Consider the following 461,373-nt stretch of genomic DNA (forward strand, 5'->3'; position numbering starts at 1 on the left):
ATCAGCCGCGAGATCCCGACCAGTGATGCCAAGATCCAACTGTCCGTTGGCAACATATATCGCTATGTCTTTGGGGCGGAGGAAAAAGAACTCAACATTATTGGTCTTATCCTCCACTGTCAGCGCTTTGGAATCACCTCGGGTGGAATAACCAGCCTCTTTGAGGATCTCAACGGCAGCTTCGGACAGGGACCCTTTATTTGGTACGGCGACCTTGAGCATGGAACTTCCTTGACTAGGACTAGAGATACTTATAAACATCTTCTGGGCTAATGCCACGTGCAATCATGACCGTCTGGGTCCAATACAACAATTGAGAGATTTCTTCGGCTAACTGTTCATCCGTTTGATACTCAGCAGCGATCCACACCTCGCCAGCCTCTTCGATTACTTTCTTCCCTAAGTGGTGCACACCCTTGTCAATGGCAGCAACCGTACCCGAACCTTCTGGCCGCTTGGCTACTCGTTGGTGAAGTTCGGAATAGAGGGTATCAAAGTTCTTCATTTTGGTAATTCTTCCATAGCTTCAAACCAGTGGCGCAGTTTGACAGCCGTCACCCCCACAAACGTGGGCGGCGTCATAATCTGAGTGCCAGGCGGCCTGGTCTCAGCAGACCCAGGTGCCGCAACAACCTTACAGCCCGCTCGATAAGCGGCGGTCATTCCCGTCGTGGAATCTTCAAACACCAAACAACGGGAAGTAGGTACCTTAAGTACCGCCGCCGCAGTTCGGTAGATCAGCGGATCCGGCTTACCATCAGACACATCGTCTCCGCATACCACCGCAGAAAAGAAACCCGCACCAATCGCTGATATCGCTGGTTCTGCAAGTTCTCGTGGCGTGTTCGTCACCACTGCCATAGGAATCCCAGCCTCAGATACATCCGCCAACAACTGATGGATACCAGGATTAACCCGGGCCTGAACTAGAAGCTCCGCCATCCGATCGAACATCGTGCGTTGCAAACGACCGTAATCAGCTTCAGTCAGGGTCACCCCAGCATGCTCGGCACAAATATCAGCTGTGTTACGGAAAGTACCGCCCACCGTCAACGCACGCAGCTTAGGACTAAGCCTCCGCCCGAGCGATTCGCTCATTTCATACGTTGCGATTTCCCACAACGGTTCTGAATCGATCAGCGTTCCATCCATGTCCCATAAAACCGCATCCATAGAACCTAATCATTCAGTGGAAACCATCGCCGGGCAAATTAATGAAAAGCTTATCGATTAAGAGAAGAAATGGCTTAACGCCCCGAGCCCCTCAAACGCTCCGGCTTGTTGTCCGCCACCAATGATAACTGCGGCCACAGCAATCGACACGATACGTTTAATCACGCTACTGATTACCTTAATGATGACCACCACTGCGATGATTCCCACAACCAATGGCACGAGGTTTTCTGCCATAAAAAGCTGTTCTAAGCCCACGATTCTTCGCATTTCCTTTCAAAAATCCCACTGAAGTTCTCTTCGAAACTATCACAGGGATCTTATACTTTGGCTAAACCACTGATGGGACTTTAGCTCAGTTGGCAGAGCCACTCCACCAAAGGGGTCTAATTCCCTTAAGTCCCGATATTTTTGAACCACAAATCTTGGTGCCACCTCGTGAGAGTTTCCTGCGAACAGTACGCTAAGCAGCTCCCACAATTCTCCCAGCTCGGTCAACGAACAATGCACACATGAAACTATTACTACATCTGTTGACTGTGAGGAACTTGTTGGTTCACAATAAATTCCTGACTTTCAACTTCTAAATTGTAGACGTAACAGGAACAGTAACGCCCCCGCTAACCGTGAATAATAGCCAGCTGGGGGCGTCGTAAAGCTAATGCCGTTTAGACATTAAAGTATTTAGCCTCTGGATGATACAGCACGAAAGCATCCGTGGATTGTTCCGGATGTAACTGCAATTCTTCAGAAAGCGTGACACCAATCCGCTCGGGGTTGAGCAACCGCATCATCCCAATCCGCGACTCCAAATCGGGGCACGAGCCGTAACCAAAAGAATAACGCGCACCCAAATAATCTAAATCAAAAAACCTCACCGTATCCGCAGCATCAGCATCACCCGCATGGGTACCATCCGACAACGCCAATTCCGAACGCACCCGGGCATGCCAATACTCCGCCAACGCCTCGGTGAGCTGCACACCAATGCCATGGACTTCCAGATAATCCCGATAATCGTTGGCGGCAAAAAGCTCATTGGCGAAATCCGCAATCGGCTGCCCCATCGTCACCAATTGAAACGGCATGACATCAACCTGTCCAGTGGCTTCGGCCAACTCGCGGCTTCGGATAAAATCCGAAATACACAAGAACCGGCCACGCTGCTGCCGTGGAAACCTAAAAGTCTCAACCACATCTGCATCAGGGGTAGGCTGCGCCAAGATCTCTACAACATCGCCATTACTGACTGCCGGGAAATAACCATAGACCACAGCTGAATGGTCCAGGATACCTGCGGACTTCAGCCGGTCTAACCACGCCCGCAACCGTGGCCGACCCTCCTGCTCCACCAAAGCCTCATAGTCAGGCCCATTACCGCGACTGGACTTAAGCCCCCACTGCCCCATGAACAACGCTCGCTCATCAAGCATCGGCAAATACTCCGCCACCGATAGCCCCTTAACAATCCGCGTGCCCCAAAACGGCGGTGTAGCTACCGGAACATCCACTGCAACATCGGAGCGCTCTGGAACAACCACCGGCTCCGCCTGAGCTTTACGCTCCGCCGCGATACGCAACGACCGTTCCCGACGAGCCTTGCGCTCCGCCTTCTTCTCCTTAGCCGCAATAGCCTCAGGGCTTTCAGGATCCGGCCCCTCACCGCGCTTCGCCGCCATGATCTCATCCATCAACCGCAATCCCTCAAACGCATCCCGCGCATAATGGACATCACCGTTATAAATGTCATCCAAATCATGCTCCACATAGGTACGTGTCAATGCAGCCCCACCAAGAATTACCGGAATATCGTGTGCCTGTTGGGAATTCATCTCTTCGAGGTTTTCTTTCATCACCACCGTGGACTTCACCAACAACCCGGACATTCCAATCACATCCGCACCGTGCTCCCGGGCCGCAGACATAATCGTCGCAATCGGCTGTTTAATCCCGATATTGACCACGTTATAGCCGTTATTGCTCAAAATAATATCAACCAAGTTCTTGCCGATATCATGAACATCGCCTTTAACCGTGGCAATAACCATTGTTCCCTTGGAACCGGAATCATCCGAAGCCTCCATGAAGCTCTCCAGATACGCAACCGCATGCTTCATGGTTTCCGCAGACTGCAACACAAACGGCAACTGCATCTGCCCCGACCCAAACAGTTCACCAACTGTCTTCATTCCGCCCAATAGGTCCTGATTAATGATCTCAATAGGCGATTTTTCGGTCATTGCGGCGTCCAAATCCTGCTCAATACCCTGCTTCTCGCCATCAATGATCCGCTGGGCTAACCGCTCAAAAAGCGGCAACGCCGCCAAGGCCTCAGCCCGGGCATCCTTCGCATCTGCCGCCGAAACCCCTTCAAACAACTCCATGAAAACCTGGAGCGGATCGTACCCATCCCGACGCCGATCATAAACCATATCCAAGGCGACTTCGCGCTGCCTATCGTCAATCCGATTCATCGGCAGAATCTTGGAACTATGCGCGATCGCCGAATCAAGGCCAGCCGCGATGCACTCATGCAAAAACACCGAATTAAGTACCTGCCGTGCAGCCGGATTCAATCCAAAGGAGATATTAGACAACCCAAGCGTCGTGTGAATCTCAGGATGCCTGGTTTTTAGTTCCCTAATAGCGTTGATGGTTTCGATGCCGTCGCGCCGGGTTTCTTCTTGGCCGGTAGAAATAGGGAAGGTCAAAGTATCGACAATGATGTCCTTTTCCGCCAGCCCCCACGTTCCCGTGATGTCCGCGATTAGCCGTTCGGCAATCTCCACCTTCTTTTCGGCGGTACGCGCTTGGCCTTCTTCGTCAATGGTAAGCGCCACCACGGCAGCTCCATGCTGTTTGACCAGCGCCATGATTCGCTGGTACCGCGAATCGGGGCCATCGCCGTCCTCAAAATTAACGGAGTTGACCGCACACCGGCCCCCCAAATGTTCCAAACCAACCCGAATGACCTCAGGTTCCGTAGAGTCGATCATTATCGGAAGCGTGGAACTGGTGGCCAGCAAGGATGCCAACTGGGCCATGTCTTCCCTACCGTCTCGACCGACGTAATCGACACATAAATCGAGCATGTGTGCACCATCACGGGTTTGTTGTTTTGCGATATCAATGCAGGTTTCCCAGTCACCTGCCAGCATCGCTTCGCGAAACGCTTTAGACCCATTGGCATTAGTGCGTTCACCGATCATGGTTATCCCGGTGTCTTGGGTCAGATTTACGGTGGTGTACAACGACGAAACTGCATCAGATGGGGATACAACCCGTTGGGCTGGCACCGCGCCCAACTCATCTTTAGTGCCAATCACTGCATCACGTACGGCTGTGATGTGTTCGGGTGTGGTACCGCAACAACCGCCAACCATTGCCAAGTCGTAGTCCTCAACGAAGGTTTTCAAAGCGGTGGCTAAACCGGCAGGTTCCAATGGGTAAACTGCGCCGTCTTTGCCAAGTACTGGTAGGCCGGCATTGGGCATAACAGATACGGGTATCTCCGAATTCTTTGACAGATATCGTAAGTGTTCGCTCATTTCATCCGGGCCGGTGGCGCAATTCAATCCAATCATGTCGATCCCGAGCGGTTCTAGAGCGGTTAAAGCTGCCGAAATTTCCGATCCCAGCAGCATCGTTCCGGTTTGTTCCACCGTGACGTGACATACGATGGGAATCCGATAACCGAACTCAGCAAATGCTTCGTAGCAGCCGTGAATGGTGGCTTTTACTTGGAGTAGATCTTGTGCGGTTTCTACCAAAATGCCATCTGCGTCTGCTGTTAGCATTCCGCGTGCAGCCAGCCGGTAATACTCCTTGAGATCCTTAAATGAGGCGTGACCAAGTGACGGCAGCTTGGTTCCAGGCCCCAGCGAACCCAGCACGAATCGAGGCATACCCTCACGGCCAGGGCCTAATTCTTCTGCTACAGATTTAGCGATCGCCACGCCTTTATGCGCTAGTTCCTCGCATCTATCTGCGATGCCGTAGTCCGCTAAGTTGGGCAGATTACAACCAAAGGTGTTTGTCTCCACCAAATCTGCGCCTGCGAGGAAATATGAACGGTGAATACTTGCAACCACATCTGGCCGGGTTTCATTGAGAATCTCATTGCAGCCCTCAAGCCCGAGGAAATCAGTTTCGACGTCAAGGTCGAATCCTTGCAGCTGAGTGCCCATGGCGCCGTCCCCAATAAGGACAGTTGACTGTAGGGCGTCAAGGAAAGCGGTGGATTTTAATGGAAGGGTGTCACACTGCGTAGTCATCGGGTAGACAGCTTAGTCCGGAAACTGGAGTTTTAAGCAATTAAGCTTCGGTTACTGCCAGGTGTTAGCCCTGCTTTTCGACGCTTAAAGGCGCCGAAATCAAAGGTCAAACACCACTCGCCTTGCACTGTTCGGATATGGAATAATATTCACCTTTGAGAGGTAATCAATTTCGCAAGCTCATCCGCAGCTAAATCCTCTTCCGGTGTTTTGGTTTCTTCTTGGAAGTAGCTGTTGTGGATACCGCCGCGGCTGCGTGCAGAGGCCGACAATGAATGGACGGTGGTATCGCAAGCGAAATCACCACGCTGGCAGACGTTTATTCGTGGAACATCGGCGTAATCAACGTCTTTGGCAAAACTTAATTCGCCTCGGATGCGCTCGCCGACGACTCCTAATAGTCCGGTGCCGGATTCTGGGCCACCAATCACCAAGCCGTGGTGGTGATTCTTTTCTAATAGCGGATTTCCGATATACACCACGCCTGCTAGTCGACCTGTTGCGGCGAAGAACTTTTCTAAATTTGATAACAGCAATGCGCCTTGGCTAAAACCAACCAAGATATATGACGGGCGGCAATTGGTGTGCTGTTCGTAGTCGGAAATATAGCGCGGAACAGCCGTTTTTGCGTGTTTCATGCCTTCGACCAGGCCGGTGACCGCAGTGTGGATAATGCGGTCTGGTGACTGCTTGCTCACAATGCCGATCAGGCGCTTTGCAGCTTCGGCAAAACTAACCTCTTCCCCTTTTTCTGCAATCGCAGGTAAATAGAGTTCCGCTGGGTAAATATCATCGTTGAGGTCAATCACGTCTACGTTTTTCAATAACGACACCATGGGGTGTGCCTGGGAATACCGCGATTCGGCATGTTGCAGCAATCCTCGAATATTTGGTCCTTCAAAACCGGTGGAAGAAAACTCTTGGGGCGCAGCTTCGGAATAGGTTGTCGGCTGGATTTCTTCGTTTTGTTCGCTCCCCCGAGCAGCAACAATTGCCACCTTTGGACACGCCGGAGTGGCTTCGTGAGCGTGAACCACCGGGACTGGAAGTAACGTCAATAACACCGCTGCAGCGGTAGTCTTTCCGAACATACCCACCTTAACACCTCGCTAAAAATAACTTAACGAAGTATAAGTTACTACAAAATGTTTACCGGGTCGTTGTCGTCGTCGAAAAGGTGCGGTATGGATTCCAACATTGCCGGAATTACACCGTAATGTCGCCAAATGCATCGCAGAATATCGTTGATTTCCGCGTCTTCTTCGGGTTCTATGACTGCGTATGCATGGGTGGCATTGAAAGCCGAAATTCGATGATATAGCTCCCGGATTGATGTCAAGACAGTCTGGGCACCGGCCTCGTCGGTATTTAATGAACTAGCGATCGTCGGAACTTCCGAAAGGTAGTTGCGGAAGATCTCGTCGAGCTCGTTTAATACGTCTGGATTATACGGTTGGTCCCAGAACTCACGATCCTCATCGCGCAGGTAATCGCCACTGGCAAACGTTCGCAACGTGGCTATGAAATCATCCACCATTGCGGTGAAGTTCTCCGGAATCATGGTTAAATCCTCACGCCGAGTAACCCGTCAACCAAGTTCGTCACTATAATCCCAGCATCGTTATTACCGTGGCGCGTACCTTGTTTGCGTACCGTTCGCGCCCAGGTATCTATCGCCGCCAACGCGGCTGGGGTATCAAGGTCATTCGCTAAGTGCGCACGCACCGTAGCCACCAATTCTGCGGCCGCAGGAACTGGGCTCTCGATCGCTACTGCGTCTCGCCACAACTGTAGCCGGGCGTTGGCATCAGCTAATACCTGCTCAGACCAATCGCGATCACTGCGGTAATGCCCCGAATAAACACCCAACCGAATTCCAGAGGGCTCATGGCCTGCTTCACGCAACTTTGACACGAAAACCAGGTTTCCCAGCGATTTACTCATCTTGACGCCATCCAATCCGATCATCCCGGTATGGACATAATGTTGTGCCATCCGACTGCAACCGGTGACTGCTTCGGAGTGCGCGGCAGAAAATTCGTGGTGTGGGAAGATCAGATCCTTGCCACCCCCCTGAATGGCGAAGGTATTGCCTAACCGATTGCGTGCAATGGCGGAGCACTCCACGTGCCAACCTGGACGACCAGCACCAAACGGCGCCTCCCAGGCTGGTTCTCCGGGACGCTCAGCCCGCCAAACTAAAGCATCTAGTGGGTCACGTTTCCCGACGCGATCGGGATCGCCGCCACGTTCGGCAAAGTACTCCAACATCTGTGGTCGGTCGTAATTCGACTCATAACCGAACTGTTCAGTAGCGGAAATCGATGCATAGATATCGGGGAATTCACTGTCTGCAACAATATACGCCGCACCGGTATCTAAAAGGTGTTGCACCATGTCGATGACTTCCGGAACAGATTCCATAGCGCCCACATAATGCTTGGGTGGAAACACCGACAAAGCCGTCATATCCGAACGAAACAAATCTATCTGGCTGGTGCCCAACTCTCGCCAATCAACGCCATCGCGTTCAGCGCGTTCGAATAGTGGGTCATCAACGTCAGTCACATTTTGCACGTAGGTGACCGCAATACCAGCGTCGACAAGCATTCGGTACACCAAATCAAACGTCAGATACGTTGCTGCATGCCCTAAGTGTGTGGAGTCATAAGGAGTGATTCCACACACGTACATACCAACATGATTGTCCGCCACCGATACGGGTTTGATTACCTCGTCGGCGGTATCGAAAAGCTTTAACGTGGCAGGAGTGCCGCCAATTACTGGCGGGGTCGAAGGTTGTGGCCATGCATGCATGGCTTCCAGCTTAAGGCGTGAGGATTCCTGCCGCCAAAAGTGCCATAACGAACAGACCAACTGGGATGCGATAGGCGGCGAACCAGCTGAACGAATGGTGCGAAACGAACTTCAATAGCCAGGCGATGGAGGCATAACCGAGCGCAAAAGCGATCACAGTACCGACCAGAAGCTGCACACCGCTAGCTGCTAGTCCGGCTTGAGGCGCAAAGGCGTCAGGCAAACTGAACAACCCAGAGGCCAGCACTGCAGGGATTGCAAGTAAAAAGCTAAATCGCGCCGCGACCTCGCGGTTTAAGCCAACGAATAAGCCGGCAGAGATCGTGCCGCCGGAGCGAGACACACCAGGGATAAGCGCCAAGCATTGCGCAAGTCCCATTACGATCGCGTCTTTCATGGTCAACTGATCGTAGTCGCGCTCCTTCTTCCCCCACTTTTCCGCTGCGATAAACACGAAAGAGAAAAGGACCAAAACTGTTGCGGTGATCCACATATTCCGCAGAACTTCACGGATATAATCCTTGGCCAAGAAACCAATAATGGCCACCGGAAGTGTGCCGACGATCACCATCCAGCCCATGCGATAATCAAAACCACGTTGCTCTTTGCCAAAGAGACCACGAACCCAACCGATAATGATGCGGCAAATATCTTTGGCGAAAAACACTAACACCGCCGCTTCGGTTCCGAGCTGGACGACAGCCGTAAACGACGCTCCAGCGTCTTGCCCAAAAAGCAGCGACGAAACAATCCGCAAATGCCCGGAAGAACTGATGGGGAGAAATTCGGTCAATCCCTGAACGATCGACAACACGATGACTTGTAACCACGACATTTGGTCCGAAACTTCTGGCGTGGCCATGCCTTGGGCGACATAACTTAGATTCAACACAAGCGTTAACCGTACACCAGGTAATGGCCCTAAGTGTGCAGCTGCTAGTCTGGAAGATTGTGAAAGCTAAAATCCTCCTCACATGCAGCCTCGGAATATTACTAACTGCATGTAATCCGCCATCTGTGGAAGAAAAACTTCCCGAAGCTATGGGCAACGCCACCCCTGCGGTCTCCCCCGCCGACTCGGATCCGGAGGGAACTGTAATTTCGCTGGCCGAGAAGTACTCGAAAGTCGAGGATCTAGAACGCATCGGTGATGTTATTGCTATTCGGGCAACCGATACTGTAGCCCTAGGAACCTTAGATGCATTTAAAAAATCCGAACCGCAGATAGTCACTATTGACCCCGCCTGTAGCGATATGACCGGCGGAAATGCCACCGATGAGTTTATTTTTGCCTGCCCAGATGGAGTCTATGCGCTTTCTCCGTCGACGAAATCCGGGGAAAAACTCACACAGCTATTCGCCGCAGATTTCCCGTTAAGCACCGCGGTCAAAACCCGTTCAGGTGACATCGTGGCAGGAGCGTCCGATCGCACCGAGTTACTTGTTATTGACCCATCAGGTACGGCCACTTCGTTAACCGTCGACGATCCGACAGACCAGTTGCTGGCAGTGGCAAACGGCGACAAACCCGACGCGGTTTACCGGATTAATCGAACCGCAACCGTGATTCAAAACATCAACGTTGATCAACGAACCTTGGGGGCAAAGCTACGGGTAGGCCTAGGAGTCGGCACGATTGCCGGCGGCGAAAATGGCATGGCGATCGCTGCCGATGCGATTGGCAACCAATTCGGAATCTATCTTGCCGACGATGTCATTCGCTTGCAGCAAACCACACCCACTCACGGTCAGTCCCCCTGGACGGCCGCGTGGGATCAGAAAAACCAGTTAGTCTGGGTTGCTACTACCAGTGATAATCAAATACGTAGTTATTCCATTTCGGCCGGGACTGGCGAAGAAACTGCAACCTTCGCATCCGCTTCCAATGTTCACGCGCTCACCGTCATGCCAGATGGCGTCGTGGTGGCAGCTTCGGAATCCGGCGATGGGCTTCAGGTCATTTCGCCGTAACTAGTTGTTTTCGGGTTACATAACGTACCAATTTTGTTTCGATCAAAGGTTGATTATGACTTTCACTAACCAGCACCCATTACGCACCAAAGCATATAGTGCTGCGCTCAAAGCAATGTTTAAACTGCCGCCAGAGCGAATCCACGGTTTTATCGCAACCGGAATGAGCGGCATGCAAAAGACTCCTATTGTTGCTTCCAGCCTGCGGAAGCTCCTGGTTGTCGATGACCCGATTCTTTCCCAGGAAGTTTTCGGAGTTCACTTTCCCCGGCCACTCGGGCTGGCCGCTGGTTTCGATAAAAATGGGCACTCCCCTGACGCGTGGGGCGCCGTTGGTTTTGGCTTCGCTGAGCTTGGGACGGTTACGGCACAACCACAGCCGGGAAATCCCACGCCACGACTATTCCGCTTGCCTGCGGACAAAGCGATTATCAATCGCATGGGGTTTAACAACGCTGGTGCGTTAGCGGTGGCACACAATCTGCGGCGGCGTACCACTACCGACGTAATTGGCATCAATATCGGTAAAACAAAGGTCATTCCAGCAGAAGAGGCGGTGGCTGACTACCGCCGTTCGGCTTCACTGTTGGGTGATTTGGCTGATTACCTGGTGGTTAATGTGTCCTCGCCTAATACCCCTGGATTGCGTGATCTCCAGGCAGTGGAATCACTTCGTCCGATCTTGGCCGCAGTGCAGGAATCGACCGAAGTTCCCGTATTGGTCAAAATCGCACCGGACTTAAGCGACGAGGACGTCGACGCGGTAGCAGATCTCGCTGAAGAACTATCCCTTGACGGGATTGTCGCCACCAACACCACGATTTCCCGCGATGGATTGGCTACTCCTGCGACGGAAATAGCGGCCATAGGTGCAGGTGGATTATCCGGTCCGCCTGTTGCCGATCGTGCGTTGGAAGTATTGCGGCGGCTATACGCCAGGGTTGGCGGAAAACTTGTGCTCATCGGTGTCGGCGGAGTCTCAACGCCTCAGCAAGCATGGGAACGAATCGCAGCGGGTGCAACATTACTGCAGGGATATACCGGGTTAATTTACGGCGGCCCAGATTGGATTAGAGATATTCACCTCGGCATAGCAGCACAGTTGCGTGCCCACGGATTATCCAGCATCACGGAAGCAATCGGCAGCGATCTTCCGTGGACGCTGGATTAGAAGGTACGCAAAAGCCTGACCAAAACTCAGCATTTCGTTGAGTGTTTGGGCAGGCTTTCTTGTTGCGGTGAAGTATAGGTTGTGAGCCCAGACGCCTTATTTTGGAGTTACTGCCCGACGGATAGCAAGGGAACAAGCAAAAGCCAAGAGTGCGTAGGCAGGAAGCCAAAACTGATCCCATACCATAAGCACCATGTGCGGCAAGAACCGGCTGCCAACCACCAGAATCAGAGCTGTCGTGAGCGCAACCACCTGAACAATGCTTGCCTTTTGATTCCGGTTGATGGTCGCAAACGCCCCAAGAACCGCACCGGCAATAACGATTGCTAAAAACCGAGGAGTTACCTCAAATGGTGTCATCCAACCGTTGGTTATTACCTCCACCGCAGTGAAAATAGCAAGCACAATAGCGACTGCCATGAACGCACCACCGACACGAATGGGTACGGGAATTGTGACGGCGGCGTCTTTAGTCATTCTGGTACCAGCCCCAAATGATTGAGCGAGCAAGTGAGTGGAAATACAGATTGAACCCGAGAACCGTCGCCGTAGCGGTTTCTGGAATATCGAGCTTTTCGACGTCCACTGCGTGCACCGCAAACAGGTAGCGGTGCGGACCGTGCCCCGCTGGTGGCTGCGGACCGTAATAGCCCTTCAACTGCGCATCACAGCCCAGAGTCACAACCTCATCGAGTCCCAGGAGCTTCTCATCGGCTTTGCCTGCACCAGTTGGTAATTCGGTAACCGATACCGGAATATTAAAGGCTGCCCAGTGCCAAAAGCCAGAGGCTGTTGGTGCATCCGGGTCGAAACACGTGATTGCGATGGATTTTGTTCCTTCAGGAAGTGCAGACCACGCAAGATGTGGCGAAATATTGGAGGGCGCGGCGTGCTTTTCGTCGAGTTTATCGCCGCTTTCAAAATCGTCGGAATGCAAGGGAAACGTTGGCAAGTTTTTCAAGGCCGCATAGGGATCCGGCCCGGGAAATCGAGGATCATTAGCGTAAGTCGTCATGAATTCATTCTTACCTTAGTTCTTGTGACTATGGCCACTCCAACGCGCGAAAAGTTGCGCATATCTCCCCTCCTGGGCAAGCAATTCATCGTGTGTGCCGTCCTCAACAATGACACCCTGGTCCATCAAAATAATCCGGTCGGCGACTACGGCTTGGTCAAGCCGGTGCGCCACAACCAAGGCTGTCCGTGATTCGGTGACTTTCTGTGCCGCAGCTTCAATTAATTCCGCGTACTCGCTACCTGCTTCAGACGTAGGTTCGTCAAGAATCAGCACGTGCGGTTGGCGTAACGCTACCCGTGCCAATGCAATTTGTTGTTGCACCTCCGGATTCAGCGGTTCTGCACCCGCACCAACTTCGGTATCTAGCCCGAGCGGAAAAGACCTATTGAAGCTCACAGAGTCTTTAGCAAGCCCCACCATTTCTAGTGCGGCATGAAGCTCATCGTCTGTTGCTTGAGGATTCGCCATGAGAAGATCATCCCGCAGTGTTCCTGAGAACACGTGAACTTCCTGGCTAATCAAGGTTACGTTGCGCGCCGTCCACACATCAGAAACCGTTTGAAGATCCACATCACCAACCGTTATGCTTCCGCTAGTTGGATGCAGTAAGCCTGTGACCAGCGAAGCCAGGGTAGATTTACCTGCCCCTGAAGCCCCAACGAGTGCTGTTGTCGTTCCCGCTTTTAAGGTTAAAGACAAGTCGGGAATCGCTGGTGATGTAGTATCAGGATAGCTATAGCTTAAATTCTTAATTACTACATCGACTGTTTTGGTTAAATCAGGGGCGACAACAGTTTGCTTTGTCTCTGTCATTTTTGCCAGCGCTACCGCACGGCCAAGACGGGTTAATCCTTCTTGAATGTCGCCAGCGAAAAACATGGCGTTAAAGACTTGGACCTCGGCCCGAACTACGAGAAAAACTGCTGCTGAAGCGGCACCTGCCGAAATTTCACCTGATGAAACCAACCATATTCCTAGCCCCAAAGTTCCTAGTAGCCACAACCCAAATGCAGATTGAGCTAGGAAAAGTAACCGAATGATGTGTGGTAATCGATCACCGCCTGCCTGTAGCGCTTGCCAACTTGTCTTATTCATCCTTGTGAGTGCCCACCTGCTAATCGAAAAAGCACGTATGGTTTCCAATCCGCGAAGGGTATCAAGCACCAGCGAATTCCGGCGGGCTTCGCTAGCTGACATTACGTTCGTGACAGCTGGTAATGCCATAATCCAACGGCGCGCGATGGGAAAGATCAACAGAAATACTGCGAGCAAGACCAAACTATAACGGAGATCAATGAATATGACGGAAATTGCCGTGAATGGGAAAATGAAAGCTGAAACCAAAACCCGCATGCCAATGTGGCTGAAGGTGTTAATGGGCTGGTCAATGTCCTTAGTCATCCGTGATATGACATTACCGGTGCCCAACCTCATAATTTCCGGGATCGGTGATTGCAGGGTCGAGCTCAAGCAGGCGCGTTTAAGATCGATGCTAACAAATCTCAATTTCAAGCCAATGACGTAATTGATCAAGGCTTTAACCACGGAGTTTAAGATCGTGCATGTAGCAACGATTCCAATTAACGCAATAATTGCAGGTTTTCCTTCACCCACCACCGGCAACGGTGTTCCAGAAAGCGCATCAACAAAATAGCCGAGAATCGTAGATTCCAGAACATAAAACACCAAGTAAATACTGACGAGAATCAGGATCCCAAGCCACCATTTACGACTCATTGCATGAGGAAGCGTTGCGAAATAGCGCAGGGTCTCCCTAGGGCTTGCTGGGGAAATTGCATCCGCCGTAGACGTTTTCATCTGCGATTTCCTTCCCTAGCTGCTTGTCGCCATGTCTTGCGGCCACTCATGACGACTGTAATTTGATCGGAACGTTTTTCTTTGATGGCCCGAACCACAGTATCGAGAGTGACTGCATCCAGGCCGGTAGCGGGTTCGTCGAAAAGCAATATACGTGGATTGCGCGCCAAAGCTCGCGCCAGTGCCACCCGTTGACGCTGTCCACCCGATAAATTCAAGCCAGCCTCGCCCAACGGAGTAGTTGGCAAATTACCGTCAGCATCGATACCGCCCAACCTGGAAATAATATCGCCGCATGCTGCGGCATCCAGTGCCGCCAAGACTTCATCATGTGGTAGATCCCCCAGTGGGTTGACGTTGTCCGCCAGTGTTCCCTCAAAAATACTGACTACGTGGGGTGCAGCTAAAACCCCATCAGCTGTAGCCAGCAAGTGATAATTTGCGTAGTTCTCTGAACTTAACGCCCACACATGCAGGCCAGGATTTTTCTCCAACTTACGCACCAGTTCTTCTGCTTTTTCTCGATCAGCTTCAGACTGTTTTTCCTGAGCACTGGAGTCCAAATCGGCTAGCAACTTACTTATCCTATCCCCTGCCGCCACCGCGCGAGCCCACGTACTCGTCATCATGCTCAGTGAATACCCTAAATGCTGCAACGCGGGAGGACCAAGCAGCGCTATCGACAAAAATTCGCCGGGGGCGATTGCGTCGTTATATGCGAGCATCGCCGCGTATCCGATGGTGATTAATCCCAAAATCGCGGGAACAAATTGGCGCACAAATTCCAGTGAAACTGATACCCGCACATCCGTAATCATTTTTGCTAACACGGTTTCGCTAGAAGCATTGAACCGGTTACGGGTCGTTTCAACTGCTCCAAGTCCTTTCACCACCCGCGCACCTTGAGCGACATCAGTTGCCAGCCCGGTTAAGGCAGCTTCTGCTTGTCGACGCGCAGCCGAGACACGAGTTACCGGTTTTGCGGTAAATGCTGCTACCACGGCAACCAGCAAAGCGCCGATAGGTAATAGCAACCCGATTACTAGTGATAATGGTGCTAATGCCACCGCAGCGCCAATAACATATGCGACCATAACTACCGGAAATGACAAAATTTGACGGACTTCCGCGCAGGTTGAGACGTCTGTGTCAACGGTGCTGAGAATCATTCCCGGACTTTGATTTAATCCCGGGGAGAGCAACAATCGTTCAGTAAGAAATAGCCTAACTTCATGTATCACTCGGCCGATCCCTATATCTACCAGGCCGTCAGAGGTAGTCTCGCCGAGGATCTGCGAAAACATAATCACAATAAGTATGGCCAACGGAAATGCGATTTGCGCCGCCGCGCCAGTTTCAAATGCGGAGTCGACAATCTTGCCAATAACTACCGCACTAAAAGCACTAACACCAGAACTAATACATAGAATTAGAACTTGTAAAAACGTTACCCTCGGGTATGCGAACAGCAAGCTTAGAGCCACGCGCTTTCCAGACGTCCATTTTTCAACGCGGGCTGGCTGGGTTACGGACATAGTGCTTGGCGGATTCGCTGGGGCAAACCATGACCAAGTAGGCAGACGACGCAGTGTAAACGGAGTTTTTGAGGCCATAATTCTTAACACAATAGCAATTACAATGGTGAACCGCTACCTGCAAAAATCCGATTATACTGGGGATTTGCGATATATGGCTAGGTGACCTAAAGTGTAGCGAGTGCCCAGCTAAAACAGCTGAAAACAAAACCCAAAGCCCGGGTGGCGGAATGGCAGACGCGCTAGCTTGAGGTGCTAGTGTCCTACTAACGGACGTGGGGGTTCAAGTCCCCCCTCGGGCACACTGTGTTGAGACAGTAATGAAGGACCCACACCATATTGGTTGGGTCTTTTTTAATAAGTGTTTCAATCAGGCACCATTTATGTTGTGGGGGGCAAAGGGGTCAAGGTAATCCCCCTAACTTTGGTAGCCCCCTACATTTCTCATGATGGTTGTGCGGCCTGACGCTGATCATTCATAACGCCGGGAGGAATATTTCCTGTTGGCGGTTCCATCATCGGTTGCCCCATGGGCGGCTGACCGCTGCCCTGTGGTCCCATCCCGATACCGGTTGCCTCACCTGCGGTTGTTGAGTATGTTTCGCCATCAGCCTCGATCTCGTAGGTTTTGCCAGTCTCAATTGTTGGCGCTGAAACAAACAGTGAGGTCGCATCGGTTTCTGCGGTGAAGTTGACGATTGGTGCTTGTTCGGAATCGCGGACGATGACTGTTCCATCTTTCGCGACGGAAATCGACTGTTGAATCCATCCTTGTCCATCATCTGGGGTCCGAGGCATTCCGCCGTTTCCAATCCCGATCAAAGTTCCACCGGTGACCGAAAAGGCTCCATCAACATCAAATGCACCGTTGTCGTGGGTTTGCGGTCCGATGACAGTAGTGTTTCCACCGGTGATTGTAAACTCACCATTCGAGTCAATACCGTCAGCGTCGGCAAAGACCGTGAGGTTTCCATCGGAAATAGAGATTGCAGGACGTGGATTTTCTGAAGCGATCGAATCATCAATGGAGGCATTTATGCCATCATCACTGGAATGAAGCGTGATGTCACCGCCACTAATCGTAACTGTGAGAGCTTCAATTGCTTCGACGGAATCTGTCACAGTAACGGTTCCGCCCAAAATCTTAAGATCGCGCACCGCATTAAGCCCATCGTCTAACGTCGTGACCGTAATGTTTCCATCAACCATGTAGATGTTTCCATCGGAGTTGATACCGTCAGCTGCTGATTCTGCTGTTACCTGTGCCCCATCGATAACAACGACAGTTCCTGCTTTCAACGCGTGCGGGCTCGAATCCGTCCCGGTGGTCTTTAATTCTAAGGTACCGCCACTGAGAATGATGTCTGTGGCCGCGTCGATAGCATCCGCCACACTAGTGATGGATATATCGCCACCGCTAATATCGACGACTCCCCGTGCCTCATTTTCCTCATTGTCCGACTTAATTCCATCGCCACCCGAAGTTATGGCGACGGTACCGCCGGTGATTTGAGCAAAATCCTTAGCCCGGATTCCGTCGTCGCCAGCTTGAATTTCAAGATTTCCATCAAAGAAAGTAAACCCGCCAGAGGTGTTGATACCGTCTGCCTTTTCCGATGTGACCTTCAATGTCCCGGTACCGTCGATGGCGATATCTGCTGCTGAATGGATCGCGGCGTTTACGTCATCGTCAGTCGTCATCGTTGAAGCACCGGTCACGAAGTTTTCACCGGTGAGGTCCAGCAAAACGGTTTTCGCCTGTGTCACAGTTAAACCTGCGGACTCTTCCGATGACAAGCTCGCGTTGTTGAGCTCCAGCACAATGACGGCATCTTCAGGAGCAGAAATGGTCAAGCCCGATTTAAGCTCGCCCGATAGTTGGTAAATACCGGCTTCTGTGATGACATTGTTTGCAGGTAGATCCTTATTTGTTAACCCTGCGCGCAGCTCGTCACTATTGCTTGGTGCGCTCAGATTGTTCTCCGAACGAGAATCGGACGTTATTGAACGTAGAGTTGCTGTGTCTGCCACGCCAGCTATCTGGCTCGCGGATTGCTGTGTTGAATTGGTAGAGACCAGATCTGGCGTTGCGGGGGCTGAACAGGCGCTGAGTAGCGTAACAGCACAAGCTGCGGCGAATGTTCGTTTTAATGCATTCATGGTGAACTCCATTGGTTTTTACGGTTGGTACTGGTTAAGTGCGGGAAATGTTGTCGGATACTGCGATGGAACCGATTTCGTGGCAGCTGTGGGTCTAATGCGGATATTCCCGCACCGAATTTCGAAACCCCGTCAGGTCGGTAGCCGCACATGCGTAAAACCCGATTGATCTCCGACCTACCATCGGTTGTTTTTGTTTCAATAATTGCTTGGTCTATCAGTTGCAGTTCCGATTCCTGCCTGTCATGCCAGGTAACATCGAGATCTATCGTGGCACGACCCTGACCATTGGGAAGCAAAAGCGTGATTCGGTTGTAGTTGTTCCACAATTGAGCGGTCAAACCCCGTATCCCAGTGTTTTCCGTTATCCACCATTGGCTTTCGTAAGAAAGCGTACCGGCAATAACGTCATCGACTGCACAAGAAATTCGGATCTTTTCGGTGCTGTGGCGTGGCCCCGATTTTTTGATTTCACAAAATGCAGTATCCGTGTCGACATACCACCGGTGCCGAATCTTTACACCGCGCCGCCGACGTCGCAATGAATTTAGGTAGTTATCGTGATCCGGCGTGTCGTAGTACACGGAATGGTATCGGTGTCGGCGTTGTGAATTGATCTCCAAGACCCGGGTGTGTGGATCCAGCTGTTCCAAAATAGAAGGTAGATCCGCTATTGCGATGCAATATTTGCTGTCAACCCGGTTGAGTAGTTCTGCAGTTTCGAGAATTTCCGCCAAACTGACAGCCTCGAACGAATCAAGCTGGTCGTGTAGGACTAAAGATGACATCAGATCCCCACTTCAACCGGTTGGCTGTTTACTGTGCTTTTCGACGTAATGCCGTCGCGAAAGCTATTGGTTTTGGGCAACCGTATAGCTGGTGTTTCGCGATAGGTAAGTTGAGCTATCGTCAGGTCATCAACCTCGTCTACTTTACTGATAGAAACTGCGACTGGATCGACACCAAATTTGGTTTTTGCAGCGTCTTTGATGTCATCAACGCGAGGCATCGCAGTGTCAAACCGAACTTCCACCACGTGAACTGGTTGTAGCAGAGGTAGGTATTCTGCGATTGCGATACCGCCAAGAACAACTGCTACCAGAATGGCTGCTGTCGCCTCGGTTGTTGCACCACCTGTGATGAGGGCAATAGCTAGAGCCGCAACATAATACGCAACTTCACGTTGGGAAATTTGTGCGCTGCGGAGTCGAATGATTGAAAGGACACCAAAGAGGCCAAGCCCGAAACCAAGACTTGATGCGGCATCCGTATTGAGCAACGCAGTGCAAACAACATGGACGCCTACATTCAAGCCGATTAAGGCGAACGCCAAATCGTGTTGTTTATGGCGGGGCAAGTAAATTGCAAAAACCAACAAGACGATACCTGCGGCGTTTAGTGCAATAAGTAGCATTGACATGCGAGAAAACTCCTTTGTGCGCTTTTTACGCAAGCGCATATCGAAACTCTGGTTAAGCTGTTGAGCTTGATTACATACTCGAATATCAATCTGGAAGGACTTCATAAACCAACCTGTAGAACCGAAGAAAAACGATAGCGGTCTGGTGATAAAACGCTGGTATAACCCCGGAAGAACCTTTGATAACCGCCCGAGAAGATTGGGCAAAAGAAAAAATATTCTGAAAAAACGATAGGAGCAAAACCGCTATCTACTGGTGAAGGTGAAGTTTAAAGGCGAGAATATTAGCGGCTTTAGCGAAGGAGAATTCAGGTGGGGAATTTTTCTTTGTAACCGGGCATAGTATTCGCAACAACCAACGTCACCGAGTCTGTACTTCATCCTGGAAGGCTACGGAGAATCTTCTATGCTGTCGGTGGCGTGAGCACCAAAAGGCCATCTTTTACGTATCCCGTGCAAAAACGACAGCCGTTTTATTGCCAGTTCCAACTCCTGGTTTCCTTCTAGCCATCTCATGAGGGAACTTCAGTGTCCAACACAAATATCTAGGACGGTACACACAGCACAAAAGACTCACACTACAGGGGCAGTACTTCCCCATTGAGGCCATCAGGGATCGATCCCATGTAGCTGATGGTATTGCTCGGGCCGCATTTATCCCTGGTAAACAATCTCCCCTGCGCGGATAGTGCACCACGTGTGCGGCATACCGGGCCGGTAGGCCAGATTAATTGCAGTGTGGCTACTGAGTACATGCAGATCCGCCGCCGCCCCAACAGCAATGACACCTTTGGCGGGTCGGCCTTTGGCGTCCAACCCACCTTGAACGGGGTGTCGTCGTAAAGCTTTAGCCCCGCCTATGGTTGCGGCGGCGATGGCCTCATCCAAGCTCAGGTGCTGCTGGAGAACCGCCGTGGCCACGCAGAAGTTCATTGAGGAGGTGTAGCTGGTTCCGGGATTGAGGTTACTTGCGATAGCCACTGAAACTCCGGCATCAAGCAGTCGGCGGGCTGGGGCCAAAGGCTCCCGAGTGGAAAGATCACAGGCGGGAAGAACCGTTGCCACAGTATCGGATGCTGCTAAGGCAGCAATGTCTTCATCGCTGACGTAGTTGACGTGATCGACGGAGGCAGCGTTCATTTCCACAGCAAGGCGCACCCCCGGGCCGGGGCCGAGCTGGTTGCCATGAACTCGCAGGCCAAGACCTTTCTGCCGCCCGGCGGCTAACACGCGACGCGATTGTTCCTCAGTGAAAGCCCCCCGCTCGCAGAAAACATCGATCCACCCCACAGAGGGTGCCACCGCCTCGAGCATGGGTCCAGTTACCTCATCCAGGTAGGCTTCTGCGTCTTGCCCCGGTGGGACAAGGTGGGCACCGAGAAAGGTCACCTCGTCCACATATTGGGCTGCGATGCGGGCGGCCATTACCTCAGAACGGACGTCGAGCCCATAACCAGTCTTAGTTTCGATGGTGGTCGTACCACCGGCATGGGCTTCGGCGATGCGATCCTTAAGCAACCCGGTCAGGCGGTCTTCACCGGCAGTGCGGGTAGCTTTCATGGTCACGGCGATCCCGCTGGCGGCATAGCTTTCGCCAGCTATGCGTGCCTCAAATTCGGCGGCACGGTCGCCATCGAACACCATGTGGGTGTGGGAATCCACCCAGCCGGGTAACACGGCTCGGCCACCTACATCCAGCGCGGTGTCGGCGGCGGGAGCAGCGTCGGCCGCGCCTATCCAGGTGATGATTCCGTTTTCCATGACGAGGGCTGCGTCCTTGACAGTGCCACGTTCGGTGACGGTTCGCAGCTCACTGATGCCGGTGACCAAGGTGGACATGTATTAATTCTCCCGGGAGTTGAAGGGCAGAGGTACGCGCACGCCACGCTCGATGGCGACCTCGTTCGCGCGGTCATAACCAGCATCAACGTGGCGGATGACACCCATGCCGGGGTCATTGGTCAGCACTGTACGGAGCTTCGCCTCCGCCAGATCGGTTCCATCGGCCACTGTCACTTGGCCGGTGTGGATGGAACGGCCCATCCCCACTCCACCACCGTGGTGAATGGACACCCAGGTGGCTCCGCCGGAGACAGCAGTCATGGCGTTGAGAAGCGGCCAGTCTGCGACCGCATCGCTGCCGTCAAGCATGGATTCGGTCTCCCGATACGGGGATGCGACTGAACCAGAATCGAGGTGATCGCGCCCAATCACGATCGGGGCCTTCACTTTTCCGTCACGGACAAGTTCATTGAATTTCAGACCCGCTAGGTGGCGCTCACCGTAGCCCAGCCAGCAGATGCGAGCGGGCAGCCCTTCGAACTCAACGAACTCTTCGGCCGCGTCCAGCCAGCGGTGCAGGTGCTCGTTGTCGGGGAATAATTCTTTGATGGCCTGATCCGTCACGCGGATGTCTTCTGGATCTCCAGACAGGGCTACCCAACGGAAGGGGCCTAATCCTTCACAGAATAGTGGCCGGATGTAGGCAGGCACGAAGCCGGGGAATTCGAAGGCGCGGGAGTATCCAGCTTGGCGGGCCTCGTCGCGGATGGAGTTTCCATAGTCAAAGACCACTGCTCCTTCATCTTGGAATTCCACCATGGCCTGCACTTGTACAGCCATGGATTCCCGGGCTTTCTTAGTGAATGTGATTGCGTCCTCTTTGGCGGCTTGATGCCACTCGGACACGGTGTGTTCGAGAGGCAGGTAGCTAAGTGGGTCGTGGGCTGACGTCTGGTCAGTCACAATGTCCACGACGAGTTTCCCCTCGCGGTGGCGGCGCAGCATCTCCGGGAAAATAGCAGCGGCGTTACCCACCAGCCCCACGGACAAAGGTCGATGCTCCTCTTTCGCAGCCATCACCAAGGCGATGGCTTGATCTACATCTGCGGTGACCTCATCGAGATAGCGTTTGGATTGGCGGCGCCGAAGGCGACTTTCGTCCACATCCACAATCAGACACACTCCCCCGTTGAGCGTAACGGATAGTGGTTGGGCACCGCCCATACCGCCACATCCGCCAGTCAAAGTTAAGGTGCCAGCCAGAGTCCCGCCAAAGCGCTGGCGGGCCACCGCAGCGAAGGTTTCAAAGGTGCCTTGGAGGATGCCTTGGGTTGCGATGTAGATCCACGACCCGGCGGTCATTTGGCCGTACATCATTAGCCCTTCGTCCTCCAGCTTGCGGAAGTGTTCCCAGTTAGCCCAATCGCCCACCAAGTTGGAGTTGGCGATGAGCACGCGGGGCGCCCACTCGCTGGTACGGAAGACACCAACTGGTTTTCCGGACTGCACCAACAGTGTTTCGTCGCTGCCGAGGTTAGTCAGTTCTTCCACGATGGCGTCGAAGCATTCCCAGCTACGCGCCGCTCGTCCGGTGCCCCCGTAGACCACCAGGTCCCCGGGTCGTTCAGCAACCTCTGGGTCGAGGTTGTTCATCAGCATCCGAAGTGGGGCCTCCGTCTGCCAAGACTTCGCGGTTAATTGGGTACCACGGGGAGCACGAACCTCACGGGGTGTAGACATAGGCAATCACGTCTCCTTCTTGAACATGACCCCACGGTGGCGCGGAGGTGCGTGGGCCGGATGCTGATGCCCCGGAGCTGTCCCCCTTCCTCGCGCCACAGGAGGTAGCCACTGACAAAGTGTTGGGTTTCACCACAATCTAACACCCAAAAACCCGGCTGGGAAGGAAAAATGCTTCCCAGTTGTCCCAAATATGAGACTTCCGGCTTCGCGCTAGCGCAGCTTTCCGACGGCTGCCTCCACAGCCTTGGTGATGGCACCGCTGACTACGAGTTCCACGGCATCTTCAATCTCCGGCGAAAGATACCGATCCACACCCGGCGGAGCAATGCGAGAACGCACGACAGCCAGGGCAGCGCCAGTACCCGCAGCAGGTGTTCCTTCGCGCATATTGATGGCGCGGGCGGAGGTAAGGATCTCAATTGCCAGCACCCGCGCCAGCCCGTCTATAGCTCTGCGCAACTTTCGTGCCGCCGACCATCCCATGGAGACATGATCTTCCTGCATCGCTGAGGACGGAATAGAATCTACCGAGGCAGGGGCCGCCAGGCGCTTGAGTTCACTCACTATCCCCGCCTGGGTGTATTGGGCGATCATGTGCCCCGAATCCACACCCGGATCATCTGCAAGAAATGCATTTAACCCTCGGTTACGGGCAGTATCCAGGAACCGGTCCGTGCGCCGCTCAGATATGGAGGCAAGATCCGCAACAACGATCGCCAGGAAATCCAGCGCATACGCCACCGGTGCGCCATGGAAATTCCCGTTGGATGTCACTCGTCCATCGAGTGCCACGACCGGATTGTCCACCGCAGCGGCAAGTTCCCGATCCGCTACCTGCGAGCAATAGTCAAGGGTGTCCCGAAACCCACCAGCTACCTGCGGGGCACAGCGCACCGAGTAAGCATCCTGAACCTGGTTTTGTTTAAAATCTGTTTGTGCGTTTTCCAGGATTGAGGAGTGTGCTGCCACGGTGCGGATATTTCGAGCTGAATCCGCCAGACCTGGATGGGGGCGCAATTTTTGCAAATCCTCATCAAACACAGTGAGGGTGCCTAGAAGTCCTTCTACAGTCATAGCGGTGGCGATGTCCGCCACCTTGCCCAAATCTCGCAGATCCCAAATTGCCAGGCACAGCATACCCAGCATGCCATCGGTGCCATTGATTAATGCCAAGCCCTCCTTCTCTTGGAGGACTAATGGATCGATGCCAGCTGTCGCTAAGGCATCCGCAGCATCATAAAGCTGCCCATCAGCACAGCGCACCATACCCTCCCCCATTAAAGCTAAGGCGCAGTGAGCCAAAGGTGCCAGATCCCCTGAACAGCCCAAGGAACCGTACTCACGTACCACCGGGGTAATGTGTGCATTCAACAACTGTGCATAGGTTTCAACCACGACAGGCCGTACCCCGGTGCGACCTGTACACAAGGTGGAAAGGCGCAGCAACATCAGCGCCCGGATGACCTCGGTTTCTACCTCAGGGCCGGAACCCGCCGCATGGGAGCGCACCAGAGAACGCTGCAGCTGACGGCGCAACTCCTCAGGGACGTAGCGGCGGGCTAGGGCTCCAAAACCGGTGGATACCCCGTACACGGGCACGGGATTGTTGGCAAGATCTTCGATACGCTGGCGGGTGTTATCTACTGCAGCTAACGCATCCAGTGCAATATCCACGGTGGCCCCATACCGGGCCACGGCCACTACTTCTTCGATACTCAAGGGCCCGATACCAACGGTGATCTGGCTTAGGTCGGTAGACATGGCAAAATTGCTCCTTCAACATGATTTAGGATTTCAAGGGGCATGCGCGACAGCCAAACGCACTGGTCACATGCTAGCTGAGAATGTGTTCCCTGTCACCTAGTTTGCCGCCCATATAATTTTGCACTCATCGACGCCGCCGAATCCTTTAGATGAGCCACCAGCGCAGTGAATGTATCAGAACTTGCGGTTCCCACCGGATACGTCACCGCCAAAGCCGCTGCTGGCCTGCCTAAATGATCCGAAATCGCCACAGCCACACTTTCCTGACCGCAAGCAACCTCCTCGTACTCAGTGGCGTACCCTACGGCCTGCGCCTCATCCAATAATTCCGCAGTCTCTGGGGCTGGACTCAGCGCCGCAACCCTCTCCTCTTTAGGCAGGTGAGCCAACATTATTCGCCCCGAAGCAGTACCCACCGCAACCAAACGCACCCCCACCTGAGTGGTCAGCGAAGGAGCTCCGGGCGCCCGCACCTCAGCCAAGTAGACAATCTCCTGCCCCGATAACCGGGATAAATGCCCACTACCTCCCACCATGCTGGCAGCCTTAAGCAAAGGGGAACGGCTAAGGCGTACCAGTGGCTGTTGAGTGGTGTAGGCACTGGCCATCTCGTAGGCAGCAAGACCTAACCCGTACTTCTTCTCATCCACTAAGTGCACCACAAAGCCCATGTCCACCATCTCCCCCAACAACCGATATGTAGTAGAACGCGGCATCGACAACTCCTGGCAGATCCGAGCAGCCGACACCGGCACTTCTATCGTCGACAGCATACGCAAAATCTCTAAAGTCTGGCGCACTGCGCTCATCAGACCCACCTCCAGACAGAACCAATTCTTCCCGCTACCCTAAAACCATGACGCTAAATCTCACTAAAGCCTGCGAAAACTGGTCCGGACGTGTCGATGGTGCCGGACCCGACCACGCCCGCTGGCATTCGGCCATCGCAAGTGACCTCAATAGACCTGGTATCACCCTAGTCGGATTCGCATCCGATGAAGGAGTCCGCCGCAACCAGGGGCGCCCAGGGGCCGCGCAAGCAACCGCGGCTCTCCGCACCGCCCTTAGTTCCCTCGCTATCCACGAAACCCTACCGCTTACCGATGCAGGTACCATCACCGTTGACGGCACAGACCTTGAGTCAGCCCACGACCACCTCAGCGATATAGTCCACAACCTGATCAACAAGGATCAACTCGTCGTAGTACTCGGTGGCGGGCACGAAACCGCCTTTGGTAGCGGGCGAGGCGCCATTCGGGCTTTGCCAACACCACCTAAAATCATTAACCTCGACGCGCACTTCGACCTCAGGGAAGCACCAGAAGCCACATCTGGAACCCCGTTCCGGCAGCTAGCGAATGAAGCAGGCGAAAAATTCGCCTACCACGTGCTCGGTATCTCAACACCCAATAACACTAAAGTCCTTTTTGATACCGCTCGCACCCTTGGCGTGGGATTCCACACCGACACTGAACTCCTCCACATGACCCCCAGTGACGCTGCGGAACTAGCGACCTCGCTCACCGAAAACCATGAACACATACACCTCAGCATCGATCTCGATGTTCTACCCGCAGCGGTGGCCCCAGGAGTGTCCGCCCCTGCTGGACTAGGTGTGGAGCTGCCCATCATCCACACCGTCTGCGTCGCGCTCGCCAAAACCGGCAAACTACGCCTCGTGGATGTGGTGGAACTCAACCCCACCTACGACGTTGATGGGCGCACCGCCCGCGTCGCCGCCAGGCTCATCAACGACATCGTGACCGCCCACCACCGCGCTACCATCTACGCCCCATAACTTAACAGGAACAAAGCCTCCGCAATAGCAATGTTTTCAATCTCAGCGGGATCCACAGACTCATCGACCGAATGGATAGTGCACAACGGTTCCTCAATGCCGAAAATCGCTATCTCCGCTTGAGGGTGGGCATCCTGTAACTCCACACACAAGGGGATCGTCGCCCCCATACCAATATGAGTCGTGTCCACCCCATACGCCGCAGAGAGACAATCAGTGAGCAAAACCATACCTGGTTTAGTCGGATCTGTATCATAACCCCGATTCACATCATCAATCTCAACCTCAACAGTGGCGCCCCACGGAGTATGAGCTTTAATATGCTCCGCCACCATGGTAGCCACCCGATTCGGATCCAAAGCCGCCGGAACCCGCAAGTCCAAAACAGCCTTAGCCGTAGGGTTGATCACGTTAAAAGCATTTTCCACTGGGGTAGCACTGACACCTGTTACCGCAAAGGAACAATTCGCCCACACTGCGTCGGCGATCAATGCTGGATCGGTAGTGATCTGCGCACCGGGAAGCAACTGGGCATCAGTAACGAATTGCTCTGATGGGTAAGGCGCGCCGGGCCAATGAGCATTGGAGAGTCCTTCAACTTGCAGCCGTCCGGTACCATCCTGCAAGGAACTTAGCACGGTCATCAGTGCAAGTACTGCATCGGGAGCTGCACCACCGTACATGCCGGAATGTACTGGGGCGGCCAGGGTGGAGACGGTTACCTTCAGTCGGGCATTACCTCGCAACGATAGGGTGAGTGAGGGTTGGCCTACGTGTGCGTTTCCGGCATCGGCGATTAGGATCATGTCGGCGTCGAAAAGCTCTGGACGCGTGCGAATGAGTGCGGAAAGTCCCGCACCGCCGGATTCCTCCGAACCTTCCACGACCATTATGATCCCGACTTCCGTGCCGCCTGCGGCGGCGACCGCTCGTAGCGCCGCAAGATGCATAATCAGGTTGCCCTTGCAGTCCGCAGTACCCCTGCCGTACCAACGACCGTTTCTTTCCGTCAGAGTCAAGGGCGGCGAGGTCCAGGCCGCAGGATCCCCGACAGGTACCACATCGTAGTGGGAGTACAGCAATACAGTTGGGGCACTCGGTGTGCCTTCCTTTGTACCGATGACAACTGTGGAGCCATCCTCGGTGACAATGGGAGTTACTTCTAATCCCGCCTCTCTAAGGGAATCGATAACCCATTCTGCCGCCATATCCATTTGGTTTGCCAATTCGGGTTGGCCAAAGACAGAATGAAAACCCACTAATTCCTTCAGTTGCTGAAAGATACGATCCCGATCATTGCGAATCGTCTCGGAAACAATATGTGATTGCTTCGAATCAAGCATTTTTGAGGTTCCTCCTTATCGGACATCAACAAATTTCCGCACAACCCAGCGTGATACTGCCAGCAATGCCACACCAAGAACAATCGAAACAATCCCGAGGTAAAGGAAGAAGGACCGTTCCACCCCGGCATCTTCAGGGTTGTAGTAGGTGGTTAGGGAACCGGCCAGCGCCACTCCCATCGCAACCGCCATCTGCCAGACCGCCATCATTCGAGTGGGGAACGCCACTGGAGAGACCTTTGTTGTAACGGAGTTGCCCACCGGGGAGAGCAACAGTTCAGCGATGGTGAACATGAACAAGATCCACACAACTGCCACCAGCGGAGTGGAGTTAGCCGCACCACCGGCGAAGGGAATAAAGAAGAACAACGAAATTCCAATGATGATGTTAGCGACGCCGAATTTTACCGGAGTTGACCATTGTCGCTCCCCTAGTTTCGACCACATTGCGCTAAAGACACCTGCCAATAGGACGATAAAAATCGGGTTAATGGCCTGGATCAAAGAGGGTGGGACTTCAACGCCAAATACCATCCGGTCTAGGCGAAAATCTGAATAAATTGCCAACACGGTATACTGCTGGTCGAAGATCGCGAAAAACAACACCCCGGAAATGAACAAGGGGATGAAGCCCAGCAGCCGTGATTTTTCTTTTGCCGACACCAGGGACGAGAAGTACATTTGGCACCACAGTACGACAGCAGCGACAAAGGCCACGCCGGTAACGATATTTGATAACCAATCGACTTTGACTATTCCAGTAGCCACGAGCAGGACAAACAGCGCCACCACTGCTAGGAAACCCACCCCCACTGCAATACGTTGGTTGGCTGGCAGAGGGTTGGGCACCTCCGAACCTATTGTTCCGAAGGAGGTTTTCCGGGTGTAAACATATTGCGCTAACCCGAAAAACATTCCCACGGCGGCGATACCGAAGCCCGCATGAAAACCCCAGGCGTGCCATAGATACGTGGTAATCAACGGGCCACCGATAGCACCAATATTGATGCCCATGTAGTAAATGCTGAAACCACCATCCCGACGAGGATCCCGCCTGCTGTACAGCATGCCAAGCAACACTTGGGAACATGTTTTAACCCCGCCCGAGCCTATAGCAATAAGTATGAAACCCACCGCGAGGCCCGCGACACCGGGGATAAACGCCAAGGCAATGTGACCTACCATCACGATGATCGCTGCATAAAACAGCGTGCGCTCTGGGCCGAGGATTTTATCGCTTATGAAAGCAGTGATAATGCAGGCTACATATACAGAGCCGCCGTATGCGCCGACAATGGAGGCTGCCACTGTCTTATCTATCCCCAAACCACCATCGGTGACGGCATAGTACATGTAGAACAACACAATGCCTTGCATGCCGTAGAAGCTAAACCGCTCCCACATCTCCACGCCGAAAAGGTTCGCCAATCCCCAGGGATGTCCAAAGAATGTCCGTTTGGTGGGAAGCTGCGGCGCGTCTTCATATTCAATTTCGCGTGTGTCTTGATTCATAATCTGCATTATTATGTGTGCTGCGCCACTAAGGCAATAACTTTTACCTAATTCTGTGTATTTTTTAGGGTTTCAAGGTGTATCGCAGATCTCGTCTGAGAACATCTGTATGAACTGCACTGATACGCCACAGGAAACCGGCTAAAGCTAGCTTTGCGACGGCACCGATGTGGATAGCGTTAAACCCGCTATGCTTATTGTGTTTGTTTTTGCCCATCAATAATCCGAGGGACGAATCGTGTCAGGCTTTACTGAAGAAGAGCTTACCATCGCGTTGAAAGTCATAGAATCAGCCGGTGAATTGGAGCCAGATGATCCCCGAAGTGTGGCATTACGACATGCGGTTTCCAAGCTGTTCAAAACGGTTAAACGGAATCGTCGAAAAGCAGCTCAGGCAGCCCGCCAAGCCGAAGATTCCGCTATCCTTGCTGCAACCGCGACAGCAAACCCCTCTCGAATCGACGACGAAACCGCTGGCCTATTGCCCAAACCTGCCTCAGACAAACTAGCCATAGCAACGCCGCATGGCTGGGCGGGGAAACTGCATCGACCGGCCCGATGTTATATCTGCAAAAGGCAATACCACCTCGTTGACTCGTTCCATCACCAATTGTGCCCGTCTTGTGCCGCAAATAACCGCACGCACCGCGAAGCTCGAGTCGACTTAACTGGGCGTCGTGCCTTACTTACCGGCGGACGCGCGAAAATTGGAATGTATATTGCTTTGAAGTTACTGCGTGACGGCGCCGATCTCACCATAACCACGCGGTTTCCCAAAGATGCTATTCGACGTTTTTGCGCAGTGGCAGACTCGCCAGACTGGATTCACCGACTCCATGTGGTGGGCATCGACTTGCGTGATCCCACCCAAGTTATCGCTCTAGCGGACTCTGTTGGCCAAGCCCCACTCGATATTCTTATCAACAATGCGGCGCAGACGGTTCGTCGGCTACCAAGCGCATATTCCGGATTATTGGATGCTGAGCGCGCCCCACTAACCGGGATTGAAAAAGACGTCGAAGTGACTGAATTTGCGCGATCTATTCCGGGTAACCCGCTGCCGTTGCTCCCCTCTGCCGAAAATCCGGAATTGGAAGCGCAACCCTCCCCTGCTGACCCAGAACGGGCAGCAAGCCACATTCACGCTGCCCGTTTAGCCGCTTTGGCAATGACCGGTGGCTCCGCTGCGCTGGCGCGAGTGCGAGAAGGCACCGCCATTGATGCGGGTGGCCTTATCCCCGACGAAGTCTCGCATAATTCGTGGATCGCCAAGATCGGCGAAATAGACCCCCGAGAACTTCTGGAGGTTCAGCTCTGCAACTCGATTGCCCCGTTCATCCTTATTGATCGGTTACGACCAGCCTTGGAAAAATCACCCGCACGACGCAAATACATCGTTAACGTATCTGCAATGGAAGGAGTCTTTCACCGTGGATATAAAGGGCCTGGGCATCCGCATACCAATATGGCTAAAGCGGCACTTAATATGCTCACCCGAACGGCTGCAACTGAGCTATTCGAGCACGGAATCCTCATCACCGCAGTTGATACCGGATGGATTACCGATGAGCGACCACACACGATGAAACAACGACTTGCAGAAACCGGTTTCCATGCGCCGTTAGACCTGGTAGACGGGGCCGCACGAGTGTACGACCCTATCGTTCAGGGCGAAAACGGTCTTGATCTATATGGTTGTTTCCTGAAAGACTTCAAACCGCATCCCTGGTGATACCAATTTTCGCCCTACCGCGGTACTAATGCTGCTCGTTCGGATCGTTATCCGCGTCTTCCTTCGTGGCATGAATGGTGCCTGGGAGATGATCCGGAGCCGCATAAATGGAATAGAGCTTGATGGACTCATCGCCAACGTTCAGGACGTTATGCCATTTACCAGCAGGAATAAAGACTGCCCAATCGCTCGAAACTACCTGGTCAATATCCAAATTCTGCTCGGAATCACCGATCATCACATGGGCTTTGCCCTCTTCAATACGCAAAAACTGATCGTGATCGTCATGAATTTCCGCACCAATTTCACCACCGACTGGAATGTCCATGACAGTCATCTGTAGATACTTGCCAGTCCAAACGGTCTCCCGGAAATTGGCGTTCTCAACCGTCTTATTTTCGATATCAAGAACATATGGGTTAGGACCAAAATCGCTCATTTAACAACACCTTTCTTTAACCGCTAACGAACGCCCCCATTCTAGCGCCGTTACCAAAACTATGCCTGCGGCGACAGCGCTGAACAGCGAACCAACGACATCATTCAATCCACCGGCAAGGAGGATAGCACCCAACACACACTCAACTATTAACGCTATTTTCAATGGACGTGAATCGAGCACGAAAAAAATTACTGCGAACAAGGAGACTGCCACAATGATTCGGAAAATTTGAACACCGAAGCTCTCATCAGCAGTCGAATTGTACCCAAGCGGCCAGCCCAAACACCGCGTAAATGAGCCAGGACCCGCTACAAGTACGCCCGTGCCGTGCAATACAAAAAGCCCGATAATAGTGCTGGCGTACCACACTGATCGGTCTTTTCGATCCACGACAGATGTTTCAGCCGCAGTGTCGGTAGAACGTAGAATCATGGTTGTTATCGAAATCGCCGTCAATGCCAGCAGTGCACACCAAAGATCAATCATCCCCTCTGCTGCGGATAACCCTCGCTTGATAGTGAGCATCCCGAAAACCCCGGCACCTAATGCTCCTACTAGGGAGACCCACGGCAACCAGCGGACAAGTGGACGGGAATGGCATCGCACGAGAATTGCGGTGAGAAGTACCACCGGAGCGGTGGCCATGGAAAACACCCGGTGCACAAATTCGATCATTGGATGCAATTGGAACTCGGGAGCAAACTGATCCGTGTAGCAACCGGGCCAATTGGGGCAAGCCGCGGACGAATCAGTGACGCACACAATAGAACCCAATACCACAGCGCCAAACACAACGAATGTGGCAATACGAGACACAGTTTCCACTTGGAAGTTCCTTATTGAGACAATCATTTAATTTTTTAAAATGGCTGGAAAAGCCGATAAATGTGGTGTTGATGTAGCGAGGTTTTCGTGGCCAGTTGTCTAAACCAACTGGCCACATCAGGTGTTATTTTTGTCGAACGCAGACAAAATCCGTTCTGCCGCAAGTGTTGGAGTAATTTGTGCTTCTCGTAACTGCGATTCCACCAGTTTTCTCGTTTCCACCACATCCGGATCGGTATTCAATCGTTGCAACAACGTTTCGTGCACCATGGACCACATCCACTGAACCTGCTGTTCACGGCGGTTATGCTCAAACTTTCCCGACTCCAGCATCGCCGTGTGATGTTCTGTCACATGCGTCCAGAACTCCTCAATACCTTCATGTTCGACCGCCGACATAGTGATGGTTGGTGGATGCCATAAGGAATCCTCCGGGCGAACCATGCGCATCGCAGCTGCCAGTTCCCTGGCGGCACGTTTTGCGTTCTTGAGATTGGAGCCGTCTGCTTTATTGATGGCAACAAGATCAGCCATCTCTAACACGCCTTTTTTAATTCCCTGGAGTTGGTCACCGGCGCCTGCTAGTGCCAAGAAGGTAAAACAATCGACCATCTGCGAAACCGCAACTTCTGACTGGCCAACGCCCACGGTTTCAACCAAAATGACGTCGAAACCGGCGGCTTCAAAAACAACCATCGATTCTCTGGTTGCCTTTGCGACGCCACCAAGCGTTCCAGCAGACGGCGAAGGGCGAATAAACGCATTGTCCTCCCGTGCAAGTTTCGCCATCCGCGTCTTGTCACCCAAGATGGAGCCCCGAGTTTTGGTCGATGAGGGGTCAATTGCCAAAACCGCTAGCTTGTGCCCATCCGCGATGAGCTTCATCCCCAGGGCTTCAATGAACGTCGACTTGCCAACACCTGGAACGCCGGTGATTCCTACCCGCAGTGCATTTCCGGAAAACGGAAGTAGCTTGACAAGTAGTTCCTGAGCCAGAACTCGATGAGCTGGTGCCGTGGATTCCAAGAGCGTAATGGCACGTGACATTAACGTTCGATTGCACTGCCTGACTCCGGTAAACAACTCGTCGACGTCAATTCGACGTCGGGCGCGTTTGACTACCTCAGGGGCGACAGCGGTTTGTTCACCAAGATCGGTACCCGCCGTCGTAAGCAATGATCCTAGGTGGTGCTCAAGGTATTCATTGTCGTTGACCATGACGCTCCTCTATCGCAAGAAAATAATGAAACACCGGCCACAGTGCGGGCAAGTAAAGCCTGTGGCCGGTGTTCGGTGCAGGTTTTATGACCCTACTTAGAACCGTTAAGCATCAACATCAACGTTGAGATCGAATCCCAACTGCGCTGACAACTTCGTCAACATGTCGATGGCGGAATCTGCGATTACGGTACCTGGTGGGTAAATTGCGACAGCACCGTCGTCGTAAAGTTCCTGGAAATCGCCAGGCGGGATAACACCACCAACGACGATCATGATGTCTTCTCGACCAAGTTTGGCCAGTTCTTCCTTCAGCGCTGGAACCAAAGTTAGGTGGCCAGCTGCCAAGGAAGATACGCCCACAACGTGGACGTCGGCGTCCACAGCTGCACGAGCTGCTTCGGCAGGGGTCTGGAACAGCGGCCCGACGTCAACGTCCATGCCCAGGTCGGCATAAGCGGATGCGACGACTTTCTGGCCACGATCGTGACCATCCTGCCCCATTTTCGCAATGTAGATACGTGGACGGCGGCCTTCTTCTGCTTCGAAGGCGTCGGCCATCGCGATTGCCTTTTCGACGTTGCCCACGCGGCCTTCCTTTCCTACCTCGTCCTTATAAACGCCGGAAAGGGTGCGGATTTCTGCCTCATGTCGGCCGAATACCTTTTCAAGCGCGTAGGAGATTTCGCCAACAGTTGCCTTTGCGCGGGCACAGTCAACCGCGAGCTTCAACAGGTTTTCGTCCAAGTTACCTGGCTCTTTGGTTTCCTTCGCAGCCGCTGCGGTCAACGCCTCCAGTGCGGCCTGGCAGGCTTCTTCGTCGCGTTCCGCACGCAGCTGCTCTAACTTGGCTAACTGCTCTGCGCGCACCTTCGTATTATCGACCTTCAGAACTTCAATCTGTTCGTCTTCTTCAACGATGTACTTATTTACACCGATTAAAGCCTGACGTCCGGAGTCGATACGTGCCTGGGTGCGCGCGGCGGACTCTTCAATACGAAGCTTCGGAATACCCTCAATGGTTGCTTGTGCCATGCCACCTGCGGCCTCAACCTCTTCAATGTGGGCGCGAGCCCGATCAGCCAATTGCTGAGTCAACCACTCGATATAGTACGAACCAGCCCATGGGTCTACTGGGCGAACCGTACCGGACTCTTGCTGCAACAGCAGCTGAGTGTTACGGGCGATGCGAGCAGAGAAGTCAGTTGGCAGCGCCAATGCTTCGTCAAGCGCATTTGTGTGCAGGGATTGCGTGTGCCCCTGAGTCGCGGCCATAGCCTCAATACAGGTACGAGGTACGTTATTGAAAACGTCCTGGGCGGTCAAAGACCAGCCAGAGGTTTGCGAGTGGGTACGTAGCGACTGCGACTTCGGGCTCTTTGGATTGAACTTTGCGACGAGTTCACTCCACAGCAACCGGCCAGCACGCATCTTGGCGATTTCCATGAAAGTGTACATGGAAATACCCCAGAAGAATGACAACCGAGGCGCGAACTTATCGACGTCAAGGCCTACTTCTTTACCTGCGCGAATATACTCAACACCATCGGCCAAGGTATAAGCCAATTCCAGGTCAGCCGTAGCACCAGCTTCCTGAATGTGGTAGCCGGAAATGGAAATCGAGTTGAACCGCGGCATCATCAACGAGGTGTACTCGAAGATATTGGAGATGATCCGCATTGAAGGCTTAGGCGGATAGATGTAGGTGTTGCGAACCATGAACTCTTTCAGAATGTCATTCTGAATAGTTCCAGCAAGGCGATCAGGTGTAACGCCTTGTTCTTCCGCGGCTACGATGTAGAGCGCCAAAACGGGAAGCACTGCACCGTTCATGGTCATCGACACGGAAACGTTTCCGAGGTCAATGCCTTCAAACAGCTGACGCATGTCAAGAATCGAGTCGATGGCCACACCCGCCATACCGACATCGCCTAATACACGTTCATTGTCGGAATCATATCCGCGGTGGGTAGCGAGGTCGAAAGCAACCGAAAGCCCTTTCTGACCAGCTGCCAGGTTACGACGGTAGAATGCGTTAGATTCTGCTGCGGTGGAAAAACCAGCGTATTGACGAATGGTCCATGGCTGGTTGGTGTACATAGTCGGGTATGGACCACGCATAAACGGTGGCATACCGGGGAAAGAATCAAGCTGGTCGGCATCGACTGCTTCGTTTCGATCCGAACGATCACAAACGCGAGGCACGTCGATGCCTTCAGGGGTATTCCACACCTGAGCGCGCAACTTGGAAGCATCTGCCTCCGTTGCCAGTTCAGATTTAGCGGAATACTCAGCAAAATTAGGGATAGTGCTCATTGTGGCTTATGCTCCCAACTTCTCAAGCAGACCGTCAAGAGTTGCGGCTGCGTCAATCTTGAGGTTTAGGTATCCGTCTGGTTCAAAATCGTGACCGGCGGCACCAGCCAACAAGATTGTTTCGACGCCAAGATCACGCAAAGCGGTTACGGCAGCCGCGCCGGACTCGGCGTATTCTTGATCTGTTCCGCATAGAACAACGATTTTCGCTGCGGTGGCAGCGGCTTCAAATTCCGCAGTACCTGGTACGACTTGGCCCGGGTTAAGCGCTTCAATGCCGCCTGAAGCTAGAAGGTTTGTAGCAAAACCAGTGCGGATATTGTGCTTAGCCAGTGGCCCCAGCGGGATTAGCGCAACAGCTGGTCGGACGCCTTTAACTTCCATGTACGCGTCGGAGCGGTTACGCAACGACTCAAACTCCGCAGCCCAGCGACGTACGCACGTAGGTTCCACGCGTAAATCTGCAGGAAGTGGAGCTTCAAGCAGGTTCGGGAACTCGTTAATTGCAGTCACTTGCTTCACCCGATGCGCAATATCGTTTCGAATCGCCTCGTGAGAAGCATCGAGGAGCTTCTTCACCATTCCGGATTCAGCCGCTGCAATGAGTCCGCCTGCTGCCTCTACATCAGCAAATACCTTCCAGGCCTTTTCGGCCAGTTCAGTGGTGAAGGCTTCAATAAAGTAAGAGCCACCACCTGGGTCTACGACGTGTCCTAGGTGGGATTCTTCAAGAAGCAGTAGATTGATGTTTCGCGCCATGCGAGTAGCGAATGTGCGCGAGGTATTAGGCAAACCACCAGGTATTGCCCAGTCAAAGGTCAATACTTCGACATCGCTGGCGCCGCCGACGCCACCTGCAAATGCGGCAACGGTGCAGCGCAACATGTTTACCCACGGATCACGTTGTGAGAACATCACTGGTGCGGTGATGGCGTGCTGTGGGCAGCTTCCATGTTCAGGTGCGCCAACAATCTCGGCGACGCGCGCCCACAGTTGACGAGCTGCACGAAGCTTAGAAAGTTGGGCAAATTGATCATCGGTCATAGCAAACCGGAACGACAATTGATCCAAGGCCGCTTCGATGCTCAGGCCTGCGTCGACAAGCTTACGTAGGTACTCGACGCCGGCGGCGAGAGCCAAGCCGATTTCTTCAGCATCAGTTGCACCTTGGTTCGAAAATGAAACCGCATCAACCATGATTGCCCGGGTATTAGCCCGCTGCGCGGCTTCGATAGCAAGCTCAATAGCAGTCGGTAGATCAACCGAAGCGGAACCATCGATAGCGGAGGTTAACGGCGAAGCACCGAGTTCAACTAACTGTGGTTCACCATCTTGAGAATCGACGACCTCATAGAGCGTTTTGGCCGCAGCTGCTGTGTGCTCACCGGCATTAAGCCGAATCGGGCATAGTGACAGATATACATTTTTCAGCAAACCTGCAATGTCAACATCGCCCTCAAGCACAAGATTGGTTGTGCCGTTTTCCAGAGCAAACAGGATGTTTTCATTAGTTGCATCAGCGCCAAAAGACTCGGTTACACCCCAGCCTTGGTGTTCTGCTCCAACACCTGCTGCACCACGTCGGAATGGGAAAACACCAGGGATTGCGTCTTCGCCCAATTCATCGGCACGGGTGTACAGCGGATTGATATCGATGCCTTCATATGTGGTTTTAATCAATTTGCGCCATACATCAAGCGGCACATCAGCGACATCTTTTTTCTGAATACGCGCAAACACGCCAGCAACTGACTTATACCAAGCCTGCTGACGCTCATCAAAACCTTCAATTAAGGAATTTCGTGTGTCAGTCACGAGTGGGACCCACTCCCCTCATTTATACGCCCCTACCTGTATTTATAGCCAGAAAAGGGAATACACTGTTGATAATTAACGGAAGTATGAGGTGATTTGTTGATAACCACCTCACAACCAGTAACTAGTCTAGACCTATTTCACTACAGTTACGAACAGTTGAACCAACAGTTTCAATTTGGTTACACCTGCTAGTTGACTAGGCTGTTGACGTGGCTCAAATCAGTAATTTCGTGCTCAACCTGCTCAAGGATGCATACCGACATGTGTGCAGGTGGTCGTTACCCAAGAAAACTGCCGGTGTGGTTGGAATAATCGGCATGATAATTATCACGTTTATTATTGATTCCCCCAGTCTGCACATGTTAAGTGAGGTATCCCAACAAACAGGGCCGTGGTTCACCGTGGTATTTTTCGCATTATACGTCTTCATCACGCAGTTTCCGGTTCCACGGACGATCTTGACGATTAGCGCAGGAGTCTTTTTTGGTCCTGTAACGGGCATCTTGATTGCGCTATGTGCCACGACCTTGTCAGCCGCGTTATCGTTGACCATCGTTCGCCATTTGCTAGGTGATTGGATTAGACCCAGATTAACTCACCCTACAGTGCGAAAAATAGATCACAGACTGCAACAACGAGGTTGGCTTGCGGTAACCAGCCTGAGAATGATTGCTGGAGTTCCGTTTTCGATTCTTAACTACGTGGCTGGGCTCACGTCGATCTCACTAATGGGTTTTACGATCGCAACTTTTCTAGGTTCAGCCCCAGGAACAATAGCCACCGTCGTATTGGGTGATGCCCTCACCACTGAAATAAACGGTAAAACTATTGCTATCACAGTGTTTTTAGCGTGTCTTGGAATATTGGGCTTGATCGTGGACAATAAACTTCCAGTCAAGGCTTAAGACTGGAGGTTCTCATGTTCGCGATACAAGCTCGCTACCGCGGAAACGCACGCAGGCGTGCTGATTTGGTTCGGGAATCCGCAGCCGCACTCTCCACCCTTCCGGGAATTGACAGCTTTGATGTTTTGGGAGTTGAAGACATAGCGTCTGTCATCGAAACGGCAGAAGCCTGTTGCGACGCAACGCTCGCACTGATTTCACATGGTGATTGGGCGGTTGCGATCGGCGTGGCAGCAACCGCAGAGGCAGCTATCGATTTAGCGGCGAAAAATCTCAATGACCGTGCGCGTGCCGGAACAGTAAAAGCAGGGGTCTACAAAAACAAGACAGCGGGCCAAGACATCAGCGACGTCTTTGGCGTACTCGGATTCATTTTAACGAAGCGAACCGCAGAAGGGCGAGAAGCAACTAGTCTCATGCGGACTGGTTTGAATCAAATTGAGGCCGCCGAACGACTTGGAATTTCTAAACAGGCTATGAGCCAACGGCTCCAAGCTGCAGGCTGGCAAGCAGAGCTTTCTGGATGGCGCCTAGCGCTACGTACGTTAGATAAAGCCAACAACCTTGACTAAAATCCGATATACCGGTCTAGGGTTATCGTTATTTGGTTTTTCGATGAGGAAGAACAGGTCCAGCGTCGAAAAGCAAAAATAAGACCGAAACGAAGAACTCAGTTTCAATTTCGATCTTATTTTTACTAAAAAGCATCACTCAATAGGGGTTACAAGCTACCGAGCTCCCGGGATCAGTGTTGCCAGACCGGGAATGAATTTCGATAAGAACGGCACCGCTGCAGCAGCTAAAGCGGCAATAGCGGCTAATACCCCGACAACGATACCCGCAATTGCACCACCACTGAGCTTTTTGTTGTTTGAGCTGTCGGTGTCGGGCTTTTGATTGTCCCCAGGATTCTGGCCGACGGCATCTTTATCTGGCGCTGCATCAACTTTGGACTTTAGCTCCTCTGCAGTCTTCTTTAGTGAGGAAATATTCTTTTTTAGCTCCTCGGTAAGCTGATCGGGCGTGGTCACTTTATTCAAAGCATCACGGGCCTTGACGGTATCAACCGCAAGCTTGTCTAAGGCTTCTTTGACTCCCACAATCGCTGTGGGATCTTTTTCCGCAAGCTTGTGTGGATACACCCGCGCAATAGTTTCCGCAACGAGGAGTTGGTCAGCTTGCTCTTTAACCAGCTCGTAGTGCTTCTGTTTGGTTTCCAATTTGGCGCGAAGTTCGTCAGATTCCTTCACTAATGCTTTTGCTTCGTTCAGCAAGCCATTCGCAGTTTCGATGTTCTTGTTCTCAGCATTGCGTGCCTGGCGGATCTTTGTCGCTAGTGCATCTACCTTTCCGCGAAATGCGGCTAACTCTGCAAGCAAACCAAGGTTCTCGGCACGACCTTCCCATTCATCCACAACGGATAGCGCTCTAAAGCTAGTCGTGTTTGCAGCTGAAAGGACGTTGTTGTACTCTGCTTCTTGTGAAATTGGCGCAGGTGTTACTGGGCCAAATTTTGCTTCCAGCGCACGGGCATTGGTTTGGCCATTCGTATTCACTGCCTCGACATCAACCGTTGACTGCTGGTCTTGTTCGTTGTAGGTGGCTGTATAAACGGCAACTCCAGCGAAGTCGGAAGGCTTGAAACCTGAGTCACCCTGCTCTAACCACTCGTCAGGAACACCATAGTTAACTACCGCCATTGCTGGCATTGCATTAGCATACTGCTCTTGCTTGACATAGCGATTAACAATAAAACGGGCAGCCTTGAGAGCTTCCACACGTTTCTTCACCAAGGCCTCACGCGCAGCATTGTCTCCGTTTTCAGCTTGGATCTTTTCGAAATGGGATACGGCTGCATCAAGGACGGCAAACGCCTTTTGCGCCTCTGGCTGGCTCTCCCCTAGCACAGCTAAGTTAACGTCGCGGGCTTGGCCAAAATTCTCAGCTTGAAGTAACGCCAAGAGCCGCGCTGATTCTGCGAGTTTTGCTGCGGATTCAGCCCAATGGCGACCAATCCAAGTAGACGACGGGCTGTTTCCTACTGCTCCACGGGTGTACCAGCGCTGCGCTCCCGCTGCATAGTAAGCACGAGCCTTGTACACCTGGTCAAAGGTTGCATATGCTGCGGCATATCGTTGCGCATCGGCAGGCGCGTCGATAAGTTCTGCGGCCGGGATGCTGGCCTTTGCCTCCTGGGCAACTGCCACGCTTACCGTGGGTTCATAGGTGGGCGCTACTACTGCAATTCCACTAAAAGCCACCGCTGTTGCCACAGTAAGTGTCGGCAACCGGAAAATCTTGTGCATGTATGTTTTCTCCTATGCATGTGGGAATTATCACGTGGTGTGCCAGTATTTTTCACTCCGGCTACCGTTTAAAAACCGTACACAATAAACACAGATTTTTATAAGGCTTGCCTTAACTTACCCCCATTAACCTAGCTTTAGCTAATCAATTAGATATTCATCGTAACTAATCCTCACCCCCGCCGGCAGCCTTTCGCTGCCCGTATGACGATCTTAGTCCGTCCGCACCTTCTATGAATGGGAACGGCATCAAGATTCGTCGAAAAGTAATTTTTACCGCCGGCAAAATCCCTTGTTCTAACAAAGATGCAAAATGCGCTTAGCCTTTTGTTCAGAAGAGACCAAGCGCATTTGGGTGACGTCGCTATTTACTGCGGCGGAATTTCAGTCATGGGTTGCTGCGGCGAAATCTGCTCGGGTTGTTTTACCTCGGGTAAGGAATCACCGTCAAGTGGTGTCTGAGCAACCGCGTTAGCAGCGGCAACGGCAGCTTCAATTTCAGGATTAGCCGTCGCAGTAAACCAATCCTCGGTCTCTTCTTCTTCGGTTTCGTCGACAGCAGGTTTAACTGGTTCGTAGCGGAAAACACCATCGTCTCCCTTTTTCGCTAAGGCGCGGGCAAACTCTTCTAGGGAATCGCCAAATTGGCTCGGAATCATCCACATAGTGGACGCTTGTCCTTCTGCCATCTTGGGTAATTTCTCCAAATACTGGTATGCCAGAAGTTCCGGAGTGATCTCCGACTTCCGAATGGCAGAATTAACCCGCTCAATAGCCCGCGCCTCGCCTTGCGCCTCAAGGTATTTTGCTGCACGAGCGCCTTCAGCACGCAAAATATCGGCTTGTCGCTCAGCTTCAGCGCGTAGAATGGCCGCATGTTTTTCGCCTTCAGCGGCTAAGATCCGGGCCTGCTTTTGGCCTTCAGCAGTGCGAATATCGGATTCCCGACGACCTTCAGCCGTAAGGATCATTGCTCGCTTTTCCCGATCTGCTTTCATTTGCATCTCCATCGACTGCTGGATAGATGGCGGCGGATCGATGGCTTTCAGCTCAACGCGGGAAATACGTAAACCCCATTTGGTTGTGGCGGCATCAAGTTCACCCCGAAGCCTACGGTTGATTACTTCGCGAGACGTAAGGGTTTCCTCCAGTGTCATTCCACCAACAACATCGCGCAACGTGGCAACAGAAATCTGTTCGACACCAACAATGTAATTATCCACGCCATAAATCGCGCGAGCCGGATCGTTGATTTGGAACGTGACCACAGTATCGATGGCTACTGTCAAGTTGTCTTGAGTAATCACGGCCTGTGGCGGGAAGCTAACGACGCGTTCTCGGGTATCTACTCGCTCACGTACCCGGTCGATAAACGGAATCAAAATGGTGATACCGCCAGACACAGTTCGGGTATAACGCCCTAACCGTTCGATAACTGCCGCTTCACCTTGCGGAATAAGAACAATAGTTTTTAAGACGGTAATAACTACAAGCATGAGAACTAGTAGTAGAAAGAGTGGGAATCCAAGCGACATCAGATCTCCTTCCAGATAATCGCTGTTGATCCATCAATAGATACAACACTGACCCGCTCACCTTCGGTAAAAGAGTGATTTGGGTCCAGGCTGCGGGCGGACCAAATAGATCCGTCTAGGCGAATTTGGCCTGTGTCGCCAGAAACGGTTTCAAGTACTACTCCGGTGCTACCTTCAAGAGCTTTTACACTTGTGTCAAGAACAGGTTCTTTAACCATGTGCCGTTTCAGCATCGGTTTAAGAAAAAATAGAAACGATAATGACAACACAGCGAAAACCGCTACCTCGGCGCCGAGCGGAATTCCAAAGGCAGCAACGCCTGCGGTTCCCACGGCGGCTAACCCCAACATCAAAAGGGTCAGCTCACCTACAAGTAATTCTGTGCCGATGAGAAGCAGACCAGCAATCAACCAAATTAGTACGCCCACGTCTGCCTATCTTATAGCAAGTCTTCCTTTGCCAGTTCCGGAGTGGTGACAAAATCTACCAACCGTTCAACGGCACCGATGAGCGTTGAATCAATATCTTTATAGGTCTTCACCGCGTTGTAGACCCGGTTCCAGCCTTCCCGAGGATCTGACCAGCCCAATCGAGCGCAAACACCGGATTTCCAGTCCTCACCCCGAGGAATATCGGGCCATGCCCGAAGTCCTAGCCGTTCTGGCTTTACAGCCGCCCAAATATCGATATACGGATGACCGGTCACTAGGACATCAGGACCGACGTTTTGAGTCAACCGCGTTTCTTTGGAGCCTGCTACTAAATGATCTGCCAAGACACCAACTCGCCGCTGCGGGGTAGGCTGAAAATCCGCTAGCTGTCCCGGCAGGTTATCCAGGCCTTCCAGATATTCGACCACCACTCCTTCGACACGCAGGTCGTGACCCCATATTTTCTCCACTATCGCCGCATCGTGTACCCCCTCGACCCAAATACGTGACGGTGCGGCTACTTTAGCCTCGACATTAGCTACTCGGGTCGATCCAGAATTTGATCGTTGTGGCTGTTGTGGTGGAATGTATCGCGTCAGGCTGAGCCGTTTTCCATCGATTAAGAAAGCGCCAGGTCGTAATTTGAACAGCCGCTCTACCCCACGTCGATCCTGGAGTCGTACGAAGTCGCCGTCATAAGTCTTTTCGTAGTTAATAACCGCACCAACGAACCCGTCAGCAAGAACTTCAACAACGTCACCGGGTCGTGCAGCAACCGTTGGGTAACTTGGTTTCTCAGGCTTAGAAAATATGTCGCCGTAATCTCTCACGGTTGGCCAATCCTACTAGAATTTCGACTGTGATCGACTTTTACTCGCCGCTTCAAAACGCAACTATATGGTTGGGAGCGTGGCTTTATGGACATGAATCTTATGATGAACTTACCGAGACGCTTGCGCGGTTGAAGTTGTGCCCCCGTGATGCATCGCTTTTCGACGAATTAGCGCGCTTGCGAACCACCGCACAATTAGCTTCCGGTGTGCCCGCACTGTCCGTGTTCTTATCCGGCCCAGCACATCCATTGCCATCTGCCATGACTGAGCACCACGATGGCGAAGGGGTAATAATGCTTCCCGGCGAAAGTAGCTTCACGGTACTGTCACTTAGTGATAGTACCTGGGGCTGGAGCGAACATGTAGGGCATCCTCCAGCCGAAGTGTACTTATCCCCAGGCGATGCTGATACCCAGTTAAGGGAGGCGCTGCAGTCCGCTGCAGCTGCGATTGAATCCGAGTACTCGGCTCCACTACCGGTAGCAAATCCTAGGCTTCTTGTTGGAACGCTCACTGATTTTTACGAAACGCCCGGGTTACCTTCGAGTATTTCTGGCAGGTCAGCACAATTAATCGCTCGTGCGGATCGGGCGACCGCAATCGTCGAAGCCGTGACGCAGCGACTCGGTGAGCATAACTTCGATCACTATCTCCTGGAGCTGTCTCGACACATCCGGCAAGCACGAATGTCTGCGGTAAGTTACGCACTTGCTGAGTGGGGCCGTCGAACTGGCGGCTGACAACAATCAACCCGGCACGGAGCGCCATTATATGTGCATCCTTTACTTGGAACATTACCTGTATGACGGCTTGGCGTTAGTCCTAATGATTCTGGAATCAAATCCACAATCATTTCAGCAAATTCACTAGTATGGCCGACCGTGGCAGCCCTTATGATCATTAGACCAGAAGCTTGTGCAAGATCCTGCAGCTCATGATCAAGATCCCACACCACTTCCATATGGTCTGAGATGAAACCAATGGCCGCGACAACAATATTTCTAATTCCTTGTTTGTGCAAGGCTTCAGCATGGTCAAGGATATCTGGTTCTAGCCATGGAATGGAGCCATCTCCAGAAGCCGATTGCCATACGACATCAAAGTCGGTTACACCGAGTTCTTCGGCAATTAGACGTGCTGATTCCGATACCTGCCGCGAGTAGAGTGTTCCATCAGATTCCACACCAGACCGCTCATCCGCTACAAGTGGAATAGAGTGTGCTGTGAAGACTAATCTAATGTCTTCCTTATCAACCCCATGTTCAGCAAACCTCGCGTAAGCGTCTCGGATGGCATGCGCATTTGCCGAAATGAATTCGGGATGGTCAAAAAACTGGCGTAGCTTGATGAAATCAATGTCAACATCAGTGTGGTTTCCGATGTGCTCAACCATTTGGGCTATGTCTTCACTGTATTGGCGGCATCCGGAATACCCACCCCACGCCGAAGTCGCAAAAACAGCCACCTTACGATGTCCCGCATCGGCAATTTCTAAAGCAACATCGGTAGCAAATGGTTTCCAGTTTCGATTCCCAAAGTAAACCGGTATAGCTATTCCCCGTCGCTTAAGCACAGCCTCAACATTGGCGATTATTTCTCTATTGCAGTCGTTAAGTGGGCTATAGCCATCAAAATGGTGATAGTGAACGGCCACTTCGTCCAGCCTCGAATCTGGAATTCCCCGTCCCCTAGTCACATTTTCAAGAAATGGCCGAACATCTTCTGGCTTTTCGGGGCCACCGAAGCTCAAAACTAGTAATGCGTCTACGGGAAATGATGCGGCTGATTCCATAAATGTTAAGGCTATCAGGACAATGAGGTTTAGACGAGAAAAACCAGCCTGTTATAGAGGCTGGTTTTTCTTAAATCAGACGCACAGCGTGTGGACTCATTCCGGACCACCGGACTGGCGAGATTTTTACGGTTGAACCAGATTGTGGCGCTTCAAGCATCGTCCCATCGCCCAAATAGATAGCGACGTGATGTTCAGCGTTTGGACCGTAGAAAATCAAATCGCCTCGCTGGATTTCCTGTGGACTAATCTTGGTGCCCCGTTGGTACTGGTAACCGGTGTAATGCGGCAATGCGATTCCCACGCCAGCAAACGCGTAAAGCACCAGTCCCGAGCAGTCGAAACCGATCTTGTTATAGTCACCGTGTGAGTCGGCAACTCCACCATCCCGGATACCTCGGGTCGGCCCGTTAGCGTCACCGCCACCCCAAGCATACGGAGTGCCGATCTGTGAGCTCGCTCGTGCTATAACTGCCTCAATTTTTGCGGATCGATCTGCATTACCAAGCTGAGATGATGCCTGTTGCGAAACAGAATCCAGGTTTTCCAAGCTAACAAACAGCTCATCAACGAGATTTGTTGAAGTGCCATTATCGCCCGACGCATTTGGGTTTTGAATTGCGTTTAACGTACCAGGATCTTCTACGTTGGCGTGATCAGGTTGTGTAGCAGCGATTAAGGCAGCTGCGGCAGCTTGTGCCGCATCATTTGCGTTTTGGTTGGTTTGAGCGGCGGCTTGAGCGTTGTCGCTTTCAGTGATCAATACCGTTTCGGCAGCCTGGGCTTCTTCTGAAGCCATCCGTGCTTGTTCCTCGGCCGCCAGGCGTCGCTGCGCCGCAGCTTCTCGCTCAGACTCCTCTTGAGCTGCCGCTTCTGCCTCAGCAGCCTTAACCGCCTCTGCCTCGGCTGCGGCTTGTGCAGCGGCTTTTTCAGCCGCCTGAGCCTCCGCAGCTTTGCGCGCTTCTTCGGCTTTAGCTGCTTCTGCTTCGGCAGCCTTACGAGCATCTTCAGCAGCTTGATATTCTTCAAACTCCTTGCGTTGCCCTTCTAGCGTTGCAGCTGTTCCGCGAGCTTGATTGAGTCGACTTTGAGCAGTATCCCGTTCAGAAATCAATGCTGAATGTTCTGCCTGCCGACGATTCAACTCGGCAGAGTTGGCCTCGATTGCGTTTTGTGCAGCAGTTTGCGCTTGGTTTGCTTCTTCTTCGCGTTTTTCTGCAATGTTTCGTGCCTCGCGCAACATCGACTCTTCATTTGCCTGCTGAGTGCGGAGACGATCCAGTTCTTCGATTATTTTGCGTTGTTTAGCGGCATTGGTGCGCAGATAAGTCTGGCGATCTAACGAGTCTTCTGATGTTTCTTTTCCCGAAACACCATCTACCACCGTGGTGGAACCACGACGATAGGTGGTGCGGGAAATCTCATCAAGGGTTTGTTGTGCCTCAACAATAGACTGTTGAGTAACATCCAACTTACCGCGGGCGGTAGTAACGCCCTGTCGAGCTTGCTCGGCGTTGGTTTGGGCATCGTGTAGATCCACTAATGCCTTATTGACAGCTTCCCGTAAACCACCCATTCGCATCTCTAATTCTGCGATTTCTGCGTCAGATTGAGAGATGGTGGAGATTAGGGATGCCACATTGGTTTCAGCTGTTGCCACTTCACCGTTAGCCTGTGCTATCTCACTATCGCTTGGATTGATAGGTTGAGCAAGCACTGGGGCCGACGTGGCGACGCATGCAAGCGCACACGCTACTGCCATAGCACGGCGGAATCTAATCACAAATGCTCCTGAATGTACCTCGGAATACCCGCAACGTGCTTCCCCACATGTTCGAGTATCAGTCAAGTTTCAAGCATCGACCCTCGAGTCGATAATAAAACCATAGTGCACTCCCACCCCTTTTTGCACTATGAAATAACTATTTACCTCTAATTAACGTAAATAACACAAGTAACATAATCCCCAGTGACCTCGCCATTATCGGCACATTAAACATGATAGTGATCTTTATCACAAAAATAAGAAGTTCGGCGTGTCACGTCGAATTGTGGCCACATCATACGATTTTAGAAATTAAGTCAACACTTAAGGCTTGACCTTAACCGTTATCGCGAGGACTCCCACCAGAAACAAAACGAGCAAAAAAACCAAAAAAGATGTCGATGGAGCAGCTTGAGTAGCAAGGTCGTCAAAAAACAACCTCAATCCTGCATTTAAGTCAACCCCCGAAAAAAGGCTCGCCTCGGCAGCTTCTAACTCTGCTCGACTGAACTGGTGAGCCACGGCAGCGCCACCACCCGGTGATTGAACAATAACAAGGCTCAGATCTGATCCATCTAATAACGCTTGGGCGATGTCACGATGGTCTGCGGGTTGCCTTAAAGCATCAGACAGAACAACAATTCCCGTATCGCGAACACCAATAGATTCGGCATAACTAATCGCCGAAGTCATTTCACTGTGAAGCACTGGGTTAGCTTCCGTCAACCCAACACCATCTTCGGCTAACTGAGCACTTAAATCCGCAATATCAACGTTCTCTGGAACCATGTTGCCTTCCTCCACCATGTCTGCAACCCCCTTTAAGTGGGTAACAGATACAACAGTCAATACTAAACACAATCAACATATCTCAAGATGCACTCGTCAAAAATGACACCATAATTGCAGCTACGACATCGATTGCCTATGAAAAGCATTCTGCGCACATTTAAAAAGCCGCCCAAAAATTAACCAACAGAACGCCCGTACTGTTAAAATGAGCGCCAGGCGACGGATGCTAATAGCTTCCGTCCGCAACTTCACCCAGTTGTGGCGTAGAAGCAACAACTTAAATATTAAGGAATCGGAGCTCAACGTGACTGAAAGCAAGAACTCCTTCAACGCTAAAAGCACCCTGCAGGTAGGCGATAAGTCATACGACTATTTCGCACTTAATGCAGTGCCTGGCATGGAGAAACTGCCATACTCTCTAAAGGTTCTTGGCGAGAACCTGCTTCGCACCGAAGATGGTGCAAACATCACCGCTGAACACATTGAAGCAATTGCAAACTGGGATCCAACTGCGGAGCCAAGCATTGAAATTCAGTTCACCCCAGCCCGGGTGCTAATGCAGGACTTCACTGGCGTACCATGTGTTGTTGACCTAGCGACCATGCGTGAAGCAGTTAAAACCCTTGGCGGCGATCCAGATAAGGTCAACCCGCTCAATCCGGCCGAGATGGTCATTGACCACTCAGTTATCGTTGAAGCCTTCGGTAATCCTGATGCGTTGAAGCAAAACGTCGATATTGAATACGAGCGCAATGAAGAGCGTTACCAGTTCTTGCGTTGGGGTGCAGAAAACTTCTCCAACTTCCGGGTTGTTCCTCCTGGAACTGGCATTGTGCACCAGGTAAACATCGAATATCTCGCTCGGGTTGTCTTTGACAATAATGGCCTGGCCTATCCAGACACATGTATTGGTACTGACTCCCACACCACCATGGAAAACGGCCTCGGCATTCTTGGCTGGGGTGTTGGCGGCATTGAGGCGGAAGCAGCGATGCTCGGCCAGCCGGTATCTATGCTGATTCCGAAGGTTGTCGGCTTTAAGCTAACCGGTGAAATCCCAACCGGTGTTACCGCAACCGATGTGGTTTTGACCATTACCGAAATGCTGCGAGATCACGGCGTGGTTCAGAAATTCGTCGAGTTCTACGGCAATGGCGTTAAATCTATTCCGCTGGCCAACCGCGCGACCATCGGTAATATGTCACCGGAGTTCGGCTCCACCTGTGCCATCTTCCCAATCGACGAGGAAACTACCAAGTATCTGCACTTAACTGGTCGCCCGGAAGAGCAGATCGCGCTAGTAGAAGCTTACGCAAAGGCTCAAGGCATGTGGTTGGAATACGATGCGCCTGAACCAGAGTACTCCGAGTACCTAGAGTTAGATCTTTCTACGGTTGTTCCATCGCTTGCAGGTCCTAAGCGACCACAGGATCGTATTCTACAGTCGGAGGCAAAAGAGCAATTCCGTAAGGATCTGCCAAATTACACCGCAGACACCGAGACCGTGGCACCAGTTAAATTGGCTGGCGAGTATGCACCGAACTTCAATTCTTCCCAAGCCGGACACGGAGAGTCAGCTGCTAAAGACGCAGAAGGTCGCCCATCACGTCCAGTAGTCGTTGAATCGCCAAACGGTGGCGAGTACACCCTCGACCACGGCATGGTAGCCATTGCTTCGATTACTTCTTGTACGAATACCTCTAACCCTTCGGTTATGGTTGGCGCAGGCTTGATCGCACGTAAAGCCGCCGAAAAGGGCTTAAAGGCAAAGCCATGGGTCAAGACCATTTGCGCACCAGGTTCGCAGGTTGTCGATGGCTACTACCAGCGCGCAGACCTGTGGAAAGACCTTGAAGCACTTGGTTTCTACCTGGCAGGTTTCGGTTGCACCTCTTGTATCGGCAACTCCGGGCCACTTCCAGAAGAGGTTTCTGCAGCCATCAATGAGCACGATTTGACAGCCACTGCGGTTCTCTCCGGTAACCGTAACTTCGAAGGGCGTATCTCGCCAGATGTCAAGATGAACTATTTGGCATCTCCAATCATGGTGATCGCTTATGCTATCGCTGGAACCATGGACTTCGATTTTGAAACTCAGCCGCTTGGCACGGACCAGGATGGAAACGACGTCTTCTTGAAAGACATTTGGCCATCCACCCAGGAAATTGAGGACACCATCGCAGAATGCATCACTCGTGAGCTCTATGAGGCTGACTATGCAGATGTATTCAAGGGTGACGCCCAATGGCAGGCGCTTGAAATTCCAACCGGAAAGACCTTCGACTGGGACGAATCTTCCACGTACATCCGGAAGGCACCATATTTCGATGGCATGACTATGGATCCAGAACCAGTTTCTGACATCAAGGGTGCCCGGGTTCTGGCAAAACTGGGCGATTCGGTAACCACCGACCACATCTCCCCTGCTTCCTCCATCAAACCTGGGACTCCAGCGGCACAATATCTTGACGCTAATGGTGTGGCTCGGCAAGATTACAACTCGCTCGGTTCCCGTCGCGGTAACCACGAAGTAATGATGCGCGGCACGTTTGCCAATATTCGGTTGCAAAACCAGCTTGTCGACGTTACCGGTGGTTACACCCGCGATTTCACTCAGGAAGGTGCGCCACAGGCATTCATCTTCGATGCTTGCGAAAACTACAAGGCAGCCGGAATTCCACTGGTTGTCCTAGGCGGCAAAGAGTACGGAACTGGTTCTTCCCGCGACTGGGCTGCTAAGGGAACCAACCTGCTTGGAGTTAAAGCGGTAATCACCGAATCCTTCGAGCGTATTCACCGGTCAAACTTGATCGGCATGGGCGTTATCCCACTACAGTTCCCTGCCGGTGAATCCCATGAGTCGCTTGGTCTTGATGGTACTGAGGTATTCGATATCACTGGAATTGAAGAACTCAATAACGGTGTTACACCTAAGACCGTTCACGTGACCGCCACGAAAGAATCGGGCGAAGTTGTCGAATTTGACGCGATCGTCCGTATCGACACACCAGGTGAGGCCGATTACTACCGTAACGGTGGTATTTTGCAGTACGTTCTGCGAAATATGGCAAAGAGCTAATCTTTAGCCCGCAAGGTATGGGGCTGCACCTAATTCTACAGGGCAGCCCCATCGCCATTACCGCGTATCAATGCAGTAAAAGGAGCCGTTTCGGAAAATGCCAGTTGTCAGCACAACGGAGCTAGTCCAGCGTCGCCAAGAAATTTTAGATGGCGCTCGCCGCTGTTTTGCCGAACACGGATTTGACGGAGCAACCGTTAGACGTTTGGAAGAAGCAACTGGTAAATCCAGGGGCGCAATCTTCCACCACTTTGGAGACAAAGAAAATCTTTTCCTCGCTTTAGCTCGCGAGGATGCCGCCCGTATGGCAGAGGTCGTCGCAGACAACGGATTGGTCGAAGTGATGCGCGACATGCTTTCCAGACCCGAACGCTACGATTGGTTGGCCACCCGCTTGGAGATAACCAAGATGCTTCGTACCGACCCGTCATTTCGTACGCGCTGGCATGAACACCAAAAAGTTCTCGACGATGCCGTACGCGCCCGCCTTAAAGCAAATGCATCCAGGGGAGAAATGCGCGATGATGTCGACATATCAGTCATTCATACCTATTTGGAGACTATGCTTGACGGCTTTATTACCCGCCTAGCTTCGGGTGCTGAAACAAAAGACCTCGAAGAAGTACTACATATCGTAGAATCCAGTGTGCGAAATCTCTCACAATCCCAATCGTAGAAGCTAATAAATATGAATCAATTCCTCTTCGTCACTCTCCGAGAAGGCACAACTGGACGCGCTATTTCCGAATCTGAATTAGGCGACATCATCCGCACAACTGGTATCGCTCCAGCGGAAATCAAACACATCAATATTGATTCCGTTAAAGTGCACATCCCCAACCCTCGAGACTATGTAGGTGTCATCGTTGGGGGCAGCGCACTTAACGTCACCAATGAGACATACGACGAGTATCAACAACACGTCCATACGCAATTACAAAAGCTTATCGACGCTGGTACCCCTACCCTACTGATATGTTTCGGACTTGGTTGGCTGGCATCCGCGACCGGTGGCTCAGTAGATCTATCTCACCCGGAAGAGACTGGTGGCTCCACAATCGCATTGGAAAAAGCAGCAGCCAACGACCCATTATGCATTGGCCTGCCGAAAGTTTTCCATGGACTTTCTGGGCATAAAGAATCAGTTGCCGCAGTTGGCCCAGAGATCACGGTTCTAGCCTCGGGGCCCAGCTGCCCGTTCCAGCTCATTAGGTACCGCGACCACGTATGGGCTTCCCAGTTTCACGGCGAGATGGATGCCGAAGCAATGGAAGTCCGGATGAAATTCTTTATGAATTCTGGATATTTTTCGCCAGAAGATTACGAAAAAATAGTCGCTAGCCTGCGATATATCGACACCAATGCCGCCCACCAGCTGGTACGCAATTTCTACCAGCATTGTCGGCGTTTGGCAACGTCGTAGCGTCGACAAGCACTAACCAATTGCTGAAAAACGTACTATGGCGCGTACCATGTAACTCATGTTTGCCATCATGACCGTGACCGGCATTGACCACACCGGCATTATTGCTGCGGTATCAACCGCCTGTGCGGAACTCAATGTCAATATTCATAACGTCTCTCAAACCCTCATGGGTGACTATTTCACCATGATTCTTCATGTTGCATTCGACGAAAATGACGTCGATATTGCTAGCATCCAGGAAAGAATGTCCACCGTTGAACAGCAAGAGAAGCTAGTTATCAGAATCCAATCTCAGGCCATCTTTGACGCAATGAACATCATCTAAGAGACATCATGGTTTTTCATCACTCCTTCGCCAACATCATCGAAACGATCGAAATGATCGAAAAATACCGGCTGGACATCCGCACGGTAACGATGGGAATTTCCCTCTTAGACTGCGTTCGCAGCACTATGGAAGAAACCTGCAATGCCGTGACTACAAAAATCTCCACTCAGGCGCGCTCGCTGGTTGAAGTCTGTGAGGAAATAGAACGTGAACTTGGCATTCCGATCGTTAACAAACGTATCTCGGTTACTCCGATCTCCTTGATCGCCCAATCCGTCCCTGGCTCCCCTGTGGCTTTGGCCCACGCTCTTAATCGCGCAGCATCCAATGTTGGTGTTAACTTCATCGGAGGCTATTCCGCCATCGTAGAGAAAGGAATGACTGCAGGAGATCGCCGACTGATTGAATCCATTCCGGAAGCTCTAAGCAACACAGATGTCGTTTGTTCTTCTGTCAACATCGGATCCTCTCGCGCTGGAATCAACATGGATGCAGTGCGCACAATGGGGCAGGTGATTAAGAAAGCAGCAGAACTAACCAAGGACAATTCTGCCATAGCATGCGCCAAACTCGTGGTCTTCGCGAACGCTGTTGGCGACAATCCATTCATGGCAGGCGCATTCCACGGCATTGAAGAACCAGACTGCGTAGTTTCCGTCGGAGTCTCTGGCCCTGGAGTAGTCAATAGAGCGCTTGGTGACCTCGACGGTGCCAGCCTTGATGATGTCGCCGAAGCCATTAAAAAGGCAGCATTCAAAATTACCCGCGCCGGACAACTTGTCGGAACGATGGCTTCAGAGCGGCTCGGCGTGCCATTTGGCATAGTTGACTTGTCACTGGCACCGACCGCAGAATTAGGCGACTCCGTTGCGCACATCATGGAACACATGGGCCTTACGCAGGTAGGCACCCACGGTACCACTGCCGCACTCGCACTGCTTAACGACGCCATAAAGAAAGGCGGCATGATGGCATGTTCCCGAGTCGGTGGGCTATCTGGTTCCTTTATTCCTGTCTCTGAAGATAAAGGCATGATCGACGCAGTACGCGCCGGAAACATCACCATTGACAAACTAGAGGCTATGACCGCCATCTGTTCAGTTGGGCTCGATATGGTGGCAATCCCTGGCGATACCAGCGCAGAACTCATCGCGGGAATGATCGCCGACGAGGCCGCAATCGGCGTCATGAACCACAAGACCACGGCGGTTAGAGTAATCCCGGTTCCAGGTACGAAACCTGGTGACGAAGTCAATTTCGGTGGACTACTGGGATATGCACCCGTGATTCCGGTTTCCAAAGTGGATAATTCCGGATTCATCAACCGCGGCGGTTTTATCCCCGCACCAGTTCACGGTTTCCGAAACTAGTTACTCCCCCTCCGAGAAATCCTCGGAGGGATTTCTTCCGGCAACTAGAAACGCAATCGGACCGACGACATCAATAAGCGTGATCCAAAACCACTTCCATTTGGATCCCCTAATGCGATTTTCGGGAAGATGGTACAGGAAATGCCATGCTGCCAGCTTCGCTACAATGTCAACAGCAACAACGCTGATCAAAAACTTCTTCATAGCCTTTTAGCTTAATGGCTATGCCAGCTCTACCAATTCCAAATACTCATCATTCCACAGATCTTCATCCCCATCAGGCAAAACGATGACCCGCTCGGGCTGCAGAGCTTTAACCGCACCTGGATCGTGCGTAACCAAAACCACCGCACCTGAATATGTTCGTAACGCGTCTAAAACTTGTTCCCGCGAAACCGGATCTAGGTTGTTAGTTGGCTCATCCAGCAACAGAACATTCGCTCGTGAGCTGACCAAAGACGCTAAAGCCAATCGCGTCTTTTCACCTCCAGAAAGGGTTCCTGCAGGTTGATCTAATTGCTCACCAGAGAACATGAACGCCCCCAGCAACCCCCGTAAATCCTGCTCTCCCGCCTCCGGGCAAGCCAAAATAGTGTTCTCCCACACCGATTTGTCCGGATCAATCGTGTCATGTTCCTGCGCAAAATATCCAATTTTAAGACCGTGACCGCTAACGATTCCGCCTTCACCGTCTGTCCGCTCCACACCCGCGAGTAATTTCAGTAACGTGGTTTTACCAGCACCGTTGTAACCCAAAACAACGACACGTGACCCTTTATCAATCGCCAAATCAACACCCGCAAAAACTTCAAGCGAGCCATACATTTTGGTTAACCCTGTCGCATTCAAAGGGGTTTTACCGCACGCTTGCGGCTCCGGGAATTTGATGTGTGCTATTCGATCTGCCACCCGGACGTCGTCAAGCGAGTTCATCATTTTCTCCGCGCGAGCCAGCATCTGTTTAGCAGCCGCGGCTTTGGTTGCCTTCGCACCCAACCGGGCAGCCTGATCTTTCAACGCAGCCGCCTTCTTCTCCGCATTTGCTCGTTCACGTCTCCGACGAGCCTCATCAGTCGCACGGGCATCTAGGTACTTTTTAAAGCCCATGTTATAGACATCAGCTTCAGCCCGAACTGCATCCAAAAACCAAATTTTATTACACACTGCTTCAAGCAAATCCACATCGTGACTGATCATGATCAGCCCACCCTCATGTTTTGACAGAAACTCCCGCAACCAGGAAATGGAATCCGCATCAAGATGGTTCGTGGGTTCGTCGAGCAACAACGTGGTTTGCGATTTTCCTGAACCCGCAGATGCCGCAAAAAGAATTTGCGCCAACTCGACGCGACGGCGCTGTCCACCAGAAAGCGTTTTCAGTTTCTGATCCAGCACCCGCTCCGGAAGCCCCAAGCTATCACAAATCTGCGCACACTCAGCATTAGCTTCATAGCCGCCCAGAGAATGATAACGCTCCTCAAGACGTGCATATTTTTTGATAGCCTGATCCCGCTTCCTGTCGTCAACGGTAGTCTCCATAATTTCCTGTTGACGATCCATATTCCGCATAATCGCATCTAAACCACGAGCCGATAAAACTCGATCTCGTGCTGTTTGCTCAACATTGCCCTCCCGGGAATCCTGCGGCAAATATCCGATCTCGCCTGATGACGTAACCGACCCGCCATAGGGTTGAGTCTCCCCTGCTAAAACACGCATAGTCGTGGTTTTTCCCGCGCCATTGCGGCCAACCAATCCAATGCGATCACCTGGCTGCACCCGCAGCTGCTGACCAGGCGCCTGCAACAATGTACGCGCACCAACCCGAACCTCAAAGTCATTCGTCACAATCACAAGCGGAAATCCTATCATCTAACAGGAAAGGGAAATAAAATACCGACAACCGTAATCTGTGTCAAGAAAAAAACCAACAAAGTTGCAAAATGTGGATAAACCACTCCCCTCCGAGAGAATTCCACAAGCCCAAACTACCCGAGGTTGCAACACCGAAAAAATCAGATTTAAGCTGGAAATATGAACTCGGTGCAACAGATACTCGAAAGGCGAGTGAGGGAAGAAGCTACGCTCCTTCTCCACGTTGCACTACAAAACCTATCGGAGACTGACCTAATCCGCTGGGGCAAAATTACCCCAACTCATGCACGACGACTCATCTGGATAACCACAATCCTCGGAATCGAAACACTCCGAGAAGCCGTAACACATTACACAAGTTTTGATGAGTTAGACATCATTGCCTCAGGGATAAACAAACTGCGCGCACCAAACGTCGACAAGCAAAAACTGGCTAAAGAACTCATCGCCCACGCAACAACCACAAAACCCTTAGAACTTAAAAAACACGTGACGGCAACAATCGCCACACTTAACGACGGATATTCGCGTCCTCACAAACCCAGACTAGCCTTTAATCGTACACCAGACCCCAACAACCTCTGCTATCTCCAAGGCGCGGGTCCCGCCGAACTCATCGCAGCAATTGAAGCCGAACTAGTAACGACAGCACAGCACATCAGAAAAACCAACCACGGCCGAAACATGAAGCCCTCTGAGGCTATGTTCTACGCCCTGTACGACAAAGTATGCGGAAGCAGCACAACCAACTCCACCTTGGACCCACACCTGCCTTACCGCGATTGCTACATCCTACCGCTTGACCCCAGCTACCGTTACTATCAAGACGGAAAAGTAGCTACCACCACCGGAGCTCTGGTCGATATAAAACAACTTGTCAACCGAGAACTCCAGCCATACGGTTATGCAGTCGCATACTGCATAACCGAACGCGGCGATTACCAACACGTAGCCACATACGCCACCCAACGGTTCTTCAACCAACACCAACGCTTCATAGGAACCCTAGAACACCCGCTATGCGCACACCCCGATTGCGACAAACCCGCAAAAACCTGCCAAGGCCACCACATACAAGCGGTTTCCCAAGGCGGACCCACAACTCAAGAAAATTACGCACCACTATGCGCCACCCACAACGGACGCAACGACGACAACCCGAGTAACCCCCTAAACGGCAGAATAGAAACAGACCCAACAACAGGCATCCCCGGATACCGCCGCAGCCCAACAAGTCCACTGGAATTTAACAGAAGCCCAGTCGCGCTCAAAGGAATAAGACGCTGGCTCGCATACCTTAGAGCCGAAGTCTACTGACCCACTTTCAAAGGAAAAGGCCACATCCGTCAGGACGTGGCCGAATTCCGCGCGCCTACACGCTAAATCCCATAGCGCGCAGCTGTTCGCGGCCTTCCTCCGTAATCATTTGCGCCCCCCAAGGCGGAGACCACACCCAATGCAACTCGACAGAATCTACGATTCCGGAGCTACCGACAGCCATTTGTACCTGTTCCTCCAAGACATCGGTTAACGGACAAGCAGGACTGGTCAACGTCATGTCCACATGAGCAGTGGTGCCGTCTTCAATCCGAATATCATAAACCAGACCAAGGTCAACAACATTGATACCCAACTCCGGATCTATGACGTCACGCATGTATTCCTCGATGTCATAGATTTTCGCAAGATCCTCCGGGCTTTGTTCCCGCTTCTCCTCCGAGAATTCTTGGTTTAGTTCTTCATTCATTATTTTTCTCCATTGCTTCTGATAGTGCTGCTTCGAATGCTTTCCAGCCGAGAAGTGCGCATTTTACTCGTGCCGGATATTTAGAAACCCCTCCGAAAGCGATTCCATCGCCGATAATTTCGTCGTCTCCCGCGTATTGCCCGCGGGAAGTTATCATTTTTTCGAATTCTTCAAGTTTAGATAGGGCCTCTGATACTGACTTTCCTATGATTTCTTCCGCCATAACCGAGGTTGATGCTTGTGAAATCGAACAGCCTTCTGCGTGATAGGAAACATCGGTAATTTCGGCGGAGTCATCGGTTAGCTTCAACCTTAGTGTTAATTCATCGCCGCATGAAGGGTTAACGTGATGCACCTCGGAGTCAAAAGGATCCCTTAAGCCAGCGTGGCTGGGGTTCTTGTAGTGATCAAGTATCACTTCCTGATACATAGATTCAAGGTTCACTTGTTGCCTGCTTCCTCAGTTTTGCCTGTTACTCCAAAGAAATCCTTTGCTGCGAGAATTGCTTCGATTAGTGCATCGATTTCCTGGGTAGTGTTGTAAACGTAAAACGAGGCTCGAGCCGTCGATTGCGCTCCCAAACTCCGGTGGACTGGCCACGCACAGTGATGTCCGACTCTGATGCAAATCCCCTGATCGTCCAAAACTTGGCCCAGATCATGCGGGTGGATTCCTTCAACAGTGAAACTAATTGCGCTACCACGTTTTTCGGCTGTTGTCGGACCGATAATGTGAACATCTGGTATTGCTGATAGCTTTTTCAATGCATATTTGGTTAGCTGTTTTTCATGTCGAGCCACATTTTCCATACCAATTTCCCGGAGGAAATCAACGGCTGCGCCGAGAGCCACAACTTGGCTGGTCATTTGGGTGCCAGCTTCAAAACGCTGCGGTGGGCTCGCGAACGTTGTGTTTTCCATTGTTACTACTTCGATCATTGATCCACCGGTGAGAAAAGGTGGAAGAATGTTAAGCAACTCTGTTTTCCCATACAGTACGCCAACCCCGGAGGGGCCGCACATTTTGTGACCAGAAAATGCCGCAAAATCGACATCTAGTTCATGGAAGTTTATTGGCATGTGTGGGACCGATTGACAAGCATCAAGCACGGTGACTGCACCTACTTTTTTAGCTTCAGCCACGAGCTTTTCGACGTCAGACACTGCGCCAGTTACGTTCGACTGATGGGTAAACGCCACAACTTTTACAGATTCGTCAATCGTAAGCGAGGATAAGTCGATTCGACCGTCGCTGGTGGCTTTGAACCATTTGAGTGTCGCACCCGTTCGTTGACATAGTTCTTGCCAGGGAACCAAGTTCGCGTGGTGTTCAAGTTCGGTGACAACCACCGTGTCCCCCTCCGAGACGTGCAGGTGTTGAGCCCGCGGGTCTCCAAGGGTGAAAGCGACGAGGTTAAGTGCTTCAGTGGCATTTTTGGTAAAGACGATCTCTTTTGTCTTTGCACCTACGAATTCTGCGATTTTTTCTCGAGCGTGTTCGTATTGGTCGGTAGCTTCTTCGGCTATGGCGTAGGCACCTCTATGAACGGGCGCAAAGTTGTGTAGGACGAAGTTTTGTTCTGCATCCCATACGCTTTGTGGGCGCTGACTTGTTGCCCCTGAATCGAGATAGATCAGTGGTTTGCCATCCCTAACCGTTCTGCTCAAGATGGGGAATTGTTCACGGATAGCGGTGGTGTTCAATTCACCATCGTTGAGGAGATACTTGGACATCTGTCTGCGGGTCCTTATTTTCTCGGAGGGTTACGCAAGAAACTTGTCGTAACCGTGTGCTTCTAGTTCGTCGGCAAGCTCTGGCCCGCCGGAGGTGATGATCTTACCGTTTGCGAATACATGCACGTAGTCTGGCTTCACGTAATTGAGAATTCGCTTGTAGTGGGTGATCATTAAAATGCCGCCGTTGGTTTCTTCTTGGTAACGGTTGATTCCTTCGGAGACGATTCGTAGCGCGTCTACGTCGAGGCCGGAGTCGGTCTCGTCCATTACTGCAAATTTTGGTTTGAGTAGGTCAAGCTGTAGAACTTCGTGGCGTTTCTTTTCTCCGCCGGAAAAGCCTTCGTTTACTGAGCGCTCCGCGAAAGCTTTATCGATGTTCAGCTTATCCTGGGCTTCTTTTACTTCTTTTATCCAGGTACGAAGTTTTGGTGCTTCACCTCGGATCGCAGTGGCTGCGGTGCGCAGGAAATTGGCCATTGAGACGCCGGGGATTTCTGTTGGGTATTGCATGGCCAGGAAGAGTCCTGCGCGAGCACGTTCGTCAACTTCCAGTTCGAGGATATTGGTGCCGTCGAGAAGCACTTCTCCTTCAGTGATTTCGTAGCGGGGGTGTCCGGCAAGGGTGTAGGTAAGTGTGGACTTTCCGGAGCCGTTGGGGCCCATGATTGCGTGGGTTTCACCGGAGTTAATGGTGAGGTTAACCCCTTTGAGGATTGGTTTTGGTTCGGCGTTTTCGTCGGCGGGGATAACTTGTGCGTGGAGATTTTTGATTTCTAGTGAGCTCATGGACGTTCCTTTAATTGTTTTTACGAGTGGTGAGGGTTTCGAGTTCTGCCGCTACGCGGTTTTCGAGTTCGTCGCGGATATTTGCTACGGGGATACGCCCGATGACTTCAGAGAAGAAGCCACGAACGATAAGTCGGCGGGCTTCTTCAGGTGGAATTCCTCGCGAACGAAGATAGAATTCTTGCTCGTCGTCGAATCGTCCAACTGTTGCTGCATGGCCTGCGCCTGCGATTTCGCCTGTTTCGATTTCCAGGTTGGGGACGGCGTCTGCGCGAGCACCTTCAGTGAGAACCAGGTTTCGGTTTGCTTCGTAGGTATCGGTTCCTTGGGCATTTGATCGAATGAGTACATCTCCTACCCAGGCTGTTCGGGCTTCTGGTTTGTCAGATTGTGGGTCCGCTTGGAGGGCTCCTTTGTAGAGGACATTGGAGCGGCAGTTGGGCACTGCGTGATCAACGAGGAGTCGTTGTTCGAAGAATTGCCCGTCGTCGGCAAAATAGACACCGAGCATTTCGGCGTCGCCTCCGGGGGCTGTGAATTTGACGCGTGGGACTATTCGAACTACGTCACCTCCGAATACGGCGGTTGAATGGCGAAGAGTCGCATCTCTGCCGAGTATTGCGGTCTGCCCGGACAGATGAACAGCTTCATCATCCCACGACGCATCGACGATAACTGTAAGTTTTGAATTATCGCCTAGCACAAATTCGATGTTGTCAGCGTGGGTGCCAATCCCTTTGTAGCGAAGGTCCACCACCGCCTCGGCCCCTGTTTCGGTTTCGATGATGATGTGGGCGAATGAGGTGCCGTCCAGGCCAGCACCGAAGGTAGTGATTTCAACTGGTTCGGTGTTACTGGTGTTCGCTTTAAAGGTAACCAGGTGCGCGAAATCAGTGGATGTAAATGCTTGAGCACTGGTGCGGTCAACTGCTTGCCCTGCCCGGCCAACCCGTGGATCGTTTTTGTCAATGGTTTCTGTGGTTATGCCGACGGCATTTGTGGGTAGATCTATGCTAATGATCGGAGCTGTTGCGGGCGCAAACGTGCCATCGTGCAGCCCCCGGAGGCGACGTAGTGGCACGAATTGCCAGACTTCGTCCTTACCGTGTGGCACTTCGAAGTCGTTGACGTCGAAGGAGGTAAACAGGTCGCCTTTTGTGTTGTGGACCGTTGCGTTTTTGACTGTGGTTGACATTGGGGCTAGCCCACCGATCCTTCCATCTGTAGCTCAATTAAGCGATTGAGCTCAAGTGCGTATTCCATTGGGAGTTCTTTTGCGATTGGTTCGACGAATCCGCGTACGATCATCGCCATTGCTTCGTCTTCTTCAATGCCTCGTGACATGAGATAGAAAAGCTGTTCCTCTGAAACTTGCGATACCGTTGCTTCGTGTCCTAAGGACACATGATCGTTGCGGATATCGTTGTACGGATAGGTGTCTGATCGGGAAATATTATCAACAAGCAGCGCGTCGCACTCGACGTTGGAGGTTGAGTGGTGTGCGTTAGCCATGATGCGCACCAAGCCACGGTAGGCGGCTCGACCACCGCCACGTGCTACCGACTTACTGACGATATTCGAGGATGTGTACGGTGCCATGTGCACCATCTTCGCACCGGTGTCTTGGAATTGACCTTCACCGGCGAATGCAACTGAAAGCACTTCACCTTTAGCGTGTGGTCCGGTCATCCACACCGCGGGGTATTTCATGGTGACCTTTGAGCCGATATTTCCATCGACCCATTCCATTGTTGCGCCTTCTTCACACTTGGTACGTTTGGTGACCAGGTTATAAACGTTGTTAGACCAGTTTTGGATCGTCGTATAGCGGCACCTGCCACCCTTTTTCACGATAATTTCGACTACTGCGGAGTGCAGTGAATCGGACTTGTAAATGGGTGCGGTGCATCCTTCAACGTAGTGAACGTATGCGTCTTCATCGACGATGATAAGGGTACGTTCAAACTGACCCATGTTCTCAGTATTGATCCGGAAATACGCTTGGAGGGGAATGTCCACGTGTACTCCCTTTGGAACATAAATAAAGGAGCCACCAGACCACACGGCGGTGTTTAAAGCTGCGAATTTGTTGTCACCAGCGGGAATAACAGTTCCAAAGTATTCGCGGAACAGCTCTTCGTGTTCTTTGAGAGCCGTGTCGGTGTCAAGGAAGATGACGCCTTGCCGCTCAAGGTCTTCCCGGATTTGGTGATATACAACTTCGGATTCGTATTGGGCCGCCACACCGGCTACAAGCCGCTGTTTTTCGGCCTCAGGGATTCCGAGTCGGTCATAGGTGTTCTTAATATCTTCTGGGAGATCTTCCCAACTGGTGGCTTGCTTTTCCGTAGAACGGACGAAGTACTTAATGTTGTCAAAGTCGATGTCGGATAGATCCGCACCCCAAGTTGGCATTGGTTTTTTATCGAAGATGCCCAGTGCTTTCAGGCGTTGGTTGAGCATCCATTCAGGCTCATTTTTCTTGGCGGAAATATCGCGCACTACCTCTTCGTTGAGGCCGCGGCGGGCTTTTTGTCCGGCTTCGTCAGAGTCGTGCCAACCGTAGTTGTAGGGACCGATGGACTCAATGATCTCGTCATCTGTTATTGGTGCTTGAGTCATGAATCGCTCCTTTCGTTGGGTGAGTGTATGGGCAGTAAAGGGATGTTCGTGGTGCACACACCATGCCCGTCAGCTATGGACGCTAGCGGTTGCACGTGATGTCCCAATAAATTTGCGATGGCCTCATGCTCCGCTTCGCATAATTCCGGGAACTCAGCTGCTACTTGGGAAATTGGACAATGGTGTTGGCAAATTTGCACGCCATGTCCAGCGTTATTGATCGTGGCAGCGTAACCATTGCGGGTAAACGCCTCGGCTAATGCCTGGGCGATCTGTTCCAGGGACGCGTCGTCAAGCTTTTCGACGTCCGCAACGATGTCCGCGGCACGTTTTCGAGCAAACGCTCTGACTGCTTCGTCTCCCCCAGTTTCTCGGAGGGTGGCTAAGGCTTGAGCCGCGAGAGAGTCATAATCGTGCCCGAAGGTTTTTTTACCCGCTTCTGTGAGCCGGAATGCTTTTGCTGGACGGCCACGAGAGCCGTGGCTGGTTTTCCGAATCGGCAAGAGCTCTGCTTGCCCGTCTTCTATGAGTTTGTCTAGGTGTCGGCGAATGCCTGCCGGTGAAAGCCCGAGGGTTTCTCCCAGTTGGGTCGCGGTGATGGTGCCAGCACGCAGCATGGTTAGCATTATTGCTCGCCGAGTTTCCCCATCGGTGGAACGTGATTCCGATTGGGTACCGACCATAGCACCTCCCTTGGTCTTATCGTTTTAGACAACACTAGTGTTCCCTAAATGCAGTGTGGTTTACAAGCCGGAATTTTGCTTATGGCTATTACCTTTATTATTTAGGACACCCTTTCTATCCTCTATCCGAAAAACAGGCTGAATTACGTTCAAAAGATCACCACTTGCCACCCGCGGTACACGCGGCTATTAAAATCTCACCTATGAAGAAAACCCGGATGCCGTTGTGGCAGGCCGCACGAAGCATTTTGCCCCGAATGGGACAAGCAGGATCGCGGTCTGCGTTACTTCATAATTCCGATGACGAAATTAGCGTCGATTACAGTCAAGCTTCTCCCCTAGTCACCGCCATCACCGGGGTCGATCTCATCACTCCCAATACCGATGGTTCGGTCAGTGTTGTAGGCGATACGGCGCCGCGTAAATCTCCGGGTGTAGGCTTTCATCTGCCCACTTTGGGATACGCAGAATTGCGACGCTTTGCTTTTCTTAGGTGGCTAGGAACCCTTGGATCCCTCATCCTGGGTTTTGCAGGCTTAGGCGCTGGTGCGGTGCCGGTAATTGACAACCCGTATCATGACTTTCCCGGCGCCTCCTTAATCACCCGGATGTTGCAAACATCAACGTCGTTGGCATTTATTGGAATTGGTTTGATCGTCGTGGCGTGGCTTTTTATGGCACCGTTTACCGGGGTAGCTTTTCGACGCGGACACACCAGAGCTGGGGTCATTTCCATGTCGATGCTGCGTAGAACATTTCTCGCATGGAGCCTCCCCATCCTCATTAGCGCGCCCATGTTCACTCAGGATATCTATTCCTATTTGGCTAACGGAGCCATTGTTACCCAAGGTTTAGATCCCTATTCTGCTGGTCCTGTGGATCTTCTTGGCACAGAGCATCATCTAGCGCGTTCCGTCCCATTCATTTGGGCACACTCACCAAGCCCCTACGGCCCAGTCGCATTGGGCTTTGCTGCGATCATTAGCTGGATTACTAACGACAGCATCGTTGGAGGCGTTTTCGCCCATCGACTATTGGCAATTGCGGGAGTCGCGTTGAGCGGTTGGGCGGTTGTGCAACTAGCACAACGTTGTCGAGTCATTCCGCAGGCAGCGTTATGGTTGGGAATACTCAATCCGCTAACTGTCCTACATTTGATAGGCGGAATCCACAACGAAGCAATATTGCTTGGTTTGCTGCTTGCCGGCATTGAAGTCGGCTTGAAAGCTGCAGATTTTGGCAAAGTGGGCCTTTGGGTCAATGCGTTACCCTTGATAATTGCGAGTGGCTTTTTAATAAGCTGCGCAGGCATGGTTAAGGTAACTGGCTTCATTGGATTGGGTTTCACGGGAATGGCGTTTGCCCATGCCCTTCGATTGTCGCAGCGGTCAACAGGTGTATCATTGGCGATTGCGGTTTTCGTGCAAACCACAATCCTCGTGTTGTCAATAGCGATCATTACCTTGTTAAGCGGTATCGGTCTGGGGTGGATAAGCGGACAAGGCGGCGCTGTCACCATCCGAAGTTGGCTAAGTTTCACTACTGCAATCGGAGTTATATTCGGTTGGGTTGGACAACAGCTTGGATTAGGCGACCACACTGAAGCTGTACTCGCAATTGTCCGGGTACTTGGGATATTGGTTTCTGCAGTGTTTATGGTCCGTATGTTAATTGCTACCTATTTGGGCCGAATATCTCCAGTGGGCGCGTTGGGCGTATCCACGTTCGTCATGGTGTTGTTTTTCCCCGTCGTACATCCCTGGTACATGCTATGGGCGATTCTGCCGCTGGCGGCTTGGGCAAATCGCCCATTATTCCGAGGAACTGTGATCACCTATTCCGTGGTGTTATCTTTTTTTGTGTTGCCGCGTGGACTAGGTTTACAACCTGATACCGTACTTTCGATTTACATGGCATCCATCATTGGGTTTGGATTCATTCTCGGCGTTTCCTATGTGATTTTGAAACGCCAAGGAATTATTGGCCTACACTAGTTTCTCGTGATCTCAACCGATAACGTTTACGCCCTCGAATTGCATGATGTTGTAAAACGCTTTGGTACCAAAACTGCAGTTGCAGGCATAACTCTGCAAGTTGAGCCGGGTATCATATTAGCGCTGCTCGGACCTAATGGAGCGGGTAAGACCACCACGATTGAAATGTGTGAAGGCTTTACAAAACCTACATCTGGGCGGATATCGGTTTTCGGCATCGATCCGTCACGTAACCCCGATGCGGTACGTAACCAAGTTGGAATCATGCTGCAAGATAGCGGCTCGTATTCCGGCATCAAGGTGCGGGAGTTATTGGAGCTAACGGCACGTTACAGTACCAATCCGCTAGATATAGATTGGCTTCTTGATGTCGTCGGCTTGAAAAACGCCGAATCGGTTACCTACCGGAGATTATCTGGAGGTCAAAAGCAACGCCTCAACCTTGCAGTTGCGCTGATTTCCCGCCCCCGACTGATATTTCTGGATGAACCAACCGCAGGTATGGACACCCAATCCAAAATGATGATGTGGGATCTGGTTCATGCGCTCAAGGCTGATGGTGTAACAGTTGTGCTCACCACCCACCTCATGGAGGAAGCTGAGACCCTCGCTGATCGAATTGTTATTCTTGATGCTGGTTCTATAGTTGCTGAAGGCACTTTAGCTCAGCTGCAACGCTATGCAACTCCACATATTAGTTTTCAGACCAACCACGAGTTGGATGTTTCGTCGTTTGCTGGCCCTAATATTATTGTTGTCAAACCAGGCGTGTATCGCATCGCCGATTCCCCCACACCTGAACTCGTCGAAAAGCTCGCAGCTTTTGCCGCACAGCAATCCATTCTGATTACTCAGCTCGATACGCAAATGCAAAGCCTAGAGAATATTTTCCTCGATGTAACCGGCCGAAATCTAAGGAGCTAAATTATGGATGCAGCCAGGGGCCACACAGATTTTCCTCCAGGAACTTTTAGCCCGGTTTCGCAGCGATCTAGTTGGCAAACTATGCTACGCGCCCAAGCAAGAATTGAGGCAAAGCTATTTCTGCGGCATGGCGAACAACTACTACTTAGCTTCGTCATTCCGATAGCAATGTTGATTACCCTTGGAACGGTGAAGGTCTTCCCGCAACCCCAACCATTGGATCTAGGCTTCCCGTTTGTACTGGCAATCGCCGCAATGAGCTCAGGTTTCACCGGTCAAGCCATTTCTTTAGCCTTTGATCGCAGATACGGAGCGCTTAAACGAGTCGGGGCTTCAGGTGTTCCAACCTGGACAATCATCGTCGGAAAAATTTGTGGGCTGCTAGTAGTCTCAACCCTACAAATTGTAGTGCTCACGACGGTGGCTTTCATCCTGGGGTGGCGTGCTTCGCTACTAGGTTTTTTCCTTGGAATTCTTATGTTTGGTTTGGGGATAGCCGCTTTCACCGCCTTTGGAATGTTGCTTGGCGGAACACTCTCCTCGGAGATAGTCCTAGGGCTGGCAAATCTTTTCTGGGTAATCCTGGTTGGCGGCGCTGGCTATGTAATGTTTTCTCTTTCCGACCCCTCACCCTGGCTTAATGTAGTCCCGTCAATCGCGTTGACGACCGGTATTCATGCAGCGTTTGGAGGTTGGCTTCCCATCGGGAGCATCCTAGCTCTCTTAGGTTGGACAATACTCAACGTGGCAGCTGCGATAAAGTGGTTTAAGTTTAGTGATTAATCTCTGCACCAACTAGCGCTACTATTAGGTGCTGTGACTACCAAAATATCGGAACCTGACGCCAAGTCGCAGTGGAGTTCCCGCCCTAGTATCATTCTTCAGCGTCGTCTCGCCTTGCTTTTGCTCATCGCACAAGGCGGCATTACCGTGACCGGGTCTATCGTTCGCGTGACAGGATCAGGCTTAGGCTGTAACACCTGGCCAAACTGCCACGAGGGCTCGCTGGTTCCAGTTCAAGGCGCTGCCCCAGCCGTACACCAAGCGATTGAGTTTGGTAATCGCCTGTTAACGTTCGTTCTAGTTGCTTTCGCTGTGGCTGTGTTCATCGCTGTTTTGTTGGCTAGAAGACGTCGTGAAGTCATCGTTCACGCCGTTATTCAGGGGCTCGGCATCGTTGTTCAAGCTGTGATCGGTGGAATTTCGGTACTTTTGGATTTGAAATGGTGGTCTGTTGCCCTCCACTTCCTGCCATCTATGTTCTTGGTGTGGATGGCTGCCATGCTATACATACGAATCCAAGAACTGGATTCAGAACCTCAAGTTCGCACGTATTCAAGAGCAATGCGATTCGTCGTTTCGGTTTTTGCTTTGGGAATAGCCGCAGTTCTAGTCACTGGCACGATGGTTACAGGAGCAGGCGTACATTCTGGCGATTCCGGAGTTGGCATGGAAGGCCGACTCGAGGTCGATATCGAATTAATGGCGTATATTCATGCTGGAACCATGTATTTCTTCCTAGCTGTTCTACTGCTGTTATTCACTGGGCTAGTGATGCAAAAAGCCCCCGCCCGAGTTCGCAAAACTGGGTGGATATTGATAGCAATGATTTTGTTCCAGATCGCTGTTGGAATATTCCAATTTAGGATGGGAGTTCCCCGCTGGACGGTTCCCGTCCATGTCGCGATGAGCTCGGTAATTGTGGCGTTTTCGTCCTTCTTATATGCCATCGGCATGGTTCGCACTGTTCCAGATAATCCTAAGTCAACTACCGGTTCCATAGCTGGTGACGAGAAGTATTTTCCGCAGCGGTACCCGGTATCCAATTAACTCTCACGGTTAGGAAACTATGCCTAATTTTCGTGGAGAATTTGTAGCCGCGACCCACAAAGCAGGAGCGGTCTGGGCGGGGTTTTTCGCCATGGCTATTGGTCTTGGCGTTTTGGTCGTAAACGCAGGCTTGCCATGGTGGACGGCACCGCTTTTGTCGGGATTAATCTTCGCTGGCAGCTTGGAGTTCATAATGATTGGACTACTAACAACTACCGCGCCGATCGCCACCATCGCCATCACCACCTTCTTAACCAACTCAAGGCACATATTCTACGGTTTGACGTTTCCCATTCACGTAGTATCCAGTGGGTTTGCAAGGTTCTACTCGGTTTTTTCGCTATGCGATGAGTCCTATTCGATCATTTCAGCAACGCCCCGGCAGGAAATTACTGCGCACCGGGTCTTAATAACCAACGCAGGGCTACATCTTAGTTGGTGTTTAGGCTCTGCAGTAGGGGCGCTTTTCGCCACCTTTGCTCTTGGAGAAATTCCTGGATTAGATTTTGTCCTGATCGCTTTGTTTACGGTTTTAAGCATTGATGTACTTAAACAGACCAAAGACTTCCGAAGCACGTTGATCGCCCTGTGTTGCGGGGCGGTTGCTTTTATGATTAGCCGCGATCACATGCTGGTGCTCGCTATGACTGGATACGCGATAGTTTTAATCGGTCGGTTTTGGTTGTCAGAAACCCGAGCGAAGGATAAAAATGCCTAGTTCTAGCTACATTATCGCCGCAATAGTCGTTGCAATGCTTATAACCTTCGCTACACGGGCAATTCCGTTCCCGCTGCAAACCCGCCTACAAAACAGCAAGTTCTTATTAAGCTTTGGTCGGTGGATGCCAGTAGGAACAATGATTATTCTGCTCACGTACTCGTTAACAACCATACCGTGGGCAACCGGGTACTCAAGTGTTGCACCTTATGTCGCAGGTTTTATCGCCACTAGCGCATTGCACTTTTGGCGCGGCAATACTTTTGCCTCCATCATCGCTGGAACGTTCGTCTGTGTGCTGCTTTCGTTCTACCTAAATTGACTTTGCTTGGCAGCACCCCAGCGCTGCTGATTGCACACGGCGTGCTGGTGGTCACCACCCTATGAGGGCACTGATCGTTTCTAGCCCCATTACGGCATCGATAGAAAGACCGACGAACAGCAGCGCTAAATAATTATTCGACAGAATAAAAAGCCGTAATGGTTTCACCTCTTTACCGTTTTTCACGCCATTGTGGAGCACTATTGCCATAACCAAAAACCATAAACCTGTAACAACCGCGGTAGCCGCATAAATTACTCCCGCAGCAGGAATTAGTAGTGCCGTCGTGGCGATAGTAGCAACCGTGTACCAAACAATCTGCCTAGTCACTTGTTCTTCGGTTCGCACAACGGGGAGCATAGGAACACCAGCTGCGGCATAGTCCTCCTTGTACTTCATGGCAAGCGCCCACGTATGTGGCGGTGTCCAGAAGAAGATAATGAGGAAAAGCACCACAGCTTGCCACCACTGCGCTGGAACTCCCGGGGGCAGATGATCTGTAATTACTGCCCAACCAACAACAACTGGCATGCAACCAGCCGCACCGCCCCACACAATATTCATGTGTGTTCGCCGCTTGAGAAACTTGGTATAGACAAAGATGTAGAACAGGATCGTGATCATGACGAACACTGCGGCCAAAAGCGACCCACACAGTAACCACAACCATAAGAAGCTGGCTACAGTTAAGACCCATGCAAAAATCGTTGCATTCCTGTTGCTTACGGTATGTCGTACAAGTGGCCGCGCTCGGGTGCGTCCCATTTTTTGGTCAATGTCAGAATCAGCAACCATGTTGAAGGTGTTGGCAGCAGCGGCTCCCATCCAACCACCAATGACAGTGAGCAAAATCAGAGCAATATTGTTCTCGCCACGTTCCGCCTGCAACATTGCCGGGATGGTCGCAACGAGGAGAAGTTCGATAATCCGCGGTTTCGTCAATGCGATATAAGCCTTGATCGTCTCCAAGGAATTCCTCCACCTCATAGTTTTAGACAACCAGTTTGCACCTTTGGGTTTCAAACAAACCACTGTGCATGTTTCATACTAGTCGGACAGAACTTCGATGAACCTGTGGACTGAGAAAACAATACCGTATGTTAGCCACACAAGAATCCTTATCAAAGGTTCTCCACATGTTCTGACACGACTCATCAATGGTAGCCCCAGTTGCGACATTTACCACATTTTGCCTAAGCATTTCTGTAATTCGGCACCCCCATTTTTCCAAAATTTTTCTAGGCCAACGGCAATCTGCTTGTTTAGAGGGCACCTGTAATCAGCTAGTAGTGGGGCAAATCGCTGCACTACGGGTTGGCTCGGATCGGCCTAATTTTCGTTTGACGGCTAAAGTAGTAGACAGCCTTAATGGCCCAAGTACATCTCCCCTACCATAGGACGGAATTTTTACAGTGACTCTCTCCCCGGAACTTGCTGCCCACACGGTTCGGAACTATCCCAGCGACTGGACTGAGCTAGACACAAAAGCCATCGACACCGCGCGTATTCTTGCTGCGGATGCGGTGCAGAAATGCGGATCGGGCCATCCTGGTACCGCAATGTCATTAGCTCCACTTGCTTATTTGCTTTACCAACGAGTAATGAACCATGATCCAGCTGACACTAAGTGGGCAGGTAGGGACAGATTTGTTTTGTCCTGTGGACATTCCTCATTGACCCAATATGTCCAGCTATTCTTGGGAGGCTTCGGGCTAGAGCTAGATGATATTAAGGCTCTACGTACCTGGGGTGCATTGACCCCCGGGCACCCTGAATATCGTCACACCGATGGCGTTGAAATTACCACCGGACCGCTGGGTCAAGGCTTAGCTTCAGCAGTCGGCATGGCAATGGCTGCGCGCAGAGAGCGATTCCTATTTGATCCAGAATCTCCCACCGGTGAATCTCCATTTGACCACTACATTTATGTGATCGCTTCAGACGGCGATTTAGAAGAAGGTGTCACTTCAGAGGCAAGTTCCTTGGCAGGGACTCAAGAACTCGGCAATTTGATCGTTTTCTGGGATGATAACCGTATTTCCATTGAAGAGGACACACAGATTGCTTTTACAGAGGATGTTTGTGCTCGCTACGCTGCATATGGCTGGCAGGTTTTGGAGGTCGAAAGCGGTGAGGACATCGTAGCGTTGGAAGCTGCCATTGATAAAGCGCAGGCCGAGACTAGCCGACCATCGTTTATCCGTGTGCGCACCATCATCGGTTATCCAGCGCCAACCATGATGAATACTGCAGCAGTTCACGGTGCTGCCTTAGGTGCTGAAGAAGTTGCCGCCACCAAGAAAGAGTTGGGTTTCGATCCAAGCGTCGATTTTCCAATCACCGATGAAGTTCTGACACACACCCGACAATTGAAAGAACGTGGTCGGCAAAAACATGCCGAATGGCAGACGAAGTTTGATGCTTGGGCTGCGCAACATCCTGAACAAAAGAAACTCTTTGACAGGCTTGCCACTCGCAGCTTGCCGAAAGACTTCGATGCCGATCTCCCGGTGTGGGAAACCGGCGACAGCATTGCTACTCGCAAAGCTTCGGAAGCAACGATTCAGGCGTTAGCAGCAGTGTTACCAGAATTCTGGGGCGGCTCCGCTGATCTCGCTGGTTCGAACAATACCGTTATCAAGGGCGCACCTTCTTTCGGCCCTAGGAGCATTAGTACCGACGCTTGGCAAGCAGAGCCGGGTGGCCGGAATCTTCACTTCGGCATCAGGGAGCATGCGATGGGGGCTATCGTCAATGGCATTTCCCTTCATGGTGGCACTCGTCCATACTGTGGTACGTTCCTGATTTTCTCTGACTACATGCGACCAGCTGTACGTCTAGCTGCTCTCATGGAGACAGACGCCTACTACGTGTGGACTCACGATTCCATCGGCCTTGGCGAGGATGGCCCTACGCATCAACCTGTTGAGCAACTCGCTACTTTACGAGCAATCCCAAACATGTCAGTTTTGCGTCCGGCTGATGCTAATGAAACCGCTGCAGCATGGCGAGCAGCCTTGCTGTACAAAGAAGGCCCTAAAGGTATCGCCCTTACCCGCCAAAATGTCCCGGTTCTTTCGGGTACCAAGGAAAAAGCCAAGGAAGGAGTAGAAAAAGGAGCCTACATTCTAGTCGAGAGCTCAACTGAGATTCCTGATGTGATCATCATGGCTACCGGTTCTGAGGTTCAATTAGCCGTTGCAGCAGCGGAGCAGCTTGAAAAAGATGGAATTGGAACCCGAGTTGTGTCAGTTCCTTGCCTCGATTGGTTTGAAAAACAAGATTCGGAATATCAAGAAACCGTTCTTCCGACCGCCGTAACAGCGCGCATCTCCGTGGAAGCAGGTTTGGCTTTGTCTTGGTATCGGCACCTGGGTTCGCGTGGTCGCGCGGTTTCGTTGGAGCACTTCGGTGCTTCTGCTCCATACCAAAAGCTTTTCGACGAATTTGGTATCACGGTTGATGCAGTTGTCCAAGCTGCACACGATTCGCTTGGTGCGAATTAATCTTTTGGATACTAGCTGCAACCATATTCGGTTGCAGCTTTGACCACTTATTTATTAAAGAAAGCTGCTACGTTATGAATGCTATTGATACACTCGCCCAGTTAGGTACCTCGACTTGGTTAGATGATTTGTCTCGGGATCGTATTGAATCTGGAAATCTCGCAGAGGTTATTTCCGAAAAGTCTGTCGTTGGAGTGACAACGAATCCAGCGATTTTCGCAGCTGCTATGTCCAGCGGTTCAGCATACGATGCCCAAATCGCTCAGCTGCGTGATGCGAATGCGACTCCAGATGAAGCTGTTTACGCGATGAGCATAGAAGATGTTCGCAATGCTTGCGATATTTTCGCAGATATTTATCAAAAGACCAATGGAGTTGATGGTCGGGTATCAATTGAGGTTGACCCTCGTATTTCAGAGGATACCGATGCAACCATCGCTCAGGCACGGCACTTGTATCAGGAAGTGGGCCGCAAGAATGTCATGATTAAAATCCCGGCCACTCCTGGTTCAATTCCGGCCATAGTCAAAGCACTTGGTGAAGGCATCAGCGTCAACGTTACCTTGATCTTCTCGGTGGCACGCTATCTGGAAGTCATCAATGCGTTTATCGAAGGTATTCAATTGGCCGCCGAAAACGGCCATGATATCTCCAAAATCCATTCAGTGGCCTCATTTTTCGTCTCCCGCCTGGATACTGAAGTTGATGCCCGGTTAACTAAGATCGGGACAGATGAGGCTTTGGCGTTGCGTGGAAAAGCAGGAGTGGCTAATGCGCGATTAGCGTATGCCGCGTTTACCGAGCACTCTGAATTAGAGAATCTTCCTGATGGTGCCAATATCCAGCGTCCCCTGTGGGCTTCAACGGGAGTAAAGAACCCAGACTATTCACCGACGATGTATGTATCGGAATTAGCGGGGCCGCACACAGTGAACACTATGCCGGAAGCGACCATTGACGCTGTTTTAACAGGTGAAGATATCCACGGTGACACGTTGAGTGGCACCCGAGCCGAAGCGGAAGAAGTGATGGCTGCGCTTTCAGAGGTGGGGATTGATTTCGCCGATGTGTTCGCAGTGTTAGAGCGAGAAGGCGTCGAAAAATTCGTTGCTGCCTGGCAAGATTTACTAGATTCAATGGAGAAAAAACTTAGCTAACAGCGGTTTTTATTCTCGTGTGCCACCGGTTTCCGTCGGTGGCACGTACATTACATTTTAGGTTCTTCTTTTTCACAACCTGTAGGATTGGCTGACGTGAGCAATCAAGAGGAAGCACAATTTTCCACCACAACCATCTGGGATAACCCACTGCGGAATCCCTCAGATAAGCGACTCCCCCGGATCGCAGGCCCATGCGGCATGGTCATTTTCGGTGTAACTGGCGACTTGGCACGGAAGAAACTCCTCCCTGCGATTTACGACCTAGCAAACCGAGGTTTGCTTCCGGCCGGATTCCCCCTTGTTGGATACGGGCGTCGAGATTGGTCCAAGTCCGATTTCGAGGAATATGTACTCACAGCCGTCAAAGCTGGCGCCCGGACGGAATTCCGGGAAAACGTTTGGCTTCGGTTGGCTGAAGGCATGCATTTTGTCAAAGGAAATTTCGACGATGACGCTGCATTTGACAGTCTTGCTGCGACCTTGACAGAGCTAGATGAATCCCAAGGCGCTGCTGGCAATTGGGCATTTTATCTGTCAGTACCTCCTGATTTCTTCTCAGACGTGTGCCACCAACTGCAACGAAGCGGTATGGCGACCGCACCGGAACATGCTTGGCGACGAGTTATCGTCGAAAAGCCTTTTGGGCACAACCAAGAAACCGCACATCAGTTAAACAACCTCATTAATTCGGTGTTCCCGGAAAAGTCGGTCTTCCGTATCGACCACTACCTTGGTAAAGAAACGGTGCAAAATATCATGGCTCTCCGTTTCGCCAATCAACTTTTCGACCCACTTTGGAACAGCCACTACATTGACCACGTCCAAATTACAATGGCCGAAGACATAGGTCTTGGCGGGCGAGCCGGGTATTATGACGGAATTGGTGCGGCACGTGATGTGATTCAAAACCATCTTATTCAGCTGCTAGCGCTTATCGCCATGGAGGAACCCATTGATTTCACCCCTGCGGAGCTCCAGGCGGAGAAGATCAAAGTTTTACGTGCAACCTCGCCCGTGAAACCATTTGCTAAAACTACTGCTCGAGGGCAGTACGCGGCTGGTTGGCAAGGCTCCGAGTATGTTAAAGGTCTGCGAGAGGAGGAGGGTTTTGACCCGGACTCCGCCACTGAAACCTATGCTGCCTGCACGCTGGAGATCAATTCACGGCGTTGGGCGGGCGTTCCGTTTTATCTTCGCACCGGAAAGCGTCTTGGTCGCCGAGTCACGGAGATCGCTCTTGTTTTCAAAGATGCACCGCATCAACCTTTTTCTGAAGGATCCCGACATGCTCAAGGTCAAAATGTAGTGGTCATTCGGGTGCAGCCAGATGAAGGAATGCTTATGCGCTTTGGCTCAAAGGTGCCCGGCTCGGGTATGGAAGTTCGCGATGTGAACATGGATTTTAGCTATACAGAAGCATTCACAGAGGAATCACCTGAGGCATACGAGCGACTCATCCTAGATGCATTGCTGGACGAAGCTTCACTCTTCCCAACGAATGAGGAAGTCGAATTGTCCTGGAAGATCCTCGATCCCGTCTTGGAGTATTGGGCTAATCACGGCCGTCCCGATGAATATCCGGCAGGAACTTGGGGGCCGGAATCAGCTGATCGAATGCTAGCGCGGTTTGGCCGCACTTGGCGTCGTCCCTAATCCGAATTTGAGGCAAGAAACTGATGATGATTTTCGAACTCCCTAATACCGATACCAGGGAAATAGCAAAGACATTGGTGCGAATTCGTGATACTGGAACGTTAGGCACAACTTCCCGTGTATTAACGCTCATTGTTGTCGCAAAATCTACGGACGATATCTCCAAGATTTTTAGCGCTGCAAACGACGCGTCCCGCGAACACCCCTCTCGTATCATCGTGTTGGTAACTGGCGAAGCGGATTGTCCAACCCAGCTTGATGCACAAGTGGGAATTGGTGGCGACGCAGGTGCATCTGAAGTCATTATTATCCGGCTTGAAGGGGAAGTCACACGCCATCTAGTGCACGTTGTAACCCCACTTTTGCTGCCAGATACCCCCATCGTTGTATGGTGGCCATTCGCGGCACCAGTTAATCCTAGCGAAGATCCGCTGGGCAAAATTGCCCAGCGCCGGATCACAGATGCTGAATCTGATCCTATTGTTGATGCTCTTTATAATCGCCGTAGTTCCTATGAACCAGGGGATTCAGATTTTTCATGGGCAAGGCTCACCCCGTGGCGTGGCGTATTGGCGTCAACACTAGAACAACCACCACACGAAATGATCACCGAGGCCACAGTTTACGGACCTGCGCACTCATCGAGCGTGGATCTCGCTGCTGGCTGGTTGGTTGACCGATTAGGGGTTTCGGTGGCACGTATTGCGACTGATACCAATTCGCTTGGTAGCATCCCGGTCACCCGCGTGGAATTAGTTCGTCCTTCTGGAACAATCGTGTTGGAATCGCTTCCAGATAACCAAACAATCGAAGTCTCAATCCCCCATCGCCCGACCGCACGCGTTGCGGTTAATTTGAGGACGGAAGCAGACTGCCTCGCTGAGGAATTACGTCATCTTGATCCGGACGAGGCATATGCACAAGCTTTACGTGGCTTGACCAGAGTGACCTACCCTATTGTGTAACTTTAACCGTGAGCCTTACGTCGAATTAGCTACCCTTTTCCAATCGAGGAGTTTGTGAACAGCACTTATGCTAGAAATCATTAAAACTAAATCGCTGGAAGACGTCTGTGCCCATGCGGCAGACGACTTCATCACCGCTATTCGCGACATTAATCAAACTGGTGGCGTGCATGGAGACGGCATTGCCCGCGTCGTTTTAACCGGCGGTGGAGCGGGAATTGGAATGCTTCGACGATTGGTTAACGCAGATATCAATTGGGAATTGGTGCATGTGTTCTTCGGCGATGAACGCAACGTTGAGGTCACCCATCCTGATTCGAATGAAGGCCAAGCGCGTGAGGCATTGCTGGATCATATCCAAATCCCGGAAGCCAACATCCACGGTTTCCGCCTCGGCGGTATTGAGCTTTCTGGTGCTGCGGAGGAATATCGTGCAGCACTTCATGACTTCGCCCCATTGGGATTCGACATTCACCTGTTAGGGGTCGGTGGTGAGGGGCATATTAACTCTATATTTCCCCATACTGCAGCAGCAGAGGAAACGACTGAGTTAGTTCTTCCTGTATATGATTCTCCGAAGCCGCCGGCTGAGAGGGTTACACTCACGTTTCCGGCCATTACTTCGGCACAACGGGTTTGGATGTTAGTAGCCGGTCCAGAGAAAGCCGAAGCTGTGAAAAATATTGTGGGAGCCGCGCCTGCTCTCGACTGGCCTGCGGCGGGTGCTCGAGGCGTGGTTGAGACAAAGTTATTTGTGGCAGCGGACGCTGCAACACTTCTGTAAACGACCGGAAGGCGCTGGATATAAAATCCAGCGCCTTCTTGCTTCACCTTATATAGCCTGCGATGTATTTTCTCGCTTGTGGCAGTACCGTTGAGGTATAAGGTGGCACGCTAACGTTTACCAAAGTATAACACGATTTCATGATCGTGGTTGGTCTGGGGTCTATAAATCTAAATCAGGTTCAAGGCAATGATACAAATAATCCAGATCAGGCCAGTAATGATGGTGAAGCGATCAAGATTCTTCTCAACGACGGTGGAACCTGAAAGATTCGATTGGACGCCGCCACCGAAAAGACTTGACAGGCCGCCGCCCTTTCCCCGGTGTAAGAGAACGAAAAGGGTCATCAAAACGCTGGCAAGAACCAGCACGATTTGGAGGGCGAGTTCCATTGAATATTAACCTTCAATCTATTTGGCCATGAGCAACGTGTTTTCAACATTGCTTTCTTAAATTTCTCAACAAATAATACACCAGCAGCCGAAGAAATCCCCTATCGCTCAAGTCGCGTCTGAGGATTTGCTTGGCTGTTGGTGCTAAGCGTCACCGCTTACCCAGAATTACGTAGTGCTGTGGCTAGTCCATTCATTGTCAAGCGTATGCAATAGCCAACATTTTCGTTTTCTGATCCGTCACGGTATCGCCGCAGGAGTTCCAACTGGATGACGTTAAGTGGAAGCAGATACGGATAGCGGCGCCGAACCGAGCGAGCCAACTGCGGGTTATCTGCCAGTAGATTATTTGCACCTGTGATGGCAAAAAACATCTCTTGGGTTAGGGCGAATTCTTCAGTAATCGCTCCGAAAATTCGCTGTGCAGCGACTTTGTCGGGTACCAGATGGGAGTAGAGTTCCGCCAGGGTCAATTCAACCTTGCTCATGACCTGCGCCATATTCGATAGCACAGAATTGAAGAACGGCCAGGTACGATAATATTCCTGCAATTGTCGAAGTTTGGTTTCAGAATCCCCATCAGAGTGAATCCAGTTGTAGAGTGCGGATCCCATTCCGTACCAGCCAGGTAGCATTACCCGAGATTGCGACCACGATAGAACCCATGGGATCGCTCGTAAATCGGAAATTGCGGTTGTCTGCTTCCGTGCTGTCGGCCGGGAACCTATGTTGAGCGCACCGATCTCAGCCAGTGGTGTTGATGAAGTGAAATATTCAATAAACCCAGGGTCATCATGCACTAGTGCAGAATATTTTTCCCGACTCAACCGTGATAATTCTCGCATAACTGCATATGCTTCGGTTTCTGTTTCCGCGAAATCTTCGACTTTTAATAGAGACGCTTCCAGTGTCGCTGAAACCAAAGCCTCTAAATTACGTCTAGCGGAATCGATGGATCCATATTTGGCTGAGATGATCTCCCCTTGTTCCGTAATCCTAACAGCTCCTTGAACAGCGCCTTGTGGCTGTGCGAGTAGCGCCTCGTATGAGGGGCCACCGCCTCGCCCCACCGTTCCGCCCCTACCGTGGAACAGTCGAAGCGCAATATCGTATCGTTTACTCAAGGAAACGAGATCCAGTTCGGCGTCGTAAAGCGCCCAGTTAGCTGCAAAATAGCCGCCGTCTTTATTGGAGTCGGAATAGCCAAGCATGATTTCTTGTCGATCACCGCGTTGACGCAAATAATTGCGGTATAGCGGAATCTGCCATAGCTTTTCGACGATACCCGCGCCTGAACGCAAATCTTCAATCGTTTCGAACAGCGGAATCACATCCACCGTGCCACCGGGGTTGTCGCCATCAGGTTGGATTAAACCAAACTCAGCCAGCAGTAGCATTGCCTCTAATACATCTGAAACGCTTTGTGCCATTGAAATAATGCTGTGAGGCACCATCTCTGGCCCAAAGAATTCGACCGCCCGTTTTGCCTCTGCCAACAAACCTAGCTCCCGTTGCGTGGCTTCGCTAAACGGCAACGTATCACGTGAAATCAGCGGACGCGGGCTCTTCAATTCTGCAACAAGCAGTGCTACTTTTTCGTCTTCAGTAAGACTCCGGTAATCCGGATGTACGTGAGCATGGGCGAAGATCTCAGTAATAAAGTCCTCGTAACTTTCTGAGTTCTGGCGTAAATCCATTCCATATAGGTGGAAACCAAAGGTTGCGATTGCTATACGGATTCGAGCCAACCGGTCATCAGCAATTAGGTCATCATTGCTAGACCGCAGAGAATCGTCAATAATCTGGAGATCGTCGAGTATTTCTTGCGGATCCGTATAAGGTTTGTGGGCAGTAAACCAAGTCCCCTCCACCGCTGCCCCACCAATCAACTCGGCTAAAGTCGACATCACTCTGCCTCGAATGCCATGCACTGCTCGACGATAAGGCTCATCGACTCGGGAGGGGATGTCGTTGAAGCCGAGCTCCGCTAAAGAAAGTAACTCATCAGTCACTGTGGAAAGACGGTCTGAAAGCGATAGCTCATGCTCTAATTGGTGCAGTTCAGAAACGTAATACTTTAGTGCTGTTTCTGCGGCTCGGGTTGTTGCATAGCGTAGCGTGCTGGCCGTGACATAGGGATTTCCATCATGGTCGCCACCGATCCAGGAGCCCGGCTTGATAATTGCGTTTAACTCGTCGTCTAGTCCGAACTGCTCATTCAGTGCCTTATTTACTGATCTGTTGATCTCCGGAATAGCTTTCAACAGCGAAAGCTTGTAATAACGTAACCCCACTTCAATTTCATCCTCAATGCGAGGCCGGGCTACCCGGATAAGCGCGGTCTGCCACAGTAGCGTCATCCATCGTCTAATCTGGCGCGAAATCTCTTCGATTCGGCTATCAGTGAGCGCATTCTTTGGCGCTGCCAGAATCTGGTGACGTTGTTTCAGCAATTGTGTGATGTGTTCCTGAACGTCAAAAACAGTTCGGCGACGTGTCTCCGTAGGGTGGGCAGTTAAAACTGGTGCCACCTGCGCATTTTTTAAAAGGGTTGCGACCGTTGTCGGTTCCACCTCACTGGATTCAAGCTTGCGCCACGTGGCATCAAGACTAGAGTCAGGTGCTGGAATTCCAGCCTCCCGGTCGGCAAGGTACGCGGTAGTATCATGCAAATCCTCGGCGAGATTTGCCAGCAAGGCAAAATGGTTAAAAGCGCGGGCTATAGGCAACAATTCTTCGGCCGATCGCGTGTGGAATTGCTCCACCAAGACGTCAATTGAACAATTACCCTTAGCAACTTCAAAGGCCAATTGTCGCGCGGTTTCAACACGTTGAAACACTTCGTCGCCTTCTTGGTCCGCAATTACATTGCCTAGTAAGCTACCCAAATACCGGATATCGTCTTTTAACTGATCTATCATTGGTTTTCGTTTTCCTCTATGAAACTGGCTTGAGGCGGGTCATTGCGTGAAAAAATTGGTAAAGGCCGCTGTGCTTTTCACAGCGGCCTAAAATTTGTCACCAGTTAAGTGGCGACAATTCCTGGCTAGAATGGACCACCGGCCGCATTTGCTGCGAGTTTGGCAAACTCCTCACCGTTAAGCGATGCACCGCCCACCAGTCCGCCGTCAACGTCGGGTTGTCCAACAATTTCAGCCACGGAATCTACCTTCACAGAGCCGCCGTACAGAATCCGCATCTGATCAGCAACCGTGTCGCCAGCCAGATCTGCCACAAGCGCCCGAATTGCGGCACAAACCTCTTGTGCATCAGCCGCAGAAGCAACCTTGCCGGTTCCAATGGCCCACACTGGTTCGTACGCGATAACGGTGCGAGACAACTCTTCTTCGCTTAAACCAGCCAGAGAGTTTTTGGTCTGTGTTACAACATAATCAACGTGGGTGCCAGCTTCCCGGATATCTAGTGGCTCACCAACACACACAATTGGGCTGATTCCTTCTTTCAAAGCTGCTTTAGCCTTGGCTGCAACAAGTTCGTCTGTTTCGCCGTGGTACTCACGACGCTCAGAGTGTCCAACAACAACCCAAGAGCAACCGAGTTTTGCGAGCATAGTTGCAGCGATTTCACCAGTATATGCACCCGGTTCATGGGGAGAAACGTCTTGTGCCCCATACGAAATCTGTAGTTTGTCTCCTTCAACCAAAGTCTGCACCGTGCGGATGTCAGTAAAAGGGACTGTTACTGCAACATCGACCTTGTCGTAATATTCTTTTGGAAGTGCAAAAGCCAGTTTCTGCACGGTAGCTGTTGCTTCCAGATGGTTGAGATTCATTTTCCAGTTGCCAGCAATAAGTGGCTTACGAGCTGCCATTTTAAGGCAAGTTCCTTTCTTTAGGGCAATGCGAACCCACCGCGATGAATGAGTGGCTAATCTGATCCAATGTCCATCGCGTGGTTGAACCTTAATATTTTTAGTTTTCCAGAACCTTCACACCGGGCAGTTCTTTTCCTTCCAGGTACTCCAAGGATGCGCCACCGCCGGTCGAAATGTGGCTAAAACCATCTTCCGGTAAACCAAGCAGTCGCACGGCTGCAGCAGAATCGCCGCCACCTACAACGGAGAATGCACCAGCTGAAGTTGCTTCAATGATGGCTTCTGCAAGGCCACGCGTTCCAGACGAAAATGCTTCAAATTCGAAAACACCCATAGGGCCATTCCAGAACACTGTCTTTGCGGTGGAAAGAACCTCAGCATACTTCTTGACGGTTTCTGGGCCAACATCCAGTGACATCCAGCCAGCAGGAATTTCGTCGAGCGCGACAACTTTGTTCTCCGCGTCCGCAGCAAAGCCGCTGGCTGCGATCAAATCAACCGGAAGAACCAGTTTGTCACCAAACTTTTCCATCAGCTCAGTGCATTTTTCAATTTGCTCTTCTTGTAAGAGAGATTCCTGAACGTTAATTCCTTGAGCAGCAAGGAAGGTATAGCACATACCTCCGCCGATGATAACTTTGTCGGCTTTCTCTGCCAGAGCTTCGATTACACCGAGCTTGTCTGAAACCTTTGCACCGCCGAGAACTACGACGTAAGGCCGAGCCGGATCTTCGACCATCTTCTTTAAGACGTCGATTTCTTTTTGCACCAGTCCGCCTGCGTAGTGAGGTAGCCGCTTTGCCACATCAAAAACAGATGCCTGTGCTCGGTGAACAACCCCGAATCCGTCCGAAACGAACGCACCATTGTCAGCTGCGAGAGCAACCAATTGATCAGCGAATGCGCCGCGCTCAGCTTCATCCTTAGAGGTTTCGCGGGGATCGAAACGAACATTTTCCAGCAGCAGGACGTCACCATCGTTGAGTCCATTCGCACGCTCATGGGCGTCCTCACCAACGACGTCACCTGCTAATGCCACGTACTGCCCTAACGCCTCGGATAATGCTTCCGCTACGGGAGCCAGGGAGAATTTTTCATTGACTTCCCCCTTAGGACGACCCAGGTGGGCCATCAGAATAACCCGAGCACCAGCTTCGGACAATGCTTTGATTGTTGGAAGCGAAGCGGTGATACGTCCGGCGTCGGTAATTTCCCGATCGTCATTGAGTGGGACGTTGAAATCTGAGCGTACAAGGACATGACGTCCTTGTACACCTTCATTAATGAGATCTTGCAAAGTCTTGACAGTCATGTAGTTTGTATCCTTTCGCTAAGGACGATTAAAAGATCACGGGCTTAGGTCGCTTGCAGGTAGCGATGAAAAGCGTGGTCCCTTATTTAGTGTATGCAAAAGTCCCGAGGCATTCGTGTAATATCCCTCGGGACTTTCATCTATGTTTCCACGCAACGAGATATCACAAGAATCAGCTTTGCTGTATGGTCGTAATACCTATCGTTGGGCATAATCTATCTTAGAGACGCTCGCCTACATACTCAGTGATGGTTACGAGCTGATTGGAGTAACCCCATTCGTTGTCGTACCAGGAGACCACCTTAACCTGGTCGCCCATGACCTTGGTTAGACCTGCATCAAAGATGGAAGCATGCGGATCGGTGACGATATCGGTGGAAACCAGCGGCTCCTCTGAATATGCAAGCACGCCTTTCATTTCGCCTTCGGCTGCCTTCTTGATGATCTCGTTCACCTCTTCAACGGTGGTCTCGCGAGATGCGGTGAAGGTCAAGTCGGTTGCCGAACCAGTTGGAACAGGTACGCGCATAGCGTAGCCATCCAGCTTGCCCTTGAGCTCAGGAAGGACCAGTGACACAGCTTTTGCGGCACCAGTGGAAGTTGGTACTACGTTGATAGCGGCTGCCCGAGCGCGACGCAAGTCCTTGTGCGGCGCATCGACCAGGCGCTGATCACCGGTGTATGCGTGAATGGTGGTCATCAAACCACGTTCGATACCAAGGGCGTCGTTAAGTGCCTTTGCCATTGGTGCGAGGCAGTTAGTGGTACAGGAAGCGTTAGAAATGATGTTGTGCTTCTCAGGATCGTAGTCGGTGTGGTTAACACCAACAACAAAGGTAGCGTCTTCATTCTTGGCCGGAGCGGAAATGATGACCTTTTTCGCGCCAGCTTCGATGTGTGCCTTTGCAGCCTCAGCGTCGGTGAAGAAACCAGTTGATTCGATAACGATATCAACACCAAGATCGCCCCACTTGAGGTTCTTTGGATCCCGCTCCGCAGTAACGACAATGCGGTGTCCGCCAACGGTGATCGACTCGTCATCGTAGGTGACATCTTCGTTTAGACGACCCAGAACTGAGTCGTACTTGAGAAGGTGAGCCAAGGTGTGGTTGTCGGTCAAGTCGTTTACTGCGACAATTTCAATGTCGGAGCCCCGTTCTTTCAGTGCCCGGAAAAAATTGCGACCAATGCGACCAAAGCCGTTAATACCTACGCGAATTGCCACTTGAATGTCTCCTAAAACTAGAGTGCTCTTGGACAAGGCGGAACACTTTGAATCGGTTGGGTTTATTTTGTTTTGTATCCGATTTACTCGGCTCGCCTTCGTTTCCAAGTGTAGCCATCCAATCCGAAACCTGCACTATCTAGGATGTAATTTTTTCAGATTCTTGGCATATCCACTGGGGCAAATGGGGGCAACTCGCGAAATGATAGCTGATTAAATAGATACTGCAGTGATATGAAATACCATGTCAATCTACATAACCACCCCCGTTTAGGAGTCGTTACCCACATCATGTAGCGGAACTTGCGTGAATAGTCGTCATATGACACGAAGATTTGTGAATGTTGTCACAAACCAATTTTTGGTTGTTTTTGCATCTCTGTGAACGTCTTGGTGAGATCTGCGCAATAAGACACATAATCAAACACAAAGCAACATTTTCCTCCACTGCAGTCCCGTAGCGGCGTCGAAAAGCATCGCCTTTGGTTATTCGCACCCGCTGAGAGGTCACACTTGATCTAGTAATTCTTCAGTCACCACAGCTTGGGTGTCCGGAATGCCCAATTCTTTTGCCCTCTTATCAGCCATGGACAATAACCTCCGAATGCGCCCGGCTACTGCATCTTTAGTCATCTGCGGATCAGCCAATCGCCCGAGTTCTTCCAGCGATGCTTGGCGATGCTGTACTCGAAGCTGACCAGCTTCGGCCAGATGGTCGGGTACATCATCGCCCAGAATAGTCATCGCACGTTCCACTCGAGCAGCAGCAGCCACGGCTGCTCGAGCAGAACGACGCAGATTTGCATCATCAAAATTAGCCAAACGATTCCCGCTAGGGCGCGATTCACGGCGCAGCCGTCGCTGATCCCATTGCAACCGCGTGGCATGTGCCCCCATGCGCGTAAGTAATGCGCCTACTGCATCCCCATCACGAATACTGACTTTCTCTACTCCGCGCGATTCTTTCGTTTTCGCTGCTATTCCCAGCCTACGGGCGCAGCCAACTAGCGCTAAAGATGCTTCTTGACCGGGACAACTTACTTCTAGCCCACTACTTCTACCTGGATCCCCTAGTTGCCCAGCTACAAGGAACGCTCCCCGCCAGGCAGCTTCCGCATCGATGACTGTGCCACTGATGATTTGAGGTGGCAGTCCTTTAACCTGATGCCCGGATCTGGTAACCAAACCAATTCTACGGACGAGTTTGTCGGCATCATCGGAGATCCGCAGCAAATACCGAGCCGCCTTTCGCGACGATGTTGCCCCCAGTTCGAGTAAAGTGACTTCGTTGCCAAGAACTTCCTCAATATTGGTTTTCAATCTCTGCGCCACCTCGCGCAGCTCCAATTCAACTTCCACCACTAGTTTGTTCGCGATGATATTAAATTCCCCAGCAAACCGGATCATTGCGGCTATTTCTGCAGTAATCGCGGTTTGTTTCGTCTGGGTTACTTTACATAACTCTTCTTTGACCTGGGTGGAAAGACTAGACACAGTTGCAGGATCCTTATGTGTTGAGGTTTTATTTGGTATTAAACGGCCAATACTTCCAAATATGTTGTCTCATTCTAACGTTGTGACATCATGTTTGTGGCGCACGACGGCACCCAAAGCACAAGTGTTAATAAATACAGCCGAGTCTAACCGAAATACTCCTGACGCAATGCAGCAGCAAGTTTTTGCGGATCATGCCGGGATGTAAAAACACCCCGTGAATCCTCTTCCCGTAAATCATGGAAGGCAATTCGCGCACCTATATTTGCAGCAGCTCGTTCCAAATGCACTCGATCGGTAGCTATGGGCAATGCGCTAGAGTCGGCTATCACCACATCGGCGGCGAAATCTTTTGCATGTTGTTTAAGGATATGGATGTGTCGTTCCGCCGTGAAACCAGCGGTCTCCCCTGGTTCGGCATCCAAATTGAGCACCACCACTCGCATCGCCTCAACCGAATTAAGTGTCTCAACAACACCAGGAACTAGCAGATGCGGTAATACTGACGAAAACCAAGAACCCGGGCCAAGAGTAATGAGATCAGCTTGTTGCAACGCTGCTATTGCTTCGTCACATGGCAGTGGATTCTCCGGAATGAGCCGAACCCGACGGACGTTTCCCACTGTGCTCGCTACTGCCACCTGACCGCGAACTTGCCTGATAATACGGGGGTCGGAATCAAGACCCGAAACATCTGCTTCGATGTCTAAAGGTTGCGCACAAAGCGGAAGCACCCTCCCTTCGGCACGCAACATCCTTGCTACTGCATCTAGCGCAGCTACTTCAGATTGCAGAACCTCAAAGAGACCGGCGATCAACATATTGCCCACGGCGTGCCCAGCTAATGCGCCGTAACCACCGTAACGATGCTGTAAAACCTTTTCCCACATTTGACCTTCAGCATCATGTGGGGCCAATGCTGCTAACGCCATCCGCAAATCTCCGGGGGGTATCTGGCCAAGCTCTCGGCGAATCCGCCCTGATGAACCACCGTCATCGGCGACCGTTACGATAGCCGTGATTTGTTCAGGTGATAAATGACGCACAGCACGCAAGGTTTGGAATAAACCATGTCCACCGCCAAATGATGCTACTTTGATCGGGCTTGTGGAATTATTGGCGGTTGCGAAATCTTCGAATGAGTCGTTCACGTAAAACCTACCAACTTAATGGCGATTGATGTCGCGGTGCGAAACTGTCACGTCAAGGTCATCATTACCTGCTAATCTGCGGCCAATTTCCTCTGCTATAGCAACAGAACGGTGATGCCCACCTGTGCAGCCGATTGACACGGTGATAAATTTCTTCCCCTCATGTTTGAAGCCGTCACGCATGTCCATGAGCATCGTGTAGAAGTTATCGAGAAATTGCTGTGCAGATTCTTGGCTCAAAACATAGTCCGAAACAGGCTTATCTACCCCACGAAATGGTCGAAGTTCCGGCACCCAAAACGGGTTTGGTAAGAAGCGTACATCAACCATAATGTCGGTATCGCGCGGGGTACCATGCTTGAAACCAAATGACTGAACTGTCACATGCTGTTGCTTGGCTGCGAGGTTTTCAAAATTGGGTTCAATCGCTCGACGCAAATCATGGATCGACAAATCAGAAGTATCAATAACAACATCTGCCGATTCTTTAATTCCGGCAACAAGTTCACGTTCTCGTTCAATACCGATTAACAACGTGCCGGATCCTTGAAGCGGATGGGTGCGGCGCAGATTGTCGAAACGCTTAATAAGGACGTCATCACGTGCGTCCATAAAGAGAACCAAAGGCTTGATGCCTTTTTCAGCAAGAATAGCGATCACTGTGTCCAAGCCATAGGAGAAGTCCAGCGATCGCACATCCGAAACCAGCGCGACCTTATCGACTGGTGAATTCTCCGATGCACACAATTCGAACAACTCAACTGCAAGTTGTGGTGGTAAGTTTTGCGAGACATACCACCCCATGTCCTCCAACACACGGGCTGCCGAGCTTAAGCCTGCACCGGACATTCCGGTGATTATCACAGGTGGAATTTCGGTAACTGGTTCCATGGAGAGCTGTTCGGAGATCATGCCCGTTATTGTAGCGGGAAGAACCAACACCTAACACCTACTTTTAGCTTTTCGACGCCCCCAGCGGCATGACCATTTGTTATAGTCCACCGAATAACCGTCGAAAAGCTAAGAGCGCAACGTTTCATAGACACTCTGTGCTAGTTTTGGCCCAAAACCATCAACCGCCATAATTTCTTCCACCGAAGCTTGCTTGAGCGCTTTCACACTGCCAAAGTGTTTGATCAATGCTTGTTTACGTTGTACCCCTAATCCCGATATGTCGTCTAAAACACTGCGCTTCATGCGACTGGAACGTTGTTGCCGATGGAAGCTAATAGCGAATCGGTGTGCCTCGTCCCTTATGTGCTGCAATAGAAAAAGCGCTTGCGAATTCCTGGGCAAAATAACTGGATAGGGGTCATTTGGTAACCAAATTTCTTCCAATCGTTTCGCAATACCCACAACCATTACGTCGTCGATCTCTAGCTCATCAAGTACTGCTTGAGCCGCATTTACCTGTGGTGCCCCACCATCAACTATGAAAAGCTGTGGCGGGTAGGCGAAGTTTTTCGATGTTGGGTCTACCGGGGTGGGTTCGTCGGAGAACTGCAGCTTGGCATCTGTATCGCTGTCAGGAACATGCTGGTTGTTGTTCTTATAGGCGTGAAACCTGCGCCGAGTAATCTCCGCGATGCTGGCCACGTCGTTGGAATGACCGTCACCAGCAGCTTCCTTGATCTTATAGCGGCGATAATCAGATTTTTTAGGCAACCCATCCTCAAAAACGACTAACGATGCAACCACGTCGGTACCTTGGATATGCGAAATGTCGATACATTCCATCCGAAGCGGGGCATCATCCATCCCCAACGCGTCCTGGATTTCTTGTAAGGCCGCGGATCTTGTAGTCAAGTCCCCAACTCGCTTGAGTTTATGTTGTTTTAGCAAACCTTCAGCGTTGCGTCGGACCGTTTCCATTAGTGCTCGCTTATCCCCTCGTTGTGGAAGTCGAAGGGAGAGTTGGCCCTCTCGCAGCTTTTCCAAAATTTCCCGAGTGTGATCAACCTGAGAAGGTAAAACCGAAACCAATACTTCTTTCGGTATGACTGACGAAGCCACCCGGCCTCGTGCTGAAACTGAGTCGCTCCCGGAGTAGTTATCCACCCCGCGCCGCATGATTGCTTTTTCTTCCGAAGCTAGCGTTTCGGTTTCGTGTTCAACCGCCTCTACGTAAAACTGAATAATGAAATTTTGCAGCAATTCTTGTAGCTCTGTATCGGTATCGTCGCTTCGTTCGACAACCCAGCCACGTTCCCCACGAACCCGGCCACTTCGGACGTGGAACATATGGATCGCTGCCTCTAACGGATCAGCGGCGACCGCAATAACATCCGCATCTATGCCATCACCAAGAACAATCGCTTGCTGTTCGGTTATCTTTTTTATCGCTGCTAAATCGTCGCGCAGTCGTGCTGCTTTTTCAAAATCCAACTCAGCTGCCGCAGCTGTCATTTCTGATTCCAATTGCTTGGTAACCACGTCTGTCTTGCCAGCCATAAACGAACAAAAACCATCAACAATTTCGCGATGCTGCGCATCGGTAACCTTATCAACACATGGCGCGGAGCACTTATCTATGTATCCCAAAAGGCATGGGCGACCTAATGAGTGGTGACGATTAAAAACGCCTGTGGTGCAGGTACGTATCGGAAACACACGGGTGAGCAGATCAAGAGTCTCCCTCACCGCCCACGCATGGGAATATGGGCCGAAGTATCGGACTCCCTTTCGGCGCGGACCTCGATAGAAAAACGCGCGTGGTATTCGCTCGCCGACCGAAACTGCCAACAGCGGATAGGTCTTATCGTCTCGATATTTGACGTTGAACTGTGGATCAAACTTTTTAATCCAGGTGTACTCAAGCTGAAGCGCCTCCACTTCGCTGGCCACCACAGTCCATTCCACAGAAGAAGCCGTGGTAACCATTTGGCGAGTTCGCGGATGCAGCTGGCTGAGATCTTGAAAATAACTGCTCAACCTGGACCGTAAGTTTTTAGCTTTACCAACGTAAATGACCCGTTGACGCGCATCCCGAAATTTGTAGACGCCCGGCTCCGTGGGAATACTGCCTGGAGCTGGTCGGTAAGTGCTAGGATCTGCCACGCACTAATCCTAGTCTTCAGGCATGTATTTCGCTTCGAGCTCGCGGAATTTCTCCACAGCCACAACACACTTCTCACCATCAGCGGCAATCATTGCCCAGAGCGGAACGTATTCGAACTCAGGCAATTCCAACCGTGCCACTCGAGCACCTTCTGGAAAGTTCAAACCATAAATAACGATCCAAGGATAGAATCGCGAACCAATGAAATTTCGGACATCCACCCCGTCTTCATTCGCTCTCACCCTGGGCCTTGAAAGGCCAATAAAAAACACAACTGCGAAAATCACACCCACAAGGAAATAACCCCATTGGTCGATGACAGTAACCGCAGCACCCGTATCCCCCACCGCTACTATGAATGCTAGGAAAGTGTGAACCGCTATCGTAACACCCGCCGCGAGCCAAGCATACAGTTTCATTCGCCCCGAAGTAACCACTAGCTCCCAAGGTTTCGTGGTGGTTAAGGCTGCGTCTGCCGCGACATAACTCTGCAGTTCGGCGTCACTTAAAGTTTTTGGATTCTCGTCGTTCACGTTTTCTTCCATCTAGTTTTGGTACATACAGTTAGTCGCAGAAACCACACTATTAGTTCCCGGCAGTACTGTAAAACAGCGATATGTGATCAGGATGATCACTACAAAAATGAACTGTGAGCTAACCGCGACACAGTACTTATAGTCATATTTGTTTTGCTGCACTTTCACGTAGTTGCGCTACCGCAGCTGCACGGTCTGATTGGCCAAAAATTGCCGAACCTGCAACAAACGCATCACAGCCGGCTTCGGCTGCTGCACCGATGGTGCTCGCCGAAATACCACCGTCAATCTCAATCAAAGTTGACAAGTTTTTTGAGTCAATTTCGGCACGCAATAACCGAACTTTCTCCAACATTTCCGGCATGAATTTTTGGCCACCAAACCCTGGTTCAACGCTCATGACAAGCACAAGGTCAAATTCAGCCACGTGCGGTAAATACGGTTCAATTGGAGTTCCAGGGCGCAACGAAAAACCTGACCAAACCCCCTTGGCCCGTAGATGTCGAGCCAACCCTACTGGATCGTCAGTCGCCTCAACGTGAAAAATGACGCAATCTGCGCCCGCCGCTACGTAATTGTCTACCCATTTTTCTGGATTCTCGATCATTAAATGAACATCTAAATGTTGATCCGTAATCCTGTTTACTGCCGCGGTTATATCAGCACCAAACGAGAGATTAGGAACAAAATGGCCATCCATAACGTCAACGTGAATCCAATCAGCGGTTTCAACTGCACGCACTTCAGCACCGAGATTTGTGAAGTCAGCTGCGAGAATAGAAGGGGAAATGATCGGGTGAGAGACTGCGAGAGACATGCACTCATTCTAGCCCGCATTCCGCCACCACGAAACTAACCCGTTTCAGGTTTCGCCAATCGGACAAACGCAAAACGACTCTGGCTGATACTACTTTCATAAAACAGGCTATGTCCAGTGAGTTTTTGGCTTCATGCCAAATGTATTCACGTAGCTCCACTGGTATAACCTATCAAATGTGCTCCACATGTAACCTAAACTAAGGTACGATCGCTTTTTAGAAAATAAGACGTATGTGATATCCCGCTTTTAGATTCTGACTCCGCAACGCACAGGATATTGCTGAAAATACGTGGCACTAGTTATTTACTGGTGAGGTATTTCCCAAAATGAAAGGTGGCATCCAGAGTGAGCGATTTATCCACGTTCAACTTTGAAGGTTTCTGGCGAGAAAGCGATTGGGCCAAAAATTTTCAATGCGAGCCACTGGTTGAAAGCGCGATCGCCGAAGTGGAAGCTGAACTTGGCTACAAGCTACCGCAGTCCTACATTCAGCTTGCACATAACCGCAACGGTGGGGTCCCAGTCAATGATTGTTACCCCACTGCTTCCCCTACCACCTGGGCCAAAGACCACGTGGCAGTAGCCGGCATCTTTGGTATTGGGACATCCGCGCCTTATTCGTTGCTGGGGTCGGCTGGTTCTCGGTACTGGCAGAATGAGTGCGGATATCCGGACTGGGGTGTTTATTTTGCCACGACCCCAACAGCAGGTTCGGAAATGTTCTTGTTGGATTATCGTGAATGCGGCCCGTCCGGGGAGCCACGAGTAGTTTATATAGACCAAGAAGCAAACTACGCTTGGCAGGTTATTGCCCCTGATTTCGCAACCTTTATCTCGGGTTTTGCTAATCAAGATCTTTTCGACGATGCCAGAGAAACCATCAAAGATGCTTTCAATTCTGTTTCTAACGGTTCCTTTTCGCCAATAATAAATCGGGCTTTTGCCAAGGTTCCGGAGAGGCAAGCACACATAGAAACACTACTGCGTACAGTTGGGAATCGAATTGTTGAGGACAAAGGCTATTTTGGTTTGCATGATGATAAAAATTCGCACCAGATTTACGATGCGATGCTGTGGTTGCTCAGCCAATTAAAAACCCCACAATCAATCGAGGATTTTCTACTTCGTAAACCAGGACAATTAGATTACACAAATCCATGTTATGAGCTGATGCTCCCACTATGTTTTAGCCATCAACCATTTGGGTTTACCACCGACGGATGGAACAGCAATTATGTGCATGGTTGGTGGGATTCTCGACTTTCAGAAGGATATATCATCGAAACCAACGCCGGGTTCCAGTGTAGTGAGAATTTTTACGATGATCTGCTACATCTGGAACCAATTGACTGATAGCTGCTGGCAGGTTAAGAATTTTCATTCTTCCTTAGTACTGCGAAAAACATAGCGTCGGTGCCGTGTCGGTGTGGCCACATCTGCACTGATTTGTGCTCACCTGTTTTAGGCATCCCACCGCTAAGTTCCGCTGCATCTAGCTCTTCTATAGGCAATAGTTTGACCGCTTTATCCACAATAGCTCGGGTTTCGCGTAGATCTGGTGAACAGGTGGAATATACAATCACGCCACCCGGCCTAGTCATGGCTACTGCTGATTCAAGTAATTCATATTGCAAGACTGCCAAATCAGCGATATCCGATTCTTGTTTGCGCCAACGTGCCTCCGGCCGACGACGCAACGCCCCCAGTCCGGAGCACGGGGCGTCGACAAGCACGCGGTCATAGCCCGGTGTCAACGTTAATTTCCTGCCATCTTGATTATGTACAGTTACCGGTAAACCTGAGACGGTCTTTCTAATCAGTTCTGCACGATGCGGCTGAATCTCAACAGCATCGACGCTGGCGCCGTCGATACGTGCCAGGCAACCAATGAGCGCGGCCTTGCCTCCAGGGCCAGCGCAAAGATCAAGCCATCGCCCGTTATCGGTTCCAATAACCGGTGCTTCGACTAAGGCTCGGCCGATTATTTGTGACCCTTCGTCTTGGACTGCTGCAAGTCCGTCACGAACCGCTTCCAGCCTGCCAGGATCCCCACCGGGAAGGTATACCGCGTAAGGTGAGTATTTTCCTTCTTCACCTTCCGTCATCAATGCAAGTTCTTCGGCAGTGATCTCTCCGGGTCGTGCAACAAGATGAACCGCGGGGCGCCGGGAATCTGCCTCTAGTGCCTCAGCTAATTCACCAATTCCGAGTACCTTGGCAAACGACTCCGCTATCCATTCTGGGTGCGAATGTTTAAATGCAATCGCTGGTATCTCGCCAACTGGTCGTAGTTTTTCGAACCATTTTTCAGGGGTGGTGCGGGAAATTTTTCGCATCACTCCATTTGTGAACCCTTTGGCTTTTTCTTGCCCAATCGCGTCCACTAGATTAACGGTTGAGTCGACCGCAGCATAGTTATCAACCCGAGTGTAAATGAGTTGATAGGTTCCTATCCTCAGCGCGTTGAGTACTCCAGGATCAATGTCTGTGAGCGGTCGAGTGGCTGAAGCTGCGATTATCTTATCTATTACACCTTGGTTTCTTAACGTCCCATAGGCTATCTCAGTTGCAAATGCTGAATCTCGGCGTTTGATTTTGAAATCCCGCAGCATTTTCGGCAACACAAGGTTTGCATATGCGTCTTGGGTATCGACTCGATACACAACGTCGAAGGCAACAGCCCTGCCGAGGTCAATCGTATTGAGTTGACGTGGGTCACCGCCTGGTTGGTATTCGGTATGGCGTGGTTGCTTGTGCCGCGCTTGGCGATTCGACTTGCCATGGCCATTGTTTGCTTTACGACGGTTATCGGGCGCATGCTCTGGTTTTCCATCTTTTTTATTTGACCGCGATCGGAACCCACCACTTGCAGCCAATCCGTGACTATTTTCAGTTGTCATTGGAACCGTAATCCCTCCGTTGTTCCTAGTCCGCGTCCCCAATCGGCTGCATCCATCATTTTCTTGCCCGGTACCTGTATCCGGCTTAACTGGACCGTGGTGGAGCCTGTTCCAACCACGACCGTTTTTTTGTTGATCGCAATTTCGCCGGGTTCCAAGTTTGCATCTAAAGTAATTGTTTTCACGGGTTCGAGTTTGACCCGTTGATCATTAAGTGTCGTCCATGCACCTGGTGCTGGCGTCACTGCCCGGATATGACGGTCTATTGATTCTGCCGCATCAGACCAGTTAATCCGGGCATCTGATGGAGTTATCTTTTTGGCATAGCTTGCTTCACCAGTTTGTTGTTCAGGCATGATCGTATCGTTTTCAAGCCCAGAAACTGTACGTTCCAACAGCTGTGCGCCAGAGTGTGCCAGCCGATCAAGTAGATCCGCTGCAGTATCTGTTGCATTGATTTCTTCAGTTACGGTACCTAGGATCTCTCCGGTGTCAAGTCCGCTATCAATACGGAATGTGGTAGCCCCAGTCACCCGATCCCCCGCCGCTATTGCTGCTTGTACAGGGGCCGCGCCGCGCCAACGTGGTAGTAATGAAAAATGCAGGTTGATGAAACCATGCGGAACTAGGCTCAATAAACTTTCCGGTAACAAGTTGCCATAGGCCACTACTGGTACGCAATCGGGCGCTAATTCCATCAGACGTTGCCGAAACGCCTGCCCCTCTTCCGATTCTGGATTCAACGTTGTTGGTTTAAGAATTTCCAGTCCGTGTGCCTCAGCCAATTCTGCCACAGGTGAAGGATGTAGGGTTCTACCTCTTCCTTTGGGCGCATCGGGCCGAGTGACAACCGCGAGTATCTCGTGATCGCTTTCAAGTAATGCCCGAAGTGCGATTACTGCAGGTTCCGGAGTTCCGGCGAATACTAGTCGCATGACCGTTTTCTCTTTCGTTGGCTTAAGTTTTTTAGTTACGTACGATTAAACCATTCAGAATTTCTGATGTGGGCCATAGCGGTTTTTCGATCAGAGGGCTCTAGCTTTCGGATAAATAATTGTCCATCAAGGTGATCAGTTTCATGCTGGATACACCGAGCCATAAGACCAGAGGCCATGATGGTCACAGAGTTTCCGTTGAGATCAACTCCGGTAAGTTTCACCGAATTATACCGGGTGACATCAGCGCGAATATCAGGTATTGACAGACACCCCTCAGGGCCAGTCTGGGTTTCTTCGGTCACAGGTTCCCAGGTGGGATTAATGATATGGCCACGCAACCCATCTTCGGTATGCGAGCAATCAAAAACAAAGACGCGCCGTAGGACCCCGATCTGGTTTGCTGCAAGACCAACGCCGCTGGCATCATCCATGGTTTCAAGCATGTCATTGATAAGTGTCGCTAAGGAGTCATCGAATTCGGTTACTTCGACTGCGCGGCTGGTTAATACTGGATCGCCAAATAGTCGGATTTCTCGTATGGTCATCGGCCTAGGTTTTTCCTTGTGTAGATTTTAAGAACTATTGGTTAACAGGTCTAGCTTTTGGAATACTAGTCCAACAGTCTAGTTATTAACCAAGATAACGTTAAGTTACCCGATCCGGATCGGGTCGATTTGTACTCTAAGTGGCAGGTTTTCTTTCCGAAGTGCACGCGCGCGTTGTGCTGTTCGTAGCGCATGGCCTAATTGGCTTCGGGGGCCTAGAGGTGTGCGAATCAGAATACGTTGTGGGGGGCCATACTGTGACTCATCGTATTCACCGGGCAAGCTCAGGCCTGGTGGTAGATCTACTGGGCCCAGAATCTCGGCGTGATCAGGTAAGGCTGCCAATTCCAAAAAATTATTAATGGCAGTGGCCGCACCGTCAACAGCTGCCATGTGAACCGTAGGCGGGAATCGTACTTCTCGACGTTCTTTTAGTTCCCGTTCAGCTGCACCGACCACGTCCCACCGCACGAGGTGTTGAACCACCGGAAGTGCTGGATCAGCGACAATTACTACTTCGCCCCCTTTAGAATGGCGAACAACCAAATGAGCCGCACGCAGCCATGCAGCTAGTGCGTCTTCCGTGGCTCGTAGGTCTTGCCGCCCCAACATGGCCCACGTGTCTAAGAAAACAGCGGCACCATATTCTCCACCGGACACTAGCGGTTCGGCACCAGGTGTGGCGATCACTATGGCTGGTTCAGCTGGGATAGAGTCGAGAATCTTATTACCACCTGATGTGATAATGCGTGTTTTAGGAAACGCCCTTCCAAATTCTTCTGCTGTACGGTCATGCCCCAATACGACGGCACGCACCGTCGATTTACCGCAACTACCGCACCGGTAGTGATTGTCCTTTCGCCCACACCACCGGCAGGTAGGAACACTTGACGCATATGGGTCATTGGCAGGTGGTGGCGCTGTCTGTGCGCGATTACGTTGGTTCTGCGGCCCAGGAAACAATGACTGTACCGATCCGGAATCTAAACCAAGTGGACCATTGCAATGCCGACATCTAGCAGGCGATCCGCAGCTTTTGCAGGCCAGCGTGGGCACATAACCAGTCCGCGGCACTTGGATCAAAGCTGGCGTAGATCTATCCAATGCGCCTTTAATCGCTTGATAAGCGCTGCTTGGAAGCCTGGAATTTTTGGCAAACCTATCTCGTTGGAGAGCGATTTCGCTATCGCCAGCTGCGCTTATCCTGGGCATTCGGGTACGGATGGTATCGCGGCTGGCGACAAGATCATGGGCCCAACCAGACTCCACCAGTAGTTGCGTTTCGGCAGTACGCCCATGCCCTGCAAGTATCAACGAGCATTTTTCTTGGGTCGATCTTGTTGTTAGCACTTCACGGGCATGAACATAGGGTGCGCGAGGGTCAACCAGATTATCGTCACCATCATCCTTAATCACGGCCAAACAAAGGTTTTCCACCGGGGCGAAAGCAGCAGAACGAGTGCCTATAACAAGCCGACCTTGTCCATTAAGGACGCTCAAAAACCGGCGATACCGAGCCTGTGGCCCCATTTGGCTGTTGAGCACTGTAATTTGTTTGGCGGAGACCCATTCCTTAGCCGCTGACACAAGCTGATCAATGTCCTTTTGATCTGGAACGATAATCAAGGCTCCATATCCGTCTTTGACCACTTTTACCGCTAGGGAGCAAAGCGCAGCCGCCCAATCATCACCAGGGGCAATCTGCCAAGCAGCACGAGCAATGTGCCCAGTGATTACGGCATCAACAAACGACTCACCATAGTTATAACTGGACCAATAGGACAAATCTGGTTCTTTAGCCTCCCCCAAACCCGCCCATGGAATGCTTGTATCTGATTCTTCAGCCTTTGCGTGTCGTGATGGGATCGCTGCGCGAATAAGGTCACTGGTCATTCCCCCATATCGCTCGGAAAGGGCTTCAATGAGTCGTCGTGTTTTTTCGGGGTACACGATGTCGGAAGAAATTACTCGGTCAAGCCATTGCAAGGCACCAGTGTGTTCCGCCGTAGAGCTGCGCTCAAGCAGAATTCCGTCGATAAGCCGACCCGCAAACCGGATTCTAACTCGAACCCCCGGTTGTGCATCCATATCTTGCTCTTCGTCGATCCGATATTCAAATATCCGGTCAAGGTGACTTATTCTAAGCAACGGCAAAACCCGCGCAACAGGCGCGTTGGCGGCTGGTTGGCGGGTTTTCGGCATGGTTACGATTCTAGCGGCTTATCCTTCTCCCTTGATTATTTACACAATCAGTTCAACCCGACTGCAGCCCGCAATTGATCTGTTCTATCGAGGCGTTCCCATGGCAGATCAAGATCGTTACGGCCAAAATGCCCATAAGCCGCAGTTTGCGAGTAGATGGGGCGCAACAGATCTAGTTCCCGGATGATTGCGGCCGGGCGAAGGTCAAAGACTTCACCTACCGCACGTTGAATCTCGGCATCGGATAGTCCGTCACGTGCGGTTCCGAAGGTTTCGACATATAACCCCACCGGTTTTGCCCGACCGATAGCGTACGCAACTTGCACCTCCGCCCGATCCGCGAGACCAGCAGCAACAATATTCTTAGCGACCCACCGCATCGCATAAGCTGCGGAGCGGTCAACCTTGCTGGGATCCTTTCCAGAAAATGCCCCACCACCATGACGAGCCATGCCCCCATAGGTGTCAACGATGATTTTTCGGCCGGTGAGTCCAGCATCTCCCATGGGCCCACCTAAGATGAAAGAACCTGAAGGATTAACAAGGAGGTTGTACTCACTAACATCTAGAATCTGGGCTAAATCAGCATCACCAATCACCCAGTCGACGACATGTTCTTTAATTTGTTCACGCAGCCACTCTTGAGTGACTTCCGGGTCATGTTGTGTGGAGACAACGATTGTATCGAGACTTACCGGGCGGCCAGAATCATCGTACCCTAAGGTTACCTGTGTCTTTCCGTCCGGACGTAAATTGCTAACAATCCCTTCTTTACGTACTTGTGTCAGCCGTCTGGAAAGTCGATGGGCAAGCGAGATGGGTAGTGGCATGAACTCAGGTGTTTCATTCGAGGCGTACCCGAACATAAGCCCTTGATCACCTGCGCCAGCCTGATCGTCGTCGTCAGTTCGTTGCCCATCACGTACTTCTTGTGAAACGGAAACTGAATCCCCAATCTCTGCCGATTGCTCACCAATAGCAATATTGACACCGCAGGTGCGGCCGTCAAAACCGACATCGGACGATGTAAACCCAATGTCAACTAGCGTCTGCCGAACTAGAGTCGCAATATCAATATACGATTCCGTTCGCACCTCACCCACAACATGAACCTGTCCAGTAGTAACGAGGGTTTCGACTGCCACTCGGGATCGCGGATCCTTTTCTAACATGGCATCCAAAACGGCATCGGAAATAGCGTCACAGATTTTATCTGGGTGCCCTTCGGTCACGGACTCACTGGTAAAAAGTCGCAACCGTGTGGTCGCAGCCTCGTTGGACATGAAAAGATCCTCGTTAATGAAAGTAGGGTTTGGTGTATGAGTTGCGCATCGAATGATTCGACCGTGGTGGGTTGAAGACCTGGGCCGTTGCGTTGAACCAAATATAGACCAAGCTGTCTAATTCGGCAAGTCTGCTTAGTTTAATGCAGTGTCCAGGGTTAGCTTTTCGACGGCATCAAGGATGCGTGCTGCCACTTGATGTTTGGTTCCAACTGGAATTTCCGTTACGTTTCCTAGAGCATCAATCAAGAAACCTTCGTTTTCAGGTTTCCCAAAAACCTTGTCATCGCCGACTTCATTACACATAAGGAGGTCGCAGCCCTTTTTAGCGATCTTTGCTCTAGCGTAGTCAAGAGCTGAATACTGATCATCTCCTGTTTCCGCTGCGAAACCGACAATCGAGGTTGCTAAAGAAATATCTCCAGCTTCACGCAGTTCAACCAAGCCTTTGAGAATGTCTGGATTTTCCACCAACTGAATGTGCCGTAGACCGCCCTCAGTTTCGTGCCCCTTCTTCATTTTTGTTGTAGCAACTTCCTCAGGCCGGAAATCAGCTACCGCCGCCGCCATGACAATGATGTCCATATCGGGTGCTAAATCACACACAACACTTTGCATTTCACGGGCTGATCGCACGGAAATCACCTCCGCTCCGCTTGGGGGTAACAGTTTTTCAGTTGCCGCTGCAACGATGGTTACCCTTGCCCCTCGATGGGCAGCAATTTCGGCCAGGGCATAGCCTTGTCGGCCAGAGGAGTGGTTGCCGATAAACCGCACCGGGTCGATTGCCTCGCGAGTTCCACCTGTGGTTACTAAGACTCGCTTATCAGCCAAACTTTGCTGTAGGCTCTCCCCCGCTGACACCACCCGCGCTAAATCTGCAATTTGCTCCGGCTCAGGAAGTCTGCCCGCCCCCGTATCCTTTCCTGTGAGACGGCCGTGTGCTGGGGCCAAAACAGTGATACCTCGACTGCGTAACGTCGCAACATTTGCTTGCGTGGCTGGGTTTTCCCACATTTCGGTATGCATCGCAGGCGCTAAAACCACTGGGCAGGTAGCAACCAAAATCGTGGCGGCTAGCAAATCATCAGCCCGGCCGGCGGCTACCCGTGCTAAAAGGTCTGCCGTAGCAGGTGCAACAACAACAAGATCCGCATTTTGTCCAATGTGGACGTGGCGAACTTCATCCACCGCGTCAAAAACACTAGTTGATACTGGATTTCCGCTAAGCGCTTCGAACGTTGCCTTACCGACGAAATTCAACGCTGCTTCTGTCGGAACGACTTTTACGTTGTCGCCCGCCTCGGTGAAATTTCTAATAAGATGACACGCTTTATATGCAGCAATGCCGCCAGACACGCCTACAACAACATTTCGGTTTTTTTGATCCATGTAATTAAAATCCCATCGCAACTATAGCTAACCAAGCGCCGCTATCGACCACTATGTTAAACATTGTGCCGTGTGCATTGTCATCTCACAATTACGGGATGGCAATTAAAACAAATAAAACGATGAACCAAAAGTTTTCTGGTATGGCAAAACCTCCATCACTTCGGGTTTCCCGTATGTGACAGAGGTTTCAACACTACGTTGATCGTATCTTAGCCTTCTTCGTGGTCTAAGAGACCAGCTTCAATTTCGCGTAACGCGATTGATAGCGGCTTCTCCTGGTTTTTCGGAGTAACCAACGGGCCAACGAATTCAAAGACACCTTCGTCTTCCTGTTGGAAATAAGAGTTGATCTGCCGGGCGCGCTTAGCCGCAAAAATTACCAACGCGTACTTAGACGAAACACGCCCTAAAAGTTCGTCGATTGGCGGATCGGTAATACCGGTCGGGGTATCATATACGCCCTGGTTGCTTTCCATAACGTTGCTCACGTTGGGTCTCTTTCACCTTACGTTTAAAGTCCTTGCAAACCGGCTACAAGTGCGTATCGAACACTTGGTAGCCGCATAAAACCTCTCGGTTTCATACATCATAGTAGATAACCCCTAGAGGTTACGACCTAAGAGGATATCACTAATCGCAGCGACTGCCTCTTCCACATCGTCATTGACGACGACATGGCGAAATTCGTTCATGGCGTCAAGCTCAGTCCGTGCAGTTTCCAACCGACGAGCTATAACATGCTCCGCTTCAGTGCCACGACCGGTTAGCCGTTCTACTAACACATCCCACGAAGGTGGTGCCAAAAACACTGTTTCCGCCTCTGGTTTTAAAGCGGCAACATTACGGGCGCCAACCAAATCCACTTCAACTAGCACCGGCCGACCGGCAGCCAAAGCAGCTTCAATTGGTTCCGCTGGAGTTCCTGAACGCTGTAGTCCACCGTGAATATCTGCCCACTCGAGCATCTCTCCGGCGTCAATGCGTTGTTGAAACTCCTCAGGCGTAACAAAGAAATAGTCGATTCCATCCACCTCACCCGGGCGGGGCGCACGGGTTGTCATGGAGACGGAAAAATACAGGTCGGCTATGTCTTCGCGCAGGCGATTAACCACCGTGGATTTTCCCACGGCAGAAGGTCCGAGCAAAACAACTAATTGGCCTTGACGGTTATCGCCAGACATCCGCCTAGTCCTCGGAGAAGCCGAAGCGCTCCAGAAGGGCGCGGCGCTGGCGGTCACCGAGTCCGCGCAGACGACGAGTCTGAGCGATCTCCAACTCTTCCATGATTTCCTTTGCTTTTACCTTGCCCACCTTAGGCAGGGATTCCAGGAGTGCAGAAACCTTGGTCTTGCCAATGATCTCATCGGTCGAAGCCTTAGCGAGAACCTCCTTCAGGGAAATATCGCCGCGCTTGAGCTGTTCCTTGAGCTCCGCACGTGCCTTACGAGCCTCAGCTGCTTTTGCGAGGGCTTCCTTGCGCTGCTCATCGGTTAACTGTGGAAGGGCCACGGGATTCCTCCGATTCAATAAAGTCTGGAAAATATTTTTTGATGAGTGGTGGAGCGATTCTCCACCTGCGGAAATCTACCATACACGCAGGATGCGTGTGAGGGCAGCACCCGGTAGATTCCGCATAAGTTTAACACCTAAATACAAAAACCTAGGTAACGGCGTGTTTATTTTAGAAAACCGCAGGTCACTTAATTAGTAACCTGCGGCAAACAAAACTACGCTGAACTGGGAATATGAAGAATTATTAAAAATATCCTTCACGCGACACGTCCAGGGGTTTTCGAACAGTTTGTGACCGAAAACCACAATCCGGTGTCGAAAAATTTAAGCACTTTTTTCCGGATAGTCCTTCGCCGCCGAGGTTACCGCAGCGGCGAGTTTCTCGGTATTTGGGCCGACTTTCAAGATCTCCCGCGACATATTGGGAAACGCCCATGCGTTAGCCTCTTTGGCAATCCGGGCCACGTCAGCTGCATCGGCGCCTTGGGCACCGACACCAGGCATAAGAACCGGGCCATTAAGCCCCGTGACATCTGGCACCTGCTTAAGCGTTGCTCCTATCACGACGCCGACGTACCCAAATACTCTTGCTGCCTTATACGGCGCATTGCATGCCGAGGCTTCCGCAACCATCAGTTCATCCAGCCGCTCACCGCTGGTAGTGATGCTGCTTTGGACTTGACGTCCTTCTGGATTCGACGTCGCCGCGAGCACGAAAATTCCGCGACCAGTAGCTTTCGCCAACTCCAGGGCAGGCTGCAACGAACCGAAGCCCAAATATGGCGAAACCGTGACTGCATCGGAACACAACGGTGATTCATCCGCCAGCCAGGCTCTGGCATAGGCGGCCATGGTGGAGCCGATGTCGCCCCGCTTCGCGTCGGCCAAAACCAGGGCACCCTGCGCACGCAGGTCTTGGATCGTCTGCTCCAAAACTGCGTACCCGCCTGAGCCAAACGCCTCATACATCGCTACCTGCGGTTTTACCAAGGCAGCTGTAGAGCCAAAGGCAGCAACACAGATTTCTGAAAATGTTCGCAGCCCCATCAGATCCACGCTAAGACCCCAGTTTTTCAAAAGCTCTGGGTGCGGATCAATTCCCACACATAGCCGACCGCGACGCCGGGAAACGTCGAAAAGCCGCTCCCCAAAAGTTTCACGTTCGCTCACGTCATTACTCCTTAATTGGGCTGTGATCTAGTTCCTGCAACGCACGCACGCTTAACTCGCCGGTCTGTAAAGCCTCGATTCCCTGTACTGCGGCGGTAACGCCCTGCACGGTGGTGACAAGTGGGATACCCACACTCACCGCAGCGGCACGAATCTCGTAGCCATCGTGACGCGCACCAGCGGATCCAGCAGGCGTATTGAGGATCAAATCAACCTCACCTGCCCGAATCAGATCCACGATGGACTGCTTTCCGACGTTGCCGCCTTCTTCAGCCTCGGAACGCTTCAATACCGTTTCGCACTCAACACCATTGCGGCGCAGCATTGCGGCTGTACCTGCGGTGGCAAGCATCTTAAAGCCCAGCGATGCCAAGCGTTGGATCGGGAAGATTAGGGTTCGTTTATCGCGGTTAGCTACCGAAACGAACACAGTACCGCCAGTGGGTAACGCACCAAACGCAGCTTGTTCCGCTTTGGCGTAGGCGGCACCGAAGTTGTCGGCTAAGCCCATAACCTCACCGGTAGACTTCATCTCTGGCGATAGAAGAGTGTCCAACATCGTGCCGTCAGGGCGACGGAATCGGTTGAACGGTAAAACAGCTTCTTTAACCGCGATTGGGCAATCAAGGGGCAACGAACCGCCATCGTAATCGGTTGGAATCATGCCCTCGGCTTGCAGCTGCTTAATCGTCGATCCGGTCATGATCCGCGATGCTGCCTTCGCCAGGTGAACCCCAGTGGCTTTGGAAACAAATGGAACGGTACGCGACGCCCGCGGATTGGCCTCAATGACGTACAAAATGTCGTCTTTGAGCGCAAACTGGACGTTCATAAGCCCCTTGACGCCGATTCCGTGTGCCAAGGCTGCCGTGGATTTCCGGACTTTCTCAATGTCCTCCGGGCCAAGGGTCATCGGCGGCAACGCGCAGGCGGAGTCACCAGAGTGAATGCCAGCCTCCTCAATATGCTCCATAACGCCAGCCAGGTAGACGTCCTCACCGTCGCAAAGCGCATCGACGTCAATCTCAATAGCGGAATCCAGGAACCGGTCGACCAAAACCGGATGGTCGGAGGTGATTTCCGTAGCACGTTCGATATAGTCCGCTAAGGAAGTCTCGTCATAAACTATTTCCATGCCGCGACCGCCCAGCACATAAGATGGGCGCACCAACACCGGATAACCGATCGTTGCGGCGACCGCTTTTGCCTCATCGAAGGAGGTCGCCGTACCAAAGGCTGGCGCAGGCAGATTGGCCTTGCGCAGTACTTCACCAAATTCACCGCGGTCTTCTGCGAGGTTAATTGCCTCAGGGGTGGTTCCGATTACCGGCACCCCAGCGTCACGTAATTTCTCTGCCAATCCGAGTGGGGTTTGACCACCAAGCTGAACGATCACACCCGCAACCGTTCCGGACTGCGATTCGGCGTGATAAACCTCCATTACGTCTTCGAAGGTCAGCGGCTCGAAATAGAGGCGGTCTGCGGTGTCGTAGTCGGTGGATACGGTTTCTGGATTGCAATTGACCATGACGGTTTCGTAGCCAACGCGCGATAACTCCAAGGCGGCGTGAACACAGGAATAATCAAACTCAATGCCCTGACCGATCCGGTTAGGGCCAGAGCCCAAAATCAGAATCTTGTCTTTTTCGGTTTGTGGCTGTACTTCCGATTCTGCGGCCGGGTCAAGCTCATAAGCGGAGTAATGGTACGGGGTTTTCGCCTCGAATTCCGCCGCACAGGTATCAACAGTTTTAAAGACAGGACGGATTCCCAACGACCAGCGTAACCGCCGAATACCATCCTCACCTGCGAATTCAGGGCGCAAAGCTGCGATCTGCCGGTCGGAAAGACCATAGAATTTTGCCCGACGCAGCAAGTTCTCATCAAGCGTCTTGGCTTCAACCAATTCCTGACGGAAGTCCACTAATTGTTTTAATTCAGCAAGGAACCATGGGTCAATCCCGGAGGCTTGATACACGTCTTCGACAGAAGCACCGAGCCGCAATGCCAATTCGGCATCGTACATCCGTCCCTCTGTTGGACGTTTCAAATCTGTTAAAAGAGCCTGAACATCCGCGGCCTTGTCTCCTGCGAAAGCCTCGTCCGGCACAGTCCAGAACCCGGCCTGTTTATTCTCCAGCGACCGCATGACCTTGCCCAAGGCCGAGACGTAGTTGCGGCCCAATGCCATCGCCTCACCAACCGATTTCATTGTGGTCGTAAGCGTGTCATCAGAGCCGACGAACTTCTCAAACGCGAACCGGGGAGCCTTGACAACCACGTAATCGAGTGTCGGCTCAAACGCTGCCGGGGTTACTCCGGTGATGTCGTTGGTGATTTCATCCAAGGTGTAGCCAATGGCCAACTTCGCCGCGATCTTTGCAATCGGGAAACCAGTAGCCTTGGAAGCGAGCGCCGAGGAACGCGACACCCGGGGATTCATCTCGATGGTAATCAAACGACCGTCTTTAGGGTTTTGGGCGAATTGGATATTACATCCGCCGGTATCCACACCCACCTCGCGGATAATGGCAATGCCTTGGTCCCGCATCTTCTGGAATTCCCGGTCTGTCAGCGTCATAGCTGGTGCAACCGTTACCGAGTCGCCCGTGTGTACCCCGAGTGCGTCGACGTTTTCGATGGAGCAGATCACGACCACATTGTCAGCGCTGTCGCGCATTAACTCGAGTTCGTATTCTTTCCATCCCAAGATTGATTCTTCAATCAGCACATTGGCTTCCGGTGACGCCGCTAATCCGCCGCCAGCGATGCGCTCTAAGTCTTCATCGTTAAACGCTAGACCAGAACCGAGCCCACCCATGGTGAAGGAAGGGCGCACCACCACGGGCAAGCCCAGTTCCGCCACGGTTTCTCTTACTTCTTCCATGGTGTGGCACACTCGCGAGCGGGCGGACTCGCCGCCGATTGCTGCGACGATGTCTTTGAACTTTTGCCGGTCCTCACCACGTTCAATAGCATCGATGTCCGCACCAATTAGTTCCACCCCGTATTTCTCCAAGGAACCGCGGCGATCCAATTGGATAGCTGCGTTCAGTGCGGTTTGCCCGCCTAGTGTCGCCAGAACCGCATCGATCGGATGACCCTGTGCGATCTCTTTTTCGAAGATTTTCTCTATAACCTCGGGCTCGATGGGTTCCACGTAGGTGTGGTCCGCGAACTCGGGGTCGGTCATGATGGTTGCTGGGTTGGAGTTGATGAGGGTAACCCGCATTCCCTCTTGTTTGAGCACGCGGCAGGCTTGAGTGCCGGAATAATCAAATTCGCAGGCTTGACCGATTACGATGGGTCCAGAGCCGATTACCAGGACATGTGTGATGTCATTACGCTTTGGCATAAGTTTGTTCTCCCTGTTTTCCTGGTGAGTGTTAGTTTTGGCCGCGGTTGTGCGTCATTAACGAAATGAACTGGTCAAATAGCGGGTTGGCGTCGTTGGGGCCAGCCGCCGACTCCGGGTGGTATTGGACGGAGTAGGCCAATCCGCTGGTAAGGGCGACGCCTTCCACAGTTCCGTCGTTGAGACACGTGTGGGTTACCTGTGCTGGGCCAAATGGTGTGTCGAATACTTCGCCTGCCGTACCTTTCAAGGCGAAACCGTGATTTTGGCTGGTGATGTCGATTTTTCCGGTGGTGTGGTTTAAGACCGGAACGTTGACGCCACGGTGGCCGAATTTTAGTTTGTAGGTTTCCAAACCCAATGCCCGACCGAGAATTTGGTTGCCGAAGCAGATTCCAAAAAGTGGGAGTTTCGCTGCCAAGATTTCTTTGACTATTTCCACCATCGTGTCTGCAGTTGCCGGGTCGCCCGGACCATTGGAGATAAACACGCCGTCTGGTTGGTACTGTGTGATCTGCTCGAATGGAGTATTAGCGGGCACGACCACGGTACGGATACCACGTTTAGCAAAGTTGCGTGGAGTGTTTGTTTTAATCCCCATGTCGTAGGCAACAACGGTAAACCGTTCTTCGCCTTCGGCCGGAACTTCGTATGCATCTTTGGTCGATACTTCTTGGGAGAGGTCTAAGCCGGCCATGGATGGTTGGCTTCGCACTATTTCTAGAAGCTCATCGAGAGGTTTCTTGGCATCATCACCGGAGAATATCCCTGCTGCGACCGATCCGTAGTTTCTTAAATGCCGAACGATTGCGCGGGTATCGACCCCTTTAATCCCTATCAACCCTTGTGCTAGCATCTCCTCTTCAAGGCTGCGTTTCGCCCGCCAATTGGATACCTGCGCAGAGAGGTCTCGGATTACCAAACCTGCAACCCAGATTTTATCGCCGTGGGATTCGTTATCTTCATCATTCCAGCCGGTGTTTCCGATGTGCGGTGCGGTTGTCACCACGATCTGGCGGTGATACGACGGGTCCGTCATGGTTTCCTGGTAACCCGACATTGCGGTGGTGAACACTGCTTCACCAAGGGTGGTTCCGGTGGCGCCAAAACTACTACCGGTAAAGACTTTTCCGTCGCTCAACACAAGCAAGGCTTTGGAATTTTGATTAGCGGAAGAAGATTGTGTCACAACATCACCTTTCTGATTTTCCGATGAGCTGGAAGTTTTTGTTGCGTTGGTGGTTAGCGGTTGCATTATTCTGCACTGGTTCGTGGCTCAGCAGGCTGACCGTCAATGCAGGTCAACCGACCCCGCAAGATCGTTGTCGTCACTTTGGCGTCAAAAGACATACCTTCAAATGGGGTGTTTTCAGACTTAGATGCAAGTTCAGTGCTGTTAACGGTCCATGGTTGGCCCGGGTCAATGATGGTTAGGTTGGCGGGTTCCCCGACGGAAATCGGCCGCCCGTGCCCCGGCAACCGGAGAATTTCGGCTGGGCGTTCGCTCATGATCTTTGCAATAAAGCGCCAATCCGCAAGGCCGGTTGCAACAAAGAGCTTTGCGACGATAGCCAGCGAGGTTTCCAGGCCCAGCATTCCAGGCTTCGCGTGTTCAAATTCGCAGCATTTTTCTTCCGAGCCATGCGGAGCATGGTCAGTTGCGATGCAGTCGATGGTGCCGTCCAAAAGCGCATCACGCAGCGCTAAGGTATCTGATTTTTCACGCAGTGGTGGATTGACACGATTAACCCCGTCATACGTGCGTAGACGTTCATCGGTAAGCAATAGGTGATGCGGGGTAACTTCTGCGGTTAACGGGATTCCCTGTGCTTTTGCCCACCGGACTAATTCCACCGTTCCAGCAGTCGATGCGTGACAAATGTGCATGCGATTGCCATAATCGCGACACAGCAATGCGTCACGCGCAACTATGGATTCCTCGGCTACCCGTGGCCATCCTCGTAGCCCGAGGGTGGCGGCCACTTCCCCTTCGTGCGCCACAGCACCTTCGGTGAGCCGTGGATCCTCACAGTGCTGAGCCAAAAGCACGTCAAGGCCTTTGGCATATTCAATCGCGCGTCGCATAATCTGCGGATTATCAACGCATTTTCCATCATCCGAAAACATTCGTACCTTGGCATCGGAGTGAGCCATCATCCCGAATTCGGTAAGTTCCTTACCAGCCAAGCCTTTTGTTATCGAACCAACTGGGTGAACGTCGCATAGGCCGACCTGCTGGCCCTTGTACCACACTGACTCGGCAATAACCGGCTGATCCATAACTGGCATGGTATTCGCCATGGTAAAAACAGCGGTAAAACCACCTTTCGCCGCAGCGGCGGAACCAGTAGCAATGGTCTCGGTGTCCTCACGACCAGGTTCACGTAGGTGAACATGCATGTCAACCAAACCCGGCAGCAGCACTCCACCTTGACCGTCCACCACTCGGTCAGCGTCGAAAAGTTCATCGCCGATACCAGCAATGATACCGTCCACAATGAGAACATTAACGCCGTCACCCTCGCCATACGGTTTAACATTCGTGATTAACAGCGAACCTGGCTCTACCGGCCCAAGCTGTCCTGTTTCTGGATATTCCAATTTTTTTGTCATTTTCTTTCCTACAGTCACACCTTTGGTCGAATTAGAAGCCCGGGTTCTCGGCACCCGCGATTAACGTAAACAGCACCGCCATGCGAGTGTGTACGCCATTTGATACTTGCTGTAATACGGCTGAACGTGGCGCATCGGCAACGGCATAGTTTATTTCCATCCCGCGTAACATTGGGCCTGGGTGCATGACGATCGCGCCATCTTTCATCCGGGCCTCGCGTTGCTTGCTCAAACCGTACAATGTGGCATATTCCCGATGGGAAGGGAAGAATCCACCCAGCATTCGTTCTTGTTGCACCCGTAGCATCATCACGACGTCGGCATCTGGTATCTCTGGATCCATCTCGTAACTGACTCGAACCGGCCAGTTCTCAACCCCTGGCGGCAACAACGTGGGTGGAGCTACCAACACCACCTCTGCGCCGAGCGTGGCGAGTAGATCTACATTGGAACGCACCACACGAGAGTGCAGGCAATCGCCAACGATCACAATTTTTCGGCCTGTGATTTCCCCTATCCGTTGCCGCATGGTCACTGCATCCAGCAATGCTTGTGTCGGGTGCTGATGTGAACCATCGCCAGCATTAATAACCGATGGCCCTACCCCATTTGGCGCTACCCACTGCGCTAACTGCAATGCTGCACCCGAGGAAGGGTGCCGGATGATCAACGCATCAGCGCCGATGGCGGAAAGAGTAAGACCTGTGTCTTTTAGTGATTCTCCTTTTTTGACGGAAGATGACGATGCCGAAATGTTAATGACATCCGCACTCATCCATTTACCAGCAGTTTCAAAGGACGAACGAGTACGAGTCGAATTTTCGTAAAACACAGTGAAAATCGTCCGTCCCCGTAGAGTCGGAAGCTTCTTTAGCTCTCGGCCTTCTAGGGCTTCTCGAAACCTATCGGCTTCGTCCATAAGGCCGATGATTTCATCTTTCGATAGGTCTGCGATGCTAAGCAGGTGTTTCATCTATTCCGTCACCTCGGGTTAAAACGATGGCATCCTTGCCATCGATATCGGCAAGTAAGACTGCAACATCTTCCGCTCGGGAAGTAGGTAGATTTTTACCCACGTAATCCGCCCGAATGGGCAATTCCCGGTGTCCTCTATCAACCAGCACCGCTAATTGCACAGAAGCCGGTCGTCCCACATCGCGCAACGCGTCAAGCGCAGCTCTGATAGAACGACCGGAAAATAACACGTCATCAACCAATATAACGGTGACCCCATCCACCCCACCGGAAGGAATACGTGTTGGTTGGAGAGCACGATGCGGTTTCGTACGCAAATCATCTCGGTAAAGTGTGATGTCTAAACTGCCTACCGGAACCGTAACGCCGGTGAATTGCGCAATCTTTTCCGCCAGCCGGTTAGCTAACGGCACTCCCCCCGACGGAATGCCGAGCAACATCACTGACTGCGTTGCCTGATTTTCGGGTGCGTCCAGGGCAGTTTTTTCAATGATCTGGTGCGCGATGCGTGCAATAGTACGAGACACGTCGTCGCTGCTGAGCAACTCAACTGTCTCGTGCCGATTCTCACTCATCGTGACCTCCTTCCCCGCCTCACTGTGCGGTCCGTTAAAGGATGTCAAGCATGATTGTCATTAAACCTAACGCTAGTAGTGGTAAACACTGCGCCAAATCCAAAAATCATACTTCTTGTTTGAGATTCAATTAGGTTGTGGTTCTGTGTTTTATGCCTCGCTTTATATATCATGCGACCATCAAACACAGCACTGCAACAAACTTTATCACCTTAATACCAGGTTTAACCTATCCCCCAGCTCAGGTGCGTCTACCAAACGATAATCTATTTGATCAGCTACGGCTCATGACAAGCTCGCTGTTGGCATCCACGTGAAAACTATCCACATGCCGCATCTACGACTAGGAAAAGCGAATGTGTAATTCATTGGTCAAGACACCATCCGCATACCAAAAGCAGGATGATTCCATTCCGCAGCATTGAATCCCGGCTGTCAATCACTAACCATCCCGACTAGCGTTGCTGCCGGATCCCAAACTTTCACTTATGCTTGTCAACCAGAAGCACAATGCCCGCGTTTTACTAGTCAAAATATCGGGTGCCACGCATCACCACCGTTAAAACCAAACGAAAATAGGACTGCCATGAGCCTCGTAACCAGCCACATCGTCCCAGGTTCCCGCGAAGAAGTGTGGAATTGGCACACTCGCCCTGGCGCTGTAGACAGGCTAACACCGCCGTTTTTTCCTTTTACGCCCATTCAGGCAACTACAGATTTGGCTCAGGGAACTACTATATTTTCGTTACCTGCTGGTTTACGGTGGGAGGCCCGCCACGACCTTTCCGGTTACGTTAAGGGCTTTCGGTTCACCGATGTTTGCGTAACCGCTCCTATCCGCGCATTGGCAAATTGGCGCCACAGCCATGAGTTTTGCGAGGTAGACGTCGATGGGGCTCCGGCAACTAGAATCACGGATGAGGTACGAACTCGGTTGCCAAAAGCATCACTTGCGCCGATGTTCGCGTATCGGCAGCAACAATTGATTCACGATATTCAAAAAATGGCGGAATTTGCGGAGATATCGAACAAACCGCTGCGGTTTGCAGTCACTGGTTCGCGGGGTCTTGTGGGGCGGGCATTGGTTGCCCAACTGACCACGTTGAGCCACAGTGTGGTTCGGTTGGTTCGTGAGAAACCCGAAAAGGTGAATTCTGATCCTAACGCCATTCTATCGGAGCGGTTTTGGGATTCTGCTCATCCTGATCCACAGCTTCTAGCCGATGTTGATGTATTGGTTCACTTAGCCGGTGAACCCATTTTCGGCCGTTTCAACGATGCACACAAGAAAGCACTTCGAGATAGCCGCGTAGGACCAACGGCCCGGTTGGCCTCGTTGGTTGCAGATTCAGCCCGATGCCACGTCATGGTGTCGGCCTCAGCCATCGGATTTTATGGTTTTGATCGTGGCGATGAAATTCTCACAGAGGAATCTAGCTCAGGGTCGGGATTTTTGGCTGAGTTAACGCGCGATTGGGAAGAGGATTGTGCACCAGCAATATCCGCGGGTAAGCGAGTCGTTGTTGTTCGTACTGGAGTGGTATTGAGCACGCGAGGTGGGATATTGCCAGTTTTGCGGACAGTATTTTCTACTGGTCTGGGGGGAAGATTTGACGATGGTGGCGCATGGTTTTCGTGGGTGTCATTAGATGATTTGACGGATACGCTGATTCGGGCATCGCTGGATTCCAGGCTAACCGGTCCGGTTAATGCGGTGTCCCCTACTCCGGTAACAAATGCTGAAATGGTTCAGGCCTTAAGTGCGCAGCTACGACGACCCGCGCGGTTTCCAATTCCTGCTCTCGGCCCCAAAGTGTTATTGGGGGCACAAGGCGCAGAGGAATTGGTGTTAGCCTCGCAGAAAGCTATGCCTGGGCGATTGTTAGAACTAGGGCATAAGTTCCGATATCCGACGATTGAACAGGCACTGGCGCATGAGTTAGGCGGGGAAAGGCTTTTCGACGCCACCTAGGCTTTTCTTGTGTGATGTTTCCGGGGTATCCCTGGGGTAGCAAATATTAAATTTCTTTCATATTTGCACCTAGGTTGCGCACGTTTGCTGTGTCGCTGTTTCGCTACCTATATTGCGAACCATATTTTTAAAATATGTCTCCGAAAAGCATCGAAGAACGGCTGACGGTTCGCGGGTTCATGCTGCCCGATGTCACTGAGATTTTGGCGGCTGAAGGCCTGGAATCTATTAATGATGGCAACCGCATTACCACCAGCTTTGTGGATCACACTGTGTTTTTCCAGACAAAAGATGACTTCTTGGCGCTAGATTCCGTATGGCGTGGAATGGTTCCGATTGCGAAGACCACTCGGCTACTGACGCTATGCAATGAGTGGAATACGATGCATGACGCCCCCACACTGCAGTTTCAAGAATTGGGCAGCGATTCATTGGAGTTGCAGTGTCGGCGCAGTCTACGGGTCGTAGATGGGGTTAGTGTAAACCAGCTAGGGGCGTTTGTACTGACTTCACTTGACGCAATTATGGCGTGTTGGAATTACGTAGCCGGCGAGTTGCCGTACTACATGAACTGGTCATTGCCGGAAATTGACGGAGTTTCGTAAGAAGGTGTGGTGAGAAAGTTGCATAAGCCAGCGGACTCGTATCGAATTCCGGTTGCGGTTAATTTTGGCATGGTAGTGGCTGCCATGTCGGAATTAGGGATTGCGATACATCCAGCTTCGCAAAAAGCGGATAGGGGTCAGGCAAGCATTAACGGGGTCCCATTTTTGTTTGCTTTGCTTCCAACTGCGGTGATAGTGCGAGGTGTAGTTAAAATTTCAGATTCCAGTGCTGCGGAGGATATTTTCCCTCATGTCTCATGGTTATTGGCCTGTAATAAGGTCAATGTTTCACTCAACTGCGGTCGGGCGTCGGTGGTAACTGTGTCAGATGGTTATCACATACGCGCAGAGGTAGAGTTGCCATTAGCCACCGGCCTGAGCCGTCTGCAGCTGCGATCAGGGTTGCGGGCTGCAGTAGATGATATTTTTAATATTCTAGAAAAGATTGAAGCGGCGCAACGTGAAGCTACGTTTTAGCCTTAGGTTACGCCGCAGATGTTTCGCAACTGCCCTCATCACGTGGTGGCGGTTTTTCGTCGCGTTTTAGGACTTACGCTATTCTTACTCGTCAGCCGCTGTTTCTGTATCTGGTAGGAGGGCCCGAACGCGTTGATCACTTCTTAAGCTATCATCGTTCGACGCTACCTCTGTTTGAGTGACAACCTCTTTTTCTAACTCGGACGCACCAGATGCCTCACCAGACTGTTCCAACTCTGATTCTTCGCAGGTCTCCGGTAGACCGATGACAGCCTCTGCCTCATTGAGAGAAGCTGCCGCAGTGGTAGATTCGTCACCGTAGCGATCTTCTGCGTCGGTAATTGTTGTTTCTGCAACCGCGAGTGCTTCTTCGAAAGACACATCAGAAAAATCGTCAAAGTCATCGTCTAGCTTTTCGACGTCGTGTGGCGGCTTATTGTCTACACCAGTGACGGTCTCGGATTCAGCTTCGGATTCGTCGATAGGCTCCGGTATAGGAGAACGTAGTTCATCAATATTTTTTAGCGCCGAGTCTAACACTGCGTTGATATATCCTGGTGCGGTGGCACCGGAATACTGAGCAGCCATTTCGATCGCTTCAGTCATCGCTGTTTTTAAGGGCACATCTTCGTTGAAGATCATTTCCCACACAGCCACCCGGAGGATTGCCCGATCTACAGCTGAGATGCGGTGTAGCTCCCAATCTTCGGAAAGATAGGCTGCAATGACATCATCAATGCGATTAAGTTCTTCAGCTGCGCCAGCGATTATCTCCCGAGTATAGGCCGCGACCGGTGCAACAATAGATTCATCGATTCGAGCCAAATTTACTCGGTCTTGCACGATAGCTACCGGATCGACGTCGCGAGCTTCAGCTTCGTACAAGATGTCGACAGCACGGCGGCGTGCTTTGAAGCGAGAGCCGTGCCGTTTCCAGTTTTTCGCCTGGTTGCGAGATGAGTTAGATGAATTATTATCGGCCACGATTAGTTGTTCACGCGGGAGAGGTAGGAACCATTACGGGTGTCAACTTTGACAATGTTGCCAGTTTCGATGAACAACGGCACCTGAATCTCAGCACCAGTCTCCAAGGTCGCAGGCTTAGTGCCACCGGAAGAACGGTCGCCTTGCAGACCAGGTTCAGTATGGGAAACAGTGAGATCCATGGAGATTGGGAGCTCAGCAAAAAGTGGTTCGCCATCGTGGAACGAAACTTGAATGGTGGTATTTTCCAGCATGAATTTTGCACCGTCGCCAACGAGATGCTCGTCAAGTTCAATTTGTTCGTAGGTCTTATCGTCCATCACCACGTAGGAGGAACCATCGTGGTAAAGATAGGTCATGTCGCGACGATCAACTGTAGCCGTTTCGACCTTTACGCCAGCGTTGAAGGTCTTGTCTGTGACTTTGCCGCTAACAACATCCTTAAGCTTGGTGCGTACGAAAGCTGGACCTTTGCCTGGCTTTACGTGCTGGAATTCGATGATTTGCTGGAGCTTGTTGTCGATCTTGAGTACAAGACCGTTTTTGAAATCAGCTGTGGTTGCCACGACAGGTTACTTCCTAACGGGTTTGAATTTTTCAATGGATTAACACAAAAACCAAACTCTGGTTTTCTAACTGTGCAAGGTTACACCACTGTGACGGCTATTTGCTAACCCGTACCGACGACAACCAATATTCTATCGTTTCTTGTGGCTTTCCTTGCATAGCCACAAGATGCAGACGGGTGGGCCTATCGAAGTGTAATCTCGGGTGCTTTTCGACGAACCACCGACGCCACTTACCGCAGCATCATTCAACCCAACCCTAACGGGTCAGATGATCAGAAGGTCCTTTGGTAGCCGCGTTAGATTGTCGGCAACACCACTTGTAATCAACAATGTATCCTCAATGCGCACTCCCCCTTTGCCCGGAACATAAATACCCGGTTCGATGGTTAACGTCATATTCTCTGCTAATTCCCCACTACCAGTAACCGCCGCCCACGGTGCTTCGTGGACATCTAGGCCAATCCCATGGCCGGTAGAGTGAACAAAGTATTCGCCATAACCAGCGTCGGTTATAACATCGCGGCATGCTTTGTCGACGTCGACAAGCTGGGCTCCGGGCACCGCAGCTGCACAGCCAGCCAATTGTGCCCGGAGTACAATGTCGTAAATTTCTTTGACAAAATCGGAAGCCTCGCCCACCACAACAGTACGCGTGGTATCAGAGTTAAAGCCTCGGTCATGCGCACCGAAATCAATAGTGACTAAATCTCCAACCTCAATCACCCGATCGGTTGCGCTATGGTGCGGTTTAGCGGAATTTGGACCGGAAGCAACAATCGTGTCGAAGCTAGGCCGTTCTGCTCCTTTGATCCGCATCTTGAATTCCAAATCAGCAGCGATTTCACGTTCAGTACGACCAGCTTGAATAAGCCCGTCATCGATTAATTCCCAGAATGCAGAATTAGCAAGCTCAGCTACCGCACGCAGCCGTTCACGCTCCAACGGATCTTTTGTTATTCGAATCTCTTCAATCACCCCTGAGATTGGAACCAACGTCACATCTTCACCGCAAGCTTCTTCAAGTTTCTTAAACTCAGAAACTGAGACAAAATCTGCCTCGAACCCCACTCGACGCGGCCCCGAAATCTTCGACAATAGAGTTGTTGCGCAGGCGCGCGCATTGATCGCCTCAATATCAGGCACTTCTTCTGCAATTTGCGTCGTGTACCGGCCGTCAGTAGCGATTAAAGCTGACAGGTCTTTATACACAGTCAACGCTGCATTGGAGCCTGAAAAACCAGAAAGATACCGCACATGGGTTAGATGAGTTACTAGCATAACGTCCACGCGCTGAGCTGCAAGTTTTGCCGCCAGAGCACGACGCCTAGTTAAAAATCGAGTATCCGATAAAGCCACTGTGAATCCTTACGATCAAAAAAACGAGATGAGGTCAAAGACTTCAATCAGTTTCGGTTGTTTTTAGTTGTCAAATACCTAACAATGTAGTCAAAAATCGGTGCATTGCTTGTTGTAGGTCGTGATATACATAATAAGCGGTTTTAAGGTTCCCGCGTGCTAAGCGCATCGATAGCTAGCAGGTAACCGTAAGTTCCTAAACCTGCGATTACGCCAATTGCCAATGGGGACAGGTAGCTGTGATGTCGGAATGGCTCCCTGGCGTGAATATTCGAAATATGCACTTCGATGAATCCTGCTAGATCAGCGACCTCAGCCAACGCGTCGCGAAGCGCAACAGAAGTATGGGTAAAACCACCCGGGTTGATTACTATTGGCCAATTATTATCAGCCGCCTCGTGAACCCAGTCGATTAATTCACCTTCGTGGTTCGATTGTCGACAATCCACCGTGACATTTCGAGTTGCAGCGTGATAAGAAATGGTTTCTTCCAACTCCATCAACGTAACCGATCCGTAGATCTCCGGTTGCCGTTTTCCCAAGCGATCCAAGTTTGGGCCATTGAGAACCAAAATATGCATCAGATCTCCTTGCGTCATGCTTCAGTTAACGCCTGGTAGGCGGCTTCGAGCTCTGAATAGGTGGCATCTTCAAGCCGAGTACACCTGCCTACGGATTCAAGAGCCACAAATCTGATATTGCCATCTCGATTTTTCTTGTCCTTTGTCATAGCACCGTACAATGCGTCAAAGTCCCGAGCATCGTAGCTTGTAGGCAAACCTATCGATGCCAGAATGTCGTAATGGCGTCGTAGCAATTGTTCGTCGATCAAACCCCGCCGATGGCTTAGTTCTGCGATGAAAATCATTCCTACTGCAACCGCGCAACCATGACGCCATCTGAAATTTTCGACTAGCTCAATGGCATGACCAAACGTGTGTCCATAGTTCAGAATTTCCCGAAGTCCGGCTTCTTTAAGATCTTGCCCTACAACTGAAGCTTTTACTCGGACCGACCGAGTTATTAATTCGGGAAGATAGCCCTCAACGCTTAGGCATTGGTCAGGGTGTTGTTCATAGAGATTTAAGATTTCTGGGTCAGCAATAAAACCAGTTTTGATAATTTCTGCCGAACCCGCCACGAGTTCATCCTGTGGAAGCGATTGCAATAGATCCAGATCGATGTACACTCCGCGCGGCTCGTGAAATGCACCCACCAAATTTTTTCCCGCTGCGGTATTGATCCCTGTCTTTCCGCCAACCGCGGCGTCAACCATTGCAAGCAATGTCGTAGGAACCTGCAGCACTGCAATTCCACGCATCCAGGTAGCCGCGACAAACCCCGCAAGATCGGTAGCTGCACCACCACCTAAACCAATCACCACATCTCGTCGGCCAAAGGATTTGTCTCCCAATTGATCCCAACATGACTCCGCAACCCTGAGTGTCTTGCCAGCTTCAGCATCTGGGATAGAGATAATGTGTGGTGCTATACCAATGTGCTCCGCACGTTTTGCTATCTCTTGTGCGTAGTCGGCCACAGCGTCCTGGCTAATGATCGCCACCTGGCTCGGTTTCAAATCCGCTAGGTCCATAAGGATGATGTCAATAAGATCATGTCCGATATGCACGGTGTATGGTTGGGCGCTAGCAACTGTAACTGTGGTGCTCATAGGTATCTTTCGTGTAGTAAAGCTGGTCAGATCAAAACCGAAATCGAGAACCGGAATTGTTTCTTCATAGATCCTGTCTATGGGGATAATGGTTTAACCTTGAATCCCTATTGGTTGTTGTCAATTACCGAAAGTATATCGGCAACCACTTGCTGCGGGGAGCGTTGATCCGTACGAATTTTAAGATCCGCAACCTCCGCATAGAGGTGGTTTCGTGTATCGAGTAAATCTTGATACCGCGCGTTAGGGTCATTCGCATGAAGAATCGGTCGGGAATCGTCATGACTGGTTCGACGAACACCTTCTTCAGCAGGAATATCTAGCCAAACCACAAATGCGTCCAACAATTTCGTGCGGGTGGATTCAGTCACCACCGCGCCACCACCCAAACTGAGCACAGCATGCTGCATAAGGGCTGCGGCAACGAGTTCGGCTTCAACACGACGAAACTCGGGTTCACCAACTGCGGTGAAATATTCTCCGCATGCGACTCCCGCCGATTCCTCGATGAGAAGGTCTGTATCAAGAAATTGCATCCCTAATGCGCGTGCGAGACGCCGACCGATAGTTGTTTTACCAGAACCTGGCGGCCCGACGAGAACTACTGCGGGTTGTGCCATAACCTTCCTTTGAACGTGAATCAAATAATCTAGGGCTTAGAACTGCAATCGCTTTTCGACGCGGTCAAGGTAGCCACCAATATTGCGGTTGGTTTCTGAAAGACTATCACCACCGAATTTTTGCAACACTGCCCGCGCTAAGACCAATGCCACCATTGCTTCTGCCACAACTCCAGCAGCAGGTACAGCGCATACATCGGAACGCTGGTGGATACCGGTAGCCGGCTGTCCAGTCGCCATGTCAATGGTTTTTAAGGCACGCGGAACGGTAGAGATCGGCTTCATAGCGGCGCGCACCCGAAGAGTCTCGCCGTTAGTCATACCACCTTCTAGTCCGCCCGCACGATTAGTGATACGTCGGAGTGTTCCACCGTCTCGCACCATTTCATCATGTGCTTCAGATCCTCGCCGGCGAGCTTCCGCAAATCCATCGCCTATCTCAACCCCTTTGATCGCTTGGATGCTCATGACCGCAGCCGCAATCTGGGCATCTAATCTATCCTCGGCCGAGATATGAGAACCCAAACCAATGGGTAATCCACTAACAAGCACTTCAACAACTCCACCTAAGGTGTCGCCTTGTTTCTTCGCTGCCTCAATTTCGGCAACCATACTCGCCTCGGCATCCGGATCAAAAGCTCGGACAGGTGAAGCATCAATGCGTTGAAGATCTTCAAAGGTAGGTTCGACACCATCAGCAGATTCCGAAGCGCCGATTGAGATGACATGGGAAAAGACTTCCACTCCGAGAGTTTCTCTTAAGAAATTCCGAGCCACCGTTGCAACTGCCACCCGTGCTGCAGTTTCACGCGCAGAGGCGCGTTCTAATATCGGGCGAGCTTCATCAAGATCGTATTTCAACATTCCAGCAAAGTCAGCATGTCCGGGACGCGGACGTGTGAGCTTAGCCGCCCGGCCGGAACTCATCGCTGATGCGACTTCAGGATCATCTAAATCGAGAGGATCAGCAGACATGATGGTGGTCCACTTAGGCCACTCCGTATTCCCAATCATGATCGCGATAGGACTACCCAATGTCTCACCATGGCGCACACCACCCAGTATGGTCACATCATCTGCTTCAAATTTCATACGGGCGCCGCGGCCGTATCCCAGCCTGCGTCGAGCAAGTTGATACGAAATTTCATCGCGGGTAATCGGCACGCCTGCAGGCATGCGTTCGAGCAGTGCGACCAACGCTTGGCCGTGAGATTCTCCTGAAGTAGTCCAACGAAGCATGTTCGCAATTATGACACGATAACCGAGAAAACTTGGCTTTTACCCCCGGTTTATGGGGAGAAAATACGCGCTTCGGGGCATAAAACTAAAACAACGGCAGTTGCCAGTAACATTGCCGGCCCGTGTGGGACTTTGACATCGCGCATCCGCCCAGTCCCATTAACTGGCTGTTTATTAGTCATTAGCGATTGAGTGGAAGTCACATGAAAATCTTTCTTGCTGGCATTGTGCGAATTTAGTGGTGTCGGCATTGCGTTACGTTTGAGGAAAAACGCATAGACGATACTGAGCAATTGTGCTAACAGTACAGCCGCAAACACAGGCGCTAGAGCAGAATTTCCGATCAAGGTTCCCGTAACCAGAGCGAGTTTGATGTCTCCGCCACCAATACCACCGGCAGACACACCGCGTAGCCGTATCGCAATGAGACGACTAAGCGCATACAAGCCCGACCAGACGAGCCCACCAACTACCGAGTCTAGACGTTCAGTCGACACCGCTAACATCCATAGGAATATTATTGCAGGCACAACCAACAGATTCGGTAGCTGGTAATACCGTAGATCCCACCATGTCAGGACGAGTGCCCAGACAAAACACGTGACATAAAACCCAACGACCATTTCTGGCACCACTTAGCCATGTCCTCTTATATCAGACCGATATCCCCAGTGCCCGACACAATGCCAGCCACATTGCGTCCCTAGGGGCAGCATAACCAGTGAATTGCTCAAATTGCCCATATGCCTGGTGCGCAAGCATAACATGCCCCCCGACTGCAGAAATCCCGTTGCGGTGAGCAGTTTCAACCAGCAAAGTTGGCCACGGGTCATAGATCACGTCAATGATAGGTGCCTGAGCGATAATAGGCACGTAATCCGGTATTCCAACAGACGGGACAGTGGAAATGATAACAGCTGCTTTGGCACAAATTTCTGCCAGCGCTGTATCGAATCCACGAAATTCCAAGTTCACTCCTAAGAACTGCGCTAATGAATCAAACTCAAGGCTTCGGTCTGACCGGTTTACGATAATGACTCTTTTGACCCCTAATTGTGCTACCGCCCACACAGCTGGGCGGGCCGTTCCACCGGCGCCGATGATAACCGCATATTCTGAAGCGCTAAACCGCTTTTTATTCGCATCGTCCCTATTAAACAGAACATTGATCGCGCCAATAATTCCATCGCAGTCGGTATTATCGGCCACCCAGCTTGTCTCGTTGCGTCGAACCAATGTGTTAGCTGAACCGATCAAACGGGCACGCTCGGTGGCTTCGTCAGCCAAGGCCAGCGCTTGGAATTTTCCAGGCATAGTGACGGAAAAACCCCGGTATTGGTTGCTGGAATTAGACAATACCTGCGCAAGATCAGATTCATCACATTCGATCCTGTCATACTGCCAGTTTGATAAACCTAAGGCAGTATAACCGGCATTGTGCAAAACCGGAGACAACGAATGTTCAATGGGCTTACCCAACACGGCAGCGCGAAAATCAGACACAGTTCCCCTTTCCCACTGAAAGCAAAAGGCACAAGGCCAACACGTCGAAAAGCAACTATCCGCACAACCAGAGAAGTGCAGACGTTTCCACTAACGCTAAGGTGCTTTTGTTTCCGACGCAACACTACCAAGGCGTCGGTTCCACTATGGAAGTGTGATGCTGAAGAAAACCCACCACCGACTGGTATGTTTGCTGCACCAGCCAGTGGTGGAAAAGGCTATCGATTGGAATCCAATACCCCGTTTGCAAGGGACTCATCAACTGCCGCTAAGTGCTCTTCATAGGTATTGGTGAAAACCGTTGTTCCTTGCTTATCAACGGTGACAAAGAACAACCACTCGCCTACAGCAGGATTCTCCATCGCCTCAATAGCCTGGATGGATGCGGCAGCGATCGGAGTCTCAGGCAATCCGTCCTTGGCATACGTATTCCAGGCTGTTTCTCGCTTGCGATCCTCCTCGGTGGTTGCAACTTCCACAGTGGTCAGATCGTAATTGACGGTTGAATCGAATTCCAGCCGCATAGGCGCCTGAAGTCGGTTGAGAATAACGCGAGCTACTTTATCAAAATCACCCGCAGGTGCTTCGCGCTCAACCAAAGAGGCAGCTGTGACCAATTCATATGGACTTAAACCTATAGCCTGGGCGCGTTCTTCGATGTTCGTGTTTTCAAAGTTTTTTGCGGAACGGGAAAGTAAATCTGCCAGGATCTCTTGGGCATTGCTTTCTGGATCGACAACATATTCACCTGGAACAATCAATCCTTCAAGTCGCTTTGGATCATTCCCACGCGCGCGAACCTGGTCAACTGCCCACCTTGGAACACCCAACTGCTCCGGCTCAACCGTAGCCGCGACTTGCTGTAATTCCTGTACGCTGATGCAATTGGTGGAGCCTTCAGCACAGGTTACTTTGGAAATCTGCGTAAAGATACCGTCACGAGTGCCACCAGCAACCACGTTGACATCCATCAATGTAGCACCGCCAGCTATGTCTAACAGTTCTACTTGGTTAGCTGGATCCAGCAACGCCGCCACTGCCGCGGTTGCACTCATTTGTTGCTGCAATCGATACACACCAGGTTTAATGTTGTGAGCTTTGGGATTACTTAACGCAGCGGCTTGAAATACCTGTTCAGTTGCAACAATATCTCGTTCGACTAACTCGGGTCCAAGTTCGGAAATCGTCGAGCCTTCAGCAATCGTAACCAATTCCACTTGGCCGTTTCCTGTTCCTTCGTAATCGGAGGGGCCGCGATTAAAAACCGTCACCCCGATGTACGCCGTCGCCCCAATGAGTAGAACCAAACAAGCAATGAGAACCGCTAACCCTCGCTGCCGTCGTTTCACGTACTTCCGTTCCATACGCATAATCTTTTGGGATTCTCCTTGCCATAGGGACACTAACGGCAACCAATTTTACTAATCTTGGGCGGTAATCGGGGTGTGACGCTCCATAAATGACTGACGTCCGTCCAACCAAGATTGAAGTATCTCTACTGCTGCTGCTTGGTCGATGACCTTGCGTCCTGCTTTCTCGCTACGCCCACTTGACCGCAAAGCTGTGGTGGCTATTACTGTCGACAATCGCTCGTCCGCCATGCGCACGGGGATATCGTATCCACTGTTTTTCAGCCGCCTGCGGATACGAAACGCAATCTCCTTGGCGTGCTTGACGCTTTTCGAACCATTGCCTTTTAGATCCCTAGGCAAGCCAACGACGACTTCCACCACATGGTTATCAATTATTAGTTCTATCAGTCGGTCAATATCCGCTTTATCCGAGTCTTTAAAACCAGTCAGCCGAGAAATGGTTTCCAATGGCATCGCCATCGTAGCTTCCGAACCCGATAGTGCTACTCCAATACGTACACTACCAACATCGATTCCCAATCGCCGCCCGGGACCGGGATCTTCAAACCCTGGTTGATCCGGTTTCACTTCTGCCATTTTCCGCCACCCCGTTCTTGTGAAACTTCTACGTCCAATAAGTTGCTCTGAGCATAGAATTCAAAGTGCATTCTTACACTCGTCATTTTTCGCCACAGCCTGTCACCACTATAAAGCAAAGCATGAAAGTGGGCTTTCACATCTATCTAGGTGAAAACCCACTCCCAACTATCAATCAGCTTCACGATGTGAAGTCATTAATTTCGTGACCGCTGACGAGTTAACTGCATCTACTTAGATCTAATACTGAGACACCTGCTCATATATGGCTTTAAATCCAGCTTGGATCCCCTCAACGTCTGTTCCGGAGCCTTGAGCCATATCAGGCTTACCGCCGCCCCGACCGTTGACATATTCACCGAATTTCTTAACCAAGTCACCGGACTTTACACCCAACGAAATAGCAGCCGGAGTCGCAGCGACAACGTACGGAACTTTGTTATCTGTAGCAGCGGTTAGCACCACAACCCCTGGCTCGGCTCCCAATTTAGACTTGATGTCCGAGGCTAAGGACCGTAAGTCGCTAGGTGCTGTTTCATCGTCCAGGCGCACCGCGATCACTCGGATCTTTCCGGAAACTAACGCGCTGGAGAGCAACTTGGCAGATTGTGCCAGCAATTGTGCTTGCCGAAGATCTGCAATGTGCTTCTCTGCCTCCTTCAATTTTGCGGCCAATTGTGCAACTCGATCTGGAACTTCTTCCGCTGGCGCCTTCAAGGATGTAGCCAGTCCCTCAACTAATGCACGTTCCTTGGATAGGTATCTAAACGAATCTAAGCCAGAATATGCTTCGATACGTCGCGCACCAGAACCAATAGAGGATTCACCCAATACTGCCACCGGACCGATTTGAGAAGAGTGATCCACGTGAGTGCCACCACACAATTCCATGGAGAATGGTCCGCCGATCTCCACCACGCGCACCAGATTTCCATAATTCTCGCCGAATAACGCCATTGCCCCCATCTTCTTGGCATCGTCAAGAGTGGTTTCAATGGTGTTGACTTGCCAGTCGGCATCAACTGCTTCGTTAGTAATCGCCTCGATCTGCTCCAGCTGATGCGGAGTCAATGCCTCGGTGTAGTTGAAGTCAAACCGCAGGTAACCCGGCTTATTCATGGAACCAGCCTGTACGGCAGTCGGCCCGAGTACTTCTCGTAATGCCGCATGGATTAGATGGGTAGCAGAATGGGCTTGTCGGGCAGCATGCCGCCACTTGGGATCGACTGAAGCTGTGACCGTGTCGCCAATGCCAAGGCCGCCATTTTCTATTACTGCCCGGTGCACCCACAGCTTCTTCCCGACTTTTTGCACGTCGTGAACGTTCAGAAGGGTATCGCCCATTTTGATTAAGCCACGGTCGCCAATCTGACCACCAGATTCAGCATAGAAGCTAGAAGCGTCAAGAATGACCTCTACTTCCTGACCAGCGTGGACCTCATTAACCTTTTGGCCGTCAGCAATCAGGCCGATCACTTTGGAGTCGGTCTCCAGATCATCAAATCCAACAAATTCGGTCGGATGCTCGTCTACCCACTGGCGGTAGATAGACAGATCCGCATGCCCGTGTTTCTTTGCCTGGGAATCGGCTTTTGCCCGAGCACGCTGCTGCGCCATCAAAGTATCGAAGCCCTCAGTATCAACTTCCAACCCTGCTTCGGCAGCCATTTCAAGGGTCAAATCAATCGGGAAACCGTAGGTATCGTGCAATGCAAAAGCATCCGCACCCATTAAGGTTTTAGATCCCTCCGCTTTAACTTTTGCCGCAGCATCCTCAAATAATTGGGTTCCTGATTCTAGGGTCTTTAAAAACGCATTTTCTTCTGTCACGGCAACCCGAAGGATACGTTCGCGATTCTCAGCTATCTCTGGATATGACGGAGTCATGGTGTCCATGATTGTGTTCATGAATTTTTCCATCGTTTTACCAGTTGCGCCCAGTAGCCGAGCTGAGCGGATAATTCGTCGCAGTAACCTTCGTAAAATGTAGCCGCGCCCTTCATTTCCTGGGGTAACACCGTCAAGAATGAGCATCATTGCCGTGCGCGAATGATCTGCGATTACCCGGAACCGGATGTCCGATTCCTGTTCTTTTCCGTAAGTGGTGGATGTTATTGCTTCCGCAGCATCAATGACGGGTCGAAGCAGATCGGTTTCGTAAACGTTATCGACGCCTTGAAGCAAGCATGCCACACGCTCGACCCCCATACCGGTGTCGATGTTTTTCTTCGGCAGTGGCCCGATAATTTCAAAGCTATCTTTCCCAGTTCCCTCACCACGTTCATTTTCCATGAACACGAGGTTCCAGATTTCCAGATACCGAGAATCATCGGCGATGGGTCCGCCTTCTTTGCCGTATTCCGGACCACGGTCATAATAGATTTCCGAACATGGCCCGCATGGACCTGGAACGCCCATGGACCAGTAGTTATCGGCCATTCCCAGCCGTTGAATCCGCTCAGGCGGCAATCCAATTACAGTTTCCCAAATATTTGCTGCTTCATCGTCATCAAGGTACACAGTGACCCATAATTTCTCCGGGTCGAAACCATAGCCACCTTCAGAAACCGGTTTGGTAAGAAGCGACCAAGCAAACTTGATAGCTCCTTCTTTAAAATATTGACCAAATGAGAAATTTCCAGCCATCTGGAAAAACGTGTTGTGACGTGTGGTAATACCCACTTCTTCAATATCCAAGGTGCGTACGCACTTTTGAATACTTGTAGCCGTGCCGCTAGCAAACGGCGGGTTTTGTTGCCCCAAGAAATACGGTTTGAACGGTACCATTCCGGCGTTGACGAACAACAGATTGGGGTCGTCCAGAATCAATGACGCCGATGGCACATATTCATGGCCAGCAGAAGTATAGTGGTTAATAAACCGTTCCCGGATTTCATGAGTTTGCACGACAAACGTCCTTAAATTTTTCGTTACATAATTCGGTGAATCTTTACCAGAGCGTGGGTGGCAACGCACTGGCACACAATTTGCTTACTTTAGCACTTTGCCCCGGATTAATGCGCGTAGCTTGTCGACGACCCCACGTAGCCGCTTCTCATTGCCGTGATCTGAAGGCCGGTAATACTCTACTTTGCCTAGTAACGTGTCCGGCAAATACTGCTGTGCAATAATCCCTGCCGGATAGTCGTGAGGGTACTGATATTCCACCGCATGACCTAATTGCTTAGCACCCGAATAATGCCCGTCCCGAAGATGGGGCGGCACTACTCCAGCTTTGCCCGCCCGCACGTCAGCGATAGCGGCATCAATCGCCTTATAGACGGTATTGGACTTCGGAGCGGTAGCTAGATAAATTGTGGCTTCGGCTAATGGAATTCGTGCTTCTGGCAAACCGATCAGCTGTGCTGCCTCCGCCGCAGCAACCGCTATTGACAGTGCCTGTGGGTCAGCCATACCTATGTCCTCAGCAGCATGCACGATCAACCGGCGGGCAATAAACCTCGGGTCCTCACCTGCCTCAATCATTCGTGCTAGGTAGTGGACCGCCGCGTCGACATCCGAACCTCGAATCGATTTAATGAACGCTGAGGTCACGTCATAATGTTGATCCCCGTCACGATCATAGCGGACTACTGCTCGGTCAATATTTGCACTAATCACATCCCTATCAAGCACTCCACCATCAACGACTGCCTCAGATGCTGCCTCCAAATACGTCAGAGCACGTCTAGCATCGCCGCCGGATAACGCGACCAATTGGTCAAGTGCTTCAGACGTGACGCTAATGCGATTAGCCAATCCCCGGTCATCGGAAATAGCGCGGTTAAGGACGTCCCAGATTGCGCCGTCGTCAAGCGGCTGTAGCTGCAGGAGCAATGACCGCGAAAGTAACGGCGCTACCACCGAGAAGCTGGGGTTTTCGGTGGTAGCCGCCACTAAAAGTACCGTCCGGTTTTCCACAGCCGCCAGTAATGCATCCTGTTGGGTCTTAGAAAAACGATGGACTTCGTCGATAAAGAGCACTGTACGAATCCCATCGATCAACGCCCGCCGTGCCTGATCGATGACTAATCGTACTTCTTTTACGCCTGAATTCAACGCTGATAGACCAACGAACTTGTGGCCAGTTGCAGAAGAAATGAGCGACGCGATGGTGGTTTTTCCGGTTCCGGGCGGCCCGTACAAAATGATACTCGCTGCACCTGAGCCCTCAATGAGCCGACGAAGTGGTTTACCGGGCGCTAACAGGTGTTCTTGGCCTGCAACTTCTTCCAGGCTTCTCGGCCGCATTCGCGCCGCCAACGGCGCGTGGGAGCCCACGGTGAAAAACTCGTTTCTATCACCGCTGCTCCCCTGGGGGGCGTCGAAAAGCGTGTCAGCCACGATAATTACCGTTCTTCAACAGTGAGTCGGGAAACCACTTCACGTGCAAACGTCGCGATTGGGGCGAAGTTTGAACCGTTACCCCGAGCCGCGAACCGCTCCAGCGCTTCGAAAGTTTCGTAAAGATCAAGGCGAATGAGCCGCATATCATCTTCTGGTTCCACCGGTGTACCGCTGAGCAAATCAATAGCCCACGGTGAAGCGGATTCCACCAAGCTAGCGATGGTTTCTTCATCCAAATCGATAGCTTTACCATTAGGTAGGATCATCGCCAGTACTTCTGGATCGTTAACATCAAAATGCATTAAAGCAACTGAGGAAAAAGACCAACCTATCATCGCTGCGATGATCCGAGCGTTGAGGCGCTCCCTATTATTGACGTTTGGCCACATAACGTTGACTTCCCGCACCCAGGAATCTATGAAAACATCCGCTTCTTCATCGGAGATTGGCCGGGTGGACAGATTCTGCGGGAAACCAGCAACCACGCATGCCACATCGAAAGCGGCATCCCTAAAACCTGCCCATTCGTAATCCAAAAAGTGAGTTCTATCAGAAACAATTACGTTTTCTGGGGTCAGGTCGAACGGAGTAAAAGCCCGATGTTGCCCTGAACTTAACCTTCGGGAAGCCTCCGCTGCAAGATTAGTTACCTCCTGAGGAATCTCAATTCCGGCGGCACGCACCAGCCGTTCACCGATAGCAATCGCTGCTACCGGCATGTGCTCCCGAACCCGATGCACCTCTTTAATCTGCGGGTGTTTTGCAAGCATCCGGCCGAGCAAAATGTTGAAGTCCTGCTCTTTATCCGCAGTGCTGGCATGCATCTTGCCTATCGCTTTACCGAGTGCACGCAAAATCTCAACACGGTTATCTTGAGATGACCGCATTAAAAGCTCAGCGAAGGTATCGCCATCACCTGCATCGGTGATTACTAGAAGCTTCTTTTCCACATCATGGGTCAAAAGCACCGGGCCTGGCCTGACATCTTCTTGCAGGCTGGTAGTGAACTGATAGGCGACGATTTCCCGAATCAGATTAGCTTCATCGCCGATATTCCCGGCACCCGGAACGTATTTCAAAACAACAGACCGTTGCTGCAAAAACGGCGATGGTGCTACCTTCGCACGCAAAACAACAGCATTTCCAGATCCGCTTAATTCTTTGACGTCGGTTAGCGACTGATTGCCACCGAACCGTTGCGATAACAACCCTTCTGCAGTAATCACAATGTCACGAATAAGCTCTGGGCTTGGGCTGTTCATCTGAGCGTTTCACCTCGAAGTACATAAGTGAATAGAAGAAAACTAGCTAGCGTTTCGCTTTTGAAGCTGCTAGCCGGTTCTAACGTTAAGCCTACGTTAGGTACGGCTACCGTGTAGGCCCAAACTGTTAAGCGTTACCGAATTGTAGGTTCAGTAACGCCGGAAATTAATAGCTACTTAGCTTCGGATTTCTTAGGTTTGAAATCCACGCCAGTTTCGCGACGCTGCTCTAACGGAATTGGCGCTGGTGCGTCGGTCAATGGGTCGACACCACCACCGGACTTCGGGAAGGCGATGACATCGCGAATGGAGTCGAACCCACCCAGCAAGGAAACGATTCGATCCCAGCCAAGGGCGATACCGCCGTGCGGTGGCGCACCGAAAGCAAAGGCCTCGAGCAAGAAGCCGAATTTCTCGTTCGCTTCCTCTTCGGTGATACCCATGACTTTGAACACTCGCTCTTGGATGTCCCGGCGGTGGATACGAATCGAACCACCACCGATTTCGTTTCCGTTGCATACGATGTCGTAGGCATATGCGAGCGCTTCGCCCGGGTTGGAATCGAAGGTTTCAACGCACTCTGGTTTCGGCGAGGTAAACGCGTGGTGAACCGCTGTCCAGGCTGAATGCCCAAGAGCAACGTCACCGGAGGCGGTGGCATCTGCCGACGGCTCAAACATTGGAGCATCAACAACCCAAGTAAACGCCCAGTCGCCGTCTTTAATGAGATCGAGTTTCTTGGCAATCTCACCTCGTGCTGCCCCCAAAAGCGCCCGCGAGCTCTTGGTATCACCTGCTGCAAAGAAGATGCAGTCACCTGGTTTCGCACCAACGTGTCCAGCGATTCCGGCACGCTCAGCATCGGAAAGGTTCTTGGCCACCGGGCCGGAAAGCTCGCCGTCTTCGCCCACCAGAATATAAGCAAGTCCTTTCGCGCCCCGCTGTTTTGCCCATTCTTGCCAACCATCTAACTGTCGGCGTGGTTGGGAGGCACCACCAGCCATCACCACAGCGCCAACATATTCGTTTTGGAATACCCTAAACGGAGTGTCCTTGAAGAACTCGGTGCACTCGACCAATTCAATATCGAATCGAAGATCCGGTTTATCTGAACCAAACCGGCGCATTGCCTCGTGGTAGGTCATCCGCGGAATCGGGGTGGAGATTTCGTAACCGATGAGCTTCCACAATTCCACCAAGATTTCCTCGGCAAGCGCAATAACGTCGTCTTGATCGACGAAGCTCATCTCGATGTCGAGCTGGGTGAATTCCGGTTGGCGGTCCGCCCGGAAGTCCTCATCGCGATAACAACGTGCCAGCTGGTAATAGCGTTCCATGCCGGCAACCATCAATAACTGCTTGAACAGCTGTGGGGACTGCGGCAATGCATACCAAGAGCCAGGCTTGAGCCGGGCTGGCACGAGGAAGTCACGTGCACCTTCCGGGGTGGAACGGGTCAATGTTGGTGTCTCGATCTCCACAAAATCATGATTGCCGAGCACCTTCCGAGCAGCCTGGTTAGCGCGTGAGCGCAACCGCAGGGCCTCGCCTTGGTGTGGGCGGCGTAAATCGAGGTACCGATATTTCAGACGGGCTTCTTCGCCCACTTCGCCGCCTTTGGCGGCATCATCTATTTGGAATGGCAGTGCAGCAGCCTCGTTGAGCACTTCGAGTTCAGTGACGTTTACTTCCACATCACCGGATGGCAGGTTGGGGTTTTCCGAACCTGCTGGACGCAACTCGACGGTTCCGGTGACCTTGAGGCAAAATTCGCTGCGCAGGTGATGGGCTTCTTCTGCCACTGCATTATCGCGGAAAACAACCTGTGCGATCCCGGAAGAGTCCCGCAGATCAATGAAGATAACACCGCCGTGGTCTCGGCGGCGGGAAACCCAACCGGTTAAGGTGACAGACTGTCCGGCAGTCTCCTTACGAAGTTCTCCTGCGAGATGAGTGCGCAGCACTGGCCTCAAATCCTTTCAAGAAAGCCATGCTTAACCCAAGAACCAGTTTCATTACGGTTTGTATCAATTCACCCTATGTAACTAGCTCAAGTAGGAATGCTTGGCGATTGTGCGGTTATTTGATTGTTATCAGACCCTAGAAGTCTACCGTTATCCGGGCGAAAAGGCGCATTCTGTGTGCTAAACCCAAGCATCTACAGATCACTTGTCCCATTAAAGCTGGTAGCTACTGGTGGTCAATCCTTCACTGTCACAGCGTTTCATGGAAGAATATATAACTATGACATTCCGACCTGATGTTACTTTACGTAGCGATCGTGTGCAGCGCGCCGGTAAAGCCCGCGGCATGGCCGTTGGTGGCGGCGGCATAGGTATTTTGCTGCTCGCTGGGATCATGTATTTCATGGGCGCCGACCCTAGCCAGATTGCAGATGTTTTGGGCGGCAATCAGCAAACTGGGGCCGAAAATCAAAACTCGACATTAGATCACTGCAAGACCGGTGCCGACGCTAATGAGCACGCCGACTGCCGTGTATCTGCTACCGCAGAATCTCTCGATGGCGTCTGGGAAAAAGTGCTTCCACAACAAGCCGGAATCAAATACGTTCCGCCCCAAGCTCGTACTTTAGACGGTTCCGCTCAGACCGGTTGCGGCATGGCAACCTCTGCCACCGGGCCGTTTTATTGCCCCGGTGATCAGACAGCGTATTTCGATGTTTCCTTCTTCGAGAAGCTTCCACAGTTTGGCGCTAAAAACACCCCGTTTGCGCAGGAATATATCGTGGCGCACGAATTTGGCCACCATATTCAGAAATTGCAGGGAACGTTGCATCTGTCTAATTACAATGAGCCAGGTGCCGATTCCAATGCGGTGAAGATTGAATTGCAGGCAGACTGCTACGCCGGGATTTGGGCGCATTATGCGGATAAGGGTGAAAATGCTTTCCTACAGCCCATTACCCAGGAAGAATTAGCTGGTGCTATCAATGCCGCCCGGGCGGTGGGTGACGATAATATCCAAAAGCGTTCCGGCGGTACTGTTCGCCCAGACCTATTTACTCATGGTACTTCAGAGCAACGCCAGCAGGCGTTCCTTAACGGATACCAAAGCGGCCAGCTTTCTAGCTGCCCACTATAAAGTTTTCTGTAAATCTTTTTAGCAGTCGTAGTCACTGTTGTAGCCCAAAGGTGCCATCGTTTAAAGTCAGATGCACAACGTCCGGCCCAACGTTTTATAACGTGGGCCGGACGTTTATCTGATTTCGGCTTTCAATTTTACTGCGGTTTCACTTGTCGACGTCCCCGGGTCGCACCCCAATTACTGGATTGGTCGGTTACTGTCGTTTGTGGAATCTGGTTCTTGCGCGGGTGTTGTTGATACGGTTGTTGGTTCGGATGCTTCGGATTCCATCGTATCTTCCGCACTGTTAGTTCCTGTATCGTCGGTGATTCCCAGGCGTTTGCGCTCGGCTGCGATGATGTCTGCGGCAATCTGTGCTTCAGAAACATCGACGGCGTCGTGGACGTCAGCGGCTTCGGATTCCCGCGCGTATTGATCAAATAATTGCCGTTTTTCTTTGGTTATTTCCAACAGACGTTCGTCGACCGTGTCGTCACCGATGATTCGATGAACGTGCACGATTTCGGTCTGTCCCATACGGTGCGCCCGTGCAATTGCTTGGTCTTCCAGGCTGGGCTTGACTTGCACCTCAGCCAAAACAACAATCTGAGCCTTCTGGATATTAAGTCCCACACCACCGGCACCGATCTGCGCCAGCAAAACGCTACCACTGACGCCTAGGTCGTCGACAAGCAACTGGCGCTGGGCTGGTGGAACGTCACCGTTAATAACACCGACCGATTTAGTGGCGAATTCTTCTTGCAAGCGCTCCAAAACATCGCGGAAGTAACTAAAAATCAGGACGTTCTTGTTTTCAGTTTCTGCGTCGGCGACGATTTCCCGGATGCGTTCGACCTTGGCACACATCGGCGACTGAGACTGAAATGCCGCCCGGCGCGCCCGCATCCAATTGGAGTCGGTGATAGCGGCCGCGTAGTTCTTTTCGTCAGCGGAGCTAAGCGTCACCCAATCAAGGTTCTCAACCTTTTCTGGGAGTTCATCAAGCACGTCTTGCTGGTTGCGTCGCAAGTATGCGGGTGCCACCCGTACCCGAAATTGTGCGGGACGTTCGGCAGAATCCTCGGGGCTATCTGACAGCAATTCGGGCTGAACGTAACGGACTAGTTGTCGGAATTCCTTCAACCGGTTTTCCATCGGTGTACCGGTCATGAGCAGCGCGTAGTCGGCTCCTTCGATGAGTTTCGCGACCGCTTTGGATCGAAGTGCCCCCGGATTTTTCACGAAGTGCGCTTCATCAACTATCACCATCTCTGGTGCAGCTATATCCATACTGCGGGCACCATCGTAGGTGACTATGAGGAATCCCCCGGTTTCCGCCCAGCTAGAAACAGCAACTTCTTTTGCTTCACCGTGCCCAATGTGGACGGGAATATTGGTGAATTTCGTTATTTCGCGACTCCAGTTCACGATCAATGACGCAGGAACAACCACTGCAATTCGCGCAGCAGGCTGTGTTGCGGAAAGATGGGCTGCCGCCGCCAAAGCTTGCACGGTTTTGCCAAGCCCCATCTCGTCGCCAAGAATCGTTTTCTTGCGCACCAAAGTGAATTTGGCACCGAAGCTCTGATAGCCACGCAGGTACAGATCGTGGAGCAATTCGTCGTTGAGTTGTAAAGCGCGGATCGCTTCAATTGTGGATTCGTCCAGACCCGCGAGATTCGTCGCGGCAGCACTTTTTTCTAACAGCGCGTCGAGCAATGATTGATAATGCGCCGGTCGGGATAGATAATCCACCCACGCTTCCTCGCTGAGCTGCCGTGCCGTCGTCAGGGTGTCTGCTCCGATAGGTACCGAGGCGGCCTGAGTCATCAATGACTCTGGTGCTGCGACTGCCCACGCGATGTCATCCAAAAACTGTCCGTAGCAATTCTCTCCTGCTTTCACTACAACCAAGGCAGTTCCAGCCGGGTTCATGTTCTCCGGAAACTCGGCGAAGTAGCGAATTAGGCGTTCCCGCCGGTTTTTCTGATCGATCGTCAATGTATCGGTCAATTCAAATACTTTTAACACACCGACCAGGTTTTTCGCTGCCGGTGACGCTTCGGTACCTATCGTGGCGGTATCAGCTGCCTGTGCTTCCGAAAGCAACGTTTGGGCGGCCGCCTTGAGCCGATTGGCGGTCTGGAGTCCAATGCCTGAAACTTGGGTCAACGTCGTTATCGGTGTATGCAAAACATCGTGCACAGTTGAAATCCCGATTTCCGCTAATCCGGTAGTTCGGAGCCGGTCATTCGTGACTGTTTTTAAATGATCAACGGGTAATTCCCGCATCAATAGTTCGGCTCGTTCGCTCTGAAGCTGGTGCAATTGTCGCCTGGCTTCTTCGGTTAACTGTGGCTGGGCGAGCGGATCGTGGATTATGCGTTGCACCAGCATGAATGTCGGATAGACGTAATTTCGGTCGAGCGTATCGAACCCAATTCCTACGGTATTTTCCAACCCGAGTTCCGCGACCAATGCGTTGCGGGCGGCGGAAATATATGTATCTGGTAGCCCGTGTACGCCTGGATTTAAGTGGACTCCGCGAAGTTGGAGGTTGTTGGCTAGCTGTGCCCGGTGCAAGGCATCTTTGGCCACGGTTTCTAATTCGGAAATTGCGGGATCCGTCAGCCGAAGCTCCAGTTCCTCAGCGGCGGCCTGAGCCGCTGCATTATGTGCGGCCGAAGAAAACAGCGAACCGAACAGACTTCCTGCTTTCTCACTCGCCCGATAAAGCTGACCAAGCGGCGCGATCAAGTTCAGGAACTTTTGTAGGGATTCGAGGGCGTCGGTGCATTCGGCGCGGACGAACATTCCCGGCGGCCATGTGATCATCGTGGGATCTATCACGTGGACCGATTCCGCACCGTCAGTGATGCCGATTTGCGTGGAAACGCGGGCTGGAAGTGGTTCTGCCGTTAGGGTGGCAATTAACGCTTCGACGGTCGGAATGTAGTCGATTAACGCGGCGGCACGGTTGCGTAATGCATTGACTCGGGAACGATCCATGCCCTCATTCTAAACAGATACTTCAGGCCGGAAGTCTTTCATTTTCCACCGGCGATCCCGCCGGGCGGACAAACCAGAGGCGGTTAAGAATAACGCCATGACAACCACAAGGAAGAGCACCGCTTCTATGGCTCGGTCGTCATAGGCTGCATCAATTCCAAAAATTATTTCTCGGGTTAGGTTCACTGAATAGGTCATGGGGTCAATAGTATGGAACCACCGAAGCGGAGTAGGCTGGGTTTCCGGTGGATAAAGCCCGCCGGAGGACACTATCTGCAGCGTCATTAATCCCAAACACAGAACACGGCCAACCGTTGCCCCAAAAATATTGTTCAAACCTTGAGTTATGGCGATGAACGCGACGGAGATCAGGCACATGCTGGCCCACAGCCCTAGTTCGTGGACTGCATGTAGCCCCAGTGCGAAGCGCTGAACGCAAAACATGATGGTGGCTTGGGCTATGCCCACCACGATCGCGGGCAAATACGATGCCATGACGCCGCGGATGGGAACCGCACCGGAGTCGATGGCGCGGCGCTGTGATGGGCGCAGCAGCATGAATATTACGGTGGCGCCCATAAACAGGCCGATGGAGATGAACATTGGGGCGAGTCCCACACCAAATAGCGAAAGTTCGTCTTTGGTTTGTTGTTCTTTAACCGGAGTGGCGAACGAGGCGGACGCTCCGTCCGCGAAACCAGGAACTTGTTCCGCGCCTTGGTTTAATTTCAGTGAGAGTTCGCCACTGCCTTCGTCTAAGCGAACCATGCCGCTTGCTAGTTGGTTCGCGCCGACGGTTAATTGCTGTGCTCCTTGCGCCAACTTAGAGGTACCGTCTGCCAGCTTTCGGCTGCCAACGACCAGCCGCTCGGACCCGTCGGAAAGCTTGTGCACGCCTTCAGATAGCTGACGAGCGCCGTCTGTTGCTTTGTTTAGTCCTGCCCGGTATTCGGCTGTCGGATCTGTTAGCTGCCGGTGCAATTCTTGCGCGCCAGCAGATAATTGGTTGAGTTTGCTGATGGCGTCATCACCGTTACCCAATCCTTGGTTGCGGATATTCCAAACGATGGCATCTGCTTGCTGTGCAAGATCTGTTGCCTGCGGAATATTCAACGATCGCAGTTGCGCTGCGAGATTGATCAACGGGGTCAGTGCTTCTTCTTGTTCACCGGCCACTGTCGCTGCCGGACCAGTGAGCTTGGTTACCCCCTCACTGATTTGCCCAGCACCAGCACCTAATCGATCAGTAGCGGCGTTTAATTGGCTCAGGCCGTCGGCTAGCGATTGCGAGGCCCCAGCTGCAGTATTCAGATTTGTGCTCAGTGTTTCAGCCCCGTCAGCGAGTTGATGGGCTGCGTCGTCTGCAGTGATCAGGCCGTCGGCTAGCGTGCCTGCTCCACCATCGAGTTTTTGGGCACCATCGGTTGCGGTGTGTGCTCCATCAGCGAGTTGCTTCGCGCCGTCTCCTGCTTTGCTAAGATTGTCCTTGATAGTGCTGAACCCTACAAGCAATTGGTCGACAAGTTTCTCCCCTAAATTTTCATTGACAATCATCAACACTTGGTTGACAACTTGATTGCCCAAAGCGGTACCAAGTAATCCATTGGTGTTGTTAAACACCGCATTCATCGTGGCGTGATGCGGATTATCGGTATTGACGCTAGAAACTGCTTGGGAAAAGTCTTCCGGAAATTCGATGGCGAAATAGTATGTTCCGTTTGCCACACCTTCTTGGGCTTCCTCGACCGTGGTTTCGTGAAAGTCGACAGCACCGGAGGCGAGTAGCTTTTCGACGATCAAATCGCCAGCGTTCAATTCTTCGCCGTTGACTTCTGCCCCCTCATCGGAATTGATCACCGCGACAGGCAAGTTATTCAGTCGCCCGATTGGGTCCCAGTAGCTCCAAACGAAGAGTCCGCCAAACAATAATGGAAGAAGCATGATAACTGCCAAAGCCAAGGGCGGCAGTTTGCCGCGAGAAAATCGCCGCAGCTCCGAGCCGATATGAAACGTGCTCATTTATTCTGCCTCCCCGTTTCCTCGATGGTTATGCACCGCGACTACATGATGGCAAATGGCATCAGTATCGGGGTTAACGCTCATTGCGACAACCGGCATGGTGGCGCTGAGCGAACGTAAGTTACGCAGTAGGTTATTGCGTAATTCAAGGCTACGCAGTTGATCGATGTCATCGACCAATAGCAATGCTGCATCCGGCCGCGACATTATCGCCAACACGATTCGCAACACGAACCGGCGGTACGGGTCTAATTGTCCTACTAGGGTGCGCTTGGCGGCTTCATTATCCATATCAAACCCAAGCAGATCGGCTGCCTTGCGGTATGACGCAATGGTATCGATGTTTCGCGGGGTTGGTTTCCACCATTTTTCATGCCAAGCAGCTTGTTCTCTAATGACGGTCCGTACCGGCACCAGACGTTCGAGGGAGTCTATTTCTGGCACTCCGGCTATAGCTGTATGCAGAAAACGTTGTTTTGGAGAGTGAAATTCCTTACCATCTGCACCACATACAATCACCGAACCTGAGGCTTCTTTCATTCTTCCGCACAGTGTCATGCTGAGAGTAGTTGCTGCTTGTTCCCGATCGGTGTGGATAAGCGTCAATCCAACGGCCGGAACTTCGATATCGGGAAACTGCACACCGGAGATGACCTCAAGCCCGGTGGCCTTGATGCACATCGAAATTTCAGTTGGGGTTTCTACAGTATCCATATTCTTTCTTTGCTTTTTCGCGTTTCGTATTAAGGTTCATCAATTGTGATGAGGGGTGAATAAGCGGGAAAACGTTAATTGCCCCGCGAACAAAACGGACATTATTGCCCCATTCTTCGCCATTCATCCGCGTTTGTCACGTTTTGCAATCTGTGCCAACATCGTGAAACTTCTATTTATAATTTCAGCATTAGCTAAATAACTTTTTAAGTTTTTGCACATTTGAATCCCCCTTTTTGGTAAAAATAACACCCCCTTGCCCCTACTTTTATCAGCGGAAATAAAGTTGAAAGCCAATTTCTGTTTGTTTTTAAAGATTTTAAGTTATCGTGTGAAGTGTTATGGCTACATTAACTATTATTTCGGCTGGGCTTGCATCGCCTTCTTCTTCCGTGGAACTGGGGCAATTAATCGCTGCCCCCATCCTTTCCGCGCGTGATGATATGGAACTAAAAGTTATTGAGATCAAGGATTTGGGCCACGATCTCATAGATTTCATGACGACGGGCGGAATTTGTACCCCGCAGCTTGAACAAACCATCGACACGGTCACCGAGTCCGATGCATTAATCGTGGTCACTCCCGTTTTTCAGGCTTCATACTCCGGGATATTTAAGCTGTTTTTCGACGCAATCCCCATGGAATCGCTCAAGAACACGCCAGTTATCCTTGCTGCTAATGCGGGTTCGCAACGGCACGCACTTGTCATTGAATACGCGATCCGCCCGTTGTTCTCTTTCTTCAAAGCCCGCATAGTCCCAACTGGCATCTTGGTTACTCCTGCCGATCGAACCCCTGAGGCCTGGCCGCTTCTACTAGAGCGCATTGATCGCGCCGCCAACGAAATGTGTTCGCTGATTAAGTAACGCAAATCGGTGATTGTCACATCACTCGCTGCTGTCATGAGCCAGATCGGCTCACTACTATTGGCGGTATGGACGTCGATCTCAACCATCACCGCGCGTTCCCGTTCCTCGCAGCCTTTAACGACATCGAGCGGCATCTCCGGCATCGGCTCAGCGCCCGACACAGCGATAGCTTTAGCAGAATGGTTCGTGATGCCGAGCGCATTCGCATCCTTGGTTCGCAGGAAGCGGAAACGTTGCTGGAGTACGCTGAGCTGCGCAACGCCATTTCGCATGGTGAATACGACGAAAGCTTCCAGCCCATCGCCGAGCCGAATGTCGATACGCTTCGGCGCATTGAAAAGATCCGCGACCAGCTACTACATCCGGCAACGGCACTGCAGGTGTTGGGCGGACAACGAGTGGAAACATACTCTCCTTCCACGACTTTTGGTGAACTTCTCCGCGCCCGCCACGGAAAGTACCCGGTGTATTCCGAAGGCTCATTTATCACGGTCGTGCAGGATCAAGATGTGGTGCGATGGATTGCAACTCGTCCCCGGACAGACTCGCTGATAACCATTGATACTAACGACACCATCGACGAGCTTCTGCGCTCTGAAGTCATGGCTATCAGCCGAAAATCATGCGTTTTCCTAGGCCGCAACGCGACCCCCACCGCAGTTATAACGGCCATGACCACGCCGCTTGATGGGCACCTGCCAAGTGCCATAATCATTAACGAATCCGGTAAACCGCATCAGAAACCGCTGCGGATCGTAACTGGTTCCGACGTTGCGCTATTGGTGGAGAAGCTTTCCCGCGCCTAACGCAGCCGCTTGTCGACACCTATCAAACGCCCGGTTGAGCCCCGCGTCGACCGTACCAGCCCCACGGTTATGGCGGCATTGATGGTTTTTCTGCCAGGTTTGAAACTTTCTATATTTTCTACAAAATTTACGTTTTCTATAATATCTATCGATTCTTCGGTCTGAACCGGGTACGATGGCGATGACAGTTAAGCCATCAACACACCACCGGCCAGGAAAAGCGACAATAACTATGAATGCAGCACGGAAGAATCCATCAACACGCCGCAATGCTGAGAAGCCCCAAGCGCGCAATCAATTCCGCCCCAGTTTCGGGATGTCGCCGCTGTACCTAGCAGGTCGCGACAACTGGATTCGCTCTTTTCAACTCAGCTTGTTTGAACCAGGCAACCCGATCCGTGTATCACTCGTATCCGGCCCGCGTGGTATCGGTAAAACTGTTTTGCTTAATGAATTTGAAGACATAGCAACGCAATACGGCTGGATCGTGTTACGGGCAGACCCTCGCCCCACCATGATTACCCACCTGATGGAGACCGTCATTCCCGCCGCCGTCACTGCACTTCAAGACCCCGGCGATGGAAAGACCAAACGAAGTGACGGCACAAAACGCACCATCAGTGGCATCTCCATAGCCGGTGTCGGCGGAATAGACTTCGATATTTCTACCGCAGCGGCTCCGGTTCCCACGCTCAATACGATGCTGCGTGCACTATTGTCTACTGTCGAAGGAGTCTTTATCACCATCGACGAGGTGCAATCCGTGCCAACCGAACAAATGCGAGAATTGGCTACTACCATTCAGGATTTACGACGCGACGATCTTAATATCGCATTCGCCGGGGCTGGGCTCGCCGCAGGAATCAATGATTTACTCACCCACGAAGGCATGACCTTTCTTCGGCGCGCCGAATACATCGAATTAGGAATGGTCGATGCCAAATCCGCAGCCGCAACGTTGGAAGAAACCATGGCGGAAGGACAAAAACAGTTCGATCCCGACGCGCTGTCACTGGCTACGGAGATCACCAGGGGATATCCCTACCTGATTCAAACTGTCGGTTCCCTCTCGTGGGCACAAGCAGAAATTGACCACAAAGACACGGTCGATGTCGACACCATCGAAACCATCACAGCGGACGTCATCTACCGTATGGGGCAACAAGTCCATCGCCCAGCGTTTCTTGGACTAAGCGAACGCGAGCAGGAGTTCCTGCACCACATGGCTATGTTAGGTCCGGAACCTGCCAGCACCGCGGAGATAGCCAATCGGATGGGATTAAAGGCAAATGTTGCCTCGCAGGTGCGCGCCAAGCTGATCAGCCGCGAATTAATATACCCACCGGTTCGTGGCAAAGTAGATTTCACGCTGCCTTATGCGCGGGAGTTTGTGCTTTCACATGGCAGCTAGACCCAGCACCAAGCCGTTGAAAAACCAAAAAGTGCGATGCAAGCAAAACCCACTGCGACGCACTCTGTTAGTCGGATTCGGTAACTAGGCCTCGTTGTCGATCAAGGCGGAAATGGTCTCCACCGCGCTTTCCAGCGCAATGGTTTCTTGCTCGTGATCGCGCAAATTCTTCACCGCAACCGTCCCGGTTTCCAGTTCGCTTTCGCCAAGAACTAAAGCGAACTTCGCGCCCGCCCGGTCAGCACCCTTCATAGCACCCTTCAATCCCCGATCGCCGTAACTCATGTCTGCACGGATACCAGCGGCACGTAGGGCGTCGACAAGCAAAACCATGCGTTTCTTAGCCACACTACCCAAGGCAACACCGAACACGTCGACCCGGCTACCATCAGAAACTGATTTCTGCTCTGCTTGCAAGGCCAGTAATGCACGGTCGACCCCCAATCCAAAACCGATACCGGAAAGCTCTTGTCCGCCTAGCTGAGCCATCAACCCATCATAGCGACCACCGCCACCGATACCAGATTGTGCCCCAAGACCATCGTGGACAAATTCGAAGCAGGTTTTGGTGTAATAGTCCAAGCCTCGAACCATGCGTGGATTGATCTGGTATCTCACCCCCAAATCCTCTAGCAAGCCGGTGACGGTTTCAAAGTGAGAGCGGCTTTCATCCGAAAGATAGTCCAGCATAAGTGGAGCTTCTGCGGTCATTTCTTTGACCTCCGGGCGCTTATCATCAAGCACCCGCAGTGGATTTATCTCCGCGCGACGTCGGGTTTCGTCATCTAGCGGCAATGTAAACAGAAATTCCTGCAACTTCTCCCGATACGCTGGTCGGCAGCTGCTATCACCCAGCGATGTCAGCTCCAAGCGGTAGCCAGAAAGCCCGATGCTTCTAAAACAACGGTCAGCCAAGGCGATAACCTCAGCATCTAGCGCGGGATCGTCAACCCCGATGGCTTCCACACCCACCTGTTGCAGTTGTCGGTAACGTCCGGCTTGCGGACGTTCATAGCGGAAAAACGGCCCGTAGTAGCTTAACTTCACGGGCAACTGACCCCGGTCCAAGTTGTGTTCAATGACCACGCGCATTACCCCAGCTGTGCCCTCGGGGCGAAGCGTAACCATGCGGTCGCCTCGATCCGCAAACGTATACATTTCCTTCGACACAACGTCCGTAGATTCACCAACGCCTCGGGCAAACAACGCCGTTTCTTCAAAAATGGGAAGCTCAATATGATCGTATCCCGCAAGCCTAACCTGGTGCGCAAACGTATCCCGGATGGTGATAAATTCGGCAGATACTGGCGGAATATAGTCCGGCACACCTTTTGGTGCCGCAATTTTAGAAAGCTTCTTGTCAGTCACGTTCTATTACCTTAGTAGGCAACGGTACGGTATTACCAGTACCGTTTTAGGCAAAGTCAACCAAAAATGGATTGCCACGTTTTTCCGCCCGAACTGTTGTCACCGAACCGTGCCCCGGTAGCACCTGAAGGTCGTCCGATAGTCCCATAACCTGTTTATGCAACGACTCCATCATGTCGGAATGCGAAGAATGCGGCAGATCAGTGCGCCCAATTGATCCTTGAAATAGCACATCGCCACTAAAAACGACTTCCTCCCCCACTATCATCACGCAGCCTGGCGAATGCCCCGGCGCATGTTTTACGACAAATTTTTCACCGCCAATATCAATCCGATCTTCATCGTCAAAAAACCGGAGATCCTTGATAGGGGTCATGTTTTCCGCATCAAATAAAATCTGGGATTCGCGGGATACTCCCTCCCCTCGTTCTAGCATAAACGCATCCGCCTGATGGATATACACTGGCACCCCGTAGCGCGCGGCAAGAGTGCCAGCATCGCGAGTGTGATCTATATGCCCGTGGGTTAGAACAATCCGCTCCAGCTCGATCCCATTTTTCGTAAAGTATTCAATCAGCTGCTTAGCAGCGTGCATACCTGGATCAATGACTGTTGCTTTTGCGTTGTCAACAGCAACAAAACAATTCGTTTGATAAGGTCCTGCGGGAAAACCGAAAATCTCCATGCGTTTTACCCTACCGCAGGCACAGAAAACCCAGCCGAAGCTGTAACTCGACTGGGTGTACGGAGAAAAACTAGTTCAAAGCTGCAATGGCGGCATCGTAATCTGGCTCATGACCAATCTCATCAACCAGTTGGGAATGCAGTACAGTACCGTCTTCGTCGACAACAATAACCGCACGGGCCAGCAATCCAGCCAATGGGGATTCCATCAAAGTGACACCAAAATCAGATCCGAAGCTGGAGCGGAAAGAAGAAGCCGCCGTAACATTTTCAATTCCCTCGGCGCCGCAGAACCGATCCAAAGCAAACGGCAAGTCTGCGGAAATACAGAGCACGTTGGCATTCTCCAGCCGCGAGACCTCCTCGTTGAATCGACGAACCGATTGGGCGCAAACACCAGTGTCGATTGAGGGGAAGATGTTTAAAACGACGCGTTTTCCCGGAAACGAACCTTCGGTGATATCAGCCAGGTTCGTACCAACTACTGTAAAAGCTGGGATTTTACTTCCTACTGGTGGCAAGTCTCCAGCAGTGTTTACTGGGGTGCCTTTGAAATGAGTTTTAGCCATGCCCATACCTTAAGTACTTTTTCCTACACTCGCCACAATTACATGTTGAGCCAGCTCGCATATAAATGAAAACACACCGTTGACCACGCTTTTCATCAATTATCACCGAATTTTGTGCCTTAAGCTACTTTACTTAAGTGTGAGCGTCACTAGTCTTGAAAGAAAGCCATAGAACGTACAGTACGACACGGCCCAAGCGCCTTCAACGTTAACGGAGGTTTTCAGTGAAACCCGATCTAAGCCCGTATCTAGCATTTGATGGCTGCGCACGAGACGCCCTCGAATTTTACGCAACAGTACTCGGTGGTAAACCCGTGATTGAGACATACGCTGACTTCCGGCCGGATGTTGCCGCAGAAAACCAGGACCTAGTTTTATACGGAGTTCTGCGCAGTCCGCACGGGTTCATCATTCGTGCAACCGACGTTCTCTCTAACGAAGAACTACGAATTGGAAACAACCACTACCTCTGCCTCAATGGCGATGATCAAGATTTATTGCAACCGTGTTGGAACCTTTTAGCCGAGTCCGCTTCTGCCATTACGGTTCCGTTGGAACAGGCACCATGGGGAGATCTCTACGGTCAATTAGTCGATCAATTCGGAATTATTTGGCAAATAAATATCGGAGATTCCCCTTAAGTATTTTTCGACACTCCGCGATTTCCAGACGGTTGCAGCGTTAGATTCACACCTTAGCTTTTCGACGCCCAGACGCTCGCGTACATTACACACCTTTGATTGGCTAAAGTTTCCTCATTTATGCAGACTTTCGGCGAGCATTGTCTATTTAGTTTTTCTAAAGGTTAGAATGGTCGCTGGTTCTCGTTCCGCGCATTCGCAGAACAATATTTTCATCAAACACGCATTAAAAGTGAGGAACTAAGGTTGAGCGACAACAAGCAACGCCGTCAAGAGGCGATGAAAAACCTGGAAAAGGAAATCAACAGCCGCGACCGTTCTGAGAAGATGAAACCGCTGGGTGTCGTCGTTTCGGCTGCATTAGCCATCGTGTTGATCGTTGTCGGCATCGTTTTCGCTACGAAGTACACCGGAAGCGAAGAGTCTATCGAAGCTTCCGGTGCACCAACACCATCAGAGCTAATGCCCGAACAGAACCTCTCTCCAATCAGCCTTGCCCGCAAGAATCCACTTCCGGAAACCGTGACCTGCGCATACAACGAGGATGGTTCTGAAGCAGCAAAGAAAGTTTCTCTTCCCGCTACAGACAACGTGCCTACTTCCGGCACAGCCAACGTAGCATTGCAGACCAACAAGGGCACCATTGATTTGGAACTGGATCGCGCAGTTTCACCGTGCACGGTGAATGCAATCACTCACTTGGCTGCCGAAGGCTACTATAACGACACTGTTTGCCACCGGTTAACCACCTCCGGGATTAAGGTGCTCCAGTGTGGCGATCCATCGGGATCTGGTGCAGGCGGACCGGGTTTCCAGTTCGCCAATGAGTTCCCTACCGATGAGGCAACCGACGAAGAAAAAAGCGCCCCTAAGATCTATCCACGTGGCACCATCGCGATGGCTAACGCAGGTGTTGATACCAACGGTTCGCAGTTCTTCTTGAACTACGGTGATTCACCACTGGCGCCGAACTACACGTACTTCGGTAAAATTTCCGAATCTGGTCTTAAGGTTCTTGACGAAATCGCCGCAAGCGGCACCAAGGACGGCAAGGAAGATGGCGCCCCAGCCGAAGAAATTAAGATCGAATCTGCTTCTGTGAGTTAAAAATCACAGTTAGAAAAACTGCCACGGTTGACCGCACAAGCTTCCGTGGCAGTTTCTTTTAACGCTTCTTCTTGGCAATTCATGCAGCCTAACGCAGTATTTTACCGCTTTCAACCCCACCCAATAAGGGGTAAACACTCACTTTTTACTCATCGTTTCAAGCTTTTTCTTCAGATATATTTATATTTTTGTTAACTCGATGTAACATTTACGCCATCAACTCAGTTGATAACCAATGAAGCCTCCAAGCTTCTTGCCAGCAACGGCAATAAAGCCTATCTTGTTGGTAGCGATCCGAAGGCCTCAGCCTATTTGCCGACTGCGGTTTGGATCGACAAAACTTGGATTCCTTGATTTAAGGTTTTCCGACGATCTACACCCACATTTCGAAAGAAGACAAGTATGAAGCGCATTCTCCGCAATTCTCTTGTGGCAACCGTTGCTGCGGTTACCATTGCTACCGCAACCCCAGCCATGGCCCAGGAAGAAACCACCGAGGGTGGCACCTCGTTTGGTGACGTTCTCGTCGGCATGTCATCGCTTTCTACCGATGACAACGGCATCATCAGTGCCACCAAAATGAAGGAATGGATCAACCTTGTTGACACCATCATCAGGACCATAACCAATGCCTTCACCTTGGCAGGCAATACCTTCAACCAGTTCAACAACAAATAGGAAAGCCCTTTCACCCTTCACAGTTCACGTCACAATGCAGTGTAAGTTGGAAACCCCCAACACACTCAGCGGTTCGTGGATAACAAGACGAATCCGTCAGTCTCACGTGAAGAAGTTAGCGGAAGGAACCGAGTCACACAGGAAAATCCCATTGTTTTCCTTGCAAAACTCCAGCTCTTTCGTTATAGTAGTCCCAGGCTTGTTCCTAAAGATTCAAACATAAGGAAAATTCATGAAGCTTTTCTCCCGCAAAGCAGTCCTGGCGGTTACCACCGCAGCAGCAGTTTCCGTTTCTGCATTCAGCCCAGCAATCGCACAAGAGGACAAGGCGCAAAGCGGCACCAGCACTTCCTCCAGCTCTTCTTCCTCAGGCGAGTATGAGTCCTGCGAAAAGAAGCACAAGGGCGACAAAGAGAAAATCCGGGAATGCAACGAAAACCTGTCGATCGGCGACCAACTTCGTAAAGGCTCTCGCGACGACACCAGTGGCAACATTTCCGCAAAGAAGATCGGTGAGTGGATCGCTATCATCGGTACCATCATCACTGTTATGACCTCGGTTTTGACCTTCGTCTCCAAGGTTCCTAACTTGTTCAACAAGTAACCTATTTCGCTTGTTCCCCTTCATCGCCTCCCTTGCGGGAGGCGATTGTTGTAGGTTTACATGCGGTTATATTTACATATCAACTCCTGCACTATAAGGACAACCCACCAAATGAAGCTAAAGAAGAGCCTGATTGCGTTGACCGCCACAACCGCTGTCCTATTTAGCAGCGTCGTCGCTCCAGTACAAGCCCAGGAAATTGCTACCACGACTGAAACCACCGCAGTTGAAACGTCCGCCGATGAGGTTGATTCGGTTGAAACCGTCTCCGACAAAACTCCAGCGGAATCCACCACTACAAGCGAAAAGCCTAGTGGGTCCAAGAAGGAAAGCTCAGGATCCTCCACTTCCAATGTGCTCGATACCATTCGGGGGATCTTCGGTTACAAGAAGTCAGATGAGGACGCCTCCGACTCAGATAAGTCTGAGGATAAGCCAGAATCCCAAACAGACACCATCCTGTCGTGGATAAAGTTGGTATCCGTTGTGATTACCACGCTAACTGGTCTCGTCACCCTGATCTCCAAATTCGGCGGATTAAAATAGCATAAAACCAATTAAAGCCGGGACTACAGTTGTTAGTCCCGGCTTTTTTATTTTTAACCACCAGAAGTTACGCGGTAAACGTCAAAAACCCCTTCAGTATTACGCAATTGAGTCATGAGCGAACCTAATTGCTTGGTATCGGAAACAGTAAAAGTAAATCTGACGGTGGCGACGTGATCTTCAGACGAATGAGAGTTCATAGCGACAACGGACACTTGCTGTTCATTTATTACACGGGTGAGCTCCATCAACAGTCCATTTCGATCCAACGCTTCCAGCTGTAAGGTGGCCTGGAATACTGAACCGTGCCCTTCAGAAGCCCACGAAACGTTAATCATTCGTTCCGGCTCTTCCGCTAGCTTTTCCGCGTTTGTGCAGTCGGTACGATGCACCGAGACGCCACCGCCCCGGGTGACAAAACCAAAGATTGCATCGCCAGGCACCGGCATACAGCATTTAGCCAGTTTAGCCATGACGTCTGGACTACCTTCGACTAAAATCCCTGTGCCATCGGCCACAGCCTTGTGCTTGGCGTTAACTAATTCACTAAAAGGAGTTCGGGCTACCAGGGTATCGGCCGCGTCATCAGCGTCGCCAAAAGCGGCCATTAATCGATTAGCTACGTGCGCTGCCGAGACTGCGCTGGAACCAATTGCGGTGTATAGCGCATCCACATCTGCGTAATGAAGCTCCGCTGCCACCGCTTTCATGGATTGAGCGGTAAATAGCCGGTGTATTGGTAAACCACCACGTTGCACCTCAGCAGCTAAGGCGTCACGTCCAGCTTCAAGGTATTCTTCTCGCCGTTCTTTAGCAAACCACTGCCGTATTTTCGCCTTCGCCCGCGGCGAACGAACAAAATCCTGCCAGTCACGCGATGGTCCAGCATTGGGGTCTTTCGATGTGAAAATTTCCACCCGGTCACCCGATTTGAGCGTTGACTCCAGTGCAACGAGCTTCCCGTTAATTTTCGCACCAATACATCGGTGCCCTACTTCGGTGTGGACTGCATAGGCGAAATCAATAGGCGTTGCATCCATCGGCAGATTAACGACATCACCTTTGGGTGTGAATACGAATATCTGCTTGCTTGTTAAGTCGTACCGCAGAGAATCAAGAAACTCATTGGGATCAGCTGCCTCTTTCTGCCAATCGAGAAGCTGGCGCATCCACGCCATCTGATCGACTTCAGCCTGTTCGCCACTGTGGCTACCCTTTGTCTCTTTATAGCGCCAATGGGCTGCGATGCCATATTCAGCGTTAAAGTGCATCTCATGAGTGCGAACTTGTACTTCCAATGGTTTGCCGCCATCCCCCATTACCGTGGTGTGTAGCGACTGGTACACACCGAATTTCGGTGAGGAGATGTAATCTTTAAACCGTCCTGGCATGGCCGCAAATAACGAATGCACGACACCAATAGCGGCGTAACAATTATTGAGACTGTCGACAAGAATTCTGATTCCCACCAGATCAAAAATTTCGTCGAAATCTTTGCCACGGACAATCATTTTCTGATAAATCGACCAGTAATGCTTAGGCCGCCCCATGACTTCTGCATCAATGTTGTTTTCTTTCAACCCTTGCTGCAAAATCGCCGTGATTTCTTTCAAATAACGGTCGCGTGATGGGGCGCGGTCGGCTACAAGCCGAACCACTTCGTCGTATTTTTTGGGATATAAAATGGCAAACGACAAGTCTTCTAACTCCCATTTCACACTGGCCATACCTAATCGGTGCGCTAGCGGGGCGATTACTTCTAGAGTCTGTCGTGCTTTTTTGGCTTGCTTCTCCGGCGGCAAGAACCGCATAGTGCGCATATTGTGTAGCCGGTCGGCCACTTTGATCACCAAAACGCGCGGGTCGTGCGCCATGGCAACGATCATTTTACGAATGGTTTCCGCCTCAGCTGCTGCCCCCAATGCGACCTTGTCTAACTTCGTCACCCCGTCGACAAGCCTGGCGACTTCCTCGCCGAAATCTTCCGTCAATTCTTCCAAACTGTAGTCACAGTCTTCCACGGTGTCGTGCAACAATGCAGCTATCAGTGTTGTGGTATCCATGCCGATCTCAGCGGCAATAGTGGCTACAGCGAGCGGATGAGTGATATAGGGGTCACCAGACTTCCGAAAAACCCCCTTATGCAGTCGTTCTGCAGTATCATATGCCCGCGATAATGCATCTACGTCCGCTTTTGGGTGAAACTCACGGTGGATACTCAAAAGAGGTTCCAACACCGGGTTAATTTTCCCACGGTTTCCAGTCAAGCTCCGGGCCAGGCGTGCGGACATGCTACGCATAGTGCTCGACTGTTTCATCGTTCGCTGCTGTGTCATGTTCACGCCTTTCAAAAGCAAGGTAAGTTTTAATTTTAAAGCTTTCTCCATCTAGATGCAGCCATTACTTCAAATCATGCGGCAGTATTTAACAATTCCGAGATACCAGATCCGCACACGCTGAAACTCAACTGCAGTTGGCGGTTATTAGATGAAAAATGCCACTACGAAGTTTGCAGATCATTGACGACGAATACAGGAGCACCTTGTAGCTTTTTCCGGCCGTCTAAATTTACCACCTCTAAAACCACTCCGTAACCAGCGACTTCCCCACCAAGCTGGCGGATCAGGTCCCTAGCCGCTACTAAAGTGCCACCAGTTGCCAAGACGTCGTCGATTAGCACAACTTTGACGCCCTCTAACTCAATTCCGTTTGCTGGAAGTTCTAAAGCTGCTGTTCCATATTCCAGCTCATATTCTTTGGTATGTACCGGCGGTGGTAGCTTTCCGCGCTTTCGTATAGCAAGAATACCCAGGCCAAGCTTATAGGCCACAGCGGAACCGAGAAGAAAGCCCCTGGCGTCAAGCCCCCCGATCATCTCGGCACCCATTTTACGTGCCGCAGCAGCAAGTTCGTCGACAAGCAGATGAAACGCTTCCGCGTCTGCCAATACTGGGGTGAGGTCTTCGAAAACAATCCCTTCTACAGGGAAACCTGGCACAAAACGAGTTTTAACACGTAGCGCCTCACGAGCATCGCAATACGTACTAACAGACATAAATCAAAAGTGCTTTCGTTAGAAATTGAGGGAAGTAACCGGAAAAAGCCTCCCCCATAAAGGTATTTGTTCTTTGCAGGCGACACCAAATCTTCGTTGTGGGTTGCCCCCATGGAAAATCACCATTTAACTATGGATTTCGTCTTCCCCCCACCGATCGAGATTCCAGCCAATTCCATACAAATCAGTGTTATGCACAACGTTTTTTACCGAGCGGTCAGCTATAAAAATCCGTGGTTGACTTGCCAAAGGTATGGTTTCCACATCATCCCAGCTTCGGGCTTCAGCGCCTCGCACTGCCTCAATGTCATTCGATACGTGTTCTACCGCGTCGAAACTGTATTGCGGATCTAGTGCTTGCAACATCGCATCAGCACCACCATCGGTGGTGAATTCGGTACCATAACTGTTTTCAAAGGTCCGAGGAAGATTTCCAATTGATGCAAAATCCGCCGACACGTCTTCGACAATGATCCCGGCTTCCGAACAAGAGCTGCGAATCGATTCCACCATTGCTGCTTTTCGCGCATCAGGCGCGAAATAACCGATCCGAACAGTTTGACCTTCCAGCCTACGAGCCGCATCAAAATTCATGCCCAAGTGAGGGTCAGTAATGTCAGAAAGATGTTGATTGATGCTGTCACGCGCCCGAATAGTTCGTGTCGCAACTGGATCTACAGTCACACCTGAGCTTTTCGACGACGCCCGGGCGACGGCAGCTTGGTCCACGCACGAGGCGAACGCTTGTCTGTTTTCTTTGGTTTGGAAAACTCCTGCCGAACCTAAAACCAAATGATCTGTCAACACCCCGGCGGTTGCTTCTATCTCGTAAATGTTTTCTGGATCATTTCGATCAATCCATTTCGTTTCCGAAACACTATCGACTTCAGCAATCTGAAGATTGCCGTCAGTAGCCAGCTTCTGCAGATCTGTGCCTTTGGGCCAGACGACGAGTTTGTCAAGTACTGGTTTTTCACCGTAATACTTGTCATTACGACTTAGCGTCACTTCCCCATTAGCCCCCACAGATTCGATGAAAAACGGGCCTGAACTTACTTGCAGTTGAGGGTCAAAGGCTTGGAGGTCGAAACCAGTGTTCCACACCTGTGCGATCTTAGGAAGTAAGCTATCGTCGTATGTTTGCAAAGCTTGGTTGAAGTCTTCAAGGCTTAAGTTGAGTTTGGCTGCTATCGCGTGTGCTGGCAGCAAACTTCCACCACTGAACAAAAACCGCCATCGATCACCGTAATTCTCTTTAAACACCACAGTGGCTAGTTTTGCTCCTGGCGTGCAGTCAACCCGCTCGACTTGATCCATCAATGGAATATATGAATCGAAGAGTGGCCGTGCCGATGCCGCAACAAATGCCAACAGGAATGAATCACACGTAATAGGTTGCCCGTCTGAGTAAACAGCTTTATCGGAAATTCGGTATTCTACGCGCTGCTGGGCCCCAGGGAGCGCACGAACCTGAACAAGATCCGAATTTGGAATGCGTTGCCCCTTCGGCCCATTAACGTACACACCAGGGTAGAGTCGCCCCGCCAGCTGGTGGGCATTACTAGAAAAACCAACGGTTGTCGAAACATTGGTGGTAATCAGGTAGTCATCGATGGCGTAGCCAAAGTAATCATGCGAATTCGCATCATCGGAATTAGATCCAAATCCACAACTGGCTAACGTCAATGAGAGTCCTAACACAGCGCTCATCGCGCCTGTGCGTAGCTTCCGCGAAAAGAATCGATGCACGCCGCTTCCTAACGGCTTTGCCGAAGCGTGCAGCAATCGCGTTTGAGTCATAGTGTCCGAGACTCCTCATTTTGTTATCAGGATGTTATTGACTTCATTGATTGTATCGTTAAATCCCTCAACCTCAACTTTTAACTTTGCCTTTTGGCAATAAGAAATCCGCATCAGATTCTGTGCACGCGTTAACGTCGACAATCTGATGCGGATGGCGCGAAAATTACGGTTGCCGGTTCGGTCGCCAACTGGATCCCGTAGAACTTGGCCCCTGGCCGCTGGGTCGTGAATCGACCGTACGCTCAGGACTTAAAACCCGACGTTTGAAATCAACGGAATCTTCCTCAGCTATGCCAGTTCCGGAACGATAGGCAGCGACTTGTGCATTATGCTTCTTGGTTTCCTTATTAAGGTTCTTCAAAGATACCAAGAATGGTGTTGCCAAGAAGATCGAGGAAATTGTACCCCAAGTTACGCCTATCAGCTGCACAAGAGCTAGATCCTTGAGCGTGCCCACTCCCATCAGCCACACTGCGATGACCATCAATGCAAGAATCGGTAAGACGGAGATAACAGTGGTGGAGATCGAACGCATCACAGTCTGATTGATAGCTAAGTTAGCGTGCTCGCCGTAAGTCATTTGTTTGTTTCCGAGATAGCCTGTGGTGTTTTCACGAACCTTGTCAAAAACGATCACTGTGTCGTACAAGGAGAATGCCAACACTGTCAACAAACCAATCACAGATGCCGGTGTTACCTCAAAACCAATCAGCGCATACAAACCAGCGATGAATGACAAGTCCACAAAAAGCGCGCCTAGAGCAGCAACAGCCATTTCTCGTTGCAGTCGCAGCGCAATGTAGACAAATACGGCTAGTAAAAATACGCCCATCGAAATCAGCATTCGATTCGTGATTGTGGAACCCCACGATTCACTCACAGTTGAGTCACCTATCACGTCCGGGCTTGGCTTGCCGTCTGTATCAGTTGGTTGGTATTTCTCGAAAATAGCTGCTCGAGCTTTATCAATCTGATCTTGACTTAACCGCTCTGAATTGATTTCAAGAATACGAGTGTCACCTGAACCGACAATTTGTGTAATGGCGGGTTCAACCCCCGTGGCTTCTTTAAATGTTTCCGACACGGCGGTGGTTTCCAGCGTTCCAGCAGGCATATTGATTTTGGTACCGCCTTCAAAATCTATGCCGAAATTGAAGCCCCGTATCAAGATGCTTAGTAGGCAGACAGCGAGAATAGCAAGCGTCACCCAATAAGAGATTCGCCGCTTTCCGACGAAATCGATACCACCTTCACCGGTAAAGATCTTTTCCATAGTTTTAGTGGAAGACATTGTTATTTCTCCCTTTCCGATTCCGATGGTTGAGATTCGGGCTGATCAGGGTTAACTGGATTAGAAATCAAATGCCCATGGGTTCGTGCTAATCGCTGCTCCACGTCTTCAACTTCCGGCTCAGATTCTGCTTGTTCTTGTTTCCAATCCCAGCCCCGCTTTGGCTCATTGTGGAATTGCCGAGCAGTCCCCGTCTTTTCAGCTAGCGCAAAGACTTTAGCCAAACCATTAACAGCGGGCTTTGCCGTCCACGGCTTGCGCGACGCCAGGATAATGAGGGGTGCTGTGAGAAGGAAAGTGACAAGCAAGTCAAAGACCGTCGTTAAGCCGAGAGTAAAAGCGAAGCCCTTAACTTCTCCGACCGCAAGGAAATACACCACCACGGCAGCAATCAGCGTAACAAAGTTACCCGTAATAATTGTCGACTTCGCCCGCTCCCAGGCGTGTGGAACAGCCGACCGGAACGTACGCCCACTACGCACTTCGTCTTTAATCCGCTCATAGATCACCACAAAGGAGTCCGCAGTGGTGCCAATACCGATGATCAAACCAGCAACACCCGCCAAGTCTAGCGAGTAACCAATTAACCGGCCCAACAAAACAAGGGAACCGTAGACGAATACTCCGGAAAGAATCAACGAGAATAATGAGATCAAGCCGAAGTAGCGATAGAAGTACAGCGAATAAAGAGCCACCAGTGCAAAACCAACCAACCCTGCGATCAAGCCTGCTTTCAGCGAAGCAACACCAAGGGAAGCCGGTACCGTAATTGCTGTTCCGCCTTGTTCTCCGTTCTCACCGGCAAAGCTCAACGGAAGAGCACCATAACGCAAATTATTGGCTAGTTCGGTAGCCTCAGCCTGGCTGAAGTCACCAGTAATAGAGGTTGCCTCACCTACCGAGGTAGCCGCCCGAATTACCGGTGCGGATATGATTTTGGAATCGAGGGTAATTGCAACTTGTCGTTCCAAATATTCCTGGGTTAACGCAGACCAAGTAGCCGACCCTTGGTCGCCTGCTCCCGCCTTGAAAGCGAAGTTTATTTCCATTTGGCCAGTTTGTGGGTTCAAGCCACCGGTAATAGGCCGACCGGTATCGATCTCGTCACCAGTTAGCCGTTTGCCGTTAACAGTATCTATCTGGCCTTGTAGTAATGGAACTTCGCCCAATATGTACACTTGCCCTTGGCCTGGGTCGCAAGCTACCAGTGGTTTCGCAGGATCGTCTGTTCCTTGCAACGGGTCTGGAGTGTCATCACATACCAACAAAGTGGAAGCTGCCAATTGGACAGCGGGGTCGCTAGATTGTCGGTCGGCTTTGAGAATTTCCAGTGTCTTTTCTCGCTGCTTCGTCGATTCAATCGAATTGGCTGGCTCATCGGGCGCGGATGCTGAGATCTTAAGCTCAGGTTTTTCTGGTTTAGGTTGTTCCGCATTTTCTCCCTCGGCAGGAGCAGGTGGGGTGGCAGCTAGTAATTCCTCTGCTCGGTCCAATTGCTCTTGTGCTTTTTCCGGGCTGATAGCACCGACCTCAACCCACCGGTTTGCCATCTTTTCAAGCTCAGGAATTACGGTCGCGTTGTCGACGGCACCCGGAACGGCTACTGGACGGAAGAACAGCTGTGACGTTTGACCAACTGCCCGGGCTTGGGACGTGTCTTCACCAGGAACAGTTACCACTAAGGTGTCGCCATCGATCACCACATTGGCTCCGGAAACACCCATTCCATTCACGCGGTTTTCCAGAATTGTGCGCGCTTGGCTTAGCTGTTCAGGGGTTGGTTTCTCACCCTGGGGAACCAGAGTAACTCGAGTACCACCCTGCAAATCAATACCAAGCCGAGGGGTGGCGCTACGGTCACCTGTGAAAAAAATAAGTGCGTATATCGCCAATAGAAGCAGAATGAACAAAGCAATAGCTTTCTTCGGCCATGTCTCCCATCGGGTACCGCCGCTTCGGAGTCTCGAAGCCACTGATCCATCTCCTCAAATACTGGTCGAACACGACTGAGTTCGACTACTTAATGCAGCTTTTCAAAGACACCATGAGCACACTTATGTCCATGGAGCTTTCGTGCCTTAAGAAAACCTCAAAACACACAACGAAACATGCTACGGCATAGGCTAGCTTAAGTGCGATATGACAGGAAAGTTCTCCACTATTTTTGCGATTAAGCAGTTCCAACCCCACCATCAGGATTTGCTCTAACTACCAGCTATCCACACGCGGGGTCCTGTCATATTTACTGTTACGGTGTCGCTATATCCGAAACGGGTTCCTGGGTGATGTTGCGAAGAATTGCATATTTTTCCCAGGTGGAAACAACACCAGATGCCGTTTCTAATTCAACGGTGGTTTCGGAAATGCCCCGAACCACTGCATGCAGCCCAGCCGTTGTCACAATGGTATCCCCTATTACGACGGAGTCTTGTATCTCACGAATCTTATCCAAATGCCGACGTTGTTTCCGCTGGATGATGAAACTTGGGAGTGCCACCAGAGCGAGCACCACAATGAGTAAAAATACCGAATCAAACATGGTTGTTAATATGCCAGAAAAAGACGGAAAGCTAGGGATGCCCCTCCTATAAAAACTTAAGAGAATAACGGTGCAGTGCTTCCCTCTGGTGGCTCTAACCCCAGGTGGTGCCATGCTGCGGCTGTTGCTACTCGTCCCCGTCCGGTACGGGTTATCATTCCTGCACGAACCAAATATGGTTCACAAACTTCTTCTACCGTAGATGGCTCCTCGCCGACTGCAATTGCCAAAGTGGAAACTCCTACTGGACCACCACCATGGCTTAGAACCAAGGCACTGAGAACCGCACGGTCCAATCTATCCAGCCCCTTTTCGTCCACATCAAACACAATGAGAGCTTGCTGGGCAGCAGCAAGATCAATGTGCCCGTCGGAATGCACTTCCGCATAGTCACGTACTCGCCGCAATAGGCGATTAGCAATACGGGGAGTACCCCGTGACCGTGATGCGATTTCAACTGCCGCGTCATAATCAATGGGAACTCCGATAATTTTTGCAGCTCGGGTAACCACCTGCGTTAGATCATCGGTGGCATAGAATTCCATTTGCGCGGTAAAACCAAATCTATCGCGTAGAGGGCCGGTTAACATGCCAGAACGTGTCGTAGCACCTACCAAGGTAAAAGGTGCCAATTCCAGCGGGATTGAAGTCGCACCTGGCCCTTTACCCACAATGACATCGATCCGAAAGTCTTCCATCGCCATGTACAGCATCTCCTCAGCGGGTCGCGCCATGCGGTGGATTTCGTCGATAAAAAGGATATCTCCTTCCATAAGATTCGACAGCATGGCAGCAAGATCACCTGCGCGCTCCAACGCTGGCCCCGAGGTCATTCGTAAGCTAGTTCCCATTTCGTAGGCAATAATCATCGCCATCGTCGTTTTACCGAGCCCAGGAGGGCCGGATAGAAGAACATGGTCTGGAGTTACACCCCGATTTTTTGCGCCAGTTAAAACCAAATTCAGTTGATCGCGTACTTTAGGCTGACCAATAAATTCATGTAGGCTGCGGGGACGCAGCGTTGTTTCAATGTCAGTCTCCTCCGGCATAGCATGTGTGTTTATCGCCGCATCATCGCTGCGAGCTGGCCTGTCCGGAACCGAGAATTCTGTTTTTTCCACATTCGCCATATTGTCATGTTCCTTGTTCTATTTCTTGGACAAGGCACTTAACGCGCCACGCAAAACCATACTTGTATCGGCGTCGGGGTTTTCTGCCATAACGGCTACTACTACGGGTTCTGCCACCTTTTCAGTGAATCCTAATCCGGTTAGTGCTTCTACCACCTGCGCGGCTACCGCAACGTCGGATGAGCTAGAACTTGAAAGCTCTGTACCAGGTTTTTGCAGCGCAGTTGGCTGAAGTGTTGAGACTTTATCCTTCAAATCCACAACCATCCGCTCAGCCATGCGCTTACCCACACCAGGAATTTTTTGCAGGGTTTTTGCATCATTATGTGTAATTGCGTGAACCAACTCCGCTGCCGAATACACCGATTGCGCTGCTAAGGCTAATTTCGGACCAAGCCCAGATACGGTTTGCAGTAAACCGAACATCTCGCGGGATTCCTCGTCAATGAATCCGTACAGGGTTTGTGAGTCTTCCCGTACCACCATCGTCGTAAGTAGGAAGGCTTCTTCACCTCGAGCTAATTGGCCTAGGGTCCTGGCGGTAGCAAGAACTTTATACCCAACACCATTACATTCTAAAACCGCATATTGCAGCTGAATATCTAAAACGGTGCCGCGCAGTGAAACAATCATTTCGTTACTTTCTTGTTGCTAAACGTGGCACGCCGAAAAGGGAGTCTTTCGACGATTTTACGGCCTAGCCACGGTAATCCGCAGCCAAGTTACAATTTCCTCAATCATGTTTTGGGCGAAGTGTTTGCCGCCCTAGCCAATTCCTCCGGCATCCCGTCAGCTCGTTGCGCTGCCTTTTGTTTTGCTTGGCCTAAAACGCCATTCATGTGCCGGGCTTGTTTCATTGTTAACCTCTCAGTTTCACGGTGTTTAGCCAATAATGGAGCCCGCCAACAGTGACAGACTGCAAGCGCTAACGCGTCAGCGGCGTCCGCAGGCTTGGGTGGTTCTGATAGGCCCAGGATTCTGGTGATCATCGCGGTCATTTGTTTTTTATCGGCCCGACCATTCCCGCTAACTGCTTTTTTAACCTCACTAGGCGTATACAGGTGCACGTCGATATTTCGTTGAGCAGCAGCAAGCATCAATACACCCACCGCATGCGCTGTGTTCATCACTGTGGAAACGTTTCCACGCTCAAATACCCGCTCAATAGCGACCACATCAGGCTGATACGAATCCATCCACTCATTGACAGCCTCGCTTAATTCAAATAATCGAACAGCTACGTCAGAATCTGTTGGGGTACGCACTACCCCAACAGCAACTGGAATAACCGCGCGTCCCCGCCCAGCCTGAATCACCGATAATCCACACCGGGTAAGACCTGGGTCAATTCCCATGACCCGCAGCCCTTCGATTGAAACAACTGACACTTACATGCAACCTTCCCAAGTGTTCAATGCGGCCGTTAAATCCACACAAGCGGATTCTGTATCTACCATTACCTATTAGCAGATCACCGCGCCATGACCGCAGAAATATCGAACATTATTTCTAATATAATATTACAATTCATGATCGGCATGAAAATTCAGGCGCTGACGAAAACTCGCCTCATTACAGCCTGAAATTTAGCACGTTGCTGCTGCCATCCCGGTTATAAACCGCCAATAGGGTATTCACTAATTAAAAACAGCGGTGGTCGGACGATACCAATCACCGCTGTAGTGGCATAGCTGTTCGCCAAGGCCAGTTGCTTAATCTGCAACCAACGCTTGGGGGTTTTCGATTACTCCGCGTTCAATTCAGCAATAACCTCTTCAGATAAATCCATGTTGGTATAGACGTTTTGAACGTCGTCGGAATCTTCCAAAGCATCAATAAGCTTGAATATCTTCTTAGCATCGGCAGTTTCCAACGCAACTTCGACCGAGGCGCGGAAATCCGAGTCTGAGTCTTCCACCTCAATTCCTGCCTCAACCAAGGCTTCTTTAACTGTGGTCAAGTCGCCCGGCGCGCAGACGATTTCGAACTTTTCGCCTACGGTATTTACTTCTTCAGCCCCGGCATCAAGAACTGCTAGCAATACGTCGTCTTCGCTTAGGTCACCGCTGGCTACCAGAATTATTCCTTTGCGGGTGAACATATAGCTGACTGCGCCGGATTCAGCCATGCTTCCACCGTTTTTTGTCATGGCGGTGCGAACTTCAGTGGCAGCCCGGTTGCGGTTGTCGGTTAGACATTCGATGAGAACTGCCACGCCGTTGGGTCCGTAGCCTTCGTACATTATGGTTTGCCAGTCTGCACCGCCGGTTTCTTCACCGGAGCCTCGTTTGCGTGCTCGTTCGATGGCGTCGTTGGGAACGGAGGCTTTTTTGGCTTTCCGGATCATATCGTCAAGGGTGGGATTTGCTGATGGATCGCCGCCACCGGTGCGGGCCGCCACTTCGATATTTTTAATGAGTTTGGCAAATTCTTTTCCGCGTTTTGCGTCATTTGCTGCCTTCTTGTGTTTCGTGGTTGCCCATTTTGAGTGGCCGGCCATGGTGGTCCTTTCGTAAGTTTTTTTCGGTGGGTTTTACCCAGGTTTATTAGATTTAGTTTGAGTTTTGTGTGGGTTTTAAAGTAACGCAAAAATTATACGGCACGGATGGGATGTGAGAATAGTCCATTGGTGTTTTTGCTTTTGTGTTGGCTTTTTATTGCTGGCCGGTGGCTAGGTTCTTCAGGGGTAGGGCTTGTTGTCCTTGTTTGAGGTTCCTTGTTAGCCCTTCTTGGGTGACAACTGCCACGAGGTCGCCGGCTCGGTTAAAGACTCGTCCGTGGGTTAGCGCGCGTCCTGCGTGTGCGGAGGGTGAAATTTGGTCATAGAGCAGCCATTCGTCGGCTCGAAAGGGCCTGAGGAACCATAGTGCGTGGTCAAGTGATGCCATTTGGACAGGGTGCCCTCTGTGCGGAACCAGGGCGGTGTGTAGGAGTGTCATATCTGACATGTATGTCAGCGTGCAAAGATGGAAAGTTTCGTCGTCTGGTAATTGGTTTTTGGTTTTGAACCAAACAAGTTGCTGACCGTGGGTTAGGCGGTTGTGTTCATAACTGTCTGGTGGTACTTGGCGGATATCCCAGTCAGTCCATTCTTCAAGGAGCGCACGGCTGCTTGCTGGTAGGTTATCTGGTTCAACAGTGATTGATTCAGGATCGGGTACGTCACGCATGTCATCGGAGTGTTCTATTCCTTCGTCGGTGCGACGGTGGAATGAACACTGCATGCTGAATATCGTTTCGCCGTTTTGAATGGCGGTGACGTGCCGGGATGTGAATGATCGACCGTGGCGAATATCGTCGACATTGTAAATGGTGGGTTGAGTTGAGTCGCCGGGCCCGACGAAGTATCCGTGGAGTGAGTGTACGCCCATGTCGCTGGTGACGGTGCGGATTGCAGATACTAGAGCTTGGGATGCTACTTGTCCGCCGAAGGTTCGGGTGAAGGTTGAGGGTGTAACTGGACCACGAAAGATGCGTGTATCAATTTGTTCGATGTCGAGTATGTGCTCTATTTTGCTGCGTTGCTGATTTCCGGGGTTCATCTGTCGGTGGTTTGGCTTCCTTATTAGTAGTTAATTCTCGGTGTTTATTTAAGCACTTTTGGTTTGGTCTAAAGGTAACGCAGGTAGTGAATGCAGTTTTGCTCAAGGCTGGCTGCGGGAGAAAGGTGGATGTTTTCTTTTTTAATTTTTCAACCTCTTGGTTGACTGGGGTTTCAGTTCATTTGGTTGATTTTAGGCCCGGGGTGGGTTTGGGGATATACGAGCTGCAAACGTGTCGGTTACTGTTGTTGCATGGTTGATTATTCAGATTCGGCAACAATTGGTTCGCATGATGGAGTTTTTTCCTCGCCGCGTCGGTTGCATAGGGTTGTGGCTTTTATAGAGATGGGGACGTGGACGTTTCTTATTGTCGGAATGGTTTTAAAGTACAGCGGTGTCACCGAGGCGGTTGTTCCGATAGCTGGTTCCATTCACGGCTTTGGGTTTTTATGTTTTGTTTTCGTCACTATTGGTATTTGGATCAACGATAGGTGGGATGCGCCGTGGGGTATCGCGGGCTTAGCGGTTTCGGCGATTCCGTGGGCAGCGTTGCCGTTTACTATCGTCTTGGATCGACGGGGCATGTTGAGTGATTCGTGGCGGTTCCGTCGCGGTGATAGTCCGAGATCCGTGTCGGAGAAGATTCTTGCGATTGTGGTTCGAAATCCGGTGGTAAGTTGCGTGGTATTAGCGGTTATAGTGGCAGTGGTTTTCTCGATTTTGCTTTATCTTGGCCCGCCAGTTGATGTTGAGGGGGTATTGACTAGTTAGGGCTAGCACCTACGGGTTGGTTTTCTATCGCTACACTATGAGTGTTGTTTCGTCAGGCTTGGCGTACAACACTCTTTTTTCATCGGCGTAAAGGTTTTTAAGATGTCTGGTGCCACTGTCATTAAGGTGGGCGAAGTACAGCCACAAGTGGTACGACTGTTGTGGTTGTGGTGGTTGATAGCACATGGGTTGTTGCTGCGGTTATTGGTGATTAATACGGTTCCAGACGGAGACGTCCGCTATTATTTCGACGCGGTTTCGGGGTTGAATCCGATTGCAATGCGGGAGTATCCGATTGTTGGCACCTGGCCCGCATATGTAGCCCTGTGGTTCAGTAATGGTTCTTCTGATCATTATTTGGCGATGTTCACTATGGTTTGCTACGCCCTTGATGCGATTTTCTTTGCCATAATTTTGCATACCCGCATTGCTGTTTCCTCACAGGCTAGAATAACGGCCGCGGTTTTTTGGGGTGGGTTTTCATTAGTTGTTGGACATGTTTGCGTATACCGTCTTGATATCTTTCCTTCAGTGGTAGTCGGTGTTGCTGCTATTTGTTTGTTCTTAGCGCCGCGATGCAGCGCTGGATTATTGGCGATAGCTGTGATGATCAAGTTATGGCCTGGGGTGTTGATCGTGGGATTGGTGGATTCTATCCGGCGCAGCAAAACTTATGTGCGGGTCGGTATTTTTATTGCGTCGTTGGTGTTAATTACGGGAGTTGTCATCCCGTTTTCGGGTATCGACCGCTTGTTATCGCCGTTTTCCTATCAGGGTGAGCGCGGATTGCAAATTGAGTCGGTTGCGGCCACGCCGTTTATGTGGTTAGCAAACACCAGGACCGCTGAAAACTACGTGGTGTTTTATGCGGCGTCGAAAAGCTATGAAATTAGTGGGCCGGGGGTTGCTACCGCAATTGGGCTAAGCAGTTTCTTGCTTCTAGCTACGTTAATTGCCGCTGCTCTGTGGGCTTTTCGACGACTGTGGGTAGGCGGTTGGAGTCCAGATCAAACGGTGGTGCTGTGGATTTTCTTGATTGTGATGTTGATCATTTCTAATAAGGTGTTCTCGCCACAATACATAGTCTGGCTTGGGCCAGTTCTTGCGGTTGCACTGTTGCGCGCCCGCAAACTGAAGTTTCCACTGTTCATGGCTGTACTTATTTACTGCATGGCACTTCTCGGTCAGGTGGTTTACCCATTCCACTATCACGAACTCACCGATAACGTTAGTGAGATGACGATCGGTGTAGTAGGGTTGGCTGCACGAAACATCCTCATGGTGGTGGCTACCATCATCGCTGGTATTTGGCTGGTGAAAACACCCGGGGGTGAGAATGCGAAGCAATCTGTTCGGTTTCTTGCGTCCCGATCAGGCGATAATTAACCCCTCATCACGTGGTTCTTACATAGTCAATTCGAAATACTCCGGTAACCGGGCGGTTCCGCCGAGTCGGAGCAATCGGACGGCGGGGCGTACCCGTAGAGCACGGGTATCGCTGACTGCGTCATTATAAAACCGGTGTGCTAACTGCAGACGTGCCTCCGCCTCCACAATACTTATCGGTGGTTGCGGGCCTAGTGCTGCAATTGCGGCGGTGATTTCCCGTTCTTTTTCCGCACGGTGCGAAAACGAATCGTATTCCAGCATCACCGATTCCGCGGAGTGCGCCATAGCACTGGCCGTGGGATCTACTGCCGCTAACACCGCTGCCCGACGATCGAGTGCTGCTTGCAATGCTAGTCGTGCTGCATCCGTGCGAACGTGAAGTCGATGCAAACGTTGGGCGGTACTTGACGCCCAAAAGACTGCTGCCGTAACAATGACAGCGATAATAACTGCAATTATTGTGCCCATTGCCGCCACCTAGATTCCGGTTTCGCTGCAAGCTGGACTTTCGTCCCATCAGATACTGTTTCGTAGACTCGTAGCACAGACTGGGCTACATGATCCCAGTCGTAGTTATGGCATCTTTCCGCACCTGCCCGAACCAGTTGTTCCCGCAACTGCGAGTCATTCACGACTTTCTCAATGGCACGTGCTAAGTCCTGCGGGTCGTCAGTTTTGAACAATAAGCCAGCCGGGGTTTCCGAATCGGTGGCACAAACTGCTGCGAATGCCTCAAGATCACTAGCTATAACGGCACAGCCTGCAGCCATGGCTTCGACTAAAACAATGCCAAAGCTTTCACCGCCGGTATTGGGGGCAACGTATATATCCGCTTTGCCCAATAACCTTGCTTTCTCGTCGTCATCAACGCGGCCAGCGAAATACACACCCCGTATTTTTCGTCTGCCCTTTCCGCCCCCAATAACAGTGATATTGCACAGGTAGTCCGTTAAGAGGTGTGCCTTTAATAAAACATCTAATCCTTTCCGGGGTTCATCTATTCGGCCGAGGAAAGCAATCTCAGGTTTTGTTATTGCTTCGGCCGCAACGCTTTTTGTTTGTCGACTCGCGTATTTTGCAAAAAACTCAATATCCACCCCGTTGGGAATAAGAACTGGATCGCCGCCTAATTGTTCCACCTGCCACCTGCGAGCCATTTCCGACACAGCAATTCCGCCCCGGATGCGTTCCAAATATGGCCGCAATAGTGGCAACGCAAGCTTGAGTAACATAGACCCCTGCGCTGATGTGTGATAAGTAGCCACGATCGGCCCCTCAGCAAGCATGAGCGCCGCAAGTGAGAAACTGGGTGAATTGGGTTCATGGATGTGCAGAATATCGAAATTGCCGTCGGAAATGAACTTCTTCACCTTGGCAAACGTCCACGGCCCGAACGACAACCTGGCAACCGAGCCATTGTATCGGATGGGAAAACTACGCCCACCACGCACCACAAAATCGGGCACATCAGTGTCTGGGCCACACGGCCCTATCACCTTCACGTCGTGGCCTTGCTCCGTCAGTTTTGTCGCAAGATCAAGGATATGGGCTTGAACGCCGCCTGGTTCGTCAAAAGAATAGGGGCACACAAAACCTATTCGCATATCTCTCAACCCATCTAATCCTCACACCTTCGCTCACTTCGCAAGCCAAAGGCAACCCACACAATACACTGTCTTAAATATCCGGTTAACAGACACACAATCGCAACGTCACTGAACTTTTACTATCTATGTAGCATAACGGAAACGGACGGTTGTTATCGGTGTTAGCTATTTGTTAGAAGTTCTATCAGCGCTCCAAAAGGGTTGAAGCACATGCCAATCTACCGGATGCTTACGGATATTATCCGCCATAATTATGCTGTACCTGCGCACGACATCCGAAACATCATCTGTGGAAAAAACCTCGATCGGTGGCGAAAACCGCATCCCCCACCCGGGCTGAAAAATGGTGCCAGTAAACCAGTTATCGATAACCAACAAGGTGGCGCCAGTTTCCAGAGCCAACCGTGCTGCTCCCGTCGGCAAAGTGGTGGTCTCACCGCAAAACTCCACTTCCACGCCCTTACCGTTCAGATCTCGGTCACCGACAATAGCCACCGTGCCGCCTGCAGCAACGACATCTTTCAGTCTTTCGTAGGCAGAACGCTCCCCCGGCGCACCGGTATGCGCTAAAACATTAAAGCCTAGCGATTGCCGAAACTTCACGAAGGTATCGAAAAGCTTTTCCGGTTTAAGCCGCTCCGCCACTGTCGTAAACGTCCCGATCTGGGATGCGACATACATTCCGGCTAGATCCCAGTTTCCACTGTGGGTTGCCACCACGATCGTTCCGGTTGGTTTTGCTACCGCTTCCAACAGATGCTGCTTTCCCATCACTTGACGATCTATCTTTTCGATGACCCTGCGATCTTTCATCATCGCTGGAAGCCGAAACGCTTCGTACCAATAGCGCGCATAGGACCGCATTGAGTCACGTATTAACGCCCGGGTTACGTTTTCCTTTCCAACAACTCGGCTTAGATTCTTACGCAGTTGGTTCATACCAGCGCCGTTATCGCTTGCATGATCCGCCCCCCATATGAATATCTGTGCTGTCAGGTGTTTGGGCAATCGACTCATGAGTGCCCAACCCGCGTAATATCCCCATGCGTTTATTGTTTCCCAGCTTGGTGGGGTCGTCGAAAAGCGTGAGAACAACAAACCTTCATTGGTAGACGCAATACTATTCATTGTTTTAGATCCTCGTGCCGCTTACTTCTGCGGGGCCATTGGTTCGCACTCCGTGGCACCGACTGGTGCAGCGATCGCCTCGGATGCATGGGGGCTTTTCGCGGCGATCAAAAGACGTTGACCAACAGTGATCACGCTGCCGATGGCTAAAAACCATAACGCCACATCAATGGCGTAAGGAACGCCTAAGCCCGTCAAACCGATTCCGGTAAGACCAATGATCAACCGTTCTGGCCGTTCAATCAAACCGCCAATCACTTCAAAACCTGAGGCTTCGCCGCGGGCTTTGACGTACGAAATCACCTGCGAGGAAACCAATACGATAAAACTCGCGATAATCACGCTGGCATGCGGCTTGTAGGTATAAATCAGCCACCAGGTAATTGCGGCGAATAGCGCCCCGTCAGTTATCCGGTCACAGGTCGCATCTAGCGTCGCGCCGAATTTTGTGCCGTAGCCTTGTAGGCGAGCCATCGTGCCGTCGACCATGTCCAGCGCTGCAAAGACACCGGATAATACTGCCGCTAACACGAGGTGTCCGGTAGGAATGAAGATCACCGCAATTGCCGTAGTGATTAAGGCGCCCACCACCGTTACTGTGTTAGGGCTAAGCCCCATTTTGTTTAATAACCGAGCAAGCGGTTCTATCACCACTGCCGCTGGTTTGCGTCCACTCACACTAAGCATGTGCAACTCCCGGAAAATCCGGATCCTCTGCGGCTAGATCTGACCATGCCTTAGCCAGCAGGTGACGTGTCTCCCGTAATAATTGCGGGAGAACTTTAGTTTCACCCAGTACCGTCATGAAGTTCGCGTCTCCATTCCACCGCGGCACGATGTGCATATGTAGGTGCTCCCCTACCGATCCACCCGCTGAACGGCCGAGGTTAAATCCCACATTGCAGGCATCCGGGCGAGACACGCTCTTCAACACCCGAACTGCAGCCTGGGCAAACGCCATGAGTTCTGTTGACTCCTCTGGTCGCAAGTTTTCCAAATCTGGCTCTTGACGATACGGCACGACCATCATGTGCCCCGAGTTGTATGGGAAAAGATTCAATACGCAGTAAACAAATTCCCCACGCGCCACAATAAGCCCGTCTTCATCTGACAACGTTGGAATTTCGACAAAGGGATTCGGTCGGTGATCCACACGTACTTCGTTATTTTTTTCCGTATCACCGTTGGTTATCTTCTGCGCCGTCGAAACGCCGCTACTTTTAACTCCGTCATTACGGATATAGTTCATCCGATAAGGAGCCCACAACCGTTGCAGTCGATCGGGAGTACCAACACCTTGATCGATGAAATCCTTAGAGTCACTCACAGCTGTTTTCGTCCTCACCTAACTTTGTACAAGTGATTGGCCGATGCCAAAAACCCGTGGCGCCTGCTTTTCGACGTTTCCATCAGCGCTTCCCCCCAACCTTAGTGAAAGCCTCAGCCAAAGTGGTGAAAATCTCGGGCGAGGCTTGCACTTTGTTATAGACCAGATATGCAATCTAATTGGGGGTTATCCTGCCTCGGTTGGAAAAAGCATCTGCGGTTGGTTGTTCGTTGCGTTGCTTGCGAATCCACGTTTCGATCAGGTCGACCGCTTCCGACACAGGCACCCCGTTTACTTGGGTTCCGTCCAAGAACCGGAAACTTACCGCGTCTGATTCCACATCCCGTGCTCCGGCCAACAGCATGAACGGCACCTTGGCTTGGGTGTGGTTTCGGATCTTCTTTTGCATCCGGTCATCAGAAGTATCAACACTGGCGCGAATACCACGAGCGCGCAGCTGGGTCATAACCTCCTCCAAGTGAGGGGTGAAACTGTCAGCTACCGGGATACCAATCACCTGGTGCGGTGCCAACCAAGCGGGGAATGCACCAGCGTAGTGTTCTAGCAGTACGCCAAAGAAACGTTCAATAGAGCCGAACAACGCGCGGTGAATCATGATCGGACGTTTCTTCGTTCCATCTGGAGCTGTGTATTCCAAATTGAAACGCTCTGGCAGATTGAAATCCAGTTGCACGGTCGACATTTGCCAGGTGCGGCCGATGGCGTCACGCGCTTGTACTGAAATCTTCGGACCGTAGAAAGCAGCACCACCCGGATCCGGAACCAGACTCAAGCCTGAGGCATCAGCAACTCGCTGGAGAATCTCGGTGGATTTCTCCCAGATTTCATCGGAACCGACGAACTTGTTAGGGTCCTTGGTGGATAGTTCCAGGTAGAAATCATCAAGGCCGTAATCACGAAGCAACGAGATAATGAAATCCAATACCGTGGTCAGTTCGGCTTCCAGTTGGTCCTCGGTACAGTAAATATGGGCATCATCCTGGGTAAAACCACGCGCACGAGTGAGCCCGTGGATAACACCCGATTTTTCGTAACGGTAGACCGTCCCGAATTCAAACAGCCGCAACGGCAGTTCGCGATACGAACGCCCGCGTGAGGCGAAGATGAGGTTGTGCATCGGGCAGTTCATTGGCTTTGCATAGTAGTCCTGCGGCGGCTTAACTACGGTGCCATCTTCGTCATATTCACCATCCAATTGCATCGGTGGGAACATACCATCAGCATAAAAATCCAGGTGCCCGGATTTTTCGAAGAGCTCTCCCTTTGTTAAATGTGGGGTATTGACGAAAGAATACCCGGCAGCAATATGCCGCCGACGGGAATGTTCTTCCATTTCCAATCGAACAATGCCACCGTTTGGGTGGAACACTGGAAAACCGGAACCGATCTCATCAGGGAAGCTAAATAGATCCAACTCCGCACCTAACCGCCGGTGATCTCGCTTTTCAGCTTCAGCGAGTTTATGTTCGTATTCGGCTAGCGCTTCTTTAGATTCCCAAGCCGTGCCGTAGATCCGTTGCAAACCAGCATTAGCCTGGTCGCCCCGCCAGTAGGCAGCAGATGATCGGGTCAGGGTAAACGCTGGGATATATTTCGTCGTTGGAACATGCGGTCCCCGGCACAGATCGTACCATTCGACGTCGCCCGTTCGCGGATTCAGATTGTAATATCCGGTGAGTTCGCCCACTCCGACTTCTGTAGCCTCATCAGAATCAGGATCGACCGATCCCTTATCTGCTATGAGCTCTAACTTGTAAGGTTCATCTTTCAAGGCAGCACTAGCAGCCTCGGTGCTTTCATACACTCGCCGTTCGAATTTTTGCCCAGATTTGATGATCTTCTTCATTCGCTTTTCAATGCGCTGAAGATCTTCAGGAGTAAACGGTTCCGCCACGTCAAAGTCGTAATAGAAGCCATTTTCAATCGCCGGACCAATTCCTAGTTTGGTCCCGGGGAATTCAAGCTGTACTGCCTGAGCAAGCACGTGTGTGGCCGAATGCCGAATAACGCCGCGCCCTTCCTCTGTATTAGCAGGAATTGGAGTAACCATGACGGTTTCATCCGGGACAAAAGACAAGTCGCGGAGATTACCCTCGGAATCTTTAACACAAACAATTGCCGTTGGGCCGGTGTTTGGTAGCTCTAATTCCCGCATCGCAGCCCCTACCGGTGTACCAGCAGCCACCGAAAATGGGGAATGAGGATTAATTGCGGCATCAGTCAGCTGTGCCATAAGTTCACTGCGCTCCTTACTGCGCTCAGGCATCCACGCGTCAGACCTGGACGCGAGATGCAACGAAATTACCTGCCCTGAAACATGCACCAAGGCAGGTACTTTAATAACGGTTACACCAGTATTGGTCAAACCGCTGGCTTTTAATCTTACCTCGCAACCTTAAGATTGTAGAAGTGCTGCACCCCAGAACCTGTCGCCGTCCTCACCACCGTCTGCTGTTCCAGGGGGAACCGCATACACAGCCGAACCGATGTGTGTTATCCATTCATTCATGCGATCGCTGTCATTTAACCGCTGCTGAATGGGAACAAACTGTTGTAACGGGTTCTGCTGAAAACACACGAATACCAATCCGGTGTTCGAGGTTTGTTCGGAACCAGGAACTGGCGGCTGACTGAAATTGTAAGCCCGGCGACGAATCCGCTGATTAGGTATATCCAGTGGCGGTGCAGCTAAGGCCATATGAGACCGAGGGTCAATAATCGGCAGCCCGACTTCGTCGGTAGCGTCAAAATCCGCTGGTTCAAATTCGTCGGTCCCAGAAAGTGGCGCCCCCGAGTCGAGGAACCGCCCCATCGCTACTTCACGTGATGTCCGGTCGAGTTTTTCCCAATCATCAAGATTCATGTTAATGCGACGGACCACCATCGCTGTACCGCCAACAAGCCATTGTGGCGAATCCGAATCGCCGTTAATCCAGACGTAATCTTCATATTCGGAGTCCGATGCGGGGTTTACGGTTCCATCTTTCTGACCGAACAGGTTACGAGGAGTTGCTCCTTTTTCCGTTGCACCCACGGCGTTGAGAAATCCCTGTTGTAGCCACAGGGTTTCTACATAAGCGGCGCCGGAACGAATCATATGCCGGGTAGCAAACGCCAAGGTCACTGGGTCGTCACAACAGATTTGCAAAGCTATGTCAGACTGACCCCATTGATCTTCCAACTTGTCACTGCTAAATTCCGGAAGCGGACGCAACCAATCAGGGCGAGCATCTTTTTTGTCAATGATGTCGAAAAACCGAGGACCAAATCCACAGGTAATAGTCAAATTAGCAGCGGATTCCGCAAGCTCTGGTTCGAGACTACCAACAGGGTTTTGCCCACGGGTTAACCTGCGAGCGTCTTCCGTCCACAATGTCATCAATCGACGTACGGCCACTAGATCAGTGCCAGCCCTAAGATTAAAGGCCACCATATTGAGTAAAGCCTGACCCGGAGTGGCCACACCTGCTTGATGCTTCCCATCGAAAGGCACAACCTGCTTGGCTAAAAACGCTCCACCTTCTTCAACGTTAACTTCAGCTAAACCGCTTTCCCCCGAACGCTCACTGCCACAAGCTGTTAACGCAGTAGCTGAGGTCGTGACAGTTGCACCGATGAGGAAACTACGGCGCGACAGAAATTTTTGCGAATCTTTGGGGTCAGGTGGAATGGCGCCAGCCATGAAGAATCAATACCTTTCCTACGTTTTGATGGTAGACAAACTTGACTTGTTGGTTACCCTGTTGGTTGCAGCTGCGTAACCTAGAAGGCCCGCATGAATGCAAAACATGAGGTTGTGCTGTCACGAAAGCCTCCTATCATCGTTGATATCTAATGCTTGTGTTCGCTGTGATCATGATCCCCGTGATCGGAGTGATCACTAGAGTATTCCTCATCGCCCGCGGCAACCGTACGAACTGGAATGTCCTTGAAGTCAACCATGGAACCATCACTTAATTCCACACTGAGATTGACAGTTTCACCAGCTGCTACCGGCTTAGAAACATCCATAACCATGAAATGATCATGTCCAGGCTCAAGTACATGAGACTTACCAGCTGGAATTACGAATCCACCCTGCTTTTCTTGCATTTTCCCGTCCACCACTTCATGCAGCTCGAAAGAACCAGCATCAATGTCGGTCTCAAAACCAACGATAGTGATCTCATTATCAGTATTGTTGGTTATTTTCCCGAAAACGGCAGTCATCTTTGCGTCAGATTCCATGGCACGAACAAAGGCGTCATCAAAGCTAATGTCTTCTTTGCTCATTTTGTCACCAGCGTCTTTAACTGCGCTGGAAGCAGCTGTTGCCATCACCGAGGTGGCAGTATCAACCTTGTTTGCTGAGTCCTTTTCGGAAGTAGTGCAACCGGAAAGAATTAACGCGGAGGCCGCGACTGCGCAAAGGGCAACGGTTCGGATCTGTCGAAAATTTAACATAACGAGAATCACTTTCTCTGTGGTGACATCATTGCCACCACTAGTTGAGGAACATTGAACAATAATCGATAGCAGCGGCTAACGGCTACTATGCTTTTTGTTTCGGAGGACGATAATTACAAAAGATGAAAGTAGGAAAACAATACCAACCCCGATACCTAGTGTAATCCATGCATTAGAGTTCTCAACCGCCGATTGAGAATCACCTGAACTTGAGGGATTTGGTGGTGAATGGTTTTCTGAAACTGATGGCATCTCACCTGATCGCACGATAGAAAAGGTTGTTTTTCCACGAGTTGAGTGACCATCAGAAGAAGTTATTTGAAAACCGATTGTGTACTCGCCAGATGAAAACTCGATATCCCCTGGTACATCAAGTGTGACATTACGCCCGTTCACAGTCGGTTCACCTCTAAATAGCACGCGGCCGGTACTGTCGGTAACAGCGAGCGTATTAAAACCCGATTTTGGCTCGCCGGAGAATTCCAACACAATTTTGCTTGGCGCTTCCGTAAGAACCTCACCATCTCTAGGCGCTCCCCCTACAACCACATCATGAGCAGAAGCAATATTGCTAGGAATAAAGGGAGCTATTGCTCCCCCACCCCACAAGGCTAAGACCACAGCGATTATCATGTGGGCGCATCGGAGACGCCTAGGTAGTGTTATGCGACGGTTAGCCAGTATCATTGCGTCCTTTCCTTACAGCAGCACATTACGAACCTTGGTTTAGGTGACGGTTCGTGTGCTACACAGTAGTCGGAGATTCATTGCAGAAAGTTCCCGCAGATTCACAAATAAAAATAATGTCGCCCTTCAGAATCATGAAGGGCGACATTGTTGTTGAGAGCGGATGACGAGACTCGAACTCGCGACCCTCACCTTGGCAAGGTGATGCGCTACCAACTGCGCTACATCCGCATCTGTGCATTTTTTCAAGCTGCACAACGCTCGTGTGCGCGATACTGGGATTGAACCAGTGACCTCTTCCGTGTCAGGGAAGCGCTCTCCCGCTGAGCTAAACGCGCTTAGTTTTTGAGGTGGAAACGGGAATCGAACCCGTGTGCACGGTTTTGCAGACCGTTGCCTCACCACTCGGCCATTCCACCACGGCATAAACCGTTTTATTAAGTATCTTAGCGATACTAGAGCGGATGACGAGACTCGAACTCGCGACCCTCACCTTGGCAAGGTGATGCGCTACCAACTGCGCTACATCCGCATCTGTGCATTTTTTCAAGCTGCACAACGCTCGTGTGCGCGATACTGGGATTGAACCAGTGACCTCTTCCGTGTCAGGGAAGCGCTCTCCCGCTGAGCTAAACGCGCAACAAACATTCATAAATGAATGTGGAGCGGATGACGAGACTCGAACTCGCGACCCTCACCTTGGCAAGGTGATGCGCTACCAACTGCGCTACATCCGCATGCACTCTTTTTTGGTGCGGAAAAAACATTAGCCGCTTCCACCCAGGAAACACAAATCTGCACGTAACCTCACCGGAAAATACGTCCATAACGTAAGGGTAAACTGTCGCATAAACCACAGCAATGTAATTTAAGCCTAAAAACACGCAACATAGCGGCACATCAGAGAACATCGAAAATTAGGATTCCACGAATAGCCGTGCTAATTTTGTCTATCGGAAGTCCAGAAGCCCGCAAATTCTGATCCTTATACGCACTTTTAAGGTCCTATGGCTCAGTGGAAGAGCGTTCCGTTCACACCGGAAAGGTCGCTGGTTCGATCCCAGCTAGGACCACCACAACCGCAACTTCGTTTAGGTAGTTGCGGTTTTTTACATCAAAGAATACAAAAACCGAACTTTAACTTATGGCATTTGACCACACCCCCAATCCCCACATTTTTCCAATGGCGTTGACCACACAAAACGTCGCATGCCTTCTTCCGGCTCCCCCATCGAAAACAAGCAAACAGGTTTCTGTTCACGCCATTGCGGTTTCAACACTTAATGGACAAGCGACTGTTAATGGTTCCAGCCAGGCTCTTGGTAACGACGTCGATAGTGCATTATTACACGCATCACGCGCACTCGCCGACTGCATAATCGTTGGGGCAGAAACGGCCCGTTCGGAAAACTATGGTGGGGTCACACTCTCAAAAACCGAGCAAATTGAGCGCAGGCAGCGTGGACAAGCGGACATTCCACCGATAGCAGTAATTACCACTCACGCAGAGTTAGACCCTGAATCCAGATTATTCACCGATGCCTTAAAGCAGCCGATCATCGTGACAGACCCAACGGTTGCAGCTCCAGAAGCACTAGCGCGGATTTCCGCTACTGGGGCAAAAGTCATCACGGTCAAAGGCTTAAAACCCCAAGCCATTATTTCCGAACTACATGCACTCGGTTTTAGGTATTTCAGTCTTGAAGGTGGGCCTTATTTATATTCACAGTTTTTTACTTCCGGGTTGATCAACTCACTAAATATCAGCATCGATCCACGTATTTCCGCCACCGAAAAACCACTATTCACACTGCCAGCAACCGATTCCCAGTCGGAATTAAAACTCCAATTAAACCAATGTGGTGTTAGCAATGACGGCTTCGTTTTCCTTCGATACTGCTTCCCAAACTCAAAGCACTTTGATGACAACCAGTCACCCTCAACCAACCCTCGTATCTGAAACAGACAACAACATTGCCCATCACGCTGAACTCAGGGCGCAGAAACACTGAATCCATACCGGCCATTCCCCTATTGAGTTTGAGCCAGATAACCTAGAAGTGTGAACTCATTTTCTTTGACCAAGCTTCATTCGGTCTGGGCAGAACCTATTCCCCAGCCACAGCAATCCGACACACAGCACGATCAAACGGGGTCTGCCGATGAGTCTGATTGTGATAGGGCTACGCGCACGAATTCTATTGCGAAGTTAGCTTTGTGGCCCGTAGCTATTTTTTTAGTGCTACACCGTGTGGTCATTCTCGCGGTAAATGGTAGCAATACCGATGATTTTACAACCGTCTATCAAGCATTACGACGATTTTTAACTAACCAACCAGTGTATAGCGAAAACTATAGTTTCGTTGACCCGCATTATCTGTATAACCCAGGCGCAACATTACTTCTAGCCCCACTCGGCACAATTGACGATGCTTCCAGCGCCCGGTTTGGATTTATTATCGTAAATGCTTTGTTTATTATTGGCGGTTTAGCCATATTAACAAGATTATTCGACTACACACTTTCAAGTGCCGTCTTCCCTGCGATTATTGGCATCGCTTTTTGTACTGAAGCCGTAATTAACACATTGGTATTTGCCAATATTAATGGCGTCTTATTATGCGCTTTATGCGGATTTATTTGGGCGATGTTGCGCAATAAATTATGGATCTCTGGACTAATTTTAGGAGTAATGATCTTAATTAAACCCGTTTTTGCTCCTTTATTATTCCTCCCGTTGATAAAGTTGCACTGGCCGACGATTTCGACAGCGATCGGCTTGCCTATAATACTCAACGTCATCGCATGGCCAATTATTCCCGGCGCTTCAGACTATGTACAACGGACAGTGCCGTACTTAGGTGAAGTTCGCGACTATGCTAACAGCTCTTTTCCCGGACTAGCGTTATATTTTGGTTTAAATCCCTGGGTGGAACGCCTAGCTTTCGCTTTTTTCGCGGCATTGATAATTACTACGGTATTTTTTCTCCTTCGGCTCCGTAACAGTGACCCATTAGTATGGGCCTCCACTACATCTGGCGTGTTGCTAGCCGGCGCATTCTTATTGTCCTCGTTAGGGCAAATGTACTATTCTATGATGCTTTTTCCCCTGCTATTCACAGTGCTGAAAAGTAGATCGCCGATGCATTCTGCAGCTGGATGGATTGGCGCATTTTTATGCCTTTCGCCCTTAGATTGGGTTTCGCTTTACCAGCCTGTATGGGGCAGATGGTTTAATACGTTCCAGGCAACAATTGGCTGGGCAATTATTATTGCCACGGTAACGGCGTTTTCAGTGGCTGCTTTTCGACGTTCAAAAACTCCAATTCAGCTATAAACAATCTCTCGTTTAAAATGTAGCCATGGTTGATTTTAAGTTCATTACAGATGATCAATGGCGCAAGCGTCTTACCGAGGAAGAATTTCGGGTGTTACGACAAGCAGGTACCGAAGCTCCACATGTAGGCGAATATACGAATACCACCACTGAGGGAGTATATTCCTGCCGAGCGTGCGGTAGTGAGCTGTTCCGATCAACTGAAAAATTCGATTCTCATTGCGGCTGGCCTTCCTTTTTCTCACCACTGGCAGGTGACGCAGTTATAGAGCGCGAAGATCGCTCCCACGGCATGATCCGCACGGAAGTAATCTGCGCTACCTGCGAATCCCATTTAGGTCACGTATTTGCTGGTGAAGGTTACGATACTCCCACGGATTTACGCTATTGCATAAATTCCATCTCCCTAACACTGGAAGAAAAGCCAGTTTCATAAGTCCGCAACACTTACCGTAAATGCTGCATATGGGGGTGGGCTCAGCTTTTTTGCTGAGCCCACCCCCATATCAGGATCTTTGGGTTTACGGCAGTACCCGAACCAGATCACCTACAGAAGAAACCCGCCGCCCAGTAAAGAATGGGATTTCTTCCCGAACGTGCAACCGGGCATCGGTGTACCGCATTGCATGCATGAGATCGACGATCCGATGAAGTTCTGGCGCCTCGAATGCTAACAACCATTCATAATCTCCAAGCGCGAAAGCAGGCACCGTGTTTGCGCGAACATCTGGATAATCACGCGCTGCCATGCCGTGTTCCGCAAGAATTCGGCGCCGCTCCGCTGGGTCCATGACATACCAATCATAGGAGCGTACGAACGGATACACGGTTATCCAGTCACCCGGAGCCTCGCCCATAATAAAGCTCGGTAAATGCGACTTATTGAACTCGCTAGGCCTGTGCAAACCATTTCCGATCCATGCGATTTCCACTAGCTGGCCAAGAACGGTGTCTCGTCGAAAAGCACTCAGCACATCCTGAAGGGAAGAAAACTCTTCAGCATGCCACCAAACCATAAAATCCGCGTCTGCACGACAGCCGGTGAGGTCATAAATTCCTCGGAGTGTGACAGCACCAGATTCTTCAACCTTGCGGAAGAACTCAGTCGCCTGCTTTGTTACCTCATCGCGTTCCGTTCCCAACGCCCCTGGAATTGCCCGAAACACCACCCATTGAGCGTATTGTTGCATGTTGTTGAGAGCTTCGAAGTTGAGTTTCTCAGCCATTATCAGCCAAGTCCTTTCTTGCAGGTCTACATCATGTTTTCGTCGGAAATACCTGCCACTCCCGACCATCCTGCGCGGTTTTCTGGTCGCAATTTCTAGGCCCACCTGTTGATCGGATGCATTAATTGTGCGTTTTTCTCTGTACCAAAACATCCGACGCGTTGCTAGCCACGGAAACAATGATATCCACCATAAGTTGCATATGTTAAATCCCGACGGACTACCCCCATACTACCCCTACAAAAAGATCACGCGCACACCAACGCCGCAACGCCCTTGAAAGCAGCCACCTGTTAGTGTGCGCCTTTTAGAGCAGCACAGCCGCAAATTCTAAGACAATTTTTTAAGGTTTACTGACGCGCCATGTTACGTCATTGTGACGTACCGTTCGGCGTGGCGTCGCCGCCAGCTATCTATATTTCGCTAATTTTGCGTTTGTGACTGACACCCCTGTATCCCCCACTCCGGTATCGACAACACCTGCCTCCGAATCAGCGCCTGCGGATTTTTGCCGTGCAGTTGATTCAATGCATGAAGCTAAACTTCGAGACGAAATTACGTTGGGCACAATCCGGCCGCCGCAGCGGCTAGCACCGTTTAGTCACGCTATCGGTTTGGAAGTCACCCGTTCCGAGTCTTCAACTTTGGGGGACAACGAAGCAGAAGGTGACGCTTTCGGACGCCTCATCCTTCTACATGACCCACAGGCTGATGACGCCTGGGAAGGTTCCATGCGTCTAGTCGCATACATTCAGGCAGACATGGAACATGCTGTTGCATCGGATCCGCTGCTTCCAGAAGTTGCCTGGCAATGGCTCAACGAAGGATTAAACGACGGCGGTGCCGATTTCACCAACCTTGGGGGAACAGTGACATCAACAACATCAGTTCGTTTCGGCGATATTGGCGGGCCGCCTAGCGCCTATCAGTTGGAAATGCGTGCTTCCTGGACTGCCAGCAATAACGAACTGGCGGCACACGTTGTCGCGTTTTCCAAAGTTCTCGCGAATGTCGCGGGATTACCCCCTGAAGGAATTACAGCAATTAGTTAGCGAGGCGTTAATGCCTTCACCACTGCTCTCACCACGAGACGGCACACCATCTGTTGCAAGCACAGCAGCCGAGATCCAAACAGCCGCTGGGGATCTCGCAGCCGGAAGTGGACGTTTTGCTGTAGACACAGAGCGAGCATCGGGTTATCGCTACGATGATAGGGCTTTTCTTATTCAAATCCGACGCGCAGGTTGCGGTACTCGCTTAATCGACCCCGAAGGCAATTCACAAGCAGTCATCTCACAATGCGCACCAGTGGTCAATAATAATGACTGGGTTATGCACGCAGCGGTATCCGATCTCCAGTGTTTGGCCGACCTTCACATTTTTCCCGGAAGCTTGTTTGATACGGAAATGGCTGGACGGCTGCTGGGCTTTGAACGAGTCAACTTAGCGTCAATGGTTTCTCGTTTTCTCGGTTACGAGCTGAAAAAAGAGCATGGTTTTCAAGATTGGTCGACTCGCCCATTGCCTGAGGCATGGCTGACATACGCAGCTCTTGATGTGGAATTATTGTTCGAACTAGCCGATGCACAACATGAAAGCCTGCGCCAAGAAGGAAAACTAGGGTGGGCACAACAAGAATTTGACCACATAGTATCGACCTACGCTATTGCCACGTCAGCAACCCCTAAATGGCAGGATCTTAAAGGGCTAGCAGCGTTGAAAACCCCAAAACAGTTAGCGATCGCTCGGGCGTTGTGGGCACACCGAGAACAGATTGCTCAAAAAAGTGATATTGCCCGGCACATAGTTCTTCCGGACAAGGCGTTGGTTGGTATTGCACAAGTAGGGCCCCATTCAGTTGAACGCTTCCGTGGAATTCCAGCGGTACCCCGAAGATTTCACCGCCATGCCCACCGATGGGTGAACGTTGTTCGTCAAACGCTAAAATCGCCACGAGAATCTTGGCCTCAATCTGCAAAAGACCCCAACGATACTGGGACGATGGTTGCTTCACAATATTGGGCACATCAGTATCCAGAGGCACACACCACACTGCGCAGGATTCGTGAAGATCTCCAGCAGGTTGCACAAGAGGTAAATATCCCAATCGAAAATATTCTTCAGCCAGCCGCATTGAAGCAAGTCGTCTGGTGGCAACACCAAGAATCCATGATAACCACCGAGGTCGACCTTGAATCAGCATTAGATCGACTTCAGGTACGCCCCTGGCAACGAGAATTGTGTCAAAGTGTCCTGTCAGAACACTTACTCTGATGGCTCAGATGGAAACAACTGGTCAACCCATTCACGCACTGCTGAAATACAACCAGCTTCATCCAATCCAACTTCTGCAAGAAGCTCGCTGCGTGACGCGTGTAGCGGGAAGATCTCCGGAAAAGCTAGGTGACGAACGGGAGTGTCAACGATTGAAGAAGAAAGTGCTTCAGAAATCAACGCCCCGATGCCACCATGGATCACACCATCTTCAATGGTGACAACGAGATCATGTTCGGCAGCTAAGGCTACAATACTTGGTGCTACTGGAACAACCCACCGTGGGTCAACAACTGTAACGCTTAAGCCGTCAATTTCAAGAGCACGCGCAACCGCTAGCCCTTGCTGGCTCATGGCACCAATGGCAACAACTAGAACTGCTGGTGCTGATTCACCAAGTGGTGAGTCAGTGTAATGCAAAATCTCGACGCCATCGGAAAGGGTGTCGATAGCCGGAATGGTTGGCGGAAGCTCCCCTTTGGGGAATCGAACGACTGTTGGACCGGTTATGGAAATAGCCTCGTGGAAAAGCGAAGCCAGACGATCCGCATCCCGTGGAGCTGCCACCTTGATTCCGGGGATAACGCTGGTTATGGCGAAATCCCATACGCCGTTGTGGCTGGCGCCATCGGAGCCAGTCACTCCCGCACGATCAAGAACAACAGTAACCGGTTGTCCAAGTAAGGCCACATCCATGAGCAATTGATCAAATGCCCGATTGAGAAAAGTTGCGTAAACTGCAACGACTGGGTGCAATCCGCCCAATGCCAGACCAGCCGCGGAAGTCAGCGCATGCTGCTCCGCGATGCCAACATCAAAGAATCGGTGCGGAAAGTGTTTTTGAAATTCCGACAATCCGGTAGGACCCGCCATCGCTGCGGTAATGGCGACGATGTCGTCACGATTACGGCCTGCTTTAACCAACTCACGGCTAAAAACGCTAGTCCAATCAGGATTCGATAACTTAAGCGGCAACCCAGTTTCTGGGTTAATTTGCCCCGTGGAGTGCATTAACTCCTCAGTGTCGTTTTCGGCGGGTGCGTAGCCGCGACCTTTTTCAGTCACTACATGAACGATTATGGGACCGTCAAAGTCTCGTGCGTAGGACATAGCAGAGTCCAGAGCACGCTGGTGGTGTCCGTTGACTGGGCCAATGTACTTAATTCCAAGATCCGAAAACATTTCGGTTGGAATAACAGTCGATTTCACTCCTTCTTTGAAGGCATGCAGCGCCTCGAAGGTTCGTTCGCCAACCCATCCCAAGGATTTCAGCGTCGTTTTACCATGCTCCATGACTTTGTCGTAGCTGGTTCGCATCCGCAAGTTTGCAAGGTTTTCGGCTAAACCACCAATGGTTGGCGAGTAACTGCGTCCATTGTCGTTGACAACTACCACAACTTTCCGGTTTTTTGAGGCTGCGATGTTATTGAGCGCCTCCCAGCACATTCCACCAGTCAATGCGCCGTCACCGACAACCGCCACTACGGTACGGTCTGATTCGCCGTTGATCTCGAAAGCTTTCGCAAGTCCATCAGCATAGCTCAAAGCAGCCGAGGCGTGCGATGATTCCGTCCAATCGTGTTCGCTTTCGGAGCGACAGGTGTAACCACTTAGCCCACCTTTTTGGCGCAAGGTATCGAACTGCTGTGCACGTCCAGTGAAAATTTTATGGACATACGATTGGTGGCTAGTGTCGAAAATTATCGGGTCGCGTGGCGAGTCAAAGATGCGATGGATTGCGATCGTCAACTCAACGACGCCAAGGTTCGGGCCAAGATGACCGCCAGTAGCGGAGACTTTTTCCACCAAGAAATCCCGCACCTCTTGTGCTAGCTGTTCTAGCATGTCAAACGGCAAGGCTTTGAGATCTGCGGGGGTTGAGATAGTTGAGAGAATGCCCATAAGCAGTTTTAGAAGTACACCCTTCTCGATGCAAATAAATGGTGGTCAGACTTTCATATGCTTAGGCGGATGCGCCAAATGCAAGTGTTGTAACCATCTTACTCTGTTGTTGCCCTGTACTAAGAAAAATCTAGATCCATCTTTAGTTGTTTATGGGGCAAGGACGGCAATTGTTTCGCAATGGTGGGTCGCTGGAAACGCATTGAGCATTGTAATCGTTTTTACACTGTAACCTTCCGCATCCCATATTTTTATATCCCGCGCAAAAGTTGCGGGGTCACATCCAATATGGACAACACAGTAAGGCTTAGCTTTCGCAATTGCGGTGATCGCTGTAGCCGTCGCGCCGCTTCGGGGCGGGTCAAGCACCACTGCGGATGGTGTTGGTAGCTTTTCGACGATTTTTTCGACTGCTGCCGTGTGAAAATGAACGTTGGAATCGAATGTTTGCCGCCCGACACGGGCAGCATATGGAGAAACTTCGACCGAATGAATTTCGGCCAATGGGCCAAAGGCGGTCTGAATGGCAGGAACGAAAGCTCCTACCCCACCATAGAGGTCCCATGCGATTCCAGCAGGTGGACACATAGAGGAAAGCGCGGAACTAATGATTTCACTATAAGCGGGTATGGCTTTAGTGTGTGCTTGCCAAAAAGCGGTAGCGGGAAGTCGGAATTTCGTGGTTCCAACCGTCTGTACCACTTCGCCAGACCCCTCAATGTTCCTGGTTATCTTCTCGCTTCTTCGTCCCCTAGCTGCACGGCGGACCTCCACGATGTGGCGGTCTGATTCGTCGTCAAGCACGACAATAACCTCAGCTCCCGGACTAAATTTCCGAGCTCCTGGTCCGACAACACCATCGAGCAAACCGGGGACAGCCTGTGAACAGGGTTCATCAACGATTACAGTATTGGAACGTAGTTTGCGGCTACCTGCGTTCCCATCCTTATCCACGCCGAGCCGCATCCGAGTGCGCCACTTTGTGGTCAATCCCAGTTTCGTTATGCCAACCGGTGGAATTTTCACCCCACTGGCGAGCCGGGTGAGTTGGTCGCGCACAATCGCAGCCTTGTATTCGTCCTCCGCCTCGGGGTCGATAGTTGCGAAATCGCAACAACCAGCCCCGTGCGCTGCTGCTGGGCATCTGCTATCCACCCGCAACGGTGACGGAGTCACGACTTCCTTGGCCATCGCTCGCGCGAATTTCTTCTTCACCTGGGTTATTTCGCATTGGAGAATATCCCCGATAAATGTACCCGGGACAAAAATAACAATGCCGGTTGCGACCCCAATTCCTTCACCGCCGTGTGCCGCACGAGTGATTTCTATGGTTATTTCATCGCCAACATGCAGCTTCGCATCCCTATTTAGCAACTTTGCGCTCATGTAACTTTCTTAGTTTTACAACGACAGTGACGGTTCTTCGGCCGAATCGGATTAGCTCTCCGATTGGGTATTTGCTTCTTGTTGCCGCCGGATCATTTCTTTCTGTACTTGTTCTGCAAGTGGCCCTGGAAGGGCTACAGGTAGCGATGAACCCGCCAAAATTGGTTCTTGTCCACGCAAAACGAAGGTGCGCGCTGTGATCTCGCGCCCAAGTTCCGCCATCTGATCGGCGTGTTCGACTGGGGCAGCCAGGGTCATTCGCAACATCCATCGCGGCCCATCAACACCGATGATTCGGACTACCCCACCAGCCCCAGGAGCCGAGCCGACGATCTCGCGCCCCCACGGACCGTATTCGATGCGCACTTCCAACCCATCGTTACGCATTCCTTCTGTTAGCTCTTTTACAGTCTCACGCCACTGCCCTGCTGTGCGGGGAGCAGCAAATGCCACTGGAGTACAGCGCCCGTACTCGGTGAGCACGTGGAGCATAGTCGGACCTTCTGGTCCCATCTCTACCTGCACTTCGGAACCATGCGGCAGCGGGATCAACATGGAACCAAGGTTTAATACCCCATTGCTGAAGTCAGAAAAATCAAAATCTTCTATGGAAACGGTGTCCCCATCAAATGGGCCGCGATCTCCGCCGATCGCGTCGTGAATTGGATCAGGTTCCGAGTCGGAGAACTCATCTGATTCTGATTGCTCCGTTGCCACGTCAATTTCGGGTTCTAGCGAAGCGCTGTCGTCGGTAATTAAGTCGGCTCCCGTACCACTGTCACTAATAGATTCAACAGCATCATCAGTTTGTGGTTGAGTGGTTACTTCCTCTTTTTCTACTACTGTTTTATCTTTGTCTTTTTTCTTGGAAAACGGCCATAGTGCCATGTCTATTTCCCTTTCGTTTTACCAATCTGTGCCTTCAGACGATCAAGATGCCTGCGATATAGTCCGCATCATTTTTGCGATGGCAATTTTTGTAACGAAACAACAACAAAAGGATAGCAGCTGATTGGTACCAGCATGGCAATCGCTACGTGTCACTGTGATGTTTTGGCGCTCGTTGTAAGTCGGCAGATCAATGCAACCCAGTCGATCCGTGACCGCCGGCCCCACGGACCGTCTCGGATAATTCCTCGACCTCTTCAAAGTCAAAAAGTTCAACCTTTTGTACTACTAGTTGAGCGATTCGCTCACCACGTTCGATCTCAATCGGTATAAGCGGATCTAGATTGATCAGACAGATCTTTAGTTCTCCCCGATAGTCGGCGTCAATTGTACCGGGCGTGTTGACGATGCTGAGTCCTTCTTTTAAAGCTCGACCTGAGCGTGGGTGAATAAGTCCCACAGTCCCTAGCGGTAGAGCTATCGCAATCCCCGTAGGAACTAGTGTACGTTCGCCAGGGTCAATAGTGACTGATACTGCAGAATACAAATCGACTCCGGCGTCGCCTCGATGAGCACGGGTTGGAATCGGCAGTTCTGGATCTAACCGCCGAAGTTGCACCGTGGTTACCGATTCGTGAGGCTGAATTACCCGCGCAGTATTATCTGGCGTTTCTGCACCTATCTTCAAAACTTTCTTCTCCTTTTTGGATTCGGCTCGCTTCTCGGACACAAATATAAGGATGCCGACGTCCTCAACGCTACTGCATTTTCCTCTAAGCCTCAGATTTTGAGTCGCTCTGCATCTTCCGGAATCCTCATTACCGCTAAGGTTTACCCCTACCTATGAGAGAAATCCTCGTACCGCGCTATTACAACTAAGCAATTGATCCCTGGTCAAGCTACATCGGGTAGTTAAACTCTAAAATTGTGGTTTGGCCGTCAGATTCTAGCGCTGCAGGCACCTGCCGTGAAGCGAGAGCTGAATGACAAATATTTATCCGTGCATTCAGAACTGATACATCCGTTCGATGTTTGAACTTCGTATTTAAGGGAAAAGTTAACTGGTCTAAGAAGATCGGGCAGTAACAGGGTTTTATTGGTCATGAAAATTCCACAGGATCATGATCCATATCGACTTTGCGCCAATTTTGTCATGCCAATGCCCAAGGCTACCGACGCAGCAACCTTGTACTGGTGTTGCCGCGTCTAATGGTGTGAATCTGCAATCGTGTTCGGTGTGAGGATAGCTCCCAAAAATATGTGAAGTAGACTTATGTCTTGTGAGTGAAAATAAGGAAAAGCTACCGGCAAATCAACCACAAATTTTGTATTCGGAACGGCAATGGGTGCCGTGGTATTGGTGGCTTCTAGCAACCTTAATTGTGGCTTTGATTTCCGCGCAGCTTAGCTGGAACCGATCGGTCATGTGGCTTTATATTCCTGCGGTTGTGCTGAGCCTACTCGCTGTTTGGGTATTGTTTTACATGTCCCATACGACTATACGTGTTGAACAAGACCCCGACGGTACCCGATGGTTGGTCACCGGCCAGGCAAATCTACCTGATTCTGTAGTTTCTCGCTCTTTAGCAGTGCCTGCTACCGCAAAGCGAAACGCTATGGGGCGGCAGTTAGATCCTGCGGCTTTTGTTGTTTCGCACGGTTGGGTACCAGAAATGGTTATGTTGGTGCTTGATGATCCCGAAGATCCCACACCATACTGGCTCATTGCGACAAAAGCCCCTGAACAACTGCTCGCGGCTTTCCTCCCGGATCAGGCGGCAGCAGCAACAAAAAATCTCAAGTAAAACGAAACCGCGTGTTGAGCATGAACACTTAACAAGATTTGTGCGCAACACGCGGTTTTCAATATACGAGATTAGCTGTGAGAATTAGGCACAATCCTTGCAGATGATTGACCCATCTTCTTCAGTGTGGTCGATCCGGCTATTGTTTTGCACCAGGTAGCAACTGGAGCAGGTAAACTCATTCGACCGACGTGGAATGACCGTGACATTGAGTTCTTCACCGGTCAAATCAACACTTGGCAAATCGAATGGCTCTACAATTTCGCCGTCATCGTCGATGCCACTAGATACATTTTCCGCAGCCTTGAGCCCTTCAAGGGAATCGGTTTCAATGTCGTCCTCTGCGCGGCGCCGTGGCGCGTCGTAGTCGGTTGCCATGTGACTTCTGCTTTCTAGGTATAACCAAAGGTGATCGTGAATCGTGACTAGTCAAAACGCTTAATCATCTGCGAATCAACTCCCCGCGAAGCACCATCATGATTCCTTTGTGGATTCAAGTGATTGTCAGCTATTGGCGATAGTTATACACGTGAAATACACGTGTTGTCACACATTTGCTTTTTTCACATTGGCGTGTCGGAACATTACCCCTAACTAAATTAAGAAAAAGTAGAAAACTTAGTGCCACATTTTTAAGGCATATCCGCAGATAAACATGCATTAATGACGGCATTATTTGAAATACAAAAATCTGCTTTCGGCAAATCTAATCGGGGGTAATTTTTCCAACTAATTGTTCACACCATCATGAAGCTTCAGCAAAAGTTCTGCATTCACAATCATTAACACAATCCTACGAATATCGATCGATCTTTTCATAAGTCACGCAATGCCAAATCGAACTAAAATAAACCGGGACGGATGAGCATGATTTTGCTTGAATGGCTCTCGTTTAGCCTACAATTTTGTAGCTAACGCAACCGGCAATGCAGAAATCAGCGAACTGAATTGGTCACCAATTCCCGGAGCGGCAGCCCACACGATTTCACCGTCGCTTCCTGGTGTTGTTAACTGTGGCGTCGAAACGACCGCCCCAGCTTCCGACGCAATGAGAGCACCGGCAGCAAAATCCCACGCGTTAATTCCGTGTTCGTAATAGGCATCAACCAAACCCTCAGCAACTGCGCACAAATCTAATGCTGCACTTCCCCGCCTCCGAATATCGCGTACTTGAGGTAAAACCGTGCTTAAGAACTCAGCTTGTTGTTCGCGCCAGTGTGAGGAATAAGAAAACCCAGTCGCGACCAAAGCCAACTCCAATTGCCTAGCACCAGAACACCCTAGTAGTCGCGCCTGACCACCAACAGAACTAGGCCATACGGTCCATGCACCCACGCCAGAAACAGCACACCATAGTTGTCCTGTAGCCACATTTAATACCCCACCGACGACAATCTTTCCCGCGACAACGCATGCCAGCGATACGGCGTATTGCGGGTGTCCGTAGATAAAGTTTACGGTGCCATCAATGGGGTCAACGATCCAGGTGGCCGAACTTGTTCCTAAAAGATTGCTTCCTTCCTCCCCAATAAGCCCATCCTGAGGCCGTAACTTTTTTAAGGTAGCCGCTACAGCCTTTTCTGCCGCCATATCTACGATGGTCACTGGATCTTCTGCACTACTTTTCGTACTCGTGACATCGGCTAGTGCCCCCCGTTCTTCCACCTTTGTGCGTTCCTGAACAATTGTGGAGGCAGCTTTAATCAACGCTTCGAACATAACGGAAATCAATTCGTGACAGCCGTGGCCGTGGGTACCCTCCGCCTTAACCCGCGAAAATATCGGAGTAAAGTCGTAGTCAAACGATGCGCATCGGATTGGGGTGGATTCACCGTGTGCGTCGATAGAGATTTTCGAAAGCTGCCATGGATACCTGGACACGTCTGTAAGGTTACTCCTTGGCTGGAAATAAAAACTGAAAATATTGTCTTTATTTTGTCGCTGTGGTCACATTAGCACCAACCAGCTTTTCGACGATCCCGAAAACGTAATTTCCCATAGTTTTAAGTACACTAATCACATGGCAAAAATCGGATTTGGAATTGATGTTGGCGGCTCTGGAATCAAGGGTGCCCGGGTGGACCTCGAAACCGGAGAATTCATTGGCGATCGGATAAAGATTCTCACCCCAAAACCAGCAACCCCGCAGGCCGTCGCTGAGACTTGTGCCCAAATACTCCACGAGGCCGATTGGAGCGGCCCCGTGGGAATCACTCTTCCGAGCGTCATCAAGGACCAAACCGCCCTCTCAGCCGCAAATATTGATCCGAGTTGGATTGGGGTCAATGTTGCGGATCTTTTCCACCAGCACCTCGCGGACCACGATGTCAGTGTACTTAACGATGCAGATGCCGCAGGGCTAGCTGAGGTTCATTTCGGTGACCCAGCCGCATCCAATGGCGCAGTCATTCTTTTAACGTTTGGCACCGGCATTGGCTCCGCCTTATTAGTTGATGGGACTCTCTTTCCCAACACCGAGCTTGGCCACCTCATCATTGACGGCGCGGAGGCGGAAGATTTTGCTTCGTCTCGGGCAAAAGATCGCGATGAAATCGGATACAAGCAGTGGGCAGGCAGAGTAGACAAAGTCTTGAAAGAATTTGAGAGACTTTTCAATCCCAAACTATTTATCGCTGGAGGCGGTATTTCTCGCAAATCCCACAAGTGGATTCCTCACCTCACTTGCGAAACTCCAGTTGTGGCTGCCCAACTACGTAACCGCGCTGGAATTGTGGGGGCCGCATTAGCCGTCGAAAAGCACTTAACCCCGTAGAAGTTTTGCTTATCACAAAAATGATCGGACATGCAGTAGCACACAGTCGCTATTAAATTTATATTTCGACGGCATAACACGACATTTTTCTAGCAAATGTTTTATAATGGCACTTTGTCCAAGGCGAGGAAACACTTTCTCATCCCCCTGTTTCGAAAACATTCGATTACCAGTCCATATCGGTTTGAGAAACCGGGCGGAAAGACACCACCTTTTCATGTGTCCCAGTGAGAGGTTTGTTGCTCACCAATTTTGTTCATCCATCCAAGCGAAAGGGCGTTCGTGGCAGCCACTGATCATTCAGAAACTTCCGCAACCGCACGCATTGGAGGCACCTCCGACGAAGGAGCATCCGTGACCAGCACTCCTAAAAAAGTTGCTAAAAAATCCGCGCGGAAAACTGCCCGCAAAGCGACACCTCGAGTCGCTGAGCCAGTTTCGGCAAACCTAGAAAATCCCGCCGAACCTACAGCATCAGATGCGACCACGAAAACGGCTAAAAAAGCCACTGCAGCTACTTCCAGCTCCTCTTCTGAATCGAAACCAGTGAAGAAAACTGCCAAGAAAGCTGCAAAAAAGTCCACCAAGAAAACCGCGAAAAAAGCCACCGCGAAAAAGACCACAGCTAAAAGTACCGGCACAGCAAAGGTGAAGAAGGCTTCCACGAAAAAACAGGAAGCACCATCGGATTCTGCAACTGATTTGATTGAAGAAGAAGATCTCTCGATTGAATCCAACACTGACTCAGATTTTGATTCTGACCAAGATCTTGGCGACGATGTCTACAGCGATTCCGAAATCGATGATTTTGAAGATGATGACGAGTTGGATTCAGACGTCGATGATGATCTAGACGATGACAACGAAGACCGCGAAGACGAGGAAGAAGATGAGGATGGCTCCTCAGTCTGGGACGAGGACGAATCAGCAGCGTTACGCCAGGCTCGTAAGGATGCAGAACTCACTGCTTCTGCCGATTCTGTGAGAGCCTATCTAAAGCAAATCGGCAAAGTAGCGTTGCTTAATGCGGAGCAAGAAGTGTCGTTGGCTAAACGCATCGAAGCAGGTCTTTATGCGACCTATCGTATGGAACAGATGGAGGAGGCGTATAACAACGGCGATAAGGACGCAAAGTTAACTCCAGCGGTCAAACGCGACCTGCGCGCTATCGCGCGTGATGGCCGAAAAGCTAAAAATCACCTGTTAGAGGCAAACCTGCGCTTGGTCGTCTCGTTGGCGAAGCGCTACACAGGTCGTGGCATGGCTTTTCTTGATCTGATCCAGGAAGGAAATCTGGGTCTGATCCGTGCTGTCGAAAAATTCGACTACACCAAGGGCTATAAGTTCTCTACTTATGCTACCTGGTGGATCAGGCAGGCAATTACTCGCGCTATGGCTGACCAAGCACGTACGATCCGCATTCCGGTTCATATGGTCGAAGTCATCAACAAGTTAGGCCGTATTCAACGAGAGCTGTTACAGGATCTTGGACGCGAACCAACCCCACAGGAACTTGCCAAAGAAATGGACATTTCTGAGGAGAAAGTACTTGAGATTCAGCAGTACGCCCGTGAGCCGATTTCCCTAGACCAAACCATCGGCGATGAAGGCGACTCTCAACTGGGTGACTTCATTGAAGATTCCGAGGCTGTGATTGCAGTCGACGCAGTTTCCTTCACGCTGCTTCAAGATCAATTACAAGACGTTCTTCACACCTTGTCAGAGCGTGAAGCTGGAGTTGTTAAGCTACGTTTCGGTCTCACCGACGGTATGCCGAGAACTTTAGACGAAATCGGTCAAGTCTACGGTGTTACCCGGGAGCGTATTCGCCAGATTGAATCAAAGACTATGTCTAAACTCCGTCACCCGTCCCGATCACAGGTTTTACGTGACTATCTAGACTAGTAGGTAAGCGCAAACTGCCTCGTGGTTTCTTCTGCATAGAAACCACGAGGCAGTTTGCGCTTTTGTTACAACGCTGAGGCGGGTTCTTATTTCTGCATCCATGATGATTATCAAGATGTATGAAGCCCTGTTGCAGAAATTACGCAGCACCTTAACTGCTATTCCAGCTGGCTATTTAGCTCTCATTCGGATGGTGAGAACTATTAGAGTTGGAATGCGGCTGTTGTATCGGAAGAGCGCCCTCGCTCGGTGCCGGTCCCACCATAGGATGGGAATTCCCGGCTTGGGGAAATGCTTGCTGTTGCGAGGATACCGAGCGGTAATGTGTCGGAACCGACGAGTAGGCAACTTTCCGGAAAAGTGCTTCCAGTGGCCCGCGCCTACCTGTCATCGACCACATCCACGCTAATACAACAGTTATGGCCCAGATACCAGTCGCTATCAGAGTCACTTCAAATGCACCTTTACCTGCACCGATTCCGAGCCCGTAAGGCACTACGAGAGTGGTGAATAGTACAGATTGCATGACGTAACCCGACATCGACATCTGCCCGAGTGAGGTGACCATACGAACCAGAATAGTTTCCTGCCACTTGTGCTTTTCGATCCATTTTCCTAGCCAAAACAACCAAACAAGGTATCCTGGCCCACTCAGAAACCCAAATGCCTGGTTAAGCGCTTGCCAAAAGATACTGTTAGGGATAATCCCTAGCTCAGCAAGCCCCCATGGAATTCCCATGCCTACAATAACTAGAACTGTCACTGCAGCCGCTATCCGCATGTATTTTTGGTATGGCTCAGGATTTACAAAGACTTCTCGTCGACCAGCAATGAACCCAATAATCACTACCGGTCCAATTACCGGAATAAAGGCAAAAAATGTTATCGGTAACGCGGCTGCAATTAACAATCCCTGGAAGAACTGATCACGCAGATAACCGGAGCCATAACCACTTCGCGCCAAAAATAACTCAGGAATGAAATATGACGTTAGAAAGGCAACAACGGCACCGAAACAGTACAAGCCTATTGCGGTAAAGAACAGGGCTCTATCTGACACTTTGATCAATAATGTCAGCGATAGCGCTATTAATCCATAGAGGAGCATAATGTCGCCCCAAAACACAAATATCAAATGAACAGCACCAAACGCAACCAGAATGCTGTATCGACGAAAGAGAGTGTTTTGCACTTGTTTCGCGGTTGCGCCTTTACGCCACTCCCGAACAAAAATCATTCCGATCCCGTAGCCCAACAGGGTCGCGAACATAGGTAATCCGCGCACATGGATGAACATCGTACCGAAGATCACAGAAATTTTATCTGCAATTGAATCATTAGCAATGCTTCCTGCGGCGGTAATCGCAGAATCAGTAGCCGGAACTTTTAAGACGGCAAAGGTTGTTATCGCGTTGGCAATCGCTATTCCTAGAAGCACAAGCCCACGTGCCAAATCTGGAGCGATGAGTCGCTTATTCTTGGCCGGAATCGTGCTGCTATACGATTGCGAACTTTGATGTGAAGAATCGTACGCAGAAGGTGTCATAAGATGGGTCCACTTTCTGTTATAAAACGCACATAGCCCTTGGAAAACAACACACAGCATGTGTTGCAACCCAAGGACTAGGGGTATTTAAACGGCATAATCTAACCAACGACACCGGAACCAAGTTGCCCGCATATCGATGTTGGACAGGTTAGTTGGCAGGAACTGTTTGGATATCTACGCCAGTTTGCTCGGCCATAAATTCAGCAACACACTGGGAAAATGCGTCTGGATCATTCGAGTATTGTGAGCATGCTTCCATCGACTTGGAGTAAACCAGGTAAGCAGAGAAAGCTAAGAATCCCGAAATTAGGGTGACGATGATGGAAACAATGAGTCCCGCAATCGCCATTCCTTTACGCCCATTTGGCGGGACGTAGTTTTTCGCTTTTGCTAAAGCGATTATCGACAGAATGAGACCAATGATGCCCGGAATCCAAGCAAACACTGTACCTAGGACTGAAACAAGAAATAGTAAAGCAACGAGCGACACGATTAAGCCTGCAAGTGCAAGACCATTCTTTGCAGTTACCAGCGTGTTATCTGTGTCAGGAAAAGCGTATGCCGTCGCATCGCCAGCACCATAAGCTCCTGAATTGTAGTTTCCGGCCCCATAGTCCGCGCCAGTATTCGCTGCCCCATAATTCATATCGTGTGGTGTTGCAGATCCACCAGTTTGTGGCGTATTGCCAGCAGGATCGTATGGATTCGGATTGGACGGTGTGGTCAAAATATCTCCTTTGTGTTTCCACGAAAAACGGCTCTTTAAGAGTTTAATAGAAAACTCTTGTGGTTCCCCACCCCTAAAACTAACTTTGCCGATTATTGTCACCAAATCTTAATAAAAACTACGCAGGGATTTTCCAGCATTCACCGAACATGAATACGGAAAAAACCAAGGAGGAACCGGCCCTATAGGTTGAATCTATGAGCCGTAACGCTTGTTTTTAACCGCCGAATATGTGGATATGCGGATCTGGGATAGCTTAGAAACTCGGTTCGGCAGGTTCCTCAAACGTATTTCTGGTAGGTACTACCATCGGCGTAAGTAGGCGATCCGTTCTCGTAGCTGTTCAGCGGAACACATGGCAGTTGGTGGTCCGCCGCATTTCTGCCTAACCTCCGTGTGAATAGAGCCATGTGGTCGACCAGTACGGGAAGCAGTGATGGCTACCAATGCGTTGAGTTCTTTCCGCAACTGCGGAATTTCCTGGCTGGCTACCCGTTCCCCTGCTTCTTGGCGCCCTTTCGATTGTTTTGCAAGTTCCGCCCTTTCCGCTGCTGCCCTTGCTTCTTGTTCCCTAGCATCAAGTTGCTGTTCCTGACGTTTGCGGAGCAACTGACGCATTTGTTCTGCGTCTAATAATCCTGGTAATCCTAAGTAATCAGCTTCTTCGTCGGAACCGGCAAAGGTCGCCGTTCCATATGAGGAACCGTCGTAGATAAGCGAATCTAATTCTGCTTCAGCTCCAAGCGACTCATATGGGCGCAGTTGGTCTGGTTCGGTTTCAGTTTTATTGGCCTGGGTGACAAGGTCGTCGTCCCATCCTTCTTTTTCACGGTGCGGTTTACCCAAAACATGGTCGCGTGATACTTCCAACTTTGCCGCAAGATCCAACAGAACCGGAACGGAAGGTAGAAACACGCTAGCGGTTTCACCGGGTTGACGAGAACGCACGAACCTGCCAATTGCTTGGGCGAAGAACAACGGCGTTGACGAGCTAGTTGCGTAGACGCCGACCGCTAATCGGGGCACGTCCACTCCTTCCGAAACCATGCGGACGGCAACCATCCATTCGTCGTCGTTTGCCGAAAACTGCTCAATTCGTTCAGAAGCCCCCGTCTCGTCGGAGAGAATAACTGATACTGGCTTTGTGGAGAGTTTTTCCAAAATCCGTGCATATGCGCGTGCAGTGGTCTTGTCCGTTGCGATCACGAGTCCACCTGCGTCCGGAATTGTCTTCCTTAACTGTAACAGCCGGGTATGAGCGGCTTGAAGTACGGCAGGTATCCAGTCACCTTTAGGATCCAGCGCTGTCTTCCATGCCCGGGCAGTTTGTTCGGCATTGAGTGGTTCGCCTAAACGCGCGGCAAATTCTTCACCAGCGCTTGTTCGCCAGCGCGCTTCGCCGGAGTACGCGAGAAAAACTACTGGTCGGACTACGCCGTCGGCAAGTGCATCCGAGTAACCGTAAGTGTGGTCAGCTTGGGATACCAGGTGTCCTTCCCCGTCTTCTTCATATCGAACAAACGGAATGGTGGAATCATCCGATCGGAATGGGGTGCCAGTCAGCGCAAGACGACGGGTAGCGTCTTGATACGCCTCTCGGATTCCGTCGCCCCAGCTTTTAGCATCACCACCATGATGGATCTCATCAAGAATAACGAGGCTGCGTTTTGCAGTTGCAACTGCGTAGTGTTTGTATGGGTGCATAGCAACCTGGGCATAGGTGACAACAACGCCATCATACTGGGGATTTACGGCATCTGAATTTTTGAAATATGGGTCAAGGCTTAGCCCCACCCTGGCAGCTGACTCCGCCCACTGAACTTTTAGGTGCTCTGTGGGAACAACAACTATCACCCGATCAACTGTCCGTCGCTCTTTCAGCTCGGTAGCCACACGCAATGCGAAAGTTGTTTTTCCCGCACCAGGAGTAGCAACCGCAAGGAAGTCTTGCGGTTTGTTCATCAGGTACTTCGTTAGGGCCTGCCGCTGCCAAACACGAAGATCCTTGCTCACTATTTCCGCAGGCTCCTGTACACTCGCTCGCAATCTGGACACACAGGAGATCCCGGTTTTGCTTGTTTGGTAACTGGGAAAGTTTCACCGCATAAGGCTACGACCATCCGTCCCGATACCGCCGATTCCACAATTTGGTTTTTCTTAACGTAGTGGAAAAACTTCGGCGTATCATCATCTGTGCCAATGTCTTCGCGAATGTCTGGGCGTTCGATGGTTTTGGTACTCGTAGTCACCCCTCTATATTGCCCACGTTCGCTCTCAATGCCAAGCGGGTCTAGGTTAGTAAGTATGGCGAAGGAAGAAGCACAAGCTCAACGCGGGCTATTCGACGACACGCCGGGGGCGTCGTCCGCTGGCTCGTCCGCCAGTGATGCTTTTGATGTAATCGACATTGAGCCCAATGATTTGCACGAATCAGCTAGTTCATCACATTATTCCCGCAGGTACCGTATGGCGCGTGGAATTAAACGCTTCCGTCGTTCCAACGTGGCACTGGTTACCACCGCCTCATATTCTCCTACCCAGAATCGAAAAAAGCGTGAGAAACAGTACATGTGGATTCAAGGGGTACGATTGCCTTTTCTCATTTTGTCCATGGTGACCTATGTGTGGATGGAGAATATTTGGATTTCGGCCTTACTTTTCCTTATTTCGGTTCCGCTCCCATGGATCGCAGTGGTAATAGCCAATGGAATCGGTGAACCACGGGATCCGAGAGCACCAGCAGTGTATAAGCCGGCGCTAGCAAGGCAGCACGCTGAAACTCTAGACGGCACCAACACAACATCAATCAAAAACACCAGCCCTGTAGCCGAATTGCCGGGTAAAAAGCGCAACAACTAACAACATCGTTTTAGACTAACTTGAAGATTAACCCCATTATGTGATGGCATCCTTGCTGCAGAAACCAGGTATGTTTTCTGCTGCCTCTTGGAGATGTCGGGCCTGGTTGCGCGGAAATTTTGGGCTACAGTTTTTACAGTTCGCTGTTTTTACTACGCCGCTACACTAGGAGAAAATTGTGCGTTCCCCGTTGACGAAGCTAGCCTCGTCGATAAGTGAAGTCTTTAACTCATATGGTTTCACTGCTACAGGATTGGTGGATTACCTTGGGGCTGACGCGATGGCGGCAGCCCGGCGCGGCGAACCGGAAGCAGTGAGATTTTCCTTGGCGCACCGCGAGGGTGAGCCGTTGGCGATATTGATTTCGGTGTTTTTGCTTCATGATGAAGCACCTATGTCGTCCTTGTGCGCTGTTTTCGGCAAGGAGTTGTGTGATGCTTTGGTGCGTCACGGTGTTTTGGGGCCTCGGTCCTGGCTATATGCGAAAGATTCCAAGCATGTGGTTTCTCCAGGTGTGTCTCTTGACACAGATGTCACAGCTCTCATTGACATTCAGCCACACCTTATTTCAGGAAAAAATTACTTTGTTTTTTCGGATGTGGATGCGTCGATGTTACCTGATTACGTTCCGGGGCCAGATCACGTTTTGGGGGTTGGGGCGGCTAGTTTGTCGTTACTGAATATAACGCCGAGTTCTTCCGCTAGTTTTGTTTTGGATATCGGAACCGGTTCCGGGGTTCAAGTGCTAGGCAACCTTGATAAGGCAACGTTTATTACCGCGACGGATATTCACTCACGTGCGTTGGATTTAGCTGAGGCCACTTTCGCCGCCGCAGGGGTTCTAGACCAGATCGAGCTTGCGGAGGGGTCTTGGTGCGAGCCGGTCGCGGGCCGTAAATTTGATCGGATTGTTGCTAATCCGCCATTTGTGGTTGGCCCGCCGGTAGTTTCTCATGTCTATCGGGATTCTGGCTTAAATTTGGACGGGGCAACCCAGCGGGTCATCTCTGATGCGATTTTCCATTTGCGGCCAGGTGGAACTGCACATATTTTGGGTGCTTGGGTTCACACCGCAGATCAATCATGGCGTAGTCGAATTGCTCAGTGGTTTCCGGAATCGGGTGTTGCCGCATGGGTCGTAGAGCGGGATCGGGTTGATCCTGCCCAATATGTAGGCACATGGTTACGAGACGAATCGATTGATCCTCGTTCAGTCGTTGGGCGAGACAAAACCCGCGCGTGGTTGCAGCATCTCAATGATGCTGGCGTTACTAATGTGGGTTTTGGATATATCGCGTTGAAGCTTTTCGACGATGCCACTGCGGAAGATGGTGAGGTAATCAGCGCGGCTGCGAGTGAGATTTTGGCTGAGGAGTTGCCGCATTCGTATATTGGGAATTTGGGCGATGAATCCTTAGGTTATTTTGATCGGATGGATTGGCTGCGAAACCATGACGTGCGGGCGATTCTGGATAGCCAGTTTATGGTCGCTGGTGACGTTGCTAAGGAAGAGGTTTTTACTCACGATGCCGAAGGTGGAATGGGTTTTAGTCGGCAAGTTATCCGGCTAACGCGCATGTCGGGACCGTGCTGGTCTCACGAGATCGACTCGTATATTGCATCGATCATTGCAGGTTTGCATCCTAAAGGATTGTCTCTTGGCGAGGTATCAGAGTTGTTTGCGGTGTCACAGGGGCTCGATTCAGATTCAATTCTTTCGGAAGTTGCCGCCGTCGCGGTTGATTTGATCCGGCATGGTTTTCTCATCCCTGTGGTTTGACATGACCAAGATTAGAAATGTTGAAGGACTTAACTTATGCGAGCTGTTCTAACCCGGGTTTCCAAAGCCCAGGTGACGGTAGATGGTGAAGTGGTTGGAGCCATTTCATGCCCGGAAACTGGCGGGATTCTGGCTTTGGTAGGTGTTGGTGTCAATGACGATTCCGATGCATGGAAGACGATGGTGCGGAAAATATCTGAATTACGGATTCTACGCGATGAAAAGTCCGTTTCAGACGTCAATGCACCGGTGCTGTTGGTTAGTCAATTTACGTTGTTGGGGCGAACGGCTAAGGGAAGACGCCCATCGTGGTCAGATGCAGCAAAAGCCGATATTGCACAACCGGTTATTGCGAAGATTGCTTCGGGTCTACGTGCTAACGGAATTGAGGTAGCAGAGGGAATCTTTGGCGCTAATATGCAAGTCACCAGTGTCAATGACGGCCCGGTTACCGTACTGGTTGAATGCTAAGATACCCCCATGTGTGGGAGGGAGCGAATACGAAGATTGCCTGCAAAAAATCCGTTTTTTTAAACATTGTTCATCGGTTTGGAACTTTTTGAACATCTGTTCCGTTGGTTAGATAGAAACGTCGCTATCAAAGGAGGCACTTTATGCCTAGCTCAACTACTAAAAAGAATGAAGCCTTGGATGCTGCCCCGTTGGAAGTCGGAGCAGATGATGTAGTCGAGGTTGATGTAGATGTCACTTTTGAAGAGGAAGAAATCGATAAAGGCTCGCGTCGGGGGCACAATAATGACAATCCGTCGGCTGACCTTGTTCGGGTTTATTTAAACGGTATAGGCAAGACAGCCTTATTGTCGGCTGAAGATGAAGTTCGGCTCGCCCAGTCCATTGAGGTTGGACTGTACGCCGAATATCTTCTACATGATTCTGATCAGCAATTGACCCGTGCTATGAAGCGAGACTTGAAAATTCTTGTCAAGGAGGGCCGCAAAGCCCGGTCGCACTTGCTTGAGGCTAACCTGCGGCTAGTAGTTTCGTTAGCTAAACGTTACACTGGCCGGGGCATGCCGTTGCTGGACTTGATTCAGGAAGGCAATTTGGGGCTTATTCGCGCAATGGAAAAATTTGATTATTCCAAAGGCTTTAAGTTCTCCACGTACGCAACATGGTGGATCAGGCAAGCTATTACTCGAGGGATGGCGGATCAGTCTCGCACAATTCGCCTACCAGTACACCTAGTTGAACAGGTGAATAAGCTCTCCCGGATAAAGCGAGAAATGTACCAGCAGCTCGGTCGTGAAGCCACCAATGAAGAGTTGGCGGAAGAATCCGGCATTGATGAATCGAAAATCGAAGTTTTGTTACGGCAATCTCGAGATCCGGTTAGCCTAGACATGCCTGTGGGCGCAGATGAGGAAGCGCCTCTGGGCGATTTCATTGAGGACTCCGAGGCTGCTGATGCCGAATCCGCAGTTGTAGCTTCGTTGCGTCACTCGGATATTCGGGAAGTTATCGGTACGTTAGAAGACCGTGAACAGGACGTCATCCGCATGCGATACGGCCTGGACGACGGTGTTCCACGGACACTTGATCAAATAGGTCGACAGTTTGGTCTATCTCGTGAACGTGTTCGCCAGATCGAGCGTGAAGTCATGCGTAAACTCAGGGATGGATCTAGGGCAGAAAAACTTAGAGAATACGCTATTTAATCCACGGGTTGCAGTGAAGCTGATAGTCAGGAATTAAGAATACAGGTGCATTTCGGTCAAGTATTTTATGTTTTTTGAATGTGGTGTCCTCTACTTTGCATTGCCTTTAGGTTAAGGTGTATAAGAAGACTCCCAATTGTTTTCCCAGCATAACTAGTTTAAGCGATTAACATTTTTGTTTGTTGCGCGCGATGATACAACAAGAGAAAGGGCACTCACCGTGAAAGATTTGGTCGATACTACAGAAATGTATCTCCGGACCATTTACGAATTAGAGGAAGAAGGAATCACTCCTCTGCGGGCTAGGATCGCTGAGCGCCTCGACCAATCCGGCCCTACTGTTAGTCAGACTGTTGCCCGCATGGAGCGTGACGGGTTGGTCGTAGTCGCTAACGATCGCAGTCTGCAAATGACCCCTGAGGGTCGTAGCCTCGCCACAGCTGTCATGCGTAAACATCGACTTGCTGAGCGCCTACTTACCGATGTCATAGGTCTAGATATCCACAAAGTTCACGATGAAGCCTGCCGGTGGGAGCATGTTATGAGCGACGAAGTGGAGCGTCGCCTGGTGGAAGTTTTAGATGTTTTCGACCGCTCCCCTTTCGGAAATCCGATTCCCGGTTTGGAATCTTTAGGAGTATCCGTAGCGGATCCGGTGGAGCCGGGAATCCGAACCATCGATACCCAACAAAGTGATATTGCGCGCAGGGTTCGGATTGTTCAGATTAATGAAATCCTTCAAGTAGACCCACAACAGTTCCGGGCTCTTATCGATGCCGGGATCACGGTCGGCTCCGAGGTTGACTTTGAACATCATGATGGTGAGATCCGGCTAATCAATGGCGACAAGGTTGTTGAGCTTGTCGACGATCTTGCTCACGCTATCCGGATTGAAGAAATTTAAGTATCTACCCGTGACTAAAAGTGGCACTTCGGTGCCACTTTTAGTGTTTTATCGCATGAATTATCAGTCGCATTCGATACCTTTGGTCTAATCTTGTTTCTTGAAGTAATTGTTTTTCGTTTTTAAGCGGTTCCCGTTTTTAGATATTTGAAGGTGCAAAGTAATGAAGCTTTTGGTTACAGGTGGCGCTGGTTATGTAGGCAGTGTTTGTGCAACCGTTTTATTGGAGCAAGGGCACGAGGTAGTCATCGTTGACAATCTTTCTACTGGTAACAAATCGGCAATCCCTTCGGACGCAGCTTTTGTTCATGCCGACATACGAGATAAAGCAGACGAGGTGCTAAGTAGTGGTGATTTTGATGGTGTCATCCACTTTGCTGCTCGCTCTCTAGTTGGTGAGTCCATGACCAAGCCCGAAGAATACTGGCACCATAATTTCGTCACTACCTTGGCGTTGCTTGATGCGATGCGCACTCACAATGTCACCAATTTGGTTTTTTCTTCTACTGCTGCCACCTACGGTGAGCCTGAAGTTGTTCCTATTGTTGAATCTGCTCCCACCCGACCAACAAATCCTTATGGCGCTTCAAAGCTAGCGATTGATTATGCGATCACGTCCTACGCACAGGCCCATGGTCTTGCAGCCACAAGTTTGCGCTATTTCAATGTTGCTGGTGCGTACGGAAACGTGGGCGAAAACCGCGAAGTCGAAACTCATCTAATCCCATTGGTGCTCCAGGTTGCTCTCGGGCATAGGGACAATATCATGATTTTTGGAGACGACTGGCCAACTCCCGACGGCACTTGTATCCGGGACTATATTCACATTAAGGATCTGGCGGATGCTCATTTGCTCGCGCTTGAGTCCAACACTGCTGGTATACACCGAATTTTTAATCTGGGCTCCGGCGATGGCTATTCGGTCAAGCAGGTCATTGATAAATGCCGTGAGGTCACCGGCCATCCCATTCCTGCAGATGTGGCGCCGCGGCGTGCGGGTGACCCTGCGGTGCTGATCGCATCTTCACAAAAAGCACAAGATGAATTGGGGTGGCGGCCATCAAAAACTGATTTGCATACCATCGTATCGGACGCGTGGGCATTCACCGAGAAGCTTGGGAACAACGCCCACAGCGCCCGTCGTTAAGCAGCGTGTCTCGCATCCCCATCGGAATCAGACGGTTCTAAACCTAACTGGGCTAAAGTATGCGCACAACCGGTTTCAATGCAGGCCAGGAGCTTATCAATAATGCCTGCCTGAAATCCACTAATGAGCAGCTGGGTTAATGAATGTTCCGGATCATCCATACTTGAAGCTATTAGCGCGTGGAATCCTTTCGGATTTCGGTGCTGACTGAGCGCGCAAATCGCATAGACGCATAATGCATTGTTTCGACTTACCCCACTAACCGACCTCGCCACCGATAAGCATAACCGCTTGGAACCAACCGGCGCGGTTAAAAAAGTCATCAACATTGCGTCACGTAATACCACTTGGTTGCAGATTGCCGCGCAAAATTCCACGAATTCATCACAAGGTTGTACTGAATCTGGTTGCGCGGCCACTGCATCAAGTATTTGTCGGAGGCGATCAATATAGGATTCAATGTGCGATGGTTGAGCATAAATTTCCGCAATCATTCCGTTAGCGATCTGGGTGATGCGCTCGTCAATTTCGCAATCGTGGGCTGCGCAACTATTCTCGGTTTCTCGAGCAAAATATCGGAATGATTCTTCTCGGTTTAGCTCTGGAACATCGCCTGCTTCAACTAGGGATTTCATAGCCGATGAAGCAGCGATATCCGGAATGTTTCCGAACAGCCATCCGCCACTCTCCTTCTTTACTTTATGCGACAACGCACTTGCACGGTCAAACAGCAATCGATACGGGTTTCCAGTTGTAATCTCCGAGCTGTACCAACAAGCATCGATATTCACCACCCTGGTTTCACTGGCATGCACCAACATGTTAATTATTTCTTCCAATAGCTGATGCTCATGACTGGCCTGTGCCGAAATCACAAACGCAAACACAACGTCGTTTCCAATGCGTTCTAGCGCCTCACCAATCTCAGGAAGCACCTGTAGGTCCTCAATATTGACCCGCAATACTGGCCCTAGTGTGAGTGACGTTTCCGTAGCAAAGGTAAAGCCAGTAAAAATTACGGATTCGTGAGGATAAAAACCCAGGACAGCTGGGAGGTTCGCCAACATTTCGGCCGGTATGCTTGTTTCATGTCGAAAGTGTGTCATAAGGCCATAAGAACCCATAAGCCACGTGATGTCACGTAATAGGTTGTAGTTGCCTTGGGCACAATGTGGGATTAAATTCTGTCCTGCTGTAAGTTATTCACAACCCATTTTTTTGGCCCAAAAATATTGACAGAGAAGGACGAAATGTTCAATACTTAAGGGTCAGCATTCAGGCAACGGCAAAGAAAACGGTTTTACGCAATCATTCGCTCAAAACTCCCGTTCTCCTTCACCTCGCCATTGCGACTTTTATACCCCACTTCAGCTAAAGTAGCTGTGTGAATGGACTTAGAGGAGAGGAGGCCCCATGCAGGAACGAAACCCCCGCATGTACGAACTAGAATTTCCCGCACCAGCGATTACTGATCAGGGTGCAGATGGGCCCACACTCATTGTTGCCCTTCAGGGGTATGCCGACGCAGGGCACGCAGTGGACGCAAGCTCCGCACATTTACTAGCGGCATTAGACCATCGCCTACTTGCATCATTTAATAACGATGAACTAATTGATTATCGCTCGCGCCGCCCAAGTGTGACCATTGACAGAAATTCAGTAGTCGATATGGAAAACCTTGAGCTTGGGATTCAAGTCCTCAAAGACACAAATGGAAAAGCATTTTTATTGCTGTCTGGCCCGGAGCCAGACATGCGATGGGAAGCGTTCACCGAGGCAGTGGCAGATCTTGTCGAGCGTTTTAACGTCAGCCAAACCATTTGTTTATATTCCGCCCCCATGACCGTTCCACATACTCGACCAATGGTCATAAGTGCCCACGGAAACACCCTTGAGCTGCTAGAACCACATTATAAACTGGGTTCACGTTTTAGTATTCCCGGCTCCGCAGCATTGCAACTAGAGCGATTGCTAAACCAAAAAGGTAGAAATGTAGCGGGATATACAGCACATGTTCCCCATTATTTAGCGGCCTCTCCTTACCCGCAGGCAACACTCAAACTTTTGGAAGCCGTAGGGGATGCAGCAGATCTAGAATTCCCGTTGGGAGCATTGGAAGAAGACGCCCAGCGCGTAGCTGCACAAATTGATGAGCAGGTCGCAAGTTCGCACGAGATTGAGCAAGTGGTATCACTATTGGAACAGCAATACGATGAAAACCTCGATCGATACCGTGAGGAACACCCTCATTCAGCAGTGCTTGGTGAATTACCTGCTTCACCCGTCCCAACGGGTGAAGAACTCGGCGAGGAATTCGAACGTTTCCTTGCGGAACTAGATAACCAAGCTAACGAGGACACACCAGATACTGACGATTCATAAAATATCCTTCCTACATGGCGATAAGTGATGCCACGGGAAATTTTTCGCTAGGGTTTAAAGATGTGAATCTTACCCGAATGTTGCCGGACCTAGAAGAAGTACCCGAATCACTTATCGACGAATCTATCTTCGACTCCTTTCTAGCTTGGACCCGCCAGAAAGGTATTTCGCTCTACCCTGCTCAAGAAGAAGCAGCACTGAGCATTCTGGCCGAAGACAACGTAATTCTTGCCACCCCAACTGGATCTGGAAAATCCATGGTAGCCATCGCTGCGCACTTTATCGCGCTCGCGCGAGGGCAACGCAGCTTCTATACCGCGCCTATCAAGGCACTTGTCAATGAAAAGTTTTTTGCACTGTGCGATATCTTTGGGCCAGAATCGGTGGGAATGATGACCGGAGATGCCACGGTCAATGGCGGAGCTCCTATCATTTGCGCCACTGCGGAAATCGTGGCCAATATTGCGTTGCGGGACGGTGCAGACTCAAGCATTGACCAAGTAATCATGGACGAGTTCCACTATTATTCGGATCCCGCCCGCGGCTGGGCCTGGCAGGTTCCCCTACTGGAACTACCCCAGGCGCAATTTCTTCTTATGTCAGCAACGTTAGGAGATACCTCAACGATCCGCCGCGACTTGAGTAACCGTACTAACCGAACCACATCGTTAATCGGTACTAATGCAGAACGTCCAGTACCGTTAGAGTTCGAATTTGTGTATACACCGATACATGAAACCGTCGAAAAGCTCCTGGCAACCGACAAAGCCCCCATCTACGTAGTTCATTTTACCCAGAAGGAAGCAGTAGAGCGGGCGCAGTCGCTTACTAGCTTGGGCAGCATCATATCTGATGAACAAAAATTACGCATAGCTAAAGAAATCGGTGATTTTAAGTTCACCACAACGTTCGGCCACACCCTGTCAAAACTACTGCGACGCGGCATTGGAGTGCACCACGCCGGCATGTTGCCCAAATATCGCCGATTGGTAGAAAAACTTTCGCAAACAGGTTTGCTTAAAGTTATCTGCGGCACAGATACGTTGGGCGTCGGAATTAATGTTCCGATTCGTACGGTGCTGTTTTCTGGATTGGCGAAATTTGACGGTAGTCGCAGCCGAATACTAGCCTCCCGAGAGTTTCATCAAATCGCTGGAAGGGCGGGTAGAGCTGGGTACGATACTGTCGGGTATGTCGTCATTCAGGCAACTGAACACGAAGTTGAGAACTGGCGATTACGGCAACGTGCCGGATCAGACCCGGCTAAGATTAAAAAGCTACGAAAGAAGACTGCCCGGGATGGTGAGGTGGTATGGACTGAGAAGACCTACCTCCGGCTTATCGAAGCCCAAGCGGAAGATCTCACCAGCCAATTCCGTGTATCTAATTCCCTATTGCTGAATGTTATTGCCCGGCCTGGGGACGGGTACATGCATCTAAAGAAACTCTTAAGAGGAAGTCACAATAGTCGTTCGGCCCAAAATAACGATATTCTCAAGGCGTTGGAGCTATTTCGCGGGTTGGTGAATGCTGGAATCATAGTAAAACTAGACACTCCCGATTCTGCAGGCAGGCTGTATCACATAACCGAAGACCTGCAACGTGATTTCGCACTAAATCAGCCGTTGGCTCCTTTCGCTCTAGCAGCACTGGAATTACTAGATCGTGACTCCGCATCTTTTACCTTGGATGTAATTAGTATCTTCGAAGCCATCCTTGAAGATCCACGCGCATTACTTATCGCTCAGCAAAAACAAGCACGCGCTGAGGAACTAGCGGCTTTAAAATTGGAGGGTGTCGACTATTCCGAGCGCATGGCGATAATTGAAGAGATAACTTGGCCTAAACCCTTGGAAGAAGAGTTGGAGCATGCCTTTGGCATTTATTGCAAGGGGCACCCATGGGCTAGGGAATTCGAACTAAGGCCAAAGTCTGTGGTTCGAGACATGATCGAACACGGAATGACGTTCTCGGACGTCATCGCAACCTACGCAATGGCCCGCGGCGAAGGCGTCGTTTTGCGATATCTTACCGATGCCTGGCGCACATTGCAGCATACAATCCCGCAGGAATACATAACGGAGGAATTAGCTGACGTGATCAATTGGTTGGGCGAGGTAGTCCGCCAAGTAGATTCGTCGCTTGTCGACGAATGGGCCCGGATGGCGGATCCAGATGCCCCTATCTCCGCCGATACGGTTGCTAGGGAATTAGCCTTTGGAATGGAGGACCCAACAGCACTAACCGCCAATCAACGGGCCTTCTCCATCATGGTGCGTAATACCATGTTCCGGATTGTTCAGCTTTTCGCACTAGAAAAAGAAGAACAGTTGCAACAAATGGTGGAATATTTAGACAATCCGCCGGACTTCCCCACCGCTATGGATGCATATTTTGAGGAATACAGCGATATGGATGTTGGACCAGACGCCCGTGGCCCAGAGTATTTCATGTTGAAAAAGAATGGGCGGAGATGGGAAGTCAGACAAATTATGAAGGATCCCCAGGAAGATAACGCTTTCAGTGTTGTCGGCATCGTCGATTTTGATGCTTCCGATGAGGTTGGCGAAGTACGGTTCGAAACGTTATCTATCGAATACTGAGACCTACGGGGGTTATAAAATCCTATGTTTTTACCCCCATAAACCCTATTTTTCTCGAAAATGTCTTATTTTGACTTAAGATTTTTAAGGTTTTCTTTGTTTTGGGGATATACTTCACATACACAGACTTCAGAGCATGTGTTGAGAGAAAGTCCAATAAGAACCCCCTACAAATGGGGGTGAATTAATTGCCATCCCTAATACAGCTCGATAACTATTCCACGACCCCCTAACCTTTGCATATAGGCTTTTGACATGAGCATAAAAGAGTATCGCCCCACATTGGCACAGCTTCGCACTTTCGTAACCATCGCTGAAAACAAGCATTTTGGAACCGCGGCGACCAAGCTCAATATTTCACAGCCTTCGCTCTCCCAAGCACTCGTTGCACTCGAGACGGGCCTTAATATTCAACTTATTGAACGCTCGACCCGGCGCGTTATTGTAACCCCAGCCGGTGAAAAGCTCCTTCCCCTCGCCAAGGCAACACTTGATGCCGCTGACAATTTTTTAGCTCATGCACACGGCGCAACTGGTACTCTCTCGGGTCCGCTGGCTATCGGAATCATTCCGACCATCGCGCCATATTTACTTCCCACCATCATTGACCTCGTTCGTGAAAGATACCCAGAGTTAGAGCTGCAGATTATCGAGGACCAAACCAAACACCTGCTACAGATGCTGCGAGATGGAGCCATTGACTGTGCATTGGTTGCAGTACCAACCAGTACCGCTGGTTTGAATGAAATTTCGCTTTACGAGGAGAAGTTCCGCATGGTTGTGCCGAGTAACCATAAGTATGCGGGTCGGGAAGATCTAGTGTTGGATGACATTAAGGACATCTCCCTGTTACTGCTTGATGACGGACACTGTTTGCGTGATCAGGTTGTCGATTTATGTCGACAGGCAGAATACAATCCGATGACAGCAAGCCACACTGAGACTCGGGCGTCAAGCCTAACCACCGTAATGCAACTCATCGCGAGTAATTTAGGGTGCACTGTCATTCCGGAATCAGCTGTACCCATCGAATGCTCTCGACCCGGTGTCGCCACTGCGAAGTTCGCGCCATCGGTGTCGGCTGCTCGTCGGGTAGGTATTGTTCACCGAGGTTCGTCTACCCGCTCAGACGATTTCACTCTTCTAGGTGAACTCATCACAGATGCATTCCGGCATGTTATAGCCCAAAGTCAATAGCGCCAGATTGCGGAGTTTACCGCGCAGTTAAGGTAGCAGAAGTAAATGAGATGCCGCCCAAGTTTTTGAACTTGGGCGGCATCTCATTTATTTAACGGCTCAAGGCAATTTTAGATTTCCGGATAGGGGGCTTTTGTCGCCTGACGGTACACATGTGTTGTGGCATTCAGCGATGCCGGACCAAACACTATGATGCCAATAAAAAGTGTGAAGATTGTACCAAATATAGCAATCAAGCCCATGAGGATCATGCAGCCGAGTATTGGGAAGAAGTTATTGAGTACTGCTTTGACACTTTGCGTGATCGCCTCAGTTGCGGTAGCACGCGATTCAACAGCAAAGTAGGTCGCGAATATGAGGAAGAAACTTAGTAACCATACGACCAACCCGAGAAACAGGGAGATGACAAACTTTCCTGAATCGAACTGCAGGTTGCCGTATGCATCCACAAAGGTCATATCAGAGGCTAAAAACTGCTGAATAACAAGCGGTATGCCCGTTATAACCGCTACCAAGATCGATGCAAAAAATGCTTGGGAATAGTTCATTCGTGACTTAATGGCATCCCAAGTCACTGCACTACCATCAAGTTGCAGCAATGCTGCAGTTTGAATCACGGGCATCAAGAGAATCAAAGGTATATAGCTCAAAAAGTTAATGATGATTCCCACCAAGGATGGCTCTGAGTACGTGCTAAGATTTTCCGGATCCAGGCCAGTATCTTGGAACGCGAACAAAGCCTGTCCGACGCCTAAAAGCATCCCAAGGGTAATCGCTACGACAAAGTACACCAGTGCTCCGACGATCCATAAAACAGGGTTCTGGAAAACTGCCTTAAAGCCATAGGTGATTGCCGACATGATGGCAATGCCTTTTTCCCGGGTAACCATATTGACGTTGAATAGCGGGTTGAACCCAACCACGCCGGTTCCCACAGTGGTGGGTTGCCCGTAAGCATTGTGTTGATTGTAGCCACCAGCTGGGTAGCCTGATGAACCATAAGGACTTTGACCATAGCCGCCCTGTGGCTGTGGTTGTTGGTAAGCAGGTTGACCGTAGTTACCCTGCGGATAGCCACCTTGAATAGGAGTTTGACCTGGTTGCATAGCAGCAGGGTTTTGTTGGTTTGCCTGCCCATAGCTTTCTTGACCGTAACCGCTTTGGGGATAACCGCTTTGTCCGTATGCTCCTTGCGGCTGTCCTGGTTGGCCTTGCCCTCCCTGCGGATAACCACCTTGAGCTGGGTACTGGCCATAGCTGTCTTGGGGATAGCTAGTCATGTTTGGGCCGGTTGGGGTCCCCGTGCCGTAAGGTGTATTGTTATCCGGGCTGGCTGGTTGTTGTGGATTATTCCCACTGGGATAATTGCCACTGTTCCCTTCGTATGGCTGATTCTGGGGTGGTTCAGCCGGGCTATTGTTTTGCGGCTGATCCTGTGGATCAGGCCAACCATTGTTGTTTTGGTTGTTAGTCAAAACAAAAATCCTTTCGTGACTTTTTGTACCAAGACGAACCCGAAATGGAAATCGACACCGAGCATTCGATACGAAACCTTTGTCGGCAATAAGTCTGCGGAGCTAGTAGCCACGTTGTACCCATGGTCATTTGATCAGCGAGAACCATGAAGACAACGCCGCACATGTGAATATTCTAGAGAATCTTCTAGAAAAATTCGCCGATCTACAGATTCTGATTTTTGTGAATCTCATTTGTTAAGTGCCCGATCAGTTGTAGACCTAAAACTCTTGAATCCTAAATATGGCAACTTAACTGCTAAAATCGCTCAACAGCTATGACTATGAAACACAATAACCATCCAAGAAAAGTAACATCAAGCAGCCGTCGTCCTGCTACAGGCGATCACCCCCATCCGCAACCAGATACTGCTGAGGCTATATCGTTACGAACCCCGTTGATCGCGAAGCTAACACAGGTGACGATCGCGGATGAACATGTGTTTCGGCGTCGATTAGCAAAAGCTCGCACATCCAAAGCATTCGCAGCCATTGCTGCAGATATTGAACGCGCAACAGCTGTCGTCGAAAAGCGAGACGCCTTAATCTCTGATATCTCTTACCCAGATTCGCTTCCGGTGTCTGCACGGCGAGACGATATCGCGGAGGCAATAGCCTCGCATCAAGTAGTCATCATCGCTGGCGAAACCGGTTCCGGCAAAACCACCCAGATTCCGAAGATTTGTCTCGACATCGGTCGTGGTCGCCGGGGACTGATCGGGCATACGCAACCACGCCGGTTAGCGGCTCGAACAGTGGCAGAACGAATTGCCAGTGAATTGAAACAAGACATAGGCGAGTCGGTTGGATATGCAATTCGGTTTGATGACAACGTGAAACCGCACACCGCAGTAAAACTAATGACCGACGGTATTTTACTCGCAGAAATGCAACGTGATAGATACCTAAACGCATATGACACCATCATCATTGATGAGGCGCATGAGCGAAGTCTCAACATCGATTTCTTACTTGGCTATCTCAAGCAACTTTTATCCAAGCGACCTGACCTTAAGGTGATTATCACCTCCGCGACGATTGACCCCGAGCGATTCGCACGTCACTTCGCCGACGCTTCTGGAAATCCCGCACCGATCATCGAAGTGTCGGGGCGAACGTATCCAGTGGAGATTCTCTATCGCCCGCTGAAGATACAACACGGCGAAAAACTGATTGACATAGACCCTATTGACGGACTCATTTCCGCTATTGAAGAGCTCATGGGGTACGGTGACGGCGATATTTTGTGCTTCTTCCCCGGCGAGTCCGACATACGAGATGCACGCGAGGTTTTGGAAAGTAAAAACTGGCGAGGAGTTGAAGTTGTTCCCCTCTACGGTCGGTTATCTAACCAAGAGCAGCATAAAGTTTTTCAGCCACATGGTAGTCGCCGTATCGTTCTGGCTACGAATATCGCAGAAACCTCACTTACGGTTCCAGGAATTCATTTTGTTGTAGATCTTGGTACTGCGCGGATTTCGCGTTATTCAACTCGCACGAAAGTCCAGCGACTACCTATCGAGCCTATTTCCCAAGCCAGTGCGAACCAACGTTCAGGACGTTGTGGCCGCGTAGCGGACGGAATCGCTATCCGGTTATATTCCGAAGAAGACTTCGAATCACGCCCAGAATTTACCGATCCAGAAATTCTTCGCACCAACTTAGCAAGCGTCATCTTGCAAATGGCTGCCTTGAGGTTAGGCAGCATCGAGGATTTTCCCTTTGTCCAAGCGCCAGATACTCGCGCCATTCGCGATGGGCTGTTATTACTCAACGAACTAGGAGCACTGCATACATCACAATCCCCGTCTGGTATGCCAAAGCTAACCAAGATTGGTAAAAGTATTGCGCGTATTCCCGTGGATCCCCGAATGGCTCGAATGTTGGTGGAAGCGCATAGAAAAGGTTGTTTGTCTGAAGTAATAATCATCGTGGCGGCATTAACAATTCAGGACGTACGGGAACGCCCTTTAGAACACCAAGCGCAAGCCGACCAACTGCATGCCCGGTTTAAAGATAAAAATTCAGACTTCGTTTCGTTACTCTTATTGTGGCAATACATCACTCAACTCCGCGCCGATACCAGTGGTAATGCTTTTCGACGACGGATGCAGACGGAATTTCTGCATTACATGCGAATACGAGAGTGGTTTGACTTGGTTCGCCAATTGCACAATGTGATCGACCAACTAGGGTGGGAACGGCTAGGTGCCAGTGCTGCCGACAATGTCATTTCATCTCCCCTGGCCGATTTATCCGGAGTATCTGATGCGGTACATCAGTCATTATTGGCGGGGTTGCTCTCCCATATTGGCATCCGCAATGAACAAACGCGAGAGTACCTTGGCTGCCGGAACACCAACTTTAAAATTTTCCCTGGGTCCGCTTTGTCTAAGGCTAAACCCGAATACGTTATGGCGGCGGAACTGGTTGAAACTTCCCAGTTGTGGGCACGAGGAGTCGCCCAGATACAACCACAATGGATAGAAAACCTGGCGAAGGACCTGCTCAAACACCAGTATTCCGCCCCGTACTGGTCGACCAAGCAGGCTACAGCAATGGTCGAACAAACATCTACTCTCTACGGGGTTCCTATAATCACCGGTCGCAAAGTCCCGCTCCATCGGATAAATATCGATCTAGGACGAGAGATGTTTATCAGACATGCACTGGTTGAGGGGCAATGGAATACCCAGCATGACTTCTACAAACACAACGATCAAATGCTCCAAACCGCACGAGAGTTGGAAGATCGTGCCCGCCGAAGAGACATTGTTGTTGACGAAGATACACTATTCGCTTTTTACGACGCTAGGATCCCAACCGACGTCACTTCTGGGCCCAGTTTTGATAAGTGGTGGAAAGCAACCTATCGGAAACAGCCGCGACTTCTTGACTTCGATCCAGATGCTCTTGTCACCGAGGAAGCGGATTGCATCACAGAATCCGCATTTCCTGATACATGGGCGTATGGATCGCTAACCTTCGACCTGAGCTACCAATTTATGCCAGGGACTTTAGGTGATGGCGTGACAGTCCACATTCCAGTTCCCCTGCTAGCCGGGACGAAACCGGAAGGGTTCGAATGGTTAGTTCCCGGAATGCGGGAGGAGCTTATAACCGAACTCATCAAGACCCTGCCCAAGCCGTTACGCCGCACTGTTGTTCCTGCACCAGATTTTGCCCGGTTAGCACTTCCACATTTAGATCCTCAAAAGCCAGGTGGATTGACGCAACAACTTGCAAATGCACTACATACAATAGGTGGTTCTGGCATAGCTGCGGGAGATTTCAAAATACATAAATTACCACCACACCTAAAGATAACTTTTGCCGCCGTAGATAAACGTGGAAAGATTATCGACTCTGATAAAAACCTGGCAGAACTCAAAACTCGTAGAGCAGGTCAAATTAAATCCTCAGTTTCTCGGGTCAGTAAAGACATCGAACAAAAAGCCACTGCGGAATGGACCGATCAGACCCTAGGCGTTATCGCGGAAGAAGTTGTAACCACGGTTGATGGTCAAAACGTTACAGCTTATCCAGCACTGGTTGCCACGGGTGATGGCGTAGCTCTAAAGGTATTGGGCACCAAGGCGGAGGCTGATGCTGCCATGTTGACCACAACACTTACCCTTTTATTACGAAAAATACAGGTAACCCCGCAGAAAATGCTCAACGGTCTGCCGCTTCAACAGCGGGTCGCTGTCGAAAACTATCCGCATGGCGGAGCTACCGGCTTAGTTGAAGACGCGCGCGTAGCTGCCATTCGAGACGAACTACTTGCCTTGGGCGGCCCGGTTCGAACACCAGCAGCTTTCAAGAATCTGTTGCAGCAAATCTCACCACGAATACCGACGATCGTACGGCAAACTATTGTGACATTGGCACCAGCGTTGGCCCAATATTTGGCTATCCGTCACGAATTGGACAAATGGGAAGGGCCGGGGATCGATGATATTTCACACCAACTTGAATTCCTTCTTCCTCCCAACGCCTTGGCAATCCACGGTATGTCGCGATTAAAGCATTTAACAAGATATTTACAGGCCGTAACCACCCGCCTTGACGATATGTCTGTAAATCCGGATCGGGACGCTGACCGACAAGAAACTATCAACAGGTTAGAAGATCAGCTAAAAAATAGACTTGCACAACTACCAAGGGGAAGAGAAAAAACAACCGAGGTCAAAGAAGTTTGCTGGCTACTACAAGAACTTCGAGTTAGCTTATTTGCGCAGCGATTAGGGACGACGGAAAAGGTTTCAGAATCGAAAATTGCTAAAAAGATCGCCAATCTACGGTAACCAAGGTCTAATTAGCATTTCGATCCCGTCGATTCATCAAACGGATTTCCGATTCAAAATCTTCAGCTGATTCGAATGACTTATACACTGAAGCGAACCTCAAATATGCAACTTCATCCAACTCACGCAATGGCTCCAGTATTGCAAGACCAATGTCATTAGCGTGTATCTGGGAACTGCCATGGCTACGCACAGTTTCTTCGACCTCCTGAGCCAATCGTTTCAATGCATCATCGCCAACGTCCCTACCCTGGCATGCCCTGCGTACACCAACGATAACTTTTTCCCGGCTGAATGGTTCTGTCAGCCCATTTCGCTTAACAACCAGTAACTGAGCCTTTTCTATCGTGGTAAATCTGCCAGAACAGGAGGCGCATTCACGCCGCCGCCGGATGGCGGTGCCACTATCAATTACCCGAGAATCGATGACTTTAGATTGTTCATGGTGACAGAATGGACAATGCATCATTGCTCCTTAACCAGAATCCTGGTACGCGCACGTTCTAAACAATAACATCGTACTTGTTAGTTGATGATTGCTCACAAATGCGCCCTGGTGAATACCACTGCAAAGCACTGTCACTACTGCGAACCCGCACCACCATTCGAATAAGCAACCGCAGGATAGTCGCTTTCCACCGCAGTATCATCGATGCCGACCTGTCCAGTAAGGTAAAAACCGATACCAATAATCGAACCAAACAACAAACCAAATATGTAGTTTTTCAATCCACCAACCTGTGGTTCATAAGAGTCTGTCGAACTAGAAACCGTTTTCCAATTCGAACAAGAATCCGCATCAATGTGATCGGAATTAAGCTTGTCCACCGGGATGGATGCGGGTGTGGCGCAACGCCCATATGCACTTAACGTTCGAACCTGGTGAATACCACTAACTCCAAGGGGAAGACGATCACCATCCCAGGTATCTGCCGGAGGCACCACTAGTTCAGCCCCACGAGACCGTTGCAGGGGCACGATCTTGTTATGAGGCAGCAATGAACCGTTTTTTTGATAAACATTTCCCGAAGTAATGGTCATTTTCTTCTCCTTAGTATTTTTGGTTTAAACAATTGAAAGCAGGATATCGTTTCAGACCAACACAGACCGGCCATTCACCGCTTATTTGTTCGAAAATCTAATCTGATTCGAATTATGCGCTTCGAACAAATGGTTGTCAAGATTTTTCGAAATATTTTCAAACAAGTGTGTTTAAAAAAGCGGTGTTCGACTAGGCTATAAGGCAAAAGAGCTGCACTATCGAACAACACGAAGAAGAATTTAAGCGACATTTTTTGTAAAAAACGTGCAGTTTGTTCGAACAAAGACTAGAATCATTAATCGACAGACCAACCTAGGAGAATTCATGCCCCGGAAAAAAACAACCGCAACACCCACCGGAAAATCCGATCTTGACTCACTAACGGAACGCCAACGGCGCATACTTCAAGTAATTCGCGATGCCGTAATCCTTCGCGGTTATCCACCGAGCATCAGGGAGATCGGCGATGCCGCAGGACTCCAATCCACGTCTTCAGTGGCCTACCAACTAAAAGAGCTTGAACGCAAGGGCTTTTTACGCCGCGATCCCAATAAGCCTCGCGCTGTCGATGTTCGCACTCTCCCCGGTGATGATTTACCCAAAGCTGGCCCCAAAACCAAGACTGGAAAAAATACTCTAACACCCCCCTCCGAGGAAGCATCATCCCCCCAGTTCATCCCAGTGGTTGGCAGCATAGCCGCCGGGAACCCGATACTGGCAGAGGAAAACGTATCTGCCTACTTCCCTCTTCCCGAAGAAATAGTTGGCAATGGCGATCTATTCATGCTCCAGGTTGTGGGCGAATCCATGCGAGATGCCGGAATCCTCAATGGTGACTGGGTGGTAATTCGCTCCCAGAAAGTTGCAGAGCAAGGCGAGTTTGTTGCTGCCATGATTGACGAGGAGGCGACCGTCAAAGAATTCTTTAAAGATGAAAGCGGAACATGGCTTCTCCCCCACAATGAAGCATTCACCCCAATCCCTGTCACCGCTGAAACGGAAATCCTCGGAAAAGTCGTTTCTGTTATGCGTAAGCTTTGAGTAACATCCTGCTAGAAACAAGCTGTGGAATAAATCTTTCATTGCCCGCTTTAGCACTATAGAAACCCATCACAACCTCACAATATACACCCCCATAAAGGGGGTGTATTGGAGATCACAAAACCACTTTCAATCCAACAATCGTGTTGGATTTTCCTGCATTTAGCTTTAAAAAATCTGGTAGGGTCCTTCTTTTATGTCCGAAAATGCATGAATTCACTTTTGAATTCTGCGGTTGCGTGGGCTTAAGGCATGCAAGAATAAACAAAGTAAGCACATCAGACCAATAAGCAATCGGACAAAACCAAGCCATAGTTGATGTTGAGATTGTTTTTGATATTGCACATTAAAGGAGCGTCGAAAGAATGTACTCGGAGGAACGTCGCCGCCAGATAGCCTCTCTCACTGCGGTAGAAGGTCGCGTCAATGTAACCGAATTGGCCGCACGATTCGACGTTACCGCGGAAACGATTCGACGTGACTTAGCTGTGCTTGATCGCGAAGGAGTAGTGCACCGGGTTCATGGCGGTGCGGTTGCCAATCAAACGTTTCAAACTACCGAGTACAGTTTGGACGCGCGTGCCCGCTCTGCTTCAAGCGCGAAGAACGCCATCGCGCAAGCCGCCTTACAATTTCTACCAGAATCCCAAGGCGGAATGTTCCTTGACGCAGGCACCACTACCGCCGCACTAGCTGAAATGATTGCCATGCAGCCATCAGCAAAGCATTGGTCAATCGTTACCAATAGCCTTTCGATTGCACTTACACTGGCTAACTCCGGATTAGATGAAATCCAATTACTTGGCGGATCGGTTCGTGGCATCACGCAAGCAGTTGTCGGCGATACCGCACTTCGTACCCTTGCTCTAATGCGGGCAGAAGTCGCATTCATAGGCACCAATGCCTTGACCCTTGATCATGGTCTTTCAACTGCGGATTCTCAAGAAGCGGCAATAAAATCTGCGATGATTACCAATGCACACAAGGTTGTTGTTCTTTGTGACTCTACAAAAATGGGGACAGATTATCTAGTTAGTTTTGGCACAGTGGCTGATATTGACGTCCTTATAACCGACGCCAATGCACCTGAGTCTTTTGTCAAAGCACTACGCGAACGCGACGTACAAGTAATCATTGCAAATTAATTTAGACACCTGCCTACGAATGGTGCCCGCTCGATCAATTCCAATCGAGCGGGCACTAAAACAATTATGAGGGTTACTCCCCTAGCAAAATCTCTCGCACCAACGCACGTGCATTTGTTGCTCCTTCAGCATTAAGCGCTGCCTGAGCTGCTCGTTTGCAGGTTTCAAAATCAACTGCTGCCAGTTGCGCACCTACGCCAGCGATCGCAGTCGATGCCGCAGAGAGAGAATTGACGCCCAAGCCTGTAAGGACGCAGGCCAATAGTGGGTCTGCTGCGGCTTCGCCGCATACACCTACTGCAGTATTAAAACGTTGACCTTCTTTGCATGTATGCTCAATCAAACGCAGGACAGCAGGTTGCCACGGATCGGTTAGGTATGCCAGTTGAGGCGAAAGTCTGTCGGCGGCCATCGTATATTGGGTAAGGTCGTTTGTTCCAATAGACACGAAATCCAAGTGCGGCATAATCTTGTCCGCCATCAACGACGCTGCCGGAACTTCGATCATTGCACCCGCAGTCAATCCGCGTTCCGCACACAATCCAGCGAACCACTTTGCTTCACGCGCTGTCGCAACCATAGGTGCCATTACCCATGTTGGTGATGTTTCTTCGGTGCGCCCAAGTTCTTCAGAAGCCTTAGCGATTGCGTCTAGCTGCCTGGTCATAAGTTCTTCATTTGCGCGGGCAACACGTAAACCACGCACGCCCAGAGCTGGATTCACTTCATCGGCCATGGTAGCGAATGCCACTGGCTTGTCAGATCCTGCATCTAACGATCGGACAACCACCTTCGAGTCCGGGAATTGTTCAAGTACCTTTTTGTAGACTTCCGCTTGTTCGTCAACCGAAGGTTCGGTTGTCGCGCTTAGGAAACACAGTTCGGTACGGAAAAGGCCAATGCCTTCGGCTTGTGTCTGTGTGGCCGCGATGCGGGCTGCATCGCCATCTTGCACATTAGCTAACAGTTGAACCCGATGACCGTCTTTCGTCATTGCAGGTCCCCGCCACTGAGCGATTCGTTCGGCTAGGAGTTTAGATTCTTGTTCCGCTTCCTTCGCCGTTTCTGGATCTGCTCCAACCGTGATCGTGCCCAACGAGCCGTCAACCAACACCATGTCGCCTTGGTTGATGTCTTTCACTTTTTCGCCGGCTGCAACGACGCACGGAACGTTAAGTTGACGCGCGATAATCGCAGTGTGTGATGTCGGACCACCAAGCTCGGTTACCAACCCCACAAAGTAGTCAGTATTCAGCGCTGCCGTATCAGCGGGAGAAAGATCATCAGCAAATAAAACAACCCGTTCATTGACATCGGGTAGTCCAGGTTCAGGTTCACCACGTAACTCCGCTACCACGCGGTCTCGAATATCGCGCAAATCCGTGGTGCGTTCCGCCATCACCCCACCAACGGCTTCAAACTTAGTAATAAACTTTGTCGTTGCCGCAACAACCGCATACGGTGCTGGGTGTCCACCTTGGATTCCCTTAATTACGGCTTTACGCCAACCACGATCGTTAACCATGCTCGCAGTAGCTTTGAGAACCTCGGCGGCAGCTCCCTCTGCATGCTCCGAACGACTGGTTAGCCGTTGGGCTACGGTATCGGCGGCCTGGATGAATCGCTCTTGTTCGGCTTCACGCTGCCCTTCGCTAATTACATCACCTGCTTGCGGAAGTTCCGGCCGGGGGCTAATCCATACTGCCTTAGCGTAACGAACGCCGGGAACCACAGCAGTGCCTTTAAAAACAGTGCCATTATTCACACTATTCACTGTCAGTCACCTGTCTTCACATTGGAGTGGGTATTAAGAATAGGACACCATAAAATTCACAGCACCGCAACCAAAAAACACAGAAAATCAAAACAATTATTTCCGCAATCCATTGACAATCAAAAATAAATGGGCATAAAATTACTATAAAATCCAACATTTTCCACAAGACAGCGCGTCGAAAAGTGGCGTTTTGCCTGGAATCTCCCCAACATTCGAGAAAGACAACATTAGATATGTTATTTCCCACAACACACCCCCGTTGATGCATAGACAATAACTAATGCATACAAAAACGCTAACATTCGTCGTACGTTTCGGAGTTTAAGGAGGTGACCCCGGAACAACCATGTCCACCGTTACCGAAGTTTCCAATCGTCAATCCCTCATTGCCGCTATCACTAATCAGCATGGACGTTGCACTGTTTCCGATCTTGCCAATCGGTTCAATGTCACCGCAGAAACAATTAGGCGGGATCTCAAACTTCTAGAAACAAACGGAATGCTGCGTAGGGTTCATGGCGGTGCGGTTTCCGGATCGTCCACCAAACCCAGCGAACTACGTGCTGTTGATGAGTACGATGACCTGCCAATCCAACAATCCCAGCGACGCAAAAACTCCATTGCACAGATCGGCGTTACTTTCATTCCTGGGCCAAATGCAGCAATGTTTATTGATGCTGGTTCAACAACCGAGGCTTTCGCCCAAACACTCGCTCGTACATATGTTGGCCAGCAATGGAATATCGTGACCAATTCTCCAAATATTGCTCATACTTTAGCGTCGGCTGGAGTCTCTTCTGTCACCATCCTGGGCGGCATCGTAAAACCACGAACCCAAGCGATCGTAGGGCCACAAGCCGTGAATGAACTTCAGCGACTACGTGCTGATATTGCTTTTATGGGCACAAATGGACTTAGCATCGCGCATGGATTAAGCACCTCGGATCCACGCGAAGCAACAATTAAATCACTCATGATTAAACAAGCTAAATACTCTGTTGTTTTGTGCGATTCCACGAAGATCAACCGTGAGTCCGCAGTTTCTTTTGCTGGGCTTTCTGAAATAGATACCGTTGTTTCGGATCGACAAGCACCTGAAGATTTTTCCCAAAAACTCTGCCCATTTAACACAAGAATGGTGATTCCATGATTATCACGGCCACCCCCAATCCAAGCGTCGACTCGACATTTCAGCTCACAGAAAAGCTCGTCCCAGGCACAGTAATGCGGTTGAGCGCCGCAGTGTCTGTAGCTGGTGGCAAGGGCGTCAATGTGGCGCATGCCGTGTATAAAGCCAATAAAGCAACCGTGGCCATTTTTCCGGCATCCGATGATGATCCGTTTCTCGGGCTTGTCCACGAAATAGGGTTGCCGTTTTCGACAACCCCCACTGATTTCCCAGTCAGAGTAAATACAACGTTGGCGGACCCAGATGGCGAAACCACGAAACTCAATGGTATTGGTGCGCAATTGAGTGATTCCGATGTCCAGGCATTAGAGGCAGAAATCCTAGCTCAAGCAAAAGACGCTGATTGGGTGGTACTTGCTGGTTCATTGCCGCCGGGAGTAGCAACTGACTGGTACACACGCATGATTCGTTTGCTCAGAAATAGTTCTTCCCCAGCACCAAAAATTGCGGTTGACACTTCTAACGAACCCCTTTTAAAAGTAGCTGCGACACTACCGAAGGATGCTCCTACCTTACTTACTCCCAACAGCATTGAACTTGGCCAGATAATAGGCGTAGCGGGGGAAGATCTAGAAAAAGCGGCTATGAACGGAGATTATCTCCCAGTAGTTTCAGCAGCGAATCAACTGGTAGCCAAAGGTGTCGAAATGGCATTGATAACGCTAGGAGCCGCAGGGGCCGTCCTTGCCACCTCCGAAACTGCCTGGGTAGCAAACACACCACCCACCCAAGTCGTTTCAACGGTTGGTGCGGGTGATTGTACTTTGGCAGGTTTCGTTATGGGTCAAGCTGCGGGACTCGCCCTCGCAGATGCCCTAGCGTTGGGAGTTGCATACGGACAAGCGGCGGTTATGCTGCCAGGAACAACGATTCCCACCCCAGATCAAGTAGATACAAGTATGGTTTCTGTACGCCCACTCCGGTAGCCGTTGAGGCTAGAAATGGACGCGAGAAATGCGACAGCCAACACCCGACCTAGTTAAGTTTGACAACTAAAAACCCAACACTGTTGCCCACTATCTAAGGACTGTATATGTCTGAGAACATCATTACACCACAGTTAGTTGAATTGGACGCTAATCTTGGTGATACCCCATCTGAAGTAATTAAAAACCTGGCAGTAGCGGTGACTTCTGCCGGGCGTGCTACCAACGCAGAATTGCTTTTCGACGACGCCATCGCCAGAGAGCAAAAATCCCCAACGGGTGTTCCCGGCGGGATAGCCATTCCGCACTGCCGATCGGAAGCCGTCGAGGAACCGACACTGGCATTTGCCAGGCTCAGCAGTCCAGTAGATTTCTCTGGCCCCGATGGCCCGGCAGACCTCATTTTCTTGATTGCAGCACCAGCTGGGGCTGGAAAAACACATTTAAAAATCCTCTCAACATTGGCACGTGCCCTGGTGCGTAAAGAATTCGTTTCTGCACTTCGCAGCGCATCGACCAAGGAAGAACTCGTCACATTAGTGACAGGTGTGGTGAAGACACCAGAAAAAACCCCGCAGGTTTCCTCGGAACCAACTTCCCACGTGACCAAGAACGTACCTGCTGACAAAGGCACCTTCACGATCGCAGCCATAACAGCCTGCCCAACCGGAATTGCGCACACATACATGGCAGCAGATTCATTAGCCCAGGCAGCAGCCGATCGCGACGACGTCGTATTGCACGTAGAAACCCAGGGATCCTCCTCAATCACGCCGCTTGCTGACGACATTGTTCAAAACGCCGATGCTGTTATTTTTGCAACCGATATCGGAGTGAAAAATAGGCAGCGTTTCGCTGGCAAACCTGTGATCGAATCTGGTGTCAAGCGGGCAATTAACGAGCCTAGTGTGATGATTGATGAAGCAATTGCTGCGGTTTCTAACCCGCAAGCTCCACGGGTCTCAGGAGCTACAGGAGCTCCATCTGATGACACTACCGCTGCGGCAGCAAGCAGTCTTAGCATCGGAAAACGACTGCAACAAGCCATCATGACTGGCGTATCCTATATGGTTCCATTCGTGGCAGCTGGCGGATTGCTACTAGCTTTGGGCTTCCTCGTCGGCGGTTACGATATGGCCAACGGATGGATGCATATCGCCACGGAATATTCCATTACCAATCTTCCTGGCCATTCACTGCTTATCGACGGCGCCCAAATGTCATTCGACAGATCTGGGCTAAGCCTGTATCTCGGAGCGGTATTCTTTGCCATCGGACAGGCTGCCATGGGCTTCGTCGTGGCTGCATTATCTGGATATATCGCCTATGCCCTTGCTGGTCGCCCGGGCATTGCACCTGGCTTCGTCGGAGGTGCAATCTCAGTCACACTTGGGGCGGGCTTTATTGGCGGCCTTATCACGGGCATCATTGCAGGCCTTCTAGCAATGTGGTTAGCTCAGCTGCGCGTTCCACGTATCCTTGGCTCTCTAATGCCAGTCGTTATTATCCCCTTGGTCGCGTCCTTGGGTGTGGGCTTACTTATGTTCCTCTTCCTAGGACGTCCACTCGCCGCGGTGCTCACAGCATTACAGGACTGGCTAGCTGGAATGTCCGGATCGTCTGCTCTTGTTCTTGGAGTCATCTTAGGGCTTATGATGTGTTTCGACCTGGGTGGCCCGGTTAATAAAGCGGCATACTTGTTCGCCACAGCTGGCCTTTCAACGGGCGATACCGCTTCGCTCACGATCATGGCGGCGGTCATGGGGGCTGGTATGGTTCCGCCAATCGCACTGTCACTCGCCACATTAATCCGAAAAAATCTCTTCACCCCTGCCGAACAAGAAAATGGTAAGTCTGCCTGGCTGCTTGGAATTTCGTTCATTTCCGAAGGTGCCATACCGTTCGCGGCAGCTGATCCGTTACGTGTAATTCCGTCAATGATGGCTGGCGGCGCAGTAACAGGTGCATTGTCTATGAGCCTTGGGGTTGCTTCACGCGCTCCACACGGCGGTATCTTCGTCCTGTTTGCTATCGATCCAATCTGGGCATGGCTGGTAGCAATTGCCGCAGGTGTCATCGTCTCTACTATCTTCGTTATCGCACTCAAACAATTCTGGCCCAACCCATTGGTCGTGGAAACTAACCGGGCAAACCCCAAGGTCCCCACTAGCTAGTTCTTATGTGTCCTCCAAAAGGAGGTATGGTCCGGTTCTGTAACCAAACCAGACACATGAAGCTCCGTTAGTTGGATTTCACACTAAAGCTGCAGGTTATATAGATAATCTTCATAAAATTGCCGAGCTGCGCATTAAAAACCAAAAAATCTCATGTCCGATTGGTGGCGAAACCACAAGATGCCACATACAATCGGACACAGGCGTAGATCAAATTATCCACATCACTAGGGTCAGTGCCGAAGCTGCATGAAACCCTAAAATGAGTAGAAAATTTCTTCTCCGGCTTAAATCACATCCCTCTTCCCTATCATTCGTATCAAACAATATAGATAGGTTTTTAGAAAGGACCATCACATGGCTTCCAAGACAGTTGTCGTAGGTTCCGCAGTCGGCTTGCACGCTCGTCCTGCTTCCATCATCTCTGAAGCAGCGGCAGAATATGACGACGACATTTTCCTCTACCTTGAAGGTGAGGAAGACGAAGAGGTCGATGCAGCTTCGTTAATGATGATCATGGCAATGGGCGCAGAAAAAGGCGCCAAGGTGACTGTTACGTCAGAAAACGCCGAGGCAGTGGAAAAAATCGCAGACCTGATTGAGCAAGATCTCGACGCTTAGCAACACCTTCAATGAGTACGTGCTGGTGGACGCCTAGTTATTTGGGCATCCACCAGCACTTTTATTCCTTAACCCTTGATACACAAGAGTGTTTCAAGTTTCGCAACAACCTCAACCAAGTCGCTTTGGTAGTCGATAACTCGATCCAGGTTTTTATACGCACCTGGGATTTCATCCAAAACCCCACGATCTTTACGGCACTCAACACCTGCAGTTTGCTCCAGCAAATCATCCATGCTGAACGTCTGCCTTGCCTCCGACCTACTCATCACCCGCCCCGCTCCATGAGAGGCGGAACAGTATGCCGCGTCGTTTCCCAGCCCGCGCACAATATAGGCACCAGTTCCCATGGAACCCGGGATAATTCCCAGTTCGCCGTGCCGGGCGCTAATCGCCCCTTTTCTTGTTATCACCAGCTCCAAGTCGTCGAAACGCTCTTCGCTTACATAGTTATGATGGCAATTTATGGCTTCACTGCAGCTAAAACCCGGAAGAAAAACGCGGAGTTGCTCAATAATTGATGCCATCATTACTTCACGGCTAAAAGCAGCGTAGTCCTGCGCCCAATAAAGGTCATGCATATAATCGTTCCACTCTTGAAATTCGTGGCCTGTTTCGTCTCGGTGCAGGAAAACTGCCAAATTGTGGTCTGGTAAGTCACTATTCCATTCCAGTCTGCGTGCCCGGCTTATGTGCTGTTCAGCTAATGCCTTTCCAATACCTCTAGAGCCCGAATGCAGCATTAGCCACAGTGCCCCATCGCCATCAGCACACAACTCGATAAAGTGATTACCACCGCCAAGGGTGCCACACTGACGCACGCTAGTTTTTTCCAAAGACGACACATCAACTCGCAGTTGATTGAAGCGGGAATATAACTTTTTTAAATCTCGACGAAAGAACCCGTCAGTTTTAAAAATTTCAGCCTTGGTTTTATGTTTTGCAAACCCAACAGGAACAACCGATTCCCATGCCATCCTGATATCTGCAAGATCAGCCGGGAGATCGGCTATGGTTGAACTCAATTTCACTGCAATCATTCCGCAACCAATGTCTACGCCAACCGCAGCCGGGGATACTGCTTGTCGCATTGCAATCACACTTCCAACCGTGACGGAATTGCCAGAATGAACATCCGGCATTATTGCTATCCCATGCATGTTCGGCAATGCAGCAACATTACGAATTTGTCTTTGAGCGGAATAATCAATTTCTGATAGTGGTGACCATAATCTCACTGGTACACTGGCACCCGGTAAGGCTTCCGGCAACCCATATTTATTAGAGAAAAGATGGTTTTGATGGGACTTAATGTCCATAAGAAACTCCAAAGGTAACGAGAAAATACTGGCGCTTGATTAACCGGTAGCGAACGTGTGCCGCTGTCGTTTCCGAACGAAGGGCAAGCCTTAAAACCGGTGTTGTATCAACACACCAGTGATTTAACTACCGATTAAAAAATGCCGTATTACACAATCTCTCCTTTGGCTCTGTGCCAGATTAACCGCGCCGAGCTACCAAAGTCAACCGTGTGACAAAAGCGATCCGGGCGTCGAAAAGCACAGCTAGCAGGCAACATCCCAAGCGGGGCCTACCAGCTTCACAATACGAATTCTTTTTAAAACTTAGCGTTTTTACCTTCACCGCTGGCCACGTAAAGCTTCTTTAGAATCGGGTAACCGATAATGATGCCAACCGAACCCCATGCAATTCCTTCTAATTGCACTCCGAACACGGTAAGCGTCAAGTTGCCAATTCCAGCAATGAGCGCCACTGCGGCAGCGGTTAAGTTTACCGGGTTATTAAAGTTCACGTTGTTGTCTTGCCAGATTCGAACACCAAGCATGCCGATCAGACCATAGAGAACCATCGCAGCACCACCTAATACTCCGACTGGAATTGTGAAGATCAACGCTCCAAACTTCGGAATGAATGCGAGAATCACCGCAGTCGCCGCAGCTACCCAGTAGGCAGCCGTAGAATACACACGGGTGGCTGCCATTACACCAATATTTTCTGCATACGTAGTAGTGCCCGAACCGCCGAAACCACCGGCCAAGGTAGTTCCTAAACCGTCTGCAATAAGCGCGTCACCTGCGAGATCATCGAGATCTTTGCCAGTCATCTCGGATACTGCCTTGACGTGTCCTACGTTTTCTGCAATAAGAACTACAACCACCGGTAACGTGATAAGCACCGCTGAAACAGTGAATTCTGGCGTGTGGAATTCCGGAACACCGATCCATTTCGCTGTAGCAACCGTCTCTGCGGCGTCTTCAGAGAGGTTCCCAGTCACTGCAGCAAAAATCCATCCAACAATCACCCCGAGCAAAATGCCTAGCCGGGCAAGCATTCCGCGACCTGCCACGGTAAATAGGACAATCGCGGCTAAGGTGATCGCCGCAACTAGCGGCTGACTTTGAAAATTATCAGCCGCAACTGGCGCAAGATTCAAACCAATCAATGCCACAATCGCGCCAGTAACCGCTGGCGGCATCACTAGGTCAATTACTCGTTTACCTAGCCGTTTAACGATGAAACCGATAACTACCAGCACGAGACCGACAACTACTACGCCTCCCAGTTGAACGCCGATGCCACTGCTTTGCGACGCCAACAGTGGTGCGATGAACGCAAACGACGATCCCAAATATGAAGGTAATCTGTTCCGGGTAACCAAAAGAAAAATCATGGTTCCCAGACCGGAGAACAGTAATGTGGTGTTTACCGGAAAACCCGTTAACGTTGGCACCAGCAATGTTGCGCCAAACATGGCTATCACATGCTGCATACCTATTCCAATGGTGCGGGGCCAATCAAGCCGTTCATCGGGCGCAACCACAGCACCCGGTTTGATGGTTTTCCCATCACCGTGTAGGGACCATCCCCAGGAAGCTTTACTCACGAAGCTTTATTATTTCTTGCCCTAGGACAAATGTTCAAGTTGATTGACACCCCTCCAAAACGAACCTCCGAAAGTGGTGTTAGTTTTCACCAACAACAAACTCCTTTAGTTCCTCCGCTAATGCGTGCGGCAACCGCACCTCTATCACTGTGCCCTCTGGCAAATAGTCTTCTCGCAATACCGTACCGTTTCTGTGCAATCGCGATACGATTTCACCGCGTGCAAAAGGAATTAATAATTCAACATGCGCGTCTTTAGAATTAAGGAAAAGCTCAATGCGCGCCTCAAGTTCCGCGATCCCCTCACCTGTGTGCGCAGAAACAAATACTACATCTTCTAAGGCATGCCGCAATTGTGCAAGCACCAAGGGATCTGCAGCATCAATCTTATTCACAACAACGATCTCCGGTGGAGCATCAACTTTCAATTCCCGCACGATGTCAGTGATAACCCCATTTACTGCTTCAATTTGTTTCAGCGGGAATGGGTCTGAACCGTCGACTACATGGAGAACAAGATCTGCCTCCACAACCTCCTCTAGCGTGGACCTGAAAGCTTCCACCAATTGAGTGGGCAAATGGCGAACAAAACCAACCGTGTCTGTAAAAACTACGGAACGACCGTCAGCGAGTTCCGCACGTCGGGTAGTTGGATCCAACGTTGCAAATAGTGCGTCCTCCACCAATACACCCGCACCTGTAAGAGCATTGATTAACGACGATTTACCGGCATTCGTATATCCGGCAATCGCGATTTGCGGAATTGTAGAAGACTTTCGCTGAGCCCGTTTTACATCACGGGCTGTTTTCATTCCCGCAATTTCTTTTCGCAGTTTCGCCATGTCACTGCGTAATCTCCGTCGATCGGCTTCAATTTTGGTTTCACCGGGACCACGTAATCCTACACCGCCATTGGAACCAGCACGTCCGCCTGCCTGACGGGACAAAGCACTACCCCAACCTCGAACCCGCGTAATCAGATATTCCATCTGGGCAAGGGAAACCTGCGCTTTTCCTTCTTTGCTTTTCGCATGTTGGGCAAAGATATCCAAAATAAGCATCGTGCGGTCGATAACTTTGACGTCAAGTGCCTTCTCCAACGCTATCATCTGTCCTGGTGAAAGCTCGCCGTCACAAATTACTGTATCAACCGAGGTTGCAGCAACGATCTCTCTTAGCTCTTGCACTTTACCCGAGCCAATGTATGTTCCCGGATCCGGGCGATCACGTCGCTGGTAAAACATCTCGACAACCTCTGAGCCTGCGGTTTCTGCAAGAGCGGCTAATTCTTGCATATTCGCATCAATTTCAGCAGTTGTACCTTCGGTCCACACCCCAACCAAAATGACCCGTTCCAACCGCAACTTGCGATATTCAACGTCGTAACCATCGTCTTGGTCCGTAGCATAAGATCTTCCGCGCGAAAGGCTACGTAAACTTGAGCGATCCTCTAGATCTAACTCACCCACCGTTGGTTGCGCTTCCGCACTAACACCAACACTGAAGTATGGTTCTGTAACAGGCTGCGGTTGTGGCACTGAAACCGGTTCGAGTCCACTTTCAGATTCTTGTTGGTCGGCACCGACAATGGCTGTCGTCCCACGAAAAGCTCGCTTCAGTATTGTTTCGGTAGAATTTTCGGTTTTCTTCTTATCATTCATATGTGTAGTCATCGTTACTACATTATTCTTCCATGCAACCTGTAATACAGCCAATACCTGGTTATGTCTTAAAGACAATCTCCCGTTGTTAAGCAATTGTCCCAGTCGAAAAAGTACCATTTAGCTTTTTATTCTCACCCCTTTGAGCACTTCCGTGCTGACTAGAAAACAAATCGAGCGGAAATCCATAGCTTATCCCGAAGACGGTTAGTGCTCATGTTTATTAGAGCCTAAGAATTTACACTGATATCAAAATTGCTCCTAAGCAGGTGCTGAAATAGTGTTATAAATCTGCAACCGCCACAATGAGTGTTTATTCGTCAATTAGTCGTAAAATACTTCCCTATGGGTAAAGATCTTTTCGCAATGGGTATGAAGTATGACAAGTGGCAGGATGCCGTTGAAGCAGCCATTTCGACCAATCGACTATCCGTTATCGGAGAACCAAGGGGCGGCCAACTGGTCCAATACTCAGATCCATCTGGCGCTCAGATCAATATCTTGACTGTGGAACCATTCGCCACCTTCGCAGGCTTTGAGGCTCAAGCACAAAGTTTTGCCCATGTGTCAATGATTAACGACGTCCTCGCACTTTGTGAAATCGTTGATTATAACGGTCAGCTAGTAACAACTTTGACTTGTAATCTTTCACAGGGACCACTCATTGCTGAGCATCCTGAACAACGATGGCAACAAGTTGGTATTACAGCCTTATTAGATAATGAAGGCCTACGTCTTTTTTCGAGTGTCGACGAATATAAAGCGGAAACTGACCAAGAAGTCGGCTCCGTGGTTTCTGAAGGAGCTCAAACCATAACAACAAGCAGTGGCATGGTTACGCCAACCGCAGCTGCAGATATATCTGTTCGCGTATTAGAAGCAGAATATCGACACAATGAATTGACTGGACAACGATTCATTCATGCTACTGTCGATGGATCTTTCGCGTTGGATGTATGCATTCCAGACACAATCGAACTACCAGAGAAAAACAGCGTGCTAACAGGAAAAGCCACCATGGTCGGCTCGATCATTGCACCACAAGGCTGCGGTGATGGCTCCGGCGGATGCGGCTCCGGCGGCTGTGGTTGTGGTGGGCATTAAAATGCTAGTGCGAGAGGGTGATGTCATCATGAAAGAACTAGATGCAATTGACGATCAAAGCCCGCAACCTAAATGGCCTTGGTTTGTCATCATCGGTGCCTGCATTTTGCTAACGTACTTGCTTAAGTACGAGGGGATGGCACTGTCTGCTGTCATCTTAGTTGCCGCTTTCTTTGTCTCCCGGTACCAGCCTAATTCTCTGGAAACCGAGGCGTTGAAGTCTTCTATCGCGTTGTCTCGCGAGGATATTGAGGACGTACTTGCGAAATACGATGATTTTCTTTCCAGTACAGACGCAGATGCAATCGCAGATAGGACACTTCACCGTCCCGCGTTAGCCGATGAGGATTGCACAGACCCGGATATCTCAGCCTTTCATTTCCTTGCAGCATCATCGCGTAGGTTTGCTTCCCGAGTAAATGCTCGATTAAAGCGCAACCTTAACGTGCAACAACTGGAAGCACTTCTGGTGGTAACAGATCGCCGAGCCCTCGAATTAAAAGAGGCTTGGTTGCAAGCCAGGCGAACAGCTCACAGGTTGGGTCAGGACTATATTTAATTCCGTTTCCAAATGGATTTCGGCTTTAACGAATATACAACCCCCAATCAAAGTTCGGGTTTATAGCACACATCAACAAAGATTAAAGAACTTTAATCTTAAGAAAGCATCAGAAATAACCCATGTTTCATACCACGAAAAACCCGATCGTTTTAAGGTTCACAAACCTTTGACGCAATCTTGGAATCAACTCACAACATAGCACTGCCAGCAAAAAGATAAACGTTACCGCATTTAACAAGTACAGTTTCACCCACTTTCAAATATGCCAACCAGCACATATTTTAAGATTCAAGTTGAGGTTTAGAGATGAAATCGCGCTCCAAAACGAATATCTTTAAGCGTGAATTTACTGTAATATCAGAAGCCGACAGTTAAGATCGCTTTAAGAAAAGCGGGTTAACATTATTATTCTGAATGGAAGACTTTGGTAATCTCATAGAGAGTTAGATTCTTATATAGGGACGTTAACGGGCCAATAATCCCCTCACAATTTCAAAACCTAAACAATAAGAATCACACCAAAACTTAGGTTCCACTCATGTAGAACCAATGTGGAGTATCGAGAAGAGGAGAAGGAAACTTGAGCAAGCGCACTCGCGCCACACGAGTTTTGGCAACAGGATTAAGCACCCTGTTGGTTACCGGTGTGCTCAGCGCTTCGCTTTCCAGCAACGCCCAACAGGAAGAGGTTGAGGTTCAAGTTGTCGGTCTTGATGTAGATGTCGCAGTCGTTCCGTTTGTTGTTGCTCCAGGTGCACCCGATTCAGTAGCGGTTGGTCCAGCAATTCCGATCGACGTTGATCCCATCGTCATTGAACCTCCCGCGCCTGCTCCGGCCCCAGCACCAGCTCCTGCGCCTGCACCCGGCCCCGCTCCGGCACCAGCGCCAACTCCAGCTCCTGCGCCATCACGCACAGCGCCTGCAAGCCCCACTCCTCCTCGTGCACCGGAGTCGGCCACGCCGACTAATGTTTTGCAGTACCCGGAACCGACTGTTCCGGCAGGGGTTGACCCCACTCCCAGTGAGCGCCCATCCAAGGAGCCCAGTGATTCGCCAACCAGCAATAGGGATGCTGCTTCATCAACAAGCAGCAGCGCAAAAAAGGAACCAGAGCAGCTCGCCCGTGAGGAAACCATCGGAAACAATCCCGATGCTTTCGTCTTTACCATTGATACTCGGCTAACTCCGCACAATCCGACGAGTTTTGCGCTAACTGCCTTGGGCTTCGACGATGACGAACCGAACTTCGAGGTGTTTTGTGACGTTAAAGACCCAGGTAACCGGTTCCGGCTCGAAGGAGCCAGCGGCGATGCGGTTTGTAATTACAAAAACCCTGGTAAGTATACCCTCATGTTCAAGGGAAAATATCCGCACGTGAAACTTGGTGTTAGTGATCGCCAGGCCAGCACCGCGGGTGCTCTGGTCAGCGTCGATTCGTGGGGGATGAATGTTTGGCGCAGCATGGAAGGGATGTTCCAAAAAGCCAATAACTTGGAATTCGCTCCTGACTCCGGAACGCCAAACATGACTCAGGTCCAATCAACAGCGTACATGTTTGAAGGTGCCACACTTTTCAACGGTGACATCTCTGGTTGGAATACCGGCAATGTCCGAGATATGTCTGGAATGTTTATGAATGCTCATGCGTTCAACAGCAATATCTCCGGTTGGGATACTTCCCGAGTTGAGTCTATGCCTAGCATGTTTCAGTCGGCGCATTCCTTCAGCGCTGATATCAGCGGGTGGAATACCGCAAACGTCCGCAATATGAACGACATGTTCACTGATGCCAAAGCTTTTGATGTGAACCTTCGCACCTGGAACCTGGCATCAATCCAGAAACTAAATAGTATCTTTGATAACTCTGGGTTATCTCCGATCAACTATTCGTCAACACTTGATGGTTGGGTGCGCCAGCAATATTCTCCTTATGGTTTAAACATTGGTGCTGCTGGTGTGTATTGGTGCCCGCATCCGAGTTTCGATGAAACTTTGACGAAGCTTACGGAAAAAGGCTGGACGCGCAACGACGCAGGTGCTGCTGAGGAGTATCAGGGCCCCGTTATTTCCGTTGTTAATAAAGAAGATCTGGATTCGGATAAAGATGGTCCAGTGACGATTAAGATTACGACGGATGAACCGTTGCGCGCCATCTCTCCGGAGTGGAAAGAAGTTCCCACCGAACCCAATACCTATTCTCGAGTTTTTGAGGAAGACGAGACCATCACAGTTAAAGCTTGGGATAACTACGGGAATCCATCATTATCATTGATTACGGTTAGTGGATTCGATATCACTCCTACTTCAGTATCTGAAATTTCCACCATGTCCCCGTCCCTGCGTATAGCCACCATGACTGCATTTATAGCGTTGTTATTATTGCTTGCGGTTTTCGGCGCGTATGTTGTTTACGATCGACGGACTGCCGGAAAAGATACTGCGTACCTGCGACTAAAAGAAATGCAACGTAATACTTAAGCAAGAATATTTGCCCTGCTTCAAACAAAGAGCAGGGCAAATATTCTTCGATCAGTGTGACAAAACCGCTGCTCTGGAAACCACTCCTTCAGCGATTATCGTAGATGGTCCCCTCAATTGCGATCCAGTTTCGGTTATCGTAACCAAGACCTCCCCGCCCGGCACAACTACTCGTACACTTCCGAAGTCGATTCCAGCGTCGGCAAGCGCCGCCCGTGCGGCAGCAACTGTACCCGTACCGCAAGAACGAGTTTCCCCAACCCCACGCTCGTGCACTCTCATGTGGCACATCGGAATTTCGCCATCGGTAGTCAAAGCGGTTAGTATTTCGACGTTAACACCCGAAGGGAAAAATTCCGGATCGAAAACTGGTTGAGCTAGTTCCATTTCCGCTAAACTTTCAGCCGTTAAATGGGGAACAACACACGCCAAATGCGGGTTGCCCATATCTACCCCCAGGCCGGCAAAACTGTGATTGCTAATGGTGCAGGTAGATATTCCGGTCACTATCGGCTCCCCCATTTCCACTGCAACGTCGGCGTTCAAATCACTGCAGCTGAAAACTGTGGCTTGTTTACCGCCCGCACGGGTGCCGATCACAAAAGAATCCATCGTTACTAATCCACGGCTGCGGACAAAGTGCGCAAACACCCGAGCGCCGTTTCCACACATCTCCGCGACCGACCCGTCGGCATTGTAATAATCCATAAACCAATCAGCTCGATCAACTCCTTCTGGAATTTCGGTGATCAAACCTGCGTCGAAAAGCGCACCAGTTCGCGCCACTCTTAGCAAACCATCAGCACCAATACCAGAGCGCCTGTTACAAAGTGCGGCAATACATTTCGGTTTTAATTCCTGTTGTGCATCAGGATCAAAGATGATGACAAAATCATTTTCAGTTCCGTGCCCCTTGAGAAAAGGCAGTGTACCGTGATCAGTCTTGGTGTTCATTTACTTCTTCTTGCATCTTTCCACTTTGGCAGTAGTTTTATCCAACTATTCTAACCCCTTTTATTCGTCGACAGTACTATGCTCTATCACCGCAACCGCGTGGGCAAATGTGTCCTTTTCGGCTGGTATCCATGTAATCCGAGGGTCTTTCTTAAACCAACTCTTTTGCCGCCGCACATACCGCCGAGTGGCTATAACGGTGCGCTCTTCGAGGTCTGACCAAGAAAGTTCCCCCGCCATTGCCGCTAAAACCTGGGCATATCCAATCGCGCGTCCCGCAGTGGAATCGGCGGTTAGACCTTCTGTTTCTACTAACCGTTCTACTTCTTCAACCAACCCCATGCGCAACATCTGGTGCGTTCGTTCTTCAATTCGAGGGTTTAACCATTCTGAAGTAGTTTCTAGGCCAAGCAAAATGCTATTCCACCGTGGTGGTGCTGTTTTGGAAGGCTGACTGGCTTTGAATGGTTGCCCAGTTAATTCGATGACTTCAAGTGCACGAACAGTGCGACGGGGGTCTTTATCCTCTATAATTTTTGCAGCTTCTGGATCCAATTGCGCCAACTTTCTATGCAGTGCATCAATTCCGCATTTCTGAAGAAGTTCTTCCCACTTTTTTCGAACAATTTCGTTGGTAGGTGGAAACTGCCAGTCGTCGATAAGTGATTGAACGTAGAGCATCGAACCACCAACCAAAACTGGGAGTCTGCCGCGTTGTCGAATATCTTCAACAACCGCAACAGCCTCAGCCTGAAAACGCGCCACTGATGCTGCTTCGGTTACCTGCCAAACATCAAGCATGTGATGCGGTATGCCGTGACGTTCGGATTCTGGGAGCTTAGCGGTACCAATGTCCATGCCAAAGTACAGCTGCATGGAATCCACATTCACTATCTCACCACCGTATTTCTCGGCGATGGCTATCGCCAGCGCAGATTTTCCGGAAGCGGTAGGACCTACTATCACTACTGGAACTTGGGGTTTCATGAACTATGCACCTCCCACCTGGCAACGTATCGCCCCACGCCTAAGGAAGAATCGCTGTGAAGCAACGTTGCCTTGGTAACTTTTGGCGCCATCTTGTGCAATTCTGACCATAACTGGGGTTCCAAAACTCCCGCATCAGATAACCAGGCGTCGCTATAGTCCACATAATGCAGCTGCGGATCTGCTAGAAATTTCTCACACCACCGATGAGCTGACACGGCATTGGGAAGTAACGATAACGGGGCACGGGCAGTTAACCCTGCGCTGCCATCCACAACCACCACGATTAAACCGAAAGGTGACGAAGGTACTTTGTCGGTCACAACAGGTTCTGTGATCGCAACACTTGCCGATTCAAGAAAATATCTTGCGATAAGCTCGGATAGAAAGTTTCCAGAAGAAACAGTAGTATCAGGAGCACCCCACGCCGCAAACGAGCCAGTTCGATTAGTTCGGAAGCGCCAATCATGTGAGCAAATTATATAAACAGGTAGAGTCGCTAAACCTGACTTTGCAGATACAAATGGCGTTAAAAGTTCATTTATTGTCTCTCTAATTATTGCACCAGCATGATCTCCAGTTCCAAGATCCGGGATGAGCGCAGGACTTCCTGGAATTATCACCACTGTTGCATGTGGTTGCTTGTGGTTATGTTCCCTCACCCCCACTACCCTACCTTAACGTTTATTTTGACAGTCCGCTCGACGCTTATAAGGCAATTTATGATTGCATGTCCAAGCCTGTAAAAAAATTGCTCGCAACTAGGTAGTTGTTATTTTTAACAATTAAACCAATAAAAATTGGGACTTTTCGGCGTCAACCATGACATACCTCGCAATTACGCGGTATGTTGGTCAATAGTGTTTGTTGGCATTATTGGCCTAGGACACATTGCACGCGTCATTAACACCCTGCATTTTTGTGTTGGTTAACATGATGCGAATTTCAGGTTAACAACTTCGGCAGCCGCGTCGCGCGGTACGAGACACTTTAAGGAATACAGCCATGAGCACTCCCAATCCTCCGAAGCCAGGTCCACGCCCTGGCCCCCGGCCTGGTCCACGCCCTGGAGCAACCGCGGGAACTCCGGTGGTTTCTGCTCAACCAGCAGCGCCACAAGCAGCCCCAGCATCCGATCCAGCGCAATGGGGACGTGTAGACGATACTGGTAATGCCTACGTCAAAACCAAGGACGGCGAACGGCTGATTGGCTCGTGGCAGGCTGGTACCCCCGCAGAAGGTTTGGTCCACTATGGTGCACGGTTCGACGATTTGGCCACCGAGGTAGTGTACCTAGAGGCTCGGCTGGTTTCGCACCCCGGCGAAGCTAATCATTTGAAAGACAAGGCCATAAAGCTGCAAGAATCTTTGGCTGAAGCAGCGGTCATTGGCGACCTTGATTCCCTAAACACTCGACTGCAAACTGTAATTGACAATGCAGATGCTGCAGGTTTGAAAGCTAAGGAAGAGAAGCAAGCACGCCGAGCTGCAGCGATTGCTCGAAAAGAAGAACTGGCAGCTGAAGCGGAAGAGCTTGCCGAGAATTCCACTGATTGGAAACACGCAGGAGATCGAATTCGTGAAATCCTAGAAGAGTGGAAGACGATTCGTGGCATTGATCGCAAGACTGACGATTCATTGTGGAAGCGTTATTCCCGAGCGCGGGATTCTTTCAACCGGCGACGGGGCGCACATTTCGCCGAGCTTGATCGGGGAAGGGCCGCCGCGCGTAAGGCAAAGGAAGAACTTGTCGCCCAGGCAGAGCAATTGAAGGATTCTACTGATTGGAATGAAACAGCCCGCGCGTTTCGTCAGTTGATGGATCGATGGAAGAAAGCTGGTCGCGCACCTCGTGAAGTCGACGATAAACTATGGGAAGCTTTTAAAGCAGCCCAGGATCACTTCTTCAATGCGCGGCATGCTATTCAAGATGAACGCAATCGGGAGTTCGAAGCAAACGCGCAAGCAAAACAAGCGCTACTGGATGAATACGATCATGTGATAAATCCAGAAAATGGCCTGGAACAGGCGCGACAAAAATTGCGGGAGCTGCAAGAGAAATGGGAAGAAATCGGGTTCGTTCCTCGTGCACAGGTCCGGGAATTCGAGGACAAAATTGCAGAGCTTGAGAACCGCGTTACCCAAGCCGCTGATGCTCAATGGCGCCGTACCGACCCAGAAGCTCAGGCGCGAGCTGCGCAATTTAGCGCCCGAGTAGCCGAATTCAACGCTGCAGCAGATACCGCAGAAGCTAAAGGCAAAACTAAGGAAGCCGAGAAGCTGCGTGCCCAAGCGGCACAGTGGCAAGAATGGGCAGATGCGGCTATTAATGCGGTAGAAACTAGATAATTCTCAGCGTGCAGTCGCATGTAAAAGGCAGTTATGATGTTCTTCATGACTGCCTTTTTTCAATTCGAACAACCTCCTCTTAGGCTCAAAAAATTCGATCCGAGCGAAGCGTTGTTGTCGTTTATCTTTTCTGCGAACCTGGCAGCGCAAGATGTATCTGGCGATACCGCAACTTCTACCTCAGCGGGGGCAGTTATCGAATCGCTCAAGGAAAATCCTCAATCAGCCACTGTCATCTTGGCAGCTGTCAGTGATAGCCCAACGCTGGCAGGCTGTGCGATCTCCCCGTTAAAGTACCCAATTATCTCTGCGTACCAGGGTTCTACTGCACCATCGCTTTTCGACGCCAATCTACTCGGCTTTATTGAGGCATCTGTCCCGCTTCAAGCACATACCAATGGTATTGATTGCGACGTGATCCTAGGTGCTGAAATCGCCCCCATACCGGGACAAATCGGTGACGAAACTGAAACCGAACACTGGTTGACGCTGCTTAATCAAACAAAAGAATTGGTAAAGCGGGTGAATCGGAAAGTTGTCAGATTATGGCATTCGGTGCCTCTTAATGCGGATGAGATGAATCCACGATTCACGCAAGCGGTGACTAAAGCTGGTTTTAGTCTCGTTCATGATGAAACCCACGGCTATATCCCCGTTGCCACAAAACGCGGTACCGCGGTTCCTTTGTTGCCAGAGGGATACAGCTTTTACTGCTTCAGCGATCTCAAGCCGGCGCCCGAAATGGTGCCTGGAATTCTCGCGCTTTTCGACGCTGCAAACACTGATATTCCCGTAGGCGCCATAGAGGTAAGCCCACAACCATGGACAAATGAGAGATTAGAACAAGCGCAAGCAACACTGCGTCGAAAAGCAAATGAAAAAATCACTATGGTACTGCTTAAGGATAGGCTCCCCATCGGTTTTTCTGACGTAACCAGACTCGCGGATTCAGACCCCACCGTAGCCGATCAAGGCCACACCCTCATCGACGCAAACTATCGTGGCAACGGGCTTGGTAAGTTGTTAAAAGAAGCCATCCTGATTACGGCAGCAAACCAATGGCCAGAGTTAGAACGGGTATTCACTAGCACCGCCGACTCCAACGCTGCAATGTGTCGTATAAACAACAACCTAGGTTTCACTCCGCTAAACCGTACCCAGGTCTATCAAACAGAAATTATACGCTAATCGGCCGAACCGCTACGCTTTTTATGTCGTGCCACGGCCTGTTGCCGCCGGTCATCGATAAACAATGGGTTAGTTTCGGGAGTGTTTTGCTGTTGGCTAACCAAAGCGGCCCGCTGTGCATACCCAACCTCGTCGAGATTCTCATGTTTTTGCCGTTGTTCCGCTAACCTGACTTGTTCATCTGAGCGGCGCAAGATCATGTATGAAAGCGCAAATGTGGCTACTATGACAGCCGCTACCTCCATAAGCAGACCTACACCTAACCCGGGTCCGCCTAATATCTCCTTATCTTGCAGACGCATCCACATCGCAAGCAGAGAGCTAAACAACGCAATTCCAGTGAGCAGAAACGAAATATTGGCAAATATTGTTCGCCGTGTCAGAAGCAAACATCCGCCGAACACAACAACGCCAAGAGTACCGACGATAACAAAGAATTCTTCTACTATTCCAATACGCAAACCGAGCGATTCGCCTTGAAGCGTTAGCACTTGCCAGCCATGGACCACTCCACCGTGAGGCAACAGCAGCCCGACAACGAATAACACCCAGGCACCGATCATGAATTTACCGAAGTAGTCTAATGAAAACTTCGCCGCTGCCTTTTTCTCCGCGTCGGCCAGTTCTTGAGCGCCTAACGGTGTGGGTGCTGTCTTTTCAACTGTGGCAGTTTCATCGTTTTCCGTCATTGAATTCCTCATACCTAGATAGAAAGCAGTTTCAGCACTCGACCACGTTGATATAGCCCGATGTGAGCCCAAGAACTTTTAACAACCACATCCACCATCGGAACAACCAGCAACTGGAACTGGTATCGACTTATTGGATGTGGATATTCGCGGCATACCCAACCCTACTCCAATCGGCGCGGTCGTGGGAGTCTTACCAGCCTCGCTCATATCGCCCGCCCGAGTACGGCGATGCGTTGTCACCCCAGAATCAGCAATAAGGTAATGCGGTTTCGCATCAGTAATGACAGTACTTACGATATCGCCTGGTCGGATTCCAGAATCGATGACTTCCTGTGTTCGCCCAGTCGGCATGAAATGCACCAACCGACCATCCCTTGACCGCCCAGTGAGCCGATTGGTCCGATCGTTCTTTCGCCCACCTTCAGCTTGAACAAGCAGTTCCACTTCTTCTCCAACAAGCTTTTGGTTTTCTTCTAAGCAGATTCGTTCCTGCAGCGCTATCAAACGCTCATAACGATCCTGAACTATCTCCTTAGGCACTTGTTCAGCGAATTCTGCGGCTGGCGTACCCGGGCGTGGGGAATATTGAAAGGTATAAGCACTGGTAAACCTAGCTTTTTCCACAACATCAAGTGTCGCTTGGAAGTCCTCCTCAGTCTCGCCGGGAAACCCCACGATAATATCAGTGGTAATTGCCGCATGAGGAATTTTTTCTCGAACCTCAGATAAAATGTTCAAAAACTTTTTCGAGCGGTAAGACCGACGCATCTCTTTCAAAATTCGATCGGAACCAGACTGAAGCGGCATGTGCAGTTGTGGGCACACATTTGGAGTTTCCGCCATCGCATCGATCACATCAGAGGTAAACTCTGCCGGATGGGGTGATGTGAACCGCACCCGTTCCAAGCCTGCTATATCACCACAAGCGCGAAGCAATTTGGAAAACGCGGAGCGGTCTCTCTCTTGCGTCGGATCAGCAAAATTTACCCCATAAGCATTCACATTTTGCCCAAGCAACGTCACTTCGATAACGCCCTGTTCAACCAGCGCTGTAACCTCAGCCAAAATATCGCCGGGTCGACGGTCGACTTCCTTACCCCGGAGCGAAGGGACAATGCAGAAAGTACAGGTGTTATTGCAGCCAACCGACACCGAAACCCAGCCAGCATACGCAGATTCCCGTTTAGCAGGCAGAACCGAAGGAAATTGCTCCAATGAATCTACAATTTCAACTTCCGCCTGCCGATTATGCGCTGCACGATCCAATAATGCTGGCAAGGAACCGATATTGTGGGTACCAAAAACGACATCTACCCACGGGGCCTTTTCCACGACACGGTCTTTATCCTTCTGCGCTAAACAACCACCAACAGCGATCTGCATGCCCGGATTTTCTTGTTTTACGCTACGCAGATTTCCTAGCGTCCCGTATAAGCGCATATCCGCATTTTCCCTGACCGCGCAAGTGTTAAACACAATCAGGTCAGGCGTGTCATCCCCCTTAAGAGGAACGTACCCCGCCTCTTCCAACAAACCGGATAAACGTTCGGAATCGTGAACGTTCATTTGACAGCCAAATGTGCGCACCTCGTAAGTCTTAGGCACATCCTTGGTGTTGTCTACGGTTTTATCTTCACTAACGGCTGAAATCACAATTGCCCAGTTTAATCGGCAAGGTACCTAAAACCCAAAGATGTCTCTGCACAACCCTAATTCCCAAGCGTTTTTGCGCAGAGCTCAATCCTTAAACAAAACTCTTATTTAAAACTTATATTCAATAAAGGCAAAGCCTAAGGAATAAGTATTTCCGCTTAGGAAAATCCTGCATTTTTTGCAATCTGACCAATATTCCGACTAGAAAAACGGGAGAAAAAATTACCACTGCCTGCTAGATTAATTATACCACCCCCGAAAGTGGGAACCGTCACCCAATAAAAATCTTTCAATATATGCAGGCCTAAGGATGGTTGAGGTAATGGCATATAAAAGTTGATACCTCAACCTATTTATTATTATATTTTCAGTTTAACTTAATCTTTTGATCAGATAATTATGTGCATCAGCAGGTTATCTACATGAGTAAACTGCATTTTCAAACGCCACGCCCTTAACGAAAGGACGTTCCGCCAATGCGCACTATAAGCAAACTTAAGAAAATCACAGTTTCGGCACTGACGTGCCTGTCGATTGCCACGTTGAGCCCTACAGCACAAGCGCAGAATCCATTCGATATTGCACTTGAACAAGCACACGGTTTGGGCAATCACATTCGGTTTACCCAATTTCCGGGACAGGCACCATCTATTGAACAATTAAAAGTTGATACGTTCAATGAAATGAATCGCGTTCGGATCGCTCACGGTAAGCGTCCTATTGCACGCGACCTAGGCTTCGAGCCTCAAGCACAGGGCTGGGCTCAGTATATGGCGGCCACAGGTACCTACGCGCACAGCATCCGAAACGATGGATCAGGTGAAGTAATCTGGACCACGGATCAATGGAATGCCCAGTTAATTATCGCGACTTTTATGGCTTCCCCTAGCCACAATCGTGCCCTGATGAGTGATGTTCCGAATATTGGTGGAATAGGAATCGCCCGAGGTTTCGGAAACCAGATCTATATCGTTATCCAAAACCGCTATTAGCATAAAAGGATATGGTGGATGTCAACTTGTCCACCATATCCTTATTGTCAATTACTTGTGTTTTCTAAAAGGTTTATTCTGTCATCCAGAGCCGCTTGAGCAATAGCGTAGCTATATGCCTCGGAAAACCCTCGTCTAGCGAGCATCCCAACAATTCTTCGCAAATGTTTGTTTCGTTGCTGGAGATCATGCGGGACTTCTTTGATCGAATTTGCCTTTTTGGCGGCAATCCGTTTGGCCACCTCCGCTTCGTCTTCTTCAGAAATCTGAGCCAACGCAGCTTCGCGATAGTTGGTTGCGATTCCTTTGGATTTGAGCTCACGGTCAAGCACCACTCGACTTTTTCCACTACGCTGGTGCCGCTGCCGTACCCATTCGGAAGCGAACAAAGCGTCATCTACTAACTTGCATTCAGCGAAATCATCAAGCACGTCTTCTATCAGCGTAGAATCAAATTCAAGACGCAGCAATCTATCACGCAATTCAGAACGCGACCGGCCCCGCTGTTCTAGTAACAGTAAAGCCCTGCGACGGATTTCTTGCTTTCCTTTTTCAGCAACAGGATCAAATAGATCACTACCATGTTCAAGGTAATCAGTGAGAGCCTGCTGCGCCCGTGCTAATTTCTCCTGCTGCGTTACGGAATAAAAATCGTTAGTCATCGGTCTCGTCGTCAAAGTCGATATTAGGCACCATATCGACAGGCTCATCGGACAGCTCATCAGCAGCCTGTGCGTATTCACCCACTCCAAGCTTCTTTAGAATCTTTTGTTCTATTTCATTAGCCAATTCCGGGTTGTTCTTCAAATGCATCCGCACCTTTTCTTTACCTTGCCCCAGTTGGTCACCCTCGTAGGTGAACCACGAACCAGATTTCTTGATAATGCCGTTGTCCACGCCCATATCGATTAACGATGATTCCCGAGAAATTCCCTCACCATACATAATGTCGAACTCTGCAACTTTGAACGGCGGCGATACTTTATTTTTTACAACCTTCAGCTTTGTTCGGTTTCCAATTGCATCTTGTCCATCTTTCAACGTTTGAATCCGGCGAACGTCACAGCGCACCGAAGCATAGAATTTCAATGCTTTACCACCGGTTGTGGTTTCCGGCGAACCAAACATCACACCGATCTTTTCTCGAAGCTGATTGATGAAAATGGCGGTTGTACCTGAATTATAAAGCGCACCAGTCATCTTACGGAGTGCTTGGCTCATCAGGCGTGCCTGCAAACCAACATGGCTGTCACCCATTTCGCCTTCAATTTCAGCCTTTGGGGTTAGCGCTGCTACCGAGTCAATGACAATAATGTCAATAGCACCCGAGCGCACCAACATATCTGCAATTTCCAGGGCTTGCTCACCGTGATCCGGCTGCGAAACTAATAGCGCATCGGTATCAACACCTAATTTACGGGCATATTCTGGATCAAGCGCATGCTCAGCATCAATAAACGCAGCAATTCCGCCTTCTCGCTGGGCGCTGGCGATTGCATGCAATGCCACCGTGGTTTTACCAGAAGATTCTGGTCCGTAAATCTCCACTATACGTCCACGAGGAAAGCCACCAATCCCCAGGGCGACATCTATCGCGGTATTCCCGGAGGAGATCGCACGAATGGGCGGACGATTGTCATCGCCCAATCGCATGACGGCACCCTTACCAAAATCTTTTTCGATCAATGCCAAGGCGGCATCAAGTGCCTTCTGACGATCGCCGCCAGCTGAAACGGTGCTCTTGGTGCTCTTCTTCGCAGCCATATCAAAATCCTTAAGTTATATTTAGACTGTTTGACAATAGAGGACTATCTGAGTCCCTATATAGTTAGACTCAACTTGCATGCTATTTGGTTCCCTCATATTGCAGAAAACTTGTGGCATCGTGTTGATCTATGCTTTGTACGATAATCAACGACCCTAACATTAAGCCATAGTACACGCACAATTGTTCGAAACACAATAGAAACACGAACTAGGGCTCCGGAAATTAGCGCATTTTAGTCGTCTTTGCCAAGCCACCGCTCGGGTGGAATTTGAAAATCTTCACACATCTTTTCCCATACCGCAGCCGGATCTATCCCCTCTTCGATCAGCGCATTTGGCGTTTTTCCAGTTCCAGCCACAACATGGGAATGTGTAATCCAGGCTCCATACTGATCTCCAAATTCGTCAGTTATTAGTTTTTGAAACTGAGTCAACCGCATACGCATCATTGTATCCATGTAAATTACATGCCTGGCGACCGACAATAGCGTGTTAACGACAGACGTTCACTACCCCCTTTTGTGTGGATCTACACACCATAAAGTGGCTTGAACATTGTTTAGCAGTAATGTGTCCAGGTATGACAACCCAAAAAACTTCTTCAAACCCGCTGTTGGATGTCGCATACATCGCAGTGTTTGCAGCGTTGATCATCGTCTTAGCGTTCGTTGCCATCCCCGTTGGTGCAGCTGGCGTTCCAATTGTCTTGCAAAACGCGGCAGTAATTTTAACCGGTCTAATTCTAGGCCCCAAACGCGGATTTTTAGCTGTAGCGCTGTTTCTTGGACTAGGCCTGATTGGTTTGCCTGTCCTCTCTGGCGGAAAAACCACACTCGCCGCCATTGCGGGGCCAACTGTTGGTTATCTTGTCGGCTACCTTGTCGCCGTAGTTGTGGCTGGATTAATCAGCTATTCCAGCCCTAAAGGAAAACCCAATGCGCTCATAGCCTTTCTTATTGTTGCCGGGCTCGCAGCTCTTGCAACACAGTATCTTTGTGGCACCATAGGCTTGATGATTCGGTCCGATATGACTATCACCGCAGCCCTGGCTGTTAATCTGCCATTTATAATCCCCGATCTAGGTAAGCTAGCTGCCGTGGTGGTGATCGCCTATAGCGTATTACGGGCGCTGCCTGATATTCGCAGTCGTCGTTAAGCACGCAGCTACATACCCAAGGCAATAGAATTTGTCTTGGGTTTTGTGTTTTTAACCAAATAAATCGCGAAAGAAGTCTAGTGCCGGAAATCTGTTTCGAAAACGTCAACGTTAACTATGAAGATCGAGAAGTCCTCCGCAATATCAATCTCACCTTAACTGAGCATCGTATCGGAGTAATCGGAGCAAACGGTGGCGGTAAATCCACCCTCATCCGATTAATAAACGGTCTCGGTGCACCCACAACCGGAAAAGTAATTGTGAATGGACTTGATGTTTCCAAAAACGGTAAACACGTACGACGTCAGGTAGGGTTTGTATTCTCTGATGCTGAAAACCAGATCATCATGCCTACGGTGGAAGATGACGTTGCGTTTTCACTTCGTCGACTCGGAATAAAAAAGGCTGAGCGATTAGAACGAGCACATCGCATATTGGAACAATTTCAACTTATGGGGCACGCCCAACACTCCCCTCATCTTCTATCTGGCGGACAGAAGCAGCTACTCGCATTAGCTGCCGTTTTGGTTTTAGAGCCTGACATTATCGTGGCAGATGAACCAACAACATTGCTTGATATGCGAAACCGCCGCAAAATCCGCGCCGTATTTGACGGGCTAAGTCAGCAAATGATCGTAGTAACTCATGATCTGGATTTTCTCTCTGGATTCGATCGGGTACTGTGTGTCCACAACAACACCATCGTTGCAGATGGAGCTCCAAGCGATGTTATTAGCTTCTATGAAAACCTCATGGACACGGAGGAATTATGATGCGCTCTGTCCCGTTGGGGGTTTATGTGGCCCGCACCAGTATCATCCACCAGCTTCCGCCGATGCTAAAGTTCTGCTTTTTAATTGTCTTTATCCTCGCAACCAGTATATTCATCGACGCATCGGCCAGCGCAGTTCTAAGCGTTCTCTTCGTTGCGGGGCTGTACATACTGGGGAAGATTCCAGTACGTATCGCAGTTCAACAACTGTGGCCACCGCTTCCAGTTTTATTGGCACTGGGCGCTTTTCAGTGGTGGCAAAATGATTTTGAGAAAGCACTCGTTACCGTTTTTGTTATCTTTGCAGCTGTCATGCTCGCCATGCTTTTGACGTTAACCACGACGATCGACGAGATGATGGAAGCCATGGAGCGATCTTTACGGCCATTTGCGCGGTTTGGTGTCCCAGTAGACACCATCGTGTTAGCGTTTTCACTTACCATGCGACTGATACCACTGATGCTGGCTACGGTTTATGAGGTTCTTGATGCACGTAAAGCCCGCGGCGCAACTTTTTCCATTGCCGCGTTTGGTACCCCAGTTCTCATTCGATCCATAAAACGAGCTCGCAACATAGCAGATGCACTGATGGCCCGGGGAGTCGGCGATTAAAATAAAACCACCCTTATACCCTCTGTTTAAGAGGGTACAAGGGCTATTTCTGTTTACGTTTAGCTTTCGCCGCGTAGTTCTCGCATCCGCTGAGCTACAGCATCATCAGCTGCTGATGGTTGTGCGGTTGGTGCTTCGATGGACTGCTGTGCGGTTGGTGCTTCGATGGACTGCTGTGCGGCTGAACCTGAGGTGAGTTCCCCAGCCATCTGAGCGCGAATCTGCTCAAGGCGGGAGTGCCCAGCTAATTGAACGCTGGCTTGCTCAATCTCTGCCATACGACCTTGAACGGAATTTTCCGCAAGCTCAGCGGTTCCGAGAGCATTTGCGTAACGACGCTCAATCTTTTCCCGTACTTGCTCTAGGTTAGGAGTATCGCGCGAAGTAATAGCGTTCATGGACTGAATCGACTCAGCGACTTTCTCCTGCATCTTGGCCTGCTCAAGTTGGCTGAGAAGCTTGGTACGCTCAGCAACTTTTTGCTGCAAGGCCATCGAATTGCGTTCCACAGCTTTCTTTGCCGCCGCTGCCTGCTGCAACGCTTGATCATGCAACTGCTTGGTGTCCTCAACAGATTGCTCTGCTGTCACCAATTGTGCGGCAAATGCTTCCGCAGCGTTTTCATATTCGGTTGCTTTTTGAACATCACCTGCGGCGCGAGCCTTGTCGGCCAATTGAATAGCCTGACGAGTATTAGCCTGAAGCTTCTCGATATCAGCTAGACGACGGTTAAGCTGCATCTCTAATTGGCGCTGGTTACCTATAACTGCTGCCGCTTGTTGGGACAACTCTTGGTGTTGACGCTGTGCATCTTCAATCGCTTGTTGAATTTGAACCTTGGGATCAGCATGCTCATCGATCTTGCTATCAAACAAGGCCATCAAATACTTCCAAGCCCGCACGAATGGATTCGCCATTACTGTAAGCGCCTTTCTACTTTTGTATTTTATTTCTTAACCGGTGCCCATCATAGTGGAAAATGATGGCCTTTTTAGAGGAATGATGCGACTTTCTCGACACTGCCGTCAGATTCAAACTAAACGCGTGCTAGTTCCTTTTCCACATTTCGCATCGCCATGGTACCTGCTGCTTCAATAAGAACATCTGAAACAGTGGTTCCCAACGCGTGACATACACTGGCTAAAAGCTCGGACGAAACTTCCTTCCGGCCTCTTTCCAACTCAGAAAGGTAACCGGGAGATACGCGCGAGGCTTCAGCAAGTTCACGTAACGTAATTCCTTTGTCAGCGCGGAAGGCACGTAAAGCTGAACCTAAAGCCTGGCGTAGAAGAGGCTCAGGAGTTTTGGGGGTAGTTGTTGCTACTGGTTTTTCAAGAACTGCGGTGTATTTCATCATCACTCAGTCTAACGCTAAACGACGCCAGTTTGTTCCCAACAAAGAAAAGTTCTTGAGTCTAGAACACTCAAGAACGGATCTTTATGAATATGCAGACAGTTCACTTATCAATAGACCCAGTGCGGCTGATACTGCCGTCTGTCTGATTGTCGCCCGATCACCGATCAACAGGCGATGATCTGATTGAGGGGCTTCGGTTAACAAATCGCCTGCTAAATGGGCAGAGACGCTGTTGTCAGGACGTGCAAGCCCGATCCACACCTCCCCTACGGGATGTCCATCCTGCATGTCAGGACCTGCGACACCAGATAACGAAATCCCCCAATCAGACAGACAGGTTTTCTTAACGTGTGCCGCCATATGTAGAACAGTCGCTTTCGAGACTGGGCCATTAATAGCAAGAACATCGTCTGGTACACCACCAATAACTGCCTTTAGCGGCGTTGCATATGTAACTAGCCCGCCCGTCAAGACTGCACTCGCACCTGGAATACCAGCTATCGTTGCGCAAAATAATCCAGCAGTTAACGATTCACAAGCCGACAGGGTATGACCCAATCTTGTCATCGTGGAAACGACAACATTTGCTTGGGAAGAAACGGAAAACATATTTCAACTACTTCTTCTTCTTCTTGATCTGAAACGAATCGTAAATATATTGGATGCCGGTAACAACGGTTACAACCACCGCAATAACCATTACTGCTAACGCTACGTAATGGAAAGATGTTGGAAGCGGCAACAAATACAACGCAACGGCTAATGTCTGCAAAACAGTTTTCAGTTTGCCACCTTTAGATGCTGGAACGACATTTCCGTTTCGCAATTCCACCATTCGCCAAATAGTGATTCCTATTTCACGGACAAGGATCACCACTGTCACCCACACCGGCAAGACCCCAGTGATGTTGAGACAAATTAACGCAGTGGACATCAAAGCTTTATCCGCGATGGGATCTGCGATCTTGCCAAAATTGGTTATTAACCCGCGGGAACGGGCAATATCACCATCAAGTTTGTCGGTGATCATCAAAGCCACAAAGCATGTAAAAGACCAAAGCATCCATGATGTGTATTGACTTTCGCTTTTCAAAACCAACCAAGCAAAAAGTGGAATTGCGATAATGCGTAGGCTGGTCAATATGTTAGGCAGATTGAGGTTTGAAGGTTGTTGATCTACCGAATTGGACGCAGGCGTGTTCATAGCTTCTTAGATTACACAAGTAATTGTCCATAATTTTTTAAGTAGAACCCACTACTATCAGCTATATGACAGTTTTTGCAATTGAATACCAGTACAAAGCCGATAACGAGCTCATTACTAATATTCGGCCCGAGCATCGTAAATTCTTAGCCGGTCTTAAAGACGAGGGCAAGTTGATCGGATCGGGGCCATTTACTGATGGCGATGGTGGTGCGCTAATCATTATCCAACTAGCAGATTCGGCAACACTTACAGATGCAACCGCCATAATGGATAACGACCCTTTTTATGTTGGTGGGGCACTGGATGGCCGAGTTTTTCATACCTGGAACCCTGTTCTAAATATTTTCGGTTACCAGGCTCCGTAACAAAAAAGTTTGAGGGGGAACGAACGTCCTCCCTCAAACCACGTACCTAGCAGACAGCTACTCGGCTCGTTTTTCTGGGTTTTTGTCGTTTTGTGTTACCAGCGCATTGGATTCTTCATCAACGGGAACATCGTGTTCCGAGTAATCACGATTCCATTTGACCGGTACTGCGCCTTGGATCTCATCGCGTTTCGACTTGAGCAGCGACGCAAGAACAGAGATCGTCAAGATAGCTACGATAACCACCAAAGACCAAATGGTTGGAATCTCAAATACGTGCACTGGCTCCCCACCATTGATAAAGCCCAGTTTGTTTTCATGTAGTGCGTGGAGAATGAGCTTGATGCCGATAAATCCTAGTACCGCTCCGAGTCCGTATGGAAGGTAGACCAACCGGTCAAGCAAACCGTCAAGAAGGAAGTACATTTGCCGTAAGCCCAGCAAGGCGAATGCATTCGTAGTGAAAACAATATATGGCTCGGAGGTAATGCCATAAATAGCAGGAATGGAATCGAGGGCAAACATGATGTCTACCATTCCAATGGCTACCAAGGCGACAAAGAGCGGCGTTAACGCGAATTGCCCTTTTTTGTGGACGTAAAGGTGATCCTTTTCATATCCAGCAGTAACCGGGATCACGCGTCGCAGTGTTTTAATAACCCACATATCGTTGGGGTCGGTCTCTGGCTTTTCGCGGATTTCGTCAGCAATAAGTTTGACTGCTGTATAAATGAGGAAAAATCCGAAGAGATAGAAAACATCCGACCACAAGGATATCGCGGCAGCACCCGCTAAGATGAAAACAAGTCTAAAGAGCAGCGCTAGAGCTATGCCGATCAGAAGCACCTTTTGTTGGTATTTCCTCGGGATTCGGAATGATCCCATGATCAAAGCGAAGACAAACAAGTTATCAACACTGAGGGCTTTTTCGGTGATATAGCCGGTAAAGAATTCAATGCCGTGTTGATGCGGATTACCGGGCTCGCCCCAGGTAAACCAAAGAAAAACGCCGAACGCGAATGCCAAAGCTACATAGAAAACCGACCACCAAGCAGATTCTTTGAGGGTGGGCTCATGTGGAGTCCGGACATGCGAAAAAAAGTCAAAAATAAAAAAGCCAATTACCACGACGATGGTAATTGCCCATACGGTTAGGTTCACTTCCATTGAAGTTACAATCCTCCGGTCTCTTTCGTGAAAATACACATGCGAATAGAGCCGGAGGTCTCCCCCGGTTAACTTCATGCTTTTCGACGGTTCACGGAATCGAAAAACTCAAAGCTAACCCAACGGGACCGGATCACCACAGAACCGAAGTTCTGTAAGTCACGTGCTGACGATCCACGTTGTTTGTGGGGTACTCCCCTCCAACGTGAAGCAATACTACCACAGAATAGGTTCTAATCCACCTGCCAGGTAGCGCGTGGTTTTTCACCATCAATCAACCGCGCAAGCTCATCTAATGCAATTTCTAGTTCCACGGTGTCGTGGTTTTCGTAGCAATCAGATTGTCCGTTGGACAGAATATAGCCACAGCTGTGGCCAGTAGCCGAGGAATCAACCAGGTGACGGCTTTCATCGCCGTCATTGAGCACGCAACAGACCATTGCGCGTTGTCCATTGGTGACCACGGTAATACCCCAAGCCGGATTGTTTCGTTCGAAATTCGTCTCATAAAACCCCGATGCTAATCGTTGCCGAACAAGGCTACTAGCATCCGTGCCGCTCACGATGGCGGTTGCGGCACCTGGTTCCGCTATCCATGTCCAATCAGGTAAATCAGACATAGTTTCGCATATACTCCGGTGTTCCCACTAAAACCGACTCGTAATACCGAGCTTTTTCTAGTTCTTCTAAGTACAGGTCCAAAGCGTCATCATCGATATAATCTTGGCGTTCTTGCTCCACATCTTCCTCTGAGAATCTCCGCCATGGAGCAATTCCCAGCCCAATATATGCAGGTTCTTCTCCTTCAGCATGCACCACCTGCTCGGTTTCTAGCTGAGCCAACGCCAATGCGATCTCTTTGGCGGGGGTGCTAATAAAATCGATGCCCGCTATCACAACGGATTCAAATGGAACATCTCGCAACGACCACTGGGCAGATACCACGCGATCGCCTTTAGCCTCAATCTGAAACGCATTTTCCGCCGCGTAAACCAGGTTGTTTTTACAGCAGACGTCGTCGAAAAGCTCCTTGAGTGCCTCAACCACCGAGGCTACGGACGAACCCAGCACGAAGGAAACCTGTTTATCTTCCGAACTGATGGCGACTTCTCGGCTACTTGTCACTAGTATTTTCATGTTCTAACAACTCCTAATCCCACAGCACAAAAACAATGCGATAACCATCAGGAACAGCAGGAACATCGCATATATCTTTTAACTTCGCAGGCAGTTCACAAACCCCATCTTGTTCCATATTCCCTACCCTGGCTTCTATATTCTCAGTCGGAGCCGAGGTGCAGATAATCGCTGATTCCGCTGCAACCATTCCGTTTTCTTCTTCCATCTCTGTGTCGGGGTGCGTCTCAATTCGAACCCATGCCACGTCATCGCAGGCATCAATAGCGCGCAGACGCGTTTCAATCTCAGCTAGCGGTGGCCTACCAAAACCCCATTGGTTTGGAGCAATCGATTCTTCTTCATTGTTGCCATCAAAGAACTCGTCCAAGGTGATAGCCGGCATAAGGTACCCCACCATCCGACGGCCAACTTCAGCGCTGCTAATCATGCGCATTCCTCGCTTTCCATAAAAATGTGCCCCTTTAAGGCAGTGTAGTCAGTGCGAGGGGCACGTGTGAGCGAAAAGCTAAAACGCATTATTTGATGGGTTATAAGACGCTTCAACCACCGAGGAATCGGAATCTGAGGATACGTCAGTGCCCTCAAATCCTTCTTCTTTTGGCGCTTCGCGCGGGTCACCGCCTTTGAGCATCCACACGATGGTATCCAGCTCTTCAGGCTTAATCAATACTTCGCGTGCTTTAGATCCTTCCGAAGGACCAACGATTTCGCGCGACTCCATCAGATCCATCAATCGACCTGCTTTAGCAAAACCAATGCGCATCTTACGTTGCAACATTGAAGTCGAACCAAGCTGCGATGTCACCACAAGTTCCACCGCTTGTAGCAGATCTTCCAAGTCCCCACCAATATCATCATCTATATCGCGTTTAGACTCAGCTGCTTTGTCCTCTGTAACGCCCTCGGTATATTCCGGCTCGCCTTGTGATTTCGCAGCATCAACAACAGCCTGGATTTCCTCATCGGTAACAAATGCACCTTGAATACGCTGCGGCCTACCACCCTGCGGAATAAACAAGCCGTCACCCATGCCGATAAGTTTCTCCGCGCCAGCTTGGTCGAGAATAACCCGGGAATCAGTAAGCGAACTGGTAGCAAAAGCCAATCGAGATGGAACGTTGGTTTTGATCAAACCAGTGACAACATCGACCGATGGACGCTGCGTTGCAAGAACCAGGTGAATACCGGCCGCACGCGCCTTTTGTGTGATTCGAACGATCGAATCCTCGATCTCTTTCGGCGCGGTCATCATGAGATCAGCCAGCTCGTCGACAATACAAACGATATACGGATACGCTTTGTATTCGCGCTGCGAACCAGGTGGCGTTTGAATTTCACCACTATGAATCTTGCGATTGAAGTCCTTGATATGCCGTACCCGGGCAGACTTCATGTCCATGTACCGTTGTTCCATCTCTTCAACCAACCATTGCAACGCGGCGGCGGCCTTCTTCGGTTGGGTGATAATAGGCGTGATCAGATGTGGAATTCCCTCGTACGGCGTTAATTCCACCATCTTTGGGTCTACCAGAATTAGCCGCACATCTTCCGGTGTGGCGCGGGTGAGTAACGACACCAATAACGAATTAACAAACGCAGATTTACCCGAACCAGTGGAACCAGCTACCAGCAGGTGTGGCATTTTCTGCACCGAGTGCGCTACGAACTCACCCTCGATGTCTTTGCCTAACCCAATAAGCATGGGATCGGTATCGCCGTGGATCTTCGGAGCATTGAGAACATCAGCGAGGCGAACCATCTCTCGGTCTGTATTGGGAACCTCAATACCTACCGCAGATTTACCTGGAATTGGCGTGAGTAATCGAACGTTGTCTGTAGCCACCGCATACGCAAGGTTCGATTGGAGATTCGTGATCTTCGAAACCTTGACCCCAGGACCCAATTCAACTTCGTATCGGGTAACTGTCGGCCCGCGGCTGAACCCAACAACGTGAGCATCGACCTTAAATTCTGCGAAGACATCGGTAATAGCTTCGATCATCCGGTCGTTCGCCGCAGTCTGCGACTTCGGTGCAGCACCAGGGGTTAGCAATGCCGTGCTTGGTAGCTCATATGGTGCATCAACCGCTGGCAAAGTTCGTGCCGCTGGTTTCTCCGAGACGGACGGTTGCGGTTTCGACTGCGCTTGCTGCGGTACCGGTGCGTTCTGAAGTGATTTTGCCTTTTCCAATCCGCGCTGTGCTGCTGTCACCGCATCGGTTGCGCGTTGCGACGCCGCACCTGCCGCTGCGCTAATAGCTCCGCTAGCCACGGCCGCAGCTGCACTTCCTCCATGTAAGTCACCCTGTGATGCAGTAGTTACTCCACTATTCCGGTTAGTCTTACGTTCAATGACAGTCGTTGGTTCTACAGCTGGGAACTCATCGGTATCTGTAAGCTCACGTTTCGGCTTTGACTGCGAACCGCCAAATAGTTGGGTAGCAGGTTGTGGTGCAGGCTTCTGCGGTTCCCCGAAAAGCGCCTGTTGTAGTGGAGGAGCATCACCTGCGTGCTGTTCTGGCCTGTGGTTTCTAGTACGGGGACGTGGTGGCGACTGCGGAATCGGCTGATACGGGGACTTGTTACCCGAAACTCGATCTTCTAAAGCTTGGTCGACATACCCGTAATCGTCATCAAGATCATAATCATCTTCGGCTTCGCGCCGTTCCGCGATGATTTCTCGAATATAGTCAACCAGTTCGCGAATACTAATCCCGGTAGCACGCAGCGCCCCGTATACGATGAGCAAGAATAACAGCGGGATCGCCAGATATTCGGTGAATCCCACAGCCAACGGCGCACCAATAGCCATACCGACAGCACCACCAGCCTGCATCCGACCAGACCAATCGCCAGGATTGCCAGCAAAGAGGTGCACTAAACCTAGCATCGAAATAACAATGAGGGCTGTACCGCCAATCACGTGAAGCCGATCGTGTGGTTTCGGCTGATACCCCAACATCAATGCCACCGCTAGCGCGACGAAAGCCACTGGCAATACCAGTGCTCCCGCACCAACTACCATATGCATCCCATAGGCGATTGCTGCACCGATTGGGCCAGCGATATCAAACCAGACTGAAGCACCCAATACCACGGCTAACGCTATGAGCAGTAAGCCGATGCTATCGGCGTTACCGTGGTGAGTTTTGGCCCCGGTTCCCAATTCCCGCATCGAGTCATCGGGAGAAGTTACATCTGTTTTTTCCACGTCAGTTGATTCAAAATCCTCAAATAAATCCGATTCATCACCACGCTTACGCAACGCAACCGAACGGGTGAGGGTACCTAACCCCCTGGCAGCAGCAGCGAACACAAAAGCAACACCAGCGCCTACAGGTTTTAGGGCGCTTCCGGTTCGCTCGGTACCAGTTTCGGCGGCGCGACGCGCAGTATTACTTCCCGCTACAGCACGCGATCGTGACGTAGCCGCAGGCATCTGGCTTGTTGTGGCGCCTGAGCGACTAGAGTTCCCGCGGCGGTTAGTGCGAGACCCCGGCCCCGTGGCACCTTTTTTGGAGCGGCCACCACGGGATGCAGTCGAAGAAGTGCGAGTGACAGTCATGCTCAAGAGTTTAGCTGTTCATTCAACATCTTTCACATACGCAACACACTAAACACCAGAAAAAGAAAGTCAAGTTTAAACGCTAGACCGATGGAGGCCTCCTGCCGGATCGGTCACCGAAACCTCGGCGATTTCGCGGCCAAAAATCCACAGTACAATCTCCCCAATATCGCCTCGAATAGTCGCAACGTCACAACCGGCGTCCGTCACTCCCCGCTGATCGTGCACGACTACGCGCGGCCAACCAGTTGGTTCTAGGATAACTGGTACCGTCGAGCGTTTGAGCATCACTTTGCCCGCGAACCTGGCTGCATCGTAAAGCTGCGCTTCGTCACTTCGGGAAAAACCGCGGGGATGAGAATCGGTCAGCATTCGGCGCACATCCTCATGATGAACAAAGTGCTCGGCAACATTCACAAACCGATCGAGTTTCGCTAACGGCCACATCCGGGAACCGTTCTCCCACTGGCTCAGTAACTTGTCAAACGGTGCTTTTTCTAACTCCGCAGTTTTGGAACGAAGTTTCCCCTGTGCCAGGCTAACAAACATTCCCACCGCCGCCAGAGGATAGTTTTCGCGGATTATTAAATGAATCAACAAATCCTTAACGTTCCACCCCTCACATAGCGTTTCGAAATCCGGTCCGACGGCTCGCATTAAGTGAGCAAGTGCGTGGCGTTCTGAAGCAGAAAAAGTCATGTCCCCAAGTCTAATACTTAGAGTGGACATGACTTTTCTAACGAGAGAAAATTACACCTTTACTGGCTAGGCCGAGACTGGCGAACTTCCTCATCCTCAACCGGCGAGTGAACGTCAGAACTCATCGGCACCACTGTAGGCATGATCATCGGTTTACGGCGCCACGTCTGTTCCACAAATCTGGAAACTTTGCGACGCAACTGCTGCACCATGCGGTACGGGTCGTTTTCACCTTCAGCTGCAAGGTCGTTCATAGTGTTTTGTACAAGTTCGGTTACTTCTGGCATCATCGCCACGGCATCCTCAGAGAAGCCCTTTGCGATTACGGATGGGCGCTCTAAAAGCCGACCAGTGCGGTTGTCAATCACTGCGGTGATTGCAATCAAACCACCTTCACCCATGGACGTACGATCATCCAAAACTTCTTGATCAATATCACCCATGGTCACGCCATCGACGTACAGGTTACCCACCGGAATCTGACCGACGACAGAAGCACGACCATCAACTAGATCCACGACAACGCCGTTTTGAGCCAACACAACCCGGTCGCGTTCGACACCAGTTGCGATGGCTAATTCTTTATTGGCACGAAGGTGTCGCCACTCGCCGTGGACTGGCATCGCGTTCTTCGGACGCGCCGCGTTATAGAGGAACAATAGTTCACCAGAATACCCGTGCCCTGAGGTGTGTACCTTGGCGTCTTTACCAGTAATGACCGTCGCACCGATCTGAGCCAACATGTTAATCACGCCGAAAACGGCTTCTTCATTACCCGGCACCAACGAGGACGACAACACGATGACGTCACCGTCACGTACCGTTATTTGGCGGTGCTCGCGCCGCGCCATCCGGGACAACGCCGCCATCGGTTCACCTTGGGTACCGGTGGTAATAAGCATCACCTTGTGCGGCGCCATCTTTGAGGCATCATCCATGGTCACAATTGTTCCGCGTGGTGCTTTGAGGAAACCAAGCTTCTCGGCAATTTCCATATTGCGGATCATGGAGCGACCATTGAACGCGACTTTCCGGCCAGCCGCGACTGCTGCATCCACTGCCGCCTGAACACGGTAGACGTTTGATGCGAAACACGCGAGAATAACTCGTTGCTTGGCATCAGCAACAATGCGCTTCAACGTCGGTGCAATATCCGATTCTGAGCTAGACACACCCGGGGTTGTGGCATTCGTAGAATCGCATAGGAACAGGTCAATCCCCTCATCACCAAAGCGCGACAATGCTGGAAGATCCGTTGGGCGGCCGTCCGGTGGAGTTTGATCCAGTTTCACATCGCCGGTCATGACAACAAGGCCGGCGCCGGTCTTGATCGCAACTCCAAGGCAATCTGGAATCGAGTGGTTCACAGTCCAGAACCGCAAATTGAATGGGCCGCGGTTCTCATTCGACTTTTCGGTAACTTCAATAAGCTTTGGCCGCTGTCGGTGCTCCTGGCACTTCGCCCGAATCAACGCAAGAGTGAACTTGGAGGCAACGATGGGTAGATCAGGTCGCAACTTTAACAGCCACGGGATAGCACCGATGTGATCCTCATGTCCGTGGGTTACCACAAGTGCTTCAACTTTATTGATTTTTTCCTCAATCGGACCAAAATCCGGCAGGATCAAATCGACGCCCGGCTCGCCAGATGACGGAAACAACACACCACAGTCAACAATCAAAAGTCTATTGTTGTACTCAAAAACCGTCATGTTACGGCCGATTTCTGAAATGCCACCCAAGGCATAGATGCGAAGCCCATTACGGGGTGCTTTGGGCGGTTGTGGCAATCGCCCGGTTAAGTCTGCACCTTGCATCGACTTGACGACGTTGCGCCGTCCGCGATTCTCACGGTTCGCGGAATTATTGTCGGGGCGTTTCGAATGACGAGACCGGCCTCCCGACCGGTTAGATGATTTCTTTTCCTGTTTTTCGCCTTTTTCTTTCGGCGCTTGAAATACAGGGGTTTCTGCAGCCTCCGGAGATCCCGCTTTTCGGGTTACTTTCCGGGAACGACTACGAGGTTCAGTCATTGTTATAAAACTCCAGCTTTTTCCATGTCTTGTCTCAACGCCTCGTATTCGGACTCATTTGGTGCCACAATCGGCAATCGAGGATCGCCTACGGTTATTCCTTGAAGGTGCAAGCCAGCTTTAGCCATAGTGACTCCCCCTAACCGACCTTGCGCAGCCACCAACGGCGCCAATGAAGCGTTGAGCTCACGTGCGGCGATAAGATCGCCGTTATTGAATAGTGTGTGCACTTCGCGCAATCGAGCGGGAGCTAAATGCCCAATTACGGACACAAACCCAGTCGCTCCGACCGATAACCACGGCAGATTCAGTGGATCATCCCCGGAATACCAGGCAAGTCCGGTTTCCTGAATCAGGCTGGTGGATTCTGCGATGTTTCCTTTAGCATCTTTGACTGCTTGGATTGTGCCCAATTCTGATAACCTGCGCAACGTATCAGGCGCAATCGGCACCACGGACCGTGGTGGGATGTCATATACGCAAATTGGCAGGTCAGTAGCCTTAGCTACAGTTGCGAAATGCTGGTAAATACCCTCTTGACTCGGCTTGGAGTAATAAGGAGTAACAACCAAAAGTGCATCAGCTCCTGCTTCAGCAGATGCTTTTGCTACTTCGACCGAGACGGCAGTGTTGTAGGATCCAGCACCAGCTATCAGCTTGATACTTTCCCCGACCTCCTGCCGAACAGTCCTGAGCAGGTCTAGTTTCTCGTTAAGAGTGGTAGTTGGTGATTCGCCAGTTGTACCGGCAAGTACTAAGGAATCAACACCGTTATCTACAAGGTGTCGCGCTAGGCGCGCCCCTTGCTCTAGGTCTAATTCACCAGTGGCGGTAAACGGTGTGACCATAGCGACGGAAACAGTACCGAAAGTATCGGCCCCCGTCGTTGCTACCAAACCTGTGCTCATGAAAAACAAGGTTACCCGCTTTTACCCAATTCGTAGGAATTATGACCGTTTTTCGCACACGTGTGTTCCCCCGCCCCGCTCAAGTTAGCTAAATAAGCTTGGGTTTCCCCACCCACCACACACATTCAGCATCGGTGTGAGAAACGCTGTGGTTTCTCACACCGTTACTGAATCATCGTTTGATTAGAAATCTGCAACATAAGGGCTTGTGGCCATTTCCGAACCGTCGGAAAGCGCGGCGATTTGGAAGTCGCCAAAGACAACGGGTGCTTTCTCCTGCAATATCTTTAACGACTCCACTGCAAGCCGACGTATCTCAACATCCGCATGTTCCGTTGCTCGCATACCGATAAAATGTCGCCACGTACGGAAATTACCAGTCACTACAATCCGAGTCTCAGTTGCGTTCGGAAGAACAGCCCGTGCCGCTTGACGGGCTTGTTTTCGCCGCAGCAACGCATTGGGTTCGTCGGTGAGTTTCTCCTCCAGCGCAGCTAGTAATTCATCATAGGCAAACCGGGTTTCATCTACAGCCTGCATAAAAAGGCGCCGCAGCCGTTCATCTTGGGCAATCAACGGCGGAATAACTACCTCGGCCTGTTCGGTGTGAACAAACCGCTGGGATAATTGTGAGAAGCTGAAATGGCGGTGACGAATGAGCTCGTGGCTGGCTGATCGAGAAAGCCCACGAACATACAGTGTTGCTGTTGGATGCTCTAGAAGCGCCATATGCCCAACCTCCATGATGTGTCGTATATAGCCAGCATTGGTAGCTGTTCGAGGATTTGGCTTATTGAATGTTTCATAGCAGGCTCGACCAGCAAATTCTACAAGTGCTTCCGGACCGGAGGCATCCGTCTCCCACGCGATGTCTGCTGGCGCGAAAAACTCTGAACACGCCAACAGCTCTACCCGTAACTGTGATTCCAAAGCCATCTCTACAACCCCAGATAATGTTCCAGGCCTACCGTTACACCAGGGTGGTTACTGATTTCCCTCACCCCGACTAAAACTCCTGGCACAAAGGATGTCCGATCGTAAGAATCCTGTCGAATGGTCAATGACTGGCCTTGCGCGCCGAAGATTACTTCTTCGTGGGCAACCATCCCAGTCATCCGCACCGCGTGCACCGCAATACCGTCAACGGTTGCACCTCGCGCTCCATCCAATGATTGCTGTGTTGCGTCTGGCATCGGAGGCATCTTAGCTTCTCGACGTGCGGCTGCTATCCCCTCTGCGGTGTGGATCGCGGTGCCGGATGGCGCGTCAAGTTTATTTGGGTGATGGTATTCAACAACTTCGGCCGAGTCGAAGAAACGCGCGGCCTGTTTAGCAAACTGCATTGTAAGCACAGCAGAAATTGCGAAGTTAGGTGCGATGAGGCAGTGGGCATTTCCGATTTCGCACCACGTTTCCACCTGTTTTACACGTTCCGGGGTAAAACCCGTCGTGCCTACCACACAGTGAATCCCATTGGTGAGACAGAATTCCAGATTCCGCATGACGACATTGGGGGTGGTGAAATCAACGACGACTTCAGTGCCGACGTCGACAAGCGATTGCAACGAATCTTCCCGATCGATTTCGGCAACTAGATCCATATCATTAGCAGCAGAAACCCCCTCACATACGGCCTGCCCAACCCGTCCTCGAGCTCCAAGTACCCCAACTTTGATTGCCATCTCATGCTCCTTTGTAAACGGTTATCATCAACAGCTTAAAACACTACCCGGATCAACCCTCGACTAGCACCGCTAAGCCGGATCCGGCGATAAATTTTCTTGAAAAACACCACAAAAACTTCAGTTTTTGTCACCGAATAAGGCACATTGGGTTTAATTACCGTATTCAGCAGCAGACTTTGCTCAACGTGACGAAGATAAAACTCTAGTCAATAGCTTCTATGACAGCATTCAGCCGTTGATAAATTTCGTGTAATCTCTCATCGCGGCTATCGGCTAAGGACCTTAGAACCTCGTCGTGTATTTCTAGCTCTGTATCCTCAGCGAGGGAAGATTCGCGCTGCACACAGTACTCTTCTGCCAGAGCCACAGCCGCGTCCACCTCACGCTGGAGTAGTATGGCCAGTGCCTCAGCTGCCACGTCCGAGGCTGCGGTCCCCGCAATGTCTATGAGAAATGAATCAGCCTCATTAGACGGATATGGACCATACTCAAGTGCAAATAGCACCCACGGCACCATCTGCGAGGCAAAAGGATCCTGCCTAGATCGTTGAATCTGTTGAAGAACGTAGTCTGCGAGAAAATTGCGGTGCGGGAAAAACGCGATGGCAAATAGCAACGAAATGCGGATATCGAGGTCGTCACGGTCACAAGCCACGCGGATTACCTGTTCAAAACGGCAGAAGTCCTGCTCTCCCAGTAGATCATTGGAATACAAATGTCCGAGCGCACAAATAACAGAAGCGGTAACCGCCTGATTACCACTATCCAGCAGCCGAGTGAGAATGTCACAAATACAGATAATGTCATCACTGGTTAGTTGCGATTGCGGCTGGCCAATAATGAACGCCATCATTTCCCAAGACCGGGGATCGAACTCCAAGGAAAGTCTCTCTTCAATAGCTGAGACGATGGCAGCGAATTGTTCATGCTGGAGTTGCCGCCCAGCCGCATAACGCAACTCCTGATCCTCATCCATAATCCAGTCCCACAATTGCGCTGGATCGGCAGTGCGGCAGGCAATATAGCAGTCGAGGAAATCCACGATGGTCTCCGATTCTCTATCCGGGTCAGATGATAGCGAAATCGCTGGATGAAGGTCATTTTGGTAAGCAGCGACAAAAACTTAAAATGTGATCCTAGCAAGGATTTCAGGACCATGCTTTTAGATGGAAATTACGGTTAACCACGTCTATCGTTTTTATCCTTTTCACGATCAAGGAGTCGACACCGATGCGAAAGCAACTGCTAGTTTTTGCCTCTATAATTCTCACCGCTACAAGTGTCTCCGGTTGTGGATTAGTGCCTTGGCTTTTTCATAATCCAAATTCCGATATCGTCACCGACGACCCAGACTTCGTACACGACGAACTAACCGAAGAAAAACCTGTGGAGTTTCGTTCTATTCCAGGCGAAGCAGGTGGGTTTGACTGTTATGAATCCCATTGCGCCGTGAACTTCAACATTATCGACCTTAAATTCGCTGATTCCTGCGAAGACCTTGGGATTCCCAGTGATAGCGAAGAATATTCTTCCACCTACAACGGAAACCAACTACTGATTGTGGAAGCCTCCCTTGAACTAGATTATGACCTGTCTTTTGAAGCAGAAAACTTCAGTTGGGATACTGAATGGGCAATCAAAACCACAGATGGGTTCACTGAAATTTTGGAGCCTGCCTTAGATTGTGTTTTGGATAGTCGATTCGACAGTGATTGGGGCTTAGACGGCCGACCAGGCCATAAGATCAAAACCACGAATATGTACACGTTACCGCCAAATGACGGCAACATTTACCTCCTGCACGATACCCAGAAGGCCACATGGCAGTGGCCGCTGCCCGCCGAGAAAACGATCGGACTCGCGCCACCTCCGAACACAGGTTATGGCAACGGACCAGACTTTCATGTGGTAACTCGTCATCACTAGCTGTAACTGGCTAACAGTGCGACCAACTACCGATAGCACCACAAAGAGAAAATCCTCTAAGATCGGGTGGCACAGTTCCTGTTGTAAAAACGAGAGGTCACCTATGGCAACTTTGGCTACATATATTTCTTTCCCCGGCACAGCCGCAGACGCATTCGCTTTCTACCACGAGGTTTTCGGCGGAACTCTGGATCTCATGCGGTATTCGGATTTTCCACCTATGGAAGGAATACCTTTTACACCGGATCCAAACGCTGTAGCCCACGCTGTATTGACGCTAGAATCCGGAACTATTGCTGGTGGGGATAACGCACCCGGTGAGAAAGCACCATTGAAGGATACTGCTTATTCTCTTCTGATTGATGCAGACAGTGTGGCTGAGGCGGAGGCTTTGATTGAAAATTTGTCTCGGGTGGTGGTGAAATCGCCATGCCATTTGAACTAGCTCCTTGGGGTGGACACTACGGCCAAGTACTTGATCCGTTTGGAGTGTTGTGGGCTTTTAGCGTCGAGTAGCATCACTTAGGCGCTACTGTCGTCTTTCGAAAGATGCAATAACGCCCGGCCAACCTAGATCTTAACTGGTTGGCCGGGCGTTAACGGATTTATGCTTTGACTTAAGTTTAGCTATCTTGGCTTAGTCCCAGCGAAATCTTGCCGCGGTTGTCGATATCGAGGATTTCAACCTCAATTTTCTCCCCAACGGTTACAACATCTTCGACCTTTTCCACCCGTTTTCCGTTACCGAGTTTAGAAATGTGCACGAGACCATCGCGTCCAGGTACCAGCGACACGAATGCACCGAAGGCGGTCGTTTTCACCACGGTCCCTAAGAACCGCTCGCCGACCTTGGGCAACTGTGGGTTGGCGATCGCATTGATCTTTTCAATCGCAGCGTCAGCAGCCTCGCTGTTAGCTGCGGAAATATACACGGTGCCATCTTCTTCGATGGTTACTTCGACGCCAGTTTCTTCCGTAATCTGATTAATGTTTTTGCCCTTTGGCCCGATTACTTCACCAATCTTGGAAACTGGTACCTTGATTGAAGTAATTCGTGGTGCGTACTCGCTCATTTCATCCGGGGTTGGAATGACTTCAGCCATCGTGTCGAGGATATAGATGCGAGCGTCACGTGCCTGGGACAACGCTGCGGCTAACACTTCAGAAGGAATTCCGTCGAGTTTGGTATCCAACTGCAATGCGGTAACGAAATCGGCGGTACCTGCGACTTTGAAGTCCATGTCACCGAATGCGTCTTCCGCACCAAGGATGTCGGTTAGCGCAACGTAGCGAGTTTCGCCATCAATCTCATCCGAAACCAATCCCATCGCGATGCCAGCCACTGGTGCTAGGAGCGGAACACCTGCGTTAAGCAGCGATAACGTGGAGGCGCAAACCGACCCCATTGATGTAGATCCGTTGGAACCTAAGGCTTCTGACACCTGGCGAATAGCGTATGGGAATTTTTCTCGGGATGGAATCACCGGCAGCAACGCACGTTCTGCCAGCGCACCGTGGCCAATTTCGCGCCGCTTAGGCGAACCAACACGACCAGTTTCACCAGTGGAATATGGTGGGAAATTGTAGTGATGGATGTAGCGCTTGGATGTTGTTGGGGTCAGCGAGTCAATCTGCTGTTCCATCTTCAACATGTCCAAAGTGGTCACACCCATAATCTGGGTTTCGCCTCGTTCAAATAGCGAAGATCCGTGAGCACGTGGGATTAGTTCTACTTCTACCGAAAGATCGCGGATGTCTTTCACACCACGACCGTCGATACGGAATTCCTCAGTGAGGATCATGTGCCGAACGATCTTCTTCATTACAGCGTTGTACGCGGCGCGGATTTCTTTGGAAGCATTTTCGTTTTCGTCGAAGCGGTCAATGAGTTCGGCTTCGATCTTCTCCATATATTCGTTCGTAGCATCGTCACGCTCGGCCTTTGACTTGATAGTCAAAAGATCCCGCAGCTTCTTAGCGGCTTTCTTTTCCACCGCTTCGTAAATGTCGTCAGAATATGGCGGGAATAGCGGAAATTCTTGGGTTTCTTTCGCCGCTAGTTCAGCTAAGCCTTCTTGGGCACGGCACAGGACCTCAATGAACGGCTTTGCAGCTTCCAGCCCCTCGGCAACGACTTCCTCAGTTGGCGCAGGTTTGCCGTCTGCGATTTGCTTGACGACGGATTCCGTGGCACCTGCTTCCACCATCATGATGGCGACGTCGTCGATGGTTTTCTTACCAACCTTCTTTGACACGATACGGCCGGCTACTACCAGCTCAAACAGTGCTTGTTCGTGTTGAGCGTGGGTCGGGAATGCCACCCACTGGCCTTTAGGATGGTTGCGGTCTGCGATCAATGCCATGCGCACACCACCAACCGGGCCGGAAACTGGTAGGCCGGATAGCTGCGTTGCAGCGGAGGCACCGTTGATCGCCACTACGTCATACATATCCTTTGGATCCATTGATAAGACAGTGACAACAACCTGTACCTCGTTACGCAAACCTTTGACAAAGGTGGGGCGCAACGGTCGGTCGATAAGGCGACATGCAAGAATCGCTTCGGTGGAAGGGCGACCTTCTCGACGGAAAAAAGAACCTGGAATACGGCCCGCAGCATACATTCGCTCTTCAACGTCAACCGTCAGCGGGAAGAAATCGAATCCCTCGCGGGGTTGTGACGATGCAGTGACTGTGGACAGCAGCATCGTGTCATCGTCAAGATAGGTGGTAACAGAGCCACCAGCTTGGCGGGCCAGCTGCCCGGTTTCGAATCGTATTACTCGGGTGCCGAAATCACCATTGTCAATGATTGCTTCGGCTTCGGTGATCCCAAATTCAGGATCCTCTTTAAATGAAATCAACTTTTTGAGATTTTTGTTGCTCACTATGCACGTCTCCTCTTTGACATTCGTGCTTATCGACGGTCATCGGTGCCGTCTTAGCGGTTATGTTTGTTATTAAATCTAGGCAACGACGTTAGAGCATAGCACATAACGTGCACTTATGAGAACTTCTTATTCATGATTAAATCAGTTTTCAGAATTTGACGGAACCGCCAGCGTCGAAAAGCACAAAGTATAGAGCGTCTACGTGCAGAAATGGCATCTAGATACCAGTGGATTCTGTTCCGCCTTCTTTGCTCAATACCCCCCACTGAATGCAAAATAAAACCGCCTCGTGAAATCACAAGACGGTTTCGTCACACTTCAAGGAGTGTCACATGCGCAACGCGTGCTTAGCGACGCAGACCCAATCGGGAAATCAGATCACGGTAGCGGTCGACGTTGTTAGCAGCCAAGTACTTTAGCAGGCCACGGCGGCGACCAACCAGCAGCAACAGACCACGACGAGAGTGGTGATCGTGCTTGTGGAACTTCAGGTGCTCGGTCAAGCTGTTGATACGGGAAGTCAACAGTGCAACCTGTGCCTCCGGCGAACCAGTGTCAGTCTCATGCAGACCGTACTCGGCGAGGATTGCTTTTTTCTGCTCTGAGTTAAGAGCCATGGAAAATACTCCTTGTTTTTCAGTCCACACTAAATCTTATGCAAACCAGGTCTATGCCTGGTGATTCTCAACTGCTGTGGACCACAGTAAAAGAAACCTCGGAAATTGTAGCATGAGGCTGTGCGATTGTAGCAATTAGCCCGCAGTAGGTTTGGTTAGCTGCATAAGCCGGTTCATCAGCTCAGAAACAAAACGATCAACATCTACCCCAACAGCAACCCGCGCATTTTTGACTGGGTCATTCAGGCGAGTTTCGTCACCAATTGTCCTGCCCCGGGTAGGGCCCTCACAGTCAACTTTCATATTCAGTGGCAAAAGTGTGACCAAAGACGGATCAACAGCAACCGCAACGGCGAGCGGGTCGTGCAAACCACAGCCACCCAAGTGCGGTGCCACCGTATCGTAGGCCTTGATGTAGTAATCGACTGCATCCGCTAAAAATTGTGCGCCTGGTGTGTTTTGTGCTCGCCATTGTTTGGTCTCCGTATAGGTAAGCAGCGTTTGCAACGTCACATCCAATCCAATCATGGTGACATCAGCTGCTTTACGCAGCACGATATCAGCTGCTTCTGGATCTTGGATAACGTTCGCCTCGGCCCATGCATTGACGTTACCCGGCGCGGTCAATGCTCCGCCCATGAAGACGATGTGTGCATTCTGAGCGAAATCGGAAGATTGTTCGATTGCCGCTGCGATATTTGTTAGCGCACCGGTGGGGACAATCACAAGGTCATCACCGTGTTGTTGCACGGCCTCGATAAGGAAGTCCACCGCTTTGGTGTCCCGGGCGGAGATAGTGGGATCAGGGATGGTGACCTCACCGATTCCGTTTGTACCATGGATGAATGCGGAGATGTCGAGAACTTCAAACGAGTCTTTTTCCCGGGCGTGTGGAAGGCCAGAAAACACTGGCACGTGTGGGTATCCGAATAGTTCAAGCAGCGCGAGGTTGTTACGCACCCCGGTTTCGACCAGGACGTTGCCGTAGGTGCCAGTGACACCGATGAGCTCTAGTTCGGGGGAACCGAGCGCGTAAGCTAAGGCCATGGCATCGTCGATGCCGGTATCGAGATCAAGGATGATTTTCTTAGGGGTCATGGGGTCTCCATTCCGTGGGTTTCTAACGCCTTATGTACGAGAGTAACGTCGTTTCGGATTGCGTCAAGGAGTTCTTCGACGTCGGAGAATTTCTCCATGCCGCGAATGTAATCAACGAATCCAATTTCAACGGTGTGCCCGTATAAGTCGGCATCACGTCCAATGACGTAGCTTTCCACGCTGCGCCGACTGTCTCCGAATGTTGGATTGTGTCCGACGGATATGGCTGCTGCGTAATTGACCCCTTGGCTCATATTTCCTTCAATGGGTGCGTCAGAGACTATCCGTAGCCAACCCGCATACACGCCGTCTTTGGGAAGCGCTACGGATTCCGGAAAATAGAGGTTTGCGGTTGGGAAGCCTAGTTCTTTTCCGCCGCGTCCGGCTCCGCGAACTACTTCGCCGCGTACTTTAAACGTCCGGCCGAGTGCACAGTTGGCTTCGGTTATCTTTCCGTCAGCTAAAAGTTGCCGGATAAGTGTTGAGCATACGGTGGAACCGTCATCGATAAGGAGCCGTTGTATGTTGACTTCTACCCCATATTTTTCCCCGAGTTCAGCTAGGGTTTCGGTGGTGCCTGCTGCATTGTGCCCAAAGGTGAAGTTTTCGCCCACAACGATGACATGAGCGTTAAGAGTATCAAGCAGAATTTTCGTAAAAAATTCTTCCGGGCTTAATTGCGCCATGTCAGCGTTAAAGGTCATGGCAAACATGTGATCAATGCCTTCTGCGGCTGCTAGTTCCGCCCGGTGGGTCACTGTTCCTAAAAGCGGGGGCATTTTATCTGGCCTTAAAACAGCCAGCGGATGCGGGTCGAAAGTAAGTAAGACTGTTGTAAGTTTAAGTTCTTGGGCCCGGTCAGTTGCGGCAGCCAATAAGGTTTTGTGCCCTCGGTGCATTCCATCAAATACCCCGATGGTAACTACGGTTTTTCCTAAGTTCTTCGGAACGTCATTGAATCCACGCCAAATATCCACAGGCTCAAGATTACGTTATGAAATCGCAAACGCCACACAGAGCACTTAAACTACTGCCATGGGCTTTGAACAATCCGCGATGACGCAATCTGATCCACTTTCTACATCTGGGCTGGTGGTAGTGGATAAACCTGCCGGAATGACCTCGCATGATGTGGTAGGAAAATTACGTCGGGCGTTTAAGACGAAACGGGTTGGTCACGCAGGCACTCTAGATCCAATGGCAACCGGGGTTTTGGTTGTCGGTATTGAACGAGGAACGCGTTTTCTAGCTCACATGGTCGCCGCAACGAAAGCTTATTCCGCAACCATTCGGTTGGGTGCATCCACCACAACCGATGATGCAGAAGGCGACGTGATAGACCGCTGTGCTCCTGTAGGAATTACCCCGGAGGATATCGCTGCGGCGGTGAATGATCATACTGGTGAGATAATGCAACGGCCGGCTTCTGTGAGTGCAATTAAAATTGCGGGAAAACGCGCCTATGATCGGGTTCGATCAGGTGAGATTGTTGAGTTGCCGGAGCGTCCTGTCACTGTCTTTCGGTTTGACATTACCAACATTGTTACCTCGCCCGAATTTATTGACGTTGATGTTGAGGTCGAATGTTCGTCTGGGACGTATATTCGTTCCCTCGCCCGGGATCTAGGTGCCCAATTGGGGGTTGGGGGTCATCTGACAGCATTACGAAGGTTAGCTGTTGGGAACTTCACCTTGGCTGATGCCATGACTCTGCCGGAGATTGAAGAAAACCCTCGGTTGTCGTTAAGCCTCGATGCAGCGCTTATTCGGTGCTTCCCCGTGGTTGACGTGACTGCCAGCCAGGCGCTGGATCTTTCTATGGGTAAATGGCTTAAACCACGCGGGTTGCGTGGCGTTCATGCAGCTGTAGCGCCCAACGGGCAAGCGGTTGCCCTAGTGAAAGAATCAGGCAACCGCTTATCGACGACTTTCGTTGCCCGCCCTAATACCTTGTAGTGATTAATGCACAGCGGTTGCAGCGATGATATAGCCGTCAGATATTTGCCATCTGCCTTCGATAAACGGCACTGGTGTCGGCCGCACCAAAAGGTATGACACGAAACTGCCATCGTCACGCACATCAATCTCAGCCTGTTCAAAACCCAACCAGCGTCGGGTAAGCGGGAACCATGCTTTATAAGTGGCTTCCTTCGCGCAGAATAACAATCGGTCGGCGCATTCAATGCCACTGGTGCGCAATCGATCGAGTTGTGGTAGTTCACTTTCCCGTGCAATAGAATCTGCAACGCCTTCTGGAAGCGGATTAGCGGGCTCTGCATCTAAGCCCATTGAGCGAACGAGTAACCGCGGAGCCACAACCGCCGCCCGAAATCCATCGGTATGGGTCAACGAACCGGATACCGAGGCAGGCCATAGTGGCATGCCTTTTTCGCCCCGCAAAATGGGGTTATCGGATTCCCGGTGCAATTCTTTTAAAGCCTGACGGGCACACCAACGGGCATCACCGAATTCAGCTTTACGCACATCCACCGCATGTGCCACCAATGCGCGTTCCAACGGGTGAAGTACATTAAACCGGCTAAGATCCGTGGAACCTAATGGTACTTTTAACATGGCAAATTTGGCTGAAGAAGGGAAAAGATTTGAATGTATCATTCCGGCTCCACCTCCAGCACCGGATACGGCCAAGGCCCTAAATGACCTGGTGTTTGCCATTCCCGCGGGTAGCCGAGTGAGACTTCAATGTGTCGGACACCATCGACCATTGTTTCACCAGGGGTATGTAAATGCCCAAAGACTACCGCCTGCGCATTGTATCGCTGCGCCCACGTTCTGGTATGCCGGGTTCCACACCACAACCCGATCTCAGTGTATTTCAGCTTATTCACCGGTTCCACCACCAACGGCCAATGGTTGATAAGAATCGTCGGCCCCGTGATCCGAGAAAGGCGTTTAATCGAGTACGCCAACCGATCCCAACACCACGCTCGGATGTCGACAAACGGTGCGATGGCAAACTCGTCGGTAAGCATAATACCCCGCTCCCGGGCTGCCGTAACGGCCTGCTCCACCGTCAAACCAGGCTGTCGGAAAGAATAATCATACAAGGTAAACAACGGAACAATAGTGACTCCGTGAAAAACCGGGTAAGGATCTTCCGGGGTCAATACATCTATCTTCCGACACGCATCACACAACTCATCGTATTTGGCGCGGCCTTGAAACCTATCCGTTGAACGGGAAAACAACTCATGGTTGCCAGGCACCCATATAACTTTCGCAAACCGCTTACGAAGCTTATGTAAAATCTCAATAACTAGTTCGGTGCGTTCGGCGACGTCACCTGCAACAATCAACCAATCCCCCGGATCGCGCGACACAATCCGGTCGATAGCCGCCCGATTCTGCTTCACCGCAGCATGCAAATCCGCCACTGCCCACAACGTTTGAGTCACTAGGCCGCCTACACCTCCTTTGTTTTACCTAACACGCCCACCTAAATCTAACCACACCACGATAGACTAACCGCCACGCGACCTATAGGCGTTAAAGCACAGTTATACCCTCGCCCACTGCATAGACTGAAACCGCCACCCACACGCCAAAAGCCGAATAAACATGAATGCAACTAGTCCCCACCACACCCCCACCAAACCAGTGTCAAATACGTACGCTAACCAAATTCCCGGAACGTAACCACAAGTAGCAGCAACAAGCGTCGTCGAACGTAAAAACGCAGCGTCACCTGCTCCCAGCAACACCCCATCAAGCGCGAATACAACCCCGCCAACCGGAACCAACAACACCAACTGCCACCAGGGTTTAAAAAGCGCAGCAATCACCGCGGCATCCGAGGTAAAAATCGACGGCACCACGACATAGCCCGCAGCCAACACCACCGCTAAAACAAGCGAAAACGCCACAGAATATAGCATCACCTTAACCCCCACCGACCTGGCAACAGCAACCCGCCCGGCGCCTAAGGCTGCTCCTACCATCGACTGCGCCGCTATCGCCAACGAATCCAGCACCAGTGCAATAAAGTTCCATAATTGCAACAGCACCTGGTGTGCTCCCAACGCCGCCGCACCAAACCTACCTGCCACCGCAGCAGCAGAAATCAGTGCCACCTGGAACGCTAACGACCGCAGAATCAGATCCCGGCCCAAAACCAATTGATTGGAAATGATGGACCACTGCGGCAACCACGATCCCAAATGCGCACGAACCAAAGCGCTGAGAAAACACGCAGCCGTAATAGCCGTACCAATCAGCGTTGCCCAGGCAGAACCGATCAAACCATAGGAATACACCAAAATCGGGATCAGTATCGCGCCGGGAATAATTCCCGCCAGGGTAAAAACCAAGGGCGCCCGTGTATTCTGCACACCACGCAACCAACCATTTCCGGCCATGTCTACCAATACCAATGGGATAGCGAAGCTCACCACCCTAAGCCACGACGTAGCAAGCGAAGCAATCTCGTCATTATCAGACAACCATAGTGTGAAAACTGGTGCCCCAAACCACATGATCGCTAGTAACATCAATCCGATCGCAATGGCAACCCATGTCGCTTGTACTCCTTCTGCCACAGCCTCATCTTTGTGACCAGCCCCAAAAAGCCGCGCGGCCCGAGCTGTAGTGCCATAAGACAAGAACGTCAATTGCGTTGTGACAATCGCATACAACGTAGTTCCCGTGGCCAGTGCTGCCAATAAGGTAGCTCCGCCATACTGCCCTATTAGCGCAGTATCAAGCAACAGAAATAACGGTGTGGCTATAAGGACCCCCAATGCTGGCAGAGCTAACGCGAGGATGCTACCAGCGGTTGGGGATTCAGTACATTGACTACGCACTCGTGTCCTTTCGCACGTGCTAGCTGAAAAGATCAAACAGCTAGGTAGACGACAATTGTCTTGCTTAAGGTATCATTTCGGCCGTGCTACGCCAGTGTGGGGCAATACTGAGAAGCTTGTTCGACGATCAGCCGGACGATATGGCTGGCGTGTGCTTCCAATCTAAAACCAGCGGAACGCAAGTGTCCACCACCACCTAAAGCCTGGGCTAATGTTGAGACATCAACAGTGTCAGATCGCAGGCTAACTCCATGAAACCCAGGTTCATACTCTTTAATTACGACGCAAATGTCCGCTTCATTGATACCTTTGATCATCTCAGCAATTGACTCCACCGCGCCAACAGATGCCTGTTGCGCCTTTTCATAACTAATTTCGGCAACCGCTATGGTGTGGCATTGTGAATGAACCACAGATAGCTGGGCCAACACCGTACCAATTATCTTTAGATCAGTCACCGAAAAACCACCGAACAACTGATTTCCGATCGCACGGATATCTAAGCCGGTATCAACCAATTGTTTCGCCATCTCATGCATCACCGGCCGCCCCCAGCGAAACCCCTGGGTATCTGTGAGTAGACCGGCATACAAACCGTGCGCAATGTCGCTGTCTATCTCCACACCCAAGGCGCAAAACCATTGCCACAATATTGTTGTGGTTGACTCTGCGCGGTAATCAATCACATTGATGCCACCGCATCCGGGATTAGATGCGTGGTGATCAATCAAAATAACATCCGTTATCCGGGCGACCACCGCATCAATAACAGTGCCCAGCCGGGAAGCTGAACCACAATCCACCACGATGATAACCTCGCATTCTGGTAGATCACCAGCAACAAGCTGGATCTGATCCGCACCTGGGATTGTCATCAGCGTTGTGTCAATCGGTTCCGTTTGCCCGATTACCCCCACTGCAGTTTTACCCAAAGACGTCAACGCTTTAACCAACGCGGTTACTGATCCGATAGCATCAGCGTCTGGGGTGTGATGTCCCACGACGCAAAATGAGGAATTCCCGCGCACCTTCGCAGTGGCTTCCGCCCAATCTACCGTATCCACTGCTGACAATGCCTTTAGGGCTGGTAATGCGCCGAGATATGACGGAAATTCCATTGCGACCCCTAACCCGGATTAGTGAATGTGACTACCGATTGTCATCCTCAGACGAGACATCCGTCTTATACGGATGCGCGTCCCCAGCTGGGGTGGCGTTTTTGCGTAACTCAGCAAGTTCCGCATCACGTTGCCTAGCGCGTGTCAGCAAATCCTCCATCCGCGCGGACGTTTCCGGCACAGTATCTAGCTCGAAACTCAGCGTTGGGGTGAAGCGGACACTTAATTGCTCGCCTACTATGCGACGCAATTGCCCGCTACTCCGACGCAACCCCTCAGCTGCCGCTTCCAGGTCAGGTTCGTCGGAAACATTCATACCGCGCACAGTATAAAACACAGTTGCATCGTGCAAATCACCGGTGACCCGGCAATCGGTGATCGTCACGAATTGAAGACGGGGATCTTTAATTTCCCGTTCAATAGCGGAAGCGACAATATGTAAGATCCGTTTCGCCATACGTTGGGCGCGTGCGGGATCGGCCATGATTTTTCTCTCCTTGAAAGGCGTGTCGCGGAAAGATGCACGCCAAAATATTAGGTTGTTTCTTTAAAATCGTAGTGCGTTTCTCTACGAAAGTTGCAGGTTTTTATATTGGGTAAGGCGTAAGTTGGCCCCAACCTAACAACAGTAAGGCGGGGCCAACTTCAACGACAATGAACTGTATCTAACAGTTAGGTGCGAGGCACCTCTACCTGTTCAAACACTTCAATGATATCGCCGACTTGAATGTCCGGGTAGGACAACACCATACCGCATTCGTAACCGGCGGTAACCTCGGTAACATCATCCTTTTCCCGACGCAGCGAAGTGATAGTTGCATCTGGTGCAACCACACTGCCGTCGCGAACCAACCTGATGGATGCGCCACGGCGCACCTTACCTTCATCGACCTTACAGCCGGCAATCAGACCCACTGCGGAAGCCTTGAAGATAGCGCGAATCTCGGCCTTACCAACTTCGCGTTCTTCGAAGACTGGTTTGAGCATACCGCGCAACGCTGCTTCAACTTCTTCGATCGCACGGTAGATCACAGTGTAGTACCGAACATCGACCCCTTCGGAGTTTGCTTCCTCGGTGGCCTTGCCTTCCGCACGGACGTTGAACGCGATGATGACAGCATCGGAGGCTGCCGCCAACGACACGTTAGTTTGGGTGACTGCACCCACACCACGGTCGATAATGTTCAGCTGAACCTCATCATCGACGTTGATCTTGAGCAACGCCTCTTCCAGGGCTTCAACCGAACCTGCATTATCACCCTTGATAATGAGGTTGAGGGTGGATTGTTCCTTCAGCACCGCATCGAGATCTTCCAGGGATACCCGCTTGTGGGTTCGAGCGGCCAGGGCATTGCGTTTACGAGCATTGCGCTGATTAGCAATCTGACGTGCCACCCGGTCGTCTTCTACAACCAGGAGATTATCGCCAGCCCCAGGCACACCGTTAAGGCCTTGAACCTGAACCGGCCGCGATGGACCTGCTTCCTTAACATCATTGCCGTACTCATCGACCATGCGACGCACACGCCCGAAAGTATCGCCAGCAACGATGGAATCGCCAACCCGAAGGGTACCGCGCTGAACAATGACAGTTGCCACTGGGCCGCGACCACGGTCTAGGTGGGCTTCAATAGCGACACCCTGTGCGTCCATGTCCGGGTTAGCCCTCAAATCCAACGCCGCATCTGCAGTCAAAGTCACCGCGGTAAGCAGGCCATCAATATTGATATTTTGCTTAGCCGAGATGTCCACGAACATGGTGTCACCACCGTACTCTTCCGGAATCAGACCATACTCGGTCAACTGGCCCCGGATCTTATCTGGAGACGCACCTGGCTTATCAATCTTGTTCACCGCAACCACAATCGGTACATCCGCCGCCTTCGCGTGGTTGATAGCTTCAACTGTCTGCGGCATAACGCCGTCGTCAGCAGCCACCACCAGAACAGCGATGTCGGTGGACTTAGCACCACGGGCACGCATCGCAGTGAAAGCCTCGTGACCTGGGGTATCTAGGAATGTGATCGTGCGCGACTCGTCGTCGACCGTCACCTTCACCTGGTAGGCACCGATTCCCTGGGTGATACCACCAGCTTCACCAGAACCAACGTTGGCCTTACGGATCGTATCAAGCAACCGGGTCTTACCGTGGTCAACGTGACCCATGACGGTAACCACCGGTGGCCGAGACTCGAGATCTTCCTCTGTGCCAGCATCCTCGCCGAATTGCAGATCGAAGGATTCAAGCAGTTCGCGGTCTTCGTCTTCCGGCGAAACAACTTCAACCACGTAGTTCATTTCTTCGCCAAGCAACATCAGAGTCTCTTCTGAAACCGAGGCGGTGGCGGTCACCATTTCACCAAGGTTAAACAGTGCCTGAACCAAAGCTGCGGATTCCGCACCGATCTTATCGGCGAAGTCAGACAGGGATGCGCCGCGCGCTAACCGTACCGTCGCGCCGCCACCATCAGGAAGCCGAACACCACCGATCACGTTTGGCGCCTGCATTGCCTCGTACTCGTTACGCTTTTGCCGCTTCGACTTACGGCCCTTACGTGGTGCGCCACCCGGCCGCCCGAATGCTCCTGCGGTGCCCCCGCGCCGACCACCGCGACCAGCACCGCCGCCGCGACCACCAAAGCCGCCACCCTTAGATTCAGGGCCAGCGCCGCCGCGACCACGTCCGCCGTTTGCCCGGCTTGGCATCTGCCCGGGGCTCGGCTGGCTCGGCATCATCGCAGGTGAAGGCCTCCGGCCGCCACCTTGCCTATCAGAACCTGCCGGTGCTGATTGGCCTTGCGACCGTGGAGCACGATCTCCACGGGAATCAGACTGACCGCCGCGACCACCGCGACCGGAACCGCCTGGGCGTGGACCACGGTCTTGGCTTCCACCTTGACCACGTGCTGGTCCGCCTGGACGACTACCGCCTGGGCGTGGCGCAGGGCGTTGCTCACCACCGGTAGAGAATGGGTTATTGGCCACCCGTGGTGCACGAGCGCCAGGCTTAGGGCCGGGCTTCGCTTGCGGCCGAGGCATTGCCCCCGGAGACGGTACTGAACTTGCTGATGCCCCAGGTTTAGGAGCTGACGGCTTTTCAGAACCGCTAAAGGCAGGTGCCTGCGGTTTTGCCGCAGCTTGCGGCTTAGGCGCAGCAGGCTTAGCCGTCTGAGCTGGACCCGGCTTAGGTCCCGGTTTGGCCGGTGCGGCTGCGGGCTTTGGCTGTCCTGGTTTCGGTGCGGCTGGCTTGGCCGTCTGAGCCGGAACAGGCTTTGCCGCAGCTTGCGGCTTAGGCGCAGCAGGCTTAGGCGCACTTGGTTTCGGGGTGCTTGCCGGTTTGGTTGATTCTTTTTCTTTCGGTGCTTCGTCTACCGGGGTGATCCCCAGCGAGGCGTAATGCTCCTTCATCCGTTTTACCACTGGTGGTTCAATGGTAGAGGATGCGGTTTTCACGAACTCGCCCTTTTCTTTCAAAGTGGCTAGTAGTTCTTTGCTGGTTACGCCGAGTTGTTTTGCTAGCTCGTGTACGCGTAGCTTTCCGGGCACTTTTCTCCTTGAATTCTTCGGTGAAAATGCGGCAATGTGCCCGGTATTCCGGGCCTACATGCGGATTTCCACCTGGTTGTCGTGGACGTTCATCGCTGATGCTTCATCGTAGGCTCATCAGTGTTCGGTCTTCTTTCTTATATCTAGGTCCAGCGGATTCGCTGCGATGTACTTACGTACAGGACCGGTGTCTACCTGGGCGGACACCCGTAGCGCACGGCGAAACGCGTTGCGCTTTTCTGCCAGCTCAACTGCCTCAAGTGTTGGAGTGATCCAACAGCCACGACCACCAAGCCTGCGGTGCGGATCGGGAACAAGAATAACCGTTGCCGATTCTGATTGTGTCGCCACAACCCGCAGTAAGTGACTATCGTGGTGTCGAGTTTTGTGGGCGATACAGGTGCGGACTCGGATAGGACGGTGATGTTGTGTTGCGTTTTTCGACGGCGCACCCAACCCGTTATTATCCATCCGGCTCCTTGTAGTTAACTTTTGCCACATCTTGCCCGATGGCAATTCACTCGAGACTTTTAAGCCTTGACAAGCTTAGCTTAAATGGGAGACTAAAAGTTAATTTGAAACCCGAAAATTTACGCAGCATCCGATCTAATATCGATTTTCCAACCAGTAAGCCGGGCGGCCAGTCGAGCATTTTGCCCTTCTTTGCCGATGGCTAACGATAGCTGATAATCAGGAACAGTTACTCGCGCAGTTTGGGCCTCTAAGTCAATGACTTCTACGTGTACGACTTTCGACGGGGCTAACGCATTGCCAACGTACGTGGCTGGATCCTCCGAATAATCGATGATGTCGATTTTTTCGCCACCGAGTTCTTTCATGATGTTATTTACGCGCTGTCCCCGCGGACCAATGCACGCGCCCTTGGCGTTGAGCCCCTTGGCGGTCGCTCTTACTGCCACCTTAGACCGGTGCCCCGCTTCACGCGCGATAGAGATAATCTCGACGGAACCATCGGCGACTTCTGGAATCTCTAGTTCAAATAGTTTACGAACTAATTCTGGGTGAGTGCGTGAAAGGTTGATATTGAGGTTGCGCCCCGCATTATTCACGCCAACCACGTAGGACTTTACGCGATCGCCGTGCTTAAGCTTTTCACCTGGCAGTTGCTCAGCGGGCAGCAACACCCCATCTTGACCATCGGCTTCAGTGCCTAAGTGAACCACTACAATTCCGCGCTCATTGGCATATGCATCCGCTTGGACGATGCCGGAAACTACACGGCCTTCATATTCGGAATACGCATCGTAAGCTTGTCGGGTTTCCGCTTCCCGGAGCCGTTTAACGATAGCATCACGTACTGTAGTTGCCCCGATACGGTCAAAGTTGGCTGGGGTGTCGTCGTATTCGGAGACGACATTTCCTTCGTCGTCAAGCTCACTGACAATCACCGCAACCTTGCCGGTTGAGATGTCGATATCAATACGAGCTTTTGTACCGTCTTCGGCTAGGGCGTCTTTGAACTCGCGGTAGGCAAACATTAAAGCACCGGCGATGGTTTCCGCTAATTCCCTAACCGGAATCCCTTTTTCAGCCTCAATATTTCTTAGAGCTTGGACATCAATATTCACTTATCAGTGTTCCTCTCGCTATGCGTTAACGCACAGCATCGTCGTAAGTAGCTGCAACCAATTCAAGTTCGTCGGCAGCAGGAGTAGCGAACTCAATTTCTACCATTGCTTCTGGGTGGTTGGCTAATTGAACAGATTCGACAATAAGTTTTTTGCCGTTTTTAGAAATAACGGCAACAGCAGTCTCGTCGTCATTTAATGCACCGATGCGAACAGTGCGTTTTTTCCCTCCCTCAGTGATAGACACCAGCCGACCGCGTTGCCTACGCCAATGGCGCGGCAGAGTAAGCGGACTGTCCAATCCCGGAGTGCTGACCTCCAAGGTATAGCCTGGACCAAAGTTAAGATTACCCGCCTCTTCTTCGGTATCAAGACATGCGGAAATCTGTTGTGTTAATTTTTCCAACACATCCGATCCGGGCCGATCATCACCGTCTACTGCAATAGCCACCACCGATTTTTTGCCCGCCCGAGTAGTGCGCAAACGTTCCACATCCAGGCCAAATTCTTTGGTAATGGGAGCTATAAGTGTGGTTAATGTTTCAACAGAAGGAAAAGCCATGTCCGCCATGCTAGTACAATTAGCCGACATGACTCGACGTTTGTTTACCTGCTGCATGGTAGTTTTCGCACTCTCTGGCTGCGCCTCACCCGAACCAGATCCGGCTTTAACCAGTATTTACAAACAAACGTCCGATTCGTTAAAAGATCCAGTGTTGGCTGAAATCACCAGACTTTGCGGACATTTTGAAGACGGCAGCACCCCTCAATCGTGCGACCCCGATCAGTCCCCCATCCCACCTGCAGCCGCCGGAACCGCAGGAATTGAAGAAAAGCTAGCTAATGTTCCACAAGAGTCCCTGCCGGTTATTGTAGAGCTTTACAGTCAAACCGCTGCCGATTCACCGATACTTTTACCTGAGCTTTTCGACGGCATTGAGTTCGCGCCACTTACCGAGGTAGCCAATGATGCGACCGCAGCCGACCAATCTGCCATAGCCTCGGCCGTTGAACGTGAATTAGGCGTCCTATACACCGTAGGAACCATCCGCGCCTTTGCTGATGCCCCTACTCGTGCACAGTTGGATGAATTGGAAAATCAACACGAAGCCATCCTCGCCGCATTGACGGATAACCTCACCACCGATGCCAATCCGCCCGTAATCCCAGCTGGATACCAGATCCCAAGCGATATACTGCCTGCCGACCATCCCTTGACAAATAATCAGGACGCCGCTGGGGCCGTCGAAAAGCTCAAGGAGACCACCGCCTCCTTCTGGCAACGGACCGCCGAAACCGCGCGCACCACCCCGTGGCGCATCGCAAGTATCAGAATCGCTGCACTTTTGTCAACCCCGAACAATACAAAATAGCACACCCGATATACCCCTATTTTCACAGCGGAAACGCATATTTGCTGTATAAAAACGAGAAAAACCTAAGAAAATAAAATTGTCAATAAATCGCGTTTTACTTGCCTAGCCGCTAGAATGTCACAAATGCTAAGTGAATATTGAGCCCTGGAATATAAAAATGTATAACGAGAAAATTAACTAAAACTCATAGGCTAGACAGCCAAATAATGTGCCATTTTTCAACCTAATGTCATATCATCAACCACAGAACCGAGTAGCCCACCGGCAACGAGGAAGTTGCACAACCTAGGAAAAAGACTGAAGAAAACAATGAGCAATCCAGAACGCAACACAGAATCATCCCTGCCACAGCGCCCCGGCACCCACGCCGCGAAAACCGATGACACAGTCGTGTGGCTCGATTCCGAAGCAACTAAGCACTCCGATACCCGGTGGGCTGACCAAGCCAACAAGAGTACCCAGGAGAAACCAGCAACAGGTACCGTTCCAGGCACATCCAACGAGACCACGCGAACGAGCACGCACCCTGCCGCAAAACCAGCCGCAGCCGCCACTGCCCCAACCCAACGATCTACCGCTGCCACACCACAGCAACCTCAAAGCCCTATGACTCAACCTGCCGCGAAACCCACAGCTTCCCCTACCCCGACAACGCCACGAGCAACAGCACCGAGCACACCCGCTCCAGCACCAGCTCCAAAAACACCGGAGGCACAGCCACAACCAAAGCGGCACTTCGAACTAACCCAAGAAACCACGGTTACCTTTGAAGGACGGCGGCTGCACCGCATCCGGGCCACCCAAGACATCCCGCAACACGACGTACTTGCAGGCGATCTCGGCGGCTGGGTTGAAACCACCGAAAACCTCGCGGACAACGCTTGGGTAGCCAATGAAGCATGGGTACAAGGCACCGCACGTGTCTACGGCGACGCGCTGATTGCAGATGACGCTCGCATCTATGACAACGCCAAGGTATATGACCGGGCTGTCGTCCGGGGCGACGCCCATGTACTCGACAACGCCGAAGTGTATGGCAAAGCTGAAGTCTACGGGCAAGCCAATATCTCCGGCAACGCATGGGTACACGGCCAAGCCCGTATAGCAGGCAATGCACACGTTTACGGCGCAGCTGTAGTCGAAGGCTCCGCTATTGTCTCCGGAAACGCAGAAATCTACGGTAGCGCGGAAGTATCGTCCAACGCCGAAATCCTCAATTCCACCCACCTGATGTACGTGGCAAACATCGCAAGCCATCCACGCAGCATCACTATTTTCCGCACTACCACCGGCTATGGTGTTCGAGTCGCAGATTGGGAAGGCCGTATCGCAGAGCTTTTGCCAGCCGTAAAGATTTGGGCAAGCGAGCACAACCTACAGCCTGAAGAAAAAACCCAATGGGTCAACGAATACAAGGCCATCGAGAAACTTTTCCGAATCCGAATCGAAGCATGGGAAGAGGAACGCAACCGCGAGCGGATCGAAAACGCCGTAGAACTGTAATCACTTGAAATTGAACGGGAGACAGGAAACCACCTGCCTCCCGTTTTGCATAGCCGTGCCCGGCAGCAGCATGAACGCTTGCGCCGACTTAGGTTCTCCCAATTAGCTTCATGGAGTCCACACAATGCCCGGCGCCCACCCGAAACTCAACAGCTATGCCCTAAACTTTCTAGACATATTCAACAAATAGCCCACATGAATTTATAATTGTGATTCTTCAAGCTGCTTCCTGATGAGTTTCAGCTCAAACACAATGGCATGCAATCGTGAGCCGATCCAAAGTAAGGCGAGAAAAGGTAGCAAGGAGATGAGATAAGCGGCCAATGCAACAATTCCTTTCATCAAATAAACCTAACAATCATCTTCGCCGATAATTTCCACGCTAGGCAATCCCCAATGGGGCACCAGCGAAAACTAGTGCCCCATTGGGGAAATATATAACTTAGCGTGCAAGCAACTTAGTCAAATATGGGACGATATCGTCAGCTGCAACCGATAGCGTCTCCCCGCCCCGCACCCGAAGTTCGACTACTCCATCGGCAAAGCTCCTGCCGATGACCACAACAAACGGCATCCCAAGCAATTCGGCGTCTTTAAACTTCACGCCGGGGCTGACCTTCGGCCGGTCGTCGAAAAGCACCTCAATGCCCGCCGCATCTAACTCGGAGACAATACGATCACCAGCCGCAATGGCAGCCTCGTCCTTATTAGCGACAACAACATGCACGTGATACGGCGCGACAGCTGCTGGCCAATTCAAGCCTTTCTCATCGTGACGTTGCTCAGCCAACACTGCCATCAATCGGGAAATCCCAATGCCGTACGACCCCATCGTCGGAATCGCACGTTTGCCGTTCTCGTCGAGAATTTGCACATCGAACGCTTCGGTATACTTCCTGCCTAATTGGAAGATATGGCCGATCTCGATTCCTCGTTCCAGCGTTAGCACGCCCTGCCCGTCCGGAGCCGGATCGCCCTCGCGAACTTCCGCAGCCTCGATAAAACCATCGACCGTGAAATCACGACCAGCGACCAGACCAATCACATGGCGCTGAGGCGCATCCGCACCAGTAATCCACGATGTTCCCTCGACCACCCGAGGATCGGCAAGTACCGTCACACCATTAGCAGCCAAACCGCGAGGACCAACGTAGCCCCTAACCAAGAACGGATTCTTTGCAAAATCCTCCTCGACTGCCAATTCAACCTCGGCAGGTTCCAATGATGCCTCCAGCCGCTTGACGTCGACTTCCCGATCGCCAGGCAACAGGATACCCGTCAGATCCCAGTCCTCGGCACCCGGTTGTCGCACCTTCACTACCAAGCACTTCAACGTATCCGCAGCAGTGACATCCCGATCAGAAATCGTAATCCCCGCATTATTAGCCCACGCAACCAATGCCTCAATTGTTTCCGACTCCGGCGTATCGTATTCCTGCGCGTCAGGTTGCCCGGTAATGTCAACAACCGCGCCAGGTGGCGTCACAACCGCCTCAACGTTCGCTGCATAATCACCCTCGGTAGCCCGAACGAACGTGTCCTCCCCATTGGGAGAAATCGCCAAAAACTCCTCGGAGGCAGACCCACCCATGGCGCCAGAAGTTGCTTGACAAATCACATACTCGACACCCAGCCGATCAAAAATCGCCTGGTACGCTTTACGGTGCGCCGCATACGACTGTTCCAACCCCTCATCCGACATGTCGAACGAGTAGGAATCTTTCATCACAAACTCTCGGCCCCGCAAAATACCTGCCCGAGGCCGCTCTTCATCCCGATACTTCGTCTGTATCTGATAAAGCGTAACCGGGAAATCCTTATATGATGTGTACAGATCCTTCACCTGAGCCGTGAACATCTCCTCATGGGTAGGCCCCAATAGCATGTCCACATTTTTTCGATCCTTGAGCCTAAACAAAGACTCCCCATACTCCGTCCACCGATTCGTCTGCTCGTACGGTTCCCGAGGCAACAACGCAGGAAACAGCAACTCCTGTCCCCCAATGGAGTCCATCTCCTCACGCACCACAGCCTCAATCTTGCGCAACGTACGCAACCCCAACGGCAGCCAGGTGTACACACCGGGAGCGACACGACGGATATAACCGGCGCGGACTAGAAGCTTGTGGCTAGGAACTTCAGCATCAGCTGGATCTTCGCGCAACGTGCGCAGAAACAGCGTAGAAAGACGAGTAATCATGGTTGGTAATATTAGCAGCCCCCGCATTGGGGGAATTCATGCAAAGCACATTATTAATTAGACTCACTCAGACCCCGGTTTGGTTCCCTCAAAATACAAACTATCAGCAAGAAATTATCTGGGGTGTGAACTGGTAAAACATTAGCTAAGAATGTTCTTATTACACTTGCTATCACTTATTGACACCTCTACCGTCGAAGCCATGGGCACACTTCTTAACCGTTTCCGTATACTCACCAGCCACGGTGCCGAGTTGCTGCTTGAAATCAAAACTGAACAGCCAAAACCAGAAGATATCGCCCAAGCCCTCGGCGACACCTTCAATAACGCCACAAAACTCATCCGCAATGCCCGCTTCTTCACCACCGCAGAGCTAAACGAAGCTACCGCAGCACAGTTAAGCGTCGAAAAGCTAGCAACCATAGCCAAATATTGCCGCAAGCTTTCCAACCTTGGCGTGCCTCGTGACGACATATGCACAGAATTCCTCCGCTACGGCGCAACCTCAACCGCCGACGAATTGGGAGAATACATGCGGAATCGGGTAACTATACTCAACGAACAACTCGCCAATAAGCCCCGAGCCAGCTACGCCAGATTCAGTAAAACCCCTGACGTCGACGGCATGCACCACGTCATGATGAAACTGACCAGCGAACAAGCAAACCGCATGCTCACGGCGCTTAACGACGAAGCCAAGGCGCTCTTTCACCAACATCACGCCAGCAGTATTGAGGAAGCACGCGCCCAACTCATCGTCAGTAGAGTCAGCACCCCCACTGCAGGAAGCACCCCAGACAACCACTATGGCCCGCTGATTCTCATCCCACTTACTGAATCAGTCGATCACATCGATGGCACTGTAGCGACGACAACTGGTGGCACCATCGATCTCGTCGAATATGCCGACCTCATTCTCAAACCACACGGTTACGCCACAATCGCCTACAAGACCGCAACGAACGCAATAGAACTAAGCCCACCAATCCCCATCCAGCAACGCCTGGCTAGCGACGAACAACGCCTCATTTCCGTCGCAGGACACCTCATGTGCGTACATCCCGATTGCCGCATCCCAGCGCAGCACTGCCAACAACACCACATCACAGCTTTTTCACAAGGCGGCGCAACCGAACAAAACAACCTTGCACCACTATGTAAACGCCACAACATGGAAAACGACGACAATCCCGCCAAACCCAAAAACGGCAGAATTGAAAAAGACCCAACAACCGGAAAAATCGGCTACCGCCGCACCCCGAGCAGTCATCTTCGGTTTAACCGAGCACCAATCATCAACAAAAGCTTCTACGAAGTAGCACGAAGACTGCTTCATTAAGAACTGTGCAGCTCGTCCACCGGATCTGTAAAGAACATGGCAGATCCGGCATAAGGCGTGCCGTTACTCGAAAACTAGCGCAATCGCCAGTCTTGAGGCAAAAACCCACTATTGGGATCTACGCCAACTAGAGAATCACGCACAACAATGAAGGAATCCGCAGGAGTCGGGAGCCAAATAAGAGGATTTTCCGAAGCCACAGCTTCAATATAGGCTGACATCGCATCATTCCCATCAGAGAAAACCGACGCCTCAATTCCAGCATCAACTTCAGGGGAGGAAAAGGATCCAAGATTGGCTTTGCCCAATGTGGATAGAATTTCCTCTCCCGTTGCCCAAATTGGGAAATTCCATGCAAAATCATTTGTGAAAACACCCAATTGCCAGGAGCAATCCGCTACTTGCTCACATTGAGAGACCATTTCAAACGGATTGTCAGCTTTGGTTAGGTACAGTTTTATCCCAGCGCTCGCAAAGTTTCTTTCTAAAATTGGGAAAACCTTATCGCTAAAGGCCCCGTTTGGGGCGATGATGTTAAGAGTTAGTTCTTGCCCGGTTTCCATCTCGCGTCCACATTTCTCGGCGTCAATGCAGTGGAATTTCCCGCCACGCTTCGCCCAGCCGTTTTTCTCAAGTAGTTTTTGCGCTGCCATTGGGTTATATGTTGGTGCACATGGTTGATTGGGGTTCGTTGGGGTTGGGCCGCATCCGGGTAAGGCGTGTCCATTCCAAACTGTTTTGATGATTGTTTGTTGGTCGACAAGTTGTTGCATAGCGTTGCGGATATATGTTTCCCCAATGAGGGGGTTGGTCATATTAAGAACCGCATATTCAATCGCATGCCGATACCGAGGCATGATTGTAAATCCGGCTTTCTGTAACTCGTTCAGGGTTTCTGGGTCTGTATTGAAAGGCAGTGTTTGGTAGTCGGCTGTGCGGTGCTGTTCGCCGGTATTAGTCAGGATGATTTTCGGGATAGTGGGTTTATCAAGTCCATCGTAGTTGGGGTTAATGGCTAGTGTTGTTGAGGTTTCTTGTGGCGAGTTTGCTGCTATTACATATGGCCCATTAGTGATCTTCCAACGAGGTTGGTTGGGGTTGGACGCGTCGGCTGTGATCTGGTCGAGCAATTCGGTGGGTGTTAGGGTTTTGGCCGGGTTCCATGCGTGTTGTGGTAGTGGGGTGATGTGGTTGAGTTGATTTGCGATGAACCAATTCGGGTTGTAGGTTTGGTCGGCTGTGATGGTAAAGGTGTCGGGGCTGAGGATCGTCAGTTTGGTTATGGTTTCTGGGAGGGTTTGTGTTGCGTTTGAAAGTTGCCACCAGAGTTCGATGTCGTTGGTTGTGATGGGGGTTTGGTCGGACCAGCTGCGGTTGTGGAGGGTGATAGTGTAGGTGGTTGCATCAGGACTTATGTCGGTGACGTTGCCTAGTGATCGCACGGTGTCGAGGTGGTACTGGTTGGTGCTGTGCGGTAGGTAGCTGAAAAGGGGTTGGTAGAGCAGTGTTGTTAGAGGATGCGGCTGTTGTTCTAGCGGGTTGATTGCAGCAAGCGGCTCCGTAGCGATGGTGATTGTTGTGGCAGTTGGGGTGGGTGCGGTTGGTTCTGGAGTGCAGGCGGTTAGTGTTGCCAGTGCGGCACTGATGATGAGGGCTGCGTGTTTTTTCATTGTTGGGTGCCTTTACAGGTTGGGTTTTTGGGATTTCGGTGGTTTGCCCATTGCATCAGGGCGTGGGTGATGGCCTCGGTGTATTTTTCGGCGCCGCTTTCGGTGGGGTGTATTTTGTCATTATGGAGGGCGGTGGGATTAGTGTGGGCTTTGGTGCACCAGTCTGCGATATAGAGGTTGGGGTATTGGGTGTGTGCGATACGAATGTTGTCATGTGATTTGGGTATCCATGGCCGGTCGCCGAAGGGGGTTACGAGAATGGCGATACGGTCGGGTCCGAGGATTGCCATTATGGTTTCTAGTGCTTTGAGGTCTAGTTCTGCGTTAGTTCCGAAGCCTAGGATGACGATCGGGTCAAGAACGTTTTTCGTTTTGAGGTTTCTAAGGATGTCAGGGGCGGCATCGATATTGCGGGAAACCTCGGCATCAATATGCATTTGTGGGTAGCGTCGTTTGAGGGCGTCGGTACTTGCGAGCATCACGGAGTCCCCAATAGCGGTCAGTGTGGCACTGTCTGGTAGTGGATGGGGGCCAGGGTTTAGCTTGACGACGTTTGCAGGTTCGGCGGGAACGGCGGTCAGTGTAGTTGCGGCCGCGGATAGTTTTTTAAGTTGCTGTTCCAGGGTGGTTTCGCGGGGGGATTGTGTGATTGCGACCCCTGCTGCTGTGATTGCAATGATGGCGGTGGTACTGAGCACCAATTTGGGTTTTGTGTGTAGTGTCTTCCAGGTTTGGCGGTAACCGTGGCGCCGGATGGGAGTTTCTATCCAGGTGTAACTAAAATGCGCTAGTGAAACAGATACGATCAGGGTGATGATCGATAGGACGGGGTGTTGGTTAATCGCGGTGATGATCACAAAGACGGGCCAGTGCCATAGGTAGAGGGAGAACGAGATTTTTCCTAACCATCGCATGGGCAGCATGTTGAGGAGTGCATGCGCTGGTCCTTGTTGATGCAGGATCGAATACAACAACAGCATGGAAAACACACTTGCTGTTAGAAGCCCAGCCCGGTATGTGAATGCCGAGGTGTCAGGGGTAAAGCACACTAACGCTACCAATCCGATAAGCCCCGCAAGCCCCAATGCGGGTGCGTACCGAGCGTGGGTAACCGGCCAGGAGTTGGAATGTGGATCGGCGGTGGTGCTCGTCGTAAAGCACGCCAATAAAACCCCAATGAGCAAACCGAAGGAATGCGTGTCGGTGCCGTAATATACCCGAGTCGGGTCGAGCTCTGGAGAATAGAGGATCTGCATCGCGGCGTAGGAGGCGCAACATAAACCGGCGCTAGATACAATCAACGCGGCACGAGACCGCCGAAGTAGCACCACCGCGAGCAATGGAAAGAGCACATAGAACTGTTCTTCTACGGCCAGTGACCAATAATGTGCAAAAATCTGCACGCCGAAGTCTGCGAAATAGCTTTCGCTTCCAGCTATCTGCACCCAGTTGTTGACAAACCCCAATGTCCCAATGAATTGGGCTTTCAAACCGACTGCCGGGTCACCGCCAACCAGCCCTGCCATGGCGGTGCCTACGATCAAGACCACGATGGCGGCTGGCAAAATGCGCCGTGCGCGCCGCAGCCAAAACAACCGCAAATCAATGTGTGAGTTCACCGCGTATTCCCGCAAAAGCAAAGATGTAATGAGGAATCCGGATAGCACGAAGAACATGTCGACCCCAAGAAACCCGCCAGGGGCGATAGCTCCGAAGAAGTGATAGAAAACCACTGAGAGTACTGCCAATCCTCGCAGTCCGTCTATCGCTGTCACTCGCCGCAATTGGGCTTTTCGCGGGGTTTGAGTAGTTGGTGGTTGCGCCACTTCTAAAGCCACCGGTTACGATCCTTATTTGTACATTGCCAATGAGTTTTCCTTTGAGTGCGGTTCTAGGTTAATTGGTCGTGGGAGAAAACCAGAATCTAGTACCACCTGCGGGTGTAGATGCGTATAGAGTGGGATTTCATGCTTATTATTTTGCCTCCATCTGAAACCAAGGCCTCAGGTGGCACTGGCGCGCCGCTTGATCTATCTACGTTGTCGTTCCCCCAATTGAATGGGGTGCGGGAAAAGATCGCAGCCGATCTTGTTGCGTTACCTGAAGCCGAGGCCTTATCCACATTGGGGATTTCCATAAAACTTAGTGCATTAATTGCGGTTAACCAGGAGTTGTTTTCTTCACCGACAATGCCAGCTATTTTTCGGTTTACCGGAGTGCTTTTCGACGCTCTCGATGCCGCTTCCCTGCCTCCATCGGCGTTGGAGCGGTTAGCAGTGGGTGACGCGTTGTTTGGTCTTATAAAGGCAACCGACCAGATTCCTAATTACCGGTTGTCAGGCGGAACTAAATTGCCTATCGCAGGTTTGGAGAAATCGGAAAAGCCACCAACAATGAAGAAACGGTGGGGTTCAAAGATTTCAGAGACGATCGCGGATTTTCCGGGGCTTGTTGTTGATCTTCGCTCCGGTACGTATCAACAATTGGGGAAGGCACCGGGCGCTATTACTGTGCGTGTTGAGTCGGTGGCTGCTGACGGCACGCGTAAGGTTGTCAGTCACTTCAATAAGCATTACAAAGGACTGGTTGCCCGGGCGTTAGCTGTGGCTGAGTCGGAGCCGACATCGCTATCGCAGGTGCGTGCCGTTTTGGAGCAATCTGGCATGGTGATTGAGGCATCACCAGATTCGATGGAATTAACGTTGGTGGTTGCTGATTAAAGCCCAGCAACATCCCCAATAATGTACACGGCTGGTGGGGCTACGTTCTCGTGTTCTATGACATCGGCTAGGCTACCGAGATCGCAACGGAAACTGCGCTGGCTTTCAGTGCTACCTTCTTGTACAACGATGGCGGGGGTTTTTCGGCTGCATCCGGCGTCGATAAGCGTTTGAGCTATCGCACGTGCATTTTTGACACCCATGATGACTGCGAGGGTGCCACCGGTTTTAGCTAGGGCTTCCCAGTTGTTCAATGACAGGGGGTGACCCGGCGGAACGTGCCCGGAAATAACCGTGAAGCTATGGACGATTCCCCGTTGGGTGATCGGCACTCCGGCCATGGCGGGAACGGAGATGGCGCTGGTGACTCCAGGGATTACTTCGCAGGCTATGCCGTGTTGTGCCAAGTGTGTGAGCTCTTCGAATCCTCTGCCGAAGACGTATGGGTCGCCGCCTTTGAGCCGCACGACCTTCTTTCCAGCCAGTGCATGTTCAACCAGCAGGTCGTTGATTTTTTCTTGGGCTACTTGTTTTCCGTACGGCAATTTGGACACGTCGATGAGTTGTTTTGTCGACAAGTCGCATAGCTTGTGCAGTTCGGTGGTTGGACCTAAGTGATCAGCGAGGATAACATCGGCCTCGTTGAGGCGGTTCATGCCGCGCACCGTGATTAAGTCCCAGGCACCAGGCCCGCCGCCGATGAGGCTGACAGTTGGGGGTGTAGTCATGGTGAATAAGCATATCGCCGTTAGAGTAAAACTATGAACCCGCATGTTGAGCTCAAGCACGACCTCGCTACTACCCTACCGTGGTTGGTGTCACCAGCGCGGCTGGTTGATTTTCCCCAATTGGTGGCAGAGGTCGTTAATGCCCCGTTGGGCGAGGAATTGAACATCTCTATTGGGCAATTGCATAAGACTTTGGCTATGCCCGGGCATGCGATGGCATACTCTGGCCATCAATTTGGTCAGTTTGTTCCGTTATTGGGAGATGGTCGGGCAGTGCTGTTAGGAGAGTTGGAGGTTGATGGCCGACTATTTGACCTGCATGTTAAGGGTTCAGGTCGTACTGTTTTCTCGCGTGGTGGTGATGGTTTGGCACCGCTTGGGCCGATGTTGCGGGAGTTTTTACTATCGGAAGCGTTGCATGGCTTGGGGGTTGCGACGTCGCGGTCGTTGGCGGTGTTTCAAACCGGCGCGCAGGTGCAGCGGCGGCAAGCGGAGCCAGGTGCATTATTGGTTCGAGTTGCTGATTGCCATATTAGAGTTGGTTCGTTCCAGTTTGCTGCGTTGCGGGGTGTGGAGGAGGTTGCCGCATTGGCTGATTATGTAATCGCTCGTTATTTCCCAGGGGTTGATTATGTTGGTTTGTTATCGCAGATTGTGCGTCGTCAAGCGGTGACGGTTGCAAAGTGGATGCGGTTTGGTTTTGTGCATGGGGTGTTAAATTCGGATAACACAACCATTTCGGGGGAAACGATTGATTTTGGGCCGTGCGCTTTTACGGATGTTTTTGATTCCGCAGCGGTGTTCAGTTCGATTGATACTGCGGGCCGGTATCGCTTCGGTAATCAACCAAGCATGGTGGGGTGGAATATCGCCCGGTTGGCGGAGTCGTTGATTCCGTTGATCGGGGTAACGGCTGCGGAGGATGCGGTGCGGGAGTTTGGGACGCAGTATCGGCGGGCGTTTTATGGTGAGTTGGCTGCGGCGTTGGGCCTTGGCTGGGATGGTTCTGTGGGTGTGATGTCCGAGCTTATCGATGATTTCTTGGTAATCATGCAAGCCGAACGCAGAGATATTACGCTCACATTTCGACAGTTGGCTGAGCAGCATGAGTCGTGCGATTTTGATCCGGGTTGGCTTATGCGGTGGCGGGCATGCGATCCAGATTTAGAGCAGATGCAACGGATTAATCCGGTGTATATTGCCCGAAACCACCTGGTGGAAAAAGCGTTGTCGGATATGACAGAATTCCACAGCCTGTGGCAGGCGTTGCGCAATCCAACTATCCGCCGCCCAGGTTGGGAGCGGTTTGAGCAGCCAACCCCTGAAGATTTTGGGGATTACGTTACGTACTGTGGCACCTGAGTACTGGTTGCGCAGGCCGCGACGAATCGTTGTATCCCTTCCGGGTAGGCTGCCGGGTGGGTGTGCAGGTAAGAGGCGTGAATGGTGCCGCTTACGAATCCTTCGGTGGTTGTGGTGCCATCCCAGGTGCGCCAGCCCCAGGCGGGCAGGAAGCCTTCGGCGTCAGCGCTGGTGAGCGCCGTGTGGTGGAATTCATGCCCGGTGATCCGTTGGCCGGCAGCGTAAAGTAACGAATCACTTAGTGCCACAGCTTCGCGGTATCCCAAGGTTAGTCGCCGTCCCATCGCAGCGTGGGTCGGGATGATCCCTAACATAGGGTGCGCATCAAGGCTGTCAAGAAGCCACAGTAATCCGGCGCATTCTGCGTGAATGGGTTTAGCTTCAGCTACATGCTGCTGGATTGCGTGGCGCAGATCGGTACGGCTTACTAGCGCTTCAACGTGCTCTTCGGGGAAACCGCCCGGGATGATAAGCCCGTCACAGTTTGGGAAGGGGTCGGTTAGCGGGTCAAAGTGGACAACGGTGGCTCCGGCTGCGTTCAGCAGTTCGTGGTGTTCGGCGTATGCGAAGGTAAACGCTTTACCTCCGGCAATCGCGATAGTGGGATGATGGGTCGGCGTCACGTAGTCTTCCGGCTGCCATGTGGGCCCAGTGTAGGTAGTGCGTGCCAAGGATATGATGTGGTCGAGATCGCAGTGGGTTTCAATAAGGGCTGCCATCTGCTCAATGGCTCGGCTGGCTGCGCCGCCGTGCTCCTTGGCGGTTACCAAGCCCAGGTGCCGGGACGGAACTGCCACATTGTCCTGGCGTGGGATTACCCCGACAACCGGGATCCCTTCGGCTTCGATGGCCTCCCGGCAGACAGCTGCGTGCCGCTTTGTACCGATTTTATTAAGAATCACTCCGGCGATTCTCACCCCGGGGCGGGCGGTGGCGAAGCCGCGTACTAACGGCCCTGCGGATTGGCTCATTCCGCGCACATCAACAACTAAAAGCACCGGTAGCCCCAGGATCTGCGCAATATCGGCGGTGGAGCCGTTACCGTCGGGTATCCGGCCGTCGAAAAGCCCCATGACACCTTCGACGATACCGATGTCGCAGCCACAGGTCCCGTGGGCATAAAGCGGCCCGATCAGACGTTCACCGCACATGACCGCATCGAGGTTGCGTCCAGTTCTACCCGCCGCAAGTCCGTGGTAACCCGGGTCAATGTAGTCGGGGCCTACTTTAAATGGTGCGACCGACATGCGCCGTGCCAGCGCCGCAATCAATCCTGTGGTAATCGTCGTTTTCCCAGTGCCGGATGCCGTTGCGGCGATCACGATTCCGGGGGCTGCAGTTGGGGTGCGGTTGCAAGTCGAATCTGTCATAGTGGTTTAAGCATAATCTTTTTGCCGAAGGGAACCGACATGGGTGTACGTGAGTTATCAGAGATTGTGGGCGATACGTCGTTACGCAGGTGGCGCGGTGCAAACGTCTCCCGTGTGATGCGGCAATCGCTTGTCGACGCCCTAGGCACAGCCGCTGCTTCCGCATTGTGTGATTTGGACGGTCTGGAATTAAGTGGTGATGCCCGCATTGACGTTCCTGCCTGGGATCAATGGGATACTTACTGCTTTTCGGAGGAGATTGGTTCTCCAGCGCCGTTTCGGATTTTTGCCCACGGAGGCAGCGGCGACAGCTGGGCTTTCCATATCGACACACAAACCGTGTTTTTTCTTGATCACGATGGCGCTGAAACCACGGTGGACATGGGTGTTGATGTTATAACGTTCATCCAGATTGCCGACCAATGGGAGCGTTTACTAAAACAAGCAGATAGCGATGGAACCGAATTCAATGCCACGGAATTTCACCGTGGCATTGAGCAACTCACTCACAGATCGGCCGAAGATTTTCCATGGCCCTATGAGTGGTGATCACTCTGCGGGATTACGAATCTGTCTATGTTCCGGGGCGTGCCAGTCAACGTTGACATTGTCTTTGGTTTCGATCCCCTGATCCGTTGGCATGTGCGGAACCCTCGCGAAAATATTACGGCGCGCACGACCGGCTCGTAATTGTTGCTCAACCCGGTGCGCGATAAGCCCCAACGCATAATTAATCGCGATCATGATCACCGCAACCACAATCAACGACGCCAAATAGTTCCGATTGGTGGCGGACGATTGGATGCCTTGCCGCACAATTTCCACGAAACCGATCTGATAGCCCAACGCGGAATCCTTCAATGCGATCACGGCCTGGGCAATTAGTGCGGGCAACATCGCCGCAACCGCCTGCGGCAGCAGCACTTTCCACATCGTTTGATTATGGCTGAGTCCTAATGCCATAGCGGCTTCATTTTGGCCCTTCGGCAAATTCTTAATCCCGGACCGCACCACCTCCGCTATCACCGAACCGTTGTACAACGTAAGCGAGACGACCACCGCAGCAAAAGCAAGCTGTCTCGGCGGCACCACGGCGTAAACGGCAAACAGCTGGTAGCAGAAAATAATCAGCAGCAATACCGGGATGGCTCGGAAAAACTCCACTACTACGCCGCAACTCCACCGGATAACACGTGTCTTGGCTAATCTTCCCAGACCAAGCGCAACCCCAACGATAATTGCCAGGATGATGGACAAGAATGCGGATTTCAAGGTTCCCAACAATCCTGGGATCAGATAGGTTTTCCAGGTATTTTCGGAAATAAACGGCTGCCACTTGTCCGCAGTTAATTGGCCAGCCTCATATAACGTCCGCAGCACCCAACCCCCCAACAGAATGCCGCACATGATGACGATGATCGACAGAATCGCGTTTCGACGCCTGCCCCTTGGTCCGGGTGTGTCGTATAAAACAGTCGCTCGTGCTTGACTCATTAGTGCTTCACCGCCAATCGTTCAGAAATTCGCCCCAAACCGAGTCCCATTGGCAGAGTCAAAACCATAAAGCCGACCGCAAAACAGCCGAAAATGACCCACAACTGCGCCGCATGATTCTCAATAACTTCTTTCATCAAAAGCGAGGCTTCCGCGACCCCAATTACAGAAGCCACCGTTGTGTTCTTTGTTAATGCGATCAACGTGTTACCCAGCGGCACAATTGCAGCACGAACTGCCTGTGGAAAAACAATGGTGCGAAACGACTGGAAAAACGTTAGCCCCAGTGACCTAGCTGCCTCCGCCTGCCCAAAACTAACAGTATTGATTCCCGACCGCAGAGACTCCGCTACGAAAGCCGAGGTGTATAACACGAAACCAAGCGCGGCCAGGCGGAAGTTATTATCAGCCAAAAATGTTGGCGATTGACGATCCGCCAATTGCAGCCCCAAACTCTGATACAGCCCAAAGGAACAAAACAAGATGACCAAGGTTAACGGGGTGTTGCGAACTGTGGTGATGTAGCCAGCCGCAATCCGACGTAATACTCCAATCGGAGACACGCGCATCGCAACCAGCACCGTGCCCAACACGAGCGAACCCACCGCAGCGATAATCGTGAGTTTCAGCGTGACCAGAAACGCAGGACCTATCGCCGGCCCCAATTGCGACCACATTGCCTCCATCACATGCCCCTATTCAATAAACGACAAGTCACCTGGTGTTGCTTGAGTCACCCCGGCTGCCTGGTCACCGAGGTTTTTCGCCACAATCGCATCAAATTCGCCTGAGTCATACATCTGCGTCAGCGCCGCATTAATGGCAGCCGTAGCTTCGGCATCACCCTTGGCCACCCCGATACCATAATGCTCATTGGTGAATGGTTTTCCGTCCTTTTCCATCTCTACTACTTTGAACGCGCCCGGATCTTGTTGCGAATACCCATTGAGGATCGTGGCATCGGTAGTCAACGCATCCACGTTCTTCTGCCGCAATGCCTCTACGCAGGAAGAATACGTGTCATATTCTTGCAGTTGAACATCTGGCAATGCCTCTTTCACCTTTTGAGCTGGGGTTGAGCCTGAAACCGAACACAAAATCTTTCCACCGGAAAGATCCTCCAATGTGGTGATACTGGTGTCATCAGCTCGTACCAAAAGTGCTTGGTGGGTTAATAGATACGGCCCGCCGAAATCCACCGATTCCGCCCGCGATTTATTGATGGAATACGTTGCGACGATCATATCCACTTCACCGTTGTTAATCAGTGTCTCACGCTGGGCAGATGGGGTCTCCCGCCACGTGATTGTTGGTTCTGCCCACCCTTTTTCCTTCGCAATGTGATTAACCACGTAGGTTGCTACATCGACGTCCAACCCGGACATAGAGCCATCGGCCTCCTTCAGACCCAGACCTGGTTGATCATACTTAGTACCCAAAGTGACCGTGCCCGATTCAATTCCGGCCAAAAGTCCCTGACCAGCACCACCCCCGCCGCAGGCGACCAAGACACCAGAACACAAAACAGCACTGACGCCGATAGCTACAACTTTTCCGAAACGTGTTTTCACTTTTACTCCTTAAAATATGTCGATTGTTAATGTGCCAGAATTTTGGATAAGAAATCCCGGGCCCGATCCGTGCGTGGTCGCTGAAAAAACTCATCCGGGGGACTATCCTCCACTATTGCGCCCTCATCCATAAACAGCACTCGATCGGCCGCGCGCCGGGCAAACCCCATTTCATGAGTGACGCAGACCATGGTCATGCCAGCACCTGCGAGATCAGACATGACATCTAGCACTTCATTGACCATTTCTGGGTCGAGCGCGGAGGTGGGCTCGTCGAAAAGCATTACCTTTGGTTGCATCGCCAACGCGCGGGCAATAGCCACCCGCTGTTGTTGGCCACCGGAAAGCTGAGCCGGATATTTATCCGCCTGATTGGCGATCCCCACCCGTTCTAACAATTCCATGGCAAGCGATGCTGCTGCAGCTTTGGTTAGTTTCCGTACCTTTATCGGCCCTAAGGTGACGTTGTCCCGGATACTCATGTGTGGGAACAAATTAAACTGCTGAAATACCATCCCCACATCGGATCGCAATTGCGCCAACGCTTTACCTTCTTCCGGCAAAGCTTGACCATCAATGAATATCGAGCCGTTTTCTATCGTTTCTAAACGATTGATTGTGCGACACAGTGTGGATTTTCCGGAGCCTGACGGCCCCAAAATGACAACTACTTGCCCCCTGGGAATCGATATGTTGATATTTTTCAGCGCATGAAAGTCGCCAAAATACTTATCCACGTCAACAAAAGCGATCATCGGCTGCGTAGCGCCGGGTTGTGGCGTGGTGCCCAATGCCCCATCGATTGTGTCCTGCGTCATATTTTCGACTATACCGAAAAATACATGAGCCTAACAGGACTAATTTACGAATATAAATCTAAAAATAGGCGGTGCGCAATCAAAAATCCACCCCGCCTAATACTTTTGGTACTACCGCACCCCTACCATTCAATTCCTTTTTGCCCCTTGCGTCCTACGTCCATAGGGTGTTTGATCTTGGTCATCTCAGTGACTAAATCGGCAATCTCAACAAGTTTCGGATCCGCATCCCGACCAGTCATCACCACATGCTGAACCCCAGGACGGCTTTGAAGCGTCGCTACTACGTCATCAACATCAATCCAGCCCCATTTGATCGGGTAAGTAAATTCATCCAGAACGTAAAAATCATGCGCCTGATCAGCTAACCGACGCTTGATCTCAAGCCAACCCTCTTGAGCATCGCGAGCGTGGTCCTCCTCCGAACCCGCCTTTTTTGACCACGACCACCCTTCCCCCATTTTGTGCCATTCGACGCTACCTCCCTCACCAGTTTCGTCATGCAGCTGCCCCAGTCGTTTAAAGACAGACTCCTCCCCCACTTTCCACTTTGCAGACTTCACGAATTGAAAGACACCGATATTCATACCTTGGTTCCACGCACGAAGCGCCATTCCGAACGCTGCGGTTGACTTGCCCTTACCCGGCCCCGTATGCACAGCCGTGATTGGCAACAGCCGACGTTGCCGGGTGGTCAAACCATCATTTGGGATGTTTGCTGGATCTACTTTCCCCTTAGGCATATTCTTCTCCTTATAACCTAACTCATCAGTTAAAACGCATCGATAACGCCAGCGACTGATTGGGCATCAAGCTCGGCTAGTTGTAGACATACCGCGCCCAGATTGCGTGCTAGTTCAGCAGCTAATCCTAACTTCACTCGACCGGCAGTTTCGCAGTCAATAACGATGCAACCGGCTAAACCGCGTCGAGCGATTGCCCCCGCAACAGAATGCAATTTCGCAAGACCACCTGCTCCGGTTGCACGCCCATCAGATAGCACCACTAGTAGCGCCCGCCTGCCCGGCTCCCGGTGGTGTTCACGTTCGATCACTTCCTGTGCCAGCTGCAATCCCTCAGCCAGCGGTGTGCGACCACCAGTATCTACCGCGGCCAATCGTCGATGAGCAACATCAATACTGCCAGTTGGCGGCAACACCAACTCCGGCTGGGCACCTCTTACACTGACTACCGCAACCCGGTCGCGGCGTTGATAGGCATCGCCAAGCAACGAATGCACCGCACCAGTAACTGCAGCCAATCGATCGTTCGCCGCCATTGAACCGGAAGCATCCACCACGAAAACTATGAGGTTGGATTCTTTTCCGCGCAACACCGCGCCGCGCAAATCCGCAGGTTGAAATTGTATGATCCCATCTTCTATGCGCGCTCCTCGGTCGGCGGCAGCCTGCACCGTACCAATAACGTGCACACCACGTCCATTAGACACCGACCTGACCGGAGTTCCAGTCCGGGTTAAGGCTGGGGCTCTGCGACCCGGCGCGGCTTCGGTCGCTGAGGTCTTTCCGCTACGCCTAAGTTGCCGAACGGCGAAAGGGTACGCCCTGGTCGGCGGTACCTACCTCTCCATCGGCTGTTGCTTGCGAATCCGATAAATCCTGAGTGTCAGGCTCTGGTGTGGCTGAAGGGGCATCGGCTGGCAGGTCATCTTCTGGGTGCTCATTTTGGGCTTGTTCTAATGCATTATCAAGGTCTTGTTGATCAATGCCTGGCTCATCAAACGGATTGCGTCGTTTACGGTGCGGCAGCGCCAATTCGGCTGCAACTTTGATGTCTTCGTCAGTGACATTTGTGCGTTGCTGCCATGCCGCGTGGGCGCAGGCAGTTCGGGCAATAACGAGATCTGCGCGCATACCATCAACGTCGAAGGCTGCACATATGTGTGCTATTCGTGCCAGGTTCACATCCGATAGCGTCACGTGGGGCAAAAGTTCTTTGGCTTGTTTAATGCGTTTTGCTATTTCGTTGTCTGCTTCAGCCCATTGAGCAACGAATCCCGCTGGGTCTTGTTCGAATGCCAACCGTCTTCGGATAATGTCAGCGCGAATGTCGACGTCGCGTGAACCAGTCACTTCGACTGACAGCCCAAACCGATCTAGAAGCTGTGGACGCAGTTCCCCTTCTTCAGGGTTCATTGTTCCTACCAGGACGAAACTTGCTTCGGCCGTGTGTGAGATTCCGTCTCGTTCGATAGTCACAATTCCGGTGGCGGCCGCGTCTAACAATGCATCTATGAGGTGGTCGGCTAGAAGGTTTACTTCGTCAACGTAGAGCACACCGTTATTGGCTTGAGCTAATAATCCGGGTTTGTATGTGGCCCGGCCGGTGGTCAATACGGTTTCTAGGTCCAATGCTCCAACTACGCGGTCTTCGGTTGCGCCGATGGGCAGATTGATTAGTGGTGCTCCGTCGAGTAGTTTTGCGAAAGCCCGTACCGTTGTCGTTTTGGCTGTGCCTTTTTCACCACGAATAACCACTCCACCGATTCTCGGCGACACTGCGGTCAGGATCAAGGCGAGGTGCAATTGGTCTTGCCCTACCACTGCCGAAAATGGAAACGATACTGGCGCTATCGACGTCACTGCTTTCACTCTTTTCTCATAACTGCGGCTTAACAGGTTAACGACCAATCCACTGAGGGGTTGGTGCTTGACACACCAGGATTAACCTTAGCGGATTGGCCGCGTCTTATTGAAAACGTTGCTGCCACTGGTTGTCAGTAGGGCTGTTATTTATCAAGCTGCAATGTGCTTTGCGTATAGTCCCACATTTCCGTGAACAGTGCTTTGTTGGTAGCTAGTTTCACACCATAAGAAGGCATCATTTCCTTGATCTTGTCGCCCCACTCGATCATTCGGTCACCGAAGCATCGTTCCAACACCTCCAGCATGGCGGCTGGCGCGATGGAAGCTCCAGGCGATGCACCCAAGAGACCTGCGATCGAACCGTCAAGGTGGCTGATCAATGTGGTGCCAAATTCCAGGGAGCCGAAGGATGGGCCTACGACTGGTTTAATAACCTGCACACGCTGACCTGCGGTGACCAACTCCCAATCTTCATCCTTGGCGTTTGGCATGTATTCGCGCAAGGATTCCATCTTTGCATTCTTGTCCTTCATTAATTCGGTAATTAGGTATTTGGTTAGTCCCAATTCCTTCACACCGACGCTCAACATGGATGCCAAGTTGGTTACTTTCAGCGACTTTGGCAAGTCGAACCACGAACCCTGCTTCAAGAATTTCGGGGTCCAACCTGCGTACGGACCAAAGAGCAAGCCTTTTTCGCCATCGATAACTCGGGTGTCTAGGTGTGGAACAGACATTGGTGGCGCACCGACGCTTGCTTTTCCGTACACTTTGGCGGCGTGACGCTCTACGATTTCCGGATTGGTGCAGCGCAACCATTCACCGGAGACTGGGAACCCACCAAAACCGCGGATTTCTGGGATACGTGCTTTTTGTAACAGTGGCAATGCCATGCCGCCAGCACCGACGAATACGAAATTTGCGCGGAACACCGACACATCACCCGTGTGGCGGTTTTTGACAGTCAATTTCCATTTCGACCCATCACGGTGGAGCTTTGTTACCTCGTGGCCGTAACGGATTTCGGTGCCTTTATTTTGAGCATCGAACAGGAATTGCTTGGTCAAGGCGCCGTAATTGATATCTGTGCCGCCTTCGGTCCAAGAGATTGCCACTTTATCGGTCTTCGGCCGGCCTTCCGCCATGAGTGGAAGCAGCTCATCAAACTTTGCACGATCCTCGGTGTACTCCATGTTGGGGAACAGCGGGTGGTTGACTAGACGATCGTAGCGCTTACGAAGATAGGCAATTTGGTCATCACCCTGACCGAAAGACACGTGTGGGACTGGGTTGATCCATTCCCGAGGAGTTGGTAATACTCCTTCGTTAACTTGGTAAGCCCAGAACTGTCGGGACAACTGGAACTTTTCATTTACCCCGATTGCTTTGGAGATTTCAATCTTGCCATTGACTTCTGGGGTGTAGTTGAGCTCGCACAACGCCGAGTGGCCGGTTCCTGCGTTATTCCATGGGGAGGAAGATTCCTCGGCTGGCGCGTCTAGGCGCTCGAAAACCACCTGGGACCAGCCTGACTCAAGTGTCCTGAGCATTGCACCTAAGGTGGCGCTCATGACACCGCCGCCGATGAGGGCGACATCTACTTCGTCCGAAATGGTAGTTGCGTTGTTCGTGGAATCTGACATTTCAATTTCCCTTAGTATTTCCGCTTCTTCATGGTCGGCCACACTGTCTGTTAAGCCAATGAAGCACCGCACCGATTGCCATCGTTTTTAATGGCACACCGGATTGGCCCTTCTCATGACGGCGTGATGTGAGTTTCGCGCCTATCGGCTTTACAGTCTACGCCCGAATCTTTCGGGGGTACTGAAAATGTCTTGTTCTCTCAGCAATCTCACATTCGTTTTTCGATAGTCGCAGCTAATTACGCCCACATTGACACCCCCATCAGGGATAATCTCGGCATACGTTGACGCTTTTCTTAGCAAAACCAAGCATTATTTGTTTTTACCCCATACCCCCGTCTTCACTAAGTTATCTGCACTGTGGAATGCGCCATAACCTATCCAACGTGTTCCTACCCCGAACAGTTGTACATGATCGGTCAGCCTCAGAGCACGCACGGATTGGGAGTGTCAGACCGGAAGTTATTTTCCCTGCAAAACCACAATGCGCGGGGGTTATAGTCGTTTTTAGCGAAAGGATATTTGGGAATAAAGTGGGTGACATGAAGCAATCTGCCGAATTACCTCAGTTCGCGACCGCACAATGGGCTCCCGATATTTTGGGAAAAAACTTTGAAAGTTTAGAATTTCATCTCGGGGCAGATCCTGACGGGGAATCAGACATTCTCACAACCCTCGTGCGGTATCACCCAACCCCTAGTGAGACTGATGAAACTCACACCTTAAGACCAGCTGTCGTCTATGTCCACGGCATGACGGACTATTTCTTTCAAACCCACGTTGCCGAGTTTTTCCACGATCATGGCTTTGACTTTTATGGCGTTGACCTTCGCAAGTGCGGGCGTTCACATCGGGAGGGTCACAGTTGGCACTACTCGACGGATTTATCCCAGTATCATGAGGATCTCACTGCGGTTTGCACGTTCTTGGCGCAACGCTATTCATCCATCATTGTTATTGGGCACTCTACTGGTGGGCTAATTACACCGTTGTGGCTAGATGAACTTCGACGTACGAACCCCTCTTTGCATCGCCACATGAAAGCCTTGATTTTAAATAGCCCATGGCTGGACATGATGGCGCCTAAGATTCTGGTAAAAGCGTTGACACCGTGGGTGAAATTGAAAGGTAAGCGGAGCCCAAAACAGCCAGTTCGTGGCGGAAATTTGGGTACCTATGGTGAAGCACTTCATATTTCACGGCATGGTGAATGGGACTTTAACACTAAGTTCAAACCGATCACTGGCCATACCAAATATATGGGGTGGCTTCGCGCTGTTGTGCAAGCCCAACATGCCATTCACGTAGGATCGGTGGATGCTGGGGTCCCGACCCTGTCTATGTGTTCCCAACAGTCACGATTACGGCGAGCATATTCACAGCAATCACACACAGCTGACACGGTGTTAGATGTTAACCAGATAAAACAATGGTCGCCGTTTATCGCGCGTAATGTCACTACCGTTCAAATCCCTGACGGCATGCATGACCTGTTCCTTTCCAAACCACCAGCACGCACCCATGCGCTGGAACAGTGCGTTTTTTGGCTCAAGAATATTTGTGGCTTACCAAGCGATAACTGACTGAGGAATATCCCACCGTATATTGTCGTTACTACAATTAGTTGCGCACCATAAATGACGCCGTCGGTGCGCAAAACTATGGCGTTTAAATAGTTAGAGCAATATCTTTCGTTAGTAGAGAAGGGATAGATGAATATTATGGTTGAACCTACCGCAGAAAAACACTACGACCTGATTGTCATTGGCGCGGGCTCCGGAAATTCGATTCCGGGGCGGGAATTCCACGAGAAATCTATCGCGATTATAGAAAAAGGCTCCTTTGGCGGAACCTGCTTAAACGTCGGCTGCATTCCAACAAAGATGTATGTCTACGCAGCAGAAGTCGCACAAACCGTGCGAGAAGCAGACAAGTACGGAATTGAAGCTTCATTCAACGGCGTTCAGTGGCCAAGCATCGTGGACCGGGTATTTAAAAACCGGATCGACCCGATTGCCGAAAGCGGAGAAGCTTATCGACGTGGGCCTAAAACCCCGAATATCGATGTCTACGATCAACCCGCCCGCTTCGTCGGACCTAAATTAATCAGCACCGGGCAAGGCGACGATGCAACTGTAATATCCGGAGACACTATCGTTATTGCTGCTGGTGCGCGTCCACAGATCCCTAACCTGGTCATCGAATCGGGGGTGAAATACCACACAAATGAGACGATTATGCGGCTAGCGGAACTTCCGAAATCAATGATCGTCATGGGTGGCGGATTCATCGCGCTGGAATTTGCCCACATATTCAAATCCTTCGGCGTTGATGTCACTCTAGTCAATCGCTCGCCCCGTCTTCTCCGTCGACTAGATACAGACATTTCGGACCGAATCACCGAATTAACCGAAAAAGCAATCACCACGAAGTTAGGCGTCGAATTTGAATCTTTAAGCGAGGACGCTTCGGGTATTACAGCTACGCTTTCCGACGGTTCCACGATACGCGGTGACATTTTATTGGTTGCCACCGGCCGTACCCCCAACGGTGACCAGCTGAATCTCTCCGCCACCGGGGTAGAGATGGACGGTTCCTCCATCAAAGTTGATGAATTCGGACGCACCACCGCTCCAGGGATTTGGGCGCTTGGCGACGTATCCTCACCATTCCAGCTCAAACATGTTGCTAACGCGGAAACCCGCGCAGTGCGCCACAATATTTTGCATCCTAACAACATGATCCCTATGCCCCATAAAAATGTGCCAGCCGGGGTTTTCACTCAGCCGCAAATTGCAACGGTCGGTTTGACCGAACAGCAAGCTGTGGATGCTGGATACAACATCACGGTAAAAATCCAAAACTACGGCGATGTTGCTTACGGTTGGGCAATGGAAGACACCGACCACTTTGCCAAGTTAATTGCGGACAAGGACACCGGTTTATTACTAGGTGCACATATCATCGGGCCCGAGGCTCCCACGCTGATCCAACAGTTGATTACCGTCATGGCCTTTGACTTAGATGTCCGTAAGGTGGCTCGGGATCAGTATTGGATCCATCCAGCTTTGCCGGAACTAATCGAAAACGCCCTCCTCGGGCTGGAATTTTAGGATCTAAAGCCGACATCACCAAGAAGTTGGTCAATATCCCAACAATCTTCAATGGTGTCGGCAATAAGATCGATTTGCCGCAGCCGTTCTGCAGCGAAACTCATTGTCTCGTCAACGCGAAACCCGGTTTTCCCAATTCCAGTAGCAATCGTTGCTAATAATTCTTTTCGGAATGCGTCGTTTTCTAGCTGTCCGTGGCGATGAGTACCAAATATATTCCCGTTTCGACATCCTTCATCCCCTATCCAAGGTTGCTCCGAGCATCGAACCACCCGGCCATGATGCACCTCATATGCACCGTCGCCGTGATTGATTAGCGTTTTCTCCGGATGAAAGACAATGTCGGCGTCGAAAAGCTTCAACCCAGGTACCGGCTCTGGGACACCGGATTCTACTGGATCGATGATTGTAGAACACATCATTTGGAAGCCACCACAGATCCCCATAATAAACTTTCCGGCAGCTGCACGTTGGATTATCGCAGCCGCAATTCCGGTATCGCGTAGCCACGCGAGATCGCTGACAGTCGACTTGGAACCAGGCAGTACCACAAGATCCGCCTCCGCAATGTAATCCGGGTCCACTGACCAGCTCACAGTAACCCCCGGCTCACAAGCAAGTGCCTCAATATCCGTGGCATTGGACACTCGTGGCAATCGTACTGCTGCAACCCGCAACCGCTGACTACCAAGCGCCTGGGTGTCTGGCCCAATTGTTGAGCCGATCGTCGACTGCAGCGAATCCTCCGCATCCACCCATAACCCAGGAATAAACGGCAATACCGCACATGTTGGAATTCCCGTCATTTCTTCCAACTTTTTTAAACCAGGGTGCAGAATAGATTCATCTCCACGAAACTTGTTAACGATAAAACCCCGGATTAGCTCCCGATCTGCTTGATCAACAATATGGTAGGTGCCATAGAAATGCGCAAGCACCCCACCGCGATCGATATCGCCCACAAGGTAGACCGGTAACTGTGCGGCCTGCGCAAGGCCGAAATTCGCAACGTCAGTTTCCCGCAGGTTTATCTCTGCGGGTGACCCCGCGCCTTCGCACACCACCACGTCAAATTCTTTTTGTAAATCAGCAAGCGTTTGTCGTGCAATGTCACGAAGGTACGTCCGATGTTCAATATAATTTTTTGCGCTAACAGTTCCGGTAGCGTGACCATTGACCACCAATTGGGAAGTACGATCGGAACCGGGTTTTAACAAGATCGGGTTGAACCGCGTATCTGGCACCAGGCCACAAGCGACTGCTTGCAAGGCTTGAGCGCGCCCGATTTCACCGCCACTTGGCGTAACGGCGGAATTATTGGACATGTTCTGTGCTTTAAAGGGCGCGACGCTAATTCCTCGGCGCGCGATCGCCCGACATACCCCTGCAACTACGACGGATTTTCCCGCATCGGAGGTGCAGCCAGCCACCATTAACGCGACCATTGTCTTTGTGCTTTCTCTTTTAAGAATCAGGCAATGTCAAAATCTCATTGCCGGTTTCGGTGATCACAATAGTATGTTCAAACTGTGCGGTGAATTTGTAGTCGTCATTTTGTACGGTCCAGCCGTTATCCCAAATCGTGTAATCCAGTTCCCCGAGATTAATCATCGGTTCAATGGTTAGGGTCATGCCGGGTTCTAATACATCGGTGTACATATTGGAGTCGTAATGCAACACCACCAACCCGTTGTGGAACGTCGGCCCAACTCCGTGTCCGGTGAAATCACGCACCACGTTGTAGCCGAAACGCTTAGCATACGCTTCGATCACGCGACCTATGACGTTGATCTGCCGCCCAGGTTTCGCTGCCTTGATTCCCCGCATCATTGCTTCTTCAGTGCGGGTAACCAACAGCTTGTGTTCCTCGCTGACATTTCCGGCCAGAAATGTGGCATTGGTATCGCCATGCACTCCATTCTTAAAAGCAGTGACGTCGATATTGACGATATCGCCGTCTTCTATCACGGTGGAATCGGGAATGCCATGGCAGATGATTTCGTTCAACGACACGCAGCATGACTTTGGAAATCCCAGGTACCCCAAGGTGGAGGGATAGGCACCGTGGTCAAGCATGTATTCATGAGCGATCCGATCCAATTCGTCGGTGGTTACTCCGGGGGCGACGGCTTTTCCGGCTTCACGCAGCGCATTCGCGGCAATTTTTGAGGCTTCCAGCATTGCCTCGATAACTTCTGGGGTTTGTATCCACGGCTCACCGCAGTTTTCGCGTACCTTCTTTTTCCATACGTATTCGGGACGTTCAATGTGTGCAGGAACGTCCCGAATGGGAGTGGGTTTTTCTGGAACTAACGGTTTGCGAATTGTCATGGGTGTTATCGTAGTCCAGCTAAGCCATAACTTACTATTGGCTTAACCAGCAGGGGCACTAAGCTCATCAAGGCGCTGAAAGAACTTATCCGTAATGGCAACCGCAGATTCAGAGCCCCCGCCAAGAACGATCAGTGTGGCGAACGCAATATCGTCGCGGTATCCAGTAAACCACGCGTGGGAACCGCCATTGATTTCGGCTTCGCCGGTCTTGCCGTAGATTTTCCCGCCAGCATTGATTCCAGCAGCGGTACCACCAGGTTCTGTCACCGCCCCCATGAGGTGCCGTAGTTCTTCGATGGTTTCTGGCGACGGCGGCGGAACGGTTTCTTTTTGGGTGGTGCTGAAGCCGCTCACTAATTGCGGAGTTGGTGTGGAACCATGCGCTGCGGTTGCTGATACTAATGCCATGCCAAATGGGCTGACCAAGGTGAGTCCCTGCCCGTAGCCTGCTTCAGTTTTGTCTAACGGAGTATCACCATTGGGGATTGAACCGGTAATGGTGGATAGTCCCGGAATATCGTAGTCAATTCCGATACCGAACTCTTTGCCTATCCGTTTGAGTTCACCTGCTTCAAGGCGCGTGGATATATCGGCAAAGGTAGTGTTACAGGACCTAGCGAATGCGGTTTGTAGTGGGACGTTTCCTAGGGAGAAGCCATTGTAGTTGGTCACCGTGCGGCCATAGATATTCATAGTCCCTGGGCAGGCAACGATGGAATCAGACCGAAGACCTGACTGGCCGATACCGGCCGAAGCGGTGATGATTTTAAAAGTCGAACCTGGTGGGAATTGGCCGGTGAGTGCTAAATCGCCCTCTTCGTCAGCTTTGTCGGTTTGGGCAACTGCCAAGATCTCGCCGTTACTGGGACGGATTGCAACGATCATTGCTTTCATTTCAGAACGCAGATTCACCGCATCTTCGGCAGCTAACTGAACCTTATGATTAAGGCTCACGCGTACTGCGGGTGCTAATTTCGGAGCTTGATACAAAATATCGTCGATAAGCGCACCATCATGAGTGACCACCGCCACCCGCCAACCATTAGCTCCTTCTAATTCTTCATTAACAAGTTTCGTCACCCGAGAAACAATATCTGGAGCGAAACCTGGGGTTTTACTCACCATGGCGGCTTCATCGTTGAATATGATCCCTGGTTTTTCTGCCAACAATTCCCTCAGCCGCGCGCCAGCTTGTTGGTTAACTGTGGTTACCGAGTAGGTTCCCGACGCCGATTGCAAGGACTTTGCCAACTCAGTGGCATCTATTTGCGGCACCGATTCATCCTCCGCGTGAGCAACGTCGAGAGCGTGGGCGATAGCGTTAGCCGTTGCTTTCCGATCGGAGGTTTTGCCGGTGTCTACCAAAATCCGATCGACTGTTCCTGGGGCTAAGATCTCAATTCCGTCCGAGGATACGATGCTTGCCCGTTGCGCGTTGATCGCGCGTAATTCGAGATGTTGATTTGCGCCCAGCTTCGGGTGGAGTGCTGTTGGCTGCCACCGGATCTTCCACTGATTATTTATCCTGTTTAAGGTCATAGAGGCGTCGTAGACTAACTCCCGATCTTTAGGAAGATCCCACCGAAGTGTGTACGTCGCGGTGGCCAGCGAATCCCGAATATCGACATCGGTAATTTCCGTTTCAAGCCCCTCTGCCTGCAGGCCCGCCCACGTTGCTTCCCACACCTCGGCAACGTTTTCTTCCTTGTCGGTCAGCCCGGCCGCAGCTTGGATGTGGCGCGCTGCCATCTGGCTGAGAAAATCCTCAACAATTGGCTCCGCAGACAATGGTTTAGGGGTGCATCCGCTGAGTATTCCAGCCGCCACACATGCGGCCACGGCAAAACGCAACGCTGGTACGGCTGAGTGGTTCATGCCCGCCAGATTAGCACCAAATCTACAGATCTCCTGCTCACCACACCGGAATTTAGGTGCAAAAGCACACCAGCCCAACTTAGCAAATATTCGAAACCGGCTCCGCCTAAAAACTGGCTCGTAGAAAGGTGCTACAGTCCGGAACGTTGAAATAACTTAATAGAAACTAAGTTTATTTAGTGATGGAGACTTTGGCCTGTCCGCCTTCTTTGATTTCAATCCCTTGTTCCTCAGCAAGCTTTAAAGCCTCTTCGATCAACGTCTCAACGATCTGGGATTCCGGAACCGTCTTAATCACTTCGCCTTTAACGAAGATCTGGCCTTTACCGTTTCCAGACGCCACGCCCAGGTCGGCATCGCGAGCTTCGCCAGGCCCATTGACAACGCATCCCATAACCGCAACACGGAATGGAATATCCATCCCATCCAAGGCGGCGGTTACTTCTTCCGCGAGGGTGTACACATCTACCTGCGCCCGACCACACGAAGGACATGAGACGATTTCCAACCCGCGTTCCCGCAAATTCAGGGATTGGAGGATCTGATCGCCAACTTTTACTTCTTCTTTCGGATCAGCTGATAAAGACACACGTATGGTGTCGCCGATGCCTTCCGACAACAATGCGCCGAAGGCCACTGCTGATTTAATGGTGCCTTGGAATGCTGGTCCCGCCTCGGTTACGCCTAGGTGAAGTGGGTAATCGCACTGTGCAGCCAGCTGGCGGTAAGCCTCCACCATGATGACCGGGTCGTTGTGTTTTACCGAGATTTTGATGTCACCAAAACCATGTTCCTCGAAAAGCGAGGCCTCCCATAATGCCGATTCAACCAGTGCCTCTGGGGTTGCCTTTCCATATTTTTCCAGCAAACGCTTATCTAACGAACCGGCGTTAACGCCGATACGGATTGGAATGCCAGCAGCACCTGCGGCTTTAGCCACCTCTTTTACTCGACCATCGAATTCCTTGATATTTCCCGGATTTACTCGCACTGCCGCGCAACCGGCATCAATGGCAGCAAAGATGTATTTCGGTTGGAAGTGAATATCTGCGATTACCGGGATTGGTGATTTCTTCGCAATGATCGGCAGCGCCTCAGCGTCGACGGTCTTTGGGCATGCCACCCGAACAATATCGCAGCCTGAGGCTGTGAGTTGAGCAATTTGCTGCAATGTCGCGTTGACGTCATGGGTTTTGGTGGTCGTCATCGATTGGACCGAAACTGGGTAGTCAGAACCAACCCCTACATTACCGACCATCAATTGCCGGGTTTTCCGACGCGGTGCCAACACCGGGGGCTGTTCTTGGGTGCTGGGTAAACCGAGGTTGAGTGGGGTGGACACGAGGGCTGCTCCTATTAGGTCAAAAGTCAGTGTAAAACTCCTAGAAATTCTATCACTGCTTATCCACCCAACCGCTATTAGCACTGGCACAGCAGGCCAGTCGACACGCCGCAGCCGTTACGTACCTGACGCCGCTTTTCGACGCGACACCAGCACACGTCGAAAAGCAATTGGGGGTGGGTCGCCCCTCGCCCGCTTAAACGTACCTGCGTACCTTGGCGAAAATTTCCGGATAGTGGCTAGCCAACCGGTTAATTGCCACCCGCAACATCATCGCGTAGAAACCAAGACCTAGGCTAATCGTCAGAATCACTCCCACCACCTGTGCCCACATAAACCCCTGAACATATCCGTAGATTGTTAATCCAATGCCGGGAATTAACGGAATCCAAGCCAAGAATATTCCCGCGAATGAGGAGATAAACGCCCCTGCAGAAAAGCCGGATCGATCTTGCCAGGGGCTGGTTCCTGGCCGGGCAGTCGGAAACGGGTTGTACACAGTGAGAAACACACTGACACCCAAGCTCGTGGCCTGCAGTCCCAACGCTATCCCAATGATCAGATAGGTCTCTGGTATCGGTTTCAATACCGCCACAAGCAAGAAAAAACACCAGCTTGCCATTACCGTCGGTAGTACGGAACCCCAGTGGCGCCCCAATAACAGATCTTTGGCAGTAATATTCGAGGTTAGATGCAGCCAATTGGCGGGGCCATCAAAACCAAAATCGTTGGCGGCATTTATCGAACTGAATATAGCGATAAGCACCACACCTAAAAGCACGGTGCTTCCCCCAAATCGCCAATCCATGACCAGAAAATACACCGCCATCATAGGCAACATTGCTAGGGCAATAATCTGACGGGTGTCGCGTTTGATATACCGAACCGCCCGAGATAGCACCATATTACGTGGGGTATATGCCAACCCTGGAAGTAACAAGCTGCGGCCAGCCCCTGCGCTTTTTGCAGCAACACCACGGTGTTGGTTACCAGTTGAGCTCTGCCCTCCCAGCGGGTTAGCCAACCGGTAATTGGTGCTACGCCACCATACTGTCACCGTCACCAGTAATGTAGCGATAGTAATACCAAAGCATGCCAGTGCGTTCAGCCAATTACCTTCCGCAGCAAACCTGACAATTCCCGCCGACGATGCCAGCGGGGACCACTGAAGGTATTGCCCATAGGTGCTGAGCGAGCTTCGGGAATCTGAGCTATTTATCACCGCCATATACGCGATCCACATGACAAAGAACGCAACGAATCCGATGATCGCTTTGCGGTCTTTTCTCTTCGTATTACTCGCATTTGATAACAAGATTGCGACCGATTCGGCCAACGAAAAAACAATAGCCAGGCTCAGTAGCATTGAAAATACAACGATAATCATATGTAGCACACCAAAACCCAGGGCAGACCAGACAATGCATGTGGCCACGGTCGTAACAAAAGTACACAACAGTGCCAGAAAACCACGGGTTTGCAGCAGTTGAATAAGCATCAAACCTGGCATGATCTGTCGAGTCGAAACCGGAAAAGTGGCTAAAGATTCTGGCATGACCTGCCCCTCCCCTGCTGGCATCATCACCGCAAGAAAGACATAACAGGTAGCACCCAAACCAACTGCTCCAGCCAATGCCCCCAGATTGCCGTCGAGCATCTCAAACCCCATTATCGCGGTAATAGCGATTAGCCCAAAAGCCCCATAAACCAGAATCAAAAGATTCACAACAATAGAGCTCACATTCGCTTTGAACGATCGCCACCACAATAGGCCATTGAGCCGTATCAGAGTTCGGGTGAGACTAGGGGTAGTGCCAACTGCTCCTGGCTGTGCGGGTGGTGAAACCTGCACATAACCACCTTCATGCTGAGACTGCGGACCACCAGCCGATGACGGAGCGTTATGCACCATTGCTATTTCCTTTCTGCTCCAATTCACCCGATGTTTGGCGCAACCACGCCAATTGCCCCTCGGCGAGTTCGCCACCACCGACAATGGATACAAATAAATCAGTGAGTGACTGCTCAGCCGCAAGCTTTTCGACGGTACCCACCACCCGAACCTCCCCTTGATGGATGACTGCCACGTGGTCGCACAGCCCTTCCACCAATTCCATAACATGGGAACTCATGACCACAGTTCCCCCAGAGGCAGCATACGCTTTAAGAATCTGTTGAATGATTCGCCCAGATACCGGATCGACGGCCTCCAACGGTTCATCCAACACTAAAACACGAGGGTTATGCAGCAATGCGCCAGCTAGCAAGATTTTCTTGGTCATGCCAGCGGAATAATCAACTATTTGTTGGTTGCGTGCTTCCGTCAACCCCAACGCAGATAATAATTCGGCGGTTCGGGTGGAGACGTCGACTGGATCCATCCCACGCAATGCTCCGAGGTATTCCAGATATTCGCCACCAGTCAACCGGTCAAAAACTGGCACCCCATCCGCTAACAGCCCCATCGCGGACTTCGCTGCCATGGGATCTGTCCACATGTCGTGTCCACATATAATGGCGTGCCCAGAATCGGGGCGCAACAGTCCCGTTGCCATGTTGAGCATCGTGGTCTTTCCCGCCCCATTGGGGCCCACAACGCCAAAAATGCTGCCGCATGGCACTGAGAGAGAAAGATTATTCACCGCGATCTTATTCCCGAACCGCTTGCATAAATTAACCACTTCAAAGGCGATTGGCACCAACGCTCGCGGTGCTGAATACGCCTTCTCACTGGAGCTTTCCAACGCCCCCATCACCGGATCAATGTTTTTTGGTGTCATGTTATCCATTGAAAACCCTTAGCTTTTTACTCACGATTACGGTCGATAGCTACAAAACAGGAATGCCGAGATTCTGATGAATTCGGCACTATCCTACTAGTGTGTAGTTTTCTATGCTGCCCTACCCACTTTAGCTATAGCAGTTCTTCTCAACCAGGATATGCATACTTCTCACCCCGAATTTGTATGCTCCACAATGAGAAAACCTTTCAATACATACACGGCAACTTCAGGTAAAAGGTCAGTTGCTTCTCAAAAGCTGGTGTTATACCCCACCACCTTAATTTTAAAACTACCCACTTATTGAAAATAAATACTGTTACTATTAGCATTATTGAACATTGCAATCACAACCCGCCTAGGCGTTACTCCAGCGGTCAACCCAACCGGTGTGAACTATAAGCCACAAATCTGTGGTCAATATTTTGAGGAGAACAACCATTTCTAAGGCGACAACACACCAAAACCATACAGATCTAAAACTCTGCGTCATGGATGACGTAACGCTGAGCTACGGTTCATCAGCTGCGGTGCATGTTCCACATCTAGAAATTTTGCCAGGCACGTTGACCGCAGTAGTTGGAGCATCTGGTTCTGGAAAAACCACTCTCGCCAAAGCGATAGGGGGCTTCGACTCTCAACAACTTGGGGTTTGCGGCACCGTTAAGCGCACCGGAACTATCGGCTTTGTCGCCCAAGATAGCTTCGGTGTGCTCAACCCACTGCGTCGCGTCGACAAGCAAATCGCGTTAACCGCAGGTAGTTTACCTGCCGCGCATCAGTTACTCTCCGCGGTCAAACTCGCCCCACACCTGCATTCCCGTTATCCACTTCAACTTTCCGGCGGTCAACGACAGCGCGCAGCGATCGCCTTTGCGCTGGGAGTACAGCCACATCTGTTGCTTGCCGATGAAATCACCTCCGCTTTAGATCCCATCGCCACATCCGAAATTGTTTATACCCTACGTGAGCTGGTAGCCGAATCGAAAAAAACAAACAATCCCATGTCGGTTCTTTTCATCACACACGACCTCGCCGCCGCCCGAGCGTTATGCCCCGCCGTCATCACTATGCACCCATCTGAGACTGGTACCGGCTACGTAGCGCAGTATGAAAGGGAGTGGCAATGATCGACATAACCAACGCAGCTGTTTTTCCCTATTTACAACCAACCTCATTGCACATTGCCCAAGGGGAAAAAGTCGCCCTCCTGGGCGCTTCCGGAGCTGGAAAAACAACTCTGCTGCGGCTACTGTGCGGATGGTTACGGCCAGACGTCGGCACCGTCACAGCACCCACCATTGGTGATTTTTCGTATATCCCACAAGATCTTGACGGCAGCCTCAACCCCAACTTACGAATCGTCGATGTGGTTACCGAACCCATTGCAATTGCTGGCGGTGATGTCGCGTCCGCAAAACACACAGTCCCTGAATTGTTGAAATCACTGGCGTTAAACCCGGAAATCGCTGATAAATACCCGTATGAGATCTCGGGCGGACAACGCCAACGAGTTGGTATCGCCCGCGCCTTAATCGGTCAACCCAAAGTGATCTATGCTGATGAGGCACTCAGTGCGCTTGACAGCACGGCCAAGAAGCTAGTGATTGATCTACTTAAATCACCAGACCTCACTACTGTCTTGGTTTCCCATGATCTTGTTGCCGCAACAACTTTATGCTCTCGATGCATTATCGTGTCGGACGGCGCGATTGTTGAGGACATTCCCGCCACAGATTTCTGGAGCACTACCTCAGCAAGCCCGATGCGGCGCACCCTCATTGACGCCCACAGACTGCTTAACTCTGAAACCGCTATTTAACCACTTCAAGGATCACAAACAACCACTATGACATCGAATCCTGCTGTAAAAACCAATCGTTCGCGTTGGGCTGTATTTGCGCGCCTACCTCTAGCAGTCCAGCTTTTACTTCTAACCCAAATGCTATTTAACGTGGGTTTTTACCTGGTGGTTCCCTTTCTAGCAACATTTATGAGCCAATCACTGGCCGCAAGTGGCACAATGATTGGCCTGGTCCTGGGGCTTAGAACGTTCAGCCAACAAGGCCTGTTTTTCGTAGGTGGCGCATTGACGGATCGATTCGGGGTAAAACCGATCTTGCTCATTGGCATAGCAATCCGCATCATCGGTTTTATCGCCGCCGGATTGTCTACTACTGCGTCCCAGCTGTTGATAGCTGTAGTACTTATCGGCTTTGCCGCCGCGCTCTTTTCGCCAGCCGCCGAGGCATCGTTTTCGGTAGCAGGGCGCAGCACGGAAGATTCAGGCCTTATTACTCGAGCCGAGCTGTTCGCCCTGGACACGGTCTTTTCTCGGGTCGGTGCACTCATCGGCCCGATCCTGGGAGCAGTGTTACTGCCCATAGGTTTTCCGCTCATGTGCTTTATCGCAGCAGGGATCTTCGGCATGTTATTGCTCAGTCACGCACTGACCGTTCCTGCGGTCACCACCCCACCAAGCGCCTCCATATGGAATAGCCTGGCTACGGTACTACGCAACAAGCTCTTTATCGCTTTTGCAGTAGCCTATAGTACCGGACTGGTTGCCTACAACCAACAGTATCTTTCCTTGCCCGTGGAATTGGAACGTGCAACTGGAAGTCAAGAAGCTATTGGATGGATGTTTGTCTTTGCCAGTATTTTTGTTTTGCTCCTACAGATGCCTCTAGCACGTTGGGCACAACAGCGCACCGCAACCGTCGCTCTAGCAGCAGGATTTATCAGCACTGCCTCCTCCTTCGCGTTGATAGCCCTTCTTGCCCCGCTGACTCCGGCCGATGGATGGCTTTCCATTGCCCCCATTCTCATAATGCTGATGCTTCTACATATCGGTCAAATGGTTGCCGTTCCAATCGCCCGTGATCTGGTAGGGATCATCGCCCATGAAGAACACGTGGGCACTTATTTCGGCTTCCTCAATTCATTTGGTGGTCTTTCCGTCCTGATCAGCTCTTTGATTCTCGGTGGACTGCTGGATTTTGCCCACACCCCGCAACCTACAGCGGCTCTTCCCTGGTTGGTGTTAACAGCGATCATGGCAGCTTCAGCTATAGCGTTGCCCCGGATTGCCACCATCGCGCGTTCCCGAAAGGTGAGTATTTAACTAATGCCTTCACTGTCACAATCTTTTCTTCCCCTAGGTGCCACCGGGCCACCTGAAAATGTATTGATTTTCTTGACGCCTTCTCACCAGTGAGTTGTCACTGAACATCTGTCATTGAACAGTTAGGCAACAAAACACGAAGGTAATTGACCTAGTAGAACATTTCTTAATGGTCACCGAAACACATTCACAGCACCAGAGTATAAGGAGCTTTCAGATGTCCACTATCCGACGCAGCGCCCTGTTGCGCATTACAGCAGCCGCAACCTGTTCATTATTGGCGCTCAGCGCATGTACCGTTGAAGATACAGCTAGCGGCGATAATGCCGTTACAATCGCGCTGCCATTTCAACCCGTAGCGTCACTTTCGCCCTATTCTGACGACGCACTTCTTAATACCCGCATGGGTATTGGTGAGACGTTACTCCAGCTCGATTCCAATGGTCAACCGCAACCAGGGTTGGCTAAATCCTGGGAAGTCATCGATGACAAAACCGTCGAATTCACCCTCCGAGATAACGTAAAATTCCACGACGGAACCGATCTAAGCCCAACAGCTGTTGTGCGAGCTTTAGAGCATGCGGTTAAGGCAGACTCCCGACCTAAGGGTCTCGGTAAATCCGAATTGACCTTCACCGCAGTAGGCGACAACAAGGTCAAGGTAGTCTCAGCCGATTCAGACCCAATTCTGGCACAACGTTTCGCGGACTCAGGCGCGATTATCCTCGCAGAAAAGGCTTACGAACAGGCCTCGCCGTCTCTAGTGGGAACCGGAACCGGCCCGTTTAAGCTGGTGGAACTAACCGACAATGAAGCAAAAACTGAAGGTTTCGCTGATTATTGGGATGGCAAGCCTGCACTAGATTCGGTAAAAACGGTGTTCATTGAGGACGGCGCAGGCCGAGCAAACGCGGTGCGCGCTGGCGAAGTCTCTTTGGCACAGGCCGTCCCCATTGCGCAATTGGTGGAATTGGGTGACTTAGCGGTGGAATCCACCCCTATTCCTCGGGCGGTATTACTACACCTAAATACAAAGAAAGGTGCTTTCGCCGATGCTGGGTTACGTGCCAAGGCTGCCGAAGCCATCGAGTCTAAGTCAGTAGTCGACAACATCTACGAGGGTCACGCATCTTTGGCGAACGGTAGCTTATTCAGTGAATCCGCTGAATGGGCCACAGCGGTGGAGTCGAAAAATTCTCTGGCGGGTGCCAAAGACGCTGCTGGAACCAAAATCCGGTTAGCTACGTGGACGGAGCGGCCTGAGTTGCCAGAGGCTGCGTCTGTGTTGGCTGAGCAACTACGTGGCGTGGGTTTTGATGTCGAAGTTGTGGCCCAAGACTACGATTCGTTGGAGCCTGCGCTGCTAGCAGGTGAATTCGATGCCGTACTAGCATCCCGAAACTATCAAACTGGTGCTGCAGACCCAGTTTCCTACCTCAGCTCCGATTTCAGCTGTGACGGTTCCTATAATCTGTCGTTGTACTGCAATCCAGAAATTGATGCTGCGATTGACGAAACCAATAAGATTTCTGATACCACTAAGCGTTACACCTCCGCTGCTGAAATCGGCGCCAAAGTGGTCGCCGACAATGCGGTTATCCCTGTAGCGCACGAGTATTCGCTGATCACCTACAACAAACTTGAAGGTATCAGCTTCGACCCGTTCGAGCGCAAACTCATAACCAAGAACACCAAAATCACAAGCTAGCAGTTCCCGCATCCGCTTGGTCGTGCTAGGTGCAGACATATTGTCACTGTCCGCGCGCTCATAACCACTCCGTTTTACCGTTAAGGAATCCCATGTCCGCTACCGAATGCCCGCCATCGCTTGTAAAAAAAGCCAAGCCGTCGGCTCTTCGACGCTGCTTTTCGACGATTGCGTTCCCGCTTAGCCTATTGGTTTCCGGAATCATCATCACCGCCATCTTGCCCTTCATTGGACAGCGGGATCTGGCATTTGCGGTATTTCGGGCCCGCGAAGCAGAACGCGAACCAGACCCAGAAGTCTTAGCGGCGATTCGTGAGGAATTAAATCTTCCGGATAGCCCACTAGCGGGGGTTATCCAATGGTTTTCTGGCGCACTCCGAGGGGATTTCGGTGTTAGCTGGGTCGACCCGGCCCGGTCCGCAACTTCCGTTGCGCTCAGCGGATTCGGAGTGTCTGCAACCATTGCATTTTTATCCACAGCCATTGCAGTGCTTATCGCCATAGCTTTAGTATTCCCTCGAATTACCAGTGTTGTTCGTGGTAAACCTGCAAGAACTTCACATATCTTGGGGATGGCAATGCTCGGATCCATTCCGGAATTTGTTCTAGCCGTCGTGCTATTGGTTGTTTTTGGATTGCAGTGGGGGTGGTTTCCAGTAAGCGGTTTTTCGTCGATAAAACACATGGTCTTACCTGTGTTGTCGTTGGCATTACCGGCTGCTGGCATGCTGGGACGGATCCTGCTCATCACAATCGACGGGATTTCCCATGAAGAGTGGGTTCGATCTTGGCGGCTCAATGGCGTGAAAAAGAGCATAATCATTTATGCGCTTTTGCAGCGCAGCATGGCTGTCCTACTGCCACAAATTGTTTTGTTCTTCGCAGGAAATTTAGCGGCCACGGTACTGATAGAAACAACTTTCAGTATTCCCGGAATGGGTAACACGGCAGTTAAAACAGCCATCAGCAGGGATATTCCCGTTCTACAAGTAATTGTTATAACGGCTTTGGTGGTGGGGTTGCTCTCCGGTGGACTCGCACAATGGCTACGACACCGATTGCTCGCACCGTTATTGCAAGCCGAAACTGCCTATTCATCGCAATCAGCCGATTCTCGCCTTAAACCCCGTGGCGGCTGGGCGCTAATGATAGTTTCACTGCCGTTTTTGGCGTTACTAGTTCTGTGGGCGATTCTGCCTGTCCCATCAGTTACGCCGGAGCAACGGCTTCGGCCACCTTCAATGGTTCATTGGTTAGGAACAGATCAACTCGGACGCGATTTAGCAGCCCGCATCGCGCATGGGGCGATTTTCAGTCTGGGTGCCGCTGTTGCTGTCACCGCAGCCTGTGCTGTTTTGGGATTGGTGCTTGGCTTAGCTGGGTCCTGGGTATCTAAGCTAGGCAACGCTCTTAATGCTCTTCCCGCAGTTTTTATCGGCGTAATTTTCGCTGGTGTCTTTGGAGCCTCACAGTTGACCGCATGCATCGCTGTTCTCAGTGTGGGCTGGATCCCTCTCGCCGCACACGCCGCCAGTGTCGTTGATGAAACTCGGGCAACTGGGTATTACCGCTGGGCACAGGTACAAGGTGCAAACCGCTTGCGGCTGTTACGGGTACACACCTTGCCAACACTGATTCCGGCTATTGTCCGTCACGCCGTTAGCCGAATAGCTCATAACGCCTTGGCACTTGTAAGCCTAGGTTTTCTTGGACTCGGTGCCCCGCTTGAATCGCCCAATTGGGGCATCATCTTGTCTGAGTCGATCCGCTACATTGAACGAGCTCCGTGGATAATGTTAACGCCGACAGTGTTACTAATTCTGCTGGGAATTGCATCTGCTTTGGCGACGGACACCGACATCCGATTACGAAAGTCTCGCTGATGGTGCGCACTTTGGTCGCGTCCGGACATACTTTTAGATACCTAGTAGATACCTAGCCAAAAATATTTACCGGATTCACCACGTCAGCAATGATGACAATCGCACCAACACCAATCAAAACCGCTGCCACTGCCATCGTGACCGGAACCAATTTTTCGTAATCGGCTGGCCCAGCGGGTGCTAGGCCTCGTAATTTCCGTAATAAATCCCGAATTTTTTCGTACATAACCACCGCGATATGCCCACCATCTAATGGTGGCAGCGGAATCAGGTTGAAAAACGCCAAGAAGAAATTGAGGCTGGCGAGCATCAAGAAAAACATTGGCCAAGCTGAGCGCTCCGCCAAGACGCCGCCGACGTGGGAAGCGCCCACCACACTGATCGGCCCATCAACCTCGCGTTCAGCACCAAAGATTGATGCGGCAACGCCTGGGATCTTTTGCGGGAACGAAGCCAATCCGCTTAAGGTGGCAGATGTCAAAGATCCAGCGAATCCGACTGTGGCACCAACCGCATCGATTGGCCCGTAGGAAATAAAAAGTTCAAGTGGCGCACTAGCTACACCTATGGCACCTACCGTTACTTCTTCTCCAGCGGGATTAAGCCTGCTGGCAGATTCCACCTGGATCGGCACGTCTAGTGGTTTACCGTTACGCTCTATATGAAGCACAATTTGTTCATTTGGTTTTTGCATCACGTAGTCGCGTAGCTCAACGAAGCTTCCGACGGTAGTGTCATCCACTGCCAACACTCGGTCGCCGACCTGTAATCCTGCTTTGGCAGCTGGCCCAGCACCAGAACAAGGTGCTAAAGTCTGCACGTCCAGTTGTTTAGGAGCGACACAGTTAATTTCACCAATGGTTGCCGTAGTGTCGACATTGTTATTGGGTAATCCGGACGTGACCGCTAACCCATACAAAATGACCAACGCCACGATGACATTGACGATGATCCCACCTAATAACACGATGATCCGCTGCCACCAGGGCTTGAAAATCATCGCGTGTGGTTTTTCAGCCGCTGTTAATTCATCCTGATTGGTCATGCCTGCGATGTCGCAGAAACCGCCCAGAGGAATCGCTTTGAATCCATAGACGGTTTCTCCACGCTTCACGGACCAGACGGTAGGCCCAAAACCAACAAAGAAACGTCGGACTTTCATGCCAAAAAATCGAGCGGTGGCAAAATGACCCCATTCATGAAGCGCAATTGTTGCAGCGATTCCGACAGCAAAGATGAAAACACCAAGTAAATAGGACATAGTTTGTTGTGTCAGTTTCCTTAACAGCTAACCTTCAATGCGTGCGATAGCCTCATCTGCATATGTTCGGGCAATCTGCTCACATTCTATGACTTCCGCGATTGTATTCGCCGTACCCGCAAACTGCGAACTAACAGATACTATTTCTTCCACCACATCGACAATTGCAGGAAATTTTATCCGACCAGCCAAGAACGCAGCCGCCGCTTGCTCATTGGCTGCGTTATATACCGCTGGAAACGTGCCGCCGCGCAGCGCAACATCGCGTGCTAATTGAACAGCTGGGAAAGCCGTGTCATCCACCGGGAAAAAATCCCAAGTGGCCACAGCGCTGAAGTCTAATGCGGGTTGTGCGTTCGGCACTCGGTGAGGCCAATTCAACGCTAAAGAAATAGGAAGCTTCATCGATGGTGGTGACGCCTGCGCAATGGTGGCTCCATCAGTGAACGTCACCATGGAGTGCACGATAGATTGGGGGTGCACCGTGACGTCAATGCGGTCAGCCGGGATATCAAATAGCAAGGAGGCTTCAATTAATTCCAGTCCTTTATTAATCAAGGTTGCGGAATTGAGGGTGTTCATTTCTCCCATAGACCACGTGGGGTGAGCCGCGGCTTGCTGCGGGGTTACTTCCCACATCTGTTCTCTAGTCCAACCACGAAACGGTCCACCGGAGGCGGTGAGGACTAGTCGATCAACCTCATATTTTTCTCCTGAGCGTAAGCACTGCGCCATGGCTGAGTGTTCTGAATCCACCGGCACCAGCTGACCTGGGGCAAGCGCTTTCATGACCAATTCACCGCCAGCAACCAAGGATTCCTTATTTGCTAATGCCAAAGTGCTTCCAGTCTCAATGACCGCCATCGTCGCAGCTAAACCTTGGGATCCCACCAAGGCATTTAACACTGTGTCTGCTGGCGTTTCGCGTACCAGGTTCTCCGCAGCGTCATGCCCAGAGCGCACCGGCGCCCCCAAAGCTTCTGACACTAGTTGTGCTGCATCGACATTGGCGACTGACACTTGACTAGCTGACAATTTGAGGGTGGTTGCCTGTTGAATAATCAATTCCGGATTGCGTCCGCCTGCCGCAATGCCAACCACTTGGAATTTATCCGGGTTATCTGCAATTACCTCGAGTGCTTGCGTGCCTATGGAGCCAGTGCTACCTAAAATTACTACCGCTGTTTTCATAAGTTCCATTGTTTCATTATCTGTGACTGTTTCCCGCACCGCAGATGTGATTGGGTGAAATACTTGGTAGCCGGTCGACGCAGTACCGTGATGTAATACCATGGTTTTGTGATCCAGCAACGTCGTTTTTACCCCCTAACGTGTACCAACTTAAGATTGAGAATTGAATCTACACATACGGAATTTTGCGTTTTCGCTGGTCAAGGCAAATGTGGCGAATGACACATGTCTGCCTCCCCGCCCGTTAATGTCGCCTGAAACGTGCAGTTATGCCAAAATAGTTGGGAAATCTATTACTCCCCTACTAACGCATGGTTATATGTAAGCAGTAGCCACAAGCCCAGCGTGACATCAAGTTTTAAGGAGAAGAGCGTGGCCGGTTCTCACGAGATCGCCCCTGAGGTACACAACGGTGTATCCACCCTAGATGAGCCATCAGCAGCATGGGGTTGGCACCACATCGGGCGCAATGCAACCCAGATTTCGGGATGGATCTGCGTCTTCATTCTGCTGGGCTACAACTTCGGTAACCACAAGGGCCATGTTGAAACTATCTTCCTTTTTGTTTTTGCGGCACTAATCGCAGCTGGCTTACTGTGGCAGTTGTTTGAACCGCAAGGCAAGCAGGCTCGCACCTTGACTGCACACAACAAGCCAGTAGGCCACAAGGAATTGGACTGGAATTATCTGCAAGCTACTTGTACTGGGCCATATGCGGAGCTGACAGACTCACAGTTGCGCGCATTGAATATCGAGCCTTCTCGGGTATCTCACTTAAGGAAGCTGGAAAGCTAAAATTTTCCCAATATACCGCCTATCTAACGATAGGCGGATTTTTAATGCCATCAGGATCAATCTGCTCAAGTTTTGGCACCGCATTCATGTTAAAACCCACACCATAACCACCCCCCGAGCGATACCAAATATACAGTTTTATCATTTTATATTTAATTCAATCTTTTGACTTTTCTATCTATTTATCATTCTAGGCAGTTGACAGTTAAACTAAATTTCAGTTCTGATTCTCTCATCTGCCAAGGAGATAATTTCCCATGCCTCGTAACTGGCGTCGAAAAGCGCTAGCATGCGCCGTTGTCGCATCGTTAAGTTTTAGCAATCTTCATGCCACACAAGCCCCTGCTGTCGCCCAGGTAGCCACCCCACACCATACGATCAGCCTGCAAGCTGGTTCATCGGAATTCAATCCAGAATTCTTCTACAAGATACTCGGCGGTGCTGCACCATTATTTGCCGCGATTTTGGGCATCGTTTTTTGGGTTACAAGATCAACACCAAAAGAATCAACGGAAACATCAAAGCAATCCGCTGATACTGGGTTAGCACCACATACGACTACCGCACCGCCGACCACGGAATCTTCAACATTCTGGTTCCCTGGCACAACCCCAAGTCCAGCCCAGCCTTCACCCGAGGCTGCCCCACCCGCTTCGAACAATAACCCTGTAGAGCCTGCTGACGCTGCGGCACCAAACATCAATAACACAGCGGGAAAGCAGACAGACCTATCGAGCCTTTCCAGTTCATCCAGTTCGACACCACCACGGAAACAAAATCCCGCTACACCAGGATCTGAATCCGATTCATCCGTCCCACGCCAAATACAGCGCGTGTTGGATGAGATCAATAGCCAACGTCGTAGCCATGGACTCAACCCAGTGATGCTTGATACCGAACTGAGCAAAGCAGAGCAAAAAGTTGCCGAGGATTTTATTAGATCAGGAGTTTTCCAAACGGATCACTCAATGCGGGTGGTTCCTATCTCCGGTGAAGATCCCGTGATCGGATACCGCGAATCTATCGCGAAACATGACTTCCTTAAGCAATTGGTTACCCGCCCAGATCTCACAAAGGTCGGCATCGGACTAGCCACAAACGGTTTTTGGTGGGGTGGTCTAGCACGTTTCGTCACCGAGGGAGACAGCTTAACCACTAATGAGGCACGTGTTACGAAACTCATTGATCGGATAAACCAGGAGCGAAGGAAAAATGGTGTGAACCCGCTCCACATTGCTCCTTCTTTTACTGCCGACGAAGTGGCATGGGCGAAGCACATGAAAGAAGTCAACAAACTCTACTTTTCGGGCACAAGGCGTGCAGTGTGGCGCGCCCACGATCCGTTAGAAGCAGTTGCAGTTTGGGCTCAACAATCTGGTTTTAATTTCATTTTGACTGATTCCCGCTACAGTCATGTTGCCGTCGGCTTGTACCAAGATGGTGACGAATTCTGGATTTCTGCACGCCCCATCACCCCAGGAGTCGCGCTGCAAGAACGCACAAAACAAATCGAATCTATTATCACCGCGATCAATAACAAGCGAAGGACAGCAGGACTTAGCCCGCTCACTGTTGACGATCACAATCACACTCACCTGCAAAAGCAAGCGCAACTTTTTGCCAACGGCAAAATTGTCCAGCAACAACTTCCCCTAACGGAAGTGTACGCGCTTGCCGACGACCCGCTCGCGGCCGCCGAAAACCTATTTGCGCAGAAAAAGAACAGCGACGTGTTGCTTTACCCTCGGGCATCAAGGATCACGGTTGCTATCGCGGAAAAGGACGGTTTTTATGCTGTCGCTGTGAAAGTGCCGCGAAACAGCTAACCTAACTGCTTACAACCAGGCTCCCACACATTTTCGTCTGGAATAGACTCAACGATGAGGCTTATAAAGATCTTACTTTTTAAGCCTCATCGTTCTTCTGCTGCGAGTTGACCGCAAGCAGCTGCGATTTCTTGCCCCTTGGTGTCGCGAACCGTACAAGTAACTCCTTGGGCGATAACTCGTCTAACGAATTCATCTTGCTGGGTTTTAGGGGAGGCATCCCACTGGGAACCCGGGGTTGGATTAAGTGGGATCAAGTTAACATGCGCTTTTGATCCTAAGGCTTTGTGGAGTTTTTTCCCAAGCATGTCCGCGCGCCACCCGTGATCGTTGACGTCCCGAATGAGCGCGTATTCGATAGAGACGCGACGCCCAGAACGATCTGCGTAGTAGGCTGCTGCATCCAACACCTCCGCCACTGACCAACGATTGTTCACAGGAACCAAGGTATCGCGTAACTCGTCATCCGGGGTATGCAGAGAAACAGCAAGAGTAACCGACAGATCTTCGTCGGCAAGCTTGCGTATCGCCGGAGCCAATCCCACCGTAGATACAGTGACGTTTCGCTGCGAAATACCAAAACCCTGCGGCACCGGCTCCGTTATCTGATGGATAGCGTGCACCACCCGCTTGTAATTAGCTAACGGCTCCCCCATCCCCATAAAGACAATATTAGATAGCCGACCGCCTTCTGATTCCATCGTCGCGGCAGCCGCGCGAACTTGATCTACGATCTCGGCAGTGGACAAATTGCGGTCTAACCCGCCTTGGCCTGTTGCGCAGAACGGACACGCCATGCCACAACCCGCTTGGGATGAGATGCACAACGTGGCGCGGTTGGGATACCGCATCAAAACAGATTCCAACAAGGTACCGTCATGAAGCTTCCACAGCGTCTTTTGAGTTTCGCCGTCATCGGCTAAAACTTCCCGCACTGATGTCATCAGTGTGGGGAAAAGCGCTTCGGCCACTTTATCCCGCGCAGCTGCGGGAAGATCAGTCATAGACCGCGGATCGGCCTGCATGCGGCCATAGTAATGTTTAGCCAATTGGTTCGCTCTGAATTTAGGCAATCCAAGATCAGCGAGAGAGACAATCCGTTCGTCGGTAGTTAAATCGGCAAAATGCTTCGGTGGCATTGCTCGACGCGCAGTAGCGAAGTTAAGGGGGATGGGTGTAGCCATAATCAAACTATTCTGACACGAACAAGGGCAAAACGTCGATTCGGTGGCATATCACAGGTGTGCAACTGCTATTTTTCATAACAATCTCGCACTTTTTAGATGTCGCGATTGTATTGAGCTACTAAACACAGTTGAATAGTAACCATGTCTAAAAACAACGACGACTTTCATTCGGATGCATTAGCCCACGAGCCGACAACGCACCCAGATGCTTTTTCGGACAACTCAGTCCATGAATACGAGCCTTCTGTTGATAATCTCCCCGCTGAGGTTCCTGCTGCCACCACACCCGCTGCAAAACCTGCGGTTAAAAGCTCATTTGCGGGTGGAACTTGGGTGGCGCTCATCGCAGGTGCGCTTCTACTTATCGTGCTCCTAGTGTTTATCCTGCAAAACCAACAACCAGTCGATCTCACTCTATTCGCCTGGAGCTTTACCTTCCCAGCTGGTGTTGGATTTTTGCTCGCGGCTATAGCTGGCGCACTGATCATGGCTCTTGTTGGTGGAGTTCGTATGCTCCAATTGCGCCGCCAGATTAAAAAGAATTAGAAGTTCTCCCCCATCCGAAACCCTGCGTTGACCTGCACCTGGCAACAAGCGCAGGGTTTTGTTGTATACAGTTTTCCCAGCAGGTGAGATAGTACATTCACCAGCTACCTGTGAGGATTTCCTAATAACGAATACGCTTTGGTGGCGTCGAAAAGCTAAAGCGAGATCACAGACAGCACCAACCACGTCACCATAGCGGCAGGTAGCATTCCGTCCAGTCTATCCATTATGCCACCATGCCCCGGTATCATTTGTGACATATCTTTAATGCCTAATTCTCTCTTGAATTGTGACTCCACTAGGTCTCCAAGTGTTGCACAAATGACGAGCAGAATACCCAGCAATACCCCCCACCACCAGTCAGAATGCAACAAATAGTGCATGCTTAAAGCACCAACCACTGCCCCGAAAATAATGGATCCGGCAAATCCCTCCCACGATTTTTTAGGGCTTACTGCTGGTGCCATCGGGTGGGAACCAAACATTACACCCGCGACATAGCCGCCAGTATCAGATGCAATAACACACATCATGAATGTGATGACAAACATAGAGCCAGCGATTTCATGGCCCCGAAGCAGCGACATCATCGCGGCAAAACTGCCAAAAAGCGGAATCCAGGTGAGGACGAAAATCCCCACAGCCGTATCCCGGAGATAGTTTTTAGGAGCGGAGTTTTTTCCGTGGTGAAATAACCGGGAATACATCACGAGCAAAACGGCAGCGACAAACCCAGACACCAATCCTTTGGGCCCAAATGGCCACGATAGCCACAGCATAAGCTGTCCGCCGAATAACAGCCACCATCGCTGCACAATGTAGCCTTTTTCGGAAAGCCGGGAGATAACTTCCCACTGGGCGAAGAATATTGCAATGGCTACTAGCGGATACCAGCCAAATGGTATGACAAAGATTGCCAGAATCACAACGGCGAAGAGTCCAAACCCCACCGGAATAGCCACTTTCAAATCGCGGCCAGCGGAATTTTTCGGTTTAGGCAGATGGCGGGTTGTGTTATTCATCGGCAGAATTTTAACTTTCATCAGGCTATGCATTAAACCCCCAGGGATCTATATCGTCTTCCCTAGGGGGTTAATCACCTGCACACCACGATGGTGGTACGCAGGGATCAGAAGCACGAAAACGTTAGAAAAACAAAGACGGATTAGACCTCCATCAGTTCTGCTTCTTTCTTCGTAACAAGTTCGTCGATAGAAGCAACGTATTTCTGAGTTACTTTATCGAGTTCCTTTTCTGCCGCCTGGACTTCATCCTCACCAGCGTCGCCGTCTTTCTGGATTTTCTTCAACTGATCCATCCCTTTACGACGAACGTTACGGATAGCAATTTTCCCGTCTTCGCCCTTAGCCTTGGCCAACTTAGCCATTTCTTTACGCCGTTCCTCGGTAAGCTGCGGAATTGTGACGCGAAGAACCTGACCGTCGTTAGTGGGGTTAACACCTAAATCGGAGTTACGAATGGCGTTTTCAATCTCGCCCATCGTGGACATTTCATAGGGCTTAATAAGCAACATACGTGCCTCAGGTACCGAAATGGTCGCCATCTGGGTGATTGGGGTAGGAACACCGTAGTAATCAGCGATGACGCCATTGAACATGGATGGGTTAGCGCGACCAGTGCGAATATGCGTAAGTTCTTCTCGGGTGCGTTCCACTGAGGTAGTCATATGCTCTTCGCATTCCAACAGGACGTCATCAATCATGAGATTCTTCCTTTTATTTTCATGGTGTGGCTGTGCCTAAAACGCTGGTGGGATTCTTGCAAGCCAAAGTACAGATATCTACCTTAACAGGACTTTTAGCTCTAAGGCCATTAAAGCGAACTATTGCTGAACTAAGGTGCCGATTTTTTCACCCGCACACGCGCGGGCAATATTGCCCTCAACTAGTAGATTGAACACCAAAATAGGCATATTGTTGTCCATACACAACGAAAATGCGGTGGCATCGGCAACTTTGAGCTCTTGTTCGATTACTTCCCGAGGCGTGATGTCATGGAATAACTGTGCATCAGGGTTAACCCGTGGATCGTCGGAATAAACGCCATCGACTCCCTTTGCCATGAGCAAAACTTCACAGTCGATTTCCAATGCACGCTGGGCGGCAGTGGTATCAGTAGAGAAATATGGCATGCCCATACCCGCGCCAAAGATAACAACCCGACCTTTTTCCAAATGGCGCTTTGCCCTCAACGGCAAATACGGCTCGGCGACCTGCGCCATATTGATTGCGGTTTGTACCCGGCAATCAATTCCTTCTTGTTCCAAGAAGTCCTGCAGCGCCAGGCAATTCATTACCGTTCCAAGCATGCCCATGTAATCGGAACGATTGCGATCAAGACCACGTTGCTGCAATTGAGCGCCACGGAAGAAGTTACCGCCACCAATAACCACAGCAACTTGAACACCATCACGAGCTACCTGGGCGATTTGGCGGGCAACGTTGGAGACTACATCCGGGTCAATACCTACCGATCCCCCGCCGAACATTTCACCTCCAAGCTTTAACATCACTCGCTTATAGCCGGAACGCTTGGTGGAATCGGTCATGGTTTCTAAGGCGCCTTTCCCTGGTGCTTGGAACGGTTCGTGCTACGAGGATCCAAGCTAGTCATCACTTATACATCCCGCGGGCAACTAGGTTGTGCTGCGGAAAAGATCCAAAGAATCTCAAGCACTAGATTCTACCCCTTGAACGCCGCTAACACCTATTAATGGGCTGACCAATGGCAGTAAGCCTTACTCGGACATTAAAAATCCCCCTGCTGGACTAACACTCTAAGCGATAGTCGCAACAAGGGGTACTGAATGTTGCAGCAGATTACTGCTGGCCGACCTCAAAGCGAGCGAAGGAAGTGATGGTTACACCAGCTTCCTCCATGAGCTGCTTCACGGTCTTCTTGGAGTCAGCTACGGAAGCCTGCTCCAGCAAGCAAACGTCCTTGTAGAAACCACCGAGACGGCCTTCGACGATTTTCGGAATCGCAGCCTCTGGCTTGCCTTCAGAACGAGTGATTTCTTCCGCGATCTGACGCTCTTTCTCAACAACCTCAGCTGGAACATCTTCTCGGCTTAGGTAGGCAGCCTTCAGCGCAGCAACCTGCATTGCAGCTTGGTGTGCGGCGGCAGCGGCCTCGTCGCCGGAGCCGGTGTAAGCAACCAAAACGCCCACTGCAGGTGGCAAGCCAGCTGCGCGGTGGTGCAGGTACACGGAAACGTTTTCACCCTCAACGGTGGTAGCGCGACGCAGCTCCAGCTTCTCGCCGATCTTGGCAGACAGCTCCAAGATAGCTTCGCTTGCTGGCTTGCCGTCGACAACAACAGCAGCGAGCTCTTCAGGGGTGTTTGCCTTTGCACCTGCGGCAGCGTCGGCAACCTTTTGAGCAAATTCGATGAAGTCAGCGTTCTTAGCAACGAAGTCGGTTTCGGCGTTGACCTCAACCATGGTATTGCCGGACACTGCGATTAGGCCTTCGGAAGCGTTACGCTCGGCACGCTTGCCGACGTCCTTTGCGCCCTTGATGCGCAGGATCTCGACAGCCTTATCGAAATCGCCATCGGTTTCGGCAAGAGCCTTCTTGCAGTCGATCATGCCGGAACCGGTGACCTCGCGAAGCTTCTTAACATCAGCAGCGGTGAAATTCGCCATGTGGGGGCGACCCTCCTTGAGATATAGGAATATGTCAATGAAATTAAAAGTAGTACAGCGACACCAGTGGTGACCAGAGCAAAATCCAACTGGCAAAACTAAGGTGCTCGTTGCACAAGCACCCCCAGCCGAAACCATTCAATAGTGCAGCGGTACGGTGGGGGCGAAAGCTTTACGCTGTGCCGAGCTTAAAAAAGATAACCCGGCGGCGATTTTTACTCAGCAGCTGGTGCTTCTTCTGCAACCTCTGCTGGAGCCTCAACCTTAGCCGCAACCTCTGCTGGGGCTTCGACCTTGGCGGCAACCTCTGCGGTTTCCTCACGGTTTGCGTCACCGGCAGCTTCCTTAGCTGCGGCCAGTGCGCGCTCTTCGCGGGCCTTCTTACCTTCGATGACTGCGGAAGAAATTACCCGAGTCAGTACCGCGATGGAACGGATTGCATCGTCGTTGCCTGGTACCGGGAAGTTCACGGTGTCTGGATCGCAGTTGGTATCGAGGATAGCAACCACTGGGATCTTCAACTTGTGAGCTTCGTTCACTGCGATGTGCTCTTTATTGGTGTCAACCACCCACAATGCGGAAGGAACCTTGTTCATGTCAGCGATACCGCCGAGAACCCGCTCCAACTTGGTGCGTTCGCGGGTGAGCATGAGGATTTCCTTCTTGGTGCGGCCGTCGTAGCCGTTTTCAGCAGCATCCATTGCCTGCAGTTCCTTCATGCGGTGCAGACGCTTGGAAACAGTCTGGAAGTTGGTGAGCATACCGCCCAACCAACGGTGGTTCACGTAAGGCATGCCAACGCGCTCAGCTTCAACCTTGATTGGTTCCTGAGCCTGCTTCTTGGTGCCAACGTAGAGGATGGTGCCACCGTGTGCAACGGTTTCCTTCACAAACTCGTATGCCTCATCGATGAAGGTCAGGGTCTGCTGAAGGTCGATGATGTAGATGCCGTTACGCTCGGTGAAGATGAAACGACGCATCTTCGGATTCCACCGGCGGGTCTGGTGGCCGAAGTGCACACCAGAATCAAGAAGCTCACGCATGGTTACTACAGCCATGTTTTGCTCCCTTTCTAAAATCTAATAGTTTCGGTTTTCTTACATGGCAGGTTTTCCCTGCCGCCTAGCAACCAATCCAACCCATTCACCATATCCACTTTCAAGCAAGAGGAATGGACCTTGAACAAGCTGGTTCTGCATCTAAAGTGGGAAATCACATGTGCAGATCATGATTGCGCGTAGTCAATGCAGAACTGGAAAAATCCCAATTGCTACACTGCCGACGTAACATCTTAGTCGTTTCCGCTGGATACCACCAAATTGGGCACTATCAATTGATACTTATCCACAAGCCCTTTCACTTCAATCACTTCCGCCACATGGCTAACGTTTTCCACAGGCGATTTCGCCGGTTTCCCCACATATCGCCATGTGCGGCTAGATCTAAAACTATGGCTACTCATGTTTCTACTGGCGCCGCTTTTCGACGTCTCATACAGCTACTATTTCCATTTCTGGTCATCGGTTCCGCATGGCACTTCGTCGAGTTACCACCTGCACATGCCCAATCACAAAACCTACGAACGCAACATTTTCACACACAACCTACTACCGATCGGTTTTTCTTAAACCCCGTCACTGGAACTGACCAATCGCCACGTGTATTACGCGGTTTCGATAAACCTGAACATAACTGGCTGCCGGGACACCGCGGCGTTGACCTTGAAGCGAGGGTGGGTCAACCCATTTATGCCGCAGGTGCTGGAACCGTATTATATGCGGGGGTAATTGCCGGAAGACCTACAGTAAGTATTGAACATGACGGTGGGTTACGCACTACCTACCAACCAGTTTTCCCACTGGTTGCGGTTGGCGATAAGCTACAGCGCGGCCAACACATCGGCAACCTTGCCCCGAATACAGGAAGTGAACCTGGATTACATTGGGGTGCGAAATATGGACAACACGACTACATCAATCCCCTATCACTTCTATCTGCACCGATTATCCGGCTCAAGCCCGTGGATGTGCCTTTTTAAAAGCTTGACTAAGCCGCTCGGTGCTGACATGGGTGTAAATCTGGGTTGTTTGCAAAGACGAATGCCCTAGAAGTTCCTGCACCACCCTAAGATCCGCTCCCCCATCAAGCATGTGCGTTGCTGCGGTGTGCCGCAGCGCGTGTGGGCCAAGTGCATCAATGCCAGAATTTCGCGCCGCCGCAGCGACTATATCGCGGACTACTCGCGGATTGATCCGGCCACCACGCGAGCCCACAAACAGTGCCTCACTGTTAGGGTTATCCGCATTCAACAAAACCGAACGTCCCAGACTCAACCAATTGTCGATTGCAGATTGCGCAGCTGTACCAAACGGAACTACGCGCTGCTTATTCCCTTTACCGGTTACTGTTACTACTCGACGCGACAAGTCGAGATCATTGAGATTGATGCCACACAGTTCCGATACTCGAATTCCGGTAGCATACAACAATTCCAGCATCGCAACATCACGCAGGTACTCGGGTTCCTTCTTAGCAATTGGGGCTGCCATTAACTCATCCGCCGCAGTCTTTGAAACGACAACTGGCAGTTTCCGGCCAATTTTAGGACTAGCAAGGCGAGCGGCCACATCCTCATCCATATAACCATTGCGAACGCTCCATTTACTAAAGGCGCGTGCGGCGGCAGTACGGCGCGCGAGGGTGCTGCGCGATTTCCCCTCCGCAACCGCCCCGGCAAGCCAAGTACGTAAATTGGCTAAGGTGAACCCTTCAAAACTGTCTGCAATGTTTGTAAAATCCATCAGGTCACTTCGATAGCCCCGCACTGTAGCGGGAGACCGCCCCACGACCAATGCAAGATATTCAACAAAGTCGTCAACGGCCTCAGATAATTGCGAAGAGGGTGACGCGGAACCATAATTCTGCGTCACCCTCTGTTCTGACTCACCCATAGTGCATAACCTTAATGCCTTTATAGATCGTCCCGAAAGACCACCACGGCTAGTCTTCCAAGGGAACCAGCCCAGAACCCTATCCGAAAGACTTAATTAGGCTTGCCTACCCAATATTAACGAGCGTACATCCAATGCGCAAGGAGACTTATATCACATTTTGATTCTGGGTAGATCATCCTACTATCGCTAACACGATCGAAAACCTGTCTCGCAAACTAGCCACTAGTACCAGAGTTTTCGTCAGATACGCGGCGACACCAACCATTTCCCACTCGCTCAATCAATCCTTGACGGGATAAATCCATGAGCAAAAATACAGTCAATTTCACCGGCAATCCGGCACCTTGTGCGATCTGCATTGAATCAACGGGGTTTGGGCCAGTTACGTCAAAAACCCGCATTTCATTGCGCGATAGCTTCTGAATTGGCGAGGCCGCGAAATCTATTTCATATTGGCCGCCGACATCCACCTCGCCAATCTTCGACACTAATTCCCGTACCTCTTCTGCAGAACAGACCATCTCTGCATCACCTCTGCGGATACGTTCATGGCATCCAAGCGAACCGGAGGTCGTGATCGGCCCGGGAACCGCCATAGCGACCCGTCCAAACGCCGCTGCCCAGCTTAGAGTATTCAACGCACCAGATCGCCATGCTGCCTCAGTCACAACCGTTCCTTGACTCAGCGCAGCTACTAGCCGATTCCGGGTTAAAAAGCGGTGTCGTTGCGGGCTCAACTCTGGCGGATATTCCGAAACAATGGCGCAATTGTCACGTGTTGCCGCCGCATCGAACAATGCTGAATTTTTCGCTGGATATTTTTTGTCCAGCCCACAAGCCTGGACAATAATGGTGCTGCCACCTCGAGTTAATGCCTCCGAATGAGCGACAGTATCAACCCCAAGAGCACCTCCAGAAATCAACGTGTATTGATGATCTAACAGCCCAGCTGAAATCATTCGAGTCGCCTGAACCCCGTAATTACTCGCAGCTCGAGTTCCGACAATCGCCACAGAATGACTACTCAATTGCCGTAAATTCCCACCTCGAACCCATAAAACATGGGGTGGCACCGCGTCCGATTGGTAGCTTCGCGTATGCTCGCTCCAGCCGCTTGAAGCAAAGCCAAAGGCTGAATCAAAGACCTCGGCGGGCCACTCATCATCATCGGGACAGATCATTCGACCCCCATTACGCTGCACTATCGCCAGATCGTCATCTGCCCGATCCCAGGTATATCTGGTTTCAGTTTCTGCTAAAAGCCCACCAATCCACCCCTCACGACACCGCACTGCTTGCGCTATTGCTTCGGGCTCACGCCCGGCGTCGAAAAGCTGTTGCAGATTTCGACTCGGACCCTCAATAACCCGCGAAAGATACGCCCATGCCCGCCTACGTTGCTGTGTCATAGCGCCACGTCCTCTCGGAGTTCAAGCGCCCGAGCAACATGATCCAGCGTAGGTGACACCACGCGATCAAGATCAGCCAAAGTCCACGCCAATTTAAGCGCCCGGTCAACACCTCGCTGGGTTATATCTCCGTGTGCAAGATAGCTTTCCATAATCGCCATGCCTGCATCATCAGCCGGGAAATGTCTCCGCAACATAGCTGATTCCACGGCGGCATTCGTGATCGCACCAAGGCCTGCAGAATCCCACCGATGCCGCGCGCGGTTTCGAGCTTCGGCCACTCGCATAGCAATAACCGCCGAAGAATCCGTATCAGCATCACCCTGAAGTGGCCCCTTCGAATAAGTTCGCACAAAAATATCAATGCGATCCCGCAACGGTCCAGACAGATTGTCTAGGTATCTTGCACGTACCGCACCAGAACACGTACATTCCGTCGGAGTTTCAGCCCCACACCGACACGGATTGGCGGCCAGCACCAATTGAAACCGAGCTGGGAATACAAAGGTCTGATGCGATCGTTGCAATCGCACAACACCGTCCTCCATTGGCATCCGTAATTGGTCAAGGACTCTGGCTGGAATTTCGGAAACCTCGTCAAGAAACAGCACGCCATTATGCGCCAGGCTCACAGCACCAGGCAAGGGGTTTCCGGCACCACCGCCTAACAATCCTGCGGTAGTTACCGAATGATGTGGGGCGATAAAAGGTGCAGTGGTAACAACGCTATTGTCTATTCGGCCTGCGATGGAGTGTACCACCGTGGATTCGATAGTTTCCCTAGTGGTTAACTGTGGCAACAAAGTGGGAATACGTTCAGCTATCATGGATTTCCCCGAACCACCAGGACCAATAAAAAACACATTGTGACCACCGGCAGCAGCAACCTCTGCAGCAAACTTCGCCTCTGGTTGCCCTGCTATTTGGTTCATGTCTTTCATTGATGACACAACGTGCGATACGGATTGCTGTTGGTGTTGCGCACACCATTGCTGCGGGGTTGCCAGTGCAGAATCGTTACTGAGCCATTCCATAATCTCTGTTAGTGATTGTGCAACCAGCACCTTGACCCCCGTGGCAATAACAGCTTCAGGACTATTTACAGCTGGAACTATTACTGTTTCTATCTGGCTGCGCTCAGCCGCCAACAAGGCTGGCAGGACTCCTGGGACTGCCCGCAAGGTACCGTCTAAGGCTACTTCGCCAAGAATCATGGTGTTAGCAAGCATATGGAAATTCCAACTGCACGACCGGGTGGTGCTCAAAATCGCTACAGCTATAGCAGCATCAAAATGTGAGCCGGTTTTTGCCAGATTTCCGGGCAAAAGACTCACGATTACCTTGGTTTTGGGCCAAGGTAATCCGGAATTTATTGCTGCGGTTTTTATCCGATCACGTGCTTCGATTACTCCGGTGGCGGCTTTGCCCACGATATGAGTGCCTGGCAACCCGGCCCCGACGTTTGCCTCCACCTCCACTATTTCCGCAGTAACTCCTGTGAGAGTCATCGATAGTGTTTTAGCAAGCACCGCTATCGACCCCCTGATACCAGTCGATTTCGTGAGTACCAGTCTGGTTCAATGTAATGGCTACCACGTCAAAGCGAACATCCTTCCATGGCTTATCCCGCAACCACAACGCTGCGGCACGCCGCATTTTCCGAAGTTTGTTTGGGCTAACTGCCTCAACATTTCCGTAGTTTTTACCCGTCCGGGTTTTTACTTCGACAAATACGATTGCCCCGTGTGGGCTTCGGGCAATCAGGTCAAGCTCACCAGCAACGTATCTCACATTGCGGGCAACGATTATGTACTGGCGGCTTATCAGAAACTGGGCTGCGATATTTTCACCAGCGTCTCCAATCTCACGATTATGGTTATTGCGTACTACGCCAACGGGCAAATGCACCATGGTGTTATTCCTTCTTCTTTTTGCTTGTGAAACGACACCTTTTTGGCGTCGAAAAGCGGATGTTGGTGATTTCCACAGTGCGATAACTGGAGGGTTTTCTCCAGCAATTTCAGTAAACAAAACACCAGGTGTGGAAAACGCATCGGGTAATGTTTTCCACACCTGGTGTTTTGATACTAGCTTTGGTTTAGTGGGCCATATATTCTACTCCGGAATAACCAAATCTGGCTTGTCCAATTCTTCGATATTCACATCCTTGTAGGTTATGACGCGAACATAACGCACGAAGCGCACAGATCGGTACATGTCCCACACCCACGCATCCGACATTCGGACTTCGTAATAAACATCATTTCCTTGAGTGTGCGGAATTAGCTCAACGGCGTTTGCAAGGTAAAAGCGCCGCTCCGTCTCAACAACATAAGAAAATTGGCTCACCACGTCGCGGTACTCGCGATATAAACTCAGCTCAACTTCAGCTTCGTAATTTTCGAGTTCCTCTGCACTCATTGAAGGCACCCTCCATGGTTTATGGTTGCGTCAATTCTTGCTCAAGCCACTGATTGTGCGCCGTGGCTACATTTGCATAACTATAACGATGAACCGGGCTCGCACCATAACGGCGCACCGCATCCATGTGTATTTTTGTGCCATATCCTTTGTGTTTAGCAAAACCATATCCTGGATATTGGGTATCTAAGTCCTGCATGAGATCATCACGGGAACATTTTGCCAGCACAGATGCAGCTGCGATACACCGGGCTGCGGCATCTCCACCAATCATGGGTAAATACGGAACGGACAACCCATCTACTGGCAACGCATCGGTGAGAACGTAACCTGGTTGAATTTCCAGCCGCGCTACTACCCGACGCATCCCGGAAACATTGGCATGTTGAATACCAAATGCGTCTATATCCGCGGCGGAGATATGAAGGATTGACCATGATAAGGCGTATTTCTGGATCAGTGGAAATAATGTTGAACGTTGCCTGGCGGTTAGTTTCTTGGAATCGGTCAACCCAGCCAGCTCGTCAACTGGATGCGGTGGCAGAATACACGCAGCTATGGTGATAGGACCAGCACAGGACCCCCGCCCTGCTTCGTCGACACCAGCGACGGGACCTAACCCTGCTTTCTCCAGCGCCACCTCGTATGTGCGCTGGTGTTTAAGCCTGCGCACAATCCCGCCTGCCACCTTTGCTGTTTCTTTTTTTGCTTTACGACGCCACCAGCAGCCGGTAGCACCACTCTACTGTTGAATCTCCGGGTCTGCGACGGTTCCAATGCGACTAAATGGGAAGAAAATAGCCTGAACTTTGCCTTTCACATTATCAACTGGAATGGTGCCCTGAACATCGTCACCGAGATGATAACGTGAATCAGCAGAATTAGTACGGTTATCGCCCATCATGAACAAGTTACCTTCAGGAACCGTCACTGGGCCGAAATATGGCCCGCCACAAGCTTCCGAACCAGTAGCGGTGTCAATTGTGTATTGCGGTGGCTGTAAAGTAAAGGAATCGTCAACTTTCTTACCATTGACCATGATCCCCGGATCATTTTGCAAACACTGAACAGTCTGCCCGCCAGTTGCAATTACACGTTTAACCAGAATGTTTTCATCTGGTGCTACGAAGCCTACATACGAACCTAAGTTTTGCAATCCCCGTAGCACAGGGTTTTCCGAACGCTGGGAGGTAAAACCAGTATTCCAAGAATCGGTCCCGGAGAAAACCACTACGTCGCCTGGTTTGGGGTCACTAAATGCGTAAGTAATTTTCTCTACAACGATGCGATCCCCCACGCAACCTGCGCAACCGTGCAGTGTTGGTTCCATGGATTGGCTCGGAATCATATAAACCCGGGCAATGAGAGCTTGGAAAATAGCAACAACAATAATTGTCACAACCACTACCGCTGGAATCTCGATATACCAGGGCATCGGCTTTTTCTCGTCATCGCCGTCAGTGGAAATCTCTTTTACTTCAGATTCCGTGTCACGTAGATCGTTGTTACGTTCGTAATTCTCCTGCTGATTCACAACCAACGAGCTTAGCAGCTGCGATCAAGAAAACCACCAGCCAAGGCATCGCACGTTTTATAAAAAGATGATGGCGAAGATAGAAAATCACGTTAAAACACCAGCATCCAAAAACGCAACTGGCCGTCAGGCTGATATCAGCACTGACGACCAGTAACAAAGGGCGATGACCCCTTTACAAAGTCAAAGCGGTAGTTATTAGCGCTTTTCCTTGATCTTGGCAGCCTTACCGCGCAGGTTACGCAAGTAGTACAGCTTCGCACGACGAACTTTACCGCGGCTTACAACCTCGATCTTTTCGATATTTGGGCTGTGAACTGGGAAAGTACGCTCAACGCCGATACCGAAAGACATCTTGCGAACGGTAAAAGTTTCCCGAACGCCGGAACCCTGGCGACGGATGACAACACCCTTAAACACCTGGACACGAGACTTAGCACCTTCGATAACCTTTACGTGCACGTCAAGGGTGTCACCTGGCTGAAAATCGGGAATGTCGTCGCGCATGGATGCTGCATCGACTTTATCAAGAATGTTCATTGAACAAATTCCTTTTCTGATGTAAGGAAAGAGGACCCTAGCGGCACTTCCCATTCATGGACGCTCGGCTGGTTCATATCCACTGCAAAATTCATGAAGGCTGGCAAAACCAGACAACCGCGAAATTATCCCACAAATACCAGTCCAGTTTCAACTCTCGACAGATTTCTTTCTGCAACAACTACCAACAGCCACACGATTAAAAGACTAAGATCCGAGACACTCCTTAGACTTCTCTATCTTTTCTGGGTTCAAGCCTCCGACCGGCGATACCGAGTCTAAGTTATGCGCTTGTCAGCGATACGCTAAACATCGAGCGCATTACCTTTATCTTTTTATTCATATGGCCGAGCTTTTCTCGCTAATTTTCCAGAGCCAAGCTCAATTTCCCATGCTAAGTTGCGGCCAGCACACAGCTTTATTTCCCTACTCGACTTTTTCGCCTCAAGGCTACGAAACTGATGCCTAAACCATAAAAAGGTCGAGTTGCACTTAGCCGCTGGCATAACCTGCCTGCTTTCCTGCAAGTTTTTCTACCCGAAGGCCCATTCTCAAGCAGGGCCAACACGTCAGCTTCTGGCCCAACTCGACTTTTTCCTTGCCTAAGCCACGAAACCAAACCTTCTTCACGAAAAGGTCGAGTTGCCCCTGAATTGCTAGCCAACCTGGACTGCGGCTTAGGTACCTAAAAGCAGAGATGCCTGTTTCGGGCAGGCATGGCCACCCGAAACAGGCATGTGCAGCTACAGCAGGATTAGATTTCCTAAACAGAAAATACCTAGTCCAAACTAACGCCGAATGAGGTTGCTTATCTGTTGCGGCGTGATTCCAAAGTGTTGCAGCGCACCTAAGATGATGGCACCTATCCCACCGAGAACCGCAAGAACAATCCCAATGATTTCTCCAGTACCCAGCTTCCACGAGCTAGCACCAGGATCAGCCGCTGGCGGATTTTGGGTTGGTGGATTGCTTGTAGGTGGGGTTTGGTTTGGCGGTTTTGGTTGTTCGGTAACGGTGAGAATAACGCTTTGGGAATGAATCTTCTTTACTGCGTTGCGAACGACAGCGCGATATTGTGCACCATTAATGGCGGTACCTTGACCCGCGGTTACTGCTAGTTCATTCTTTGTTGCTCCCTCAATATCGACCCATTTTCCATCGTCGAAGCGCTGCCATTGAATAAGCGGCGCAGGGTTACCACTTACCGTGATTGTGAATAAGACGGCTTTTCCGTTTTCTACTGTCTTATTTTCAGGTTGCTGAGTGATTGTTGGAGCTGATTTAGGCGCAGGTGCCTCGTTGGTGTTTTGAGGAACTGGCTGCCCTTCAGGGAGATCCTTGAGCCGACTGCCAAATACTGCAAGGGCGTCGCGTGATTCAAATTTATTGTGGGAGATGCGAAGCTCCCTCAAATTGTCGAAAGACGCGAGTGGCACAAGTGTTTCTGGGTTGGTGATGAAATTGTGTGAGACATTAATTTTTTCCAGACCCCGAATTTTGCCAAGAGGTGAAACATCTTTGATCGCATTATGACTGAGATCGACGTCTTTGAGATACAGATATTCTTTAAGTCCCTCAATGCTCTCAATTTCATTGTTACTTACATAGAGGAAGCGGAGGTTCTCCTTATCTAGTGGCAGGCCATTGAGATGGAACAGCTTGTTGTTATTGAGCTCAAGTGTTTCCAATGCAGGCAGGTACAACAAGTGATCGATGTCGATGAGCTGATTGTCGTTTGCCTTGAAATTGATCAGTTTAGGCTGATGCCCTATGTCATTGATCGATGTGAGCTTGTTGTTAGACACATCCAGATCAATGAGGTTCCCCAATTCCCGAAGCGGGCTTAAATCTGCAATTCGCTGATTAGCCAGGTTAACTCGGGATAGTTTGTGGGCGTGTTGGAGCCCTTCCAAAGACTGTACTTTCTGATCTTCGGGGGTACGTACTCCATTGCAGGGAAGCGTAAAGAGCCGTTGCAGAGTTTTGGTGGTTATCGGATCGTTGGGGCCAAGATCCAATTCATACCGAACGCACTTGTCCAATGCCGGATCAAGGGTTACTGGTTTGTCCTCAAGAGTGGAATCATCAGGGACGATATTGCGAGGACGAAGGTAGTCGTATTTTTCGGGGAACAGCTTCCATAAGATGGGTTCAGGTCGTTCACCGGCACTATCGGCGATTTTCAAGGTTGCGACGAACGGTTCCCGGAACTCATCTTGATAGAATCCCACAAGATCGTTGGCAAAGGAGCTAATCTTTGGCCGGAAAGACGTTATCAGCAGGTAGCCTTCTTTGACCTCGGCTTTTAGGTCGGTCAGCTCCAGCATTACTTGCTGTTTTTCATCGACAGCCACCCCGGGATTTGCCAGCGTTCCGGAGGATTTTCCGTCGACAAGCAATTGCTTCTTGGCAAAATCAATCGTTGGATTAGCCAGCGTCACGTCGAGAATTCCCCCGTGATGGGTCCAGTGAACTGAACCCTCAAACTGCAGCTTTTGAAGATTTGTTAGATCTACCTGCTGGTTCGGTTTTTGCGGCCACAACAAAAATTCATTGAAAGGGTCAAGCTCGACTTTGTCCCGCGTTTCTTGGTGCCGACCAACATACTGTCGGAACGAACGGACCCAATCCCAGTTCGCCTTACCTTCCGAGAGTGTCACAACTGGATTGACCAAAGTATCTGAGCCAGCAGCTACTAAACCGGTTGCTGCATTTGGCGCAGCGGCTGGTTGTGTATCAGCGTGACGAATCGGATCTACTTGTGACTCAGGTGTTAAAGCGATTGGCTCTACACCATCAGTTTCGGGATCAGGCTGGGTCTCCTGCACAGATGTTTCGATCGGTTCCTGTGGATCGGTGGCGACAACCTCAATCTCGGTGTTATTTTCCGCTAAGGCATCTAGCTCTTGGGCTACCGAAACTGTTGGGTTGAGAAAAGTTGACATTACGGCGACGCTGGCACATATGGCAGCTTTTCGACGAAAAATGAGTTTCATGAAATCTTCTTCCTTAAAACTTCAATGAACCTGCTGACATGCGTTCTGGCCTGGAATGAATCTGTTATCTAGATCGAGAGACACCAGAACGAGTAAAAATTATCATAAACTTAGACTTGCCTAAATTTGGCATTACTAACTCCTACCCCCGCGTAAGAAAGTTATCAATTATGCGGCAGTTGAAAAAGTGCGCTGGAGTATTCGATAGAACCCTCAAGCTACGAAAAAAACCCGCTGATTCGCGCTACAATTTTCCCCACGTGTTTAAAGCCTTTATCTCTTGGAAAGAAATATTTCATGTCAGACTCCTCCACCCCCACCACGGGATACTTGGTTCCTACAAAAAAGTCCGGGTAACCGATCTACAAGCCCTAAAAGGCCAACGCCCATGGGCGATGCTCACCGCCTATGATTACGCTACAGCCAGCGCGTTTGCCGCAGCTGGTATCGAGTGTTTATTGGTGGGCGATTCCGCCGCCAATGTGGTTTATGGTTATGATTCGACGACGCGGATCAGCTTCGATGAACTTGCGGTGCTCGCTGCCGCCGTGGTGCGGGGTGCTGGAAATGCTCTGGTTGTTGTCGATTTGCCGTTTGGCACCTATGAGGCCAGCGATGAGCAGGCAGTGCGCTCCGCGACGGAGATGCTGCACCGCACCGGTGGGCACGTGATCAAGATCGAAGGCGGCGTGCGGATGGCCTCACGCATTAAGGCGCTCAAAGAAGCAGGTCTCGCGGTGTGTGCGCACGTGGGATTCACACCACAATCGGTAAGCGGTTTGGGAGGTTTCAAAGTACAAGGCCGAGGTGCGGCCGCCGATGCGGTTCGTACTGATGTTGCGGCTGTTGTAGCAGCGGGTGCCGACATGGTGGTCTTTGAGATGGTTCCGGCCGAGCTTGCTGCGGAGATCACCGCAACCTGTCCGATTCCGACGATTGGCATTGGTGCTGGTGCGGAAACCGATGCCCAGGTTTTGGTGTGGCACGACATGGCGGGAATGTTTCCCGGCGCGCGCATTCCAAAGTTCGTTGAGGTGTTCGCCGAGGTTGGTCAGCAATTACGTGATGCGGCGGCAAACTATAAGGAAGCTGTAGCCAATAAGACTTTTCCTACCGCTGACCATGCCTTTAGTTAGGTTACGGCTGCCCATTTAGTCGTCGAAAAGCACCCACTGATTGCTTTTCGACGATCCCCGGCCCCGCACTATCTAACAGCTATTGGTGCCGCCTCGGTAGGAAAAGCAGAACCACCACCAAAACCCCCAGGCAGGCGGCAATCCAAATCGGCAACCCCAGCTGTTGGGATATAAGCATCATCACGATCAGGATGGTGCCAAGGATTTTTCTTGAAGTGCTCATCTGCGTCTCATTTCTTCCCATGTCAGCGCCTCAAGCGGCAAACCACGACAATCCCGCAATTTCTACCCATCATAGCAATTCAACTACCGCCAGTCCCTGCGTTTAAAAGCAAGCACTTTCGGTTTAAGCTGGGGTCTTACTTCTCTTCCCAGAACTCGCCATCTTCGTAAACAATGTAGCGCGCACCAAAACCATAAATAAGGTTATATAGTCCCTCGTAAAACTGGCCACCCACAAAATACACATCACCATTGTCTGGGATAATGAAAATTCGGCCCGAATGATCAATCAGAAGCTGGCGCTGATCCTGGTTGCCGAACATGCGAAGCGGCTGGTCCAACGGATTTTCCCACTCAGGGTCATGCCACAACTGGCTGCTTGGCTCCCCGAACTCAAAAACACTGGTGAAATACGATGGGGCGTCACTCAGGCCAGAAAGAGGACTTATCGTCTCGCGCACAACATGTAACCCCCAAATTTCCCGCAAGAAATCTGTCACCTCATCAGGAAATGTTTCAAGGTCGTTGCTTAAATCTTCCTTCGCCACCTTTCGTTCCGGGTACCACCCCGATCGAAGGAGCAACTGATAAAAGTCCGAACTAATCCGATTCGGTTTTTCCATCACACGCGCACCTCTTTACTCACAACCCGACAAGCTCATGGTGGCCGCGTACCACATTGAACAATCCTTCATAGAAAGTTCCCGGAATGCGGTGTTCGGCGCCATCAAGCGTCCTGAGGAACAAAGCGCCGTGCTCGTCGATAAGCATGGTGTGTAAATCTGCAACCCCCAGCACAAACTTATCCCCAGAATCCTCCGCCGTCGTATCTATGACACCAAACTCGAACCGGCGATACACCATCACCTCACGCCGTAAAGACCCGTACCCGAGTATTTCATTCACAATGGTCAAACCCCACAAATTTTGCACGAACCAGCGAACAGATTCTGCTAAGGAATCACACCTAGGCGAGCTGATGCGACGATGGGATCTCCACCCAGATTGTCTCAGCAATCGGTGAAAATGGGGATCAATATTGTCAGGCAAAAGCTCGAACCGCAACGTATGTGGATTGAGATGAATGAGCTGATCGCCAAGCATCTCCACCACGCCACAATCAAGGTGGTAGCCAGTCACCTCACCCGCGCTATCAAAGCTCGCCCACAGAGAATGCTTCGAATTGGTGGAATCTAAACAACTAAACGCAATCGACGTGTCTACCACCCCACACCCGTCAAGGGATTCCGTCAGCATATCCCCACGCCACCTAGCATCAACAAACCCTAAAACACCCGTCTTTGGGTAAACCGCAGCGTCGCGAAAACCGACACGCTGCGGGTCAAAATGTTCAACAACACCGAAACGGACAATGGGTGCGGAGGAAAAAACGACGCTTAAGTAGGCAATCTGCGACGAACGAGGATTTTCTAGATCGCGGGCGACGGTGACCACCACACGGTGGGAGCCGTTCGGCGCGGGCAACCTCACTCCGCTGCCCTGACTCTCTTCCTCACTGCCCAGATCGCAGGCAAAAACTGCACCACTGGACACCTCAAGCGAGCCGATTTCACGGGGCTTTAGCGCATACCCTGTTAGCTGTTCTTCGCTTCGCTTTACACACCACTGCGGTGGCACCACGCGATTGCTTAATGGATAGAAATCGAAAAGATAGTTGAGGTTCATGGGTGTGGCCACCATGGTGCCATTCTTTCGTCCTTATGTACAAACGCTCCCACCATTGGGGAGTGTTGAAGGCTCCAACACATTTTGGTTTCGGAATTTTTCCTATCGTCCATGATAGAAAAACAACTGGTCTATGGGAGCAAAAATAGGAAAAATGTGAAAAAGAAAAACGAACAGCACCAGTAACCCTTCACTTTCGGCGGCCGAGTCCACAAATAACCACAAATGTGGAAAGTGTGAGAAATATTTCAAAACCATATTCCTACGAAGCGAAACTGTGTGCGATATCATGAGGCGCAACACGAAACAAAGATTCCCCTATTTCCTCTCGCACACTAAAGGAATTCCCGTGGCCAACCGCTACTTACCGCAAGCATTGGACCTGTACCATCAGTTCGGCTGGAAGGATGCCAAGCAGGAAGACCTTCCCGACCTTCCCATCGGCGACGCCGCGCAACAAAAACTTGCAGTCCAAGGATTAAAATCTGGCGACTGGGACAGCTTTGAGGCCACTGGTAGCCACGGCAGATACGTCTCCCTCCTTGGGGATGCCGATCAGAGTAGGTTAGCACTGTTTGGTTTGCGGTGCGGGATCACGGCACGGCGGTATGTTCAAATCAACCGCTTTATTCTGAACCGGGTTGCACACAAGGTACAAGCGGAATGCATTGCCCAACAAGGTGCCACATTTGTGCAGAGCTTCATGGCGGAGGTTGCCCGCGGAACTGTTAACGATGCGGACACCACCTTGTTTGTTGATGAGGAACACAACTTCACGTCCCTTCTCCTTGTCTCCGGCGACTGGGGCTTTGACGTTCCCCTGCCCGAGCACGTGAATTACCTACGCGTGTGGGCGATGGCAGCCTCGGCGGTAATGAATCTCGGCGTGGTCAAGCTCTTTGAAAAGCCCTATACGAATCCAGCTTCGTCCTTTGACGAGCTTAAAAATCGTTTGACCTGGGAAGAACTGGAACCACGTTTCTTGGAGCACCTCGAAGCGGCAGTGAACAATCAGGTCCCTATGTCTGGACCGCTAGGCCACGTGGTGGCTGAAGCTCTTCGACGCGGAATGATCACTCGCGCAACTGCGGTGAAGTGGGTTGTGGATGCTGTGGAATCGACAACCCGAACAGGTGCGCGACGCCGCATGGTGGAAATGTGTAAGAAGTTGGAAGTAACCGATGAGGAACTCCTTACACATGCCAACAGTCTCGCGGGCGCAGTTTCCGCCGGTGACGGGTGCTACCTTCATTATTTTGGGGTGCGGCTTATCGGGATAGTGCCCGACGAAAACCTCTGCGATGTCGCCTTACCGGGGTTGTATTCGACTGTGCTGAAAACGCAACGCATGGTGCTCAAACAGCTTGCGGAACGCCCAACACCTGCCTTAGATGTTTGCGAGGTTCTGCAACCACGGCTTATGGAACTTGCTGATGCCAAGGATCGGCAGGTGGCTCGCGCCGCGAACGGTGTTCTGACTGCGTGGGGTCTTGCGCCAGAACAAGGAAGCACCAATCTTCCAGCCACGGCGGATAATACTGCAACCGCTGGCTTGTGGCAGCCCACCCCAGCGTTGTGGGAGCTGGAAAGATTTGAGGTCCCAAAAGCTACTGTGGAGCAGATCACGCACAACGTCGCGTTGATCGAACGTGATGTGTACGACGTGCATGCCCTTGAACGGTTGCTTGCCCAGGTTGTTGAGTTAGCGATTCACGATGAGGGTGCCGCGAAACGCGCCTGCCGCAGCATCAGTTGGAGGTGGGGTTGGCTGGACTCTTTGTTTAGGTGGGCCAAGGATGAGCCTGCACCGCAGGGGGTGCGGAAAATCACGGACCCGTGGTCGGCCATCACCGAAGTAAGAGGCAACCTGATCATTAAGAATGTGGGCTCGTATCCGTGTGTTCTTTCCACGCCCTCCTTTGTGGATTGCAGTATTTCCCGCGAGGATTTCTTCGCCCGCCTTGATAGGTTCCAGGAAACGGGGCAGGCGGTTGCCGCACCCGATCTTGCGTTAGCGCTTTACCGCCTCGACCTCGACAGTTGCAATACGGACACGTTAGCCGATAGCGCCCGCAAGTACAGCGACCTCCCAATTCTCATATCCGCCGATCATAGGTCGAAGAAATCCGTGGGCGTGGTCATCACCGAATACCTCGCCTCACCAGTGGTTGAACCCCCACTTCACACTGGGCAGGGTTGGGCTAACGGGGAAAAGCGCACCCAGTGGGTTTCAAAACAACACCCCACCCCGCCAGCCTTCCTCACCCTTGGAATTCACAAGCAGCAGCTCACCCCGCATCGTCTGAGTGAAATGGCGATCATTCATCCCCGATGGGACGATGCCGCGTACACGGAAATGTCGTGGCATCGGCAGGCGGATCAGCAGTGGCTAAATGTGCTCGCCACGCACGCTGCCCGCCGTAAGAACCCGCTCACCCCTGCGATTGCGGTGAACCTGCTGGGGTGTGTTCGCCCCACGGCACGCAAAACGCCGTCCATCGTGGGTGAGTCGATCCGTCAGGCCTGGGATCGGGGTCTTCTGCACCCTGGTGTGGTTGATGCTGATCGCCTGGATTGGGTGATCGGCGGCACACACTTTAAGGGGTTGGCGCAGCCCCTGCTCGAACTCGCTTATGACGGTTTACTCTCGATTATCTGGCCGCTTTTCGACGCCCTACTCTACCGCGCTTCAACCATCGAGAAAGCCGTTCCCGGCGCATCCGACATTGCTGAAGCCATGGCCGAACTAGCACCACACGTGGCTGCAGCCCTGAAAGAAAACAACGCCCCCGAATGGGCAGCGGCGATTCCTGGGGCGCGGGCGTTTGCCGCAAAGAAAGGTGGGTCGAAGACGGTTCGGGCCGCAAAAGACATTGTGGCGGCATTGCCCGAATCCCCAGCTCATGATGATTCCCCACACCAAGCGGACGAGTTCAAACCAGCCCCTGCCGAAACTGTGACTACAAGAAAGTGGAAGCAGGCGACGGCCTGTTCCCGACTGGTAGATACACACGCGAAGCTTCACACGGTGGCGGCACGCTCGGTAGCTTCTTCCGGTTATGGGAAGAACCTGAGGTCCGCAGACCTGTGGCTGGTCAGCCCCGTGGAAACACCCGAAGGTGAAAAACTGTATATTCGCAGCCTCACTGATTTTTCGGATTTTCGGTTCAACGACACAATTTTTGTATCTACCGCTGAAAACCCAAAGCCCAGCTACCTTCAGGAGGAACCGTGGCAACTGTTTCACAGTGATGGTGCGTGGGCGGTGGCGCGGCGTCGACAAGCTCCTGGTGGTGGCCAGTTCCCCATCACCGACGTGGTGCTCACGGCAACACTTGTGTTCGCCACACACGACGACGCCGACGATGTGGCCGAGTTTCTCCTGCACGAACTTTCCAGAAACGAAGTTTCAAGTGGGGATATATCCCAGGTCATGCGGCGGCTGCTCCCGCAAGAGGGATTCAACCCGCATCGGTTATTCACCCTCGTGTCGGTCAACGCCGAGTTTCTGCCCTATCTGTGGCCGATCATCACAGAATCCATCGCGCACGCGGCACAGCTCATGCAGGCCGGTTCCGTTGCCCCCTCGTGGCTAAAGAAATCCCTCGGCTCAGCCATGAAGTACGTAAAGGAACTGAGCAAAGCCACAGACGAGGGGCTGGTCGACGATAGTTTTTGGGAGTCTGTGGCCGTGATCGCCACCTCCCAAGCCTCACCCGCGATCACAGATTTGGCGGAGAAAATCCTGAAACACCGCCAACCTCACAGCGGTTAGGGCGAGAAGTGCGCAGCGGACTGTAATGCCGATTCGGCAACTGACCGCAGTTGTGTGGTACACAACCTTTCTAGGAAGCTGCGCAACTCCCGCGTGGTGAGGAAATCAGGGTCGCTTGTGGGCCACGGGAAATCCTGGCCAATGGGTTGGAAAAGCCGTCGCTGCCACATGATCTCCAGCACTGGGATCATGTCGAAGTAGTCCGCCACCCCTGCACTGCACACCAAAATTTTCGCCTGGGCACGTGGCGATAGCGGCTGCGAGGATTCTGCAATCTGATTAAAAAGCGCCACCACATCCTCTTCGGTGCCAGAAATATCCTCAACGAAATCCGCGCTCCGCACCGGTATGGACACGTGAATTGCTTCCGCCCACAGCGGAAACATTGTCGGCTCGAAGGTGTGCTTGTAGGGTGCGTACTTCCCCACCCTGTCGGGTAGGCCCCGCAGCGAATGCGGGTGTTTAAGCCCCAGGTAGGGATTGTCCACGTCACGTTGCTGTTGATGCGGGTCGCACAAATATTCCGCAAGCACCGCACCCGCTAGGCGTTCGCATTCACGCCCAGTATCGAGCAGAATCGGCACCCCAATCTGGTAGCACTGCTCCACCAGACGGTCGCATAATTCTGTGCGGGTCGCTGCTTCACGCAGCCGTGTCAGCGCAAGAACGAAATCGGGTTCCAAGACTGGCAGTGTCCGCTCCTCATAAACTTTCAATCTGCGGAGCAGGTCGCTCAGACTCACACTTAGATCAGTGAAAGAGGGTTCAGACAGCAAAACAGGCACTGCGTCAAGGTGGCACAACACCGCCCTGGTGCGTGCTTCTACCACATCGTGGTCGCGTATCGCCCGGGTCCACGTCAGGGAATCATAAGCCCAGTCCATCCACTCCCACGGCAGGTGGAAAGGTGCCGTTTTCCGTACAGCATTTAATAGCCCTCCCGGATCGCGATGGTGCAGGGCTACGGTGTGGGCAAGAAACTGCTCAAACCCACAGTTTGATCCGTAAAGCGTGTGAAGATGATTTGCCGCCCAAGCAATGAGTGTCGCTGCCGAATCAGGTGGTGAACTGGGAAAAGGGCGCGTGTGGAGTGTCATAATAATCCACCCTCCCTACTTAATCGAAAGCTTCGATTGAAGCTCGCGGGCGCGACTCAACGCAACGCTTTTGCCACTATGCGCTGCAAGAACCCCAAGCGGTTCCCACTGTTGAGACGGTATTTTCCCTCGTCGTGTCGCCTCCGCCAAAACATCTACCTGGGCAAGCGCAACTTTGAGCACATCATTGACCCAACGCGGCAGGATGGGTTGCTGTGCTGCCCACGCCAGCGATTCCGTCACAACTGGCCACAACGTGGCGATACAAGTTGGGTTCTCCGCAATGAACCGCGCCACCCTTCCAGGGTTGAAAAGCTCGCATTCAAGAAGCTGCGCCATACTCGCTACCACCGCTTTCGGGCTGACGAGGGTCATGTCCAGGTAGGTCCGCAACGGACGACTGACAAATTCGAAGCTTTCCTTCGTGCACAGTTGCGCAAATGCGAGCGACAGGATTGTCACCGGCAGCACAGATTCGTCCATCGGAACGGTGCTTTTCTCTAACACCCACTCGCCAGCCCGCCACTTGGGATACATCTGAACTCTCGTTCCCCCTACGGTAAGTGGCACATCAAGCACCTGACATTGCCAGGCCAGTGGTGTGTTTGGTGTCGGATACCCAGAAGCTGGTTTCAGCAAAGTCGCAGACTGGTCGGGCAACGTCATCACCGCGGCAATATCTTCAACACCGAAGGTATCCTCAAGCCGCATCTCAATCCTCATACCATCCAGAACAGGTTTAAGCTGCTTCATTTTCAACTTGGGTGGTTGCCACACCTGAGCAAACTCTTCATCGCTCATCGGCGCCTCATACGTATCGGTATCGATTTCTATCGTTTTCCGTGTGGAAGGAGTTTTAGCTGGCGTGTTATCAATTGCCAGATCACAGCCCCAAAGCCGAAGAACCTTGTTCGCTCGTGACTTCACCCGTAAGTCCTGCGATCGGGCAAGCTCGGTCACTTGCGGGAGAAGCGCCGCCACGCAAGAATCCGGCAGATCCGTGCGGGATCCAAGCACTTCTAGGACTGCCCGTTGGGCTGTTTTGGTGGTGGCAGACAACGCACCGATGGCGACGTCGACAAGCAAAGACGCATTAACCGCACGCAACAGGCGAATACCGACCGTGCTCACCGCGCGGGAATCGGTCATGACCAGCATAGATAGCGCCTCACAATGGGAAGCTAACTCCTCATCCGTTGCACCCAGCTGGTTCAGCAGCAGATCAATGCAGAATTTCCGTTCTTTCGGACGCACCGCTGACACCGCGGCAGCCACAACCCACCCGATCGCCACAGCTCGGGAAAGTTTTCCTTCCGCCACCAGCACGGGCAACAAAAGCCCCAACGCCCCATAAACGGGCACGCCTGCTTCAACGGCTGGGCCGACGAAGCAAGTCGCACTAGCAAGGAAGTCTTCGCGGGTGGGCAACTCGTCCACCTCACCGTAGAAAGTTTCAATGCCCTCCGGCAGTTTCCCCACGCACACTCTGGCGGCGGCAATTGCCCAGTGTTGCAGGAAAACCTGGTCCTGCGGAACTGGAAGCCCCAACTCAGTGTGTACCACATGCAGCCGCACCGGCACGCTATGGCTTAGATGCCCCGTATGGAACCAACTACTGTCAGTTTGGTCGAATTGCGGCAGGTGCGCTAAAAAATCTTCCGCAAACTTGGGGCCACGTTCCGCTATGCATCGCGCCACGATTGCCCAGTCGCCGGACAAGGGCAACGCCACCGCACATCGCGCAGAAACACCCATTCGTATTGCGAAGAGGGAAAACATTGCCACATCGATCGGATACACCGATTTCCCTGCCTGCACCCCGCCAGGATGACGCTCAATGGGTGTCGCTTCCAGTGCTTTTACTACGAGTTCGCGTTGGTTCTCGTCACCGCAGTCGAGGATGGGGGCGGCGGATAAGGGCTGGTCAACCCACCCTAATTCTCGGAAAACCTTGACCGCTTCTTTCACAGTTGGCTCAAGCATCGGCCATGTTCACCCTTCCAGCTATTACGCAAATCGCTACCACTTTTGCACACAATCGCTGCAAGTGTATCCCAAACGATTCACGCATACGTGCGGTTTTCTTCACAATTAGAAAACTGCCACGCGAAGTTTTAGCTTGAGCTGGTACACACTTTTCTTGCTTGCTCCCCTTAATGCGATTGACGAATGAAAATGCTATTGAGCTGCCAATAGTCGTCGGCTACCTGGTTCCAACCATTTTCTTGTACAGAAATGACATTCATGCAGGTAAAGCCTTATGTATCTTAAGATGCATGGAATTTGAACAGCTTGGTTTGATCCATCACAATCCACAGCTACGCACGGCCAAGGAGCACGATGGGCTACTGAATGAGATTCGCGGGAACCAGTCCCTGGTCATTACGGCGCCGCGATCACGCACGCTTTCGCTCATGCGGGTGCGGGAGTTTAGGGAATTGCCTGCGAAAGATCGCCGGTTTGTGTTCTTTTTCGCCGACGGCTCGCCAGCGTGCGCGGTTGAGGTTGAGGATGTGGCGGTATCCAAGCTGGGTTCGTGTGAATCGCTCTTTGTGGGGCAGGTTCGTTGGGGCCGTGTAATGAAAAGTGGTGGGCGCACCCTGCTTTCCAGGAGCTGGGGTTTCCAGCGCGGATGAAGGATTCCACGCCCGTTTTATGCTCGACGGTGCGGGTTATTGATACGTTCGATGATTCCGTTACCTGCGATGATGATGATGCGCTTCGTCGGCTTTTTGCGGGGTTGTCGGATCGGCGCAATACCGAGGATGTGACCAGACTTTTGGTGGAAAGCGGTGTCCCCGCCCACCTGCGTGCACCTTTGTATGCTGAGTCTTTTTCGTTTTTCGATTTCCCCACGCTCCCTGAGCTTTCTTCGCTTATCGACGCCGCCAACCGGCATCTGCGCACCATTCCAGGTGCCCCTTCCCTTACATTCGAGTCTTACGCGCAGCTTAGCCAGGATGTTGCGGATACCTTGAGATTTCTCGATATGGAACCTGATGCGGGTTTTTCTTCCCGTTTTTCTCGCACCGATCTTGGGCAAAGGTTTCCTGAACTGAGTCCGCCTCATTATCGGCGCATTCTTCGGTGTTTGATTCAACTCGGCCAGAAGATTCAGCAGGCGCAACGAACGTGGGAGACTGAGCGATGCGCGTTGATGGGATTTGCTGGACTCGCCTACAGGGTAAGTGAGGAGGATTTCCTCGCCTGCGACAAGACGGCGCTTTTTGTGGCACTGTTTGTGAACAGACGTAAACAAATCGCCCACTACCAGTACTATTCTCTAACAGCCAGGCTGGAGCTTTCCACACTTGAGCAAGAGTTTTTAGCCCATGCTCTCGCCTCTGATGATTCTCGTCCTGATGTGCTGGCACACGTGCATTGTGGCCTTGATGTTGTAGCCCAGTTAAGTGATGTGCAGTTGGCGCAAATGATCGCGGTGTATTATGCGGAGCTTTCTTTCTTGGCTTCACGCCTTGAGTCGTTGCACACCAATGACTCGAACCGTGCAGCATGGAATGTGACGGCGAACGCGTGGAATGTGCTGTGGTTTCATTTCCTGCGTCTTCTTGCCGGGGCCGGCTTTGACCTTGAGAGCTCACACCGTTTTCTTGGCATGGTTCCACCGTGTGGGATTCCCACTGAGTGGCCAGTGTTTGCTCACATACCGAAGCCGTGGGAGGTTCTTCGGGACGAAAAACCGTGTTCTCCTGCGATTACCCGATCGGTGTGCACCGACAATGGTGTTGATCCCACACAGTCGTTGTGGGTTCCCAACCTTTCGGAGTTTGCCGCTGTGTCGCGCGACCACGAATCCGTTGTTTCATTGTTGAGTGGGATCAATCCGGCCTGCGCAACATTGTGTACGCAGTAGCGATGCTTCGTGGGCTAGAATGTGTCCAAGGTGGGAAGGTGTAGCTCAAAAAAGGCTTGTAGCTTTTAAGGTAGAGCGGCTGCAAAGCCGACTGGTTCTCGGTTCAAATCCGAGCGCCTTCCCACCCCGCTACTTTCCTGGTGGTAAATGCATGAGCGGGCCGTTGGGGACAAAATAGTGGTGAAACCCATCGACACACCAAGCATCAATGGTGAGAACCCCAAAGTTGGTGTGGATTTTCACCATCGAGTTTCGGTCGTTGACCTCGACTTTTTCCACCACTCCTAAGTCGATGGCATACAGTTCTGCGGGGTAGGGCCGATCGGATTCGCCATCCCATTCCAGATCAATTTCATCAACGAGCGAATATCCAATATCCCCATACCCCCAATCCAACCTGCAAATCGTTTTATCAGAGCAACGAAGCCACAAGGTTACGTAGGTAAAAATTATGGAGTTCTCGATGAGATACCCCTCGGTGGTGACACCATCTAAGTTCTTCCCCACTAAACCGTCAAGCAACGTCATGGGGACAATTATGTCAGAGCACCGGAACATGCACCTCCGCTTAGGCGAAAACTAGGGTTTGAGATCATTAAATTCTGTGACTATCCGGTCATCCATTTCAGGTGCCCTTATTCGTAGGGAACGAAATAGTAATGAAACCCTTCTAGGTTCCAGGCATCAACAGCGAATACTCCCTTGTTAGTGCGGATTTTAAGTTCCGCGTTATTTTCGGCAATCTCAACTTCCTCAATGTCGCCAAGTTCAATAGCGAAAACATCAGCAAAAGAGCACCCGACATCATCGACATCAAACTCATAAGAAATAGTTGACACTTCCGAATACTGTATGTCTGATTGACCCCAATCAAGGCGAATCGTAGGTCCGTCGAAAGTGAGTATCCACAAGGCAAAAGGAGCAGGGTGGAAATAATTATTTTCCATGTAGCCGGGTATCGCGACATTATCGAAAGTCTTCCCCACCAAACGGTCAAGCAAAGTCATGGGAAAATTATTTCAGAGAATTCAAACGTTCGGCGCCAGTTTTCCTTGTTAGCATCAGGAACATGGTGTTCTCCTTCCTCCTACCCACCAGAAGCGCCGATGAGTATGAGCCACTTGTCACAAGCATTCAGGATCATTCGGTTACTACACTGTTCTTCCCCAAACCTTCCAACAGTCCCCTGCAACTATTCCTGCGCACAGGGGAACTTTTTAGAAAGCAAGACGAACTTATTGTCCATGATTCTGCGGGGAATCCTGCCTGCGCTGTGAGAATCGAACGAGTATCGGCAGTGGCGTTCGATAAAATCACACCCGAGGACATCGCACGCACGTGGGGGCCGAAGGAAATTTCCGCGTGGCGGAACTGGGCACGGTCCTTGTGGCTCTCCTCAAGTTTTAGCAACCAGCCGTACCCTAACCACATTTCCGGCAGAACCACCATTATCAGGGTTGATTTCTCAAGCCACGATTGCTTTGCCGACGAAAGTCTCGACACCCTCTTTCACGGACTTAAAGACCATCTTTTCCTCCATGACGTCGTGAAAATCCTGGTGGAGAAGAAAACGCATTTCCCTCTCCACCTGCGACAATCGGCGCTAGAATTTCTTCCCTTCGCCCACCGCTACCTATTTAAACCTTTCTATCGCATCCCTGATCTTTCCCCTGCTCTTAGTCGTGTTGTGGAGCTTACCCGCACGACACCCAGGCTCCCCGCCCCACCTGACAGTGCGGAAAACCTCGCTGCTGTTCACGCGTGGGTTTCTACGTGCTTGTCTGCCTTAGGTGTCACCCTCACTGATGGCGGGGGCGTCGATTTTCAATCACGACTCACGCGAAGCCAACTCACAGAACACTTCCCCACTCTTCCTGTGCGCCACTATCGCAAGATTATTCGCTCGCTTATTCATTTACGGAATCGAATCTTTCGTACACAAGAAACCGCCGATTTCGTGCGCTGCACCATGCTTGAAAGGCATTTTCTCATGCGGTGCATCACGAAGGAAGAGTTTTTACACTCGTCAACAACCGCCCATTACGTGGCAATCCATGTTTCTGAGAGATACATCCCGGATAGCTTTTCCCGGACAGAGCTCGACCGTGTGCACCGGAGAATCGCCCCCAAGTTCGCGATCGAGGATCTGTTAGAACACGCGCTGGCTGATCCTCATGTCAATCTGGAAACCCTTGCCAAGGTGCACTGCTCCCCTAGGATCGTCCGGCTTCTCAGCGAGGAACAGGTAGCACACCTCCAACAGTTATGTTGGAGCGAATTGGTGTGGCTGGCCAATAGGTTGCAACGCTTGTGGAATCCTGCATGGGTGGAGCGAAGCATGAGACTTCACAGTGGCGACGATTCCTCCGCATGGAATGCCACGGCACGGGCCTGGAATCGATTGCGAGCAATGTGGTTAACGATTGTCACCAGTAGTGGCCAAACCCATCTTCTTGATACCTTGTGCTTTGGCAAAGTCATGCGACTGATTCCCGAATTTCCCATGATGGAAGAGTCACATGGCGACGTTTCCGTATTCCAGCGGCTTCCGCTGCCGTGGGAGGTCGTTCACGGAATAGCTACCTGCCCACGCTCAGAAGTACAAAGGGTGTGCGAAGAGATCGGGATTGACCCAGTTACTTCTGGCTGGACGAGCCCCAAACAGTATTCAGATTTGGTGTAACAGGAGATACAAGTATTGCTAGACTTTTGCGGAGGAAGAAGTAGCTCAAAGCCCTAGATATTAAGGCCTAGGCAGGTAGAGCGGTTTGGCGCTTTCGTCCCCGACTGGTTCCCGGTTCGAATCCTGGGCTTCTTCCATTTTTAATGATCGCTTGTGACAATTCCACCACCATAACGACTTTTTACGTCACCCACCCCTGCTACTATCACCACCATGATTTTCGAATATTTGGTGCCAAAACCTTTCGAAATAATGGGGGCTGTGCGGAGAGAACATGATCAACGAGTCCTTGATATTGCTGTGGGGGATGTAACCGCCCTGTTTTGCCCTAGAACGATCGGGCAGTGGACCATGCCTCTCGAATACTTTACGGGCAAGGATCCCTTGTATCGGTACCAGAGATACCAGCTTCTGCGCTATTCCGACAAAACGCCCGCCTGCACCGTAGCAATCCAAAGTATGTCGGTTATCTCCCTGAACCACGTAACCGAGGCGGACATTGCCGGGTCGGGTGGCCCTACTGATCTTGATAAGTGGCGCGAGTGGCTACGACAGTCGTGGGAATCCCCCATGAATGCCAAACTCCTGGGCCCAGTTGAGTGGTCTCCTGATTTATCCGTTATCAAGGTTGAACTCAAAGTGGTTGATGTTTTCGAGGAACCCTTTGTTCCGGATTGGCCCGTCATCAGTGAGGAAGAATCCTTGAACCTCCTCTTCCATGGGCTCCTTAAGCGCCCCACCCCGGCCATGGTAATGGAGACGATTCTTTACACCACACCCCCGCCTTCGCTTGAGCTGCGCATTATTGCCTTTGACTACCTCTCGCACGCACGGTCGTTGACGCGGATCGAGTTCGTCTCTGCTCCTGTTTTGTCCAAGCAACTGGCCACGGCACGTCGTATGGTCGAGAAAATCCCTGGCCTTCCTGTGGCCCCCACCCACGCCGACGCCGAAAAGCTGGTTACGTGGCTGGAAGACTGTTTTCAGGAACTCGGGATCGCGCAGATGAAGCCCACGCGGCGTCATCATTCGAAAACCGGACATCGGTCAGGGCCACGTACGGATATTCGACAACGGTGGAACCGCAAACAACTCGCTCAACACTTTCCTAACCTAAGTGTCAACCAGTACCGCAAAACAGTTCGCACCCTCATCCACCTGCATAAACGCGCACTCACTGCGCGTTCCGCCGCCGATTTGGCACGCTGCATCCGCTTGGGTAAAACGCGACTTGCTGCCCATATTGACCGTGACGCATTCGTACAATCCCCCTCCACTGCACAGTTTATCGCCTATTATCTTGCACAGGTGAAGTCACGTACTCGGTTCACCACTGGTACTCAGGATCGCCCGATGAACGAAACCGCAGAAAGTTTGCTGCAACGCGCTCTTGCCGACCCCACATTCAACCCCGAACTGGTGTCACTGGTGTACAACCCGCCACACATCATCGCCATGCTTGACGACGCCGCCAAACTCAAACTGCTTGACTTCTACTTCGCCGAGCTAACGTGGCTCGCCACTCAGCTCAAAAAACTGTGGAAGCCGCAATGGCGCGGTGAGAATATGGTGATGCGCAAAGGTGATGATTCTTCCGCATGGAACGCGGCAGCACGGGCCTGGGATCAGATGCGCACCGGCTGGCTCAGCATTATTGTTGGTGCAGGCTGGACCGATATTTTAAAAGAATTCTCTTTCGGCAAAGTCCCCTCCCTCGTCTCTGGCGATATTGCGTTTTTGCACCACCTGGAAGAAACCCACGAGACGCACCCCGATGTTCGGGTCTTTCACGAATTACCGTTGCCATGGGAGGTCGTGCTGGGTAATGCCGATTGCACTGACGAAATGGTGCGTACCGCCTGTCAGAAAGTAGGAATCGACCCGGATGCTAAAGGCTGGACAAGGCCTTATTCGCAGCCGGAGTTGGCGGTAACTTGCCCTACTTACGGCATTCTGAAGGGCCTTTCACCCGCAGCGAAAGTAACACGTTTAACAGGATGGTTTTCCAGAAAGGGGTAGCCAAGATTCCTAAAAACAGCGATCTTTGGTTAATGCGACTATCCAGCAAACCCCAGTGATTACCTGCTATAGCGTTTTTGCTGCTGGGAATAATGGGTGCAGTGTGCTGAGTATATGGGAGCACATGTGGGGTTCGTTGATCAGATCGCTTCTCTTCCAAGAAGTAAGCACTACTGTCCGCGAAATTTGATGCACCCGACAGCAAGCGGTTTGACGCGGCGATAAAGCTCATGCCCGACAAGTGCTTCGTTGGGATCAGGTGGGGTGTCCGAGAGGTAATCCATGAAGTACGGTGTCGCTGGGAAAAATCCCCAGGCAACGCCCGCACCGCCGCACAGTGCGTTTCCACCGTCACCGCCTTTGAGGGTGAAACTGTCGTCCTCGCTAACAAGCTCTGGGTGGTAGGGATCGGAGGCGATGGTGAGGCCGAAGAAGTTAGGCTCGGAAAGCACACCTTTGACCGCCGAGTCGGTATCGCGTGGCTGGTCATTGGAGTTGGTCGCGCTGGTTACCATGATGGAATCGAAGTCAATGCTATCGCCCCACGCGGCTAAGGTGGCACAGCCACCACCGGCAAGATATTCCCACTCCCGCATGGTCGGCAAAAAGAAACCCGCCGCCTCAATGCTAGCGTTGAGCTGTGCGAACGTGGGGGCGTCGAAAAGCTCAACCCGCCACGGTGCCTGCAGGTCGGTCCGCGACACCCGCATGTTTTGGTATGCGGTTACGGCAAGCACGTTATCGGCTTCCCCGGCGCGAATGAGTTCATGGGCGTATGAATCCGGCGGTAGGGTGTCGAGCGCGACTTCACGCCAGCAGGGATTCTGTGCGGTACGTTCCACAAGCATCGGCGGAATAGTACATTCTTGTTTGGGGGTCGTGTTTGCCAGGAAGGTCTGTGTTAGTTGGTTGCGAAAATCAGGAGAAAAGGCGGTGTCTAGTACCTCATCGTCGGTACCATCCTCGAAACTTTCAGCGAGATCAAGCCACATGTCTGGTTGTGGTTCTGATTTAAATCCGTCCCATCCCAGGGTGATGGTGGCGCCGGGTACGAATACGAATTCCGAGCCTTCAATGTCGAAGATTGCGGTGGAAATACCGCGTCCGAACCGGTTGAAGGTGGCATACCTACATGATTCCGCGTTGATTTCTGCGGCTATTTCGGTAAGTAGAGTTTCCCGTTCTGGTTGCGAAAGTAAGCTGTATTCAGGTTCGGTAAGGTCCGTTGGGTTCATGGGGTCTCGTTGTGTCTAAGGCTTGGTGCGTGTAACCTTGGGTTCCCACCGCACTATAGTGCCGTGGCGTGCTGTTTTTGTGGTTAATTGCCAGGGATTTTCAGACCGCTAAGATCGGCATTTTCATGCTTGAGCAACCAGAGTTTCGCGTCTGTTCCCGCCGCGTATCCGGTGAGGCTGCCCGCACTTCCGACCACCCGGTGGCATGGGATGATGATGGAAATGGGGTTGTGCCCAACCGCACCACCGACGGCTTGTGCACTCATGGGACTGTCGGATTTCGCCGCTAGTTGGGCAGCTATATCGCCGTAGGTTCGGTACTGGCCGTAGGGAATCTGGCACAGGATTTCCCATACGGCTTGGCGAAACCCACTGCCTTCTGGTTTTAAGGGCAGTTCGGTGATGTCTGGCTCTTCGCCTGCGAAATACCGGTCCAGCCACGTTATGGTTTGGCGTACCATAGGCGCGGTTGGATCGACGACGCTGCGCGGTGCGAGGGTGGCTTGATCGTATTTTTGTCCTTTTGCCCACACCCCACATACGTGGTTATCGGTGCAGGCAATGGTGTAGGTTCCTAGTGGTGCTAGGTATTCGGCGGTAAACATGGTGTGAAGATCACCTAATCCGGTTGAGTGCAATGTCGGTTTATGCCAATTCAATTGCCATATTATCGATCAATCGGGTTTCGCCGACCCGCGCCGCGATGAGCAGGCGGTTTTCTCCGGAAACTGGATCTGTAAGTTCTGGGCTTGTCACTGCCACGTAATCCACTACAATCTCGGGGTGCGCTGTCAGTGTTTCGGTTACCGCGCGTTGTACTGCGGCTGCGGTGTCGTGTTGGGCACCGGCGTGTAATGCGCGATAGATGGTTGGTGCTAATTGTGTCTGCTCTTTCGATAGGTACTGATTGCGGGAGCTTAACGCCAGACCGGAGTCTTCCCGTACGGTGGGGGCTGCGATTATGGTGATATTTAGGTTGAGGTCAGTCACCATCTGTTTTATTAGTAGTAGTTGTTGGTAGTCTTTCTCACCGAAAACGGCATGCGTTGCGCCGGTGATGTGGAACAGCTTGTGCACCACGGTGAGTACACCAGCGAAGTGGGTGGGGCGCGTTTTCCCCTCCAGGATGCTTCCTGCTGGGCCAGGATGGATGATGGTTCGTGGCCCGGCTGCATACATTTCGTTCGCTGTGGGGGCGAATACGTATGGCACGCCCGCTGTTTTCAGTTTTTCCACGTCCTTATCCAGGGTGCGCGGGTAGGCGTCGAGATCCTCCCCGGCGGCGAATTGCAGTGGGTTGACGAAGATGCTCACGATCACCATCGCATCGGGGATTTCCTGTGCTTTAGCCACCAGGCTTAGGTGTCCGGCGTGGAGTGCCCCCATGGTGGGTACCAGTACTACCGGGCCGTTGAAGTTTCGGGTGAGGGCTTGCAGCTCATCTATGGTGTGCACAACCTGTGTCATTGACGTCACGTTTCCTTTTGCGGATTATGGTTAGGGGACGTTTTTGCTTGTCGACGCTTAAAAACCGGCTCGTTTTAACGCATCCGCTAATGACCCGCCACTGGTGTCCCGGTTCTTGGTATTGCTGGTCCTACCGTTGTTAGTCCGCTGGCCCCGACCGTTGGCAGTGCGCTTATCGGCCCTGTCGCGCCTTGATCTGGTGCCACCTTGTGCGGCCCCACCTTTGTTCCCGCTGGGTTGGTTGGGCTCGTCGTCAAGCCGCATACTGAGGCTGATGCGGTTGCGGTCGACATCAACCTCTAGGACTTTCACTTTGACTACCTGGCCGGAGCGCACAAAGTCGTGGGGGTCGGAGACGAAGGTATTGGCAAGCGCTGAGACGTGAACCAGTCCGTCTTGGTGGACTCCGATGTCGACGAAAGCGCCGAAGGCAGCCACGTTGGTGACCGTGCCTTCTAAAATCATGCCGGGGTGAAGGTCAGTGATTTTCTCCACGCCTTCTTTGAAGGTGGCGGTAGTAAATTCCGGTCGGGGGTCCCGTCCCGGTTTGTCTAATTCTTTCAAAATGTCAGTGACGGTTGGCACACCGAATGTGTTGTCGGCAAAATCTTTCGCTTTAAGTGTGCTTAAGACGCGTGTGTTTCCAATCAGCTCGGCTACCCCTAGTCCGGTTGCTGACGCGATACGACGCACGACAGGATAGGCTTCGGGGTGAACTGCTGAGGCATCGAGAGGATCGGTGCCGCCTTGGATGCGTAGGAATCCAGCGCATTGTTCATAGGCTTTAGGCCCTAATCGAGGAACCTTTTTCAAACCGCTTCGGCTGTCAAAACAGCCGTGTTCGTCGCGGTAGGCAACAATGTTTTCTGCGATTGTGCCACTGATACCTGCAACCCGTGATAACAACGGGACCGAGGCGGTATTAAGGTCGACACCCACTGCGTTTACGGCGTCTTCAACCACCGCATCCAGAGTTTTAGCCAACGCCGTCTGGTTGACGTCATGTTGGTACTGTCCAACTCCGATGGCTTTGGGGTCGATTTTAACCAGTTCTGCTAGTGGGTCTTGCAGCCTACGCGCAATAGAGACTGCACCGCGCAGTGATACGTCCATATCGGGGAATTCTTTGGCGGCGATTTCGGAGGCTGAATAAACCGAAGCACCAGATTCACTGACCACCACCGGGGTTGGTTTTACCCCGCCTGCTTGGCCGATGAGTTTTGCAACTTCGTGGCTGAGCTTTTCGGTTTCGCGGCTCGCCGTGCCGTTGCCCACGGCGATGAGATCAACGCCGTGGGTGGCGCAGGCGGTGGCAAGTGCCTGCACTGCCTGGTTCCATTGGTTTTGTGGCTGGTGTGGGTACACGATCAAGGTGTCGAGTACTTTTCCGGTGCCGTCGATCACCGCACATTTCACGCCGTTTCGGTACCCAGGGTCAAGCCCGAGGGTGGCGCGTTGTCCTGCTGGTGCAGCCAAAAGCACGTCTTTGAGGTTGCGGGCGAATACGTCAAGCGCGCCTTCTTCTGCTTTTTCTTTCAACCGCATACGAACATCCAAACTGGAAGAAACATATAGTTTTGTTTTCCAACCCCACCGAACAGCATCGGCCAACCAGGCGCTTGATGTGTCGAGGTTAAAGTGTTCGGCGATGGTTCCGCAATAGACATCATCCTCACCTGCATCCAAGTGAAGTTGCAAAATGCCTTCTTTTTCGCCACGTAAAAGAGCGAGGATACGGTGAGACGGCAGGCTGTCAAACGGCTCAGCGAAGTCGAAGTAGTCCTTGAATTTAGCCCCTTCTGCTTCTTTACCTTCCACCACGCTGGCTCCCATGCTGCCGGTGGCATACATGCGTTCGCGTACCGTTCCTACTAGATCGGCATCGAGCGCGAACCGGTCGATGAGTATGGCACGTGCCCCTTCCAGCACTTTCTTTTCATCCTCAAAACCCGCAGTGCAATACTCGGAGGCCAGTTGTGCCGGGTCAGCTTCCGGAGTGCCGATGAGAGTATCGAGCAGCGGCTCAAGTCCTGCCTCACGGGCGGTGTCTGCTTTGGTTTTCCGCCGCTTCTTATAGGGCAGGTACAAGTCTTCGAGTCGTGCTTTCGTGTCGCATTCTTCAATCAATGCCCGCAAGTCATCGGTAAGTTTTCCTTGCTCTTCGATGGCAGCGAGGATAGTGTTTTTGCGTTCTGACAGTTCAGATAAATAAGTGGCGCGCTCTTCGATGGTGCGCAGTTGGGTATCGTCTAACCCACCGGTTACTTCTTTTCGGTAGCGAGCGATAAAAGGAACGGTATTACCTTCAGCCAGAAGTTTCAGGGCCGCATCCACTTGAGTTGCGGCGATCTGTAATTCCTGGGCAATGTGCTGTGCAATGCTGTCAGAACTCATTGCGTTGAGTTTAGTACTTAATTGCCCGAACCAGTTGATGCAGTGCGCACAACAACGCCTCACCTTGGTGCGCACCGTAAGAAATACTCCCCAACCTCGTAGTTTTTCTAAACCCAATTCATAAAGACGTCAAAGCTGAAATCGTAGGGGTTGGTCACAACAAAACTCCAGTTAAACGGGTAGCTGGCGTGAGCTTATGAGGGAAACTCGACCTTTTCATCGCTAAGTGGTTGGTTTCATGGTTTGGCAGAGGAATAAGTCGAGTTTGGGTTTTGGGTTAGGTAAGCGCACTGACCGCACTTATACAGCTGACTGATGGAAAAACTACGTAGGCACACGATAAACCCCCGACTCACTGTATTTTGTGAAACGGGGGTGAACATTATCCGAAGGATTATAACTAGCGGCGGCGCTTAGCTGTTGCCGTCGTGTCCTTGAAGCAAGTTCGAGAACGGCACTACGTCATCAGCAGACATTGAAGATGCTGTCGGTTTCTTGCGTTGGCTGAAGTTTTGGCTCAACCCTCCTACTGAGTCACCTTTTTCGACAAGATATGCGGCCAGTTGGCGGGCGGCTTTCGCGATGCGGCCATCTAGTTCCGATTCCGCGCCGAAATCGTCGGTAGCGGCAAAGACTGCGGTTGGCATAACGACGGCCTTGAGGTAAGCAAAAAGTGGACGCAAGGCGTATTCCAACACCAACGAATGCCTACCGGTTCCGGCAGTAGCTGCGATAATCACTGGTGTGTCGATCAGCGCTTCCAGATCCAACACGTCAATGAACATCTTGAACACACCGGCATAGCTGGCGCTGAACACGGGTGTTACCGCTATGAGTGCGTCTGCGGCTGCAACCTGGTCTAATGCTTCGCGTAGCTTCTCGGAGTACACGCCTGTGGCCATGACTGTTGCCAAGTCCATGACATAGTTATTGATGTCAATGTCAATAACATTCAGCCCCTCACCCCGGTTAGTCACTTCGGCGGTCACGGAACCGGAAATCTTTTGGCTCAACATTTTGGTTGTCGATGGCGTTGACAATCCAGCATTGAGAACAACAAGTTGTTTCATATCTAACTCCTACAACGACTACGGCTAGTTACTAGGCCTTAGCCTCTGCTTCGGCAGGCAAAACGAGACGGTGCGGGGAATCAGGACCAGCCTCAACCAGGCTTTGGTGTGATGGTGGATCCGAAGGTACATGCGCTGGACGACGCCGTTCAAACTCTTCACGCAGAACAGGAACGATCTGAGTACCAAGAATCTCGATTTGCTCCAACACAACCTGCTCCGGCAAGCCTGCGTGGTCGATGAGGAACATCAAGCGCTGGAAGTCGCCAACATGATCTGCGTAGCTTAGGTACCGGTCGATGATCTGCTCTGGGGTGCCGACGGTCAGCGGGGTCAAGGTGGAGAATTCCTCCAAGGATGGACCATGGCCATATACCGGAGCGTTATCGAAGTACGGCCGGAAAATCCGCTTAGCCTCAGCTTCAGTTTCGGCAGCGAAGAACTGGCCACCCAAGCCGACGATCGCTTGATCTGCTGCACCATGACCATAATGCTCGAAACGCTGACGATACAGGTTCACCATCTCTGCGGTGTGCTCAATATTCCAGAAGATATTGTTATGGAAGAACCCATCGCCGTAGTACGCTGCTTGTTCTGCGATTTCCTTGGAACGGATGGAGCCGTGCCATACGAATGGCGCAACGTTATCGAGCGGCCGAGGCACGCTGGTAAAGGATTGGAGTGGTGTGCGGAACTTGCCGCTCCAATCGACAACGTCTTCACGCCACAAGCGACGCACGAGGTGGTAATTCTCAACGGCTAATGGAATCGCGCTGCGAATATCCTTACCAAACCACGGATAAACTGGGCCGGTGTTACCGCGCCCTAACATAAGGTCGACCCGACCCCCGGTGAGGTGCTGAACATATGCGTAGTCTTCCGCAATACGCACCGGATCAGTGGTGGTAATAAGAGTGGTGGCGGTGGTAAATTGCAGCTTTTGCGTTTGCGCCGCAAGGTACGCCATTAGGATCGGCGGGTTAGCGGGTGCAATAAAAGGCGGATTGTGGTGCTGGCCAGTGCCAAATACATCTAAGCCAACCTCTTCTGCCTTTTTTGCGTATTTAACAGTTGAGAGAATGCGCTCATTCTCGGTAGGGATAGTGCCTGTAGTGGGATCTTGGGTTACATCACCGATTGTAAAAATTCCGAATTGCATAGGTACATCATAACCAGGTTTCGTTGACACGTCAACAATGCTGGTTAGGGCCTAAAAATGTCACTTTTTATAACACGATTTTACACTTAAAACCGCTGCGCCCACGTGGTGAAACTATCTTCAGTCACGACCGTTTGATCGAACACGTTGCCATCGAGCCGGGGTCAATAAAACCATCAACCGTGGTTCCGTACCACAGTGCATCATCAGGCAATAGCTTTACGACGACCGCGGTTGCGTCGACAAGCGAACGATCGCACCGGCCATGCACCACAATGCGATACACCGACTCCGCCACCGGAACCTTGCCTGTGCGTTGTTCATACTGCGCCACCAGCATATTATCCGGCTCACAGCTGAAATTTTCCTCCATGGAATACACGGCGACAACCTCAAACCCAGCCGGTGGCTTAGATTGAAGCTGGTCTTCAAACTGCTGTACCTGCGCTGGACTAAGCAAAACATGCACATCTACCGAAACATCATCCATGATTGATTCTCCTTATTACGACAATCATTCGCCTAGTCGGAATCCTCATAACCCAAAACCTCCCGATCAGCCTCTGATAACTCTACGTGCGCTAGAAGCTCTGGTCGCACCGCCTGTGTACGCAGCAAGGCTTGGTCCCTACGCCACCGATCGATCTTCGCATGATTCCCGGACAGCAACACCTCAGGCACCTCAAGGTCACGCCACACTCGGGGTTTGGTATAGCTTGGCCCCTCCAACAGCCCATGTGAAAAACTATCATCCTGATGGCTCAACGTATTGCCCAAAACACCGGGGATCAACCGAATCACCGCCTCGGCGATAACCAAAACTGCAACCTCGCCGCCAATTAAGACATAATCGCCGATGGACACCTCACGCACCCGATAATGCTTACGTGCATCATCGATAACTCTCTGGTCAATTCCTTCGTAACGACCACAGGCAAAAACGATGTGCTTTTCCCTACTCCACGACTGGGCATCACGCTGTTCAAACGGCTTTCCAGCTGGTGTCGGGATAAGCAATAGCGGCAATTCCTCGTCACCCCCCACACATGTCTGGTCACTATAGCCGGGATCATCGATGCCATTTTTCTCATCATGACGCGGCTTATTCACATGCATTGCCGCAGTCTGAAGCGCCTCAGCTGAAGCCACCGGACCAGTTTTTAGCCTAATATCGTCCAACGCAGCTCCCCACACGGTGGGCTTCATAACCATACCCGGCCCGCCACCGTAAGGAGAATCATCGACTGTCTTATGGACATCCGTTGCCCAATCGCGAAGATCATGCACACAGATCTCCACGATCCCTTGCTCAATCGCCTTGCCAACCAACGCATGCCGAAGAGGTTGTACATACTCTGGGAAAATAGTAACTATATCTAGCCGCATGATCGCTACAGTTCCAACAAACCGTCTGGTGGCATAATAGTTACCGTGCCAGCTTCAATATCAACATCTGGAACAATATCGAAAACAAACGGCACCAGTACCTCTTTACCGCTAAGAAGAGTCACCTGAAGTATCGTACCGGCAGGGCCAGACATAACGCCTGAAACCTCACCTATTTTTTCACCGTTTTCCAATACCACCAGCCCTTCAAGCTCATGGTCATAAAAAGCTTCCTCGTCTTCGGATTTCGGCAACGGTTCCGCCCAGAATTGGGTGCCACGTAATGAATCAGCCATGGTTCGATCGTCGACTTCCGCAAATTTCACGAGCAGCCGACCCTGATGTGGCCGGGTAGCCGCAATTGTGAGATGATGCAGTTTTTTTGCTTGCTTCCCGACGAGCACTTGCCCGACTTCGTAACGAATCTCGGGTTCATCCGTGGTCACCTCTACCACCACTTCGCCTTTGATTCCGTGGGATTTAATTACCCGACCGATCATTACTTCCATGGGCTTTTACTCTAGCAAAATCACAACCATATTCTTGAAAGTCGGATGATCGCTAGACTCTAAAACATGAGCATTCCCACCAACTCCCCCGACACCTTCGGCACCGCCACCTACTCCCCGGATACGGCAGCCGACCACACCATGACAATCGTTGATGCACTGGACATGGCCCCAAGCCCCAAAACCACTGGGCATCTACCAGCGGTACAGCGGATACTCCAAGGCGACGGCGCAAACCTAATCCTGTTTAGTTTTTCGCCTGGCCAGTATCTCGCCGAACATAAAGCAGCCCATCCCATCACAGTGCAATGCATTGCGGGAACCTTAACCTTTGGTTGCAACGACCAAACTATCGAACTGACCCCCGGCAGAATAATCCACCTCAACGCTCATGTTATCCATCGTGTCGATTGCCCCTCCGATTCCAGCGCAGAAGAAAATATCCTGCTTCTCACAATGCTTACCGGTGAGCGGCAGTAACAGCTTTTCAAAAACGTGGCGACTGTACTGATTTCGTCTTAACTCCGAGATACCTGCATCAGTTAGAAAAACAAATAAGGTATCTAGTAGATCAACTCCACTAGATACCTTGACATTTATTTAGGCGATCTTATTCCGCAGCAGTTTCCTCGTTAGCCTCGGCAGACTCTGCCTCAGATTCAGCTTCTGCCTCAGCTGCCTTTTCTTTCTCGGCGGCCTTTGCAGCAGCTTCTTCTTTAGCCTTACGCTTCTTTTCGGTGATTGCCTCAGCGGTTGGACCTTCGTTAGCCTCAGCCAATGCCTGGTTGAACAGCTCCAGCTTGGAAGGCTTGGGCTCGGCAACCTTAAGGGTGCCCTCAGCGCCTGGCAGCCCCTTAAACTTCTGCCAATCACCGGTGATCTTCAGCAGAGCAAGCACTGGTTCGGTTGGTTGTGCACCAACACCAAGCCAGTACTGTGCGCGCTCGGAATCAATCCGAATCAACGAAGGCTCTTCTTTTGGCTGGTAAATGCCAATGTTTTCGATTACCTTGCCATCACGACGGGTACGGGCATCTGCAATAACCACGCGGTACTGTGGGGTACGGATTTTACCCATACGCTGCAATTTAATTTTTACTGCCATTATGAGGCTCCTTGTAGTCACTGGGCAGTTCGGACACCACATGCTTTTCATGCGGCCGGTTCAACCCTTTTGGTAATAACTGCGATGTGACATACCGGTCGACCGGAGTCGGTGACGGTGTAATCGCAGGCAAAGATAGTGTTGCCCTAAAGCAACCTCCAAGATCCTAGTTCACAGCGCTAGACGAGGTCAATTTGCTTCGCGCTTTTAACACTGCCATGTGCCCTAATTCACTACACTAAGAAACCGTGAATGGTAATCGGCAATGGTCTTTTCATAAAATACGGTCGAATGTAACCGACGGCAGCTTGAGCCGTTGGGTTGATGTGATTTCACCTGTAATTCCCGGCCTTGCATTGTGCACCGGTTTGGCGGCTGTTACCGCGATTATTCACCTCGTTACACTTCACTTTGTAGGAAGCTCTTCGTTACTACTTATCGCCATACTGGTCGGCTGCGTCACTGGAAATATCTGGCGACTGCCAGCTACTTTCACCACCGGGGTACGGTTTTGCGCTTCTCCCCTGCTCAAGGCTGGCGTGGCACTTTTGGGACTAAGCATTTCACTTTCGGCAATTGCGCAGTTGGGGTGGCAGGCGTTGATCGTGATTGCGGTGGTGGTTGCTGGCGGATTCAGCGCAGCTGTACTCGGTGGAAAGCTGTTAGGTTTGGCCCCAAGTCAGTCACTTTTGATTGGGGCCGGTTGCTCTATTTGTGGCGCATCCGCGATTGCAGCAACTTATTCAGTGTTAGGTTCTAAACGACACCACGAATCAGCGACCGCCATCGCCGTTATCACTGTGTTTGGCACCATAATGATTGCCCTTGCCCCCACCATGGTTACCGGTTGGGATCCGACAGCAGCAGGCCTTTTCATCGGGGCTACCACCCATGAGGTCAGTCAAACCGTTGCCGCTGGCAGTATCGCAGGAGCTGCCATTTTGCCAATAGCGGTAGCAACAAAACTAGGTCGAGTACTATTGCTCGCACCCGCCGTAATCATCATCGGTGTAATTCAAGGCGGCACACATCGCAATTACAGGCGGTTAGTGCCTGGTTTTTTGGTGGTCTTTATCATTCTCGTTTTATGCCGTTCGGTTATGCACATCCCGGAGCCTGTAATCGACGCAGTCGACATCCTACGGACGGTGATTTTTTCTCTGGCAATGGTGGCTCAAGGTTTACATGTCACATGGCCTACGGTGCGCCATTCAGGACTGCGCCCTGTGATTTTAGGATTGTTGGTAACAGCGGTGGTGATTGCGCTTGGGTGGGGTGGGGCGTGGCTTCTAGCGTAACTGGGTGCCGTCGTAACGCAATGTGTGTGCGACGAAAACTTCCGATTCAGCTACAGCCTTGTCAGCCACCCGCAACCACATCATGTCAACTCCATCAACTGTGACGGTAGCAATGGAATAGCCATGAGCATCAAGTTCAATGTGACGCACATGGGAATTGGCAGCACGAATCTGGGTTGCCGAATGCTGCGAAATTGGGTTGTTTTCATGCAGTTTTAGCATGTCATCGACATTTGGGGCGCTAATCGATGTACACACCAACTCAGCTGCAACTAGTCGATCCTTATGCATGATTTCGTTTCCCCATTCCGAGTGAATGTCACCGGTGAAAAACACCGTGTGCCCGCCCGCATCAGCGAGAATCTCTAGGAGCCGATCACGGTCATTGACGTATCCATCCCATTGGTCACTGAGCACAGGTGTTGTGATGGGGCTTCCGATCATCTCCTGCAACGCCGATTGAACCTGATACGGGAGTGCGATTATATCCATCTTGGCCAGCATCACGGAGTTTCCTATAAGCCGCCAGTTTGTTGTGGAATTTTCCACTTGCTTTGTAAGCCACGAAAATTGCTCTTCACCCACGACATCTGGGCTGCGGTTGGCTTTTAAAAGTTGCAGCGTCCCTGGTGCCGCCCGGTAGGTCCGCAAATCAAGCATCACCAGTTCTGCTAGTGTTCCGAATTGCAGTCTGCGGTACAAGTGCCCACCCTGCGACGGGTTTGTGGCCCGCAGCGGTTGCCATTCGAAATACGCTTGCATCGCTGCTTTTCGACGTTGATCCCACGGCCCCTCCGACGGATCGTGATTTTCGGCACCCCCGGCATAAGCATTATTGGCAATTTCATGGTCGTCCCACGTTACTACCCACGGAACAGCCGCATGTGCGGCCTGAAGATGTGGGTCCGTACGATAGGTGCCATACCGCAATCGATAATCGGCAAGGGTAACCGTCTCCCATTCGGGCTGGTGGGTACGTAGCGGGCCTAATTTTCCTGATTTTTCACCCGTCCCATATTCATAAATGTAGTCCCCTAAATGTACTACCACGTCTAACTCGCCACGCTGAGCACGCTCAGCAATATCGCGATAGGCAGCAAAGAATCCAGACTCCCAACTTGCACAAGAAGCAATGGCACACCGAAACTGGTCCACTTTACTAGTTGGTGCTGGGGTGGTCTGAGTTCTTCCCACAGGTGATATCTGGCCTAAAGCCCGGAATCGGTAGTAATACACCGTTGCAGGCTTAAGCCCGTACGGATCAATATGCACAGTGTGATCTGTTTCAACACTGGTGGCTGTTAACCCCTGCGCGACAATCGTCGAAAAGCTTGGGTCAGGTGCAATCTCCCAATGCACGTCAACGTTTTCTCCGCGTCCAGATCCGGGCAGGGCATCCGGGGTAGGAGTAACCCGTGTCCACAAAATCACGCTAGTAGCCAGTGGGTCTCCCGAAGCCACCCCGTGTTGAAATACTTGGTGCCCGGATGGTGACTGCGCCAAAGTGATATTCGCTTGGTTAGCAAACCACGCAGTTGTTCCAGCCGCAACAGCTGTCCGAATGAACGTACGCCTTGATACATTACCCATAACCCGATTGTCAGTACCGAGTGGGACATGTTTCAAGCAAAATTAACGATCACTCATCTTCTCTCATTTTCTACTGACAATATTTTTCGGCTTTGCCTCAACGTGAGAACACCGCACAGGCGTAGAGCTTTTCGACACAAATACTAGCCAGAACCCACCTATTAGCCTTAAAACAAATGAAAAAAGTTTAAGCGGTTTCCGCCCTAGCAGTAACTGGTGCGCCTGTGGTTTAGAAGTCGATAATGATCCTGGAAACCCTGCCATCGTGGATTTCTGCAAAAACTGGGAACGTTCCATCATCGGCCAATGGAATACTAACGCCCGCTCCTGGGGCACCATCATCAAAGGCCAACTCGCTACCAATGCCACCTTCAACCGCAGCATTAGCTTTGGAGATTTGGTTATATGACAACGTATAAAACGGCGGCGCAATCTCCTCTACTTTTTCCAGCCGGCCGCATTCAACCGCCTCAACAACACTCATACCCACATCAGCAATAACGTCGACTGGGTTGTGAAAATCCACTCGATGTTCATAAACCCGCTGGGTATAAACATCCCTGAATCGCTGCGCGTTGTTGACTGGCTCGTGTTTCCAGAACGCATGAACGATCCACGGGTCGGCTATCAATAATTGCGTCGATTCCACCGCAACATGTCCAACACGTACGATACTTTCATGAAAAGGCACCAATCCGTCATTCTCAGTGCCCATCGACGCAGATGGAACCTCACTGGTGTCCTCTACCTGTGCGTTTATAAAACCGTGCTTCCAATCAATGAAACTCTGAATCCGTAATTGGGCTTCCTCCAAACGCTTAATCTCCTGCTCAAGGTTCGTGAAAGCAGCAGGGATCATGTTCTCTTCCACCCGCAATGCCGCCAGCTCTTCGCGGCAGGCATCCAGTTCCAGCCTCACCGTTTGAAGTAGCCGGGCATCGCTATCACCTATTGATTCAGGTTCTTTTGCTTCAGATTCCGCAGCAAGTTGCTTCCAGGCGGCTGAGATTTCCGCACGCAATTGGTTAGTATCAGAGTCGGTGTCAGCCACTATCGTCTCCTTAAACTTACAAACTTCTTATTTCAACCAGGAGCCTGGAAGCTCAGGTATCGTAAAAACCACCTGCAATGCTGGTAGAGCTACCGTTTTAACGGGTTTTAGCCAAGCCAAACAGTTGCAAAACTTGTGGGATAAAAGCGATAACAGCAGCAGCAATCGCCGCGATAGCTGCAACTACACCAGCAACGATACCGCCTGTTGATGACGACGGATCGTTTGGCTTAGGTGCTGGATCGTTTGGTTGTGGCGCCGGATCATTCGGCTTTGGTGCTGGGGTACTACGTCCCTCAACACAGTCCGTGACGGTTTTCAGCATGCCACCATACACTTCTTCTTGCATCTCCCTGATGTATCGGATCATTCCGTAGCCAGGGCTGGTTTTAGGAATTCCGCCATATAGGGTATCGAGTTGGTTTATGGCAAGTTGTAGCTGGATTTGAATCTGTTTGGCCTCGTCTTTCGTATGAACGGATTCCTTCATACCAAGAAAATTCGACTCCAAGTAGTTAATGATGAATTCAAGCTCCTTGACTTCACCGGTGCTGTATTTATATATAGTGCGCAGGCTCTTTGCCATGTCAATGGCATTCGTTTGTGGTAGATGCTCAGCTGCCCAATCCACCACCTTCTCGCTGCCGCCTGGTGTCTCAGCATTTTCCTGCACGTCTTTTAGACTTAATGTGCCAGTTGCAACTATCTCGTCAATGACCTTCTTAGCCTCCGCTATGATGCGTTGATTTGCGGCAGGCGCTTGAGACTTGTCGGAGACAAACCGGCAGGTTCCCTTGTCATTATCGGTTTCTACGGTTAGACCGATCAATCGTTCATATGCTGAAACACTTGGGGTAGACATCGCGCACATTCCAGCACACAGACCAGCAATGACGATTTTACGGAACTTCATATTCACTTCTCCTGTAGAAATACAATCGGTAACCAAAGCCAAAATTTAGGCAAAGTTAAGTATGTGCAAAGCATATGCTGTGGTGGGCAACTTCCCCAAACCAGAGAGATACATATCACCAAAAATCACAAATGAAGCTACGTACCATGCCATCAACGATGATCAACCTGACGTACGGCGTTACTGGTTGGGTGGCAATCCCCCAGCACGGCGAACTCATGGTTCTGATCACGTGGAAGTAGGTTTCCCACACTTATCCCAAGATAAATTCCTAATGCCCCACCGCCCCAAAGCCAGCAAAATGCTGGAAATACCCCAACTCGACTTTTTCATCGCCCAAGCCCTAAAACCAATCGCGAAACACCGAAAAGGTCGAGTTGCCCTTAAAAGCCTGTACTTTTACTACCCCATGACCACGTCTTGTGATGCTCACCGCCGGTAACTTCGCGCACCACACATGCCGTGTGGCAAGCCAATCCGCTGGCGGTAAGGCAACGAGAATCCACCCAAGGAAGCACAAATTTTTACGCCCCACCAATAGTCTATGGCGGGGCGTAAAAATTGTGATGTTTAGGGCTATTTACCCTTTCCGAAATCCAAATTGTTCAGGTCGATATTTTCCATTCCCTTTGGCAGTTTTGGCATACCAGGCATCCCACCCATGCCGCCTAGCTGCTCTTGCATTTTCTGCAGTTCCGCCATGTTAGGCATACCGGGCATTCCACCTGGCATGCCTGGCATTCCGCCACCACTGCGCCGCTTAGCTGGTTTACGTTTGCCGTTTTTACCTTTACGGCCTTTTGGCTTTTTCTTAGTGGCACTACGCCCACCCATTCCGGGCATACCCATCTGGCCTGCCATTTTGCCCATCATCTTCTTGGCCTCAAAGAAGCGCTCAATCAGCTGATTTACTTCCGAAACCGAAACGCCGGAACCGTTAGCAATACGCTTACGTCGAGATGCATTAAGAATCTTCGGGTCTTGCCGCTCCTGCGGGGTCATGCCGCGAATGATTGCCTGAATACGGTCCAATTGCTTCTCGTCCACCATGTCAGCGATCTGTGACATTTGCGAGCCGCCGGGAAGCATCTTCAACAGGTTACCGATAGGACCCATGTTTCGGATCATGAGCATCTGCTTCAGGAAGTCATCCAGAGTCAACTCACCCCGGGCGAGTTTCTCCGCAGTTTCCATTGCTTGCTCTTGATCCAAGGTCTGCTCAGCTTGCTCAATCAAGCTGAGCATGTCACCCATACCCAAAATCCGGCTGGACATCCGATCCGGGTGGAAAATGTCGAAGTCTTCCATCTTTTCGCCAGTGGAAGCGAACATGATGGGTTTACCCGTGACTTCACGAATCGACAACGCCGCGCCACCGCGGGCATCACCATCAAGCTTGGTCAAAACGACACCGGTGAAGTCCACACCATCGCGGAACGCCTCCGCCGTCTGCACGGCGTCTTGACCAATCATTGCGTCAATAACGAACAGCACTTCGTCCGGATTGATCGCATCGCGGATATTACGTGCCTGGGTCATGAGGGTTTCGTCAATGCCCAACCGGCCAGCGGTGTCGACGATAACGAAGTCATGCTTTTTCGCTTCAGCCTCGGCGATACCAGCCCGAGCCACCGCCACCGGGTCACCATGAGAGGTACCCATTTCATGTTCGAGGGTATCGATAGAGGTGCCCGGGTCAGGGGCGAAGGTAGGCACCCCGGCGCGTTCGCCGACGATCTGAAGCTGCTGCACCGCACCGGGCCGCTGCAAGTCACAGGCCACCAGCATCGGGGTGTGGCCTTTTTGTTTGAGGTAGTGCGCCAGCTTTCCGGCGAGTGTGGTTTTACCGGCACCCTGCAAACCTGCCAGCATGACGACTGTTGGTGGTTTTTTCGCAAGGTTGATATGCCGGGTTTCGCCGCCGAGAATGCCGGTGAGTTCTTCATCGACAATCTTGATTACTTGCTGCGCCGGGTTTAATGCTTTGGATACTTCTACCCCGAGTGAGCGTTCTTTGATCCGTGCGATAAAACCGCGTACCACCGGCAGTGATACGTCGGCTTCGAGCAGTGCGAGCCGGATTTCGCGTGAGACCGCATTGATGTCAGCCTCCGTGACCTTGCCCTTGGAACGAAGCCCGCTTAAGGCTTGGCCGAGCCGGTCTGTTAGAGATTCAAACACGATCTTTTCACTCCTTGAGGTGACGCATTTTTAACGTGAGTAGTTAACGCATCAATACTAGCGGCAAGCCGGGTGTTTGGTCACCTCCGACAAGGTTTTGCTTTTCGACGCCCCACAGGCGCGCACTGGCCAACGCTGCTAGCCGAGATATTCCCGGTTGTATTTCAGCTCACCGACTAGGCGGCTTTGGGCGGAATCAAGACGCCATTGGCCGTGCTTTTTACACAGACGAACACCCATTCTTCTATCCACTCTTTGTTGTGTGGATATTCCCGTTGAACATGAAGCAGGGTGCGTGTGGGCTTCGGTTGCGAAATCTCGTAAAGACGATAATCCGGGGTGAAGTGTGGTTCTGAGCTGATTCCATTCGCCCAAGTTATATGTCGAGTTTTATCGGTGAGGTGAATGTTGGCAAGCGCCTCACCTCGTTGCTGAGCACTTCTTAGCGACGTAAACGCCCGGTCAAAGGTTTCGGGTTCGGGTTGCCCATCCGATTGGTGTACATCGTGAATATGAACTACTAGTGCCTTTGTGCCGATAGTCAATGTCGTCGCCCTTGGCCAACCGTTGTTTAACTTTCTCTATGTCGCCTTCGCCAGCGGCTTTAAATAAGTAATGTGACATGAGCCTAGATAGTAGCGGGCGGCCGTGACATGGGCGTCGACAAGCACAAACATGTCAATCGGCTGGCGGTGTGAACCCAATTTGCACCATTTCCACTCGCCCGGAACGCTGCACCCACTGGGCGCGGCCCGGCGGCAGTGGCTTTAAGAACACCTTGGGGTAAATCTGGCCTTCTTGACGGTCACCTGACAGCAACAAACCGGCGGCACCGGCTTCCCGGATTCCTTGAATCACTGGGTCATACCCGGCGCGCGACATGCCCGACGACCTGCGGGTCACGATCACGTGCAAACCGATATCGGCGGCTTGTGGCAGGTATTTCGTGAGTGCTTTCAGCGGGTTCGTCGATCCCTCGATCATGTCGATATTGTCGACGATGACGAAGATTTCCGGCCCGCTCCACCACGAACGGCTCCGCAATTCCTCGACGGTGACTCCGGTACCTGGTAGCCGGCGTTCAAGCTCCGCGACGATGCCTTCGGCGAGTTTATCGCAGCCGGGTCGGGTGCCAGCGAAACCGCCGAGGAATTCATCGGGGACGACGCCTAGCAAGTGTCGTCGTAGGTCCCACACCCCGAACATGACATCGCCGGGCTTCTTTCCTTTAAGAATTTCGCTGATGAGGGTGCGCAACGTCGATGTTTTACCAGATTGCGAATCGCCGACGATGAATACGTGGCGTTGGTCTTCTTCGAAATTGAACTGCGCAGGCCGCAGGGTGGTCTCGGCTAAACCGATGATTGTGGTGTCGATGTCGGAGAAATCTGCACGCAGCTTCGCCATGTCGACGTTGTCCGGCAGCATCCGTACCTCCGGTGCAGTCGGTCCCCGCCATGCGCGGTTCATCGCCGCAACGATTGCTTGGGGGGTTGGTTCCGGAATGAGGGAAGGTTTTTCCACGTACGGCAATGCGATTTGACTGTAAAGACCATCGGTGGTCAGTGCCCGACCAATAGCCTGAACTTTCAACCCCTCGGCGGGCTTACGACCAATGGCGGAATCCATAGGATCGTTGAGTGCAAACTCAAGTTTATTGCCAATTACGGCCTGAAGCGGCAGCCGGAAATCCGCCCATCGGCCGGTAACGAGGATCACGTGAATCCCGAACGCCAGGCCGCGTTGGGCGATTTCAGTGATGGTGTCGGCTAAATCCTCATAGTCCTTGCGCAGCGTCGCCCAGCCGTCGATGGCCAAGACAATGTCCGCGGCAGGTAATTCCGGCAGGCGGTTTTGGGCGTGCATCTCCCGCATCTCCGCCACGCTGGAAATGTGGTAATTGCTGAAAATCGCCTCGCGCTGCACTAAGAACATGCTCATTTCCGCAACCGTGCGCCGCAATTGGTTTTCGTCAAACCGGGTTGCCACCGTTCCCACATGCGGCAAGTCCTTGAGATAACTCAACTGTGAACCCGCCATGTCAATAAGATAGAAATTCACATCGGTTGGCTTGTGGGTTAATGCCGCGGCCGTCACCAACGTGCGCAACGCGGTGGTTTTTCCTGACTGCGGCGCACCCATGATCGCCACGTTTCCGCCCGAACCAGACAGGTCAAGAACCAATTGCCCCTGCCACTGGGTCAGCGGCTTGTCTTTAATTCCCATCGGAATCCGCAACTGCCCGACCGACTCTGCCGCCATACCTCGTTTCGTAGTTGACTCGACGTTTCCGATCACCGCACCTAATTCAAGGGCATCAGGCAGCGGCGGCAACCAGATCTGTCGGGTGCGCGGCGCTGCTGGCGCTAACCTACCAACCACCAAATCCAAGGTGGTTTCCTCCGACTGGGTAGTCCCGCCTGTTTGCTGTTGTATTTTCGCCTGGAACTCCAACTGCTTCATCCGCAGCCAGGCCTCCGTGGTGTTCATCAACTCCAACGGCATGGGAACCGGCGGCAGTTCCCGCTGCGCAGCCGATTCGGTGGCAACGTATGGTCCAGAAACATACGCGGCTTTGAATCTGTCAAAAATATCGGGATCCACCTTGAGAAAACCCGACCCCGGAATAGGCGGCAAATCATGCGCGTCGGTAGTACCAATCGCGGCACGTGATTCCTGGGCGGAGAAAGTACGCAAACCAATACGGTACGACAAGTAGGATTCCAAACCCCGCAGCTTGCCTTCCTCTAATCGCTGCGACGCCAGCAAGAGATGCACACCAATCGACCGGCCGATACGACCGATCTGGACAAACAGATCAATAAATTCCGGCTTCGCGGCAAGCAATTCGCCGAACTCGTCAATCACTACGAACAACACCGGCAACGGCTCACTGAGCACACCAGCGTTGCGCAATTTATTGTATTCGCCCACATTGGCGAGATTTCCAGCTTCCTGCAGCACCTTTTGCCGCCGTTGAATCTCACCCAAAATCGAATCATGCAACCGGTCCACCAAACCAGCGGCGTCCTCAAGATTGTCGACGATCGCTGCAGTATGCGGCAACGGCTCTAAACCTGCAAAGGTTGCACCACCTTTAAAGTCCACCAAAACCAGGGACAATTGGTCCGGCGGATGGCACACCACTTGCCCTAACACCAGGGTGCGCAGCACCTCCGATTTACCGGAACCGGTCGCGCCCACGCACAACCCATGTGGCCCCATACCGGACTTCGCCGATTCCTTAATATCCAAGGAAATAGGCTCGTTATCCGCGCCAATACCAAACGGAACGTTGAGAAAATCCCGCTCCGAACGCGGCGCCCACGCCTCCTCAATGCTATACGTGGCAAAATTGCCAATCCCAAGCATCGTGTCCAACGCAATCGTCTGTTCCAGCGGTGCATCCGGACTAGCATCTTCGACCAACCGTAACGACGACACCGCCCGCGACACAGATTCCGCAAGTGTTGGCGAAACCTCATCCAACCTGCCATCCCTGCCGCCGTATAATACCCGCTCCACATAGCCATCCGCGCCTTCCTTCGGGGTACGGATCTCACCACGGTCAAGCAACTGCACCGAAAACGAACGATCCTCGTTAATCAACACCCGCACATCCACCCGCGACGGCTCCAAATACTGCACTGTGGAACACGAAATCAAGGTGATCCGAGCCGCATCCAACGACATCACCCCATCAAGATGATCTGAAATTCGGCGGCCAAGCTCTGAATCCATCGACACCACGATAATCAATTGCGGGGCATCAATAGCGGTGAGCTTGAGCTTCGAACGTTCCTTCACCATCTCGCCACGCCTGGAAATCTCCGACAAAAGCGCCTCAGCAGAGGCATCGTCGAAAGAGACTTCCCGTTTACCAATAGGGCCGTCGAAATTCTCCGCATTAAGCAAATGCGGTAGCCACAACGCCCAGGTACCGTCATCATTGACATCAGCCAGCGGCAATGCGAAATGAAACCGCACATCATCGGGAGAATGAAACACCACAATCTGCGACACGACCGCCCGCACCGCCTCAGCGCTTAATTCCCCCGGGCCCACCAGCGACACATTTCCTCGCACCGGAATAGCAATCGGCAAATGCTCAATCGTGCAGGTACGCCGCATCATACGATCCAAATGGGCCTGCGAAATTGGCTCCGCCACCATCATCGGATTCGATGCAGGGGGAACTTTCACCCCTTGGGCAAGCTCTCCCACCCCCGTACCAATGCGGGTGACCAAAAAATCTTCATCACCACGCCTTCGTTCCCACAACCGATACGGATCACGCACCACATCTGTCAGCCCGTGCGGCTGCGGATTACGTGACAACGACTGAGTTCGCTGTTTAATGGCCAACTCGCGAATCTTATCTTCGGTTTCTTCCAAGTGCTCCAAAAACCTCGTGCGTTCGTCCTCCGCGGTTTTGCGTGACCCAGTTTTATTACGAATGAACATCGTAACTGCCGTAAAAATCACGGCAACAAACATCACCCCACCAATAGCCATACGAATGGGATTCCCTGAGGACACCATCATCATAACCATGCCGGTACCTGCAACAATCGGCATAATCAACGTCATGATATTGGCGTTGGTAGAAGCAGAACGAATAGTCGGAACAGGTGCAATCGGAACCGGTTCTTCCTTGGCAATGGTCGCGTGTAACCGCGCCGGGCGGTGCACAATCTTTGTGCTCATGGATTGATCCTCATATCAATAACTGAAAATACAATGCGTCGCAGCGACTGTTTAGCTTACGTCACTTTAGATATAAAAGTGTGCGAACATAGATCACATGAGTTCGACCTTTGTACGAGTTAGTGTGCTGCATGACGACCAACAACTCGACGTTAGCCTGCCGGTTAACCGCCCAGTAATTGACTACATTGACGATGTAATTTCGTTACTGACCGAGGCACCAAAGGATAACGAACCAAATCGGACATTAAAAAATACCCATATTTGGGTGATGTCATCACCCACCCGAGGAATCATTGAGCCATACCTCACGTTGGCCGATCGTGAGATTGTCGATGGCGAGCGGCTATATCTAACCAGGCGCCATGAAGCTGCCCATAGTCCGTTTGTCGATGATGCGCTGGCGGAAGTCCGCTCAACCATCGGTGATGCCCAATGGCGGTGGTTTGAAAAGATGCGCGCTGGCGGTTTAATCGCCTGCACGTTAGTGCTGCTGAGCCTATTGGCGGTCGGCGCTAGCCTAACGCTGCTCACCACACCCGCTGAATCACTATCAACCTTGGTCACCGGCCGATTCGGCGTAAGCGCTGCGATAATTGGGTTTGTCAGTTTATTTGCTTTCGGCTTAGCTATCTGGCGCCCCCAGCAATGGCTGCGCTGGGCTGGAATGTGGCTGCCGGTAGCGGTGGCTGTGATTTCAGCACCATTTCTTATTGCCACACCGGTGTGGTGGTGTGTGGCAATCCTCGCTGCAGCAATTCCCGCTACTGCGGTGGCAGGCCGCAAGCAACCAGTTGGAGCGGTTGCCGGAATAACCGCTTTGGTAATTGGGGCTATCGTTTTATCGGCAGTTGCTTTAGGTTTGCATTTTAGTCTCAACCTCATAGCCATTGCTGCATGGTCAGCATGGTTGCCGGTTTTGCTGCTTCTTCTTGCCCCCACAGCTGCGTTGAAGGCTACTGGGCTTGCTACAATTTTGCGGCGCAATGACGCAGGCGACCAGGTGTCTCGTGACGATATTCGGGCGAAGGCGCTGCGCAGCGAGGCGATTAGCCGGGGAATCGTGTGGTCTGCCATTGGCATTGCTGTTGGAATTTTGGTTATTCTTTCCGTCAGTGGTTTTTGGCAGCATGGCACAATCGCGGCGTTATTGTCGGTGGTGTTATTGCTTAGAACCAATGGTTTCGCCGACGCCCGCGTTATCGTTCCGCTGCTGTTCAGCGGAGTTCTAGGCTTTGCACTGACCGTTGGTGCGGTGGTTTCCTGGGCTCAAGCGGGCTGGGTTGGCAGGCGGGGTCTGCACCCATGGTGGCTACCCGGTTCCGATTCATCCTGGTTAACGTGGTTTTGCGCAGCGGCTGTTATCATTACCGCCGCAATTATCATGATCGTTGCGCAGTTCCGCGCACCGGATGATCTAGCCGAAGCTAAATTGGCGAAGGTAATCTCCACCATCGACGTTTTAATGTGCCTGGCGGTTATTCCGGTTATCCTCGCAGCCCAAGGGGTATTTGTCTACTATTGGGCAACGTTCTAGGGATACAGTCTGGCTAATAATCGGTGATACATGGTCAGCGATGCCGAATCCGTTGGTAGGTGTATTCGATCCCGCGATGTAGTACTTAAGTCGAGGCTGGGCATGGAAAACGTATCTTTGGGCTGGTTATCGGATACGCCACCGCCAAGGCGTACTACGGTCACTCGTCCCTCGTTCGCGGCTTGGGTTAATTGGTGGCCTTTACGATACAGCCACCCATGCTCTGTGTGATGCTTGTCGGTCACCAAAATCACGTGCTTCGCCAGGGCTGTTCCTGCAGATATCGTGTCATGCAGACATGTAAAGGGCAGGTCAATAACAACAGTGGGCCACCGGTGCGCCACCCTACTGACAGCAGTATCCAGTATTTCCGGCTGGATTTTTACCCGGGTGTGGAAATTATTACTTAAAAGTGCAACCGTTCCGGTTGTATCAGCAAAGGTTTCTATTGTTGCCCGGTTGAGCTTTTCGACGTTTGCCTCCGCCAGACCTATCAAATCGCCATCGGTTCCCGCACCAATCGGTCCACGTAGGGGTTGATTGATCCCGTCGCCGTCGACAAGCACTACGGGTTGTTGGGCAACCGCATTAAGCAAAATACCAATACTTGCACTTATAGGGGTAGAAAGAATGCGCTCGTCTAAGGCAGCAACCGCGATGGTCATCGTTTTGTCAATAGTGCGCGGCGGTGTGCGCTGTGCATGGGCTAAGACATTCGATGCCAATAATCGACGCACAACAGCGGGCGATTTCATCCCGGTCATTATCAGCCTTCTTTTTTATCGCTGCTTCAAATTATGCAAAATGATTATAGGATAAGAATCATTCGTGAGTGACAATGGAAGAAAAAGTAGAGATTTAGTGATGAATCAACCCCCAGGTAACAATGGCGGCCACCCAGCGTGGCTACGGATCGATGCCGACGAGGCACCTGAACCACAACACGCTGCGCAACCTAATCCCCCCACTTCCACACCCCACTCAACAACCCCACATACAGCGACACCCCAGGTAGCAACCCCAGCAGCACCTACCCCACCGGCACCGGCTTCTCTTGCACCAGAATCCCCTACTCCGGCTACCCCATACCGCAACGCGGCGCCTGCACAGCAACAGCCATATCAGCCACAACACCAAGCTGAATTGCAACCGCAACAACCATCAGTGCCAGCACCTGAGACGACTGCGTCTTCAGCTGTAACTCCGACCGTGCCAACCCCACAACAACCCGCCGTGCCACGCCATCGGCAATCACCGCAACCGGAACCACAGCACAGTCCGCCACAACCAGCACCACCGGTAGCTACACCGCAAAAAACACCCCTAGAATCTGCGGCTTTACAACCCGAGCCAACGCCTATGCAGGTTCAGCAACCAGCCACACCTCCGCCAGCCGCGTCGCTACCAGCTGAACCTGCTAACACCGCAACTTCACCAGCTACCGCATCAAACGGCACCCCGGTTAAACAACCAGCGGCTGCTACTCATCCGCCGCTGACTGCCACCAAGATGCCATTAGAACAATTCGAGTTGGTGCCGCCCCCTGCACTGGACCAGTCGAATCTAGTGAATCCGGTAAAAACACCACCAAAAGGCGGATGGCGTAAATTCCTCCACAAGATCACTGCGGGACGATTTAACCCAGGCGACTCCGCGAAGCAACGCAAGCACGACGAGCTTTTGGAGCGAATCAACACGCCGCTGCGCGGCGACTACCGTATCGCTGTGATGTCCCTTAAAGGTGGAGTTGGTAAAACCACCACCACAGCTACCTTGGGTGGAATATTGGCGGAAACTCGGGGGGACCGGGTGATCGCCATCGATGCCAATCCCGATTTAGGAACGTTAGCCCAACGAGTGGTTGCCAATAACACTGCCACCATCCGCGACCTCTTGGCTTTAGAAGACACCACTCGGTACCCGGAGATTCGTTCCTACACCACCCAGGCGAAATCCCGGTTAGAGGTAGTCGGTTCCGAGCGCGACCCCGCAGTATCAGAGGCTTTCAGCGAAGCAGAATACCGAAAAGTGATTGATATTCTCAGGCACCACTACAACATCGTGCTCACCGATTGCGGTACCGGCTTGATGCATTCGACGATGAACGGTGTGTTGGATCTAGCAAATGCGTTGATCTTGGTTACCTCCCCAGCATTAGATGGCGCGCAATCTGCGTCCGCAACGCTCGATTGGCTTAAGCTTCATGGCTATGAGCAATTGGCCGCGAATTCCGTCGTGGTGGTTTCTGCAGCACCGCTGCAACGGTCAAGCATCGACATGGATCACTTGGTTAAACACTTCCGTTCCCGTACCCGGGCCGTACAAGTCATACCGTACGATCCACACTTAGCCGAAGGTGCAACAATCGACCTCAACCGGATTGGCAAATCAACCCGGGAGGCGTACCTGGAATTAGCCGCGATCATCGCAGAAGACTTCAACGCTTGGGATAGGCAACCACCACAACAATGAGCGCCACGAGATCTATTCTCATTGCTCTCGCCAGTTCGATTCTATTAACCGGCTGCGTCGAGCGCTTAGAACCTGTCGTGCCCACTCCTGAGCAACGAGTGGATCAAGTCGCGGAATGGTCCGATGACCGGGCACAACCCTATAACATTCCCGAACGTTCACTTCGGGGCTATGCTTACGCCGCTTGGTTAGTAAAAGAGGACTCTAAATGCGTCATTGGTTGGCCGACGCTTGCCGCAATCGGGCAGGTGTATTCTGATCACGGCCGGGCATTGGGGGCGTCGATAAGCGAGTCGGGAAAAGTATCCATACCGCAACGCGGGCTCGACAACATGGGTCCTGGCAAACCCATCGTTCCCGACACTGACGGTGGGAGTACTGATGGCGATCCGGTTAACGACATCGCAGTTGGTCCCATGCAGATCATGCCGTCTCGGTGGGAGCAATTCGCCGAATCAACCGAGCCGGGAAAAATTCCCGATCCCGACGACATCGACGATGCTGCCTTAACTACCGCGCGGATTTTATGTTCAGCAGGTAACCCCAGCACCCCCGAAGGTTGGGATGCTGGCATCACGATGATCGCCCCTAACCCTGAGGTGGTCAAACGCATTCACGCTATCGCCAAGGAGTATTCCCGATGAGTTCTCTACGCATGGCGCTGTCGGTAGCAACACTATCTACAGCAGCCGTTATCACCTTGGTCTCCTGCGGCGAACCTGGTTTTGCCAAACAGGAAAAACTACAGCAACACATACCTCCACTAGGCCAGCTTCCGGAATTACCAGAAAGCTATTTCCCGCCCCCGCCATCAGAAAGTTCAGAACCGCCAGCGCCGCCGACTAGTCAACCTCAGGTTACCGTCACAACAACCGTGACATCGGAGCCTCCGCCACCACCGCCGCCTCCCCCACCGCCGCCACCGGAGCCTGAGCCGGATATCTACATTCCGCTTATCGACGACATTTTGCGCCTGTAGCCAATAAAGCTTTAAGGAACAACCATGACAAGTCCCACTGAGGAACCGGTTAACCACGATAACCGGCCACCACGAAAAGACCATCGATCGGTAATTCAGGCAAATAAACTGCGCACTGAATTGATTGTGAAATCAATTCAGTTTGGCAACACCGAACCCTCGATTAAACCACGCAGTGTAAGAATCCTGCTGGGTTCAACCGCACTCGGTGCTATTGGCATAGTGGCATCAATGGTGATCTCGGTGGTTTTGCAACTGATTCAATCACGATGACATCACAGATGCGGCTATTTTCCGGGTTTTCTAGAAATCCATCGGCCTTAGGTTTACGATATGGAATGCACTTGTATCAATACGTTGCCTGCGGTTTTTACCTAGGCAGCCACGTGTATGTGGAGTTACCTCAAGTTGAGCGAAGAAAAAAATTTGTTAATCGAATACCACCCCGATGCACCCCGCCCGCAGTTCATGTGGTCAGCCTCATTGCCCAGCACGTGGCGGATAATCGAAACTCACCCCGCCCGCTGGAAAGTCTGCGCTGAACGGCTAGTTCGAGACTACATTCCTGGCGTGCGGCTATCGGCAAGTGACCGAAAACTTGTTATGGCGAAACTTGAAGAAGTTGTCGCTCAATCCCAAAAGACCGGTGTACTGCTTGCACTAGTTCAACCAGGCATCGTGGATGAACAAGTAAGCGCCGTCACTCTTTTGCTCCGATGGGTTGATACCGCGCCGTCCCCAGCCAGCGTTTTAGCAATTGAAAAAGAACTAACCAGCAAAGACCCCCAGGTAGAACGCACCGGTAACGATGTGCCTTACGTAGTTGCCTCGACAAGCCACCAGGCTGGGCCGATAACCAACCGCCGCACTGTATTTACTCACCAGGCATATATCCCGGTTTCTGGCACATCCTGGACTTTAGCTGTATCTGCAACCGCACCGAACAAAGAAACCAGCGAATCCGTCGCCGCAATCGTGCGACGCGTTGTTGAAGGAATCAAGGTCTATCCCGACACAGCTGGGGAACGTATCCTCGCCGAACCGATGTCCGAAGACGACATAGCAATGGTTATGACCGAAGACGGCGTTGTCAAACCTTGAACCAATACTCCCGCACTCATATTGACAAATGTCCTGCGGGAGTAACCGAAGCCGGGTAGCCTGTCGGTATGGACCGAACCTACCCGCACCTTACGGAAGAAACCGAAGCCCGCTTTCGCGCTGACTTGATTGACGCTGCCAGCGCGATTGGGGCTTCAATCACATTTTTAGACCCCAATGATGAAGCGATGTTGCTTAGTAGTGACGGTAAACCGTCGAACATGGGGCTTCAAAACGTATCACGCGACTACGCACTCGCCGAAGGCGACAGAGCCAGCGAACTATACGTTATTGGGGAATACTTCAAAATGTTCCAACCAGCCGACCCGGTGGATACCTCCCCGGAGGCAACCAAACAACGGCTGAAAATCCGGGTATCGCCAGCAGAGATGCTGCAGGAACTTCTGTCGCTTAGCTCCGACGTGTCTTTTGATCAAACAACCTCGCCGCTCGCCACCGGTTTGATGACTGCGCTTGTCGACGACCAACCGGTCTCCATTGCATCCATCTCCGATCAAACACTCGCCAATCTAGGAACCAGCGAAGAGCTCTACCCCATCGCCTTAGAAAATACCCGCACCGAACTACTAGGGCAGCAACCCGTAGTTGAGCACATGCCAGGTGAGGAGCACCCCACCGGTTTTACCTACATCGAAGACGCCGGTTATTTCTTAAGCTCAGTGGTGATTTTCCCCGAAATTCTCCAATCCTGGGTGCCTACCCTCAATCCTGAAACAGGCTACATTGTTTCCGTACCAACCCGGGATATTATTCTGGTTGCACCGGTTACCAGCAGCACGGATCTGTTCAACTCACTGCAAACGATACTAGGGCTGACTGTTTCCCTCTATGAGAAAAACAGTCACCCCGTCTCCCCCTACATTTATCTCCAACGCGTTGGCCACGAAATCCTCGAAACCATTGGTGGGCCGATCGTGGAGGACGGCGAAACCAAACTCGTATTACCGCTTCCGGAATACTTGAGCGAATTGCTTTAATCTGCGGTTAACCGGGTAACGGTTATTCCCAGAAACCCGAGTAGCTGAACAGGACCAAGCCGGTTGCCGCAATCCCAGCGGCCACCTTGTGCCAATCAGCGCCGGTGTTATTGCCGTACACATGCTGCATATCCGAAACAATTCCGGCTACATCGAGCTCGGCGCCGGGTGGGCGTCGAAAAGCAAGCGTGGACGCCCCCATTCCCAGTAACGACAACCCGTAACTGGTGGTCATCCGTTCGATGATCGCCGCGACTTCAAACGGGTTTAAATCATCAGCGAAGTAACCGTTTGGCAGACACGCTAAGAAGTCACGCGGATCATCGGAGGAAATGCACAACACGAAGTGCTCGGGATCAACCAGCGAATCGAGGTTGTCGTAAATCTCACCCAACGTTGTGACGTTTTCGTCCGTAGCGTGTAGAGCATCCTGGAGCCCGTCCCACTCTACTTTCAGCGCCGGATCAGCAAAAGCTTTTTGGACGGCATGATACCGATGCAGATCTAGGGCATCTAGATCGTCCTCACCCTCCTCCGACCAGTCGAAGCCATCCTCGAATCCGTGCTTATCAGCAGCATGCCCAGAGGTATAAAGCATCTGCGATAGGAAGTCGAGGGTGAGGTAGCTTTTCCCCTTGCTTTCCTGCGCTACAGCTATCTCGTCAAACGCACCCAGCAGTTCTTCAAAATCGTCCGGATCGAAAATTCCATGCGTTGCCATGAGGTGAAGCCTGGATACATCATCGTCCGGCAGTTGCACAATTTCGATTGGCTGGGATTCTTGTTCTTCCACAGATTTATCCTTTCACAAACTTTGGACCGTAAACTCCCACTGGTTCGTCGACAAGCAACCATCGACACCCCACCCCGAGGCGATGAGCTTTTCTTTTAACCCAAGAGCGCGTCGACGAACCCTTCGACCTCAAACGGTGCCATATCGTCAGCGCCCTCGCCCAGACCGACAAGTTTCACCGGCACACCCAAGTCTTCCTGGACTTGGAAAACGATCCCGCCTTTAGCCGTGCCATCCAGCTTCGTGAGCACCACACCGGTAATTTGCACAACCTCGCCGAAAACCCGGGCTTGGTTCAAACCATTCTGACCGGTAGTCGCGTCGATAACAAGCAGCACTTCGTCCACCTCAGCCCGCTTTTCCACCACACGCTTTACCTTGCCAAGCTGATCCATCAAGTTCGCCGAATTATGCAGCCGGCCAGCCGTGTCAATCACCACGACATCGGCGCTGGTCTCAATGCCCTTCGATACCGCATCGAAAGCCACGGATGCTGGGTCAGCACCTTCTGCACCACGAACGGTGGTTGCGCCCACGCGACGCCCCCACGCCTCCAACTGATCCGCTGCCGCCGCACGGAACGTATCAGCCGCACCTAACAGCACCTTATGCCCCATCGACACCAAAACCCGAGCAAGTTTACCGGTAGTAGTAGTTTTACCGGTTCCGTTAACCCCAACCATAAGCACCACGGCGGGCTTGCCTTCATACGGAATCGCCTTAATCGAACGATCCATCTCTGGTTTACACGCCGTAATCAGGCATTCCCGCAGCATGGCGCGCGCTTCCGCCTCGCTTGAGACACCACGGGTGGCGATCATGTCGCGCAATTCCTCGACCACATTCATCGTGATCTTGACGCCCAGGTCAGCTTGGATCAATTGCGCTTCGATATCCTCCCACGCATCTTCGTCCAAGTCACCCGCCGACAACATCCCCAATACGGATTTGCCAAACACATTTTGCGAACGAGCCAACCGACCACGCAACCGGCCAATCCGGCCCGCAGCCGGGTCGATGTCTTCCGCTGGTTTCGCTTCCACAGCTGGGGTTTCGACGGCTGGTGCTTCAGCTTTAGGAGCCTGCGCTAAGGCTTCCTCAGCAGCATCGATCGCTTGAGTAGCTGCGGCCGCAGCAGCCTCAGCCTCCGTATCCTCCGCGCTTGGGGAAACAGCGTCGTCCTCAGACGTCGTCTCACCCGTCGGTTCGTCTGATTCTTCAGTTTCCTCAATTTCGTGGAATTCATCGAGCGCCGCGAAGTTTTCCTCACCCGGCTCTTCCGAATCCGCTGGCTCTTCCAGCTTTTCAGTCGAACTTGCTTCCTTGGCAGAATCCTCAGAAATGTTCTCTTCGGCTTGCTTGTCGACGCCCTCCGTCGCAACGGGTTCCGGTTGCGCGGTTACGTCAACCTCCGGCACCTGCGCTAACTCCTCTTCCACCAATAGCGCCTCATGTTCAAGTTGCGGAACAACCGGTGCCTGTTCCCCCGCTAACTCTTGACCAGGCAACACTTGCGCTTGCTTCTCGTCTTTTTTAGCAGTAGCGAAATTAAAACCACCCTGAGCTTGGTAATTACCTGATTTCTCTTGTTGCGTCAGCTCTTTTGGTTGCGCTTGATCCGCTTCTGTCTTATCAAAGCTAATGGTCTTAGCCTTTTTCCGGTTGAGACCCACCAGCACCAAAATGGCGATGAGCACAACGATGGCAAGAACAATAATGAGGATTGTCGTATTGGTCATGGTTCCATCTTGGCAAACTTCCGCCGCTTTAACATCTTCACTGCGAAGATAGGGCTAACAATTAGCTAATAATTTATAAAAACGCAGCACGCCTGCCGTCATCAACCACGGGATACAGCAGGAAAAACCAGCATGTCTGTTTAGGTAATGGATTTCCTTGTGCTCCTACGATCTGCTTTACATCGACGAAAAAAGATTGCCGATCACATAAGCTCGTACTAATTTTTAGAACAAATGTTCTGAGATTTTTGTATAACTATGTTGCATGGCGTTGCTAGGATTAGCTCGAAAATATTAGGTCAAAGCTTTAACAAATGGACTAGCCAACCAAAGGACAACACCACCATGTCTACTACGCAAGAATTGCAGGCCGCCGTCGCGGTTTTCCGCGAGTTGGGCTGGAACGACGTCACGAGGCAGAACTTGATGGCGCTGCCCACTGGCACGAGTGAGCAGCGTGCGATTGCGGTTGCTGGTTTGAAATCGGGTACGTGGGAAACCTTTGATGAGAAGCTGCGTCGCCAGCGTAACCACGCCGGGGTGAACTTGCAGAAATTGGCGTTGTTTGCGATCCGCATGGGTGTGCCAGCGCCGCGGGCGTTATCGTTGCTGAATCGGTATGTGCGTAGTTATCCCACCCCGATACGATTCCCTCTTATTACTGGGCGGGGTGAAAAATTCGCCACACAGTTCATTAAGGCGGTCTATGGCACCCGCGTGCCCCGACCGGACGACTTCTATGTCAATTTCGACCACTACTCCACGTGCATTCGGCTCGTTGCTGGTAACGGCGGTTTTTCTGTGCCGGTACCGTCAGTCGCGGGCTATATTCAGGATTGGTCCACGTTTATTGTTTCGCTTCTTCCTGAACACGTGGATCCTACTGAAACCGCTTGGATGTCCAAGCCGTGGCACATGGATGAGGACATTAGTTTTCATACGTTTGCGCCTACTTTCCGTGAGCATGTGGATAAGGGCATTGCCGCGAACCTTTCCGTTCTTGGCAGCTTCGGTAAAGTCTTGGCTGCTGGGGCTATTATGGGACTTCTTCCCCGCGAAGAGGTGATCACAGTGTTTATGCAACAGATAGAATCCCCACAGCGACCAGCGCAGCGGCGTCGTATGGTGGAGTATCTTGTCACTGATCTCGCCGTCACGGACGCGGAAATGCTTGCCCACCTCGACGTGTTCAGCGCGGCTTTGGCTACCAGCGCCCCTGTTTATTGCGCCGCTTTCGGCCCAAAAATCATAGCGCTTGCCCCTGAGCCTAAGCTTGTCGACGCCGCCACCGGCCCCCTGTACCTGACCACCGCCACCGGCCAGCGCGAAGCTCTTAAAGCCCTGTTGGATAAACCGGTACCTACAGCGGACACGATCGCTACGCTTGAGCCTCGAATCCGAGAGCTTGCCCAATCCCGGAATACCGCGGTGGCCAAGCTTGCTGTGAAGCTCCTCAAGCTCTGGAATCTCGACCCCCAAGTTTCACAGGATGTCGCTGAGGTTCTCCCGTGGCACCCAGCCCCGCCGCTGTGGGACTGCCCGAAGTTTGATAAAGGCCCTGCTACGTTGGATGCTTTCGTCGATGCGGAGCGCCAACTCACCCCGTTGCGGGTCGATATTCATTCCGAAAAACGTGATGCGTTGCTGGTGGCACTCGCCAACGAAGATGTGGCGGTGGCGCGGCGGGCGTCGTCGACAAGCAAGTGCGTTGAGTTTCAGCGTTGGGCACGCGGGGAAGAAATACTACAGGGTAAGGGGCGGCGGCTCGGGCTGCTGCAGGCGCGCGCCGTGGCGATTGCGGATCGGTTAGGCAGTATTCCTGTGCTTTTATCCGAACCCACCTATGAGGATCTTTCGATCGATTTTGCAGACCTCATGCACCGTCTTTCCCACTATCAGGCGGCTGGCGTTGAGGTGATGGAACCGGATTTTCAGTTGGCGCTGTTTCGCCTCAACCTTGATACCGCTGACCCCGAAGCCGCGTTGGACTGTAATGTTCCCGTTCGTGTGCTACGCACCCATGTTTTAGACGAGACGGCTGGGGAAATCATTGCTGCCTATATCCGCGACCCCCTCCCCGAGCCACCGCTTGTTGAGACTAATTTTCGGCATTGGGCGGTCGATTGCGAAACTTTCGCACCCGATCAACCGGTGTACCCGGAATCGATTGCACATCTGCCGAATCGGCTTATCCGCACATACACTTCAGAAAATGGCATTCCTGTTGGGGTGTTTCCCCGCTGGACTGTCGCACCTACACCCCACATCACCCGCTCCTGCATTGGGAAAAGCAAATATGCGGCTGAAGAGGTTGCGTGCGATGTGACTCAGCTTGCTAGGTCTAGACAACCACTTGGGGCGGGGTTTGTAATGAATCTCCTTGCACTTCAGCAACCCGGCCCGCTGCCTGTGCATGAGAAAACAGCGGCCGCGCTTTTCGACGCCTGGGACCGTGGCCTGCTCATCCCCGGGATTGCGGATGCGACCTTGGTGGAATGGGCGGTTACTCCGACGAAGCTTGTAGGCCTTGGAAAGACTCTTGAGCAGTTAGCCCATGAGGGTTTGTTATCACTGGTGTGGCCGGTTCTTGACCCGTTGCTCAAGTGGACAATTCAGGCACCGAAACCGCCTGCGGGCACATCAGATATTGCGGAGGCGATTCTTGCACTCGCACCTTCTGTTATTCATGCTGTTGAAAGTGGTGACGCTGACGCGGATCAGCTGAAGCTTCCCGGCGTGCACCACTATGCGAACCTACCGAAATCCAATAAGACCACTAAGGCCGCACAGAAAATTCTCGCCCTCACCCCGCCAGAACTTCTGTGACCTGCAAGTTTTTGCCCACAACGCGACGAAATCCATGCAAGCCATCATCATTATCGTTACGCAACGATTGAAACGATAGGCGCTATCGTTGCAAAACGATTGGAACGATAAGGCTTTTCGTTGCAGAGAGATCGAAATAATAACGAGGATTGAACCGCATCATGTATCAACGAGGAAAAGCTTCCGAAACAGTCATAGATTATGAGCTTTTGCCTGCTTCAGACCAGGAGCTCAAATTCTCAGTCTTGGAAGAGGAATTTGTGGAAAAGCATTCAATCAAAGAACTCTCCCCCGACATTTTGAAAACGCTGCAATTACTGTCACCTGACGGTGTATATAACAAAGCAGCTGAATTGCTTGCCGATACCAACGATTTTCTTGGTATCGACATGGCACGATTCGGATCAACCATTAACGAAATTCACGGACGGTACGATCTCACTGGAGTTTCTGTTTTGAAACAATTCCATGAAGCGCTCAGCATATTCACCCAAAACTACGTTTACGAAAAAATTGAAGGTGCTACTAGGGAAACTGTAGAAACAATTCCCAAGGAAGCTTTTCGCGAATCAATAACAAACGCTCTCGTCCACCGCGCGTGGGATGTGAGGGCGCCGATCAAGGTGAGCATGCACCCTGACAAAATAGTTGTGACGTCTCCTGGTAGGTTGCCTCCCGGAATTTCCCCTCACGATTATGCCAATGGTCATTTTTCTCTCTTACGAAATCCAATTCTGGGGATGGTCTTTTTTCGACTTGGATATATTGAGAAATTTGGAACAGGAATCGCCAGGATAAAGCATCTTTATCAAGCAAGTGTTGTCCAACCCGCCTTTGACATTTACGATTCCTCGATCACAATCACACTCCCCATCCTTTCGGACGAGCACTCCCTTAACCAACACCATGTCAAGGTATTGGCTGCCCTCGACAATGCAACACCTCGATCCCGTTCTGAGATTGCAACTGTGGCAGCAGTGAGTCGTGCCATCACGATACGTGCGCTCAATGAGCTCATAGAGTTGGGGAGCGTGAAAAAAGTAGGTAGCGGCCCACAAACCAAGTACATGAGAAATAACTAAAAATTTCTTGCATATTGTTTGAAAAACCGTCGCCGTCAAGCGCTCATCATCTTTAATGGGCTGAGACACGAAATCATCCTCCTCAAAAGTCTTGCTTAACCAAGTCACTCCGCCAACAAAAGCAACAAACTTCTTTTCAATGAACCTCAATCCCCACCTGCACGAAGCCGTAGCCGTATTTAAAGAACTCGGCTGGTACAAAGCCGAACTCAGCGATGCACCCACCCTGCCGTTGGGCACCCCGGAGCAGCAGAAGATCGCACGCACAGGATTAGCTACCGGGGATTGGGGCGAAGATGTATTGGTAGAGGGTGAGGGTTGGCGCTGGATTTCGGCAGTGGACGTGAATACCAAGATGCTGGGGCTGTTCGCCACACGTCTGGGTGTTAACGCCCGTCGGGCGCTGGAGGTTCTTCCTGGGGACGCTGAAGAAGAGGTCAAAGAAGCCATTGCGGTTATTGCGCAGCGCGGTGAAGCTTTCGCCGCAGATTTCGTCTGCGCTGCCACTCTCACAGATAGCCCTGGTTGGGGTGGTTTCTACGACTTTCACCGAATTGCAGTTCATGTTGCGCTGCGCATGGATTTAGTTTTTCCACGAAACAAGACATTCTTTACTTTTTGGGCTCAGATAGTCCTCGGTTCTTTCCGCGCTTTAAAAGTATGGGAGCCACAGCACGTGTGGCATGCGTGGTTTGATGCGGAGGAACATGCCGCCCCCGCACAGCTTTTACAGCCAACGTTTATCGCATGTGTGCAGGAAGCGGCTCGTTATCCCTCGATGGCTCTGTGTCTCGCCATTGTTGGCGCGTACCACCACGGCTGGATGGATCGCCACAACACTGTTTCCTATGCCCTGTCTTGTATTGCGGGGGCACACACACTGTGGGAAAGGGGAAGGTTGGCACGGCTGTTGTTCTTAGAACTTGGCTTGAGCGTTGATGATCTCCTCCCCCACCTCAATAAGGTAGAAGAGCTGATTGCCACCGGTGATCCCGCCATGGTTTCTCGTTTCGCATTATCGCTGATGCCTCATGTTACTGGCCAGAATTTCGTCGATATTGTGCTGCCCGCACTTAATTGCCGCACAGCGAAAACCACCGTCGCTGTTCTCAACCGACTCATCACGCTGCCCGCCCCTGACCAGGACATCATTAGCATCTTAATACCCCACATCGAAAAGCTTCTTTCCACTGGCCACCACACAACAATCAAAAAGGCCACCAAGCTGCTCAAACACTGGAACCAACCTGTCCCCGAAGCCCAACAGTGTCAGCGCAGCTACGCTTGGATCAACCCACCGCAACTCTGGGAGCTACCCCGATTTGAGCGCGGCACTGCCAGCGTCGAAAAGCTCACACACGCGGTGCAAACGTTGGAAAAACGCGAGCTCATCAACCGCCTGAGCGCTTTCGACCTCGAATTAGAACGCTTCCTTACGTTAGCCAACGATCTTGCCCGCACCGACCCTGCTGCCGCGAAAGCGGTGCTTGGTAAAACTCCCATTTTTAACCGCATCTGCCAGATCTGGGCGCTGGGTTCGAACCCTCACCTGCGGATCACCACCAACTACTTGGCAGAGCTCATTGAGCGGCGAGTTTCTGAACTGTTTGCGGCACTCAGCGAACTGCCGTGCCTTCTATCGGAGCCGTCCTTTGTGGACCTTTCGATCACCGCCTGCGACTTTATCGCACGCCTGCAAAAATACCGCGACACTGGAACTCCCGTACTAGAAAACGACCTGCTCTTCGCCCTCACACGGTTGAACCCCGACACTTTCACCGAAGCCGCTATCACGCAAATTGAGCAATTAGATGTTGCGCTCAGACATGTGGAAAGAATCCCCGCTGAATACACCGTTGCGCAGGTGGTGAAGGAATACCTGACTGTTGATATTTCTTCCGACCCCAATTGGGGCGAAAATTTTAGTTACTGGACGTCTTACATTGCAGACCTTGCGAAAGACTTCCGCGAACCCGATGAAGGCCAAAACCCAGAGTTGTGGCAATTGCAGTTTCGTTTAATATGTGAGCACCCAGTCACTGATCTTACTGTTGACCTACATCAGATGGCTCACCACGGGAAACCACTCACGCCGCACGGCGCCATGCTCGTGTTCGACTGCCAGCGCCCAAGCTTGGGTGGTACTGCCGAAACCCGCGCCCTACTGAACACAATATGGCAGCGCGGGCTTCTTCACCCTGGAGTCGCCGACCCCGACTCTCTTTCGTACAGCTACAGTTTTGAACGCCTAAAAGAGCTTGCTGTTGTGCTTGACGACGCCGCCCACGACGGCATGTTATCGGTAGTGTGGCCGCTACTTGACGCCCTCATCGGATTCTCCCTCAACCAAGACCAACTCCTGCCAGGAACCACACAGATCGTCAACCTCATCGAACGCCTCGCGCCCACAGTGAAAAAGACTGTTGCCGACAAAACAGCACCCCACAACTCCTTTGAATTACCAAACCTCCGTACGCTCGCGAAACGCCCGGAAAAAGATAAGGCAATCACCGCCGCCAGGAACGCACTGAAAACCCTTGGCCTGTGAAAGAGAAACCTCTACAACAATGAAACTTAACCCTCATCTAGACGAAGCCATAGCCATTTTTAAAAAACTCGGCTGGGACAAAGCCGAGCTCAGCGAAGCCCCCACCCTCCCGTTGGGCACCACCGAGCAGCAGAAGATCGCACTGAAGGGGTTGCGCACCGGGGATTGGGGCGAAACTGGACAAATAGACGACAATACTTGGGGCTGGATTTCCGCCGTTGATGTTGATGAAGACATGCTGGGGTTCTTCGCCGTTCGCATGGGGGTGAACGCCAAACGTGCTATCCAAATCCTCCCCATGTCACACAACAGTATTAAGGTGGCGGTGATCCAAACACGGGGTAAGGAGTTTGCCGAAGAGTTTGTGAGCGAGGTGTTTTCCAGTAAGCGTGACCGCGCCGAAGCTATGAAAGAGGCCGCTGTGGGGGTGGTGTTGAATATTGGAATTAAGCCGCCCGCTTCCGAGGATTTCTACAGGTTTTGGGCATGGTGTCTGGACAAGTCGATCCGTAACTTAGACGATGCTTTTTCGCTGAATCTTTTTGAATCCACGCTCGATACCTATTTGCACAAAGCTCTGGATACAGGCTACGCGGGTCTGATCACGCTCATTGTCAAGCTGTTTGAGGTGGAGTGGATCGACCGTGGCACGGCTGTGAAATCCGCGGTGCGTTACATAACGGGCGGAGTTTCCAAAGAGCAAACACAAGTCCTTTTCGACGGATTGAAAGTCACCGACGAAGAACTTCTCTCCTACTTCGACGTGTTTTGCGGGCAAGTCGCCACCGGAAACGTGTCGATGATCGAGCAATTTGCTTTGCGGCTAATCCCTATTGTTAACGATTCCCAACTAACGGAAGTCGCACTCCCAGCACTTTATGCCACAACGAAGAAAGCCACCCTCGCAGTTCTCAAAGCCTTAAAAGCGCGTCCCAAGCCTGATCCCGAGGTTCAAGAACTCCTCCTGCCACGCCTAGAAGAACTCGCCCACAGCCGCGACGCTGCAACCGCAAAACTGGCCACCGCACTCATCGGTAATTGGGGTGTTGCGGCCACCGAACCCTCACTAGGCTCCCCCACCTGCACGTGGGAGGACGCACCGAAACTCTGGGAGCTACCCCGATTTGAACGCGGCGCTGCCAGCGTCGACACGCTCAGTCACGCTGCGCAGAAGCTTGTTGCCCAGAAGCGCGAAGAACATCAGCGCCTAGCAGACGTTGATGTCGAGCGGTTTTTCGCGCTCGCCAACGAACTGGCACGCACCGACGTTGATGCTGCTCGGCGTGCGTTGAAGGGAACAACCAGGATCATTGATGGTGTGTTTGCGCAGTGGGCGGAAAATCCCAGTGCGGTGAGGTATTTGACTAATTCGCAGCGGCGGACGATTATCCCAGCGAGGTGTGATCAGCTTGTTTCGCGGTTGGGTGAAATCCCGTGTTTGCTTTCTGAACCTTCCTTCGTGGATTTGTCGATCACCGCCGATGACCTCGTCGAACGCCTGAAAGCATATGAAGATACAGGTGCTGCGGCGCTGGAGGCGGACCTACAGCTCGCCTTAGCGCGGCTCAACCTCGACACCATCACCCCCGATACCAGCATTCAGCTTGACGTGTTGGATGTGCCCCTTGAGCTGGCAAGTGGCTCGTTGTTCCGCCGCAGCGCGACACAGATTGCGAAGGATTACCTGACTGATCCGCTCAGGGAGCCGTCGTTGAAATGTGTGTCGGGCACGGTTGAATTACAGCCCCACCCCACCCCGAATTCTTTGGCGGGGTTGCCGCGCCGTTTTTGGTTGGGCAGGCCGGATCCCACAAACTCGTTGAAGGCGTGGGATTCCACCCACTATTTTTGTGTGTTTCCGCACTTCGGCGACGCCGCGTTCCTTGATCTTGCATGGTCGACGTTCGTTTCCCCTGAGGATTTGCCAGGTATTGTGCAGGCGGCTCGCCACGGAAAACCACTCCCACCAGCGGCAGTCATCAACTTCTTCGGCACACAGCGCCCCATCAAAAACGCTGGCGGCGAGTTCGCCACCGCACTTGCACAGGCGTGGCAGCGCGGCCTGATCAGGCCAGGTGTTGCCGACGTTGCATTCCTGGATTGGGCTAAAAAGCTTGGACACCTCAAAGCTCTTGCTTTAGGGCTTGACGACGCCGCCCACGCTGGCATGCTATCGGTAGTGTGGCCGATCCTCGATGATCTCATCGGCGCCTCATTGCAGGAACCCAGTTTGGTGGCAGGAACCGCAGAGGTGGCACTCGTGATGGAAGCTCTTGCCCCTAGTATCGCCGCAGCCATTGCAGCTGGTCGCGCACCACAAGAGGCAACTAGTGTTCCCCACTTGCGGGCACTTGCGGCGCGCACGGCTAAGAACAAAGCGATCACTGCGGCGAAAAGCGCCATCGGAGTTCTGCCCGCCAGTACTTAAAAATCTCCTACTCCCAAAATCACACTAAATAAGGACAAAACCATGAAACTCAACCCCCACTTGCAGGAAGCCGTCGCGATTTTTAAAGAACTCGGCTGGGATAAGGCCGAGATCGGCGAAGCCCCCACCCTACCGTTGGGCACCCCGGAACAGCAGAAGATTGCACTGAAAGGGTTACGCACCGGGGATTGGGGAAAAAGCGGGCAGATAGATGAAAATAGTTGGGGCTGGACTCCTGCTGTTGACGTTAACACTATTATGTTGGGGTATTTCACCACCCGCCTAGGGGTGAGCGTCAAACGCGCAGTTCAGGTCCTCACCATGTATGATGACAGGACTACCGCTGCGGTAATCCAAGCATGTGGCCAAGACTTCGCCGAAGAGTTCATCGCTGAAGTGTTTTCAAAGAATAGCCTCGCCAACGAGCGCATGAGAGGCCCCGCTCTCGAAGTGGTGTTGACCATGGGGCTTGAGTATCCCGCACACGAGAACTTCTACAACGAGTGGGCATCTATCCTCCTTGCTTCCTTCGAAAATGGGTATAGGGCGTTGCCGTTGGAACTGTTTCAGCCGACATTTACTGAGATTTTCCACAAAGCACAAGACAGCACTTTCCCTGCCTTTGGCAAGATAGCGCGAGAAACACTGAAGGTGGGCTGGATTGACCGCGAAACCGCGATCACAACCACCATCACCAGCATCGGGAAGGCAAGTTCGCCAGGTACCCGCAAAGAGGAAACCGAGGTACTTTTCCACGACCTCAACGCCAGACCGGAAGAAATCCTCCCCTTCTTCGACCTCATTACCGGGGTGGTTGCTACCGCCGAAGCCCCCATGGTGGAACAATTCGCCCTCCGACTCATCCCCCTCGTGGAAGACACACAACTTGCCGATATCGCACTTCCCGCCCTCTACGCGAAAACCAAAAAAGCCACCCTCGCTGTTGTGAAAGCCCTGCGTGCGCGGCCGAAGATCACCGCTGATACCCGCGAAGTCCTTGCACCCCGCATTGAGGAATTGAGCACGTCACGCGACGCCACCACCGCGAAGCTTGCCTCAAACATTCTCACCGAGTGGGGTGCCACCGTCACACAACCAACCGCAGCCCCAACCAGTAGATGGGAGGACACACCGAAACTCTGGGAGCTGCCCCGATTTGAACGCGGCGCTGCCAGCGTCGACACGCTCAGCCAGGTAGCCCACAAACTGACCGCCGAAAAACGCGAAAACCATCATGATGTTTCGGACGTTGACATGGAACGCTTCTTCGCACTCGCCAACGAATTGGCACGCACCGACATCGAGGCTGCGCAGCGGGCGTTGAAGGGGACGAAAGGTATCGCCTATGGTGCGTTCGCCAAGTGGGCGGAAAACCCCACCATGAAACGCTGCTATCTGCCGCTATCCACGAACGAGATTTTCCCCGCGCGGCTGCGGCAGTTTATACCGAAACTCGGGAAAATCCCATGTTTGCTCTCAGAGCCCTCCTTCGTGGATTTGTCGATCACCGCTGACGACCTCGTCGAACGCCTGAAAGCATATGAAGATGCGGGTGCTGCGGCGCTGGAGGCAGACCTGCAGCTCGCCTTGGCGCGACTCAACCCGGAGACCATCACACCCGATACGAGTGCCCAGCTTGACGCGTTGGATGTGCCCCTTGCACTGGAGAACGGCACACTTTTTGCCCGCAGCGCCACACGAATCGCGAAAGATTATCTCAGCGACCCGGTGAAGGAACCGACCCGGAAACGCTTGGCAGGCAAGGTTGTGATGAAACCCCACCCCCTCCCCGAATCTTTGGCGGGACTGCCGAAGCGCCTAAGGCTCAATAACTCTGACTACACGCACTACTTCTGTGTGTTCCCGCACTTCGGCGACTCTGGCTTCCGAAGCCTCGCGTGGTCGAAGTTCATTGATCCTGAGCTGCGGCCAGCAATCTTGCAGGCGGCTCGCCACGGAAAACCACTCCCACCAGCGGCGGTCATCAACTTTTTTGGTTTGCAGCGCCCCATCGAGAATGCTGGCGGCGAGTTCGCCACCGCGCTTGCCGACGCGTGGCAGCGCGGCCTGATCAGGCCAGGGGTTGCCGATGTTGCATTCCTCGACTGGCGCGACAAACTCATGTTTATCAAGGCGTTTGCCACCGCGCTTGACGACGCTGCTCACTCAGGCATGCTATCGGTCGTGTGGCCCATCCTTGACGATCTCATCGGGGCATGCATGCAAGGCCCCAGTTTGGTGGCAGGAACAGCCGAGGTGGCGCTCGTCATGGAAACGCATGCCCCTGCTGTTGCGGCTGCAATCGCGGAAGGCCGCGCCCCAGAAGATGCTGGCCTAGTGCCCAACCTGCGCCAACTTGTGGCGAGTAAGGGTAAAAACAAGGCGATCGCCGCGGCGAAGAATGCTGTGGCGCTGCTTCCCAGCACTCAAGGTGGGGAGGTGTCCGCGCCTGAACCTGCGGAAGTACCGGTTTTGTCCGATGCTGAGTTTGAAAAACGCTGGAAGCATGCGGGAACGAACCCTGCCGCCCCTGTCGGTGATGATGTTGAGATTTCTTTTGCCTGGCGCGACGCAGGCACAAAGCCTAAGCGTATGACCGCCACCATTCGCATCCCTGCGTTAGGGCAGACTGTGCGTGTAGATAAGGACCATGGGTGGTTTTATGACGTTGTCCATGAACAACAATGTGAAGTGTTCATCGAGGATGGCTCAGAGAAATACTTACGGTGGGATAGGCGCGAAAACCAGCTTATTTTAGGTCCTGACCGCGAGGGGAGGGTCGCTGGCCCCGTACCTAGTTTCCTGCTCGCCATTCTTCTGGCCTATACCTGCGACGGGAAACACCACCAGTCAGCACGATACGACTTGAAAGAGTTCGTTACGGCCATGCGGTTAAGCCCTGACGTGGTTGCTGAATCCATGCGGGATGTGCTTTCCTTTGCGGATTTCAGCCCAGTGCCAACCGTCAACCTCATGGAAAAGAAACCTCAGATGGTCCAATTCTTGTGGCCAGCTTTGACAGAAAGTCTGAAACACGCCGCACAGCTTATTGAGCAGGAGGTTTATCCACGTTGGCTCAACAAAGTACTCGATGTGGTGAAGATCCACGCACCCGTTCTGATTGCTGCTACTGATCGTGGGCATATTCCCGCCACGGAGTGGGCTTGTTTACAGCAACTTCGCAGCATGAAGAAGAAATGCGCCGCGAAAACCAAGGCAGAAGAACTCGCACGCATATTCCCCGCCACCGCGCCCACACACTGATTAAGGAAGGAATCCTGAAACCGCTATGAAAGTCAATCCAGATCTTGAGCAAGCTATCACCATCTTCAAGGAACTGGGCTGGCACGAAGCACCGTTATCGTCAGCCCCCACCCTTCCGCTGGGCACCCCTGAGCAGCAGAAAATTGCGCTCAAGGGGCTGCGCACGGGCGACTGGAGTGGTTTTAATTCCAAGGGGAAAAAGAAGTCTGTGTTAGCGGGCATTGACTGGGACATGCTGGGGTTTTTCGCCGTGCGCTTAGGGGTGGATGCGAAACGCGCGGCACGCCTGCTTGACCGCGATAACCGTGAGATTAACGTGGCGGTGATTCAGCAGCGCGGTGCGGAGTTTGCCACCGAATTCGTCCAGTATGTCTTTGCACCACGTTCACAGGTGAACCCACTTCTGAAGGATACTGCCCTCGAACTTGTCTTGCGGATGGGCCTGGATCACCCCACCACCGCCGATTTTTACGACACCTGGTTATCCAAGGTTTGCAGCTCCTTCGCCGGTAGCAGAACGAGCATCCCACTGTCAGTTTTCCGCCCAACGTTTTCCACCTTCCTTGAACAATGCGCCGAACACGGAACCTACCCTGTAACTGACGCCATCGTTGATGGGTACACGCGAGGCTGGGTGAGCGAAGAAATGGCGGTGAAGCTCACGCTGGATGGCATTGAATCCGCAGAGTCCATCACTAATCGCAAGGGTCACGCAGTGGCTCTGGCCACCGAAATCACCCCTGATCCGAAGGTTCTTCTCCCCCACCTTGCAAGGATCGGCACGCTTGTTGTCACCTTGGAACCACCACTCGTCGAGGCCCTGGCCGTGCCGCTGATCCCCATTGTGGCGGATTCCGACCTGACTGACATTGCCCTTGCCGCACTGTATGTGACAACAAAGAAAGCCCTCCTTGCGGTGCTGAAAGCACTGCTTACGCGGGAAAATCCAGACTCTAGCACCAAAGAAGCCCTCAGCCCGCGGCTTGAAGAGCTTTCCGCATCCCCAGATGCCACCACAGCAAAACACGCCACGGCGCTGCTTAGACAGTGGGGCACACAGTTGACCGAAACGCCCACCACCGAGCCCACGTGCCGGTGGGAAGCCACACCGAAACTCTGGGAGTTACCGCGATTTTCACGCGGCGTTGCCAGCGTCGAAAAGCTAGCTGAGGTGGCGCAGATCCTCGCGCAGCGGGGTCACGGCGAGTTTTCCCACGTCTTAGACATCCACATTGAGCGCCTCCTCGCCCTCGCGAATGAACTGGCGCGCACCGACCAGGATGCGACGCGACTCATCCTGAAAACAACACCCACGCTTCTCGACGGCGTTTTCGCGCAGTGGGCTAAAGCCCCAGAAAACTCCGCAAGCAAGACACCCAGGTTCGCAGGTGTTGCCCGCGCGAGGCTGCGGCGACTGATCCCCAAGCTGGGGCATGTGCCCTGTTTGCTCTCCGAACCCTCCTACGTGGACATGTCGATCACCGCTGATGACCTGGTCACACGCCTTGCTCAGTACGATGCGGCTGGGGTTGCCGCCCTAGAATCCGATCTGCAGCTCGCCTTAGCTCGGCTGAACCTCCACACCATCACAGACGATACTGTACAACAGCTGGCAGCGCTGAACGTCCCCCTCGAACTTGAAAACGGTACCCATTTCGACCGCACCGCTACACAGGTTGCCGCGGACTACCTCACCGATCCGTTCACGGAGCCTGCCGCGAACTTCAACCGTGGCTTTGTGCAGCTGAAGTTCGATAAAAACCCAGCCTCACTTGAGGGTCTGCCCATTCGATTTTTCAGCAGCGGCGCCTACGCATTGCCCCATCACTGGGTGTTCCCGCACTTCGGCAACGCCGCTTTCACCGACATGAAATGGGGCTCCTTCATCGACGCCGACACCGTCGTGGGCATAAACCAAGCTGCACGCCACGGCAAACCCCTCCCGCCAGCAGCGGTGATCAATCTCCTGGCGATGCAACGCCTGACCAAAAACGGCGCCGATTGCAGTCAAGCGCTGCTCAAAGCGTGGCAGCGTGGCCTGATCACACCAGGGGTTGCCGACATTTCTTTCCTCGACTGGCAAGAAAAAATCAGCAACCTGAAAGCACTCGCCTTAGCGCTTGACGACGCCGCCCACCTAGGCCTGTTATCGGTCGTGTGGCCGGTACTCGACGACCTCATCGGAGCCTCACTAAAAGCATCCAGTTTGATAGCCGGAACCGCCGATGTGGCAGCCGTGATGGAAAAGCTAGCGCCCGCGGTCGCGGATGCGATCAAGGAAGGACGTGCGCCTCACGATGCCGCTGCGGTGCAGCATCTGCGCACGTTGGCCGCCCGGCGGGGGAAGAATAACGCGGTCACGACGGCAAAGAAAGCCGTAGCAGCGTTGCCCGCTACTTCCAGTCCTGTCGCGAGTGCGCAACCTGCGCCCACAGTTGAGTACGCGGAAGCCACCCTCTTGAATGATGCGGAGTTTCGCAAGCAGTGGATCACCGACCGATCCACCGCGCACACACCCATTGTTGATGGTGCTCAGCTATCGCTTCGCTGGGAAAATCCGTTGGCAAAGCCGCGATGTATGAGAGTTGACATGTATCTACCCCACCTCGACCAGACTGTTTCCGCATACCGAAAAACCGGCTGGTTTTACGATATTGTCACCGAGCAACAATGCGAAGTCTTCACCGAAGAGGGCCCCAAGAAGTGCCTTCGGTGGGACGAATCGGCTGGGCAGCTTGTGTTGAATGAGGATCGTGGCCAGATGACAAGGGAAACCGGTGTCACGGCTGTGCCGCAGTTCCTTCTCCCCGTTCTCATGGCTTTCACCTGCGACGAGAAGTACAGCACCAACGGCTGTAAGGCGCTGAAGGATTTCATAGGGTGGGCCCGCTACTCCCCGGAATATGTCGCCGATGCTGTTCGAACAGTGCTGCCCTTTGAGCAGTTCAACCCAGCGAAAGCAGCACAGTTTATGGCAAAACAGCCCCAAGTCTTATCGTTACTGTGGCCCATGCTGACCGAAAGCCTGCGCCACGCCGCAGCACAAGTAGCGGAAGGTTCGGTGCCGCGGTGGCTGAATAAGGTGCTTGAAGTGGTGTATTTCCAATCAGACCTGCTTGCCAGCGCCACTGTTCGTGGCCACATTCCAACAACCGAATGGGCCGCACTTCACGAGCTTGGCGGCATGAAGAAAAAGTGTGCTGCCCGCGACAAAGCTATGCGGTTGGCGGAAATTTTTGATGCGGCTTTAGCGCGTGGGTGATCCCACCCACAAACAAGGGATCGAACATATTTTCTATAACACTAGGGCTTTATGTTAGGGCAGGGGTGTAGTTTTATTACCACCCCAGCCCCCTGCCCCAACAATCATCAACGAAAGGAATAAGCACCATGTCTGCCCAACTGAAAGCAGCCGTTGAGATCCTCACCAAACTCGGCTGGGCGAATGTCGATGCTGCCAACGTTCTCACCCTTCCGTTGGGCACCGCCGACCAGCAGAAAATTATCAAACACAGCCTGAAATCAGGCACCTGGATGGGACAAGGCTGGAGTTCTGACGACCCGCTCAAAGAACACGGTGAAGTCTCAAGCAAGAACGCCCTTGTGTACCTGCTTCGGATCGGTTTCCTCCCTAGCAGCGCGTTCACATCAGACGCCGTGGATTACTTAGACAAGCTAACTCTTCTCCCCGTGCTGGAAGCCGCTGAAAAGCCCTTCGCCGAAAAAATCATCCAACAAACCTACTCACGGGTTATCAGGTTCGGTGAACACGAGCCCACAAGACTCGGCGCAACAATCATACAGGTCGTGCACTCGAAAAACCTGCCCCTGCCTGTAACTGTCGAATACTTCAAGGATTGGGCAGCGCTGGCCGCATTAGCTTTAGGAGCCCGCGAGGTTTCCATGTGGGATAATGGGCCAACCCCTCCGGTTGAGGTTTTTTCATCGCGTTTTGCTGAACACCTCACCCTCGGTGTTGAACTCGGAACCCCCGCAACAGGACCTTTCAGCACAGTCTTTGCAGCAGGACACAATCGCGGCTGGATCGCCCACGACCAAGCACTCAGCCTCGCTGTTCAAGGGCTCACACTCGCCACCCGACCCGGCGACCGGAAACGCTGGACAGAAATACTCACCACCGACCTCCAGGCAACACCGGAAGAACTCCTCCCCCACGCACAGCAACTACACCAAGCCGTTTCTACTGGTGAGGGCCTGATCGTTGAAAAGATTGCCGTCCCCCTCATCCCACACCTAGGCGCTGCGGAACTCACCGATTACGCTTTACCTGCGCTTTATGCGAAGACCGTCAAAGCACTCACCCTCGTATTGAAAACACTCGCAAAGCTCACCCCTCACCCGGACGTCACCACAACCCTTGGGCCACGGATCGTGGAGCTTTCCTACCACGGAAACCTACCCATACAAAAACTCGCCGCCGCACTTACAACCAGCTGGAACGTCCCTCAAGATGAAGGCGCTGACGCGACACCAAACACCACCTTCACCCCATACATCCCAGCACCACCAGTGTGGAACGTGGAGCGGTTCGCACCCAAGCCAGCAGATCTAGCAGCTAAGCTCGCGGAAGGCGATCTTGATGATCCATTTAACAGCACTCTTGCCAGTGAAGAACTTATCCACCTCATTGTTGAGGGCGCATACAGCAATCCCGAAGAAACTCGACGTACGCTCAGCGGTGTCACCGAACGCGACGAGAAAGGGCTTATTTACACTTGGGTAACGGGAAAGAAAATCAATGAAAGATTGAGGGAGTTTCACGGAAACTACTTCGGCCCCTTGTCACGGCTAGGAAAGATCCCGTGCCTTCTGGCACGCCCCTCTTTCGTGGACCGCAGCATCCTTGTCCCCGACCTGCTCGAGCGGCTTGAGCGTTACGTTGAGTCTGGGGCGAAGGCAATTGCCTCCGACTTAGAGTTGGCAATCACACGCCTAGACGTTTCAGGCATCGACATCCCCGCGACGCAAGAAATCTTGAGAAAGTTCAGCATCCCTATTTCCGTCTCGGCGCGGAAAGACGTGTCTTATACGGTGGGTGAAGTACTCGCCGCTTATATCGCCGATCCGTTCGTCGATCCTGGTTTGTCTTATCGCGATGACTACGCGGAGACAACAATCCCAATCCCCGAAACGTTGTGGCAATTTCCCGAATTCTTCGGTGGCGATAAAGAACTCGGCGGTGGTTATCTGAGTAGTTTCCCACTGTTCGGCGATGTTGTAGCAACAGCTTTCATCTTCGCCGACGAAGCGAATTCTAACGTAGACCGCTATTGTGATCAGCTTTCTTACCGCCGTTCACCGCTTGAACCTGGCATGTCCATGAACCTCCTGTCCCTGTATCGTGCAGGGAATCCCGCGACAAAAGAACGCGCGTTCAACGCAGCTGTCACCGCCTTCACCAGGGGTTTACTCCGCCCCAATGTTGCCGATATCAAACACTTAGACTGGCGCGACCATCCCCCAACGCATCTGGCCCAGCTCGTCGACACTACTCGCGAGCTTGCCGACGCCGGCCTACTATCCGTGTGCTGGCCACTGTGGGAACACATCCTCAACTACTCCCACACCCAGCCGAAACCACTCACCGGAATCCACCATGTTGCCCACGCCATGGCCGACTACGCACCCTCAATCAACCACGCCCTCACAGAAAACCAAGCAGAAGTTGAGGTTGCGCAGGTACCAGCACTACGTGCACTCGCAGAAAGTAAAGCAAAAAATAAAGCAGTCACCTATGCCAAGGAAGCGGTGCAACACCTGCCCGTGCTCACAAAGGATTCCGCAGCTCAACCAGCATCCACAACACAGCCAGTAACTTGGTCCGCCACAATCATTCCCAACACACCAGATGTCACAGAATTTATCCCGAACCCTGAAACAGGTGGTCTCTACCCCATCACTGTGAAACCTTCGGGTTTTGAACAACCGCTCACTACCCAATACGACACCAGCATCGATTTCTGCACCACAGGAAAACTTCAAGTCACCACACCAGACGATGTGTGGAATTACCTCTTCTGGGATTCCGAAACCGCTTCGCTTGTGGCCGAGGAAAGAACTGACGCCTACTTCGACTTGCCAGATCCCACCGCGCACAAGGAACACGTTCCATTTGTGGTTCCCGACAGCTTTGTCGCAGTCATGCTTGCTCACCTCTCTTCTGGTGATCGCTACCAAGCGAAACGGCAGCTACCAAGACTATTCCGGTCTGCGCATATCGGGTCGCCAGCTATTGAAGCAGCAATGCGGAAGCTTCTTCGCTTCCCCGACTTCAATCCGGGGAAGGCTCTTGCCCTGCTGAATGAAAAACCGGAATTAATTGAGTACCTGTGGCCGATGCTCACCGAACCCCTCGCGCACGCCGCAACACTGCCTACAACACCGAAGTGGCTCAACGCCATTTTGGATGCTGTGATTTTCCACCAAGACACCCTCAAGCACCACACGCCCAGCCACATCTCGGCAGAAAAATGGGAACCACTGTCCGCCCTTGCCCACACCACGAAACAGAAATCCACCACCAAAACCGCAAAAACGCTGTCCCTTCTGCAGAAAACCTTCGCGAATATCAACCCCACCCCAGAAACCACCCAAACCCTTGGTCCACAGTTCCTGGAGACTTCCAGTCACGGCGACGCCACCAGCCGGAACGTCTCTGTAACAGCGGGACTTGCTGGCGATACCGTGTTCGTCCCTTACACGGAGGTACCGCCATTCGATCCGGCCATAGTGAAGAACCTGCTGGTCCTCTACCGCGATGGCAATGCCGAAATTTGGTTCACCTCGCTTCAAGCCGCATTCAACGTGTTCACGCGGGGGTTAAAAGACCTCAGCGTGGCCGACGAGGAGTTTTTCACTTGGGACGGTAAACCCCCAGCAACCCTTGCCAAGCTGACGGATATTACCCGTGAACTTGCCGACGCTGGCCTGCTTTCCGTGTGCTGGCCACTGTGGGACTACATTCTCGACTACTCCCGCAACCTCCCCAAACCACTCACCGGCATCCACCACGTTGCCCGCGCCATGGCCGACTATGCGCCCTCGATCGCCCACGCGGTCGTCGAAAAGCAAGCAGAAGGTGAGGCTGCACAGGCACCAGCGCTTCGGGCCCTTGCAGCAAGTACTGCACGAAGCCAAGCGGTAGAATACGCCAAGCAAGCAGTGGCGCTTTTACCAACCACCAATCTGGCAGCGCCCACCTTAAAACCAGCCGTACCTGTACAGGCGTGGTCGACCACCATCACACCTAACACGCCCGATCACACGGACTTTGTTCCAAACCCTGAAACAGGTGGTAGCCTGTTCCCGCTCACGCTCAAACCCCAAGGATTCCGCAAGCCCCTCACGGTTCACCTCCATCGATCGGATTCTTTAAGCAAAAACGGAAAACTTGAGGTCAGCACACCTGCGGACGTCTGGAAAGTCATTTATTGGGATGCCGCAACCGCCTCGATGAAAACGGGACGATCAACCTACGGTGACGATGAAGTGGAGACGGATTTTGTTATTCCGGACAGTTTCGTTGCCGCACTTCTTGCGCAACTTTCCTGCAAAGAACGCCACGCCGCTCTTTACCTTCTGCCCGAGCTGCTTCATACGAAACATGTTGGGGCGCCTGCCATCGAAACTGCCATGCGCACTCTTCTGCGCTTCCCCGACTTCAACCCTGGCACAGCGCTCTATTTACTCAACAAAACTCCGAAGTATATCGAGCACCTGTGGCCAATGCTCACCGAACCCCTCGCGCACGCGGCAACACTGCCCACGACACCGAAGTGGCTCAACGCCATCTTGGATGCTGTGATTTTCCACCAAGACACCCTCAAGCACCACACTCCCAGCCACATCCCGGCAGAAAAATGGGAACCACTCTCCACCCTTGCTCACACCATGACGAAGAAATCCGCCGCTAAAACCAAGGTTGACCAGCTCAACTGCTTCTTCCACCCCTGAAAACCACCTCACAACGTCTGTGCACTCTGAAAGAGATTGGTCACCATGTCCACGCAACTTACGAAAGCCCTCGACACCCTCACCGAACTTGGGTGGGCAAACGCCCAGCCCGCCGATGTTCTTCGCCTGCCGCTGGGCACTGATGACCAACAGAATCTGCTCATCAAAGCCCTTAAACCTGGGACGTGGCTAAACCAATCGCATATTGGTGAAAATTGGGTGGCAAACATCCTGTTCTACCTGTTGCGTGTCGGGGCGGTTCCCGATCGGGCGTTGTCACCTTCGACAATCCGTGACCTTGATCAACCCACTGTGTTTACAATCCTGGCTGCTTCTGATGGGGTTTTCATCGAAGAATTTCTCAACCGCGGCTACGAAAGAATCCGTGGTCTTGGTGCTCAACAAACTTCCGTGCTGGCGGAATTGGCGGTGCGTTGCGTGCACGAGAAAAACCTACCAATCCTTCAAGCACCGCAATACTTCACTGACTGGGTGGAACACACCTGCGGAATCTTCCATTCGTCTTCGGCTTGCGAGCAGCACTGTGACACAATCCTTCAGCCCCGTTTCGTTGAACACGTCACCCACGGTGTCACCAATGCGGTACCAGTGACAGGGCATTTCGGCGATGTATTCTGCGAGGGATTACGCCGCGGTTGGGTTACCCGCGAAAAGGCACTAGAGCTTGTCATTCAAGGACTCACACTAGCCACCCGACCCGGCGACCGGAAACGCTGGACAGAAATACTCACCACCGACCTTCAAGCAACGCCCGAAGAACTCCTCCCCCACGCACAGCAACTAAACCAAGCCGTTGCCACCGGCGAAACCCCACTCATCGAACACATCGCCGTCCCACTCATCCCACACCTAGATCTTAAGGAACTCACCGACCATGCTTTGCCCGCGCTTTACGCGAAAACCGCCAAAGCACTCACCCTCGTACTGAAAACACTCGCAAAGCTCACCCCGCACCCAGACGTCACCGCAACCCTTGGACCACGAATCGCGGAGCTAACTGGCCACAGCAACACCCACATCCAAAAACTCGCCGCCGCACTTACAACCAGCTGGGGCATTGCCACACCACCACCCAACGCAGAAACCAGCATCGTGCCTTATATTCCCGCACCACCGTTGTGGGCGCCGTCGCCGTTTGCCCCGTCCACTAGTGATCTCGCCGAAAGCTTCGCCCGGCTTACACATGGGCAGTGGGATCACATCGCCGATGTTGCCTCAGAAGAATTCCTAGCTCTCGCAGTGGAACGTGCTTTCACCCACCCCGACGATGTCCGCCGCGTCCTCAGCGCTGCCGCCGATACTCACTGGGATGGGGTTTTGCAGGGCTGGGCTCGCGGCGCTCTTCCTGATGACCAGCACGATTTCACGAGGGATCACCACGCCATCTGTCGTCTCGAGCGTATCCCGTGCCTTCTTTCCACGCCGTCTTTGCGTGATTTCTCGCTCGCGTTGCCTGATTTCTTAAGCAGACTCGAACGCTACCGCGCAGAAAACTGCACCGTATTTACGAGCGATCTGGTTCTCGCGCTCTGCCGACTCCGGCTCACCGCAGGCGAAAAAGACGAGCTTGTTGCCGCCGTCGACAAGCACGATGCGCCTGAAAACGACATCATCGCAGCTTTCCTCACCACGTGTTGGCGCGAAACGGGCATGCACCACAAGCCGGAACACCCCGACACAGCCGCCGAACAGGAAATCAAGGATGCGTGGCCGCACGACTGCAACGGCCTGACCTTCCCGAATGCTGAATCCTTGGATCGGACATTCATCATTTTCCCCGACGAGGCCAACGCGCACGCCGACACGGACTGCATCATCCTAGCCCACCACCGCACACCCCTGTCACCTGCGGATACGGTGAATCTGCTGGCGCTTTTCCGCGCCGGAAAACCCGAAACGAAAGCGAAAGCTTGTGATGCCGCCATCACAGCTTTTCGACGCGGGCTCATCCTCCCCAACGTCGCCGACGTGGCGTACCTTGACGGCACCAACAACACCCCAACGCATCTGGCCCAGCTCATCGACACTACTCGCGAGCTTGCCGACGCCGGCCTGCTGTCCGTGTGCTGGCCACTGTGGGAACACATCCTCAACTACTCCCACACCCAGCCGAAACCACTCACCGGAATCCACCATGTCGCCCACGCCATGGCCGACTACGCACCCTCAATCACCCACGCCCTCACAGAAAACCAAGCCCCAAGTGAGGTCGCCCACGTGCCAGCACTGCGCGCACTCGCAGAAAGCAAGGCAAAAAATAAAGCAGTCATGTTTGCGAAGGAGGCGGTATCTGCTCTTCCGGAAAGTGCTACCACCCCAGCTTCGAAGCCGAAGAAGCCAGAAACCTCCTGGTCACGCGATGTAATCCCACATATTCCTGACAGCGGAAGCCTCGTCTCCTCAGGGAACGCGAATGAGGTTTTTCTGCAATTACCAGGACATCCACAGCCGTTTGAGGTATTTCTCACCGGCTGGGCCACCGACTACCTGTATGAGGAGGGACGGTTAAGTTTCCGCACCAAGTCGGGTGAGCAGAGTTGGTTGTACTGGGATGGCGCACAGATTGTTGAAACGCCGCGCCGCGACCGCCTAGGGGATGAGCCTGTGGTGATTCCGGATAGTTTCATTGCTGTGGTTGTGGCGTATCAGTGCTCCAAGTTCGAGCCTTATTCGATGCGCGAAGAGCTCAGTTCCCTAGTGGAAGAGGGTCTTGTGGGTGCACCTGGGATTGAGGCAGCCATGCACCAAGTGTTGGGGTTGGAAGAGTTCAGCCCCGCGAAGGCACTGTATGTGCTCACCGAAAAGCCTGAGTTTATCGAGCATTTGTGGCCGATGCTCACCGAACCTGTCGCCTATGCTGCCACGTTGCCGAAGCAGCCGCGGTGGCTGAACAAGGTCCTCGATGCGATAGCATTCCACCAAGATGCCCTCAAGCGCCACACACCCAGCCACATCCGAGCAGAAAAATGGGATGCGCTGGCCACGCTCACCACCTGTTACCCTAAGCCGAGCGCCGCCACAAAGAAGGCAAAAACCCTCCACCAGTTTTTCACACAACCATGACCACACCGAACCCGCACCTTGACACCGCTACCAGCATTTTTACCCAGCTCGGCTGGGGTGAAATCCCCCTTGAGCTCACACCAACCCACACGATAGGTACCGCCACGCAGCAACAGCAAGCACGGGAAGGTTTAGAAAGCGGGCCGTTTCGCTCCTACTCGTTGGATCAAAATTTTTCGGTGTGCACCACGATCCATGTTGATGTGGATGATGTCAGATTAGCCCTGTTTGCCCTCCGGCTGGGGATGCCCCTTATGCGGGTTGCGGAGCTTTTGTCTGATATGAAGATCCATTCCCCTCTTCCCCTTGATGCTGTGCGGGAGATTCTTCGCGGTTACGGCCCCGATTTTTTGAACAAACTTGTGCGTTTCGCCTGCGATCCTTCCTTACGTTCGGGCACCCACGAGGAAAGCCGGTTGGGGTGTTTCGTGGTGGATTGGGTACTTCACGGTCTTGTTTCGCCACCTGAGTCGGGGGAGTTTTACAAGGATTGGGCCCTGTTTGCCGCGAATGTACTCAACCCGTCGGGGCTGCCCGAGAAGTTTCACATTGCAAGAAACCTCCCCCACCTTGATCTGGTTCTTCCCCAGTTTGTCGAGTTCTTCCACGCTGCCCTTCGCCACGGCGTACCCGCCACCAGCCCGTTTGGGTATCTGTTGCCCGGCGCGGTCAAACATGGCGTGCTTTCGCGTGAGCAGGCTATCGATATGTGTTTCCGCGCGTTGAGTTCTGCGGTTCGCCCGGGCAATCGGAAGCGGTGGGCACAGCTGTTGGTGCAGGATTTTCAGCTTTCGCCTGCGCACATGCTGCCGCATCTTGATCAGATTGTGCCGCTTGTGGCGACTGTGGAGGAGCCGATGATTACGCTGTTTGCGCTTCCACTGTTGCCGGTTGTGGATTCTGACAGGCCGGCTGATCTTGCGGTTCCGGCGCTTTGTGCGCGCTCCCGGAAGACTCTGGTTGCGGTGTTGCAGGCGTTGGCGCTGCGTACTGATGACCGTTCTGGGTATGCGGAACAGTTACGTGAGTTGGCAGAGTCTCGGGATGCGAAGGTTGCAGCACTTGCAAAGGATTTGGTGGGGCATGCTCCAGAGCACCCGCAACCAGTGGTTCCATTGTGGTCTCCTACCCCGCCAACGTGGACGACTCCCCGGTTCGAGCCTGGCCCTGCCACGGTGGATGGGATTGTGGCGAACTTGAAGGCTGCCACGCAAGACTGTCTGGCGGTAGAGAAGGTTCTTGCGCAACTTGTTGAGCTTTCACTCTCGGATGTTGCGGCGGCCAAACGCGCGGTCAGCGGGGTGTCAGCGCGGGATTTTCCCGTGCTCAACAGGTGGACGAAGGGATCATTGTGCGCGCCGGATTCCACGAATGGGGCCGATCACGCGGCCGCAATTGTGCGGGATTTGGGCACCATTCCGTGCGCCTTGTCGCGGCCTACCTGGGTGGATTTCCGCATCGACCCCGCCGACCTGCTCACCCGCCTTGAGCTTTTTCAACAGCACAATATCCCCGCGCGGGTCGCGGATTTCCAGCGCGCTCTCCTACGGCTCGACGTCACAAGGATTCCCGGCGACTGGGCGCGGCGTTGTGCGGCTCTTACTGTGCCTGTGCTTTTCGACGACAACACGCCCGCCCCCATCACCCTCGCCGAGTTCCTAGCCAACTACCCCGCGCAACCAGTGGCTGAGCCTTCTGGTGTAGGGCGAGAATCCTTGCGCTTCACACTGATCACGAAGGAGAAACTGCCGCTTCTACCTGAGGTTTTCCCACTGATGCCCCACGCGGTGCTCGATAACCTGCAAGGCTTTAACGAGGATCATGAGCGCATGCTTAAGACGGCGTGGTGGCTTGCCCATCAGCCCGCACCGTTGGATTCGGCGCAGCTGATCAACCTCTTGTTGTGTATCCCGGAAAAAGAGAGTGTCGCCGCAGCGATTGTTCAGGCTATCCAGGGCGCGTGGTCGCGGGGGCTGATTCACCCGAACGTTGCGCGGCTTGATCACCTAAAGGAAGGCAATATCCACCACAGTGTTCCCGCCGAGGTCACCCGACTGAAAGAACTTGTCGAGCTGGGAATGTTGTCCGTTGTGTGGGACATTTTCGATCAACGCTTGGGGCAGGCCGCGCTTTATCCACTGCACCCCAATCTGATCCTTACTGTGGATGCTGTCGATGAGTATCTCCCCCATGTACCCAACGAGGCACGTATTTTACCTGGCCTCCACGCACTAGCAGCAAGGAAAGGGAATGCGAAAGCTGTTCGCCGCGCCCGGGAGGTTGTGGAAAAGCACAAACTATAGCTTTCTATTGCAGGCTCGAAACATTTCGGTGGATAATCTTGGAAAATACAAGAAAGATCCTCTTTTCCAAAGAGGTAATTCCGCAGATTTAGCCGGGTCACCTAGCTTTTCCCATCAATGTGTTTTCCATGCTCAATCCGCATTCCTGCGCTTCAAGAATAGCCGTGTTCACTTTCACCGCAAGAAAAGACCTCGTGTTACTTAGACGCCGAACGCCTGATCCGTGCCTGTAACGCCCGATGCGCGGCGTACACAAGCTGGCAATTGATGGGGTCCATCATGATTTCTCTCAATACCGTTTCAGTTTCCGCTGCTCTATCCGCCCAACCCTCGGTCTGGAAAGCGGTGACGTGATGTGCCTGTTTCCCAAACGGCCCAAGGAGAATAAAATCCTCGCAAGACTCAACGTGAGCATTTTTAGAAAGGCACGCAAAGTCCACAACAGTGCCGTGAACAAAGGCATTCCCAGAAATCCGTGCCTTCGCACCACACCTGCTTTCTTTGACCACGGCACGGCCGAAAATTGAGGAATCCTGCACAGTTGAATCCTCCACACGAGCGTGCCCAGAAACCCATGCGCCTTCACTGATGAACGATTCCCCACGAATACGGGCATGGCCGTCGATCACAGCATCACCCCACACTTTGGTTTTCCCCGCCACAAGAGCACGTCCTGCCACCAATGCACACTCACCAACTGTGGCATGCCCCTTGATCCGCGCCTTCCCGCACGCACGGGCTTCGCCACCAACATAGGCGTGTCCTGTGATCCGAGCGTTTTCCCACGCTTCGGCATCTTCAGCAACCCACGCATTCTTCCCAATCCGCGGTTTATCGGAAGACACATGAGTGGAACTCACCCAACCACCAACATCCCCCTTCTTCACATCATGAGCAGGAATATCCCGGGTGGCGCGAATGCGAAAAAGCTGAACTCCCTCTGAGTTGAGTTTTGTCTCACTGGTGAGTTCGTAGTGGAGAGCTTTTTCGTTATCTTTTGCCACGGTACCGTTCCTTTTTAGACATTTCCTTGCGCAAGGTTAACACTATGAATGCTTGAGCACTGAGGTTTTCTCAACGAGATCATCCGTGATCAGATTCTTCTCACAGGAGTTCCTCAAGACACAAGTAAAAGAGTATCTGCTTGAGCTTCCAGTTTTCCCGATTGGCCCATTCAAGGGGTTGGTGAGGAAAGCGCACCAAAAACTTAGTTAACTCCTATTGATTTACGCCGTAGCGGTCACGTGTGCGCTGCTATCTTCTACTGTTATGAGGGAAAGACCATGCTACGCCTACGCCGACCGTGCCGCCGACACGGTTATGGGTGCCACTTACCGGCTTGAGCAGATACCTGTTGGGAAAGTCCTTCTCACATCTGGGCTGATCGAAGCCTGCGATCCGTTTGTTTCCCTCGGCGATGCTGGCTACTACTCCGCCCCGAAGGGCGAGTTCACGGTACTCGCCACCGTGGCGCACACTACGGAAAACAAAGAACCGGACCCGCGTGTTGCATACCTCAGTGTTGTTTTCAGCGATGACCCAGCCGTCCGATTCGAGGACGCAACGCCCCTTAACGTTGACCAAGACAAGGCCGCGGACGAAGAGTGGGTATTTGGTGTGGGCGTGGATGCAGGAATTGTGGCTTTCGTGGATAGGATCGCGGCGGAATCCATGAAGAAGCATATTGAAGAAAACGACATCGATTTTGTCGATACTTTAACCGACCACCACCAACCAGATAGCTGGTTCAGTCTTTTAGAAAACCCTGACCACTACGCACATTCCGTTGCCAACGTCCCGCTACCATTCGTCACAGGTGGGGAGAATGTGGTGATGAGTTTCTCCGGTTGGGGCGACGGATTCTACCCAGTGTTGGCTGGGTTTAGCGCCGACGGGGATCTTGTGAGCTACCACATTGATTTACACATGGTCGACACCCCTGCCACATAGCACGAAGGAATTTGCTCACAATGAACCCCAACCCCACAACAATCCGCGCACTCATCGGCTGGGAGAGTGTCACCGCGTCCGAGGCGGCCACCGCACCGCTCGGTGAAGCTGAGCACCAAAAACAGGCGAAGGTGTTGCTGGAAAAGCTCACGGAACCCGACCTCACGCTGGGGATTCTTGCAATCAGGTTGGGGGTGCACCCTAACAAGGTGGTGGAGCTTTTGCCACCACACCCAGCGAAAACGGCAGCAAGGGCGCTGGTTGAACGGGGTGAAAAGTATGTACGTGGTTTCATCGCCGCCGCGTGCAGACTCCAGTTTCGGGTGCGCACCCACGAGCTGAGTGATTTCGGCGAGATGGCTGTGATGGCGGCAGTCGAGTTGTCGTGTCCCCCGCCGGATAATGTTGAGTTTTTCCGCGACTGGTCCATCCTCATTGCCCGCAATCCCCTGCTTTTTCCTGGAGCGATGTTTCGCGAGTATTTTTCTCAGGCTGTTGCGCTGGGGGTTCCTGCTATGGGGGCATTGTGCACGTTGCCAAAGACTGCGGTGGTTCATGGTTGGCTAACGAGGGATGAGGCGTGTGCGCTGGTATGGTCAGGGCTTAATACCGCCACGCGCCCGGGCGATAGGAAGGCATGGATTAAGGCGCTCACCAGTGATCTTGGGGTGTCCGCCACGGAGCTTTGCGCCCACGCTGCCCAAGTCGCGTCCCTTCCGCCGGGTGAAAATGCGGTGGTGGCGCACTTGATTGTGCCTCTGTTGCGCCAAAAAAGTGTGGCGGAGCGCAGCACGCTGGTGCTCAATGCGCTGTACGTGCGGACAAAGAAGCAGCTCAAGGCTGTGCTCAACTGTATTGCGGATGAGTGTGCGCCGGAGGCGGTGGCGCGGGTGCAGGAATTGGCGGCGGATTCGGATTCGGGGGTTGCTGCTTGCGCTCAGCATGTGTTGGAAAGGTGGGGTGTTGCCGCGTCAACTCCTGAACCTAGCCCTACCTGCCCCGATGGCGTGTGGCAGCCCACCCCGCCGGTGTGGGAGGTTCCCCGTTTCGATGTTTCCGCGATGACTCTCGAGGATCTCCGCCACGATTGGGCTGTGGTTTATGGCGGCAACCATCCGCGGAGTTTTTCGCTTGAGGCGGAGCGGGTTGTGTGTTTCGCCCACCGGTTGGCGAAGTCGGATAAGCAGGTGTTGCGGCAAATATTGAGCGGCACCGCCGATGAGTTGTGGCCGTACTCTCTGGTGTCTTGGGCTCAAGACGATCCCCCGCAGCAGGAGGAGTTTACGGCGTTCACGCTGTGTGATCGCAATCATTTAATCACCAGTGTCCTCGACGATCTGCCGTTGCTGCTGTCGGAGCCAACCTGGGTGGATTTCCGCATCCACCCAGGCGATTTATTAGACAGGCTTTGCTGCTACGAAGCCACGCAGGCAACCATTTTCCCACCCGATTTTTCCAAGCGTTGCTGCGCACCGATGTGTCCGCGGTGTCCCCCACCGAGCTTATGTTGCTTATCGACGCCGCCACCGCGCTCACCTTAACCGTCACGGTAGCCGAGGATTGCGTTGTTTCGGCAGGAAGAATTGTTGCTGAGTATTTCCAGAATCCAGTCTCGGAAAAGCCTAGCGATCTCAAGCCTGATGTTTTCAATAACCTCATCCCGCTCTCTTCTCCTGCGTTTGACGATGTGGTGGCTTATTTCGGCCAGGAGCTGCGGTGCAAGCCTCTTCCTTTCTACCTACCCAATTTTGGTGATGGTGTTTTCCGGAGTTTGGTGTGGCGAAATGGCAAAAACCCCGTGATGGTCGCCATGGCGATAGAGTGCTCACGGCGTGCCAAGCCGTTGAGTCCCCGTGTTGCCATGAATCTTCTCGCGGTTCAACGCGCCACCGACCCTGAGACTGCCCAGCTACTTCACAAGGCGGTGACTAACACGTGGCGCCGTGGCCTTCTGATACCTGGGGTGTCGGATGTGGGGCAGCTTGATTGGGGTGCTGAACTCAGCCAGATCCCGCCTCTAGTCACCGCCCTACGAGAGCTTGCCGATAAAGGAATGCTCGCTGTGGTGTGGGATGTGTTCGACCAGCTTCTTGGCCGCATCGCTACGATGCAGCGTCTTCCGGCAGGCACACTCGAGATCGTCACAGCCTGCGAATACTATCTTCCCACCGTCCCCAACGAGGCCCGCACGCTACCTGGCCTGCGGCTGTTTGCCCAACGGGCTGGGAAATCCGAGGCGGTTCGGTTAGCCCAGCAAGTTGTGGCGCAACTGCCCGCCGCGGATGTGCCCACCGGTGGCCGCGTCGACAAGCAAGAAGCGGGTGAACGTTTCGAACGGATCTGGCCGACCAGTGCCGGAACGAAACCCCACACGGATGATGGGGTGCGGATCAGTGCCTACACACGCAACCCGCAGGAAGAAATCACACTCACCGTGCCGGGGATTGAGCACCCCATCACTGTTGCCCAATGCAACCCCACCAGTCTCACGTGTCTGAAGCAGGGACGCAAGGGTTCGCTGTATACCGACGGCACGCAGGTTCTTTTCAGCCCCTGGGCACGCAAATCCACCACACAATCAAACGACAGCCCACCGTTTGTCTCCCTCGTGCTGCTCGCACAACTGGGGTTAGGTGCAACCGATAACCCGTGGCGTCATTACCGAAACCAGTTGTGCGGGGCTACCTCCATACGCATCTTCGTGGAGCAACTGTTGCACTTCCCCGACTTTCGCCCCGATATGTGCCTAAAAGCGATCACCGGCAATCCCGAAACCCTCCCCTGGTTGTGGCCAGTAATAACCGTCGCCCTCACACACGCCGCAGCCTGCACCACCCCACCGGTGTGGGCCGCACGCGTGCTCACCTTCGCCTGCGAACACGCCCCCATCCTCGCCGAAGCCACCCGGCGCGGACACATCCCGGCGACAGAGTGGGACAGCCTCGACACACTCGCCGCAATGAGCAAGAAGTGCGCTGCGAAAACCAAAGCGCAGCAACTGCACACTTTTTTCAACAACCAGATGGGACAACCGTAGTGAGTATTCCCCACGAATGGCTGGAAGTAAGCGTCGACGATGCCCTTCACCTGACTCTAGGCAGCCTTAAGCAGCAAGATCGGGCGCGGAATTACCTTGAGAAAACCCGCATTTCGCACCCAGCCCCCGCACTGGGAATCCTCGCCGTCCGCTTGCGGGTCAACCCACGCAACACCCTCCCCCTCCTATCGGAAACCCCACCGGCGATCCTGTGCTTAGCCCTGGTAGAACAGGGTACAGAATATACGCGTGCCTTCTGTCAGGTCGCGTGCCGCCCACAACACCGCCTCAGGCGCAACGAGCTTGGTGCATTCGGGGCGACTGTGGTCACTGCAATGCTGAAACTTGATGCTCCCCCACCAGAAAATGTGGAGTACCTGCGCGACTGGGCGTTGCTGATAGCAGACAACCCCGTCGAATTGTTTGCAACCAGATTCACCGAACACCTCCACCTAGCGCTTCACCTCGGCATTCCAGCAACAGGCGCACTGCGGGCAGGTTGGCTTACTAGGGACGACGCCATCCACGCCGCATGGGAAGGGCTCAGCCACGCAATCAAAGCAAGCGACCGAAAGGCGTGGGTTTCAGTTCTTACAGATCAACTACGCATCACCCCACAAGAACTCACCGCGTTCGCCCCACAGATCACAACCCTCCCCAGCATCGAAGCCCCCATTGTTCAACACCTCATCCTCCCCCTCTTACCCTTCCACCACCTGCCCGAATACCCAGAACTAGCACTAGCCGCACTCTACACCCCCGCCCAAAAACACCAAATCGCAGCGCTTAACATTCTGATTACAACTCCCAGCCACGAACAACTCCGCCCTCGTGTGCTCGAACTAGCCTCAATCAACGACCCGCAGATTAACACCGCCGCGCGCCGGGTACTCGACAGTTGGGGCATGGACGCAACCGAACCGGAGCCCAAGACTAACCCAACAAACCTCTGGCAAAACACCCCACCACTGTGGGAGGTACCCCGCTTCGACATCTCACGCATGACCATCGACGACCTGCACCACGACTGGGCAATCATCACCGACCCTAAAAATTCTCGTGTGGGTTCGCTGGAGTCGGAACAAGTTCTGTGTTTCGCCCACGCGAACAAGGAGGCCGCGCGCCGGGTACTGGTGGGTACAAGTACCAATCTGTGGCCGTTTTCGCTGGTCGGGTGGGTGCAGGGCACAACGTATTCACCGCCGGCGCCCTCAGCCTACACGTATCTCGACAGGGATGCTGGGATCACGGCGGTGCTCGACCAGTTGCCGTGCCTGCTCTCTGAGCCAACGTGGATTGATTTCCGCATCGACCCTCGCGACCTGCTTTCCCGGTTGCGCCGCTACCACGACGAATCCGCCATCATCTACCCCGCTGATCTGCTGCGTGCACTGCTACGCACGGACACCACAATCGTTGATGCCGCCGAGCTCACGCAGCTTATCGACACCGCCACCACGCTCCCCCTCACACTCACCCTCCCCGATGGGTCGCGGCTTGATGTGGGGACACTTGTAGCGGAGTATCTGCGCCACCCCGTATCTGAAAATCTCGCCGCGTGGAAACCAAACCAGCACCCCGCGCCCCTTCCGCTGGACTCGATCCCCGCCTTCGAGCCTTTCACCCAGTTTTTCGGGCAACCGCTTTATGCCGAGCTGAAGCACTCATGGCTTCCCACCTTCGGTGATTCACTGGTAAATAACCTGTTTTGGACAACCGAACGCCACCGCACGGTAGTAGCTACCGCGTTAGACTGCTCACGGCAAAAATCGCCCTTGGGCCCGCGTGCCGCGGTGAATCTCCTCGGGGTGCAGCGCACCCCCGACCCCAATCTTCACCAGGCGGTCACCGATGCGTGGCGTTGCGGCCTGCTCATTCCTGGGGTGGCGGATGTCGCTTTTCTCGATGAGGATGACGAGGAGCTCACCCACATTCCGGCTCTCGTCGCAGCATTGAAAGAGCTTGCCGAAGAAGGAATACTCGCTGTGGTGTGGGATGTGCTCGACCAGCTTGTTGGCCGCGCAGCTTTAGCTGAGGTGCTCCCGCGCGGGCTCATTGATGCGGTTGACGCGATCGACTATTTCCTCCCCGCAACCCCCGATTCGGCGCGTTCACTTCCGGGGCTGCATGCACTCGCCACGCGGAAAGGGAAGGCGAAGGTTCTCATCCGCGCTAAGGAGGTCGTCGAAAAGCTTAGGCGTGCTACTAGCCCAGGCTAAAATATCCCCCATGACCACCACGCAATCTTTCCGTGCAGATATGTCTACCCCCTCACCACTGGGGTGGGTGGGCGGTAATCCCCCAGCGTGGTTCGACACTCGCACCGACCTCCTGCAGGGTGATCAAGCCACGTACGGCTTCCTTTTCACTTTCGCCCTCGATGATCACGATGCGCTCTCCGTTTTCCTTGCCCAAGATTTCGATTACCGGATTGAACACAACATTTAACCAAGCAACGGCGGGAAAGTGTTTCGCCATCCTTTTACTGAGCAGTCGGAGCACACGGACTTCCAGTTGCTGGCCGATGACGGCACGAGTCCTGTTTTGCGTCAGGCGTGGCTGCACCCAATGCCAGCTGACGCGGAACGCACGCCGATTCTTACAGTCGGCGACGAACCAACCTTGATTCAGGAAGAGGGATACTACACAGATCCGCTTGAGTCAGACGGGTGGGAGTTTTTCGCCTGCTTCGACGAAGACGGCTACTGTGACGAGCAGCTCCTCGACCAGTATCCCCTCATCTATGGATCGCTGTACGTGTATCGCCGGGGCGAGGATTTCACCTTCGGGTTTTGGCAATACTCATAGTTTCGCTTGTCGACGTACCCCGCAAAGAACACAATTGCCCTAGGTAAGAGCTCACCCATTCTAGACAATTTCGGCAAAAATCCAACGAAAGTGGCCCTCCTATGTTCACAATGCTAGGCGTCGCCAAGTACAACCTTTTCCCAATCTAGTTCTAGGTACCTTTTATCGCCCGCCATCCACTGGCTAATAAACTTAGCGACTTGTGCTCCACCGGTGACGTACGTGCCAACCAGGTCAGCGTTTTCCCCGTCGCGATATTCAATCCGCCATTCGTCCTCGTGGGGTGGTCGCAGCAACATGTTAGCCGCTTGGGCGAAACGCTGTTCGTCGTTTTTATCTTCCACCACCAGAAAAAAGTTCGTGGTTTCCGTATCCAAAATATAGGTGCACGTGGCCTCAAGGGCAGCTGCTGACACTGCCGGATACTTTCCTCGCCGCGCGATTTGAATCTCAAAATTGGGGTTTTCGTCGCCGTAGAAAACCACAAAATCGTCGGAAACTTCCGCTAACCCCAGCCCATTCGCCAGCGCGATGTCCATCAGATATTCCAAAGCACGTTCTTGGGCCTGGATGGTTGTGTTGACGCGGATGATCCGGTCACCTTCCACACTTGCCCCCTCCAAGCCTGGAAGCTTTTCGACGTCGTGGTTGATCTTATCCACAAGCACATCCAACTCAGGTGAAGATGTTGTCGACGTGCAGGAATAGCGCCGCATCAATTGCTCGTTGAGTGAGAAAACACGGTTATCCACCACTACCTGGTTGTTTGCGTCACGGTCAGGACTGAAAAGAATGAAATCGTAAGACATGGCTCCATTGAAACAAATGGGGCTAACATGAGCGCCCAAGTTTAGAAAAACTTTACGAGTTTTTGTTCCCCGTCCGTCTTTGCGAACCTTCAATTTCATAGTCGCTACAATCGACCCGATCCCAGCCCAGCTCGAAAAACTCCGGCGCACCCTCATTCACTGGCACACAAGCTAGGAATACGTTATCAGAATCTACCGCCAACTATTTACAGGCGAGCAGTCTTTCCGCATGACACCATCTGACCTAAAAGCACGCCCAATCTTCTATACCGTAAAGCGGATGATTCGCTGAGCTCCTAGCGTATTGAACTGGGGTTTTAGCAGTCTAGATATGATCCTCCCACACTAGTTTCCCGGAACCAATCTCCATATTCCCCACTGCAGAAGCAGCAGTTTGCGCTGCAGCAACTCCCCAACTCGACTCTTATGTCCTCTAGGCTAGGAAACCGACCTCTAAACCACACAAAGGTCGAGCTGTCTTCACAACCTGCGCCGTGTAGCCGCCTTGCAGCAGGTTATGCGACGCAAGACCCAACAATCACCCATGCTCCGTGGACTAGCCGAGTTTTCTCAAGCTGGACACACAGCTGGCACGCCGGAATTAACTCAACTCGACTTTTACATCCCCGAAGCCACGAAACTAACCGCTAAACCGCACGGAGGTCGAGTTGCTGCCAAAGACCAGCATCACTTCCCGCAGAAATGCGCCGTAAGGCAGGACGACGCACCATTGAAAGGCTCCTCATGAAGGATGTATTCGCTCGGTTCATTGCTCTTGAAGATGCGATTGAAGACTCACCCATCCTGGATGATTACGGGAAGTTTCTGTCCAATTTCTTTCGCTTCCTTGAAAATGAAATCGCCCCCATCGCCCCACATCCTGATCAGATGCGGCACCTTGTGGCGTGCGCCCGTGCTTTTGTTGCAGGGAATTTTTCAGCAGAGGATTTACGTGAGGAGTGGTCTCGCTACGAAAGCACGTGTGTCCCCAACCAAAAAGATGATCCACACGGTTACCACTGTGCGATAGAAGCATGTTGGTGTGCAGACATAGACTTCCTCAGCAATAACATTCCCGAAACACTCCAGGATTCGTACACAAGCTATATTCTCAACGGTCTATTTGAGATCACCCAGGACCTTTCACTGTGCGAGAAGCTCTACCAATATCTCTCCTAGCTACCACGTAAGTCAGTAGCCCTGTGATGAACCCAATGGGAATCACAGCCGCATTGCTTGGTGGCACACAGTAACAGGGGCGAAGCCCCACAGCGGCATTTTAGGGTTGTCATCATCAGGCTTTGCGAAAAATCCCAACACGGTCGCACCAACAACGAGCACCACGACAGAAAGGGACGCAAGGAGAATTTTCTCCATCGCCACAAAATAAACGAAGAGTCCGTAGAGAATAGCGATGTGTTTTTGGAGTCACGGTTTCGTTTTTTCCAATTGCTCACGCACCGCTTGTGCCGCTAGCACCACCTTTGAGGAGCCCCTCTGGTCTGCATAGGCAGCAACACCCAGCAGGTTTTCCACCACGGTGTGTGGTACATCCTTAGATTTCACGGCGCGAAGCACATTAGGGCACAACTCCACCATGAGTTCTGCAACAGCAGAAAGCCCCTGTGGTGGGCGGGGTTGGGAGGAGGCAGTGAGGAGGAAACTGTCGCACATCGGCCACACCAGCACCAATAAGCCGTGTTCGGCAAGGTCTTGAAGAATCCCCGCAACTTTATTGAAGCTCCGCTCCGGCCACCAGGAAGCCTCGATGGTTGAGGGGAGGAGGAGTCCGCGTCGAAAAGCTAAATCCACCGCCTCCACCACGGAAGGGTCGCCACTCTTCAACGCCGCAATTAGCTGCATCATTTGCTCGGGGTTTAACGGGATTCGGCGACTTATAAACTGCATCGCATACCTCCCTAACGCGGGTGGCTTCAACATGCTTGGGATACCCCACTCAAGCTGCGGGACCACCGCCTGAAACGCCGCAGTCACCTCGTATCCGAAACGTCGCAGATGTTCCGGCAGACGCTGCGCATCTGTCACTGGGTTCTCCATTGCCTGATTCACCAGCTGTGCAACGTTTACCTCCCCCTCGGGGAGTTCAACGCTCAGGTGAGAAATGGGAACCTCACTGTCAGAAGCTTCAACCCTGAGCCGACACAACGCGAGGAACAAGTCGGCTGGGACAACCCGGGCGTGAGCGTCAACGTAGCGCTGAAGGCGGGTGCGCAGGTCCGGCACGCTCACGCTCAAGTCCACAAAGGACGGCTCGGATAGCAGACACGGAATCGCGCCAATGGCGGCCGACGCCTCGAAAAGACGCTCCGCTAAGGGATTGCCCTTCCCGCTGCGATCGCCACGACCAGGCAGGTTAACACGGGTTACTCCGCGTTTCGACGTGGAATGCGGCAACACCCGCAACGCCGCCTCATAATCATTCCATGCCAGTTCAACGGCAAGCGCCACGAAACGTTCTGTGGCGTGGTCGTGAATGTTGCGGGCGCAGAAATCCCAAGGAACCTCCCGCAGTACCTCACCCAGCTCCGCAACACTCACCTCCCCTTTTTCAAACCGAGGCATCACCCACAGATCAGGCACCGCAACCCACTCAAATTCCCGCGCAACCGGCTGGGTGGGATCGCCTGCGCTCCCCCAGCGCTCAAGAATCTGGGTGGCCTGCTTCGACACCTTCACATTCGACGCCGCCGCAAGCTCAGCAACGCGCGGACCAAGCTCCGCCACCGACTCAGCAGAAAGATTCTCAGAGTTTTTCAGCAGCGTAAGGATCGCCGCCTGTGTTTTCGCCGTACCGTGATACAGGGCCACGAGCACACACTCCGCCTTCTCCCGCCCCACCAACACCCCCACTAGGCGCGGGGCGAGAGCATCAATGAGCTGCTTATTCGCACCCACCACCGCAGCGCACAGGCCAGGCGCGTGCGCTTTTAATTCCTCATCGGTGATGTTCAGCTCCTCTACAAGAAGGGCAACGCAGTTCTTGCGCTGGAGTGGTTTCGACACCACCCCCACCGATTCCACCACCCAAGACAAAGCGAAGTCCCGCGCCACAACCTGCTCGCTGGCCGCAAAGCCGAGAACTTTCCCCAGATCACCCTCGGCTGCCAGCCCCTCACGCCGCGCCGTTTCTAGGTGTTCACGCATAGTGGGGAGGATTTCCTCCCGCTCAGGGTCTTGAGGATTATCCTGCCTTTCCTGCGTGAACAGCACCCTCACCGCGACTTCGGCCCATTGCCGCAGATACGCCTCAGGGGTGAAAGCAGTGCCGTTAGCAAGGGCCCACCGCACCGCTAGGCGACGTTCCTTCGCACCAAACTCACCACGGGTAGCGGCCAGGGCGCCCATCACCTCACTGGTGAAAACCTGTGGTTTCGATTCGAGACAGCCTGCAATAACATCCCAATCCAGCACCGAAAGTTGGCGCAGAAGCTTCACCGCCTGCGGTGGAGTCACCTCGGAGCGTAGGGCGCACAGTTGCAGCATGTCGTGGCGTAGCCGTCGCGGGTTATCCACGGGCTCACCTGCGTACCAGTGCTCGCGTTCCCCTGTGAGCGCCCCCGCCACAATAATTTTCTGCTGCTCCAGCGTGCCCAACGCGAGGGTGGGGGCTTGATCGCGGGGCTGATTCTTCCAGCCGATCTGAGCAAAGGCAGTGAACGCGGCCCTAATTTTCTTACTTAGTTCCATGTCGCACCCTGTTCTTCGCTAAGTCGGTCACGGACTTTCTCCAAAATCTTGCCCAGCATGTTGCGGCCACTCCCATCGCCGCCGTCACCCCAATAGGAATCGTTGGCAGTGTGCTCCACCAGCTTCTGATCACCCGTGGCGAGGAGGCGTTCGGCAATGTCAGGGTTTTGGCTAAACTTCGCCCACACCGCGTCGTACATGATGGAATCTTTCACCTTCTCCCAGTCTTTACGCAGCGGTTTCTTCCTATCCCGCCCAGCGCGTGCCGCCGCCATGGGTGAGGGGCAGATGCGGATTTCGCGCTGGATTGTGGGGTTGGCGAATTTCATGGCCTGAAAATAGTGTTCGGAGGTGCACCAGGTCACGCCTTTGAGGGTGAAAGGGTAGGCGGCGAAGTTGGAGAGGAATCCGTACTCGTCCTGGGTGCTGTAAAAATTGATGGTTGCCATAGGTTATCTTCTCGGGTGTTGGAGTTGGTGGGGTCCGTGGACGAGGCGGTAAGAGCCTTGACAAGTGCGGAAAAGCTGCACTCCATAAGCGTTTTTCTTCACCAAAATCCCATTCCTCGTGACAAATTTTTCCCTGGCAGTTTAGCACCACAAACCGGCGTTTTTGATGGGTTTGGTGCGGAAAAAGCGTCGAAAAGCACAGCGAAATCCTTGTTTCGGGTGCGGTACTGGGCAGCTACAATTTTTACACGTATGTTCGCTAACCCCGAAGGAACCTCTGACGTGGCACTATCCGCAACCGAACTTAAAAACAAACTCACCGAAACCTGGCCGAAACAACACTGGTGGACCTTCGACGAGCAAGCCCAAGAATTCGTCACAGACGCCGAAGTTGTGTTCTGCGTAGAGAAAAAGCGCAAGAACAAATACCAGCTCATCGCCATTTTCTACGTCGGACCCCACGGCTACATCGAAAACGTCGAAGACCACAACAAAACCTACACAGGCGACTTTGAAACAATAACCGAACAAATCCGCACCGAAGCCGCCACCACATTCCAAATCATGGGCTACCCCATGCACTGGGCAAACATCACGGTAGAAGACACCGCGACAACCATTGCGACCGACCGTACAGCAAAACTGAATCTCAGCGCACACGAGGCGGAAGCCTTAATTGGCGAAAAATTCACCATGGATATGTGGCGTTACGACGAGCACACCCACGCCGCATACTCCACGACAAACATCGAGTTTGGATTACGCACTTGCGACGATGAACCTGGAATATATGAGGAGGAGGAAAGCTACTACGACGGCTATGGAACCATGCTCCTTGATGGCGAAGGCTGGGAGCTTTCTGGCACCCCTGAGGAAGTGGCGGCGCATATCTTATCCGGTGACGAACGGTGGCCCTTGTATGGATATTCGCTGAAGTGGCCATATAAAACCATTTATATCGATGACGAAATCATAAGCTCGCCGTGGATACGCATCATGTCCGACCCGCGCTGGCGCGATGCGCCCGAACTTAAGCAGACTCTTTTACAACTCAATGGTGTCGACGAAAACGTTCTTACCACCATAGAATCGTTGCGCGAGCTGACACATGAATCGCCGCTCACGGATCTTGCCATTAAAGCGGTCGTGGAAAACTGTATGGAACGCGGAGTTCAAGGTAACCGCGCCGAGCTTCTGGAATGGCTGATTAGCATTCGGCCAGCCGCTGATGAGGCCTTGCAGGATGAGATTTTCCTCCGCCTGGCGTATATGTTCCTCAAACAATCATCCTTTTCCGATACACCCCGCGTCGATTTTCTGGTCACGTGGGTGCCGAAGAAGCGCGTGCCGTGGCTGGTGGAGGTGCTCAAGAATAGCATTTCCGATTACAACGAACCCGACTTCAACGCCCCCTACTTCGAAGCGTTGGATGCACTCGGCATTGCGAGTGAAAAGGAACAGACAGTGGCGGACAATCAAGATCGTGATTAAGATCCAAAATTCCCGCTCATACGCGAGCTAAGCAGCTGTTTAGCAGCCTCAATGCATGACCACCCACCCTTGCTTTCTTACCAATACGTGGTTTTCCCGAGGACACATGCGTGGAGCTCACACCCCCAATCGTCCCGCTTTTCACGCCACGTTCGGGAATATCACGGCTGGTACGAATGCGATAAAGCTCCACCCCATCAGCATTCCGTTTCGTCTCACCCGTCAACTCATAATGAAGGTCAGTATCGTTATGTTTTGCCAAAATCCCATTCCTCGTGACAAATTTTCCCTGGCAGTTTAGCACCGCAGATCGCCGTTTTTGATGGGTTTGGTGCGGAAAGGGCGTCGACAAGCAATGCTAAAACCCTCGTTTCCCCACGGCCAGGGTGCGTGCCAGCTACAATTTGCATAGATTTGCACCAACCCCGAAGGGACCTCTGACGTGGCACTATCCGCAACCGAACTTAAAAACAAACTCGCCGAAACCTGGCCGAAACACCACTGGTGGACCTTCGACGAGCAAGCCCAAGAATTCGTCACAGACGCCGAAGTTGTGTTCTGCGTAGAGAAAAAGCGCAAGAACAAATACCAGCTCATCGCCATTTTCTACGTCGGACCCCACGGCTACATGGAAAACGTCGAAGACCACGACAAAACCTACACAGGCGACTTTGAAACAATAACCGAACAAATCCACACCGAAGCCGCCACCACATTCCAAATCATGGGCTACCCCATGCGCTGGTCAAACATCACGGTGGAGGAAGAGGCAGTCACCGCGAAAACTGACCGCTCCGACAAACTCCAGCTCACCGGGTTGGAAATCGAGGAGCTGATAGGCCAAGCATTTACACTCGATGCTTGGCGTTATGACGAACAATCTAGCACTGTCTATTCCGCAACGAATATTGAATACAACCTCATAAGCCGCGAAGACGAGCCCGGCACCTATGAGGAGGAGGAAAGCTACTACGACGGCTACGAAAGCGAACTCCTCGGTGGTGAGGATTGTGAGCTCACCGGAACCCCCGAAGAGGTGGCAGCGCAGATCCTCGCCGATAATGAGTCTGACACTTTGTACGGTTACACGCTCAAGTGGCCGTATACAACCATCTACATCGATGATGATTTCGTTGACTCACCATGGACGCGGCTTTTGACCGACCCGCAATGGCACAACGCACCCCAGCTTAAACAGTGTCTTTTAAAGCTTAACGGCAACAAAAACGAGGCAATCACTGAGGTTATCACCGAGTTAGATGAGCTTGCCCCCGCTTCGCCCCTTGTGGATCTTGCCGCTAAAGCTGTCGTCGAAAACTGCATTCAGCGGGGAATTCGCGATGGGCTTATAGACTGGCTCATTCGCATTCGCCCGCATGTCAGCGACGCCGCCCAGGACGAAATTTTCTTCCGACTCATGCATCTTTTCAATGATTTAGCTTTAACCAGCGACAACCCCCGCACAGATTTTATGGTTACCTGGGTGCCCAAAAAGCGCGTGCCGTGGCTGGCGGAACGAATCCGTGAGGAGATTTTCGGATATAAAGGGCCAGACTTCAACGCCCCCTACTTCGAGGCGCTGGATGCGCTTGGCGTCGGCAGCGAAAAGGAGCGGGCGAAAGTGGCGAACTGGCGCGCCTAACTTTTAGGCGTTAAGGCGCGGCGGGTTTTTGCTTGTCGACGCCGTCCGCCCAGCACCGCAACAACTAAGTAAGATACCCCGTCCGGTATTTAACTGTTCCGTAAAGACGCTTCTTAGCAGAATCAATGCGCCACTGGCCACCCTTTTTCAAACACACAAAAATCCACTCATACCTCCCCCAAACGCTATCTGGGGTACGGTCTTCGACGTGGACCTCCACACGCGACGGCTTCACCTGCTCCACTCCCATCAACGTAAAGCTAGGCGAAAACTCAGGCGGCCACCCGACCGAATCCCCACCGTACACACGCTTCTTATCCGTAAGATGAATCTTCGCAATCCCCACCCCACGATCCAACTCACTATCAAGCGCAGACATTTCCTCATCACTATCAATGCGCTTGTTCGCTTCAACCTCCCAGTGATACCGCGACTGAATATAACTCCACACCACCTGCTGCGGGCTAACCCCCTCCGGCAACTGAAAACCAGGTTCTAACACGGCTGGGTCCCACGACAATTCCGGCCACGGCAATGGCTGCTCAACAGGTACCTCTTGTGGTTCCGGCGCACCGACCTGCCGAAGATAAGCCACACACTGATCCTGCCCCTTCTCAATCGCCTCCTGCATCGCATTATGCCCACGACGATCACAATAAGACAGATCAGCACCAGCAGCCACCAACATTTTCAACGCCTGCTCCTTCCCCTGAGCAGCAGCAAGCATCGCAGCACTTCGGCCAAAAAGCTCATCCTCTGACACCCGATTCACATCCGCACCCCGGGCAATAAGCAACTGGAGAACATCCAGGTTCCCCTGCTCTACCGCCCACATCACCCCAGTCCACCCCAACGCAGTACACGACGCATCAACATCCGCCCCTTCATCAAGAAGAAGCTCGACAGCATCCTTGTGCCCGCCTATCACCGCTTCCACCAAACAGGTACGCCCTGTCCCCTTATGGCGATAATCAACAGCATCTCCTACAGCCAACCGCTGCCGAATTTTCTCACAATCCCCAGTACCAGCAGCCTTGAACAAATAATGAGTCATAAAAATAAAGAATACAAAAACAGTTCGCCCCTATGTGTGATTATCAAAAACCTAATCTAAGCCAAGTAGTCCCGTTCGTATTTCAACGTCCCTACCATCCGAGATTTCCCCGAATCAATCCGCCACTGCCCATTCTTTTTCAGGCACACAAAAATCCACTCGTACCTTTCGTTATCGTTCTCAGGGCTTAAGTGTCTTATATGAATCTCTACCCGTGACGGTTTCACTTTAGTAACACCCATCAACGAATAGCCTGCGGAAAACTGCGGCGGACTTCCCACCGAACAGCGGGTATTAGTCCGTTTCTTATCCGTAAGATGTATCTTGGCCAAGGCAGCTCCTCTGGCAAGGCACTTCCTAAATTGCTCGGTATAAACCGCCCTAGCCTCATAATCCCAGTCACCGTCTTCTTTAAGAAACGACTGTTCCGGCATTAATTCCGAGTCTCCTTTCGTTTCCCAGTGATTCATCGTAAGAATATAACTGCGAACAACTTCTTCCGGGCTTACTCCATCAGGTAACACAAAGTCAGTGGACATAGTAGTAGGGTCCCACGATAACTCTGGCCACTCTAATGTTTCCCCAACCGGTGGCTCTTTCGGTCCGGGGGCTCCTATCGATTCCAAATACTGACAACACTCGTGGCGCCCCCGTTCAATGGATTCTTGCATCACATTGTGTCCACGACGATCGCAAAAGGACAGGTCAGCACCCGATTCTACTAGAATTTTGAGCGCGTTTATCCGTCCGCTCCCTGCGGCTAGCATAGCGGCATTTCGGCCAAAATACTCTTCTTCAGGCGCTAAATTTATGTCAGCGCCACGATCAATAAGCATCCGAAGGATATCAAGAAACCCAATTTCTGCGGCACACATGACACTGGTTTTTCCACTATCAGGACAGATCGCATCAACATCAGCACCACTATCTAATAGAAGCTCGGCAGCGTCTTTATATCCGTTTGCTACTGTTTCAATTAGGCTGGTACGCCCCCTGATCTTATCAACGTAATCGACGTCATCCCCTTCAGCCAACCGCTGCCGAATCTTCTCGCAGTCCCCTACCCCAGCCGCTTCAAATAAAAGATCTGTCATAGGGGCCAAGTTTACAATCATCTTCGCCCCTATGTGCGATTATCGAAAACCGAATCTAAACCAAGTAGTCCCGTTCGTATTTCCACGTCCCTACCATCCGAGATTTCCCCGAATCAATCCGCCACTGCCCATTCTTTTTCAGGCACACGAATATCCACTCTTTGTTGTCATCCAGTGCTCCGGGATATGGAGGTTTGACGTAAATTTCCACCCGCGATGGCTTCACCTGAGTCACACGCATCAATACGTACCCCAACGAAAACTGGGGCGGACTCGATATGGACACACACATGTCGTTCTGTTTCCGCTCCGTCAAGTGGGCTTTCGACAACGCCTCGCCCTTGGCCAGTTCAGCTTCGAACACGTCAGGGTCTTCCTCTTGGTGCTGGTAGGCGCTGGTTTCCCAATAATGTTTAGTCAGAATATAGCTCAGCACGACCTCTTCTGGACTAACCCCGTCGGGCAGCACGAATCCTGGTGTAATAGTTCCGGGGTCCCATGCCAGTTCAGGCCACTCCAGCTGCTTTTCGACGGGCAGTGGCGACGGTTATGCTTCAAAAGGCGCTGGCAATTGTCATGCCCATTTTCAATCACCTCTTCCATCGCGTCACGACCCCACCGATCCCGGTAATTAAGATCCGCACCGGCCGTCGACAAGCAACGAAGAATGCCACCATGTCCTCTACCCGCCGCGATCATGGCTGCGCTGCGTTTCCCATCGGGGGGTCTCATTCACATCAACGCCGCGCTCAATGAGCAGCTGGAGGATCCCCATGTGCCCTTTGTGCGCGGCCCACATCAAGCTGGTGAAACCACGTTTATCAGCAGCACAAACGTCAGCGCCGCTGTCTTGTGCCCATTAATCACCGCCTCAATCAAGCAGGTTCGCCCAGTCCGCGTGTGTCGAAAATCAGCCTCATCCCCTTCAGCCAGTCGCCGTTGAATCGCGTCGCAATCCCCCGCACTTGCTGCCTTAAACAACCGTTGTGTCATGCTGGCGAAGCTTACAAGGAAAACGGTCATGCGAGGTGATCGTGCTCACCGTAGGCCATGCAATTTCTTCGATTACAGAAACCCGCACCAATAAGCCCAACTCGACTTTTCTACTCAGCTGGCTCAGAATCACATAGTTTTTCCAGGAAAAGTCGAGCAGCGCCTTGCAAGCACATCCAGTGTTCCCCGCCGAACTCGACTTTTTCGCAGAGAAAGCTAGAAATCTGATACGGATCCGAGCCAAAAGTCGAACAGCCGAAGGGACGGGCCTGCTATGAGGGGAGATGGGTAGTTGACCGAAAGAAAAGCAAAAAGGGCAAGGCTTCGTTTTGTACACTCATTGGGGTGAGCACATTCTCCGAACAATACCTAGCCCTCACGGATGAGGAGCGTGAAAATCTCCTCCCCACCATCCGCCCCGATGCGGGACTGACCGAGGACGACCTGGCTGTTGTTATCGCCGATCTTCAGCGCAGCGACGAGGAGTTTCTTCACGTGGAAATCCTCAGATTTCTTTCCCAGTTCCCCAACTCCCCGCAGGCGAAAACCGCACTCCTATCGGTACTCAAGCAAGAAAATCCCGACGACATGGTGCTTTCACATGCGGGGCAGGAACTCATGTTTTTCACCCTCGACGACGACGATTTTGACGCGATTTATCGCTGCCTTGTCACCATCCACGGAGACGAAGACTACGAAAACGCCAGCGCATACTCACCAGCAAACACGCCGCCCCGGCGCTCAGCAAGCTTTTCGACGCCGGGCTGTACGTGGACTCTATCAACACCTGGATCGCACCATGACTACATTCTCCGAACAATACCTAGCCCGCACGGATGAACAACGCACAGACTTCCTCCGCAGCCTCGACCCCGACATCACCCTCACGGACGAAGACCTCACCTGCGTAATCACCGACCTGCACCGCACGGAAGATGACCAACTCCAGATAGAAATCTTCCAATTCCTCTGGGACTTCTTCCCCACCTCACCAGAAGCGAAAGACGCAGTCATGTCCTTCATCAAACAGGACAACCCCGATGAACTGGTGCTCTCCCACGCAGCCATGGTCTTACGCCACTTCACCCTCACCGACGAAGATTTTGAGGCGATTTACCGCAGCATCGAAACCCACCGCACAAACGATTACTACCAGCTTTCAGTTGACAACCTAATACGTGCGATTGGACTCACGCTCAGACAAGGCTCCCGCCCCACAGCCCTCAAACTCCTCGAAAACGGCTACATCGACCAAGAATGGTTTTCGCTCTATCCAGCATGATGAACTGTAAGGATACCCCATGATCTACACCGACAAAATCAGCGAGGAAGAATTTCTCGCCGGAATCCGAAAACTCCAAGAATGCTCACTACCAGACGAACAAGAAACACAGCTGATGGACTTTTTGGAAAGCCGCTGCTCAATGGAAATAAGCGACCTCATTTACTGGAACGACCTCACGGCTGAAGAAATCCTCGAGGAAGTGAAAAAGCACAGGCCCATTGCCCTTTAGGCGGCGAGTAGTTTGTAGGCCACGTACCCTGTTTAAAGCGATGAGGAGTTTCTATTTATTTCTAGTGCGGATGTCGGTGACGCAATCTTGTCGCTCAGTGAAGTCCACGCCGAAAGCGTTCTGCGTCCTCCTCATGCCGTCGTGCCTCGCGTTCATACTCGACAGCGAGATCTCTAAACATTCGAGCCACTCGAGGTGCGGTGTCAACGAACGCTTGTGCTTTAGCGCGATAGTCCGCAGCAAGCCTGAGCTCCTGATCACCGCCGTCTTCCAAGCCACGACTAGTAACTCCACGACTATTAAAGATGTGAAGGTACAAACCGGTTTCAATGTGATCCAGCTGCTTTTCCTCAATAAGATCCCGCACGACTTTTCCTGGCCAAGTACCGTCAGGGTCCGGTGGGGTGTGGCCAAGAACCTGACCGACCTTTTGCAGACCGATCTCAGTCCGACCTCGTTCGGCCAAAAGCTTCATAGCACGATCAAGCCAGACTCGAAGCGCCTCGGCATTCATGACGCCGTCGAAGAGTCCGGGCGGCGTATCCCAGACATTGAGCAGGAGATATGCATTTTTGGCAAGGGAATCGTCACATTGTTGTTCACCCTCTGGGTCTTCAGCACTATCCTCTTCCTCACTGCTCGGCTGAGCACGGTAAGCAGCACACACGATCTTGACAAACTTTGCAGGATCAGCAGCTAAACTTTCGGACAGCGCTGGGACTCTCGCGTTATAGCCAAGTGCCGAAAGGAAAAACCACTCTAGTTGAGCAAGACAATCAGGACCAAGGTGCTCGCGCATAACTTCAAGGTAGTCAAAGACCCGCTGAAAATCATCAGATGATAGATGAGCAGTGACGGCTGGATTCTGATTTGCCGAGAGCCCTGCCAGCGCCCGCACAAGGAGTTTTGCTGCTTGGGGACTCAACCCGTCCTTATCAATGCGGAAGAACCTGCTCATGAGATGTATAACGCTAGCGTGGCGGCCAACGTGGATCAAATGATCAGCAATCTTCTCGATCTTATCAATATCTTGCCCCAAGACGATTGGCTGGAATTCCATCCAGTACCTAACCCGAAGATCAGGGTCTGCGTCAACCAGAGACCATACCTCTGCAAGGTTGTCTCTCGCGACAACCAGGAGCCGAACGCGTTGGTCGACCGTAAGATCATTTTGCTTAAGAAGACTCGTGACCAGATTGAAACCTTCAAGAGAATAGCGAGTTGAAAAATATGACATTGCAGCGCTGACGAGTTTCTGGTCATCGGACTTCAACCAACAGAGCAATTCATCTTCGTGTGAAAGGCAATTTTTTGCCAAGGCAATACCAACAGCCCCAGGCAACGACACGTCTCGTGCCAGTCGTATGATGGCGTCAAAACCACCCTCATCCTCGATCTTCTTTACGGCTTCGACGCGTTGGCGCTCAAGCTCACGTTCATAAGCTTCATAATCATCTGGTCGACAACAACCAATATGCGGAGTCCATGATTGAAAGAGCCCGATCAATCGAACATAAGCAGTGTTCGGCTGGTATCGTGCTGCCAGTGCATCGAGCTTGCCGAGCTCCTCGTCGGGAAGCGCCCAGTCAGCATCCGGAAACTCACGATGGTGGCTGACAAGGTCCACTAGGGCTCGCCACACAACTTCTCGAAAGTCAGCTGTAGACTGCGTCTGGTCAGCCATTGATTCGAGAGCATCCACCACTCGCACTCGATCTGCTAGCGGTAGCATGTCTGTGTGGGAAAGGATCGTTGACCAGCGCTGAGAATCCTCACCAGCATCCTCGATGCAACGCTCCACCGCAACTGTCGTCATCTTACAAAATTCCGCGAACGTCACAGATCGTTTATCCGGTTTCCATAGTTGGAATACAGGGGTGCTAATCGGAAAATGAATCCCGTGCCGCTCAGGAAGTATACTGCATTCCAATTTCCAGGCAGCGTTGGGATATCTGCTACGCAACGTGTCAAGGACTTTAATCCGCCGATCAGGTTCCACGGATGTGTCAGGATGCCATGGACAAAATATCGCAGACAAAGATGCCGCAGGGCGATTAGCATTCCGGCCACCCGGATCGATCTCGTCGAGGCGTGTTAAGAGATCAACAGCACGTCCGAAGTGATCGGGGGACCATGACACGCGTTCAAGAGCCCAAAGCAGATTAGTGTGGGGAGTACCACTCGAGAAGATTCCCGTTTCCTCCACGTTATCTTGGAACATGGTGGCTAACAGGGGTGTATCGCCCACTGTCGCTTCACTGACTGCTTCAAGGAAGCTGTCCGGTCCAGCTTCAGCGAGGAGGGGCAAGACGTCGGCTAATGATTGCCATGCTTTTCCGGTACCGTCTTTCGATGCCCCTTGAAGAAGATTCCTAACCAGATAGTTTGCGAAGTCTGCCCCTGAAGCTCCATCCGACAACTGGAGACTTTCGCCGAGCGTCCCTAATATGGCCAGCGACTGAGCCAGCCCGCCACGAAGATCACCAGAGTAATGACGAGTTTTGCCCTCAATCGATGCTCTCCACCGTTGATCCTGCGGTAGTTCGATGGCTGGATCAACCTCTCCGAGAACTATCTCGACAACAGTCTCGAACCTCTTCATATCGTCGCGAGTTAACTTTGGCATCAACAGTATCCAAGCATCCACCGGTGAGACAAGATGCCAAGTTTCGCCAGTACGAATTATTAGAGGATCGCCAGGATCGTCGGCTATTCCTGTGATCTTGTCTCTAAAAAACTCGTAGTCGATTCCCGTGAGCTCTTCCAGTATCGAACGATCCCCTTTTTCGTTGTCTCCCCAAGAGCCAGCTAAAAGAATCGATCGGAAGTTTCGAGATGGACTCGTATCAGCCCAGATTGGTCGATGCAGCACGGCCTTTACAGCCAAGTTTCGCCGCAGAGCAGTCAAGCTTCGCCTTGCGAGTCTACCAAGTTCAACGGCTCTATCTCTGTCGGCAACCCCAGCACTTATCAGCGATTCCGCTACCTCAGAAGCGTCCAACGCGGGGAGTTTAACGTCGGAGCCTTCATTGGAAACAACTGGTACAAAGAAGACGTGTACAGTCTCGGTGGGAATCTCGCTTACCAATTGCGGCGTGAGAGGGACCAAAATGAGCGGTTGGGGCGAGACCGTCAACTGCCTCCATGTGGATACATCATCGACAAATGCAAGTCGTGCCAGCATCTGTCCGCTACCTTGTTCATCAAGACTGACAGCGACCGCAGCAATAAAAGCACATACTTCTTCAATCGAAGGACCAGCAATTGTAGTGGTAGAACCGGATGAACTGAGCTTCTTTTCGAGATCTTTTAAGGTACCAGTTCGACCAGCGAGTAGGACTTCCGGCGTCAACTTCGGATCTGTTTGATTTTTCCAGTCACGCCACCAAGTTAAGCCAGTACGAAGCCCGTATGGCGACAACCCATGTTCCTCGGAAAGCCACGCCCAAGTGATAGGTGCTGCTTCAAGCCAAGTCTCAATGTCATCAAGTCCGAAAGCCCTGACATCTTTCCAGACTCGGTCCTCTCGCTTACTTTTAGCCCAGTTATCCCGATCTGTCCAGGGACGCAGGATCACTTCAATATAGGTGCATTTAGCGGTTGGCGTACCATCTGGAGTGTCCGCCCGCTTAGAATAATCGTGGTCAGCTTTCTTGTTAGGGCTGGAATTAACCGACAGCTCCCATACCGACAAACCTTTTGGAACCCAAGGTGTTGCTTCGGTCACCCGCACAGAGCCGTCCCAACCACCGGCCGCCACACCGTCGCCTGCGGGCATCCCTAGTTGGATTACCCCCGGTGTCGTTTCAAGGATTAGCCGACGAAGTAGACGTGGGAATTCAGACTCTGAATTCCGAGTATCAGCCCAGTTTTTGAGCTTATTTCGGTCAATATGGCCTGCTCTATGACTCACGGGATATGCCTCCAGCATCGCAAATTACTACTCATAAACTACGTTCGCCCCAGATTGAGCTTTAGAGAATTTTAATGAATAAATAATTCCTTCTACCTAAACTCACAGTTCAGAGTTGTTTAGTGTCAGTTGAGCAATTGCGGAAGAGTGCTATCTGTGAACCTGGACCGCTACGTTTCAAATAATGATACTCTTCCGCACTCACCCAATTTGCACCCACCACCAACAAGCAAAACAAGACCTAGTACGCTTCTATTCCAATTTTCTTCAACCCTGAGTCCCCTACCACGCCAAAAGTTGGGTACTCTCACGCGCATCAAAATATGAAGCACACCCAGCCCCCATCAGGGACTCGACCAATCCGCCCCCAGCACCCCAGAAAACTTACCGCAACGCACCAAAAGTCGAGCACACGAAAAACTAGAAGTCCCCTATCCCACCCCCAAAAGCCCTATTCACCAGCGACTATGGCGAGGATTTCTTGTGCTTTCTCGTTCCCCTTTTCCGCAAGCGCGTGCACGCCTGGGCATTCGTGCCCCCGGGCGGAGTGTGCGAACTTTTTCAACGCTGCGAGGATGGGGTCGTGCTGGGTGGGCCACAGGAGGAGGGCGTCGAGAAGCGGCCAGATTAGGGATAGCAGTCCGTCTTCGGCAAGCTGGGTGAAAGGCGCAATGAGGGGTTTTACGTCGCCTAACTCGGTGGTCCAGTTGTAGTACACCCAGTCGGGGACACCGGGCAGAAGTAGTCCGCGTGACCATGCAAGATAAACCTGTTCGTAGACTTTCTGGCGTTTGGGGCGGGAAAGGAGTCCGAGGAAGTTGATAGCGACCGGCGGTTCGAGTGGTTTTGTGGCGGCGGCGATGCGCTCCATGTTGTCTAGGGTGGGTCGGAGCAGGTTGTGGTAGCTGGGATATTCGTACTCCCCTGTCGCCGCGTCGACGAGCCAGTCGGGGTAGGTGATGGGCGCGGGCACCCATGTGTTGCCGTCGAGGCAGAGTCCGGGTTCGCGGATGGGGTCGTTCAGGTAGCGTTCCAGAAGCGGCGGAAGATCCCTGTGGCCTGCGGGTTCGAGGTTGAGGCGGGTGAGTGCGGGGATCAGGTCGGCGAGTTCGACGTCGTCGGTGATCCGTGTGGCGAGGTCCGCTACGCTGATGCTGCCGTCGGGGTACGTGGGCGCATCAAGCTTTTCGACGCCGCCACCAACCGGTTCCGGCTCCCACAGCGGTGGTGCAGGAACCCACGGATAAATGTCGGGCGTATACTCGCCTGTCATCTCTAAAGCAAGGGCTGCTATGTGGGGGTTTGGGTGCTCACAGAGGTGAGTAACATCCACACGTGCACCTTTGATTGCACGCAATGCTTTTAAGAGGACCCGCTGATTTTTCACATGAACGCACGGAATAACTATTTCTTCGCGCTGGTCTGGGGTGAGCAGCGGAAGGATTGGGAGGGCAAGTTTTTCAATGACGGATGTTTCCGCCTTCGCAGCCAAAGCCACAATCTGTGGGTAGAAGGAGTAAAGCGTGCTGGGGGTGGGTGAAAAATGCTGGTTAAGTAGGTCAATCCATGGTTTTGCTTTGGGTGCGATGTCGAGGATCTCAAACACCAGACGCACCCCATCGGGGTGGGTGGCTAGTTTGTGTTGCAATGCTTGGGTGTTGGGGTGGGACACAATCTCAGGGCGGATTGCTTGCTCAAGGAAGCGGTGGTCCTCAGCTGGGGTTTCGTCAAGCCATTCGCGTAGAAACCCAGTGTGCGTGGTGGGAGCAATACCGAAGCGCTCGCAGAGGTGGAACGCGTCGCGTGGGTACAGCGGCGGGTGATCTATCGACCACCATGCGGCACAAAACTTTTCCACAAAACCACGACCCCGAGACTCAAGGACTGCGGCGATGGTGTCGAGATCATCACCATCTACTATTTCGGCTGCACGCACAGGGCCTACGCCTAGGCGCACCGCAAACAGCGCAAGCTTCGCGGTATCCACACCAGGTGCGTTGACGGTTGCCCAACAGTTTTCTTCAACCTCTTCAGTGTAAAACCACTTCCCAGTGTGCAGCCCTTGAAGTGCTAGTTTTTGCTGCTCAGGAGTGCCCAACGGAAGTGTGGGAGCCTGCGCGATGGGGGCGTTATCCCACCCCAGTTCGCGGAAAACTTCAACAGCCTGATGAAGGTGCGGATTAATGGATGCGTGCACAGCGCTCCCCTTCCAATCTCAACAAAAATAGCCGCAGTAGGATTTTACCCGTGCCATACTGTTGTGCATGGATGAGATTTGTCGCTTGCTTTCTGCTCTTGGGATCACTCCTGTTCCCCTGTGGCCGGAAGGCGTGTGGTGCGAAATTGATGGCACGGAAATAGAAATCCACACAGATAGCGAACACTCTTTCACCTATGTGACCACCTCCTACCCACCAGGAAAGTCCCGCCATGACCTTTCACCCGAAGGCTTAAACTCGGCAAACAACGCCGAACCAGTGGCAGCACACACCCGCAACGGGCTCCGTCTCAGCCTCATCGGCACCCCCACCCGCGATACTCTCCAGTGGGCACTGGCCACCATCACCACCGAACGCAACGGCACCACCACAATCCCACTACCGAAAGTGCCGCCCATTGAGGAACAACGCTTAAAAGTAGGCGCTGCCCTCTGCGGACGCACCACATACTCCAGTGCAGACACACACGAATTGTTAGAAGCACTGAAAGGCAAGGACCTGGAGGTGTTTCCCCACCATATTCAACTCGACCATTTGGAACGCGAAGGGATACGTGAGTGGTACGATCCTGTGGCTGTCGCGCGATGGGTTGCTGAGCAAAATTGTCATTTCCCACTCGGATTTTTCACTTTCGATGTCGATGACACCTTCATGTGGAAAGGCCTAACCATCGCCATTCCGCTCACCGCTGATCTTTCACTCACTGAGCTTTCCCACCAGATTGAGATAGCCAACACCTGGTTTGATACCGCAGACCGTATGTTTAAAAAAGAGTTCTGGGATTAGCCTCTTTACCCATTGGTTTCCCCATTCCAATATTTTCGCCCATCTCCCTGTGCTAGCATCTATTTTCGGTGAGGCGCCGCGAAATATCGGCAGGTTTTCGTTACTGCAATGACACCCTCAGGTTAAAGGTTCACGGATCCACTTTCCTCACCACATCAAGCATTTTCGCCTTGGGAAGGTGGAAGAAAAATTGGGCTATGAAGAGTTTTTTCGTCGTTTCGACTTTTCACGGATTCTCTCATTCGCTCCATGACCATCGAATACGGTGAGCGGGGAGACACTACGTTTGCCATCACCATATTTTCCCAGGAAGATTCTGCACCTAATCACACATGGAAAACTGTAAAACTAATACTTCACGGCGTTCATTCTTTCAGGCTGGTAAAGCACGAAAACGTGTGCGGTAACCTCATTTCGAACGGGATCACGGTGGTTGAGGATTCGGGTGTGATTGGCCTCGACTTGGGTGAGGTTGAGCCGCCACCGCGCACGAAGTGTGAGCTCACTGCCAGTGATTGCTTTGTTCTTGGCACGCGTCTTGACTTTGTTGTAACAGGTGAAACCCCCTCAACGTCCACTACATAAACGAAAACATATCCACGCCCCTGGTTTTTGCTTCTATGTTCTGCCACGGGGTGATCGCTGTCGGTAATAATCCGCCGCAGATTTCATCACGAAGATTTCCCAAAAGTTTCTAAATGCGGTTCTGTGACGCGCCCTAACGATCTCCAGCTGATTACATTAAAGCGAGTTTTAGCGGCGGTGATTGCTCACTTCTTCACAACGTGCTTGTGACCACCAGCGAACACCGACGAGTTTCAACCTGTTGAGTTCCCTGTTACAGATTCGGCACGATCGCTGCATTCATACGCAACTCGACTTTTGTGCATCACGCCGCCCGAAATCACGTCCTGGCACACGAATAAGTCGAGTTGCCCGTTTGCTCGACTTTTCTCCTACATCCTCCCACGAATGGCGAGGGTTCCCGAGTATAGGTCGAGCACCCCTGCGACTCGACTTTTTCATGCCTACAACCAGAACCCTGGGAAGGATCAGAGCAATAAGTCGAGTTCCCTCGTAAAAACGAAAATCTAGAGCACGCGCATTCAAGCCGAAATGCCGATAAGGCGCTGCGCCCACGCCACCGCCATCGGGTCTTGCGGCCCGGTGAACACAGGTTCCACCACTTGCGCGTAATCAATCTCGGGGTTTCCGAATTCCACGTCCACATCGTGTACTGAAACCCAGCGTCGTAGCAGTTCGTGCACGGATATGTGGGTTTTTATGCGTTGCAGTTCGGCCCGCACGAGTTCCACTAGTTCGCTTCGCCCCGCGCTGAATTCGCCTTTGCGTGTGCCGAGGCTGGAATCCAGCCACACCAACTGTTTTGCTGCGACATCGATGATGAATGGCACGGCTGAGGTTGATTCCACTGTGATCGACGCGCTTGAGGTTACTTCGCTGGGGTCGAAGTGATGTCCTTGCAGCTGGTGGGTGTGCATCAGCCCGGTGAGGGTGGGAATCTGGCCCAGTTTCACCCCGTTAAAGCTGATGATGCTGGGAATAATGTAGCGCACCCTAGGCGGAAGTTTCCGAGACAGCTTAATGTCGATCATTTCGCACGCCCCCTTCGGCGCCGGCGCGTACACAACGTCGCCGGAGTGGGTGACGGTGGTTTCCAGCGAGTGTCCGATGAGGTTGGTGTAGTCGACGTATCCGAGTGAATGCGTCAGCGTTTCATCGGCGAAAACTACGCCAAGGTCCACATCGTCACCGACCCAGTGCACGAACAATCGGATCGATTCTTCGCTGCGCAGGTCGAGTTTCAGCGGCTGCCCGGGATAGTAGGGCACTGAGCTTGTCGACGCCCACCGCGACCCCAGCGGAACCGGAAAGGCTCCCCCGTCCGGAAGTCTCGTCGGGGGCGGAGGTTTCAACGCTAGCTGCGCATCAAGCGCCTGTTCTAGCAGGTGAAGGACTTGGGCCACAAGTGTTTTATCCACGGGGTGTGGAGGTTTGTGGGAGATAAACACCCTGCTGGCCAGCCTTATCACTTTGGGCACCTGCTCGCGACTGCGTAACCCATTGATTACGGAAATAAGCGTCGTCAGTGAAACGTGTGGAGCTACACGGCGCACAGCCGTGAAAAGAAGCGGCGTGGTTTCTGTGGTGACAAGGCGCACAAGGTGGTCAAGGCGGCGAAGGAAAACACCCGGGGTGGGTCCTAGCAGTTCAATGGCAGCTTTTACGTCGTGCTGCGCGAACGCCTGCTCAACCCGCGCATTGGTGCTTGTGTGTTTCACATTGCCAAAGATCACATCCAAAATGGGGCGGGCGGCACCAGATTCAGGCAGGTCAAAGGGGTGAATTTTCTTCAGCACTCGGCGCCACACATACTGATCTTTAAGCACCCGATCACGCGTCTCCTGGCTATCCGCTGCTGCCATTGCGCACAGGATTTCGCGGCGAATCTCCCGGGGAATGCTGCGCATATTCACCGGGTATTCCCTACTGCACCGCAAATCCCGCGCCCGATCCGGTTGCGCGCAATAAAATGCGAGGATGCAGCGGAGGATATCCGTGATGGTGTGGGTGCGGGCGAGGAGGCGTCGAAAAGCATGGGGCGAAACCACCGCCAACGTTGCAGCCGCATGCCCAAAATTTTCCCCATGCCGAAAATGCGTATTTTCGACAATATCCCCCAAATCCCACGCGGGGCTTGCCGCAACGAACAGCGCAAGATCCTCCGCAGCCTCACGCTGCCGCGCACTCAACGCCACAGGAGAAGACCACAAATCCTGCACAAGCGCAGGAGTGAACGTCGTGATGTGAAGCCTCTGGTGCACACGCCACCTATACCTACTAGGAATAACGGGGCTGAGCTGCGGATTCTTCGGGCGCCATCGCCCACCACTGCGATAATGCCGCAGCATGGTCACCTGGCGATCCAACTCGGAAGACGAACACTGCGGAAAATCAGGGAACAACGGCTCCCACACCTTATCCACCCCACTCACAGTGTGGGCATAACCGATAAGCTGGGCAAGCGCATGCGGCGTGAAGCACCGCAACCGCTCCGAATCAACCTCAAACCCCAAAAACCACAACTCCCACGACGCCATCTCACACACATGCTCCTCGCTGCTCACAGCATGAGGATTCTCGGTGAGCACAATTCCGCTACACATCAAGGCAGGCGAGCTGAACATGGGAAACTTTCTATGGGAGGGGAGAAAAACCCTCGGCGAGGAAAGCGGCATCCGTGCAGGTTATGCATAACGGCATGAAGTAACGAACACCATGGGTGTGCCTCGCCAAGGTTTCCAAAGTAGTGGGGTGCAAGAAGTAGTGTCAAGTGCTTTTGAAAAATTTTTCTCCCCATGCCTAATCAATCAGACCCCCATGCTGGGGTCAGATGCTCCAAGAGGCCATTTCAGCCCAGTGATTCCGACGTTGGCATAAACCACGGGGAGACAACTCGACTAATTCGTGTGAATGCGCCGGTTCCCGAAGGTGTATTCGTGGAAAGGTCGAGACAGGGTTTTGGCGCTGATCATGTCAGGAAACCTCATCTCCCGCAATGAATTCTTATAGCCACCGCACCACGAATGTTCGCAGGCACAACAGAAATCGCCAGCCTCATGGCGGATCTTGCCCCCTCAATCCGCCAGGCCCTCAACAATGATGATGCACACAGGGACGACATCCGCACCACTGGGCTGCAGTTACTTGCACAACGAAAAAGCACATCCCACGCTGTTCGCCTAGCCCAGGAAACCATGGCACAGTTGCATGGATAAGGTTTTATCCGCGAACTCTTCCCCTTCTAGGAGCACAGGTACATGCGCTACCTCCTCAACAATTTCGATAACGGCATTGCCGTTGATGGATTCCAGTCCGAAGACGTGATTTTTGCCCTTGAGCTGCCCCGTACCCCTCAGCAAGAATGGGCATGCCCTGCCCAAGTTGTTGCGTGGGCGAAGGCATCAGGGCTTCCCCACGACCAGCGCGATTACGTGGTGATTACGGCGTTGCTGGTTTTTGCGGGCGTCGAAAAGCACAGTAAGGAGGCAACCGCACCGCTTTTCGACGTCTTAACGTCCTCCCCACTTTCGTCGCGGCAGGTTCAACAGATCACCGAGGAGTTGATCGATGGAGAACGGTGGGACCCCCACGGTCTCCTACGCGTGCTCAACAAGCAGAAACACGACTGTGTGGTTTTCCGCCCCGTCATAGCAGCGCTTGTCCATCACATCACCCTCGATCACCTGGGGCCTCGGCCACCCGCATGGACATCAAACCTGTTCACCGTGGTAGGTATCTTGATCCAGGCAGACTCCATGTCAGAACACAATGCTACGATCCTGCGTGATCTGGAAACCATCGCGAGGTGGTCAAGGAATGATGACATTCGCCAGCACGCATCTCACCTTTACCCACAACACTAAAAAGGATTGCACTTCATGCCCGTCAACCCCCGGCTTTCCGAAGCGATAGAAGTTTTCACCCTGCTTGGATGGACTACAGCCAGCCTTGATGATGTTCTCGACCTTCCGCTTGGCACACCTAGCCAGCGGGCGACCGCACTGGCGGGGTTGAAGTCGGGGCCGTGGCATGAGTGGGACGAAGAACAGCATGAAGCGCGAGATTATGTCTCAGTGGATGAGACTCTCCTCGCCCTGTTTGCCATCAGGGTAGGTGTAACTGCACCTCGTGCCGTCACCATTCTTAACCAGTGTCGGGGAGTAATCCCCGCATTTCAGCTGGCTCCAGTTATTGCATCACGTGGCGAAAAATATGCCGCTGCTTTTATCAAAGTATTGTGTCGCGGGATGAGGATGCCCCATGCGCGAGAAATATGGTTTAGTAATGATTTCGCCATTACGACGGTACTTCTAGTCACAAGTAACCATGACGTCGTGCCAGAAATCCCGCCGTACCCTACATATTTGCAAGACTGGGCTACCTTGGTCACGTGCTATCTTCCACAGAAAGACCTCCTGAAGTCTGACTTTTATGACCCACAGCGTATTCTTGATACTGATCTCCCAAATACCACCCTCGAACACCTCACGTCCACGTTTGTTGCACATGTCCACGCAGGTATTGCCAATAATGTTCCGCTCTTTGGCAGCTTCGGAACGGTGCTTATCGCTGGGGTGAACGAACTGAAGCTGCTTGACCGTGGCGAGGTTTTAGGGTGGCTTATACAAGGTCTGGATTTAGCGCAACGCCCCAGCGAGCGGCGCCGAATGGTAGAACTGCTGACAAAAGAAATGAAGATCACCTCCGAGGAGATCGCAGCGCACCTCGGCCTTTTCGCTACAGCAATCGCCGCTGGTGATACCACTTATTTCAATGCATTCGGTACGGAAGTTCTTGCCCTCGTAAGCGAGGAAAAACTGTGCGAGGTAGCACTCGGGGCGCTGTACCTTAGTACCGTAAAAGCGCACAAAGAAGCCCTGAAAGCTCTCCTTGACCGCGAAAACCCCACCCGCGAAACGCGGCAGACCCTTACACCTCGCGTAACCGAGTTAGCGCACTCGCGGGACAAGACTGTCCAGTCACGCGCCACCACATTACTATCCCGGTGGGGCGCCATTGTGGCGGAAGAACCAATGGAGTTTTTGGAGTGGAATCAGGCTCCCCCACTGTGGGATTGTCCTCGGTTCGAGGTGGGTGAAGTAAGCGAGGAAAATTTGATCCACGCCCATGCGGAGACGTGGGCGAAGAATTTTGATGTCATATTAGAGCGCTACCACGCCTTAGAAATCGCCGTGGAGTATCAGAACCGAGACTTACTCCCCGATACCCGTCGTCGGCTGTATGAGGTTACGTGGCACCGCCCCGATGTCGTATCGGAACTGAAAGACAGAGAGCTCAAGAAGAGCATTTATAATGCCCGCCAGACTGTGGTCTATTCCGCTAAGGGCATCATTCCGGTGCTGTTGTCCCAGCCCAGCTACGTGGATTTATCCATCGACTTCGCAGACCTCGCTAGCCGTTTAGCTTTGTACCAAGACGCAGGCCTTGTAGTGCTTGAGCCGGACCTGCAGTTAGCACTGTTTCGTCTGAATCTTGACACTGTCGATGTGGATCAGGCCCGCACCTTCGATCTTCCGGTCCACGTTTTAGGTGGCGGGATCATGGATCGGACCGCTGGTGAGATCATTGCCGACTACTCAGCTGACCCGCTTATCGAGCCTCCCCTTGTGGTAGGTGCACCATGGGGTCGGGATTTTCTCGAAGACTGCCTCATACCCGATAGCCCCCGCTACCCAGAATCGTTGCGTGGCTTCCCCAACCGTCTGGATCATCTGTTTAGCTATGTGGGGACACTGGGGTTGGGCATTTGCCCGACATGGAAAAACGCCCCTGTCACCGCGCTTGTGCGTTCCCGCGTGGGAAATAGTCAAAATTCGGCGGACGCGATCGGCCAACAAATGGAACAGTTGGTTCGTTCCCGGACCCCACTCCCAGCTGGGGCCGCCATGAATCTGCTATCACTGCAGCAGCCAGGGCCATTGTCGGTTGGTCCACGCACCGCGCAGGCACTGGTTGATGCGTGGGAGCGGGGGCTTCTCCTACCCGGTGTGGCGGACCCGAACTTCCTTGAGTGGCGGAAAGAAGTCACCCGGTTTAATGGTCTGGCGCCCGTGTTGGAGGAAATTGCGCATGACGGATTATTGTCGGTGGTGTGGCCGGTACTCGACGGCCTGCTTCTCATCGCGTCCCAGCGGGAGAAGACCACGCCAGGTGCGTCGGAAGTGGCGGAAACCATGAAAGCGTTGCTCCCGCACGTCATCGCTGCGGTTGAACGTGGCGACGCCCCAAAGAACCAACTCGACCTTCCCGGTTTGCGCACGTTCGCCGCGAGAAAGGGCAGCGGCAAGGCGGTGAAGGCTGCTCAAGCTGCCGTCGCGTTATTACACTAATGCTTTTCGACGCCCCCATTGCCCACCGGTATGAGTTAAGGTTCTATCATGTGCCCTGACCTGCATTACGAGCTCACTGACCAAACCATGATCACCGAGTCCGGCGAAGTTCTATACCGTGTCCGTGCCTGCGCAGACATCCCCTCATTGTTTGTGAAGGCAGGCGACGTAGGCGGTTGGGTAAGCTCTGCCCTTTTGCCCGATGGTTCCCCACGGATTGCACCCGGCGCGTGGGTGTTTGATGAGGCGAAGGTGTGTGGCAATGCCCAAGTGGGCGGGAATGCGCGAATCTCAGGTGTCGCAGTCTTGGACAAAAACGCCCACATCACGGATTTCGCCCATGTCACAGGTAACGCCCGCATCACAGATAATGCTGTGGTGTCGGATCACGCGAGGGTTCGCGACCATGCGAAAATTTCCGGAAACGCCCACGTCGTAGGCAAGGCGAAGGTGCTGGAGAATGCATGTGTGGAGGATGAGGCAACAGTGCGGGATTGCGCTACGGTGTCGGGTTCGTCGTGGGTGTCTGAGCGCGCGATGGTGGCGGGTAGTGTTTATGTGATGAACGATAGCCAGGTCTGTGACGATTCTTTCGTGGGTGGTAGCGGTTTGGTTTCCAACTGTTTTGTTCAGGAGAACGCGCAGATTGCAGGTTCGGTGAACATTTCGGATTCACTATTATCGGGAAACACACGGGTCACAGACGGCATTATTCGTGGCTTGGTGGCTCATGGCGACGCTGTGGTTGCTGCGTCATTACCCAAGGATGTTTTTCTTAGCGGGTCTGCGCACGTTCGCACACCTGATCAGTGTGTGCGTTTCCAACCGGTGTGCCCTGAAGACACTGTGGTGACGGTGTACCGCAATAATGATGATTCGATTGGTGTGTGTTTGTCTTATTTCACTAATCTCGCTGGTGATCCAAGCACCGATGTGCAGGAGTTTCGTGAGCTTCTTGCCACTGAGCACTTGGCGGAGGTGTTTGATGCACAGGTTGCGGTAGCGTCGAAGCGTGTTCGCGCATCTTGCGTGCACACTCAGATTGAGTTTTCTCACCACTCGCGCACGTTAGATAATGGCACTACCCTCCACCAGATTCGTGCGGGGGCTCGCCCGCCTGGGCCTGCGCTGCGTCCTGGTGACCTTGGTGGTTGGGTTGAGAGTCTTACGCTGGCTGATGGGAGTCCGCGGATTCGCCCCGACGGGTGGGTGGAACCCGACGTGATTGTGCTGGGCAACGCTTACGTGTGCGATTCGGCGATTGAGGGGCAGGCTGTGCTTGCTGATGATGTGCAGGTTGTGGCGGGCAGTCTTGTTGAGGGGTCGGTACGGCTTGCCGACACCACTTTCGTTGAGTCCAGCCACATCACGGGTTCGGGACGTATTTCAGGCGATTCTGTAATCCGCGATGTTGAGGTCACCATCCCCACCGATGTGGCGGATGTGTGGGTTGAGGATGATCGGCATTTCACCCACTGCGAGGGTTTTCTCGTGATCCGCCAAACCCGCAACCGCGCCCTCGTCCTGCGCTGCGACAACTGGACGCCTACTCCCGAGCCCTATCCCACACAAATCACCGACATCATCCGAAGTTGGTTACGCGATTAAGCTTTTCGACGCCCCCACCTACCCGGTGGTCTAGGCTTATGTGCATGGCAAAACTTCGTGCCCGATCCTGTTTAACCTGCAAGCCACGGGACTTACTACCTGACCCAGATCCCGGCAATACGCAGGATCATTTCGATTGGCGGAACAAATTCAATGACGCTGCCACCACGTTTTTCCGCAGCTCGTCGACAAGCAACTACAACTTGGAAGAATACTGCCGCGGGATGGAGGGCATCACAAAGCGCGGTGATACGGATTTGCTCCTTCATACGGAACCCGTACGCTACCTTTAGCAGGAGGAAAAGTGATCGCACTAGTTTTGGTCATCATCATTGTTGGTGTCACGTTGAAAATCGTGCTGCCCACACGAGCGTTTCACGCAGTAACAGCGGGAACCGTCCTGGTAGCCGTGCCCCTTGCAGTGTGGAACATTCGGGACCTCACCGAACTCTTTGTGCTGGTCAAACACCAGCGGGCATACGAGCAACCATTGGCTACCGACTATGACCTGCTCACCGCACCACCACTCGAATTCGCGCCGGATTACAACATCAGATACTGCACCGTTTTCAGATTCACATCACGGACAGGCGAAACTCTTCACCGATCAGTTTTTGAGAAAGCCTTCACCGATGCCACCATCACCATCACAGACACACGCACCCAAACCGTGATAACGACGGAGAAATACCTGGATAGAAAATATTTCGATTCAGTTTGGGCCGACCCATACGACACAAATGTCACAGTTCCTTCTAGGCCCACACAACTACCCTGGACGCTTCGCACACGTACCTACACCATCGCGATCACCATTCCCCACAGCCCAGAACTAGAAGCAATCATCGCCCACTACTCCCTCGACGTCGTCGCACAACAAGGACTCCATGCCGATCTTTGATTTAACCTGCAACCCCAATGAATTGCTGCCCACATCAACCCAGCTGCGCACCGGGATGGAACCATACCTCGATGGCTCGCCGGTGGGTTTAGACTTAGGCCGCCAAGCGGCGTTTCGGTTGTGGGAGCTGCGGGAAAATACCGATGATTGGGAATACGTCGATCAACTAATCACCCACACGCTCGAACAATCCACCAATGATCCCGTGGGAGTTCGGGCACACTGTTTCTACACAGCACTGTCGATGTGGGGCGAGGGGGACGCCTATTTCCGCTGGATCACCGCACAATACGAAGCCTGCATCACGTTCGCCCACGACCACGCACTCTGGAGCCTCTATGGGGTTGCACTCCAGTCACGCAGGGACCAGCTAGCAGACAAGCACGCGGGAGGCGACTTATCCCACGCGGACTACCACGCCGAACTCACACAGCTTGAAACCCTCGGTGAATCGGCGCTACAGGTAGCGGAGCAACACAACGGCGAAATCTATCACGCGCTCTTCGATCTCCACCTTGACCTTCACCACAACACAGAAGCCCTTACCAGCCTGTGCCGCCGCTGGCAGGCTGCCGCCAAAACCCCCGATGAATTGTACGACGCTTACGTTCATCCGTTCTCGTCCATCACTTCTGACGCCTGCTGGGCACACGCCCGTAACGGCATCGCCGCATTGGAACGCGCTCTCGACCATGTCTCCCCTGACCGGCACTGGTCGATTGCGTTAGGCCTGCTGGATTTTCACCGCGAGGTTGTAGAGAAATACGAATCCAGTGGGCCGCTGCCCCACAACTTGGTAGATCTGTGCATCAGCCACTTCGATCGTGCGGTCGCAGTGTTACGCCAGTACATCGACCCCGCCCAGCACAACAATCTCATTTCCACCGTGGGGTGCGCGTACAAGGAGCGGGGTGATTTTTGCCGTCGCCACAAGCGCATAAAAGAAGCCGAGCGTTCCTACATAGCGGGGATCGATTATTGGGATTTCGCACTCAACCAAGCTGGGCTACCAGTGTCGCGCGACAATTCGGGGCATATCCTCGACTTGCGGCGAAGTGTCGCCGAAATCCAGTAGCTTCACCCGCAACTACGCGCTAAGCAAGAGTCCTAAGTTTTTTGCTTTTCGACGCCTCCCCGAGCCGCAAAATTTTAGGGCAACTCGACCTTTCCACACCAGCGTTTCCTCTAAAATTTCTGCTGACGCAACGCTTAAGAAAAGGACAGCACCGTGGAATTATCCAAAGAAGAACTCATTAGCCTCATTGCGAAGGAATGGCCCCTTTATTCGTGGGACTTTGATGAAGAAAAACAGGAATTCGTCACCGACACGGAGGTGGTGTACAGCCTGTGCCAGGTAGGTGAGGATCAATTCCAGGTCATGGTGGTCTTCTACGACGGCGTGGAAGACGAGGTGGTTGACGAGAATCGGATCTACTCAGGCACCCTTGCACAGGTCACCCAGAAGCTTGTTGCTGAAACTTCCGCCAGCTCCTCATTTCGGGGCTACCCCATGCGGTGGACGGAAGTGTATGTAGAAGATGAGACGGATGCGTGGCAGTAAGGTGACGTCGAAAAGCGCATGTATTAAGTCTCGTACTGTTCGTTACCCACAACCATAAAGTCGAGGTGACATGCAACCAACTCGCCTGCCGTATTGTAGGCATAAACCAGCGGGTACGTAGTTAGGCTATTACCTGAGTGGCAGATGGCGATACTTGCGCCGTTCGGGTCGCCAGGAATGGGAATGTTTGCTTCCCCCACACGGTAGTGGTTTTCATCATCTATGATGTCTATCCACCCTCCCGCATCGTCTTCTGGCCAAACAATGTCGTGGGCACTTTCTTGTTGGTAGAAAGCGCGGGCGGCTTCGCCGTCCACTAAGCCAGCTTTCGTGCAATCAACTGTTGCACCCCACGGCCCATCTTCTGGCCACGGGGCATCATCTGGAACTCCCACAGGTCGCGCCACCTCGTAGGACACCACAGGTTCATCGCGCACAATGACGCTTAAATACGCAGCATCCAACCCAACTTCGGTGATCTTCACCGGAAAAGTGCCATTGGGGAAGGCGTATTCTTCCCCGCCATCTAAAAACATAAACGGGTCGCACGCCATGACTGTCCCCGAGCTGATGGTGATCGTGCCCAAATCGATTACCTGCATGTCCACTCGTTCATCACTGTCATATTCTTTGCCAACAGTGCACAGAGGGTAAAAATCTTTCGCATCCATGAACAAAATTCTAAAACGCCGCCAAGTGCTAGAAACCTCTTTTCCGCAATTGCCTCAAACAGGGCGCACCCTCAATATGCTGAAGAGCAAGCTCACCGTGCCAGTTTTAGAAAACGTCCACGGTATTGAAGAGAACAATCAGCCCCTTGTCGATAACACTGCTCCGCAACACATCTCGCTGCGGGAAGTCGGTGAGACCGTAAAAGTAAAGCATGTCCTCTGTAATTGCATCAACGGCAGAATCAGTCAGATTCGACGGGGTTCTAAACACCAAGGTGCAGGAACCCATGCCTAAGAAACGCGCTCTGTGGGTAACCGTCATGTACTCAATGACTGCGGCATTCTGGTACACATCCAAATCGCCGTGAAAGAACCCGTTGGGGTAGCACGCCAAAAGGAATATTAACCACCAGATGGTCTTCTTCTATCAACCAGTCATCCAATCTAGCGTAAGCATCTACAAGCGGCTCTACATCATCCTCCCCCACAGACAATCCACCTTTGAGATCCTCCCACGTGACCTGATGTTCAGGGTCTCGCAGTGCGCGTCGAATATTCTCGAAGATCACGCGATCTATAACCGACTGATCTTCCTCGCCCGCCTCCTCCAGCTCACGAAGACCCCTGTCAAAATCGTTATCGTCATCGCCGATCAGCAAACCCGCAGTGTACTGCAGCTGCGAGTACATCCTAAACGTGAGGTAATTTTCGCCACCGCCTTCGTGGGTTTCGCAGATCTCATCAAAAGTCTGGAGTAATTGAGCGACAGTGCCCGGATCGAAAATCGCATGAGTTGCCATCGAATCACTCACCGCCACCTGCTCATGCGGAAGCTTAAAAACCTGCATGTCACGTTTCTTTTTCCTACCCGCTGACCAACCTCTCATTGTATTTTGTGCGAAGTCATGGTGTCTTTTCCACCTCACCTTACAACCACTCTCTTACATGAGGAGCAACGCTAGAACTGTTTTCGCAAGGCCGCATGTGGGAATTGTAAAAGGTGAACATAGACAAGCGTCAGACGAACGCTCCTAGTTTTATGAGCATCAGTCACGCACCTTTCCTGTACGGTAAGAGGAGCAAATTGCCCCACAACCACGATGAATAAGGTCCCCCAGTGTCTGATATTCACTTCGAACTCACCCACGAAACGAAAACCGCCATTTCAGGCGAGGTCTTGTACCGGATTCGTGCGGTGCGAGACATTCCTGCGCGTTTCGTGTGTGAAGGTGAGCTAGGGGGATGGGTCAGTTCCACCCACACCCCGAGTGGCGAGCCGAGGATCGGCAAGAATGCCTGGGTGGAGGGTGAGGCACAGGTTTTCGAAGGTGCGCGTGTCACCGGCCACGCTAGGGTTGGGGGCGAAGCTATCCTCAGCGGGAACGCTCTGGTCAAAGGGCGTGCGCGAGTGTTTGGCGACCCGCAAATTGGTGGCAACGCTATCGTGCGGGGTGGCAGTACCATCCGTGGCGGTAAGATCTGTGGCGACGCCCAGGTTAGCGGTGAGGCGCAAGTTCACGGCAAAGTTTGGGGGCAGGCGCGGGTGAGTGGGCAGGCGATCGTCTCCTGTTCTGGGCGTGTGACGGGTAGAGCCCATGTGTGTGAACGTGCCACAGTCGAGAATTCCTTGGTGGAGGGACGGGCGAAAATCGCAGGTACAGCGACAGTTACTGGCGATAGTCACGTTTTTGGTCGGGCGCGGCTTGGTGGTGTGGCGTGGGTGAACGGTGCAACTGTTGGTGGCTCGGCCGTGATCACCGCGCCGCTCCCGTCCCACGCGGTTGTGGTTGGCCCCGCCCACATCACCCATTTCACGCATTGCTTCGTCGCGGGTCCCATGAGCACTGGCGGCACAGTCACCGTGTACCGTACGCACAAACACAAGGCCAAAGTCGACGCTCACTCCCCCTTGAATACACACGAACGTGCAATCGTCGCCCATGCGCAACAGCAAGTCTTGGCCAAGCGCCCTGAGCCCCCACTGTGTTTCGAGCTCACCGACCGGAAGCGGGTTCTTTCCGATGGCACTGTTGTGTACCAGATCCGCGCGACCCGCGACCACCACTATCTGGGGGTTACTGCAGGCGATGTGGGTGGCTGGGTGTCGAGCACCCACACCGATGATGGGACTGCCCGCATTATCGACTCGTGGGTTGCGGGCAATGCGATCGTGCGCGATAACGCCCGCATTGTCGAAGAAGTTCTTGTTGAGGGCAATGCCGTGATCAAAGATGAGGCCTACCTGTATCAAGGAGTGGTTGTGGGTGGTGACACTGTGGTTGGGGGTTCCACAACGATTACGACACAGGCAGAAATCACCGGCAACGCGGTACTTTCCGGTGCGGGGAGAATCTACCCCTACGTGTTTGCTGAGCTCACCGGCCCCATCCCCGATGCCTGCCTGTACACAGTCGACGACCATCGCCTCCTTGAGGTCGAGGGGGTGCAGGTGACGGTCACCCGCACACGCAAAAATCGTGCCCACATCGCCTACCTTGACACTGAAACCCACACGTGGTCCACGCGCTCCCCGTTCGCTGGGCCGCTTCACCCCGAAATTTTGGCGATTGTGCGGGAGTGGGAATGCACCTGCAACCTTGGTGTGTTCGTGAATCAGCCCGAACCGTTCCGCACCTAACGCCCTCCTTGCTTATCGACGCCATCCCCCCACCCTCCTTTCCCTCTCACCGTGGGGCGGCGGGGAGCGGCTGTGCGTGGGAACGCGTGTATCTCCTCAAAACCCCGATGCCACATGGCTATTGGGCCACTTCCCTGATTGACAACTCGACTTTTCCACGAATTCTCCGCGCGAATGCCTAGTATCTCCGCGAAAAGGTCGAGTTAACTCAAAAATTCTTCTCCAACTCGACCTTTCTACTTCCGTTTGCAGGAAACCGCCACGCATTCTCTCATTAAGTCGAGTTACCCCTCACGGCACCCTCATTCCAGAACCCAAAACCTCCTGAGTTGCACAGTGGTTTGTGGTTTTGGTGGGTTTGGTTGTGGGTGAGCTGGGGTTTTAGGGTGTTTTTTGGGTTTTTGTCGTACTAATTTGGTGGGTTTTTTGGGCTTGTTAGTCTTGTTGTGTGGTGCGGATTAGGAAAGTTAGGACTGCTAGCGGTGCGACTGCCGTGCAGATCGTGCGGGATGTGCATCGCCGAACTGTGGTGGATTATCATGTCGGTTCTGCCCATAACGAGATTGAACTTCACGCTTTACTCAAAAAAGCGCGTGATCTGCTTTACGCTGATCAGCTTGAGTTAGATCTTGAGTTACCAGTGGCAGGTGATACCGAAGACTCGTTGACGGTGGAGTCGATGACTGCTCGCGTATTATTGGATGTTTTTGCTTGTGCGTGGTCGACGCTTGGTTTTGATGCGATCTATCCGGTGGATTCTGTTTTTGCCCGCACTGTTTTTGCACGTGTAGTCCAGCCTTCTTCGAAGTCACAAGTACCCATGGTGCTTCAACGGTTAGGGTTACCTGCTGTTCATCGCAACACGGTTTCAGCTGCAGTGAAAACAGCTTTTGATGAGGATAAGTACAGTGCGTTTTCCCGAGCATGTTTTGATTTCAGCCTGGCACGTGGCACAGTAGCGTGGGTGCTTTATGACGTTACGACGTTGTATTTTGAAGCAGATCGTGAAGACGATTTACGTAAAGTGGGGTACTCGAAAGAGCGTCGTATCGATCCACAGGTTGTTGTGGGACTGCTTGTTGATAGCCGTGGACTTCCCTTGGAAATTTCCTGCTTCGAGGGAAACAAAGCAGAAGCACTCACCATGATTGATGTACTGAATAGCTTTCGCAGGCGGCATAACGTGGAAAATATCATTGTTGTCGCCGATGCTGGCATGATTTCTGCGGACAACTGCAATCATCTAGAAGCGCTTGGGTTTCAATTCATTATCGGGGCAAGAATGTCCAAAGCTCCCTACAAGATGGATATGCCCATCAATGAGACAGGACACGCTATTGATGATGGGCATATCGTCGAATCAACGAAAACAATGGGCCCTAGCACAACTCACCGAACCACACGGCGAATGGTCTGTCAGTATTCACACAAGCGATTTGCCAACGACAAGCACACTCTTGCCAAGCAACGTCAACGTGCTGAAGAAATCGTCACAGGAACGCGGAAACAAAAACGGGCACGGTTTGTTACCCACACCAGCGGCCATTCTGAGTTCAACACTGATGATTTTGAAAAAGCGTCACAACTAGCAGGCTGGAAAGGATACATCACCAACATCTCGGCCGAGGACATGTCAGGTGAACAAATCATTGCAACATATCATGACCTATACGAAGTGGAACGAAGTTTCCGAATGGCAAAAAGCGACCTTCAAGCCAGGCCAATGTACGTACGGAAAGAAGATTCCATCCGCGCCCACCTAAATCTCGTCTTTGTCGCCCTAGCCGTCGCACGTTTCCTACAAGATCTCACCGGATTCAGTCGACAAAAAATCATCAACATCCTCGAACCCTTACGAGACGTAACCATCAACACACCCCACGGCCCGATAACCATCCCCACAAAAATCACACCAGAAGCCCAAGAAATCCTCAACAAAATGTCGTACTAAAACTGTGCAAGTCAGGTTCTACTTCCGTTTGCAGGAAACCGCCACGCATTCTCTCATTAAGTCGAGTTACCCCTCACGGCACCCTCATTCCAGAACCCAAAACCTCGCACACCGAAGAGATTCTCAATCACCCAATGTTCACAGCGTGCGCTGATTAAACTTCCTCCTATGACGTTCTCACCAGAAATCCTCGATCGTCTCCACGCGTTATCCGCTTCTATTTCTGAGCACGATGGCACACTTTTGGGCGCGTTATCAGCCATTTCGTTCCCCAATCCCCCAATAGCAAAAGATTTCAGCGACTTGTGCCTCTATGACTTCAAGGCTGCTCTGGTCCTGCAAACCAATCGGGAAAATCCACGTGACGCCATCAACTGGCGCGACATCGAGTGGGACCCCTACACAATCACCCCGTTTACGCCAGGTACCGCCGACTTCGAGGAATGGGACGGGATCGCCGATGGCGTCAAAGCACAACTCAATGGTGATTTTGAAACCCCCACCTTGATTGTTATCGCAAACCTCCTCGGTTTCGCCTACATGGTAGTAGCCGAAGACCCCCACCCAGAAGATCCAGACGTATATGTCATGGACCACGATCAATGGCTCTTTAATATTGACTATGACATGAAATTCTCCCAATTCCTTGATATGTTCGCCACAGATGCAGAACTTCAGGACGAGATCGCCGACTACTTCCACACCATCAAAGACGAACCGCCTGTAGAAACCTACGTGAAAAAATATGTGAAAACTAACCCACACTTCCACGACGCCGTAGTGGTGTTCAAAGAACTCAACTGGCATACCGCCAAGATTGAAGACGCACCCATCCTCCCACTCGGCACCACAGCACAACAGGAACAAGCATTACGCGGACTCGAAGCAGGCAACTGGGAAGCCTACGCCAAGATCCCACGATTCGGTCGCACCCGAATTCCCGCCACCGACGTAGACGAAGATATGCTAGGGCTCTTCGCAATCCGACTAGGCGTCACCCCGAAACGCGCAGCCAAAGTGGTCTCTGGGATCGAGGAAGAACAGGTGGCAGCAATCGTGGAAAAACGAGGCGCTGACTTCGCCACCGAATTTATCCACCACAGCATGAAAAAAGCCCAAGGTTTCCGTACATTGCCGTCCGCCTCGTCCTCGCACTGGGGCTAACCCCACCAGACTCCAAAACCTACATCAAAGCGTGGGCTGACATGCTTAAAACCGCATCCCGAAATCCAGATTTTCTTGGGATTCCCCTCACAGCATTCCAACCAAGCTTCGAACAACACTGGAACATAGCGAAGAACACCCCCGTGGCTGCTGAGGTTTTTGACATCGCTGTTGCCGCTGGGTGGATCAGTCGGGATTAGAACAATCAGTCCAAAGTTTGTAAACACACCCAACATCCTTGCGGTTACGCAAGAAGTGCCCGCAGTTTTTGTGCTTTGGCCACGGCTGCGGTTTTCTTCTTTGGTGTGGCTAGGGTTTCCAGTGCTTGCCATTCCTCGGCTGGTATTAGTCCGCGGCAGGTCGCTTCGGCAAGGACTTCGCCATGGTAGAGGGCGTTGTCGAGTACCCGATTCAGCCATTTCGGCGCCGGCCCGCCGTCGTCAAGGCAGCGTGCAGCATGAGCAAGCGACTCGGTGATCACAGGCCACAGTGCGGGAAGATGGGCGGGTTCTTTTTCCAGCACCTTGATGATCAGCAGGGGTGACCAAAACTCCTCCTTGAGCAGCTTGGGCATCACTTCTTTCACGCTTGCTGCCCGCACATGATTGTAGTGAAGGTGCAGGCGGAGAAATTTAAGGGTTGCATCCGCATCGCTTGACTCCGCGAGGAAGCCGAAAACGACGAAGACCAACGAGTTGGTAAGAGCCTTTTCGGGGTCAAAGTGGGTACTACCCCACTGGTATTCTTGGTCGGGCAGCAGCGTCCACTGTGAGCCGTCATAGTCAAGACAGCACCCCCAGTGAATTTTTTCCTCACCTTGATACGCATCAAAAACCCAAAAGTCCTCCGAGAATGCGCGGCTTTTCACGAACGTTAAATCGGGGTAGTTGGGCACACAAATGGTGGCATAAACCCTGCTTGTGAACCAATCTTTGTCAAAATGCCCCTGATGAAGCCCCACCGTTGCGTGATCCGGCTGGGTGCTGCCAACCCCAACCCCGTGCGGCCAGGCCAGATCGAAGTCAATACCTGGCGGCTGAGTTTCGCCACGTTTCGGTAAAAGTTTGTCCACGGCTTGCGCTGCAACAACCAGCCTAGAGGACCCCGACTTGGCAGCACATGCGCGAATACCGGGCAGTTCAAGTACAGACGGATCCGCAGCACCTGAATCCACGGCGCGGATAACGCTGGGGAGAAGCTCACGCGTGAGCTCGGCGAGTTCCGCCGCACCCTTATGTGGGCGCTGCGCTGCCGCAGCAATAGTGAGGGCATCGTTGATGATTGGCCACACCAACGCCAACATCCCGTCCTCGGCAAGCTCACGGAAAACTTCAGCCACCCCATGGAAGCTCGAAACTTTTTCCTCCCACCCCATAAGAGAAATATCGGGAACACCTGGGGCGAGTAGGCCCCTCTGCCATGCCAAACGGATGGCTTGGTCTAGCCCTTGTGCTTTTCCGTCTTTGTTGAAACGGGGTGCGGTGATCAGGTTGATGGCAAGCCCTGGGGTGAGTGGTTGGCTGCGCAGTGCCACCTGTTGCGCGGCAGCACCCAAGGGTTTTCCTTTAATACCTCGGTGATGTGACGCAGCAAAATCAAGGAACATTTTGTCCCCGATCAGCGGGAATGCTTGGGCACTACGGAAGGAAAAATAGGGTGCGTCAGCGCTGCGCGGAATGGCGCGGAGTACCTTGGTCACTGGAAACTCGTCTACCCACAGGTAGGTTTTGTTGTCGGTGGTCCACGTTCCCACCGAAATGTCGGTTTCGCGAACTGGTTGCAGCAGGTATCCGGCGATGATAGTGGCTGCTGATTCGGGGTACTTTTCGCCGGTGAATGTTGTCACTTCCAGCCCAAACGATTCAGCTTTATGGACAAATGCTTCAACGTCGTGGCTGCGCATGTCGAGTCGGCACAGGGCAAGAAATAGGTCCGCCTCGATGACGGGAAGACCACGGTCGCGGTAGCATGCCAGCCGCTCTAAAAAGTCGTCGGGTGTGATCCTGAAATCTACATATGAGGGTTGCGAAAGCACGCAGGGGATTGACCCTAGTTGGAAAAATATTGACCGGTTTCGGGCATCGACAGGGTCCAGCCCGTAAGCATGCTGCATCCGATGTGTGGCATACAGGCTTCTTGCAAGGATTTTTTCGGCTGCGCCACGGTCGTGTTGTGCGCATTCGGCCAAACCTGCGACGAACCGTTCGAGGTGAATGTCGGGGACGAAATTATTTACGTGATAACTCCACGTTGTTTTCTGCAATTCTGCTACAACATCATCTACTGTGTCCCCGCCGCGTTCGAATCGTGGTGGCTGCCACAAGGGTGGGGCTGGTTCCCATGTAAGTGTGGGGGTGATAGTTTCCGTTGCCGCAACGGGTATCCCACCGCGGGTGAGAAGTTCGGCGGCAAGCTTTGCCACCTGCTTATTATTTGCGCACGCTAGTTCGTGAAGCCGCGGTTCAAGTACAGTAAGTTCCGCCGCCCCCACATCGTGGCGTTTCAACAATCCCTGTAGAACAATGATTTTCGGCTTCACCGTGGGTGCGTAAAGCGCACCGAGCGCACTGTCGCACAGTTGGGTAAGCCCCACAAGTGCGCAATAACGTGCACCTATCGCGTTGATCAGTGCTGAGTCACCTGTGCCGATCATGCTCCCGAGCTCTTCCGCATGGCTGAGGATTTCCTGGTCAGTGATTGCAAGGTTCTCACACAAAAATTCCACGTCCTGTTTGTGCTGGCTGGGGCGGGTGGGTGCGTTGACCGCCTCGACCGCACTGCGGATGGCTTCGACACGGTCGAGTTCATGCGTGTGTGGTAGCTGAGAATTGGGGTGTGCCATTGAGAATATTCCTTGCGTGGTGCGTTCTGGATTCTGTTCTAGCACATGGTGTAGATAAGCTTCACGCTTTTCGACGGCGGCACGAGGTAGCATTCATGCCTATGTACCCCGAATTTTCGCAGCATGTGCGCCACATCAAAAGCTCTGCCACAATTACGACACTGATCGATGATGAGCTCAGCCCGCAGGCGGCCACTGCGGCACACCGCATGGTGGCACTTATGCCGGAAAACGCGGCGGAGGCTAAGTCCCGTGCCAGCGAGATTTCGCAATGCCTGCTTGAGATCGACCTGGCGCACACAGGGACCGGACACAAAAATTCCGACCCCCTTTTAGCGCTCCTGCATTTCTGCGAATTATGCACACAGCCACCCCACATCGCACCCGAAGACAGGGTTACACTTTTACGGGAATGATTTGATCAATTACCTTCCGACTCGTTGCTGGAAACTGTGATGGTGGATTTCTTTGAAATGGCCGAAGATGAGGAAATAACAAGCCTCGAACGCTTCGTTTCAGAGATTTCCCGTATCCATGCGTGCTGCCATCAACCCCACCCGCCTTCGATTTGCCACCCTTTTTTCTCAGCTTCCTTGCCGCTTGGTGCGGTTTCGGGTAGAACAACTACCAAACACCGCCGCATCTGACTCTGAAGTATGGGAAGTGGTGATTCAGAACGCAATCTTGTTGCACAAATAATTGCTGTGGAAAATCCACCGTGTACTCAAAAACTACGATTGCGGCTTTTACGCAGATTTTTGCCGTTTAGTCTTTCTTGGAAAAACCAATTCCATGCCGCTTTTCTTCCTCAGCTGCTGCCCCACTTTCGACCCTACTAGCGAACCGTTTGTGCAATTTCGCGTGGTGTTTTTCGTTATGGTTTAGGTAGACCAGATGGTGGGGATTGTATCCAAGTCAACTGTGGTTCATTGAAGATGCCCCCAGGAAAACTATCACCCCTTTTTTTGCTATGACAGAACTTCATTATGAATTCACCGGCGAATCCAAAGTCGTCGATGGTGTGACCGTCCACCGAATCCGCGCCCTTGAAAAACACTACGGAGGTGCATGTTTCGTCGCAGCAGGTGATCTGGGTGGTTGGGTGGAAGAGGGGGTTCGCATTCCATCCACCTCGTGGGTAGCTGACGAAGCGGTAGTCACAGCTCATTCAGACATCCGCGATAATGTACTGATCGGCGAAAACGCCTACGTCAGTGGTGGCCCCATCGGCCATTCAACA

At 51.8% G+C, this 461,373-nt stretch carries 390 protein-coding genes, 9 tRNA genes and 2 pseudogenes (2 of these 401 cut by a window edge); 151 read left to right on the forward strand and 250 right to left on the reverse strand.

Features of this window, described 5'->3' with window-relative positions; genetic code table 11:
* From hisG to CMUST_RS07940, 9 genes are all read right to left on the reverse strand, one after another.
* Positions 1-222, reverse strand: the 5' portion of a protein-coding gene (gene hisG / locus CMUST_RS07900) for an ATP phosphoribosyltransferase (protein WP_047262062.1). 624 nt of this gene lie to the left of the window's left edge; only the first 222 of its 846 coding nucleotides appear in the window; the start codon lies at positions 220-222; its stop codon lies beyond the left edge, outside the window.
* A gap of 19 nt (positions 223-241) precedes the next feature.
* On the reverse strand, positions 242-505 hold the full coding sequence (locus tag CMUST_RS07905) for a phosphoribosyl-ATP diphosphatase (protein WP_047262063.1): 264 nt from the start codon (positions 503-505) through the stop codon (positions 242-244).
* Positions 502-1,173: an HAD family hydrolase gene (locus CMUST_RS07910; RefSeq protein WP_047262064.1), complete on the reverse strand. Its 672-nt coding sequence runs from the start codon at positions 1,171-1,173 to the stop codon at positions 502-504. The genes CMUST_RS07905 and CMUST_RS07910 overlap by 4 nt, the downstream gene beginning before the upstream one ends.
* Before the next feature lie 57 nt (positions 1,174-1,230).
* The gene (locus CMUST_RS07915) at positions 1,231-1,443 is read right to left on the reverse strand and encodes a hypothetical protein (protein WP_144414154.1); all 213 of its coding nucleotides are present in this window, start codon (positions 1,441-1,443) and stop codon (positions 1,231-1,233) included.
* Between the two features lie 398 nt (positions 1,444-1,841).
* Positions 1,842-5,447 (reverse strand): methionine synthase, encoded by a 3,606-nt coding sequence (metH, locus tag CMUST_RS07920; RefSeq protein WP_047262066.1) that lies wholly within the window; start codon positions 5,445-5,447, stop codon positions 1,842-1,844.
* A gap of 149 nt (positions 5,448-5,596) precedes the next feature.
* Positions 5,597-6,538, reverse strand: a complete 942-nt coding sequence (locus CMUST_RS07925) for a hypothetical protein (RefSeq protein WP_047262067.1) — start codon at positions 6,536-6,538, stop codon at positions 5,597-5,599.
* Between the two features lie 47 nt (positions 6,539-6,585).
* Entirely contained in the window at positions 6,586-7,008 is a 423-nt protein-coding gene (locus CMUST_RS07930) for a hypothetical protein (RefSeq protein ID WP_052844591.1), read from the reverse strand.
* A gap of 2 nt (positions 7,009-7,010) precedes the next feature.
* Positions 7,011-8,264 (reverse strand): cysteine--1-D-myo-inosityl 2-amino-2-deoxy-alpha-D-glucopyranoside ligase, encoded by a 1,254-nt coding sequence (gene mshC, locus CMUST_RS07935; protein ID WP_047262068.1) that lies wholly within the window; start codon positions 8,262-8,264, stop codon positions 7,011-7,013.
* 10 nt (positions 8,265-8,274) lie between these two features.
* Positions 8,275-9,126, reverse strand: a complete 852-nt coding sequence (locus tag CMUST_RS07940; protein WP_047262069.1) for an undecaprenyl-diphosphate phosphatase — start codon at positions 9,124-9,126, stop codon at positions 8,275-8,277.
* Between the two features lie 89 nt (positions 9,127-9,215).
* On the opposite strand from CMUST_RS07940, the gene CMUST_RS07945 reads away from it, so the two are divergent.
* Together CMUST_RS07945 and CMUST_RS07950 are read left to right on the forward strand one after the other, a co-directional pair.
* The gene (locus CMUST_RS07945; protein ID WP_236690092.1) at positions 9,216-10,235 is read left to right on the forward strand and encodes a WD40 repeat domain-containing protein; all 1,020 of its coding nucleotides are present in this window, start codon (positions 9,216-9,218) and stop codon (positions 10,233-10,235) included.
* 55 nt (positions 10,236-10,290) lie between these two features.
* The gene (locus CMUST_RS07950; protein ID WP_047262070.1) at positions 10,291-11,406 is read left to right on the forward strand and encodes a quinone-dependent dihydroorotate dehydrogenase; all 1,116 of its coding nucleotides are present in this window, start codon (positions 10,291-10,293) and stop codon (positions 11,404-11,406) included.
* 96 nt (positions 11,407-11,502) lie between these two features.
* Here the strand turns inward: CMUST_RS07950 and CMUST_RS07955 are convergent, their stop codons facing one another.
* Genes CMUST_RS07955 through CMUST_RS17155 form a run of 4 tightly spaced genes read right to left on the reverse strand, consistent with a single transcriptional unit; the run spans position 11,503 to position 15,855 of the window.
* Positions 11,503-11,883, reverse strand: a complete 381-nt coding sequence (locus CMUST_RS07955; protein ID WP_047262071.1) for a hypothetical protein — start codon at positions 11,881-11,883, stop codon at positions 11,503-11,505.
* The gene (locus tag CMUST_RS07960; protein WP_047262072.1) at positions 11,876-12,421 is read right to left on the reverse strand and encodes a YbhB/YbcL family Raf kinase inhibitor-like protein; all 546 of its coding nucleotides are present in this window, start codon (positions 12,419-12,421) and stop codon (positions 11,876-11,878) included. Before CMUST_RS07960 ends, CMUST_RS07955 begins: the two co-directional genes overlap by 8 nt.
* Positions 12,422-12,436: 15 nt before the next feature.
* Complete coding sequence (locus tag CMUST_RS07965; RefSeq protein ID WP_047262073.1) at positions 12,437-14,242, reverse strand: ABC transporter ATP-binding protein; 1,806 nt, start codon at positions 14,240-14,242, stop codon at positions 12,437-12,439.
* Positions 14,239-15,855 (reverse strand): ABC transporter transmembrane domain-containing protein, encoded by a 1,617-nt coding sequence (locus CMUST_RS17155; protein ID WP_144414155.1) that lies wholly within the window; start codon positions 15,853-15,855, stop codon positions 14,239-14,241. The genes CMUST_RS07965 and CMUST_RS17155 overlap by 4 nt, the downstream gene beginning before the upstream one ends.
* Before the next feature lie 138 nt (positions 15,856-15,993).
* Between CMUST_RS17155 and CMUST_RS07975 the strand changes: the two genes are divergently transcribed.
* Positions 15,994-16,079: transfer RNA gene (locus CMUST_RS07975), tRNA-Leu, on the forward strand.
* Between the two features lie 142 nt (positions 16,080-16,221).
* Here the strand turns inward: CMUST_RS07975 and CMUST_RS07980 are convergent.
* The 7 genes from CMUST_RS07980 to CMUST_RS08010 form a co-directional block, all read right to left on the reverse strand.
* Positions 16,222-17,937: a carbohydrate-binding domain-containing protein gene (locus CMUST_RS07980; protein WP_047262074.1), complete on the reverse strand. Its 1,716-nt coding sequence runs from the start codon at positions 17,935-17,937 to the stop codon at positions 16,222-16,224.
* Complete coding sequence (locus CMUST_RS07985; protein WP_047262075.1) at positions 17,934-18,725, reverse strand: polyphosphate polymerase domain-containing protein; 792 nt, start codon at positions 18,723-18,725, stop codon at positions 17,934-17,936. Before CMUST_RS07985 ends, CMUST_RS07980 begins: the two co-directional genes overlap by 4 nt.
* The gene (locus tag CMUST_RS07990) at positions 18,725-19,357 is read right to left on the reverse strand and encodes a DUF4956 domain-containing protein (protein ID WP_052844593.1); all 633 of its coding nucleotides are present in this window, start codon (positions 19,355-19,357) and stop codon (positions 18,725-18,727) included. Before CMUST_RS07990 ends, CMUST_RS07985 begins: the two co-directional genes overlap by 1 nt.
* A gap of 654 nt (positions 19,358-20,011) precedes the next feature.
* Positions 20,012-21,196, reverse strand: a complete 1,185-nt coding sequence (hutI, locus tag CMUST_RS07995) for an imidazolonepropionase (RefSeq protein ID WP_047262076.1) — start codon at positions 21,194-21,196, stop codon at positions 20,012-20,014.
* Positions 21,197-21,199: 3 nt separating this feature from the next.
* Positions 21,200-22,879: a urocanate hydratase gene (gene hutU / locus CMUST_RS08000; protein ID WP_047262077.1), complete on the reverse strand. Its 1,680-nt coding sequence runs from the start codon at positions 22,877-22,879 to the stop codon at positions 21,200-21,202.
* A 213-nt stretch (positions 22,880-23,092) separates the two neighbouring features.
* Positions 23,093-24,643 carry a histidine ammonia-lyase gene (hutH, locus tag CMUST_RS08005; protein ID WP_047262078.1) on the reverse strand — a complete coding sequence of 517 codons (1,551 nt, stop codon included), beginning with the start codon at positions 24,641-24,643 and terminating at the stop codon, positions 23,093-23,095.
* Between the two features lie 95 nt (positions 24,644-24,738).
* Complete coding sequence (locus CMUST_RS08010) at positions 24,739-25,455, reverse strand: IclR family transcriptional regulator (protein WP_047262079.1); 717 nt, start codon at positions 25,453-25,455, stop codon at positions 24,739-24,741.
* A gap of 47 nt (positions 25,456-25,502) precedes the next feature.
* Here CMUST_RS08010 and hutG point away from each other — a divergent pair, with 47 nt between their 5' ends.
* On the forward strand, positions 25,503-26,444 hold the full coding sequence (hutG, locus tag CMUST_RS08015; protein WP_047262080.1) for a formimidoylglutamase: 942 nt from the start codon (positions 25,503-25,505) through the stop codon (positions 26,442-26,444).
* On the opposite strand, the gene CMUST_RS08020 is transcribed toward hutG, so the two are convergent.
* Together CMUST_RS08020 and CMUST_RS08025 are read right to left on the reverse strand one after the other, a co-directional pair.
* Positions 26,432-27,787 (reverse strand): M20/M25/M40 family metallo-hydrolase, encoded by a 1,356-nt coding sequence (locus CMUST_RS08020; protein ID WP_047262081.1) that lies wholly within the window; start codon positions 27,785-27,787, stop codon positions 26,432-26,434. The genes hutG and CMUST_RS08020 overlap by 13 nt on opposite strands.
* A 15-nt stretch (positions 27,788-27,802) precedes the next feature.
* Positions 27,803-29,299: a peptide MFS transporter gene (locus CMUST_RS08025; protein ID WP_047263486.1), complete on the reverse strand. Its 1,497-nt coding sequence runs from the start codon at positions 29,297-29,299 to the stop codon at positions 27,803-27,805.
* A gap of 238 nt (positions 29,300-29,537) precedes the next feature.
* On the opposite strand from CMUST_RS08025, the gene CMUST_RS08030 reads away from it, so the two are divergent.
* Positions 29,538-31,031 carry an SDR family NAD(P)-dependent oxidoreductase gene (locus CMUST_RS08030; protein ID WP_047262082.1) on the forward strand — a complete coding sequence of 498 codons (1,494 nt, stop codon included), beginning with the start codon at positions 29,538-29,540 and terminating at the stop codon, positions 31,029-31,031.
* Between the two features lie 25 nt (positions 31,032-31,056).
* Here the strand turns inward: CMUST_RS08030 and CMUST_RS08035 are convergent, their stop codons facing one another.
* The 5 genes from CMUST_RS08035 to CMUST_RS08055 all read right to left on the reverse strand — a co-directional run bounded on the left by CMUST_RS08035 (position 31,057) and on the right by CMUST_RS08055 (position 37,647).
* The gene (locus CMUST_RS08035) at positions 31,057-31,470 is read right to left on the reverse strand and encodes a cupin domain-containing protein (protein ID WP_047262083.1); all 414 of its coding nucleotides are present in this window, start codon (positions 31,468-31,470) and stop codon (positions 31,057-31,059) included.
* Complete coding sequence (locus CMUST_RS15980; protein WP_052844594.1) at positions 31,471-32,298, reverse strand: COX15/CtaA family protein; 828 nt, start codon at positions 32,296-32,298, stop codon at positions 31,471-31,473.
* Between the two features lie 117 nt (positions 32,299-32,415).
* On the reverse strand, positions 32,416-33,516 hold the full coding sequence (meaB, locus tag CMUST_RS08045; RefSeq protein ID WP_047262084.1) for a methylmalonyl Co-A mutase-associated GTPase MeaB: 1,101 nt from the start codon (positions 33,514-33,516) through the stop codon (positions 32,416-32,418).
* 105 nt (positions 33,517-33,621) lie between these two features.
* Positions 33,622-35,832, reverse strand: a complete 2,211-nt coding sequence (gene scpA / locus CMUST_RS08050; RefSeq protein ID WP_047262085.1) for a methylmalonyl-CoA mutase — start codon at positions 35,830-35,832, stop codon at positions 33,622-33,624.
* Between the two features lie 6 nt (positions 35,833-35,838).
* On the reverse strand, positions 35,839-37,647 hold the full coding sequence (locus CMUST_RS08055; RefSeq protein ID WP_047262086.1) for a methylmalonyl-CoA mutase family protein: 1,809 nt from the start codon (positions 37,645-37,647) through the stop codon (positions 35,839-35,841).
* 212 nt (positions 37,648-37,859) lie between these two features.
* Here CMUST_RS08055 and CMUST_RS08060 point away from each other — a divergent pair, with 212 nt between their 5' ends.
* Positions 37,860-38,555, forward strand: a complete 696-nt coding sequence (locus CMUST_RS08060; RefSeq protein WP_052844595.1) for a TVP38/TMEM64 family protein — start codon at positions 37,860-37,862, stop codon at positions 38,553-38,555.
* Between the two features lie 14 nt (positions 38,556-38,569).
* Positions 38,570-39,127, forward strand: a complete 558-nt coding sequence (locus CMUST_RS08065) for a hypothetical protein (protein WP_047262088.1) — start codon at positions 38,570-38,572, stop codon at positions 39,125-39,127.
* A 156-nt stretch (positions 39,128-39,283) separates the two neighbouring features.
* On the opposite strand, the gene CMUST_RS08070 is transcribed toward CMUST_RS08065, so the two are convergent.
* From CMUST_RS08070 to CMUST_RS08085, 4 genes are all read right to left on the reverse strand, one after another.
* The gene (locus CMUST_RS08070; protein ID WP_047262089.1) at positions 39,284-40,861 is read right to left on the reverse strand and encodes a hypothetical protein; all 1,578 of its coding nucleotides are present in this window, start codon (positions 40,859-40,861) and stop codon (positions 39,284-39,286) included.
* A gap of 368 nt (positions 40,862-41,229) precedes the next feature.
* Positions 41,230-42,357, reverse strand: coding sequence for an SPFH domain-containing protein (locus CMUST_RS08075; protein WP_407922006.1), 1,128 nt, complete (start codon positions 42,355-42,357; stop codon positions 41,230-41,232).
* Positions 42,358-42,395: 38 nt separating this feature from the next.
* A complete protein-coding gene (locus tag CMUST_RS08080; RefSeq protein WP_047262091.1) occupies positions 42,396-42,824 on the reverse strand; it encodes an NfeD family protein in 429 nt (142 codons plus the stop codon).
* Positions 42,825-42,835: 11 nt separating this feature from the next.
* Positions 42,836-43,657: a DUF3097 domain-containing protein gene (locus CMUST_RS08085; RefSeq protein WP_047262092.1), complete on the reverse strand. Its 822-nt coding sequence runs from the start codon at positions 43,655-43,657 to the stop codon at positions 42,836-42,838.
* A gap of 29 nt (positions 43,658-43,686) precedes the next feature.
* On the opposite strand from CMUST_RS08085, the gene CMUST_RS08090 reads away from it, so the two are divergent.
* Positions 43,687-44,400 carry a hypothetical protein gene (locus tag CMUST_RS08090; RefSeq protein ID WP_052844596.1) on the forward strand — a complete coding sequence of 238 codons (714 nt, stop codon included), beginning with the start codon at positions 43,687-43,689 and terminating at the stop codon, positions 44,398-44,400.
* Here CMUST_RS08090 and CMUST_RS08095 read toward each other — a convergent pair.
* From CMUST_RS08095 to CMUST_RS08105, 3 genes are all read right to left on the reverse strand, one after another.
* Complete coding sequence (locus CMUST_RS08095; protein ID WP_047262094.1) at positions 44,361-45,452, reverse strand: ferrochelatase; 1,092 nt, start codon at positions 45,450-45,452, stop codon at positions 44,361-44,363. The two genes, CMUST_RS08090 and CMUST_RS08095, sit on opposite strands and share 40 nt — an antisense overlap.
* A gap of 70 nt (positions 45,453-45,522) precedes the next feature.
* Positions 45,523-47,214, reverse strand: coding sequence for a DIP1281 family NlpC/P60 protein (locus tag CMUST_RS08100; protein WP_047262095.1), 1,692 nt, complete (start codon positions 47,212-47,214; stop codon positions 45,523-45,525).
* A 327-nt stretch (positions 47,215-47,541) separates the two neighbouring features.
* The gene (locus tag CMUST_RS08105; RefSeq protein WP_052844597.1) at positions 47,542-48,024 is read right to left on the reverse strand and encodes an Rv1476 family membrane protein; all 483 of its coding nucleotides are present in this window, start codon (positions 48,022-48,024) and stop codon (positions 47,542-47,544) included.
* Between the two features lie 289 nt (positions 48,025-48,313).
* Here CMUST_RS08105 and acnA point away from each other — a divergent pair, with 289 nt between their 5' ends.
* The 5 genes from acnA to CMUST_RS08130 all read left to right on the forward strand — a co-directional run bounded on the left by acnA (position 48,314) and on the right by CMUST_RS08130 (position 54,212).
* On the forward strand, positions 48,314-51,088 hold the full coding sequence (acnA, locus tag CMUST_RS08110) for an aconitate hydratase AcnA (RefSeq protein WP_047262096.1): 2,775 nt from the start codon (positions 48,314-48,316) through the stop codon (positions 51,086-51,088).
* A gap of 97 nt (positions 51,089-51,185) precedes the next feature.
* Positions 51,186-51,764 (forward strand): TetR/AcrR family transcriptional regulator, encoded by a 579-nt coding sequence (locus CMUST_RS08115; protein WP_047262097.1) that lies wholly within the window; start codon positions 51,186-51,188, stop codon positions 51,762-51,764.
* Positions 51,765-51,776: 12 nt separating this feature from the next.
* The gene (locus CMUST_RS08120) at positions 51,777-52,511 is read left to right on the forward strand and encodes a glutamine amidotransferase-related protein (RefSeq protein ID WP_047262098.1); all 735 of its coding nucleotides are present in this window, start codon (positions 51,777-51,779) and stop codon (positions 52,509-52,511) included.
* A 58-nt stretch (positions 52,512-52,569) separates the two neighbouring features.
* A complete protein-coding gene (locus tag CMUST_RS08125) occupies positions 52,570-52,839 on the forward strand; it encodes an ACT domain-containing protein (protein WP_047262099.1) in 270 nt (89 codons plus the stop codon).
* 8 nt (positions 52,840-52,847) lie between these two features.
* Positions 52,848-54,212 (forward strand): PFL family protein, encoded by a 1,365-nt coding sequence (locus tag CMUST_RS08130; RefSeq protein ID WP_047262100.1) that lies wholly within the window; start codon positions 52,848-52,850, stop codon positions 54,210-54,212.
* On the opposite strand, the gene CMUST_RS08135 is transcribed toward CMUST_RS08130, so the two are convergent.
* Positions 54,213-54,416: a hypothetical protein gene (locus CMUST_RS08135; RefSeq protein WP_047262101.1), complete on the reverse strand. Its 204-nt coding sequence runs from the start codon at positions 54,414-54,416 to the stop codon at positions 54,213-54,215.
* A gap of 18 nt (positions 54,417-54,434) precedes the next feature.
* On the reverse strand, positions 54,435-56,066 hold the full coding sequence (locus CMUST_RS08140; RefSeq protein WP_047262102.1) for an ABC-F family ATP-binding cassette domain-containing protein: 1,632 nt from the start codon (positions 56,064-56,066) through the stop codon (positions 54,435-54,437).
* A gap of 180 nt (positions 56,067-56,246) precedes the next feature.
* Here CMUST_RS08140 and CMUST_RS08145 point away from each other — a divergent pair, with 180 nt between their 5' ends.
* Complete coding sequence (locus tag CMUST_RS08145) at positions 56,247-57,404, forward strand: HNH endonuclease signature motif containing protein (protein WP_047262103.1); 1,158 nt, start codon at positions 56,247-56,249, stop codon at positions 57,402-57,404.
* Between the two features lie 55 nt (positions 57,405-57,459).
* Here CMUST_RS08145 and CMUST_RS08150 read toward each other — a convergent pair whose 3' ends face one another.
* Genes CMUST_RS08150 through CMUST_RS08180 form a run of 7 tightly spaced genes read right to left on the reverse strand, consistent with a single transcriptional unit; the run spans position 57,460 to position 63,662 of the window.
* Complete coding sequence (locus CMUST_RS08150; RefSeq protein ID WP_047262104.1) at positions 57,460-57,834, reverse strand: metal-sulfur cluster assembly factor; 375 nt, start codon at positions 57,832-57,834, stop codon at positions 57,460-57,462.
* Positions 57,827-58,279 carry a Fe-S cluster assembly sulfur transfer protein SufU gene (gene sufU, locus CMUST_RS08155; RefSeq protein ID WP_047262105.1) on the reverse strand — a complete coding sequence of 151 codons (453 nt, stop codon included), beginning with the start codon at positions 58,277-58,279 and terminating at the stop codon, positions 57,827-57,829. Before sufU ends, CMUST_RS08150 begins: the two co-directional genes overlap by 8 nt.
* Complete coding sequence (locus CMUST_RS08160) at positions 58,276-59,568, reverse strand: cysteine desulfurase (protein WP_047262106.1); 1,293 nt, start codon at positions 59,566-59,568, stop codon at positions 58,276-58,278. Before CMUST_RS08160 ends, sufU begins: the two co-directional genes overlap by 4 nt.
* A 30-nt stretch (positions 59,569-59,598) precedes the next feature.
* Positions 59,599-60,357, reverse strand: coding sequence for a Fe-S cluster assembly ATPase SufC (gene sufC / locus CMUST_RS08165; RefSeq protein WP_047262107.1), 759 nt, complete (start codon positions 60,355-60,357; stop codon positions 59,599-59,601).
* Between the two features lie 10 nt (positions 60,358-60,367).
* The gene (sufD, locus tag CMUST_RS08170) at positions 60,368-61,552 is read right to left on the reverse strand and encodes a Fe-S cluster assembly protein SufD (protein WP_047262108.1); all 1,185 of its coding nucleotides are present in this window, start codon (positions 61,550-61,552) and stop codon (positions 60,368-60,370) included.
* Positions 61,553-61,557: 5 nt separating this feature from the next.
* Positions 61,558-62,979, reverse strand: coding sequence for a Fe-S cluster assembly protein SufB (gene sufB, locus CMUST_RS08175; protein WP_047262109.1), 1,422 nt, complete (start codon positions 62,977-62,979; stop codon positions 61,558-61,560).
* Complete coding sequence (locus CMUST_RS08180; RefSeq protein WP_047262110.1) at positions 62,976-63,662, reverse strand: helix-turn-helix transcriptional regulator; 687 nt, start codon at positions 63,660-63,662, stop codon at positions 62,976-62,978. The genes sufB and CMUST_RS08180 overlap by 4 nt, the downstream gene beginning before the upstream one ends.
* A gap of 203 nt (positions 63,663-63,865) precedes the next feature.
* Between CMUST_RS08180 and mptB the strand changes: the two genes are divergently transcribed.
* The 6 genes from mptB to CMUST_RS08210 are packed head-to-tail and all read left to right on the forward strand — an operon-like array spanning position 63,866 to position 69,450.
* Entirely contained in the window at positions 63,866-65,656 is a 1,791-nt protein-coding gene (gene mptB / locus CMUST_RS08185; protein ID WP_047263489.1) for a polyprenol phosphomannose-dependent alpha 1,6 mannosyltransferase MptB, read from the forward strand.
* 9 nt (positions 65,657-65,665) lie between these two features.
* A complete protein-coding gene (locus CMUST_RS08190; protein WP_047263490.1) occupies positions 65,666-66,580 on the forward strand; it encodes an ABC transporter ATP-binding protein in 915 nt (304 codons plus the stop codon).
* A gap of 3 nt (positions 66,581-66,583) precedes the next feature.
* Positions 66,584-67,363: an ABC transporter permease gene (locus CMUST_RS08195; RefSeq protein ID WP_047262111.1), complete on the forward strand. Its 780-nt coding sequence runs from the start codon at positions 66,584-66,586 to the stop codon at positions 67,361-67,363.
* Positions 67,364-67,396: 33 nt separating this feature from the next.
* Positions 67,397-68,410: a COX15/CtaA family protein gene (locus tag CMUST_RS08200; RefSeq protein WP_169748508.1), complete on the forward strand. Its 1,014-nt coding sequence runs from the start codon at positions 67,397-67,399 to the stop codon at positions 68,408-68,410.
* A gap of 19 nt (positions 68,411-68,429) precedes the next feature.
* Positions 68,430-69,128, forward strand: a complete 699-nt coding sequence (locus CMUST_RS08205) for an AzlC family ABC transporter permease (RefSeq protein ID WP_047262112.1) — start codon at positions 68,430-68,432, stop codon at positions 69,126-69,128.
* Positions 69,121-69,450: a branched-chain amino acid transporter permease gene (locus CMUST_RS08210; RefSeq protein WP_047262113.1), complete on the forward strand. Its 330-nt coding sequence runs from the start codon at positions 69,121-69,123 to the stop codon at positions 69,448-69,450. Before CMUST_RS08205 ends, CMUST_RS08210 begins: the two co-directional genes overlap by 8 nt.
* 51 nt (positions 69,451-69,501) lie before the next feature.
* On the opposite strand, the gene CMUST_RS08215 is transcribed toward CMUST_RS08210, so the two are convergent.
* The gene (locus CMUST_RS08215; RefSeq protein ID WP_083987477.1) at positions 69,502-70,437 is read right to left on the reverse strand and encodes a heme o synthase; all 936 of its coding nucleotides are present in this window, start codon (positions 70,435-70,437) and stop codon (positions 69,502-69,504) included.
* 425 nt (positions 70,438-70,862) lie between these two features.
* On the opposite strand from CMUST_RS08215, the gene tkt reads away from it, so the two are divergent.
* The 5 genes from tkt to pgl all read left to right on the forward strand — a co-directional run bounded on the left by tkt (position 70,863) and on the right by pgl (position 77,518).
* Positions 70,863-72,956: a transketolase gene (tkt, locus tag CMUST_RS08220; RefSeq protein ID WP_047262115.1), complete on the forward strand. Its 2,094-nt coding sequence runs from the start codon at positions 70,863-70,865 to the stop codon at positions 72,954-72,956.
* 74 nt (positions 72,957-73,030) lie between these two features.
* The gene (gene tal / locus CMUST_RS08225) at positions 73,031-74,113 is read left to right on the forward strand and encodes a transaldolase (protein ID WP_047262116.1); all 1,083 of its coding nucleotides are present in this window, start codon (positions 73,031-73,033) and stop codon (positions 74,111-74,113) included.
* A 96-nt stretch (positions 74,114-74,209) separates the two neighbouring features.
* On the forward strand, positions 74,210-75,769 hold the full coding sequence (gene zwf / locus CMUST_RS08230) for a glucose-6-phosphate dehydrogenase (RefSeq protein WP_236690093.1): 1,560 nt from the start codon (positions 74,210-74,212) through the stop codon (positions 75,767-75,769).
* Between the two features lie 26 nt (positions 75,770-75,795).
* Positions 75,796-76,734, forward strand: a complete 939-nt coding sequence (locus CMUST_RS08235) for a glucose-6-phosphate dehydrogenase assembly protein OpcA (RefSeq protein ID WP_047263492.1) — start codon at positions 75,796-75,798, stop codon at positions 76,732-76,734.
* A gap of 67 nt (positions 76,735-76,801) precedes the next feature.
* Positions 76,802-77,518 carry a 6-phosphogluconolactonase gene (pgl, locus tag CMUST_RS08240; RefSeq protein WP_047262118.1) on the forward strand — a complete coding sequence of 239 codons (717 nt, stop codon included), beginning with the start codon at positions 76,802-76,804 and terminating at the stop codon, positions 77,516-77,518.
* 170 nt (positions 77,519-77,688) lie between these two features.
* On the opposite strand, the gene secG is transcribed toward pgl, so the two are convergent.
* The 11 genes from secG to rpe all read right to left on the reverse strand — a co-directional run bounded on the left by secG (position 77,689) and on the right by rpe (position 91,338).
* Positions 77,689-77,910: a preprotein translocase subunit SecG gene (secG, locus tag CMUST_RS08245; protein WP_047262119.1), complete on the reverse strand. Its 222-nt coding sequence runs from the start codon at positions 77,908-77,910 to the stop codon at positions 77,689-77,691.
* Between the two features lie 158 nt (positions 77,911-78,068).
* Entirely contained in the window at positions 78,069-80,831 is a 2,763-nt protein-coding gene (gene ppc, locus CMUST_RS08250; RefSeq protein WP_047262120.1) for a phosphoenolpyruvate carboxylase, read from the reverse strand.
* Between the two features lie 125 nt (positions 80,832-80,956).
* A complete protein-coding gene (gene tpiA / locus CMUST_RS08255) occupies positions 80,957-81,742 on the reverse strand; it encodes a triose-phosphate isomerase (RefSeq protein ID WP_047262121.1) in 786 nt (261 codons plus the stop codon).
* A 100-nt stretch (positions 81,743-81,842) separates the two neighbouring features.
* On the reverse strand, positions 81,843-83,057 hold the full coding sequence (locus CMUST_RS08260; protein ID WP_047262122.1) for a phosphoglycerate kinase: 1,215 nt from the start codon (positions 83,055-83,057) through the stop codon (positions 81,843-81,845).
* A 220-nt stretch (positions 83,058-83,277) separates the two neighbouring features.
* Positions 83,278-84,282, reverse strand: a complete 1,005-nt coding sequence (gap, locus tag CMUST_RS08265) for a type I glyceraldehyde-3-phosphate dehydrogenase (protein WP_047262123.1) — start codon at positions 84,280-84,282, stop codon at positions 83,278-83,280.
* A gap of 507 nt (positions 84,283-84,789) precedes the next feature.
* Complete coding sequence (whiA, locus tag CMUST_RS08270; RefSeq protein WP_047262124.1) at positions 84,790-85,776, reverse strand: DNA-binding protein WhiA; 987 nt, start codon at positions 85,774-85,776, stop codon at positions 84,790-84,792.
* 146 nt (positions 85,777-85,922) lie between these two features.
* Positions 85,923-86,927, reverse strand: coding sequence for a gluconeogenesis factor YvcK family protein (locus CMUST_RS08275; RefSeq protein WP_047262125.1), 1,005 nt, complete (start codon positions 86,925-86,927; stop codon positions 85,923-85,925).
* Positions 86,928-86,942: 15 nt separating this feature from the next.
* On the reverse strand, positions 86,943-87,839 hold the full coding sequence (gene rapZ / locus CMUST_RS08280; RefSeq protein ID WP_047262126.1) for an RNase adapter RapZ: 897 nt from the start codon (positions 87,837-87,839) through the stop codon (positions 86,943-86,945).
* Positions 87,840-87,947: 108 nt separating this feature from the next.
* Positions 87,948-89,984 (reverse strand): excinuclease ABC subunit UvrC, encoded by a 2,037-nt coding sequence (gene uvrC / locus CMUST_RS08285; protein ID WP_047262127.1) that lies wholly within the window; start codon positions 89,982-89,984, stop codon positions 87,948-87,950.
* Positions 89,985-89,993: 9 nt separating this feature from the next.
* Entirely contained in the window at positions 89,994-90,530 is a 537-nt protein-coding gene (locus CMUST_RS08290; RefSeq protein ID WP_047262128.1) for a PH domain-containing protein, read from the reverse strand.
* 133 nt (positions 90,531-90,663) lie between these two features.
* Positions 90,664-91,338, reverse strand: coding sequence for a ribulose-phosphate 3-epimerase (gene rpe / locus CMUST_RS08295; RefSeq protein ID WP_047262129.1), 675 nt, complete (start codon positions 91,336-91,338; stop codon positions 90,664-90,666).
* A 348-nt stretch (positions 91,339-91,686) separates the two neighbouring features.
* Between rpe and CMUST_RS08300 the strand changes: the two genes are divergently transcribed.
* A complete protein-coding gene (locus tag CMUST_RS08300) occupies positions 91,687-92,694 on the forward strand; it encodes an SMI1/KNR4 family protein (protein WP_047262130.1) in 1,008 nt (335 codons plus the stop codon).
* A gap of 14 nt (positions 92,695-92,708) precedes the next feature.
* Here CMUST_RS08300 and CMUST_RS08305 read toward each other — a convergent pair whose 3' ends face one another.
* The 15 genes from CMUST_RS08305 to pyrR form a co-directional block, all read right to left on the reverse strand.
* Positions 92,709-94,241 carry an RsmB/NOP family class I SAM-dependent RNA methyltransferase gene (locus CMUST_RS08305; protein ID WP_047262131.1) on the reverse strand — a complete coding sequence of 511 codons (1,533 nt, stop codon included), beginning with the start codon at positions 94,239-94,241 and terminating at the stop codon, positions 92,709-92,711.
* On the reverse strand, positions 94,238-95,176 hold the full coding sequence (gene fmt / locus CMUST_RS08310) for a methionyl-tRNA formyltransferase (RefSeq protein ID WP_047262132.1): 939 nt from the start codon (positions 95,174-95,176) through the stop codon (positions 94,238-94,240). Before fmt ends, CMUST_RS08305 begins: the two co-directional genes overlap by 4 nt.
* Before the next feature lie 35 nt (positions 95,177-95,211).
* Entirely contained in the window at positions 95,212-95,724 is a 513-nt protein-coding gene (gene def, locus CMUST_RS08315; RefSeq protein ID WP_047262133.1) for a peptide deformylase, read from the reverse strand.
* Positions 95,725-95,829: 105 nt separating this feature from the next.
* Positions 95,830-97,926, reverse strand: coding sequence for a primosomal protein N' (locus CMUST_RS08320; RefSeq protein WP_047262134.1), 2,097 nt, complete (start codon positions 97,924-97,926; stop codon positions 95,830-95,832).
* A 47-nt stretch (positions 97,927-97,973) separates the two neighbouring features.
* Entirely contained in the window at positions 97,974-99,209 is a 1,236-nt protein-coding gene (metK, locus tag CMUST_RS08325) for a methionine adenosyltransferase (RefSeq protein ID WP_047262135.1), read from the reverse strand.
* A 135-nt stretch (positions 99,210-99,344) separates the two neighbouring features.
* Entirely contained in the window at positions 99,345-100,601 is a 1,257-nt protein-coding gene (gene coaBC, locus CMUST_RS08330) for a bifunctional phosphopantothenoylcysteine decarboxylase/phosphopantothenate--cysteine ligase CoaBC (RefSeq protein ID WP_047262136.1), read from the reverse strand.
* A 212-nt stretch (positions 100,602-100,813) separates the two neighbouring features.
* Positions 100,814-101,092: a DNA-directed RNA polymerase subunit omega gene (gene rpoZ, locus CMUST_RS08335; RefSeq protein ID WP_047262137.1), complete on the reverse strand. Its 279-nt coding sequence runs from the start codon at positions 101,090-101,092 to the stop codon at positions 100,814-100,816.
* A gap of 114 nt (positions 101,093-101,206) precedes the next feature.
* A complete protein-coding gene (gene gmk / locus CMUST_RS08340; RefSeq protein ID WP_047262138.1) occupies positions 101,207-101,785 on the reverse strand; it encodes a guanylate kinase in 579 nt (192 codons plus the stop codon).
* 4 nt (positions 101,786-101,789) lie between these two features.
* Positions 101,790-102,113: an integration host factor, actinobacterial type gene (gene mihF / locus CMUST_RS08345; RefSeq protein WP_047262139.1), complete on the reverse strand. Its 324-nt coding sequence runs from the start codon at positions 102,111-102,113 to the stop codon at positions 101,790-101,792.
* Between the two features lie 327 nt (positions 102,114-102,440).
* Positions 102,441-103,286 carry an orotidine-5'-phosphate decarboxylase gene (pyrF, locus tag CMUST_RS08350; protein ID WP_047262140.1) on the reverse strand — a complete coding sequence of 282 codons (846 nt, stop codon included), beginning with the start codon at positions 103,284-103,286 and terminating at the stop codon, positions 102,441-102,443.
* A 4-nt stretch (positions 103,287-103,290) separates the two neighbouring features.
* Positions 103,291-106,641: a carbamoyl-phosphate synthase large subunit gene (gene carB, locus CMUST_RS08355; RefSeq protein WP_047262141.1), complete on the reverse strand. Its 3,351-nt coding sequence runs from the start codon at positions 106,639-106,641 to the stop codon at positions 103,291-103,293.
* A gap of 31 nt (positions 106,642-106,672) precedes the next feature.
* On the reverse strand, positions 106,673-107,896 hold the full coding sequence (gene carA / locus CMUST_RS08360; RefSeq protein WP_047262142.1) for a glutamine-hydrolyzing carbamoyl-phosphate synthase small subunit: 1,224 nt from the start codon (positions 107,894-107,896) through the stop codon (positions 106,673-106,675).
* A complete protein-coding gene (locus CMUST_RS08365; protein WP_047262143.1) occupies positions 107,896-109,254 on the reverse strand; it encodes a dihydroorotase in 1,359 nt (452 codons plus the stop codon). The genes carA and CMUST_RS08365 overlap by 1 nt, the downstream gene beginning before the upstream one ends.
* Before the next feature lie 31 nt (positions 109,255-109,285).
* On the reverse strand, positions 109,286-110,227 hold the full coding sequence (locus tag CMUST_RS08370) for an aspartate carbamoyltransferase catalytic subunit (RefSeq protein ID WP_047262144.1): 942 nt from the start codon (positions 110,225-110,227) through the stop codon (positions 109,286-109,288).
* Entirely contained in the window at positions 110,211-110,804 is a 594-nt protein-coding gene (gene pyrR, locus CMUST_RS08375) for a bifunctional pyr operon transcriptional regulator/uracil phosphoribosyltransferase PyrR (RefSeq protein ID WP_047262145.1), read from the reverse strand. Before pyrR ends, CMUST_RS08370 begins: the two co-directional genes overlap by 17 nt.
* Before the next feature lie 586 nt (positions 110,805-111,390).
* Here pyrR and CMUST_RS08380 point away from each other — a divergent pair.
* The 3 genes from CMUST_RS08380 to CMUST_RS08390 all read left to right on the forward strand — a co-directional run bounded on the left by CMUST_RS08380 (position 111,391) and on the right by CMUST_RS08390 (position 113,858).
* Positions 111,391-112,776 carry a TIGR01777 family oxidoreductase gene (locus CMUST_RS08380; RefSeq protein ID WP_047262146.1) on the forward strand — a complete coding sequence of 462 codons (1,386 nt, stop codon included), beginning with the start codon at positions 111,391-111,393 and terminating at the stop codon, positions 112,774-112,776.
* 134 nt (positions 112,777-112,910) lie between these two features.
* Positions 112,911-113,381, forward strand: coding sequence for a type III secretion system chaperone family protein (locus tag CMUST_RS08385; RefSeq protein ID WP_052844598.1), 471 nt, complete (start codon positions 112,911-112,913; stop codon positions 113,379-113,381).
* A 9-nt stretch (positions 113,382-113,390) separates the two neighbouring features.
* Positions 113,391-113,858 (forward strand): hypothetical protein, encoded by a 468-nt coding sequence (locus CMUST_RS08390; RefSeq protein ID WP_052844599.1) that lies wholly within the window; start codon positions 113,391-113,393, stop codon positions 113,856-113,858.
* Between the two features lie 459 nt (positions 113,859-114,317).
* Here the strand turns inward: CMUST_RS08390 and nusB are convergent.
* The 15 genes and pseudogenes from nusB to aspS all read right to left on the reverse strand — a co-directional run.
* Positions 114,318-114,845 (reverse strand): annotated as a pseudogene (gene nusB / locus CMUST_RS17055) (transcription antitermination factor NusB); the annotation flags it as partial.
* Complete coding sequence (efp, locus tag CMUST_RS08400; RefSeq protein WP_047262147.1) at positions 114,845-115,408, reverse strand: elongation factor P; 564 nt, start codon at positions 115,406-115,408, stop codon at positions 114,845-114,847. The pseudogene nusB and the gene efp, both read right to left, overlap by 1 nt.
* Before the next feature lie 267 nt (positions 115,409-115,675).
* Positions 115,676-116,767, reverse strand: coding sequence for an aminopeptidase P family protein (locus tag CMUST_RS08405; RefSeq protein WP_047262148.1), 1,092 nt, complete (start codon positions 116,765-116,767; stop codon positions 115,676-115,678).
* Positions 116,768-116,910: 143 nt separating this feature from the next.
* Entirely contained in the window at positions 116,911-117,348 is a 438-nt protein-coding gene (gene aroQ / locus CMUST_RS08410; protein ID WP_047262149.1) for a type II 3-dehydroquinate dehydratase, read from the reverse strand.
* Between the two features lie 14 nt (positions 117,349-117,362).
* Positions 117,363-118,439, reverse strand: coding sequence for a 3-dehydroquinate synthase (gene aroB / locus CMUST_RS08415; RefSeq protein ID WP_047262150.1), 1,077 nt, complete (start codon positions 118,437-118,439; stop codon positions 117,363-117,365).
* A 107-nt stretch (positions 118,440-118,546) separates the two neighbouring features.
* Positions 118,547-119,059, reverse strand: a complete 513-nt coding sequence (locus tag CMUST_RS08420) for a shikimate kinase (RefSeq protein WP_047262151.1) — start codon at positions 119,057-119,059, stop codon at positions 118,547-118,549.
* Between the two features lie 36 nt (positions 119,060-119,095).
* Positions 119,096-120,298 (reverse strand): chorismate synthase, encoded by a 1,203-nt coding sequence (gene aroC, locus CMUST_RS08425; protein WP_047262152.1) that lies wholly within the window; start codon positions 120,296-120,298, stop codon positions 119,096-119,098.
* A gap of 50 nt (positions 120,299-120,348) precedes the next feature.
* Positions 120,349-120,921 carry a prepilin peptidase gene (locus CMUST_RS15985; protein WP_236690198.1) on the reverse strand — a complete coding sequence of 191 codons (573 nt, stop codon included), beginning with the start codon at positions 120,919-120,921 and terminating at the stop codon, positions 120,349-120,351.
* A gap of 31 nt (positions 120,922-120,952) precedes the next feature.
* Positions 120,953-121,801: a shikimate dehydrogenase gene (locus tag CMUST_RS08435; protein WP_047262153.1), complete on the reverse strand. Its 849-nt coding sequence runs from the start codon at positions 121,799-121,801 to the stop codon at positions 120,953-120,955.
* A 218-nt stretch (positions 121,802-122,019) separates the two neighbouring features.
* Entirely contained in the window at positions 122,020-123,171 is a 1,152-nt protein-coding gene (gene mltG, locus CMUST_RS08440; protein ID WP_047262154.1) for an endolytic transglycosylase MltG, read from the reverse strand.
* Between the two features lie 51 nt (positions 123,172-123,222).
* On the reverse strand, positions 123,223-123,750 hold the full coding sequence (gene ruvX / locus CMUST_RS08445) for a Holliday junction resolvase RuvX (protein ID WP_047262155.1): 528 nt from the start codon (positions 123,748-123,750) through the stop codon (positions 123,223-123,225).
* Positions 123,751-123,990: 240 nt separating this feature from the next.
* The gene (gene alaS / locus CMUST_RS08450) at positions 123,991-126,657 is read right to left on the reverse strand and encodes an alanine--tRNA ligase (RefSeq protein WP_047262156.1); all 2,667 of its coding nucleotides are present in this window, start codon (positions 126,655-126,657) and stop codon (positions 123,991-123,993) included.
* 84 nt (positions 126,658-126,741) lie between these two features.
* Positions 126,742-128,097, reverse strand: a complete 1,356-nt coding sequence (locus CMUST_RS08455; RefSeq protein ID WP_047262157.1) for a replication-associated recombination protein A — start codon at positions 128,095-128,097, stop codon at positions 126,742-126,744.
* 2 nt (positions 128,098-128,099) lie between these two features.
* On the reverse strand, positions 128,100-129,359 hold the full coding sequence (locus CMUST_RS08460; RefSeq protein ID WP_047262158.1) for a phosphotransferase: 1,260 nt from the start codon (positions 129,357-129,359) through the stop codon (positions 128,100-128,102).
* A 173-nt stretch (positions 129,360-129,532) separates the two neighbouring features.
* Entirely contained in the window at positions 129,533-131,323 is a 1,791-nt protein-coding gene (gene aspS, locus CMUST_RS08465) for an aspartate--tRNA ligase (protein ID WP_047262159.1), read from the reverse strand.
* 280 nt (positions 131,324-131,603) lie between these two features.
* Between aspS and ypfJ the strand changes: the two genes are divergently transcribed.
* A complete protein-coding gene (gene ypfJ, locus CMUST_RS08470) occupies positions 131,604-132,461 on the forward strand; it encodes a KPN_02809 family neutral zinc metallopeptidase (protein ID WP_047262160.1) in 858 nt (285 codons plus the stop codon).
* A gap of 180 nt (positions 132,462-132,641) precedes the next feature.
* On the opposite strand, the gene CMUST_RS08475 is transcribed toward ypfJ, so the two are convergent.
* From CMUST_RS08475 to CMUST_RS08485, 3 genes are read right to left on the reverse strand one after another with little or no spacing between them, the layout of a single operon-like run.
* On the reverse strand, positions 132,642-135,452 hold the full coding sequence (locus CMUST_RS08475) for a DEAD/DEAH box helicase (RefSeq protein ID WP_083987485.1): 2,811 nt from the start codon (positions 135,450-135,452) through the stop codon (positions 132,642-132,644).
* A gap of 9 nt (positions 135,453-135,461) precedes the next feature.
* Positions 135,462-137,471 (reverse strand): YhgE/Pip domain-containing protein, encoded by a 2,010-nt coding sequence (locus tag CMUST_RS08480; RefSeq protein WP_047262161.1) that lies wholly within the window; start codon positions 137,469-137,471, stop codon positions 135,462-135,464.
* Positions 137,472-138,185 carry a hypothetical protein gene (locus tag CMUST_RS08485; RefSeq protein ID WP_052844601.1) on the reverse strand — a complete coding sequence of 238 codons (714 nt, stop codon included), beginning with the start codon at positions 138,183-138,185 and terminating at the stop codon, positions 137,472-137,474. It abuts the gene before it with no gap.
* A 341-nt stretch (positions 138,186-138,526) separates the two neighbouring features.
* On the opposite strand from CMUST_RS08485, the gene CMUST_RS08490 reads away from it, so the two are divergent.
* From CMUST_RS08490 to CMUST_RS08500, 3 genes are all read left to right on the forward strand, one after another.
* Positions 138,527-139,051, forward strand: a complete 525-nt coding sequence (locus CMUST_RS08490; RefSeq protein WP_047262162.1) for a CE1759 family FMN reductase — start codon at positions 138,527-138,529, stop codon at positions 139,049-139,051.
* A gap of 68 nt (positions 139,052-139,119) precedes the next feature.
* Positions 139,120-139,860, forward strand: a complete 741-nt coding sequence (locus CMUST_RS08495; RefSeq protein ID WP_047262163.1) for a hypothetical protein — start codon at positions 139,120-139,122, stop codon at positions 139,858-139,860.
* Between the two features lie 232 nt (positions 139,861-140,092).
* Entirely contained in the window at positions 140,093-141,271 is a 1,179-nt protein-coding gene (locus CMUST_RS08500) for an ATP-binding protein (protein ID WP_047262164.1), read from the forward strand.
* Positions 141,272-141,355: 84 nt separating this feature from the next.
* Here the strand turns inward: CMUST_RS08500 and hisS are convergent, their stop codons facing one another.
* The 3 genes from hisS to tpx all read right to left on the reverse strand — a co-directional run bounded on the left by hisS (position 141,356) and on the right by tpx (position 143,892).
* On the reverse strand, positions 141,356-142,639 hold the full coding sequence (hisS, locus tag CMUST_RS08505) for a histidine--tRNA ligase (RefSeq protein WP_047262165.1): 1,284 nt from the start codon (positions 142,637-142,639) through the stop codon (positions 141,356-141,358).
* A 46-nt stretch (positions 142,640-142,685) separates the two neighbouring features.
* Entirely contained in the window at positions 142,686-143,324 is a 639-nt protein-coding gene (locus CMUST_RS08510; RefSeq protein ID WP_047262166.1) for an MBL fold metallo-hydrolase, read from the reverse strand.
* Positions 143,325-143,394: 70 nt separating this feature from the next.
* Positions 143,395-143,892 carry a thiol peroxidase gene (gene tpx / locus CMUST_RS08515; RefSeq protein ID WP_047262167.1) on the reverse strand — a complete coding sequence of 166 codons (498 nt, stop codon included), beginning with the start codon at positions 143,890-143,892 and terminating at the stop codon, positions 143,395-143,397.
* A 224-nt stretch (positions 143,893-144,116) separates the two neighbouring features.
* Here tpx and CMUST_RS08520 point away from each other — a divergent pair, with 224 nt between their 5' ends.
* From CMUST_RS08520 to CMUST_RS08540, 5 genes are all read left to right on the forward strand, one after another.
* Positions 144,117-144,533 (forward strand): VOC family protein, encoded by a 417-nt coding sequence (locus tag CMUST_RS08520; RefSeq protein WP_047262168.1) that lies wholly within the window; start codon positions 144,117-144,119, stop codon positions 144,531-144,533.
* A 246-nt stretch (positions 144,534-144,779) separates the two neighbouring features.
* Positions 144,780-145,640 (forward strand): peptidylprolyl isomerase, encoded by an 861-nt coding sequence (locus CMUST_RS08525; protein WP_047262169.1) that lies wholly within the window; start codon positions 144,780-144,782, stop codon positions 145,638-145,640.
* 402 nt (positions 145,641-146,042) lie between these two features.
* Positions 146,043-146,318, forward strand: coding sequence for a hypothetical protein (locus tag CMUST_RS08530; protein ID WP_047262170.1), 276 nt, complete (start codon positions 146,043-146,045; stop codon positions 146,316-146,318).
* 232 nt (positions 146,319-146,550) lie between these two features.
* The gene (locus CMUST_RS08535; protein WP_047262171.1) at positions 146,551-146,922 is read left to right on the forward strand and encodes a hypothetical protein; all 372 of its coding nucleotides are present in this window, start codon (positions 146,551-146,553) and stop codon (positions 146,920-146,922) included.
* Between the two features lie 111 nt (positions 146,923-147,033).
* Positions 147,034-147,468 (forward strand): hypothetical protein, encoded by a 435-nt coding sequence (locus CMUST_RS08540; protein ID WP_047262172.1) that lies wholly within the window; start codon positions 147,034-147,036, stop codon positions 147,466-147,468.
* Positions 147,469-147,521: 53 nt separating this feature from the next.
* Here CMUST_RS08540 and CMUST_RS08545 read toward each other — a convergent pair whose 3' ends face one another.
* The 11 genes from CMUST_RS08545 to CMUST_RS08595 all read right to left on the reverse strand — a co-directional run bounded on the left by CMUST_RS08545 (position 147,522) and on the right by CMUST_RS08595 (position 160,828).
* Positions 147,522-149,804, reverse strand: coding sequence for a RelA/SpoT family protein (locus CMUST_RS08545; protein WP_047263499.1), 2,283 nt, complete (start codon positions 149,802-149,804; stop codon positions 147,522-147,524).
* A 164-nt stretch (positions 149,805-149,968) separates the two neighbouring features.
* Positions 149,969-150,523, reverse strand: a complete 555-nt coding sequence (locus CMUST_RS08550) for an adenine phosphoribosyltransferase (RefSeq protein WP_047262173.1) — start codon at positions 150,521-150,523, stop codon at positions 149,969-149,971.
* Between the two features lie 126 nt (positions 150,524-150,649).
* Complete coding sequence (locus CMUST_RS08555) at positions 150,650-152,233, reverse strand: ABC transporter substrate-binding protein (protein ID WP_047263500.1); 1,584 nt, start codon at positions 152,231-152,233, stop codon at positions 150,650-150,652.
* A gap of 256 nt (positions 152,234-152,489) precedes the next feature.
* A complete protein-coding gene (gene secF, locus CMUST_RS08560; protein ID WP_047262174.1) occupies positions 152,490-153,617 on the reverse strand; it encodes a protein translocase subunit SecF in 1,128 nt (375 codons plus the stop codon).
* Between the two features lie 2 nt (positions 153,618-153,619).
* Positions 153,620-155,533, reverse strand: coding sequence for a protein translocase subunit SecD (secD, locus tag CMUST_RS08565; protein WP_407922007.1), 1,914 nt, complete (start codon positions 155,531-155,533; stop codon positions 153,620-153,622).
* Between the two features lie 332 nt (positions 155,534-155,865).
* Positions 155,866-156,156, reverse strand: coding sequence for a preprotein translocase subunit YajC (gene yajC, locus CMUST_RS08570; protein ID WP_047262176.1), 291 nt, complete (start codon positions 156,154-156,156; stop codon positions 155,866-155,868).
* Between the two features lie 56 nt (positions 156,157-156,212).
* Positions 156,213-157,286 (reverse strand): Holliday junction branch migration DNA helicase RuvB, encoded by a 1,074-nt coding sequence (gene ruvB, locus CMUST_RS08575; protein WP_047262177.1) that lies wholly within the window; start codon positions 157,284-157,286, stop codon positions 156,213-156,215.
* Between the two features lie 18 nt (positions 157,287-157,304).
* Positions 157,305-157,919 carry a Holliday junction branch migration protein RuvA gene (gene ruvA, locus CMUST_RS08580; protein ID WP_047262178.1) on the reverse strand — a complete coding sequence of 205 codons (615 nt, stop codon included), beginning with the start codon at positions 157,917-157,919 and terminating at the stop codon, positions 157,305-157,307.
* A gap of 104 nt (positions 157,920-158,023) precedes the next feature.
* Positions 158,024-158,641 carry a crossover junction endodeoxyribonuclease RuvC gene (gene ruvC / locus CMUST_RS08585; protein WP_047263501.1) on the reverse strand — a complete coding sequence of 206 codons (618 nt, stop codon included), beginning with the start codon at positions 158,639-158,641 and terminating at the stop codon, positions 158,024-158,026.
* Between the two features lie 389 nt (positions 158,642-159,030).
* On the reverse strand, positions 159,031-159,786 hold the full coding sequence (locus tag CMUST_RS08590; RefSeq protein ID WP_047262179.1) for a YebC/PmpR family DNA-binding transcriptional regulator: 756 nt from the start codon (positions 159,784-159,786) through the stop codon (positions 159,031-159,033).
* A gap of 154 nt (positions 159,787-159,940) precedes the next feature.
* Entirely contained in the window at positions 159,941-160,828 is an 888-nt protein-coding gene (locus CMUST_RS08595; RefSeq protein WP_047262180.1) for an acyl-CoA thioesterase, read from the reverse strand.
* Positions 160,829-161,080: 252 nt separating this feature from the next.
* Here CMUST_RS08595 and CMUST_RS08600 point away from each other — a divergent pair, with 252 nt between their 5' ends.
* Both CMUST_RS08600 and CMUST_RS08605 read left to right on the forward strand, forming a co-directional pair.
* Positions 161,081-161,599, forward strand: a complete 519-nt coding sequence (locus CMUST_RS08600) for a DUF3817 domain-containing protein (protein ID WP_047262181.1) — start codon at positions 161,081-161,083, stop codon at positions 161,597-161,599.
* 102 nt (positions 161,600-161,701) lie between these two features.
* The gene (locus CMUST_RS08605; RefSeq protein WP_052844602.1) at positions 161,702-162,985 is read left to right on the forward strand and encodes a hypothetical protein; all 1,284 of its coding nucleotides are present in this window, start codon (positions 161,702-161,704) and stop codon (positions 162,983-162,985) included.
* An 18-nt stretch (positions 162,986-163,003) separates the two neighbouring features.
* On the opposite strand, the gene CMUST_RS08610 is transcribed toward CMUST_RS08605, so the two are convergent.
* From CMUST_RS08610 to CMUST_RS08680, 15 genes are all read right to left on the reverse strand, one after another.
* Positions 163,004-163,456 (reverse strand): hypothetical protein, encoded by a 453-nt coding sequence (locus CMUST_RS08610; RefSeq protein WP_047262182.1) that lies wholly within the window; start codon positions 163,454-163,456, stop codon positions 163,004-163,006.
* A complete protein-coding gene (locus tag CMUST_RS08615) occupies positions 163,444-164,592 on the reverse strand; it encodes a glycosyltransferase family 4 protein (protein ID WP_047262183.1) in 1,149 nt (382 codons plus the stop codon). Before CMUST_RS08615 ends, CMUST_RS08610 begins: the two co-directional genes overlap by 13 nt.
* Positions 164,593-164,760: 168 nt before the next feature.
* Complete coding sequence (locus CMUST_RS08620) at positions 164,761-165,723, reverse strand: phosphatidylinositol mannoside acyltransferase (RefSeq protein WP_144414158.1); 963 nt, start codon at positions 165,721-165,723, stop codon at positions 164,761-164,763.
* Between the two features lie 21 nt (positions 165,724-165,744).
* Positions 165,745-166,410 (reverse strand): phosphatidylinositol phosphate synthase, encoded by a 666-nt coding sequence (gene pgsA, locus CMUST_RS08625; RefSeq protein ID WP_047262184.1) that lies wholly within the window; start codon positions 166,408-166,410, stop codon positions 165,745-165,747.
* Entirely contained in the window at positions 166,403-167,050 is a 648-nt protein-coding gene (locus CMUST_RS08630) for an HIT family protein (RefSeq protein ID WP_236690094.1), read from the reverse strand. The genes pgsA (CMUST_RS08625) and CMUST_RS08630 overlap by 8 nt, the downstream gene beginning before the upstream one ends.
* A 175-nt stretch (positions 167,051-167,225) precedes the next feature.
* Positions 167,226-169,304 carry a threonine--tRNA ligase gene (gene thrS, locus CMUST_RS08635; protein ID WP_047262186.1) on the reverse strand — a complete coding sequence of 693 codons (2,079 nt, stop codon included), beginning with the start codon at positions 169,302-169,304 and terminating at the stop codon, positions 167,226-167,228.
* A 162-nt stretch (positions 169,305-169,466) separates the two neighbouring features.
* Complete coding sequence (locus CMUST_RS08640; RefSeq protein WP_047262187.1) at positions 169,467-170,753, reverse strand: Dyp-type peroxidase; 1,287 nt, start codon at positions 170,751-170,753, stop codon at positions 169,467-169,469.
* Between the two features lie 149 nt (positions 170,754-170,902).
* A complete protein-coding gene (locus tag CMUST_RS08645; protein WP_047262188.1) occupies positions 170,903-171,514 on the reverse strand; it encodes a copper chaperone PCu(A)C in 612 nt (203 codons plus the stop codon).
* Between the two features lie 78 nt (positions 171,515-171,592).
* Positions 171,593-172,150, reverse strand: coding sequence for a copper resistance CopC family protein (locus tag CMUST_RS08650; protein ID WP_047262189.1), 558 nt, complete (start codon positions 172,148-172,150; stop codon positions 171,593-171,595).
* A gap of 212 nt (positions 172,151-172,362) precedes the next feature.
* Positions 172,363-172,435: transfer RNA gene (locus CMUST_RS08655), tRNA-Gly, on the reverse strand.
* 35 nt (positions 172,436-172,470) lie between these two features.
* Positions 172,471-172,542, reverse strand: a tRNA-Val gene (locus CMUST_RS08660).
* Between the two features lie 10 nt (positions 172,543-172,552).
* Positions 172,553-172,623, reverse strand: a tRNA-Cys gene (locus CMUST_RS08665).
* A 40-nt stretch (positions 172,624-172,663) separates the two neighbouring features.
* Positions 172,664-172,736, reverse strand: a tRNA-Gly gene (locus CMUST_RS08670).
* A gap of 35 nt (positions 172,737-172,771) precedes the next feature.
* A tRNA-Val gene (locus CMUST_RS08675) sits at positions 172,772-172,843 on the reverse strand.
* A gap of 22 nt (positions 172,844-172,865) precedes the next feature.
* Positions 172,866-172,941 (reverse strand) — tRNA-Gly (locus tag CMUST_RS08680).
* Positions 172,942-173,205: 264 nt separating this feature from the next.
* On the opposite strand from CMUST_RS08680, the gene CMUST_RS08685 reads away from it, so the two are divergent.
* The 4 genes from CMUST_RS08685 (at position 173,206) to msrB (ending at position 175,977) form a co-directional block, all read left to right on the forward strand.
* Positions 173,206-173,280, forward strand: a tRNA-Val gene (locus CMUST_RS08685).
* 107 nt (positions 173,281-173,387) lie between these two features.
* Positions 173,388-174,164, forward strand: a complete 777-nt coding sequence (locus CMUST_RS08690) for a pyrimidine reductase family protein (RefSeq protein WP_158408212.1) — start codon at positions 173,388-173,390, stop codon at positions 174,162-174,164.
* A gap of 102 nt (positions 174,165-174,266) precedes the next feature.
* Entirely contained in the window at positions 174,267-175,541 is a 1,275-nt protein-coding gene (locus CMUST_RS08695) for a glycosyltransferase family 87 protein (protein ID WP_236690095.1), read from the forward strand.
* Between the two features lie 25 nt (positions 175,542-175,566).
* The gene (gene msrB / locus CMUST_RS08700) at positions 175,567-175,977 is read left to right on the forward strand and encodes a peptide-methionine (R)-S-oxide reductase MsrB (protein WP_047262190.1); all 411 of its coding nucleotides are present in this window, start codon (positions 175,567-175,569) and stop codon (positions 175,975-175,977) included.
* An 85-nt stretch (positions 175,978-176,062) separates the two neighbouring features.
* Here msrB and hemQ read toward each other — a convergent pair whose 3' ends face one another.
* Positions 176,063-176,767 (reverse strand): hydrogen peroxide-dependent heme synthase, encoded by a 705-nt coding sequence (gene hemQ / locus CMUST_RS08705; protein ID WP_047262191.1) that lies wholly within the window; start codon positions 176,765-176,767, stop codon positions 176,063-176,065.
* Between the two features lie 437 nt (positions 176,768-177,204).
* On the opposite strand from hemQ, the gene CMUST_RS08710 reads away from it, so the two are divergent.
* Together CMUST_RS08710 and CMUST_RS08715 are read left to right on the forward strand one after the other, a co-directional pair.
* Positions 177,205-177,819, forward strand: coding sequence for a DUF3000 domain-containing protein (locus CMUST_RS08710; protein ID WP_047262192.1), 615 nt, complete (start codon positions 177,205-177,207; stop codon positions 177,817-177,819).
* Positions 177,776-179,041, forward strand: coding sequence for an HRDC domain-containing protein (locus CMUST_RS08715; RefSeq protein WP_083987491.1), 1,266 nt, complete (start codon positions 177,776-177,778; stop codon positions 179,039-179,041). The genes CMUST_RS08710 and CMUST_RS08715 overlap by 44 nt, the downstream gene beginning before the upstream one ends.
* Here the strand turns inward: CMUST_RS08715 and dxs are convergent.
* The 4 genes from dxs to dut all read right to left on the reverse strand — a co-directional run bounded on the left by dxs (position 179,033) and on the right by dut (position 183,863).
* A complete protein-coding gene (gene dxs, locus CMUST_RS08720; protein ID WP_047262194.1) occupies positions 179,033-180,943 on the reverse strand; it encodes a 1-deoxy-D-xylulose-5-phosphate synthase in 1,911 nt (636 codons plus the stop codon). The genes CMUST_RS08715 and dxs overlap by 9 nt on opposite strands.
* 150 nt (positions 180,944-181,093) lie before the next feature.
* On the reverse strand, positions 181,094-182,329 hold the full coding sequence (locus CMUST_RS08725) for a class I SAM-dependent RNA methyltransferase (protein WP_047262195.1): 1,236 nt from the start codon (positions 182,327-182,329) through the stop codon (positions 181,094-181,096).
* 51 nt (positions 182,330-182,380) lie between these two features.
* Positions 182,381-183,217 carry a DUF3710 domain-containing protein gene (locus tag CMUST_RS08730; RefSeq protein WP_047262196.1) on the reverse strand — a complete coding sequence of 279 codons (837 nt, stop codon included), beginning with the start codon at positions 183,215-183,217 and terminating at the stop codon, positions 182,381-182,383.
* A gap of 190 nt (positions 183,218-183,407) precedes the next feature.
* Positions 183,408-183,863, reverse strand: coding sequence for a dUTP diphosphatase (gene dut, locus CMUST_RS08735; RefSeq protein ID WP_047263506.1), 456 nt, complete (start codon positions 183,861-183,863; stop codon positions 183,408-183,410).
* 634 nt (positions 183,864-184,497) lie between these two features.
* Here dut and CMUST_RS08740 point away from each other — a divergent pair.
* Entirely contained in the window at positions 184,498-185,022 is a 525-nt protein-coding gene (locus CMUST_RS08740; RefSeq protein ID WP_047262197.1) for a DUF3093 domain-containing protein, read from the forward strand.
* Between the two features lie 84 nt (positions 185,023-185,106).
* Here CMUST_RS08740 and CMUST_RS08745 read toward each other — a convergent pair whose 3' ends face one another.
* Both CMUST_RS08745 and CMUST_RS08750 read right to left on the reverse strand, forming a co-directional pair.
* Positions 185,107-185,400 (reverse strand): DUF4193 domain-containing protein, encoded by a 294-nt coding sequence (locus CMUST_RS08745; protein ID WP_047262198.1) that lies wholly within the window; start codon positions 185,398-185,400, stop codon positions 185,107-185,109.
* Between the two features lie 519 nt (positions 185,401-185,919).
* Complete coding sequence (locus CMUST_RS08750) at positions 185,920-186,903, reverse strand: inositol monophosphatase family protein (protein WP_236690096.1); 984 nt, start codon at positions 186,901-186,903, stop codon at positions 185,920-185,922.
* A gap of 139 nt (positions 186,904-187,042) precedes the next feature.
* Here CMUST_RS08750 and ppgK point away from each other — a divergent pair, with 139 nt between their 5' ends.
* Together ppgK and CMUST_RS08760 are read left to right on the forward strand one after the other, a co-directional pair.
* Complete coding sequence (gene ppgK, locus CMUST_RS08755; RefSeq protein WP_047262199.1) at positions 187,043-187,795, forward strand: polyphosphate--glucose phosphotransferase; 753 nt, start codon at positions 187,043-187,045, stop codon at positions 187,793-187,795.
* A gap of 282 nt (positions 187,796-188,077) precedes the next feature.
* Positions 188,078-189,700 carry an RNA polymerase sigma factor gene (locus tag CMUST_RS08760; RefSeq protein WP_047262200.1) on the forward strand — a complete coding sequence of 541 codons (1,623 nt, stop codon included), beginning with the start codon at positions 188,078-188,080 and terminating at the stop codon, positions 189,698-189,700.
* A gap of 175 nt (positions 189,701-189,875) precedes the next feature.
* Here the strand turns inward: CMUST_RS08760 and CMUST_RS08765 are convergent, their stop codons facing one another.
* The 4 genes from CMUST_RS08765 to CMUST_RS08780 form a co-directional block, all read right to left on the reverse strand.
* On the reverse strand, positions 189,876-191,246 hold the full coding sequence (locus CMUST_RS08765) for a DUF418 domain-containing protein (protein ID WP_083987493.1): 1,371 nt from the start codon (positions 191,244-191,246) through the stop codon (positions 189,876-189,878).
* Between the two features lie 151 nt (positions 191,247-191,397).
* Positions 191,398-191,976, reverse strand: a complete 579-nt coding sequence (locus CMUST_RS08770; protein WP_047262201.1) for a hypothetical protein — start codon at positions 191,974-191,976, stop codon at positions 191,398-191,400.
* Positions 191,977-192,279: 303 nt separating this feature from the next.
* Entirely contained in the window at positions 192,280-193,989 is a 1,710-nt protein-coding gene (locus CMUST_RS08775; protein ID WP_047262202.1) for a DEAD/DEAH box helicase, read from the reverse strand.
* Positions 193,989-194,225: a DUF3039 domain-containing protein gene (locus CMUST_RS08780; RefSeq protein WP_047262203.1), complete on the reverse strand. Its 237-nt coding sequence runs from the start codon at positions 194,223-194,225 to the stop codon at positions 193,989-193,991. Before CMUST_RS08780 ends, CMUST_RS08775 begins: the two co-directional genes overlap by 1 nt.
* A gap of 55 nt (positions 194,226-194,280) precedes the next feature.
* Here CMUST_RS08780 and CMUST_RS16550 point away from each other — a divergent pair, with 55 nt between their 5' ends.
* From CMUST_RS16550 to galE, 6 genes are all read left to right on the forward strand, one after another.
* Complete coding sequence (locus tag CMUST_RS16550; RefSeq protein WP_052844605.1) at positions 194,281-194,835, forward strand: DUF3099 domain-containing protein; 555 nt, start codon at positions 194,281-194,283, stop codon at positions 194,833-194,835.
* A gap of 175 nt (positions 194,836-195,010) precedes the next feature.
* Positions 195,011-196,615: a DUF7782 domain-containing protein gene (locus tag CMUST_RS08790; RefSeq protein WP_144414159.1), complete on the forward strand. Its 1,605-nt coding sequence runs from the start codon at positions 195,011-195,013 to the stop codon at positions 196,613-196,615.
* A gap of 36 nt (positions 196,616-196,651) precedes the next feature.
* The gene (gene dtd / locus CMUST_RS08795; RefSeq protein ID WP_047262205.1) at positions 196,652-197,086 is read left to right on the forward strand and encodes a D-aminoacyl-tRNA deacylase; all 435 of its coding nucleotides are present in this window, start codon (positions 196,652-196,654) and stop codon (positions 197,084-197,086) included.
* A gap of 143 nt (positions 197,087-197,229) precedes the next feature.
* Complete coding sequence (locus tag CMUST_RS08800; RefSeq protein WP_236690097.1) at positions 197,230-198,291, forward strand: sigma-70 family RNA polymerase sigma factor; 1,062 nt, start codon at positions 197,230-197,232, stop codon at positions 198,289-198,291.
* 220 nt (positions 198,292-198,511) lie between these two features.
* Complete coding sequence (locus CMUST_RS08805; RefSeq protein WP_047262206.1) at positions 198,512-199,195, forward strand: metal-dependent transcriptional regulator; 684 nt, start codon at positions 198,512-198,514, stop codon at positions 199,193-199,195.
* A 163-nt stretch (positions 199,196-199,358) separates the two neighbouring features.
* Positions 199,359-200,342, forward strand: coding sequence for a UDP-glucose 4-epimerase GalE (gene galE / locus CMUST_RS08810; protein WP_047262207.1), 984 nt, complete (start codon positions 199,359-199,361; stop codon positions 200,340-200,342).
* On the opposite strand, the gene CMUST_RS08815 is transcribed toward galE, so the two are convergent.
* Entirely contained in the window at positions 200,339-201,448 is a 1,110-nt protein-coding gene (locus CMUST_RS08815) for a DUF4192 domain-containing protein (RefSeq protein WP_158408213.1), read from the reverse strand. The genes galE and CMUST_RS08815 overlap by 4 nt on opposite strands.
* 307 nt (positions 201,449-201,755) lie before the next feature.
* Between CMUST_RS08815 and CMUST_RS08820 the strand changes: the two genes are divergently transcribed.
* From CMUST_RS08820 to CMUST_RS08830, 3 genes are all read left to right on the forward strand, one after another.
* A complete protein-coding gene (locus tag CMUST_RS08820; protein WP_047262209.1) occupies positions 201,756-202,724 on the forward strand; it encodes a PAC2 family protein in 969 nt (322 codons plus the stop codon).
* Positions 202,725-202,786: 62 nt separating this feature from the next.
* Positions 202,787-205,327, forward strand: coding sequence for a DEAD/DEAH box helicase (locus CMUST_RS08825; protein WP_047262210.1), 2,541 nt, complete (start codon positions 202,787-202,789; stop codon positions 205,325-205,327).
* 255 nt (positions 205,328-205,582) lie between these two features.
* Positions 205,583-206,524: a hydrogen peroxide-inducible genes activator gene (locus tag CMUST_RS08830; RefSeq protein ID WP_047262211.1), complete on the forward strand. Its 942-nt coding sequence runs from the start codon at positions 205,583-205,585 to the stop codon at positions 206,522-206,524.
* A 110-nt stretch (positions 206,525-206,634) separates the two neighbouring features.
* Here the strand turns inward: CMUST_RS08830 and CMUST_RS08835 are convergent, their stop codons facing one another.
* Positions 206,635-207,999 (reverse strand): hypothetical protein, encoded by a 1,365-nt coding sequence (locus CMUST_RS08835; RefSeq protein WP_047262212.1) that lies wholly within the window; start codon positions 207,997-207,999, stop codon positions 206,635-206,637.
* Positions 208,000-208,014: 15 nt separating this feature from the next.
* Here CMUST_RS08835 and CMUST_RS17130 point away from each other — a divergent pair, with 15 nt between their 5' ends.
* On the forward strand, positions 208,015-208,149 hold the full coding sequence (locus CMUST_RS17130; RefSeq protein WP_269082575.1) for a hypothetical protein: 135 nt from the start codon (positions 208,015-208,017) through the stop codon (positions 208,147-208,149).
* Between the two features lie 167 nt (positions 208,150-208,316).
* The gene (gene hrpA, locus CMUST_RS08840; RefSeq protein WP_407921989.1) at positions 208,317-212,345 is read left to right on the forward strand and encodes an ATP-dependent RNA helicase HrpA; all 4,029 of its coding nucleotides are present in this window, start codon (positions 208,317-208,319) and stop codon (positions 212,343-212,345) included.
* A 7-nt stretch (positions 212,346-212,352) separates the two neighbouring features.
* On the opposite strand, the gene nrdR is transcribed toward hrpA, so the two are convergent.
* Both nrdR and CMUST_RS08850 read right to left on the reverse strand, forming a co-directional pair.
* Entirely contained in the window at positions 212,353-212,811 is a 459-nt protein-coding gene (nrdR, locus tag CMUST_RS08845; RefSeq protein ID WP_047262213.1) for a transcriptional regulator NrdR, read from the reverse strand.
* Between the two features lie 116 nt (positions 212,812-212,927).
* Positions 212,928-213,386: a hypothetical protein gene (locus CMUST_RS08850; protein WP_047262214.1), complete on the reverse strand. Its 459-nt coding sequence runs from the start codon at positions 213,384-213,386 to the stop codon at positions 212,928-212,930.
* A gap of 325 nt (positions 213,387-213,711) precedes the next feature.
* Between CMUST_RS08850 and lexA the strand changes: the two genes are divergently transcribed.
* Together lexA and CMUST_RS08860 are read left to right on the forward strand one after the other, a co-directional pair.
* Positions 213,712-214,428, forward strand: a complete 717-nt coding sequence (lexA, locus tag CMUST_RS08855) for a transcriptional repressor LexA (protein ID WP_047262215.1) — start codon at positions 213,712-213,714, stop codon at positions 214,426-214,428.
* A 365-nt stretch (positions 214,429-214,793) separates the two neighbouring features.
* A complete protein-coding gene (locus CMUST_RS08860; protein WP_047262216.1) occupies positions 214,794-215,573 on the forward strand; it encodes a DeoR/GlpR family DNA-binding transcription regulator in 780 nt (259 codons plus the stop codon).
* 73 nt (positions 215,574-215,646) lie between these two features.
* Here the strand turns inward: CMUST_RS08860 and ptsP are convergent, their stop codons facing one another.
* Positions 215,647-217,347, reverse strand: a complete 1,701-nt coding sequence (ptsP, locus tag CMUST_RS08865; protein WP_047262217.1) for a phosphoenolpyruvate--protein phosphotransferase — start codon at positions 217,345-217,347, stop codon at positions 215,647-215,649.
* A gap of 349 nt (positions 217,348-217,696) precedes the next feature.
* Between ptsP and CMUST_RS08870 the strand changes: the two genes are divergently transcribed.
* The 4 genes from CMUST_RS08870 to CMUST_RS08885 all read left to right on the forward strand — a co-directional run bounded on the left by CMUST_RS08870 (position 217,697) and on the right by CMUST_RS08885 (position 222,260).
* On the forward strand, positions 217,697-218,500 hold the full coding sequence (locus tag CMUST_RS08870; protein WP_047262218.1) for a DeoR/GlpR family DNA-binding transcription regulator: 804 nt from the start codon (positions 217,697-217,699) through the stop codon (positions 218,498-218,500).
* On the forward strand, positions 218,497-219,465 hold the full coding sequence (locus CMUST_RS08875; protein ID WP_047262219.1) for a 1-phosphofructokinase family hexose kinase: 969 nt from the start codon (positions 218,497-218,499) through the stop codon (positions 219,463-219,465). The genes CMUST_RS08870 and CMUST_RS08875 overlap by 4 nt, the downstream gene beginning before the upstream one ends.
* A gap of 107 nt (positions 219,466-219,572) precedes the next feature.
* Positions 219,573-221,639, forward strand: coding sequence for a PTS fructose transporter subunit IIABC (locus tag CMUST_RS08880; RefSeq protein ID WP_047262220.1), 2,067 nt, complete (start codon positions 219,573-219,575; stop codon positions 221,637-221,639).
* A 357-nt stretch (positions 221,640-221,996) separates the two neighbouring features.
* Entirely contained in the window at positions 221,997-222,260 is a 264-nt protein-coding gene (locus tag CMUST_RS08885) for an HPr family phosphocarrier protein (RefSeq protein ID WP_047262221.1), read from the forward strand.
* 68 nt (positions 222,261-222,328) lie between these two features.
* On the opposite strand, the gene CMUST_RS08890 is transcribed toward CMUST_RS08885, so the two are convergent.
* From CMUST_RS08890 to hflX, 3 genes are all read right to left on the reverse strand, one after another.
* Positions 222,329-223,579, reverse strand: coding sequence for an RtcB family protein (locus CMUST_RS08890; protein ID WP_083987499.1), 1,251 nt, complete (start codon positions 223,577-223,579; stop codon positions 222,329-222,331).
* A 299-nt stretch (positions 223,580-223,878) separates the two neighbouring features.
* Positions 223,879-225,165, reverse strand: coding sequence for a uracil-xanthine permease family protein (locus CMUST_RS08895; RefSeq protein ID WP_047262222.1), 1,287 nt, complete (start codon positions 225,163-225,165; stop codon positions 223,879-223,881).
* Between the two features lie 79 nt (positions 225,166-225,244).
* Positions 225,245-226,837 (reverse strand): GTPase HflX, encoded by a 1,593-nt coding sequence (gene hflX, locus CMUST_RS08900; RefSeq protein ID WP_047262223.1) that lies wholly within the window; start codon positions 226,835-226,837, stop codon positions 225,245-225,247.
* Positions 226,838-227,170: 333 nt separating this feature from the next.
* Between hflX and CMUST_RS08905 the strand changes: the two genes are divergently transcribed.
* The 3 genes from CMUST_RS08905 to CMUST_RS08915 all read left to right on the forward strand — a co-directional run bounded on the left by CMUST_RS08905 (position 227,171) and on the right by CMUST_RS08915 (position 230,970).
* Positions 227,171-227,929 (forward strand): hypothetical protein, encoded by a 759-nt coding sequence (locus CMUST_RS08905; protein ID WP_047262224.1) that lies wholly within the window; start codon positions 227,171-227,173, stop codon positions 227,927-227,929.
* 28 nt (positions 227,930-227,957) lie between these two features.
* Positions 227,958-228,488: a hypothetical protein gene (locus tag CMUST_RS08910; protein ID WP_047263513.1), complete on the forward strand. Its 531-nt coding sequence runs from the start codon at positions 227,958-227,960 to the stop codon at positions 228,486-228,488.
* 583 nt (positions 228,489-229,071) lie between these two features.
* Positions 229,072-230,970 (forward strand): BspA family leucine-rich repeat surface protein, encoded by a 1,899-nt coding sequence (locus tag CMUST_RS08915; RefSeq protein ID WP_236690098.1) that lies wholly within the window; start codon positions 229,072-229,074, stop codon positions 230,968-230,970.
* Positions 230,971-231,021: 51 nt separating this feature from the next.
* On the opposite strand, the gene dapF is transcribed toward CMUST_RS08915, so the two are convergent.
* The 3 genes from dapF to CMUST_RS17060 are packed head-to-tail and all read right to left on the reverse strand — an operon-like array spanning position 231,022 to position 233,234.
* Positions 231,022-231,924: a diaminopimelate epimerase gene (gene dapF / locus CMUST_RS08920; RefSeq protein ID WP_047262225.1), complete on the reverse strand. Its 903-nt coding sequence runs from the start codon at positions 231,922-231,924 to the stop codon at positions 231,022-231,024.
* 60 nt (positions 231,925-231,984) lie between these two features.
* Positions 231,985-232,911 (reverse strand): tRNA (adenosine(37)-N6)-dimethylallyltransferase MiaA, encoded by a 927-nt coding sequence (gene miaA / locus CMUST_RS08925; RefSeq protein ID WP_047262226.1) that lies wholly within the window; start codon positions 232,909-232,911, stop codon positions 231,985-231,987.
* Positions 232,908-233,234 carry a hypothetical protein gene (locus tag CMUST_RS17060; RefSeq protein WP_144414161.1) on the reverse strand — a complete coding sequence of 109 codons (327 nt, stop codon included), beginning with the start codon at positions 233,232-233,234 and terminating at the stop codon, positions 232,908-232,910. Before CMUST_RS17060 ends, miaA begins: the two co-directional genes overlap by 4 nt.
* Positions 233,235-233,916: 682 nt before the next feature.
* Between CMUST_RS17060 and CMUST_RS08935 the strand changes: the two genes are divergently transcribed.
* Both CMUST_RS08935 and CMUST_RS15990 read left to right on the forward strand, forming a co-directional pair.
* Positions 233,917-235,260, forward strand: coding sequence for a DUF349 domain-containing protein (locus CMUST_RS08935; RefSeq protein ID WP_047262227.1), 1,344 nt, complete (start codon positions 233,917-233,919; stop codon positions 235,258-235,260).
* Positions 235,261-235,305: 45 nt separating this feature from the next.
* Positions 235,306-236,448, forward strand: coding sequence for a GNAT family N-acetyltransferase (locus tag CMUST_RS15990; protein ID WP_158408215.1), 1,143 nt, complete (start codon positions 235,306-235,308; stop codon positions 236,446-236,448).
* Here CMUST_RS15990 and CMUST_RS08945 read toward each other — a convergent pair.
* On the reverse strand, positions 236,445-237,137 hold the full coding sequence (locus tag CMUST_RS08945; protein WP_201779197.1) for an Rv2732c family membrane protein: 693 nt from the start codon (positions 237,135-237,137) through the stop codon (positions 236,445-236,447). The genes CMUST_RS15990 and CMUST_RS08945 overlap by 4 nt on opposite strands.
* Positions 237,138-237,215: 78 nt before the next feature.
* A complete protein-coding gene (miaB, locus tag CMUST_RS08950; RefSeq protein WP_407921990.1) occupies positions 237,216-238,793 on the reverse strand; it encodes a tRNA (N6-isopentenyl adenosine(37)-C2)-methylthiotransferase MiaB in 1,578 nt (525 codons plus the stop codon).
* 476 nt (positions 238,794-239,269) lie between these two features.
* Between miaB and CMUST_RS08955 the strand changes: the two genes are divergently transcribed.
* Positions 239,270-239,785 (forward strand): CAP domain-containing protein, encoded by a 516-nt coding sequence (locus CMUST_RS08955; protein WP_047262228.1) that lies wholly within the window; start codon positions 239,270-239,272, stop codon positions 239,783-239,785.
* Positions 239,786-239,832: 47 nt separating this feature from the next.
* Here the strand turns inward: CMUST_RS08955 and CMUST_RS08960 are convergent, their stop codons facing one another.
* From CMUST_RS08960 to CMUST_RS08970, 3 genes are all read right to left on the reverse strand, one after another.
* Complete coding sequence (locus CMUST_RS08960; protein WP_047262229.1) at positions 239,833-240,447, reverse strand: regulatory protein RecX; 615 nt, start codon at positions 240,445-240,447, stop codon at positions 239,833-239,835.
* Positions 240,440-241,549, reverse strand: a complete 1,110-nt coding sequence (recA, locus tag CMUST_RS08965; RefSeq protein ID WP_047262230.1) for a recombinase RecA — start codon at positions 241,547-241,549, stop codon at positions 240,440-240,442. The genes CMUST_RS08960 and recA overlap by 8 nt, the downstream gene beginning before the upstream one ends.
* Before the next feature lie 236 nt (positions 241,550-241,785).
* The gene (locus CMUST_RS08970; RefSeq protein WP_047263519.1) at positions 241,786-241,992 is read right to left on the reverse strand and encodes a DUF3046 domain-containing protein; all 207 of its coding nucleotides are present in this window, start codon (positions 241,990-241,992) and stop codon (positions 241,786-241,788) included.
* Positions 241,993-242,132: 140 nt separating this feature from the next.
* Between CMUST_RS08970 and CMUST_RS08975 the strand changes: the two genes are divergently transcribed.
* The 3 genes from CMUST_RS08975 to CMUST_RS08985 all read left to right on the forward strand — a co-directional run bounded on the left by CMUST_RS08975 (position 242,133) and on the right by CMUST_RS08985 (position 244,092).
* The gene (locus tag CMUST_RS08975) at positions 242,133-242,708 is read left to right on the forward strand and encodes a biotin transporter BioY (protein ID WP_047262231.1); all 576 of its coding nucleotides are present in this window, start codon (positions 242,133-242,135) and stop codon (positions 242,706-242,708) included.
* Between the two features lie 80 nt (positions 242,709-242,788).
* On the forward strand, positions 242,789-243,481 hold the full coding sequence (locus CMUST_RS08980) for an energy-coupling factor ABC transporter ATP-binding protein (protein WP_047262232.1): 693 nt from the start codon (positions 242,789-242,791) through the stop codon (positions 243,479-243,481).
* Positions 243,478-244,092 (forward strand): energy-coupling factor transporter transmembrane component T family protein, encoded by a 615-nt coding sequence (locus CMUST_RS08985; protein ID WP_047262233.1) that lies wholly within the window; start codon positions 243,478-243,480, stop codon positions 244,090-244,092. Before CMUST_RS08980 ends, CMUST_RS08985 begins: the two co-directional genes overlap by 4 nt.
* A gap of 59 nt (positions 244,093-244,151) precedes the next feature.
* Here CMUST_RS08985 and CMUST_RS08990 read toward each other — a convergent pair whose 3' ends face one another.
* From CMUST_RS08990 to pgsA (CMUST_RS09005), 4 genes are all read right to left on the reverse strand, one after another.
* Entirely contained in the window at positions 244,152-245,009 is an 858-nt protein-coding gene (locus tag CMUST_RS08990; RefSeq protein ID WP_047262234.1) for a PspA/IM30 family protein, read from the reverse strand.
* 119 nt (positions 245,010-245,128) lie between these two features.
* Positions 245,129-245,449: a helix-turn-helix domain-containing protein gene (locus tag CMUST_RS08995; RefSeq protein ID WP_047262235.1), complete on the reverse strand. Its 321-nt coding sequence runs from the start codon at positions 245,447-245,449 to the stop codon at positions 245,129-245,131.
* A gap of 81 nt (positions 245,450-245,530) precedes the next feature.
* Positions 245,531-246,058, reverse strand: coding sequence for a CinA family protein (locus tag CMUST_RS09000; RefSeq protein WP_047262236.1), 528 nt, complete (start codon positions 246,056-246,058; stop codon positions 245,531-245,533).
* 7 nt (positions 246,059-246,065) lie between these two features.
* Positions 246,066-246,653, reverse strand: a complete 588-nt coding sequence (pgsA, locus tag CMUST_RS09005; protein ID WP_047262237.1) for a CDP-diacylglycerol--glycerol-3-phosphate 3-phosphatidyltransferase — start codon at positions 246,651-246,653, stop codon at positions 246,066-246,068.
* A gap of 65 nt (positions 246,654-246,718) precedes the next feature.
* Between pgsA (CMUST_RS09005) and CMUST_RS09010 the strand changes: the two genes are divergently transcribed.
* The gene (locus tag CMUST_RS09010) at positions 246,719-247,021 is read left to right on the forward strand and encodes a YciI family protein (protein ID WP_047262238.1); all 303 of its coding nucleotides are present in this window, start codon (positions 246,719-246,721) and stop codon (positions 247,019-247,021) included.
* Between the two features lie 57 nt (positions 247,022-247,078).
* Here the strand turns inward: CMUST_RS09010 and CMUST_RS09015 are convergent, their stop codons facing one another.
* From CMUST_RS09015 to CMUST_RS09065, 11 genes are all read right to left on the reverse strand, one after another.
* Positions 247,079-248,188: a TerC family protein gene (locus CMUST_RS09015; RefSeq protein ID WP_047262239.1), complete on the reverse strand. Its 1,110-nt coding sequence runs from the start codon at positions 248,186-248,188 to the stop codon at positions 247,079-247,081.
* Positions 248,189-248,421: 233 nt separating this feature from the next.
* On the reverse strand, positions 248,422-248,808 hold the full coding sequence (locus tag CMUST_RS09020; protein ID WP_052844608.1) for a hypothetical protein: 387 nt from the start codon (positions 248,806-248,808) through the stop codon (positions 248,422-248,424).
* Positions 248,801-249,325 (reverse strand): hypothetical protein, encoded by a 525-nt coding sequence (locus CMUST_RS09025; RefSeq protein ID WP_047262240.1) that lies wholly within the window; start codon positions 249,323-249,325, stop codon positions 248,801-248,803. Before CMUST_RS09025 ends, CMUST_RS09020 begins: the two co-directional genes overlap by 8 nt.
* A gap of 13 nt (positions 249,326-249,338) precedes the next feature.
* The gene (locus CMUST_RS09030; RefSeq protein ID WP_047263521.1) at positions 249,339-249,755 is read right to left on the reverse strand and encodes a hypothetical protein; all 417 of its coding nucleotides are present in this window, start codon (positions 249,753-249,755) and stop codon (positions 249,339-249,341) included.
* Positions 249,756-249,833: 78 nt separating this feature from the next.
* Positions 249,834-252,893, reverse strand: a complete 3,060-nt coding sequence (locus CMUST_RS09035) for an FtsK/SpoIIIE family DNA translocase (protein ID WP_047262241.1) — start codon at positions 252,891-252,893, stop codon at positions 249,834-249,836.
* Positions 252,894-252,968: 75 nt separating this feature from the next.
* Positions 252,969-253,592 carry a TIGR03085 family metal-binding protein gene (locus CMUST_RS09040; protein ID WP_047262242.1) on the reverse strand — a complete coding sequence of 208 codons (624 nt, stop codon included), beginning with the start codon at positions 253,590-253,592 and terminating at the stop codon, positions 252,969-252,971.
* A 59-nt stretch (positions 253,593-253,651) separates the two neighbouring features.
* Complete coding sequence (locus CMUST_RS09045) at positions 253,652-255,625, reverse strand: ribonuclease J (RefSeq protein ID WP_047262243.1); 1,974 nt, start codon at positions 255,623-255,625, stop codon at positions 253,652-253,654.
* A gap of 2 nt (positions 255,626-255,627) precedes the next feature.
* A complete protein-coding gene (gene dapA, locus CMUST_RS09050; protein WP_047262244.1) occupies positions 255,628-256,533 on the reverse strand; it encodes a 4-hydroxy-tetrahydrodipicolinate synthase in 906 nt (301 codons plus the stop codon).
* 183 nt (positions 256,534-256,716) lie between these two features.
* The gene (gene thyX / locus CMUST_RS09055; protein ID WP_047262245.1) at positions 256,717-257,469 is read right to left on the reverse strand and encodes an FAD-dependent thymidylate synthase; all 753 of its coding nucleotides are present in this window, start codon (positions 257,467-257,469) and stop codon (positions 256,717-256,719) included.
* 2 nt (positions 257,470-257,471) lie between these two features.
* On the reverse strand, positions 257,472-258,215 hold the full coding sequence (dapB, locus tag CMUST_RS09060; protein ID WP_047262246.1) for a 4-hydroxy-tetrahydrodipicolinate reductase: 744 nt from the start codon (positions 258,213-258,215) through the stop codon (positions 257,472-257,474).
* 205 nt (positions 258,216-258,420) lie between these two features.
* Complete coding sequence (locus tag CMUST_RS09065; protein WP_047262247.1) at positions 258,421-259,260, reverse strand: hypothetical protein; 840 nt, start codon at positions 259,258-259,260, stop codon at positions 258,421-258,423.
* Positions 259,261-259,448: 188 nt separating this feature from the next.
* Between CMUST_RS09065 and CMUST_RS09070 the strand changes: the two genes are divergently transcribed.
* From CMUST_RS09070 to CMUST_RS17160, 3 genes are all read left to right on the forward strand, one after another.
* Positions 259,449-260,144, forward strand: coding sequence for a hypothetical protein (locus CMUST_RS09070; protein ID WP_047262248.1), 696 nt, complete (start codon positions 259,449-259,451; stop codon positions 260,142-260,144).
* A gap of 103 nt (positions 260,145-260,247) precedes the next feature.
* Positions 260,248-260,589: a VOC family protein gene (locus tag CMUST_RS09075; RefSeq protein ID WP_330218030.1), complete on the forward strand. Its 342-nt coding sequence runs from the start codon at positions 260,248-260,250 to the stop codon at positions 260,587-260,589.
* The gene (locus CMUST_RS17160) at positions 260,574-260,660 is read left to right on the forward strand and encodes a hypothetical protein (RefSeq protein WP_330218046.1); all 87 of its coding nucleotides are present in this window, start codon (positions 260,574-260,576) and stop codon (positions 260,658-260,660) included. The genes CMUST_RS09075 and CMUST_RS17160 overlap by 16 nt, the downstream gene beginning before the upstream one ends.
* 107 nt (positions 260,661-260,767) lie before the next feature.
* Here the strand turns inward: CMUST_RS17160 and CMUST_RS09080 are convergent, their stop codons facing one another.
* The 4 genes from CMUST_RS09080 to CMUST_RS09095 all read right to left on the reverse strand — a co-directional run bounded on the left by CMUST_RS09080 (position 260,768) and on the right by CMUST_RS09095 (position 265,727).
* Complete coding sequence (locus tag CMUST_RS09080) at positions 260,768-263,032, reverse strand: polyribonucleotide nucleotidyltransferase (RefSeq protein ID WP_047262249.1); 2,265 nt, start codon at positions 263,030-263,032, stop codon at positions 260,768-260,770.
* Positions 263,033-263,382: 350 nt separating this feature from the next.
* Positions 263,383-263,652: a 30S ribosomal protein S15 gene (gene rpsO, locus CMUST_RS09085; RefSeq protein WP_047262250.1), complete on the reverse strand. Its 270-nt coding sequence runs from the start codon at positions 263,650-263,652 to the stop codon at positions 263,383-263,385.
* A gap of 135 nt (positions 263,653-263,787) precedes the next feature.
* The gene (locus tag CMUST_RS09090; RefSeq protein WP_047262251.1) at positions 263,788-264,750 is read right to left on the reverse strand and encodes a nucleoside hydrolase; all 963 of its coding nucleotides are present in this window, start codon (positions 264,748-264,750) and stop codon (positions 263,788-263,790) included.
* Complete coding sequence (locus CMUST_RS09095; protein ID WP_047262252.1) at positions 264,747-265,727, reverse strand: bifunctional riboflavin kinase/FAD synthetase; 981 nt, start codon at positions 265,725-265,727, stop codon at positions 264,747-264,749. The genes CMUST_RS09090 and CMUST_RS09095 overlap by 4 nt, the downstream gene beginning before the upstream one ends.
* Before the next feature lie 79 nt (positions 265,728-265,806).
* On the opposite strand from CMUST_RS09095, the gene truB reads away from it, so the two are divergent.
* Positions 265,807-266,706: a tRNA pseudouridine(55) synthase TruB gene (gene truB, locus CMUST_RS09100; RefSeq protein WP_047263522.1), complete on the forward strand. Its 900-nt coding sequence runs from the start codon at positions 265,807-265,809 to the stop codon at positions 266,704-266,706.
* Between the two features lie 3 nt (positions 266,707-266,709).
* On the opposite strand, the gene CMUST_RS09105 is transcribed toward truB, so the two are convergent.
* From CMUST_RS09105 to rimP, 9 genes are all read right to left on the reverse strand, one after another.
* A complete protein-coding gene (locus CMUST_RS09105) occupies positions 266,710-267,366 on the reverse strand; it encodes a 4'-phosphopantetheinyl transferase family protein (protein ID WP_047262253.1) in 657 nt (218 codons plus the stop codon).
* The gene (locus CMUST_RS09110; RefSeq protein ID WP_047262254.1) at positions 267,363-268,166 is read right to left on the reverse strand and encodes a metallophosphoesterase family protein; all 804 of its coding nucleotides are present in this window, start codon (positions 268,164-268,166) and stop codon (positions 267,363-267,365) included. Before CMUST_RS09110 ends, CMUST_RS09105 begins: the two co-directional genes overlap by 4 nt.
* A gap of 102 nt (positions 268,167-268,268) precedes the next feature.
* On the reverse strand, positions 268,269-269,570 hold the full coding sequence (locus CMUST_RS09115; RefSeq protein WP_047262255.1) for an MATE family efflux transporter: 1,302 nt from the start codon (positions 269,568-269,570) through the stop codon (positions 268,269-268,271).
* Between the two features lie 86 nt (positions 269,571-269,656).
* Positions 269,657-270,688: a DHH family phosphoesterase gene (locus tag CMUST_RS09120; protein WP_052844611.1), complete on the reverse strand. Its 1,032-nt coding sequence runs from the start codon at positions 270,686-270,688 to the stop codon at positions 269,657-269,659.
* Positions 270,689-270,719: 31 nt separating this feature from the next.
* On the reverse strand, positions 270,720-271,172 hold the full coding sequence (gene rbfA, locus CMUST_RS09125; RefSeq protein ID WP_047262256.1) for a 30S ribosome-binding factor RbfA: 453 nt from the start codon (positions 271,170-271,172) through the stop codon (positions 270,720-270,722).
* A 188-nt stretch (positions 271,173-271,360) separates the two neighbouring features.
* Positions 271,361-274,234, reverse strand: a complete 2,874-nt coding sequence (infB, locus tag CMUST_RS09130) for a translation initiation factor IF-2 (RefSeq protein WP_047262257.1) — start codon at positions 274,232-274,234, stop codon at positions 271,361-271,363.
* A 117-nt stretch (positions 274,235-274,351) separates the two neighbouring features.
* Positions 274,352-274,705: a YlxR family protein gene (locus CMUST_RS09135; RefSeq protein WP_047262258.1), complete on the reverse strand. Its 354-nt coding sequence runs from the start codon at positions 274,703-274,705 to the stop codon at positions 274,352-274,354.
* Positions 274,706-274,824: 119 nt separating this feature from the next.
* On the reverse strand, positions 274,825-275,823 hold the full coding sequence (gene nusA, locus CMUST_RS09140; RefSeq protein ID WP_047262259.1) for a transcription termination factor NusA: 999 nt from the start codon (positions 275,821-275,823) through the stop codon (positions 274,825-274,827).
* Positions 275,824-275,848: 25 nt separating this feature from the next.
* Positions 275,849-276,385, reverse strand: coding sequence for a ribosome maturation factor RimP (gene rimP / locus CMUST_RS09145; protein ID WP_047262260.1), 537 nt, complete (start codon positions 276,383-276,385; stop codon positions 275,849-275,851).
* Here rimP and CMUST_RS09150 point away from each other — a divergent pair.
* Both CMUST_RS09150 and CMUST_RS15995 read left to right on the forward strand, forming a co-directional pair.
* Positions 276,384-277,196 carry a DUF4439 domain-containing protein gene (locus tag CMUST_RS09150; RefSeq protein ID WP_047262261.1) on the forward strand — a complete coding sequence of 271 codons (813 nt, stop codon included), beginning with the start codon at positions 276,384-276,386 and terminating at the stop codon, positions 277,194-277,196. The two genes, rimP and CMUST_RS09150, sit on opposite strands and share 2 nt — an antisense overlap.
* A 312-nt stretch (positions 277,197-277,508) precedes the next feature.
* Entirely contained in the window at positions 277,509-278,702 is a 1,194-nt protein-coding gene (locus CMUST_RS15995) for an LbetaH domain-containing protein (protein WP_052844612.1), read from the forward strand.
* A gap of 442 nt (positions 278,703-279,144) precedes the next feature.
* Here CMUST_RS15995 and CMUST_RS09160 read toward each other — a convergent pair whose 3' ends face one another.
* Positions 279,145-280,902 (reverse strand): proline--tRNA ligase, encoded by a 1,758-nt coding sequence (locus CMUST_RS09160; protein WP_047263525.1) that lies wholly within the window; start codon positions 280,900-280,902, stop codon positions 279,145-279,147.
* Positions 280,903-281,053: 151 nt separating this feature from the next.
* Between CMUST_RS09160 and CMUST_RS09165 the strand changes: the two genes are divergently transcribed.
* Positions 281,054-282,241 carry an HNH endonuclease signature motif containing protein gene (locus CMUST_RS09165; protein WP_052844613.1) on the forward strand — a complete coding sequence of 396 codons (1,188 nt, stop codon included), beginning with the start codon at positions 281,054-281,056 and terminating at the stop codon, positions 282,239-282,241.
* A 74-nt stretch (positions 282,242-282,315) separates the two neighbouring features.
* On the opposite strand, the gene CMUST_RS09170 is transcribed toward CMUST_RS09165, so the two are convergent.
* Positions 282,316-283,911 carry an ABC transporter substrate-binding protein gene (locus CMUST_RS09170; protein WP_047262262.1) on the reverse strand — a complete coding sequence of 532 codons (1,596 nt, stop codon included), beginning with the start codon at positions 283,909-283,911 and terminating at the stop codon, positions 282,316-282,318.
* Positions 283,908-285,749: an acyltransferase family protein gene (locus CMUST_RS09175; protein WP_047262263.1), complete on the reverse strand. Its 1,842-nt coding sequence runs from the start codon at positions 285,747-285,749 to the stop codon at positions 283,908-283,910. The genes CMUST_RS09170 and CMUST_RS09175 overlap by 4 nt, the downstream gene beginning before the upstream one ends.
* 129 nt (positions 285,750-285,878) lie before the next feature.
* On the opposite strand from CMUST_RS09175, the gene yaaA reads away from it, so the two are divergent.
* Positions 285,879-286,631 (forward strand): peroxide stress protein YaaA, encoded by a 753-nt coding sequence (gene yaaA, locus CMUST_RS09180; RefSeq protein WP_047262264.1) that lies wholly within the window; start codon positions 285,879-285,881, stop codon positions 286,629-286,631.
* Here yaaA and cobA read toward each other — a convergent pair.
* Positions 286,628-287,359 carry a uroporphyrinogen-III C-methyltransferase gene (cobA, locus tag CMUST_RS09185; RefSeq protein WP_052844614.1) on the reverse strand — a complete coding sequence of 244 codons (732 nt, stop codon included), beginning with the start codon at positions 287,357-287,359 and terminating at the stop codon, positions 286,628-286,630. The two genes, yaaA and cobA, sit on opposite strands and share 4 nt — an antisense overlap.
* Positions 287,360-287,392: 33 nt before the next feature.
* Between cobA and CMUST_RS09190 the strand changes: the two genes are divergently transcribed.
* The gene (locus CMUST_RS09190) at positions 287,393-288,721 is read left to right on the forward strand and encodes a protein adenylyltransferase SelO (protein ID WP_052844615.1); all 1,329 of its coding nucleotides are present in this window, start codon (positions 287,393-287,395) and stop codon (positions 288,719-288,721) included.
* Here the strand turns inward: CMUST_RS09190 and CMUST_RS09195 are convergent.
* Positions 288,697-290,091, reverse strand: a complete 1,395-nt coding sequence (locus CMUST_RS09195) for a cobyrinate a,c-diamide synthase (protein WP_047262265.1) — start codon at positions 290,089-290,091, stop codon at positions 288,697-288,699. The two genes, CMUST_RS09190 and CMUST_RS09195, sit on opposite strands and share 25 nt — an antisense overlap.
* A 39-nt stretch (positions 290,092-290,130) precedes the next feature.
* On the opposite strand from CMUST_RS09195, the gene CMUST_RS09200 reads away from it, so the two are divergent.
* The gene (locus tag CMUST_RS09200; RefSeq protein ID WP_047262266.1) at positions 290,131-290,640 is read left to right on the forward strand and encodes a hypothetical protein; all 510 of its coding nucleotides are present in this window, start codon (positions 290,131-290,133) and stop codon (positions 290,638-290,640) included.
* On the opposite strand, the gene CMUST_RS09205 is transcribed toward CMUST_RS09200, so the two are convergent.
* From CMUST_RS09205 to mqo, 8 genes are all read right to left on the reverse strand, one after another.
* Positions 290,641-291,585: an amino acid ABC transporter permease gene (locus CMUST_RS09205; protein ID WP_047262267.1), complete on the reverse strand. Its 945-nt coding sequence runs from the start codon at positions 291,583-291,585 to the stop codon at positions 290,641-290,643. It abuts the gene before it with no gap.
* Positions 291,585-292,271: an amino acid ABC transporter permease gene (locus tag CMUST_RS09210; RefSeq protein ID WP_047262268.1), complete on the reverse strand. Its 687-nt coding sequence runs from the start codon at positions 292,269-292,271 to the stop codon at positions 291,585-291,587. Before CMUST_RS09210 ends, CMUST_RS09205 begins: the two co-directional genes overlap by 1 nt.
* A 9-nt stretch (positions 292,272-292,280) precedes the next feature.
* Positions 292,281-293,156 (reverse strand): glutamate ABC transporter substrate-binding protein, encoded by an 876-nt coding sequence (locus CMUST_RS09215; RefSeq protein WP_047262269.1) that lies wholly within the window; start codon positions 293,154-293,156, stop codon positions 292,281-292,283.
* A gap of 26 nt (positions 293,157-293,182) precedes the next feature.
* Positions 293,183-293,911 carry an amino acid ABC transporter ATP-binding protein gene (locus tag CMUST_RS09220; protein ID WP_047263529.1) on the reverse strand — a complete coding sequence of 243 codons (729 nt, stop codon included), beginning with the start codon at positions 293,909-293,911 and terminating at the stop codon, positions 293,183-293,185.
* Positions 293,912-294,096: 185 nt separating this feature from the next.
* A complete protein-coding gene (cobO, locus tag CMUST_RS09225; RefSeq protein WP_047262270.1) occupies positions 294,097-294,717 on the reverse strand; it encodes a cob(I)yrinic acid a,c-diamide adenosyltransferase in 621 nt (206 codons plus the stop codon).
* A 29-nt stretch (positions 294,718-294,746) separates the two neighbouring features.
* A complete protein-coding gene (locus CMUST_RS09230) occupies positions 294,747-295,424 on the reverse strand; it encodes a vWA domain-containing protein (RefSeq protein ID WP_047262271.1) in 678 nt (225 codons plus the stop codon).
* Between the two features lie 85 nt (positions 295,425-295,509).
* Positions 295,510-296,577 (reverse strand): ATP-binding protein, encoded by a 1,068-nt coding sequence (locus CMUST_RS09235; protein ID WP_047262272.1) that lies wholly within the window; start codon positions 296,575-296,577, stop codon positions 295,510-295,512.
* Between the two features lie 146 nt (positions 296,578-296,723).
* Positions 296,724-298,223, reverse strand: a complete 1,500-nt coding sequence (gene mqo, locus CMUST_RS09240) for a malate dehydrogenase (quinone) (protein ID WP_047262273.1) — start codon at positions 298,221-298,223, stop codon at positions 296,724-296,726.
* A gap of 542 nt (positions 298,224-298,765) precedes the next feature.
* Between mqo and CMUST_RS09245 the strand changes: the two genes are divergently transcribed.
* Together CMUST_RS09245 and mtr are read left to right on the forward strand one after the other, a co-directional pair.
* The gene (locus CMUST_RS09245) at positions 298,766-299,806 is read left to right on the forward strand and encodes an alpha/beta hydrolase (RefSeq protein WP_047262274.1); all 1,041 of its coding nucleotides are present in this window, start codon (positions 298,766-298,768) and stop codon (positions 299,804-299,806) included.
* 129 nt (positions 299,807-299,935) lie between these two features.
* The gene (gene mtr / locus CMUST_RS09250) at positions 299,936-301,336 is read left to right on the forward strand and encodes a mycothione reductase (RefSeq protein ID WP_144414163.1); all 1,401 of its coding nucleotides are present in this window, start codon (positions 299,936-299,938) and stop codon (positions 301,334-301,336) included.
* Here mtr and CMUST_RS09255 read toward each other — a convergent pair.
* The 6 genes from CMUST_RS09255 to CMUST_RS09280 form a co-directional block, all read right to left on the reverse strand.
* A complete protein-coding gene (locus CMUST_RS09255; RefSeq protein ID WP_047262275.1) occupies positions 301,333-302,781 on the reverse strand; it encodes a cobyric acid synthase in 1,449 nt (482 codons plus the stop codon). The genes mtr and CMUST_RS09255 overlap by 4 nt on opposite strands.
* A gap of 19 nt (positions 302,782-302,800) precedes the next feature.
* The gene (gene map, locus CMUST_RS09260; protein ID WP_047262276.1) at positions 302,801-303,667 is read right to left on the reverse strand and encodes a type I methionyl aminopeptidase; all 867 of its coding nucleotides are present in this window, start codon (positions 303,665-303,667) and stop codon (positions 302,801-302,803) included.
* A gap of 42 nt (positions 303,668-303,709) precedes the next feature.
* On the reverse strand, positions 303,710-305,545 hold the full coding sequence (locus CMUST_RS09265) for a penicillin-binding transpeptidase domain-containing protein (RefSeq protein ID WP_047262277.1): 1,836 nt from the start codon (positions 305,543-305,545) through the stop codon (positions 303,710-303,712).
* A 172-nt stretch (positions 305,546-305,717) separates the two neighbouring features.
* The gene (gene ispG, locus CMUST_RS09270; RefSeq protein WP_047262278.1) at positions 305,718-306,887 is read right to left on the reverse strand and encodes a flavodoxin-dependent (E)-4-hydroxy-3-methylbut-2-enyl-diphosphate synthase; all 1,170 of its coding nucleotides are present in this window, start codon (positions 306,885-306,887) and stop codon (positions 305,718-305,720) included.
* Between the two features lie 196 nt (positions 306,888-307,083).
* Positions 307,084-308,799: a hypothetical protein gene (locus CMUST_RS09275; RefSeq protein WP_052844616.1), complete on the reverse strand. Its 1,716-nt coding sequence runs from the start codon at positions 308,797-308,799 to the stop codon at positions 307,084-307,086.
* On the reverse strand, positions 308,789-309,667 hold the full coding sequence (locus CMUST_RS09280) for an ABC transporter ATP-binding protein (protein WP_083987735.1): 879 nt from the start codon (positions 309,665-309,667) through the stop codon (positions 308,789-308,791). Before CMUST_RS09280 ends, CMUST_RS09275 begins: the two co-directional genes overlap by 11 nt.
* A 491-nt stretch (positions 309,668-310,158) precedes the next feature.
* Between CMUST_RS09280 and CMUST_RS09285 the strand changes: the two genes are divergently transcribed.
* From CMUST_RS09285 to CMUST_RS09305, 5 genes are all read left to right on the forward strand, one after another.
* A complete protein-coding gene (locus tag CMUST_RS09285; RefSeq protein ID WP_047262279.1) occupies positions 310,159-310,797 on the forward strand; it encodes an ATP-binding cassette domain-containing protein in 639 nt (212 codons plus the stop codon).
* On the forward strand, positions 310,794-311,489 hold the full coding sequence (locus CMUST_RS09290; RefSeq protein ID WP_047262280.1) for an ABC transporter ATP-binding protein: 696 nt from the start codon (positions 310,794-310,796) through the stop codon (positions 311,487-311,489). The genes CMUST_RS09285 and CMUST_RS09290 overlap by 4 nt, the downstream gene beginning before the upstream one ends.
* A gap of 27 nt (positions 311,490-311,516) precedes the next feature.
* On the forward strand, positions 311,517-312,791 hold the full coding sequence (locus tag CMUST_RS09295; protein WP_047262281.1) for an MFS transporter: 1,275 nt from the start codon (positions 311,517-311,519) through the stop codon (positions 312,789-312,791).
* Positions 312,792-313,008: 217 nt separating this feature from the next.
* Positions 313,009-314,499 carry an ABC transporter substrate-binding protein gene (locus CMUST_RS09300; RefSeq protein WP_047262282.1) on the forward strand — a complete coding sequence of 497 codons (1,491 nt, stop codon included), beginning with the start codon at positions 313,009-313,011 and terminating at the stop codon, positions 314,497-314,499.
* 92 nt (positions 314,500-314,591) lie between these two features.
* Complete coding sequence (locus CMUST_RS09305; RefSeq protein WP_047262283.1) at positions 314,592-316,382, forward strand: ABC transporter permease subunit; 1,791 nt, start codon at positions 314,592-314,594, stop codon at positions 316,380-316,382.
* A 52-nt stretch (positions 316,383-316,434) separates the two neighbouring features.
* Here the strand turns inward: CMUST_RS09305 and CMUST_RS09310 are convergent, their stop codons facing one another.
* Positions 316,435-317,643 carry a M50 family metallopeptidase gene (locus CMUST_RS09310; protein ID WP_047262284.1) on the reverse strand — a complete coding sequence of 403 codons (1,209 nt, stop codon included), beginning with the start codon at positions 317,641-317,643 and terminating at the stop codon, positions 316,435-316,437.
* A gap of 27 nt (positions 317,644-317,670) precedes the next feature.
* A complete protein-coding gene (gene dxr / locus CMUST_RS09315) occupies positions 317,671-318,843 on the reverse strand; it encodes a 1-deoxy-D-xylulose-5-phosphate reductoisomerase (RefSeq protein ID WP_407922008.1) in 1,173 nt (390 codons plus the stop codon).
* A 363-nt stretch (positions 318,844-319,206) separates the two neighbouring features.
* Between dxr and CMUST_RS09320 the strand changes: the two genes are divergently transcribed.
* Positions 319,207-319,629, forward strand: a complete 423-nt coding sequence (locus CMUST_RS09320) for a DUF2631 domain-containing protein (RefSeq protein WP_047262285.1) — start codon at positions 319,207-319,209, stop codon at positions 319,627-319,629.
* A gap of 257 nt (positions 319,630-319,886) precedes the next feature.
* Entirely contained in the window at positions 319,887-321,455 is a 1,569-nt protein-coding gene (locus tag CMUST_RS09325; RefSeq protein WP_052844617.1) for a CAP domain-containing protein, read from the forward strand.
* 86 nt (positions 321,456-321,541) lie between these two features.
* Here the strand turns inward: CMUST_RS09325 and rlmN are convergent, their stop codons facing one another.
* A complete protein-coding gene (gene rlmN, locus CMUST_RS09330) occupies positions 321,542-322,639 on the reverse strand; it encodes a 23S rRNA (adenine(2503)-C(2))-methyltransferase RlmN (RefSeq protein WP_083987507.1) in 1,098 nt (365 codons plus the stop codon).
* Positions 322,640-322,774: 135 nt separating this feature from the next.
* Between rlmN and CMUST_RS16360 the strand changes: the two genes are divergently transcribed.
* A complete protein-coding gene (locus CMUST_RS16360) occupies positions 322,775-323,188 on the forward strand; it encodes a LapA family protein (protein WP_407922009.1) in 414 nt (137 codons plus the stop codon).
* Positions 323,189-323,343: 155 nt separating this feature from the next.
* Here CMUST_RS16360 and CMUST_RS09340 read toward each other — a convergent pair whose 3' ends face one another.
* From CMUST_RS09340 to rpsB, 5 genes are all read right to left on the reverse strand, one after another.
* Positions 323,344-324,210 carry a phosphatidate cytidylyltransferase gene (locus tag CMUST_RS09340; protein WP_047263537.1) on the reverse strand — a complete coding sequence of 289 codons (867 nt, stop codon included), beginning with the start codon at positions 324,208-324,210 and terminating at the stop codon, positions 323,344-323,346.
* 143 nt (positions 324,211-324,353) lie between these two features.
* Positions 324,354-324,911 (reverse strand): ribosome recycling factor, encoded by a 558-nt coding sequence (gene frr / locus CMUST_RS09345; RefSeq protein ID WP_047262286.1) that lies wholly within the window; start codon positions 324,909-324,911, stop codon positions 324,354-324,356.
* A gap of 120 nt (positions 324,912-325,031) precedes the next feature.
* Positions 325,032-325,757: a UMP kinase gene (gene pyrH, locus CMUST_RS09350; protein WP_047262287.1), complete on the reverse strand. Its 726-nt coding sequence runs from the start codon at positions 325,755-325,757 to the stop codon at positions 325,032-325,034.
* 271 nt (positions 325,758-326,028) lie between these two features.
* On the reverse strand, positions 326,029-326,856 hold the full coding sequence (gene tsf / locus CMUST_RS09355; protein ID WP_047262288.1) for a translation elongation factor Ts: 828 nt from the start codon (positions 326,854-326,856) through the stop codon (positions 326,029-326,031).
* A gap of 215 nt (positions 326,857-327,071) precedes the next feature.
* Complete coding sequence (gene rpsB, locus CMUST_RS09360) at positions 327,072-327,914, reverse strand: 30S ribosomal protein S2 (RefSeq protein WP_047262289.1); 843 nt, start codon at positions 327,912-327,914, stop codon at positions 327,072-327,074.
* A 392-nt stretch (positions 327,915-328,306) separates the two neighbouring features.
* Here rpsB and CMUST_RS09365 point away from each other — a divergent pair, with 392 nt between their 5' ends.
* Positions 328,307-328,894 (forward strand): M23 family metallopeptidase, encoded by a 588-nt coding sequence (locus CMUST_RS09365; RefSeq protein ID WP_052844620.1) that lies wholly within the window; start codon positions 328,307-328,309, stop codon positions 328,892-328,894.
* On the opposite strand, the gene CMUST_RS09370 is transcribed toward CMUST_RS09365, so the two are convergent.
* From CMUST_RS09370 to CMUST_RS09410, 9 genes are all read right to left on the reverse strand, one after another.
* Positions 328,869-329,807, reverse strand: a complete 939-nt coding sequence (locus CMUST_RS09370; RefSeq protein ID WP_047262290.1) for a tyrosine recombinase XerC — start codon at positions 329,805-329,807, stop codon at positions 328,869-328,871. The genes CMUST_RS09365 and CMUST_RS09370 overlap by 26 nt on opposite strands.
* 218 nt (positions 329,808-330,025) lie before the next feature.
* A complete protein-coding gene (gene dprA, locus CMUST_RS09375; RefSeq protein ID WP_047262291.1) occupies positions 330,026-331,219 on the reverse strand; it encodes a DNA-processing protein DprA in 1,194 nt (397 codons plus the stop codon).
* Entirely contained in the window at positions 331,216-332,727 is a 1,512-nt protein-coding gene (locus CMUST_RS09380; protein WP_047263539.1) for a YifB family Mg chelatase-like AAA ATPase, read from the reverse strand. Before CMUST_RS09380 ends, dprA begins: the two co-directional genes overlap by 4 nt.
* A 10-nt stretch (positions 332,728-332,737) precedes the next feature.
* Entirely contained in the window at positions 332,738-333,130 is a 393-nt protein-coding gene (locus CMUST_RS09385; RefSeq protein WP_047262292.1) for a YraN family protein, read from the reverse strand.
* Between the two features lie 204 nt (positions 333,131-333,334).
* Positions 333,335-333,640, reverse strand: coding sequence for a DUF2469 domain-containing protein (locus CMUST_RS09390; RefSeq protein ID WP_047262293.1), 306 nt, complete (start codon positions 333,638-333,640; stop codon positions 333,335-333,337).
* A gap of 19 nt (positions 333,641-333,659) precedes the next feature.
* Entirely contained in the window at positions 333,660-334,313 is a 654-nt protein-coding gene (locus CMUST_RS09395) for a ribonuclease HII (RefSeq protein ID WP_047263540.1), read from the reverse strand.
* Positions 334,314-334,382: 69 nt separating this feature from the next.
* Positions 334,383-335,108: a signal peptidase I gene (lepB, locus tag CMUST_RS09400; protein WP_047263541.1), complete on the reverse strand. Its 726-nt coding sequence runs from the start codon at positions 335,106-335,108 to the stop codon at positions 334,383-334,385.
* 264 nt (positions 335,109-335,372) lie between these two features.
* Positions 335,373-335,714 (reverse strand): 50S ribosomal protein L19, encoded by a 342-nt coding sequence (gene rplS / locus CMUST_RS09405; protein WP_047262294.1) that lies wholly within the window; start codon positions 335,712-335,714, stop codon positions 335,373-335,375.
* A gap of 788 nt (positions 335,715-336,502) precedes the next feature.
* Complete coding sequence (locus tag CMUST_RS09410; protein ID WP_047262295.1) at positions 336,503-338,710, reverse strand: HtaA domain-containing protein; 2,208 nt, start codon at positions 338,708-338,710, stop codon at positions 336,503-336,505.
* A gap of 297 nt (positions 338,711-339,007) precedes the next feature.
* Between CMUST_RS09410 and panB the strand changes: the two are divergent.
* Positions 339,008-339,846 (forward strand): annotated as a pseudogene (gene panB / locus CMUST_RS09415) (3-methyl-2-oxobutanoate hydroxymethyltransferase).
* Positions 339,847-339,925: 79 nt separating this feature from the next.
* Here the strand turns inward: panB and CMUST_RS16805 are convergent.
* The 3 genes from CMUST_RS16805 to CMUST_RS09425 all read right to left on the reverse strand — a co-directional run bounded on the left by CMUST_RS16805 (position 339,926) and on the right by CMUST_RS09425 (position 341,769).
* Complete coding sequence (locus tag CMUST_RS16805) at positions 339,926-340,069, reverse strand: hypothetical protein (protein ID WP_158408216.1); 144 nt, start codon at positions 340,067-340,069, stop codon at positions 339,926-339,928.
* A gap of 136 nt (positions 340,070-340,205) precedes the next feature.
* A complete protein-coding gene (locus tag CMUST_RS09420) occupies positions 340,206-340,691 on the reverse strand; it encodes an SUKH-3 domain-containing protein (protein WP_047262296.1) in 486 nt (161 codons plus the stop codon).
* Positions 340,692-340,710: 19 nt separating this feature from the next.
* Entirely contained in the window at positions 340,711-341,769 is a 1,059-nt protein-coding gene (locus CMUST_RS09425; protein WP_047262297.1) for a hypothetical protein, read from the reverse strand.
* 334 nt (positions 341,770-342,103) lie between these two features.
* Here CMUST_RS09425 and CMUST_RS09430 point away from each other — a divergent pair, with 334 nt between their 5' ends.
* Complete coding sequence (locus tag CMUST_RS09430; protein ID WP_047262298.1) at positions 342,104-345,529, forward strand: hypothetical protein; 3,426 nt, start codon at positions 342,104-342,106, stop codon at positions 345,527-345,529.
* Here the strand turns inward: CMUST_RS09430 and CMUST_RS09435 are convergent.
* Entirely contained in the window at positions 345,526-346,626 is a 1,101-nt protein-coding gene (locus CMUST_RS09435) for a hypothetical protein (RefSeq protein ID WP_047262299.1), read from the reverse strand. The two genes, CMUST_RS09430 and CMUST_RS09435, sit on opposite strands and share 4 nt — an antisense overlap.
* Positions 346,627-346,641: 15 nt before the next feature.
* The gene (locus CMUST_RS09440) at positions 346,642-348,609 is read right to left on the reverse strand and encodes a hypothetical protein (protein WP_047262300.1); all 1,968 of its coding nucleotides are present in this window, start codon (positions 348,607-348,609) and stop codon (positions 346,642-346,644) included.
* A gap of 293 nt (positions 348,610-348,902) precedes the next feature.
* Between CMUST_RS09440 and CMUST_RS09445 the strand changes: the two genes are divergently transcribed.
* The 3 genes from CMUST_RS09445 to CMUST_RS16700 all read left to right on the forward strand — a co-directional run bounded on the left by CMUST_RS09445 (position 348,903) and on the right by CMUST_RS16700 (position 350,622).
* Complete coding sequence (locus CMUST_RS09445) at positions 348,903-349,262, forward strand: hypothetical protein (RefSeq protein ID WP_047262301.1); 360 nt, start codon at positions 348,903-348,905, stop codon at positions 349,260-349,262.
* The gene (locus CMUST_RS09450) at positions 349,259-350,500 is read left to right on the forward strand and encodes a hypothetical protein (RefSeq protein ID WP_047262302.1); all 1,242 of its coding nucleotides are present in this window, start codon (positions 349,259-349,261) and stop codon (positions 350,498-350,500) included. The genes CMUST_RS09445 and CMUST_RS09450 overlap by 4 nt, the downstream gene beginning before the upstream one ends.
* 34 nt (positions 350,501-350,534) lie before the next feature.
* Positions 350,535-350,622: transfer RNA gene (locus CMUST_RS16700), tRNA-OTHER, on the forward strand.
* Positions 350,623-350,629: 7 nt separating this feature from the next.
* Here CMUST_RS16700 and CMUST_RS09455 read toward each other — a convergent pair.
* Positions 350,630-351,028, reverse strand: a complete 399-nt coding sequence (locus tag CMUST_RS09455) for a hypothetical protein (RefSeq protein ID WP_047262303.1) — start codon at positions 351,026-351,028, stop codon at positions 350,630-350,632.
* A 107-nt stretch (positions 351,029-351,135) separates the two neighbouring features.
* Positions 351,136-351,507, reverse strand: coding sequence for a hypothetical protein (locus CMUST_RS09460; RefSeq protein WP_047262304.1), 372 nt, complete (start codon positions 351,505-351,507; stop codon positions 351,136-351,138).
* A gap of 62 nt (positions 351,508-351,569) precedes the next feature.
* On the opposite strand from CMUST_RS09460, the gene CMUST_RS09465 reads away from it, so the two are divergent.
* The gene (locus CMUST_RS09465; RefSeq protein WP_047262305.1) at positions 351,570-353,183 is read left to right on the forward strand and encodes an ASCH domain-containing protein; all 1,614 of its coding nucleotides are present in this window, start codon (positions 351,570-351,572) and stop codon (positions 353,181-353,183) included.
* A gap of 261 nt (positions 353,184-353,444) precedes the next feature.
* Positions 353,445-355,202, forward strand: coding sequence for a hypothetical protein (locus CMUST_RS09470; protein ID WP_236690099.1), 1,758 nt, complete (start codon positions 353,445-353,447; stop codon positions 355,200-355,202).
* Between the two features lie 170 nt (positions 355,203-355,372).
* On the opposite strand, the gene CMUST_RS09475 is transcribed toward CMUST_RS09470, so the two are convergent.
* The 9 genes from CMUST_RS09475 to rimM all read right to left on the reverse strand — a co-directional run bounded on the left by CMUST_RS09475 (position 355,373) and on the right by rimM (position 364,422).
* Entirely contained in the window at positions 355,373-356,437 is a 1,065-nt protein-coding gene (locus CMUST_RS09475) for a formylglycine-generating enzyme family protein (RefSeq protein WP_047262307.1), read from the reverse strand.
* Positions 356,438-356,520: 83 nt separating this feature from the next.
* Positions 356,521-357,042: a methylated-DNA--[protein]-cysteine S-methyltransferase gene (locus CMUST_RS09480; protein WP_047262308.1), complete on the reverse strand. Its 522-nt coding sequence runs from the start codon at positions 357,040-357,042 to the stop codon at positions 356,521-356,523.
* A gap of 40 nt (positions 357,043-357,082) precedes the next feature.
* Positions 357,083-357,904: a pantoate--beta-alanine ligase gene (panC, locus tag CMUST_RS09485; protein ID WP_047262309.1), complete on the reverse strand. Its 822-nt coding sequence runs from the start codon at positions 357,902-357,904 to the stop codon at positions 357,083-357,085.
* A gap of 57 nt (positions 357,905-357,961) precedes the next feature.
* Positions 357,962-360,298, reverse strand: a complete 2,337-nt coding sequence (locus CMUST_RS09490; RefSeq protein WP_047262310.1) for a Tex family protein — start codon at positions 360,296-360,298, stop codon at positions 357,962-357,964.
* Between the two features lie 413 nt (positions 360,299-360,711).
* A complete protein-coding gene (locus tag CMUST_RS09495; RefSeq protein ID WP_047262311.1) occupies positions 360,712-361,368 on the reverse strand; it encodes a CE1759 family FMN reductase in 657 nt (218 codons plus the stop codon).
* A gap of 31 nt (positions 361,369-361,399) precedes the next feature.
* The gene (locus CMUST_RS09500; protein ID WP_047263542.1) at positions 361,400-362,527 is read right to left on the reverse strand and encodes a CE1758 family FMN-dependent luciferase-like monooxygenase; all 1,128 of its coding nucleotides are present in this window, start codon (positions 362,525-362,527) and stop codon (positions 361,400-361,402) included.
* Positions 362,528-362,651: 124 nt separating this feature from the next.
* Positions 362,652-363,017 carry a hypothetical protein gene (locus tag CMUST_RS09505; protein ID WP_047262312.1) on the reverse strand — a complete coding sequence of 122 codons (366 nt, stop codon included), beginning with the start codon at positions 363,015-363,017 and terminating at the stop codon, positions 362,652-362,654.
* Positions 363,018-363,049: 32 nt separating this feature from the next.
* A complete protein-coding gene (gene trmD / locus CMUST_RS09510; RefSeq protein ID WP_047262313.1) occupies positions 363,050-363,913 on the reverse strand; it encodes a tRNA (guanosine(37)-N1)-methyltransferase TrmD in 864 nt (287 codons plus the stop codon).
* A gap of 5 nt (positions 363,914-363,918) precedes the next feature.
* The gene (rimM, locus tag CMUST_RS09515; RefSeq protein ID WP_047262314.1) at positions 363,919-364,422 is read right to left on the reverse strand and encodes a ribosome maturation factor RimM; all 504 of its coding nucleotides are present in this window, start codon (positions 364,420-364,422) and stop codon (positions 363,919-363,921) included.
* Positions 364,423-364,488: 66 nt separating this feature from the next.
* Between rimM and CMUST_RS09520 the strand changes: the two genes are divergently transcribed.
* Complete coding sequence (locus CMUST_RS09520) at positions 364,489-364,902, forward strand: cupin domain-containing protein (protein ID WP_047262315.1); 414 nt, start codon at positions 364,489-364,491, stop codon at positions 364,900-364,902.
* 130 nt (positions 364,903-365,032) lie between these two features.
* On the opposite strand, the gene rpsP is transcribed toward CMUST_RS09520, so the two are convergent.
* Positions 365,033-365,527: a 30S ribosomal protein S16 gene (rpsP, locus tag CMUST_RS09525; protein WP_047262316.1), complete on the reverse strand. Its 495-nt coding sequence runs from the start codon at positions 365,525-365,527 to the stop codon at positions 365,033-365,035.
* A 248-nt stretch (positions 365,528-365,775) separates the two neighbouring features.
* Here rpsP and CMUST_RS09530 point away from each other — a divergent pair, with 248 nt between their 5' ends.
* A complete protein-coding gene (locus CMUST_RS09530) occupies positions 365,776-366,825 on the forward strand; it encodes a YeiH family protein (RefSeq protein ID WP_052844626.1) in 1,050 nt (349 codons plus the stop codon).
* On the opposite strand, the gene CMUST_RS09535 is transcribed toward CMUST_RS09530, so the two are convergent.
* The 6 genes from CMUST_RS09535 to eccCa all read right to left on the reverse strand — a co-directional run bounded on the left by CMUST_RS09535 (position 366,817) and on the right by eccCa (position 377,267).
* Positions 366,817-368,415, reverse strand: coding sequence for an alkaline phosphatase D family protein (locus tag CMUST_RS09535; protein WP_047262317.1), 1,599 nt, complete (start codon positions 368,413-368,415; stop codon positions 366,817-366,819). The two genes, CMUST_RS09530 and CMUST_RS09535, sit on opposite strands and share 9 nt — an antisense overlap.
* 229 nt (positions 368,416-368,644) lie before the next feature.
* Complete coding sequence (locus CMUST_RS09540; protein ID WP_047262318.1) at positions 368,645-369,466, reverse strand: hypothetical protein; 822 nt, start codon at positions 369,464-369,466, stop codon at positions 368,645-368,647.
* 97 nt (positions 369,467-369,563) lie between these two features.
* Positions 369,564-370,379, reverse strand: coding sequence for a hypothetical protein (locus tag CMUST_RS09545; protein WP_047262319.1), 816 nt, complete (start codon positions 370,377-370,379; stop codon positions 369,564-369,566).
* A 576-nt stretch (positions 370,380-370,955) separates the two neighbouring features.
* On the reverse strand, positions 370,956-372,560 hold the full coding sequence (gene ffh, locus CMUST_RS09555) for a signal recognition particle protein (RefSeq protein ID WP_047262321.1): 1,605 nt from the start codon (positions 372,558-372,560) through the stop codon (positions 370,956-370,958).
* Between the two features lie 176 nt (positions 372,561-372,736).
* Positions 372,737-373,105: a hypothetical protein gene (locus tag CMUST_RS09560; RefSeq protein WP_047262322.1), complete on the reverse strand. Its 369-nt coding sequence runs from the start codon at positions 373,103-373,105 to the stop codon at positions 372,737-372,739.
* A gap of 133 nt (positions 373,106-373,238) precedes the next feature.
* Complete coding sequence (eccCa, locus tag CMUST_RS09565; protein WP_047262323.1) at positions 373,239-377,267, reverse strand: type VII secretion protein EccCa; 4,029 nt, start codon at positions 377,265-377,267, stop codon at positions 373,239-373,241.
* A gap of 97 nt (positions 377,268-377,364) precedes the next feature.
* Between eccCa and CMUST_RS09570 the strand changes: the two genes are divergently transcribed.
* Positions 377,365-378,804, forward strand: coding sequence for an EsaB/YukD family protein (locus CMUST_RS09570; RefSeq protein WP_047262324.1), 1,440 nt, complete (start codon positions 377,365-377,367; stop codon positions 378,802-378,804).
* Here CMUST_RS09570 and CMUST_RS09575 read toward each other — a convergent pair.
* The gene (locus tag CMUST_RS09575) at positions 378,801-379,559 is read right to left on the reverse strand and encodes a hypothetical protein (RefSeq protein ID WP_236690100.1); all 759 of its coding nucleotides are present in this window, start codon (positions 379,557-379,559) and stop codon (positions 378,801-378,803) included. The genes CMUST_RS09570 and CMUST_RS09575 overlap by 4 nt on opposite strands.
* 109 nt (positions 379,560-379,668) lie before the next feature.
* On the opposite strand from CMUST_RS09575, the gene CMUST_RS16560 reads away from it, so the two are divergent.
* The 6 genes from CMUST_RS16560 to CMUST_RS09605 all read left to right on the forward strand — a co-directional run bounded on the left by CMUST_RS16560 (position 379,669) and on the right by CMUST_RS09605 (position 384,354).
* Positions 379,669-381,276: a MinD/ParA family ATP-binding protein gene (locus CMUST_RS16560; RefSeq protein WP_144414167.1), complete on the forward strand. Its 1,608-nt coding sequence runs from the start codon at positions 379,669-379,671 to the stop codon at positions 381,274-381,276.
* Complete coding sequence (locus CMUST_RS09585) at positions 381,273-381,920, forward strand: lysozyme family protein (protein WP_047262326.1); 648 nt, start codon at positions 381,273-381,275, stop codon at positions 381,918-381,920. Before CMUST_RS16560 ends, CMUST_RS09585 begins: the two co-directional genes overlap by 4 nt.
* Complete coding sequence (locus CMUST_RS16000; protein WP_052844628.1) at positions 381,917-382,255, forward strand: hypothetical protein; 339 nt, start codon at positions 381,917-381,919, stop codon at positions 382,253-382,255. Before CMUST_RS09585 ends, CMUST_RS16000 begins: the two co-directional genes overlap by 4 nt.
* Positions 382,256-382,279: 24 nt before the next feature.
* Positions 382,280-382,528, forward strand: a complete 249-nt coding sequence (locus CMUST_RS09595) for a hypothetical protein (protein WP_047262327.1) — start codon at positions 382,280-382,282, stop codon at positions 382,526-382,528.
* A 117-nt stretch (positions 382,529-382,645) separates the two neighbouring features.
* Positions 382,646-383,356, forward strand: coding sequence for a hypothetical protein (locus tag CMUST_RS09600; protein ID WP_047262328.1), 711 nt, complete (start codon positions 382,646-382,648; stop codon positions 383,354-383,356).
* Positions 383,357-383,424: 68 nt separating this feature from the next.
* Positions 383,425-384,354, forward strand: a complete 930-nt coding sequence (locus CMUST_RS09605; protein ID WP_047262329.1) for a hypothetical protein — start codon at positions 383,425-383,427, stop codon at positions 384,352-384,354.
* A gap of 22 nt (positions 384,355-384,376) precedes the next feature.
* Here CMUST_RS09605 and CMUST_RS09610 read toward each other — a convergent pair whose 3' ends face one another.
* On the reverse strand, positions 384,377-385,147 hold the full coding sequence (locus CMUST_RS09610; protein WP_047262330.1) for a hypothetical protein: 771 nt from the start codon (positions 385,145-385,147) through the stop codon (positions 384,377-384,379).
* A gap of 95 nt (positions 385,148-385,242) precedes the next feature.
* On the reverse strand, positions 385,243-386,886 hold the full coding sequence (gene ftsY / locus CMUST_RS09615) for a signal recognition particle-docking protein FtsY (RefSeq protein ID WP_083987511.1): 1,644 nt from the start codon (positions 386,884-386,886) through the stop codon (positions 385,243-385,245).
* A 345-nt stretch (positions 386,887-387,231) separates the two neighbouring features.
* Here ftsY and CMUST_RS09620 point away from each other — a divergent pair, with 345 nt between their 5' ends.
* From CMUST_RS09620 to CMUST_RS09660, 9 genes are all read left to right on the forward strand, one after another.
* Entirely contained in the window at positions 387,232-389,712 is a 2,481-nt protein-coding gene (locus CMUST_RS09620; protein WP_047262331.1) for a DUF7824 domain-containing protein, read from the forward strand.
* Positions 389,713-389,873: 161 nt separating this feature from the next.
* On the forward strand, positions 389,874-390,794 hold the full coding sequence (locus CMUST_RS09625; protein WP_052844631.1) for an ATP-binding protein: 921 nt from the start codon (positions 389,874-389,876) through the stop codon (positions 390,792-390,794).
* A 139-nt stretch (positions 390,795-390,933) separates the two neighbouring features.
* On the forward strand, positions 390,934-393,342 hold the full coding sequence (locus tag CMUST_RS09630) for a hypothetical protein (protein ID WP_047262333.1): 2,409 nt from the start codon (positions 390,934-390,936) through the stop codon (positions 393,340-393,342).
* Positions 393,343-393,361: 19 nt separating this feature from the next.
* Positions 393,362-395,770: a DUF7824 domain-containing protein gene (locus tag CMUST_RS09635; protein ID WP_047262334.1), complete on the forward strand. Its 2,409-nt coding sequence runs from the start codon at positions 393,362-393,364 to the stop codon at positions 395,768-395,770.
* 42 nt (positions 395,771-395,812) lie between these two features.
* A complete protein-coding gene (locus tag CMUST_RS09640; protein WP_047262335.1) occupies positions 395,813-399,034 on the forward strand; it encodes a DUF7824 domain-containing protein in 3,222 nt (1,073 codons plus the stop codon).
* Positions 399,035-399,059: 25 nt separating this feature from the next.
* Complete coding sequence (locus tag CMUST_RS09645; protein ID WP_047262336.1) at positions 399,060-402,296, forward strand: DUF7824 domain-containing protein; 3,237 nt, start codon at positions 399,060-399,062, stop codon at positions 402,294-402,296.
* A gap of 128 nt (positions 402,297-402,424) precedes the next feature.
* Positions 402,425-407,008, forward strand: coding sequence for a hypothetical protein (locus tag CMUST_RS09650; RefSeq protein ID WP_047262337.1), 4,584 nt, complete (start codon positions 402,425-402,427; stop codon positions 407,006-407,008).
* Positions 407,009-407,053: 45 nt separating this feature from the next.
* Positions 407,054-410,092 carry a hypothetical protein gene (locus tag CMUST_RS09655; RefSeq protein ID WP_047262338.1) on the forward strand — a complete coding sequence of 1,013 codons (3,039 nt, stop codon included), beginning with the start codon at positions 407,054-407,056 and terminating at the stop codon, positions 410,090-410,092.
* Complete coding sequence (locus tag CMUST_RS09660) at positions 410,089-412,395, forward strand: hypothetical protein (protein ID WP_047262339.1); 2,307 nt, start codon at positions 410,089-410,091, stop codon at positions 412,393-412,395. The genes CMUST_RS09655 and CMUST_RS09660 overlap by 4 nt, the downstream gene beginning before the upstream one ends.
* Before the next feature lie 197 nt (positions 412,396-412,592).
* Here CMUST_RS09660 and CMUST_RS09665 read toward each other — a convergent pair whose 3' ends face one another.
* Positions 412,593-413,399 (reverse strand): LbetaH domain-containing protein, encoded by an 807-nt coding sequence (locus CMUST_RS09665; protein ID WP_047262340.1) that lies wholly within the window; start codon positions 413,397-413,399, stop codon positions 412,593-412,595.
* A 265-nt stretch (positions 413,400-413,664) separates the two neighbouring features.
* Between CMUST_RS09665 and CMUST_RS09670 the strand changes: the two genes are divergently transcribed.
* Genes CMUST_RS09670 through CMUST_RS09695 form a run of 6 tightly spaced genes read left to right on the forward strand, consistent with a single transcriptional unit; the run spans position 413,665 to position 420,190 of the window.
* Positions 413,665-414,345 (forward strand): DUF4241 domain-containing protein, encoded by a 681-nt coding sequence (locus tag CMUST_RS09670; protein WP_047262341.1) that lies wholly within the window; start codon positions 413,665-413,667, stop codon positions 414,343-414,345.
* 20 nt (positions 414,346-414,365) lie between these two features.
* Positions 414,366-415,886 carry a hypothetical protein gene (locus tag CMUST_RS09675; RefSeq protein ID WP_047262342.1) on the forward strand — a complete coding sequence of 507 codons (1,521 nt, stop codon included), beginning with the start codon at positions 414,366-414,368 and terminating at the stop codon, positions 415,884-415,886.
* Positions 415,832-417,382 (forward strand): hypothetical protein, encoded by a 1,551-nt coding sequence (locus CMUST_RS09680; protein ID WP_158408217.1) that lies wholly within the window; start codon positions 415,832-415,834, stop codon positions 417,380-417,382. The genes CMUST_RS09675 and CMUST_RS09680 overlap by 55 nt, the downstream gene beginning before the upstream one ends.
* Positions 417,382-419,601, forward strand: a complete 2,220-nt coding sequence (locus CMUST_RS09685) for a hypothetical protein (protein ID WP_047262344.1) — start codon at positions 417,382-417,384, stop codon at positions 419,599-419,601. The genes CMUST_RS09680 and CMUST_RS09685 overlap by 1 nt, the downstream gene beginning before the upstream one ends.
* 10 nt (positions 419,602-419,611) lie before the next feature.
* Complete coding sequence (locus CMUST_RS09690) at positions 419,612-419,830, forward strand: hypothetical protein (protein ID WP_047262345.1); 219 nt, start codon at positions 419,612-419,614, stop codon at positions 419,828-419,830.
* An 18-nt stretch (positions 419,831-419,848) separates the two neighbouring features.
* Positions 419,849-420,190 carry a hypothetical protein gene (locus CMUST_RS09695; RefSeq protein ID WP_052844633.1) on the forward strand — a complete coding sequence of 114 codons (342 nt, stop codon included), beginning with the start codon at positions 419,849-419,851 and terminating at the stop codon, positions 420,188-420,190.
* 113 nt (positions 420,191-420,303) lie between these two features.
* On the opposite strand, the gene CMUST_RS09700 is transcribed toward CMUST_RS09695, so the two are convergent.
* Complete coding sequence (locus CMUST_RS09700; protein ID WP_047262346.1) at positions 420,304-420,999, reverse strand: hypothetical protein; 696 nt, start codon at positions 420,997-420,999, stop codon at positions 420,304-420,306.
* Positions 421,000-421,516: 517 nt separating this feature from the next.
* On the opposite strand from CMUST_RS09700, the gene CMUST_RS16565 reads away from it, so the two are divergent.
* Together CMUST_RS16565 and CMUST_RS09705 are read left to right on the forward strand one after the other, a co-directional pair.
* On the forward strand, positions 421,517-421,747 hold the full coding sequence (locus CMUST_RS16565) for a hypothetical protein (protein WP_144414169.1): 231 nt from the start codon (positions 421,517-421,519) through the stop codon (positions 421,745-421,747).
* A complete protein-coding gene (locus CMUST_RS09705) occupies positions 421,744-422,178 on the forward strand; it encodes a hypothetical protein (RefSeq protein WP_047262347.1) in 435 nt (144 codons plus the stop codon). The genes CMUST_RS16565 and CMUST_RS09705 overlap by 4 nt, the downstream gene beginning before the upstream one ends.
* Positions 422,179-422,220: 42 nt before the next feature.
* Here CMUST_RS09705 and CMUST_RS16810 read toward each other — a convergent pair whose 3' ends face one another.
* Genes CMUST_RS16810 through CMUST_RS09715 form a run of 3 tightly spaced genes read right to left on the reverse strand, consistent with a single transcriptional unit; the run spans position 422,221 to position 425,156 of the window.
* Entirely contained in the window at positions 422,221-422,376 is a 156-nt protein-coding gene (locus tag CMUST_RS16810) for a hypothetical protein (RefSeq protein WP_158408218.1), read from the reverse strand.
* Between the two features lie 51 nt (positions 422,377-422,427).
* Positions 422,428-424,707, reverse strand: a complete 2,280-nt coding sequence (locus CMUST_RS09710; protein WP_047262348.1) for a hypothetical protein — start codon at positions 424,705-424,707, stop codon at positions 422,428-422,430.
* The gene (locus CMUST_RS09715) at positions 424,698-425,156 is read right to left on the reverse strand and encodes an NADAR family protein (protein WP_047262349.1); all 459 of its coding nucleotides are present in this window, start codon (positions 425,154-425,156) and stop codon (positions 424,698-424,700) included. Before CMUST_RS09715 ends, CMUST_RS09710 begins: the two co-directional genes overlap by 10 nt.
* A gap of 282 nt (positions 425,157-425,438) precedes the next feature.
* Between CMUST_RS09715 and CMUST_RS09720 the strand changes: the two genes are divergently transcribed.
* Together CMUST_RS09720 and CMUST_RS09725 are read left to right on the forward strand one after the other, a co-directional pair.
* Positions 425,439-426,647: a hypothetical protein gene (locus tag CMUST_RS09720; RefSeq protein WP_236690101.1), complete on the forward strand. Its 1,209-nt coding sequence runs from the start codon at positions 425,439-425,441 to the stop codon at positions 426,645-426,647.
* Between the two features lie 442 nt (positions 426,648-427,089).
* Positions 427,090-428,289: a hypothetical protein gene (locus CMUST_RS09725; RefSeq protein ID WP_047262351.1), complete on the forward strand. Its 1,200-nt coding sequence runs from the start codon at positions 427,090-427,092 to the stop codon at positions 428,287-428,289.
* Positions 428,290-428,353: 64 nt separating this feature from the next.
* Here CMUST_RS09725 and CMUST_RS09730 read toward each other — a convergent pair whose 3' ends face one another.
* The 4 genes from CMUST_RS09730 to CMUST_RS17225 form a co-directional block, all read right to left on the reverse strand.
* A complete protein-coding gene (locus tag CMUST_RS09730; protein WP_047262352.1) occupies positions 428,354-429,343 on the reverse strand; it encodes an ankyrin repeat domain-containing protein in 990 nt (329 codons plus the stop codon).
* Positions 429,344-429,399: 56 nt separating this feature from the next.
* A complete protein-coding gene (locus tag CMUST_RS09735) occupies positions 429,400-430,437 on the reverse strand; it encodes an ankyrin repeat domain-containing protein (RefSeq protein WP_158408219.1) in 1,038 nt (345 codons plus the stop codon).
* Positions 430,438-430,492: 55 nt separating this feature from the next.
* Positions 430,493-430,906 carry a hypothetical protein gene (locus CMUST_RS09740; protein WP_047262354.1) on the reverse strand — a complete coding sequence of 138 codons (414 nt, stop codon included), beginning with the start codon at positions 430,904-430,906 and terminating at the stop codon, positions 430,493-430,495.
* A gap of 213 nt (positions 430,907-431,119) precedes the next feature.
* Positions 431,120-431,236: an ankyrin repeat domain-containing protein gene (locus tag CMUST_RS17225; protein WP_083987515.1), complete on the reverse strand. Its 117-nt coding sequence runs from the start codon at positions 431,234-431,236 to the stop codon at positions 431,120-431,122.
* A 539-nt stretch (positions 431,237-431,775) separates the two neighbouring features.
* Between CMUST_RS17225 and CMUST_RS09755 the strand changes: the two genes are divergently transcribed.
* From CMUST_RS09755 to CMUST_RS09765, 3 genes are read left to right on the forward strand one after another with little or no spacing between them, the layout of a single operon-like run.
* Complete coding sequence (locus CMUST_RS09755) at positions 431,776-432,270, forward strand: hypothetical protein (protein WP_047262357.1); 495 nt, start codon at positions 431,776-431,778, stop codon at positions 432,268-432,270.
* Positions 432,230-432,712, forward strand: coding sequence for a hypothetical protein (locus CMUST_RS09760; protein WP_047262358.1), 483 nt, complete (start codon positions 432,230-432,232; stop codon positions 432,710-432,712). The genes CMUST_RS09755 and CMUST_RS09760 overlap by 41 nt, the downstream gene beginning before the upstream one ends.
* 19 nt (positions 432,713-432,731) lie before the next feature.
* Complete coding sequence (locus CMUST_RS09765) at positions 432,732-432,944, forward strand: hypothetical protein (RefSeq protein WP_047262359.1); 213 nt, start codon at positions 432,732-432,734, stop codon at positions 432,942-432,944.
* Between the two features lie 94 nt (positions 432,945-433,038).
* Here CMUST_RS09765 and CMUST_RS09770 read toward each other — a convergent pair whose 3' ends face one another.
* Both CMUST_RS09770 and CMUST_RS09775 read right to left on the reverse strand, forming a co-directional pair.
* Entirely contained in the window at positions 433,039-436,857 is a 3,819-nt protein-coding gene (locus tag CMUST_RS09770) for a hypothetical protein (protein ID WP_144414173.1), read from the reverse strand.
* Positions 436,858-437,308: 451 nt separating this feature from the next.
* Positions 437,309-439,054 (reverse strand): hypothetical protein, encoded by a 1,746-nt coding sequence (locus CMUST_RS09775; RefSeq protein ID WP_047262361.1) that lies wholly within the window; start codon positions 439,052-439,054, stop codon positions 437,309-437,311.
* Between the two features lie 67 nt (positions 439,055-439,121).
* On the opposite strand from CMUST_RS09775, the gene CMUST_RS09780 reads away from it, so the two are divergent.
* Both CMUST_RS09780 and CMUST_RS09785 read left to right on the forward strand, forming a co-directional pair.
* Positions 439,122-439,862, forward strand: coding sequence for a hypothetical protein (locus tag CMUST_RS09780; RefSeq protein WP_047262362.1), 741 nt, complete (start codon positions 439,122-439,124; stop codon positions 439,860-439,862).
* A 249-nt stretch (positions 439,863-440,111) separates the two neighbouring features.
* Complete coding sequence (locus tag CMUST_RS09785; RefSeq protein ID WP_047262363.1) at positions 440,112-440,447, forward strand: hypothetical protein; 336 nt, start codon at positions 440,112-440,114, stop codon at positions 440,445-440,447.
* A gap of 521 nt (positions 440,448-440,968) precedes the next feature.
* Here CMUST_RS09785 and CMUST_RS09790 read toward each other — a convergent pair.
* Positions 440,969-443,071 (reverse strand): TerD family protein, encoded by a 2,103-nt coding sequence (locus tag CMUST_RS09790; RefSeq protein WP_144414174.1) that lies wholly within the window; start codon positions 443,069-443,071, stop codon positions 440,969-440,971.
* A gap of 399 nt (positions 443,072-443,470) precedes the next feature.
* On the opposite strand from CMUST_RS09790, the gene CMUST_RS09795 reads away from it, so the two are divergent.
* From CMUST_RS09795 to CMUST_RS09825, 8 genes are all read left to right on the forward strand, one after another.
* Complete coding sequence (locus CMUST_RS09795) at positions 443,471-443,662, forward strand: hypothetical protein (RefSeq protein WP_047262365.1); 192 nt, start codon at positions 443,471-443,473, stop codon at positions 443,660-443,662.
* Positions 443,663-443,704: 42 nt separating this feature from the next.
* Positions 443,705-444,310 (forward strand): hypothetical protein, encoded by a 606-nt coding sequence (locus tag CMUST_RS09800; protein ID WP_047262366.1) that lies wholly within the window; start codon positions 443,705-443,707, stop codon positions 444,308-444,310.
* Positions 444,311-444,325: 15 nt separating this feature from the next.
* Positions 444,326-446,797, forward strand: a complete 2,472-nt coding sequence (locus tag CMUST_RS09805; RefSeq protein ID WP_047262367.1) for a hypothetical protein — start codon at positions 444,326-444,328, stop codon at positions 446,795-446,797.
* A 48-nt stretch (positions 446,798-446,845) separates the two neighbouring features.
* On the forward strand, positions 446,846-448,405 hold the full coding sequence (locus CMUST_RS16005) for a hypothetical protein (RefSeq protein WP_052844635.1): 1,560 nt from the start codon (positions 446,846-446,848) through the stop codon (positions 448,403-448,405).
* Positions 448,406-448,449: 44 nt separating this feature from the next.
* Positions 448,450-448,698 (forward strand): hypothetical protein, encoded by a 249-nt coding sequence (locus tag CMUST_RS16575; RefSeq protein WP_144414175.1) that lies wholly within the window; start codon positions 448,450-448,452, stop codon positions 448,696-448,698.
* Positions 448,699-448,709: 11 nt separating this feature from the next.
* Entirely contained in the window at positions 448,710-449,306 is a 597-nt protein-coding gene (locus CMUST_RS09815; RefSeq protein WP_047262368.1) for a hypothetical protein, read from the forward strand.
* A complete protein-coding gene (locus tag CMUST_RS09820; RefSeq protein WP_047262369.1) occupies positions 449,293-450,381 on the forward strand; it encodes a hypothetical protein in 1,089 nt (362 codons plus the stop codon). Before CMUST_RS09815 ends, CMUST_RS09820 begins: the two co-directional genes overlap by 14 nt.
* A gap of 153 nt (positions 450,382-450,534) precedes the next feature.
* Entirely contained in the window at positions 450,535-450,867 is a 333-nt protein-coding gene (locus CMUST_RS09825) for a hypothetical protein (protein ID WP_047262370.1), read from the forward strand.
* 23 nt (positions 450,868-450,890) lie between these two features.
* On the opposite strand, the gene CMUST_RS09830 is transcribed toward CMUST_RS09825, so the two are convergent.
* The 3 genes from CMUST_RS09830 to CMUST_RS09840 all read right to left on the reverse strand — a co-directional run bounded on the left by CMUST_RS09830 (position 450,891) and on the right by CMUST_RS09840 (position 452,386).
* Positions 450,891-451,538: a DUF4241 domain-containing protein gene (locus tag CMUST_RS09830; protein ID WP_047262371.1), complete on the reverse strand. Its 648-nt coding sequence runs from the start codon at positions 451,536-451,538 to the stop codon at positions 450,891-450,893.
* A gap of 106 nt (positions 451,539-451,644) precedes the next feature.
* The gene (locus CMUST_RS16580; RefSeq protein ID WP_144414176.1) at positions 451,645-451,890 is read right to left on the reverse strand and encodes a hypothetical protein; all 246 of its coding nucleotides are present in this window, start codon (positions 451,888-451,890) and stop codon (positions 451,645-451,647) included.
* Positions 451,865-452,386 carry a hypothetical protein gene (locus CMUST_RS09840; RefSeq protein WP_047262373.1) on the reverse strand — a complete coding sequence of 174 codons (522 nt, stop codon included), beginning with the start codon at positions 452,384-452,386 and terminating at the stop codon, positions 451,865-451,867. Before CMUST_RS09840 ends, CMUST_RS16580 begins: the two co-directional genes overlap by 26 nt.
* A gap of 269 nt (positions 452,387-452,655) precedes the next feature.
* Between CMUST_RS09840 and CMUST_RS16010 the strand changes: the two genes are divergently transcribed.
* The 4 genes from CMUST_RS16010 (at position 452,656) to CMUST_RS16815 (ending at position 457,491) form a co-directional block, all read left to right on the forward strand.
* Positions 452,656-454,176: a bactofilin family protein gene (locus tag CMUST_RS16010; RefSeq protein WP_052844637.1), complete on the forward strand. Its 1,521-nt coding sequence runs from the start codon at positions 452,656-452,658 to the stop codon at positions 454,174-454,176.
* A gap of 493 nt (positions 454,177-454,669) precedes the next feature.
* A complete protein-coding gene (locus CMUST_RS09850; RefSeq protein ID WP_052844640.1) occupies positions 454,670-456,127 on the forward strand; it encodes an IS1634 family transposase in 1,458 nt (485 codons plus the stop codon).
* A 168-nt stretch (positions 456,128-456,295) separates the two neighbouring features.
* Positions 456,296-457,291 (forward strand): hypothetical protein, encoded by a 996-nt coding sequence (locus CMUST_RS09855; RefSeq protein WP_047262374.1) that lies wholly within the window; start codon positions 456,296-456,298, stop codon positions 457,289-457,291.
* 41 nt (positions 457,292-457,332) lie between these two features.
* The gene (locus CMUST_RS16815) at positions 457,333-457,491 is read left to right on the forward strand and encodes a hypothetical protein (RefSeq protein WP_158408220.1); all 159 of its coding nucleotides are present in this window, start codon (positions 457,333-457,335) and stop codon (positions 457,489-457,491) included.
* 44 nt (positions 457,492-457,535) lie between these two features.
* Here the strand turns inward: CMUST_RS16815 and CMUST_RS09860 are convergent, their stop codons facing one another.
* Positions 457,536-460,133: a hypothetical protein gene (locus CMUST_RS09860; protein WP_158408221.1), complete on the reverse strand. Its 2,598-nt coding sequence runs from the start codon at positions 460,131-460,133 to the stop codon at positions 457,536-457,538.
* 95 nt (positions 460,134-460,228) lie between these two features.
* Between CMUST_RS09860 and CMUST_RS09865 the strand changes: the two genes are divergently transcribed.
* Both CMUST_RS09865 and CMUST_RS16960 read left to right on the forward strand, forming a co-directional pair.
* A complete protein-coding gene (locus tag CMUST_RS09865) occupies positions 460,229-460,549 on the forward strand; it encodes a hypothetical protein (protein ID WP_047262376.1) in 321 nt (106 codons plus the stop codon).
* Between the two features lie 554 nt (positions 460,550-461,103).
* Positions 461,104-461,373 carry the beginning of an ankyrin repeat domain-containing protein gene (locus CMUST_RS16960; protein ID WP_201779198.1) on the forward strand. It continues 1,254 nt past the right edge of the window, so only the first 270 of its 1,524 coding nucleotides appear in the window; its start codon is at positions 461,104-461,106; its stop codon lies beyond the right edge, outside the window.

It is taken from the genome of Corynebacterium mustelae, from assembly GCF_001020985.1.
GTDB classification, from domain to species: domain Bacteria; phylum Actinomycetota; class Actinomycetes; order Mycobacteriales; family Mycobacteriaceae; genus Corynebacterium; species Corynebacterium mustelae.

Coding starts and splice junctions, on each gene's coding strand:
- CMUST_RS07905 (WP_047262063.1), bottom strand. CDS start 505: ATGAAGAACTTTGATACCCTCTATTCCGAACTTCACCAACGAGTAGCC.
- CMUST_RS07910 (WP_047262064.1), bottom strand. CDS start 1,173: ATGGATGCGGTTTTATGGGACATGGATGGAACGCTGATCGATTCAGAA.
- CMUST_RS07915 (WP_144414154.1), bottom strand. CDS start 1,443: ATGCGAAGAATCGTGGGCTTAGAACAGCTTTTTATGGCAGAAAACCTC.
- metH (WP_047262066.1), bottom strand. CDS start 5,447: ATGACTACGCAGTGTGACACCCTTCCATTAAAATCCACCGCTTTCCTT.
- CMUST_RS07925 (WP_047262067.1), bottom strand. CDS start 6,538: ATGTTCGGAAAGACTACCGCTGCAGCGGTGTTATTGACGTTACTTCCA.
- CMUST_RS07930 (WP_052844591.1), bottom strand. CDS start 7,008: ATGATTCCGGAGAACTTCACCGCAATGGTGGATGATTTCATAGCCACG.
- mshC (WP_047262068.1), bottom strand. CDS start 8,264: ATGCATGCATGGCCACAACCTTCGACCCCGCCAGTAATTGGCGGCACT.
- CMUST_RS07940 (WP_047262069.1), bottom strand. CDS start 9,126: ATGGCCACGCCAGAAGTTTCGGACCAAATGTCGTGGTTACAAGTCATC.
- CMUST_RS07950 (WP_047262070.1), top strand. CDS start 10,291: ATGACTTTCACTAACCAGCACCCATTACGCACCAAAGCATATAGTGCT.
- CMUST_RS07955 (WP_047262071.1), bottom strand. CDS start 11,883: ATGACTAAAGACGCCGCCGTCACAATTCCCGTACCCATTCGTGTCGGT.
- CMUST_RS07960 (WP_047262072.1), bottom strand. CDS start 12,421: ATGACGACTTACGCTAATGATCCTCGATTTCCCGGGCCGGATCCCTAT.
- CMUST_RS07965 (WP_047262073.1), bottom strand. CDS start 14,242: ATGAAAACGTCTACGGCGGATGCAATTTCCCCAGCAAGCCCTAGGGAG.
- CMUST_RS17155 (WP_144414155.1), bottom strand. CDS start 15,855: ATGGCCTCAAAAACTCCGTTTACACTGCGTCGTCTGCCTACTTGGTCA.
- CMUST_RS07980 (WP_047262074.1), bottom strand. CDS start 17,937: ATGAATGCATTAAAACGAACATTCGCCGCAGCTTGTGCTGTTACGCTA.
- CMUST_RS07985 (WP_047262075.1), bottom strand. CDS start 18,725: ATGTCATCTTTAGTCCTACACGACCAGCTTGATTCGTTCGAGGCTGTC.
- CMUST_RS07990 (WP_052844593.1), bottom strand. CDS start 19,357: ATGTCAATGCTACTTATTGCACTAAACGCCGCAGGTATCGTCTTGTTG.
- hutI (WP_047262076.1), bottom strand. CDS start 21,196: ATGTCCACCTTGGTCACCGGCATCAGTGAGCTGCGAACCGTCACCGAA.
- hutU (WP_047262077.1), bottom strand. CDS start 22,879: ATGTCTACACCCCGTGAGGTTCGTGCTCCCCGTGGTACCCAATTAACC.
- hutH (WP_047262078.1), bottom strand. CDS start 24,643: ATGTCTACCGACCTAAGCCAGATCACCGTTGGTATCGGGCCCTTGAGT.
- CMUST_RS08010 (WP_047262079.1), bottom strand. CDS start 25,455: ATGAGCGCAGTGCGCCAGACTTTAGAGATTTTGCGTATGCTGTCGACG.
- hutG (WP_047262080.1), top strand. CDS start 25,503: ATGACGCTAAATCTCACTAAAGCCTGCGAAAACTGGTCCGGACGTGTC.
- CMUST_RS08020 (WP_047262081.1), bottom strand. CDS start 27,787: ATGCTTGATTCGAAGCAATCACATATTGTTTCCGAGACGATTCGCAAT.
- CMUST_RS08025 (WP_047263486.1), bottom strand. CDS start 29,299: ATGAATCAAGACACACGCGAAATTGAATATGAAGACGCGCCGCAGCTT.
- CMUST_RS08035 (WP_047262083.1), bottom strand. CDS start 31,470: ATGAGCGATTTTGGTCCTAACCCATATGTTCTTGATATCGAAAATAAG.
- meaB (WP_047262084.1), bottom strand. CDS start 33,516: ATGGTCAACGACAATGAATACCTTGAGCACCACCTAGGATCATTGCTT.
- scpA (WP_047262085.1), bottom strand. CDS start 35,832: ATGAGCACTATCCCTAATTTTGCTGAGTATTCCGCTAAATCTGAACTG.
- CMUST_RS08065 (WP_047262088.1), top strand. CDS start 38,570: ATGTTCGCGATACAAGCTCGCTACCGCGGAAACGCACGCAGGCGTGCT.
- CMUST_RS08070 (WP_047262089.1), bottom strand. CDS start 40,861: ATGCACAAGATTTTCCGGTTGCCGACACTTACTGTGGCAACAGCGGTG.
- CMUST_RS08075 (WP_407922006.1), bottom strand. CDS start 42,357: ATGCTTGTAGTTATTACCGTCTTAAAAACTATTGTTCTTATTCCGCAA.
- CMUST_RS08095 (WP_047262094.1), bottom strand. CDS start 45,452: ATGGAATCAGCCGCATCATTTCCCGTAGACGCATTACTAGTTTTGAGC.
- CMUST_RS08100 (WP_047262095.1), bottom strand. CDS start 47,214: ATGGCAGTAGCGTGTGCGCTTGCATGCGTCGCCACGTCGGCCCCAGTG.
- CMUST_RS08105 (WP_052844597.1), bottom strand. CDS start 48,024: ATGGTGGAGGAAGGCAACATGGTTCCAGAGAACGTTGATATTGCGGAT.
- CMUST_RS08115 (WP_047262097.1), top strand. CDS start 51,186: ATGCCAGTTGTCAGCACAACGGAGCTAGTCCAGCGTCGCCAAGAAATT.
- CMUST_RS08120 (WP_047262098.1), top strand. CDS start 51,777: ATGAATCAATTCCTCTTCGTCACTCTCCGAGAAGGCACAACTGGACGC.
- CMUST_RS08125 (WP_047262099.1), top strand. CDS start 52,570: ATGTTTGCCATCATGACCGTGACCGGCATTGACCACACCGGCATTATT.
- CMUST_RS08130 (WP_047262100.1), top strand. CDS start 52,848: ATGGTTTTTCATCACTCCTTCGCCAACATCATCGAAACGATCGAAATG.
- CMUST_RS08135 (WP_047262101.1), bottom strand. CDS start 54,416: ATGAAGAAGTTTTTGATCAGCGTTGTTGCTGTTGACATTGTAGCGAAG.
- CMUST_RS08145 (WP_047262103.1), top strand. CDS start 56,247: ATGAACTCGGTGCAACAGATACTCGAAAGGCGAGTGAGGGAAGAAGCT.
- CMUST_RS08150 (WP_047262104.1), bottom strand. CDS start 57,834: ATGAATGAAGAACTAAACCAAGAATTCTCGGAGGAGAAGCGGGAACAA.
- CMUST_RS08160 (WP_047262106.1), bottom strand. CDS start 59,568: ATGTCCAAGTATCTCCTCAACGATGGTGAATTGAACACCACCGCTATC.
- sufC (WP_047262107.1), bottom strand. CDS start 60,357: ATGAGCTCACTAGAAATCAAAAATCTCCACGCACAAGTTATCCCCGCC.
- sufD (WP_047262108.1), bottom strand. CDS start 61,552: ATGTCAACCACAGTCAAAAACGCAACGGTCCACAACACAAAAGGCGAC.
- sufB (WP_047262109.1), bottom strand. CDS start 62,979: ATGACTCAAGCACCAATAACAGATGACGAGATCATTGAGTCCATCGGT.
- CMUST_RS08180 (WP_047262110.1), bottom strand. CDS start 63,662: ATGGTCGGTACCCAATCGGAATCACGTTCCACCGATGGGGAAACTCGG.
- mptB (WP_047263489.1), top strand. CDS start 63,866: ATGAAGAAAACCCGGATGCCGTTGTGGCAGGCCGCACGAAGCATTTTG.
- CMUST_RS08195 (WP_047262111.1), top strand. CDS start 66,584: ATGGATGCAGCCAGGGGCCACACAGATTTTCCTCCAGGAACTTTTAGC.
- CMUST_RS08205 (WP_047262112.1), top strand. CDS start 68,430: ATGCCTAATTTTCGTGGAGAATTTGTAGCCGCGACCCACAAAGCAGGA.
- CMUST_RS08210 (WP_047262113.1), top strand. CDS start 69,121: ATGCCTAGTTCTAGCTACATTATCGCCGCAATAGTCGTTGCAATGCTT.
- CMUST_RS08215 (WP_083987477.1), bottom strand. CDS start 70,437: ATGAGGTGGAGGAATTCCTTGGAGACGATCAAGGCTTATATCGCATTG.
- tal (WP_047262116.1), top strand. CDS start 73,031: ATGAATGCTATTGATACACTCGCCCAGTTAGGTACCTCGACTTGGTTA.
- CMUST_RS08235 (WP_047263492.1), top strand. CDS start 75,796: ATGATTTTCGAACTCCCTAATACCGATACCAGGGAAATAGCAAAGACA.
- pgl (WP_047262118.1), top strand. CDS start 76,802: ATGCTAGAAATCATTAAAACTAAATCGCTGGAAGACGTCTGTGCCCAT.
- secG (WP_047262119.1), bottom strand. CDS start 77,910: ATGGAACTCGCCCTCCAAATCGTGCTGGTTCTTGCCAGCGTTTTGATG.
- ppc (WP_047262120.1), bottom strand. CDS start 80,831: ATGATAGATCAGTTAAAAGACGATATCCGGTATTTGGGTAGCTTACTA.
- tpiA (WP_047262121.1), bottom strand. CDS start 81,742: ATGGCAGCTCGTAAGCCACTTATTGCTGGCAACTGGAAAATGAATCTC.
- CMUST_RS08260 (WP_047262122.1), bottom strand. CDS start 83,057: ATGACTGTCAAGACTTTGCAAGATCTCATTAATGAAGGTGTACAAGGA.
- rapZ (WP_047262126.1), bottom strand. CDS start 87,839: ATGATCTCCGAACAGCTCTCCATGGAACCAGTTACCGAAATTCCACCT.
- CMUST_RS08290 (WP_047262128.1), bottom strand. CDS start 90,530: ATGGAAGAAAACGTGAACGACGAGAATCCAAAAACTTTAAGTGACGCC.
- rpe (WP_047262129.1), bottom strand. CDS start 91,338: ATGTCTCTCGCAGTCTCTCACCCGATCATTTCCCCTTCTATTCTCGCA.
- CMUST_RS08305 (WP_047262131.1), bottom strand. CDS start 94,241: ATGACAACTGAAAATAGTCACGGATTGGCTGCAAGTGGTGGGTTCCGA.
- fmt (WP_047262132.1), bottom strand. CDS start 95,176: ATGCGACTAGTATTCGCCGGAACTCCGGAACCTGCAGTAATCGCACTT.
- def (WP_047262133.1), bottom strand. CDS start 95,724: ATGACCATACGAGAAATCCGACTATTTGGCGATCCAGTATTAACCAGC.
- CMUST_RS08320 (WP_047262134.1), bottom strand. CDS start 97,926: ATGCCGAAAACCCGCCAACCAGCCGCCAACGCGCCTGTTGCGCGGGTT.
- metK (WP_047262135.1), bottom strand. CDS start 99,209: ATGTCCAACGAGGCTGCGACCACACGGTTGCGACTTTTTACCAGTGAG.
- coaBC (WP_047262136.1), bottom strand. CDS start 100,601: ATGGATCAAAAAAACCGAAATGTTGTTGTAGGCGTGTCTGGCGGCATT.
- gmk (WP_047262138.1), bottom strand. CDS start 101,785: ATGTCTGGCGATAACCGTCAAGGCCAATTAGTTGTTTTGCTCGGACCT.
- carB (WP_047262141.1), bottom strand. CDS start 106,641: ATGCCAAAGCGTAATGACATCACACATGTCCTGGTAATCGGCTCTGGA.
- carA (WP_047262142.1), bottom strand. CDS start 107,896: ATGCAACCGCTAACCACCAACGCAACAAAAACTTCCAGCTCATCGGAA.
- CMUST_RS08365 (WP_047262143.1), bottom strand. CDS start 109,254: ATGACAAAAAAATTGGAATATCCAGAAACAGGACAGCTTGGGCCGGTA.
- CMUST_RS08370 (WP_047262144.1), bottom strand. CDS start 110,227: ATGAAACACCTGCTTAGCATCGCAGACCTATCGAAAGATGAAATCATC.
- pyrR (WP_047262145.1), bottom strand. CDS start 110,804: ATGAGTGAGAATCGGCACGAGACAGTTGAGTTGCTCAGCAGCGACGAC.
- CMUST_RS08380 (WP_047262146.1), top strand. CDS start 111,391: ATGAGCCTCGTAACCAGCCACATCGTCCCAGGTTCCCGCGAAGAAGTG.
- CMUST_RS08385 (WP_052844598.1), top strand. CDS start 112,911: ATGTCTCCGAAAAGCATCGAAGAACGGCTGACGGTTCGCGGGTTCATG.
- aroQ (WP_047262149.1), bottom strand. CDS start 117,348: ATGCATATTTTGGTTCTCAATGGCCCAAACTTGGATCGCTTGGGAAAA.
- aroB (WP_047262150.1), bottom strand. CDS start 118,439: ATGAGCACCACAGTTACAGTTGCTAGCGCCCAACCATACACCGTGCAT.
- CMUST_RS08420 (WP_047262151.1), bottom strand. CDS start 119,059: ATGGCACAACCCGCAGTAGTTCTCGTCGGGCCGCCAGGTTCTGGTAAA.
- aroC (WP_047262152.1), bottom strand. CDS start 120,298: ATGCTTCGTTGGACTACTTCAGGAGAATCTCACGGCCAAGCGTTGGTC.
- CMUST_RS15985 (WP_236690198.1), bottom strand. CDS start 120,921: ATGGTCGTTGGGTTTTATGTCACGTGTTTTGTCTGGGCACTCGTCCTG.
- mltG (WP_047262154.1), bottom strand. CDS start 123,171: ATGCGTATGGAACGGAAGTACGTGAAACGACGGCAGCGAGGGTTAGCG.
- ruvX (WP_047262155.1), bottom strand. CDS start 123,750: ATGGCAGAAGTGAAACCGGATCAACCAGGGTTTGAAGATCCCGGTCCC.
- CMUST_RS08460 (WP_047262158.1), bottom strand. CDS start 129,359: ATGAACAGCCCAAGCCCAGAGCTTATTCGTGACATTGTGATTACTGCA.
- ypfJ (WP_047262160.1), top strand. CDS start 131,604: ATGACATTCCGACCTGATGTTACTTTACGTAGCGATCGTGTGCAGCGC.
- CMUST_RS08475 (WP_083987485.1), bottom strand. CDS start 135,452: ATGGATCGTTCCCGAGTCAATGCATTACGCAACCGTGCCGCCGCGTTA.
- CMUST_RS08480 (WP_047262161.1), bottom strand. CDS start 137,471: ATGAGCACGTTTCATATCGGCTCGGAGCTGCGGCGATTTTCTCGCGGC.
- CMUST_RS08485 (WP_052844601.1), bottom strand. CDS start 138,185: ATGGATACTGTAGAAACCCCAACTGAAATTTCGATGTGCATCAAGGCC.
- CMUST_RS08490 (WP_047262162.1), top strand. CDS start 138,527: ATGGCTACATTAACTATTATTTCGGCTGGGCTTGCATCGCCTTCTTCT.
- CMUST_RS08495 (WP_047262163.1), top strand. CDS start 139,120: ATGGACGTCGATCTCAACCATCACCGCGCGTTCCCGTTCCTCGCAGCC.
- CMUST_RS08500 (WP_047262164.1), top strand. CDS start 140,093: ATGAATGCAGCACGGAAGAATCCATCAACACGCCGCAATGCTGAGAAG.
- CMUST_RS08510 (WP_047262166.1), bottom strand. CDS start 143,324: ATGGAGATTTTCGGTTTTCCCGCAGGACCTTATCAAACGAATTGTTTT.
- tpx (WP_047262167.1), bottom strand. CDS start 143,892: ATGGCTAAAACTCATTTCAAAGGCACCCCAGTAAACACTGCTGGAGAC.
- CMUST_RS08530 (WP_047262170.1), top strand. CDS start 146,043: ATGAAGCGCATTCTCCGCAATTCTCTTGTGGCAACCGTTGCTGCGGTT.
- CMUST_RS08535 (WP_047262171.1), top strand. CDS start 146,551: ATGAAGCTTTTCTCCCGCAAAGCAGTCCTGGCGGTTACCACCGCAGCA.
- CMUST_RS08540 (WP_047262172.1), top strand. CDS start 147,034: ATGAAGCTAAAGAAGAGCCTGATTGCGTTGACCGCCACAACCGCTGTC.
- CMUST_RS08545 (WP_047263499.1), bottom strand. CDS start 149,804: ATGACACAGCAGCGAACGATGAAACAGTCGAGCACTATGCGTAGCATG.
- CMUST_RS08550 (WP_047262173.1), bottom strand. CDS start 150,523: ATGTCTGTTAGTACGTATTGCGATGCTCGTGAGGCGCTACGTGTTAAA.
- CMUST_RS08555 (WP_047263500.1), bottom strand. CDS start 152,233: ATGAGCGCTGTGTTAGGACTCTCATTGACGTTAGCCAGTTGTGGATTT.
- secF (WP_047262174.1), bottom strand. CDS start 153,617: ATGTCTTCCACTAAAACTATGGAAAAGATCTTTACCGGTGAAGGTGGT.
- yajC (WP_047262176.1), bottom strand. CDS start 156,156: ATGTTTGATTCGGTATTTTTACTCATTGTGGTGCTCGCTCTGGTGGCA.
- ruvB (WP_047262177.1), bottom strand. CDS start 157,286: ATGGCGAATGTGGAAAAAACAGAATTCTCGGTTCCGGACAGGCCAGCT.
- ruvA (WP_047262178.1), bottom strand. CDS start 157,919: ATGATTGTTTCACTGCGCGGCACCGTTTTAGATATTCAGCTGCAATAT.
- ruvC (WP_047263501.1), bottom strand. CDS start 158,641: ATGGGAATTGACCCAGGTCTTACCCGGTGTGGATTATCGGTGATTCAG.
- CMUST_RS08590 (WP_047262179.1), bottom strand. CDS start 159,786: ATGGCCGGCCACTCAAAATGGGCAACCACGAAACACAAGAAGGCAGCA.
- CMUST_RS08595 (WP_047262180.1), bottom strand. CDS start 160,828: ATGAACCCCGGAAATCAGCAACGCAGCAAAATAGAGCACATACTCGAC.
- CMUST_RS08600 (WP_047262181.1), top strand. CDS start 161,081: ATGGTTGATTATTCAGATTCGGCAACAATTGGTTCGCATGATGGAGTT.
- CMUST_RS08605 (WP_052844602.1), top strand. CDS start 161,702: ATGTCTGGTGCCACTGTCATTAAGGTGGGCGAAGTACAGCCACAAGTG.
- CMUST_RS08610 (WP_047262182.1), bottom strand. CDS start 163,456: ATGGGCACAATAATTGCAGTTATTATCGCTGTCATTGTTACGGCAGCA.
- CMUST_RS08615 (WP_047262183.1), bottom strand. CDS start 164,592: ATGCGAATAGGTTTTGTGTGCCCCTATTCTTTTGACGAACCAGGCGGC.
- CMUST_RS08620 (WP_144414158.1), bottom strand. CDS start 165,723: ATGAATAGTATTGCGTCTACCAATGAAGGTTTGTTGTTCTCACGCTTT.
- pgsA (WP_047262184.1), bottom strand. CDS start 166,410: ATGCTTAGTGTGAGTGGACGCAAACCAGCGGCAGTGGTGATAGAACCG.
- thrS (WP_047262186.1), bottom strand. CDS start 169,304: ATGGCACAGCTGACTGATGCCGCAATTAATCCTCATTCCCCATTTTCG.
- CMUST_RS08640 (WP_047262187.1), bottom strand. CDS start 170,753: ATGGCTGGCGCCATTCCACCTGACCCCAAAGATTCGCAAAAATTTCTG.
- CMUST_RS08645 (WP_047262188.1), bottom strand. CDS start 171,514: ATGTTAAATTTTCGACAGATCCGAACCGTTGCCCTTTGCGCAGTCGCG.
- CMUST_RS08650 (WP_047262189.1), bottom strand. CDS start 172,150: ATGATAATCGCTGTGGTCTTAGCCTTGTGGGGTGGGGGAGCAATAGCT.
- CMUST_RS08690 (WP_158408212.1), top strand. CDS start 173,388: ATGGCGTTGACCACACAAAACGTCGCATGCCTTCTTCCGGCTCCCCCA.
- msrB (WP_047262190.1), top strand. CDS start 175,567: ATGGTTGATTTTAAGTTCATTACAGATGATCAATGGCGCAAGCGTCTT.
- hemQ (WP_047262191.1), bottom strand. CDS start 176,767: ATGGCTGAGAAACTCAACTTCGAAGCTCTCAACAACATGCAACAATAC.
- CMUST_RS08715 (WP_083987491.1), top strand. CDS start 177,776: ATGTCGCGGGATTACCCCCTGAAGGAATTACAGCAATTAGTTAGCGAG.
- dxs (WP_047262194.1), bottom strand. CDS start 180,943: ATGGGCATTCTCTCAACTATCTCAACCCCCGCAGATCTCAAAGCCTTG.
- CMUST_RS08725 (WP_047262195.1), bottom strand. CDS start 182,329: ATGAGCGCAAAGTTGCTAAATAGGGATGCGAAGCTGCATGTTGGCGAT.
- CMUST_RS08730 (WP_047262196.1), bottom strand. CDS start 183,217: ATGGCACTATGGCCGTTTTCCAAGAAAAAAGACAAAGATAAAACAGTA.
- CMUST_RS08745 (WP_047262198.1), bottom strand. CDS start 185,400: ATGGCAACCGACTACGACGCGCCACGGCGCCGCGCAGAGGACGACATT.
- ppgK (WP_047262199.1), top strand. CDS start 187,043: ATGGCAAAAATCGGATTTGGAATTGATGTTGGCGGCTCTGGAATCAAG.
- CMUST_RS08765 (WP_083987493.1), bottom strand. CDS start 191,246: ATGACACCTTCTGCGTACGATTCTTCACATCAAAGTTCGCAATCGTAT.
- CMUST_RS16550 (WP_052844605.1), top strand. CDS start 194,281: ATGGCGAAGGAAGAAGCACAAGCTCAACGCGGGCTATTCGACGACACG.
- dtd (WP_047262205.1), top strand. CDS start 196,652: ATGCGAGCTGTTCTAACCCGGGTTTCCAAAGCCCAGGTGACGGTAGAT.
- CMUST_RS08800 (WP_236690097.1), top strand. CDS start 197,230: ATGCCTAGCTCAACTACTAAAAAGAATGAAGCCTTGGATGCTGCCCCG.
- galE (WP_047262207.1), top strand. CDS start 199,359: ATGAAGCTTTTGGTTACAGGTGGCGCTGGTTATGTAGGCAGTGTTTGT.
- CMUST_RS08815 (WP_158408213.1), bottom strand. CDS start 201,448: ATGACACACTTTCGACATGAAACAAGCATACCGGCCGAAATGTTGGCG.
- CMUST_RS08820 (WP_047262209.1), top strand. CDS start 201,756: ATGCAGGAACGAAACCCCCGCATGTACGAACTAGAATTTCCCGCACCA.
- CMUST_RS08830 (WP_047262211.1), top strand. CDS start 205,583: ATGAGCATAAAAGAGTATCGCCCCACATTGGCACAGCTTCGCACTTTC.
- hrpA (WP_407921989.1), top strand. CDS start 208,317: ATGACTATGAAACACAATAACCATCCAAGAAAAGTAACATCAAGCAGC.
- nrdR (WP_047262213.1), bottom strand. CDS start 212,811: ATGCATTGTCCATTCTGTCACCATGAACAATCTAAAGTCATCGATTCT.
- CMUST_RS08850 (WP_047262214.1), bottom strand. CDS start 213,386: ATGACCATTACTTCGGGAAATGTTTATCAAAAAAACGGTTCATTGCTG.
- lexA (WP_047262215.1), top strand. CDS start 213,712: ATGCCCCGGAAAAAAACAACCGCAACACCCACCGGAAAATCCGATCTT.
- CMUST_RS08860 (WP_047262216.1), top strand. CDS start 214,794: ATGTACTCGGAGGAACGTCGCCGCCAGATAGCCTCTCTCACTGCGGTA.
- CMUST_RS08870 (WP_047262218.1), top strand. CDS start 217,697: ATGTCCACCGTTACCGAAGTTTCCAATCGTCAATCCCTCATTGCCGCT.
- CMUST_RS08875 (WP_047262219.1), top strand. CDS start 218,497: ATGATTATCACGGCCACCCCCAATCCAAGCGTCGACTCGACATTTCAG.
- CMUST_RS08880 (WP_047262220.1), top strand. CDS start 219,573: ATGTCTGAGAACATCATTACACCACAGTTAGTTGAATTGGACGCTAAT.
- CMUST_RS08885 (WP_047262221.1), top strand. CDS start 221,997: ATGGCTTCCAAGACAGTTGTCGTAGGTTCCGCAGTCGGCTTGCACGCT.
- CMUST_RS08890 (WP_083987499.1), bottom strand. CDS start 223,579: ATGGACATTAAGTCCCATCAAAACCATCTTTTCTCTAATAAATATGGG.
- hflX (WP_047262223.1), bottom strand. CDS start 226,837: ATGACTACACATATGAATGATAAGAAGAAAACCGAAAATTCTACCGAA.
- CMUST_RS08905 (WP_047262224.1), top strand. CDS start 227,171: ATGGGTAAAGATCTTTTCGCAATGGGTATGAAGTATGACAAGTGGCAG.
- CMUST_RS08910 (WP_047263513.1), top strand. CDS start 227,958: ATGAAAGAACTAGATGCAATTGACGATCAAAGCCCGCAACCTAAATGG.
- dapF (WP_047262225.1), bottom strand. CDS start 231,924: ATGAACACCAAGACTGATCACGGTACACTGCCTTTTCTCAAGGGGCAC.
- miaA (WP_047262226.1), bottom strand. CDS start 232,911: ATGAAACCCCAAGTTCCAGTAGTGATAGTAGGTCCTACCGCTTCCGGA.
- CMUST_RS08935 (WP_047262227.1), top strand. CDS start 233,917: ATGAGCACTCCCAATCCTCCGAAGCCAGGTCCACGCCCTGGCCCCCGG.
- CMUST_RS15990 (WP_158408215.1), top strand. CDS start 235,306: ATGACTGCCTTTTTTCAATTCGAACAACCTCCTCTTAGGCTCAAAAAA.
- CMUST_RS08945 (WP_201779197.1), bottom strand. CDS start 237,137: ATGACGGAAAACGATGAAACTGCCACAGTTGAAAAGACAGCACCCACA.
- CMUST_RS08955 (WP_047262228.1), top strand. CDS start 239,270: ATGCGCACTATAAGCAAACTTAAGAAAATCACAGTTTCGGCACTGACG.
- CMUST_RS08960 (WP_047262229.1), bottom strand. CDS start 240,447: ATGACTAACGATTTTTATTCCGTAACGCAGCAGGAGAAATTAGCACGG.
- recA (WP_047262230.1), bottom strand. CDS start 241,549: ATGGCTGCGAAGAAGAGCACCAAGAGCACCGTTTCAGCTGGCGGCGAT.
- CMUST_RS08970 (WP_047263519.1), bottom strand. CDS start 241,992: ATGCGGTTGACTCAGTTTCAAAAACTAATAACTGACGAATTTGGAGAT.
- CMUST_RS08975 (WP_047262231.1), top strand. CDS start 242,133: ATGACAACCCAAAAAACTTCTTCAAACCCGCTGTTGGATGTCGCATAC.
- CMUST_RS08985 (WP_047262233.1), top strand. CDS start 243,478: ATGATGCGCTCTGTCCCGTTGGGGGTTTATGTGGCCCGCACCAGTATC.
- CMUST_RS08990 (WP_047262234.1), bottom strand. CDS start 245,009: ATGGCGAATCCATTCGTGCGGGCTTGGAAGTATTTGATGGCCTTGTTT.
- CMUST_RS08995 (WP_047262235.1), bottom strand. CDS start 245,449: ATGATGAAATACACCGCAGTTCTTGAAAAACCAGTAGCAACAACTACC.
- CMUST_RS09000 (WP_047262236.1), bottom strand. CDS start 246,058: ATGTTTTCCGTTTCTTCCCAAGCAAATGTTGTCGTTTCCACGATGACA.
- pgsA (WP_047262237.1), bottom strand. CDS start 246,653: ATGAACACGCCTGCGTCCAATTCGGTAGATCAACAACCTTCAAACCTC.
- CMUST_RS09010 (WP_047262238.1), top strand. CDS start 246,719: ATGACAGTTTTTGCAATTGAATACCAGTACAAAGCCGATAACGAGCTC.
- CMUST_RS09015 (WP_047262239.1), bottom strand. CDS start 248,188: ATGGAAGTGAACCTAACCGTATGGGCAATTACCATCGTCGTGGTAATT.
- CMUST_RS09020 (WP_052844608.1), bottom strand. CDS start 248,808: ATGTCTGATTTACCTGATTGGACATGGATAGCGGAACCAGGTGCCGCA.
- CMUST_RS09025 (WP_047262240.1), bottom strand. CDS start 249,325: ATGAAAATACTAGTGACAAGTAGCCGAGAAGTCGCCATCAGTTCGGAA.
- CMUST_RS09030 (WP_047263521.1), bottom strand. CDS start 249,755: ATGATTAGCAGCGCTGAAGTTGGCCGTCGGATGGTGGGGTACCTTATG.
- CMUST_RS09035 (WP_047262241.1), bottom strand. CDS start 252,893: ATGACTGTCACTCGCACTTCTTCGACTGCATCCCGTGGTGGCCGCTCC.
- CMUST_RS09040 (WP_047262242.1), bottom strand. CDS start 253,592: ATGACTTTTTCTGCTTCAGAACGCCACGCACTTGCTCACTTAATGCGA.
- CMUST_RS09045 (WP_047262243.1), bottom strand. CDS start 255,625: ATGACTGAACCTCGTAGTCGTTCCCGGAAAGTAACCCGAAAAGCGGGA.
- dapA (WP_047262244.1), bottom strand. CDS start 256,533: ATGAGCACAGGTTTGGTAGCAACGACGGGGGCCGATACTTTCGGTACT.
- thyX (WP_047262245.1), bottom strand. CDS start 257,469: ATGGCTTTGGAATCACAGTTACGGGTAGAGCTGTTGGCGTGTTCAGAG.
- dapB (WP_047262246.1), bottom strand. CDS start 258,215: ATGGCAATCAAAGTTGGGGTACTTGGAGCTCGAGGACGGGTTGGGCAG.
- CMUST_RS09070 (WP_047262248.1), top strand. CDS start 259,449: ATGCGAAAGCAACTGCTAGTTTTTGCCTCTATAATTCTCACCGCTACA.
- CMUST_RS09075 (WP_330218030.1), top strand. CDS start 260,248: ATGGCAACTTTGGCTACATATATTTCTTTCCCCGGCACAGCCGCAGAC.
- CMUST_RS17160 (WP_330218046.1), top strand. CDS start 260,574: ATGCCATTTGAACTAGCTCCTTGGGGTGGACACTACGGCCAAGTACTT.
- rpsO (WP_047262250.1), bottom strand. CDS start 263,652: ATGGCTCTTAACTCAGAGCAGAAAAAAGCAATCCTCGCCGAGTACGGT.
- CMUST_RS09090 (WP_047262251.1), bottom strand. CDS start 264,750: ATGACCCCTAAGAAAATCATCCTTGATCTCGATACCGGCATCGACGAT.
- truB (WP_047263522.1), top strand. CDS start 265,807: ATGACGCAATCTGATCCACTTTCTACATCTGGGCTGGTGGTAGTGGAT.
- CMUST_RS09105 (WP_047262253.1), bottom strand. CDS start 267,366: ATGATACATTCAAATCTTTTCCCTTCTTCAGCCAAATTTGCCATGTTA.
- CMUST_RS09120 (WP_052844611.1), bottom strand. CDS start 270,688: ATGGAATTTCCGTCATATCTCGGCGCATTACCAGCCCTAAAGGCATTG.
- rbfA (WP_047262256.1), bottom strand. CDS start 271,172: ATGGCCGATCCCGCACGCGCCCAACGTATGGCGAAACGGATCTTACAT.
- CMUST_RS09135 (WP_047262258.1), bottom strand. CDS start 274,705: ATGGATAATAACGGGTTGGGTGCGCCGTCGAAAAACGCAACACAACAT.
- CMUST_RS09150 (WP_047262261.1), top strand. CDS start 276,384: ATGTCCGCCATGCTAGTACAATTAGCCGACATGACTCGACGTTTGTTT.
- rimP (WP_047262260.1), bottom strand. CDS start 276,385: ATGGCTTTTCCTTCTGTTGAAACATTAACCACACTTATAGCTCCCATT.
- CMUST_RS15995 (WP_052844612.1), top strand. CDS start 277,509: ATGAGCAATCCAGAACGCAACACAGAATCATCCCTGCCACAGCGCCCC.
- CMUST_RS09160 (WP_047263525.1), bottom strand. CDS start 280,902: ATGATTACTCGTCTTTCTACGCTGTTTCTGCGCACGTTGCGCGAAGAT.
- CMUST_RS09165 (WP_052844613.1), top strand. CDS start 281,054: ATGTTCTTATTACACTTGCTATCACTTATTGACACCTCTACCGTCGAA.
- CMUST_RS09170 (WP_047262262.1), bottom strand. CDS start 283,911: ATGAAAAAACACGCAGCCCTCATCATCAGTGCCGCACTGGCAACACTA.
- yaaA (WP_047262264.1), top strand. CDS start 285,879: ATGCTTATTATTTTGCCTCCATCTGAAACCAAGGCCTCAGGTGGCACT.
- cobA (WP_052844614.1), bottom strand. CDS start 287,359: ATGACTACACCCCCAACTGTCAGCCTCATCGGCGGCGGGCCTGGTGCC.
- CMUST_RS09190 (WP_052844615.1), top strand. CDS start 287,393: ATGAACCCGCATGTTGAGCTCAAGCACGACCTCGCTACTACCCTACCG.
- CMUST_RS09195 (WP_047262265.1), bottom strand. CDS start 290,091: ATGACAGATTCGACTTGCAACCGCACCCCAACTGCAGCCCCCGGAATC.
- CMUST_RS09200 (WP_047262266.1), top strand. CDS start 290,131: ATGGGTGTACGTGAGTTATCAGAGATTGTGGGCGATACGTCGTTACGC.
- CMUST_RS09205 (WP_047262267.1), bottom strand. CDS start 291,585: ATGAGTCAAGCACGAGCGACTGTTTTATACGACACACCCGGACCAAGG.
- CMUST_RS09210 (WP_047262268.1), bottom strand. CDS start 292,271: ATGGAGGCAATGTGGTCGCAATTGGGGCCGGCGATAGGTCCTGCGTTT.
- CMUST_RS09220 (WP_047263529.1), bottom strand. CDS start 293,911: ATGATCGCTTTTGTTGACGTGGATAAGTATTTTGGCGACTTTCATGCG.
- cobO (WP_047262270.1), bottom strand. CDS start 294,717: ATGCCTAAGGGGAAAGTAGATCCAGCAAACATCCCAAATGATGGTTTG.
- mqo (WP_047262273.1), bottom strand. CDS start 298,223: ATGTCAGATTCCACGAACAACGCAACTACCATTTCGGACGAAGTAGAT.
- CMUST_RS09245 (WP_047262274.1), top strand. CDS start 298,766: ATGAAGCAATCTGCCGAATTACCTCAGTTCGCGACCGCACAATGGGCT.
- mtr (WP_144414163.1), top strand. CDS start 299,936: ATGAATATTATGGTTGAACCTACCGCAGAAAAACACTACGACCTGATT.
- CMUST_RS09255 (WP_047262275.1), bottom strand. CDS start 302,781: ATGGTCGCGTTAATGGTGGCTGGCTGCACCTCCGATGCGGGAAAATCC.
- map (WP_047262276.1), bottom strand. CDS start 303,667: ATGACAATTCGCAAACCGTTAGTTCCAGAAAAACCCACTCCCATTCGG.
- CMUST_RS09265 (WP_047262277.1), bottom strand. CDS start 305,545: ATGAACCACTCAGCCGTACCAGCGTTGCGTTTTGCCGTGGCCGCATGT.
- CMUST_RS09275 (WP_052844616.1), bottom strand. CDS start 308,799: ATGGTGCATAACGCTCCGTCATCGGCTGGTGGTCCGCAGTCTCAGCAT.
- CMUST_RS09280 (WP_083987735.1), bottom strand. CDS start 309,667: ATGACACCAAAAAACATTGATCCGGTGATGGGGGCGTTGGAAAGCTCC.
- CMUST_RS09285 (WP_047262279.1), top strand. CDS start 310,159: ATGGATGACGTAACGCTGAGCTACGGTTCATCAGCTGCGGTGCATGTT.
- CMUST_RS09290 (WP_047262280.1), top strand. CDS start 310,794: ATGATCGACATAACCAACGCAGCTGTTTTTCCCTATTTACAACCAACC.
- CMUST_RS09295 (WP_047262281.1), top strand. CDS start 311,517: ATGACATCGAATCCTGCTGTAAAAACCAATCGTTCGCGTTGGGCTGTA.
- CMUST_RS09300 (WP_047262282.1), top strand. CDS start 313,009: ATGTCCACTATCCGACGCAGCGCCCTGTTGCGCATTACAGCAGCCGCA.
- CMUST_RS09305 (WP_047262283.1), top strand. CDS start 314,592: ATGTCCGCTACCGAATGCCCGCCATCGCTTGTAAAAAAAGCCAAGCCG.
- CMUST_RS09310 (WP_047262284.1), bottom strand. CDS start 317,643: ATGTCCTATTTACTTGGTGTTTTCATCTTTGCTGTCGGAATCGCTGCA.
- dxr (WP_407922008.1), bottom strand. CDS start 318,843: ATGGAACTTATGAAAACAGCGGTAGTAATTTTAGGTAGCACTGGCTCC.
- CMUST_RS09325 (WP_052844617.1), top strand. CDS start 319,887: ATGCCTCGTAACTGGCGTCGAAAAGCGCTAGCATGCGCCGTTGTCGCA.
- rlmN (WP_083987507.1), bottom strand. CDS start 322,639: ATGGCTACACCCATCCCCCTTAACTTCGCTACTGCGCGTCGAGCAATG.
- CMUST_RS09340 (WP_047263537.1), bottom strand. CDS start 324,210: ATGAATAACACAACCCGCCATCTGCCTAAACCGAAAAATTCCGCTGGC.
- frr (WP_047262286.1), bottom strand. CDS start 324,911: ATGATTGATGACGTCCTGTTGGAATGCGAAGAGCATATGACTACCTCA.
- pyrH (WP_047262287.1), bottom strand. CDS start 325,757: ATGACCGATTCCACCAAGCGTTCCGGCTATAAGCGAGTGATGTTAAAG.
- tsf (WP_047262288.1), bottom strand. CDS start 326,856: ATGGCGAATTTCACCGCTGCTGATGTTAAGAAGCTTCGCGAGGTCACC.
- rpsB (WP_047262289.1), bottom strand. CDS start 327,914: ATGGCTGTAGTAACCATGCGTGAGCTTCTTGATTCTGGTGTGCACTTC.
- CMUST_RS09365 (WP_052844620.1), top strand. CDS start 328,307: ATGGCTACTCATGTTTCTACTGGCGCCGCTTTTCGACGTCTCATACAG.
- CMUST_RS09370 (WP_047262290.1), bottom strand. CDS start 329,807: ATGGGTGAGTCAGAACAGAGGGTGACGCAGAATTATGGTTCCGCGTCA.
- dprA (WP_047262291.1), bottom strand. CDS start 331,219: ATGACACAGCAACGTAGGCGGGCATGGGCGTATCTTTCGCGGGTTATT.
- CMUST_RS09380 (WP_047263539.1), bottom strand. CDS start 332,727: ATGACTCTCACAGGAGTTACTGCGGAAATAGTGGAGGTGGAGGCAAAC.
- CMUST_RS09385 (WP_047262292.1), bottom strand. CDS start 333,130: ATGGTGCATTTGCCCGTTGGCGTAGTACGCAATAACCATAATCGTGAG.
- CMUST_RS09390 (WP_047262293.1), bottom strand. CDS start 333,640: ATGAGTGCAGAGGAACTCGAAAATTACGAAGCTGAAGTTGAGCTGAGT.
- rplS (WP_047262294.1), bottom strand. CDS start 335,714: ATGAACATTCTTGATAAAGTCGATGCAGCATCCATGCGCGACGACATT.
- CMUST_RS09410 (WP_047262295.1), bottom strand. CDS start 338,710: ATGAAACTCATTTTTCGTCGAAAAGCTGCCATATGTGCCAGCGTCGCC.
- CMUST_RS16805 (WP_158408216.1), bottom strand. CDS start 340,069: ATGAGCACTTCAAGAAAAATCCTTGGCACCATCCTGATCGTGATGATG.
- CMUST_RS09420 (WP_047262296.1), bottom strand. CDS start 340,691: ATGGAAAAACCGAATCGGATTAGTTCGGACTTTTATCAGTTGCTCCTT.
- CMUST_RS09425 (WP_047262297.1), bottom strand. CDS start 341,769: ATGGTGGCCACACCCATGAACCTCAACTATCTTTTCGATTTCTATCCA.
- CMUST_RS09435 (WP_047262299.1), bottom strand. CDS start 346,626: ATGACACTCCACACGCGCCCTTTTCCCAGTTCACCACCTGATTCGGCA.
- CMUST_RS09440 (WP_047262300.1), bottom strand. CDS start 348,609: ATGCTTGAGCCAACTGTGAAAGAAGCGGTCAAGGTTTTCCGAGAATTA.
- CMUST_RS09445 (WP_047262301.1), top strand. CDS start 348,903: ATGGAATTTGAACAGCTTGGTTTGATCCATCACAATCCACAGCTACGC.
- CMUST_RS09450 (WP_047262302.1), top strand. CDS start 349,259: ATGAAGGATTCCACGCCCGTTTTATGCTCGACGGTGCGGGTTATTGAT.
- CMUST_RS09455 (WP_047262303.1), bottom strand. CDS start 351,028: ATGACGTTGCTTGACGGTTTAGTGGGGAAGAACTTAGATGGTGTCACC.
- CMUST_RS09460 (WP_047262304.1), bottom strand. CDS start 351,507: ATGACTTTGCTTGACCGTTTGGTGGGGAAGACTTTCGATAATGTCGCG.
- CMUST_RS09465 (WP_047262305.1), top strand. CDS start 351,570: ATGGTGTTCTCCTTCCTCCTACCCACCAGAAGCGCCGATGAGTATGAG.
- CMUST_RS09475 (WP_047262307.1), bottom strand. CDS start 356,437: ATGAACCCAACGGACCTTACCGAACCTGAATACAGCTTACTTTCGCAA.
- CMUST_RS09480 (WP_047262308.1), bottom strand. CDS start 357,042: ATGTTTACCGCCGAATACCTAGCACCACTAGGAACCTACACCATTGCC.
- panC (WP_047262309.1), bottom strand. CDS start 357,904: ATGACACAGGTTGTGCACACCATAGATGAGCTGCAAGCCCTCACCCGA.
- CMUST_RS09490 (WP_047262310.1), bottom strand. CDS start 360,298: ATGAGTTCTGACAGCATTGCACAGCACATTGCCCAGGAATTACAGATC.
- CMUST_RS09495 (WP_047262311.1), bottom strand. CDS start 361,368: ATGAAACAACTTGTTGTTCTCAATGCTGGATTGTCAACGCCATCGACA.
- CMUST_RS09500 (WP_047263542.1), bottom strand. CDS start 362,527: ATGCAATTCGGAATTTTTACAATCGGTGATGTAACCCAAGATCCCACT.
- CMUST_RS09505 (WP_047262312.1), bottom strand. CDS start 363,017: ATGGATGATGTTTCGGTAGATGTGCATGTTTTGCTTAGTCCAGCGCAG.
- trmD (WP_047262313.1), bottom strand. CDS start 363,913: ATGCGGCTAGATATAGTTACTATTTTCCCAGAGTATGTACAACCTCTT.
- rimM (WP_047262314.1), bottom strand. CDS start 364,422: ATGGAAGTAATGATCGGTCGGGTAATTAAATCCCACGGAATCAAAGGC.
- CMUST_RS09520 (WP_047262315.1), top strand. CDS start 364,489: ATGAGCATTCCCACCAACTCCCCCGACACCTTCGGCACCGCCACCTAC.
- rpsP (WP_047262316.1), bottom strand. CDS start 365,527: ATGGCAGTAAAAATTAAATTGCAGCGTATGGGTAAAATCCGTACCCCA.
- CMUST_RS09535 (WP_047262317.1), bottom strand. CDS start 368,415: ATGGGTAATGTATCAAGGCGTACGTTCATTCGGACAGCTGTTGCGGCT.
- CMUST_RS09545 (WP_047262319.1), bottom strand. CDS start 370,379: ATGAAGTTCCGTAAAATCGTCATTGCTGGTCTGTGTGCTGGAATGTGC.
- eccCa (WP_047262323.1), bottom strand. CDS start 377,267: ATGAGCACAAAGATTGTGCACCGCCCGGCGCGGTTACACGCGACCATT.
- CMUST_RS09570 (WP_047262324.1), top strand. CDS start 377,365: ATGAGTTCGACCTTTGTACGAGTTAGTGTGCTGCATGACGACCAACAA.
- CMUST_RS09575 (WP_236690100.1), bottom strand. CDS start 379,559: ATGAAATCGCCCGCTGTTGTGCGTCGATTATTGGCATCGAATGTCTTA.
- CMUST_RS16560 (WP_144414167.1), top strand. CDS start 379,669: ATGAATCAACCCCCAGGTAACAATGGCGGCCACCCAGCGTGGCTACGG.
- CMUST_RS09585 (WP_047262326.1), top strand. CDS start 381,273: ATGAGCGCCACGAGATCTATTCTCATTGCTCTCGCCAGTTCGATTCTA.
- CMUST_RS16000 (WP_052844628.1), top strand. CDS start 381,917: ATGAGTTCTCTACGCATGGCGCTGTCGGTAGCAACACTATCTACAGCA.
- CMUST_RS09595 (WP_047262327.1), top strand. CDS start 382,280: ATGACAAGTCCCACTGAGGAACCGGTTAACCACGATAACCGGCCACCA.
- CMUST_RS09600 (WP_047262328.1), top strand. CDS start 382,646: ATGTGGAGTTACCTCAAGTTGAGCGAAGAAAAAAATTTGTTAATCGAA.
- CMUST_RS09605 (WP_047262329.1), top strand. CDS start 383,425: ATGGACCGAACCTACCCGCACCTTACGGAAGAAACCGAAGCCCGCTTT.
- ftsY (WP_083987511.1), bottom strand. CDS start 386,886: ATGACCAATACGACAATCCTCATTATTGTTCTTGCCATCGTTGTGCTC.
- CMUST_RS09620 (WP_047262331.1), top strand. CDS start 387,232: ATGTCTACTACGCAAGAATTGCAGGCCGCCGTCGCGGTTTTCCGCGAG.
- CMUST_RS09625 (WP_052844631.1), top strand. CDS start 389,874: ATGTATCAACGAGGAAAAGCTTCCGAAACAGTCATAGATTATGAGCTT.
- CMUST_RS09630 (WP_047262333.1), top strand. CDS start 390,934: ATGAACCTCAATCCCCACCTGCACGAAGCCGTAGCCGTATTTAAAGAA.
- CMUST_RS09635 (WP_047262334.1), top strand. CDS start 393,362: ATGAAACTTAACCCTCATCTAGACGAAGCCATAGCCATTTTTAAAAAA.
- CMUST_RS09640 (WP_047262335.1), top strand. CDS start 395,813: ATGAAACTCAACCCCCACTTGCAGGAAGCCGTCGCGATTTTTAAAGAA.
- CMUST_RS09645 (WP_047262336.1), top strand. CDS start 399,060: ATGAAAGTCAATCCAGATCTTGAGCAAGCTATCACCATCTTCAAGGAA.
- CMUST_RS09650 (WP_047262337.1), top strand. CDS start 402,425: ATGTCTGCCCAACTGAAAGCAGCCGTTGAGATCCTCACCAAACTCGGC.
- CMUST_RS09655 (WP_047262338.1), top strand. CDS start 407,054: ATGTCCACGCAACTTACGAAAGCCCTCGACACCCTCACCGAACTTGGG.
- CMUST_RS09660 (WP_047262339.1), top strand. CDS start 410,089: ATGACCACACCGAACCCGCACCTTGACACCGCTACCAGCATTTTTACC.
- CMUST_RS09670 (WP_047262341.1), top strand. CDS start 413,665: ATGAGGGAAAGACCATGCTACGCCTACGCCGACCGTGCCGCCGACACG.
- CMUST_RS09675 (WP_047262342.1), top strand. CDS start 414,366: ATGAACCCCAACCCCACAACAATCCGCGCACTCATCGGCTGGGAGAGT.
- CMUST_RS09690 (WP_047262345.1), top strand. CDS start 419,612: ATGACCACCACGCAATCTTTCCGTGCAGATATGTCTACCCCCTCACCA.
- CMUST_RS09700 (WP_047262346.1), bottom strand. CDS start 420,999: ATGTCTTACGATTTCATTCTTTTCAGTCCTGACCGTGACGCAAACAAC.
- CMUST_RS16565 (WP_144414169.1), top strand. CDS start 421,517: ATGCGACGCAAGACCCAACAATCACCCATGCTCCGTGGACTAGCCGAG.
- CMUST_RS09705 (WP_047262347.1), top strand. CDS start 421,744: ATGAAGGATGTATTCGCTCGGTTCATTGCTCTTGAAGATGCGATTGAA.
- CMUST_RS16810 (WP_158408218.1), bottom strand. CDS start 422,376: ATGGAGAAAATTCTCCTTGCGTCCCTTTCTGTCGTGGTGCTCGTTGTT.
- CMUST_RS09710 (WP_047262348.1), bottom strand. CDS start 424,707: ATGGAACTAAGTAAGAAAATTAGGGCCGCGTTCACTGCCTTTGCTCAG.
- CMUST_RS09715 (WP_047262349.1), bottom strand. CDS start 425,156: ATGGCAACCATCAATTTTTACAGCACCCAGGACGAGTACGGATTCCTC.
- CMUST_RS09730 (WP_047262352.1), bottom strand. CDS start 429,343: ATGACTCATTATTTGTTCAAGGCTGCTGGTACTGGGGATTGTGAGAAA.
- CMUST_RS09735 (WP_158408219.1), bottom strand. CDS start 430,437: ATGACAGATCTTTTATTTGAAGCGGCTGGGGTAGGGGACTGCGAGAAG.
- CMUST_RS17225 (WP_083987515.1), bottom strand. CDS start 431,236: ATGTGGGCCGCGCACAAAGGGCACATGGGGATCCTCCAGCTGCTCATT.
- CMUST_RS09760 (WP_047262358.1), top strand. CDS start 432,230: ATGACTACATTCTCCGAACAATACCTAGCCCGCACGGATGAACAACGC.
- CMUST_RS09765 (WP_047262359.1), top strand. CDS start 432,732: ATGATCTACACCGACAAAATCAGCGAGGAAGAATTTCTCGCCGGAATC.
- CMUST_RS09780 (WP_047262362.1), top strand. CDS start 439,122: ATGGATGAGATTTGTCGCTTGCTTTCTGCTCTTGGGATCACTCCTGTT.
- CMUST_RS09785 (WP_047262363.1), top strand. CDS start 440,112: ATGACCATCGAATACGGTGAGCGGGGAGACACTACGTTTGCCATCACC.
- CMUST_RS09790 (WP_144414174.1), bottom strand. CDS start 443,071: ATGTTCAGCTCGCCTGCCTTGATGTGTAGCGGAATTGTGCTCACCGAG.
- CMUST_RS09795 (WP_047262365.1), top strand. CDS start 443,471: ATGTTCGCAGGCACAACAGAAATCGCCAGCCTCATGGCGGATCTTGCC.
- CMUST_RS09800 (WP_047262366.1), top strand. CDS start 443,705: ATGCGCTACCTCCTCAACAATTTCGATAACGGCATTGCCGTTGATGGA.
- CMUST_RS09805 (WP_047262367.1), top strand. CDS start 444,326: ATGCCCGTCAACCCCCGGCTTTCCGAAGCGATAGAAGTTTTCACCCTG.
- CMUST_RS16005 (WP_052844635.1), top strand. CDS start 446,846: ATGTGCCCTGACCTGCATTACGAGCTCACTGACCAAACCATGATCACC.
- CMUST_RS16575 (WP_144414175.1), top strand. CDS start 448,450: ATGGCAAAACTTCGTGCCCGATCCTGTTTAACCTGCAAGCCACGGGAC.
- CMUST_RS09820 (WP_047262369.1), top strand. CDS start 449,293: ATGCCGATCTTTGATTTAACCTGCAACCCCAATGAATTGCTGCCCACA.
- CMUST_RS09830 (WP_047262371.1), bottom strand. CDS start 451,538: ATGGATGCGAAAGATTTTTACCCTCTGTGCACTGTTGGCAAAGAATAT.
- CMUST_RS09840 (WP_047262373.1), bottom strand. CDS start 452,386: ATGCAGGTTTTTAAGCTTCCGCATGAGCAGGTGGCGGTGAGTGATTCG.
- CMUST_RS09855 (WP_047262374.1), top strand. CDS start 456,296: ATGACGTTCTCACCAGAAATCCTCGATCGTCTCCACGCGTTATCCGCT.
- CMUST_RS16815 (WP_158408220.1), top strand. CDS start 457,333: ATGCTTAAAACCGCATCCCGAAATCCAGATTTTCTTGGGATTCCCCTC.
- CMUST_RS09860 (WP_158408221.1), bottom strand. CDS start 460,133: ATGGCACACCCCAATTCTCAGCTACCACACACGCATGAACTCGACCGT.
- CMUST_RS09865 (WP_047262376.1), top strand. CDS start 460,229: ATGCCTATGTACCCCGAATTTTCGCAGCATGTGCGCCACATCAAAAGC.